This is a genomic window from [Clostridium] aerotolerans DSM 5434 (assembly GCF_000687555.1).
In the GTDB taxonomy this organism is placed as follows: domain Bacteria; phylum Bacillota; class Clostridia; order Lachnospirales; family Lachnospiraceae; genus Lacrimispora; species Lacrimispora aerotolerans.
The window spans coordinates 1-461,373 of sequence record NZ_JHWJ01000001.1 but is presented as its reverse complement, the minus strand read 5'-3'; the positions used below and the strand labels follow the sequence as shown (position 1 = coordinate 461,373).

At 41.7% G+C, this 461,373-nt stretch carries 425 protein-coding genes, 3 tRNA genes, 1 other RNA gene, 4 pseudogenes, 3 riboswitches and 2 other annotated features (1 of these 438 only partly in view); of the genes and pseudogenes, 97 read left to right on the top strand and 336 right to left on the bottom strand.

The features are described from left to right. From T546_RS0102205 to T546_RS26095, 4 genes are all read left to right on the top strand, one after another. On the top strand, positions 1-1,299 hold the 3' portion of the coding sequence (locus T546_RS0102205; protein ID WP_026890215.1) for a sensor histidine kinase. Its footprint begins 588 nt before the window's first position; 1,299 of the gene's 1,887 nt are visible here — the last part of the coding sequence; its start codon lies beyond the left edge, outside the window; the stop codon is at positions 1,297-1,299. A 4-nt stretch (positions 1,300-1,303) separates the two neighbouring features. Next, complete coding sequence (locus tag T546_RS0102200) at positions 1,304-2,920, top strand: AraC family transcriptional regulator (RefSeq protein WP_026890214.1); 1,617 nt, start codon at positions 1,304-1,306, stop codon at positions 2,918-2,920. A 12-nt stretch (positions 2,921-2,932) separates the two neighbouring features. Next, a complete protein-coding gene (locus T546_RS0102195) occupies positions 2,933-4,741 on the top strand; it encodes a heparinase II/III domain-containing protein (protein WP_026890213.1) in 1,809 nt (602 codons plus the stop codon). A gap of 445 nt (positions 4,742-5,186) precedes the next feature. Continuing rightward, on the top strand, positions 5,187-6,299 hold the full coding sequence (locus T546_RS26095; RefSeq protein WP_084326079.1) for a collagen-like protein: 1,113 nt from the start codon (positions 5,187-5,189) through the stop codon (positions 6,297-6,299). 63 nt (positions 6,300-6,362) lie between these two features. Here the strand turns inward: T546_RS26095 and cls are convergent, their stop codons facing one another. Next, entirely contained in the window at positions 6,363-7,913 is a 1,551-nt protein-coding gene (gene cls, locus T546_RS0102185) for a cardiolipin synthase (protein WP_026890212.1), read from the bottom strand. A 157-nt stretch (positions 7,914-8,070) separates the two neighbouring features. Here cls and T546_RS0102180 point away from each other — a divergent pair, with 157 nt between their 5' ends. Continuing rightward, complete coding sequence (locus T546_RS0102180) at positions 8,071-9,177, top strand: DUF362 domain-containing protein (protein WP_026890211.1); 1,107 nt, start codon at positions 8,071-8,073, stop codon at positions 9,175-9,177. A 44-nt stretch (positions 9,178-9,221) separates the two neighbouring features. Here the strand turns inward: T546_RS0102180 and T546_RS0102175 are convergent, their stop codons facing one another. From T546_RS0102175 to T546_RS0102150, 6 genes are all read right to left on the bottom strand, one after another. Continuing rightward, positions 9,222-11,138, bottom strand: a complete 1,917-nt coding sequence (locus T546_RS0102175) for an LTA synthase family protein (RefSeq protein WP_034597464.1) — start codon at positions 11,136-11,138, stop codon at positions 9,222-9,224. Between the two features lie 137 nt (positions 11,139-11,275). Beyond that, positions 11,276-11,764 carry a zinc ribbon domain-containing protein gene (locus tag T546_RS0102170; RefSeq protein ID WP_026890209.1) on the bottom strand — a complete coding sequence of 163 codons (489 nt, stop codon included), beginning with the start codon at positions 11,762-11,764 and terminating at the stop codon, positions 11,276-11,278. 72 nt (positions 11,765-11,836) lie between these two features. Continuing rightward, on the bottom strand, positions 11,837-14,029 hold the full coding sequence (locus tag T546_RS0102165; protein WP_026890208.1) for a DUF6449 domain-containing protein: 2,193 nt from the start codon (positions 14,027-14,029) through the stop codon (positions 11,837-11,839). Next, positions 14,004-14,903, bottom strand: coding sequence for an ABC transporter ATP-binding protein (locus T546_RS0102160; RefSeq protein WP_026890207.1), 900 nt, complete (start codon positions 14,901-14,903; stop codon positions 14,004-14,006). Before T546_RS0102160 ends, T546_RS0102165 begins: the two co-directional genes overlap by 26 nt. Further along, positions 14,904-15,293, bottom strand: coding sequence for a GntR family transcriptional regulator (locus T546_RS22630; protein ID WP_051629536.1), 390 nt, complete (start codon positions 15,291-15,293; stop codon positions 14,904-14,906). Positions 15,294-15,381: 88 nt separating this feature from the next. Beyond that, positions 15,382-16,236, bottom strand: a complete 855-nt coding sequence (locus tag T546_RS0102150) for a DUF4397 domain-containing protein (protein ID WP_026890206.1) — start codon at positions 16,234-16,236, stop codon at positions 15,382-15,384. 328 nt (positions 16,237-16,564) lie between these two features. Between T546_RS0102150 and T546_RS0102145 the strand changes: the two genes are divergently transcribed. Further along, the gene (locus T546_RS0102145) at positions 16,565-16,906 is read left to right on the top strand and encodes a DUF805 domain-containing protein (protein ID WP_026890205.1); all 342 of its coding nucleotides are present in this window, start codon (positions 16,565-16,567) and stop codon (positions 16,904-16,906) included. Positions 16,907-17,135: 229 nt separating this feature from the next. Next, positions 17,136-17,816, top strand: coding sequence for a DUF554 domain-containing protein (locus T546_RS0102140; RefSeq protein WP_026890204.1), 681 nt, complete (start codon positions 17,136-17,138; stop codon positions 17,814-17,816). 81 nt (positions 17,817-17,897) lie between these two features. Here T546_RS0102140 and nifJ read toward each other — a convergent pair whose 3' ends face one another. Both nifJ and T546_RS0102130 read right to left on the bottom strand, forming a co-directional pair. Further along, complete coding sequence (gene nifJ / locus T546_RS0102135; protein ID WP_026890203.1) at positions 17,898-21,437, bottom strand: pyruvate:ferredoxin (flavodoxin) oxidoreductase; 3,540 nt, start codon at positions 21,435-21,437, stop codon at positions 17,898-17,900. A gap of 191 nt (positions 21,438-21,628) precedes the next feature. After that, positions 21,629-23,347, bottom strand: a complete 1,719-nt coding sequence (locus T546_RS0102130) for a VanW family protein (RefSeq protein WP_026890202.1) — start codon at positions 23,345-23,347, stop codon at positions 21,629-21,631. 181 nt (positions 23,348-23,528) lie between these two features. Between T546_RS0102130 and T546_RS0102125 the strand changes: the two genes are divergently transcribed. Then, positions 23,529-24,386 (top strand): PHP domain-containing protein, encoded by an 858-nt coding sequence (locus T546_RS0102125; RefSeq protein ID WP_026890201.1) that lies wholly within the window; start codon positions 23,529-23,531, stop codon positions 24,384-24,386. Here the strand turns inward: T546_RS0102125 and hemB are convergent, their stop codons facing one another. Next, positions 24,387-25,370, bottom strand: coding sequence for a porphobilinogen synthase (gene hemB, locus T546_RS0102120; RefSeq protein WP_026890200.1), 984 nt, complete (start codon positions 25,368-25,370; stop codon positions 24,387-24,389). A 131-nt stretch (positions 25,371-25,501) separates the two neighbouring features. Between hemB and T546_RS0102115 the strand changes: the two genes are divergently transcribed. Both T546_RS0102115 and T546_RS0102110 read left to right on the top strand, forming a co-directional pair. After that, a complete protein-coding gene (locus T546_RS0102115; protein WP_026890199.1) occupies positions 25,502-25,756 on the top strand; it encodes a hypothetical protein in 255 nt (84 codons plus the stop codon). Positions 25,757-25,859: 103 nt separating this feature from the next. Beyond that, positions 25,860-26,096 carry a hypothetical protein gene (locus T546_RS0102110; RefSeq protein WP_024835623.1) on the top strand — a complete coding sequence of 79 codons (237 nt, stop codon included), beginning with the start codon at positions 25,860-25,862 and terminating at the stop codon, positions 26,094-26,096. Between the two features lie 56 nt (positions 26,097-26,152). Here the strand turns inward: T546_RS0102110 and T546_RS22625 are convergent, their stop codons facing one another. After that, a complete protein-coding gene (locus tag T546_RS22625) occupies positions 26,153-27,301 on the bottom strand; it encodes an AI-2E family transporter (protein WP_034597460.1) in 1,149 nt (382 codons plus the stop codon). Further along, entirely contained in the window at positions 27,288-28,466 is a 1,179-nt protein-coding gene (locus tag T546_RS0102100) for an alanyl-tRNA editing protein (RefSeq protein ID WP_026890198.1), read from the bottom strand. Before T546_RS0102100 ends, T546_RS22625 begins: the two co-directional genes overlap by 14 nt. A gap of 155 nt (positions 28,467-28,621) precedes the next feature. On the opposite strand from T546_RS0102100, the gene T546_RS26290 reads away from it, so the two are divergent. Next, complete coding sequence (locus T546_RS26290; RefSeq protein ID WP_084326071.1) at positions 28,622-28,861, top strand: chorion class high-cysteine HCB protein 13; 240 nt, start codon at positions 28,622-28,624, stop codon at positions 28,859-28,861. A 56-nt stretch (positions 28,862-28,917) separates the two neighbouring features. Here the strand turns inward: T546_RS26290 and T546_RS25495 are convergent, their stop codons facing one another. Further along, a complete protein-coding gene (locus T546_RS25495) occupies positions 28,918-29,067 on the bottom strand; it encodes a hypothetical protein (protein ID WP_166429789.1) in 150 nt (49 codons plus the stop codon). 94 nt (positions 29,068-29,161) lie between these two features. Here T546_RS25495 and T546_RS0102085 point away from each other — a divergent pair, with 94 nt between their 5' ends. Together T546_RS0102085 and T546_RS0102080 are read left to right on the top strand one after the other, a co-directional pair. Next, a complete protein-coding gene (locus T546_RS0102085; RefSeq protein ID WP_242842166.1) occupies positions 29,162-29,710 on the top strand; it encodes a hypothetical protein in 549 nt (182 codons plus the stop codon). A 50-nt stretch (positions 29,711-29,760) separates the two neighbouring features. After that, positions 29,761-30,048, top strand: a complete 288-nt coding sequence (locus tag T546_RS0102080; RefSeq protein ID WP_026890195.1) for a hypothetical protein — start codon at positions 29,761-29,763, stop codon at positions 30,046-30,048. Positions 30,049-30,102: 54 nt separating this feature from the next. On the opposite strand, the gene T546_RS0102075 is transcribed toward T546_RS0102080, so the two are convergent. The 7 genes from T546_RS0102075 to T546_RS0102045 form a co-directional block, all read right to left on the bottom strand. After that, positions 30,103-30,729: a DedA family protein gene (locus T546_RS0102075; protein WP_026890194.1), complete on the bottom strand. Its 627-nt coding sequence runs from the start codon at positions 30,727-30,729 to the stop codon at positions 30,103-30,105. Positions 30,730-30,905: 176 nt separating this feature from the next. Further along, entirely contained in the window at positions 30,906-31,163 is a 258-nt protein-coding gene (locus T546_RS0102070) for a hypothetical protein (protein ID WP_026890193.1), read from the bottom strand. A 252-nt stretch (positions 31,164-31,415) separates the two neighbouring features. Next, positions 31,416-33,830, bottom strand: a complete 2,415-nt coding sequence (gene leuS / locus T546_RS0102065; RefSeq protein WP_026890192.1) for a leucine--tRNA ligase — start codon at positions 33,828-33,830, stop codon at positions 31,416-31,418. Positions 33,831-33,919: 89 nt separating this feature from the next. Next, positions 33,920-34,168, bottom strand: a binding site (T-box leader). A 46-nt stretch (positions 34,169-34,214) separates the two neighbouring features. After that, a complete protein-coding gene (locus T546_RS0102060; protein ID WP_026890191.1) occupies positions 34,215-35,138 on the bottom strand; it encodes a CPBP family intramembrane glutamic endopeptidase in 924 nt (307 codons plus the stop codon). Between the two features lie 150 nt (positions 35,139-35,288). Continuing rightward, complete coding sequence (locus T546_RS0102055; protein WP_026890190.1) at positions 35,289-37,391, bottom strand: elongation factor G; 2,103 nt, start codon at positions 37,389-37,391, stop codon at positions 35,289-35,291. 155 nt (positions 37,392-37,546) lie between these two features. Further along, on the bottom strand, positions 37,547-37,939 hold the full coding sequence (locus T546_RS26090; RefSeq protein WP_026890189.1) for a hypothetical protein: 393 nt from the start codon (positions 37,937-37,939) through the stop codon (positions 37,547-37,549). Positions 37,940-37,964: 25 nt separating this feature from the next. Then, on the bottom strand, positions 37,965-38,963 hold the full coding sequence (locus tag T546_RS0102045; protein ID WP_026890188.1) for a reverse transcriptase family protein: 999 nt from the start codon (positions 38,961-38,963) through the stop codon (positions 37,965-37,967). Positions 38,964-39,374: 411 nt separating this feature from the next. On the opposite strand from T546_RS0102045, the gene aroF reads away from it, so the two are divergent. Genes aroF through aroA form a run of 3 tightly spaced genes read left to right on the top strand, consistent with a single transcriptional unit; the run spans position 39,375 to position 42,776 of the window. Next, positions 39,375-40,391 carry a 3-deoxy-7-phosphoheptulonate synthase gene (gene aroF, locus T546_RS0102040; RefSeq protein ID WP_026890187.1) on the top strand — a complete coding sequence of 339 codons (1,017 nt, stop codon included), beginning with the start codon at positions 39,375-39,377 and terminating at the stop codon, positions 40,389-40,391. After that, on the top strand, positions 40,388-41,485 hold the full coding sequence (locus T546_RS0102035; RefSeq protein WP_026890186.1) for a prephenate dehydrogenase: 1,098 nt from the start codon (positions 40,388-40,390) through the stop codon (positions 41,483-41,485). The genes aroF and T546_RS0102035 overlap by 4 nt, the downstream gene beginning before the upstream one ends. Positions 41,486-41,498: 13 nt before the next feature. Then, positions 41,499-42,776 (top strand): 3-phosphoshikimate 1-carboxyvinyltransferase, encoded by a 1,278-nt coding sequence (gene aroA / locus T546_RS0102030; RefSeq protein WP_026890185.1) that lies wholly within the window; start codon positions 41,499-41,501, stop codon positions 42,774-42,776. A gap of 216 nt (positions 42,777-42,992) precedes the next feature. Here aroA and T546_RS0102025 read toward each other — a convergent pair whose 3' ends face one another. Further along, the gene (locus tag T546_RS0102025; RefSeq protein ID WP_026890184.1) at positions 42,993-43,505 is read right to left on the bottom strand and encodes a cysteine hydrolase family protein; all 513 of its coding nucleotides are present in this window, start codon (positions 43,503-43,505) and stop codon (positions 42,993-42,995) included. A gap of 201 nt (positions 43,506-43,706) precedes the next feature. Next, positions 43,707-43,951, top strand: a binding site (T-box leader). A 93-nt stretch (positions 43,952-44,044) separates the two neighbouring features. Between T546_RS0102025 and T546_RS0102020 the strand changes: the two genes are divergently transcribed. The 3 genes from T546_RS0102020 to T546_RS0102010 are packed head-to-tail and all read left to right on the top strand — an operon-like array spanning position 44,045 to position 46,749. Further along, the gene (locus T546_RS0102020; protein WP_026890183.1) at positions 44,045-45,058 is read left to right on the top strand and encodes an ABC transporter substrate-binding protein; all 1,014 of its coding nucleotides are present in this window, start codon (positions 44,045-44,047) and stop codon (positions 45,056-45,058) included. A 40-nt stretch (positions 45,059-45,098) separates the two neighbouring features. After that, complete coding sequence (locus T546_RS0102015) at positions 45,099-45,983, top strand: ABC transporter permease (protein WP_034597454.1); 885 nt, start codon at positions 45,099-45,101, stop codon at positions 45,981-45,983. Continuing rightward, the gene (locus tag T546_RS0102010) at positions 45,976-46,749 is read left to right on the top strand and encodes an ABC transporter ATP-binding protein (RefSeq protein ID WP_026890181.1); all 774 of its coding nucleotides are present in this window, start codon (positions 45,976-45,978) and stop codon (positions 46,747-46,749) included. The genes T546_RS0102015 and T546_RS0102010 overlap by 8 nt, the downstream gene beginning before the upstream one ends. 113 nt (positions 46,750-46,862) lie before the next feature. On the opposite strand, the gene T546_RS0102005 is transcribed toward T546_RS0102010, so the two are convergent. The 9 genes from T546_RS0102005 to T546_RS0101965 form a co-directional block, all read right to left on the bottom strand. Continuing rightward, complete coding sequence (locus tag T546_RS0102005; protein WP_026890180.1) at positions 46,863-48,809, bottom strand: glycoside hydrolase family 127 protein; 1,947 nt, start codon at positions 48,807-48,809, stop codon at positions 46,863-46,865. A 27-nt stretch (positions 48,810-48,836) separates the two neighbouring features. After that, positions 48,837-49,868 carry a LacI family DNA-binding transcriptional regulator gene (locus T546_RS0102000; RefSeq protein ID WP_026890179.1) on the bottom strand — a complete coding sequence of 344 codons (1,032 nt, stop codon included), beginning with the start codon at positions 49,866-49,868 and terminating at the stop codon, positions 48,837-48,839. A 34-nt stretch (positions 49,869-49,902) separates the two neighbouring features. Then, positions 49,903-50,754 carry a carbohydrate ABC transporter permease gene (locus T546_RS0101995; protein ID WP_051629534.1) on the bottom strand — a complete coding sequence of 284 codons (852 nt, stop codon included), beginning with the start codon at positions 50,752-50,754 and terminating at the stop codon, positions 49,903-49,905. A 12-nt stretch (positions 50,755-50,766) separates the two neighbouring features. Further along, positions 50,767-51,687: a carbohydrate ABC transporter permease gene (locus T546_RS0101990; protein WP_034597451.1), complete on the bottom strand. Its 921-nt coding sequence runs from the start codon at positions 51,685-51,687 to the stop codon at positions 50,767-50,769. A 22-nt stretch (positions 51,688-51,709) separates the two neighbouring features. Next, entirely contained in the window at positions 51,710-52,990 is a 1,281-nt protein-coding gene (locus T546_RS22615) for an ABC transporter substrate-binding protein (RefSeq protein WP_051629532.1), read from the bottom strand. Positions 52,991-53,405: 415 nt separating this feature from the next. Further along, a complete protein-coding gene (locus tag T546_RS0101980) occupies positions 53,406-54,431 on the bottom strand; it encodes a sugar kinase (protein WP_026890176.1) in 1,026 nt (341 codons plus the stop codon). Between the two features lie 98 nt (positions 54,432-54,529). Next, a complete protein-coding gene (locus T546_RS0101975; protein WP_024835597.1) occupies positions 54,530-55,561 on the bottom strand; it encodes a sugar kinase in 1,032 nt (343 codons plus the stop codon). A gap of 34 nt (positions 55,562-55,595) precedes the next feature. After that, a complete protein-coding gene (locus tag T546_RS0101970) occupies positions 55,596-56,246 on the bottom strand; it encodes a bifunctional 2-keto-4-hydroxyglutarate aldolase/2-keto-3-deoxy-6-phosphogluconate aldolase (RefSeq protein WP_026890175.1) in 651 nt (216 codons plus the stop codon). 109 nt (positions 56,247-56,355) lie between these two features. Then, entirely contained in the window at positions 56,356-57,117 is a 762-nt protein-coding gene (locus T546_RS0101965; protein ID WP_026890174.1) for an IclR family transcriptional regulator, read from the bottom strand. A 214-nt stretch (positions 57,118-57,331) separates the two neighbouring features. Here T546_RS0101965 and T546_RS0101960 point away from each other — a divergent pair, with 214 nt between their 5' ends. Then, positions 57,332-58,333: a LacI family DNA-binding transcriptional regulator gene (locus T546_RS0101960; RefSeq protein ID WP_026890173.1), complete on the top strand. Its 1,002-nt coding sequence runs from the start codon at positions 57,332-57,334 to the stop codon at positions 58,331-58,333. A gap of 27 nt (positions 58,334-58,360) precedes the next feature. Beyond that, a complete protein-coding gene (gene uxaC / locus T546_RS0101955) occupies positions 58,361-59,758 on the top strand; it encodes a glucuronate isomerase (RefSeq protein WP_026890172.1) in 1,398 nt (465 codons plus the stop codon). A gap of 61 nt (positions 59,759-59,819) precedes the next feature. Here the strand turns inward: uxaC and T546_RS0101950 are convergent. From T546_RS0101950 to T546_RS0101850, 19 genes and pseudogenes are all read right to left on the bottom strand, one after another. Next, positions 59,820-60,089 (bottom strand): annotated as a pseudogene (locus tag T546_RS0101950) ((Fe-S)-binding protein); the annotation flags it as partial. 18 nt (positions 60,090-60,107) lie between these two features. Continuing rightward, complete coding sequence (locus T546_RS0101945) at positions 60,108-60,683, bottom strand: electron transport complex protein RnfA (RefSeq protein WP_026890170.1); 576 nt, start codon at positions 60,681-60,683, stop codon at positions 60,108-60,110. A 4-nt stretch (positions 60,684-60,687) separates the two neighbouring features. Beyond that, positions 60,688-61,347 (bottom strand): electron transport complex subunit RsxE, encoded by a 660-nt coding sequence (rsxE, locus tag T546_RS22610; protein WP_051629530.1) that lies wholly within the window; start codon positions 61,345-61,347, stop codon positions 60,688-60,690. Positions 61,348-61,358: 11 nt separating this feature from the next. Beyond that, entirely contained in the window at positions 61,359-61,973 is a 615-nt protein-coding gene (locus T546_RS0101935; protein WP_026890169.1) for an RnfABCDGE type electron transport complex subunit G, read from the bottom strand. Position 61,974: 1 nt separating this feature from the next. After that, on the bottom strand, positions 61,975-62,898 hold the full coding sequence (locus tag T546_RS0101930) for an RnfABCDGE type electron transport complex subunit D (protein WP_026890168.1): 924 nt from the start codon (positions 62,896-62,898) through the stop codon (positions 61,975-61,977). Continuing rightward, positions 62,891-64,231 carry an electron transport complex subunit RsxC gene (gene rsxC, locus T546_RS0101925; RefSeq protein WP_026890167.1) on the bottom strand — a complete coding sequence of 447 codons (1,341 nt, stop codon included), beginning with the start codon at positions 64,229-64,231 and terminating at the stop codon, positions 62,891-62,893. Before rsxC ends, T546_RS0101930 begins: the two co-directional genes overlap by 8 nt. A 372-nt stretch (positions 64,232-64,603) precedes the next feature. After that, positions 64,604-66,466: an ABC transporter ATP-binding protein gene (locus tag T546_RS0101915; protein ID WP_026890166.1), complete on the bottom strand. Its 1,863-nt coding sequence runs from the start codon at positions 66,464-66,466 to the stop codon at positions 64,604-64,606. After that, positions 66,467-68,206, bottom strand: coding sequence for an ABC transporter ATP-binding protein (locus T546_RS0101910; protein ID WP_026890165.1), 1,740 nt, complete (start codon positions 68,204-68,206; stop codon positions 66,467-66,469). Positions 68,207-68,210: 4 nt separating this feature from the next. Next, entirely contained in the window at positions 68,211-68,714 is a 504-nt protein-coding gene (locus tag T546_RS0101905; protein WP_084326067.1) for a MarR family winged helix-turn-helix transcriptional regulator, read from the bottom strand. A 350-nt stretch (positions 68,715-69,064) separates the two neighbouring features. Further along, a complete protein-coding gene (locus T546_RS0101900; RefSeq protein ID WP_026890163.1) occupies positions 69,065-69,274 on the bottom strand; it encodes a hypothetical protein in 210 nt (69 codons plus the stop codon). Beyond that, a complete protein-coding gene (locus T546_RS0101895) occupies positions 69,267-69,827 on the bottom strand; it encodes a hypothetical protein (protein ID WP_166429788.1) in 561 nt (186 codons plus the stop codon). The genes T546_RS0101900 and T546_RS0101895 overlap by 8 nt, the downstream gene beginning before the upstream one ends. Before the next feature lie 296 nt (positions 69,828-70,123). Beyond that, the gene (locus T546_RS0101890; protein ID WP_330371847.1) at positions 70,124-71,506 is read right to left on the bottom strand and encodes a CitMHS family transporter; all 1,383 of its coding nucleotides are present in this window, start codon (positions 71,504-71,506) and stop codon (positions 70,124-70,126) included. Between the two features lie 33 nt (positions 71,507-71,539). Beyond that, positions 71,540-72,154, bottom strand: coding sequence for a L(+)-tartrate dehydratase subunit beta (gene ttdB, locus T546_RS0101885; RefSeq protein ID WP_034597447.1), 615 nt, complete (start codon positions 72,152-72,154; stop codon positions 71,540-71,542). Next, positions 72,151-73,050, bottom strand: coding sequence for a L(+)-tartrate dehydratase subunit alpha (ttdA, locus tag T546_RS0101880; RefSeq protein ID WP_026890159.1), 900 nt, complete (start codon positions 73,048-73,050; stop codon positions 72,151-72,153). Before ttdA ends, ttdB begins: the two co-directional genes overlap by 4 nt. Positions 73,051-73,383: 333 nt before the next feature. Beyond that, a complete protein-coding gene (locus tag T546_RS24910) occupies positions 73,384-73,533 on the bottom strand; it encodes a sodium ion-translocating decarboxylase subunit beta (RefSeq protein ID WP_084326065.1) in 150 nt (49 codons plus the stop codon). 106 nt (positions 73,534-73,639) lie between these two features. Further along, entirely contained in the window at positions 73,640-74,284 is a 645-nt protein-coding gene (locus T546_RS0101865) for a GntR family transcriptional regulator (RefSeq protein ID WP_026890158.1), read from the bottom strand. After that, on the bottom strand, positions 74,271-74,897 hold the full coding sequence (locus tag T546_RS0101860; RefSeq protein WP_166429787.1) for a GntR family transcriptional regulator: 627 nt from the start codon (positions 74,895-74,897) through the stop codon (positions 74,271-74,273). The genes T546_RS0101865 and T546_RS0101860 overlap by 14 nt, the downstream gene beginning before the upstream one ends. Before the next feature lie 166 nt (positions 74,898-75,063). After that, complete coding sequence (locus tag T546_RS0101855) at positions 75,064-75,636, bottom strand: thymidine kinase (RefSeq protein WP_026890156.1); 573 nt, start codon at positions 75,634-75,636, stop codon at positions 75,064-75,066. Positions 75,637-75,707: 71 nt separating this feature from the next. After that, a complete protein-coding gene (locus tag T546_RS0101850; protein WP_026890155.1) occupies positions 75,708-76,196 on the bottom strand; it encodes a hypothetical protein in 489 nt (162 codons plus the stop codon). 137 nt (positions 76,197-76,333) lie between these two features. On the opposite strand from T546_RS0101850, the gene T546_RS0101845 reads away from it, so the two are divergent. Together T546_RS0101845 and T546_RS0101840 are read left to right on the top strand one after the other, a co-directional pair. Beyond that, on the top strand, positions 76,334-76,936 hold the full coding sequence (locus T546_RS0101845; protein ID WP_026890154.1) for a hypothetical protein: 603 nt from the start codon (positions 76,334-76,336) through the stop codon (positions 76,934-76,936). A 166-nt stretch (positions 76,937-77,102) separates the two neighbouring features. Beyond that, positions 77,103-77,303: a cold-shock protein gene (locus T546_RS0101840; protein WP_024835577.1), complete on the top strand. Its 201-nt coding sequence runs from the start codon at positions 77,103-77,105 to the stop codon at positions 77,301-77,303. Positions 77,304-77,545: 242 nt separating this feature from the next. Here T546_RS0101840 and T546_RS0101835 read toward each other — a convergent pair. The 10 genes and pseudogenes from T546_RS0101835 to T546_RS0101795 all read right to left on the bottom strand — a co-directional run. Continuing rightward, positions 77,546-77,962, bottom strand: a pseudogene (locus tag T546_RS0101835) (methyltransferase domain-containing protein); the annotation flags it as partial. An 18-nt stretch (positions 77,963-77,980) separates the two neighbouring features. Further along, positions 77,981-78,244 (bottom strand): hypothetical protein, encoded by a 264-nt coding sequence (locus T546_RS0101830; protein ID WP_026890152.1) that lies wholly within the window; start codon positions 78,242-78,244, stop codon positions 77,981-77,983. Between the two features lie 81 nt (positions 78,245-78,325). After that, positions 78,326-78,847, bottom strand: coding sequence for a hypothetical protein (locus T546_RS0101825; protein ID WP_026890151.1), 522 nt, complete (start codon positions 78,845-78,847; stop codon positions 78,326-78,328). A 39-nt stretch (positions 78,848-78,886) separates the two neighbouring features. Beyond that, a complete protein-coding gene (locus T546_RS0101820) occupies positions 78,887-80,341 on the bottom strand; it encodes a serine hydrolase domain-containing protein (protein WP_026890150.1) in 1,455 nt (484 codons plus the stop codon). 20 nt (positions 80,342-80,361) lie between these two features. Continuing rightward, complete coding sequence (locus T546_RS0101815; RefSeq protein ID WP_034597443.1) at positions 80,362-80,889, bottom strand: GNAT family N-acetyltransferase; 528 nt, start codon at positions 80,887-80,889, stop codon at positions 80,362-80,364. Positions 80,890-81,171: 282 nt separating this feature from the next. Beyond that, positions 81,172-81,567 (bottom strand): RidA family protein, encoded by a 396-nt coding sequence (locus T546_RS0101810; RefSeq protein ID WP_026890148.1) that lies wholly within the window; start codon positions 81,565-81,567, stop codon positions 81,172-81,174. Between the two features lie 374 nt (positions 81,568-81,941). Continuing rightward, positions 81,942-82,283, bottom strand: a transfer-messenger RNA (tmRNA) gene (ssrA, locus tag T546_RS24905). Positions 82,284-82,371: 88 nt separating this feature from the next. Continuing rightward, positions 82,372-83,415, bottom strand: coding sequence for a ribonucleotide-diphosphate reductase subunit beta (locus T546_RS0101805; protein WP_026890147.1), 1,044 nt, complete (start codon positions 83,413-83,415; stop codon positions 82,372-82,374). A 52-nt stretch (positions 83,416-83,467) separates the two neighbouring features. After that, positions 83,468-85,726, bottom strand: coding sequence for a ribonucleoside-diphosphate reductase subunit alpha (locus tag T546_RS22605; RefSeq protein WP_034597440.1), 2,259 nt, complete (start codon positions 85,724-85,726; stop codon positions 83,468-83,470). Positions 85,727-85,829: 103 nt separating this feature from the next. Next, positions 85,830-86,777 (bottom strand): tRNA dihydrouridine synthase, encoded by a 948-nt coding sequence (locus tag T546_RS0101795; RefSeq protein WP_026890146.1) that lies wholly within the window; start codon positions 86,775-86,777, stop codon positions 85,830-85,832. Positions 86,778-86,918: 141 nt separating this feature from the next. On the opposite strand from T546_RS0101795, the gene T546_RS0101790 reads away from it, so the two are divergent. Next, a complete protein-coding gene (locus T546_RS0101790; RefSeq protein ID WP_026890145.1) occupies positions 86,919-87,866 on the top strand; it encodes an N-acetylmuramoyl-L-alanine amidase family protein in 948 nt (315 codons plus the stop codon). 60 nt (positions 87,867-87,926) lie between these two features. Beyond that, a complete protein-coding gene (locus T546_RS0101785) occupies positions 87,927-89,600 on the top strand; it encodes a S8 family peptidase (RefSeq protein WP_026890144.1) in 1,674 nt (557 codons plus the stop codon). Positions 89,601-89,664: 64 nt separating this feature from the next. Here T546_RS0101785 and rd read toward each other — a convergent pair whose 3' ends face one another. The 7 genes from rd to T546_RS0101750 form a co-directional block, all read right to left on the bottom strand. Then, complete coding sequence (rd, locus tag T546_RS0101780) at positions 89,665-89,826, bottom strand: rubredoxin (protein WP_024835565.1); 162 nt, start codon at positions 89,824-89,826, stop codon at positions 89,665-89,667. A 94-nt stretch (positions 89,827-89,920) separates the two neighbouring features. Continuing rightward, the gene (locus T546_RS0101775) at positions 89,921-90,265 is read right to left on the bottom strand and encodes a cupin domain-containing protein (RefSeq protein ID WP_026890143.1); all 345 of its coding nucleotides are present in this window, start codon (positions 90,263-90,265) and stop codon (positions 89,921-89,923) included. A gap of 10 nt (positions 90,266-90,275) precedes the next feature. Next, a complete protein-coding gene (locus T546_RS0101770) occupies positions 90,276-90,617 on the bottom strand; it encodes an arsenate reductase family protein (RefSeq protein WP_026890142.1) in 342 nt (113 codons plus the stop codon). A gap of 76 nt (positions 90,618-90,693) precedes the next feature. After that, on the bottom strand, positions 90,694-92,304 hold the full coding sequence (locus tag T546_RS0101765; RefSeq protein WP_026890141.1) for a mannitol dehydrogenase family protein: 1,611 nt from the start codon (positions 92,302-92,304) through the stop codon (positions 90,694-90,696). A 12-nt stretch (positions 92,305-92,316) separates the two neighbouring features. Beyond that, positions 92,317-93,399, bottom strand: a complete 1,083-nt coding sequence (gene uxuA, locus T546_RS0101760; RefSeq protein ID WP_026890140.1) for a mannonate dehydratase — start codon at positions 93,397-93,399, stop codon at positions 92,317-92,319. A gap of 198 nt (positions 93,400-93,597) precedes the next feature. Then, entirely contained in the window at positions 93,598-94,272 is a 675-nt protein-coding gene (locus T546_RS0101755; RefSeq protein WP_026890139.1) for a GntR family transcriptional regulator, read from the bottom strand. A 135-nt stretch (positions 94,273-94,407) separates the two neighbouring features. Next, complete coding sequence (locus tag T546_RS0101750) at positions 94,408-95,526, bottom strand: 5-methyltetrahydropteroyltriglutamate--homocysteine S-methyltransferase (protein WP_026890138.1); 1,119 nt, start codon at positions 95,524-95,526, stop codon at positions 94,408-94,410. Between the two features lie 147 nt (positions 95,527-95,673). Between T546_RS0101750 and T546_RS0101745 the strand changes: the two genes are divergently transcribed. Further along, complete coding sequence (locus T546_RS0101745; RefSeq protein ID WP_026890137.1) at positions 95,674-96,603, top strand: LysR family transcriptional regulator; 930 nt, start codon at positions 95,674-95,676, stop codon at positions 96,601-96,603. A gap of 44 nt (positions 96,604-96,647) precedes the next feature. Here T546_RS0101745 and T546_RS0101740 read toward each other — a convergent pair whose 3' ends face one another. The 18 genes from T546_RS0101740 to T546_RS0101655 all read right to left on the bottom strand — a co-directional run bounded on the left by T546_RS0101740 (position 96,648) and on the right by T546_RS0101655 (position 113,662). Continuing rightward, on the bottom strand, positions 96,648-97,079 hold the full coding sequence (locus tag T546_RS0101740; protein ID WP_026890136.1) for a BMC domain-containing protein: 432 nt from the start codon (positions 97,077-97,079) through the stop codon (positions 96,648-96,650). A gap of 33 nt (positions 97,080-97,112) precedes the next feature. After that, positions 97,113-97,610, bottom strand: coding sequence for a EutP/PduV family microcompartment system protein (locus tag T546_RS0101735; protein ID WP_026890135.1), 498 nt, complete (start codon positions 97,608-97,610; stop codon positions 97,113-97,115). 4 nt (positions 97,611-97,614) lie between these two features. Beyond that, positions 97,615-97,980, bottom strand: coding sequence for a BMC domain-containing protein (locus T546_RS0101730; protein WP_026890134.1), 366 nt, complete (start codon positions 97,978-97,980; stop codon positions 97,615-97,617). Between the two features lie 265 nt (positions 97,981-98,245). Next, positions 98,246-100,120 carry a DUF4914 family protein gene (locus T546_RS0101725; protein ID WP_026890133.1) on the bottom strand — a complete coding sequence of 625 codons (1,875 nt, stop codon included), beginning with the start codon at positions 100,118-100,120 and terminating at the stop codon, positions 98,246-98,248. A gap of 779 nt (positions 100,121-100,899) precedes the next feature. Next, positions 100,900-102,174 carry a phosphoribosylamine--glycine ligase gene (purD, locus tag T546_RS0101720; RefSeq protein ID WP_026890132.1) on the bottom strand — a complete coding sequence of 425 codons (1,275 nt, stop codon included), beginning with the start codon at positions 102,172-102,174 and terminating at the stop codon, positions 100,900-100,902. Next, positions 102,171-102,773 (bottom strand): phosphoribosylglycinamide formyltransferase, encoded by a 603-nt coding sequence (gene purN, locus T546_RS0101715; RefSeq protein WP_026890131.1) that lies wholly within the window; start codon positions 102,771-102,773, stop codon positions 102,171-102,173. Before purN ends, purD begins: the two co-directional genes overlap by 4 nt. Next, positions 102,767-103,792 carry a phosphoribosylformylglycinamidine cyclo-ligase gene (gene purM / locus T546_RS0101710; protein WP_026890130.1) on the bottom strand — a complete coding sequence of 342 codons (1,026 nt, stop codon included), beginning with the start codon at positions 103,790-103,792 and terminating at the stop codon, positions 102,767-102,769. The genes purN and purM overlap by 7 nt, the downstream gene beginning before the upstream one ends. A gap of 25 nt (positions 103,793-103,817) precedes the next feature. Beyond that, entirely contained in the window at positions 103,818-104,336 is a 519-nt protein-coding gene (gene purE / locus T546_RS0101705; protein ID WP_026890129.1) for a 5-(carboxyamino)imidazole ribonucleotide mutase, read from the bottom strand. 237 nt (positions 104,337-104,573) lie between these two features. Beyond that, complete coding sequence (locus tag T546_RS22600; protein ID WP_051629529.1) at positions 104,574-106,385, bottom strand: methyl-accepting chemotaxis protein; 1,812 nt, start codon at positions 106,383-106,385, stop codon at positions 104,574-104,576. 129 nt (positions 106,386-106,514) lie between these two features. Next, positions 106,515-108,599: an aminopeptidase gene (locus T546_RS0101695; RefSeq protein ID WP_026890128.1), complete on the bottom strand. Its 2,085-nt coding sequence runs from the start codon at positions 108,597-108,599 to the stop codon at positions 106,515-106,517. Between the two features lie 4 nt (positions 108,600-108,603). After that, on the bottom strand, positions 108,604-108,924 hold the full coding sequence (locus tag T546_RS0101690) for a hypothetical protein (RefSeq protein WP_024835547.1): 321 nt from the start codon (positions 108,922-108,924) through the stop codon (positions 108,604-108,606). Beyond that, entirely contained in the window at positions 108,893-109,384 is a 492-nt protein-coding gene (locus tag T546_RS0101685) for a VanZ family protein (protein ID WP_024835546.1), read from the bottom strand. Before T546_RS0101685 ends, T546_RS0101690 begins: the two co-directional genes overlap by 32 nt. Before the next feature lie 78 nt (positions 109,385-109,462). Continuing rightward, entirely contained in the window at positions 109,463-109,612 is a 150-nt protein-coding gene (locus T546_RS25490; protein WP_026890127.1) for a hypothetical protein, read from the bottom strand. Between the two features lie 12 nt (positions 109,613-109,624). Further along, positions 109,625-110,299 carry an orotate phosphoribosyltransferase gene (pyrE, locus tag T546_RS0101675; protein WP_024835544.1) on the bottom strand — a complete coding sequence of 225 codons (675 nt, stop codon included), beginning with the start codon at positions 110,297-110,299 and terminating at the stop codon, positions 109,625-109,627. 45 nt (positions 110,300-110,344) lie between these two features. After that, positions 110,345-111,247 carry a dihydroorotate dehydrogenase gene (locus T546_RS0101670; protein WP_026890126.1) on the bottom strand — a complete coding sequence of 301 codons (903 nt, stop codon included), beginning with the start codon at positions 111,245-111,247 and terminating at the stop codon, positions 110,345-110,347. Further along, a complete protein-coding gene (locus T546_RS0101665) occupies positions 111,248-112,024 on the bottom strand; it encodes a dihydroorotate dehydrogenase electron transfer subunit (protein WP_026890125.1) in 777 nt (258 codons plus the stop codon). It lies immediately after the preceding gene. Between the two features lie 9 nt (positions 112,025-112,033). Continuing rightward, positions 112,034-112,951, bottom strand: coding sequence for an orotidine-5'-phosphate decarboxylase (gene pyrF, locus T546_RS0101660; RefSeq protein ID WP_026890124.1), 918 nt, complete (start codon positions 112,949-112,951; stop codon positions 112,034-112,036). A gap of 54 nt (positions 112,952-113,005) precedes the next feature. Further along, the gene (locus T546_RS0101655) at positions 113,006-113,662 is read right to left on the bottom strand and encodes a YkgJ family cysteine cluster protein (RefSeq protein ID WP_026890123.1); all 657 of its coding nucleotides are present in this window, start codon (positions 113,660-113,662) and stop codon (positions 113,006-113,008) included. Between the two features lie 199 nt (positions 113,663-113,861). Here T546_RS0101655 and T546_RS0101650 point away from each other — a divergent pair, with 199 nt between their 5' ends. Then, entirely contained in the window at positions 113,862-114,275 is a 414-nt protein-coding gene (locus tag T546_RS0101650) for an Hsp20/alpha crystallin family protein (RefSeq protein ID WP_026890122.1), read from the top strand. 63 nt (positions 114,276-114,338) lie between these two features. On the opposite strand, the gene T546_RS0101645 is transcribed toward T546_RS0101650, so the two are convergent. Together T546_RS0101645 and pepF are read right to left on the bottom strand one after the other, a co-directional pair. Next, positions 114,339-115,112, bottom strand: coding sequence for a nitroreductase family protein (locus tag T546_RS0101645; protein WP_026890121.1), 774 nt, complete (start codon positions 115,110-115,112; stop codon positions 114,339-114,341). 34 nt (positions 115,113-115,146) lie between these two features. Then, complete coding sequence (gene pepF / locus T546_RS0101640; RefSeq protein WP_026890120.1) at positions 115,147-116,931, bottom strand: oligoendopeptidase F; 1,785 nt, start codon at positions 116,929-116,931, stop codon at positions 115,147-115,149. Positions 116,932-117,070: 139 nt separating this feature from the next. Here pepF and T546_RS0101635 point away from each other — a divergent pair, with 139 nt between their 5' ends. Next, entirely contained in the window at positions 117,071-117,838 is a 768-nt protein-coding gene (locus T546_RS0101635; protein ID WP_026890119.1) for a GNAT family N-acetyltransferase, read from the top strand. A gap of 2 nt (positions 117,839-117,840) precedes the next feature. Here the strand turns inward: T546_RS0101635 and T546_RS0101630 are convergent, their stop codons facing one another. Beyond that, on the bottom strand, positions 117,841-118,476 hold the full coding sequence (locus T546_RS0101630) for a GNAT family N-acetyltransferase (RefSeq protein ID WP_026890118.1): 636 nt from the start codon (positions 118,474-118,476) through the stop codon (positions 117,841-117,843). Positions 118,477-118,663: 187 nt separating this feature from the next. On the opposite strand from T546_RS0101630, the gene T546_RS26085 reads away from it, so the two are divergent. Next, positions 118,664-119,443, top strand: coding sequence for a PocR ligand-binding domain-containing protein (locus T546_RS26085; RefSeq protein WP_084326063.1), 780 nt, complete (start codon positions 118,664-118,666; stop codon positions 119,441-119,443). A gap of 45 nt (positions 119,444-119,488) precedes the next feature. Here T546_RS26085 and T546_RS0101620 read toward each other — a convergent pair whose 3' ends face one another. The 6 genes from T546_RS0101620 to T546_RS0101590 form a co-directional block, all read right to left on the bottom strand. After that, a complete protein-coding gene (locus tag T546_RS0101620) occupies positions 119,489-120,217 on the bottom strand; it encodes a YebC/PmpR family DNA-binding transcriptional regulator (protein ID WP_026890116.1) in 729 nt (242 codons plus the stop codon). Between the two features lie 162 nt (positions 120,218-120,379). Continuing rightward, positions 120,380-121,786, bottom strand: coding sequence for a hemolysin family protein (locus tag T546_RS22595; RefSeq protein WP_034597434.1), 1,407 nt, complete (start codon positions 121,784-121,786; stop codon positions 120,380-120,382). A 94-nt stretch (positions 121,787-121,880) separates the two neighbouring features. After that, a complete protein-coding gene (locus T546_RS0101610; RefSeq protein ID WP_024835362.1) occupies positions 121,881-122,228 on the bottom strand; it encodes a type II toxin-antitoxin system PemK/MazF family toxin in 348 nt (115 codons plus the stop codon). 115 nt (positions 122,229-122,343) lie between these two features. After that, positions 122,344-123,531 (bottom strand): alanine racemase, encoded by a 1,188-nt coding sequence (gene alr, locus T546_RS0101605; protein WP_026890115.1) that lies wholly within the window; start codon positions 123,529-123,531, stop codon positions 122,344-122,346. A gap of 7 nt (positions 123,532-123,538) precedes the next feature. Further along, complete coding sequence (locus tag T546_RS0101600) at positions 123,539-125,062, bottom strand: bifunctional ADP-dependent NAD(P)H-hydrate dehydratase/NAD(P)H-hydrate epimerase (RefSeq protein ID WP_026890114.1); 1,524 nt, start codon at positions 125,060-125,062, stop codon at positions 123,539-123,541. Between the two features lie 93 nt (positions 125,063-125,155). Then, on the bottom strand, positions 125,156-125,812 hold the full coding sequence (locus T546_RS0101590) for a redox-sensing transcriptional repressor Rex (RefSeq protein WP_024835359.1): 657 nt from the start codon (positions 125,810-125,812) through the stop codon (positions 125,156-125,158). A gap of 155 nt (positions 125,813-125,967) precedes the next feature. Between T546_RS0101590 and abc-f the strand changes: the two genes are divergently transcribed. Continuing rightward, positions 125,968-127,881: a ribosomal protection-like ABC-F family protein gene (gene abc-f, locus T546_RS0101585; protein ID WP_026890113.1), complete on the top strand. Its 1,914-nt coding sequence runs from the start codon at positions 125,968-125,970 to the stop codon at positions 127,879-127,881. Between the two features lie 41 nt (positions 127,882-127,922). Here abc-f and T546_RS0101580 read toward each other — a convergent pair whose 3' ends face one another. The 3 genes from T546_RS0101580 to T546_RS0101570 all read right to left on the bottom strand — a co-directional run bounded on the left by T546_RS0101580 (position 127,923) and on the right by T546_RS0101570 (position 130,279). Continuing rightward, complete coding sequence (locus tag T546_RS0101580; RefSeq protein ID WP_026890112.1) at positions 127,923-128,663, bottom strand: NADPH-dependent oxidoreductase; 741 nt, start codon at positions 128,661-128,663, stop codon at positions 127,923-127,925. A 32-nt stretch (positions 128,664-128,695) separates the two neighbouring features. Continuing rightward, entirely contained in the window at positions 128,696-129,061 is a 366-nt protein-coding gene (locus T546_RS0101575; protein WP_026890111.1) for a DUF1304 domain-containing protein, read from the bottom strand. Positions 129,062-129,199: 138 nt separating this feature from the next. After that, positions 129,200-130,279, bottom strand: coding sequence for an N-acetylmuramoyl-L-alanine amidase family protein (locus tag T546_RS0101570; RefSeq protein ID WP_026890110.1), 1,080 nt, complete (start codon positions 130,277-130,279; stop codon positions 129,200-129,202). A 185-nt stretch (positions 130,280-130,464) separates the two neighbouring features. Here T546_RS0101570 and T546_RS0101565 point away from each other — a divergent pair, with 185 nt between their 5' ends. Further along, on the top strand, positions 130,465-130,698 hold the full coding sequence (locus T546_RS0101565; protein ID WP_026890109.1) for a hypothetical protein: 234 nt from the start codon (positions 130,465-130,467) through the stop codon (positions 130,696-130,698). A 164-nt stretch (positions 130,699-130,862) separates the two neighbouring features. Here the strand turns inward: T546_RS0101565 and T546_RS0101560 are convergent, their stop codons facing one another. Beyond that, entirely contained in the window at positions 130,863-132,209 is a 1,347-nt protein-coding gene (locus tag T546_RS0101560; protein ID WP_156951273.1) for an Nramp family divalent metal transporter, read from the bottom strand. Between the two features lie 361 nt (positions 132,210-132,570). Then, positions 132,571-133,545: a dihydrodipicolinate synthase family protein gene (locus T546_RS0101555; protein ID WP_026890107.1), complete on the bottom strand. Its 975-nt coding sequence runs from the start codon at positions 133,543-133,545 to the stop codon at positions 132,571-132,573. Between the two features lie 512 nt (positions 133,546-134,057). On the opposite strand from T546_RS0101555, the gene T546_RS0101550 reads away from it, so the two are divergent. Then, entirely contained in the window at positions 134,058-135,056 is a 999-nt protein-coding gene (locus T546_RS0101550) for a LacI family DNA-binding transcriptional regulator (RefSeq protein ID WP_026890106.1), read from the top strand. Between the two features lie 104 nt (positions 135,057-135,160). On the opposite strand, the gene T546_RS0101545 is transcribed toward T546_RS0101550, so the two are convergent. The 13 genes from T546_RS0101545 to T546_RS0101485 form a co-directional block, all read right to left on the bottom strand. Beyond that, positions 135,161-136,438 carry an adenylosuccinate synthase gene (locus T546_RS0101545; protein WP_026890105.1) on the bottom strand — a complete coding sequence of 426 codons (1,278 nt, stop codon included), beginning with the start codon at positions 136,436-136,438 and terminating at the stop codon, positions 135,161-135,163. Between the two features lie 100 nt (positions 136,439-136,538). Further along, positions 136,539-137,432 (bottom strand): LysR family transcriptional regulator, encoded by an 894-nt coding sequence (locus T546_RS0101540; RefSeq protein ID WP_026890104.1) that lies wholly within the window; start codon positions 137,430-137,432, stop codon positions 136,539-136,541. Positions 137,433-137,497: 65 nt separating this feature from the next. Further along, positions 137,498-138,928 carry an adenylosuccinate lyase gene (purB, locus tag T546_RS0101535; protein WP_026890103.1) on the bottom strand — a complete coding sequence of 477 codons (1,431 nt, stop codon included), beginning with the start codon at positions 138,926-138,928 and terminating at the stop codon, positions 137,498-137,500. Positions 138,929-139,010: 82 nt separating this feature from the next. Next, a complete protein-coding gene (gene purF, locus T546_RS0101530; RefSeq protein ID WP_026890102.1) occupies positions 139,011-140,453 on the bottom strand; it encodes an amidophosphoribosyltransferase in 1,443 nt (480 codons plus the stop codon). 25 nt (positions 140,454-140,478) lie between these two features. Then, positions 140,479-141,186, bottom strand: a complete 708-nt coding sequence (gene purC / locus T546_RS0101525) for a phosphoribosylaminoimidazolesuccinocarboxamide synthase (protein ID WP_026890101.1) — start codon at positions 141,184-141,186, stop codon at positions 140,479-140,481. 146 nt (positions 141,187-141,332) lie between these two features. After that, positions 141,333-141,695, bottom strand: a complete 363-nt coding sequence (locus T546_RS0101520; RefSeq protein ID WP_026890100.1) for a hypothetical protein — start codon at positions 141,693-141,695, stop codon at positions 141,333-141,335. Between the two features lie 174 nt (positions 141,696-141,869). Then, the gene (locus T546_RS0101515) at positions 141,870-142,175 is read right to left on the bottom strand and encodes a hypothetical protein (protein ID WP_034597429.1); all 306 of its coding nucleotides are present in this window, start codon (positions 142,173-142,175) and stop codon (positions 141,870-141,872) included. Between the two features lie 75 nt (positions 142,176-142,250). Beyond that, on the bottom strand, positions 142,251-143,009 hold the full coding sequence (gene dapB, locus T546_RS0101510) for a 4-hydroxy-tetrahydrodipicolinate reductase (protein ID WP_026890098.1): 759 nt from the start codon (positions 143,007-143,009) through the stop codon (positions 142,251-142,253). Positions 143,010-143,038: 29 nt separating this feature from the next. Beyond that, positions 143,039-143,923 carry a 4-hydroxy-tetrahydrodipicolinate synthase gene (gene dapA / locus T546_RS0101505; RefSeq protein WP_026890097.1) on the bottom strand — a complete coding sequence of 295 codons (885 nt, stop codon included), beginning with the start codon at positions 143,921-143,923 and terminating at the stop codon, positions 143,039-143,041. 197 nt (positions 143,924-144,120) lie between these two features. Beyond that, a riboswitch (Lysine riboswitch) is annotated at positions 144,121-144,296 on the bottom strand. Between the two features lie 20 nt (positions 144,297-144,316). Next, positions 144,317-144,823, bottom strand: a complete 507-nt coding sequence (locus T546_RS0101500; RefSeq protein ID WP_026890096.1) for a cob(I)yrinic acid a,c-diamide adenosyltransferase — start codon at positions 144,821-144,823, stop codon at positions 144,317-144,319. Positions 144,824-144,950: 127 nt separating this feature from the next. Beyond that, complete coding sequence (locus T546_RS0101495) at positions 144,951-145,577, bottom strand: single-stranded DNA-binding protein (protein ID WP_024835343.1); 627 nt, start codon at positions 145,575-145,577, stop codon at positions 144,951-144,953. A 202-nt stretch (positions 145,578-145,779) separates the two neighbouring features. Continuing rightward, positions 145,780-147,621 carry a translational GTPase TypA gene (gene typA, locus T546_RS0101490; protein WP_026890095.1) on the bottom strand — a complete coding sequence of 614 codons (1,842 nt, stop codon included), beginning with the start codon at positions 147,619-147,621 and terminating at the stop codon, positions 145,780-145,782. Between the two features lie 223 nt (positions 147,622-147,844). Next, the gene (locus T546_RS0101485; RefSeq protein ID WP_026890094.1) at positions 147,845-148,501 is read right to left on the bottom strand and encodes a YigZ family protein; all 657 of its coding nucleotides are present in this window, start codon (positions 148,499-148,501) and stop codon (positions 147,845-147,847) included. 173 nt (positions 148,502-148,674) lie between these two features. Between T546_RS0101485 and T546_RS0101480 the strand changes: the two genes are divergently transcribed. Further along, on the top strand, positions 148,675-151,326 hold the full coding sequence (locus T546_RS0101480) for a transglycosylase domain-containing protein (RefSeq protein WP_026890093.1): 2,652 nt from the start codon (positions 148,675-148,677) through the stop codon (positions 151,324-151,326). Between the two features lie 67 nt (positions 151,327-151,393). Here T546_RS0101480 and spoVAE read toward each other — a convergent pair whose 3' ends face one another. The 14 genes from spoVAE to T546_RS0101415 all read right to left on the bottom strand — a co-directional run bounded on the left by spoVAE (position 151,394) and on the right by T546_RS0101415 (position 159,601). Next, positions 151,394-151,750, bottom strand: a complete 357-nt coding sequence (gene spoVAE, locus T546_RS0101475; protein WP_026890092.1) for a stage V sporulation protein AE — start codon at positions 151,748-151,750, stop codon at positions 151,394-151,396. A gap of 23 nt (positions 151,751-151,773) precedes the next feature. Then, positions 151,774-152,790 (bottom strand): stage V sporulation protein AD, encoded by a 1,017-nt coding sequence (gene spoVAD / locus T546_RS0101470; RefSeq protein ID WP_026890091.1) that lies wholly within the window; start codon positions 152,788-152,790, stop codon positions 151,774-151,776. Positions 152,791-152,821: 31 nt separating this feature from the next. Next, positions 152,822-153,274, bottom strand: a complete 453-nt coding sequence (locus T546_RS0101465) for a SpoVA/SpoVAEb family sporulation membrane protein (protein ID WP_026890090.1) — start codon at positions 153,272-153,274, stop codon at positions 152,822-152,824. A 31-nt stretch (positions 153,275-153,305) separates the two neighbouring features. Further along, positions 153,306-153,734 carry a stage V sporulation protein AB gene (locus T546_RS0101460; RefSeq protein ID WP_026890089.1) on the bottom strand — a complete coding sequence of 143 codons (429 nt, stop codon included), beginning with the start codon at positions 153,732-153,734 and terminating at the stop codon, positions 153,306-153,308. Continuing rightward, positions 153,721-154,347: a stage V sporulation protein AA gene (locus T546_RS0101455; RefSeq protein ID WP_024835335.1), complete on the bottom strand. Its 627-nt coding sequence runs from the start codon at positions 154,345-154,347 to the stop codon at positions 153,721-153,723. The genes T546_RS0101460 and T546_RS0101455 overlap by 14 nt, the downstream gene beginning before the upstream one ends. Then, positions 154,344-154,505 carry a hypothetical protein gene (locus T546_RS25485; protein WP_166429786.1) on the bottom strand — a complete coding sequence of 54 codons (162 nt, stop codon included), beginning with the start codon at positions 154,503-154,505 and terminating at the stop codon, positions 154,344-154,346. The genes T546_RS0101455 and T546_RS25485 overlap by 4 nt, the downstream gene beginning before the upstream one ends. A 63-nt stretch (positions 154,506-154,568) precedes the next feature. Further along, positions 154,569-155,282 carry an RNA polymerase sporulation sigma factor SigF gene (gene sigF / locus T546_RS0101445; RefSeq protein ID WP_024835334.1) on the bottom strand — a complete coding sequence of 238 codons (714 nt, stop codon included), beginning with the start codon at positions 155,280-155,282 and terminating at the stop codon, positions 154,569-154,571. Positions 155,283-155,287: 5 nt separating this feature from the next. Further along, positions 155,288-155,722 carry an anti-sigma F factor gene (gene spoIIAB, locus T546_RS0101440; RefSeq protein WP_084326062.1) on the bottom strand — a complete coding sequence of 145 codons (435 nt, stop codon included), beginning with the start codon at positions 155,720-155,722 and terminating at the stop codon, positions 155,288-155,290. A gap of 10 nt (positions 155,723-155,732) precedes the next feature. Further along, positions 155,733-156,074, bottom strand: coding sequence for an STAS domain-containing protein (locus tag T546_RS0101435; RefSeq protein WP_024835332.1), 342 nt, complete (start codon positions 156,072-156,074; stop codon positions 155,733-155,735). A gap of 100 nt (positions 156,075-156,174) precedes the next feature. Continuing rightward, positions 156,175-157,491 (bottom strand): tetratricopeptide repeat protein, encoded by a 1,317-nt coding sequence (locus T546_RS0101430; RefSeq protein WP_026890087.1) that lies wholly within the window; start codon positions 157,489-157,491, stop codon positions 156,175-156,177. 11 nt (positions 157,492-157,502) lie between these two features. Further along, complete coding sequence (locus tag T546_RS25480; RefSeq protein ID WP_166429785.1) at positions 157,503-157,643, bottom strand: hypothetical protein; 141 nt, start codon at positions 157,641-157,643, stop codon at positions 157,503-157,505. Next, the gene (locus T546_RS0101420) at positions 157,630-158,940 is read right to left on the bottom strand and encodes a bifunctional folylpolyglutamate synthase/dihydrofolate synthase (protein ID WP_051629556.1); all 1,311 of its coding nucleotides are present in this window, start codon (positions 158,938-158,940) and stop codon (positions 157,630-157,632) included. Before T546_RS0101420 ends, T546_RS25480 begins: the two co-directional genes overlap by 14 nt. 120 nt (positions 158,941-159,060) lie before the next feature. After that, positions 159,061-159,186: a hypothetical protein gene (locus tag T546_RS26080; RefSeq protein WP_278246279.1), complete on the bottom strand. Its 126-nt coding sequence runs from the start codon at positions 159,184-159,186 to the stop codon at positions 159,061-159,063. Between the two features lie 31 nt (positions 159,187-159,217). After that, positions 159,218-159,601, bottom strand: a complete 384-nt coding sequence (locus T546_RS0101415) for a RidA family protein (RefSeq protein WP_026890085.1) — start codon at positions 159,599-159,601, stop codon at positions 159,218-159,220. 182 nt (positions 159,602-159,783) lie between these two features. On the opposite strand from T546_RS0101415, the gene T546_RS0101410 reads away from it, so the two are divergent. Beyond that, on the top strand, positions 159,784-160,398 hold the full coding sequence (locus tag T546_RS0101410; RefSeq protein WP_026890084.1) for a DUF1836 domain-containing protein: 615 nt from the start codon (positions 159,784-159,786) through the stop codon (positions 160,396-160,398). A 42-nt stretch (positions 160,399-160,440) separates the two neighbouring features. Here the strand turns inward: T546_RS0101410 and T546_RS0101405 are convergent, their stop codons facing one another. Next, positions 160,441-160,740, bottom strand: coding sequence for a YerC/YecD family TrpR-related protein (locus tag T546_RS0101405; RefSeq protein ID WP_024835327.1), 300 nt, complete (start codon positions 160,738-160,740; stop codon positions 160,441-160,443). Positions 160,741-160,823: 83 nt separating this feature from the next. After that, entirely contained in the window at positions 160,824-161,633 is an 810-nt protein-coding gene (locus tag T546_RS0101400; protein WP_026890083.1) for a Cof-type HAD-IIB family hydrolase, read from the bottom strand. Positions 161,634-161,785: 152 nt separating this feature from the next. On the opposite strand from T546_RS0101400, the gene T546_RS26075 reads away from it, so the two are divergent. The 3 genes from T546_RS26075 to T546_RS0101385 all read left to right on the top strand — a co-directional run bounded on the left by T546_RS26075 (position 161,786) and on the right by T546_RS0101385 (position 164,824). Then, positions 161,786-161,917: a hypothetical protein gene (locus T546_RS26075; protein WP_278246278.1), complete on the top strand. Its 132-nt coding sequence runs from the start codon at positions 161,786-161,788 to the stop codon at positions 161,915-161,917. 73 nt (positions 161,918-161,990) lie between these two features. Further along, positions 161,991-162,998 (top strand): ABC transporter substrate-binding protein, encoded by a 1,008-nt coding sequence (locus tag T546_RS0101390; protein WP_026890082.1) that lies wholly within the window; start codon positions 161,991-161,993, stop codon positions 162,996-162,998. A 143-nt stretch (positions 162,999-163,141) separates the two neighbouring features. After that, positions 163,142-164,824, top strand: coding sequence for a flavin monoamine oxidase family protein (locus T546_RS0101385; RefSeq protein WP_026890081.1), 1,683 nt, complete (start codon positions 163,142-163,144; stop codon positions 164,822-164,824). A gap of 105 nt (positions 164,825-164,929) precedes the next feature. On the opposite strand, the gene T546_RS0101380 is transcribed toward T546_RS0101385, so the two are convergent. Then, positions 164,930-166,165: an L-lactate MFS transporter gene (locus T546_RS0101380; RefSeq protein WP_026890080.1), complete on the bottom strand. Its 1,236-nt coding sequence runs from the start codon at positions 166,163-166,165 to the stop codon at positions 164,930-164,932. Positions 166,166-166,384: 219 nt separating this feature from the next. Between T546_RS0101380 and T546_RS0101375 the strand changes: the two genes are divergently transcribed. The 12 genes from T546_RS0101375 (at position 166,385) to T546_RS24455 (ending at position 179,022) form a co-directional block, all read left to right on the top strand. Continuing rightward, positions 166,385-167,332: a 2-hydroxyacid dehydrogenase gene (locus T546_RS0101375; RefSeq protein ID WP_026890079.1), complete on the top strand. Its 948-nt coding sequence runs from the start codon at positions 166,385-166,387 to the stop codon at positions 167,330-167,332. 87 nt (positions 167,333-167,419) lie between these two features. Beyond that, positions 167,420-167,492: transfer RNA gene (locus tag T546_RS0101370), tRNA-Ala, on the top strand. 6 nt (positions 167,493-167,498) lie between these two features. Next, a tRNA-Val gene (locus T546_RS0101365) sits at positions 167,499-167,572 on the top strand. A gap of 297 nt (positions 167,573-167,869) precedes the next feature. Beyond that, positions 167,870-168,616, top strand: a complete 747-nt coding sequence (locus tag T546_RS0101360) for an OB-fold protein (protein ID WP_026890078.1) — start codon at positions 167,870-167,872, stop codon at positions 168,614-168,616. A 124-nt stretch (positions 168,617-168,740) separates the two neighbouring features. Then, positions 168,741-169,439: a flavodoxin family protein gene (locus T546_RS0101355; RefSeq protein ID WP_026890077.1), complete on the top strand. Its 699-nt coding sequence runs from the start codon at positions 168,741-168,743 to the stop codon at positions 169,437-169,439. Positions 169,440-169,534: 95 nt separating this feature from the next. Next, the gene (locus T546_RS0101350) at positions 169,535-171,208 is read left to right on the top strand and encodes a S8 family peptidase (RefSeq protein WP_026890076.1); all 1,674 of its coding nucleotides are present in this window, start codon (positions 169,535-169,537) and stop codon (positions 171,206-171,208) included. Between the two features lie 91 nt (positions 171,209-171,299). Continuing rightward, complete coding sequence (locus tag T546_RS0101345; RefSeq protein WP_026890075.1) at positions 171,300-172,982, top strand: S8 family peptidase; 1,683 nt, start codon at positions 171,300-171,302, stop codon at positions 172,980-172,982. Between the two features lie 20 nt (positions 172,983-173,002). Further along, a complete protein-coding gene (locus T546_RS0101340; protein ID WP_026890074.1) occupies positions 173,003-173,491 on the top strand; it encodes a DUF6512 family protein in 489 nt (162 codons plus the stop codon). A 108-nt stretch (positions 173,492-173,599) separates the two neighbouring features. After that, entirely contained in the window at positions 173,600-174,595 is a 996-nt protein-coding gene (locus tag T546_RS0101335; RefSeq protein WP_026890073.1) for an SPL family radical SAM protein, read from the top strand. A 313-nt stretch (positions 174,596-174,908) separates the two neighbouring features. Further along, positions 174,909-177,134 (top strand): methyl-accepting chemotaxis protein, encoded by a 2,226-nt coding sequence (locus T546_RS22590; protein ID WP_051629527.1) that lies wholly within the window; start codon positions 174,909-174,911, stop codon positions 177,132-177,134. A gap of 170 nt (positions 177,135-177,304) precedes the next feature. Next, a complete protein-coding gene (locus tag T546_RS0101325) occupies positions 177,305-178,561 on the top strand; it encodes an Nramp family divalent metal transporter (RefSeq protein WP_026890072.1) in 1,257 nt (418 codons plus the stop codon). A gap of 71 nt (positions 178,562-178,632) precedes the next feature. Beyond that, positions 178,633-179,022, top strand: a complete 390-nt coding sequence (locus T546_RS24455) for a DUF6483 family protein (protein ID WP_051629525.1) — start codon at positions 178,633-178,635, stop codon at positions 179,020-179,022. 66 nt (positions 179,023-179,088) lie between these two features. Here T546_RS24455 and T546_RS0101315 read toward each other — a convergent pair whose 3' ends face one another. The 9 genes from T546_RS0101315 to T546_RS0101275 all read right to left on the bottom strand — a co-directional run bounded on the left by T546_RS0101315 (position 179,089) and on the right by T546_RS0101275 (position 188,373). After that, positions 179,089-179,286, bottom strand: a complete 198-nt coding sequence (locus tag T546_RS0101315) for a DUF1858 domain-containing protein (protein ID WP_024835312.1) — start codon at positions 179,284-179,286, stop codon at positions 179,089-179,091. After that, positions 179,287-181,704 carry an endopeptidase La gene (lon, locus tag T546_RS0101310; protein ID WP_026890071.1) on the bottom strand — a complete coding sequence of 806 codons (2,418 nt, stop codon included), beginning with the start codon at positions 181,702-181,704 and terminating at the stop codon, positions 179,287-179,289. Between the two features lie 107 nt (positions 181,705-181,811). Continuing rightward, entirely contained in the window at positions 181,812-182,375 is a 564-nt protein-coding gene (locus T546_RS0101305; protein ID WP_024835310.1) for a TetR/AcrR family transcriptional regulator, read from the bottom strand. A gap of 222 nt (positions 182,376-182,597) precedes the next feature. Beyond that, on the bottom strand, positions 182,598-183,293 hold the full coding sequence (locus tag T546_RS0101300; protein ID WP_026890070.1) for a tryptophan synthase subunit alpha: 696 nt from the start codon (positions 183,291-183,293) through the stop codon (positions 182,598-182,600). Further along, complete coding sequence (locus T546_RS0101295; RefSeq protein WP_026890069.1) at positions 183,293-184,573, bottom strand: PTS ascorbate transporter subunit IIC; 1,281 nt, start codon at positions 184,571-184,573, stop codon at positions 183,293-183,295. Before T546_RS0101295 ends, T546_RS0101300 begins: the two co-directional genes overlap by 1 nt. A gap of 43 nt (positions 184,574-184,616) precedes the next feature. After that, entirely contained in the window at positions 184,617-184,892 is a 276-nt protein-coding gene (locus T546_RS0101290) for a PTS sugar transporter subunit IIB (protein WP_024835307.1), read from the bottom strand. Next, entirely contained in the window at positions 184,889-186,922 is a 2,034-nt protein-coding gene (locus T546_RS0101285) for a BglG family transcription antiterminator (RefSeq protein WP_026890068.1), read from the bottom strand. Before T546_RS0101285 ends, T546_RS0101290 begins: the two co-directional genes overlap by 4 nt. Positions 186,923-187,056: 134 nt before the next feature. Next, positions 187,057-187,350 carry a DUF4491 family protein gene (locus T546_RS0101280; protein ID WP_024835305.1) on the bottom strand — a complete coding sequence of 98 codons (294 nt, stop codon included), beginning with the start codon at positions 187,348-187,350 and terminating at the stop codon, positions 187,057-187,059. 231 nt (positions 187,351-187,581) lie between these two features. Continuing rightward, on the bottom strand, positions 187,582-188,373 hold the full coding sequence (locus T546_RS0101275) for a hypothetical protein (RefSeq protein WP_026890067.1): 792 nt from the start codon (positions 188,371-188,373) through the stop codon (positions 187,582-187,584). Between the two features lie 318 nt (positions 188,374-188,691). Here T546_RS0101275 and T546_RS0101270 point away from each other — a divergent pair, with 318 nt between their 5' ends. Beyond that, positions 188,692-189,375, top strand: a complete 684-nt coding sequence (locus T546_RS0101270) for a response regulator transcription factor (protein ID WP_026890066.1) — start codon at positions 188,692-188,694, stop codon at positions 189,373-189,375. A gap of 21 nt (positions 189,376-189,396) precedes the next feature. Then, on the top strand, positions 189,397-189,540 hold the full coding sequence (locus T546_RS26285; RefSeq protein WP_084326115.1) for an ATP-binding protein: 144 nt from the start codon (positions 189,397-189,399) through the stop codon (positions 189,538-189,540). A 77-nt stretch (positions 189,541-189,617) separates the two neighbouring features. Here the strand turns inward: T546_RS26285 and T546_RS0101260 are convergent, their stop codons facing one another. The 6 genes from T546_RS0101260 to nirJ2 form a co-directional block, all read right to left on the bottom strand. Beyond that, positions 189,618-190,463, bottom strand: coding sequence for a 2-oxoacid:ferredoxin oxidoreductase subunit beta (locus T546_RS0101260; protein ID WP_026890064.1), 846 nt, complete (start codon positions 190,461-190,463; stop codon positions 189,618-189,620). After that, the gene (locus tag T546_RS0101255; RefSeq protein ID WP_026890063.1) at positions 190,460-192,127 is read right to left on the bottom strand and encodes a 2-oxoacid:acceptor oxidoreductase subunit alpha; all 1,668 of its coding nucleotides are present in this window, start codon (positions 192,125-192,127) and stop codon (positions 190,460-190,462) included. Before T546_RS0101255 ends, T546_RS0101260 begins: the two co-directional genes overlap by 4 nt. Before the next feature lie 141 nt (positions 192,128-192,268). Then, positions 192,269-193,033, bottom strand: a complete 765-nt coding sequence (locus T546_RS22580; protein WP_051629524.1) for an ABC transporter ATP-binding protein — start codon at positions 193,031-193,033, stop codon at positions 192,269-192,271. 14 nt (positions 193,034-193,047) lie between these two features. After that, the gene (locus tag T546_RS0101245; protein ID WP_026890062.1) at positions 193,048-194,073 is read right to left on the bottom strand and encodes a FecCD family ABC transporter permease; all 1,026 of its coding nucleotides are present in this window, start codon (positions 194,071-194,073) and stop codon (positions 193,048-193,050) included. After that, positions 194,033-194,977 carry an ABC transporter substrate-binding protein gene (locus T546_RS0101240; RefSeq protein WP_156951271.1) on the bottom strand — a complete coding sequence of 315 codons (945 nt, stop codon included), beginning with the start codon at positions 194,975-194,977 and terminating at the stop codon, positions 194,033-194,035. The genes T546_RS0101245 and T546_RS0101240 overlap by 41 nt, the downstream gene beginning before the upstream one ends. Next, a complete protein-coding gene (gene nirJ2, locus T546_RS0101235) occupies positions 194,974-196,011 on the bottom strand; it encodes a putative heme d1 biosynthesis radical SAM protein NirJ2 (protein WP_084326060.1) in 1,038 nt (345 codons plus the stop codon). The genes T546_RS0101240 and nirJ2 overlap by 4 nt, the downstream gene beginning before the upstream one ends. A gap of 175 nt (positions 196,012-196,186) precedes the next feature. On the opposite strand from nirJ2, the gene T546_RS0101230 reads away from it, so the two are divergent. Next, positions 196,187-196,603 (top strand): winged helix-turn-helix transcriptional regulator, encoded by a 417-nt coding sequence (locus tag T546_RS0101230; protein WP_330371842.1) that lies wholly within the window; start codon positions 196,187-196,189, stop codon positions 196,601-196,603. 77 nt (positions 196,604-196,680) lie between these two features. On the opposite strand, the gene T546_RS0101225 is transcribed toward T546_RS0101230, so the two are convergent. Further along, positions 196,681-198,144, bottom strand: coding sequence for an NADP-dependent glyceraldehyde-3-phosphate dehydrogenase (locus T546_RS0101225; protein WP_026890058.1), 1,464 nt, complete (start codon positions 198,142-198,144; stop codon positions 196,681-196,683). 559 nt (positions 198,145-198,703) lie between these two features. Here T546_RS0101225 and citC point away from each other — a divergent pair. Then, a complete protein-coding gene (gene citC, locus T546_RS0101220; protein ID WP_026890057.1) occupies positions 198,704-199,750 on the top strand; it encodes a [citrate (pro-3S)-lyase] ligase in 1,047 nt (348 codons plus the stop codon). 49 nt (positions 199,751-199,799) lie between these two features. Here the strand turns inward: citC and T546_RS0101215 are convergent, their stop codons facing one another. Further along, positions 199,800-200,402 carry an FMN-dependent NADH-azoreductase gene (locus T546_RS0101215; RefSeq protein ID WP_026890056.1) on the bottom strand — a complete coding sequence of 201 codons (603 nt, stop codon included), beginning with the start codon at positions 200,400-200,402 and terminating at the stop codon, positions 199,800-199,802. Positions 200,403-200,772: 370 nt separating this feature from the next. On the opposite strand from T546_RS0101215, the gene T546_RS24895 reads away from it, so the two are divergent. Next, entirely contained in the window at positions 200,773-200,925 is a 153-nt protein-coding gene (locus T546_RS24895) for a FeoB-associated Cys-rich membrane protein (protein WP_084326059.1), read from the top strand. A 67-nt stretch (positions 200,926-200,992) separates the two neighbouring features. Here the strand turns inward: T546_RS24895 and T546_RS0101205 are convergent, their stop codons facing one another. The 3 genes from T546_RS0101205 to T546_RS0101195 all read right to left on the bottom strand — a co-directional run bounded on the left by T546_RS0101205 (position 200,993) and on the right by T546_RS0101195 (position 203,906). Further along, positions 200,993-201,529 (bottom strand): flavin reductase family protein, encoded by a 537-nt coding sequence (locus tag T546_RS0101205; RefSeq protein ID WP_026890055.1) that lies wholly within the window; start codon positions 201,527-201,529, stop codon positions 200,993-200,995. Between the two features lie 125 nt (positions 201,530-201,654). Beyond that, entirely contained in the window at positions 201,655-203,292 is a 1,638-nt protein-coding gene (hcp, locus tag T546_RS0101200) for a hydroxylamine reductase (protein WP_334291579.1), read from the bottom strand. 182 nt (positions 203,293-203,474) lie between these two features. Further along, positions 203,475-203,906, bottom strand: a complete 432-nt coding sequence (locus T546_RS0101195; RefSeq protein ID WP_026890053.1) for a DUF488 domain-containing protein — start codon at positions 203,904-203,906, stop codon at positions 203,475-203,477. Positions 203,907-203,998: 92 nt separating this feature from the next. Here T546_RS0101195 and T546_RS0101190 point away from each other — a divergent pair, with 92 nt between their 5' ends. Next, entirely contained in the window at positions 203,999-205,426 is a 1,428-nt protein-coding gene (locus T546_RS0101190) for an amino acid permease (RefSeq protein WP_026890052.1), read from the top strand. Positions 205,427-205,434: 8 nt separating this feature from the next. Here T546_RS0101190 and T546_RS0101185 read toward each other — a convergent pair whose 3' ends face one another. From T546_RS0101185 to T546_RS0101065, 23 genes and pseudogenes are all read right to left on the bottom strand, one after another. After that, positions 205,435-206,130: a GntR family transcriptional regulator gene (locus T546_RS0101185; RefSeq protein ID WP_026890051.1), complete on the bottom strand. Its 696-nt coding sequence runs from the start codon at positions 206,128-206,130 to the stop codon at positions 205,435-205,437. 67 nt (positions 206,131-206,197) lie between these two features. Continuing rightward, positions 206,198-207,109 carry a selenium metabolism-associated LysR family transcriptional regulator gene (locus tag T546_RS22575; protein ID WP_051629522.1) on the bottom strand — a complete coding sequence of 304 codons (912 nt, stop codon included), beginning with the start codon at positions 207,107-207,109 and terminating at the stop codon, positions 206,198-206,200. A gap of 43 nt (positions 207,110-207,152) precedes the next feature. Beyond that, positions 207,153-208,610, bottom strand: coding sequence for a BCCT family transporter (locus T546_RS0101175; protein WP_026890050.1), 1,458 nt, complete (start codon positions 208,608-208,610; stop codon positions 207,153-207,155). Between the two features lie 120 nt (positions 208,611-208,730). After that, positions 208,731-210,050 (bottom strand): betaine reductase selenoprotein B, encoded by a 1,320-nt coding sequence (gene grdH / locus T546_RS0101165; protein WP_084326057.1) that lies wholly within the window; start codon positions 210,048-210,050, stop codon positions 208,731-208,733. A 13-nt stretch (positions 210,051-210,063) separates the two neighbouring features. After that, positions 210,064-211,389: a glycine/sarcosine/betaine reductase component B subunit gene (locus T546_RS0101160; RefSeq protein ID WP_026890048.1), complete on the bottom strand. Its 1,326-nt coding sequence runs from the start codon at positions 211,387-211,389 to the stop codon at positions 210,064-210,066. Between the two features lie 60 nt (positions 211,390-211,449). After that, positions 211,450-212,829 carry an L-seryl-tRNA(Sec) selenium transferase gene (gene selA, locus T546_RS0101155; RefSeq protein WP_026890047.1) on the bottom strand — a complete coding sequence of 460 codons (1,380 nt, stop codon included), beginning with the start codon at positions 212,827-212,829 and terminating at the stop codon, positions 211,450-211,452. 26 nt (positions 212,830-212,855) lie between these two features. Then, positions 212,856-214,016 (bottom strand): glycine/sarcosine/betaine reductase complex component C subunit alpha, encoded by a 1,161-nt coding sequence (gene grdD / locus T546_RS0101150; RefSeq protein ID WP_026890046.1) that lies wholly within the window; start codon positions 214,014-214,016, stop codon positions 212,856-212,858. A 4-nt stretch (positions 214,017-214,020) separates the two neighbouring features. Next, positions 214,021-215,507: pseudogene (gene grdC / locus T546_RS22570) on the bottom strand (glycine/sarcosine/betaine reductase complex component C subunit beta). Between the two features lie 135 nt (positions 215,508-215,642). Then, complete coding sequence (grdA, locus tag T546_RS0101140) at positions 215,643-216,107, bottom strand: glycine/sarcosine/betaine reductase complex selenoprotein A (protein WP_081752258.1); 465 nt, start codon at positions 216,105-216,107, stop codon at positions 215,643-215,645. Between the two features lie 116 nt (positions 216,108-216,223). Continuing rightward, positions 216,224-216,550 carry a thioredoxin TrxA gene (trxA, locus tag T546_RS0101130; RefSeq protein WP_026890045.1) on the bottom strand — a complete coding sequence of 109 codons (327 nt, stop codon included), beginning with the start codon at positions 216,548-216,550 and terminating at the stop codon, positions 216,224-216,226. 14 nt (positions 216,551-216,564) lie between these two features. Further along, positions 216,565-217,494 (bottom strand): thioredoxin-disulfide reductase, encoded by a 930-nt coding sequence (gene trxB, locus T546_RS0101125; RefSeq protein WP_026890044.1) that lies wholly within the window; start codon positions 217,492-217,494, stop codon positions 216,565-216,567. A gap of 30 nt (positions 217,495-217,524) precedes the next feature. Beyond that, positions 217,525-219,390, bottom strand: a complete 1,866-nt coding sequence (selB, locus tag T546_RS0101120; RefSeq protein WP_026890043.1) for a selenocysteine-specific translation elongation factor — start codon at positions 219,388-219,390, stop codon at positions 217,525-217,527. Between the two features lie 40 nt (positions 219,391-219,430). Beyond that, positions 219,431-219,526, bottom strand: a tRNA-Sec gene (locus T546_RS0101115). Positions 219,527-219,638: 112 nt separating this feature from the next. After that, entirely contained in the window at positions 219,639-219,902 is a 264-nt protein-coding gene (locus tag T546_RS22565) for a DUF3343 domain-containing protein (RefSeq protein WP_034597418.1), read from the bottom strand. Positions 219,903-219,938: 36 nt separating this feature from the next. Next, a complete protein-coding gene (gene yedF, locus T546_RS0101105) occupies positions 219,939-220,559 on the bottom strand; it encodes a sulfurtransferase-like selenium metabolism protein YedF (protein ID WP_026890042.1) in 621 nt (206 codons plus the stop codon). 20 nt (positions 220,560-220,579) lie between these two features. Continuing rightward, positions 220,580-221,710, bottom strand: a complete 1,131-nt coding sequence (locus tag T546_RS0101100) for an aminotransferase class V-fold PLP-dependent enzyme (protein WP_330371839.1) — start codon at positions 221,708-221,710, stop codon at positions 220,580-220,582. Between the two features lie 38 nt (positions 221,711-221,748). Next, complete coding sequence (locus tag T546_RS0101095; protein WP_026890040.1) at positions 221,749-222,657, bottom strand: selenium metabolism-associated LysR family transcriptional regulator; 909 nt, start codon at positions 222,655-222,657, stop codon at positions 221,749-221,751. 47 nt (positions 222,658-222,704) lie between these two features. Next, positions 222,705-223,736, bottom strand: a complete 1,032-nt coding sequence (selD, locus tag T546_RS0101090) for a selenide, water dikinase SelD (protein ID WP_026890039.1) — start codon at positions 223,734-223,736, stop codon at positions 222,705-222,707. A gap of 353 nt (positions 223,737-224,089) precedes the next feature. Next, a complete protein-coding gene (locus T546_RS0101085) occupies positions 224,090-224,845 on the bottom strand; it encodes an acyl-CoA dehydratase activase (protein ID WP_026890038.1) in 756 nt (251 codons plus the stop codon). A 3-nt stretch (positions 224,846-224,848) separates the two neighbouring features. Then, entirely contained in the window at positions 224,849-226,003 is a 1,155-nt protein-coding gene (locus T546_RS0101080; RefSeq protein ID WP_242842173.1) for a double-cubane-cluster-containing anaerobic reductase, read from the bottom strand. Between the two features lie 54 nt (positions 226,004-226,057). After that, entirely contained in the window at positions 226,058-226,795 is a 738-nt protein-coding gene (locus tag T546_RS0101075) for an amino acid ABC transporter ATP-binding protein (RefSeq protein ID WP_026890036.1), read from the bottom strand. Between the two features lie 20 nt (positions 226,796-226,815). Next, complete coding sequence (locus T546_RS0101070) at positions 226,816-227,673, bottom strand: transporter substrate-binding domain-containing protein (RefSeq protein WP_026890035.1); 858 nt, start codon at positions 227,671-227,673, stop codon at positions 226,816-226,818. Between the two features lie 27 nt (positions 227,674-227,700). Next, a complete protein-coding gene (locus tag T546_RS0101065) occupies positions 227,701-228,363 on the bottom strand; it encodes an amino acid ABC transporter permease (protein WP_026890034.1) in 663 nt (220 codons plus the stop codon). 347 nt (positions 228,364-228,710) lie between these two features. On the opposite strand from T546_RS0101065, the gene T546_RS0101060 reads away from it, so the two are divergent. Genes T546_RS0101060 through T546_RS0101040 form a run of 5 tightly spaced genes read left to right on the top strand, consistent with a single transcriptional unit; the run spans position 228,711 to position 233,149 of the window. Next, positions 228,711-229,379: a metal-dependent transcriptional regulator gene (locus T546_RS0101060; RefSeq protein WP_026890033.1), complete on the top strand. Its 669-nt coding sequence runs from the start codon at positions 228,711-228,713 to the stop codon at positions 229,377-229,379. Between the two features lie 14 nt (positions 229,380-229,393). Then, positions 229,394-230,326, top strand: coding sequence for a metal ABC transporter solute-binding protein, Zn/Mn family (locus T546_RS0101055; RefSeq protein WP_024835263.1), 933 nt, complete (start codon positions 229,394-229,396; stop codon positions 230,324-230,326). 24 nt (positions 230,327-230,350) lie between these two features. Further along, a complete protein-coding gene (locus T546_RS0101050) occupies positions 230,351-231,109 on the top strand; it encodes a metal ABC transporter ATP-binding protein (RefSeq protein ID WP_026890032.1) in 759 nt (252 codons plus the stop codon). Positions 231,110-231,123: 14 nt separating this feature from the next. Beyond that, complete coding sequence (locus tag T546_RS0101045) at positions 231,124-232,047, top strand: metal ABC transporter permease (RefSeq protein ID WP_024835261.1); 924 nt, start codon at positions 231,124-231,126, stop codon at positions 232,045-232,047. Beyond that, positions 232,031-233,149: a metal ABC transporter permease gene (locus T546_RS0101040; protein ID WP_026890031.1), complete on the top strand. Its 1,119-nt coding sequence runs from the start codon at positions 232,031-232,033 to the stop codon at positions 233,147-233,149. Before T546_RS0101045 ends, T546_RS0101040 begins: the two co-directional genes overlap by 17 nt. Before the next feature lie 53 nt (positions 233,150-233,202). Here T546_RS0101040 and T546_RS0101035 read toward each other — a convergent pair whose 3' ends face one another. From T546_RS0101035 to T546_RS0100990, 10 genes are all read right to left on the bottom strand, one after another. After that, a complete protein-coding gene (locus T546_RS0101035; protein ID WP_026890030.1) occupies positions 233,203-234,219 on the bottom strand; it encodes an AI-2E family transporter in 1,017 nt (338 codons plus the stop codon). Between the two features lie 142 nt (positions 234,220-234,361). Beyond that, on the bottom strand, positions 234,362-235,381 hold the full coding sequence (locus tag T546_RS0101030) for a GDSL-type esterase/lipase family protein (RefSeq protein ID WP_026890029.1): 1,020 nt from the start codon (positions 235,379-235,381) through the stop codon (positions 234,362-234,364). A gap of 27 nt (positions 235,382-235,408) precedes the next feature. After that, complete coding sequence (locus T546_RS0101025; RefSeq protein WP_026890028.1) at positions 235,409-236,803, bottom strand: MBOAT family O-acyltransferase; 1,395 nt, start codon at positions 236,801-236,803, stop codon at positions 235,409-235,411. 211 nt (positions 236,804-237,014) lie between these two features. Next, a complete protein-coding gene (locus T546_RS0101020; protein ID WP_026890027.1) occupies positions 237,015-238,406 on the bottom strand; it encodes an alanine/glycine:cation symporter family protein in 1,392 nt (463 codons plus the stop codon). Between the two features lie 144 nt (positions 238,407-238,550). After that, positions 238,551-238,647: riboswitch (glycine riboswitch) on the bottom strand. A 162-nt stretch (positions 238,648-238,809) separates the two neighbouring features. After that, complete coding sequence (locus T546_RS0101015; protein ID WP_026890026.1) at positions 238,810-239,535, bottom strand: aminoglycoside phosphotransferase family protein; 726 nt, start codon at positions 239,533-239,535, stop codon at positions 238,810-238,812. Between the two features lie 166 nt (positions 239,536-239,701). Next, positions 239,702-241,837 carry a glycoside hydrolase family 95 protein gene (locus tag T546_RS22560; protein WP_051629518.1) on the bottom strand — a complete coding sequence of 712 codons (2,136 nt, stop codon included), beginning with the start codon at positions 241,835-241,837 and terminating at the stop codon, positions 239,702-239,704. Between the two features lie 169 nt (positions 241,838-242,006). After that, complete coding sequence (locus T546_RS0101005; protein ID WP_034597402.1) at positions 242,007-243,452, bottom strand: glycoside hydrolase family 1 protein; 1,446 nt, start codon at positions 243,450-243,452, stop codon at positions 242,007-242,009. Positions 243,453-243,464: 12 nt separating this feature from the next. After that, positions 243,465-245,291, bottom strand: coding sequence for a beta-glucoside-specific PTS transporter subunit IIABC (locus T546_RS0101000; RefSeq protein ID WP_026890024.1), 1,827 nt, complete (start codon positions 245,289-245,291; stop codon positions 243,465-243,467). 68 nt (positions 245,292-245,359) lie between these two features. Next, positions 245,360-246,202, bottom strand: coding sequence for a BglG family transcription antiterminator LicT (gene licT / locus T546_RS0100995; RefSeq protein ID WP_026890023.1), 843 nt, complete (start codon positions 246,200-246,202; stop codon positions 245,360-245,362). Positions 246,203-246,436: 234 nt separating this feature from the next. Next, on the bottom strand, positions 246,437-246,739 hold the full coding sequence (locus tag T546_RS0100990) for a DUF3892 domain-containing protein (protein ID WP_026890022.1): 303 nt from the start codon (positions 246,737-246,739) through the stop codon (positions 246,437-246,439). Positions 246,740-246,932: 193 nt separating this feature from the next. Between T546_RS0100990 and T546_RS0100985 the strand changes: the two genes are divergently transcribed. Further along, complete coding sequence (locus tag T546_RS0100985) at positions 246,933-247,655, top strand: ferric reductase-like transmembrane domain-containing protein (protein WP_026890021.1); 723 nt, start codon at positions 246,933-246,935, stop codon at positions 247,653-247,655. Positions 247,656-247,880: 225 nt separating this feature from the next. On the opposite strand, the gene T546_RS0100980 is transcribed toward T546_RS0100985, so the two are convergent. The 6 genes from T546_RS0100980 to T546_RS22550 all read right to left on the bottom strand — a co-directional run bounded on the left by T546_RS0100980 (position 247,881) and on the right by T546_RS22550 (position 251,712). Beyond that, the gene (locus tag T546_RS0100980; RefSeq protein ID WP_026890020.1) at positions 247,881-248,096 is read right to left on the bottom strand and encodes a hypothetical protein; all 216 of its coding nucleotides are present in this window, start codon (positions 248,094-248,096) and stop codon (positions 247,881-247,883) included. 69 nt (positions 248,097-248,165) lie between these two features. Further along, a complete protein-coding gene (locus tag T546_RS0100975) occupies positions 248,166-248,618 on the bottom strand; it encodes a MarR family winged helix-turn-helix transcriptional regulator (RefSeq protein ID WP_026890019.1) in 453 nt (150 codons plus the stop codon). After that, positions 248,611-249,645, bottom strand: coding sequence for a methyltransferase (locus T546_RS0100970; protein ID WP_026890018.1), 1,035 nt, complete (start codon positions 249,643-249,645; stop codon positions 248,611-248,613). Before T546_RS0100970 ends, T546_RS0100975 begins: the two co-directional genes overlap by 8 nt. Before the next feature lie 265 nt (positions 249,646-249,910). After that, entirely contained in the window at positions 249,911-250,393 is a 483-nt protein-coding gene (locus T546_RS0100965) for a flavodoxin family protein (protein WP_026890017.1), read from the bottom strand. A 1-nt stretch (position 250,394) separates the two neighbouring features. After that, complete coding sequence (locus T546_RS22555; RefSeq protein WP_051629516.1) at positions 250,395-251,150, bottom strand: 4Fe-4S binding protein; 756 nt, start codon at positions 251,148-251,150, stop codon at positions 250,395-250,397. Beyond that, positions 251,131-251,712, bottom strand: a complete 582-nt coding sequence (locus tag T546_RS22550) for a PadR family transcriptional regulator (protein ID WP_034597399.1) — start codon at positions 251,710-251,712, stop codon at positions 251,131-251,133. The genes T546_RS22555 and T546_RS22550 overlap by 20 nt, the downstream gene beginning before the upstream one ends. A gap of 430 nt (positions 251,713-252,142) precedes the next feature. Here T546_RS22550 and T546_RS0100945 point away from each other — a divergent pair, with 430 nt between their 5' ends. Both T546_RS0100945 and T546_RS0100940 read left to right on the top strand, forming a co-directional pair. Further along, on the top strand, positions 252,143-252,712 hold the full coding sequence (locus T546_RS0100945; protein ID WP_026890015.1) for a 5S rRNA E-loop-binding protein: 570 nt from the start codon (positions 252,143-252,145) through the stop codon (positions 252,710-252,712). A gap of 101 nt (positions 252,713-252,813) precedes the next feature. Continuing rightward, complete coding sequence (locus tag T546_RS0100940; protein ID WP_051629515.1) at positions 252,814-253,677, top strand: sigma-70 family RNA polymerase sigma factor; 864 nt, start codon at positions 252,814-252,816, stop codon at positions 253,675-253,677. On the opposite strand, the gene T546_RS0100935 is transcribed toward T546_RS0100940, so the two are convergent. The 16 genes from T546_RS0100935 to T546_RS0100855 all read right to left on the bottom strand — a co-directional run bounded on the left by T546_RS0100935 (position 253,672) and on the right by T546_RS0100855 (position 272,428). Further along, positions 253,672-254,733, bottom strand: coding sequence for a bifunctional transcriptional activator/DNA repair enzyme AdaA (locus T546_RS0100935; RefSeq protein ID WP_026890013.1), 1,062 nt, complete (start codon positions 254,731-254,733; stop codon positions 253,672-253,674). The two genes, T546_RS0100940 and T546_RS0100935, sit on opposite strands and share 6 nt — an antisense overlap. Before the next feature lie 204 nt (positions 254,734-254,937). Then, positions 254,938-255,648, bottom strand: a complete 711-nt coding sequence (locus tag T546_RS0100930) for an MBL fold metallo-hydrolase (RefSeq protein ID WP_026890012.1) — start codon at positions 255,646-255,648, stop codon at positions 254,938-254,940. Between the two features lie 11 nt (positions 255,649-255,659). Next, positions 255,660-255,932 carry an HPr family phosphocarrier protein gene (locus tag T546_RS0100925; protein WP_026890011.1) on the bottom strand — a complete coding sequence of 91 codons (273 nt, stop codon included), beginning with the start codon at positions 255,930-255,932 and terminating at the stop codon, positions 255,660-255,662. Positions 255,933-256,035: 103 nt separating this feature from the next. Continuing rightward, a complete protein-coding gene (locus T546_RS0100920; RefSeq protein WP_051629512.1) occupies positions 256,036-258,678 on the bottom strand; it encodes a beta-L-arabinofuranosidase domain-containing protein in 2,643 nt (880 codons plus the stop codon). A 111-nt stretch (positions 258,679-258,789) separates the two neighbouring features. Next, positions 258,790-259,704 carry a non-reducing end alpha-L-arabinofuranosidase family hydrolase gene (locus tag T546_RS22545; protein WP_084326042.1) on the bottom strand — a complete coding sequence of 305 codons (915 nt, stop codon included), beginning with the start codon at positions 259,702-259,704 and terminating at the stop codon, positions 258,790-258,792. A gap of 305 nt (positions 259,705-260,009) precedes the next feature. Further along, entirely contained in the window at positions 260,010-260,174 is a 165-nt protein-coding gene (locus T546_RS25475; RefSeq protein WP_166429784.1) for a hypothetical protein, read from the bottom strand. Positions 260,175-260,433: 259 nt separating this feature from the next. Continuing rightward, positions 260,434-261,483: a Gfo/Idh/MocA family protein gene (locus T546_RS0100905; RefSeq protein WP_026890009.1), complete on the bottom strand. Its 1,050-nt coding sequence runs from the start codon at positions 261,481-261,483 to the stop codon at positions 260,434-260,436. 10 nt (positions 261,484-261,493) lie between these two features. Then, the gene (locus T546_RS0100900; protein WP_026890008.1) at positions 261,494-262,414 is read right to left on the bottom strand and encodes a sugar phosphate isomerase/epimerase family protein; all 921 of its coding nucleotides are present in this window, start codon (positions 262,412-262,414) and stop codon (positions 261,494-261,496) included. A 13-nt stretch (positions 262,415-262,427) separates the two neighbouring features. Further along, positions 262,428-263,393 carry a flavodoxin family protein gene (locus tag T546_RS0100895; protein ID WP_026890007.1) on the bottom strand — a complete coding sequence of 322 codons (966 nt, stop codon included), beginning with the start codon at positions 263,391-263,393 and terminating at the stop codon, positions 262,428-262,430. Positions 263,394-263,417: 24 nt separating this feature from the next. Beyond that, on the bottom strand, positions 263,418-264,611 hold the full coding sequence (locus tag T546_RS22540; protein ID WP_051629509.1) for an NADH-ubiquinone oxidoreductase-F iron-sulfur binding region domain-containing protein: 1,194 nt from the start codon (positions 264,609-264,611) through the stop codon (positions 263,418-263,420). After that, a complete protein-coding gene (locus tag T546_RS0100885; protein ID WP_026890006.1) occupies positions 264,608-266,725 on the bottom strand; it encodes an FAD-dependent oxidoreductase in 2,118 nt (705 codons plus the stop codon). Before T546_RS0100885 ends, T546_RS22540 begins: the two co-directional genes overlap by 4 nt. Continuing rightward, positions 266,716-268,191 carry an FAD-dependent oxidoreductase gene (locus T546_RS0100880; RefSeq protein ID WP_026890005.1) on the bottom strand — a complete coding sequence of 492 codons (1,476 nt, stop codon included), beginning with the start codon at positions 268,189-268,191 and terminating at the stop codon, positions 266,716-266,718. Before T546_RS0100880 ends, T546_RS0100885 begins: the two co-directional genes overlap by 10 nt. Before the next feature lie 262 nt (positions 268,192-268,453). Beyond that, positions 268,454-269,506 carry a sugar phosphate isomerase/epimerase family protein gene (locus T546_RS0100870; protein ID WP_026890004.1) on the bottom strand — a complete coding sequence of 351 codons (1,053 nt, stop codon included), beginning with the start codon at positions 269,504-269,506 and terminating at the stop codon, positions 268,454-268,456. A gap of 17 nt (positions 269,507-269,523) precedes the next feature. Continuing rightward, positions 269,524-269,910 carry a C-glycoside deglycosidase beta subunit domain-containing protein gene (locus T546_RS0100865; protein ID WP_026890003.1) on the bottom strand — a complete coding sequence of 129 codons (387 nt, stop codon included), beginning with the start codon at positions 269,908-269,910 and terminating at the stop codon, positions 269,524-269,526. A gap of 29 nt (positions 269,911-269,939) precedes the next feature. After that, the gene (locus T546_RS0100860) at positions 269,940-271,043 is read right to left on the bottom strand and encodes a Gfo/Idh/MocA family protein (protein WP_026890002.1); all 1,104 of its coding nucleotides are present in this window, start codon (positions 271,041-271,043) and stop codon (positions 269,940-269,942) included. Positions 271,044-271,060: 17 nt separating this feature from the next. Beyond that, positions 271,061-272,428, bottom strand: coding sequence for an MFS transporter (locus T546_RS0100855; RefSeq protein WP_026890001.1), 1,368 nt, complete (start codon positions 272,426-272,428; stop codon positions 271,061-271,063). Between the two features lie 253 nt (positions 272,429-272,681). Between T546_RS0100855 and T546_RS0100850 the strand changes: the two genes are divergently transcribed. Together T546_RS0100850 and T546_RS0100845 are read left to right on the top strand one after the other, a co-directional pair. Continuing rightward, entirely contained in the window at positions 272,682-275,126 is a 2,445-nt protein-coding gene (locus tag T546_RS0100850; protein ID WP_026890000.1) for a GH39 family glycosyl hydrolase, read from the top strand. Continuing rightward, positions 275,098-277,476, top strand: a complete 2,379-nt coding sequence (locus T546_RS0100845) for a GH39 family glycosyl hydrolase (RefSeq protein ID WP_026889999.1) — start codon at positions 275,098-275,100, stop codon at positions 277,474-277,476. Before T546_RS0100850 ends, T546_RS0100845 begins: the two co-directional genes overlap by 29 nt. A 59-nt stretch (positions 277,477-277,535) precedes the next feature. Here T546_RS0100845 and T546_RS0100840 read toward each other — a convergent pair whose 3' ends face one another. Together T546_RS0100840 and T546_RS0100835 are read right to left on the bottom strand one after the other, a co-directional pair. Further along, positions 277,536-278,687, bottom strand: coding sequence for an MFS transporter (locus T546_RS0100840; protein WP_026889998.1), 1,152 nt, complete (start codon positions 278,685-278,687; stop codon positions 277,536-277,538). Continuing rightward, the gene (locus T546_RS0100835; RefSeq protein ID WP_026889997.1) at positions 278,671-279,558 is read right to left on the bottom strand and encodes a hypothetical protein; all 888 of its coding nucleotides are present in this window, start codon (positions 279,556-279,558) and stop codon (positions 278,671-278,673) included. The genes T546_RS0100840 and T546_RS0100835 overlap by 17 nt, the downstream gene beginning before the upstream one ends. Positions 279,559-279,752: 194 nt before the next feature. On the opposite strand from T546_RS0100835, the gene T546_RS0100830 reads away from it, so the two are divergent. After that, a complete protein-coding gene (locus T546_RS0100830) occupies positions 279,753-280,376 on the top strand; it encodes a TetR/AcrR family transcriptional regulator (RefSeq protein ID WP_026889996.1) in 624 nt (207 codons plus the stop codon). Positions 280,377-280,457: 81 nt separating this feature from the next. Here T546_RS0100830 and T546_RS0100825 read toward each other — a convergent pair whose 3' ends face one another. The 7 genes from T546_RS0100825 to T546_RS0100795 all read right to left on the bottom strand — a co-directional run bounded on the left by T546_RS0100825 (position 280,458) and on the right by T546_RS0100795 (position 287,777). Next, a complete protein-coding gene (locus T546_RS0100825; RefSeq protein ID WP_156951270.1) occupies positions 280,458-281,549 on the bottom strand; it encodes an AI-2E family transporter in 1,092 nt (363 codons plus the stop codon). Positions 281,550-281,661: 112 nt separating this feature from the next. Further along, positions 281,662-282,825 (bottom strand): sodium ion-translocating decarboxylase subunit beta, encoded by a 1,164-nt coding sequence (locus T546_RS0100820; RefSeq protein WP_207641301.1) that lies wholly within the window; start codon positions 282,823-282,825, stop codon positions 281,662-281,664. An 11-nt stretch (positions 282,826-282,836) separates the two neighbouring features. Further along, complete coding sequence (locus tag T546_RS0100815) at positions 282,837-283,478, bottom strand: hypothetical protein (protein WP_026889993.1); 642 nt, start codon at positions 283,476-283,478, stop codon at positions 282,837-282,839. A gap of 402 nt (positions 283,479-283,880) precedes the next feature. Further along, positions 283,881-284,465 carry a TetR/AcrR family transcriptional regulator gene (locus T546_RS0100810; protein WP_026889992.1) on the bottom strand — a complete coding sequence of 195 codons (585 nt, stop codon included), beginning with the start codon at positions 284,463-284,465 and terminating at the stop codon, positions 283,881-283,883. Positions 284,466-284,536: 71 nt separating this feature from the next. Then, entirely contained in the window at positions 284,537-285,343 is an 807-nt protein-coding gene (locus tag T546_RS0100805; RefSeq protein WP_026889991.1) for a nitroreductase family protein, read from the bottom strand. Positions 285,344-285,656: 313 nt separating this feature from the next. Next, complete coding sequence (locus tag T546_RS22535) at positions 285,657-286,604, bottom strand: metallophosphoesterase (RefSeq protein ID WP_051629507.1); 948 nt, start codon at positions 286,602-286,604, stop codon at positions 285,657-285,659. A gap of 87 nt (positions 286,605-286,691) precedes the next feature. Further along, entirely contained in the window at positions 286,692-287,777 is a 1,086-nt protein-coding gene (locus tag T546_RS0100795; RefSeq protein WP_026889990.1) for a PQQ-dependent sugar dehydrogenase, read from the bottom strand. A 233-nt stretch (positions 287,778-288,010) separates the two neighbouring features. On the opposite strand from T546_RS0100795, the gene T546_RS0100790 reads away from it, so the two are divergent. Beyond that, positions 288,011-289,651, top strand: coding sequence for a DUF2207 domain-containing protein (locus tag T546_RS0100790; RefSeq protein ID WP_026889989.1), 1,641 nt, complete (start codon positions 288,011-288,013; stop codon positions 289,649-289,651). A 379-nt stretch (positions 289,652-290,030) separates the two neighbouring features. Here T546_RS0100790 and T546_RS0100780 read toward each other — a convergent pair whose 3' ends face one another. The 21 genes from T546_RS0100780 to T546_RS0100680 all read right to left on the bottom strand — a co-directional run bounded on the left by T546_RS0100780 (position 290,031) and on the right by T546_RS0100680 (position 316,515). Further along, positions 290,031-291,596, bottom strand: coding sequence for an ABC transporter permease/substrate-binding protein (locus tag T546_RS0100780; RefSeq protein ID WP_026889987.1), 1,566 nt, complete (start codon positions 291,594-291,596; stop codon positions 290,031-290,033). Then, positions 291,596-292,729 carry an ABC transporter ATP-binding protein gene (locus T546_RS0100775; protein WP_026889986.1) on the bottom strand — a complete coding sequence of 378 codons (1,134 nt, stop codon included), beginning with the start codon at positions 292,727-292,729 and terminating at the stop codon, positions 291,596-291,598. Before T546_RS0100775 ends, T546_RS0100780 begins: the two co-directional genes overlap by 1 nt. Positions 292,730-292,848: 119 nt before the next feature. Beyond that, a complete protein-coding gene (locus T546_RS0100770; RefSeq protein WP_242842165.1) occupies positions 292,849-293,511 on the bottom strand; it encodes a GntR family transcriptional regulator in 663 nt (220 codons plus the stop codon). Between the two features lie 193 nt (positions 293,512-293,704). Continuing rightward, positions 293,705-295,615, bottom strand: coding sequence for an anaerobic carbon-monoxide dehydrogenase catalytic subunit (cooS, locus tag T546_RS0100765; protein WP_026889984.1), 1,911 nt, complete (start codon positions 295,613-295,615; stop codon positions 293,705-293,707). Between the two features lie 168 nt (positions 295,616-295,783). After that, positions 295,784-296,314: a PTS sugar transporter subunit IIA gene (locus T546_RS22530; protein ID WP_051629506.1), complete on the bottom strand. Its 531-nt coding sequence runs from the start codon at positions 296,312-296,314 to the stop codon at positions 295,784-295,786. Positions 296,315-296,335: 21 nt separating this feature from the next. Further along, the gene (gene uidA / locus T546_RS0100755; protein ID WP_026889983.1) at positions 296,336-298,138 is read right to left on the bottom strand and encodes a beta-glucuronidase; all 1,803 of its coding nucleotides are present in this window, start codon (positions 298,136-298,138) and stop codon (positions 296,336-296,338) included. 17 nt (positions 298,139-298,155) lie between these two features. After that, positions 298,156-299,538, bottom strand: coding sequence for a PTS transporter subunit EIIC (locus tag T546_RS0100750; protein WP_026889982.1), 1,383 nt, complete (start codon positions 299,536-299,538; stop codon positions 298,156-298,158). Positions 299,539-299,639: 101 nt separating this feature from the next. Further along, a complete protein-coding gene (locus T546_RS0100745) occupies positions 299,640-300,479 on the bottom strand; it encodes a PRD domain-containing protein (protein ID WP_051629504.1) in 840 nt (279 codons plus the stop codon). 207 nt (positions 300,480-300,686) lie between these two features. After that, positions 300,687-302,093 (bottom strand): glycoside hydrolase family 1 protein, encoded by a 1,407-nt coding sequence (locus T546_RS0100740; protein WP_334291581.1) that lies wholly within the window; start codon positions 302,091-302,093, stop codon positions 300,687-300,689. Between the two features lie 82 nt (positions 302,094-302,175). Beyond that, positions 302,176-303,699 carry a C40 family peptidase gene (locus T546_RS22525; protein ID WP_408643048.1) on the bottom strand — a complete coding sequence of 508 codons (1,524 nt, stop codon included), beginning with the start codon at positions 303,697-303,699 and terminating at the stop codon, positions 302,176-302,178. Between the two features lie 39 nt (positions 303,700-303,738). Beyond that, positions 303,739-305,367, bottom strand: coding sequence for a VanW family protein (locus tag T546_RS22520; RefSeq protein WP_051629501.1), 1,629 nt, complete (start codon positions 305,365-305,367; stop codon positions 303,739-303,741). Positions 305,368-305,488: 121 nt separating this feature from the next. Next, entirely contained in the window at positions 305,489-306,892 is a 1,404-nt protein-coding gene (locus T546_RS0100725) for a sensor histidine kinase (protein WP_026889979.1), read from the bottom strand. Beyond that, positions 306,889-307,590, bottom strand: a complete 702-nt coding sequence (locus tag T546_RS0100720) for a response regulator transcription factor (RefSeq protein ID WP_026889978.1) — start codon at positions 307,588-307,590, stop codon at positions 306,889-306,891. Before T546_RS0100720 ends, T546_RS0100725 begins: the two co-directional genes overlap by 4 nt. A 151-nt stretch (positions 307,591-307,741) precedes the next feature. After that, a complete protein-coding gene (locus T546_RS0100715) occupies positions 307,742-308,284 on the bottom strand; it encodes a phosphatase PAP2 family protein (RefSeq protein ID WP_026889977.1) in 543 nt (180 codons plus the stop codon). 184 nt (positions 308,285-308,468) lie between these two features. After that, entirely contained in the window at positions 308,469-309,776 is a 1,308-nt protein-coding gene (locus T546_RS22515) for an HAD hydrolase family protein (protein ID WP_051629499.1), read from the bottom strand. 118 nt (positions 309,777-309,894) lie between these two features. Continuing rightward, positions 309,895-310,854, bottom strand: a complete 960-nt coding sequence (locus T546_RS0100705) for a D-isomer specific 2-hydroxyacid dehydrogenase family protein (RefSeq protein ID WP_026889976.1) — start codon at positions 310,852-310,854, stop codon at positions 309,895-309,897. A gap of 81 nt (positions 310,855-310,935) precedes the next feature. After that, complete coding sequence (gene ilvD, locus T546_RS0100700; RefSeq protein WP_026889975.1) at positions 310,936-312,651, bottom strand: dihydroxy-acid dehydratase; 1,716 nt, start codon at positions 312,649-312,651, stop codon at positions 310,936-310,938. 215 nt (positions 312,652-312,866) lie between these two features. After that, the gene (locus tag T546_RS0100695; RefSeq protein ID WP_051629493.1) at positions 312,867-313,673 is read right to left on the bottom strand and encodes an ABC transporter ATP-binding protein; all 807 of its coding nucleotides are present in this window, start codon (positions 313,671-313,673) and stop codon (positions 312,867-312,869) included. After that, entirely contained in the window at positions 313,673-314,785 is a 1,113-nt protein-coding gene (locus T546_RS0100690; protein WP_026889973.1) for a taurine ABC transporter substrate-binding protein, read from the bottom strand. The genes T546_RS0100695 and T546_RS0100690 overlap by 1 nt, the downstream gene beginning before the upstream one ends. Positions 314,786-314,806: 21 nt before the next feature. After that, positions 314,807-315,394, bottom strand: a complete 588-nt coding sequence (locus tag T546_RS0100685) for an ABC transporter permease (protein WP_330371838.1) — start codon at positions 315,392-315,394, stop codon at positions 314,807-314,809. A 173-nt stretch (positions 315,395-315,567) separates the two neighbouring features. Then, positions 315,568-316,515, bottom strand: coding sequence for a LysR family transcriptional regulator (locus T546_RS0100680; protein WP_026889971.1), 948 nt, complete (start codon positions 316,513-316,515; stop codon positions 315,568-315,570). Positions 316,516-316,785: 270 nt separating this feature from the next. Between T546_RS0100680 and T546_RS0100675 the strand changes: the two genes are divergently transcribed. Continuing rightward, positions 316,786-318,840, top strand: a complete 2,055-nt coding sequence (locus T546_RS0100675) for an alkaline phosphatase family protein (protein ID WP_026889970.1) — start codon at positions 316,786-316,788, stop codon at positions 318,838-318,840. 85 nt (positions 318,841-318,925) lie between these two features. On the opposite strand, the gene T546_RS0100670 is transcribed toward T546_RS0100675, so the two are convergent. Then, a complete protein-coding gene (locus tag T546_RS0100670) occupies positions 318,926-320,482 on the bottom strand; it encodes a nitrite/sulfite reductase (protein WP_330371837.1) in 1,557 nt (518 codons plus the stop codon). A 146-nt stretch (positions 320,483-320,628) separates the two neighbouring features. Between T546_RS0100670 and T546_RS0100665 the strand changes: the two genes are divergently transcribed. Next, on the top strand, positions 320,629-321,510 hold the full coding sequence (locus T546_RS0100665) for a LysR substrate-binding domain-containing protein (RefSeq protein ID WP_026889968.1): 882 nt from the start codon (positions 320,629-320,631) through the stop codon (positions 321,508-321,510). Here T546_RS0100665 and T546_RS0100660 read toward each other — a convergent pair. Together T546_RS0100660 and T546_RS0100655 are read right to left on the bottom strand one after the other, a co-directional pair. Beyond that, complete coding sequence (locus T546_RS0100660; protein ID WP_026889967.1) at positions 321,507-323,852, bottom strand: beta-galactosidase; 2,346 nt, start codon at positions 323,850-323,852, stop codon at positions 321,507-321,509. The two genes, T546_RS0100665 and T546_RS0100660, sit on opposite strands and share 4 nt — an antisense overlap. A 92-nt stretch (positions 323,853-323,944) precedes the next feature. Next, positions 323,945-324,664 carry a glutamine amidotransferase-related protein gene (locus T546_RS0100655; RefSeq protein WP_026889966.1) on the bottom strand — a complete coding sequence of 240 codons (720 nt, stop codon included), beginning with the start codon at positions 324,662-324,664 and terminating at the stop codon, positions 323,945-323,947. A gap of 187 nt (positions 324,665-324,851) precedes the next feature. Between T546_RS0100655 and T546_RS0100650 the strand changes: the two genes are divergently transcribed. After that, a complete protein-coding gene (locus T546_RS0100650) occupies positions 324,852-325,091 on the top strand; it encodes a hypothetical protein (RefSeq protein WP_026889965.1) in 240 nt (79 codons plus the stop codon). Positions 325,092-325,174: 83 nt separating this feature from the next. On the opposite strand, the gene T546_RS0100645 is transcribed toward T546_RS0100650, so the two are convergent. From T546_RS0100645 to T546_RS0100585, 13 genes and pseudogenes are all read right to left on the bottom strand, one after another. Then, on the bottom strand, positions 325,175-325,516 hold the full coding sequence (locus T546_RS0100645) for a hydrogenase maturation nickel metallochaperone HypA (protein WP_026889964.1): 342 nt from the start codon (positions 325,514-325,516) through the stop codon (positions 325,175-325,177). 20 nt (positions 325,517-325,536) lie between these two features. Next, a complete protein-coding gene (locus tag T546_RS0100640; RefSeq protein WP_026889963.1) occupies positions 325,537-328,227 on the bottom strand; it encodes an FAD-dependent oxidoreductase in 2,691 nt (896 codons plus the stop codon). 70 nt (positions 328,228-328,297) lie between these two features. After that, positions 328,298-328,966, bottom strand: coding sequence for a hydrogenase nickel incorporation protein HypB (hypB, locus tag T546_RS0100635; RefSeq protein WP_026889962.1), 669 nt, complete (start codon positions 328,964-328,966; stop codon positions 328,298-328,300). 409 nt (positions 328,967-329,375) lie between these two features. Then, complete coding sequence (locus tag T546_RS26070) at positions 329,376-332,462, bottom strand: glycoside hydrolase family 48 protein (protein WP_051629492.1); 3,087 nt, start codon at positions 332,460-332,462, stop codon at positions 329,376-329,378. Between the two features lie 533 nt (positions 332,463-332,995). Next, positions 332,996-335,137, bottom strand: a complete 2,142-nt coding sequence (gene vanT / locus T546_RS0100625) for a serine racemase VanT catalytic subunit (RefSeq protein WP_026889961.1) — start codon at positions 335,135-335,137, stop codon at positions 332,996-332,998. Beyond that, positions 335,130-335,897, bottom strand: a complete 768-nt coding sequence (locus T546_RS0100620) for a M15 family metallopeptidase (RefSeq protein WP_034597393.1) — start codon at positions 335,895-335,897, stop codon at positions 335,130-335,132. The genes vanT and T546_RS0100620 overlap by 8 nt, the downstream gene beginning before the upstream one ends. Beyond that, positions 335,894-336,943: a D-alanine--D-serine ligase VanG gene (vanG, locus tag T546_RS0100615; RefSeq protein ID WP_026889959.1), complete on the bottom strand. Its 1,050-nt coding sequence runs from the start codon at positions 336,941-336,943 to the stop codon at positions 335,894-335,896. The genes T546_RS0100620 and vanG overlap by 4 nt, the downstream gene beginning before the upstream one ends. 178 nt (positions 336,944-337,121) lie before the next feature. Continuing rightward, positions 337,122-337,811 (bottom strand): annotated as a pseudogene (locus T546_RS0100610) (sensor histidine kinase); the annotation flags it as partial. A 406-nt stretch (positions 337,812-338,217) separates the two neighbouring features. Beyond that, entirely contained in the window at positions 338,218-338,919 is a 702-nt protein-coding gene (gene vanR / locus T546_RS0100605) for a VanR-ABDEGLN family response regulator transcription factor (RefSeq protein ID WP_026889957.1), read from the bottom strand. Positions 338,920-339,177: 258 nt separating this feature from the next. Continuing rightward, positions 339,178-340,155 (bottom strand): hypothetical protein, encoded by a 978-nt coding sequence (locus tag T546_RS0100600; RefSeq protein WP_026889956.1) that lies wholly within the window; start codon positions 340,153-340,155, stop codon positions 339,178-339,180. A gap of 127 nt (positions 340,156-340,282) precedes the next feature. Beyond that, on the bottom strand, positions 340,283-340,906 hold the full coding sequence (locus T546_RS0100595; protein WP_026889955.1) for a hypothetical protein: 624 nt from the start codon (positions 340,904-340,906) through the stop codon (positions 340,283-340,285). Between the two features lie 134 nt (positions 340,907-341,040). Beyond that, the gene (locus T546_RS22505) at positions 341,041-342,426 is read right to left on the bottom strand and encodes an amidohydrolase family protein (protein ID WP_084326029.1); all 1,386 of its coding nucleotides are present in this window, start codon (positions 342,424-342,426) and stop codon (positions 341,041-341,043) included. A gap of 17 nt (positions 342,427-342,443) precedes the next feature. Further along, the gene (locus T546_RS0100585; RefSeq protein WP_026889954.1) at positions 342,444-343,841 is read right to left on the bottom strand and encodes an oxidoreductase; all 1,398 of its coding nucleotides are present in this window, start codon (positions 343,839-343,841) and stop codon (positions 342,444-342,446) included. Between the two features lie 173 nt (positions 343,842-344,014). Here T546_RS0100585 and T546_RS0100580 point away from each other — a divergent pair, with 173 nt between their 5' ends. Next, complete coding sequence (locus tag T546_RS0100580) at positions 344,015-344,590, top strand: TetR/AcrR family transcriptional regulator (RefSeq protein ID WP_034597387.1); 576 nt, start codon at positions 344,015-344,017, stop codon at positions 344,588-344,590. A gap of 61 nt (positions 344,591-344,651) precedes the next feature. On the opposite strand, the gene T546_RS0100575 is transcribed toward T546_RS0100580, so the two are convergent. The 4 genes from T546_RS0100575 to T546_RS0100560 form a co-directional block, all read right to left on the bottom strand. Continuing rightward, entirely contained in the window at positions 344,652-345,497 is an 846-nt protein-coding gene (locus tag T546_RS0100575) for a PRD domain-containing protein (RefSeq protein WP_034597384.1), read from the bottom strand. A gap of 20 nt (positions 345,498-345,517) precedes the next feature. After that, entirely contained in the window at positions 345,518-346,978 is a 1,461-nt protein-coding gene (locus T546_RS0100570) for a glycoside hydrolase family 1 protein (protein WP_026889951.1), read from the bottom strand. Between the two features lie 21 nt (positions 346,979-346,999). Further along, a complete protein-coding gene (locus T546_RS0100565; RefSeq protein ID WP_026889950.1) occupies positions 347,000-348,811 on the bottom strand; it encodes a beta-glucoside-specific PTS transporter subunit IIABC in 1,812 nt (603 codons plus the stop codon). A 442-nt stretch (positions 348,812-349,253) separates the two neighbouring features. Then, entirely contained in the window at positions 349,254-350,162 is a 909-nt protein-coding gene (locus tag T546_RS0100560) for a LysR family transcriptional regulator (RefSeq protein WP_026889949.1), read from the bottom strand. A 164-nt stretch (positions 350,163-350,326) separates the two neighbouring features. Between T546_RS0100560 and T546_RS0100555 the strand changes: the two genes are divergently transcribed. Then, complete coding sequence (locus T546_RS0100555; protein ID WP_026889948.1) at positions 350,327-351,223, top strand: AEC family transporter; 897 nt, start codon at positions 350,327-350,329, stop codon at positions 351,221-351,223. A gap of 37 nt (positions 351,224-351,260) precedes the next feature. On the opposite strand, the gene T546_RS0100550 is transcribed toward T546_RS0100555, so the two are convergent. Further along, positions 351,261-351,626: a winged helix-turn-helix transcriptional regulator gene (locus T546_RS0100550; RefSeq protein ID WP_026889947.1), complete on the bottom strand. Its 366-nt coding sequence runs from the start codon at positions 351,624-351,626 to the stop codon at positions 351,261-351,263. Positions 351,627-351,777: 151 nt separating this feature from the next. Here T546_RS0100550 and T546_RS0100545 point away from each other — a divergent pair, with 151 nt between their 5' ends. Further along, the gene (locus tag T546_RS0100545; protein ID WP_026889946.1) at positions 351,778-352,566 is read left to right on the top strand and encodes an EFR1 family ferrodoxin; all 789 of its coding nucleotides are present in this window, start codon (positions 351,778-351,780) and stop codon (positions 352,564-352,566) included. A 199-nt stretch (positions 352,567-352,765) separates the two neighbouring features. Further along, positions 352,766-353,320, top strand: a complete 555-nt coding sequence (locus T546_RS0100540; RefSeq protein ID WP_026889945.1) for a hypothetical protein — start codon at positions 352,766-352,768, stop codon at positions 353,318-353,320. Between the two features lie 97 nt (positions 353,321-353,417). On the opposite strand, the gene T546_RS0100535 is transcribed toward T546_RS0100540, so the two are convergent. Continuing rightward, the gene (locus T546_RS0100535; protein WP_156951268.1) at positions 353,418-353,822 is read right to left on the bottom strand and encodes a sigma-70 RNA polymerase sigma factor region 4 domain-containing protein; all 405 of its coding nucleotides are present in this window, start codon (positions 353,820-353,822) and stop codon (positions 353,418-353,420) included. Between the two features lie 195 nt (positions 353,823-354,017). On the opposite strand from T546_RS0100535, the gene T546_RS0100530 reads away from it, so the two are divergent. Continuing rightward, positions 354,018-354,860: a C40 family peptidase gene (locus tag T546_RS0100530; protein ID WP_026889943.1), complete on the top strand. Its 843-nt coding sequence runs from the start codon at positions 354,018-354,020 to the stop codon at positions 354,858-354,860. 203 nt (positions 354,861-355,063) lie between these two features. Beyond that, entirely contained in the window at positions 355,064-355,879 is an 816-nt protein-coding gene (locus tag T546_RS24445; protein WP_051629490.1) for a hypothetical protein, read from the top strand. Between the two features lie 127 nt (positions 355,880-356,006). Here the strand turns inward: T546_RS24445 and T546_RS22495 are convergent, their stop codons facing one another. Genes T546_RS22495 through T546_RS0100505 form a run of 4 tightly spaced genes read right to left on the bottom strand, consistent with a single transcriptional unit; the run spans position 356,007 to position 361,687 of the window. Further along, complete coding sequence (locus T546_RS22495; protein ID WP_034597380.1) at positions 356,007-357,095, bottom strand: NADH-ubiquinone oxidoreductase-F iron-sulfur binding region domain-containing protein; 1,089 nt, start codon at positions 357,093-357,095, stop codon at positions 356,007-356,009. Between the two features lie 12 nt (positions 357,096-357,107). Then, complete coding sequence (locus T546_RS0100515) at positions 357,108-359,198, bottom strand: FAD-dependent oxidoreductase (RefSeq protein ID WP_026889941.1); 2,091 nt, start codon at positions 359,196-359,198, stop codon at positions 357,108-357,110. A gap of 41 nt (positions 359,199-359,239) precedes the next feature. Then, the gene (locus T546_RS0100510; protein WP_026889940.1) at positions 359,240-360,721 is read right to left on the bottom strand and encodes an FAD-dependent oxidoreductase; all 1,482 of its coding nucleotides are present in this window, start codon (positions 360,719-360,721) and stop codon (positions 359,240-359,242) included. Between the two features lie 21 nt (positions 360,722-360,742). After that, complete coding sequence (locus T546_RS0100505; RefSeq protein ID WP_026889939.1) at positions 360,743-361,687, bottom strand: flavodoxin family protein; 945 nt, start codon at positions 361,685-361,687, stop codon at positions 360,743-360,745. A gap of 216 nt (positions 361,688-361,903) precedes the next feature. On the opposite strand from T546_RS0100505, the gene T546_RS0100500 reads away from it, so the two are divergent. Continuing rightward, positions 361,904-363,421 (top strand): PucR family transcriptional regulator, encoded by a 1,518-nt coding sequence (locus T546_RS0100500; RefSeq protein ID WP_026889938.1) that lies wholly within the window; start codon positions 361,904-361,906, stop codon positions 363,419-363,421. Here the strand turns inward: T546_RS0100500 and T546_RS0100495 are convergent. The 9 genes from T546_RS0100495 to T546_RS0100455 all read right to left on the bottom strand — a co-directional run bounded on the left by T546_RS0100495 (position 363,418) and on the right by T546_RS0100455 (position 370,817). Further along, the gene (locus T546_RS0100495; RefSeq protein ID WP_026889937.1) at positions 363,418-364,209 is read right to left on the bottom strand and encodes a DAPG hydrolase family protein; all 792 of its coding nucleotides are present in this window, start codon (positions 364,207-364,209) and stop codon (positions 363,418-363,420) included. The two genes, T546_RS0100500 and T546_RS0100495, sit on opposite strands and share 4 nt — an antisense overlap. Before the next feature lie 139 nt (positions 364,210-364,348). Beyond that, positions 364,349-364,996 (bottom strand): 3-oxoacid CoA-transferase subunit B, encoded by a 648-nt coding sequence (locus tag T546_RS0100490; protein ID WP_026889936.1) that lies wholly within the window; start codon positions 364,994-364,996, stop codon positions 364,349-364,351. Then, a complete protein-coding gene (locus T546_RS0100485; RefSeq protein ID WP_026889935.1) occupies positions 364,986-365,645 on the bottom strand; it encodes a CoA transferase subunit A in 660 nt (219 codons plus the stop codon). Before T546_RS0100485 ends, T546_RS0100490 begins: the two co-directional genes overlap by 11 nt. Before the next feature lie 11 nt (positions 365,646-365,656). Beyond that, positions 365,657-366,835 (bottom strand): acetyl-CoA C-acetyltransferase, encoded by a 1,179-nt coding sequence (locus T546_RS0100480; RefSeq protein WP_026889934.1) that lies wholly within the window; start codon positions 366,833-366,835, stop codon positions 365,657-365,659. Positions 366,836-366,856: 21 nt separating this feature from the next. Next, positions 366,857-367,690 (bottom strand): BKACE family enzyme, encoded by an 834-nt coding sequence (locus T546_RS0100475; protein ID WP_026889933.1) that lies wholly within the window; start codon positions 367,688-367,690, stop codon positions 366,857-366,859. Position 367,691: 1 nt separating this feature from the next. Next, positions 367,692-368,627: a cyclase family protein gene (locus T546_RS0100470; RefSeq protein ID WP_026889932.1), complete on the bottom strand. Its 936-nt coding sequence runs from the start codon at positions 368,625-368,627 to the stop codon at positions 367,692-367,694. Between the two features lie 60 nt (positions 368,628-368,687). Beyond that, positions 368,688-369,476, bottom strand: coding sequence for an SDR family NAD(P)-dependent oxidoreductase (locus tag T546_RS0100465; protein ID WP_026889931.1), 789 nt, complete (start codon positions 369,474-369,476; stop codon positions 368,688-368,690). Positions 369,477-369,491: 15 nt separating this feature from the next. Continuing rightward, positions 369,492-369,839: a cupin domain-containing protein gene (locus tag T546_RS0100460; protein WP_026889930.1), complete on the bottom strand. Its 348-nt coding sequence runs from the start codon at positions 369,837-369,839 to the stop codon at positions 369,492-369,494. 33 nt (positions 369,840-369,872) lie between these two features. Further along, positions 369,873-370,817 (bottom strand): 3-hydroxyacyl-CoA dehydrogenase family protein, encoded by a 945-nt coding sequence (locus T546_RS0100455; protein ID WP_026889929.1) that lies wholly within the window; start codon positions 370,815-370,817, stop codon positions 369,873-369,875. Positions 370,818-371,057: 240 nt separating this feature from the next. On the opposite strand from T546_RS0100455, the gene T546_RS0100450 reads away from it, so the two are divergent. Continuing rightward, positions 371,058-371,954 (top strand): LysR family transcriptional regulator, encoded by an 897-nt coding sequence (locus T546_RS0100450; protein WP_026889928.1) that lies wholly within the window; start codon positions 371,058-371,060, stop codon positions 371,952-371,954. Positions 371,955-372,002: 48 nt separating this feature from the next. On the opposite strand, the gene T546_RS24440 is transcribed toward T546_RS0100450, so the two are convergent. Continuing rightward, positions 372,003-372,536, bottom strand: a complete 534-nt coding sequence (locus T546_RS24440) for a TetR/AcrR family transcriptional regulator (RefSeq protein ID WP_051629488.1) — start codon at positions 372,534-372,536, stop codon at positions 372,003-372,005. Between the two features lie 165 nt (positions 372,537-372,701). On the opposite strand from T546_RS24440, the gene T546_RS0100440 reads away from it, so the two are divergent. Further along, positions 372,702-374,438 carry an ABC transporter ATP-binding protein gene (locus tag T546_RS0100440; protein ID WP_026889927.1) on the top strand — a complete coding sequence of 579 codons (1,737 nt, stop codon included), beginning with the start codon at positions 372,702-372,704 and terminating at the stop codon, positions 374,436-374,438. Between the two features lie 3 nt (positions 374,439-374,441). Next, a complete protein-coding gene (locus T546_RS0100435) occupies positions 374,442-376,331 on the top strand; it encodes an ABC transporter ATP-binding protein (RefSeq protein ID WP_026889926.1) in 1,890 nt (629 codons plus the stop codon). An 87-nt stretch (positions 376,332-376,418) separates the two neighbouring features. Here T546_RS0100435 and T546_RS0100430 read toward each other — a convergent pair whose 3' ends face one another. Both T546_RS0100430 and T546_RS0100425 read right to left on the bottom strand, forming a co-directional pair. After that, positions 376,419-377,378 carry an alpha/beta hydrolase gene (locus T546_RS0100430; protein ID WP_026889925.1) on the bottom strand — a complete coding sequence of 320 codons (960 nt, stop codon included), beginning with the start codon at positions 377,376-377,378 and terminating at the stop codon, positions 376,419-376,421. A 19-nt stretch (positions 377,379-377,397) separates the two neighbouring features. Beyond that, the gene (locus T546_RS0100425; protein ID WP_026889924.1) at positions 377,398-377,808 is read right to left on the bottom strand and encodes a GNAT family N-acetyltransferase; all 411 of its coding nucleotides are present in this window, start codon (positions 377,806-377,808) and stop codon (positions 377,398-377,400) included. Between the two features lie 134 nt (positions 377,809-377,942). Here T546_RS0100425 and T546_RS0100420 point away from each other — a divergent pair, with 134 nt between their 5' ends. Further along, the gene (locus T546_RS0100420; protein WP_026889923.1) at positions 377,943-379,286 is read left to right on the top strand and encodes an aminotransferase-like domain-containing protein; all 1,344 of its coding nucleotides are present in this window, start codon (positions 377,943-377,945) and stop codon (positions 379,284-379,286) included. Positions 379,287-379,391: 105 nt separating this feature from the next. Here the strand turns inward: T546_RS0100420 and T546_RS0100415 are convergent, their stop codons facing one another. The 6 genes from T546_RS0100415 to T546_RS0100390 all read right to left on the bottom strand — a co-directional run bounded on the left by T546_RS0100415 (position 379,392) and on the right by T546_RS0100390 (position 386,550). After that, complete coding sequence (locus T546_RS0100415; protein ID WP_026889922.1) at positions 379,392-380,339, bottom strand: NAD(P)-dependent oxidoreductase; 948 nt, start codon at positions 380,337-380,339, stop codon at positions 379,392-379,394. Between the two features lie 101 nt (positions 380,340-380,440). Then, positions 380,441-381,919: a glycoside hydrolase family 1 protein gene (locus T546_RS0100410; RefSeq protein WP_026889921.1), complete on the bottom strand. Its 1,479-nt coding sequence runs from the start codon at positions 381,917-381,919 to the stop codon at positions 380,441-380,443. 1 nt (position 381,920) lies between these two features. Continuing rightward, entirely contained in the window at positions 381,921-383,795 is a 1,875-nt protein-coding gene (locus T546_RS0100405) for a beta-glucoside-specific PTS transporter subunit IIABC (protein ID WP_026889920.1), read from the bottom strand. A gap of 160 nt (positions 383,796-383,955) precedes the next feature. Next, positions 383,956-384,756 (bottom strand): MurR/RpiR family transcriptional regulator, encoded by an 801-nt coding sequence (locus tag T546_RS0100400; RefSeq protein WP_026889919.1) that lies wholly within the window; start codon positions 384,754-384,756, stop codon positions 383,956-383,958. A gap of 428 nt (positions 384,757-385,184) precedes the next feature. Next, entirely contained in the window at positions 385,185-385,544 is a 360-nt protein-coding gene (locus tag T546_RS0100395; RefSeq protein ID WP_026889918.1) for a cupin domain-containing protein, read from the bottom strand. 82 nt (positions 385,545-385,626) lie between these two features. Next, complete coding sequence (locus T546_RS0100390) at positions 385,627-386,550, bottom strand: alpha/beta hydrolase (protein WP_026889917.1); 924 nt, start codon at positions 386,548-386,550, stop codon at positions 385,627-385,629. Between the two features lie 480 nt (positions 386,551-387,030). Between T546_RS0100390 and T546_RS0100385 the strand changes: the two genes are divergently transcribed. After that, entirely contained in the window at positions 387,031-387,690 is a 660-nt protein-coding gene (locus tag T546_RS0100385) for a TetR/AcrR family transcriptional regulator (protein WP_026889916.1), read from the top strand. Beyond that, the gene (locus T546_RS0100380) at positions 387,659-388,861 is read left to right on the top strand and encodes an alpha/beta hydrolase (RefSeq protein WP_207641299.1); all 1,203 of its coding nucleotides are present in this window, start codon (positions 387,659-387,661) and stop codon (positions 388,859-388,861) included. Before T546_RS0100385 ends, T546_RS0100380 begins: the two co-directional genes overlap by 32 nt. Positions 388,862-389,137: 276 nt before the next feature. Here the strand turns inward: T546_RS0100380 and T546_RS0100375 are convergent, their stop codons facing one another. Continuing rightward, positions 389,138-390,073 (bottom strand): oxidoreductase, encoded by a 936-nt coding sequence (locus T546_RS0100375; protein WP_242842163.1) that lies wholly within the window; start codon positions 390,071-390,073, stop codon positions 389,138-389,140. Positions 390,074-390,349: 276 nt separating this feature from the next. On the opposite strand from T546_RS0100375, the gene T546_RS22485 reads away from it, so the two are divergent. Continuing rightward, the gene (locus tag T546_RS22485) at positions 390,350-390,793 is read left to right on the top strand and encodes a MerR family transcriptional regulator (RefSeq protein ID WP_026889913.1); all 444 of its coding nucleotides are present in this window, start codon (positions 390,350-390,352) and stop codon (positions 390,791-390,793) included. A 278-nt stretch (positions 390,794-391,071) separates the two neighbouring features. Here the strand turns inward: T546_RS22485 and T546_RS0100365 are convergent, their stop codons facing one another. From T546_RS0100365 to T546_RS0100350, 4 genes are all read right to left on the bottom strand, one after another. Beyond that, the gene (locus tag T546_RS0100365; RefSeq protein WP_026889912.1) at positions 391,072-391,773 is read right to left on the bottom strand and encodes a hypothetical protein; all 702 of its coding nucleotides are present in this window, start codon (positions 391,771-391,773) and stop codon (positions 391,072-391,074) included. Then, on the bottom strand, positions 391,761-392,687 hold the full coding sequence (locus tag T546_RS0100360) for an ATP-binding cassette domain-containing protein (RefSeq protein ID WP_026889911.1): 927 nt from the start codon (positions 392,685-392,687) through the stop codon (positions 391,761-391,763). Before T546_RS0100360 ends, T546_RS0100365 begins: the two co-directional genes overlap by 13 nt. Positions 392,688-392,796: 109 nt before the next feature. Next, positions 392,797-393,666 (bottom strand): sensor histidine kinase, encoded by an 870-nt coding sequence (locus T546_RS22480; RefSeq protein WP_051629486.1) that lies wholly within the window; start codon positions 393,664-393,666, stop codon positions 392,797-392,799. Positions 393,667-393,670: 4 nt separating this feature from the next. Then, on the bottom strand, positions 393,671-394,366 hold the full coding sequence (locus tag T546_RS0100350) for a response regulator transcription factor (protein WP_026889910.1): 696 nt from the start codon (positions 394,364-394,366) through the stop codon (positions 393,671-393,673). A gap of 306 nt (positions 394,367-394,672) precedes the next feature. On the opposite strand from T546_RS0100350, the gene T546_RS26280 reads away from it, so the two are divergent. Continuing rightward, complete coding sequence (locus T546_RS26280; protein ID WP_242842162.1) at positions 394,673-394,906, top strand: amidohydrolase family protein; 234 nt, start codon at positions 394,673-394,675, stop codon at positions 394,904-394,906. Between the two features lie 66 nt (positions 394,907-394,972). Here T546_RS26280 and T546_RS0100345 read toward each other — a convergent pair whose 3' ends face one another. The 7 genes from T546_RS0100345 to T546_RS0100310 form a co-directional block, all read right to left on the bottom strand. Next, the gene (locus tag T546_RS0100345) at positions 394,973-395,914 is read right to left on the bottom strand and encodes an NmrA family NAD(P)-binding protein (RefSeq protein WP_026889909.1); all 942 of its coding nucleotides are present in this window, start codon (positions 395,912-395,914) and stop codon (positions 394,973-394,975) included. Between the two features lie 64 nt (positions 395,915-395,978). Next, a complete protein-coding gene (locus T546_RS0100340; RefSeq protein WP_026889908.1) occupies positions 395,979-397,916 on the bottom strand; it encodes an oxidoreductase in 1,938 nt (645 codons plus the stop codon). Positions 397,917-398,266: 350 nt separating this feature from the next. After that, positions 398,267-399,148, bottom strand: coding sequence for a LysR family transcriptional regulator (locus T546_RS0100335; protein ID WP_026889907.1), 882 nt, complete (start codon positions 399,146-399,148; stop codon positions 398,267-398,269). 297 nt (positions 399,149-399,445) lie between these two features. After that, positions 399,446-400,708 (bottom strand): alpha/beta hydrolase family protein, encoded by a 1,263-nt coding sequence (locus tag T546_RS0100330; protein WP_026889906.1) that lies wholly within the window; start codon positions 400,706-400,708, stop codon positions 399,446-399,448. A gap of 153 nt (positions 400,709-400,861) precedes the next feature. Beyond that, entirely contained in the window at positions 400,862-401,335 is a 474-nt protein-coding gene (locus T546_RS22475) for a MarR family transcriptional regulator (protein WP_084326027.1), read from the bottom strand. Between the two features lie 73 nt (positions 401,336-401,408). Next, the gene (locus T546_RS0100315; RefSeq protein WP_026889905.1) at positions 401,409-401,615 is read right to left on the bottom strand and encodes a hypothetical protein; all 207 of its coding nucleotides are present in this window, start codon (positions 401,613-401,615) and stop codon (positions 401,409-401,411) included. A 53-nt stretch (positions 401,616-401,668) separates the two neighbouring features. Further along, on the bottom strand, positions 401,669-402,223 hold the full coding sequence (locus tag T546_RS0100310; RefSeq protein ID WP_026889904.1) for a flavodoxin family protein: 555 nt from the start codon (positions 402,221-402,223) through the stop codon (positions 401,669-401,671). A 151-nt stretch (positions 402,224-402,374) separates the two neighbouring features. Here T546_RS0100310 and T546_RS0100305 point away from each other — a divergent pair, with 151 nt between their 5' ends. Then, entirely contained in the window at positions 402,375-402,695 is a 321-nt protein-coding gene (locus tag T546_RS0100305) for a winged helix-turn-helix transcriptional regulator (RefSeq protein ID WP_026889903.1), read from the top strand. A 124-nt stretch (positions 402,696-402,819) separates the two neighbouring features. On the opposite strand, the gene T546_RS0100300 is transcribed toward T546_RS0100305, so the two are convergent. The 8 genes from T546_RS0100300 to T546_RS0100270 all read right to left on the bottom strand — a co-directional run bounded on the left by T546_RS0100300 (position 402,820) and on the right by T546_RS0100270 (position 410,877). Then, positions 402,820-403,905: an SIS domain-containing protein gene (locus tag T546_RS0100300; RefSeq protein WP_026889902.1), complete on the bottom strand. Its 1,086-nt coding sequence runs from the start codon at positions 403,903-403,905 to the stop codon at positions 402,820-402,822. A 14-nt stretch (positions 403,906-403,919) separates the two neighbouring features. Beyond that, positions 403,920-404,780: a PfkB family carbohydrate kinase gene (locus T546_RS0100295; protein WP_026889901.1), complete on the bottom strand. Its 861-nt coding sequence runs from the start codon at positions 404,778-404,780 to the stop codon at positions 403,920-403,922. A gap of 17 nt (positions 404,781-404,797) precedes the next feature. Next, a complete protein-coding gene (locus T546_RS0100290) occupies positions 404,798-405,769 on the bottom strand; it encodes an SIS domain-containing protein (protein WP_026889900.1) in 972 nt (323 codons plus the stop codon). 42 nt (positions 405,770-405,811) lie between these two features. After that, a complete protein-coding gene (locus tag T546_RS0100285; RefSeq protein WP_026889899.1) occupies positions 405,812-407,233 on the bottom strand; it encodes a YfcC family protein in 1,422 nt (473 codons plus the stop codon). A gap of 17 nt (positions 407,234-407,250) precedes the next feature. Further along, positions 407,251-408,516, bottom strand: a complete 1,266-nt coding sequence (locus T546_RS22470; protein ID WP_242842161.1) for an amidohydrolase family protein — start codon at positions 408,514-408,516, stop codon at positions 407,251-407,253. Positions 408,517-408,540: 24 nt separating this feature from the next. Beyond that, a complete protein-coding gene (locus tag T546_RS25800) occupies positions 408,541-408,804 on the bottom strand; it encodes a hypothetical protein (protein WP_242842160.1) in 264 nt (87 codons plus the stop codon). A 217-nt stretch (positions 408,805-409,021) separates the two neighbouring features. Next, complete coding sequence (locus T546_RS0100275) at positions 409,022-409,747, bottom strand: GntR family transcriptional regulator (RefSeq protein ID WP_026889898.1); 726 nt, start codon at positions 409,745-409,747, stop codon at positions 409,022-409,024. Positions 409,748-409,983: 236 nt separating this feature from the next. After that, complete coding sequence (locus tag T546_RS0100270) at positions 409,984-410,877, bottom strand: SDR family NAD(P)-dependent oxidoreductase (RefSeq protein ID WP_026889897.1); 894 nt, start codon at positions 410,875-410,877, stop codon at positions 409,984-409,986. A 162-nt stretch (positions 410,878-411,039) separates the two neighbouring features. Between T546_RS0100270 and T546_RS0100265 the strand changes: the two genes are divergently transcribed. Continuing rightward, on the top strand, positions 411,040-411,507 hold the full coding sequence (locus T546_RS0100265; protein ID WP_026889896.1) for a MarR family winged helix-turn-helix transcriptional regulator: 468 nt from the start codon (positions 411,040-411,042) through the stop codon (positions 411,505-411,507). A 145-nt stretch (positions 411,508-411,652) separates the two neighbouring features. Here the strand turns inward: T546_RS0100265 and T546_RS0100260 are convergent, their stop codons facing one another. After that, on the bottom strand, positions 411,653-412,657 hold the full coding sequence (locus T546_RS0100260; RefSeq protein ID WP_242842159.1) for an MBL fold metallo-hydrolase: 1,005 nt from the start codon (positions 412,655-412,657) through the stop codon (positions 411,653-411,655). Positions 412,658-413,040: 383 nt separating this feature from the next. Here T546_RS0100260 and T546_RS0100255 point away from each other — a divergent pair, with 383 nt between their 5' ends. Next, the gene (locus tag T546_RS0100255) at positions 413,041-413,376 is read left to right on the top strand and encodes a winged helix-turn-helix transcriptional regulator (protein ID WP_026889894.1); all 336 of its coding nucleotides are present in this window, start codon (positions 413,041-413,043) and stop codon (positions 413,374-413,376) included. A 135-nt stretch (positions 413,377-413,511) separates the two neighbouring features. On the opposite strand, the gene T546_RS0100250 is transcribed toward T546_RS0100255, so the two are convergent. The 14 genes from T546_RS0100250 to T546_RS25795 all read right to left on the bottom strand — a co-directional run bounded on the left by T546_RS0100250 (position 413,512) and on the right by T546_RS25795 (position 429,529). After that, entirely contained in the window at positions 413,512-414,033 is a 522-nt protein-coding gene (locus tag T546_RS0100250) for a PadR family transcriptional regulator (RefSeq protein ID WP_026889893.1), read from the bottom strand. Between the two features lie 78 nt (positions 414,034-414,111). Beyond that, entirely contained in the window at positions 414,112-414,954 is an 843-nt protein-coding gene (locus tag T546_RS0100240; protein ID WP_330371836.1) for a sialate O-acetylesterase, read from the bottom strand. A 103-nt stretch (positions 414,955-415,057) separates the two neighbouring features. After that, positions 415,058-415,225, bottom strand: coding sequence for a hypothetical protein (locus T546_RS25210; protein WP_156951267.1), 168 nt, complete (start codon positions 415,223-415,225; stop codon positions 415,058-415,060). A gap of 107 nt (positions 415,226-415,332) precedes the next feature. Further along, positions 415,333-416,397 carry a Gfo/Idh/MocA family protein gene (locus tag T546_RS0100230; RefSeq protein WP_026889891.1) on the bottom strand — a complete coding sequence of 355 codons (1,065 nt, stop codon included), beginning with the start codon at positions 416,395-416,397 and terminating at the stop codon, positions 415,333-415,335. A 261-nt stretch (positions 416,398-416,658) separates the two neighbouring features. After that, positions 416,659-418,017: a carbohydrate-binding protein gene (locus T546_RS22465; RefSeq protein WP_330371835.1), complete on the bottom strand. Its 1,359-nt coding sequence runs from the start codon at positions 418,015-418,017 to the stop codon at positions 416,659-416,661. A 298-nt stretch (positions 418,018-418,315) separates the two neighbouring features. After that, entirely contained in the window at positions 418,316-420,121 is a 1,806-nt protein-coding gene (locus T546_RS22460; protein ID WP_084326026.1) for a glycoside hydrolase family 43 protein, read from the bottom strand. 65 nt (positions 420,122-420,186) lie between these two features. Further along, complete coding sequence (locus T546_RS22455) at positions 420,187-421,167, bottom strand: alpha/beta hydrolase-fold protein (RefSeq protein WP_051629482.1); 981 nt, start codon at positions 421,165-421,167, stop codon at positions 420,187-420,189. Between the two features lie 205 nt (positions 421,168-421,372). Beyond that, positions 421,373-424,021 carry a carbohydrate-binding protein gene (locus T546_RS22450; RefSeq protein ID WP_242842158.1) on the bottom strand — a complete coding sequence of 883 codons (2,649 nt, stop codon included), beginning with the start codon at positions 424,019-424,021 and terminating at the stop codon, positions 421,373-421,375. A 112-nt stretch (positions 424,022-424,133) separates the two neighbouring features. Further along, positions 424,134-426,224, bottom strand: a complete 2,091-nt coding sequence (locus tag T546_RS24435; RefSeq protein ID WP_051629481.1) for a sialate O-acetylesterase — start codon at positions 426,222-426,224, stop codon at positions 424,134-424,136. A gap of 1,351 nt (positions 426,225-427,575) precedes the next feature. Then, positions 427,576-427,995: an MFS transporter gene (locus tag T546_RS0100200; protein WP_026889890.1), complete on the bottom strand. Its 420-nt coding sequence runs from the start codon at positions 427,993-427,995 to the stop codon at positions 427,576-427,578. Between the two features lie 86 nt (positions 427,996-428,081). Further along, a complete protein-coding gene (locus T546_RS0100195) occupies positions 428,082-428,366 on the bottom strand; it encodes a hypothetical protein (RefSeq protein ID WP_026889889.1) in 285 nt (94 codons plus the stop codon). A gap of 86 nt (positions 428,367-428,452) precedes the next feature. Further along, positions 428,453-428,803 (bottom strand): hypothetical protein, encoded by a 351-nt coding sequence (locus T546_RS25660; protein WP_207641298.1) that lies wholly within the window; start codon positions 428,801-428,803, stop codon positions 428,453-428,455. After that, positions 428,804-429,115 (bottom strand): antA/AntB antirepressor family protein, encoded by a 312-nt coding sequence (locus T546_RS25655; protein WP_207641297.1) that lies wholly within the window; start codon positions 429,113-429,115, stop codon positions 428,804-428,806. 138 nt (positions 429,116-429,253) lie between these two features. Then, a complete protein-coding gene (locus T546_RS25795; RefSeq protein ID WP_242842157.1) occupies positions 429,254-429,529 on the bottom strand; it encodes a DUF739 family protein in 276 nt (91 codons plus the stop codon). Between the two features lie 113 nt (positions 429,530-429,642). Here T546_RS25795 and T546_RS0100175 point away from each other — a divergent pair, with 113 nt between their 5' ends. The 4 genes from T546_RS0100175 to T546_RS24420 all read left to right on the top strand — a co-directional run bounded on the left by T546_RS0100175 (position 429,643) and on the right by T546_RS24420 (position 432,128). Then, positions 429,643-430,164 (top strand): transcriptional regulator, encoded by a 522-nt coding sequence (locus T546_RS0100175; protein ID WP_026889888.1) that lies wholly within the window; start codon positions 429,643-429,645, stop codon positions 430,162-430,164. A gap of 67 nt (positions 430,165-430,231) precedes the next feature. After that, positions 430,232-430,870 carry a PH domain-containing protein gene (locus tag T546_RS0100170; RefSeq protein ID WP_026889887.1) on the top strand — a complete coding sequence of 213 codons (639 nt, stop codon included), beginning with the start codon at positions 430,232-430,234 and terminating at the stop codon, positions 430,868-430,870. Positions 430,871-431,042: 172 nt separating this feature from the next. After that, complete coding sequence (locus tag T546_RS24425; protein ID WP_051629479.1) at positions 431,043-431,609, top strand: hypothetical protein; 567 nt, start codon at positions 431,043-431,045, stop codon at positions 431,607-431,609. Then, entirely contained in the window at positions 431,610-432,128 is a 519-nt protein-coding gene (locus tag T546_RS24420; protein WP_051629477.1) for a site-specific integrase, read from the top strand. Positions 432,129-432,357: 229 nt separating this feature from the next. On the opposite strand, the gene T546_RS22420 is transcribed toward T546_RS24420, so the two are convergent. The 3 genes from T546_RS22420 to T546_RS25205 form a co-directional block, all read right to left on the bottom strand. After that, on the bottom strand, positions 432,358-433,944 hold the full coding sequence (locus T546_RS22420) for a recombinase family protein (RefSeq protein ID WP_034597366.1): 1,587 nt from the start codon (positions 433,942-433,944) through the stop codon (positions 432,358-432,360). Between the two features lie 107 nt (positions 433,945-434,051). Next, positions 434,052-435,662: a recombinase family protein gene (locus tag T546_RS0100155; protein WP_026889886.1), complete on the bottom strand. Its 1,611-nt coding sequence runs from the start codon at positions 435,660-435,662 to the stop codon at positions 434,052-434,054. A gap of 165 nt (positions 435,663-435,827) precedes the next feature. Further along, the gene (locus tag T546_RS25205; RefSeq protein WP_156951265.1) at positions 435,828-435,980 is read right to left on the bottom strand and encodes a hypothetical protein; all 153 of its coding nucleotides are present in this window, start codon (positions 435,978-435,980) and stop codon (positions 435,828-435,830) included. A gap of 261 nt (positions 435,981-436,241) precedes the next feature. On the opposite strand from T546_RS25205, the gene T546_RS0100145 reads away from it, so the two are divergent. Then, a complete protein-coding gene (locus T546_RS0100145) occupies positions 436,242-437,066 on the top strand; it encodes a hypothetical protein (RefSeq protein ID WP_026889885.1) in 825 nt (274 codons plus the stop codon). 57 nt (positions 437,067-437,123) lie between these two features. Next, positions 437,124-438,110: a DNA cytosine methyltransferase gene (locus T546_RS22415; protein WP_034597363.1), complete on the top strand. Its 987-nt coding sequence runs from the start codon at positions 437,124-437,126 to the stop codon at positions 438,108-438,110. 951 nt (positions 438,111-439,061) lie between these two features. Here the strand turns inward: T546_RS22415 and T546_RS0100125 are convergent. From T546_RS0100125 to T546_RS0100020, 21 genes are all read right to left on the bottom strand, one after another. Next, on the bottom strand, positions 439,062-439,511 hold the full coding sequence (locus T546_RS0100125) for a sigma-70 family RNA polymerase sigma factor (RefSeq protein WP_026889884.1): 450 nt from the start codon (positions 439,509-439,511) through the stop codon (positions 439,062-439,064). Positions 439,512-439,919: 408 nt separating this feature from the next. After that, positions 439,920-440,007, bottom strand: a riboswitch (cyclic di-GMP riboswitch). 527 nt (positions 440,008-440,534) lie between these two features. After that, positions 440,535-440,801 (bottom strand): helix-turn-helix domain-containing protein, encoded by a 267-nt coding sequence (locus tag T546_RS0100120; RefSeq protein WP_026889883.1) that lies wholly within the window; start codon positions 440,799-440,801, stop codon positions 440,535-440,537. Between the two features lie 4 nt (positions 440,802-440,805). After that, positions 440,806-442,626 carry a VirD4-like conjugal transfer protein, CD1115 family gene (locus T546_RS0100115; protein WP_026889882.1) on the bottom strand — a complete coding sequence of 607 codons (1,821 nt, stop codon included), beginning with the start codon at positions 442,624-442,626 and terminating at the stop codon, positions 440,806-440,808. An 87-nt stretch (positions 442,627-442,713) separates the two neighbouring features. Next, positions 442,714-443,118 (bottom strand): hypothetical protein, encoded by a 405-nt coding sequence (locus T546_RS26205; RefSeq protein ID WP_330371834.1) that lies wholly within the window; start codon positions 443,116-443,118, stop codon positions 442,714-442,716. A gap of 26 nt (positions 443,119-443,144) precedes the next feature. Beyond that, complete coding sequence (locus T546_RS22410; RefSeq protein WP_330371833.1) at positions 443,145-444,146, bottom strand: DUF3991 domain-containing protein; 1,002 nt, start codon at positions 444,144-444,146, stop codon at positions 443,145-443,147. Between the two features lie 183 nt (positions 444,147-444,329). Next, complete coding sequence (mobP3, locus tag T546_RS0100100; protein WP_026889881.1) at positions 444,330-447,065, bottom strand: MobP3 family relaxase; 2,736 nt, start codon at positions 447,063-447,065, stop codon at positions 444,330-444,332. A gap of 2 nt (positions 447,066-447,067) precedes the next feature. After that, on the bottom strand, positions 447,068-447,490 hold the full coding sequence (locus T546_RS0100095; protein WP_026889880.1) for a hypothetical protein: 423 nt from the start codon (positions 447,488-447,490) through the stop codon (positions 447,068-447,070). A 443-nt stretch (positions 447,491-447,933) separates the two neighbouring features. After that, complete coding sequence (locus T546_RS0100085; protein ID WP_026889879.1) at positions 447,934-448,875, bottom strand: DUF5688 family protein; 942 nt, start codon at positions 448,873-448,875, stop codon at positions 447,934-447,936. A gap of 92 nt (positions 448,876-448,967) precedes the next feature. After that, entirely contained in the window at positions 448,968-449,141 is a 174-nt protein-coding gene (locus tag T546_RS25470; RefSeq protein WP_166429783.1) for a hypothetical protein, read from the bottom strand. Between the two features lie 117 nt (positions 449,142-449,258). Beyond that, positions 449,259-449,543, bottom strand: a complete 285-nt coding sequence (locus T546_RS0100075; RefSeq protein ID WP_026889878.1) for a hypothetical protein — start codon at positions 449,541-449,543, stop codon at positions 449,259-449,261. A gap of 4 nt (positions 449,544-449,547) precedes the next feature. Then, entirely contained in the window at positions 449,548-450,426 is an 879-nt protein-coding gene (locus tag T546_RS0100070) for a ParM/StbA family protein (RefSeq protein WP_026889877.1), read from the bottom strand. Between the two features lie 35 nt (positions 450,427-450,461). Continuing rightward, on the bottom strand, positions 450,462-450,821 hold the full coding sequence (locus tag T546_RS0100065; RefSeq protein WP_026889876.1) for a DUF6103 family protein: 360 nt from the start codon (positions 450,819-450,821) through the stop codon (positions 450,462-450,464). A 48-nt stretch (positions 450,822-450,869) separates the two neighbouring features. Further along, positions 450,870-451,973: a C40 family peptidase gene (locus tag T546_RS22405; RefSeq protein WP_034597360.1), complete on the bottom strand. Its 1,104-nt coding sequence runs from the start codon at positions 451,971-451,973 to the stop codon at positions 450,870-450,872. Positions 451,974-452,037: 64 nt separating this feature from the next. After that, positions 452,038-452,541, bottom strand: a complete 504-nt coding sequence (locus tag T546_RS0100055) for a gamma-glutamylcyclotransferase family protein (protein WP_026889875.1) — start codon at positions 452,539-452,541, stop codon at positions 452,038-452,040. Between the two features lie 16 nt (positions 452,542-452,557). Continuing rightward, positions 452,558-453,607 (bottom strand): amidoligase family protein, encoded by a 1,050-nt coding sequence (locus tag T546_RS0100050; protein WP_026889874.1) that lies wholly within the window; start codon positions 453,605-453,607, stop codon positions 452,558-452,560. 37 nt (positions 453,608-453,644) lie between these two features. After that, a complete protein-coding gene (locus T546_RS0100045; RefSeq protein ID WP_026889873.1) occupies positions 453,645-455,474 on the bottom strand; it encodes a VirB4 family type IV secretion system protein in 1,830 nt (609 codons plus the stop codon). Between the two features lie 122 nt (positions 455,475-455,596). Beyond that, positions 455,597-456,355: a Fic family protein gene (locus T546_RS0100040; RefSeq protein ID WP_026889872.1), complete on the bottom strand. Its 759-nt coding sequence runs from the start codon at positions 456,353-456,355 to the stop codon at positions 455,597-455,599. Positions 456,356-456,435: 80 nt separating this feature from the next. Continuing rightward, positions 456,436-457,023 (bottom strand): hypothetical protein, encoded by a 588-nt coding sequence (locus tag T546_RS0100035; protein ID WP_026889871.1) that lies wholly within the window; start codon positions 457,021-457,023, stop codon positions 456,436-456,438. Beyond that, positions 457,020-457,283 carry a hypothetical protein gene (locus T546_RS0100030; RefSeq protein WP_026889870.1) on the bottom strand — a complete coding sequence of 88 codons (264 nt, stop codon included), beginning with the start codon at positions 457,281-457,283 and terminating at the stop codon, positions 457,020-457,022. The genes T546_RS0100035 and T546_RS0100030 overlap by 4 nt, the downstream gene beginning before the upstream one ends. 196 nt (positions 457,284-457,479) lie before the next feature. Next, a complete protein-coding gene (locus tag T546_RS22400) occupies positions 457,480-457,779 on the bottom strand; it encodes a DUF7768 domain-containing protein (protein ID WP_034597491.1) in 300 nt (99 codons plus the stop codon). After that, positions 457,776-458,678 carry a conjugal transfer protein TrbL family protein gene (locus T546_RS0100020; protein ID WP_026889869.1) on the bottom strand — a complete coding sequence of 301 codons (903 nt, stop codon included), beginning with the start codon at positions 458,676-458,678 and terminating at the stop codon, positions 457,776-457,778. The genes T546_RS22400 and T546_RS0100020 overlap by 4 nt, the downstream gene beginning before the upstream one ends. A 420-nt stretch (positions 458,679-459,098) precedes the next feature. Here T546_RS0100020 and T546_RS25650 point away from each other — a divergent pair, with 420 nt between their 5' ends. The 3 genes from T546_RS25650 to T546_RS22390 all read left to right on the top strand — a co-directional run bounded on the left by T546_RS25650 (position 459,099) and on the right by T546_RS22390 (position 461,318). Further along, complete coding sequence (locus T546_RS25650) at positions 459,099-459,761, top strand: hypothetical protein (protein ID WP_207641296.1); 663 nt, start codon at positions 459,099-459,101, stop codon at positions 459,759-459,761. Between the two features lie 515 nt (positions 459,762-460,276). Continuing rightward, positions 460,277-460,759, top strand: coding sequence for an RNA polymerase sigma factor (locus tag T546_RS0100010; RefSeq protein WP_026889868.1), 483 nt, complete (start codon positions 460,277-460,279; stop codon positions 460,757-460,759). Beyond that, positions 460,749-461,318: a hypothetical protein gene (locus tag T546_RS22390; protein WP_051629474.1), complete on the top strand. Its 570-nt coding sequence runs from the start codon at positions 460,749-460,751 to the stop codon at positions 461,316-461,318. Before T546_RS0100010 ends, T546_RS22390 begins: the two co-directional genes overlap by 11 nt. Positions 461,319-461,373 lie beyond the last annotated feature (55 nt).

Sequence of the window (461,373 nt, the reverse complement as noted above, 5' to 3'; positions counted from 1 at the left end):
CCCGTTTACAATGAATTCAATTCAGAGATTCTTGGCTGGACCTATGTGGAAATCTCTTCACGTATTTTTACAGATTATCTTTCCTCATATCCTTTGCCTGAAGACAGCAATCTATTCTTGTCTATCGGAGAAAAAAATTATGTTTTTGACAAGGGAAACTGGAAGGAAACAAATTATCCTTTTAAAGAGAAAGAGCGGCTGTCAGAGTCCGACTCCCTGTCCCAGGGAACTGAGGTGCTTTCTGTTACCACGGATGAAGGAGAAAAACGGATAGTCGTGGAGCGCCCCATTGAAGGTATTGAAGGAATCGAAGATTTCCGTTTATACCAGGTGTTGTCGGAGCAGCAGTTTAAGCAGCAGAAGAATCTCTACATGCTGATTCTACTTGGTATCTGCCTCTTCATCTTATCTCTTGGTATCTTATTGATATTTTTCTTAAACAGGATTATTATGGACCCCATCCGTAAGGTGAGCAGTAAAATATCAAGGATTTCTGACGGAGATTTCTCCAAAGACCCTGCCATTGAATGGGACCACGAGCTTGGACAGGTGGGCAGAGGAATTAACAGCATGTCAGAAAACATTATGACGCTGCTTGATAAAAAGGTTTCTGATGAAAAGCAGAAAAAAGATCTGGAATATCAGATCCTTCAAAGCCAGATCAACCCCCACTTTTTATACAACACTCTTAATTCCATTAAATGGATGGCCACCATACAGAATGCAAACGGCATCGCCGATATGACCACAGCCCTTGCAAGGCTGTTAAAGAATGTCTCCAAGGGAACCGCTTCCTTTATCACATTAAAGGAAGAACTGGATCTGGTAAAGGATTATTTTCTCATTCAGCAGTACCGTTATGGAGGCAGCGTAACCATTGATTATCAAATTGAGTCTGAAGATCTCTATCAATGCCGGATTCACCGTTTTTCCCTTCAGCCAATCATAGAAAATGCCTTGTTCCATGGAATCGAACCGGCTAAAACAACTGGTCATATCATTGTCTCCGCTCAGACAGAGCTTGAGGCGGATAAAAAGATTTTAAAAATAGATATTACCGACAACGGTATCGGTATGACGCAGGAAATGATAAATAAGGTGATGCAAAATGATACGGACGGCGTTAACAACACCGAGTTCTTCCGTCACATCGGCATCAGCAATGTAAACAAACGGATTCAGCACGATTTTGGCCCGGAATATGGAATCACCATCACCAGTGAGCCTTTAGAATTTACTACCATGAGCATACGAATCCCCTACCAACTCTTCGGGGACAACCAGGGAGCAGAAAGGTAAGATTATGAAGAAATTATTGATTGCAGACGACGAACCTTTGGTTCAGATTGGAATAAAATCCATGTTAAACTGGGCGGATTACGGAATTGAAATCTGCGGCACTGCTGTGAACGGGCAAAATGCCCTGGAAATGATTGAAGAATACTCTCCTGAAATTGTTATATCCGACATCCGTATGCCAATCATGAACGGCTTGGAGCTGGCGAAAGCAAGCCGGGAGACTTATGGAAGAATTCCTCTTTTTATCTTTCTGACCAGCTACGAGGAATTTCAGCTGATTAAAGAAGCCATGTCATATGAAGCCATCGATTATCTCATTAAACTGGAGTTAAATGCCGACGCCCTTTCAGAAGCCGTAAAAAAGGCCCTCTCCCGCCTGGATACCTTACAGGTTTCTATGGAATACAAGGAATCGGGACGTCCCCTGCTCCAGAGTTATTATGAAAAATTTTTTATGCGGCTTATTCATAATCTCTTTGACAGCGAGGAACAGTTTTTGCTTCAGTCCAAAGATCTGAAGCTGGATTTTGATGAAAAATGCTATTTTGCGGCATTCTGCGAGATCAGGGAAGACGGTCATAAGGATATGGATTATACAAAGCTTATGAACCTGTATAACAGCACCCTTCAGATGGCAAAGGAAATTATTTGCAAGCATCTTCCTGCTTATGTATTTTCCCTGGATATGAAACACTTTGCAGTGGTATTTCATCTTCCTGGGACCGATGACTTTAAAGAAAGTGTGGTCTCACAATGCTTTATCCATACGGCGGAAATGGTGAATAACTACTTTAACGTCACCCTGTATACCGGAGTGGGGACCCCTGTCAGCCATCCTTTAAAAATCAGCGAATCCTATCAGGAGGCCCGTCAGGCTTTTGTAAGGTCCTCTGAGGCAGAACCAGCTGTTATTTTCACTGTATCGGATACTGCCTCCATGCGAAATGCATTTAATATTTCTGTATTTAAAAGCGAAATAACAAAAGCGTTTAATGAGTTTGATACGGATGTGCTTTATAAGACATTGACAGAAATCATCGAACTGTTTGAATCCCACCCCATGCGCTTTTCCCAGGCGGCCGACGGAGCCTGCAACATTCTTTATCTGGCTCTCTCCCTGCTCCCAGATGGAGAAACGAACATGGCTGAAATTTTTTCTTCCTATCGTGATGGCTACCGTTCTATCTACCGTTTCACCTCAGTGACACAGATCTCAGAATGGATGGTCACCTTCAGGGACGGCTTATGCGAAGTCCTTAGATCTAAGAGAAAAACTTACAAAGCTCATGTGATCACAAATGTACAAAAGTATATCAATAATCATATTACTGAGAAGCTGAGCTTAAATGAAGTTGCAGGAATCTTTGGCTTAAGTCCCAACTATCTAAGTATATTATTTAAGAAGAACTGCCAGCTGGGCTTTTCAGAATATATTGCCCAGGCTAAAATAAACAAGGCCAAATCCCTTCTTCTTGAACAGGATATGAAAATCTACGAGGCGGCTGACCAGCTGGGCTTTGAGAGCGCTTTCTATTTCAGCAAAGTATTTAAAAAGGTAACAGGCTTGTCACCCAGAGAATTTATTCAGCAAAATACCATACGCGAATACGATGAAGAATAAGGAGAATGAATTGTGATTACTGAACTTACGAAAAACATCAAAAAACCATTATCCTGTTTTCAGCCTTATCCTCAGGCTTCCCAGCGAAACCAGTGGGAGGCACTTCCTGAGGATTTAAAAGAACAGCTTGTAAAAAACGGAGAGGCTTATCTCAATTTTCAATATCCCTCTCTCACAGCCGTGGATTTTATGGAGTTTAACAGAACAGGAAACCGAAGCCGTTATGAAGACAAGCAGTTCTTAAGGCGGAACGCTCTGGATAGTCTGGTTTTGGCGGAATGCGTGGAGCATAAGGGACGTTTTCTTGACGATATCATCAATGGCTTATATGTAATATGTGAAGAAAATGCATGGCAGCTGCCTGCCCATAATTCCTATATCCGTGACACGCCACAGTTTATTCTTCCCGACATTACCCGGCCAGTCATTGATCTCTTTGCCGCTGAGACAGCTTCTGTTCTCTCCATCGCAGAATATCTCTTAAGACAGGAGCTTAAAGAGGTAAGCCCCTTTTTGTCAGATATGATCAATAAAAACCTGGAAACACGCATTTTCATTCCCTATTTAAAGGAACATTTCTGGTGGATGGGGGACGGTGTAAGCCAGATGAATAACTGGACCATCTGGTGTACCCAGAATATCCTTCTTTCTGCATTCAGCCGCGATCTGCCGGAAACACAAAAGGAAGAAATATTAAACAAAGCAGTGAAAAGCATGGACTATTTTCTTAAAGAATACGGGGAAGACGGTTGCTGCGACGAAGGTGCCCAGTACTTCCGTCATGCGGGCCTTTGTCTGTTCAACTGCCTGTTCCTATTAAATGAAATAACCGAAGACGCTTTCTCCTCTGCTTATGAATGGGATAAAACAAAAAACATAGCTTCCTATATCTTAAATGTACACATAAGTGATATCTATTACGTAAATTTCGCAGACTGCTCTCCTGTTGCTGGCCGATGCGGGGCAAGAGAGTTCCTCTTTGGAAAAATGACAAAAAACAAGGAGCTTATGGCTTTTGCTGCCTCTGATTACCAAAACAGCGAGGATCCTTTGACTTTGGAAGAACATAATCTTTTCTACCGCTTACAGACCATCTTTACCCATGAGGAAATGATTTCCTGGGAAAAGACCCCTGATATTACTCATAAGGATATCTGGTATGAAAGCGTAGGTATCTTTTTATCAAGGGACGAGCATTTTTCTCTGGCAGTAAAGGCTGGAGATAATAATGACAGCCATAACCACAACGATACCGGAAGCATTACCATCTACAAGGATGGATTCCCTCTGCTTATTGATGTGGGGGTAGAAACCTACAGCAAGAAGACATTTTCCCCTGACCGTTACCAGATATGGACCATGCAGTCCTGTTATCACAACCTTCCCACCTTCTTTGATGGCGACAAACCAATTCTTCAAAAAGATGGGGAAATGTATGGGGCAAGGGAGGTATCCTACCAGTTTGCTCCGACGGAAAACAAGATATCCATGGATCTTTCGTCTGCTTATCCTGATGAACGGATTCGTACTTATATAAGAAGTACCGTTCATAAAAAAGGAAAAGAAATTGTGATTGAGGACCATTACGAAGGAAGCCTTAAATCTCCGGTCTTGTCCCTGATGTTTTATGAAGAACCCACGGTAACTGGAGACGTTATTTCCATCGGGAACCTTGGAAAACTATATGTTACAGGTGCATCAAGTATACAGAAGGAGCGGATCCCTATTACGGATCAGCGCTTAAGAACAGCCTGGAAACACGATATCCATCGGATTCTAATCACGATGGACAGTCAGGATTTAAGACTGATCATCCAATAAGGAATTCGTCTTTGGCAAGAGCTTGTCTTTTTATAGGCACAGCTAAATAACCCTTCCATTATATAGCAGCGGCATGTAAAAATAATTACAAGCCGCTGTTTTTTCTTACCAGATATTCCATGTACCTCTTAAAGGCTTGGGACATCCTCTCAATACTCTGGAATAACTCGAAGCTTTTCACATGAACTCAGTAAGGATCCATACTTTGCTCCCTGGGTATCCTTTGTTCTCCATATTTTCCCAAAATTGACTCCTTTCATTTGATTTAAAAACTTAAATTATGAGGTCTGAATCCATTTTTTTGGATCAAGTTTATTTTGTCTCTATCAAACTTAAGACTTCCTACATATGATATGTTATAAAGGAAAGTAAAACCTTTATGAACTATACTCATCTACAAAAACATTTACAAGAATATATTTCGCCTTGACAGGAGGGAGTTATAATGAATAATTGTAGAGATTGGGACGGAAATCGCCATGGTTGTGGTTGCGGTGGCGGTGGAGGTGGCGGTTGCTGCGTAGGACCACAAGGGCCAAGAGGATGCCCCGGCCCACAAGGGCCTACCGGACCTCAGGGACCTAGAGGATTCCAGGGACCAACCGGACCTACCGGCCCCCAGGGTATTCCTGGACCTAATGGCGCAACTGGACCTACCGGACCACAGGGACCTGTAGGACCTCAGGGTCCACAGGGCTTCCAGGGACCAGCTGGACCTACCGGACCTACTGGTGCTACTGGTGCTACTGGTGCTACCGGCGCTACCGGTGCTACCGGACCTACTGGTGCTACTGGTGCTACTGGTGCTACTGGTGCTACCGGACCTACCGGACCTACTGGTGCTACTGGTGCTACTGGCGCTACCGGCGCTACCGGACCTGCTGGACCTACTGGACCTACTGGTGCTACTGGTGCTACTGGCGCTACCGGCGCTACCGGACCTACTGGACCTACTGGTGCTACTGGTGCTACCGGCGCTACCGGACCTACCGGACCTACTGGTGCTACTGGCGCAGCCGGTGCTACCGGACCTACCGGACCTACTGGTGCTACTGGTGCTACCGGCGCTACCGGACCTACCGGACCTGCCGGCGCTGCTGGCGCTACCGGACCTACTGGACCTACCGGACCTTCTGGGCCCGCAGCTCAGTTTAGAGGCCTTCAGGCTCAGTTAACAGTTGAAGGCGGGTCAGTTGCAAATGGAAGCCCCGTACTTTTCAATACTGTTTTAAACGATCAGAGTCTTAATATTTCTTACAACCCAGCTACAGGTATTGTCACAATTGTTGCAGAAGGCAATTATTTCGTAACCTGGTGGGTAGCTACAGACGGGGCAGGACCTTCTACGTTTGTAGACTTCACGCTTCAAATCAATGGCAGCGGTGGAGTTTCCGCAAGTTCACCAATCGTTACAGGTCAGTTGAATGGATCAGCATTAGTAACAGTAGGAGCAATCCCTGCTACCTTACAGCTGGTTAATACAACTGGTCAGACTGTTTTCTATGCAACAACTCCAATCGTTGCAAACATTGTTATTTTGGAAGTTGCAGCACCGTAATGATAATTACCAATAAAAAATGCGCCGGAAGTTATACTTCCGGCGCATTTTCCGTTAAAGGCTCTACATCAAAGGGGCGAACAACCTAAGAGCACGGCCTGCAAATCTCTCATACCAGGGGTCTTTATTTAAGTCTTCCATGCTGACACTTCTGCACTGTGCTATGGTTTCCTTAAAATCTCTGTCAATATCCCGTATTACCTCATTACAATACAAGTATGCGGCGCATTCAAAATGAAGATAAAGACTCCTAAAGTCCATGTTAATGGTACCCACCACCGCTTTTATGCCATCACTGCTGAATACCTTGGCATGAATAAAGCCCGGCTTGTATTCAAAAATTTGAACACCTGACCGGATTAATTCTTTATAATGGGATCTGGCCAAAAGAAAGGCATACTTTTTATCCGGTATTCTTGGCATGATAATAATTGTCTCAACTCCACGTTTTGCTGCATAGGTAAGAGCTCTTACCATTTCATAATCAAGAATCAAATATGGAGTCATGATCTGTACATACTGTCTGGCCGAATTTATAATATCCATGTATACCTGTTTTCCTATGGTCTCCCCATCAAGAGGACTGTCCCCATAAGGAATCACAAATCCTTCCCGGCTAAGCTCCAGGGGGTAGAAATATTCCGGATCCTTTAGATATTTGCCGTAATCTTCCGGTTCCTTTTCAGAAATATTCCACATCTCCAGAAACATCATGGTAAAGCTGGTTGCCGCATCCCCCTTTAACATGATTCCAGTATCCTTCCAGTGACCAAAACGAACCCGTCGGTTGATGTATTCGTCTGCCAGATTTACACCGCCTGTAAAAGCTGTATGGCCGTCTACTACAAGTATCTTCCTGTGATCCCGGTTGTTCTGATAGGTGGTAAGTACAGGTTTAATGGGAGAAAATTCCTTGGCATTGATCCCTTTTTCCTTTAACTCATCTGTATAGTTGCTTGGCAAAAGAGCAATGGTGCACATCCCATCGTACATAAAACGGACTTCTACGCCTTCTTTTGCTTTTCTCTCTAAAATTTCAAGGATTTCATCCCACATTTCCCCACGCTCAACAATGAAAAATTCCATAAAGATGAACCGTTTCGCTGCCTCCAGCTCCTTCTTCATGGCCGTGAACATGGTTTCACCCACAGAAAAGTACTGAACATTGGTGTTTCCATAGGCAGGATAATGACCGGTATTTTTAATGTATCTGGCAAGATTAGCATCCTGTCTGCTGATTCTTGCAAGCTGGTCTATTACCTTTGGATTTTGCATCAGATACGGTTCTGTCTGTTCCATATTGTCGCGCAGCTTCTTATCTATCAGCTTTCCGATGATCTGAAGCTCTGCAAACAAATAAAACAGGATTCCAAAAACAGGAACCGCAGCAATAGGTATCATCCAGGATAGCTTAAAGCTGGGATTCTCCTCTTTATTGAGAATATAAATAATGACCAATGCACTTAACAATGTAAAACCGCCATAAAAATAGACGATATAACGGCTCAAAAAGCGGTAAATCCAAAAAAATATGGCTACCTGAGCTATAAGAGACACAACTCCAAATGTAGTCCGGCCAAAAACGACCCTCAGCATTCCCCTGATTTGTTTCATCCTCTTAACCTCCATATGCCAGTCCCGATAACTTCAATATGATTCTCCTAGTTTATCACAAATGCAATTGGAAATAAAGTACCAAATCAATTCTTGAATTCCCAATCCATCTACAGTATAATGAAAAGATAATAAATTTTATCAAAAGGAGACGGTCATGGAGAAATCAAAGGTTTATTACACAAACTTTCGTACCACATTTCGAGAGAACCTGCCACAAAAGCTCAAACGACTGATAACAAAGGCTGGAATGATGGAGCAGATTGATTTCCATAACAAATATACAGCAGTCAAGATCCATTTTGGAGAGCTGGGCAATCTGTCCTATCTGCGCCCCAATTACGCAAAGGTAGTTATTGATCTGATCAAAGATCAGGGCGGCAGACCATTTTTAACGGACTGCAATACCTTATATGTAGGAAGCCGTAAGAATGCTTTGGATCATCTGGATACTGCATACGAGAATGGTTTTTCTCCTTTTTCTACGGGATGTCACGTAATAATTGCGGATGGATTAAAGGGAACGGATGAAAGCCTTGTTCCCATCAATGGAGAATATATAAAAGAAGCTAAAATTGGACGAGCCATTATGGACGCTGATATTTTTATTTCCCTATCTCATTTTAAGGGACACGAAAGCACTGGTTTTGGAGGCGCATTAAAGAACATTGGAATGGGCTGCGGATCAAGAGCCGGTAAGATGGAGATGCACAACTCAGGAAAGCCCCACGTAGCGGAAGAACTCTGTATTGGCTGTCATGCCTGCGAGAAGAACTGTGCACACAGCGCCATCTCTTTTAAAGAAAAGAAAGCATCTATTGATCATGAATACTGCGTAGGCTGCGGCCGCTGTATTGGTGTCTGTCCTGTAGATGCGGTAGAAACCAACTTTGATGAATCCAATGATATTTTAAACTATAAGATTGCAGAATACACCCAGGCAGTTTTAAAGGGCCGTCCTCATTTTCATATCAGCCTGGTAATGGATGTTTCTCCTTACTGCGACTGTCATGCAGAGAATGATATTCCCATCATCCCAGATGTAGGAATGTTCGCCTCTTTTGATCCGGTCGCTTTAGACTTGGCTTGTGCAGATGCGGTAAACCGTCAGCCAGTCATGGCAGGCAGTATTTTAGAAAAGCACGGTAGCCATCATCATGACCATTTTAAAGATACTCACCCCAATACCAACTGGCAGTCCTCCATTGAGCATGCAGTAAAAATCGGCCTTGGAAGTGACGAATACGAAATAATCACCATCTAATGCAAAGAGAGCACCGGATAAATAAAATCCATGTGCTCTCTTTTTTAACTTCCTGTTTGAAAATGATACGTTCCGGCTTCACTTAAAGGAACCTTGTCCCTGCCTATCTGCCAAACGGATATCTCCGAATCTATGGCCTTATGCTCAGGGATATCTTTTGCTATGATTAACTGAGGCCATACATACGTGGTTTCTGCTGCTTTTCCGTCAAAGCAGATTTTAGAATAAGGGGTGAAATTATTGCCGTAAATGAGTACATTGGAATCATTATAGACCACCTTATCTATGGTAATGTTATCCACACCCATCTTTAGGTTTGAGGTCTCATAAGGATTCTCCCCTCCATAGACCTCATGGTTTCCATAAAGAATGTCGTACTCCAGAGTTTTCATATCACGAAGATAGCCTTCACTGTCTGCACTCTTATCATTTAAAAACTTTTGATGAAATCTCATCATAGTTCCTTCATGAATGTTCAGCATATCGAGTACGTGAGCTGCCAGCTGATACGCCTCCACATCCTTTTTTACCACAGGAAGATTCATGTTGTTCCAGATAACATATTCTGTCTGAAAAAGAGAATTATTCTTCATCTCATTTTCCGTCCAGCTAAACCCAGGCAAATGATCTCCGTACATCACTAAAACTGTAGGCTCTTTCCTTGTACGAAGAGTATTCACAAGAGAACGAATAAACTCATCCATCTCTCCGATCTGCTGACAGTAATATTCAAAGCTCGGATACTTTCCATGTCCCTGTACCGATATGGTATAAATATAATCAGGCCCTGGTGTTGAATCCAGAGTTTTAATAATCTCACCGGTCAGAATCTTATCCTTGCACCAGCCGGTAGGATTCCGTTCAAAATTGTTCATATACTCAATGGGCGTAAAGGTATCAAAGCCAAGCTGTGAGAACACACGGTTCCTATCGTAAAAGGTCGCCTCATTGTTATGTATCGCATGGGCACTGTAGCCTATATTTTTCAAATCAAACGCAACACTTTCTGCCGACGTTCTCTTTAAAACTGTTTTATATGGATATTCCCCTGGCCCAAAAAAGTCCAGATTCATGCCGGTTATGGACTCAAATTCCGTATTTGCCGTCCCCGCTCCCACCACCGGAACATTTAAATATCCGCTTGGATAATTCTTTTCCAGCTGGTGGAAAAATGGAATAGGATCGTGTTTTACCGGATTCTTTTTCCACAAGGCAGGATCAAAAAAGGATTCCAATTGAATCATAATAACGTTTGGTTTGGTCCCATCTGATAAGGCATATGTGTTTTCCTGAACTAATTCTTCATCCTTTATGGCCTCCATAGCCTCATCGCTATAGCCCTCTGGTTTTGATATTCCTGTATTAAAGATGGAATTAGAAAAGCAGTAAGGAAATCCATAGGTTCGAAATCCGTCTCCAATATTACCAAAATGAACGGCAACAAGGCCTGTCCTCATAGATAAACTGGTAGCTCCGAGAACTGTCACAATACAGGCCAGTATGGTAACAGAACCGAGTCCATACCCAATCTTTTCACAGGAAACCGGCGCTTTTTTCCATACAAATAATAGCAGTGTTGCTGCAAACCCAAATCCAATGACCATAAGTATAATCTGCATCCAGGTAAAGTAGACGGTAGCAAGACTGATGGCATACTTAACCAGCCTGAAATCTGCTGCTGTAAATGGAGTGGTACGGAAAATAAGAAGAATTCCGTTTGTTATTCCCATAAAGATCCACATGACGGATACCGCAATACAGCAAAAAACCTTCCTTCTTGTAATAAATACCAACGTAAAAGGCAGGAGAATGATTATGGTATTGAGGAGATAAATTAAAAATCCATCCCGCATATAGGTATAAAGGCCTGTCAGAGATTTTCTGGCCGCCAGTTCGATCAATATATTGATAAGGGCGGAAAGGAAAATAAGCTTTCCCAGCCACCTGACATTTGCTTTCATATTATACCTCTTTGTATCTTCAATCATTTGTGAGTCGGCTCTAGTCTATCACATTTTACCGAAAATTTACATACCTTTTTTCAAAAAGCAAAAATTGACAAAAACAGGGACCGGCAATATCGCCGATCCCTGAATCATCAATTCTGTTCTTCTGTAGGCTCAAAAGCCTCTTCACTCACTTTATTAATCCCAGAAGCCGTATTTTCTTCCTCCGATAATGGAGCTTCTTCTGGTTCCACAATTATCTCTTCATTCGTTACCGGACTTTGGTCGGCTTCCTTTACATGTGCACCGCACTTTCCGCAATAAATGGAATCCTTTAAAATCTTTGCACCGCACTCAGCACAAATACGGGTTCCCTCGCTTTGGGTCAGTTCAATCTCCAGAGCGGCAATTCTTTCCCGGCTGCCCCTGATGGCTTCGTAGGCCTTTGCATACGCTTCCTCTGGTTCTCTATTCGCTTCATAGAATTGTTTACCGATGACTGCATAAGCTTCTTCCAGCTTCGTTTTTTCAGCACTGATCTGTGTCTTTAACTGAATGGTCTCAGTCAACGCTTTTGCCTTGGTAGCGACTTCTTTGCCGGTGTCGCTGAGTGTCTTTCCCAGCTCTTCAAAAAATGCCATCCGTGACTCCTCCTTTGACTTATACTTCTCCTATTTTAACTTTATTGGAAGAAAAAGTCAATGAAAGACTGTTTACCTATCCCTAATTATATCTTGAAGCTCATTTTTCAGAAAATCCGGCAATTTGTCTCTTGGAATCGTGTACTGAATCTCAGTCCTGTTTCCCCCTGAAATCGTAACAGCAGAAAAGGTAAAAGAAGCATACTCAGAGTCAGTAAATGGATTTATACTGGTGTACTCTTCCAGGGTAGCAGCATTCATAACTTGTTTGATTTCTTCAGGATCAGTAATCGTTAAATACGGGGAGTCCTTCTCTTCTGTTGTTATCTCATTTTTATTAAACTGAACTTTATCAATATTAATTTCTTTAATCAGACTTAAGTCATTCCAACTATCTACATCTATATTATATTCTCTTAATAGATCAAGAGTCTTTACAAAGGATGGATAAATAGGATAATACCCTTTTTCAATGATATAATTGTATTGCCAGTTGTTATTGGTATCTGATTTTAATTTTGTCAATTCCGCCTGCTGCTTTGTTATAAACTGAATGGAAGCAATAGGACTTTCTTTTTGCATGGTATCAACCTTAAGATTCATAAGCTCTTCCTGATAGGTCATCAGTAATTTATCGGTCATTGCCTTATCTGTACCGTTTCTGTCCAGGCTTACTATGCTCATCTGACCACCTCTGCCAACTTTAACGCCAGCAGTGTTATCGGTTGTCTGAGTCAGTATGGGATAAACGGCCTGACGGAATTCAGGATTCTCATATATTTGTACAATTTCCTGACTTAATAAAGATCTCGGCATATCATAAGTACGATAGATCGTCTTTCCATTCTTCAAAGTATACTTGACCGAAAAGCTATAAAATCTTGTATATTGCCCTCTATCATCAATCGGCTGTAATTCACGGTCGAAACGAGGTTTCTCTTTCATTGCATTGATTGATTCTCTCACAAGTGTAAGAACCGGTTCAATATCCTTAAGCTCCATATGGTTTAAGAGATATTCATCAGAGGACATATATCTCCACTCAAAATCACTCAAATCATCCTCAGGTGTTATTATCTCACCATAGTTGATCCAGTCATTGGTGTTATTAAAAGATATCCCTACATGCCTTATGGAGTCTTTTGCCGGAACGTAACGATCATAACCAAAAATATCGTAGCGGAAACTTGAGAATACAGCAGCCGCCAAAACTCCACATAGTATCATCTGTTTCCAGTTACAAAAGAGCTTACGGAAATCAAAATGATAAATGATCTCTATGGCGCAATGGGACAGTAAAAGTCCGCAGATAAGTCCAAACACTGCCCAACCCAATGTAGAATGAACCAGCCAGAAAAACAGACTTCCGCTAAGTGATGCAAGAATTACTATGGGAATCCGTATGATTGGCATGCTTATTTGAAAAGCCATAGCCTTTCCAGCCGCTTCTGACCCTCTCTTTTTATAGAGCCAGAAAGAAAGAAGAGCCAGAATCACCGTAATTACACAAACCACAGCAATTCGAAGAGCCACCCCATCTAAGGATTTTCCAGGTTTCATTGCCTCTACATTTGACACAAAAAGGAATAACGGCGATGTTTTATTAAACATCAACGTGAAAAATGATCTACTTCCGCTGTAGCTGGTATCAAAAAAATGCTGATAACATAATTCTAAAACAGCAAAGACACTGCTTCCATAAAATTCAAATACCAGGGTTCCAAGAATCCCAACCAGAATATTTCCTGTCAACATCATTGCAACCACTGTTACCGTATATAAAAGGAGATAATGGAGCATAAAAAGACAAAATCCTTTGATTCCAGCTCCTGCGATTTCTGATGTCAAAATTCCATTCACAGCTGCAACTCCAAAGGAAAAAATTAAATTGATCGCATAAGTTGCCACCACAATGAAAATTCCGTTGAAATAATTCGCCCAGAACAGGTTCTTTCTATTGACTGGTATACTGTGGTAAAAATCAACCTTTTGTCTGGAATGTAGATAGGAAAAGCTGGTCACTGCCATGATCAAAGACAAAAGTATAATAATTGCTACCAGATAGCCGTTCTGAAAGCTCAGCCATTTATAAACACCAGCTATTATATTTTTTCTGGTCAGTTCATCGTTAAATTTATCTCCCACCGTTAAGGCTACTCCTACCGGCAGCGAAAAGAAAAATAATAAAAAAGTAAGTGCTACAGACCAAAGGCGCTGTTTTACATCCTCTTTTAATAGATTAAAAAATAAGCTTCTTGATGTCATAACCGGCCACCTCCGTTTCACTGATAAATATTTCTTCCAAAGATAATGGAATCATCTCATAAAATATTGGCTGGTAGGTTTCCATTAATCCTTCTACCTCTTCTTTGCTCCCCCGTACAGTTATGGTGTAGAGCTTTCCTCTTTTTTCTGTCTTAATACGGTTTAAGGCAGTTAAATCGCTTTCTTCCATTCCCTCTTTTAACACACATTGTACTTTATGGATATTAAGCTTCATATCGTCTAAGTCTCTGGAAAGCAAAATTCCACCCCTGTGGAGAAGGCCCACGTGGTCACAGATATCCTCAAGCTCCCTTAGGTTATGGGAGGCAATAATCGGCGTTAAATTCCGTTCTGCCATGTCATTGGCAAAAAGGCTTTTTACTGCCTGGCGCATCACCGGGTCCAGGCCATCAAAGGTCTCATCACAGAAAAGATAATCCGTATTGGCACAGATTCCGCAAATGACGGAAAGCTGCTTCTTCATTCCTTTTGAGAAGGTCTGAATCTTTCTTCTGGTATCCAGGCCGAATTTCTCCATGAGGCTCTGAAAACGAGTCTTATCAAATGCCGGATAGACTTTTGAGTAAAACGACATCATATCGGCTGGTGTTGCATTGTTAAAATAATATTGGTCGTCAGAAATGTAGAAGAAACGCTCTTTTACCGCTTCATTTTCAAATACCGGCTTATCATCAATGGTCACATTTCCTTCATCCGGCTTTAATATCCCGCTGAGCATTCGAAGAAATGTACTCTTTCCTGCACCATTGGTTCCAATCAGACCAAAAACGCTTCCATCCCGTATCTCAGCGCTTACGTGATCAACGGCAACAATTGTATCAAACTTTTTTGTAAGGTTTTCCGCTTTAATCATTTATCTATCCTCCCCTTGCAGAAATTCTTGTTTAATCCACCCTTCTGCGATCCAGGTGTGGGCTTTATCTTCTGTAAGACCTGATCTTTTTGCCTCATCAATCCAGTTTCCAAGCTTATTCCTAAGCTCACCATTTTTTAATGCCTGTATGGAGCTGGTATCCGCTACAAAGCTTCCTTTTCCTTTTACGGAATAGATGAATCCTCTTCGCTCCAGCTCCGCGTATGCTCTTTGAATGGTATTGGGATTGATAGATAAGTCAGTGGCTAAGGCCCGTACAGACGGTAGCTGGCTATCCTGTTCCAGTACACCACATATCATTAAGTCTTTTAATTTTTCTACAATCTGTTCGTAGATCGGCCTGCGGTCTTTGTAGTCTAGCAATATCATATTCCACCTCCTATATCTGTATTAATACATCTAATACACTTAGAATAGCAAGAAACCTCTGATTTGTCAACCAGAGGTTTCTATTCTTTTAATTTCTTCTATCTTCCACAATAAGTATACGTATGGCATTCTGAGTCAGACTCCAGTTAAACACATACATGGTATAGGAGACATTGCCTCTGATGTAAATGTTAGACGTCAGGATAAGATTTCCGCTGTATACACTGCTGCTGGAAACAGAGACCATGTAATAGCCAGTGGTGGCATATTGAAAATTGGTTACCTGCTTATAATCCACATCCCGAAATATAATATTGGCTCCGTTTAGTATGACATTAATCTTCCGGTTGGTGATGGAAAGGTTACAGACTCTAAAACATCCCGTATTGATTCCACCATTACATAAATAATCGTCAACCACCATGATATCCAGACCAGCATCCGTATTGTAAAGTGCGATTGTGATTGCACTATTCACAGGTACCTGCACCTGTTTTTTCAGATATACATAATTATTATCATCCGTAACCGTAATGGTCTGAGTCTCAGCAGATACTCTTCCATATTGACTCATATCTCCATTATCAAGGCCCTCAACTGCTACCTGTTCATTAATATAAACCCAAAATGGCGGATAGTTTGCCGCAGCATTTAATAGTCGCACAAGGCCCACCTGATCGGAGTTACAGGAATAACAGGGGATAATTGGCTTTGGAAACATGGTAATGATAGAACTCCATGTGCCGTTAGCTTCTCCTTCTTCCGGAGAGAGAGGATTATATTCAGGCCATTCAACCTGAGGATTTGGTGCCAATATGTTAGACTGCTCTCCTTCCGGCGATACAGGTCCTGTTTCAATGGTTGTATTTTGATTGCCAGCCCCAGCGGTTGGCCCGCTTTCCCCGGCATTAGAACCATTTTGCATATAGATTATAGTACCCATGGATAACCTCATATATAATCGTTATATAGTAAGTTTATTCATACAATATTAGCCAGTGTCTGTCCGACTGCTTTTGTTTGTCTTAACTCTGTTATATTTCCAGATTTTCATAGGATAGATATAAAATACTACCGTTTATATTTCTAATTATTATAGTTGACTTAATAATATATAATAATATACAAATTACAATAAATATCATTATAATATCGAAATTATGTATAATATGACGTTTTTTAATTAATTTGCGTTTTTTTATTTAAATTGACAATATTTTCCTGTATAATGAATATGTATATTACAAAAGAAAGGAAGGTCTCAATTTATTATGAATGAATACTTATCTATGTGGAAGAATTTCTTAAATTTTAAGGACCGTACTACTGTGAAAGGTTATTGGATGGCGATCCTTATCAATGCAATTGCTTTATTTGTTTTAGGTTTTCTTGGCGCAATTGTAGATTTCTTTATGATTATATATTTGATTTATGTAGTCGCACTCATTATTCCAGGTATTGCCCTTCAAATTCGCCGTATGCATGATATCAACAAATCCGGTTTCTGGATCCTGTTACCATTTATTCCGATTGTGGGAACTATAATCTTCATCGTTTATCTCTGCAAAGGCAGCGTGGATGAAGGCAATCAGTATGGAACAACACAGGTATAATTGCTAAACCATATTTTTATGCTACATAACAATGAATGAATTAGTAATGCTCCTCTAATAGCGGCCGTTTCCTTTATACGGTCTGCCAGAAGAGGAGCATTTTTATATTATGGATATCTGTAGAATAGTAACGGTAATTTGTTTCTTCATTGACAGGAATAAAGCTTGGCTCTATTAGCCGGAGGGTTTATAATACTATTAATTAAATTAGTTTGAAAGGAGAACATTTGTGATAGGAACTTTTGTAAATGCCGGCACGATTCTTGCTGGCAGCGTGGCTGGCAGCTTAATAAAAAAGGGATTAAAAGAAAAATATCAGAACATTCTATATGATGCCATGGGGCTGGCCGCAACGGGTCTTGGATTGCATGCTGTGGTGAAAAATTTATCTGACAGCACGTATCCCGTATTATTTATTATAAGTCTTTCTTTAGGAGGCATCATAGGTACTGCTATTGATATTGACAGTAAGTTCCAAAAGCTGGTACAGAGATATTCTAAAACAAATCTGGGACAAGGCTTATCTACTGCAGTTTTACTATTCTGCATCGGCACCTTATCCATTCTAGGGCCAATAGAAAGCGCTCTGAATCATAATAATACATATTTGTTCACCAACGCGACCCTGGACCTGGTCACGTCACTTGTATTAGCTTCCAGTTATGGTATTGGCATAGCCATCTCCGCTTTGGTATTGTTTGTCTGGCAAGGAAGTATTTATCTGCTTGCTCATCAGGTCTCCCCGTTTCTAACGCCTGAATTCATGACCGAGATTTCCATTGTTGGAGGCTTTCTTATTTTAGCTTCCGGGTTATCTATTCTAAAGATTAAAACATTTCAGACCTTAAATTTATTACCAGCCTTATTGGTACCTGTTCTGTGGTTTCTCTTTCTTCATATTCGCTTATAGCATAAAAAGAACGCCAGTCCAAAAAGGACTGGCATTCTTTATTTACCACAGCTTAAACCGCATATCTGGTTTTTACGTCAATTATTCATTTCCGTATAAAGTAACCAGTTTCTGCAGATATTCAAATCTTGCCTTTGCATCTGCCTCATTCTGTTCGAATAATTCAGCTGCTCTCTCAGGATTCTTCATTGCTAAGGAAGAGTAACGAACCTCACCCTTTAAGAATTCCTGATATCCCTCTAATACAGGAGGCTTGCTGTCTAAGGAGAATCTCTTCTCTGCAGAAGGATTGTAACGGAAGTTGTTCCAGTATCCGCATTCAACAGCCAGCTTCTCTTCTGTCTGTGCCTTTGACATACCCTTCTTGATACCATGGCTGATACATGGAGCATAAGCGATGATCAGAGATGGTCCTGGATAAGCCTCAGCCTCTGTAATGGCCTTAACGGTCTGATTATAGTCAGCACCCATTGCGATCTGTGCAACGTATACATAACCGTAGCTCATTGCAATGCTTGCTAAGTCTTTCTTCTTGGTATCCTTACCGCCGGCAGCGAACTGAGCTACTGCACCAGTCTTTGTTGCCTTGGAGGACTGACCACCTGTATTGGAATAGATTTCTGTATCGAATACCAGGATGTTGATGTCTTTGCCGCTGGCAAGAACGTGGTCAACACCACCGAAACCGATATCATAAGCCCAGCCGTCACCACCGAAGATCCACTGTGATTTTTTGCCAAGGAAATCTTTACTCTTTAAAATATCTTTGCCTAACTCACAGTCACAGCCTTCTAATGCTGAAATCAGTTTGTTAGAAGCAGAACCATTGGTTGCACCAACAGTATAGGTGTCAAGGTATTCCTGACATGCTGCCTTTACAGACTCGGAAGCTTTGTCAGAGTTTAAGATTTCTTCAACCTTAGATCTTAATCCGCCTCTGATTGCGTTCTGAGCTAAAAGCATACCGTAACCGAACTCTGCATTATCTTCGAATAAAGAGTTGGACCATGCCGGACCCTGTCCGTTAGCATTTACAGTATAAGGTGTAGATGGTGAGGAGTTACCCCAGATGGAAGAACATCCAGTTGCATTGGCAATGTACATTCTGTCACCGTATAACTGAGTCACTAATTTAGCGTAAGGAGTCTCGCCACAACCAGCACATGCTCCTGAGTACTCAAGAAGAGGCTTCTTGAACTGGCTTCCCTTAACGGTAGTTTCCTTAAATTTATCAATTACTTCCTGCTTGATTGGAAGTGTCTGACCGAAGTCAAATACCTTCTGTGTTACATCGCAGTGAGCTTCCATATTTACCATAGTAAGAGCCTTCTCGCCCTTCTTTCCTGGACATACGTTTGCACAGGAACCGCAACCAGTACAGTCAAATGCAGAAACAGTGATTGCGAACTGATATCCTGGCATACCTGTCATTGGAAGAGTAGTCATCTCTTCTGGTCTGCCTGAAGCTTCGTCTTCTGTCAGTGCAACCGGACGGATAACAGCATGAGGACATACATAGGAACAGAAGTTACACTGGATACAGTTTTCTGGATTCCAGCTAGGAATATTAACAGCGATACCACGCTTCTCAAATGCTGAGGAACCAGATGGTGTAGAACCATTGGCGTAATCAACAAATGCGGATACTGGTAATGTATCACCTTCCTGAGCGCTTACCTTTGTCTGAATGTTATTTACAAAGTCAACAACATCCTGTCTTCCTTCGCTAATTACCTTATAGTCAAGACCTTCATCTGCAGCGTTCTTCCAGCTTTCAGGTACCTCAACCTTAACAACGCCCTTAGCACCTGCATCAATCGCTGCCCAGTTCTTCTGAACGATCTCTTCGCCCTTACGTCCGTAAGTAGCTTTTGCAGCAGCCTTCATCAGTTCATTTGCTTTTTCAGCAGGAATAATTCCTGTCAGTTCAAAGAATGCAGACTGAAGAATGGTGTTGATACGTGTTGGTCCCATGCCAGTCTCAATACCGATCTTAACACCGTCAATGGTGTAGAACTTAATATTGTGATCTGCAATGAATTTCTTAACCTGTCCTGGTAAATGCTTCTCAAGACCTTCTGCATCCCATGGGCAGTTTAATAAGAATACACCGCCGTCAACCAGCTCCTGAACCATGTTGTACTTACGTACATAGGAAGGATTGTGGCATGCTACGAAGTTAGCCTTACGAATTAAATAAGTGGATTTAATCGGTTTATGTCCGAAACGTAAATGGGACATAGTAACACCGCCGGACTTCTTGGAATCATAGTCAAAGTAAGCCTGAGCATACATATCGGTGTTATCACCAATAATCTTAATGGAGTTCTTGTTAGCACCAACAGTACCGTCAGCACCAAGACCCCAGAACTTACAGTTGGTTGTTCCTTCTGGTGTTGTGATGATTGGTGTACCGCTTTCAAGAGAAAGGTGAGTTACATCATCAACAATACCGATTGTAAATGGAGTTTTTGTCTTGTTCTCATATACAGCTGCAATCTGAGCCGGAGTTGTATCCTTGGAACCTAAACCATAACGGCCAGTTAAGATCTTAATCTGATCAAACTTTGAGCCCTTAAGAGCAGCAACAACGTCTAAGTATAATGGCTCACCTAAGGAACCTGGCTCTTTTGTTCTGTCTAAAACAGAAATTGTCTTAACAGAATCAGGAATTGCATCAATCAGTCCCTGTGCTACGAATGGTCTGTAAAGACGAACCTTTACAACACCAACCTTGTGGCCTGCTTTTACCAGATAATCAATGGTCTCTTCAATGGTTTCATTAACAGAACCCATAGAAATGATTACATGATCTGCATCAGCAGCTCCGTAGTAGTTGAATAATTTATAATCGGTACCGATCTTAGCATTAACCTTGTCCATGTACTTCTGTACAATGCCTGGAAGAGCATCGTAGTATGGATTGCAGGCTTCTCTTGCCTGGAAGAAGATATCAGGGTTCTGAGCAGAACCTCTAAGGTTTGGATGGTTAGGATTTAAAGCATTGCGACGGAATTCATCAACTGAATCCATGTTTACCATCTCTTTTAAATCCTCGTAATCCCATGTTTCCACCTTCTGAATCTCATGAGAGGTACGGAAGCCGTCAAAGAAGTTGATAAATGGTACTTTACCCTCAAGAGCAGCCATATGAGCTACTGGAGTCAAGTCCATAACTTCCTGTACACTGGATTCACATAACATAGCACAGCCTGTCTGGCGACATGCGTATACGTCAGAGTGATCACCAAAAATAGATAATGCATGGGTTGCAATAGCACGTGCAGATACATTGATAACGGCTGGCAACTGCTCACCTGCAATTTTATATAAGTTCGGAATCATAAGTAACAGACCCTGGGAAGCGGTATAGGTAGTAGTCAGTGCACCTGCTGCTAAGGAACCGTGAACTGCACCTGCTGCACCTGCTTCAGACTGCATCTCTGTAATCTGCACTGTCTGACCGAAGATGTTTGTCCTTCCGTCTGTTGACCACTCATCTGTGGCCTCAGCCATAGGTGAAGATGGGGTAATCGGATAAATAGCCGCAACATCAGTAAATGCGTAAGACGCATGCGCTGCTGCGTGGTTACCATCCATGGTTTTCATTTTTCTTGCCATTTTAGATTTCCTCCTGCAAATGTGAATATAAATAAATGGTTCCCTTTTAGGGAAAGTGACCTGACATTATTATAACAATTATTTATCAAAAAGCAAATATTAAAACTGGAAATTTAAGTATTATTTTTGGAACAATCGGAAAACAGGACCGGACAGCATAAACTGTCCGGTCCTGTCTGCTTTTGTCACGACTATTGATTAAGAGGATTTGGTGGAATAATGTTTTCCGTGGCCGAGGAGGCCTCTCCCCCATTATCAGCTGGTCCCTGGGCTTTTGTAGGCTGCGTCTCAGGAGTTGTGGGCTTTTCCGGCTGCGTTTCTGTATTCGCAGTGTTTCCAGGTCCTTCGCTTCCATGAGCTGCCGTGGTCTCTCCTCCACTTTGAGAACCTGCACCACCTCCGGTTTCAGATGGATTGGTGGGCGGTACTACAACGCCTGAAGTATTTCTTTTAATGGTAGCTGGTTTTCCACGGTATGTGCTGTTGTGGAAAAATTCATCGCTTGTAACCGTTCCGTTTTTCTTTGTTACCAGATTGGTCACCCAGCGGCTTCCTTTTGTCTCTGCCTTTACGATCTTCTGCTCATTGGGCTGAAGTGTCTGATCTTCCTCATAAACTGGTGCTGGTGCATCGAGCTCAGCCGTCTTTTTGGAAGTCATGGAAAGGGTAACGCCTTCTTCTAAGATAGGAATACCAACGATGGATATCTTAAGCTTCTGCTTGGAAAAGCTGGTTCTGATGGCGATAGCGCTGGAAGAATTATTTACAAATTTCATATCAGGTCCGCCAAAGCTTACCATGGCATCTTCTCCTGGCGTTACATAAGAAGGCTCATAGCTGTGGGCATGGCGCTCTGTTGTGGTAAGTCCTGAAAAAACAACTGCATTATATAAGGTAGAGGATACCTGGCACACACCGCCGCCCGGCTCTTCCACTAATACGCCGTTTAAATATGCGCCTGCTGGGCGGTATCCCTTGGCAGAGGATCTTTCTCCCGTTGTTTTATTAAAAGAGAACTCTTCCCCTGGTTTTAGGATCATTCCATCAAGTGCCGCAGAGGCCAGTTCAATGTTTTTATTTCTGTCACTGTTTGATGTGGTTGTGGTTGTATAAGTTCCAATCACTTTATATAGCTGTTTCGCCTGAGCTTCTGTGATCTTAGGCGCTACTTCCTTTCCTGTGGCAGGAATATCAGCCTGGTAATTCTTTGTCTTAAGCTGTGCAAGAATGTCAGATGTCAGCTTATCCTGATCAATGACAACTCCATTCTGCTCTCCGGCATAGACAAATTCCCCGGTTTTCTTGTCGAATCCGGATATAGAACCGTTTTTCGCCGCTACATCCCATTTTTCAGCAATTGCCTTAACCTCAGCTTTTACTTCCTCATCCATTCCGTCAAGGCTTAAGGTATAGCTTTCCTTCGGTTCCTTCGTGTATATCTCTTCCAGCAGGGCTTCTACCTTGCTGTCTAAAAGATTCTTTAATTGATACTCTTCTTCTTTATAAGTAACCTTCATCTGCCACGGATACTTTTTTTCTATAGCTTCACGGGCCTCTTCCCTGGACATACCAGTGATTGAAATATCATCTACTTTTACGTCCTTTTTCAGTTCCGTTTCAGAAACCGTTGATGAGATTACCTCTGTATCCTTGGTCTTTTGTCCGACCACCTTAACAGCTGCCATAACCCCCATCACTGAGGCAACCGCAATAATAATCCCCAACAGCACTTTTGTAATGCCATATTGGGGCCCTCTTCTTCTTTTCTTTCCACGTCTCGGCTGATAAGAACTGTTCTGCCGGTAAGACTGACCGGTTCTGCGGCTTGTCCCCTGCGTGTTTCTCCTGCCTTCGTTCTGAGAGGAACTGGTTCTTCCTCCGCCTCTTTGTCTGTTATCCACCTGACTCATTAATTTCACCTTTTTACATGATTATGTATCTTTACATTGAGTAGTATACCATACTTTGTGGGAAATGCTATTACGATTTTATGAATTTTCTTAATTAGTTTTCGTGTTTTTTCTACATTTTACAGAACGTAAAAAACATGTTACTATAGTGTTACCAAACTATTTCATTTTGGAGGTTTTTATGAATCTTGTCGATTTACACGTTCATTCCAATGCCTCGGATGGCACCTTAACTCCCACTGAGGTAGTGTCGCTTGCCGTCAAAAAAAAGCTGAGTGCCATCGCTCTCACAGATCACGATACCATTGACGGTCTTTCAGAGGCAATAGAAGCTTCTCACGGACAGCCTGTTGAGATTATTCCAGGCATCGAGCTTTCCTGCGTCTATAAGGGACAGGAAATTCATATTCTGGGACTTTTTGTAGATTTTTCTGATCCGGATTTTACGTTAAAGATTAATGGGCTTAAAAATATCCGGGACAAAAGGAACCAGGAAATGATCCGCCGCTTTCAGGATTCTGATATGATGATCACTTTAGAAGAAGTGACCGCCGGGAATCCAGAGACAGTCATAACCCGTGCCCATTTTGCCCGGGTGCTCTATGAAAAAGGATACGTAACATCTATGGATCAGGCATTTAAAAAATATCTGACCTACGGCAGCCGCTTCTGCCCAAAAAAGGAAGACATCACTCCAGAGCATGCCATGAAGATCCTGACGGATAATCATGCCTTTCCAGTTCTGGCCCACCCATACCAATACCATCTGGGAGATAAAAAAACAGAGGAACTGGTAAGCGATTTAAAAAACCTGGGGCTTCTTGGCCTTGAGGTCTACCACTCTTCCAATAATACCTACGAAAGCGGCAAATTAAAAAAGCTTTCTAAGCAATACGGTCTCTTTCCTACCGGCGGCTCTGATTTTCACGGCACCAACAAGCCGGACATTGACTTAGGCTGTGGCCGGGGAGGACTTCGTATCTCTCACCTTTTGCTGGAAGACATCAAAAAGTACCGTCTGGAGAATATGGGGCTTTAATCAGCCGATTTTTCCTTCATCCATATACTGCGCAAGCTCAATAGCAAAATAGGTAATTAAAATGTCTGCGCCTGCCCGGAAGATGCTGACAGCAGATTCACAGATTATCTTTTCTTCGTCAATAAAGCCTGCCTTGGAAGCTGCCTTAATCATGGCATATTCACCGCTGACGCTGTATGCAGCTACTGGTACTTCATGACGGTCGGATACTTCTCTTATAATATCCAGATAAGAAAGGGCTGGCTTTACCATGATAATGTCAGCTCCTTCTGAAACATCAAGATCCGTTTCTTTTAAAGCTTCTTTCCGGTTATGGTAATCCATCTGGTAGCTCTTCCGGTCTCCAAAGGAGGGAGCGGATCCGGCAGCATCACGGAATGGTCCGTAAAATGCGGAAGCGTATTTGGCTGAATAGGCCATGATTGGCACATTGGAAAAACCAGCTTCATCAAGGGCCTCTCTCATGGAACCAATCCGTCCGTCCATCATATCCGATGGGGCAACCATATGGGCTCCTGCCGCTGCATGAGAGACTGCAATGCGGTTTAAATACTCCAGAGTCTTATCGTTATCCACATTCTCTCCGCAGAGAATCCCGCAGTGGCCATGAGACGTATATTCGCACATGCAGACATCCGTAACAATGTATACAGAAGGATAATTCGCTCTGATCGCACGAATCGCTCTCTGGACAATTCCCTGATCATCAAACGCCTGACTTCCGCATGCATCCTTCTCGGCCGGAATGCCAAACAGCATCAGCTTTTCCACACCAGCTAAAACCAGCTGATCCATAATGAGGGGAAGTTTGTCCACACTATAGCGGAACTGTCCTTCCATAGAGGATATCTCTTCTGCAATTCCTTCTCCATCTATCACGAACAGGGGATATATCAGAGACTGCTTGGAAACTCTGGTTTCCCTAACCATTCTTCTCAAAGTGTCAGATGTTCGCAGCCTTCTTGGCCTGTATAATAAATCCATTTATCTTACCTCCCTTTTATTCCTGTCCTATTATACACCCTCTTTTAGAAGATTCAAGTAATTCTTGCAGTCATATGAAAAATTGCTTATAATGGTATTTGTATAATACGAATCAGAAATGAGGTACCATTATGGAAGAATTTTATCAGGCGATTGAAGATACCATCCGCATGACAGGTTATGACGGCCCGGTAAACGGGGAAGAGATTTACAATGAAATCAGCGATGAAATAGAGGACAAGGAACCTGGCGCTTATGTATTCATGTCCAAAAAAACAGATGATGTGTTTTATGAATACAAAATACAGATATTTGAAGACCAGTTCAACTTAAGCGCAGTTGATATTCATACACCCACCCAGGTTTATCACGCAGACTTTGATTAAGACCTTTTTAACAGCAACTTCATATTGTACTTTTTGGAAAACATTGGTATAATGAAAGCGTAATAACATCAAGATTTTACCCCTAACCCAAGGAGGGATCTATATGAAAGTTCATAATATTAAAGATGTTGAAAAGTTTTTCAGTGTCATTGAGCAGTGCAAGGGAACAGTAGAATTGGTTTCCGCGGAAGGGGACCGAATCAATTTGAAATCCAAACTAAGCCAGTATCTTTCTATGGCTACTATTTTTTCCAACGGCTTCATTGATGAGCTTGAGCTGGTTGCTCATGAACCTGAGGATGTGGAACGGTTAATTAAATACATGTATCAAGGAATCTAACAAAAAGAATCCCTGGAGCTTTTGCAGGCTAAGCCGCCGAAGCTCCAGGGATTCTTTTATGGTTTAATAAGTTTTTTTGTATTAGCCTGATTTCCTTTGCTTAATCTGTGATTCACAGCCTCCCGCAAAAGAGTATAAATAACAGAAGTGATAGGGATAAATATGAGCATTCCCACAATTCCCATGGTGCTGCCTCCAATGGTCACTGCAACCAGCACCCAAATAGATGGAAGTCCCACAGAATTTCCCACGACATGAGGATAAATTAAGTTTCCTTCGATCTGTTGAAGGACAAAAAATATAATGACAAAAACAAGTGCATTGACAGGCTGAATCATCAGCATAAGGAATGCTCCGATCACACACCCAATAAAGGCCCCAAACATAGGGATCAGAGCCGTAAATGCAATTAATACACCGATAAGAAGGGCGTATGGAAGCCGGAAAATGGATAATGTCAAAAAGAACATACTTCCAAGAATTATAGCCTCCAGACACTGTCCCGCAAAAAAGTTGGCAAAGGTCGTATGAACCAAATCCAAAATTTCCAGGGTACGCACTGTCAATGCTTCCGGCAGATAGGCCTTCATCAGCTTCTTAAACTGGCGCGATAAATTTTCCTTCTGAAGAAGAATATAAATGGCAAAAACAAAGCCAATGAAGAATGTGGTCACACCGCTGATGATTGAGATCGCAGCTGAAAATGTAGAAGACAGAACCGTTCCTGCTCCATTGGACAAGAAACTAACAACTCGTTCTATAAACGTTTTCCAGTCAATATCTATACTGTTAATGTAATCAGCAATCTGCGGAAACTGCACAAACAGGCTTTCAGCCTCAGTCTTTATACCTGTTAAAAACGATGGCAGGCTGTTTTGCAGAATCACAAGTGTATCGATCAGCTGCGGCATCACAACAAAGGTAACAAGAACTACGATTCCCACCACAAATACGATTGATATAATGAGACTTAAGGGCCTTAAAAGCTTACTGTCTCTCTTAAGAGGAATTACGCCTTCAATCGTCCGCATGGGAAGGTTGATGATAAACGCCATTACGCCCCCCAGTAAAAAGGGAGTGAAAAACCGAAAGATTCTGACAGCGAAACTAAAAACACTCCGATAGTTAAAACCTATGACAACGGCTGCCACCGCAAAGACAATCAACCAGCGAAGCTTCTTGATAGTACTATCATTTAATTCCATCCTTGTCTCCTTTTAATTCATTCTCAAATATTTCCCGGATGTCAGTAAGGGAGGCCTGAAAGGTCCCCTGGGCCATAAGAGCATTCCCTCCACCCCGTCCGTTGCATTTATGATTCATTGCTTTTGAAAGAGAGCGCATGTCCCTGCAGCTGCTTCCTGCTGCATACTGATAGGCATCATCTTCTCCGGAACACAAAAGAACTACACTTCCTTTTTTCTCCTCATACAGCATGGTACATAGCTGTCTAAGCTGAATTGGATTCAAGCCCTTTTCATAAACCAAAAGCGGCTCATCGGATTCCGGGTATTCTAACACCTTATTTTCAAAAAGCTCTTTAAAGAGCCGGCCGATGGTGCCCTCCTTTTTCATGCTCTCTTCTTTTAGCTTGTCCACAGCTTCTATAATTTCATCCGGCTTAGTGGATAAAAGAACAGAGATACCGGATACGGATTTCATCTTATTACGGTAATCAAGAAGCGCAAGCTTTCCGCATCGCAGTGTCATTCTCACTCCGCCTTTGTAATTCATAAGACCCGTCACCTTAATGAGGCCGATTTCTCCTGAGTACATAACATGAGTTCCACAGCAGGCGCAAACATCTCCGTCTTGTATTTCTATAATACGAACCTGACCACTTAATTCTTTTTTACTGCGGTAATCCATGGAAGCCAGCTCATCCTTTGTTGGATAGGTTTCCACCACTGGTATGTTTCTCCAGATCAGATCATTGGCTTCCTCTTCTATGGCCTCTGCCTGTTCCCAGGTAAGGACACCGTTAAAATCTACTGTTATCTCGTCCTTACCCATATGGAATCCTACATTATCAAAGCCATAATGCTTATGTACAATGCCGGACAGGATATGCTCCCCGGTATGATTCTGCATATGGCAGAATCTCCGCTCCCAGTCTATGGTCCCTGTTACATCACTTCCCGGTAATAACTGCATATCAGTAATATGAACGATACCTTCCGCTCTCTCCCGCACATCAAGCACCCTTGCCTCAGCAAGTGTTCCTGTATCCGCTGGCTGTCCGCCGCCTTCCGGATAGAAGGCTGTCCGGTTCAGTACTATTTCATACGTTTTGTCCTTTCCCGGTTTACAGTCCAGGACTCTGGCTTCAAATATCTTTACATATGGGGTTTCATAAAACAATTTTTCCATCTTCTGCACCTCATTTTCCTGTTGTTACTAATTATACACAACAATTGGATAAGTTCAATCATATGAAATATAAATTTTTTCGAAAAAATGTGGAAACAGTGGCAAGCTAATATTCATACACTTACATTGTAAACAAAATATTTGGAGGAACCAATATGAGTGATCTGGCAGCAACTAACTGTGGATGCGGATGCGACAACGGAGGATGTAATAGTGGATGTGGCTTTAATATTATTTGGCTTATCCTGATCCTTTGCTGCTGCGGCGGCGGTAACAATGGTTGTGGTAACAGTTGCGGTGGTAACGATGGATGCGGAAGTTGGATTTGGATCATCCTTCTCCTTTGCTGCTGCGGCGGTAATGGTTTTGGTGGCGGTAATAGCTTCTGCTGCTAAAAACGAACATAAAACATGGGCCCGATCCTTTATGGATCGGGCCCTGTTTTCATCCGTCAACGGCTTTGGCTGTTTTCCTGACCTGGCCTCATATACGGGCCCTGGTTGCCGCTTCCCTTTACGGGATTACGTGTCTGTTTTCTCTTCATACACTCATCATCTATTTCGTATACCGAATTACCATCTATAATTAATCGGCTTCTCATATCTACATCACTCTCCTGTAATACTAATATATGCAGCTGCATATATTGTCAACAAGAAAATCAAGGATCTTATGCTATGAACAACGAACAAAATATGCGCGCTAATGATCTGGACTCCCGCATCGAAAATAATCATCTTCAAATGATGAAGGCTGCCCTTCCTTTCATGAATGTTCCACAACAGCGTTTTATCTCTTACTTTGTTAAATTTAATGAGCTGCAGCGTACCATTAACTTATTTGAAGATGAGGAAGTCGCTACCATGGGAATCTGCTCTGCAGGAGACCGTCAGTCACCGGACTCTCCCATTGAAATGCTTAACACGATAAAGCCCTTTGCAAGCCAGAGTGAGCAAGACCAAATTGACCTAATCCTCAATTTTTTCCAGGGATTTCGAATTGCAGGAGCCTACCAGGATTTTGTCCCCACTTCCAGCGTCCCGGTACAGGCACAGGCGCAGTCACAGACACAGACACAGAACCAATCTGATGGACAAAACAAGAACCAGAATACCAGACGACAGAACAACAATCCATTAGGCAGAATGTCTTTCGATCAGCTAAAGAATTTTATTCCTCCGGAACAGCAATCCAGGTTTGAAACCATGCAGCTGATGATGTCCGCCATGCAGCAGATGAATTAACCGTTACCAGATGAATGTATATATCCACACAGAAAGGAAGAATGCAATCCATGAACGCAAACTGGAAACAAGACCCAAGGATTAAAAAGATGAATCCCCAGAAAATTGCTTTACTGAATGAATTTGCCAACCGGGTGGAAAGAACACCAAAGGACCAGCTTATGACAACCCTGCTGTCTTTGAATGCAGAAGCCAGCCAGAGAGGCATCCAGTTTAATGATGAGGAGACAGACTTACTTATCTCTATTATGAGCGCCAACATGACCCCCAATGAACGGAGCCGTATGGAAACTCTGCGGATGCTTTCAAAGAATTTAATGAACCGGAATAAAAAGTAAAACAAAGGACATTATGCATGATTATAACCTCAGGCATGATGTCCTTATTATCCTTTATTCCTCTACCTTCGCCTCTTTGATCCGTTTTTTTAAGAACAGAAGGAATGCCGCTCCGCATACACAAAGTACACCTGCACCAATGACAGAGGTCGCAAATCCCAGCTTATGTACGATTGCTTCCCAGTTGTTTCCTGCTGCCGCTCCCAGATTTACAAGGATCAGATTCCAGACGAGGGAACCTATGAAGGTAAATGCAACGAATACCGGCAGGTTCATCTTAGACGTACCGGCAGGCAGTGAGATCAGGCATCTTAAGACCGGAACGCATCTGCAAAACAACACCGAATACTTTCCCTTTTTCTGAAACCATTCAGAGGATTTATAAATATCATCTTTCTTAAATCCAAGAAACCTTCCTACTCTGGTATCTACCAGGGCAGCCAGCCTATCTTCCGAGATAAAGCGGCCGATGCCATAAAGGCCAAGGGAACCTACCACAGACAGTATGGTAGCGTCTAAAATGACTCCAGGTACTGTCATGGCTGACTGAGTCGTCATAAGCCCTGCAAAGGTCAGCACAAGCTCCGAAGGAACAAAAGGGAAAATGTTTTCCAGTACTACAAAAACCATGATCGCAAGATATCCATAGTGATTCATGGCCTGAACGATAAATTGATCCATTTGAATGCCTTTCTATGAATAAGGACATTATCAGTCATATTCCTATGACATAATGTCCTTATTGAATGTTATTTGATGAAATGTAAGTGACCATTTCAAACGATATTCCAAGTATATGCTACCGGGAATCAATAGTCAAGGCTTAATGGAACGATATGGTAATGATACCCTGCCTCTTAATTTTCATTTAACAGGCCAAACAGCTCCTTCTCATCGCAATACATACCGCTTCTGGAAAAATCATCAACTAATTTATTTATCATATAAAGCTGAGCTTCTTTATCCCATTTGCTAAGTTCATTCTTTATCATGTCAAGTCCGCCTTGCTTTGCTCTGTAGCGGTCCTTCAGACACTCGAAATAGTATTCGTATTGGTTGACAAAATATTTATTACTTACATCCTTCATCTTCTCCAAGTCCTGTAATGTTTTCATTCGTACCCTCCCACATGTTTACATATTAAATGAAATCAAACGTATGTTTTCCGGATTAAAATGCAATCCTTGACAGCCAGTTCAATTATACTTCCTATCTTATTTTCATGCAATAATTTCCTAAAAAATGCCAAAAATTTTTACTGTGCCCCATGAGACCCAAAGAAAAAAGCAAAAAACAAGGACACCTTAAGCCATATCCATAGGGCTTAAAATGTCCTTATCTTATAATTAAGTTTCTATCTCTGATGATTACTTACAGACAATGTTGATGATTCTGCCTGGAACGTAAATTTCTTTCACGATGGTTCCGGTCATCTTATCAGCAATTAATTCTTTGCCTGCTAAAATCGCATCTTCCTTTGATACATCAGCCGGAAGTGTCACTAAGGCTCTTGTCTTACCATTAACCTGTACTGCAATTTCAACTTCATCATCTTTCATAGCTTCCTGGTCACATTCCGGCCACTGAGCATGAAAAACAGAATCGGTACCGCCAAGCTGGCTCCATAATTCTTCTCCGATATGAGGTGAAAATGGAGCAAGAAGAACTACAAAAGTCTTAAGAGTCTCTTTATCAATGCCACCCGTTTTCTTCGCAAGCTCGATGAATTTATTGTTGTATTCCATAAATCCGGAAATAACGGTATTTAAGTTGAACTGGTTAAATCTCTGGTCAATATCAAAAATAAGCTTATTGCGAAGACGGATCATCTCTCTGGTTGGCTCTATCGTCTTTGTGCTGCTTTCAGAAACCAGATTCCAGAAACGATTTAAGAAACGGCTGACACCCTCGATTCCTCTGTCATCCCATTCTGCATCCAGCTCCGGCGGTCCAACGAAAAGCTCATACATACGAAGGGAATCACAGCCATAATCACGAACCAGCTCATCAGGAGAAACCACATTACCCTTTGATTTACTCATCTTAATACCGTTCTTACCGGTAATCATACCCTGATTGAACAGCTTTACAAATGGCTCATCAAAATCTACCACTCCGATGTCATTTAAGAACTTGGTGTAGAAACGGGAATAGAGAAGATGAAGCACAGCATGCTCCACTCCGCCGATATACATATCTACTGGAAGGTATTTATCTGCTCTTTCTCTGGAAACCAGCTCTTTGTCGTTGTGGCTGTCTACGTAGCGAAGGAAATACCAGGAAGAACCTGCCCACTGAGGCATGGTATTGGTCTCTCTTTTTGCTGCGCCGCCGCACTGAGGACAGGTGGTATTTACCCACTCCTCAATATCTGCCAGAGGTGATTCGCCAGTTCCGGTAGGCTGATAGCTTTCTACCTCTGGTAAGGTAAGGGGAAGCTGATCTTCCGGTACCGGCACATTGCCGCAGTGCGGGCAGTGAATGATTGGAATTGGCTCGCCCCAGTAGCGCTGTCTGGAGAATACCCAGTCACGAAGCTTAAAGTTTACGGTTTTCTTGCCAAGGCCTCTCTTTTCGATCATGGCAGGAGCTTCTTTTTTAAGAACAGAAGATTCCATTCCATTCCACTCTCCGGAATTGATCATGATCCCGCTGGCATCGGTATAAGCTTCTGTCATGTTTTCGATTTCTTCTCCGTCTTTTGCAATGACCTGAACAATAGGAATCTCAAATTTCTTTGCAAATTCAAAGTCTCTGTCATCATGAGCCGGTACGCACATAATAGCGCCGGTACCGTAATCAGCAAGAACGTAATCAGAAAGCCAGATCGGCACCTTGGCACCGTTTAAAGGATTGATGGCATAGCTGCCTGTAAAGACACCTGTTTTTTCTTTATCCTGAAGACGGTCTACGTTGGATTTCATGGAAGAATCATAAATATATGCTTCTACCGCTTCCCTTTTCTCTGGTGTGGCAAGGGAAGCCGCAAGTGCGTGCTCTGGTGCCAATACCATAAAGGTAGCGCCAAATAAGGTATCAGGTCTTGTGGTATATACGGTAATAGCTTCTTCTTTTCCCTCTACCTTGAAATCGATTTCAGCGCCGTAGGATTTACCGATCCAGTCAGACTGCATCTTTTTAACCTTATCCGGCCAGTCAAGCTTATCTAAATCATTTAACAATCTGTCTGCATAAGCAGTGATCTTTAACATCCACTGTCTTAAGTTTTTCTTCGTTACAGCCGTTCCGCATCGTTCACAGCAGCCGTTTACTACTTCTTCGTTGGCAAGACCTGTCTTACAGGAAGGACACCAGTTGATTGGGAATTCCTTTTCATAAGCCAGTCCTTTTTTAAACATCTGAACAAAGATCCACTGGGTCCACTTATAGAATTCCGGATCCGTTGTATTCACTTCCATATCCCAGTCATACACTGCTGCAATCTCGTTGATCTGGCGTTTGATATTAGATACATTTTCTGCCGTAGACTTTGCCGGATGAACTCCCATCTTAATTGCATAATTTTCTGCAGGAAGTCCAAAGGCATCCCAGCCCATAGGATGAATGACATAATGTCCTTTTAAAATCTGGTAACGGCTCCATACATCAGAGATTACATATCCTCTCCAGTGACCTACGTGAAGGCCGCTGCCTGATGGATATGGAAACATATCCAGACAATAATATTTCGGTTTTTTTCCATCATTCACATTGATGGGGGCTTTTGCCCAGTTTTCCCGCCATTTCTTTTCAATGGCGCTATGGTTGTAAGATGATGCCATAACATTTCCTCCTTTAACAAGGGATAACCCTTTCATCTGATGCCTGGGGAACCAATAAAAAAAGCGCCTCAGGCCATCTTAAAATCAGCCATAGAGACGCAGGTTCATCCGCGTGGTACCACTCTATTTCATACAATACTCGTATGCTCTCAATCGGATATGAGCTTCATATCCTCCCGCTGTAACGGTCGGGTGACCGGCAATACCTACACAAAAAATATTTTTCCTTCAGTATGCTACTCAAAGGCGAGTTCAGCTGTCCTCCCCAACCGGCTCTCACCTGCCGCCGGCTCTCTGCATGTTTCAGACTGCTTACTATTCCTAATCACTGTATTTATGCTAACTGTAAATGTAACATAATTGGAGAATTGTGTCAACCGGATTTTACCGTAACTGCGGTATCTGTGAAAGAACAAAGGTTACAGTAGAAATCAGGAAAAAGAAAATCATTCCGAAATTCAGGAATAAGATTCGAAAGCTTCCCTTCCCCCAGGTCTCATAAGGTCCTGACTGGAAGATAAGATTTTTACGGTTCTGGAAGAATATTACAATTCCGGCAGCTACTGCCATTAGCATGATAAGAGAGTAAAAAGCAATCAGCCATGGAACTTCCTGAACCTTTAACCCAACGATGGAACCTATAAAATTGATTGCCATATGAAAAAGGATTGTATAACGGAGTCTTCCCGTCCGTATATAAATATATGCAAACACAATGCCAATAAAAAATGCATAAAAGAACTGATAAAAATTGCCATGGCTCAGTCCAAAGATAAAAGCAGAAACCAGTATGGCTGCTTTGTCACCATATAAACGAATCCGGTCAATTAAAATCTTACGGAACAGAATTTCTTCAAATACAGGTGCCATCACTACCATAACGGCAAAAATAGCCCAGCCGCTTAAACCGTTTAAAATCTCCTCCACAGGATTTATCATGGGCCTTCCCTGCAGAACTGATATGATCTTCATCAATGCCAACCCAATGAGATTCCCCAGATATAAGGCACTGATACAGATCAAAAAACCTGCAAACAGCATTTTCCCGCTGGCTTTTTCTGAATTCCCTCTTTGGGCCACAGGCATATCCCGGATGATCAGGTACGATATGGCACCTCCCACCACATAATTAGCCAAAGAACTAAAGAATACGTACCAGTTGCCTAAGGGAATTTTAATTCCAATTATTTGCAATACCCCTATGACGGTTCCAAAACCAAGCTGTAACAAAAGAGTTGTGGCTATGAATGCTCCGTACCCAATGCCGATTCTGGAAAATGCTTTTACTATCATTTTTTTGTTTTCCAATTTTGCTTCTACCTCCTGCCAATTAATCATAGTTTATCACAGTCAGGGAAAAAGCGCAATTCTACGGAAGGGTCAAAATCCATATAACACAGCGGGAGGCGGCATAAATATGCCACCTCCCAATTAATTACTTCTTAGGATTCTACTGCTTTAAACCGTTCCCTTATCCACCTTTGCTGCCCGCTCTTCCACCTCTTTCTTCTGGATATCACCAGGCGCAAGTTCGTAACGGCTGAATTCATATTCGAAGGTTCCCATTCCGCCGGTCATGGAACGAAGGTCCGTATTATAACCAAACAACTCGGAAACCGGTATATCCGCTTCAATGATCTGTTTTCCGTGATGGTCGGAATTCATGCCAAGCACACGACCTCTTCTGCGGTTTAGATCTCCCATAACGTCTCCTGTAAATTTATCAGGAACTCTTACTTTCAGGGAAGCGATGGGTTCTAACAGAACAGGATTTGCATCCATGAAGCCCTTTTTAAAAGCCATGGTTGCCGCCATCTTAAAGGCCAGCTCTGAGGAATCTACGGGATGATAGGAGCCATCGAGAAGCGTAGCCTTTATGCCAACCACCGGATAAGCCGCCAGCGGGCCTTTTAACACGCATTCTGCCACGCCCTTTTCAACAGCCGGGAAATAGTTTCTCGGTACTGCTCCGCCAAAGACAGTCTCTTCAAAGATATATGGCTTTTCTAAATCACCGGAGGGTTCAAAGGACATCTTAACGTCTCCATACTGTCCATGTCCTCCGGACTGCTTTTTATATTTCCCCTGAACTTCCACTTTTTTACGTATGGTCTCCCGGTACGCAAATTTAGGCTTGCTCAGTTCAATCTCAACTTTATAACGGTTTAACAGCTTGCTTACTGCTACTTCAAGCTGCTGGTCTCCGATGGCATATATAAGGGACTGGCGGTTCTCTGTATCATTAACCACCTTTAAGGTCCAGTCTTCCTCTGTCAGCTTTGAAAGGGCGTTGGAAACCTTATCATCATCACCCTTTGTTTTCGTCTTGTAACGCATATAAGTATAAGGAGTTGAAATCTCTGGCTTATGGTATACAATAGGCGCAGAACGAAGTGCAATGGTATCTCCTGTCTGAGTCACATTAAGCTTAGAAACAGCTCCGATGTCTCCTGCTTTTAATTCAGGAACTTCAATGGCTTCCTTTCCTCTTAACACATACAGTTTTCCGATCTTCTCCTCTGAATCCTTGTTGACGTTAAATATAACGGAATCAGATTTTAATGTGCCGGTACAGATTTTTAGAAGGGAGTATTTACCGATAAAAGGATCCACAATGGTCTTAAATACCCGTGCCGATAAGGATACGTTGTCATTGTACTTGGCTGTGAACCGTTCTCCTGTGGAAATATCCACGCCAATGCATTCGTAGTGGTCCGGTGACGGGAAGTATTTGTCAATTGCCTGAAGTACCATCTTGGCTCCCTGGGCGTAAAGACCTGATCCTAACATGACCGGAACAATATTACCTTCAGTCACATGCTCTCTCAGTGCAGAGGAAATCTCATCAATCGTGAATTCATCTCCTGTAAAATAACGCTCCATGTATTCCTCGCTTGTTTCAGCCACCGCTTCCATAAGAGCTTCACGGGCAATTCCTAAATTCTTCTGACTGTATTCCGGAATCTCACATTCCACATAATCACTGTTGGTCGTGAAACGTCTTCCAGCCATTTTTACCACATTAACAAAACCTATGAACTTTTCATTTTCACGAATGGGAAGATGGAACGGTGCTATCTTTCTTCCAAATTCCTTTTCCAGCTTTAGTAACAGTTCCCTGAAGCTTGCCTGGTCGTCATCCATATTGGTTACAAAGAAAAGCCTTGGCAGCTTGTACTTCTCACACATCTCCCATGCCTTATATGTACCAACTTCAATTCCTGCTTTGCAGTTTACTACAATAACGGCTGCATCCGCCACACTGATGGCCTCTTCGACCTCTCCAACAAAATCAAAATACCCGGGAGTATCAAGTAAGTTGACCTTTATGGGACCATCTTCTCCTTCATACTCCAAAGGAATCAGAGAAGTGGAGATAGAAAACTGTCTCTTTGTCTCTTCTTTGTCATAATCGCTGATGGTATTACCGTCGACGATTTTACCCATTCTGCCGATGGCTCCGGTCACGAACGCCATTGCTTCTGCCAGGGTGGTTTTACCGGCACCCCCGTGCCCGAGTAAGGCGACGTTACGGATCTGTTTGGTTCCATACACGTTCATAAACATTCCTCCTGTTCCGTATTTAAGTCTATGATAATATTTTACTAAAAATGTCGTATAATTGCAAGCATGTCATGCAATTTGTACAATTATTTTTCGACATTTTTCTTTTTATACAAAAGAAAAGAGGGCTTAGCCCTCTTTCTCCGTCAATCCTATTCATAAAAGCTTTTATTTAGCTTTCCACTTGATTCAAAATAATAGTATACCTGTCCTACGTAGGCCGGTCCAGTGACCATATGGCCGTCTTCCTCAAAATAATACCAGTCATTGCCGACCTGCTGCCACCCGGTTACCATATAGCCGTCCTGATCAAAATAATACCATATGTTATCCACTGCACCAAAACAGCCTTTTGCATAGGAACCATCGCTGTTTTTAAGTCTCCAGCCGTCCAGCTCCTGCTGCCACTCAGACGACAAAACCGTGGTGCCTGTCTGAGCCATTGCCTCCATCTGTACAGGGGACCCAGGTATCCATGATATGGCTCCAAAGAGGAGCGCACTGCATGTCCCATAGGCAGCCAGTCTTTTCCATAGTGTTCTCATATTTTCCCTCCACCTGTTTTTTCTATTATAACAGACAAGCGTATGAGGTTTCAAGTATACTTTGTATCTTTCCCTTTGCTTTTGCAAACCATATATCATCAGGATTGATAAAGAGAAGATATTGGATCTTGCCAAGAAGGGAACGGAGATACCGGCGCTCTCTTTCCTCATCTGGTTCCTCTCTTCCTGTCACCATAATATGGGACTTGGCTCCATATTTTAAACAGTAAAACACCTCCTGGCGCAGTTTCCTCCGGTATTCAGGAGAGACCTTAGGTTTTCTATTGACCACAATACCAGTTACCGTCTGTCTTCTTCCCCAGGAAATGATCCTTGTCTTTCCCTGATTTAAGGAAAAGCCCATATCATTTAAAAAACCAGATACCTTCCGTATCACCGGCCCTGGCTGAAAATCTCCTGAGAATGTCATATCATCACAGTATCTGGTATATGAAATATTTCGTTTTTCGCACCATACCTTCATATAATCATCAAATGGTTTCATAACAAGATTGGATATTGCAGGAGAAGAAGGTGCCCCCTGAGGCAGATAATCCCGATAACAGCAAAGAGCCGTCAGCATAGTTCCCACAGAAGGCGGAAAATATCGGCCTGAAAATGCACCGTTTAAGACCATGGGAAAGGTAATGCTTCCAAAAAAGTCTTCAATATCCAGTTTTAGCACCAATTTCTTACCTGTATGGACCGATGCATTAGTAAGAACGGAAGTGCCCTTTCGGTAAGCCGCCGCACAGGAAGACACTTCAAATTCGGATAGCACATGTTTTGTTATGTTTCTCTGAATCATCTTTAATAAATCATCTGGTACGAGAAGCTTGCGCTTTGTTCCATCGCTTTTTGGTATCAGTACGGTATGATAATGACGTTCCGTATGATTGCTTATGGCATAGAGGCAGCCAATCGCCTTTTGATCCGGCCAATCCTCGCCCAGAAGTTTAAAAGACAATAGCATCTCCCGGCAATGCTCCGGCGTACTATATTTCCAAAGTTCTGTTCCATACATAAGTCAATTCCTCCGCTTCGTCAGTCAACCAGAAGTATATCAGCAGAAGCAATACTAAAATGATACCGTAAGATGCGAAGACGTACGCACGCATGTGTCCCGCACATGCGCATGCACATGCAATGTGCGGTGGTACTTCGCAGCAGCTTGCGGTCTATTATGATCCTATGATGATCCGGACAGCGACTCGCTGCCCGGCCGAATACTTAATCCGGAAAAACTATTGCTTCTGCTGTTATGTCAAATATTTTATCACAGGATAAAATTTTAATCCATCCTTTTCATGGTAAATGCCCATAAAACGCCAATATACGTTAAAGTGTTAAACTTTAAAGTATAAAAGCGTTGACAACCAGAACCTCATCGGATACAATGGGGATTAAATATTTGAAAAAAGGGAGAACATAGTTTATGATAATCATTATGAAGCCTAACGCTTCCGAGGAAGATGTACTTAAAATCAAGCAAATCATTGAGGAAAATGGCCTTCAGGCACATTTGTCAAAAGGAACTCAGGTTACCATCGTAGGTGTTGTTGGTGACAAATCAAAGCTGCAAAGTGCAAACATTGAACTGATAGAAGGTGTTGATAAAATCGTATCAGTGACAGAAACTTACAAACTGGTAAACAAAAAATTCCATCCCGACGACTCCGTAATTTCTGTTGGTACGGCTAAAATCGGACCGGGACATTTTACCATGATGGCAGGACCATGTGCCATTGAAAACCATGATATGCTTTTGGAGACTGCTTTCGCTGTAAAAAAAGCGGGCGCTCAGTTTTTAAGAGGCGGCGCATACAAGCCAAGAACCTCTCCTTATGCATTCCAGGGCCTGGAAGAAGAAGGCTTGAAGTTCATGAAGGAAGCAAGGGAAGCGACCGGACTTAATATTATTTGCGAAGCTACCAGTTTACGTGCACTGGAAACTGCGGTAAAATATGTAGACATGGTACAAATCGGAGCCCGAAACATGCAGAACTTTGAGCTTTTAAAAGAAGCAGGCAAGGCCGGTGTTCCTGTTCTTTTAAAAAGAGGATTATGTGCCACCATCGATGAATGGCTGAATGCAGCGGAGTACATTGCTTCTGAGGGAAATCCTAATATCGTTCTCTGTGAACGAGGCATCCGTACTTATGAGACTGCTACCAGAAACACGCTGGACATCAGTGCAGTTCCAGTCATCCGGTCCAAGAGCCATTTACCGGTTATTATCGATCCAAGCCATGCCACAGGCGTACGTGCTTACATTGAGCCTATTTCAAAGGCATCAATGGCAGTTGGCGCTGACGGACTTATCGTAGAGGTTCATCCATGCCCAGCCTGCGCATTGTCAGACGGTCCTCAGTCTCTGACCTTTGAACAGTTCGATCATCTTATGGATGAGCTTAAGCCTTACGCAGAACTTTCCGGGAGGAATATGAAATGAGTGAAGCTTCCATTGCCTTTATCGGGCTTGGTCTGATTGGCGGCTCCATTGCCAGGGGGATCAAGCGTGTGAATCCTGATTCTAAAATCATGGCATATATGCGATCCAAATCCAGGCTTTTAAAAGCCAGAGAAGAAGGAATCGTAGATGTCATCTTAGATGGAATCGGGGAAGAACTGAATGAATGTGATTTGATTTTTCTTTGTGCTCCTGTGGAATACAATGCAGATTACTTAGATAAGATTAAGCCTTTTCTTAAGCCAGGGGTCATTATAACCGATGTTGGCAGCACCAAGACGGATATTCACGAAGCGGTTATCCGTCTTGGCCTGGAGCACTGCTTTATCGGAGGTCACCCAATGGCAGGCTCTGAAAAGACAGGATATGAAAATTCATCTGTCCATCTTCTTGAAAATGCCTATTATATCATTACTCCTACTGCCCTCTCCACAAAAGATCAGATCGATCGAATGGTGGATATCGGGAATGGGATCGGTTCCATCCCACTTGTACTGGATTATAAGGAGCACGACTTTGTGGTGGCGGCCATCAGCCATCTGCCTCATATCGTAGCTTCCAGTCTGGTCAATCTGGTGAAGGATTCCGATAACAGCCAGGAGCTGATGAAGCGTCTCTCTGCTGGCGGATTCAAGGATATTACCCGAATTGCATCTTCTTCCCCAGAGATGTGGGAGCAGATCTGTATGACCAACAGTGGGAACCTTTCCCTCATCCTGAAACGCTACATTGGTTCCCTAAATGATATCGTAAAGGTGCTGGAGGATAAGGATAGTCAGTATATCCATCGGCTGTTTGAGACTTCCAGAGATTACAGGGATTCCTTTTCAGAAAAAGCCAGAGGTCTTATTGAACCTGATTATACCTTTACCGTAAACATGGCGGATGAGGTGGGCGCTATTTCCACACTTGCCGTTATTTTAGCAGCAAAGGGCATCAGCATAAGGAACATCGGCATTAACCATAACAGAGAACACGGAGAAGGCACCTTAAGAATTGCATTTTACGATAAAGAGGCCATGGACAACGCCTGGAAGCAGTTGGAACAATATCATTACGACTTAATACCGAACTAAGAGAGGTTACTTTATGAAATTTACAAAAGCCTCCCCATTAAAGGGAGAAATAACCATTCCAGGAGATAAATCCATATCTCACCGCAGCGTTATGTTTGGCTCCATTGCAAAAGGAACCACAGAAATCACCCATTTTCTTTCTGGCGCTGACTGTCTCTCCACCATCTCATGCTTTCAGAAAATGGGTGTTTCCATAGAGATAAGCGGAGATTCTGTGATTGTAACAGGAAGCGGCCTCAGGGGCTTAAAAAAGCCTTCCGACACTCTTGACTGCGGCAACAGCGGTACCACGACACGCCTCATTTCCGGTATTCTGGCTGCCCAGGATTTTGACGTTACACTGACGGGAGACGAATCTATAAGGAAGCGTCCTATGAAGCGGATTATGGAGCCCCTTTCTCTCATGGGAGCCCGTATAACAAGCATCAATAACAATGGTTGTGCCCCTCTTTCCATAAATGGAACTAAGCTTCACGGCATTCACTATACCAGCCAGGTGGCTTCTGCCCAGATAAAATCATCTGTTTTATTAGCCGGCTTATATGCAGAAGGAGAAACAAAGGTCACAGAGCCTTATATTTCCAGAAACCATTCCGAAATCATGTTAAAATACTTCGGTGCTGATGTGAGAACAGAAGGAACTACAGCCTGCATCGCTCCGCCTAAGGAATTATTCGGAAATAAGATCAATGTGCCGGGTGACATCTCTTCTGCTGCTTTCTTTATTGCAGCAGGACTTATGGTTCCCGGCTCTGAGATTCTCATCCGTAATACAGGCATCAATCCTACCAGAGACGGCATCCTTTCTGTATGCCGGGATATGGGCGCCGACATCACACTGTTAAATGAAAACACGGATTCCGGCGAGCCAACAGCCGATATTCTTGTGAAATACTCTTCTCTTCATGGCACCACCATTGAAGGAGCTATCATACCAAGGCTTATCGATGAGCTGCCTATGATCGCTGCCATGGCTTGCTTTGCAGAGGGAGAAACCATTATAAAGAATGCCGCAGAATTAAAAGTGAAGGAATCCAACCGGATTGAAGTCATGGTCAAGAATCTTACTGCCATGGGAGCTGATGTTACCGAGACAGAGGATGGCATGATCATTCGTGGCGGCAAGCCCCTTCACGGCGCCGTCATCGACAGCCAGCTGGATCATAGGATCGCCATGACCTTTGCAGTTACCGGATTATGTGCAGACGGTGAAACAGAGATTCTGGGGGCAGAATGCGTGAATATATCATATCCTGGCTTTTATAATGATCTGGAAATGCTGAGACGTTAAAACACAACCATAGGTATGTAAAATTGCAATATATCTGCCATGATAACAAATAAAACCCATCGTGATAAATAAATAAGATACGCATGGAAGCGAGTTTACTCTATTGAAAACTCAAATCCATGCGTATCTTTAATTTGCTGATTTTTAACTAGAATGTGTCTGAAAACTGCTTGTTTCAAGAAACACTCTAAACTACAGCCCTTAAATTTTTTCTAATCAGACTACCTCTATATGACATACCTTCATGGCATTTAACGCATTCTCATGACTTTCCGGTGTCACTCCGGCGCAACAGGAGGAATCCACACGAATAGGGGTCTCCGGTGCAAATGCTTTAAGGAGAAGCGCATTGGAAATGACACAAATATCGGTACAAAGCCCCACAAGCTCTATGGACTCATAATTCCTGCTTTTAATATATAAGCTTAATTCATCGCTGCCAAACGTTCTTTTTTCAAATCGTTTCCCTTCATAATCTTTCAGGGAGCTATGAAGTTCCCAGCCTTCGCTTCCCCTGATGCAGTGGGGAACCGGAAGCTTTTTCCCTTCCTGTGTATCTAAGTAGTTTTCTTCATGAGTATCCAGGGTAAAAACCACATCATCATCTGCTGCCATATATTCTTCTATCTTTTCCTTTACCCTGGGGACGATGGCCAAAGCTTCCTGGGTACCCAGGGAACCATCGATAAAGTCCTTTTGCATATCCACTACAACCAGCAATTTCTTCATAAGCAAAAACCTCCAGTCACAATTTATAATTCTTTTTCCTAAGCATGCAAACATTCCATGTTATGTGCGTATATTATAACAAATTCCTTATGTATCATGCAAGTCTTCTAAAGGCTTCCAGATATGGAAATTTACTTATTGATGATTTTTCAAATACATATTGACAAAATGACTTTAACGCATTAAGATAGTGACTAATAAAACAAACCGTTGAAAAAGAGAAGTAAGCTTTCCCTGCGATATTTCAGAGAGCCGCCGTTGGTGCGAGTGCGGTATAAAGCGGATAGCCGAATGGACTTTTGAGGGCGGCCCTGAACCTAATTGTTTGTAGGGGCTGACGGATTCCACAACCGTTATTACTGGTGGCATATATGTTAGTATATGAAAAGTGGACTTTTTTAAAGTCAATTTGAGTGGCACCGCGGATTGTATAATTCGTCTCAAGTATGTAGAACTACGTACTTGGGGCTTTTTTTATTTCCAGGAAACTTAAAACCATTGACTCTCTCAACGAAAATCAATTTAGGAGGACATATTTTATGAAAAAATCTGTTAAACTGTTAGTAATCACAGCAATTGCTGCCGCTGCACTCTCTGCCTGTTCCAAGGCTCCTGCAAAGGACTCAGCCGCTTCTAAAGAAGGAAACTATACCATTGGAATCGCTCAGTTTGCAGAGCACGGTTCCCTTGATAACTGCCGGGAAGGCTTTATCCAGGGCCTAAAGGAAGAAGGAATCGAGGACGGCAAAAACCTTACCATTATGTACGAAAATGCTCAGGCAGACGGTGGTACCGGAAGTCAGATCATCAATAACTTTATTGCAAAGAAAACAGATCTGATCTGCGCCATTGCAACCCCTATGGCACAGGCTGCTTACAGCGGTGCAAAAAAGACCGATATTCCAGTTATCTATACAGCTGTGACCGATCCAGTTGCCGCAGCACTGGCCAAGGAAGACGGAAGCTCTGTAGGGGAAGTAACAGGAACCAGCGATAAGCTTCCAGTGGAAAAACAGCTTGAGATGATCCGCAAGATTCTTCCTGATGCAAAGACCATTGGTATTCTTTACAGCACAAGCGAAGTAAACTCAGAGGCTGCCATTGCAGAATACAAGAAGGCTGCTTCCAATTACGGCTTTGAAATCGTAGAAGGACCAGTCTCCGCTACTGCTGACATTCCTCTTGCAACAGATAATCTTTTAGGAAAAGTTGACTGCTTAAATAATTTAACAGATAATACCGTAGTAAGCTCCCTTCCTCTTATTTTAGACAAAGCAGGCAAGAAAAATATCCCTGTTTTTGGAAGTGAGATTGAACAGGTTAAAATCGGCTGTATTGCTGCCATGGGCCTTGATTATGTAGATTTAGGCAAGCAGACTGGTAAAATGGCTGCAAAAGTGTTAAAAGGCGAAGCAAAAGCAAGCGAATTAAAGTATGAAGTAATCAAAGACGCAGCATTCTATGGGAATACAAAAGTAGCAGAAAACCTGGGAATTACCTTACCGTCTGAACTTACAGATTCCGCAGCTGAGCTCTTTAAAGAAATCAAATAAGAACATTGATGAATAGGAACATATTGGAGGAAGTTATATCATGTCAATTATACTTGGCGTTTTAGAAGAAGGCCTGGTCTATGCCATTATGGCACTGGGCGTATACATTACCTATAAGATTCTGGATTTTCCGGATCTGTCCGTGGATGGCACCTTTCCCTTAGGAGGGGCACTCACCGCAGTTTTAGTTCTGGCTGGTGTCAGTCCCTTAACCGCTCTGCTCCTTGCGTTCGTAGCAGGTGCCCTGGCCGGGTGTATTACGGGTATCATCCATGTCAAATTAAAGGTAAGAGATCTTTTGTCCGGTATCATTGTCATGACTGCACTTTACTCCGTTAATTTAAGGCTGGCAGGAAAGTCTAACGTCCCGTTTTTTAACAGTGATACTATTTTTGAGAATCCCTTTATTAACAAGGTTATTCCACAGGGACTTTCTGATGTAAGCGTAATTGTCATACTGGCTGTTATCGTATTGATCGTGAAGATTCTCCTTGATCTGTATTTAAAGACCAGATCCGGCTATCTGTTAAGAGCGGTTGGTGATAACGAGACTCTTGTCACCTCTCTTGCCAAAGACAAGGGAACCGTTAAGATCCTTGGCCTTGCCATTGCAAACGGCCTTGCCGCTCTTGCTGGTTCGGTATATTGTCAGCAAAAGGGATTTTTTGAAATCAGTATGGGTACCGGTACCATCGTCATCGGCCTTGCCAATGTTATCATTGGTACAAAGCTTCTGAAACGGTTTGGAGCTATTAAGGCAACCACTGCTGTTATTATCGGCTCCATCGTATACAAGGCCTGTGTATCCATCGCAATCTTTTTAGGTATGGAAGCTTCCGACTTAAAAATCATTACCTCTGCTCTGTTTTTAGGAATCCTGGTAATAAGCAACGGAAGAGAAAAGAAGGTGAAAAAACATGCTTGAGCTTCGTGACATTAATAAGTATTACAATCAGGGAACGGTCAATGAGATGTGCCTGTTTCAAAATTTTAATCTGACCATTCAGGATCAGCAGTTTGTATCAGTAGTAGGAAGCAATGGTTCCGGAAAGACTTCTCTTTTAAATATTATCTGTGGCAGCATTCCACTTGACAGCGGTTCCATTGAGATCAATGGCTCAGACATTACCAATATGGCCGAGCACAAGCGTCTTCGCCGGATTGGAAGAGTCTACCAGAATCCTTCCATGGGAACCTGCCCCAATATGACCATCCTTGAAAATATGGCAATTGCCGATACCAAGGGAAAGCCCTTTAATCTTCTTCCCGGCACCAGCAAGAACCGAATTGATTTTTATAGAGATCAGCTCCGTACCCTGGGGCTTGGCCTTGAAGACAAGATGCATGTAAAGGTAGGCGTATTATCAGGAGGTCAAAGACAGGCTATGGCCCTGCTTATGTCCACTATGACTCCCATTGAATTCCTCATTCTGGACGAACACACCGCTGCCCTTGATCCTAAAACAGCGGAGATCATCATGGAACTGACGGACCAAATCGTAAAGGAAAAACAGCTGACTACTATCATGGTTACTCACAACCTGCGTTATGCAGTGGAATATGGAAACCGCCTCATAATGATGCACCAAGGCAATGCTGTGGTGGATAAGGCCAATGAAGAGAAAAGCAGCTTAAATATCGAATTCATTTTAGATAAGTTCAATGAAATAAGCATTGAGTGCGGAAATTAATATAATAAAAAAATAAGCCTGGACCATTTTTAAGTTCCCAATGAAATAGATTTAATAATCTATCCCATGGGGCAAATGAATGGTACAGGCTTTTTCTATATGTTCTTATCTCTTTATTCCATTTCTCTCATCCAGACAAGCATCTCACCCTCGCCCCGGTTATTCCATGAAAAATACGGGACGGCTTTAAATTCTGCCTCTTTATAAACAGGCCTTTCTTCTCCATACAGAGAGCTTCCTGCCACCTCATAATCAATACGGGCTCCCTTGATTCTGGCGCATAAGGTTCCTTTTAAAAGATCATGGTCAAATTCTTCCTTTGGCTCTATTCGGGTGTCAATGACTGCCGCTGATAAATAATCTCCATTGTCTGCCTCTTCCAGGCAATAGACCACCGGCCCTTTCATCAAGCTGACTCTTCCAATATTATGACGCACTCTTGGATTGGAGCGCACATACCGGAAGGGAACCTTCAGTTCCATGACTACCTCCTCTTTCGCTTTCCACAATCGTCTTATATATATATACCCTTTTTCTGGCCGCAGCGTTTCTTCGATTCCATTGATTTTTATTACTGCCTCCTGGCTGTAGGAGGGAATTCGAACCGCCAGCGTGAATTCATGTCCCTCTTCTTTCGGATTTACAAAAAGAGTAATTCTCCCGCTTGCAGGATAGTTGCATTCCTGCCTCACACTTACATCTGTTTTGGAAAGCTGGCAGTCAATGCTGCTCTGTATAAAAAGATTCACATAGATGGTATGTTCGTCCACCGCGTATATGTAATTTCCAAGAGAGGCAAGGGTCCTTGCGATGTTTGGCGGACAGCAGGCCACTCCAAACCATAACTGCCTGGTTGTTTTTACATGGCGATAGGTGGGATTTTTCTTTACGGTATCCGGCACTACCTCCAATGGATTAACATAAAAGAAATGCTTTCCATCCATTGCGATTCCTGAAAGAAGGGTATTATATAAGGCTTTTTCTACGATATCCATGTACTTTCCATCTTTGGTAAGATGAAACATTCGGTTGGAAAACATGGCAAGACCTACCGTTGCGCAGGATTCTGAATAATTCGTATCATTGGGAAGATCGTAATCCCCAGTAAAGCGCTCTCCATATGACGCGGAGCCAATGCTGCCGGTTATATACATCCTCTTATTTACAATATTTTCCCACAGCGTTTCACACTGGCGAAGAAGAGCTTCATCCTGGTATTCATATGCCAGGTCAGCCATTGCGCTGTATAAATAAACAGCCCGGACTCCATGGCCTTCCGCAGTCATTTGTTCTCTTAAGGGCATATGAGACTGATTATAATCCAGGTCGAAATCTTTAAATTCAGGGAAAATGTAATTGCCATTTTTAATGCAATCCTCACCAAGAAAATAACAGGGTCTCTCTCCTCTTGTTCTTACAAAATAATCCGCCAGACAAAGATAATTATTATTTCCTGTGACCCGGTATAGCTTCACCAGGGCGAGCTCTACTTCAGGATGACCGGGATAACCATGAATCTTCCCTTCCTCCGGCCCAAAAACCTGGCAGATATAATCGGCAAGCCTACATACTACATCAAGAAACTTTCTTTTTCCGGTTGCCTCATAATAGGCTGTTGCTGCCTCAATCATATGGCCTGCCGTATAAAGCTCATGGCCTTCAAATAGATTAGACCATCTTTGTTTGCCGGTAATGGTATAATACGTATTTAAATACCCGTCTTCACATTGGGCTGCTGCAATCAGAACAATGGTTTGATCCGCTGCCTCCTCCAGCTTGGAATTTCTATTTTTATTTAACGAATAAGCAACTGCCTCCAGCCACTTTGCAGCGTCTGTATCCTGAAACACCATGCCCTTATGCTCTCCGGCTTCTTCCCCAGCTGCGATACGGAAATTCCTGATACAATAGCTTTTTTCTGCGCCTTCCACTCTGTCATTGATAAGTTCCCACTGAAAGGGTAAAATCACCTCATCCACCAGATTGATATATTTCCCCCAAAATGTATCTTGTATTGCAATATGTTTTAAATCCACACCTGTCAGTTTATTTCCCTCCATACCTTTCCCTCGCTCCGCTATTTTTCCTTAATTCAGTTTTTTTACAGATTCCCCTTCAATCAGAGCACATGGAATTGTTATGCTCACTTCCCCTACACTGGCCCCGCTTATGCTCTCAAGCAAAAGCTCCATGGAGCGGTACCCCATCTCCTGCAAAGGTCTTTCCACCGTTGTGATTCTCGGCGTTACGTATTGAATGATATCTGCATTATCAAAACCGGTAACAGAAACATCATCCGGAATCTTAAGCCCCAGCTCTTTTGCCGCATCACAGACACCGACTGCCATATCATCATTCATGGCTACGATCGCGGTGGGGTGATTGTCCTTATGAAGGAGTTTTTTCGCTGCTTCTTTTCCTTCCCGGTAGTTCCAGTTTCCACAGGCTATATTCTCCTCCTTCAAGGTGATTCCAGCTTCGTTCAAAGCTTTTAAAAGCCCACGATATCTAAGTGCAGCTGGTTCTGACTCCTTTAATCCGTTAATCACTCCAAACGCTCTGTGACCATGATCGATCAGCATCTGCGCCATCTGATAGATGGTCTTTTCATTGCTATAGCGAACCGATGACCCTTCTCCGTCTGTATAACAGTAGCAATAGACCACCGGCTTTTTAACATTGCGGAGAATATGGCTGATCTTCCGGTCGTGCATCCCTACATAAATAATACCATCTACCTGCAACCCTACCATGACATCCAGTGCCTTATCAATATCCTTTTGATATATGGAAATGTGGTCAAATTGAGATTCAATTTTATTTAACAGTCTTAAATTACTCAGTACAGTGTTGTATCCTCTTGCCTCTGCAATTTCATTGATTCCGTCAATAATATAAGCGGTGTGCCATACCGTTACATCCTCTACAATGACTCCTACTAAAAAGGATTCATTCCTTCTTAAGCTCTTTGCCAGGATATTGGAACGGTATCCGGTTTCTTTAATGATTTTCTCTACCTTTTTTCTTGTCTCATCGCTCACCTGTGCCGTATTATTCAGTACATACGAAACAGTTGCTACTGACACACCGGCCATGGATGCAATTTCTTTTAATGTCATGGGGCTCCCTACTTTCTCTTTCCTTTTCTCCTGTTTATCCCTTCAAACCTGACGTTTTAATGCCTTCCACTAAGAATCTGGACCCAAATAAGTAAAGCAGCATAGGAGGCAGTATCATTAATGTAGAGGCAGCCATAATGGAAGGCCAGTTGATTACAAACGCATTACCAGAAGTATACATAAATGTAGTCATAAGTGCAATGGTCAGAGTCCTCCATTTATCACTGTTTATATAAAAAACTGGCTGAGTCAGTTCATTCCACCAGAATACACAGGATAACACACCAATGGTGGTAAAGGTGGATTTGGACAGAGGGATAAGAATACGGAAAAAAATCCCGATTCTGCTGCAGCCATCCATAGTAGCAGCCTCGTCTAATTCCCTTGGAATGGAACGGAAAAACTGCCGGAATAAAAATACGTTATATGGATAGGCAAAAAATGCCGGAACAATCATGGGAAGCAGAGAATCCAACCAGCCGATTTTACCAAACATAATATACTGAGGAACAATCAAAGCAATATTAGGAATCATCATAGTTCCTACAATAAGAGAAAATATGAGATTTTTCCCTGGAAACTCCATTCTCGCAAGGGGATAGGCCACCAGCGAGGAGGATAATAACGTTCCCAGAGTGGTTCCCGCCATTAGAAGCACTGTATTTCTTATATAGAGCAAATAATTGGAATGATAGAAAATATATTTAAAATTTTCCAGCGTTCCTTTTTGGGGTAAGAGATCTGAGGATGTGGTAAACTCGGTTAAGGTTTTAAAGGAACCGGTACTTACCCATATAATTGGAGAAAACATTATAATTCCAACCAAAATTTTCAAGATAAAAATCAAAATCCGGCCAGCTCTTTTTTTTGTTTTTGCTGATTTCATGCTTTCTCCTTCCTAATTCTCATAATATACAATCTTTTTAGAGATTGCAAATATACCAATTCCAAAACAACAGGCAATCAGGAACAGTACAACTGACATGGCACATGCATAGCCCACCTTCATATTGCTGAAGGCTTCCTTGTAAATCAAAAGGCTCAGCACCTGAGACATCCCATTGGGATCACCATTTTCTCCGGTCAGAGGATATAAAAGCGCAAAGGAGCCATTTAAGGCGCTGATACAACCCATGATTGCATTAAAAAGCACAATCGGCGATATCATGGGCAGGGTGATTTTAAAAAACTTCTGAAAAGGGCTGGCTCCGTCAATGTTACATGCCTCATAAAGTTCTCTGGGCACGTCGTTTAATCCAGAACGAAATATGAGCATCATCTGTCCGGTATTATATGTAAATAGTGTGATGAAAAACAGTGCCACATAGACCGTACGGCTGTCATACAACCAATTGACCATAGCGTTCTTACCTGTCATTGCAGAAATGATTCCATTTAGCAGTCCCGCCTCTTTTCCAAATATGGTGCGAAACGTATAGGCAAGTGCTACCGTCGGGATTACCGACGGTAGAAAATAACAGAATTGAAACAAACCATTGAGCTTTTGCCTGTAATTCAGGAGCAGGGCCATGACCACTGCCCATATGGTAGTTACAATCATCATGACTATTGTAAAAAAAAGCGTAACCCAAAGGGAGTTCCAGAAGGTACTGCTCTGAAACATATTGATATAATTCGCCAGACCTATGTATTTTGAAATACCATTCAGTTTTCGGTTGGTCAGGCTGACTGCGAATAAAAATATAGTTGGAAACAGGGTAAAACATACAAATCCTATCATCCATGGAGCGCAAAAGGCATAAGCGGTCAAATGATTGGTAAGCCTTTTCTTTGCCGCCTTACTGCTTACTTTATACATTTTCTTTCACTTTCCTTCCAGACTAGTAACCAATGGTTTCCCGTGCATAAGCATCGGCTTTTTTCACCGCCTCTTCAGGGGTCTTCTGTCCCAGAACTGCTGCGTTAAACTCACTGACCGCATTGTTCGTAACTCCCGATGGAAGACAGGTATATCCAAATACTCCGGCCTTTAAGGAATCGGTCATGGCTTCCCAGTTTTTCACAGAAGAAGCACTCTCCACCTTCCAGGCCCCCTTTTCTGCAATGGACTTAATAGCAGAAGGATTGCCGCTGGCCTTTGAGTTAATGTTCTGCCCTTCTTCCCCCATAAGATATTCAATGACCCGGAATGCTGCATCCTGGTTCTTGCTCTTTGCATTAATGCTGTAAAAGCCGGTATGCAGAGTATTGTATTTTACTTTATCCGTTGGTATGGTTGCTATATCCCACTGGAAGGGAAGACTGCTTCCATAGGTTCCTATATTCCAGCTACCCTGCCAGCTCATAGCGGCTTTCCCAGAGGCGAATATATCTGCTGTATCAGAGGAAGGTTCTGGCATGATCCCGTTCTTTGCCATTGTTGCCACATCTGAAACAAAAGAGACTGCTCCATCCCCAATTACCATCTCTCCCTTAGAAGGATCGTATACCTTATCTCCTGCCCCTCCGATTCCGGCCCACCAGGTCTGGGTATTGGGAAGTGCAGAGCCATACTGTTCTGTCGTGCCGTCAGCCTTCTTTTTCGTCAGTTTTTCTGCTGCGGACTTATAATCTTCATAGGACCAGTCATTACCGGGATATGGAATCCCGGCTGAATCAAACATATCCTTATTATAGAAAAGAAGCTCTGTTGCCGCGCACCATGGCAGACCATAGGTTCCCCCAAGCCCCGAAGACAAGGAAGATACTGCATCAATAAAATCTCCGGTCTGAATCGAGGAGTTTTTTAAGTAATCATCCATGGGAATGATGCCTCCTGCTTTGGCAAAATTGGCAATATCATTCTCCCATATTACATAGATATCAGCGGAATCATCGCCTGTGGAAACCATCTGATTTAACTTAGAAGAATAATCACTTTCCGGAATCACCGTTACTTCCACCTTAATTCCAGTTGCTTTTTCCGCCTGGGCATACATATTCAGTGCCTCATCCTTGTTGGGTTCATTCCATACTGCTATGGTTACCTTCTGTCCTTCCTCTTTTTTCGTTTTTTCTGCTGATGACCCAGTCGTTTCCCCTCCTTTTGAGCTGCATCCGGCCAATACCCCCACGATCGCCGCTGTCAGAAAAATACGTCCCCATAATTTCTTCCTTCTCATTCATCTGTCCTCCAAAAATTATTTTTTATTTAATCGTTTAAACTGGCAGATTTTAAAATCGCCGAAAGAGAATACCGACTCTTTCAGCGGCTTCTTGTAGTTTAAACGTTTAAATTAATGTTTATATGATATTTGTTGAACATATTATCTAATGTCACTATATTATATTATCCATATTTTGTCAATTATGTATTATTATTTCATCATCATTCTTTCCAATCAAGTCATTTTAATTTAAAGGTTTAAATAGACAATCATAATATCAATACAAAACCGAAATTTTACTTTTTCGCTTAGATCATTCCTTACACCTGCTGCTATGAAACAATGCCTTTCATGGAGCATTTTTAGGATAAACAAAACAGGCGTGAAAGGTTTAAAAACTCTTCTCCGCCTGCTTTATGGTATTACTATATTATCGACTCATTTCACTCTGAGGCCCTTTATCATTATGTTCCCGGATTACAGTATCTACTTCACTCAGATCAGAAGTAGGAAGATCTCCTGGAATGGTATTCTTTAAGGCTGCTGTGGCATTGCCATACTGAACCGCCTTCATACAGTCTCCACCGCTGCTTAAAAGGCCATACAGAGCCCCTGCAATATAGGCATCCCCACTGCCAATCCGGTCAACTACATCAATGTTATGGTATGGCTCTTCTTCATAATATTCATCTCTGGAAGCATCGTATATAACAGACCCAAAGGTATGGCTCTTAGGACTATGTACGATTCTTTGAGTGGAAGCCACAATTGAAATAGGATAATCCTTTGTAAAGCTCTTCATCATCTCTTTGACCGTTCCCTCTTTTTTAAAGGTCAGTCTGGCCGTATCTTCCGAGCAGAAGAATATATCCACATAAGGGAGAATCTCCTCTATGCAGGCTTTCGCCTCTTCACCGGTCCATAAATTTCCACGGAAATTCACATCAAAGGAAATGATTGTTCCTGATTCCTTAAATTTACGGATCATATCAATGGCAGTCTTCCTGGTGTTTTCACAAAGGGCAAGGGTAATGCCCGTGGTATGAAAGCAGGTAGTTGCCTTATACATCTCATCAGGAAATGAATCCTCGTTAATATAGACAAAGGAACTGTTTTTTCTGTCATAAACAACCTTTGGTTTTCTTGGATAAGCCCCATACTCATAATAATAAAGCCCCAGCCTTGCGTTGGAACTCTGATCATATACAAAATAATCATCACTGATTCCATAGGAACGGACTTTATTCTTTGCAAACTTTCCCATATCATGAGCTGGAAGCTGGGTAACCAATCCGGTATGAAGTCCTAAAAGAGCAGCACCTACTGCAACGTTTAACTCCGCTCCCCCAACCTGTTTCTGAAAGGAATCGCCTCTGACAAGCCTCTCCACGCCTGCCGGAGACAGACGCAAAAGCAATTCACCAAGGGTTAATAAATCAAATGGTCTGTCGCTCATACTGATATTTCCTCCATAAGTTTTAAAAAAGGGGGTCATTCTACATGACCCCCGATGTCTTTTATCCCTTTTTTAATGGCAGGAATCCGTTCCGTTCATTATCTCTGAACGCGTCCTGATCCGTCTCCGCCTGCCAGAGTCTCAACATCTTCTCTTGTAACCAGGTTAAAGTCTCCAGGAATTGTGTGCTTTAATGCAGAAGCTGCTACTGCATACTCAAGAGCACCCTTAAAGTCTTTTTTATCTACCATTCCGCAGATCACGCCTGCTGCGAAGGAATCTCCGCCGCCTACACGGTCTACGATTGGTGTTACATGATATTTTCTGGAGTGATAGAACTCACGAGTTGCACCATCCATGATACAAGCTGACCAGCCATTGTCAGATGCAGAACGGCTCTCACGTAAAGAGCTTACTACATACTTAAAACCGAACTTGTCGATCATCTGATTGAAGATATCTACATAGCCCTGTAATTCAAGCTCTCCGCTGGTTACATCGGTGTTACCTGGCTTAAATCCAAGAACCTTTTCAGCATCCTCTTCATTACCGATACAAACATCAACGTACTGCATTAAGTTCGTCATAACCTTCTGAGCTTTTTCAGAAGACCATAATTTCTTACGGAAGTTTAAGTCAACAGAAACAGTTACGCCGTGAGCCTTAGCTGCCTTTAAGGCTGCCTCAGTAAGCTCTGCTGCGCCGTCACTTACTGCTGGTGTAATTCCGGTAAAGTGGAACCAGTCAGCGCCTTCAAAGATCTCATCAAAATTGAAATCAGAAGCTTTTGCTGTGGAAATTGAGGAATGTGCTCTATCATAAACAACAGTAGAAGCTCTCATAGCAGAACCTGTCTCTAAGAAATAGATACCAAGTCTTTCTCCGCCTCTTGCGATGTGCTTTGTTCCTACATTATATTTTCTAAGTGCTGCAACTGCACACTCACCGATTGGATTCTTCGGTACAGCAGATACAAACTCAGCTTCATGTCCGTAATTTGCTAAAGAAACTGCTACGTTAGCTTCTCCGCCGCCGTAGTTTACATCAAACTCATCTGCCTGAATAAATTTTTCATTGTTCGGGGTAGATAATCTTAACATGATCTCGCCCATGGTTACGATCTTTGCCATTTTGTACTCTCCTTAATTCTTAAGTTGATTTTAATTATTTGCGTGCTGCTGCTACTGCTTCAACAAATTCTTTAGCCTTAGCGGTAACTGCTGCAAAATCGCCAGTATTAGCACCCTTTGTCAAGCTGCTTCCTGTACCAACTGCATATGCGCCAGCTTTGATCCATTTGTCAACGTTATCAACATCAACACCACCGGATGGCATGAAATCGCCCTGTGGAAGAGGTCCTTTGAAGGAGCTGATCGCAGATGGTCCCATGATATTGCCTGGGAAGATCTTGATGATGTCACAGCCAGCTTCTAAAGCTGTGATTGCTTCGGTTGGTGTCATAACGCCTGGAAGCATTGGTACTCTGTAACGGTTGCAAAGTTTGATTGTATCTACGTTTAAGCCAGGGCTTACTACGTAGTTTGCACCTGCAAGGATTGCTGCTCTTGCTGTCTCAGGATCAAGTACAGTACCTGCGCCGATGACAACGTCCTCATTACTCTTATATTTTTCAGACATTTTTGCGATGAATTCGATTGGATTTCCTTCATCCATAGTCATAGTGATCTCAATAAAGTTAATACCGCCTGCGATGATTGCGTCAACTACTTTTTCACCCTGCTCTAAGTTCTTAGCACGAACAACAGCTACGAGGCAGTATTTTTTCATCTTAGATAAAACCTGTTCTTTTTTCATGATTCTTGCTCTCTCCTTCTCTTAATTCGTATATACGAATTAACTTCATATTTACGATTCTTATACTTGAATATTAATCGTTTCTACTGATTTTGTCAACAGGTATTCCTCATATTTTTCCAAGATATCCTAATAACCTGGAAACCTCCATTGCCTTTTGGGAAATCAGTTTTCCAAGTGCTTCATAATCCTCCACAGGCTTATAAAGGGTGGACATACTAATAGCTCCCAGCACATTGCCATCCCGGTCAAAAATCGGAGCGCCAACGCACTGCATATGCTCTTCCATCTCTCTTGCGTCAAAGGCATATCCCCTCTCCCTCACTTCTTCAAGTTCTAAAAGGAGCTGGTCTCTGTCCTTTATGGTGCGCTCAGTAAATTGGGCGAATTTAATCCGGCTGATCATCTGTTCCCTTTTTTCTTCCTCGCTGTATGCAAGAATGACTTTTCCAAGAGAGGTACAGTACATAGGATTCTTTGATCCCACAGTTGCTGTGGTGATAATCGGGTTTTCCGGCTCAAATTTACATATGTACACGACATGATGGTCCGAAGGTACTCCAAAAAAGACTGTTTTCCCCACTTCTTTTGCAAATGCTTTAAGAATCGGTTCAATGGTGCCTATAAAATTAAGATTATTCGTATAATTGACTCCAATCCGGTAGGACATTAAGCCTATGGTATAATTCTGCTTCTGCCCCCGCGTTACATTTACCATCCCCATCTCTGCCAGGGTAGTAACAATATCATAGGCGCTTGTTTTCGGCAGATTCAGCTTTTCGCAGAGATCATCTAATGTGGCACCTTCCGGTGACCGGGAAATAAGTTTTAAAATATCCACTGTTCTTTGAGTGGTTCGATTGAGTTTCATGGCTTGCCTCCGTTTCTACGTCTTAGTATACTCCTGAAAAACAAAAAAATGCAAGTCAATTTTCGCATATACGAAGATTTTGAAAGCATTTACATTATAGTACACTTTTATTGGGATATTTCTACAAAAAAACAAATCAGGGATTGTATTATTTATCATAATTAGGTATAATAAGTGAGGTATGTAAATACTTACAATTACGGAGGTGCTGCTTTTGAATATCTATGATGTTTCCAAACATGCCCACGTTTCCATCGCCACCGTTTCCCGAGTTATCAACGGAAATCCCAATGTCAGTGAAAAGACCAGAAAGCGGGTACTTGCTGTCATGGACGAGCTGGGATATACCCCTAATGTATTCGCCAGAAGCCTGGGACTTAATACCATGAAGACCATTGGAATCATGTGTTCCGACTCTTCCGACCCATGGCTTGCAGAGGCCATCTCCTACTTAGAAAAGGAGCTTAGAAAGAACGGATACGATTCCATTCTCTGCTGCAGCGGCTATCTGCCTGAAACAAAGAAGAAATACTTAGAACTCCTATGTTCCAAGCGGGTGGATGCCATTATACTCACTGGTTCCCATTATATAGAAGCAAAAGCAAAGGACAATGCCTATCTTTTAGAGGCTGCCAAAGACATTCCGATCATGCTGGTCAACGGCCATCTTGACGGGGAACAGATCTACAGCACTGTCTGTGACGACCAGGCTGCTGTATACGATGCTGTCTCAAAACTGATTAAAGCAGGACGTTCCTCCATACTTTATCTTTATTCCGGAAACTCTTACAGCAATTTATTAAAGCTCTCCGGTTACCGTAAGGCATTGACTGATTCTGGTCTGCCCATTCGTGATGAACTTCTGGTTATTTCTCCAAAGGATATTGATTCCGCCATGGAGCATCTTAAGCTCCTCTCTTTAAAAGGAATCCATTTTGACGCTGTCTTTGCAGCCGAAGACATTCTGGCCGTGGGTGCTGTCAAATATGGAGAACAGGTCGGACTTAAAATTCCAGAGGATATTAATATTATTGGTTATAATAACTCCATTCTTTCAAGATGTACGAATCCTGAGATTACCTCTGTGGACAATAAAGTGGAGGCCATCTGTACCACCACTGTCCATACCCTGATGAAGGTGTTGAACAATGGAAACGTACCGGCAAAGACAACCATAACTTCGGAGTTAATCAAACGAGGTACTACTAATTTTTAATCATATATACAAGGAGGACTCACTAAAATGAAACAATTTATGGACCAGGATTTCTTACTGTCTACCGATTCCGCAAAATCACTTTACCACACCTATGCAAAGAATATGCCCATCGTAGACTACCATTGCCATATCAATCCTCAGGAGATTTTTGAAGACCGCAAGTTCGACAATATCACTCAGGTCTGGTTAGGCGGCGACCATTATAAGTGGCGTCAGATGCGCTCTAACGGTGTGGATGAAAAATATATAACCGGTGATGCTTCCGATCGTGAGAAATTCCAGAAATGGGCTGAGACACTTTCAAAGCTCATTGGTAACCCGCTCTATCACTGGAGCCACTTAGAGCTTCAGAGATACTTTGGCTATACCGGCTATTTAAATGGCGATACCGCTGAAGAAGTATGGAATCTCTGCAATGAAAAGCTTCATGAAGCTTCCATGAGCGCACGTAATATCATCAAGCAGTCAAACGTAACTCTGATCTGCACCACCGACGATCCAGCTGATTCCTTGGAATGGCATCAGAAGATCGCAGCTGATACTTCTTTTGACGTAAAGGTTCTTCCTGCCTGGAGACCGGACAAGGCTATGAACGTTGAAAAGCCGGATTTCGCTTCCTACATCGGAAAATTATCAGAGGTCAGCGGAATAGAGATTAAGGATTTCGCTTCCTTAAAGACTGCTCTTAAAAACCGTATGGAATTCTTTAAGAACCAGGGCTGTTCTGTATCTGACCACGCTCTTGAATATGTGATGTACGTTCCGGCAGACGACGCTGAGCTGGAAGCAATCTTTGCAAAAGGACTTGCTGGAAAAGCCGTTTCCAAAGAAGAAGAACTGAAATTTAAGACTGCATTTATGTTATTCGCAGCAAAAGAATACCATCGTATGGGTTGGGTGATGCAGCTTCATTATGGCTGTAAACGCGATAATAACGCTATGATGTTTGAAAAACTTGGTGCTGATACTGGCTTTGACTGCATCAACAACTATGCTCCATCTGCTCAGATGGCTGACTTTTTAAATGCATTAAGTGCTACCAACGAGATTCCTAAAACCATTCTTTATTCCTTAAACCCTAATGACAATGCTTCCATTGGAACCATTCTTGGCTGCTTCCAGAGCGAGTATCCTGGAAAGATCCAGCAGGGTTCTGCCTGGTGGTTTAACGATCACAAGGTAGGAATGACCGAGCAGATGACCTCTCTTGCAAACCTCGGCTGCCTTGGCAATTTCATTGGTATGCTTACTGACTCCAGAAGCTTCTTATCTTACACAAGACACGAATACTTCCGCAGAATCCTTTGCGAATTAATCGGCGGCTGGGTAGATAACGGAGAATATCCAGATGACCAGAAGGCATTAAAGGAAATCATCGAAGGAATTTCTTATAACAACGCAATCAAATACTTTAATTTCTAATAGTAAAAACCCCCTGGTATGCGGTCAGCCGCTTCAGGGGGTTTTACCTTTAATTCTGATTCATAATCTCACGGATTTTCTCCGCTGTCTTATCTCTTCCTACCGGACATCCTGTAACAGGAGCACTGCCTTCTGCAATGGCCTTTGCCAGCGCATCGCAGCCTGCATAGCCGCATCGGCCGCAATTAATTCCCGGCAGAGCCTTTCTTACCAGACCTTCTTTATGGTCGGTTTCTATTTTTAACTTTTCGCTGGCAATGCCCAGGAACAAACCAACGAAAAGGCCCGTTCCTCCTAAAACAGCCGCCGCACTCAGCATTCCAGTTATCATGTGTACTCTTCTCCCTCTTTATATCAGACCCGCAAACCCGAAAAATGCAATTGCCATAAGTCCTGCCGTAACTAAGATGATTGGAGACCCCTTAAAGGAATCAGGGATATCATTGTATTTAATTCTCTCACGGATTCCGGCCAGCATAACAATTGCAATGGTAAATCCAACGGATATACCGACTCCATTAACAACACTCTGTAAGATACCATAGTTTTTAGAAACATTGGTAAGAGCAGCTCCAAGCACCGCACAATTGGTGGTGATTAAAGGCAGGTAGATTCCCATGGTTTTATGAAGAGGCGGCATGCTTTTTTTCATGAACAGCTCAACAAATTGAACCAGAGCCGCAATCACCAGAATAAATACCATGGTCTGGAGATACTCCAGATGAAGACTTACCAAAATTCCATTATAAATGATGCTGGTGACCAAAGAAGATATGGTGATAACAAAAACCACCGCGCCTCCCATTCCAGCAGCCGTTTTTACATTCTTTGAGACCCCAAGAAAGGGACATAAGCCTAGAAACTGGCTGAGTACTACGTTATTTACCAGAGCAGCGCCCACGGCAATTAACAACAGTTCTTTCATCCTTTTAACCTCCTATTTTTTCTCCACAAGAGCCACAGCCAGCGCCGCAGGAATTAGTATCACCATTGGTTGCTGAAGGGGCTTTGAATTTATTCTGTAAGGCGGTCAGTACGGCAAGAGCAAAGAACGCACCAGGGGCCAGTACAAAAGCTGTGATATGATACTCTTTTGGTATCACCACCGTGCCGAGAACAGAGCCAGCCCCAAGTATTTCACGGACAAGACCGATTAAGGTGAGGGCTATGGTAAAACCGATTCCCATTCCAAGTCCGTCAAAGGCGGAAACTATGATGCCATTTTTAGAAGCAAAGGATTCCGCTCTCCCTAAAATGATGCAATTCACCACAATAAGGGGAATATAGATTCCCAGGGCTGTATAAAGAGAAGGGATATATGCCTGTAACAGCATCTGAACCGTTGACACAAGAGTCGCAACGATTACGATATAAGCCGGAATCCGGATATTGTCTGAAATGACCTTACGAAGAAGGGAAATTAAGATATTGGAAAAGATCAATACCAGTGCTGTGGAAATCCCCATTGCAAAGCCGTTGATCAGAGAAGTCGTAACGGCCAGGGTAGGACACATTCCAAGCATCATCACAAAGGTAGGATTCTCCTTCCAGATACCGTTCCATATACGTTCCATATTCTGATTTTTCATCTTTTCACCTCCTATTGTAAAGCGTTATGATACATAAGGTATAGTGCAGCATTGACTGCATTGGTAACAGCACGGGAGGTGATGGTCGCTCCACTGATGGCATTAATCTCCTCAGCCCCTGCACTTCCTGACTTTGTAACGGTCAGGCTTTCTCCCGACTTGCCTGCGAACTGTCCCTTGAACTCCGGTTCCTCCGCTCTCTGGCCAAGACCAGGAGTATCATTTAATTCCAGGATTTCAATTCCTTTCATAGTCTTATCAGCATTAATTCCAACCAGGATCTGTACCAGTCCATCATAGCTGTCATTGGAATGTGAGGTAATGACATACCCAAGAACAGTCCCGCTTTTATCAACAGCCTGCAATGCCTGATCTAAGCCCACATTACCATAATTCTGTGATGGCAGCTCTTCATTGCTCTTTTTTAAGGCATCTGTCAGTTTATCATCTGCTTTAAAATCAACAGCATCAGGAAACACTGTTTTATAGGCTTCTAAATGAGCTGAAATCGAAGAATTATTAATCGTATCCTTGGTCAATTCATGGACACCGCCAAGAATCAGACCGGATATTACAGTAATGGTAAAAAGAATCAAAGCATCTTTTAAAATTCGTCCCTGTTTCATCTTATCGTCTCTCCCTTCCTAATGGAATCGGAAAAGAAATTTCCTCAATTAACGGCACCAGAAGGTTACTAATGATAATGGCATAAGAAACTCCTTCAGCAGACCCACCAAACAATCGGAACAATCCAGTCAATATACCAAGAATAATTCCAAAGATAATCTGTCCCTTACTAGTGATAGGGCTGGAGGAATAATCCGTTGCCATAAAGAATGCACCGAAGATGACGCCGCCGCCACATAAGTGAGCAAGAACATAGCTTAAATCCTGCCGTCCAAAAATAAACACGAACAGAGCAAAGGTAATGAGATAAGCTGCCGGTATTCTTATGGAGATCACTTTCCGGATCAACATATAAGCCGCACCAATTAACAGGGCAATCACCGACACTTCTCCCATGGATCCAGGAATCTTACCAATGAACATGGCCGTTAAATCAACGGATTGTCCCCCTTTTAAAGCAGCAAGTGGAGTTGGGCTTACAACCGCGTCATGGTATGTAAACGTCGTCATCTCACCTGCAAAAGAAATTAACAGAAAACATCTTGCTGCCAGGGCGGGATTCATGAAGTTCTGACCGATGCCGCCAAACAGCTGCTTAACAACAATAATCGCAAAAACTCCGCCTAAAAATGGAATCCATAAGGATATGGCAGGAGGCATATTAAGTCCAAGTATCATGCCGGTGACCAGAGCACTTCCATCACTTACCGTAACTGGCCTGCCCATAAGGGATTGATAGACATACTCACTGAGTACACAGGAAATCACGCTGATAAACAGTACAAGTGCTGCTTTTATACCAAACTGGTAAACGCCGTATGCAGACGCAGGAATCATGGCAATTGCCACATCAAACATAATGTTTGGTGTCGTTACCTGATTTCTGATATGAGGTGACGATGAAATGCTTAATGAATTAGTCATTTTTCTTCCTCCTGACTGCCGCTTCTGCCTCAGATATCCTTCGGTTCATGCCAATGAAGGTCTCAGTAAGAGGGATTCTGGCCGGACAGATATAAGAGCAGCTTCCGCATTCGCAGCAATCCGTTCCTTTTAATTTTAAATATCGCTCCGCATCAGAATGAACCGCAGCGATTACCATTTGCTGAGGAACGATACGGCCTGGGCATACTCTCACACATCTGGCACAGCGGATACAAGACGTCGTAGGATCGTTTGTCCCCTCGTCATCTGACATACAAAGAAGTGCTGAAGTTACCTTTGTAACGGGGATATCTATGCCATCCAAAGCTCTTCCCATCATGGGACCGCCGGAAATCAGTTTTTTAACTTCTGCTTTAAATCCTCCTGAAGCCTCCACCATCTGTTCATAGCTGGTTCCGATTCTTACATTATAGTTTTGTGGATTTTCAATCGCGTCTCCAGTAACAGTTATGATTCTCCGAATCAGAGGCGTGCTTTCTGCCACCGCATAGTAAATGGAAATTACGGTGTCAACATTGTCAACAATACAGCCAACCTCTGCAGGAAGCATATCAGCGCTTACTTTTCTTCCGGTCACACTCTGGATGAGAGTTCGCTCCCAGCCCTGGGGATACTTGGTCGACAACGGACATACGGTGATTCCAGGCTCGTCCTTAACCAGCTCTTCCAGTCTTTTGATTGCTTCCGGCTTATTATTTTCAATGGCGATGACGCCCTTTGCGTGTTCAAACAAACGAAGAATGATACGAAGTCCTTTTATAAGTTTCTCCGGTTCTTCCATGAGCATACGGTAATCCGAGGTGAGGTATGGCTCACATTCTGCTCCATTTACAATGACTGTATCAATTTTGGCATCGTCTCTTGGTGTCAGTTTTACATAGGTAGGAAATCCTGCCCCTCCAAGGCCTACAATACCAGATTCTTTTATAATATTCCGGATCTCTTCCTTTGATAAGGCTTCAGGATCCCTTTTTATGCCGAAAGATTCCACAGTCTTGTCCTCACCATCATTTTCAATAATGATGGACGGAACCATGGAGCCACCTGCTGTTTTTCTTGGTTCAATGCCTTTTACAGTTCCTGATACAGAACTAATGATACAGGCTGAAATAGCGCCATCCATTTCACCAATCTTCTGACCCATTAAAACTTTATCCCCTGCTTCTACCAGAGGTTTTGCGGGAGCACCGATATGCTGGGACAAAGGAAATACCAACGCTTCCTTTGGTTGAAGCAAGACTACCGGTTTATCTTCAGACAATTCTTTTCCTTCATAAGGATGAATGCCGCCCTTAAATGTAGGCAAACCCATCTAACTACCCCTTTCTCTGCAAACACTTTTAATTTCACCAGTATACCATAATTTGTCATTCGAAACAACGAAAAATCTAATATCAAAAATTGACACTATTCTTCCTATCTTACCATTATATTTTATTTCATACTAATTTTTCTATTCCTTTTTTCTTAAAAACACTTATTTTCTTTAAAAATTGATAGCCTGGCTTGACGTGGCTCATCGTTGATCTGCTGATGCGTTATTGATAATTTTTCTTTATTTATGTCCTGTGTTTCCTGACTGGTAAGGCTTTTATGTAATATGCCGTAATTTCCAGCTAAATAAAAAATCAGGAGCATGGTAAAATTATGTCCATGCTCCTGATGTCAGACAGTACTAACTGGATTAATCCAGTTCTACTGCTCCTGTATAAAGTTGGTAATACCGTCCTTTTTGAGCCAATAAATCATCGTGATCTCCCCGCTCAATGATCTCACCGTTTTCCAGTACCATAATAGCATTGGAATTTCGTACGGTTGACAAACGATGAGCGATGATAAAGGTGGTACGATCGGCCATCAACCGGTCCATTCCTGTTTCAATATGCTTTTCTGTTCTGGTATCTACGGAGCTGGTAGCTTCGTCAAGGATAAGAATTGGTGCCTTTGAAATAGATGCTCGCGCTATGTTTAAAAGCTGCCTCTGTCCCTGGCTTAAATTTGCTCCATCTCCATCTAGCACCGTGTCGAAGCCAGAGGGAAGCCGCATGATAAACGAATAAGCGGAAGCTGTTTTTGCAGCTTCTATGACTTCTTCATCGGTAGCATCCAGTCTTCCGTAACGGATATTTTCCATAACGGTTCCGGTAAATAAATGAGTATCCTGAAGAACCATGGCAATATTCTGGCGCAGATTCTCCTTTTTTAAATGACGGATATTCTTGCCGTCAATGGTTATTTCACCGCCCTGAATATCGTAAAACCGATTAACCAGATTGGTGATGGTCGTTTTTCCGGCTCCTGTCGACCCTACAAAGGCAATCTTCTGGCCGGGTTTTGCATAGAGACTGATGTCTTTTAGTATCACCTTATCCGGGTTATATCCGAAGGTAACGTTCTTTAACTCTACAAAACCTTTCATAGGCTCTAAAACCTCAGCATCCTTGTCATCCGCTGGTTCCGGCTCTTCATCCATGATGGCAAACACACGCTCAGCTCCTGCAAGTGCAGAGAAAACATTGCTAAGCTGCATGGATATTTCATTGATTGGACGGCTGAATTGTCTGGAGAAGGATAAAAATACGGTGAGACCTCCCACATCGAAGCCACGAAGCACGCATAAGAGCCCACCTACGCATGCAGTCAGAATGTAGTTAAGCTGACTTAGATTTCCCATAACAGGCATAATCACTCCGCCAAAAAACTGAGCATGAATCATGTTATTTCTTAAATCTTCGTTTAAGATTTCAAATTCTTCTTCTGCCACATCTTCATGACAGAACACCTTTACTACCTTCTGGCCGCTGATCGTCTCTTCAATATATCCGTTTACAGCTCCTAAAGAAGCCTGCTGGGCTGAGAAGTATTTCTGGCTTCTCATTGCGATTGCCTTACCCGCATTGATCATAATAGGAACAAGGACAACAGTTACAAGGGTCAGCCAGATATTGGTGTATATCATAAGAAGCAGAGTTCCTACAATACTAAGTGCTCCTGAAAAAAGCTGGACCAGGGTAGAGCTTAACATCTGTCCAATGGTATCCACATCGTTGCTGAAACGGCTGATAAGATCACCATTATTATTGGTGTCATAAAACCGTACCGGCAATGTCTGCATTTTGCCAAAGAGATCTTCTCTTATTTTCTGCAGAGCATTCTGGGCAACGGTCAGCATAAGCCTGGCCTGTACGTAGTTTGCCGCTACACCGATCAGCATTACTCCTGCCATTAACAGGATTCCTCTTAATAGACCAGGTACATCACCTGGACTTCCATCGGGCGGTGCAATGAACTGATTGATGATAGGCCTTAGCATGTAGGCTCCTGAAAGCTGTGCCAGGGTTCCAACCACAACGGCGAAAAGAGCCGCACCCATTCTTAATTTGTATTCATTTAAATAGGACAGGAGCCGTTTGATGGTGCCTTTTGTATTCTTTGGCGCTCCAGTCTTCATCATTTTCTTCCCGCCCATGCCGCCTTTATGTTTTGTGGGAGGCAGAGATCGTCCATAACGCCGTTTTAAACTTTCGATTCTTTGTGCATTATCCATTTACGCGCCTACCTCCTCTTTCCGGTCTCTCTGGGAATAGTAAATCTCCTGATATGCCTCACAAGATTCCATTAAGTCTTCGTGTGATCCCATGCCAACGATTTCCCCTTCATCTAACACAATTATCTTATCTGCTTTTTCTACGGAACCAATTCTTTGAGCTATAATAAATTTTGTCGTATCCTTTAAGGTCGTCTGAAAGCATTCTCGTATTTTAGCTTCTGTTGCCGTATCCACGGCTGAGGTGCTGTCATCTAAAATGAGTATTTTAGGTCTCTTTAACAGGGCTCTGGCAATACAAAGCCTTTGTTTTTGTCCACCGGATACATTGGAGCCGCCTTGCCCAAGATCGGTCTCATATCCATCTTTGAAGTTTGTAATAAACCCGTTGGCCTGGGCGCTTTCAGCCATCTCTATAATATCTTCCATGGTGGCACTCTCGTCTCCCCACCTTAAGTTCTCTTCTATGGTACCTGAGAATAAGACATTCTGCTGTAAAACCATGGCAACGCTTTCTCTTAGATTTCTAAGAGTATAATCCTTCACATCGATTCCATCCACCAGCACTTTACCCTCATCAGCGTCATAAAGTCTTGGAATCATCTGAACCAGAGACGTTTTACCGCTTCCTGTAGACCCGATAATACCGATAGTCTCTCCCGGTTCGGCAGTAAAACTTATTTTCTTTAAGACCATATCTTCCTTACCTTTAAGATACTGGAAGCTGACATCCTTAAATTCAACTCTGCCCTCTGCTACGGTAGCAGATTTATATGCCGCGTCTTCATCGGATAAATCAATCTCTGTATTCAGAACTTCATTGACACGTTTTAAGGAGGCCATGGCACGTGACGCCTGTAAAAACACCATGGACAGCATCATAAGGGACATTAATATCTGTACAATATAAATTGTAAATGCAGTTAAATCACCTACCGGCATCTTTCCTGCAATAATTAAATTACCCCCATACCAAACTACGGCAATGGTCGTGATATTCATAGCCAGCATCATGACTGGAAAGGCTGTAATTACCACCTGCATGGCTGCAAGGCTGCCTTCCTTTAAATCCCGGTTGGTATCGCTGAATTTCTCTTTTTCAAAATCTTCCCGAACAAATGACTTGATGACCCGGACATTGGTAAGGGCTTCCTGAACACCTGAATTTAACCGGTCGATCTTCTTTTGCATTGCCTGGAAGCGGGGATAAGCCACTTTTAGTATAATTGCAATTGCAATCAAAAGCAGAGGAATTACCACAAGCAGTATCATTACCAGCTGAGGATTCATTAAATATGCCATGATCAGACCGCCGATCAGCATACCAGGTGCACGAAACAAAAGACGAAGGCTCATCATGATAACATTCTGTATCTGCTGAATATCATTGGTCAATCGGGTAATGAGTGATCCAGTACTGAAATCATCAATATTCTTAAAGGAAAACTGCTGGACCTTATGAAAAATGTCTCTTCTTAAATCCGTACTAAAACTAATGGAGGCCTTAGCGGAAAAATAAGCTCCTCCGATTCCTCCCAAAGCCATCACCGCGGCAATTCCTATCATGATGCCTCCTGCCCGCATGATATAACCGATATCTCTGCCGGCGACACCGTTGTTAATGATCATAGAAGTGAGCTTAGGGAGTATAATTTCTCCTAAAACCTCTGTAAGCATCAAGATGGGAGCCAGTATAAATGCCGCAAGATAGGGTTTTATATATTTCCAATATTTCTTCAAGCAATCAATCCTCTCTTTCTGTCATATCCTTATCCATAGGAATTTCAGTTAAATTTTTGTAAATTCGATTCATAAATTGTTCCATGACAGTCAATTCATCTTCTGAAAAATCACGAAACATCTGGGACTCTACATTCTTAAAAAATTCCCTGCTGATCTTGACCATATGCCTGCCTTCTTCCGTCAGGCAAAGTTTGTTGATACGATTATCATTCTGATCAACAATCCGGGTAATATATCCTCCCTTTTCTAACTTCTTTACTGTCACCGCTATGGTGGCAGTTGATACATACAGGCGCTCCGCCAGTTCCTTTTGTGATACATTGGTATGGTCTGCCAGTATCATTAATATCTGATGCTGGCTGCGATAGACACCGGTATATTTTAAACGCATCTCCAGAATGCAGCGGTGCAATTTCATGGTCTTCATATAGCTGTGCATTACACTTCTCCGCTTGGAATGAGGGTTTTCCATGTGTTCGTCCTCAGTTCCGCCTACTGGTTTCATTTAATCCTCCCCTTTCCGTTAGCTGATTAATAATTAGCTAATTAACTATATCAGAGTATAGCACTGTATCTTTTTATTTGCAACTGTTTATATACTGGAAAATAAATGAAAATTTTTATCACTTTTTGTCACTTTTACCTATATGGCTTAGTTCTGACTTGCCATAGCTCTATCATTCCCAAAATATTAAAGTATAATGTTATAAAGTTATTTGGAGGTTTTAAGAAATCCCTATAAAGACATGATTTTGGAACATTTTTAAGAACAAATGATATGGAAGGCTTGTCCTGCTATTATTAGAATTACAAAAATAAATGGGGAATGTACGGTCATCCTCAAAGATAAACGTACTATTCCCCATTTAATAGTTTTAAAGCCTCTATTTCTGTAATCACTTCATAGCAGTCAAATTCCGGAGCATCCGGATAAAAATATCCGAGGGAGAGGCCGCGTCTAACCCATGAGCCTTGCTCATAACCAAAGAACTGCCTTCCTTCCTGCTTGATTACAGTTCCCTGGTTTTCATAATCGGTCAATTTCAAAAATCTGATTTCATTCATGAGTTTTCACCTTTTCTATGCCCTTCGGAATTTCCATAGAATCAGAGAGTTCAAACATCTTGTCACCCAATTCTATGTACTCTTTGCTGCTTACATCTCTCATAGGCCTTTGTTTTTCGTATAGTTCATGCATCTTCCCATTTTTTATCTCAAAACTCTCAGGAGTGTGGTACTGGAGTTCAAAAGTCAGTCCATCAGGGGACCGCATAATGGTGTTGATTCCATTGTAGGGATTCTGCCTGTCAAGCCAGTAATTTTTTATCTCAAGCGTATTATAACCTGAATCAGTGTACAGCTCAATCACTTTTGAGATTTTTTCTACCAGTTCTTCTCCGGAAGCGGTATAGGTATATCTTAAGATATCCTTTACCTCATATCTGCTTGCCTTTGGCCCGCTCTTTCTCCGTATCTTCTTTAGATAAGATTTTCTTGATTTGATCCTGCATTCAGTCCCCGCCATGCTCATCCCAGCTTCTCTGGCGGCTTTTGAGACTTGCTTTGTGATTTCAGGCTCCTTTTTAATGGTTCGGTTGTAATATAAGATTCCTTTCATTTGGGCTGCAATACTCCCTCTTTCCTTTGATGATTCTCTGTAATGACTACACATCATGATATCCAGTGAACATTTATGCAACTTTTTTTCTCTTCGCATTGCTTTGTAATTCCTTTGGCATTTTTATCATATGATTCAGAATATGCAGGAATATTGAAAATGTGTGAAGAACTTTTCAGTTGTTATAATTTCATTAAAAAATGGCACCAGGATGATTATCCTGATGCCACGATGTCTAATAATTTTTATAGATAATAATATTAAAAATTTGTTTTGCGCAGGAACAAGCAGCTCTATTAATAGGGAAGAGCACCGCTTATGCCATAGACCACTAAGTATGTTACAAATACAACCCAGAAATACTTTACGTATTCTTTTTGGAAATCTACAAAGTTCTGCTCTGTTTCACCGCACAGCAGATAGAGCGCGGGAATTACCGGGCTAATCAGACGGAATGCCTGACCTGTCATGGAAGCAACTGCTGCCTGCATGGGAGTAATTCCGAACTGACCCATGACATTGCTCATTACAGAGGAGATACCAAAATAGAACGCGTCCTGAGGCAGAAAGCAAATAGCTGGAGCTGCTATGAGCGCATAAACCGGCGCCATGTGAGAACCGAGAGCGGTTGGAACGATACCTGCTACAGAATTGGCTAAAGCCGTTGCCATTCCACTTCCGGAAAGTACTCCAGAGAAAATACCTGCTCCAAGGGTTGCAAGAGTTGTAGGAAGCGCGTCTGCAGCGAGGTCTTCCATTCGCTCATTACACTCTTTTACCGAGCGGTAATTGACAACCAGAGCAATAGAGAATGCAATCATAAATACGACTGAACCATGAACATATCCCTTAATTAATACGAAAATAGCTACACCAGTTAATAATAAATTGAACCAGTAAAGTTTTGGACGTTTCAGTTCAGGATCTTTCTCACGGATAGCAGAAAGCATCTCATTTAAATGTTCCTCAGTTACTTCTCCTGCTTTTGCAGTCACATAATTAAGTCTTTTCCGTTCTTTTAACCCAAGATAACCTGCAATTATTATGACCACAACCTGGGCTACAAGCAATCCTGGAAGAAGATTGGCGAATAACTCATTTAACTCAACCCCAATTGCAGTGGCTGCTGCTATCGTAGGTCCTCCCCATGGAAGCTGATTCCAGATACCAATAGGCGCTACTATGATAATTGCCAGGTAACTTAATTTTAAGTTTAATTGTTTATAAAGACTTCTAAATGCCGCAAGACAAATGATGATTGTAGTTGTTGTATCACCATTTAATGCAACCACACTGGCTACCATAACCGTAGATAAAGTAACCTTTAAGGGATCTCCTTTCGCCTTTTTGATGAAAAATTCAGCAACCGGGTCAAACAAACCTACATTTAGCATTAAGTCAAAAAACAGAATGGAAAAAAGTATTGTAATACCAGGTGATATTACACCCCAGGATATCTTTCCGGTTTCGGGATTTTGTTTAAAGAAAATTCCATCTTTAATCCAACCGAATAAGTCAATAAGATTGTCACCATTTACAATTACCGCAATGACACCAAAGATCAGCGGTACAAGAGTAAGAGCTGTAAACACGGACAACTTCTTTTTTGAAAGCAATACGATAAACGTTACGATCATTGCTAAAGCCAAAAAGGTCAGCATAATCCTCCTCCAATGTATCTCCCATATAATAGAATAAATTAATTCAGTTTCTTATTTTATATAATGAACCTTAGTATACAGTTCTTCCAGTGCGGCATCTTTACGCTTATTGAATTCAATCTTATTCTGCTCAAAGATATTACTCCCTTCAGAATCAATGGATACAATCAGAGGACCGAATTCTTTTACCCGGCATACCCACAGAGTTTCAGGCATTCCTAGATCTTCCCAATGATATTCTTCAATTTCTTCTACACAAGTTGCTGCATTTACTGCACAACCTGCTGGAAATACGCAATGAAGTGCCTTGTTCTCTTTACAGCCAGCTTCTGTATTAGGACCCATTCCGCCTTTTCCTACAATCAGCTTAACACCTGTTTGATCTATAAATTCTTTTTCAAATTTCTCCATTCTCATGCTGGTAGTTGGTCCGATGGAGACCATTTCGAATTTATTCTCTTCTCCGTCTTTTTTGCGGACAATGGGGCCTGCATGAAAGATTGCGCCTCCCTTTAAATCTACAGGCAACTCTCTTCCGAGTTCGATCAGTCTTCTATGTGCCACATCACGGCAGGTTACAATGTGACCGTTTAAATAAATCACATCTCCAATTTTTATATCTTTTAAATCCTCATCAGAAATTGGTGTGGTCAGTATCTTTTTCATAATTGTACCTCCTTATGTGTAACTGAATCATAGCTTAAATCACTGTTAAATACAATTGTTCCTCTGCGGTGAGCCCAGCAGCCAAGATTAACTGCACAGGATAAAACTGATGGGTGGCGGGCGGAGTTTACAATATTCACGCCCATAACTGATTTTGTTCCTGTAAGTCCCTGAGGTCCCAGACCAATAGAGTCAATAGCCTTTACAAGCTCATCTTCCAATTCTGCAGCTTTTGGATTCTCATTGTGGCTTCCAACCGGGCGCATCAGAGCTTTTTTTGCCATATAAGCAGCTGAATCAATAGAAGTACCAATACCAATTCCCACTAAAAGGGGTGGGCAAGCGTTCAGCCCATAGGAGGTCATCACATCAAGAACAAATTTCACAACTCCTTCATAGCCTTCTCCTGGCATAAGGGTCTTACCCTGGCCTGGAAGGGAACAGCCGCCACCAGCCATATAGACATCTAGCTCTAATTTATCACTTCCTGGTAAGATATCCCAGTAAATCCACGGAGAATCTGTTCCCACGTTTGTTCCGGTATTCACTTCATCAAAGGTTTCTACCGTGTTATGACGCAGCGGAGCTTCTTTAGTAGCTTTAGCAACCGCTTCTTTAAGAATCACCTTTAATTCATCTGCATAAGGGAAGCTAGTACCCACCCTTACAAACATCTGAATCAATCCTGTATCCTGGCAGGACGGTCGGTTTAATTCCCACGCCTGCTTTTGATTCTTCTCCATGGCTTCATAAATCATCTTAGCCATAGGCATCTCTTCTTCGTCTTTGAGTTCCTTCAATTTTACTGTTACATCTTCGGGAAGTTTCTTTCCCACAAGATCAACAAAACCTGCAATCCGGTTTTTTAACAGCTCCAGTGACTCCTGTTTTGCCATAATAATGTCCTCCTTTTAGTAAAAATAGACCTTTTAAAACTTGAAAAACAAACACGTGTGATTCTTGGCAGAAATTATTTTGATATAATATATTTAATATTTTATATTGTATCCAATTTGTAATAACATCTTATAATGAATTTAATTTATGTACAATAGTATTAATATATGATTTTCAGCTGTATACTTTGTGCATTTTATACAAATTATTTAAAAATCTTATTCAGCAATACAGTGATCAGAGCCAGAAGACCAAGGACAACAAAGATTGCTGCCATTCCTTTTCCCATAATTTCCAGGGTTATTATAAAATTTTCCAAACTATAATCCCTCCTAACTTAAATACTGGGCCATAAGGTTTAAGATGACGCCTCCGGCTACCACAGATCCGATCTGCCCGGATACATTGGCCCCAATGGCATGCATCAGCAGATGATTGGTAGAATCTTCCTTTAACTCCATCTTGTCAATATTTTTATACATTTTAGCTGTTTTTCACAGAACATTTCCGAATTGTTATGTAAAATAGCAAAAAAAAGAAACCTTTCATAGAAGTATCTAATCCAGGTATCCTTATATTTCAAGGTTATTATATTTTATAATGAGTCAGCATGTTTTCCATACTCCTCATAATATGTTCACTCATTAGTCTTTTAGACAGCTCTGCATCTCTACTTTTCAGAGCTTCCACAATCTGTGTATGCTCTCTCATGGAAATCTGGGCATACTCTTCTACTCCCACATTATTGCCCATGGATAATCCGTTCCACATGGAAGAAAGCAATGATCTTATCTTATCATTTCCGCCGGCAGTCCATATCTCATAATGGAAGGACTGATTATATTTGGAATATTCGCTGTAATCATTGGATTTTAATGCTTTCTGCGCATGGGCAAACGCTTCCAATACTTTTGTTATATCCGAATTGTTTTTACAAACTTTATAAATGATTTCACTTTCCAGTATACGTCGTGTTTCATAGTGGTCTCTGATGTCTTTTTCATTGATTCCCAGAATCATGGCACCTTTGTTGGGCCGTAATTTTATCAGCCCCTCACCAGCAAGAATCTGAAACGCTTCTCTTACAGGGGTAATGGATATGCCCAGCTGTTTCGATATCTCATCCAGAGTGATGGTTGCTCCTGTCTCCAGTTCTTTGGCTAAAATTGCTTTTCTCAAGGTAGATGCCGCCTGTTCTCTGGCAGGCATTAATTTTATTTTATTTAGATTCATTTATCAACACCTTTTCTGTCATTGCTTTTGCAAGATATAAAAAATAGGACTCAAACAGTTTCTCAACCTGATTCCTGTCTTTTAGGTACATTGCCTTTTCAACATCTTCCCATAAGTTTAATTCCTCAGCGCCGGAAACATTTAGATCATATAAAACAAACGTCATATAAATCTGTAATAGATTGTTGTGTAGGCGATGAAGATACCCATTATCCAGTTCTTCGCTAAAAAAGCTGTGAAGCATGACTTCATTAATCTCTTTTCTTAGAAACATCTGTAACATTTCTTGAAATTTACCAAACCAGCTTTCTTTTTTTAAAAGCATCTCATTGATAAATCCAACTTGTATCGAGTGAATGAACAAAAAAATTTCATAAATACTTTTTTCAGTAATTCCTTTCACTACCATATGGCGGTTAGGCAGTCTGATGAGAAACCCCTCCAGCTCCAGGATCTGAAACGCCTCTCTTACAGGCATTCTTGACACTCCCAGCTGTTCTGAAACAATCTCCTGTACCAGCTCATCCCCGTCGTGAAATCGGTTGAAAAGAATTTCTTTTCTTAAAATATCCGCGATATGTTCCTTAGCCTGTACCTTTTTTACTATTTCCATGTCCACCATCCTTACAAATATATTGTATCCATTTATTGGTTTAAAGTCAACATTTACCTTTTTTATAGGTTTTAATAAGTTTTTTCTAATAAATGAACACATATTATAAAAACCGGCAGAATTCGTATTTTTCTGCCGGTCCATCTCTAACAAGTTCAAAGTATCTTTATATATCTTCTCTTATTTTATTTTCATTATAATGCTTCCTGCAAAGAGAAACATACTTATCATTTGCTCCCAGAAGTATCTGCTCCCCATTTCTAAGAATGTTTCCATTCTGATCGAGCCTGGCGTTCATAATTGCATTATTGCCGCACCAGCAGGCTGTCTTTAATTCCTCCACCTCATCAGCCAGCTCTAAGAGGCGAGTGGAGCCTGGAAAGAGATGGGAAGTAAAATCAGTTCTAAGGCCATAACAAAATACGGTGATATTATAGTTGTCAACGATGTATGCTAAAAAATCAATGTCTGATTCCATAAGAAATTGAGCTTCATCTACTATGATTACATCATATCCCTTTATTTCTTCCGGTTCAAAGCCCTTAAGCTGGGAAAATAAGATGCACTCAGCCTCAAGTCCTACTCTTGACTTGATCTTTTTAATATCATCACGGGTTTCGATATCTGGCTTTATCAGTAAAGCCTTTTTCCCCTTTTCTATGAAATTGTATCTGGTCATCAGCGCATTGGCTGTCTTTGAACTTCCCATTGCACCATATTTAAAATATAATTTTGCCACCTTTTCCTCCTTATGCCATCTCTTTTGAAGTAAAATTCTACGTTTTATCCCCTAGTATCTTCTTATGTAGTTTATCGCCTGAACCTGGCTGAGTGTTCTAACAGCCTGGCGATTCTGGATTTACTAAAATTGACTTTCACCAATCGCCTCATAAATTCAGGAAGGGGATAAGACAATCTGACGTAGTAATAATTAATATATTCTAAAATGGAAAAGATGTAAACAGCTATGCCAAATATTAACCTCTTTTCCGTAACTTCTGCACCAAGGAGGACTACAATGTACGCGATTAATATACCTCCGTCAATGATGCGAAACAAGCGGTATATGTTTGCTACAGACGCCATATCAAGGGCTCGTCCATTGATTCTCCATAGAGTGATACCCCAAAATACACTTCCCTGTATCAGTATGATGCTACAGCATAAAATAGGATAAAAGGCCACCATTGAAAATGAGATATGAAATTTTCGAATCCAGATCACATACAAAATTAAAAAAGAGATTCCAGAAAAACCTTCTAAAATAACAAGTTCCTTTAACTCATTTTTTACGTTCAACGAATAAACCTCCTTTCAATCAAAGATTATACCATATATATCATAGAATCGTATGCATCTGACTCATTTTATATAATTTCACTTGCAGTTACATACTTTCTCTTTAATCGCACATACTTAAATTGCGAGGTGATGATATGAAAATTATGTATCTCTTACAAATTATTTTTCGTTGTTTTTTACTTGCTTTAGCCGTATATCATGGGGTAAAACGAGAAGCCAGATTCATGAAATCGGCTCTCCTTGTGTTTGCTATGACCTTCCTGCCTGCACTGATTCATTTTATCTTACGTGTGGAAATTGATTCGTTCAGCATACTTATTTATCTGGTCATCCTGTTTATGACCTTATATCTTGGTGGCTCCTTAGGTTATTATGACAGATTCAGCTGGTGGGACCGCATCACTCATTTTCTCTCCGGAGCAGCATTCGTAGGCTTTGGGATCGCCACGATTCGTGCCGGGTCTGATATAACAAAAATACTTGTTATTTTATTTGGATTTAACTTTTCCATCACACTTCACGTCTTTTGGGAGGTACTGGAATATGTAAGCGACTGTATCCTTCACGGAAATGCTCAACGATGGCAGAAATTTCATATAAATAAAAACCATGTGTCTAATATTCACTTATCAGAAAAGGCAATTCAGCCAGCCGGACTGGTGGATACGATGAACGATTTTAACTGTTGTATTGTTGGCGCTGTATTAGCCTCGGCGGTCTGGTGGTTTTTCTTATAATTAACCGATTGACTTTTATTGTACATTATGATATAATCCAATTGTATTTTAAATAAAGTTTTGATTTCGCATATATTTGTAAGTCATTATTTATTGATGATTTACAAGTATATGCGATTTTTTTATCTTCGCAGAAATACATTATAATTTTAAGGAGGTATCTTTTATGAAAAAAGGTACAGTTAAATGGTTTAACGCACAAAAGGGATTCGGCTTTATCTGTGATGAAGAAGGAAACGATGTATTCGTTCATTTCTCTGGTCTCGCTATGGAAGGTTTTAAGTCTTTAGAAGATGGTCAGTCAGTTGTATTTGAAACTACCCAGGGCAATCGTGGTCTTCAGGCTGTTAATGTTCACATCGCATAATCTCTCACCTATTTTAATCCATCACATCTAACTTATTTATCTTGTTCAAAATACCAAATTGATAAAGTGAATATGTTTCAAGACTGATTATTAAATAGTCAGAGCAATGTTAATAATTACAGCTAAGTCAGCAGGGTTTATATTCATATTCCTTGCTGACTCAACCTAAAAACAACATATGAATGGTATAATAATATAAACTATGGGCTAACACGTTAGCTGATAGTCTTTTTTATTTACTTCTATTTGTTCCTACATGTTAAGAAATATTGAATCATTGGACCAACTTTTTCTTTTTTCTCTATTTTAAAATAATCCACGATTAAATGTTCAAATTCTTCTGGTGATAAATCATACTTATCTTCTCTGCCTAAATACGCTTCAATCTTCTTGGTAATTGAGAATTCAGGAGACCCTAAGTCTGGAACGTCAAGAACGAATTTTCCGTCAGCCTTTATAATCCGGTGCGCCTCCAAAATCACTTTTTCCACAAAATCTTTTTCAAAGTACTCCAGGGAGCCAATACACGCTCCAATATCAAAAAAGCTTGTTTCAAATGGAGTTTGATGCATGCTGCAGCATTGAAAGGAACCTGCTGATAATTGTTTCTTTTCAGTAAGCTCCTGCAATAATTCAATAGTCTTACTGCTTATATCTACCCCATGATACGTGGAGGGTCAATCTTTATATCCACCATACAAAAAATTCAGGCAACAGCCAAGATCAATAAAATTCATTTTGCTGGACGGAGATAAAAATTCAACGATTTCCGTACGGCTGCTGTCTGAGAGACCTACTTCTTGTCTCATTTTTAAAAACAGTTCATATTCAGGATCTTTTGTTATGTATTCCGGGAAATTCTCATAAGAGTCTATGCCTTTTCTCCCCAGTTCAATGCCTTTATCATAAGATGCCGCCACTAATTCTAACTGCTTGTTCACTATATTTTCCCCCTTATTACATTTTAGTTCTATGATTGATTCAGAATACCATTATTTCCCCGTACAGTCAAATTTCTATATCTAAAAATATTTACTATAAGATTCTGTGGGAAAAGGAGTTTCAAGCCCCAGTACTCTTGGCCATAGCTTGGCATCACCTATTACAAATCCCATAATTACGCCCATATGTGTATGAAGATGGCGGTGCTGCGCTAATATTAAAGTAAATCTGTTATATTCACAATTCGGCGGATATTCTAATAATTGGTCATCTGATAATTGATCTAAGTATTTATGAATCCTGACTTCTATTTCCTCGTAAAAAGAATCTATATCGAATCTCGAAAGCTGTTTCGTGGATACAACATCCAGATTATTAAGATCTTTTACATGAAACTTCGGTGGCAGGAAAGAATTATCCCGTGGATTGATGAACCAACGGCTTAGGGAAAAAAGCATATGGTATATGTGCTTCCAACAGGGCATGTCGCAATAACATTTATTCCATAATTCATCTGGAACACTGTTTATCACATTTTTCACTTCCCACAACGCCCTGTAAGTCTGTTCTTTTATAATTGATACAAAAGTATCTTGTTCCATATACTTCCTCCCCCCAGGATTATTTGTAGATGGTTACGGTTAATCGTCTTTTAAACGGGTAGTGTTTGCAATATATAAATACCATGTAATACATGTGGTTAACAACGCCAGTGATAGGATTGCTGTAAGAATACTATACGTCTGCCAGACAAGTATTATCGACCATCTATTTCCGATTAGTAAGGGAATGACCCAAATTAGTATAGTAATTACCAGACAGCAAGCGGTTGTTATTCGGCCCTTTTTTGTCATTTTCTGACGATAGTACCTATTCTTTCTATGCAATCCTAAAAGGAAGAACAGGCCGGCAAACAGACAGCATATAATTGTGGCTGATGACAAAGCGATATCAAGTAACTGTGAGCTGCTGATTTTATAGGATTGAGGCTGATTGCCCTCTAATATTTCTTCAACTTGCATCACAAGATCAGTGTTCGTATTTACACCATTGGTCAACAGGCATATGGCGATGTTTTTCTTTGGCAAGAGTAACACTTTCGTGGAGAAATTGGGGTTGCCTCCCGGGTGTTCCAAATATGATTGGTCGGAATTTACATACCACCCCGCCCCATAAAACATGCCGTTGGCGTCCGTGACTGACAGATTTCCTTGATGGGATTTTTTAATGACCTTATGAAATACTTCGGGTATATCCTGAACCGCTCCCATCTGTATGTTCATCCATCGTGCCATATCTTTGGTGCAGGAAATGATATATCCCGCTGGCTTATTTCCTGCAAAATCCGGCGCATTGTATGGAACTGTCATGAAGAATGAGGAACGGTAGCCCTGTGCCAATTCTCCGTTGGCTTCGGCCTCTGCCTTATAAACATATGTCTGATGTAACCCTAATGGTTGAAGCACTTGTTCTTTCATGTAATCTTCGTAGCTCTGACCCGAAACGGTTTCCATAACCAGTCCCAACACGTCATAATTAACAGTTCCATAACGACACTGCTCCCCAGGAGAAAATGACAACTCAGTTCCTGAAAGCATTTCTACTGTTTTACGCAGCATATCCGGCGTGTTTCCTTGTGGAATGTATTGACTGTGACCGCTATTCGTTAAACCGCTGGTATGGTGCAGAAAGTTATTGAGTGTAATATTTTGCATATCAACGGGCTTCCCCTGATACTTTAACGTGAACCAAGGCAAATACTTCTGAATAGAATCGTTCATTGACAGCAGCCCTTTTTCTTCCATCAGCAAGATCCCCATACCAGTAAAGGCTTTGCTGACCGAAGCAAGCTCATATAGAGTATTTTCACTGGCCAGTAACTTCTTTTCACGATCCGCGTACCCGGATGAAAAATACAATACGTCATCATCTTCCAGTATTGTCATTGACATTCCCGGAACACCGGATATACGACAGGCATCATTGAGCAATGTTTGTATGGAATCTGATTCAGAGTCTGATAATGCATAACTTGTGATTGGGAATTTTGAGAAAAGAATAAGTGCTGTCATTATAAGAATAATAATTTTTTTCATAGACTCTCCGTTTTAGAAAATTAACATTTAATCCAGTATCGGTGTGTGATTTTCCCATTGTAAGGCACTTCATTTTCCAATATTGCACCATTCTTTTTCATTGTTGCAATGGAGGCTAAGTTATCACTATCGACGGTTAGAAGAACCTTATCTAAACCGATTTTTCTGGCTTCAAGCAATGCCAGCCTTAACATTTCAGCGTCATAACCTTTTTTTCGTTCTGATTTTCGGACACAATACCCGATATTTCCATAATATAAATACATCTCTTTTTTTAGATTATACCTAACATTTATCATTCCAATTAACTTTCCATCACATTCTCTTATAGCCATGAACTCATAAGAGGGGGCTTTTCCTGGTTCTACTGTTTCTTCCCTTTGATTATTATGTACTTTTAAAAGCCATTCCTCAATATGACTCGTTGACTGCAAATTCTCTGTGCCATATAAGGTATCACCGCTTTCAAAAAACTCTTCTTTGAATTCCAGGATTTTATCCTTATATTCTTCGGACGGTGATACCAGAAATAGTTCAGATTGATTCATATTATTCTTTACCTCCAATACGCCCATCTCCATTCTAATTATTATCTATATTATAGATTTGGCAGAGTAATTTTACAAGTTAATTAAACAGTAAAAAATAATCCGAATATTTCTTTGACAGATTCAATACTAAGTTACATTATCTCTAACTATATTTATATCTTCTTTACTTATCATATTGCTACCACGTTATATAGAAAACACCTATCGACCATAAATCGACAGGTGTTTTCTTTAGTATTGTATTTTCTTATAATATTTAATCAGGAATATGAAACCACATTATTTTGCTGCCCATATTTCAATTTCTAATTTTATCTCTTCTAATCCTAAGGCATTAACATAAGCAACCGTCATAGAAGGATAAGGCGTACCAAAAAACTTTTCATAAACCTTATAAAAATGATTCCAGTCTATTGTTTCAGTTGACCATATATTAACTTTAATCACATTATCCGGGATAAGATCTATACTCTTTAATAAATTAGATATATTTAAAAATGTATTATTTACTTGCTGATTAAACTCATCAGGAAAGTTACCATCTAAATCTGCTCCGACTTGTCCAGAAAAAGTGTAAAATGTCGCATTTGGTTCAATTTTTGTTATATGAGTATAATTCCCTACTGCTTTACTCACTCCTGAGGAATCTAATCTACTAACTACATTATAGTTCATTTTAATAATCCTTTCTGTTTAGGGATAAAATAATTTCTACCATTATATATTGCACATAATATATAATTATCCGTTGATAGAAATTTATTTATCAAAAACAGAGATGGAATTTTTATGATGTTCAATACTTCTAGAACATAATAATTGTATCATTCCGTCACCTCCACGCCCCCATTGTATCGATTAATAGGGACTTTGTCAAGTTGTGTACTGTGATCTATAATTGAGTAGACTTGTATAGGTTTTATTATGCTCTATTTGATAGTTTGTTTTAACTATAAAAAAAGAACCCCTGTAAATAGGAGCATTTACAAATGATACAACACGTTATACAACACGAAAATAAAAAAGCCTAGCATATGCTAGACTTTTTTTAGTGGAGCAGACGGGAGTTGAACCCGTGTCCAAAAACCAATTCCCTGTTCTTCTACTATCATAGTCAGTCTATTGACATTCCCTCCGCTGCACGGGAACTGACACCCTTACAGCTTCAGTAGCTTCATAATACGTCCGTGTACTCAAAGCTTTGTACACGTCGTTTCTCACATAGTCGATGCCGGGATCTTAAAGTGTGAGTGCCTTAAGGCCGACAAGCAGCTTACGCTGCTAAAGCTAATTTATTATTGTTAGCGTTTATATTTAGGTTTGCCATTTGACGCATCGCATACGGATAGCTTCACCAGCTGCATAGCCCCTGTCGAAACCAGTACTGCCCCTGACTGGTACTCTCTACAGAGTATTATCATATTAACACGAAAAAAATTGTTTGTCAAGGTCAGTGCTTTTGCTGGATTCAATCTCCTGTTATAAGTCGTCAATGAGCGCGCTGCTCTTTGCGTATGCAGTACTTCTGGCTTCGAAAAAGTCTGTTTTAATCAGATTGGCGTTGCTGTACTGGCTGACCCAGGACATGCTTTCCGGCTCTCTTTCATGGCCTTCATATACGGGTTCCCAGCCAAGGCTATGGCATCGTAAATTCCCAAGATACTTGATATAATCCGTAATCATCTGAGACGTCAGACCAGGCACTTCATCTCCAATGGCATAACAGCCCCACTCGATTTCCTGCTCGCAGCCCTCGCGAATCATGCTGCGGTAGATTTCCACACATTCCTTGGTAAATAGCTGGGGTTCTTCCTTTTTCAGTTCCAGAATCATGCTGCGAAACAGCCACAAATGAGTATTCTCATCCCGGTTGATATAACGGATCTCCTGAGAAGAACCTGTCATCTTTTGATTTCTTCCTAAATTATAAAAGAACATGAAACCACTGTAGAAATAAATTCCCTCCAGTATGAAATTGGCAATCACTACCTTTAAAAAAGCAAAAGGACTTTTGTCATTTTGAAATTCGTTATAAAGGTTCCCGATAAAAGTATTGCGTTTCAGCAGATAAGGATCGCTTTTCCACTGGTATAGCACCTCATTTCTTGTCTGTGGCTCACAGATGGTATCCAGCATGTAGCTGTAGCTTTGACTGTGAACCGCCTCCTGAAAGGTCTGGATGGAAAGACAGAGGTTGATTTCATTTGCAGTCACATACTCTCCGATGGCCGGTAGATTCGCCGTCTGTATGCTGTCTAAAAACACCAGAAATGATAAGATCTTATCGTAAGCTCTCCGCTCTGACTTACTAAGCAGGGGATAGTCCTTGGTATCTCTGCCTAAATTGATTTCCTCGGGTATCCAGAAATTATTCATGGCCTGTCGGTACCAGTCACTTACCCAGGAGTATTTCATATTGTTAAAATCATTGAGATTTGTGGTATTGCCGTTAATCATTCGGCGGTTCCTTACATCAATATCACCGTCCGGATTAAACAAAGGTCGTTTCTTTAATTGTTCCATAAAGGTTTTACCAACTCCTTTTCCTGTTTCTTTGTCTGCTTAGATTTATACATTAACTGGAGCAGGCTTCACATTCCTCTACTTCCAGACTCTTGGATCTTACGTAATAGATGGTCTTTACCCCAGATTCCCAGGCCAGAATGTAAAGATTTAATACCTGGCGCAGGGTGTAATCATTGGTAATGTAAAGATTCATGCTTTGGGCCTGGTCCACGTGCCTTTGACGGACACCAGCGGCCCGAATGGACCATTTCTGATCGATTAAGTGGGCATTTTTATATCTCCAAAATGTTTCAGGTGCCAGGTCGGGGGCCACACGGGGAACAAGACCATTCTTCTTTTCTTCCAGATAGTAACGGCTCATAACGGGATCAAGCCCTGCTGTCGTACCGGCAATCATACTGGTACTGCTGGTGGGCGCAATCGCCATTAGCCAGCCATTTCTCATACCAGAGGAAGCAACCTTTTTACGCAGGCGTTCCCATTCTGGTGAATCATAGCGGCGTTTGGAAAAATAGGCTCCTGTCTGCCAGTCACTGCCATCATACCTTTCATAGCTGCCCTTCTCCGCTGCAAAATCACTGCTGGCTTCAATCGCAGCAAAATTAATGGTCTCAAAAATGCGGTCTGCAAACTTAAGATGATCTTCTGATTCCCATGCAATCTGATTCTTTGCCAGCATGTGATGATATCCGCTTACTCCAAGGCCAATGGGACGGTAACGAAGATTGTTAAGCTTTGCATAAGGCACTGGAAAGAAATTTAAATCAATGACATTGTCAAGGGCTCTCACTGCACTTCTGGTAAGCTGAGTGAGCTCTTCGGGGTCACCCAGATCAATATTACCAAGGGAGAGGCTGGCCAGGTTACATACCACAAAATCTCCAGGTTTTGTAACGGTAACCACTACCGTTTCACCGTTTACGGTCTCGTAACGCTGCTCAACTTCTTCTACTCCGCTCATATTTTGGGCAATTTCCGTACATAAGTTGCTGCAATAGATGATTCCGCTGTGTCCATTTGGATTGGCTTCATTTACAATATCCCGGTTAAAGGCAAAAGGAGTTCCGGTCTCTACCGCACTTTTTAATATGAGGCGGATAATATCTTTAATAGGAATGACACGTTTCTGAATGCGGCTGTCACTAATACAGTCCAAGTATCGTTCCTCCCACAGAGTGCCATAGGAGTCCTCCAGTGACCAGCCCTTTACCGATAGAATCTCGTGAGGGCACATAAGATGCCAGTCCCCTTCTATATTCTCCTTTGCCATCTTCCAGAAGAGGTTGGGATAGCAGACAGCAGGAAAAACATCGTGGGCCTTCATACGGTCATCTCCATTGTTAGTCCTGATGGCGAGAAACTCCGGCAGATCTTTATGCCAGGCATCCAGATATACGGCTACCGCTCCTTGCCGTACCCCTAACTGATCTACGGCTACCGCAGTGTCATTGGCAAGCTTGATCCAGCGAATAACACCGCCTGCTGCCCCTTTAAATCCACGGATGGTACTTCCGGCTGCACGAACCTTACCGAAATAAAGGCCCATGCCGCCTCCGAATTTACTTACTTTGGCAAAGCTGTCTATACTCCGGTATATTCCGTCAAGACTATCCGGCACCGTGTCAATAAAACAGGAGGATAGCTGATGATAAGGCTTTCTGGCATTGGATAGTGTTGGAGTCGCCATGGTCACTTTTAAAGAGCTGAGCATATCATAAAAGCGTTTTACCCAAGCCTCCCGGTCGCTCTTCTCTTCCATAGCCAGATGCATGGCGATGCCCATAAACATCTCCTGGGGCGTTTCCATGGGAACATTCTGGCGATTTCTGATTACATACCGGCTAAGAAGAAGCTCAAGCCCTGAGTAATTAAGGCAATGATTTCTTGACGGATCTATGTAAGCCTCATAGCGGTCAATTTCTTCCTTCGAGTAATGTTCCAGTATATAATTCCCGTAAAGCTCTTCCTTTGTGAGAACACATATCTTCTGGTAAAAGCTTTCAATCTTCTGCAGCTTCAGCTCTTTATTAAGGCTTAGCTCAAACTGAAGCATTAAGAGCCTGGCGCTAATGTATTCCCAGTCCGGTGCTTCCTGTGTGGTCAGCTCCACGGCTGCCTGAATAAGCACTTTAAACCGGTCAGATATGGTTTCTTCCCCTTTATAAAATGCCATAAATTTATCATATAAATGAACAAGGCCATAGGAAGGGGCCTGCCATTTTTCCTCAATGCCCTGTAGCACTGCTAAAAGCGCCGGTACATCTTGAAATAATTGTAAAAGCTCTTTGTTTTTGTCTCTTATATCCATAGATCATTCCCGCCATTCTGTCATATATAAATTAATACCAATAACTGTTATCAGATGTATTATAAGAATATACCACAAGATATAGTTTAATTCAACTATTCAATCACAAAATGTTCGATTTTAATTCTAATTCTTCAAACAGGGAATCTACTGCGTTTTTATAATCCAGCAGGTTCTGGGATTTGCGGATTTTTTTTGCATGCTTATCCCCTTCTTCAAAAATCTGTATCATATAGGCCCAAAGCTCCTTCATTTTAAACAGGACATTTCTATCTCCGGAAATGATTTCTACATACCCGGACAACACCTCATCATGAAAGGCCTTTAATCGTTTTTTATCTGGCTTGTCCCCATGTTTAAAATCCCCTGCCAGTCCAGGATTCATAATCAGTCCTCTTCCCATCATGACCCGGTCGATTAAAGGGAAGTCCCGGATAAACGCTTCATATTCTCTGCTCTCAGACAAATTTCCATTATAACAAAGGGGATTTTTACTGGAAATGAGAGCTTCTTTAAATACTCCAAGGTTTGGCTCATTTCTATAAAAGTCTTTTTGGACTCTGGGATGAATAATCAGCTCGCTTAAGGGATATTTATTATAGATTTCCATTAAATGGGAAAACTCGTCGGGATGGTCTTTCCCAATTCTTGTTTTAATGGAAATTTTTATATCAAGAGCTGAAAATATCTCTTCCAGAAAATGATCCAGTTTTTCCGGCTCACTGAGAAAACCGGAGCCTTTCCCCTTAGACACAACGGTTGCCGACGGACAGCCTAAGTTTAAATTGACCTCCTGATAACCGTACTGCTTTAACTCACCTGCTGCCCATATAAAATCTTCCCACTTATTCGTAAGAATCTGAGGAATGACTTCCAGACCCTGATTGTGCTCCGGCAGAAAATCATTTTTCTCTCTGGAAGAAAATATCCGGTGCTGGGTCGGTACGATAAAGGGAGTAAAATACACATCTATATCCTTAAAATACTTACGGTGGGCATTCCGGTAAATGTACCCGGTGATCCCCTCCATAGGTGCGAAATAATATTTCATTTTATAAGCCTCACTCTCCTGCTTTTTTTCAACGATTCCATTTTATCATAACAGGGAAAGAAATCAAAGAAGACCATTTACAAATTCTTTCCAGGAGTGCTATAATATGAGATAAAATGCTAATATTCGGGAGGATCTGTCATGATCAATTTTAAAAACGTATTAACGGCCTCTGCCAGTGCCTTATTACTGGCAACTATTATCTCCACTACAGCCATTTCTACCGCATATGCGGAAGAGGAAACAGGGCCAGCGTTTGCTCCTCCAATTACAAAAATAAGCGGGCCGGAAATCGGGCCAGGCGCCAATCGTTCTTCAAAGCTGGTGGTAGTTTTAGATCCAGGTCATGGCAAAGTTGACGGACATTATTCCGGATGCAATTTTGAATATAACGGTGTCAAGTATTACGAAGATGAAATCAATATGAAAATTTCTACCTATACAAAGAAGTATCTGGAAGAGAATACGGATTATGCAGTCTATCTGACAAAGGACAGCGTGGAAAAAACCGTTCCGTTAGAACAAAGAGCAGCATTTGCGGCTTCTGTCCATGCGGATCTCTTTGTCAGCCAGCATGTGGATTCAGCTCCAGGCAATGGAGTAACTAAAAATGCCTATGGAGTAAGCTCCATGGCACCGAAAACAGGCCGCTTCAACAACGAGCTTGCTCTTCAGTCCCAGGAAGCCGCCAATACTATTTTAGGACAGCTCAGCTCAATAGGGCTTCATAACAGAGGGCTGATCCTTAGAGATTCTCAAAATGGAACCATGTTCCCGGATGGAAGCCTGGCGGATTACTATGCAATTCCTCGTTACTCCCAGATGTATGGCATCAGAGGATTTATCATTGAGCACGGATTTATTAATCACACCAGCGATTTAACCTCTTATCTCTCCACTGAGGAGTCTTACAAAGCCCTTGGAGAAGCCGATGCCAAGGGAATTATAGAATATTTAAAGAAAGCCGGTAAATCAACCTTTACCCCAAGCACAGAAGCAGCTCAGGTACCTCCAGTGGAAGGAGCACCTGTCAATGGATCTTCAGGACCAGCTGCGGCTGCCCCACAAACAGGCAGCCAAAACTCATAATCTAAGCCCCTCTGCATAAGATATAGCATATACTTTGCTAAATTGGCAGGGGGGTTAATTTTGTCCAAAATTCTAGATAATGGTTACTACGACTTAATGATCACTACAGCTTTGGCTCCCACTTACGATACGGGTGACAACATTACTTATTTGAACCGTCAAAACTCGTTGCTTCATATTCCCATTGGAACCCCAAACCCCTGTGATTTAGGACGTCATTCTTACAGCAGTTTTCCATATTTGTTTACCCAGACTTCCACTGTCAGCCTTGAAAAATCTGGTGTTAATGCGGTACAGAATAATCCTGACCTTGCCTTTTTCGGAAGCGGAGTGTTAGTGGCTGTTATTGATACCGGCATTGATTACAGGCATCCGGCATTCAGAAACAGCGATGGGACCACACGGATTGTATCCATCTGGGATCAGACCGTGCAAACCGGGACCATTCCTGAAGAGTTTACCTTTGGATCTGAATACAGCAGGGATGAAATTAATACAGCATTAAACGCGGAAGACCCTCTTTCCATTGTTCCCACAACGGATACCAATGGTCACGGAACTGCTATCGCCAGCATTCTGGCAGGCACTCCTGATGAAGAGCAATCCTTCCGGGGAGTTGCTCCCCAGGCTGAATATATTATCGTTAAGTTAAAAGAGGCGAAAGAAAGCTTAAAATCTATCTTTTTTGTGCCTCAAAATAAAGTATGTTATCAGGAGTCTGATCTGATCCTGGGTTCCCGGTATGCTATAACGGTGGCAGCACGCCTTAATCGCCCCGTGGTCATATGCATCGCTATGGGCACCAGCCAAGGTGGGCATACTGGACGAGGGCCATTAAGTGATTATCTTGACCATCTTACCCTTCTGCCCGGCAATGGAGTCTCTGTATCCGCAGGGAATGAAGGAAATAATCAGAGGCATTATTTCAATTCTACTGCCGCTCCTCCGTTCTATAATGATGTGGAGCTCAGAATCGGTGAGGAGGACACCATGTTCTTTCTGGAAATCTGGTCCTTTTCGCCAGCCAGACTTACCATAGATATATCTTCTCCAAACCGGGAATCCACACAGCCCATCTATCCCACCTTGAACCAGTGCAGGAGATTTACTTTCATTTTCAACCAGACTACCATCTACGTAAATAACACGATCTTTGAAGAACAAACTGGAGATCAGATGATTCTTCTGCGTTTTAATAATCCTCTTCCCGGAATCTGGTATCTACGCATCCAGGCAACTGAAAATGAACCTTTTTCCTTCCATTCCTGGCTCCCTTCCGGGGACCTTTTATCAAATGGAACCTTTTTCTTAAATTCTAACCCGGATACGACCATTACCGCACCTGGAAACACAAGACACACTTTGACGGTCACTGCCTATAATCAAGATAACGACAGCATTCTTCCTACCTCCAGCAGAGGTTATACAAGGACCGGGCAGATAAAGCCAGATATTGCAGCACCAGGGTATCAGCTTACATGTGCTGTGCCAGGTAATCTATACGGCACAGCTACAGGTACAGGAGCCGCTGCTGCCCATGCAGCCGGAATTCTTGCCATGGTCTTTGAATGGGCCATTGTAAGAGAAAATTATTTAAGAATGACTGGAAATGATGCCAATCGCCTTATGATAAGCGGAGCGGTCCGAAATCCTGCCTACTCTTATCCCAATAATATCTGGGGATACGGTCAGGTGGAAGTAAACCGTTTGTTTGAACGGCTTTTACCTCCCTAAAGGATACAAAAAATAAAACCTTCAAGTCAGCTGACTGCTCATCAACTGCTTGAAGGTTTTATCTTTATTCTTCTACTACGAACATATCTTTACCTACACCGCAAACTGGGCAAACCCAATCATCTGGAATATCCTCAAATGCTGTACCTGGCTCGATTCCGGAATCTGGATCACCGATTTCAGGATCATATACATATCCGCATGGCTCACAAACATACTTTGCCATTCTAGTCACCTCCTTTATTCACAATGTGTATCATTTATAGCATATTATACCATTTTTATCAATAGGTTTATACATTTTTTCATGGACACACTGCTTATAAGAAGTCTTCCCTCATAGGAGTGAAAATATCAACCAGGATTCCTTTTTCTAAACAAACACAGCCATGAACGATGCCATCCTGCTTTAACAGGGTGTCTCCAGCCTTTACAACTTTTGTCTCTTCCCCAATGGTAAACTCAAAAGCTCCGCTTGCCACATAAGTGATCTGAGTATGGGGGTGATGATGAAGTTTACCAATGGCACCCGTTTCAAAGTGATTTTCCACGCACATCATCTCATCGCAATATGCCAGTATCTTTCGCTCCACACCTTCTGATGCCTGCTCGCTCCTGATTTCCTCATTAAATACCCAATTCTGTCCCTTTTCCGGTTTTCTCATTACGGTCTCCTTATTCCCAGCCCTTCCAAATCTCAGGTTGATACCCCACGGTTGCCATCTTTCCATTCCTTACGATAGGGGTTTTTAAAACCTGCTGGTTTTCCAGAATCTTCTCGTCCTTGTCTTCCTCAGCGGTGTACTTAATGAGAAGAAGGGTATCCTGATCCCGGCAATCGGTGCAAAGCATGGCATCTCTGCCTCCCACTGCCTGTCTCACACTCTGATATTCCCCTTTGCTCAAACCCTTTTCCTTTAAGTCTATGAACTGGTATTTGACGCCCCGCTCTTTAAAATACCGCTCCGCCTTTTTGGTTTCAAAGCATTTTCTGGTTCCAAAGATTTGTATATTCATGGTCTGTCTGCCTTTCAAACATGTTCTAATTCATGTCCTATTTTAGCACAGAGAATCATCAAATTCAATGAGAGGACTATAAATATTCATGCAGCGTCCGGCGCACTGCACCTGGTCCGGCAATCATCTTATGAAGCATCGTTTCTATCTTACCGGAAAGACCAGCCTTTACAAGATCGGTGCCAAAGAGTACAGGATTTGAAAGGATTCCATTTAATCCATCTTTCATGGAATCTGGCTCCCCGAATTTTATATCCTTTAACTGCTCTTTCAGCTCAGAAAGCATAGGGTCGCTGCTGATTTCCATGGTATTTCCTTCATCATCTACTTCCAGAAGATAGCGAAGCCATCCGGCAATGGCAAGAGGAATGGCTGCTAAATCATCCACATTCAGCTTCTCATCCTCCATATAGGCTTTAATGGTCTCCCCAAAACGAATGGGGATCTTCTGGCTGGTATCCGTAGCAATTCTCTGAGGCGTATCTGGGATAAATGGATTTGGAAGACGATATTCGATGACCTCTTTTAAGAAATCTACCGGCTTTAAAATTCCGGGATCTGTCACTACCGGCATTCCTTCCACATATCCAATCCGCTCCACAAGGGCTTTTAAATCCTCATCCTTCATCTCTGCTGCAATGCTGTTGTATCCGAGAAGACAGCCGTATACAGCCAATGCCGTATGAAGTGGATTTAAACAGGTAGTGACCTTCATTCGCTCTGTTTTGTTTACCGTATCCCGGTCTGTCATATAGACTCCAGCCTTTTCAAGGGCAGGTCTGCCAGCTGGAAAACGGTCTTCTACTACAAGATACTGTGGAACCTCTGCGTTCACAAAAGGTGCAATATAGGTGTTCTTGCTGGTGATAACAGGTGCCATATCCTCAATCCCGACTGCTTTCAGCGCCTTTTCCACTACTTCAGCCGGTCTTGGTGTGATTTTATCAATCATGGACCAGGGATAGGATACTTTGGATTCATCCTCTGCCCATGCCTTAAACTCTGCCGGTGCAAAGCCTGCTTTTACCCATGCTTCTGCAATGGTTACCACACTGGATTTCAGTTTTTCACCATTATGGCTGCAATTATCCATGCTCACAAGTGCAAGGGGATAGCCGCCTGCCTGATAACGTTTTAAAAGAAGGGCTGTTACCACGCTCATGGCATGAGATGCCTTTTCCGGTCCTTCTTCCATATCCTTTTTCACAAATGGGAAGAATTCGCCTTTAAAGTCAGTAAGTGCATAGCCTTTTTCTGTTATGGTAAAGCTCACCATCTGAAGAGATGGCTTTTCGAAGGCTTTGACCAGATAACCAAAATCTTCTGCATTTTTAGTATCCGCTTTCACCCCTTTTGCAATGCTGGCGATAACCTCCCGCTCCATGGTGCCATCGGGCTTTAAACGCACCATCATGGTCATGTTATCGTAAGGGTGGTATATTTTATCGATGATATCAAAATCAAAGGTATCTGCCGCTATGATACCGGTCTCTTCCAGTCCTTCTTCTAAAAGGCGCTGCTGCAGTTCTGCAATAAAGCCTCTGAAAATATTACCTGCACCAAAATGGATCCATCTTGGCGCCTCCTCCGTAGCCTGTACCATACGGTCCCAATCATAGTCAGGGAGCTTTACGGAAATCTGTTCAAAGGCTTCCCGGTTCTTTAGACATGAACGATTCAGCTTCATAATATGTTCCTCCTATCTTTTGTTTTTATGAGATTTGTCAATCGCTTCCCATAATCCCAGCAGGTAATTTGCTCCGATAGCCCGGTCATAAAGGCCATAGCCTGGACGGGCCTGCTCTCCCCAAATCATTCGTCCATGATCGGGCCGGATATATCCTTCAAATCCGGATTCATAAAGAGCGTTTACAATCTCATACATATCCAGATCGCCGCAGGAAGAAAGGTGGGCAGCTTCGTCAAAATCCTTTTCGGATATATGCTTTACATTGCGAAGATGGGCAAAATGAATCCGTTTCATTCCTCCGAATTCTCTCATCATTGCCGGCAGATCATTGCTTAGATCGCTTCCTAAGCTTCCTGTACATAAGGTCAGTCCATTATATGGGCTTTCATTTAAAGAAAGGAAGGTGCGGATGTTCTCTGCATTTGTTATGACTTTTGGAAGTCCGTACAGCGGCCAGGGCGGATCGTCGGGATGAATGGCCATCTTGATATCGTATTTCTCCGCATAAGGAATGACGGCATCCAGAAAATACTTCATATTATCCCAATACTGCTCTCTTGTCATGCTCTGATAGAATTCAATGTCCTGAGCCATGGCATGAAGACGTTCCGGCTCCCAGCCCGGCAGAGAATAGCCCCTTGCTTTTCCTTTCATGGCTTTTGCCATCTTTTCCGGATTCATCTGAAGCACTTCTTCATGGCGGTAGGCCATGACACTGCTTCCATCTTCCGTCACATAGGATAAATCACTTCTTGCCCAGTCCATGACCGGCATGAAGTTATAGCAAAGGCATTTCACCCCTACATCTCTTAGATGCTCCAGAGTTTTTTGATAGGCTTCGATGTACTTATCCCTGGTGGGCAGGCCCTTTTTAATATCTTCATGGATGTTTACGCTTTCAATTACCTCCATCTCAAGACCAGCCTCATGAATTTCATCTCTGAGGGACTCGAGTATCGGAAGCGGCCAGACCTCTCCTACCGGTATCTTTGGAAGGCAGGTGGCAACACCCGAAACACCTGGGGTCTGACGGATCTGGGCCAGAGTAACGCTGTCATCCCCAAAAGGGAACCAACGCATGATCATTTTCATGGTCTATATCCTCCTTTTCTTACATAGATTTTGTAACTTGCCTTAAGTATATAACTTGTATACTAGTATTTCAACCTCTATTTTAAATAAATTTTAAAATAATTTCTATATAACCTGCACAAATTGGAATGGGTACAAAAAACGGTAATAGAAGGAATGTTCCTTTTATTACCGCATTCATTTTTAGTATGGGGAAAATCACTTAAAATATCCAGGATACTCGTTTCGTAATGCTTCTTCATCAAATTTATATCTGGACAGATGCTTTTCCATTAATCGTTTTGCCTCTTCCCCATTTTTCGCAGTGATAGCCTCTACGATTTCCCAGTGGTCAGAGATTGTCTTCAAATCCTTAACCGCTGACAGGGACATACTGCGCACCCGGTCAAAGTGTATGGTGATGCTGTCCATGAGATGGTAGACCTGATCCTTGCTGGTGATATGAAACAAAATCTGGTGAAATTCATTATCCAGCTCCAAAAGCTTCTGGGGAAAACGGTTTTCCATATAAAATTCCTGAAGCCTTACGTTCTCGGTAAGAGCGGCGATATCCTGCTCCGTCGCCATACGGCAGGCCAGCTCAACCACAGCCCCCTCCAGCACATCCCTCATAAACCTAGCTTCTTCTACCAGCTCATAATCTATAAAAGCAACCGCACTGCCCTTTTGCGGATACACCTCAACGATTTTCACCCGGGAAAGCTCAATCAAGGCTTCCCGAACCGGAGTCCTGGATAAACTCATCTCAGCAGATAATTCGTTCTCACTTAACATGCTGCCTGGTGCCAGATCCAGGTTAATGATATTCTCCTTTAACATACGAAGAGCGTACTCCCGCCCTGTTTCTTTTACGTTTCGTTCTGTTAGCCTCATTGTCAGCCCCCTTTTTTTCATCTATTTTAGCATAAGCGAAATAGGGACGGCTGTCAAGCACTGGTATACCAGCTACCCAAAAGAAAAAGTGCTTAAGGAGCATGGCTCTCCTACAGCACTTTCTTACTTTTTTATTTACCAGATTTCTTCTGAAATCTCTTTTACCAGTCTTAGCTTATTCCACTGATCTTCTTCTGTTAAAATATTCCCCTCCTCGGTAGAAGCAAAGCCACACTGAGGACTTAAGGCAAGACGCTCAAGAGGAACGTATTTGGAGGCCTTTCTGATCTTTGCAATGATCTCTTGTTTTTCCTCCAGCTTTGGAGATTTTGAAGTAATGAGGCCAAGAACTACCTGTTTGTCACCATCTACATACTTTAAGGGCTCAAAGTCACCGGAACGGTCATCGTCATATTCCAGATAATATGCAGATACATGCTCCTCTCCAAATAGGTGGGGTGCAATGGGAGCATATCCTCCGGAAGATGCCCAGGTAGAGTGATAATTTCCTCTGCACACATGGGTGTTGATAACCAGATCTTCCGGCTGTCCCTCTATGGCAAGATTATTGATTCTGACATACTTTTTAGCTTCCTCTTCCACAGATTTTTTTCCGCTCTGTCTGGCTTCCCAGTATTTTGTGTCACAGAACATTCCCCAGGTGCAGTCATCAAACTGTACATTTCTGCAGCCTGCCTCATAGAGATCAGCAAGTACAGTCCGGTAAGCTGCTGCAATATCTTGTAACAGACTTTCCTCATCCTCATAAATGGCTTTGGTTCTTTCCAGATTGTCTCCCCTTTCAAGCTCTGCCAAAAACTGAGCCGGAGCAGGTATGGTCTGTCTGGCTGTTACATTTTCATCTTCAAACAGTTTTACAAACTTGAAATGCTCCACAAAGGGGTGATTTTCTCCGGAAATTTTTCCAGAAAGACCTGCAGACTCTCCTCTCGTCACCTCACCTTGAAATGCATAACCACGGGAAAGCTCCAGCTTTTCTACTCCCTTTAGCCCCCACATAAAATCAAGATGCCACCAGCTCCTTCGGAATTCTCCATCTGTAATTACGGGAAGTCCGACTTCCTTCTGCTTTTCAATCAGTTCCTTAATGGCTTTGTCTTCCGTCGCTCTTAATTCCTCTGCAGTGACAGTTCCATTTTTAAAACCTTCTCTTGCTTCCTTTAAATACTCCGGTCTTAAGAAGCTTCCAACAATATCAAATTTAAAAGGGGCTCTATTTTTTATCTGACTCATATTTTAATCCTCCATGTTTTCTTCTCTTTCCTAAATAATATCTTATGTTGGAGAATCTGTAAAATTCTATTAAATTATGGCCTGATATAGTTTTAAACTATAGCGATTTGTGGTAAACTACAAAAAACACCAGAGAAAGGAGCCCCCATGACCTTACAACAGCTTCGTTACATCATAACCATTGTCAACTGCGGTTCCATATCAGAAGCAGCCAAACAACTGTATATCACTCAGCCCAGCCTTTCAAATGCTGTAAAGGATCTGGAACAGGAGTATGGCATCTCGATCTTTAACAGAACCTCCAAAGGCATTTCTTTATCCTCCGATGGAACGGAATTCCTTTCCTATGCCAGACAGGTACTGGAACAGACGGATTTAATGGAGCAGCATTACTTACACAAAAAACCCTTGAAACGAATCTGTTCTATTTCCACGCAGCATTATGCCTTTGCCGTAAATGCGTTTGTAAATCTGGTGTCCAGACAGGATCACGAGGAATACGAATTCACCCTTCGGGAAGCCAGGACATATGAAATCATTGAAGATGTGAAGAATTTTAGAAGCGAGCTTGGAATCTTATATTTAAACGATTTTAATGAAAAGGTTTTAAGAAAGCTGTTTAAAGAAAGCGGACTCTTGTTTCATCCTTTATTCGACGCATCCCCTCATGTATTTATAAGCTCTTCTCATCCTCTCTCTTCCAGGGATTTTGTTACAATGAATGATTTGGATCCATTCCCATTTCTGGCTTTTGAACAGGGAGAAAAGAACTCATTTTATTTTTCTGAAGAAATACTTAGTACGGTTCCCCGCAAAAAAATCATCTATGTCAGCGACCGTGCCACCCTCTTTAATCTGCTCATTGGCTTAAATGGCTATACCATTTGCAGCGGAATCTTAAACAGCAATTTAAACGGAGATAACATCATAGCCATTCCATTAAAGACCACTGAATATATGAGGATTGGCTGGATTGAAAATCCCAGAGTTCATTTAAGTATCTTTGCGGAAAATTATCTGAAAGAGCTGAAAAGCCTGATTATAAGTGACGGCCTTCATCTGTGTGACGAGGAATGATACGATAAAAAAGCAGCATTGCCTTTTTTGACAATGCTGCTTTTTTATCGCTCCGTTACCGGGCAGGTCTTATATTTAAGTTCTTCTTTAAAGTAAGTTACAATTTCTTCCACAGCAGTTCTTACTTCAATCCTGGGGCCGGTAAGTATTAAAGTTCCACTGAACCGATCCAGAAAGCCAATAGTAACATCTGCACTTTTCACTCCGATATCTGCCCCGATCACAGCGGATTCCGGAGGCGTTATATTAATGGTTCCAATGGACATACCAGTAAAATCAACATCAGCATTGGTTCCGATGTCAAGTCCCAGATTCTTATATACCGACGCCTCGGAAACACCAATTACATGGGCCAGAGAAATCTCCCGTCCTGCCACAGTCATATTAACCACGCGCCTCCGTCCGGTACTTGCTGATTCATTCCCCCGGGCAAAGACACTTAGTACGTCCAATTCAGTTTCTATCTTATCTGACATCTTATCACACTTTCATCCTTGTTGTTTTACTGCTTATAAATTCCACTCCCGAAGGCCTTTTTCCTGGGCCTCCATAATTTCTTCCCAGGTCAGTGCTTCTTTTTCTTCCTTTAAGAAGGAAAGGAGTTCATCCATTCCCTCCCCCGTTATGCTGCTCACCGGAAATATCTTCTCACAACCAGCTTCCTCCAGCCACTGCCTGACCATGGGAACCTTGGCATCCTTGCAGTCGATTTTTGTAATAATGCCGATGACCGGCCGGTTGCAGGCATTAGAGACACCGGGAGGAAATAGGTTAAAGGGTTCATTGGCACTGCAAAGAAGACCTATGACGTCCGATTCATAGGTAAAACAACAAAGGCCCTGGAGGGCCAGATTTTTATTTTCCACGTATTCGCCTGGTGTATCTATGGTAATATCCCAATGATTGACGTACTGAGTCTTATGATAGACCACCGGCTCTCCTTTTAATGCCTGAGTGAGGGAGGTCTTACCGGCTTCACTCCTGCCGCACAAAAATAATTTCTTCATAGCATCACCGCTTTGTAATCGGACAGGTCACGTATCCTAAGGAATTGTGAAAATAATCCACAATTTCCGTAATTGCAGCCATTACATCTGCGATTTCCCCTGTGATGATGAGAGTTCCGCTGAATCTGTCTGCAAAGCCAAGATAAATATCTCCGCTCTTTACTGCAATATCAGAGGCTATAACTGCGGATTCCGGGGGCGTCATGTTCATAATTCCAATTGCAGAGGAACGGTAATCAATCTCCGGATTAAGGCCCAGTTTACGGTATACAATTGGTAATGGTCCTCCAATGATATGTGCCAGCGTGATTTCTCTTCCGGCTACGGTTTCCTGTACGATGCGGATCTGCTCTCCGTTTTCTCTTTCCATTACAACCACCTCATTTTTTCTAAAAAGTATATCTATGGTTTTATTATAACCTTTGACCATAAGGGCAATGTCAATGATAATATGTGAAAATTCTTTTCCTCATTTTTATATTTCACAATTTATTGAACACAGAATCTATAAAAATCATCAAAATAATCGGATATTTTTTTGTCAGATTTAAAAATTTATCACTGCAATTGCAATTTGAGAGAGAAATAGCAAAGAACCTTCCCTATATAAGGAAGGTTCTTTGCATCCCACTCTATTAATATCTCATTGGAATCACATTCATGTAATCTTCTACGGTAGCTCCGTTATAGAACATTTCAATGATTTGTTTTCCAAGAGGATTTAATTCGTCTGTATTAAACTGCATAAGCTCTTGTTTAAAGAAATCTGTCAGTATCTTCGCACCAGCATCGTAGCCTTCCAGTCCAACTTCCTGCTGAGTTTCTGGTCTTAAGAATGCTCTACTGATATACTGTCCGTCAATCTTTAAGGATTCTAATCCAAAACCTAAAAGAGGACAACGGCACTCAACCAAATGCTCTGGTTTAAACTTTGCACTGCCTCGTCTTGCAATGTATTCCCTGGATACCCACTGTGGCATAAAGCTCACTTCATAAGCACCAATATGCTGATTCGGAATCAATACATAGCGGGTATTGCTTGAGTTCACGATCTGATCTAAAAGAAGATTTGCCTGTGTTACCTTTTTGCCAGTAGCAAAGGGCCAGTAAGATCCAACACCTTCACTTGTCATCTCCAAAGAGTCAATGATACTTGGGTTGTTGTAACCACGAGGAGCAACCAAACGCCACAGCCATGCTAGTGCAGGTGGCAGAACCTGGAAAATGCCCATAATACCATAAGACGGATTTTCCTTGGTACATGCAGGTGTACGAACACCAAAGCTTCTTACATCTACTTCTACGGATCCTTGATATGCTTTTTCAATCATCTTTCTTGGCAGAATAACTCTTGGGTTTGGACATGGCTTACCATTAGAATCCAGTGTGTGCTCCCATGGAAGGGTAGTTGCACCAGGAATTGCCTTCATATTCAAGTAAACAAGAGGTTCTTTTGTCTGAATCAGCAATTTTTCATACTGAGGAGAAGATCCATAGCTCTTAATATTGTCAAGACGAATGAACCAGGAAGATTCTGCATCAGTTACAACCAGCTTCTTGCTCTCATTTTGGATAGACGCTGGGCATAATGCCATATCATCCGTTACCGGAATCAATTCGCAGGTCTCACTCAGAACCAGATAACTTTTCTCTCCTGTTACTGTGTTAACTCCAAATATGGTCCTGCCATCCATCTCTCTATGAATGTCCTCAATCATCTCACTCTTTCCGCCGCCAGAAGCACCTTCGTGCATGATAACGATCTCATTGTCATAAGGAGTGATTACCTTAACCGTTGAGGCATGTGCGGTTACCCAGCCCTCAGATTCTCCGATGTCTAGCAACACGCTGTAAATACCTTTTTTTGCGCTTGGACCTGGATAGAGGTTATAGGAATAAACTTCATGCATACCATCAAGACGGTTATGAATGACTGCCTGTCTTCCATTAAAATGCGTATGACGGAACGGAGGTGCCAGATAAACAATTGCTTTTAAATCAAAATCAGTGATGTCATCAATATTTTCAAATCCCTGAAGGTCTGCTAATCCAGCCGCAAAAAAGCCTGCATTTAACGGTGAGATAAGTACAGAATCATAACCGTATTCTACTCCGCCTGATTTAAACGGGAAAAAAATCAGTTCCTGTTCTTTCAGCCAATCAAAGGTTTCTGTTCTTAAGGAATCAAAATCGCTATGAAAAACCTCCTCATATCTTGGTTTATCGGTAGGTTTGTTATCTGCAATGTACATACAGTTCGGATCACGTCTTCTCATGTAATCTTCGACATAATTAACTACGATACCATTGGTACAGCGGGTTGCAGTTGCTTCCAGTACCCTGCCTTTGCCTTTAACATCATATTCGATTTTATACTCGTTATTTGTTCCATTTCCCATAGCAAGATCTAAAAGCTCTTCCCTCGTCTTTGGAACAATAACCCCTTTGGAATGGTTCAATATATCCTGTACATACTCCGGCAAATTCAATTTACGTAAACATTCAAGCATTTTTTCCTCCAATCCTGCGCATATCTATGCACATCTTACACTTAAACCGAAGGTTCCTCCGATCAAAGCATAGTAGTTAAGTACCCAATTTTCCCAAGTATTACTAATCCCCTTTTAAAGCGGAAACATATAGTTAATAATTTTTCCTGAAATCCTTCCTGTCTTTCTTAGAATCCATGTTCTTAAACTTATGTCTTACTTATTATGAACCATTGATCAGCCTCCTTTACGGCTAAAATTATAAAAAGCCGATATCCAAAACTTGGATATCGGCTTACCTACAACTTAGAACAATCCCTACTTTGTGATGTCTTCCGGTACTATTTAACTGTATTAGGTGTTTCTTAATATCTATTCACAGTTATAAGAATAACCATTCACCTGTTTTGGTTTTATATCAGAGTGGGTACTTGTGATTACAACATCCATGATATCCGTTACTATTTTCAAATGTCTTCGTTCGTTAAAATAAGTAAAATCCTGTATATAAAAAACCGTTTGTAAAGGCTCCGTCAATCTGATACAATTACGAAAAATGCCTGTATCACCGACGATTATGCGATTTTGAATCAGCTGATACTTATAGAATTACAGCATTCGACTATTGATAAAAAATGTAGATTTCCCAGAATTTGTCCATCGTCTGATATACACCTTTTATATACTCCATATACATCACGCATTAGAAATAACATATCATGAAATGGACATCATGTCAACGATTTTTTAACAAACCAGGCCATTTTTATTAATATTTATTAAGATATTTTAAATATCATTCAGACATCATCAATTGCTTTTCCAATATCATTTCTCATGTATTTATTTTCAAAAGAAACCCACTGGGCAGCTTCATAGGCATGCTTTCTTGCTTCCTTTAGGTCCGAACCAAGTGCGGTGATACCAAGAACCCTGCCCCCGTTTGTGACAGGTTCTCCCTTCTCATTGAAGCTGCTGCCGGCATGGAAGGCATAATAACCATCTTTTTCCCTAAAATTTGACAACCCTTTTATGGGGAAGCCCTTCTCGTAGTGCTCCGGGTAGCCCTTGGATGCCAGAACCACACAGACCGCTGCATTCTCTTCAAACTGCAGATCAATCTGATCAAGGGTACCGTCAATACAGGCTTCAAATACTTCCACAATATCATTCTTCATACGGGGAAGCACTACCTGAGTCTCAGGGTCACCGAATCTGGCATTGTATTCAAGGACCTTAGGTCCGTCTTCTGTCAGCATGAGCCCAAAGAATATGATGCCTTTAAACTCGATCCCTTCAGATCTTAATGCCCCAACCGTTGGCTCATAAATATGTTTTTGGCAGTAGGCATCTATTTCCTCGGTATAGAATGGACTTGGAGAAAAAGTACCCATTCCTCCTGTGTTAAGTCCCTGATCCCCATCTTTTGCCCTTTTATGATCCTGGGCTGAGGTCATGATCTTAATGGTTTTTCCATCTACAAAAGAAAGAACCGAGACTTCACGTCCGGTCATAAATTCCTCGGCCACGATCCGGTCACCAGAAGAACCAAACTGCTTATCCAGCATAAGAGCTTTTACTCCCTCTTTGGCCTCTTCCCTCGTATTGCAGATGAGAACTCCTTTTCCAAGTGCCAGTCCGTCTGCCTTCAGTACAATGGGCATCCTGGCGGTTTCCAAGTAGCTTAAAGCCTCCTCCGGGGAATCAAAGGTCTCATATCCAGCTGTGGGAATCCCGTATTTTTTCATCAGATCCTTAGAGAAGGATTTAGAACCCTCCAAACGGGCAGCGCTTTGATTCGGTCCAAAAACACGAAGATCTGCTTTTGCAAATGCATCTGCTGCGCCAGCTACCAATGGATCGTCAGGGCCTACAATGGTCAAGTCAATGTCATGCTCCCTGGCGAAAGCCACCTGTCTGTCAAAATCAAGAACAGAAATATCCACACACTCTGCAAATTCTGCAATCCCAGCATTTCCAGGCGCGCAATAAATCGTTTCAACCTTTGGGCTTTGAGCTACTTTCCAGGCAATGGCATGCTCTCTTCCGCCGCCTCCTATGATCAGAACTTTCATCCTATCTCCTCCTGTCCATTTGCAATCATATGAATGGCCTTCGGCAAAATGACCCATTCTGCCTCTTCCATCACTCTTTGTTGGAGTTCCTTCGGAGTATCTCCTTTATGCACCTCTACTGCTTTTTGAAGAATAATTGGTCCGGTATCCGTTCCCTCATCTACATAATGTACGGTTGCTCCTGTTATCTTCACGCCCCGCTCCAGGGCAGCCTCATGGACCTTCAGCCCATAGTATCCCACACCGCAGAATGCTGGTATGAGAGAGGGATGTACGTTAATAATCCGATTACGGTATTTTTTGATCATGATATCTGGTATGGCAACAAGGAAACCGGCAAGAACAATAAGATCAAGCCGGTATTCATCGGTTTTTTCAAGCAGAGCGTGATAAAACTCTTCTCTGCTTTCATAGTCTTTGGGAGAAATACAGACCGCATCGATTCCACATTCCTCGGCCCGTTTCAGTGCATAAGCATTCTTATTGTTGCTTATGACTACATTCACCTCTGCGTTTGTAATGGTTCCTTGATCTATGGCATCTAACACTGCCTGAAGATTGGTGCCACCCCCGGAAACGAGTACGCCGATCCTTAGCATAGAGTCACACCTTTTTCGCCCTCAGCCGTGCGTCCGATTACATAAGCAGTCTCTCCTGCCTTACCAATGGCTTCCATAGCTGCGTCCACATCTTTTTCATCCACTGCCAGAATCATGCCAATTCCCATGTTGTAGGTGTTATACATCATCTCTTCTGTAATCTCACCCTTCTTTGCCATAAGCTTAAAAATCGCCGGCACTTCATAACTGTTCTTTTCCACGATGGCAGTGATACCATCTGGAAGCATCCTGGGAATATTTTCATAGAAGCCGCCGCCGGTAATATGGCTGCAAGCCTTGATTACCACACCGCTTTCCTTTACACTCTTAAGCGCTTTTACATAAATCTTTGTAGGAACAATCAATGCTTCCCCAAGTGTCTTTCCAAGTTCCTCATAATAAGTGCCAAGGCTTTCTTTGGAGACATCAAATACTTTGCGGACCAGAGAAAAACCATTGCTGTGAACACCGGAGGAGGCGATTCCGATCAGTACGTCTCCAGCCTTTAAGGAAGCTCCTGTAATCAAGTCCTTTTCATCCACAACACCAACCGCAAATCCGGCAAGGTCATATTCATCTTCCGGATAAAAGCCCGGCATCTCGGCAGTCTCTCCACCGATCAAGGCTGCGCCAGCCTGCTTACAGCCTTCTGCAACTCCGCCTACTATCTCAGCGATCTTCTCCGGGAAATTCTTTCCACAGGCAATGTAATCAAGGAAAAATAAGGGCTCACCGCCCGCGCAGGCAATGTCGTTAACGCACATGGCCACACAGTCAATGCCGACCGTATCATGCTTGTCCATAAGAAAAGCCAGCTTAAGCTTAGTGCCAACCCCATCGGTACCAGAAACCAGGGTGGGCTTTTCCATATTTTTAAATGCTGACATGGAAAATGCGCCTGAGAATCCTCCAAGGCCTCCAAGAACCTCTGGTCTCATGGTCTCCTTTACATGCTTTTTCATTAATTCCACTGACCGGTATCCGGCTTCTATGTCAACTCCAGCATTCTTATAATCCATACCTTTTTCCTCCGCTTCTGATATTTTACTTTTTCATCTGGGATACATATTCCTTATAACCGATCTGGTCCAGTTTTTCGGCCTTCTTCACCACATCGTTCTTTAAATTCTCAGAATAGTCCTTTAACCTCTTTAAGAGCTCTTCATCGCTGGCAGCCAGAATCTTTGCAGCCAGAATACCTGCATTGGTTCCTCCATTAATGGCAACGGTAGCTACCGGTATGCCAGATGGCATCTGAACGATGGAATAAAGAGAATCCACTCCGCCAAGATCAGAAGTTTTCATGGGGATTCCGATGACTGGCATTGGAAAGAGAGCTGCACACATACCTGGAAGATGAGCTGCTTTACCGGCACCAGCAATGATTACCTTTACTCCTCTTGCTTCTGCTGTCTTTGCATATTCAAAAAATATATCAGGCTCTCTGTGAGCTGAAATTACAGTCATCTCGAACTCCACACCAAGCTTCTCTAAAATCTCTGCCGCCTGAGCCATAATAGGCATATCAGAATCGCTTCCCATAACAATTGAAACCTTTGCCATAGTAAATTCTCCTTTTCGCTTTGTAATATATGATAATTCATTATTAACGGTTATATTATTAATTAGTTTAATTAATATATTGTGCCCACTAATCAATCACTACTTATTAATTATAATACTAGTTTTTCTCTTCTTCGTCAATGGTTTTCTTCACATTTTTAAGTATATCCAAAATGGCAAAAACAATGGCGCATGACAGGAAGTGAATCCTTCCGCCATGCGCCTCACTATGTAATATTAATATTTACTGCCGCCATAAGATGACGTATCTTCAAAATATACCGGATCAATTTTTATCTGTGGAAGCTCAGCTTCTTCCTCATAGTGTGTAATCTGAGGCAGAGGCTCTTCTTTGGCAGTAATATTTTCACTTCCATCATAGAGCTTGAACTGCTGTACCAGTCCCTTCATGATCTGGGCCTGACCTGACAGCTCTTCGCTGGCTGCCGCACTCTGCTCTGCCGTTGCTGAATTTGTCTGAACCACGCTGGAAATCTGGTCGATTCCCTGGGTGACCTGATTGACAGCAATGGCCTGCATATCGGAAGCTCCTGCAACATTTTCAATAATTGTGTTGATGCGTTTTGTTCCTTCTACCACCTGCTGCATGGATTTTGCTGTCTCTGTGGAAATTCTGGTGCCGTTTTCTACCGCATGCATGCTCTCTTCTATGAGTAATGTGGTATTCTTTGCTGCTTCCCCAGACTTGCTGGCAAGGTTACGGACTTCATCTGCAACCACTGCAAAGCCTTTCCCTGCCTCTCCTGCCCTGGCTGCCTCTACAGCAGCGTTAAGGGCCAGAATATTGGTCTGGAATGCAATATCTTCAATGGTCTTAATAATCTTACCGATTTCATTGGACTTATCGCTGATCTGCATCATGGCCTGATTCATCTCTACCATCTTCTCATTGCTGACCATTACATTCTGCTCTGCTTTCTCAGCTTCCATACGGGCTTCTTTGGCATTCTGAGCATTGCTGTTAATCTGATTTGAGATATCGTTAATCGTAGCCGCAAGCTCCTGAATGGAAGACGCCTGCTCTGTTGCTCCCTGAGACAGAGCCTGTGCACCAGAGGAGACCTGCTCCGAACCGCTGGCCACCTGATCAGCCGATTCATTGATGCGGAAAAGAGCATCGCTTAAATTATTACGGATATTGCGAAGCGCTTCCATAATCGGCTCATAATCATAGACATACTGCTCTCTGCACTTGGATCCCACCTGGAAATCTCCGGAGGCCATGGCACCTAACAGATAAGTAATATCATCAATAATATTACCTATATTTGATATGGTCTTTCTCATGCTGTCTGCAAGATTTCCAAGCTCATCCTTTGACTCGTAATTTAAATCCACATGCAGACTTCCCTTTGACATCTCTCCGGCTGCCTTTTCAATCTCACGCACCGGCTTTACAATGCTTCTGGTAATGGTAGTTGCAAGTACTATGGTTGCTACCACTGCTAAGATCTGAAAGAGAACAATGATGATTTCAGACACCATCATAAGGGACTGGGACTGTTTATAGTCCTGATCCGCGCTGGCCTGAACGGTATCGCTGATCTTCACAAGATCATCCTGCATCTTGGTAAACAGCGGCTCCAGCTTATCGAAAAAAAGATTGGAAGCCTGACGGTTTTTATTCTCCTTTGACTGGTTATACACCTCTTCCTTAAATGGCTCTGCCTCTTTTAAGGTATTGGCAATATCATCAACAAGAGCCTGATCCCCTTTGAAGTTCTCCCTTAAATACTGAATTCCTTCGTCAAGCTTTTTAAAATCACTTTCTGCGGTCTCAATGTACTTATTCGTTGTATTAATATCAAGACTCATGGTCGCATAGCTTACGTTCTTGGCGGAAGACTGTAAATCACGTCTCATATCAGCTGCCAGCAGAGTAATCTCATGACCATTATTATAAAACTTTACAAACTTACTGTTATTCGTTATCAAGCCATACAAAGAAGTACAAGAAACAATCAAAAACAAAGCAAAAACAATTCCAAACGCAATTGTAATTCTTTTACCAATCTTTAAATTTTTCATCTAGTTCCCTCCATGAGACATCATCTTTCTCTGTATCTTCTATGCCATTATCGGCATCTTAGCGGAATTCTTAAGTATTTTTACAAGTTTTCTGGCAATAATTGTATTTTTTTGTTCAGTTTGTTTTTTTTATGACTGAGAAACCTCTAATAACGGAAGATTCAACTCCTCAATTCCGTCTAAAACAAACTTACCGTCCTTAATAATCGCAACTCTTTTGCCATCTTTCGCTACGGTTTCAATGGTATCCAGCTCTGCATAAGGAATGGTAATATCCGTATGGCAGCTATAATATGCCTTTGTTAAATCCAGCTTTCTAAGCTCTGACACTTCGTTATCCCTGGCAATCACTTCTTTTCCATTGGGATTATACACAGGACTGTCCTCTGACCAGCTGTAACACGTATCTCCCACTGCAAAATGAGGTCCCATCTTCTCTACGATTAATATAGGAAGCTTATCCAGAATACCAAACTTTCTTGCCATCTTATAGGCTGTGGTATTAGTTCCAATGGCAAACTCTCCCATAGGAAGGGTCTCATGATTCTTTAAAATCACTTGCTTAATGAGGGCCTTTCCCTGGCTTGGATCTTCAAAATTGCTGCAGGAATAATCCTTAATCATACCGTTTTCAAAGGTCATCATAAGGTCTTTAAACTGAAAATCACCAATGTATACCGTACTTACAAACAGCGTACCTTCTGTACCGGCAAGCACTGGAGAGGTGAACACTTCTCCCAGAGGGATATTCACATCCGCCACACAGTTCTCAAAATTGGTTTCCTTTTCCCTGTTATTAAGAGCATGAAGAGCCACCCGTAAGTTAGTCTTGTTATCCCCGCTTCCGGTCACTTCCACATATTCCGCTTCGTCAAGGGCATCGATGATGATCTGCTGAAGGTCTTTATACTTTTCATAATCCAGAGTATTGATGGCAATGGTCTCTTCAAAGATTTCTTCAAACCGTTCTCCGATTTCAGGAACCGGGAACGCGATAATGGTAAAGCTGATTTCATCTCCACGGACAAACTGGTTTACGATTCTTGATGATTCGTTGGCCATCTCTGCCGCCAGTTTTTCCTGCTTCGCATCCAGAATATTTGCCTCGGCTTTATTCACCGGCTTAAAGCCTTCTTTTCCAAAGGTCTCCATAACAGCAGGTCCTGCGAACTCAGACGCAAGGTCCTTATAAGTTTCATAAGCCACCTTCATCACAGCGGCTCTGCGGTCCTTAAATGCTTTATTTAAATAGATGGCATTGTCATAGCGGTGATCATAATCATACTGCCGGTTAGCAGAAGTTCCAAAAAATCCGCCTCTGCGCCCCACGTTTACATTCACAGACCAAACGGCTGCACGGCAGAGAATAATTTTAAGGCCCATCTTTTCAAAATTTTCCATGGCGTATTTAATCATACGTTCAAATCCAAGCTCGTAACGGATCTGTACCGATTTTTTCTTTGATAAATCCCTGCCCATGACCTCAAATCCCTTGCGGTAACCTTCGGTGTAGGTGTCTGCCATGAGGCGGACTTTTTCCTCTGGAAGAGAATTTAAGAAAGCAGCTATCTTAAGCTCTGAATCGGAAATATAATCTCCAAAGTAATAGAGGTAACGAAGGTCATTAAGATCATTCTCCTTAATAATATCCGCAGCATAGGATAAGGAGGGATCAAGACTTTCTCTGACCCGGTATGAAACCGTATGGTCGGTATAATCACTGACAAACCAGTAGAGCACTTCCTTAATGGCAGTAACCTCCGGAGCCTCTTCCTCAAACATATTATAGATTTCTATAAATGCTTCATTTAAAATAGTGATATCTGTAAGCCTGTATTCGTGAACAAAAATAATGTCTCCCCTTATTTCCTTATACAAAAAGGAAAGGAGCTTTCCATATTCTTCTCCCAGCTTGACTGCCGCATAGGCTGGGTCTGCATAGCTGCGTTCATAATTGCCAGGGAAGATATCCTCATACAGCTTATGATTCCAGGTCTTTAACTCCTCAATGGAAGCGGCCTTTTGCTTTCCTTCTTCCAAAAACTGATAGTATTCTCCTATCATCTGAATGAAGGAAGCTGTCTTTTTAAAATAATCCAGATATGGTTCCTTCACCGTATCTTCTAAAACAATTTCCTTAATCCTGTCCATTGACAGTTCAAAACGTTCCATAACAGTTTCATTGTCCTGCTGAAACATCTTGCGATAATCCATATTGCTACCCCCTTATTCCTATTATAATGAGTACCACCCAGAGAATGACAAGGACAGCACTGACTGCTATGCCAATCTGGGCCAGTATATATTTCTTTTCCTTTTCAAAAAAGGAAAGGACGCCGTAACCAATGGAAAAAAAAGAGATCAGCAAACTGCAAAAGCAGACAGCCGCAACATTAAGCTGCGCCTGCCCTGCCGCCATTACAGAGCTTGTGATTCCAATGATTCCCAATACCAGCGCTCCCACAGAAAGTCCCAGGGACAAAAAGCTCTTTTTTGCAAAAGGCTTTCTAATGTAGGATACTTTTTTCTGCTTTTTCACGCCTTTTCCTCCTTACTCTTATGCGCTGCACAATCTTATACAGAATATAGCCAAGGATACCTCCGGCCGTGTTTAAAATCATGTCGTCTACATCAAAGCTGCCAACTTTAAACACGAGCTGAATGGTCTCAATACTTAAGCTGAAAAGAAAGCTTAATAGTACCGTATTAAAAAAACGGCGGCTCCTGCGGCTAATGACAGGAAGGAAAAAACCAAACGGCATAAATCCTGCTATATTTCCTACGATATTAAGAAGAAAAGACTCCAGTCCAACCACTTTACGGTAAACAATAAAACGCCGTATCTCCTTGAATGGAACCAGGTTGTAGGCGTAATTTTCCCGGATATGACTTCCTCTTCCAAAATAATCAGAGAAAAACAGAAAGTAGACCAAAAAGATTACGTATACTAAAAAGATCACCCATCCCATCTTCTGCCGCTTTGTCGCATTTTTAATCATAACAGCTCCATCTTTATAAAAAGAGAAAGGCTGCCGGAAAACCATTGTTTCCTACAGCTTCCTCTTAACATAATAACATTAAAATGTGATTTCAGATTTTCTTTTCAGCAGAAAAGCTCCATTGATGATGGAAATAACTCCGGCAGCAACGCCAATTACCGTGATAACAATTCCAACTCCAAGGCTTAACGCTCCAACATTTCTCATAGTCTTGTAAACTCTTTCCATATCAGGCTCTCCTTATCTCACTCCATAGATTTCATAATAAGTATCAATCGCAGCTTTCAGAGCATCATCAATGATGATTTTACCGTCATATTCTCTATTGTATAAATGTTCGATGACCTCTGCCATAGAAACGATGGCTGACGCCTTAAAACCATACTTCTCCTGGATTTCATCAAGGGCGCTTTTATCACCCTTTCCTTTTTCCATACGGTTTAAGGAAACCATAAGTCCTAATATTTCTACATCTCCCTGTGCCTTAATAATAGGAAATGTCTCTTCAATCGATTTTCCAGAGGTGGTCACATCTTCAATAATTACCACACGGTCCCCATCCTTTATGGGACTTCCAAGAAGAATTCCTGTATCGCCATGATCCTTTTCTTCTTTCCGGTTGGAACAATATTTAATTTCCTTGCCATAGAGTTCATGAAAGGCAATGGTCGTAGCAACACTTAAGGGAATTCCTTTATAGGCAGGTCCGAATAATACGTCAAAATCATCGCCAAAGGTTTCATGTATGGCCTTTGCATAATATTCTCCCAGCTTTTTTAACTGGGCTCCTGTTACATAAGAACCTGCATTCATAAAAAATGGCGATTTTCTTCCGCTTTTCAGTGTAAAGTCGCCGAATTTAAGAACATTGCTGTCCACCATAAATTCTATAAATTCCTGTTTATACTGTTCCATTTTTATCCTCTCTATTCAAAAAGTTCTTGCTTATATTCCTGCCATCTACCTTACAGCACCGATCAGTTCCTTAATATCCTTCACACCGTATCGCTCCATATAAGCCTCAATGCCTTTTACCACCTCTTCGGCTGCATATGGATTTCTGAAATTGACGGTTCCTACAGATACAGCTGTGGCTCCTGCCAGAATAAACTCAATGGCATCATCTGCATCCATAATACCACCCATACCGATGACTGGAATCTTCACGGCATTGGCTGCCTGGTATACCATACGGACTGCAATGGGTTTAATCGCGGGACCGGAAAGTCCGCCTGTTTTATTCGCAACCGCAAAGGTACGGCGGTTAATATCGATCTTCATTCCAGTCAGTGTGTTAATAAGGGAAATAACATCAGCGCCGCCTGCTTCTGCCGCTTTTGCCATGACTCCAATATCAGTCACATTGGGGCTTAATTTCATGATAACCGGCTGCTTTGCATACTTTTTCACTTCACGGGTAATGGCTTCCACTGCTTTTGGATCCTGTCCGAAGGCGATTCCGCCCTCTTTCACATTGGGGCAGGAGATATTGATCTCCAGCATATCCACTGGCTCCTCTGAAAGCCGCTCCACTACTGCAAGGTAATCTTCTGTTGTCTTTCCGCAGACATTGACGATTATCTTTGTATCATACTTCTTTAAAAACGGAATGTCTCTTTGAGCAAAAACCTCCATACCAGGATTTTGAAGTCCAATGGCATTGAGCATACCGCCGTATGTTTCCGCAATTCTTGGCGTAGGGTTACCCGGCCAGGCCACATTTGCAACGCCTTTTGTGACCACAGCACCAAGATAGCCTAAATCGAACATCTCACTGTACTCTTCTCCTGAGCCAAAGGTTCCGGAGGCTGTCATAACAGGATTTTTCAGTTCAATCCCAGCCAGATTTACTTTTGTATTCATCTAAAAGTCTACCTCCTCTGCCCGGAATACCGGGCCGTCTTTGCAGACCCGCTTATTATGAACCATGGAATGCTCATCCACCTCACTGCTTTTGCAGACGCAGGCCAGACACGCACCGATGCCACATGCCATACGTTCCTCCAAAGAGAGATAGCACTCAATTCCGTTCTCCTCGGCATATGCCTTTATTGCTTTTAACATGGGGGTCGGGCCACAGGCAAAAATTACATCTGCGCTCAGGCCATGTTCTCTCACTGCGTCCAGTACATTCCCTTTTGTTCCCTGACTGCCATCTTCTGTGGCTACAAAGGTGGTACCATAGGGAGTGAATTCATCTTCTAAGAACATGGTATCCCGGTAACCAAGAATGATCTGTTTTTCACAGTCAAGATGCTTAGACAGCTCCAGCATAGGAGGAATTCCAATTCCTCCGCCAATGATGAATGCCCGCTTACCTGCTGCTCCGGCTTCCAGAGGGAAACCATTGCCAAGGGGGCCAAGGATCTCTGCATAATCCCCTTCTTTATAATAGGAGAATTCCTCTGTACCACTGCCTAATACCCGGTATACGATACGGATCAGACCCTTTTCCCTGTCAATCTCACATATACTGATGGGACGGGGCAGAAGTTTGGAATTATCCTTTGTATACAAAGAAATAAACTGGCCTGGTACTGCTTCTCTTGCTATCTTCTCTGTTTCAATCCACATGCTGTATACGCCATCAGCCAGCTTTTCCTGACTGGCGACCCTTGCTGATTCCATTACTTTCGCCATGATGTCCCCCTATAATACCCGGTTGATGTCTGTTACCATATCGATGACTGCCTGTCTTGAGGCCTCACCAAAGTGCTCTGCACCATATTTCTTATATTTATCCTGCTTATATGCAGCAATGATTCCTCTGGAGGAGTTTACCACAGCGCCTAATCCATCTTCATTAAAACAGGGCTTTAAATCTTCAGCCGTTCCTCCCTGAGCACCATAACCTGGTACCAGGAAATAGGTATTTGGCATAAGCTTACGGAGAATTCTGCTCATCTCTGGATAAGTAGCTCCTACCACTGCACCTACGTTGCTGTAGGTTCCGTCCATGGACTGGGCTCCCCATTCTACTACCTTTTCGGCTACCAGCTCGTACAAAGGACGTCCATCAATCAGCCGATCCTGAAATTCTCCGCTGGAGGGATTGGAGGTCTTAACAAGAACAAACAGTCCCTTATCCTCTTCCTTACATACGTCCACAAAGGGTTTCACGCCATCCGTTCCCAGATAGGGATTGATGGTAAGAAAATCTGTCCCAAATGCGGTGAGACGATTGCTTCCTACCTTTACTTTACCAATATGAGCGGTAGCATACGCAGATGAAGTAGAACCGATATCGCCTCGTTTTGCATCGCCAATCACAAGAAGGCCTTTTTCCTGACAATAGTTTACTGTTTTTACATAAGCCTGCAATCCTTCAATGCCAAACTGTTCATACATGGCGATCTGAGGCTTTACGGAGGGGATTAAATCGTATACATGATCTATAATTTCTTTATTATACTGCCAGATTGCTTCTGCAGCACCTTCCAGAGTCTCACCAAACTCTTCCAATGCCTTGCTTAGGACATGTTCTGGTATATAGTCAAGCATGGGGTCAAGTCCTACACAGATCGGTGCCTTTGTCTTCTGGATTTTTTCAATTAATTGCCTGATCATTGTCTCCTCCTGGGTTCCATTTATTCTTATTATTCTCTATTCTTACCAATTCTATCATAAGAAGGTACTCGCTTCAAGCCTTCTTTCAAACTGACTGTAAAAATCCTGTTCCATTTCATAGGGTACCAAATAAAAGTTTTTTAACACGTACATGCTGACCTGATTGGCAAAGGAAGGGTCATTTTCTGTTTTGATGCGTTTTTCTAGATTTTTCAAATAATGATACCATTTTAGCACAAAGGCTTCATACTGTTTCACATCAGATGTATCCAGCCATTTTTTCACCTTTACCTTTGTCCGTTCTTCCATTCTGCATTCATGTAATTGAAGAAAATACTTCATTTCCTGTTCCCCGTAAACCCTTCCCAAAGGAAACAGACGGCAGATTCCGGGGCGGAAGCTATGGATGCTGCATCTTCCCCGATGATTTAGGAAACTGCACCGTTCAGCCTCACCTGCCATTTTTAGATTGGGAAGTACGATTCCATCCACTACATTTAATTCAAGCTTATCCTGAAGCAATGCTTCCATGGTGCAGGACAGATTTTCACACAAACGGTAACAGTCAAGAGGATCCAGGGTAACAGATTGTCCCATCCCCTGACAGCAGTCAGAACAGCCCCTGCAATCCTTACAGTCCGCCTTTACCATATCATTTATGCCATATAATTTCCCATCGGAAATCTCATTTAAGTCAACTTCCCGTTTCATGGATCCCATTCCTCACTTTAAAATATTTCAAACATGGTTATTTTATCATTTTCTATTCATACTAGCAACGTAGTTTCGACGAAAAATATTAGCACTCACCTATTGACAGTGCTAATAATATGTGTTATATTACATGTATAACACATATAGAACACCAATGAACGGTGCTGCATCTATCGAATAAAAAGGAGGAACTGATATGTTATTATCCAGAAGAAACAATTTATTTGATGATTTTTTCAATGATCCGTTTTTTACAGATTCATATTTAAACAAGCAACCCTTAATGAAAACCGATATTGAAGACAGCGGTGACCACTATGTTATAGATATGGAACTGCCTGGCTTTCAGAAGGATATGGTAAAGGCAGAGCTAAAAGATGGGTATCTCACCATCCTCGCTGAAAACAGTTCAGAAAATAACTCCGATGAAGAAAAGAACTATATCCGCAGAGAGCGGTATCACAGTTCTTTAAAGAGAAGCTTTTACGTAGGAACCAGAATCAGACAGGAAGATATTAAGGCATCGTTTGAAAACGGAATCTTAAAGCTTATGCTTCCCAAGGAAGCTCCCAAGGAAATTGAAGAAAACCGTTATATTCCAATTGAATAGGCATGAAAAAGGAGAAGGACCATACCATTGGCCCTTCTCCTTTTTATATGAAATAACATGTGATCAGCAGTTGAATTCTTTGACGTACGCAGTCGTAACATAAGTCCCGCTTTTAAAGGACTTTTTAAGCATTGTTTCTTCTGCTTCCAGCTTGATGTTCATCCACATCTCTTCCGCGGCTATGGTTAGATGGGACAACATAATCCCAATACTGATATCACGCATGGAAACTAAGGGGGCAGAAGGCAGAAATTCTCTGCAGGCAAAGATATAAATCCTGTCGTGGTATACAATAAACCGCCAGGGCTGGTTATTCATAGCCGACGGAGACAGCCTTGCAGCTTTTAATATATTTTTCATCGGCTCTCCGATTTCTTCTTTAAATACGCACAGCTCCTTTAACGGCAAGCGCTTTGCCGTAGCCGGATCCCGGTACAGAAGTGTTTTGGGATAGCCAAAAGCTATTGCGACGACCTGCTTAACCCCTTCCATCTCATGACCAGTGATTCTGGTATTCCCCAGATAGCAGGATCCAATGCCCTTCCCTGTCATATATAAGAGAATCGGCTCCAGGATATATCCTGCGTTTGTCAGATACCCTTCTTTTTCCTCGGAATAAAATACCAGATAATAGGGAGCCTCTACTTTCCATAAGCCTTTCACTGGAAGATGGCCATCTAAGTTGTCACATATTTCCATTTTCACTGAAATGTCCGCATGAAGCTTCAATACACAGCTCCCGAAATAAAGAATATCCTTTAAAAGCTGTTCCGGGATCTGTTCCTTTTTAAATTTTCTGATGGATCTTCTTTTAAATATCATCTGATAAAGATTCATACCTGCTCCCCTCTTTCCCAACCAGCAATTGGACCTAAATCAGCCCTCTCATTTCTTTTAATAGCCCGGCAAATACCAAAAGCGCATCCTTTACCGGCTCTGCTGTGGACATATCCACTCCGCAAAGCTTTAATAAATCAATGGGAGTCATGGAATTTCCGCCGCTTAAAAATTTAAAATAACCCTCAATCACTTCCTGATCCCCGGAAAGGATCTTGCTGCTGATAGCTACAGCAGCAGAAAAGCCTGTTGCATACTGATATACATAAAATGGTGTATAGAAATGAGGAATTCTGGACCACTCGAAATCAATCTCCGGATCAACCACCATATCCGGACCAAAATAAAATTCATTGAGCTTATGGTATGTCTGACCAAGAAGATCCGCCGTCAGTATCTGCCCCTCTTTTACCAGGCGGTGAGTCTCAGCCTCAAACTCCGCAAACATTGCCTGACGGTAAAGTGTTCCACGGAAGCTATCCATAAAATGATTTACCAGATAAGCACGCTCACTCTTATCTTTCGTTGTATCTAAAAGGTGGCGGATTAAGAGCGCTTCATTACAGGTGGAAGCTACCTCTGCAACAAATATTTTATAGCCTGCATCCACATAGGACTGATTTTTATCCGAAAACCAGCTATGAAGTGCATGCCCCATCTCATGAGCCAGGGTAAATACGCTGTCTAAGGTTCCATTAAAATTAAGGAGAACGTAAGGATGGATTCCGTAAACTCCCCAGGAATAAGCTCCGCTTCTCTTTCCTTCATTCTCATACACATCGATCCATCGGTTATCAAAGCCTTCCTTTAAAAGAGCCAGATATTCCTCTCCCAAAGGCTTTAATCCCTCAAGAACCATGGTTTTCGCTTCGTCAAAGGATATTTTCTTTTCTTCCAAAGATACCATTGGCACATATAAATCGTACATATGAAGCTCATCTACTCCCAGAGCTTCCTTACGGATGGATACGTACTCATGAAGATAAGAAATCCCTTCCCGGACAGCCTTTATCAGATTGTCATAGACTTCTTCCGGTATTTCGTTCTCGGATAAGGAGTGTGCCCTTGACGATGTGTAATTTCTTGCTGATGCATAGAAAGCTGCCTGTTTTACATTGGAAAAAAAGGTAGACGCCAGCGTGTTTCCAAACTGCTTGTAGATGCTATATAGCGCTTCAAATGCTGACTTTCGCACTCTTCTGTCCTGCTTTTCCATAAGGGCGATATAGTTGCCATGGGTAATTTTAACCGGCTCCTGGTTCTCATCAAGAATCTCAGGGAATTTGGCATCTGCATTATTGAACATATTGAAAATATCAGATGCCCCTGATGTCGCTTCCAGGGATTTGGCAAGAAGGGCCTCTTCTGCAGCAGATAAGGTATGCTCCTTCTTTTTCATGATAATTTCAAGGGTTCTTTTATAACGCTTTAGCTCCGGTAATTTCTCCTGATATTCCGAAAGAGTATTTTCTGGAATTGTCAATATCTCAGGCACTAAAAAAGCAGAAAGACTTGCCGCCTGATAGGATAAGGCTCTTGCTTTTGCTGCAAATTCCTGATATCTTGCATTCCCTGTATCTTCATCTGACTTCTGTTTTCCATATACGAACAGAGTCTCTATCTTTAAGGATACCTCCTCGTCAAATTTCAGACAGGAAAAAAGCATCTCGCCGGACTCTGCAAGATGTCCTTCATATCTTTTATAACCTGCAATTGCCTGCTCTGTTTCACGGAATAAATCCTCCCAGGCTGCTTCAGACGGCAATATATCCGCCAGGTTCCAGGTGTCGCTTACCGGTATTTCATCTCTCTTTTTCAATGATATCCCTCCAACTGCTTTACTTGTGTTTATTCTATCACCCATATTTCAAAGAAACAACTGGAAATATGGAAATATTTCATTGAATTTTCATGTTTTTTTGTATTATACTATAGGAAAACAAATCAGGAGCCATGATATGAATGTAATCCGCACCAATGCCCCAAGTCAAACACAAAAAAATGATGCAATCACGCTTCAGGAAGTTTGCAAAAGTCATGATCATATTTCTCTGACACTTCCAACGGAAGAAGATTGTATTTACTTCTTATTATACGACGAAGAAACCCTCTTATCCGTCCTCTGTGCATTTTTTACCGAAAATATGGATTATGAATGCAGTGGATTCACTCACCCCGGGCACAGACAAAAAGGATATTTTACCAGGCTGATCGAAACGCTTTTAGATGAAACAGGAGACAGTGATCTTATATTTCCCGTAGATGAATCCTGTAAGGATACCATCCACGCATTACGTGCCATGGATGCTTCCTTTTGGTATCAGGAGCACATCATGGAGCTACCGCTGACCCAATCCATAAAGACAAGCCGTCTAAAGGAGGGGCCTTCTTTTGATGCCCTATCCCTCTCCATCGCCTCTTCTCCGGAAGAGACCCCGATTCAGTGCGTCTTTTTGCTTGATGGAGAGCAGGTGGGATCCTGCTGTCTCGACTCTCTGGAACATGGAGCTTATTTTTATGGTTTTGAAATTTCAGAACCTTACAGAAACCAGGGACTGGGAAGTGCCTGTCTTTCCCTTTTTTTAGATACGTATTTTGCCCATCCCAATGCAAGACGGTTTAAAAAGCTGTTTCTCCAGGTTTCCGGCCTCAACAAGCCAGCTATTTCACTCTATAAAAAAGCAGGATTTCAGATCACTGAAAGCCTGTCCTATTATGTATATTAAACTCATTTATGATTACGAATCAGGCAATACTGTTTTAAGTCAAATTGCTTTTCAACAACTTCGTATAGTTCAAAGCCAAAATGCTGATAAAAAGATACATTCCCCTCTTTATGGGTTTCCAGGGTGATTATGAGCCCGTTCTTATCCGCATATTCCATCGTTTCCTTTAACAAAAAGGCTGAGATGCCATGACGCTGCATGGCAGGTCTCACCGCAAGATATATGATATGCAGCCGGTTTTGAGTATGGAGCTTTTCTGTCCATTTGGAGTTTAAATAATCCCTGAACTGGAAGAAATTCCACAAGGTCTTAAGAGATGGATCCTCCTTGATCAGATACCCTTTTGTCTTTACATATGCCATGGCCTCCGAAACATAACGCTTTAAGGAATGAAAGGATTCTGATTCATCCTCCACTACGATAATGCCGTGAATTTCTTCGCTGTCCGCATAAATCTCACAGGTAAGAAGAAATTCTTCCATATCGCAAGCGAACAGCTCCGGCAGCAAGCGGTCCCTTGTCTCTTTATCCGGTATAAGCCTGCTATAGAGAGGATCCGATCCAAAGCATTCCGTCAGCAGTTCCTTTAATTTGTCCACATCTTCTTTTTTTACCCGGTACAACCGGTCACTGTCCATGGTCTTATGCCTCTTTTTCTTCTTTTTAACATTTTTGACACGGTCGATTGCAGCACAATCTTTTGCCTTGTGCCATGGGTTTTTACAAGCTATATTCCATCTTCCTTACTTGTATTTGCTCTACTAATATTATATAATAATATTTACAATCGTTTCCAATTCTTATGGGAGAAGGCGGGGAATACATATGATAGACTTAAGAAAATTTATTGATCTTAATGTGCTTCAAAAAATCCAGGATCAGTTTTCCGAGGCCACGGGTCTGGCAGCCATCGCAGTGGATGGAGAAGGCAAATACTTAACCAAGGGAAGTAATTTCACAGATTTTTGCATGAAGCATACCAGAAAGAATGAAGAAGGAGCAAAGCGGTGTCAGAAATGTGACGCCGAAGGGAACGGTACTTATTACTGCCATGCAGGGCTGATGGATTTTTCCACAGATATTATCGTTCAAGGAGAGAAAGTTGGAGCCATTATCGGGGGACAGGTTTTACCAGGTGTACCAGATGAAAACAAATTCCGGGATATTGCCAGAGAGCTTGGCATACCGGAAAACGATTACCTGGCTGCTTTAAAAAAGGTTCCGGTTCGTTCGGAATCCATGATTCGTGCATCTGCAGAGATGCTTGGCAATGTGGTCAATCAGCTGGTCAACTTAGAATACATGAAAACGGCGACACAAAAAAGAAACGATATTCTCGATGTGGAAATTGAACATATTCAGAAATCATTGGATGAAGTCACAGAAAAAACCCGGGATTTACAAAAGGTCGCCTCCATGGAAAATATACTTTCCATAAACGCCTCCATCGAAGCCGCAAGAGCCGGGGATGCTGGAGTGGGGTTTGCGGTGGTCGCAAGAGAGTTTGGTGAAATCTCAAAAAATTCGGGAGGTGTCTACCAGAGAATTCATGAGCTGGTTGGATCCATAAACACTTCTGTAAGTAAGTTAACTGGTGCCATTTAAGAAAGAGCGGGAAAACAAAGGTTTTCCCGCTCTTTTTATTCTTCTTTATTCGTCCCAGTTATGATAGGTCGCCTGCACATCATCTTCTACATCAAGAAGGTCTAAAATCCGGTTCATCTTCTTAATGGAATCTTCATCGGTAAGCTCAGCCCAGGTCTGAGGAATCATGGTGATATCTGCTTCGACCATAGGAATTTTCGCTGCCTCCAGCGCTTCTCTTACCGCACTGAACTCTTCTGGAGCCGTTACTACTTCAAAGCTGTCCTCTTCCTCAGAAAAGTCTTCGGCGCCAGCATCCAGAGCGATCATCATAAGCTCATCCGGATCCATGTCACACTCTTCTTTATCTATAATAATCTGACCTTTTTTATCAAACATAAAAGAAACACAACCAGGTGTTCCTACATTACCGCCGCCCTTAGTAAATGCATTCTTTACATTTGCCGCCGTACGGTTTTTATTGTCTGTCAATGTATCTACGATAATTGCGACTCCATTGGGGCCGTAACCTTCGTATGTAATGGTTTCATAGTTGACAGTACCAGCCTCACCAGCCGCTTTTTTGATTCCGCGGTCAATGGTATCATTAGGCATATTGTTTGCCTTGGCCTTTGCAATCACGTCACGGAGCCTACTATTGTTTGCAGGGTCTGGTCCGCCTTCTTTTACTGCAACTGCAATCTCTCTTCCGATGACAGTAAAGATCTTACCTTTTGCAGAATCGTTTCTCTCTTTTTTGTGTTTGATATTTGCGAACTTTGAATGTCCTGACATTGTTTAAAGCACTCCTTTTCTTTCTCTATTTCGTCCTTTATTTTCAGAAAATACATCTTTTCTATTTTAGCACTTATTATTTCATCTGGCAAGAAAAAATAATACACAGTCTCTAAAGAACCCCTGCATAACAGCAGGAATACTTTAGAGACTGTGCAAATATTAAGACAGAGCTTCGGAATGATCCTTCTCTGTTTCCATCTTATTTAATGAATCCACTTCTCCCTTAGGCTCATCGGTTTCTTCCTTCCGGACCAGAATTGACTGAATGATTTTATTTTTTACCTGGAGAATCTTAAACCGGTATCCAAGAATCGATACCTCCGTCTGTTCTCCCTCCTGAGGGATTCGGTCCAGCTTTGAAATCAAAAGGCCGCTTATGGTATCGTAGGAATCAAAATCCTCTTCCTCAAATTCAATATCCAATGCCTTTTCCACATCTTCCAAAAGCGTCATGCCATTCATGACATAGGAACCATCCTCGGAAGGAATAATATACTCCTCATCCAGATCGTATTCATCTAAAATATTACCTACGATTTCTTCCAGAATATCTTCCATGGTAACGATACCTGCCGTCTGGCCATACTCATCTACCACGATTACCATATGAATTTTCTCGGACTGCATCTCTTTAAACAGTTCGTTGATATTTCTGGTTTCCGGAATAAAGACAGCCTCCCGCAAAAGACCTTCTATCTCCCACAACTTCCGGGACACATTCTTTCTGTGCTCCACGGCAATAAGGGCATCTTTCATATGAAGGATACCAATGATGTCATCCACATCTTTTCTGTAGATGGGATAACGGGAATTAAGCCCTTCCTTGAGAATAAAATCAACTGCTTCCCGAAGGGGCATATCTCCATCCAAAGCCACAAGGCTTTTTCTATGAGTCATGATATCGCCGGCCTCTTTGTCGTTCAGCTCAAAGATGTTGGTAATCATCTCCGCTTCCCTGGCCTCTAACACGCCTTGCTCATGACCCTCGTTAACCATAGACATGATGTCCTCTTCTGTAACGTTCTCATTATCTGTTGCCATACCGATTCCAAGCAGTTTCAAGACAAAAAATGCTACCAGGTTTGCAAGCCAGGCTACTGGCCTCACCGGAATCATAAGAATGCTTACGACCGGCAAAAGTGCAAATCCCCACTTCTCTGGATTCTTCGCTGCACAGCGTTTTGGTATAATAATACCAAAGCTGATGAGCAGCACAATCAGTGCCAATGCCACTACAAAAAGACTTAAAAGAGAGATCCACTTTCCAGGAAATGCATGATTTCCAATTAAAATATTCCCTAAGTTGGCTCCCAGCTCTTCCAGTACAAAGGCTCCGGTAATCATACCGATTAAATTAGTAGTAATCTGAATGGTATTTACGAAAGGCGTAGGTCTGTTAACAATATGTAACAGCTTCCTGGCCTTTTCACTCCCATTCTCCATCTGGTGCTCCAGTTCGCTTGAATTCACATTTTGGATTGCTGCTCCAAAACCATAAAATATTGCGTCTAATACGATAAAAGCAATAAAAATAATCACGCGTATAAGCGGATTGCCATCGTCCATTCTAACTATCGACTCCTTTTGTTCATTATCATTCGTATTTTTCATGCAACTAAATAAAAATATACCATTTTATCAGCATTCCGTCAATAATGAACTATGTACCCAGTTCCAGGCTGACCCTCAATGCACAGTCCACTTCCTGCTGAAGTTCTTCATCGATATGGCAAATCTTCTCTTTCAGCCTCTGCTTATCAATGGTACGCAGCTGCTCTAAAAGAATTACCGAATCTTTAATCATGTCGCATTTTTTTGTATCGAGCTCCACATGGGTGGGGAGCTTAGCCTTGTTCATTCTGGAAGTAATCGCTGCACAGATCACCGTTGGGCTGTGCTTATTTCCTATGTCGTTCTGTATAATAAGAACCGGGCGAATACCGCCTTGTTCAGAACCTACCACCGGTCTCAAATCGGCATAATAGATGTCTCCACGTCTGATTATCACATTATCACACTCCGTCAATTTATTTAAGTCTATTATTGACCTTCTTTGACTCGTGTATACACTTAAGTTTTTCCACTGCATACCTTATGATATGTTTTGGACATGGAGTTTGTTATCACACCTTTTGAAACCCTTTATAAATATCATCAAAATAATCCTTGGTACCTGCTACCTCGCCTCCCTGAATGTAGACTCTGGGGACCCGTTTGCCGATATCACATAAAATTTCGTAATGAAATCCACCGCAGGCTTCTGCTATGTCCTCTACGGTAATCTCATTCTCTCCCTGTTTCCCAATCAAAACAGCTTCGTCATCTTCCTCCACGCCTTCAATGTCCGTGACATCCACCATGAACTGATCCATGCACACCCTTCCAAGAATCCTGGCTCTCTGACCCCGGATCAGTACCTCACCTTTACCGGAAAGGTTTCTGGGATACCCGTCCCCATATCCTACGGGTATGGTGGCTATCACCATTTCTTTATCAGCAACAAAGGTGCCTCCATAGCTTACAGCCGTACCTGGTGCGATTGTTTTTATGTAAGTAACCACGCTTTTTAACCCCATGACAGGTCTAAGCTTTACGGTCTCTTTGTCAACCTCATGGGAAGGATAAAGACCATAAATAGAGATACCGGCCCGGACCGCATGGAAATTAGCAGCCGGAAGATCCAGGATACCGGCACTGTTGGAACAGTGAAGGATAGGAATCTCTACACCTCTTTCCAAAAGCAGGTCTGTAAATCTCCGGTACTCCTCCATCTGCCTGTTGGTAGCCGTCTTATCTGTCTCATCTGCCTTTGCAAAATGAGTGAATAATCCTTCCACTTCAATTCCTGAAAGACTTTTTATCTTCACCGCCTCATCGGCAGCTTCCTCCGTTACAGGAAGTCCGATCCGGCTCATACCAGTATCCACCACTAAATGAATGACGGCTTTTTTTCCTGCCCTCAGAGCTGCTTCTGAAAGAAGGCTGGCTCTTTTATATTGGAACACTGCCGATGCGATTCCATACTGGATCAAAAGGTCGTAGCCGTCAGCAGGAACGACACCAAGCACCAGAATGGGCTTTTCAATGCCGTGCTTTCTTAAAATAACCCCCTCCTCTACGGTAGCGACTGCATATCCCCACACATAAGGGTCGATTGCCATGGCAACAGGAACCGATCCATGTCCATAACCATCTGACTTCACAACGCCGATCATCTTCGTTCCTTCTGTCAGATTTGCTCTCATGGCCTCCATATTGTGTCTGACTGCATCCAAATCCACCGTTTCAAAAACCCTGCCATATAATCTCATCTTCCTGTTACCTCGTTTGCTCCTGCAATATTGTATAAATTTCTTCTGTCAGCTGACTTGCTAAAAGACTGTAACTTCCGTATTTTTCCCGCACGGCATCTCCGGCCAGCCCATGAAGCCAGACCCCTAATGCTGCCCCATCGGATTCCTCAAGCCCAAGAGCTAAAAGTCCGGCTATGATCCCTGTTAAAACATCACCGGATCCTGCTTTTGCCATGGCACTGTTACCGGAGGAATTTACATAGGTCCTCTGATTCTTTAGCGCGCCTATGGTCACGGCATCCTTTAAAACGCAGGTGATGCCAAAACGGTCTGCGTATTCCCTGGCTGCCGCAATTAAATTCTTTTTAATGGCCTCCACCGAGCTTCCGGTCAGTCTTGCCATCTCCCCAAGGTGGGGAGTCACTATAATATTTTCAGTAAAATATCCGGTCAGATCCGGATGATCGGCAATGGCACCCAGTCCATCTGCATCCAGGATAATCGGGACATAGGCGTTTGTAAGCACCTCTTCCACCAGATTCTTCACATAAGGCTCTCGCCCAAGTCCAGGCCCAAGAACGATGACACTGGCCCACTCACACTGTTTTTTCAAAAGTTCCTTAAAGGCTGTCGTATCTGCTGCGGCTTCTTCCGGGTCATACGTTGCAATAATTGCCTCCGGCAGCCCTGACTGAAGAATTGTACGGTTTTCTTCTATTGTAAATATCTTCACAAGGCCCGCCCCGGTCCGGTAAGCTGCAAGGGCGCTTAAGTAGGCCGCACCGCTCATATTACGCCCTCCCGCAACCACCAGGACCTTGCCGAAGCTGCCTTTGTTGGAATAGGCCGGACGCAGAGGAATTTCCTTTGTATCCCCTGATTCAAAGGTAAAAAAGCTTGGCTTGATGGCGGAAAGACTTTGATCAGGAAAACCGATGTCCGCTATCACAACCCTGCCGCTGTACTCTTTTCCCGGATACAGCATGGTTCCAAGCTTCTCAAAGCCAAAGGTGACCGTTACATCTGCCCGTAACGCTGTCCCCATGATCTGCCCTGAGTCAGAATGTATGCCGGAGGGAATATCCACTGCTACCGTAATTTCAGGCCTTAAAGCGATGGCCTTTTCCATAATTTCCTTATAGGTGCCAAGTACCTCCCTGTTAAGACCAACGCCAAACAGAGCATCTACAAGCAGATCGCAGTCTCCAGGGGGAAATTCCGGGCAGTTTACCAATTGGACTCCAAGCTTTTTGGCTATGTCAAGCTGCACCAGCCATTCCCTGCTTCCATTCTCCCTGGTTCCAGCAAGGATTGCCCAGGTCTTGTATCCTTTTAAATGAAGGAGCCTGGCAACGGCAATGCCATCTCCTCCATTATTTCCATTGCCGCATAGAACCCAGATATTGCTTTTCTTATTAACCAGCGCTTCTATCTCACTGACAACGGCCAAAGCCGCCCGCTCCATAAGAACCAGAGAAGGGATTCCAATGGTTTCTATGGTATAGCGATCCACTTCTTTCATCTGATCTCCAGTCACCAGATTTCTCAAAATGCATTCACCTTTCTTTCATATAGAAAACAGCCGGCAGCCAAGAGTTCTTCCTCTCTGTCTGCCGGCAGGCTCATTCACTATTTATCCAGATTATCTGTCCTCTAAATCAGCAGTACCATCCTGCATGCTGCATACACGGTAAGACAGACGCATAAGACTTTCTGATAAATGTACATTCTCTACTACAACATCATCAGGTACTGTTAAATCTGTATGGGCAAAATTCCAGATAGCCTTGATTCCTGCCTGAACAAGGCGGTCTGCAATTTCCGGCGCCTTGGTCTTTGGTATGGTCAGGGCTGCAATCTGGACGTCATTCTCTCTCACAAAGGTTTCCAGATCGTCCACGCTTCGAATTTCAATTCCGCGGACAACAAGCCCGATCAGACGCGGATTGATATCGAACATTCCTTTAATCAGAAAACCACGCTTTTCAAAATTGGCATAATTGGCAATGGCCTGACCTAAGTTTCCTGCGCCAATGATGACAAGATTATGCTGCCTGTCGATTCCCAGTATCTTTGCTATCTCCGTATATAAATATTTCACGTTATAGCCATAGCCCTGTTGACCGAACCCACCGAAGTTATTCAAATCCTGACGGATCTGAGAAGCGGTCACCTTCATTCGTATGCTTAAATCATTGGAGGAAATCCGTTCCACTCCTTCTTCCAGCAGCTCTCCAAGATATCGGTAATATCTAGGAAGCCTGGCAATCACTGCTTTTGAAATTTCTTTATCTGCCACATCTTCACCTTCTTTTACTCAGAATAAACTATCATTATTATAACTTCACGTCAAAATAATGTCAAACTAGTTTTTCTATTGAATCCTTGAAAAAACAAAAGACCTATATTATACTAATCCTATTGTCTTACACTTATTCGGGAGGAAATTATAACATGATTTTGTCATGCAGTAACATAAGCAAAGCATTTGGAAGCAATGAAGTCATAAAGCACGCTTCCTTTCATATAGAGGAGCATGAAAAAGCAGCAATCGTTGGAATCAACGGCGCTGGGAAATCTACTCTATTAAAAATCATCATTGGAGAAATGCCTTCCGACGAGGGAGAGGTAGTCATCTCCAAAGGGAAAACCATGGGATACTTATCCCAGCACCAGGACCTTTCCGGTGAGCGCACTGTTTTTGAAGAGGTCCTTGAAATCAAACGGCCCATTATTGAGATGGAAGCAAAGATCCGCCAGATGGAACTGGATATGAAACACCTTACAGGCGATGAGCTTAATGATATGCTATCCTCCTACAGCCGGCTGAATCATGAATTTGAACAGCAAAACGGTTACGCTTATCAAAGTGAGGTGACCGGTGTATTAAAAGGACTTGGATTTGTTGAGGAAGATTTTAAAAAGCCTGTCAGTGCTTTATCCGGAGGACAAAAGACCCGTGTTGCTTTAGGACGCCTTCTTCTGTCAAAGCCGGATATCATTCTCCTTGACGAGCCTACCAACCATCTGGATATGGAATCCATTGCCTGGCTGGAGGGCTATCTGGTCAACTACGACGGGAGCGTAATCATCGTTGCCCATGACCGTTACTTCTTAGACCGGGTGGTTACAAAAATCGTTGAGCTTGATAATGGCATTATGAGTGTTTATCAGGGAAACTATACGGATTACAGCGGCAAAAGAGCCATGATCCGGGAAGCAAAGATGAAAGCTTATCTCAATCAGCAGCAGGAAATCAAACATCAGGAAGAAGTAATCACAAAATTAAAATCCTTTAACAGGGAAAAATCCATCCGTCGGGCAGAAAGCCGGGAAAAGATGCTGGATAAGATAGAACGCCTGGATAAGCCCAGCGAAGTAAATGATGAGATGAAAATCAGGCTGGAACCCAATATTATCAGCGGAAATGATGTTCTGACCGTACGGAATCTAAAAAAAGCCTTTGATCAGAACCTCCTGTTCGATCACGTGGATTTTGAGATCAAACGTGGAGAACGGGTTGCCATCATCGGCGGCAACGGCACAGGAAAAACCACTATATTAAAGATGTTAAATGGCATTCTGGGCGCAGACCAGGGTGAAATTATATTAGGCTCCAAGGTACATATCGGGTACTATGACCAGGAGCACCAGGTTCTTCATATGGATAAAACTCTATTTGATGAGCTTCAGGATACGTATCCTTCCATGAATAATACCCAGATCAGAAACATACTGGCCGCATTCTTATTTACCGGTGACGATGTGTACAAGCGAGTCAAGGACTTAAGCGGTGGAGAACGGGGACGAGTCTCTCTTGCAAAGCTCATGCTTTCTGAGGCCAATTTCCTCATCCTCGATGAGCCTACCAACCATCTGGATATTACCTCAAAGGAGATTCTTGAGGAGGCACTGAACAATTATACAGGAACCGTACTTTACGTATCCCATGACCGTTATTTCATTAACCGGACTGCTACAAGGATCCTGGATTTAACCAATCAGACTATGGTAAACTATATCGGTAATTACGATTATTATCTGGAAAAAAGAGAACTGATGACAAGCCTTTATGCCGCTTCCCCTGTAACAGCGGAAGCTCTCAGGGAAGATACCACTGAGACAAAGCTGGACTGGAAGGCTCAAAAAGAAGAACAGGCCCGCTTAAGAAAGCGCCAAAACGAGCTTAAGAAGATTGAGGATGAGATTCACAAGCTGGAGACCAGGGATGGGGAAATCGATGAACTTCTTGTAAAAGAAGAAATTTTTACTGATGTACCAAAGCTTATGGAACTGAATCAGGAAAAAGATGCCATCGGAAAGCAGCTGGAGTCGTTATATCAGCAGTGGGAGGAACTGGCGGAATAAAACATCAGGCAGCCGAAGATTCGGCTGCCTGTATTTATGTTCTATTTATCATTCAAAAATTTTTGTTTCTTCATAGTGGGATATACCTCAGGATAGTATATACTCTGGTAAATGCCGGAGGTGAACTTGCTCCAGTTTCCTTCCTGTTCCCGGCCAATCTCTTTTAAATAGTCTTCCATATCCTTATCATACTGTTCCATGGACTCTAAAAGACCACTGGTATGATAGACTTCCTCGTGCTTAAAGGTATCAAAGGGAAGTCTTGGTTTCTTATGGGAATGATCCTTCGGATATCCTAAAGCAAGACCAACGACAGGATATGTGTACTCCGGAAGCTTTAATAATTCAATCAGCTCTGCCGGGTTCTTTCGCACTCCGCCAATGGGAACGATTCCAAGTCCCAGAGATTCTGCTGAAATAATAGCAGCTCCCATCTGAAGTCCTGCATCAAAGGTACCAACCATGGTTCCCTCTACGCTTTCATGAATCGCCTGAGTAAGACCATTCTTCTCAGCAGCTAACTTTGTCTTGTAAAAATCAATAAGAAACAGTAAAAATACAGGCGCATTCTCAATCCAGGTCTGGTTTCCTGTATACTCAGCAATTTTTTTCTTGGTATCTTTATCTTTTATTACAATGACAGAAGTCTGCTGCCCATTGATGGAATTTGGCATAGCCTGAGCTGATCTTAAAATTTCATCAATCACGGCATCGTCAACGTCCTTGTCAAGAAAGCTTCTTATGGATCTGTGGTCCTGGATTAATTTGATTGTCTCGTTCATGTTTTCTCTCTCCTATTTCTTTATTTTCCCCATTACGGGATTAATATAACTACTAATAGTACCAAAAGTGCCGGCAGTGCCTGCTTGAAAAAGATTGACTTTGAGGAAGTCAGAGCACCGTAGCTTCCGGCAATAACAACGCATGACAGGAAAAATACGGCTATGTTCGCCGCCCATATGGGATCCCCAATGAATAAGGACCAAATAAGGCCGGCAGATAAAAATCCATTATACAGTCCCTGATTTGCCGCAAGACCCTTTGTCTTTTCAAAAAGCGTATGGTCTATAGAGGTAAATATACGCTTACCGGTTGTTGTCCATGCAAACATTTCTACCCAAAGAATGTACAAATGCTCTGCTGCAATGACAGCTATCAATGCTTTAGTCAATAATGCCATCGTTTCACTTCCTTTTTAATTTTATTAAATTAAATTGCATTAAATCTATATATCGATAATATACCATCTACTACCATTTGTCAATTATAAATTTACTTTTTTATACGACAAAAGCGGCCCCGGTTCGTCCAAAGCCGCTCATTTATCTGTTTTCTGCTCATACAAAATGTCTTTTAATATACCAATTGCCTCCGGGGCTGCCGCTTCCATCTCCGATCTTGTGTAAGGGGATTCCACATAGGCTCCTACCAGCTTACCAAAATAAAATGTCATATCATCGGAATAGTAATCCGGTATGTAAATAAAATCCTCCAAAAGATCACGATACATCATAAGATCCGTGCCTGATTTGCTGTTGCTTTTATAACAGCCGGAGGCATAACCGATATACTCACCGAATGCCTGGGAAAGCTCGCCCGGGTTGCAGATCTTAATCTTTTTATAATTGATATCCAGCTTATGACCAACGTAATAGATGCCGTTTCCTGTCATTGGCGCTTCAAAATACTGCTTATCCGGATAATAAAGAATCTGCCAGCCCTGGTCAACAAACTTCTTGACCCACTGTCTTGGAACGTTTTTAGAAGATTCTGTAAATGCCTCCTTTACATCGGCAGGCAGAGAATAAGAGCTTTTCTTCGCCTTTACAATGATATCCAGCTCCCGGTTTCGTACCCCCTTCTCATCCATATAGGCAAGTCCTACATACTGATTGGCAGCCATCTGCCCGTTATCGAAGAAATAGTACCGATTTCCAGATATGTTCTTATAGCCGGAAGAAGCCATCTCTCCTTTTGTAGAGAACCAATACCAGCTTCCGTCATCATCCTGAAACCAGCCTTTTTGCGCCTTCCCATCCATGCCGTAATAATGCCACTTTTCATCATCTTCATTGTAGCACCAGCCAATCTCCTGCTCCCCGGTTTCAGCAAAGCAGTATTCCACTCCCTTGATCTTCAGCCAGTCCGTAGCCATATAACCATCGTTGTCAAAATAATACCAGCTGCCGTTTATACTTTCCCAGGTATTCCTTTTAAAGCCTCCCTGGCCATCGATATATTTCCAGCCATCAAAATCCTTTTGCCAGTTCCACTCTGTTTCCGGTGCCAAGGATTGGCCGCTTAATGGTGTGGAATCTGTTTCCTCTGCGGCAGATACCGTGATACAACCCAGGCTTATGAGGATACAGACAGACACCGTTATCCATGTTTTCTTCAAGGATTGTAACACCCCTTCCAAGCTGTCCCTGTTATTTAATAGAAATTCTACTATAATTTAGGTAAAAAGTACAGGACAGAAGCCAAAACTTTTTATTAAGATTCTGTAAGGGATTCTTTTCATTTTCCATTTTATGGGATATAATAGAAACAATACTCAGGTTCAGAAAGCGAGGTACTTTACCTATGAAATGGAAACGCCCTCTGGCAATGATCGGAGTCATCTTAATCATATCCATGTATATCATTGCGTTATTCGCTGCATTTTCCCGGCATCCGGATTCAAAGAACTGGCTGTTGGCTGCTATTTTTTCAACGGTTGCTGTTCCTGTCTTTCTATATGTGGTGCAGCTGGTGGCCCGCGTCTTAAAGCCGGAGGAACGAGATAAAAAAAACAACCGGGAAGACAAGGAAGTTTAAAATTTCTATGGGAATGTTGGGAGATGTTTCAAAGAGCACTTCCAGCATTTTTTATTGCAATAAAATACATCTATAAGAATCCTCCCTTATGAGCCATACCAAAGCCTCATACTAAGCGGGTGAAAACCTATAGATGTATTCTAATGATAACAAGGTATTTCGTTTTAGAACAGCGCTGCCATAGAATGGATAAATTTCGGTACTGCACCAGCTAATGCATATATGGTCACAAATAAATAGAATATGTAACTGATGGTCATACAGATCTGTAATGCCCTTGGTTCTTTAATCCCACGGTTAATATCCTTTCTCCAGATCATCCTTGTAATAAATAATCCTGCAACAGGTGTTGCTACCCCGGTGGCAACATTGGATAAATAGATCAATTGAACCGGAGATTTTCCATAGCTGAAACAAATGGCCGTACCAATGGCAAGAACAATCATGGAACCAATTTTAATGTTCTTTCCGTCCAATGCCGTTGGCTGATTCACACCTGCACTAAACAGTACAACTCCTCTTGCAGTATTTCCTAAAATAGCGGAGAACGCTGCGGAAAGCAGGGCAATCCCCATAACAAGCGGAGCTGCATTTCCAAGTACTGGAATCAGCATAGCTGCCAGATCAGCCGGGGCGTTAATGGTCGCTCCCGTGGGATTCATAACGATGGCTCCGACCAGGATAATTGCAATACTGATAACGACAACTCCAAAAATATGTGCGGCTGCATCAGTCATCATTACGCCGTTGAATAAATCCTGCTTTTTCCACTTCTTTTCATTGCCGAGATAGGTTCCATAAATTCCAGTCGTTAATGAGGCACTGGAACCAATGAATCCAATGATCACCGGAAGACTTCCCACTGGAAACTTCCACTGAACAAGTCCTCTGGCAGTTTCCCTGGTATCAGGCCCGCCAGACATGACCAGAACAACCAGGAAAGCAATTGTCATAGCACATAGCGCAACCATAATTCCTTTTTCTATCTTATTATAAACATTCTTAGAAAAATAGCAGAATATTACCGCAGCCATGATAATGACAGCTCCAAGCTTCCAGTTGATTCCAAAAATCAGATTCATTCCGGCTCCGATGCCAGAGATGTTTCCAATCGTAAAAAACATGCAGGCTAAGAATGTAGCAATGCCAACGAAACCAGCAGCAGTCTTACCGTAATAATGACGGATCGCATGAATGGACGGCATCCCAGTCAGCATCGACAGTCTATAAGTTGTCAGCATAAATGTAGTTCCCATAAATAAAACAGGAATCATGATCCAAAGCAAACGGTATCCGAATTGAGCACCGATCATGGCTGAAGTTGTCAATGATCCCGGCCCGAGTACGATACCTGCTAAAATAAACCCCGGTCCTACTTTTTTTAACAGTTCCCCAAGAGGAAGACGTTTAACGGTCTTTGGATCAAACCCCAATACATTATCAGCAGCAACCTCCGTCGTATCATTGAACTCTTGTGTAATTACTAAATCCCCCGCATAATTACCTTCCATAAATACCCTCCTAATCGCTTGAGCATAATTATTATGTACGTATTGTGTAAATTGTAAAAATCAAACAACAAGGCATGCATGCAATCGTTTGTTTTTGTTGATTCATTTTATAACACTCCCCTTAATTCCGTCAATATTTACAACTGTTTCTGCAATATGTTGCATTTAATATTAATTATGTCTAAATAGTACTAAATTACAAATCCTTTCCTATCAAATCAATTGCGGATTCAATAGCACAGGCCATCTAAACGAAACAGGCGCCATGACCATAAAAGAAAGCTGATTTTGGATCATGTCCAGAACCAGCTCTCTTTCCTATCCTTTATAAATGGGATTGTTCCTGTTTTAAATGTCCGGATTAATCCAGAAACTGCTTCATATCAACGTTTGCAAGCTCACTGCGCTCAAGACCCAGTGCAATCCAATCCTTTTCCTCTTGATTTAATGGCAATACCGGTTTGCGCATGAGTCCGGAAGTAAAGACTCCTCGCTGTACCAGCGCCTCTTTTAAACGTGCATGAGCTTCACCAGACGGCTGTCCGCCACCATAGATTGCCTGGGAGATATGATAAATACGATCGGACCAGTTCTGTGCTTCTTTTAATGTGTGTTTGTCTGGATTCTTAAACACATCCCATGCCGGGCAGATAATCTCAGGAACGCAGCCTGCAAAGCCGATTAATGCGCCATCCATTCCAGGGAACCAGCTGACACAAAGTGTTTCATCGTGGCAGGTGATAAGTGAGATATCAGGACATTCCTGGCGAAGCAGACGTACATCATGCTCATAAATGGAAGTAACACGGGTTCCCATCTTGATGCATTTTACGTGATCGATTTCTTTGCACATTTTAATTAAAGTTTCTACCGGATAAAATGCCTTGCTGATAGCTGGATATAAGTGAATGATAATATCAATATCAGCGCCTTCTGCTACATCCTTTACATACTCAAACGGCGCATCCCCATGCATTCCGAAACGAAGCCACATATGAGGAGGCATTAACAGAATTCCATCTGCACCAGCTTCCTTTGCTTCCTTTGCCATTTCAATGGACTCTGCGGTGTTCTCGCAGTTAATACCGGAAATAATTGTCATTACATCACCGCACTCTTCGCTGCAGATTTCAACGACACGTTTACGTTCTGGACGTGACAGACCTGTTATTTCACCAGTATGACCATTACATACTAACCCCTCAATTCCCTTACCATAAAATGTTTTAAGCCAACGAAGATATGCACGGAACTCTTTTTCATCAATAGAATAATCATCTTTTAACGGAACAGAAACAGCTGGGAAAATTGTTTTGAAATTTTTAGTTTTTGCCATAATATTTTCTCCTTACATTCGACCATTTGTTTGATATGTAAGCATTGCGCATATGCTTCAAGTTTTAATACAAACGTTTGTATATCTTGTGTAACTCTTTTATATCATGCCAGTTTTATACCGTCAACATTATAGAGGTATCCTGCAATTTTTTGCACAAATCAAAGAACATGACACGGTAACGGAAAATGAAGATTGGTAAAATTACATTTCATAAGGAGAAAAAAAATTCCCACAAAAGCCAGATAACATAAAGGTTTTTAAGTATTTTTATAAATGAAAGTGCAGAAAAACATCTAAATCAAAAGGTATAAATGAAGGATAAAAACCGAATGCAGACCCGTGTCCCTCCCTGTACCCATATTGACACAAAAAGAGAGAAACACTATAATGAAAGCGTGGATAACAAACGTTTGCACACGCTATATGAGCCTGTACATAGATCCTCCCTCCACTATAAAAGAACTGATTACTATGATATCTGATTGAAAGAGAAAGGAGCCAGCCCGCTTATGGCCACTTTAAAGGATGTAGCAAAACTGGCCTGTGTTGATGTCAGTACAGCGTCCAGAGCACTGAATAATTCTTCTTATGTGCATCCCGAAACAAAGGCAAGAGTTTATGCTGCAGTCAAGCAGCTCAGTTACCACCCTAATCTTTTGGCCAAAGGCCTTCGCCAGGGGAAACGACACACCATAGGGGTCGTGGTTCCCAGTATCAGCATGTCAGTTTTTTCGGAGATCACCCAGGGCATAGAACTGGAAGCCCGTAAGTTTGGCTATGAAACATTGATCTGCTGTACCTCAGATGATCCAAATGTTGAAAAGGAGTGCTTAAATCGACTGCGAAATGGGTTCGGAGACGGCATTATCATAGCTTCAACCGGTGAGAATTCCCGCATGATCCGGGATATCAGAGACAATGGGATACCGGTCGTCCAAGTGGTACGGCGACAGGATAAGACCATGAGCAGTGTTGTAACTGATTATCATGAGATCGCCTATAATGGAGTCAAATATCTGGTATCCAAAGGCTGCCGCCATATCGGTTTAATTAACGGTTTTTCAAAACTGATTCCCTACCGCGACCGCTATCGAGGCTATCATGATGCAATTAGTGAATGCAGTCTGACCGAAAACGTGGTGGGGCTTTCCGGCCCATCCCGTAATTATTTTAAGGAAGGCTACGAGGGTGTCGCTCAGCTGCTTTTAGAAGATCCTCAGCTGGATGCCATTATGGCTGCGGTGGATATGCATGGAATTGGCGTTCTTCGGGCGCTGAAAAAAGAGGGACTTCAATTTCCAGAACAAATCAAAGTCATGAGCCTGACTGGACATTGTATTGGTGATATGCTTGAAACTCCCATGACCTCCATGGAGATGCCAGCCATGGAAATGGGAAGTAAGGCGGTTCAGCTATTAATCGGGGAAATGGAGTCAGAACAGGAAATTGTGCCGGCATACCAGCACATTATATTCCACGCTTCTTTAGCAGAACGGGAAACAACATAAACATAATCCCTTGAAACGTAATCTCTAGCATATAAAATAAAACGGAGAACAAGACCGGGCATATGCCCTTATCCTTATTCTCCGTTTTATTCTAAGCGATCATCTTACTTACGGTATATAATCTCATCTCTTCCAGGACCATTTGAAACCATAGTGATTGGTGTCTCCAGTTCCTTTTCAATGAATTCAATGTATTTTCTGCAGTTTTCCGGAAGCTCTTCGTATTTTGTAATTCCACGAATCTCACATTTCCAGCCAGGAAGTGTGGTGTATACTGGCTTTGCCTTGTTAAGCTTAGAGGTTGTTGGGAAATCCTTTGTGATCTCACCGTCAATCTCATATCCGATACATACTGGAAGCTCATCAAGATAACCCAATACATCGAGGACCGTTAAAGCAACCTCTGTAGCTCCCTGAATCCGGCAACCATATCTGGAAGCAACGGCATCAAACCAGCCCATACGTCTTGGACGTCCTGTGGTCGCGCCAAACTCGCCGCCATCTCCGCCTCTTATTCTCAGTTCATCCGCTTCCTCACCAAAAATCTCACTGACAAATGCACCAGCACCAACCGCGCTGGAATATGCCTTAACAACGGTAGTGATATTTTTGATTTCATATGGAGGAATTCCGGCACCAATAGCACCATAAGCTGCAAGGGTGGAGGAAGAGGTTACCATCGGATAAATTCCATGATCCGTATCCTTTAAGGAGCCAAGCTGTCCTTCCAAAAGAATGCTCTTTCCTTCTTTAATTGCATCATGAAGATACTTGGATACATCGCATACGAATGGCTCTACCATCTCGCGGTATTCCAGGAGAGTCGCCAGCAGTTCGTCCGGACTAATCAATGGCTTATGATATAAATGCTCTAAAAGAATATTTTTAGTTTCACATACACGAACTACTTTTTCTTTTAACGCTTCCTCATCAAACAGCTCGCTTACCTGAAAACCGATCTTAGCGTATTTATCTGAATAAAATGGAGCAATTCCTGATTTCGTAGAACCAAATGACTGTTTACCAAGACGCTCTTCTTCATACTGATCAAAGAGAATGTGGTATGGCATCAGGATCTGTGCACGGTCAGATACAAGTACCTGTGGTCTTGGCACGCCCTTGCTTACCAGATCACCCACTTCTTTTACAAGAAACGGGATGTTTAATGCAACACCATTACCAATGATGCTTGTTGTATGATTGTAGAATACGCCGGAAGGCAGAAGGTGAAGCGCGAACTTGCCATAATTGTTGATAATTGTATGTCCAGCGTTGCTTCCTCCCTGGTAACGTACAATAATATCAGATTCCTTTGCCAGCATGTCTGTAATCTTGCCTTTTCCTTCGTCGCCCCAGTTGGCGCCTACGATTGCTCTTACCATTTGATTGTTCCTCCTTCGAGTGAAAAATACCTTTTACTTCTATATGATATCGTAAAGAACCGCATAAGTAAAATCAATATTATTTATATTTGTCATAATCTTAGCTTATATCATTATTCATGAGCTGCAATAGCCCCTTGCCAGCCGGTGACACAGGCGTTTTTTTATCTGTAATAATGGAAAAATGACGTTTGGGCATTTCCTCCTGAAACTTTAATTGTATCAGATTCCCCCGTTCCAACTCCACCTTTGCAAATCCCGACATCACGCAGCCAATCCCAAGGTTTCGCATGGCAAACTGAACGATCATATCGCTGGTGGACAGTTCAAATTCAGGTTCCAGTTCCACACCTCGCTCCGCCAGGAACCCATCCATAAAGGCTCTTGTACTCGTATTTTTCTCCAGAAAAATACAAGGAAGTTCTTTTAAGACTTCATAGTCCAGCTTTTTCCCTTCCAAATACCGGAACTTCTCTCCCGCTACAAAAACATTCTCGATTTCCTTTACAGGGGTGGAAATGACCTCAGGTCTTGCATCAAAAGGAGTACTCACCACTCCAAAATCAATTTTTCCCTCATAGAGAAAGCGAAGAGTTTCCGAGGTCGGTCCGTTGGATACTGTTACCTTAATTCCAGGATGAAGCTCATGGAACTTTTCCAGATAAGGAAGCAGATAAAATTGCAGGGTCATATCACTTGCCCCAATCCGAACCTCTCCGGTATCCAGACCCTTCATACGGCTAAGCATATTCTCCCCATGCCAGATGCTGTCCAAACCGGTTTTTACATAATCGTAGAAAAATTCTCCCTCTCTGGTCAGCCGGACACCTTTTGAAGTCCTTAAAAAAAGCTGGCTGTCTAAGGCCTGCTCCAATTGTCTCACCGCCTGGCTTACCGCCGGCTGCGAGATACACAATTTTTCTGCTGCCAATGTTATACTTCCCAGTTGAGCCACATAATAAAACACTTTATAGTATTCCAGATTAATGCTCATGAATTCCTCCTGATAACGACAAAAGGCAGGCAGACTAAAATGATTTCAGTCTGCCCGCACTATGACTACACGTTAATTTCTGCTGTCATACCAAGGATCTCTTTATTCTTCTCAAGAAGAGGATTGATGACCTCCTCCAGATAGTTGGATACCTGGTATGGGGCACAGCCAACGTATTTTTTCATCTCCATGCTCTTATTTAAATCTTCAAGAGTCAGATTAAAGGTAGGATCTTCTGCAATCAGCTCCAGAAGATTATTGTCAAGACCACGTTCTTTTACATTACGTCCCGCTTCCATGGATAACTCCCGGATTCTCTCATGAAGCTCCTGGCGGTCTCCTCCAGCCTTTACAGCGTCCATCATAATGTTTTCTGTTGCCATAAAGGGAAGCTCTGCCATCATATGCTTTTCAATTACTTTTGGATAAACAACAAGTCCGTCCACAACATTTAAGTAAAGATCTAAAATTCCGTCAATGGCTAAAAATCCTTCCGGAATGCTAAGGCGTTTATTGGCAGAATCGTCAAGAGTACGTTCAAACCACTGGGTGGAAGAAACAAGCATTGGATTCATCACATCTGCCATTACATAGTTGGAAAGGGATGCAATTCTCTCGCTTCTCATTGGGTTTCTTTTATATGCCATAGCAGAAGAACCGATCTGGCTCTTCTCAAAAGGCTCCTCAATTTCCTTTAAATGCTGTAACAGACGGATGTCGTTGGAAAATTTATGGGCGCTCTGAGCAATGCCTGCTAACACATTGACCACACGGCTGTCCACTTTTCTGGAATAGGTCTGTCCGGAAACCGGATAGCAGCCGGCATAACCCATCTTATCCGCGATCAGGGTATCCACCATCTTCACCTTTTCCATATCTCCATCAAACAGCTCTAAAAAGCTTGCCTGAGTTCCTGTCGTTCCTTTGGAACCAAGAAGACGGATGGAATCCAGAAGAAAATCCAAATCTTCTAAATCCATGGTCAGATCATGAATCCATAGAGTGGCACGCTTTCCTACTGTGGTTGGCTGTGCCGGCTGAAAATGAGTAAATGCAAGGGTAGGCAGTTCTTTGTATTCGTCTGCGAATTTTGCTAACTCTCCAATTACATTAATCAGCTTCGTTCTCACAAGCTTAAGGGCCTCTGTCATTACAATAATATCCGTATTATCCCCAACGTAGCAGGATGTTGCTCCTAAATGAATGATGCCCTTTGCTTTAGGACACTGAACACCATATGCATAAACATGGGACATAACATCATGACGGACCTCTTTTTCCCTTTGTCTGGCCACATCATAATTAATCTCATCCTGGTGCGCCTTTAACTCTTCTATCTGTTCTTCCGTTACTGGAAGACCCAGTTCTTTTTCTGCTTCCGCAAGTGCAATCCACAGCTTTCTCCATGTTTTAAATTTCTTATCCGGTGAAAAAATGTACTGCATCTCTTTGCTGGCATATCGCTCAGACAGCGGGCTTTGGTAACGATCTGTCATGTTTCCTATATTCCTCCTTGGGTGATGTTAATGTAATGGTATCATATTTTTAAACATTTGGGAAGAGGAAGGGAAACTGCTATTACTTGTTGTATTCTCCCCTGATATCCTCTTTTGGCGGTTCAATGGGATAATTACCGCTAAAGCATGCGGTACAGATAGGCAGTCCTTCTGCCATGCCTGCAAGCCGCTCGATTTTCAAATAAGAAAGAGAATCCGCTCCCAAAACCTCCCTGATCTCATCAACGGTCCGGTTATGGGCAATGAGCTGATCCTGGTCTGGAATGTCGGTTCCAAAGTAACAGGGGTGGAGAAACGGAGGGGCACTGATTCGTACATGCACTTCTTTTGCTCCTGCTTCCCGAAGCATATTGACGATAAGTGCGCTGGTGGTACCTCTGACAATGGAATCGTCAATCATTATGACACGTTTCCCTGCCACCGCCTCTTTTAGGACATTTAACTTGATTCTTACGGAGGATTCCCGGTTGCTCTGCTTTGGCTTAATAAATGTCCTGCCCACGTAAGAGTTCTTTACAAATGCAGTTCCATAGGGAATCCCTGATTGAAGGGAATAGCCAAGAGCTGCTGCATTGCCGGATTCAGGCACTCCTACTACAAGATCCGCATCGATAGGCGAATCCATGGCCAGGGCGCGGCCTGCGCTTAATCTGGCATGATAGACACTGACTCCGTCAAACACACTGTCAGGTCTTGCAAAGTAAATATATTCAAAGACGCATCTTGCTTCTTTTGATGTATCCTTTGGACAAAGGCTGGTATCTGATTTAATGCCTTCTTTTGTAATGGTAACAATCTCTCCTGGCCTTACGTCCCGTACAAACTCAGCTCCAATGGTATCCAGAGCACAGCTTTCCGATACGATAATATAAGCATTATCTCTCTTTCCAATGCATAATGGCTTGAAACCATAGGGATCTCTGGCCCCAATCAGTTTACGGGGGCTCATAACCACCAGGGAATAAGCTCCCACGATTTTTTTCATGGCATTGGCTACAGCCGCCTCGACGGAAGGTGTTTTCACACGCTCCCTGGCGATGTGGTAAGCAATTACCTCGGAATCTATGGTTGTCTGGAAGATAGCACCATCATACTCAAGCTCTTTTCGCAGCTCCGGTGCATTCACCAGATTACCGTTATGAGCCATGGCAAGAGTACCCTTTACATAATTAAGAACAAGAGGCTGCGCATTCTCTCTGGTGCTGCTGCCAGCTGTGGAATAACGAACATGACCTACTCCGATATTGCCGTGAAGGCTTTCTACTATCTCAGGAGTAAATACCTCATTACATAACCCCATCCCTTTATGGGCACTTACTTTCCCTTTGGGACCTTCTGTATCGCTGACGGCAATTCCGCAGCTCTCCTGGCCTCTGTGCTGTAAAGCAAATAATCCGTAATAAATGGTAGATGCAACGTCAGCGCCGTCAAAATCATACATACCGAAGACGCCACATTCCTCATGCAGCTCTTCCTCAATGTTGAAGTTCAATTCGTTACTCATCTATTAATTTTCCCTCTCTGTGCGTTTACTGGATTCCAAGTCGGCGGAAAACTTCCTCGTATGCGCCTTCCACATCTCCCATATCTCTGCGGAAACGGTCCTTGTCCAGTTTTTCATGGGTATCCTTATCCCATAATCTACAGGTATCCGGAGAAATCTCATCAGCCAGAATGATACTTCCATGATATCGGCCGAATTCAATCTTAAAATCAATGAGATCAATATTTAAAGCGTCAAAATATTCAATCAGCACTTCATTTACCTTAAATGCATACTTTGAGATAGCATCAATTTCTTCCTGAGTTGCAAGGTTTAAGGCAAGTGCGTAGTAATCGTTGATGAAGGGGTCACCTAAGTCATCGTTTTTATAGCTGAATTCAAGAGTCGGACAAGAAAACTTTATGCCTTCTTCCATTCCCATCTTTTTGGCGAAGCTGCCGGCGGAGAAATTTCTGATAATTACTTCAAGAGGTACGATCTCCACTTTTTTTACCGCTGTTTCACGGTCATTTAATTCTTCTACCAGATGTGTAGGAACACCTTTGGCTTCTAACTTTTTGAAGATAAAATTGGTCATTCGGTTGTTAATCGCACCTTTTCCAACGATAGTGCCTTTTTTCAGACCATTGAACGCTGTAGCATCATCTTTATATGAAACAATTAATACGTCCGGATCTTCCGTCGTATAAACCTTTTTTGCTTTTCCTTCATACAGCATTTCTTTTTTCTCCATGGCATCCACCTGTCCTTTTCTGAATTAATTTATAAGTTTTTCAAATAAAACTCTGGTGTTTCAGTAGAAATTATAATACAGTAAAAATAGGATTGCAACTGATTTTCTTATTATAAATACTAATGACCAACCCATGGTTCTGTTTCTCAATCAGGTTTTAAGAACGCGGAACGCTCCACCTTCCTCCACAGTTTCACCTTTCCTTCTTTTAAATCCAGAAAAAATCCATTTTCCTTACTTTCGCCTTCCTTACCAGAGTTTAGACCATGGTCTTTTGTCTCAAGCTCCAGCTCCTGATTCATGGAAAACAGGAATCTGGAATAATAAAGGATGTCCTTTTTGTATTTTGGAAAAAGAATGACGGATTCTAAAAAAACAAGCAAAATCAGGCAGATTCTGGCAGAATATAATAAGCCCTTTCCTTTGTCAGCAGTCAGATGAACACTTCTCCAGGGCTTTCTTCTATTATTATAACAAGTAACTCTATACTTTTTAAATCTCTCTGTCATAAAAAACGACTCCTGAAAAAGCAATTAATTGAGGGGAACAAGGAAATGGGAATGGTTGATAAGTAAAGAAACAGCCTAAAATAAGGCGAGATATGTTGCACTTAATTATACCTTATAACAAAAAAAGCTTCAAGCACAAAATTTTGCCTGAAGCTCTTTCCGTTATAATCCAGCTTATTTCGCTACTGTAGTCTCAGTGGTTGGCTGGCCATTGCTTTCGCCTGTAATTTTGTCTACACCTTTTTCTACATCATTGACAACACCATTCACAACTCCAGTGCTTTCGGTTCCTGCTCCAGCGGCTCCTGATGTAGTTTCTTTGGCTGTGGTTGTGTCAGCTTTGGTAGCTGCTGCTGTAGTTGTTGTTGCTCCAGTGGTAGCTGCGGAAGTACCGCCGTTATTCTTTGTTCCGCAAGCGGAAAGAGACAAAACTGTAATAATTACAAGAAGGGCAATAACATATGGTTTTATTCTTTTCATAATACATTCTCCTTTCATTTTCTACGATTAGTATGTGTAGAGGCAGAATGAATTATAGTGGAAAATATTGGAAATTTAGGATTCAATTACATCTTTCATGGTATATAATCCCGGACCTTTTCCTGCCAGGAATTTTGCAGCAGATACGGCTCCCTGTGCAAAAATCGCCTTGGAATAAGCAGTGTGATTAAAGGTAACAACTTCATCTTTCCCTGCAAAGATCACATCATGCTCTCCCACAATCGTACCACCACGTACCGCCTGAATTCCGATCTCTTTCTTATCTCTGGCTTTTCTTACCTGGCTTCTGTCATAAACGTAATGATATTCCTGGTCCATTGCTTCATTAATAGAATCTGCCAGCGCAAGCGCAGTCCCGCTTGGCGCATCCAGCTTCTTATTATGATGCTTTTCTAAAATTTCAATATCAAATCCAGCAACAGCAAGTACTTCTGCAGCCTCCTTAACCAGCTTCATAAGCAGGTTTACACCCAGAGACATATTGGCCGACCGCAGTACTGCAACATGATCAGAAGTCTCTTCTATCTTTTTGATCTGTTCTTCCGACAGACCAGTGGTACAAACCACCACAGGAATCTTATGCTCCCTGCTATAGTCAAGAAGTCCATCCACTGCTTTGGCAGAAGCGAAGTCAACAATCACATCAGCTGGAACATCACATTCTTCCAGGGAAGAGAATACGGGATAGGAATCATTCTTCCTGTCCTGCGGATCGATTCCTGCCACAATCGTAATATTCTTTTCTTCTGCTGCAAGCCCGGTAATGACCTGTCCCATTGCCCCGTTGCAGCCGTGCATTATCATCTTAATCATGTTTTCCTCCTAAGTATATCTTTTACCGATTATAAAATTCCATACTCTATCATGGTTTTTTTCAAGCACTCCTGATTCTTCGGTTCCATCTCTGTGAGAGGCAGACGAAGCGGTCCTGCATTCTTACCCATTAAATTTAAAGCAGCCTTAACCGGAATCGGATTTACTTCACAAAAGAGAGCATTAATAAGAGGAATGGCATCAAGCTGTAATTTGGCACTTCGCTTTACATCACCGTCAAAATAAGCCTGGCAAATCTCGTGAGTCTGGGAAGGAGCCACATTGGAAAGGACTGAGATCACGCCTTTTCCGCCAAGGGATAAGATAGGTACGATCTGATTGTCGTTGCCGGAATATACGTCAGCCTTTCCATCAGTTAAGTACATTAAGTCTGCTACTGCACAGAAATTACCGCTTGCTTCCTTTACGCCTAAGATATTAGGCACATTCAGGCATAAATCAGCTATGGTCTCTGCTTTAATATCCACACCGGTTCTGGAAGGAACATTATATAATAAAATAGGAATCTTCACCTGATCAGCAATGGTTTTAAAATGGATTTTCAAACCCTTTTGAGTTGCTTTATTATAGTAAGGAGACACTAAAAGAAGTCCGTCAGCACCATATTTTTCCGCCTCCTGGGACAGATAAACAGCGGTATCGGTACAATTAGAGCCTGTTCCGGCAATCACCGGAATTCTCTTATTGGTTACCTCACATACGAATTTGATAACATCCACATGCTCCTCATGAGTCATAGTAGAAGCTTCTCCTGTAGTCCCACAGGCTATGATGGAATCTGTTCCTCCTGCAATCTGTTCCTCGACCAGCTCTTCCAGCTTTTCGTAGTTTACTTCTCCGTTTTCCTTAAATGGTGTTACCAGCGCAACACCGGCGCCTTCAAAAATTGCCATGATCTCATCCTCCTGATCCATTTTCATCATACATAGTAAACCTTCATCCGGCAATAATGCCTTCTTACTGTTTTCCTGTAGGCAGTCTCCAAAAGCCACCAAGTACTTTGGCTGGCGCATTTGAATGGCTGTAAACGAAAAAACAGAGCTGACAGCAGGGTCAGCTCTTAAAGTACAGAATTTGGTAATATCATCTCTCTTTAAGTAGCTCCCCATCCAACTTGGATGACAGTCATACGGCTCTTAACCATATGCCCAGAACGGATACGCTCAGGACGTACCGAACTTCGGCGTCTCTTCCTTCCCTCTGCCCTCATCTGTACCTGATACATCGGACAGAGTACTAATAAGCAACGCAACCTCTACTCTATTATGTATGTTACCATACTATCATTATTGTTTTGTGTTGTCAACTTTAACATGATTGATTTCCAAAATGCTGTCTACATAAGGTTCTATCTCTTTGGAAAATACCTTACCGGTCAATATGACCTCCATGTCATCAACCTTTGACTGTAACAGGCGGATCAGCTCCTCAGCCTCTACAATGTTTTGGTCCAGTATTCCAAGAATCTCATCGAGGATAAGCAAATCGCATTCCCCTGTGGAGAGGACTTTTCTGGCAAAATTAAGACCATTGCGGATGTTCATCCGCTCCTCTTCCTGCTCTTCCTTTGACAGATTTTCAAAGAAACCATCACTTTTTTCGAAACGGAATATCTTCATCTCCGGTTCCAGGCGCTTGATAATATCAAGGGAACCCCTTCCGGTACAGCCTTTTAAAAACTGTATAATGATAACACTCCTGTTTTTCATAAGAGCTTCGATTCCCATACCAAATGCAGCTGTGGTCTTTCCTTTTCCTTCGCCGCATATTACTTGTATCGTACCTCTATTCATCCTTTCGCACCTCATAACAGCTAAAATGCAATAACATACATATTACGTTAGAACCTGCTTATAGTATCATAAATTTAAAACTTTTGCAAGTTTTCTTACCATTTTCTTAATATATGAGCCACAGTTTTTACTCTGTACATTCCAGTTTGCTGACGGAGACTTCATAAGCAATACGCTTTTCACATTCTGTCTCACTTAATTTTTTGGTATACTCCCTGCTTTGAACCCTGCCCCATACCTTAACTCTGGTGCCTACGTTGAAACCGGAAGCATATCTGGCATTTCTTCCCCATGCAATACAGGGTATGTAATCGGATTTCCCATAGGGCCGGTTCACTGCCAGCAGCAAATCAGCGATTTCCCTTCCAAGGGGAGTCTTTCTATAGATGGGAGCTTTACATATGTATCCATCCAGTAAAATCTGATTGGTCTTTGTATAATCGGTAAATTCTTCCATAAAATGGATCTCTCTTACAAACACAGAAAGCACCAGGCGGTTTTTCGTTCCTTCATGGCGATTGTATGAACGGAACTGTCCAACTGCCTCGATTGTACATCCAGAGTAATCTCCATTGACATCGATCAGGCGTTCTGAAATCATGAGAGGTATGACATCAGCTTGATCGCTTAAACGGTTTACTGCCAGATCCACCATATAGAATCCTTCTCCAAACACCTCATGGCTAAAGGTGAAGCCGGAGACAATCTCCCCGATAACGCTTACTTTGTTGTTTTCAATCATTTTTTCTGACATTGTATTTCTCCTCTTCTTTCACTTATTTGCTAATACGCTTCACAGCTATTATTAAATTTATGAGGCAGAACACACAAAAATGATATAAAACAATCCAAAAATATCGACAGGACCAGGCATAATGCACAAAAAATAATGGGGAATGCTGGTCCAACACCGTTTTCTCGGCGATGAACGTCAGCATTCCCCATGATATTACAGATTAACCTAAAGATTTTTTATTAGCAGTTGTTCTTTTTCTAACGGTCGGATCAAGAATCTTCTTTCTGATACGAAGGCTTACAGGAGTGATCTCTAAAAGCTCATCGGTATCAATGAAATCAAGACACTGCTCTAAGCTCATATCTCTTGGAGGAGTCAGCTTAAGAGCATCGTCTGCACCAGAAGAACGAGTGTTGGTCAGTTTTTTTGATTTGCAGACATTGATTTCCATGTCTTCTGCCTTTGGATTCTGTCCGATTACCATACCAGAGTAAACCTTTACGCCTGCGCCAATGAAAAGAGTACCTCTTTCCTGAGCATTGTAAAGACCGTAGGTAATGGATTCTCCTGATTCATAAGCGATTAAGGAACCAGTCTTTCTGTAAGAGATTTCTCCCTTATATGGTGCATAACCGTCAAAAGCAGTGTTCATAATACCATTTCCCTTAGTATCTGTCATGAATTCCCCACGGTAACCAATAAGACCTCTGGAAGGAATGGAGATTTCCAGCCTTGTATATCCGCCGTTGGCAGGACTCATGCCCTGAAGCTCGCCCTTACGGCTGGTAAGCTTTTGGATAACAGCTCCGGTGAATTCTTCCGGAACATCGATATAAGCGATTTCCATAGGTTCAAGCTTCTGGTTTCTCTCATCGTAATGATAGAGAACCTCTGCCTTACTAACTGCGAATTCAAAGCCTTCTCTTCTCATGTTCTCAATTAAAACAGATAAGTGAAGCTCTCCTCTACCGGATACCTTAAAGCTGTCAGGAGAATCTGTCTCTTCTACACGAAGGCTGACGTCTGTATTTAATTCTCTGAAAAGACGCTCTCTGATATGACGGGAAGTTACGAATTTTCCTTCCTGGCCAGCGAGAGGGCTGTCATTGATAATAAAGTTCATAGCAATGGTAGGCTCAGAAATCTTCTGGAATGGGATAGCTTCCGGATTCTCTGTAGAGCAGAGGGTGTCACCGATATGGATATCAGCAATACCAGAGATAGCTACGATGGCACCAATGGATGCTTCCTGTACTTCTACCTTATTCAGACCTTCATACTCATAAAGCTTACCTACTTTAACCTTGCGGAATTTGTCAGGTTCATGATGATTTACGATAACACAGTCCTGATTGACACGGATTTTGCCGTTATCCACTTTACCTACACCAATACGGCCTACATACTCATTATAATCGATGGTACTGATTAAAAGCTGAGTAGATGCATCCGGATCACCTTCTGGTGCTGGAATCTGGTCGATAATAGTCTGGAATAAAGGAGCCATATCCTCTGATGGGTCATCCAGAGTCTTTTTGGCAAATCCTGTTTTCGCAGATGCGTAAACAAATGGACAGTCAAGCTGCTCCTCGGTGGCATCAAGGTCCATAAGAAGCTCTAAGATCTCTTCCTCAACTTCTTCAGCTCTAGCTTCCGGACGGTCGATTTTATTAATACAGGTAACTACGGAAAGTCCCAGCTCTAATGCTTTTCTAAGAACGAACTTTGTCTGAGGCATAACACCTTCATAAGCATCAACGACAAGTACAACACCGTTAACAAGCTTTAAAACTCGTTCTACTTCTCCACCGAAATCGGCATGTCCAGGTGTATCAATGATGTTGATTTTGGTATCTTTGTAGTGAACTGCTGTATTTTTTGACAGAATCGTGATTCCACGCTCTCGTTCAATATCATTGGAGTCCATGACGCGCTCCATAACTTCCTGATTTTCACGGAAAATACCGCTTTGCTTTAACAAGGCATCTACTAATGTGGTTTTACCGTGGTCGACGTGGGCAATAATTGCCACATTTCTTACGTCTTCTCTTTTCATCTTCATAAAATGTACTCTTCTTTCTCTTCTTTCAACAAAGAATGCCCCCCAGCCGTCAAAAAGCACAGTGCCAGAGAACCTTTTTATAATACAGGTTCTGCTATCCTATATCATAAAAAACTAAGGACATTTTTGCCCTTAGTTCCATTAACATTATCACAATTAGCAAGTATAACATCCAGTTTTTCATATTGCAAGATTTTTTTCTTGTTTTTTTATAGGAACGTTCCTATTCCTCAAACAGAATCACTTCCTTATTCAGTATGCTGTAATAGACTTCAAATAATTCAGTCATCACAGCTTTTCCGCTGGTAGCCTCTGTAATTTCGGCATTTAATTTGCCAAGCTTCTCATCCGGCACAAGTACAATGAGTTCCACCCGGTCCGTATAATTACTTTCCAGCGTTTTCATATCCAACTGGCCAAGAATGTACTGTATTTTACCAATTCCATTATAATCTGTCAGGATGGAAACTTTTTTTGCCGGTTCGATGGTAAGCACCGTACAGGCATTCAGCCCTTCCTTTACAGCACCGGAATAAGCTCTTACAAGGCCGCCTGTCCCTAAGAGAGTTCCTCCGAAATAACGGGTCACCACCACACAGATATTGACGATATTCTCCCGTTCCAGAACATCTAACATGGGCTTTCCCGCCGTCTGGCTGGGTTCTCCGTCATCACTGGAACGTTTTTCTTCCCCGTTCTTTCCTATGATCCAGGCATAGCAGTTATGGCTGGCATCCCAATATTTCTTCCTAAGCTCATCAATGAAAGCCACTGCTTCCTCTTCTGTTTTTACCGGCCGGAACGTTGCAATAAAACGGGATTTTTTCTCTGTAATCTCTCCCACTGCTCCTTCATATAAAATCCGGTAAGCGTTTCTCATAAGCATCCTCATTTCTTCCTTATTTCCTGATCTCGGAAATTTTCTCTCATTATAACTAAAATTGTGTCACCAATCAAGCCTGCATGTATATTTCCCCATTTTTTCTCCGAAAATGGTAAGTGTTGAATTGCTATACAATTTTTGGTATAATGAACCGGTAAAGGAGGTTTCCTATGAATTACGGCAAACACGCGACAGAGAAGAAAATTCGATCTGCCAATTCAAAAGCAAGGAAATATACCACCAAGGTTTTTCTGGCTTTTATAAAAAGTCTATTTGTATTATGCTTATTCGGCGGTATTGTAGCTGCCAGTGTGGGAATCGGCATGGTAAAAGGAATCATAGACAATACTCCTGATGTAGATATCTCTACAATCGTACCTAATGAATACGCTTCCACCGTCTATGACAGCGCAGGCAATGTAACAGAAACCCTGGTTACAGCTGGTTCTAACAGAGAGGAAGCTACTTATGAGGAACTTCCAAAGAATTTAATAAATGCATTCGTAGCCTATGAAGATTCCAGGTACTGGGAGCACAACGGCATTGACTTACGGTCCATACTCCGTGCCATAAGGGGTGTTCTGACCAATGATTCGTCCGCAGGCGGAGGCAGCACCATCACTCAGCAGCTGATTAAGAACAGCGTATTTGGCGGCGGTATGGAAAAAAGCTTTGGAGAGCGTCTGGAACGTAAGTTTCAGGAATGGTATTTAGCGGTCAAGCTTGACGGTGCCATGTCAAAGGAACAGATTATTACCAATTATTTAAACACCATTAATCTGGGCAATAACACCTTGGGAGTAAAGGTAGCCGCAAAGAGATATTTTAATAAGGATGTAAAGGATTTATCCCTGTCAGAATGTGCAGTTTTGGCTGGAATTACACAGAATCCGTCTAAATTCAACCCAATTTCAGAACAAAAAGCCAACGCTGCCAAGCGGAAGGTAATTCTTCAATATATGAATGACCAGGGTTATATTTCAAACGATGAGGAAGAAAAGGCTTTGGCTGACGATGTCTATTCCAGAATCCAAAATGTGGACACGGCTGCCAAGGAAACTTCTACTCCCTATAGCTACTTTACCGATGAACTTGTTGAGCAGGTTATTCAGGCCATGAAATCGGAGCTTGGATATACGGAAACACAGGCCCATAACATGCTCTACAGTGGCGGACTTTCCATTTATACTACCCAGGACCCTAATATGCAGTCCATTGTGGATGAAGAAATCAACAATCCGGAGAATTATTCGGCTGCCCGCTATTCCATTGAATACCGCCTATCCGTTACTCATAAGGACGGTACCACGAAGCATTATTCTGACAAAAACGTAATTAGCTTTCATAAAGAAATTAAGAATCAGCAATTTGACGGTCTTTATAATAATGAGGATGAAATCAATGCGGATATCAATGATTACAAGGCAGAGGTGGTCAAAGACGGGGATACCATTATCGGTGAACGGCTTCATAAAACCCTGGAACCTCAGGCTTCCTTTGTCCTGATGGACCAAAGGACCGGTGAAGTAAAGGCAATCAGCGGAGGCAGAGGGCCAAAGGTCGCCAGCCTCACCTTAAACCGGGCTACCGGCACGTTTCGTCAGCCTGGTTCTACCTTTAAGATTCTTACTTCGTTTGCGCCTGCTATGGATACAAGCGGTGCAACGTTAGGAACTGTTTACTACGATTCCCTTTATAAAGTAGGTAATAAAACATTTTCCAACTGGTACAGCTCTGGCTATCAGGGATATTCAAGCATTCGGGATGGTATTGTCTATTCCATGAATATTGTTGCAGTCCGCTGCTTAATGGAGACCGTTACTCCTCAGCTTGGAGTGGAATATGCCAGAAACTTTGGAATCACTTCTCTTACGGATACGGACTTTAATCCGGCGCTTGCACTTGGAGGTATTACAAAGGGTGTTTCTAATCTGGAGCTGACAGGAGCTTTTGCAACTGTGGCAAATGGCGGTGTTTATACAAAGCCTGTATTTTTCACAAAGATCCTGGATCATGACGGAAAGATCCTGATTGAAAACAAGCCGGAAACCCACCGGGTGCTAAAGGATTCCACTGCATTTCTCCTGACAGATGCCATGGCTGACTCTATGAAAAGCAGCAGAAAGTTTTCAAGCAACGGCCCATCTTCAACCAGTACGGCCGCCAGCATCCCTGGCATGTCCGCGGCAGGAAAAAGCGGAACTACGTCAGCCAATAATGATATCTGGTTCGTGGGATACACTCCCTACTATACAGCAGGTATCTGGGGCGGATGTGATGACAATCAAAAGCTTACCAAACAAAACGGTGGTACGTCGTTTCATAAAGCAATCTGGCGAAAAATCATGACCCGGGTTCACGAGGGTATGTCAGATCCCGGCTTTCCAGTGCCGGATAGTGTAGAAACGGCCCAGATTTGCAGAAAATCAGGAAAACTTGCTGTTACAGGAGTTTGTACCGATGATCCCAGAGGCAATGCCGTGTATACAGAATATTTTGCAAAAGGGACGGTACCTACGGAAGTATGCAACAATCATGTACGAGCTACGGTTTGTTCTGTTTCTCATAAGCTTCCAACTCCTTACTGCCCTGTGCGAACCACTGCAGTATTTATCGCACTCCCTTCCGGAGATGAGACAGCTACCGATGATTCGAAATATGCAATGCCTGGCTACTGTACCATCCATTCGGCAAATTCCTTTATCATACCACCGGGTAATGATACGGAAGGTCCCGGAACAGGAGAAGACAGACCCAGTCAGTCCCCGCCAGGATATGTCCCCCAGACTCCAGGCGGAGTGTTTGGACCATGGGGATTTTAATTGAAAGATAAGATTTGGATGCAAAGAGAGGAACGCTCCTATTTCAGCGTTCCTCTTTCTTTTTCATTTAGCTCTTCATCTTCGGCTTAAATATGACTGAGCCAAGATATCCAAAAATCAATGCACCTGATATTCCTACTGCACTTGCAGTAAATCCGCCTTTAAATATTCCAAGGAACCCATCTTCCCCCATGCTCTTCCACACGCCCTTCCAAAGGCTGTTACCAAAGCCAAGAAGCGGAACTGTCGCACCCGCCCCTGCCCAATCAGAAAAGGGCTGGTAGATTCCTATTGCACCTAATATACTTCCGGTTACCACCAGGAGCACCATAATGCGCCCAGGCATAAGTTTTGTATTGTCCATCAGGATCTGAATCAATGCACAGATCAGACCTCCTACAACAAATGCTTTCACATAGTCCATAGCGTTCTCCTTTCTTCATTTGATTAGTTGCCTATATGCTCGATTACCACACCGTGAGCAATTCCTGGAATCGACTCTCCTTCATTGAAGCTGACCGTGGATAAAAGTGCGCCGGTGGGTACAAACAAAACCCGCTTCCACTCTCCGCTGTGTACCTTGGGAAGAATGTAGGAGCACAGTGTAGACGCTGCACATCCGCAGCCGCTTCCTCCGTTATGGGTATCCTGAGTTTCACTGTCAAAGATCTCAATCCCGCAATCCGTATGAACACTTTCCAGATTATGGCCTTTATTTTTCATAAAATCCAGTAAAATGGTTCGTCCAACGCTTCCTAAATCTCCTGTTATTATCTTATCATAATAGGACTCATCTACATTAAAATCTTCAAAGTTCTGCTGGATGGTATGAAAGGCCGAAGGTGCCATGGCAGCTCCCATATTCATGGAGTCTTTAATGCCCATATCCACCATACGGCCGGTTGTAATTCCTGATATCGCTGCAATGCCTTCATTTTTATTTTTTCCAAGAATCACAGAACCACAGCCCGTTACGGTCCATGAAGATGAAAACGGTCTCTGATTTCCATAGCTTAATGGAAAACGGAATTGTTTTTCCGCCGTAGCAAAATGACTGGAGGCCATAGCCATAACCTTATCTGCAAAGCCTCCTGCAACCGCCATGGCGCCTAGATTTAACGCCTCTCCCATGGTGGAACAGGCACCGAATAAACCAAACAACGGAATTTCCAGATCAACGGTTCCAAATGATGTCGCAATCAGCTGTCCCAGCAAATCTCCTGCAAACAGATAACGGATATCCTTTCTTCTTATATCTCTTTTTTCTATGGCCAGATCAGCGGTCTGCTTCTGGAGCGCACTTTCTGCTTTTTCCCAGGTATCGGCTCCAAACATATCGTCCTGCTCTACCATATCGAACAATTTACCAAGGGGGCCTTCCCCTTCCTTTTTGCCGACAATGGAAGCCATGCTTTCAATGATCGGCGGTTCTTCAAATTTAATACTCGCTTTTCCTAGCTGCATATTCTCTCTCCATTTCTCTGATTGTTCATTCCTACAGTATGCCAAAAGCCTTTAATACATAGGCGATGACTCCAAGGATCCAGGAGCTTAAAATGCCATATAAAATAACAGGTCCGGCTATGGTGAATATCTTACAGCCGATACCAAATATCTGTCCTTCTGACTTAAATTCAACGGCAGGAGCTACCACTGAGTTTGCAAAGCCTGTAATTGGCACCAATGCACCAGCTCCTCCGAATTTTACAATTTTGGGATAAATATTAAGACCGGTCAAAATGACACTGGAAGCAATTAATATTAAGGTAGTCCATGCGGAGGCAGCCTCTTTCTCTAACCCTCCGTTCATAAACATGTTTGTACTGAACTGACCGATGGTGCAGATGATTCCTCCCACCAGAAAGGCTTTTACGATATTTGGCCACTTTTTGTTTACTGGTGTCACTTCTTTTACATAAGCTTCATAAGCTTTTTTGTTAATTTCCATTTTTTCCTCCATTCTGTATGATCGTTCCTGTTTATTTTCCGAACCGTTCGGCAAAAAATACTAGAGACCCTAGCAGCTTGCCGATTCCTATGGAAAGAATAATGTACTGCAAGCCTACTCCAAGATTAATTCTTCGGCAAAAAATAGGCAGCGCCTTTAATGTTTCTGCTAAAGACATGACTAAACACCCTATGAAAACGCCTACGGATAAACCGTAGATTCCCAGCACCAGATTTCCTCCATAACCGATCGGAAATTTATAAAGATCCATGACATTTCCAGTGATTCCGCCTAAAATAATGCATGTTTCAAAAAGAATAATGTGATTACTTGTCTTCGTTGCACTGATAATTCTGGGAAATATTCCAATCATTACCAAAAATGCAAAAACGCCGGCTGCGATAATGCCGCCAGCGCTTAACCCGATCAGACAAAGAAATACTTCATTAAGAGATATCAATGTCCTGCTCCTTTCTTCCATCGTTCTGGATTAAGGTTTTGCTGACGTTGTCCTCGTAAAGCCGCATTTCAACCTCTATAGGTGTCGGATCGGAAGTAATCTTAAACTTTGCAAAATGATTAAAAAAGCCTATAATTCCAAGTGCCAGACCTACAGAATAGCTGACTTCCAGTATTGTAAATCCACTGGACTCCTTCCTCATAATGATTTGATAGATTTCCTTAAAAACATCTCCTACGCTGACGTCATTGTTAAATGTCATAATTGCAAATGAAGCTCCACAAAAGGAAATAATGCATACTACAATGGTTTTAATCCATTGCCAGACCCAGTTGGGCTTTTTCTTTTTGTGGTAATCAATGATGTAATTAACTTCTCCCACATTATTTACAGAGATAGAAGGATCCATCTCCACCAGCTTTTTGATAACGTCAAGAGTGCTTTCAATATAACGTTCATTCTTATCCAGGTGAATGGTCTTAATGCGCAGAGCTTTGCATTTATTCATAACAGCCGTATCATCACAGTAAACATCTGCTACGTCCTTTAACTGGATCTCCTTATGATGAACCTCTGTGATCTCGCTGATATTTAAGTAAACGGTTTTGCTCATAACATCATCATCCCCAATCCTGGAAATGCCTTTACAAGAGTACCTTCCTTTTCAAGCCCATCCGGCATAACTGCAATCATATACCAGATAGCAACCGCAATTGCAATCAGGCACAAAACAAGTAACGCCATGACCAGCTTATGTTTTACGGATTCCATACGTGCTCACATCCTTTTCTCTGGTTTTTCATGTTTAGTATGAGCCGTAGGATTTTTTTTATTCTATAATTTTTCTCGCATTTGCTTTAAAATCTTTTTTTCCAGCCTTGAAACCTGAACCTGGGAAATGCCAAGCTTTGTCGCAATCTGACTTTGTGTTTCATTGTAATAATAGCGTCTGATGATGATCTCTCTGTCTTTATCCGAAAGCTGAGAAAGCAGGTCCCGAAGCACCATGCGATTTAAAAGTTCTTCCTGGGCTGAGCTTTCCTCTTCGATCTTATCAATGAGCAAAATGCTGTTTTCATCATTTTTATTGACAGAACGGTATAGAGACTCTACCTCTGCTCCTGCTTCAATGGATGCCGCAACTTCTTCTTTACTGGCCCCGATTTCTCCGGCGATCTCCTCCACCGTAGGTTCTCTTCCAAAACGAAATATGAGTTCTTCCCGGACGCGCTTTACCTTAAGAGCCGTTTCCTTGATGGAACGGCTGACCTTTATGATTCCATCGTCTCTTAAAAAACGTTTGATTTCACCTGTTATCATAGGCACTGCGTACGTAGAGAATTTTACATCATAGGATAAATCGAACTTATCAATTGCCTTCATCAGTCCGATAGATCCAATTTGAAATAAATCCTCTGGTTCGTAGCCGCGCCCCGTAAATCTGCGCACAATACTCCAGATCAAGCCGAAATTGTCGGTTACAAGCTGATCTCTTGCCGCTTTATCTCCTTCGTGAGCCATTTCTATCAATCTCATGGTCTCATCCATAAGGCTCACCCGCTGATCTTCTTTTTCATGGTCACGGCAGTTCCTTCTCCTGGGGCCGATAGTACCTCCACCTGATCCATAAATGCTTCCATGAAGGAAAATCCCATTCCTGAGCGTTCTCCATCCGGATCCGTGGTATACATTGGCTCCATTGCCTGCTTAACATCTGGTATCCCTACCCCTGTGTCCCGGATGGTGATAGAGATTTCCTGATCAATAACCGCTACCTCCAGGTAGATGATTCCTCCTTCTCCCCGATATCCATGAATGACTGCATTGGTAACTGCCTCCGACACGGCTGTTTTCACATCATCCACCTCTTCCAGAGTCGGATTGAGTCTTGCCATAAAGACTACAACTGCGACTCTGGCAAACTCCTCATTTTTCGATAAGGCTTCTAATTCCATTTTTAGAACTTCTGGTTTATTCTGTTCAGACATATGTTCCTCCTCAACCTGTGACTGCAGCTTCTTTTGAGTCATATAGTTTCATTAATTTTAAAATGCCTCCCATTTTAAGAATGCGGAGAGCCTGGGCTCCTGCACCATAGATCGCAACGGTTCCCCCGCTTAAAGCCATTTGTTTATAACGATTCAGCAAAATTCCTAAACCCGAAGAATCCATAAATCTGGTTTTTGAGAAGTCAAACAAGATGCGTTTGATATAGTTCTCAGACAGGATTAAATCGGTTTCATATTTAAGCCCTGAGCAGTTATGATGATCCAGCTCCTCCGGCAGATGTACGATCAGGGTATGACCTTCTGCCTCATATGTAAAGTGCGGTTGATTCATATGCAATCTCCTCCATTCCTAATTTTCTGCCCGTAATAGAAAAAAAAGACACTACAAAAAAGGTGTTTTCTTCTGTAGTGTCTTTCTTTAATACTGCATCTTAAAAACCGCGTTCGGTTTTTGCCTTAGTTGTTAATTCTGGGTCCTTGCTGTTATTGATAACATCGGAGAACAGTCCATTGGCCTGATCCTTTTGTCCCATTCCTTTGTAGATAACTGCTGCCTTATATTTAGCCTGCCAGCTTGCTGGCTTTAGCTCAAAGCACTTTGAGTAGTAGACAAGAGCAGTAGGGCTATCTCCGGCTGCCATGGATTTATCTCCAAGGCCTTCCAGAATGGTAACGCCATTTTCTGCCATATCTTTTCTGATTTCCCCTATCACAGCCTGTACCCCTTCTGCCGTTATCAGAGTCGGATCCAAACCGGCATACAGCTTAACTGCGGTTGGAAAATCATTCTTTTTGTAAGCATTGAGAATGCCGATGACTGCCTGATACTGGGCAAGAATGTTATCTGCATTGTTGGTCAGAGAGGCAAGGGAATCCTCTGCTGCCTGTTTTTCTGTTTTTAAAGTCTCAAGCTGATCATTCAAGCTATCGGACTTTTTATTGGCCTGGCTTAATTGCTCGCTGTATTTTGAAATTTCCTTATTGTGGTTTTCGTTGATCGACTTTGTCTGGGCCGGCATGACCAGAAAAAAGATGACCGCTGCTCCTAAGACAAGTCCTGCCAGAATATTTAATACCGCCTGATCCTTGGTATTCTCCCGGTAGCTTGGTGGAATGATTACATCATCATCTTCCATCTGCCTGTGGGATACGGCATTTTTAAACTTCCGCTTTTCCGGCTCTCGCTCCGGTTTTATTGCCACTCCAGTGGTCTTTAACAGCGACTTATAATAAAGGGCCTTCGGATTGTTGCAGTCCATCTGAAGGACCTTATTGATGGCCTTTGATGCCTTTTGGTAATCTTCTCTTGCAATGCTTAAAAGAGCGAATAACAGCTGAGCCTTTACATAGCCTGGCTTTCCTTCCACAACCTTGTTAAGCTGTAAAATCGCCAGATCTTCGCTGCCGTTTTGCGCATAGACCAACGCCTGATTAAACCTTCGCACCGTACGGCGCTCATTATCCATGGTTCCTTTTTTCCGCTGTATCTCTCCCAGATAATAATCTGCCCGGTTGTCTTCGGGCTGTAGGTTCATACTGATTACCCACTGTACAAGAGCATCGCCCACCTCTCCGACCTCATAATAAATCAGTCCCAGAAGGTTCCTGGCATCTGTCATATACTTATTGAAATGCAGGCTTTTTTTCAGACATTCTGCTGCTCCGGTCAAATCCCGCAGCCTTGCTCGTTCCAGTCCCATGTTGTAATAGCTGTTAGCAATCACACGGGTTTTTCTTACATAATCCATATTTTAACCGCCTATTCCTTGCTGACTTCTTTTATAAGACCCATCATGATATCATTCATGTCTGTAAGATCACTTTTCACAATGGCATCTTCCACTGCATCTACCTCAAGGCTTGGCCTGTATTCATTCATTTCAGCTTCAAAATCTATCATATTTGTTCCTCCTTAAAACCGCTTTTATCTCACCCATCAGATAGAGGGAGCCTACACAGAAAACCAGGCAGTCTTCCTCTTTTTCATGAAGCAGGGCTGACAGAGCTTCTTCCACAGAAGAATATCCCTTTACCTCCCTTATACAGACCTCTTTAAACTCATTGAGCAGAATATCTGTATGAAGTCCTCTTTCTGAATCAATATGCGTCACCGCCACCTTGTTTATTGGCAGCGATTCTGCAATCTTTTTTATCATAAGGCCGTGGGCCTTATCAGAAACTGCAGAAAACAGAAGATCGGCTTTCTTTTGCCTTGTTTGGCAAAGCCTGCCTGCTGCTTCTATAAACGCTTCAATCCCTGCCGGATTATGGGCTCCGTCTAAAAACACCCCTGTCATAACTTCTTCCATTCTGGCCGGCCACCGCATATTGGAGAAGCCTTCCTTGATTCCCTTTATATCTCCCAGCCCGGCTGCCAATAAAGCACGGAAGGAGATAAGGGCATTCATCACCTGATACTCTGCATGGGAAGGGATAAAAAATTCATGGTAATCTCCATTGATGTCTGAAAGTCTGACACCATATCCCTCATCCGTTTGCTCTGTAATCTGGTAACCATGCTTGTCCACCGGATAGAAGGAGACGCCCAGCTCTTTTGCCCTGTTTTGGATCACGAAAGCTGCCTTTGTATCATTATTGTCGAAAACGACCGGTACACCTTCTTTTATAATTCCAGCTTTTTCTCCTGCTATCTTTTCTATGGTATCTCCTAAATATTCTGTATGGTCCAGACTGATAGAGGTAATTACCGAAACAACGGGGTTCCTTACGACGTTGGTGGTATCCAATCTGCCTCCCATACCTGTCTCCAAAATAACGTAATCCACTTCTGCCTCGTGGAACAAATCCATAGCCATATAAAAAAGAAATTCAAAATAAGTGGGATGGCAAAATCCCTTATCCATCATCACCTCAGAAAGCTCTTTGATCCGCTCACAGCTTTTGGAAAATAGAGCTTTCGGAACCATCTCTCCATTGATACAAAAACGTTCTCTGATATCAACCAGATGGGGAGAGGTAAACGTTCCCACCTTAAAGCCTGAGCTTAGTAAGGCAGACTGTAAAAATGCACAGACCGAACCTTTTCCGTTGGTTCCAGCTACGTGAAAGATTCTCATGCTCTCATCCGGATCTCCCATTACGTTTAAGAACCTTCGGATGTGTAAAAGGGAATTCTTCTTTCTTGCCCACATTGGAATCCGGTCTAAGTATTCTTCTGCCGTTTCGTTCACATTCATCGTAAGAGTACCAACTTCCATTATTAAATTAATCCTAATTTTCTTCCTAAAGGTTAAAACTTCCCCTCGATTCGTAATAGAATCTATCGAACTTCCTCAATTTATTATAATATAAGTCCGTCAATATGCAACCCATTTCTTTCGCAAAAAGCCCTTAATTTCTACAAGCAGCCCCGATTTTACTCTTGGAAGCAGTATATTTAAAAAGGGGAGCACCGCATCCTTACCTGCTGTACTCCCTTTCATCTTTCTGTTATGTTTGATTCTTTCAGGCTTTTTATTCTCCCAAATAAGCCACTGCTTCAATTTCAATCAGGGAATCTTTGGGAAGAGCAGCTACCTCAAACGCAGCTCTGGCTGGATATGCACCTTCAAAAAATTCAGCATACACTTCATTCATAGCGCTGAAATCGCTGATGTTTTTTAATAATACTGTAGTTTTTACGATGTTAGCCATGGTAAGACCATCGCTTTTAAGGATAGCTCTGATATTTGTCAAAGCTTGTCTTGTCTGGGAAGCAATATCCTCACCTGCAAATACTCCAGTCGTAGGATCAATGGGAAGCTGTCCTGAAATAAATACCATATCACCGCAGCGCATTCCCTGAGAATATGGTCCAATGGCTGCCGGAGCATTTTCTGTCGCAAGTACTTTTTTCATAATTTGTGTATCTCCTCTCCTAAGCTAAATGAATAGTTCTAGATTATCATACATTCTTTAAAAGTCAAGATTATCTTATTTATCACCTTTTACCTCTTGTCATCTGGTATTGAATACTATATAATATGACAAAGGGTATCATCCCTTATGTGCGGCATTTTGCGCACAGAACGGAGGAACATATGAAAACAAACGACGAAAGAATGCAGGATATTTTAGAGCATCTGAAATCTCTTCAGCATATAAAGCCGGAAACAATCCCTAACATTGATTTATATATGGATCAGGTCACTACATTCATGGATGAGCATTTAAAGGATACCAAACGCTATCCAAATGATAAGGTTCTTACAAAGACCATGATAAACAACTATGCAAAGAACAATCTTCTTCCGGCTCCTAATAAAAAGAAATATACGAGAGAACACATTCTTTTACTGATTTTTATCTATTATTTTAAGAATCTTCTTTCCTTCCATGATATTGAACAGCTTTTTAAACCGATTACGGATAAGCATTTTAATACGCCCGAAGATCTGCCTTTGGAAGAGATCTACAAGGAGATCTTTTCTCAGGAAGAATCTGAGCTTAGCCGCATTAAAGAAGATATTATGGATAAATTGGAAAAATCAAAGACTGCATTTACTGATAAGAACTTAGATCCTGAGGATCAGGAATATCTTCAGCTCTTCACCTGGATCTGCGGGCTCTCCTTTGACGTCTATCTAAAAAAGCAGGTCATTGAACAGCTTATTGACGGGTTATCCGAAACGGATTCTATGAAGAAGAAAAAATAAAGCATAACAGGGGACAGCGCAATTAGGCCTGTCCCCTGTTTTTTAATCCTGTCTTCTTTCCTCTAAACGTTTAAAGACCATGTCATACCCGTCATTACCGTAGTTCAATGACCGGTTGACACGGCTTATGGTTGCAGTAGAAGCACCTGTCTTTTCTGCAATCTCCAGATAAGTACGGCCCTCTCTCAGCATTTTAGCCACTTCATATCTCTGGGATAAGCTTAACAGCTCATTCACCGTACAGACATCTTCAAAGAAAATATAACATTCTTCTGGTGTCTTTAAGGATAGTATGGCCTCAAACAGATGGTCCACCGCATCTGTCTTAATTTTTTTATTCATAGTATTATTCAATCCCCTTTTTTTAACTTTTACTCTTAGGTACATTTTAACATATTAAAGTTTTAAAATCCACCCCTGGGATGTCAGGATAGCATAAATTTTTCTATCACATGAGCAATTCCATCGTCATTATTTGAGTAAGTCACATAATCAGCTGCTTTCTTTACGGGAAGAACTGCATTGTCCATGGCCACCCCAAGTCCAGCATATTCAATCATGGACAAATCATTATACCCATCTCCGCAGGCAATCATCTCATCCTTACTCATGGAAAGGCGGGATAATAACCTCTCTAAGCTTGCTGCCTTATCGATTCCTTTTGGCAGTATCTCCAGAAAGAATGGTTCAGAACGGTAAACACTGTAATCACGGCCTAAAAATGCCTTTACCTTTGGCTCCACCATCTGGAGAATCTCTCCCTCTTCCAGCATCATAAACTTCACCACCGGAAAGGTGGCATAGTGTTCCATATCCTGTACTTCTTTTACCTTCAGCTTGTTAATGAAGGCCTCCTTTTGAACATATTCATCAGAAGCATTGGGAGTAATGATAACATCATCCTCATAGGTAAGAACATTCACCCCATGGTCTTTGGAAAGTTTTATAATCTTCTCATTTGATTCTACAGGCAGTTCTTTTGCAAAAACTGTTTCACCTGTTTTTACATCAATGATCCGGCCACCATTAAAAGATAAGACATATCCACCTGTCTCATGAAGCTCAAGCTCTCTGGCAAGAGGCATGATGCCATGGGTGGGGCGCCCGGAAGCCAGAACAATAATACCGCCCTGTCGTTTTAATTCAAAAAGTGCCTCTTTGGTCCTGGGTGTAATCTCTTTGTTCCGATTGGTCAGAGTCCCATCCAAATCCAGCACGATCATCCGATAGTCCATTGTATTTCTCCTGCTTTTGTTAATTTACCATAGCAGTATACCACAGTTCGTCTTCTTATTCCATTGCATTTTATAAATTTAATAATTAAGGGAACATAGGCAAAATCGCCTTCATACAATGGTACCAGAACGAAGAAAAAAGGGGGATTCATGTGAATCGGCTTATAGTTTATATCCTGGCAGCTTTCATGGTTGCTGCTGCCTTAACAAGCTGCAGGCACTCCTACAGAAAGCAGATTCGTCCTCTTTTCTCTCAAATTTCCTGTGAGAATATAAACTTATAATTTTTTATAAGACAAGGTACCATTTGAGACCCGCTTAATACTATGTAGTATTAGATTCCCTAAGGAGGATTGTATGAGAAAGGTTCTACACTTTTTTCTGACCGCCATGTTCACCGGAGCTGCCATCGTAAGCCTGGCAGGCTGCGGTTCCAAAGGAAAGTCATCCGATTTAACTCCGGTAACCTTAAATGAAGTCGCCCATTCCATCTTCTATGCACCTCAATACGCAGCCATTGAGCTTGGATATTTTAAAGACGAGGGCATTGATTTGACCCTTGTGAACGGAGCAGGTGCAGATAAGGTCATGACCGCCCTGATTTCTGGAGACGCTGATATTGGATTTATGGGGTCGGAATCCAGCATTTATACTTATGCCAACGGTGCTGATGATTACGCTGTGAACTTCGCCCAGCTGACTCAGCGTGCAGGAAACTTCCTTGTCGGAAGAAGCAGCCAGCCTGATTTTAAATGGGCGGATTTAAAAGGCAAAAAAGTACTTGGAGGAAGAGCTGGGGGAATGCCTCAGATGGTATTTGAGTATATTTTAAAGAAAAACGGCATAGATCCCGCCACGGATCTTTCCATTGACCAGAGCATCCAGTTTGGTCTGACCGCCGCTGCTTTTACAAGCAACGATGCCGATTATACCGTTGAATTCGAACCATTTGCCACTGGCCTTGAAAAGGAAGGAAGTGGCTATGTCGTTGCTTCCCTTGGCGTTGATTCCGGATACGTTCCTTATACCGCCTACAGCGCGAAGAAAAGCTATATAAAGAAGCATCCTGAGACCGTACAGAAGTTTACAAATGCCATTCAAAAGGGTATGGAATTTGTAAATACTCATTCCTCTGATGAAATTGCAAAGGTAATTCAGCCTCAGTTCAAAGAAACCGATGTGAAGACCATTGCTGCCATAGTAGATCGCTACAAAGCACAGGATTCCTGGAAAAAGGATACTGTGTTTGAAAAAGACAGTTTTGAACTTCTGGAAAATATCTTAGAAGAAGCTGGTCAGCTTAAGGCACGGGTTCCCTATGAGGAATTGGTTACCACTGAGTTTTCTGAGAAAGCAGCAAAATAAGCAAAAATAGTTAAGGGGACATTGCTAAAAGCAAATGTCCCCTTGGTGTTCCTTATCGTTAACCTGAAAAGTACTCCTATTTGTGATATTCGGAGAAAAATTCCAATATATTGCAATTATAGCGACATTATGAGGTATAATCTATGGATATTCCATTAAATCAGGTATTGAATCCAACAAATGAACAACGACAGGAAATGATTAAAGATTCTTTGGAAACGGCTGGCCGGCCGGAAGATTACGAATACATTACCCGTTTACTGAGTCCTCCCCCGGATATTACGAATTTCGCTCAGCCAGGAGAATTGAAAGGTGTAAAAATCGGCGTCATAGGAGGAGGCCTTTCCGGTTTATCCGCCGCCTTTGAGCTTCGCAAGCTGGGAGCTGATATTACCATTCTGGATTCCAATGACAGGCGAATCGGGGGAAGGGTTTATACCTACTATTTTGACGAGGAAGGCAGATATTATAATGAATTCGGCGCACAAAGGATACCGGTTACTCATGAAACCACCTGGCACTATCTTAATTTGTTCGGTCTAAATACACGTCCTCTGTCAGTCAGGCGGCGCAATAACTTTATATACGTACATAATACCCGTTTAAGAACCACTGATTCCATTGAACAAATTCTATATCCCTTATACGACTTAACTCCTCAGGAAAGAAACACTCCCTGGGCAGAGCTTACTGACTATGCCTTTTTATATATGATGATGCAGCTGCCGCCTGATATCCGGGCTCAGCTTATACAGATTTTGCCGGAGTATTCCCCGGAATATCTGACGTTTACAAACTATACCGTCCGGCAGACTCTGGAAAACCTGGGATTAAGCCAGGGAGCCATCAGCTTGATCTCAGGAGTTGATCCAGGGACCGGAGCTCTGTTTGATATCAGTTACGCTGAAAACGTCCACGAAGAATATACCCTGGACTACCGAAACACCTATAACATAGCAGGCGGAATGGTAAACCTGCCCTATGCTTTTGTCCAATCCTTCTTTACAGACAATTTACCACAATATGAAAATATTCCCCCCTCACAGCTAGGAACCGTTACATTCCGCCCGGGACAGACAGTTACTGGCATTTATGAGCTGCAAGGCAGCAATCAAATTGTCCTGGCTCACCGAAATGTCAGAGATTTAAGCAAATCTGAAGATGCTTTTGATTACGTGATATGTGCGATTCCTTACTCCACGTTGAGAGAAGTGGATATTAAGCCTCGATTCAGCAATCAAAAAATGCAGGCCATATTTGAATTTAATTATACCAATTCTCAAAAAACTGCCTTTCTATGCAAGGAACGATTTTGGGAACAGGATACCGATTATGGCCGGATGGTGGGTGGGTTTTCCCAGACAGATCTGCCGATTCAATATATCTTCTATCCGGGAGATCACCTTCTATGTCCTCAAGTCTCCTCCTGCTCGCCAAATGAACCGGGAGTATTGACAGCTTCCTATAATTATCATTTAAATGCAACAAGAGTGGGAAATATGGAACCGGCCCTTCGATATGAACTGATCAAAGAAAACGTGGAGGAAGTTCATGGATTGCCAAGAGGATTCTTAGATTCCATTGTAAAAGATCATAAGACAGTGATTTGGGATAATGAACCTTTTATCCGGGGTGCTTTTGCACAGGCACTCCCAGGTCAGAAAGAATTGTTTTCTTATGAGATGTTAAAGCCTGAATTTAATCAAAGGATTTTCTTTGCCGGAGAGCATCTGTCCACAAAACATGGTTGGATGCAGGGGGCGCTGTATACAGGTAAGGATGCAGGGAATCAGCTGGCGAAGGCTTTTCACAGTCAGTTTTATTGATATGTTATCAGAAAAAATATAAACCCCAGAATATCCAGCTATTTGCGAGTTGGATATTCTGGGGTTTCCGTTATGCGTTAAACATAACCACATCGTTTTTTTAGTTTAAGTTGCATTTTTACGTAATGCTCTGTAAACAAACGTCAGCACCAGTCCAAGAACTGAGAATAACATTGCAAACAGAAATGCATTCTGGTAGGAACCGCTGACATTGTAGATGTAGTTTAAAATAATCGGTCCGATCGTACCAGCAACCGCAAAGCCAATAAACATAATACCATAGTTCACACTGTTGTTCTTTGGACCAAACTGATCCGCAGTAAAACCTGGGAACACACCCATAAAAGCGCCAAAACAGATACCGATGAGGCAGATTGCAATATAAAAGGTCACAACGGATCCTTCTCCAGATATATACATGAGAATGAGGGCAATGATAGAGAATATACAAGCCAATCTTAAGGTGTTAATTCGTCCAATCTTATCGGATATGGTACCAGCTAAAACTCTGCCCAGTACATTAAATAAAGCCAGTACAGATACTGCAGCGGTTGCAGCAGCAGCTGACATACCAATCATCTTCTGCGCGATAGGTGATGCCAACGGTATAAACATCAATGCAGCAAAGGCGCCACATGTTAATAATACAATCATAACGTAGAAAATTGGAGTCTTAAGCATACCTTTCCAATCCATGTTAACAGGAGCTTTTGCATTTCCTTTCAGAGCTGGTGGTGTCCAGCCATCGGGTATAAAATCAGCCGGGCATTTTTCAATAAAGAATGCACTGCCGCATACGATCACAGCAAATACCACACCAATAATCTTAAAAGCGGTTGTTGGACCTGTCGCACTCATAATAGCTGCTGCAATTGGTGGAATGATCACCGAGCTGATACCAAAGGTTGCTGTTGTCAGTCCTCCCACAAGACCCCTTTTATCTGGGAAGAATTTAATGGAGGTACTGATGGTTGCGCCGTATACCATTCCAAGACCAAGACCAAGCAGTAATGAGTATGAAAAAATCAGGAACCCTACACTATTTGCAAATCCAGAAAGAAACATTCCGCCGCCAAACATGAGCCCGCCAATTAAAACAACAAGCTTTGGCCCTAAAGTATCATTAATCTTACCTCCGCCAATCATAGTGATAGGACCCACCGCATTGGCAATTACAAATACAATAGACAAATCTCTGGCTGTCAGCTTTACCCCATTTAACTGACTTAAGTACTCCGCCATTGGACCTGCTAATACGCTCCACGCGTACAAGGAACCGATGCATAAATTGATAAAACAACTTGCAACTAAAATAATCCAACGTTTTTTCGTGTAGTTCATTTGATACCCTCCCATATTGTTATTTTTATAACAATATTTATAACATAAATTGCTCCATCTGTAAATGTATACATGCTTGGCATTTTATATTCATGGGTATCGAATTTCCAGGATTTGTCTTTCTCCTCTTTTTTAATTCATTTTCCAGTGGTATAATTTAACAACAAGGGCCTGTTTTTCTTTGGTCCCCAAATTTATCAAATGATCGGAGTAACGCTTATGAATATCGTACTGCTGGAATCACTTGGGATTCCAAACAACCTGTTAATGGAATACGCAAGGCCACTTAAGGAGGCCGGACACAGTTTTACTGCCTATGAAAAGGATACAAATCCTCAGGTTCAGATAGAACGTGCCAAAGATGCTGATGTGATTATGATTGCTAATATGCCTCTCTCCGGAGAAGTAATTTCTTCCTGCAAGCAGCTTAAATTCATCGATGTGGCCTTTACGGGTGTAGATCATGTAGACTTAGATACGGCTGAAAAAATGGGAATCAAGGTCAGCAATGCGGCTGGATATTCCACAGAAGCTGTTGCAGAGCTGTCAGTATGTATGATGCTCTCTCTTCTTAGAAATGTTCCTCAGGTGGAAGCTCGCTGCCGGGAAGGAAAAACAAAAGAAGGACTGGTTGGAAGTGAAATTATGGGGAAAACCGTTGGCATCATTGGCATGGGCGCCATTGGTACAAGAACGGCTGAGCTTCTAAATGTATTTGGCTGCAAAATATTAGGCTTTAAACGCCATCTCACAGGAAAAGAGCCTTCCTTTATTAAATTCGTTTCATTAGATGAGCTGCTCTCCCACTCTGACATCGTCAGCCTTCATTGCCCACTGAATGAAGACTCCCGCCATTTAATCAACAGGGAAACTATTAAGAAAATGAAACAGGGCGCTTATTTAATCAATGCAGCACGTGGTCCAGTGGTAGATTCCCAGGCCCTGGCCGATGCCTTAAATTCCGGTCATCTTGCAGGAGCAGGAATTGATGTATTTGAAACAGAGCCTCCTCTTGATACCAGTCATCCACTGCTTCACAGCAAAAACACCATTGTGACTCCCCATGTAGCATTTGCATCGGCCGAGTCCATGGAAGCAAGGGCAAAGATTGTTTTTGATAATATTGCTAAATGGATGGACGGAAATCAGACTAATATCGTTTTATAGAAAACACATAAAAACTTCATACTTTTTCTCATCTGTTTGGGTAACTAATACTTGTATTTGAAAATGCCAGTGCTATAATGAAGGCAAGGGGATATAGCTCAGATGGGAGAGCGATGCGTTCGCAACGCATAGGTCACGAGTTCGAATCTCGCTATCTCCACAACATGGAAGTATAGCTCAGCTGGGATGAGCGTTCGCCTCACACGCGAAAGGCCATGGGTTCGAGCCCCGTTACTTCCATATCATAAACAGCCAAGACACCGGAATTCCAATGAAAAAGGAATTCCGGTGTTTTTGTTCTGCTTAGTAAATCCTTAAAGAAATTATTGTATTTAAAATCTAAAATGTAGTGAATTTTTATGAATTTATACGATTTACCCTCTATTTCTTGTACTTACTGATTTTTCATGGTATTATAAGGGGCACAGTTGGAAAAATTAGGTAATGTAACCAGATTTGTAACAGATACAGTCTGTTTTACTTTAATTAAATTAGCTAAAGGCTTTTTTAATAAATACAAGAAAAGAGGAAACGAGTATGGATACCCAAAACACAAACAACCAAATTACGCCCCCAGGGGCACCAGAAAAAACGCCATTTTATCAGACAACATGGTTTATTCTGCTAACAACATTTTGTTTATGCCTCCCAGTAGGTCTGTTTTTAATGTGGAAATATAAAAAGTTCCATGTAGGCGTACGCATTGCACTTACAGCATTCTTCTCATTATATACAATTGTATGGATTGTTGCGGCTGTCCTTCTTGCGGTACAAGCACCAACAAGCAAGGCATCCAGCTCCGCCTATTCAAAGTATAATATGGAAACAACTGCAGAAATACCATTTGAATCAGAGAAGGAAACAACTCCAGAAACTTTTGAGTATAAGGCTGAAGAAACTACCCGTGCAGTCTTAGAGGAGACAACAACCGCGGCTGCAACGTCCGAACCTACGTCTTCTACAGGTACTGTTTACGATGTTTCAGCCAATGATATGATTGATGACTATTCGACAGATAGTGATAAAGCGGACTTGCTTTACAAGGGGAAAACTTTGCGCATGACAGCGACCGTCTATAACTTGGAGAATGACCGCTCAGACATAGCCGTTATTAATTTTAGCCGTACTGACAGGTTTAGTGCTTATTTTGTAAGATGTGAATTTACTGACCCTGCGGAAATCGCAAAAGTAAAAAACTTACAAAAAGACGATACCGTTACTGTTGTAGGTGTCAGCGACGGATACTTTGTTGATCCTATCTTAATCGATTGTAAAATTCAATAAATTTAAATCATCAGCAGCCACTGTTCATGGATTATAGGAACAGTGGCTGCTTTTTTTACATCTTTGCAAATTTAAAACACAATGTGGTATACTGCTAATAAACCATTAAGTAAGGAGGACTCCCATGAAAATAACAGTCATTACCGGAACGGAGCAAAAAGGCTGCACCTACCGGATCAAGGAAACATTCTTAGATGCTTTGGGACCAGGCCATGATATTACAGAATTTTATCTGCCCAGGGATCTTCCTCACTTCTGCTCCGGCTGTAAAGTCTGCTTTTTTAAGAATGAAGATCTCTGTCCTCATGCAGATTACGTTGTTCCCATCTGGGATTCCATGCTGGAATCGGACCTGCTCGTCTTCGCTTCCCCGGTTTATGCACTAAGAACAACAGGCCAGATAAAAGCTCTGCTGGATCATTTATGTGTCCATTGGATGGTGCACAGACCAGATGAGAGAATGTTCCATAAAAGAGCTGCTATTCTTACCAATGCAGTAGGTCCCATTCAAAAGGGTGCACAAAGTGACATTAAAACCAGTCTTACGTGGCTTGGTGTTTCTCAGATTCGGACCCTGGGCATCGGACTGATGGAAGGTGTTATCTTTAACCAGCTGTCTGAGAAACGGCAAAGGGTAATTTTAAGAAAAACAGTAAAATTTGCTGAAATCTTAAAGAACCAGGCACCCCCAAGGCAGGGGTTAAAAGTCAAGATCCTCTTTGCTATCTGTAGGAGGATGCATCAGCAGGCAGCGAGAAAAGAAACTGTTTTATCAGCGGATAACGAACACTGGGTGAAGAAAGGCTGGATAAAAACTCCCTAAAATTACGTGGATATACCATAGCGGTTGCTCATATTAAATTCCTGTCTGCATAATATAGAACAAATGCTTCTATCGAATCAGGCTGGGGGGCAAATTTGGAAAAAATTATAGATAATAACTACTATGACCTTATTATCAATAACGTCTCGATTCCCGTGTATGATTCGGGAGATAATATTACGCTGCTTAATTTCAGGCATTCCCTGCTCAATATTCCTGTTGCGGAATTTGACCCCTGCATTATTGGCTCATTTCCTTACCACAACTTTCCTACTTTATATACTCCCACCTCTACCATCAGCATTGAAAAGTCAGGGATTGGAACGGTACAACGCAATCCTTTTCTTAATCTTTTTGGAAGAGGCGTAATCATCGGTATCATTGATACAGGAATCGATTATACCCATCCTGCTTTTATGTATAATGATAACACTAGCAGGATACTCTCTATCTGGGATCAGACGATTCAGGATGGTCCTCCTCCTCAGGACTTCACTTTTGGAACGGAGTACAACCGAGAGATCATTAACCTGGCCTTAAGAGCAGAAAATCCCCTCTCCATTGTCCCCACTACAGACACCAACGGCCATGGAACTTGCATTGCAAGCATCATTGCAGGAAGGCCAGACGAGGAAAATGCATTTTCAGGAGTCGTACCAGAATCAGAGATTGTTGTGGTTAAATTAAAGGAAGCAAAATCAGTGACCAAAAGAATCATGTTCGTTCCGGAAGATAAGCTATGTTATCAGGAATCTGACATCATGCTGGCACTAAGATACTTAGAAAGCTACGCTTCCGCTGCCAGCAGGCCCATCGTCATCTGTATTGCTCTGGGCAGCAGCATGGGCTCACACGATGGCAGCAGTGCTTTAAGCAATTATGTGAATTATCTGGCCAGGACACCTGGAATCGGCATATCCGTTTCTGCCGGTAATGAAGGAAGCAGCCGCAGACATTATTTTAACAGCACGACAAACGCTCCCTTTTATAATGATTTTGAATTAAGAGTCGGAGAGAATGACAAGCTTTTTGCCATGGAAATCTGGCCCTATGCATTAGGCAGGCTTTCCGTTGATATCTCTTCTCCAAACAGGGAATCTACTCAGCAGGTCTACCCTGCTATCAGTGACTGCAGAATGTTCAATTTTATTTTTACTCCAAGTAAACTATGGATTAATAACTTTCTATTTGAAGAAGAAACCGGTGATCAGCTGATACTAGTACGCTTTCAGGATGCTCTGTCCGGGGTATGGAGAATCCGCATTCAAAGCCTGGATAATTCTCCCCTTTCCTTTCATGTATGGCTGCCATCAGAAGACTTAATCTCCAATGACACCTTTTTCCTTAATCCTAATCCAGACACTACCATCACCTCTCCAGGGAATGGCATAAGCCAATTGACTGTTACAGCATACAATCAATTTGATGATAGCATACTGTTGGAATCAAGCAGAGGGTATACCAGAAACGGTCTTGTAGCTCCGGATATCGCTTCTCCCGGCTATCAGATTCCCTGTGCAATGCCTGGCAATCAATACGGTACCCTGACCGGAACCGGTGCTGCGGCTGCCCATGCTGCTGGTGCCATGGCTATGCTCATGGAATGGGGAATTACAAGAGGAAATTATTCAGTAATGAGCGGCTACGATGCTAACCGACTTATCATAAGAGGAGCCAGACGGGATGCATCTCTGATTTATCCTAATAACATATGGGGCTATGGAAAACTTGATGTTAACAGCTTATTTGAACAGCTTACAAATATCTGATATATCTGCACCTGTGCTGATCGCTCATAAAGGGCATTCCCACGCATAATATATAATATACGCTTCATCAAGATAGACTGGAGGCTGGATTTTGAGTAAAATTTTAGACAATAATTACTACGATCTTATCATAAGTAATATATCTGTTCCAGCCTATGATACGGGTGATAATATTACTTATCTCACCGAGCGCAGTTCTTTAGTCCATATCTTAAGAAGTGAAATGGATCCCTGCCTTCTGGGCAGCCAGCCATATAATGCCTTTCCTGCACTCTATACTCTTGAATCCACTATCAGCATTGAAAAGTCTGGAATTGGAACGGTACAACGCAATCCTTTTCTAAGTCTGTTCGGACGTGGCATTATGATAGGAGTCATTGATACTGGGATAGACTACCGGCATGAGGCATTCCGAAATAATGATGGTACTACCCGCATCCAGGCCATCTGGGATCAGACCGTGCAGAGCGGAACAATACCTGAGGGCTTTACCTTTGGAAGTGAATACACTCGGGATACCATTAACGAAGCATTGCGTTCAGAAGATCCCCTATCCATTGTTCCTACCGTGGATACCAATGGCCATGGCACTGCCATTACAAGCATCATTGCAGGAAAACCTAATGCGGATGAGTCATTTTCCGGTATTGTTACTGAGGCTGATATTGTAGTTGTTAAGTTAAAAGAGGCAAAAAATAATTTGAAAGAATTATTTTTTGTCAATCCCAATGCTTATTGCTTTCAGGAATCAGATCTAATACTGGGATCCAGGTATCTTCTATTAATGTCACAAAAAATCGGCCGTCCCATCGTAATCTGCGTAGCTTTAGGCAGCAACCAGGGCGGGCATGACGGCCATGGTGTCTTTAGCAGCTACTTGACCTACCTTGTGCAGCTTCCTGGAATTGGTGTATCTGTGTCTGCAGGCAATGAAGGAAATAAAAGAAGGCATTATTTTAACAGTACCACTACAGCCCCTTATTATCATGATTTTGAATTGAGGATCGGAGAAAATGAACCCCAATTCTGGATGGAAATATGGCCTTATGCACCGGAAAGAGTTTCCATTGATATATCTACTCCCAATCGGGAATCCACTCAAAGAATCTTTCCTACCATCAATGATTGCAGAGAGTTTAATTTCATTTTTACGCAGAGTGTTGTATGGGTCAATAATATTGTATTAGAAGAAGAGACCGGCGATCAGTTGATACTGATTCGCTTTCGAAATCCAGCATCCGGTATTTGGTATTTTCGTATCCAGAGTGTTGGCAATGTACCTTTTTCCTTTCATTGCTGGCTCCCAAGCGGGGATTTGATTTCCAATGATACCTTTTTCTTAAATCCAAATCCAGATACAACCATTACTTCTCCCGGAAATGGTACGAATCAGCTGACTGTTACTGCCTACAATCAGCTGACTGACAGTATATTGGGAGAATCCAGCAGAGGCTATGCAAGAAATGGCCTTGTAAAGCCTGATATCGCAGCACCAGGCTTTGAACTCCCTTGTGCTCTGCCAGGACCAGGCGGCAATCTTTATGGAACCATTACCGGAACAGGAGCCGCCAGTGCTCATGCAGCTGGTATTATAGCTATGGTCATGGAATGGGCGGTACCAAGAGGAAATTATCCGTCTATGACAGGTAATGATATCAATCGCCTTATTATTCGCGGTGCCAGGCGGAGCACGACAGAAATATATCCCAATAATGTATGGGGATATGGTCAGATTGATATTAATAACTTGTTCCAGAGTCTTACAAACATTTAACAAAAAAGGAGGAAAGGCATATTAAAAAATACGTTGTAATAATCGGAATTATATTCGTATGGGTAATAGGAACCCTGTTTCACTTCGCCTATGAGTGGTCAGGGGAAAATCCGGTGGTAGGACTCCTCTCTCCTGTCAATGAATCCGTTTGGGAACATATGAAGCTGATCTTCTTTCCCATGGTGATATTTGGCCTTCTAAAAAGAGATGGGGAAACCAACTCCTGCCAGACATCTGGCTATTATGCAGGCATGTTAACAGGCACCTTCCTGATACCAGTGGTTTTTTATATCTACACTGCGATTCTTGGAAAAAGCAGCCTTATTTTGGATATATTACTGTTCTACTTCTCTGTTTTTATTGCTTTTGCAATCAGCCGGTATTTTTCAAAGAACTGTCTTCTTCAAAAATATAATAAATGGTTATTCGCTGCTGTTTTATTGTTAATGGCTCTGTTTTTTGTTTTCACCTATGCTCCGCCTTCGCTTCCCATTTTCATGACCCCATAAAACCGTTTTGTGATGTTGTCCATATTTCACTGTAATTTTTGTGCAACATTTCATGGAAGCTTCCTATTTTTCCACACATACTAATTTTAGAAAAATAGGAGGTATGCCATGTTTCCGGATAAGATCTATTACGAGCCTGACTCTTTAAATTATGAGCTAGGCCAGACGTTAAAAGAAAAATACAGTGATGTCCCCTGGGTTCCCATCGAGAGTCATAATAAAATAGACGAACTTAGGACAAGACCCAATAAAGATTTCCCAGCCCTAAAACGGATTATAGTCATTGGCGTCCGAAAGACCCATAACTACGTTCCCAATCATAAAGTCTCAGATTTTCTTGTTCCTTACACCTCTTCCGGCTGTACTGCCATGTGCCACTACTGCTATCTGGTCTGCAATTACAATAAATGTGCTTATCTTCGCCTGTTCGTGAACCGGGACCAGATGCTTAAGAAACTTATGGATCACGGCATCCGCTATCAAAAAGATTTTACCTACGAAATCGGCAGCAACAGTGATCTAGTCCTTGAAAACACCATAACCGGCAATCTATCCTGGACGATTGAAAATTTCAGCAAGAGCCAATACGGCTTTCTCACCTTTCCTACAAAGTTTAATCAGGTGGAACCTCTTTTGGGATTAAACCACAGAGGTCGTGTCATCATGCGAATGAGTGTAAATCCTCAATCCATTATCAGCCGTTTTGAACCTGGCACCTCCAGCCTTACTGCAAGAATCACAGCCCTAAACCGCATGTGCGACGCCGGCTATCAGGTAGGATTGTTAATAGCGCCTGTTATCTTGACCGAAAACTGGAAAACCTTGTACGGGGAATTAATAGACACTCTATCCCAGCTCTTATCGGATAAGGTGAAAAAACAGGCACTCATAGAAATTATTTTTATGACCTACAGCTACGTTCACAATGCGATTAATACAGAAGCCTTCCCCGATTCCGATCAGCTTTATTCCAAAGAGATGATGACTGGCCGGGGCAGAGGAAAATACTGTTATCGTAACGATTTAAGAGCGGATGGAGAGATTTTCATGAGGCAGCAGATTGAAGAAAAATTAAAAGAAATGACAATCTTATATGTAGTTTAATCTTATGAGAATGCCCGGAAATTATCCGGGTATTCTTGTTATTTGCGAATAATTAGTGATAAAAAACCGTTACAATTTGTAGATTACTATTATGTATGCATAATTATAGTAACTTTTTTTCATTTTTCCTATTATTATATTGTCGATTCATGTCGAATATATTGATGTTGAACAGACTTTATCTGAATAAAAATAAGAAAGGAGGTTATTCTCTTATATTTACACAAAATCTTTACTGCAACCCGTGCAGTATATTTTTTGTCCAGTGATTGGTAAATTTTTCCAATTAATTGATTAAGGGAGCATAACACTTATGAAAAACAAAAAAAAATTGAAATTCAACGATTTTAAGCTTGCAACAAAAATGTCTATTATAACGGGCGTAATTCTTACAGTGAGTTTGAGTCTGCTGATTGCGATTTCTGCAATGCAGACAAGTATCTCATTGTCAAAAGCAATCAACGGGGAATTTAGCGGGATTGCCGCTAAAAACGGACTTATGGTGCTGTCCATGGTCAGCGGCGCTGCTGGTACCGCAAAAGAATTACAGGAGTACTTAAACAATGTATACAGCGGGAACAGAAACGCTGCCGGAGTATTTAACGGGGAAAGTATTCAAAGCCATGTTTATAATGCACAGCTGACAGAATCCAATTATGCAATAGAGACCTATGTGATGAACTCCGCATGGGCGGCCCTTAACAATAGTGCTGATCTTTACGGTATCGGTGCCTTTTTTGAGCCTGGTCAGTTTGACTCTTCGGTCAAAGACTACTCTGTATACATAGACAGAAATGACGCAAAGAATAAAACAGCACAGTCTCTTGGCGCATACAGTGAGTATTCAAAGAATGATTATTACAAAATTGCCAAGGAGACAAAAGCTCCCTATATCACTGACCCATTTGATTACAAAGGAACCATGATGAGTACAGTTGCTTATCCCATCATGAAAGGGGATAATGTAATCGGAGTTGTTCTTGCAGATATCAGCCTTGCTAACTTCTCAAAAATCAAGACAACAGATGCGAAATATCCTACCATGTATGTAGATATTTACACAGAGGGCAATATCATCTCTTTTGACAGTAAATCAAATGACAATATTGGTAAGAAGCTGGAAGATATGCTGCCCGCTTCCCAGTACAATAAAATTACAGAGGCCCAGAAGTCAAAGCAAGAGTTCCATGTTGATACAAGAAGAGACGACGGCACCTTTGAATCCAGACATTACTACCCCATTACCTGTGAGTCACAGACCTGGTGGGCCTCAAGCACTCTGGAAAGGAATGATTTAAATAAAGATGTCTACTTAATCGTTGCAATCATGATTGTATTGGCTGCTATTGCCACAGCTATTATTATTACTGTAATTACGATTGTAATGAAGCGAACTCTCCGTCCGATTGATGGAGTCGTATCCGCAGCTTCTGATATTGCTGCCGGTAATCTTGATATCCACCTGGATATTAAATCCCAGGATGAGATTGGAGTCCTCTCTAAGAACTTCCTTTCTATGGCAGATAACTTAAAGCTGATTATCCAGGATATCAATTACGTGCTGGGTGAAATGAGCAATGGTAATTTCAGAGTGACAACCTCAAAAGAGGAACAATACGTTGGTTCTTACAAAAACATTTTAGAAGCAATGCACAACATACGTTTAACCTTAAGCAATGCACTGTTAGAGATTGACCATGCATCCGAGCAGGTTTCCACCGGTGCTTCTCAGGTATCTGATGCTGCTCAGGCCTTAAGCCAGGGTGCAACAGAGCAGGCCTCTAGCATTGAAGAGTTATCTGCTACCATTACAGATATCTCCAATCGAATTAAGGAAAATGCTGCCAACGCCTCTGAGGCCAATACACTGTCTCAGGAAGCCAGTGAAGGCGTATTAAGCGGTAATCAAAAGATGGCTGATATGATTGCAGCTATGAATGACATTGCCAGCACCTCCAATGAAATCGGTAAAATTATAAGGACCATTGATGATATCGCATTCCAGACCAATATTCTGGCACTTAACGCTGCTGTGGAAGCTGCAAGAGCCGGTTCTGCGGGCAAGGGATTTGCAGTGGTTGCAGATGAAGTCCGTAACTTAGCCGGAAAATCTGCGGAAGCAGCAAAGAATACGACGCTCCTCATTGAAAATGCAATTGCAGCCATTGGAAATGGTACTAAGATTGCAGGAGAAACTGCGGAAGCTCTTCGTCTTGTTGTTGAGAAGTCAAATGTCTCCGCTGTCCGTATTTCTGAAATTGCAGAGGCCTCCACGGCACAGGCTGAGGCTGTTATGCAGGTCACAACCGGTATTGATCAGATTTCAGCTGTGGTACAGACTACTTCAGCAACATCAGAAGAAAGCGCTGCTACCTCTGAGGAATTGTCTGCTCAGGCAGTTACCTTAAAATCTCTGGTAGGAAAATTCAAACTGATGGACTCTCACTCCAATGGCTACATGGAAGCACCAAATGAAACCATTTTGCCAGAGGAATCTTTAGAAGAAGAACATCAGAATCATTCCTTTGGAAAATATTAATCCATTTGTTTTAGAAAGAACAGGCGTCTTCGATATCAGAAATGATATGGAGGACGCCTGTTCTTTCCAGTTATACAATCAAATACATGTGGAGTTTTCATTTTTACCATAAATAAATCGGATTGACAATAAAACAGGCCGGTATTAAAGTATCATTGGAGGTAACAAATATGAATCTAAAAAATATTTTGAATACAAAAGAACATCACCCCACCTTTGGCTTAAAAGAGTTATTAGGATATATTGGACCCGGACTCCTTGTGACCGTTGGATTTATTGATCCTGGTAATTGGGCCTCTAACATTGCAGCAGGATCTGAATATGGATATAAGCTTCTGTGGATGGTAACTCTATCAACCATTATGCTGATATTGCTGCAACATAATGTAGCCCATCTTGGTATCGTAACCGGTGATTGTCTTTCGGAAGCAGCCAACAAACATCTAAAACCCTGGCTGTCTAAAACCATTCTTTCTACCGGTCTTTTAGCGGCGGTATCCACCGCTATGGCAGAGATTCTGGGAGGTGCCATCGCACTGAACCTGTTATTTAAGATGCCGCTTAAATTTGGTTCTGTTCTTATATTGATTGTAATTATATTTTTTCTATTTACAAATTCGTATAAAAAATTAGAAAAGGTCATCATGGGCTTTGTATCCATCATCGGCATATCCTTCTTATACGAGCTTAGCGTCGTTCATGTGAGCTGGCGGGAAGCTTTCGTCGGCTGGACCACCGTTTCGTTTCCTGCCGGCTCCCTGCCAATTATTATGTCTGTTTTAGGGGCTGTTGTCATGCCCCATAACTTATTTCTTCATTCGGAGATCATACAAAGCAGGCAGTGGAATTTAGAAGATGAGGCGGTCATTGATAAACAGTTAAAGTATGAATTTCTTGACACATTATTCTCCATGATCATAGGCTGGGCCATCAACAGTGCCATGATAATCCTCGCAGCCACCACCTTCTTTACTCAGGCGGTAAAGGTAGAGGAATTAGGTCAGGCACAACAGATGCTGACTCCGCTGGTTGGTCCCTTTGCAGCCATTATCTTTGGCGTCGCACTGCTTTTTGCCGGAATCTCCTCTACGATGACGGCAGGGATGGCAGCAGGAACCATTTTTGCCGGAATGTTTGGAGAGCCATATGATATTAAGGACAGACATACGAAAATCGGTGTTGTTGGAATTCTTGTCATTGCAACCTTACTTATATTCTTTATTACAGATCCCTTCAAGGGTCTGGTTTATAGTCAGATGCTGCTTAGCGTGCAGCTTCCTATTACCGTATTTTTACAGATATACTTAACATCATCCAAAAAAGTCATGGGGAAATACAAAAACAGCCTGTTAAATAATATCGTTCTCTGGTCTATTGCAATCATACTTACCGTATTGAACATAATGCTTTTCGCCAGTTACTTGTGATTCTTTACTTTTTTGACTACTTATGATAAAGTAAATCATATCTGAAACTTACGAAGAATAAGGAGAAACCAATGCTCACAGATGATTACGCAACAAGGATGACCAATAGTGTGGTCGGTACGCTATTAAAGCTGATATTTCATATAGAATTAGGGAAAAACGAAGATACTGCATGGCAGGACGAGGCATACTTCGAGATATATCACCAGCTGACAAAGATGATTGATGAGGGTCAGATCAATGAGGCGGAAAACCGTCTGTTTGATTTGTTAGACTCAAGCAATACAGAGATTTTCAAGATGTCTCTTATGTTCTATTATTACATGAACGATAAGGACGGCGACTTCCTGGAAAAGAACAATTACACAAAAACAGAGATTACCGATGGTCTAAGGCATGTTTCTACCCTTTACGGCTATGAAAGCATGGCAACAGCCCTTCTTGGACAGGCATCGGAATAAATAATAAACTGCACGGATACAAAGATTATTTCTTTGCACCCATGCAGTTTTTTCATTTTCTATGTCTTACTTTGACATATGGCTATTCAGTTTTTCCACCAGCGCATCCACCGGAACTCCATGTACCATACAAGCCTCTTCCAGGCTTTCCATGGTTGAGGACGGGCATCCTAAGCAATGCATTCCCATTTCAAAAAAGAAGGGTGCTGTTGTCTGGTCCTCTCTTAAGATTTCACCAATTAATGTTTCTTTCGTCACTGTCATTTAAATTACCTCTCTTCTTAAATTAGTTTTACCAGAATCAAATGCCTCTAACAAACGTCCGCTTCCTTCCTTTTGCATAAGTACCTGCTCCAGTCTTGGAAGGGAAATACCAAGTGTCTCCTTCAGCACATCCTCTACAGTTTCTACTGCAATGACGGTCAGATCTTTCTTGACCTCATCAGGCACATCCTTTAAATCCACCAGGTTATCTTTTGGAATCAGAACCTTTTTTATACCTGCCCGCTGTGCACCTAAAAGCTTTTCTTTTAATCCGCCGATAGGAAGTACGGCACCACGCAAGGTAATTTCTCCTGTCATCGCCAGCTTTGAATCCACCTTATGGCCTGTGACCAGAGATGCCAACGCTGTAAATAGTGCGATTCCTGCGGAAGGTCCGTCTTTTGGTACTGCTCCAGACGGCACGTGGATATGAAGATCCTTTTCCTTAAAATTAAAGGTGTTCATAGGAAGTCTTGATTTTAACAGACTCAGGGAGATTCTGGCAGATTCTTTCATGACATCACCAAGCTTTCCGGTTAAGATCACATTGCCATTCCCTGGCATATCTGTTGCTTCAATAAAGAGAATCTCTCCTCCCACCGGTGTCCAGGCAAGACCTGTGACCACTCCCGGAGGATTATCATTCTGGGCCTTTTCATGGCGGGAAACCTTTCTTCCAAGAAGCTCTTCTAAATCCTCTTCCACAATGGTAAATGGTCCGTCGCTCTTCTTTGAAACAATTCTCTCGCCAGCAATCCTTGCCAGAGAGGCAAGCTGCTTTTTAAGACCTCTGACTCCGGCCTCTAAGGTATAATCACTGATGATTCTTTTTAAGACAGAATCCTCTAATACAAGCTGATCCCTTTCAATTCCATGATCTTCCAGCACTGCCGGAAGAAGATGATCTTTCCCGATATGGAATTTCTCCTCAACGGTGTAGCTGGAAATCGGAATCACTTCCATACGGTCTAAAAGAGGAGCTGGTATGCTCTCTAAGGAATTGGCTGTTGCAATAAAGAACACATCTGACAAATCATAGGGAAGGTCCATGTAGTGATCGGTAAAGGTGGAGTTCTGCTCTGGATCAAGTACCTCTAAAAGAGCACTGGAAGGATCTCCGTGGAATCCGCCGGACATCAGCTTATCCACTTCGTCCAGCACCATGACCGGATTGGTATGCCCTGCCTTTTTGATACTCTGTATGATTCTTCCTGGCATGGCACCCACGTAGGTTCTCCTGTGGCCCCGTATTTCGGACTCATCCCGGACACCGCCAAGGCTTAACCGGATATATTCTCTTCCAAGTGCTTCTGCGATGCTCTTTCCAAGACTTGTCTTTCCGGTTCCAGGAGGGCCGACCAGCAAGAGGATGGAACCCTTTTTCTTTTTATTCAGCTGCATAACAGCCAGATGCTGTATGATTCTGTCCTTGACCTTCTGAAGGCCATAATGCTGCTGATCTAAGATACGTCTGGCTTCCTCAAGGTCAACTGCCTTTGCCTCTTCCTTCTTCCAGGGAAGGGCTAACAAAAGCTCCAGATAGTTTTTAATTACATTGTAATCCATCTTATTGGGTCCCTGGTCATCCAGCTTATTATATTCCTCAAGAGCTGCTTCCTTTATCTCTGGGGGCATTCCTGCCTCCTCGATCCGGCTTAAGTAATCTGGTTCCTTTTTGTCCCCTGGTTCTTTTCCTTCGTTTAACTCCTCCTGAATTGCCTTAAGCTGCTCTCTTAAGACGGTTTCACGATAGTAACGATTGGTACGCTCGGAGAACTTTTCTGATATCTCCATCTGGAACTGAATCATCTCTTTATTCTTTAACAAATGATCCAGGAAACGAAGACCTCTTTCTTTTTCTGACTGCATTTCCAATAGCTCATACCGTTCAATGGCTGGAATCTGAAGGAACTGGGATAAGTATACGATCAGGGAGTTTAAATCGTCAAAGCCTTCAACGATTTTCTGATACTGCTCTCCTCCTGTGAACCTGGAGCTGATCTCACCGCTGACCTTCTTAATGTAACCGACCATTTCCTTTTTGTTTTTCTCATCAAGATCTTTATGATCCGGGGAAATCTCATAGGACGCAAGCATGATATCGTCTTCTTCATGCAATTCTTTAATCTCTACCCGATCCAGTAATTTAACGGAAAGCCGTACCCCTTTTTCACTTCGTTCCAGGCTGATCACTTCAAAGGTGACACCGGTACGGTAAAAGTCCTCTTCTACCTTCTTGGTCTTACCAAAGTTCTGCTTTAAGGGCAATGCTATTTTAACCGCCTCTTCGTTCTCCAGATACTCTGCCAGTCCATCATCCAAAAGTTCCATATGAATCGAAGTTACGACATTAGGCAATAAAACTTTATATGAGACTGGAAAAACAATTCCTAATTGATTATTTAAGTAATTTTTCATAGTTTTATCCTTTCTGTGCGTAGTCTAAAGTGAATGTTCATTTATGATTGAATATTTTTTTGCGAGATTTTCTGCAATTTCACCTGCATAACAATCCCGCCTTAATACTAACGCAATAATATATACTGTATCATCTCTATCATCTCTTCCAGCAGCTCTTCCTTCTGGTCTCTGGTCTTTCTGCTGTCAACTGCTATGGCCTTTACAGGCTGGAACATAATCGCCAGAATATTATCTTCTCTGTAGTCTTTGATCATATTCTGCTTTTTCATATCCTCCACAAGACTGTAGATGTTACAGATGCCCTTCTTCCCGGTACACTTGCCGCCCAGGGATGGACAATTGGAGAATTGCTCTACAAAACTGAATATCTCTTTATTCTCTAAAATGTAGCTGTAATAGCTGCGAATGAGGACTTCGATCTGTTTCTGCCCTTCCATCTTTCTGTCTATGGAATCCAGTAGATATCCATAAATTTCTTCTGAATATTCCATGTAGATGTCGTGAAGCATAACGTCCTTATTCTCAAAATAAATATATACCGTTGCCGGCGAAACCCCTGCCATCTTAGCGATTTTAGAGACAGAAGTGCCATGAAAGCCCTCCTGAAGGATCAGCTTAATAACTGCTTCTTTTATGCTTCTCACCTTTTCGTCGTCTTTCTTTCTCATGTCATCACCTCTATGGTTTTATAATAAATGATCATTCACTTATTGTCAAGTAATTTTTATACTCTCTGCAGATACTTTTAAATTGGAACAGGCAGACTACCCAAAAAATAAAGAAGTCCCCGGCATGCCGTACTCGCATCCCGGAGACTTCCTTCAATTTACAGTAAAACCTGCTGCTCTATGATAACACTCCCCTTGCTATTACTCACAACAGATTCTTTTCTATACTGCTTCTTTCAATTCTTCCATATAAGCCGTGAGGGCATCCATACCGCCCATTTGGTAACGCTTGATAAACTCAGTTCCTATAATAGCGCCATCCGCGCCGTTATTCATCACTTCTTTTATATCCTTAGAGGACTTAATTCCAAAGCCTACGAAAGTCGGTACAGCAGATAAGGACTTCACCCGTCGGACCACTTCAATGTATTCCGTTGGAAGAGAATCAAAGGAACCTGTTTTCCCCTCTCCTGATACCACATAGGCAAATAACTGATTATGCTCAAGGGCTGTAGAAAGTGAATGATCGTCACAGGATTTACTTAATACGGAGATCTGATTTGGAAAGGTTCCCGGCGGATAATCTCCATCCACACACAAGAAACCATGATACAGCTCCTTTGGTATTTCCTTCAGGCGAAAATGCTCCACGCCTTCTTTATAGGTCATGAGTACTACTTTAAACCGAAAACGTCTTTTGATTTCTTCTAATGTGCCTACCACATCTTCTGGGGTGATGTTTCGGGTCAGTATTTCCTTTTGAATATCTTTGATCACAGCACCATCCATAAAGGGATCAGAAACCGGTATTCCAAGTTCAAGATATCCGGCCTCTTCCTGATCCAGGAGCTCCAGTATCCGGAAGAAATTTTCCTTATCCGGGTAATAAAGCGGAAGGTAAAACACTAAATTCTTCATTACATACCTCCAAACAATTTAAGCAATAATCCTAAAATCGGGCCATAGAAGGAGTAATCTGTTTCACTTAAGATACGCATGATCGGTGCATAGCTTCCGATCATTGGAAGGAGCAGGGCCTGTCCGAAAATAAGAATCAGACCATTGACAAAGGAACCAATGATAGCTCCTCTTCGTCCGCCGTGAGCGTTACCGAAGATGGCTGTAATCGCACCAGTAAAGAAGGTAGGAATTAACGCCGGGAAAACCACGACCGGATAATTAATAAGTCCAAGAATCATCATACCAATCAGTCCGGCAATCAGGCTGGTAAGAAAGCCTACGATTACAGAGTTTGGATAATTGGGGAACAACAGTGGAATATCAAGTCCTGGCACAGAATTTGGAATGATTTTATTTGCAATTCCGTGGAATGCTGCAATAATTTCAGAAAGCATCATTCTTACACCAGTAATAATAACGGTAATCCACATACCAAAGGAAATACCACGCAAGAAGCTGAATACCACGATATCCTGACCGCTTGTAACATTCTCACGCACCCAAGCCGGTCCTGCGATAATACTTAATGCAAGGAATAGTATGGTCATAACAATGGTGAGGGAAATGGTCATCTCTCTTAAGAAGTTAAGTCTTTTCGGTACATGAATGTTTTCAAGATCATTTTCCTTGTTGCCAAATGCTTTTCCAAGAAGTGAGGAAATTAAAATACCAACAGAGCTGGAGTGAGCAAGAGTAAATCCTTCCCCTCCCTTTACTTCTTTCATAAACAAGGCCACATATGCACAGGAAAATGTCATATAAATGCCAAGGATCAGGGAACCGATTAAAACAAGTGGAACAAAGGAAAGGCTGGTTCCGAATTTTAACAGCGCCGCAATCAAACCTGCGTAAAAGAAGGATACGTGTGCGGATAAGTGAACATATTTAAAGCGGGTAAATCTAGCCAAAAGAAGATTGACTAAGAAACCCAGTGCAAAAATCAGTGCCATCTCCGTTCCGATTCCAGTAAGACTTTCGCTTTGAGCCGCACCAATATCTGTAGATACGGCAGGTACATTGAAAATCTTGGATATCAGTCCCTGGAGAGGCAAAAGTGACATACCAAGAGTCTGGCCTCCTACATTGATCATGGTAAAGCCGATCATTGTCTTGATTACACTTGGAAGAATCTGATCCCAGGTCTTCTTCTGAGCAGCCATACCAACGATAACAACAATACCAATAATAAATACGGCCTGGCTGAATACATTATTAATCAGATACATGAATACTCCCATATTTATCTCCCTTCTAAGGCTTATCTAAGCCCCATTCAGTAAATTACTTCTTATTAATTGCCTCCAAAAGCTGTTCTTTTAAATACTGCTTGTCCATCATATTGTCGATTCGGATGATATGAGCTTTGGAATCTCTCAGTACATCTGCAAAATCAGATGTTGTAATTAAAATGTCATAAAAATCCGGGCTGACAGATCCGATATCAGAAGCATCAACGGTTGCTTCTATCTTTTCCGCATCAAGAATCTGCTGAGTAAATAAACGAAGCATCATAGAGCTTCCTACACCTGCACCGCAAACTGTTACAATCTTAATCATAATGAACCCTCCTTAATAATTTCTAATATCTGTTCTGCATTTTCTGCCATGGTAAGGCGTTCTACCTTACTTTCATCCATTAGTATATCCGCAAGCTCTGTAAGAGCCTTTAGATGAGACTGGTGGTCAATGGCACATAAGCCAACCACAATTTTAACCGGATCATTCTTTGGGTGGCCGAATGGAATCGGCTCTTTTAAGGTTACAATGCTAAGTCCTATATCCAGCGCACCTTCTTCTGGTCTTGCATGGGGCATTGCGATTCCTGGGGCAATTACGATATAGGTTCCGTTTACCTCCACATTTTTTATCATGGCTCTGATATAAGCTTCCTCCGCCAGACCTTTGTCTACCAGAAGTCTGCCGCTTTCTGTTACGGCTTCATCCCGGCTGGCAGCTTCAAATTTTGCTGAGATCAGCTCAGTGGTTAAGATTTCTTTTAACATAGGTTGATAAATTCCTTTCTTTAATTGTGAATTTTCTGTAATTCCCAAATATATACTCAATTCGTTTTTTAAAGGCGTCAGCTGGTCCTCCTCAACCTTTACATATTTGTGAATAATGTTCATCACGTCGGATATGTGAATCTTTGCAGTGAGAAAGGACAATTGATTCTGTATTTCCTTGATATCATAGTCAGAAAGGTAGGGGGTAACCTTTAAGACCGGGATATCTCTGAATTGAAATGGCACCGTTGAGATGATGAAATCCGGATAATGCTCCTTCAGCCACAGTGCCGCATTCCTGACACTAAAGGTTCCAAGTATGTTTACATGGAACATGGATTGCAGCCTGCTTTTTAATATTTCGGAGGTACTGATTCCGGCATTGCACACGATGATTACATTGGGTGTTCTCCGGACTTGTTTTTCATTTCGTTCGATGACCGATGCAAAAAACAGGGTAAAATAAGATATCTCATGCTCATTAAACGTTACCTTCAACTTGTCCTCTAACACCTTGACTCCCTGTTCCACCGCTTTGTTAAGCCTTGAAAAATGATCCAGAACGTATTGAAGCAATGGATTTTCTGCCCAGTCAGAGGATAATGCTCTCTTATAGGCCGGTCGCAGGTGATTGAGAAGTCCCTCATAAAGTTTGGAATCCGTTAAAAACGCTTCAAAGCCATATTCCTTTTCCACTGCCTCGATGAACTCGTTGGTCACCAGGTGAAAAGGCAGCCATTTTTCCGACAGCAGCTCCTCGTATTTGACTACCGAGGCTTCTCCCAGCTTATTGGCCAGGTAAAAGCAGTCATCAACCGGGACCTCTCTCTGAAAAAGCTCTTCCAGCTCTTTCTTTCGTTCTACAAAGGTAATCTCTTCTCTGGTAAGGGGTTCCCTTGGACCCTCCGGAAATCGTTTTCCAATGGAAAGTCTGGCATAGGTGACCCAAAACGTTACCAGCATTCGCTGAAAAGAAACATCACTTAATTCTACATTGAGCCGCTTTGCCACATCATCCAGAAACGCCTCGCAGGAGTATAAAAACCGGAAGCTTCTCTTTTCTAATTTATCTTCGAAGAACAATGGGTCCTCGCTGATGGTCAGTATGAGAAGGTTTCTGATGCTTCGCTCATTTCCGGTAATTTGATAACCCTTAAATGGCGTCGCTTCCATTCCAATGGTATGGTAACGGAATATCTCCTTTATCTCCTTTAAATCTCCTAACAGAGTGTTTCTTGAGATATCCAGATCCTTTAGAAGGTCTTCTACGGTAAATTGGTCCCCGGATAATAAAATGGCTTCCATTACCCGCAGACGGCGAAATCTTTGGTTGGATAAAACAAAATCAGAAGTGGAACCGATCAGCTCTTCAAATTCAATCATCAAAGGCTCCTCGTAGATCAATCTTCCTTTATCTGCTTTGATGACTGGATATCCGGCAGCCTCCAGCATTTCATTTAATTTTTTTATATCGCTGTATATGGTCCTGGTACTTACAGCCATCTGCTGCGCCAGCTCCCGGACGGTAAATTCACGTTTGTTTTGGCAAACCAGCAGGAATATGTTTGGAAGTCTGTTTTCCATTGGTTCCTCCTTTATGATGAAAGTATAACATTTGTGCAAAACCATCAACAAATCCATTTTGTTTCACTGATTTTGAACAGATATGTATATGGTGTATTATTGTCTGCTTTTTTATCTTAAAATATTAGATAACTTCATTTTTTCTCTTTTTTCTTCGGATTCTCAGGAAACCAGCCTTTTTCTACTCTCTGCTTCTGCTCAAAAAGCTCGTTGATACTCCACAGCAGAGAAAACCCCATAACAGCCGATAGACAGGAGGCCGCTATATTGGTCAAAAAAAGTGACAGACCAATAAAAGCGATTCCTGTAATCAAAAATAAAGGCCACACCTTTGTACCAAAGTAATACTCCGATTTAATTACTACCGGATGCAGCAATCCGATGATTAGAAATGTTCCGATTCCAGTTATTAATCCCTGATAGTTCATAAGCTCCTCCATATGGATCTTCCAATCATTTTGGAAGGATCCTTTTCGTTTTTATTTCATTTTATTTTCCATTGGATGGAATTATACAGTATGCAAACAATTATGGATAGACGAAAAAAAGGTAAACTCCACCCTAACAGTCAAACACAGCCTATTTTTCTGTGTCTTACTATTAGGGGATCGTTTACCCCTTCTGCGGTGCTATATAGGAATTTTACAAAATCTAAAATTTTATGAAACGGTGTCAGAAGCTGTAGGAGGATTATCACAAGGCTTTTCCGGCATAGCTGCCTTTATGGCATCAGCCTCTGCTTGTGTGATAATACCCTCATTCACCATATTTGCAAACAGATCAACCTTTTCTTTCTTATGATTTGAAGAAAAATATTCCTGTTTTTCTGTTTCAGTCATAGCTTCCACTTTGGTTCTCTCTGCTTCTCTTTCAGATTCAAGATTATTTAAATAAGCTGTGATCTTGTCAGAAGCATTCTGGTCGATGGTTCCGGCGGATACAAGACCTGCCAGGTTGTTTTCAAGGAAGCCGAAGCCCCGCTTTTCTCCCCTTCCTTCTTCCTTGTGTTCAGGCATAGCTGCCTTAATGGCATCAGCCTGGGTCCAGGTGATGATTCCCTCACTCACTATATCAGAGAAAGGATCACCTTTCTGTCCTTCTTTCTTATTGGAGAAGTAATCTTTTCTTTCGTCCTCCGTCATAGCATCGATCTTGGCCTTTTCCTCTTCCCTGCTTGCTTGCTGGGCTTTCCTAAAAGCTATGATTTTATCAGCAGTTGCCTGGTCAATGGTTCCGTTGGAAACGAGGCTTTCCAGACTGCTCTGGCCTAATCCAAAGCCACCCTTATGGTCACGTCCGCCCTCTTTTCTTTCGGAAGGAACGGTTGACTCTGTCTGTGATGAACTTGCAGAAGAAGCAGATGTCTTTGCATATACCATTGCGCTGCTTCCAATCGATATAGATGCCAATGCAACAACTAATAATGAATAATTTTTAATGTTTTTTCTCATATGATCATCTCCTTATATTTATCTGTCAACAGTTGCTTTTAGCTTTTATTGATACTGCCTCCTTTCGTTTTGTTCTTCCCATATCATACCCGGTAAATTTGACGGACTTATGTTCGCAATCTGATTTTCCTCTGAACATTTCTAAGCCTTATTCTTCTCTTTTATTTTCCAGGAACAAATTTAAGCTTAATTTCAGGCAACAGACAAAGTAACGTCATTTCTATGTTATATAATGAGACGGATACTGTAATTAAGAGGAACTCATCTTAGATTCCCGGTATCTGATTATGTGCTACGATTGGAAAGAGGTGTGATTATATGGCAAAATTATTACTATGTGATGATGAGGCTGCGCTTCGTGCTGACCTGAAACGTTATGCCACTTCTGAAGAACATGAAGTAACAGAAGCAGGCAACGGATTAGAAGCAGTTTTACTTTGTCAAAAGGAATCCTTTGATATCATTATTATGGATGTTATGATGCCAGAGCTGGACGGCTTTTCTGCCATAAAGGAAATACGTAAAACAAGCCAGACACCCGTCATCATACTCTCCGCACGCGGCGAGGAGCATGACAAGATACTTGGCTTTGAACTGGGAATTGATGACTATGTAGTAAAACCATTTTCCACAAAAGAAATTATGCTGCGGGTAAATGCAATTTTACGCCGCACCTCCATAAGCACTGCTGCACTTGAAGAAAAGAGTCATATTGTATATATGAAAGAGGGACTTCGGGCAGATATGACTGCCTACAAGGTATCAATCGATGGTCAACCGGTGGATATGGCTCCCAAGGAATACGATCTTCTCTTCTTTCTCATACGCAATAAAGACATTGCCGTTGCGAGAGAGCGTATCTTAGCAGAAGTCTGGGGCTACGATTACTTTGGAGATGACCGGACTTTAGATACTCATATGAAATTACTTAGAAAATCACTGGGCCCATACGCTGGATTGATCACTACATTACGGGGATTGGGGTACCGGTTTGATGGATAAGATAAAACTCACAAACGTGGCATTACAGGTACCGGATCAGGTCTTTCTATCGTAAAAAAGATTATCTCCCTCCACGGGGGCACCTGCGGCGCCGAATCCAGCCAGGATATGGGGAGTGTGTTCTGGTTTCCGTTGAAGTTTCAGATATGCAAAAAACCAGGGTAGAAATCCACACACGAGGATTTTTACCCTGGTTTTCTGTAAGAGAGGCAGAATCATTTCACAGTGATTACTGTTTCTTCTTAAATAAAGCTTTGTATTAATTCGTCAAGCACATGGGGCTCTCTTTCCTGGTCAAGGAGAGGCTTTCCGTCTCTTAAGAGAGCATGCTTTTTGTGGAAATCTGCCTTATCCTCTCTATAGATGATACCAGTTGGAATCTTATCATCAAGGCCCATAGCAATTCTCATTGCCTCCAGCTTATCGGTATGGTCGTAATCCTCCGGCAGAGGCATAACTGCATTCTTATAATATGCGAATGTATTGATCTTATTAAAGGTAATGCAGGGCTGCATAATATCCACATATGCGTAGCCAGGATACTCAATGGCTGCTTTCATAAGGGCTGTCAGCTGCTTGGCATCACCGCTGAAGCCTCTGGCTACAAAGCCGGCTCCTGATGCCAGGGCCAAAAGCATTGGGTTTAAGGGAGGATTTATGTTGCCCTCCGTCTGTACCCCTGTCACATGACCTTCTGCTGTGGTTGGAGATGCCTGCCCTTTGGTCAGTCCGTAAATCTGGTTATCATGGACAAAATGGGTGATATTCACGTTTCTTCTGATGTTGTGAATAAAATGGTTTCCTCCTTCTCCGTAAGAATCCCCGTCACCGGAATTGACGATTACGGTAAGCTTTTCGTTGGCTATCTTAGCTGCCACTGCCGCCGGCAGCGCTCTGCCGTGGAGTCCGCAGAAGCTGTTGGCACTGATATACTGAGGTGTTTTCGCCGCCTGCCCGATTCCTCCAAGCATCAGCACCTCATGAGGATTCTTTCCTAACTCCTCTAAGGCTGTTTTTAAACTGTTTAATATGGAAAAATTACCGCAGCCAGGACACCAGGCTGTTTCATATGTTTTGAATTCACTCATGACTTTTTACCTCCTTCCAGTAATTGTTTCACGATTTCTTCTCCTGTGATCTGACGACCGTCATATTTTAAGATGCTGTCGTCACAGGCAATTCCTGTTTCTCCGCGAATCAGGGAAGCCAACTGGCCGGTGGCATTTTGCTCTACATTAATCAGCTTTCTGCCACTGGCATATTTCTTTAACCGTTCTTGGGGAAGGGGATAAATGTCTCCAAATACTAAGGCTCCATAGCTGCCGCCATTCTTATTGAGGGTCTGAACTGCTTCCTTTATGGGGCCATAAACAGAACCCCAGCCAAGGAGCAGGGTGGAGCAATTCTCATCGCCAATAAATTCAGGCTCTAAAAGCTCTTCGCATAGGCCCTTTAATTTCCTCATGCGCTTTTCCACCATCTGGTTTCTTACAAGGGCAGATTCTGTAATCCAGCCTCTTTCATCGTGTTCGTCACTGTCAGCTGCCACCAGATGCTCTGTCTTTCCAGGCACCAGTCTTGGGGAGATTCCATCTTCTGTAATCCGATAGCGTAAATACTCCCCTTCTGCCTCAGTGGCATGGTCTGAGAAGGATATCCGGGAGAAGTCATAAGGCTTTACACAGGCAGTTCCATCACCAAGATACTGGTCACTTAAAAGAATGACTGGTATCTGGTATTTTTCCGCCAGATTCAAAGCTCTGGCTGTCTGATAAAAAGCATCTTCCTGAGTCCTCAGCGCAATGACCATTCGTGGAAATTCTCCCTGGGAAGCGGAAATAACAAACTTTAGATCACTTTGTTCCGTTCTGGTGGGTAGACCTGTGGCAGGTCCCGGCCTCTGTACATCTACTACCACAAGAGGGATTTCCGCAATTCCGGAAAAGCCCAGGGCCTCTACCTTAAGACAGAAACCGCCTCCGCTGGTTCCGGTCATGGCTCTTGCGCCTGCAAAGGAGGCACCGATTGCCATATTGACGGCTGCAATCTCATCCTCTGCCTGCTCTACCAGTACTCCGGCAGAATTACCTACGGATGCCAGATATTCAAGAACGGCTGTTGACGGTGACATTGGATAGGCAGAATAAAACTTAAGGCCGCCGGCCACTGCTCCTAACCCTAAGGCTTCACTTCCTGAAATGAGCATATAATCCTGAAAGCCTCCGTCAAGATGCTCAAACAACGGTTCTACCTTTCCATAGCCTGCCTCCGCTGCTTTTACATTCACCTCCAGAATCTGGCTCTTCATCAGACTTTTCATCACTTCTTCCACATAGGTGAAAGGCTCTCCAAACAATTTTAATACTGCGCCGATCGCAACGCTTCCAGATGCTCGCACATTCCCAAGTTCCTTTGCAATCTGAGTCATGGGAAGCTTAATCATATTTAATTCCGGATCTGAATAATCCAGACTGATGTCACATAATATAAAACCTTTTCCTTTTAGTTTGTCTTTATGTAATACAATGGTTTCCTCATTAAGTGCTATGATTCCATCCAAAATATCGCTGTGAGAAGTAATCTCTTCTGTACCAAAACGCAGGAGGGAAAAGTTATGGCCTCCCCGAACCCGTGACATGAAATCTCTCGTTGTAAAAATATAGTAACCGGAACGCTTTAACAGCTTTTCCAGAATAGATACTGTGGTGTCAATGCCCTGTCCGGCTGCACCGCCAATCAGAATATTATACATAAGCTTACCTCCTTGTATTTTTCACTAATTATACCTTAATCCGACAATATTTTCAATATTATATATATTATCTTTAAAAGTTTTATTATTTGTTTATTATTTGTTTATTTTCATTGTAATTTCTCATGAAATAACCTGATGTTACCTCTTCAAATAATAAAACTGAGATTCCTCCTCCTGTGAAACGCTTTGTATTTTCACACCAAACCTTTCGCCGATTCGTTCATGAAGTCCCTGATCGGCTGCGGAATTAAAGCTGACAATCCTTCCCTGATCCATTAAAATCACCTGATCGGCATAATTTAGTGCCAGATTCATATCGTGAAGGACCATGACTACCGTCTTTCCCATCTTCTCATTCAGCTCCCGTATCAGCTCCATCATGTCATAGGAGACGTTAATATCAAGATAAGTAGTGGGCTCATCTAATAATATTACCGGGGTATCCTGAGCCAGTATCATGGCAAGGAATACCCTCTGCCGTTCTCCCCCGGACAGCTGACACATTGGTTTTTCTCTAAACCAATTACAATCCGCCATTGCTATCGCCTGGTCTGTCATGAACTGGTCCTCATGAGAGGCCGGTTCTAAAAAAGACTGATAAGGGTACCTGCCAGAACGGACCGCTTGTTCCACCGTCATATCCGGTATGTGGCCACTTTGCAGCAGTACGGAGAATTCTCTGGCAAATAGCTTTCGTCTGATGGAGCTGATATCCAGTCCATTTAAGAGAATTCTTCCCCGGCTGGGCCTTAACAGACGGGCTAAAAGCTTGATGACCGTACTTTTTCCGCACCCATTGGGGCCTATGATGGCCGTTATCCTTCCCATTTCAAAGCTTATGTTCATATCCTCAATAAAGGGAATCTTGTTATAGGAATAAGCCACGTGCTCAAACCGGATCATAGCCTCCTCCTTTTCTAACCACTGATACGGTTCTTTCTGCTTTTTAAAATCAGATATAGAAAGCAGGGACTCCCAATCAACGACATAAAGATGCCTACCGGCAGCTCATAGGGCAGAAACATGGTTCTTGAAAGCAGATCGCAGATAATGACGAACCAGCCCCCTGTCAGGGCACTGGCAGGGATTACAAACCGGTTATCCGTGCCAATGAGCAGCTTTACGCCATGGGGAACCAAAAGTCCTACAAAGCCAATCAACCCACAAAAGCTTACCGCTGCACCGGCCAGGATGGAAGCCACAGCCAGATACAGGCACCTGCTTACGGGGACATTCATCCCAAGGGTTCTGGCATAGTCACTTCCAAGACTTAGAAGATTTAATCCTTTGGAAGAAAGAACTGCAAGTATCAGGCCAAGCATAATAAGAACGGAGGGACAGGCCAGAGCTTTAGTGGTCACAGAAGAGAGTCCTCCTGCCAGGAAATTGCCTGATCCTACGTAGGCATCGGGATATAAGATCATGATTGCGTTCATCCCGGCGCTGAATATACTGTTTACCACGAATCCGACCAACACCAGCATAAGCTGTGACATCTGGCCCAAAGCTCCCGCAAGAAGCACCAGCAGGCAGGCAAACATGGCACCGAAAAATGCAGCTGCCGGAAGCAGGTAAAGAGTGGGAGGAAGTAGAGCGGACGTCAGTAAAACAAAGAATCCGGCTCCGGCATTGACTCCTATAATGTTCGGGCTTGCCAGAGGATTATTGAGCACCGACTGAATGATGGTTCCAGACACGGCAAGACCGCTTCCAGCCAGCAGTGCACCTAACACTCTGGGGAAACGTACTGTCACTATAATACGAAATAAATAATCATCAGGATCCCCTTGGCTTAAAGTCTTTATAAGCAGTGGAAATCCTATGGGGCTGGCTCCCAGACAGAGTCCTGCCATCAGTCCTGCAAAAAGTCCTGCTGCTGACAAAAAAAGAAATATCCAGGCTTTACTTCTTTTCTCCTGAAAGAATGTTTGAAAGGTACTCATAGCTTTCCCCCCATTTTGCATCTGGTTTATATAAAAACATCTCTTTTGGCAAGATGATATAATGACTGTTTTTTACTGCTCGAAGTCCATTCCAGGCCGGGTTTTTCTCCACCGTTTCCTCTCGGTTTTTCTTTGCCAGCTCATCACTGTTTCCCATGGGCACGACAAAAATATAATCCGGGTCTTCCTGAATGATGGACTCCAGGTTAAATTCCTTTAACAGGCTCTTGTTTTTATCTGCAATGTTATTGCAGCCTAAATCCTTTAACATTTTTCCGGTCATGCACTGGGAATTTTTTACTATGGCGCCTCCGGAATAAGTCACGAGAAAGAGAATGGAGGGAGAAGGTAAGCTGCTTTTGGCTGAAAGTATGGAATCGATCTTCTGTTTGATTTCCACACCATTTTTTTCATAAAGATCCTTTCGCCCAGTGATATCCGTGCAGGTTTTCAGCATATCTAAATAATCCTCAAAATAAGTCACCTGGAAGTAAGCTGTCGTAATTCCCGCCTGATTCAGTGTATCCTTAAGTGCCACATGTTCCTTTGTTTCGGAAGACAGAATAACCAGATCCGGGGAGCATTCCATAATTTTTTCAAGGTTCGGACTGTTATAGGTACCAACTGTGACCATATCTTTTGAAAGGGTTAGTCCTCGCTCCTCGAAAGCATCATCGGTAACTCCAACCAGCTCTCCTCCTGCATTCAGCCAGGTCTCCGCAAAGCTTCCCATGAGGGCGACCACACGCTTTGGATTATTGACGGTGACCTCCTGGCCCAAAGCATCCGCAAACCGGTATCCTTCCAATGTAGGGGCCGGCTCCTCACTCTTACGGCTGCATCCATTCACCAATCCGGCAAGCAGAAAACAGAGGATTGCTGCTATTATGTACTTTACCTTCAAGCCAATGTCCCTCCTGTCTCAAAACCTTTTCCGTAGGCGCAGTAGCTGTCCTCTCCCATATAATCTCCCTCATGATAGTATCCTGCCCTTGCCCGGCAGCCTCCGCATTCCTCTTCATAAGCACAGCCATGACATGTCCCTTTGTAATGCCTGGTGCGAAGATGATTTAATAAGCTACTGTTCCTCCATATCTGGTCAAAGGGCTCCTCTCTGACATTGCCAGCTTCCTCTACCATGTAAGCACAGGGTCTTACGGTTCCCGTCGGGTCAATGATGCAATAGGACAGTCCTGCAAGACAGCCTTTTTGAAACCGGGTCTTTACATCCATCTGTTTTGCCACTCTGATAAACTGGGGAGCACAGGTAGGCTTTATATCAATGGGCACCTGCTTTTGCTTTTCCATAATGGTTTTTAACAGATTCTCATATTCCAGCACCTCAAGGGCGGTTCTTTCCAGGAACTTACCTCTGCCTACAGGAATGAGAAAAAACAGATAGCAGGCAATGGCACCTGTTCTTACACTGAAATCAATGATGTCACATACTTCGTTCTGATTCCAATCCATAATGGTGGTATGAATCTGAAAGGGCAGGCCTGCTTTTTTACAGTTCTCAATACCTTCCATGGTCAGTTGGTACGCGTCCTCTTTTCCCCGGAAATAGTTGTGTTTATCCTGATCCAGGCTGTCAATGCTAATTCCCATTGCTTTTGCGCCGCATTCTTTCAGCCTTCTTGCAGTATCCTCTGTAATCAAAGTTCCATTGGTACCAAAGACCGGGCGAAGGCCCTGAGCGCTGGCATATGACACCAGCTCATAGATGTCCGGTCGCATGAGAGGTTCTCCTCCACTGAATATCATAATTTTAAAACCTGCGGCTTTGATCTCTTCTATCATTTTTTTGGCTTCTTCTGTGCTCAGTTCCTTGTCACGCCTGCTTCCGGCATCCTGATAGCAATGCCTGCATTTTAAATTGCATTGATTGGTGGTCAGCCATGATACAATCATTCTTTTTCTCCTTCCATTTCCGTCCATACATTTTGCAGCAAAGCGAAAAAGTATATGCTATTATATGTATGGTGCCTGGCCCATAGAATCAAGGCAACGGCTAAAATGGTGCCTTCGTATTTACATTTTCTTGTGGAATGGTATAATGGAGTAGATGATTTAGATACCTGATATATTTTATATACCGAAAAGAGGTGATATTTTGTCTACAAAAGTGATCTGCAGCAAACCGATGCATGAAGAATGCTATATGAAAGGGCAATGTTTGAAATACAACGTCTGTCCCATGGCCATGGTCCAGGAGCTTGTTTCAGGTAAATGGAAAATCCTGATTCTCTGGTATTTGAGCAGCAATACCTTACGGTTCAGTGAAATCAAAAAACGGCTTCCACAGATAACCCAGAAGATGCTCACCTCCCAGCTTCGCAGTCTGGAAGAAGACAGACTGGTAAAACGAAAGGTCTATCCGGTGGTACCTTCCCGGGTGGAATACAGCTTAACAGAGCTGGGAGAAAAAATAATTCCCATTCTGGAACTGATGCACTCCTTTGGCAGCCAGTACTTAAACGCGGAGCTTGATACGGAATACGATCAGGAAGATAGAGCCGCAGAAAACTAAAAGCCCCAGGAGGGCATGAGACCCGCTTACGGTCCCATGCTTCCTGAGGCTTTTTCCTATGATAGAACATTCCTCTATTAATTATTTGACAAGTTGATTACCGTTACCTTTGGTCTTGACATGGACTCAATGGAATAGCGGATTCCCTGAGTACCGATTCCGGAAGCCTTTACGCCTAAGAATGGGAAATGATCCGGCCCTCTTTCTGTTTTGTTGTTGACCTGGACAGTACCTACCTCCAGCTTATCTGCCACATAAAAGGCATTGTTAATATTCTGAGTAAATACTGCGGACTGGAGACCATATTCTGACTCATTGGCTAGCTTTATGGCTTCATCCTTATCTTTTACCCGAATGATCGGAAGTACGGGGCCAAAAGGCTCTTCCCAGGCAAGTCGCATATCTGTGGTCACATAGTCAAACAGCGTAGGCTCAATTAAGTTTCCTTCCCGGTTTCCACCTGCCAAAAGCTTTGCTCCCTTTGCCTTGGCGTCTTCCATAAGCTCGCAGACAAAATCTGCTGCTTTGGTGCTGATGAGGGGCACAATATCCACATCTTTTTCAACAGGATTTCCCATGGTAAGCTTCTCTAACTTAGGCAGAATCTTTTCAATCAGCTGGTCAGCCACTTCTTCCACCACCAAAATCCTCTTTACTGCGGTACATCTCTGACCGGAATAGGAATAACCGCCTGCAACGATATTGCTTGCTGTCAGCTCCAGATCCGCATCCTCTAATACGATTGCAGCATCCTTACCTCCAAGCTCCATTAAGAGGGGTACCATACTGGTGATACTTGATATGTGAGCCCCAACCTCTGTGCTTCCGGTGAAGTTAATAAAATCTATGCCCTTATGAGTGGTGATATAATCTCCGATCTCACTGCCCTTTCCGGTTACCGTATTTAATACACCTGCCGGTACGCCTGCTTCTTCAAAGGCTCTTGCCAGATATAGGCCGCATAAGCTGCCCTGAGACGCTGGCTTTAATATAACAGAATTTCCTGCCATAAGACCTGGCGCGATTTTGGAGGCTGCAAGGTTTACGGGATAGTTAAAAGGTGAGATAGCTAAAACAACACCAAGAGGCTCTCTTCTTACGATAGATACCTTATTGTTCTTTCCACCTGGGAAGCTGTCTCCCGGTATGCTCTCGCCGGAGATATTTTTTGCGGTATCCGCGGTAAAACGAATGAAGTCAGCCGTTCTTTCTACCTCGGACCAGCAGCTCTTTCTGTCCTTTGATATCTCCCGGATCATTAAATCTGCCAGTTCTTCCTTATATTTTAGAAGAATATCTGCTGCCCGATATAAAATTTCCGCTTTTTCATCAATGGTAACATTTCTCCAAAGCTTCTGTGCTTCTCTCGCTGTCTCTATCGCCAGATCCACCTCTTCCTTTGACATGGCCGGTACCGTCCCTAAGACTGTGTTGTCTATGGGAGACTTTATTTCAATATAAGTATCACTTTTGCTTCCGACCCATTGGCCATTTAGCAAATTCCTGTATCGGTTGTTTTCATCTCTGATAGCTGTTATCATAAAACCACACTCCTATCCTTTTATTGATATCACTCATGCCTGTCAGCCAGGCTGTGTCTTTTGATTCATATTTTTTTGATTCTTCAGACAGTTCTTGTGTCTTTATCCTTAATATTATAACATTTGTATTCTTTTATCCAGTAGGCACTATTATGACACACAGTATCAAAAAAGTAACTATGAGCTAAAACGAGATTTTCTTGTAGTTTTATCTCATATATAGCTAAATATTTCCAAATTTAGTCCTGTAAATGTAACATAAGGGGAACGCATTGGGGACGTTTTTAAATTACAATGAAATCGAGCTTATTTTATCCCATGTAAGGGAGCACTTTTTGTATAGTATAAACAAAAAAATCATATCATATCAGAATCAGACGTCCTGATACAGAGGAAAATGCAAATAACTGCTCCCAGGCTATTTACATTTTTAATAGGAAATAATACAATTATTTATAAGAAAATAAAACCTGTTTCCGGTTCCGCATTTTGTGGAACCACTTTCCTGATATTCGGTCAGGGAGGATGTGTTAAAGGTTATCATGCAAAGGAGCAAATTATGAGTGAATATTCTATTTCTAAAGTTTCCCCCGATGATAAAAGGAGCAACCAGCTCATAGACCAGCTTCTTTTGGGAGAAGGAATCCGAAGAGACAAAAACCTGGATTATACATGTGCTATGTTCGACGAGGATTTTAACGTCGTTGCCACAGGAAGCTGCTATGGCAATACCTTACGTTGTCTGGCGGTCAGCAGCGCTCATCAGGGAGAAGGTCTCATGAATCAGATCATGTCCCATCTGACTGAGTATCAGTTCTCACAGGGCAACTCCCACATTTTCCTCTACACCAAATCAACTTCCTCTAAATTCTTTTCTGATCTTGGATTTTATGAGATTGTAAGAATCGAAGGCAAGGTAGTATTTATGGAGAACAAAAGACGGGGCTTTCAGGATTATTTAAGCCGCCTTGGTGAGAATAAAAAAGAAGGTAAGAATGTTGCTGCCATCGTAATGAATGCCAATCCTTTTACCCTGGGACATCTTACCCTGGTGGAAAAGGCTGCTGCAGAAAATGATGTGGTTCACCTTTTTATCGTCAGCGAGGATGTAAGCCTCATTCCGTTTTCTGTGAGAAAACGCCTGATTATGGAGGGGACGGCCCATCTAAACAACATATGCTACCATGACAGCGGCCCTTACATCATAAGCAATGCCACGTTCCCAAGCTACTTCCAAAAGGACGAAACATCCGTGATCGAAAGCCATGCCCTTTTAGATCTTGGGATCTTTATTAAGATTTCAGAGTCTCTGGGAATTAACAGAAGGTACGTAGGAGAAGAGCCTACCAGCCAGGTCACTGCTATCTATAATGAGATCATGAAGGAACGGCTTCCGGAAGCTGGGATTGAATGTATTATTATCCCCAGAAAGGAAGCAGAAGGAACGGTCATCAGTGCATCGACCGTAAGAAAGCTGATTAAGGAAGGTGATTTCTCTCATCTGACTTCCTTACTACCGGAGACTACCATACGCTTCTTTGAAAGCCCGGAGGCAGAGCCTATTATTAAGAAAATCAAAGAAGCAGAACAAGTCATTCATTACTAAAACAGGTAACGGCGGTCCCAGAAGGAACCGCCGCCATTTTTTTATTCTGTTAGAACGTTTCAGCTATTTTCACAGCCTTTTCTATATCTTCTGCCACCATTTTCTCCACGTCAACACCAATCACATCAAGCTGGTCAGCAGCTATGGTTGTAAAATCAGTAACTCCTAGGAAGGCTATGATGGTTCTTAGATATTTATCACCTAATTCAAACTCTTTTGCGATATCAGAGCTGTAATCTCCGCCTCTTGTGGTAATATTGATGGCCTTCTTGCCTTTGCAAAGACCAACAGGGCCTTCTGCTGTGTACTGGAAGGTAATAGAGGAAACACAGATATAATCGATATATGCTTTTAAAATAGCCGGGATTCCAAGATTCCATAAAGGCTCTGCAAAAATGTATTTGTCAGCCTCCAAAAACTGATAGGCATATTTCAAAATCGGGTGATCCTTTCCTACTCCAGGGGCTGGATTGTGATATTCAAGATCCTTTTCCTCTAAAAAATGAATTCCCATCTTATATAAATCTAAAACTACCACTTCGTCGTCTGGATGGTGTTTTTTATACGCTTCCACAAATGCATCTGAAATCTGAAATGTTCTTGATGTTCCTTCTGGTTTTGAATTTGCTTTAATATAAAGAACTCTGCTCATAATAAAAATCTCCTTTATGTTATTTTCTTCACAAATTGATGGTTGACTTCGTTCCATTGCCATCTATTGGTTAACTTCATTATAGCATTCCCCAAAAATTGTGCAAGTAGGCACATTTTAGTGGTGTGGTTACTAAAAAGATACTTACTAAAATTCATATGCTCCTTTTATCGTTTCATTCGAATCTTCCATGGTATCAATAAGTTACTTAGTAACTTATTGGTGCCTACTTTACGGCAGACTTCCACAGTATTATAATAAGTTTAAATCAATGAGCCATGTTAGTGGCTTTCATTTTAAGCTTATGGTTAGATTGACCTAACTAAAAAGAACAAAAAGATTTTGGTACATATCCAGGGAGGTGTTTGTTATGTTAGCTACTATTGTGATTAGTGCACTCATTGCAGCTTATGCAGGTTTTATCATTGTGAAAAGAATCAAAAAGGCGAAACAGGGCGAATCCGGCTGTGGCTGCGGCTGCGGCTCTTCCAGTTGTTCCTGCGCCAGCGACTTACAGGATTAATATTTGACAAAATAAAAAAACGGATCTGGGACGGTGAAATCTACGCATCTCCCTGATCCGTTCTTTTTTATTTCATAAACCGGTATCCCTTGCTGTCACCGTCTCCAATATAGAGAACCTCATCAAAAGCTGGTACTTTCAGTCTACCGGCTTCGGTTAAGTAGGATTCTGCCACAAGACGGCCTTTGATCTTTGCCAGTATGTTGGTGATTCCCATGTGATTCTCGCTTTCAATCACATCGGTCAGTCTGCATTCAATGGAAATCGGGCATTCTTCAATGATTGGAGCACTGACGACCTTAGATGGTACTGGAGTCAGATTGATGCTGTCAAACTTTTTACACTCCGCTCCTGTATTCTTTCCACAGAAATTAATTGCTTCGATCTGGCTGCTGTCTGCAATATTGACTACAAAATCAGATACTTCCTTAATCCGGTTCAAGGCGTAGCCTTTTGTGCTGAAACCAAGTGCCATCATGTCCCTTAAGGTGTAGGAAGATGATATGGTGGTCACATTTGGTGTGCCGTCCGTATCATAATAGCTTACAAGAATGACCGGGAAGCCGTAATACAGTTTTTCATAATATACATTTACTTTTTTCATCATTACCTCCATAAACTGAAACTATCTAAAAGTTATTGTAAGCCAGCACTTACACCACTATCCTATCAAAAAGCTGGTGATGGTTGTTGCCTGCGCAACGTCCATCACCAGCCAAAACAGACTGATTATGCGTTCATGAATAATTCCATATCTGCATCTACGCTTCCCATTCCAGCGATACCAAAGGTATCTACAAGAACCTTTGCTACATTTGGAGATAAGAATCCTGGTAATGTCGGTCCTAAGTGAATGTTCTTTACGCCTAAGTGAAGAAGTGCAAGAAGTACGATAACGGCCTTCTGCTCATACCAGGCGATGTTGTAAGCGATTGGAAGATCATTTACATCATTTAACTCGAATACTTCTTTCAGCTTAAGAGCGATTAAAGCTAAAGAGTAAGAGTCATTACACTGTCCTGCATCTAATACTCTTGGAATACCGCCGATATCGCCAAGCTGAAGCTTATTATATCTGTACTTTGCACAGCCAGCAGTTAAGATTACAGTATCCTTTGGAAGCCTCTCAGCAAACTCTGTATAGTAGTCTCTGGATTTCATTCTTCCGTCACAGCCTGCCATAACAAAGAATTTCTTGATTGCGCCGGATTTCACAGCATCAACCACCTTATCAGCAAGTGCGAATACCTGATTGTGAGCAAATCCACCTACGATAGTTCCAGTTTCAATCTCATCCGGGCTCTGAAGAGTCTTAGCAAGTGCGATGATTTCAGAGAAATCTTTCTTGCCATTCTCATCTGCTTCGATGTGCTTGCAGCCTGGGAAACCGGTGGCCCCTGTGGTATAGATTCTGGCAGCAACTTCTGGATTCTTTGGTGGTACGATACAGTTTGTTGTAAACAGGATCGGTCCGCGGAAGGACTCAAACTCTGTTACCTGTTTCCACCAGGCATTTCCGTAGTTACCTGCAAAGTTGTCATATTTCTTGAATGCCGGATAGTAGTGAGCTGGAAGCATCTCGCCGTGTGTATAAACATCAACGCCTGTTCCCTGTGTCTGCTCTAACAGCTGCTCCATATCAACTAAGTCATGACCGGAAATAAGGATAGCCGGATTCTTTCTAACGCCGATATTAACAGTTGTGATCTCTGGATTTCCGTAACGGGATGTATTAGCCTCATCAAGAAGCGCCATTGCACTTACTCCAAGCTCACCTGTCTTTAAGGTCAATGCAACCAGATCATCTGCAGAGAGAGAATCATTTAAGGTTGCTGCAAGAGCTTCATAAGTAAACGCATAAATATCATTATTTTCTTTTCCAATGTTTAAAGCGTGCTCTACATAAGCTGCCATACCCTTAACACCGTAAATGATCAGCTCTCTTAAAGAACGAACATCTTCGTTTTCAGTCGCAAGAACACCTACGCTGGCAGCCTTTTTAAGCATCTCTTCTCTTGAGCTTACAGTAAATACAGCAGCATCGTTATTACCCTGATAAGAAGCGTCTTTTGCTAACTGATCTCTTAATCCAAGTACATGAACGATCTGAGCTTCAATGGCATCTGCATCAAAGTTTGCATTTGTGATTGTAATAAAAAGGCTCTTGATTACTTCATGATTGATCTTAACGATGTCAGCAACGTTGGTATTTGTCTTTACTACGATTTCAGAAATACCTTTCACTGCATAGATAAGAAGATCCTGTAATTTTGCAACCTCTTCTGTCTTACCGCATACGCCCATGACTGTACAACCTGTGTTCTTTGCCGTTTCCTGGCACTGATAACAAAACATGCTCATATTCATTACCTCCTAAAGTAAATTATTATGCACAGCACCTTTTTATTTGGTGCACATACTTGCCAATATGATTGGTGAGTGATATAAGGAAGAGGTTCCTTAGGCATTTGCCCTGCCCTCATTCCTTGTACAGGATAACATCATATAGGATACATGTCTGTTGTTATTACAACGTAGCACAATCTTTTTCATTTTATTATTTGAAAATGGTTCAAAAGCATGGAATACAGGATCTCACTATGGGATCTTCTCTTCTTTGTCTCTGTGCCAATCAGGCAGATTCCAGAATATTTTTCATAATTAGTTTTAAAATGAGAAAGGATGTCCCTCTCCCTCATTAAAGCCTGATATCCATTCTCATACTGGTCCCATGAAGTCCAATGCTTAAGATATGGATTTAGAAGCTCAACCGTAGGGGCCAGGGCCAGATCATGGACATATGCGGCACCAGTAATGGTTCTTACAAAATACTCTAAATCTCTTTTTTTCGTAAAGCCGCACAGCTGGGAGTCATTCTTTTGCCTGATATCAAGCACCAGATCTACCTGATATTGTTTTAAATTTTCAAAAAATTTTTCAGCGCTGGTTTCGTAGGCACTGAGTACATATAAGTTTTTCATTGGTACCTCCATTCTCATTGTATTTTCATCGTTTCGAATAACTTTGTCAATATTTGAAATAATAATACAAAAAGCAAAAGCGAGGTTTCCTCATGAAACATAATACAAAAGGTCTTTCTGCAGGCCGCTTAACGATGATGGCTCTGGGAACCGTAATCGGCGGTTCCTTTTTTTTAGGCTCGTCGGTTGCTATAAAGGCGGCTGGTCCGGCAATTATTCTTTCCTATCTTATTTGTGCTGTTATGGTCTACTTCATTCTGTTTGCACTTTCAGAAATGACGGTATCTAATCCTGATTCCGCATCCTTTCGGACGTTTGCATCTCAGTATATTAATAAAGGCACAGGCTTTGTGGTTGGCTGGGTCTATTGGACTGGGATGGTTATCTCCATGTCCAGTGAGGCCACTGCTGTTTCTTTACTATTCCGAACCTGGTTTCCAACCGTCTCAATTCCTCTCCTTGGGACTGGTCTGATCGTGGGAGTTACCCTCTTGAATCTTTTAGGAGCAAAGCAGCTAAGCCATTTGGAAAGTGTTCTTTCAGCCATTAAAATTGTTGCTATTATTGGATTTATCCTGTTAGGCGGGCTGATTGTCCTTGGTGTCTTGCCGGGCATGCGCCCATTGGGAAACAGCATCCTACGCTCGGAACCGTTTCTCCCAGGCGGCCTAAAAAATCTGGCCGGAAGTATGCTCATTGTATTATTCACCTATGCTGGCTTTGAAATCATAGGACTGGCTGCCAGTGAAACCGATAATAAGGAAAAGAATATTCCCCGCGCCATTCATTTGACCGTGTTCTGGCTGGTAGCCCTTTATATTCTTTGTATCTCCGTCCTCTTGCTTTTAGTTCCCACCAATTCTTTAAGCGAAGACGTCAGTCCAATGGTCACGGCCTTGAATCGGTATCAAATGTCTTGGGCCGGGACTGCCATGACAATCATATTAATCAGCGCAATCTTATCTACTATGCTTGCTGCCATGTTTGGAATCGGCAGAATGCTCCGCTCTCTTGTGGAGGAGGGACTTGGTCCTGGGTTTTTAAGGGATAAGACGGATGTTCCTTATCGGGGTATCCTTTTTTCAGGGCTCAGCATGATGATGTTTCTCTATGTAGGACTCTTTTTGCCTGAGTTTTATCTGTTTTTAATCAGCTCAGGAGGATTTGCACTGCTTTTTACCTATATTGTTCTCATGTTCAGCCACATCCGTTTTCGAAAAAAGAACGGGAAGCCAGAAGGGAACTGCAGGCTTTGCGGATTCCCCTACAGTTCCCTGTTTACCATGGCAGGGCTTCTTATCGCTATATTCAGTATGCCATTTTTAAAAGGGCAGACTTCAGGGTTTCTGGCAGGTATTGCCCTTGTAGCCTTTTTTACAGCCTGTTATGGAGTTTTAAAAGCCGTGAACAAAAGAAAGGCGATGCAGGAGAAAGAGCTTCCAAAAGCTACTCTTAGGCATCGCCGAATCTTAACAGAATTTTCAGAGGAATTACACCCGGATGAGGAAAAGAAAGACTAAGTTCAGTTTTAAAGCATTTTCACAGCATTCAGATAAGAATCCATGTGTATTTGAAATGCAGACAACGCCTGCTCCAGCGAACCGCTGCGGCAGGCTTCAATAATATTTTTATGTTCTTCGTACTTCTCCTCGGCAGAACCTAAGGTGGAAGTATCCTTATTCATCGCAGTAAGCAATTGAAAGTACTGGTTTTGTAAAATATCAGCTCTCCGGAAGCTTTCTGATTTTTTCCAGAAAAACTCATGAAAGGCCAGGTCACAGGAATTAAAAACAAAATTTTTCTCCTTCTCATCTGACTTATTGTCTTTCCCTAACATAATCATCTCCTGGTTCAGCGAAGATAAGTACTCCAAGTCCTTTTCATCTAGAAGTTTCTTTTCAAATATAATCGTCAGTACCTGCATTTCCAAAGGAATTCTAATCGAAAAGATTTCTGCGATATCCCCAATATCCAAATTGAGAATCTGGCTGCCTTTTTTCGGCGAAAATGAAAGAAATCCTCTCATATGAAGTTCTCTTAATGCTTCCCTGATGGGCGCTCTGCTTATCTGAAGTTCTTCCGACATATCAGTTTCAACCAATCGGTCTCCACTTTTTAACTCTCCCGTAAGAATCTTATTTTTCACATAAGTGACTACAATCTCACTTAGATTGGATTTGGAATATGTGATCATGTTATTTATTTCATATGAATGAAATAGCATTTGTCCACCTCGCAATGTATTTTATGCCTCAAAAGAACATTATACTATAGATGGAAGGCAAATCAAATTAAGATTTAATCTTTTCATAGTAATTCTTTGCATAATTGATGAATAATTCCTGTGCTGGTGTTAAAACCATATCCTTTTTCAGTACATAAAAGATATCTCTGCTCAATTCTTCCGAATCGATTTCTACCATATTGACCAGATTCAAACGCTTGTAGATGGTCGCTGCCGCTTTGGATACAAACGAAATACCAAGCCCCTTGGATACCGCTTCCACGATTCCCTGAGTACTGCTAAAATAAGCAACGACCTTCATATCCTTTTCACGAATGTTGTTATTGACAAGAAACGTCTCCAGCTTTGTTCTGGTGCCAGACCCGGCTTCCCGCATAATAAAGTTTTTTTTGGATATAAAGGAAATTATGTCAGAAACAGTCCGGCCCCCCGTATATCTCATACTCTTTGGCAGGATTAAGACAATTTTATCCTTACAGAAAGTTGTAAGCTTGTATCGGCAGCTTTCTGTCTCTGTTCCAACAAAGCCAATATCATACTGATATTGGCTTAACTCTTTAAATACACCTCCACTGTCTCTTTGATATAAATGAAAGACAATGTTTTCATATTCTTTATTAAAATCAGAAATTAGCTGCGGCAGTAAATACTGGGCCGGAACGCTTGAGGCCAGAATATTGATTTCTCCTGCACATTCTTTTGTAAATTTACCCATTTCAAATAAAGACTGATCACGCAATGCCAGCATATTCTGGGCATGTTCATAAAATTTTACCCCTGCCTTAGTCGGATACACTTTCTTTGTTGAACGAACAAACAACTGAGTGCCAATCTCTTTTTCCAATGTATTAATCTGATTGCTTAATGTTGGCTGAGTTAAGTATAAGGCTTCAGATGCTTTTGAAAAACTCTGCAGTTTGGAAATTTGTACAAATGCTTCTAATTGTTTAAAATCCATACGTTTCTCCGCTTCTCTAAAGATTGTATTTTAGTGCGCTTGATTAGTCTTTTTTATCTTCCGATTTTAATGCTTTTAACAGACAAAAACAGGCAAGCAGCATAATAATAGCCAATGGGAATGCTGCGATGATAGAAGAATTCTTTAAAGCTGTTAATCCGCCTGACATCAGTAAAACAAGAGTCAGCAATGCCAAAAGAGCTCCCCAAAGAATCTTTTTCCCATTTCCAGGATTCATATCCCCGCTTGACGAGAACATGGATAATGCAAAGATTCCTGAATTTGATGAAGTAATGGAAAATGTAATTAACAGGCAGATGGCAATTAAGGAAAATACCATTCCAAGTGGATACTCCCGCAAAACTACAAATAATACTGTTTCCGTCGATTCCACTGCCTTTGCTATTATTTGTTTGTCCAGGTTCAAACCAAGACTGCCAAAGATGGAGAACCACAAAAAGGATACGATGGATGGAGCAAATATAACTCCTATTACAAACTCCCGAATGGTCCTGCCTCTTGATATCCTGGCAATAAAGGTGCCCACAAATGGTCCCCAGGCAATCCACCAGGCCCAATAAAATATCGTCCAGGACCCAAGCCATGTTTTGTCCCCAAAGGGATTGGAAGAAAAGCTGTCTGCCACAAAACTGTTAATATAGCTTCCAAGTGAATTGATAAAAACATTAATAGAAAGAAGCTTTGGACCGATTAAAAAGACACCAAGCATAATAGTAAATGCTAATACGAAATTAATATCGGATAAAAATTTCACTCCTTTATCAATTCCTTTTACTGCTGTACAAGTGTAAATTACCATTAATGTAAAAATGATAATAACTTTTACCATGTCTGTCTTTGGTACCTGAAAAAGGAAATTAAGGCCGGAATTGATCTGCATGGTTCCCTGGCCTAAGGAGGTCGCAAAACCTGCCACTGTGGCAAAAACGGCACATACATCAATTAATTTCCCGATGGGTCCCTTTACCCCTTTTTCTCCCAGAAGGGGAAGAAAGATACTGCTGATCAGACCTGGTGCATTCTTTCTGTACTGAAAATATCCAAGTGACATCCCTATAATGGCATAGGCTGCCCATGGGTGGAATCCCCAGTGCATAAATACTTTTTTCATCGCCAGATTGGCGGCCCCCTCATCTCCCCCAAAGCTCATATAATGAGTGAGTGGCTCCGCGACTCCCCAGAAAACAAGGCCGATTCCCATACCAGCGGCAAAAAGCATTGCAAACCAGGAACGGTTGCTGTATTCAGGTACCGAATCATCCGGCCCTAATTTGATCTTTCCATATTTGCTAAATGCAATGCCCAATGAAAAAACAACAAATACAAACATACAAAATAAGTAAAACCACCCGAAATAAGTAACAAGAAAATCCTTTGCCGCAATGGTCGCTGCCGTAAATACATCATTTGCTAAGAGGCCAAGGGCGATAAATACAGCAGTTATAAACAGCGATATGTAAAAAACAAGGTTTTTCTTCATTTAGGAACCTCCTCCTGAAAGATAAAATTTACACAGAGTTCTAGAAACTTTTATTTAAGTGATAGAAAACACTTTGCTCCCGTTTGGAGAAAGTGTTTTCTATCACTTGTTACTTCTGGACTAAATTTTAACTTTAAAGACCTGAGGTTCTTCGATATCACTGGTTAAGGCATCTAATGCGACACCGACTCTATGGTAACGAAGCTTAAACTGTTCTTCCCTGGTTGTCGCCGGATCTCCCAGCGGATAAGGGATAGAGATGGTTGGAACCAAACGGTTTACTCCAACTGTTTTTGCTACCGGGATTAAGTTTGCCATCTGAACGATGGTAATTCCTTCTCTTTCAATTTCTCTTGTCATTGTTGCACCGCAACGTGTACAGGTCCCTCATGTAGAGGTCAGAATTGCAGCTCTGATCCCGTCCTTTTTTAATACTCTTGCTATTTCTTTTCCCATTCTGGAGGCTTCAGCCTGAGTGGTTCCTGTTCCTACCGTAGAGAAAAAGTATTTATAAACTCCACCAATCTTACCTTCTTTTTGATACTTTCTCATGGCATCCAAAGGCACGATTACATCTGAGTCGTTATTGGCAGCCGCAGGATCAAATCCGGCATGAATGGTCATGTATTCCCCTTTGACTAAGTCATCCGTCTGGGAAATATCGTATTTGCCCCATTTGGTTGCAGAGGCAGACTGGATCCGGTCCGGATTTCCTACCGGAACAATTCCGCCAGAGGTAAGGAGTGCTACCTCCATGGTGCTTAATTCCTCTGGGGTAATGGCTGGAGCAATGGCAACACGGTCTGACTTAGGTATGGGCAGCTCTGTCTCGTAAGGCTCCCCCTTTACCTTTTTAAGAAGCATGTCAATCACACGGTCTGCTGCTGTAACCGGTGGATCAAGCCAGATCTGTTCTCTGATTCCTCTTCCAAAGTATCCCTCTTCTGCTGCTGGAAGTAAGGTTTCTCCCTTTAACAGCTTAAGAGCAAATTTAGCCATAGCGCTGACGTCTTTTTTCATGCTTGCAGCACTGGCTCCGCCCTTGAATACATACATTTCCTTACGGAACATTTCAACGCCTGGGTTTTCATCATTCATTGAAGTGAGTACAGGAACGTCAAATTCCTGCTTAACGGCCTTGCAGATATGGCCGCAGGCAGAGCCGTAACGGCCAGCTCGAAAGGCCGGACCAGCAAAGAAAACATCAATTTCTTTGCCTTTTAGCATAGAGATAATGGATTCCACTGCTTCTTCGGTATTGGATCCAATAAAGTTATCTCCGCAAATAATGGTATGGGTTATCTCAACTTCTTTTCCCAATGCCTGCTGCAGAGCCATTGCAGGACCCACAAGACCTTCTCTAATCTCAGGCTTAAAATCAGCATGTTCTTCTCCGCCGATCTGGCCAAAGAACTGATTTAAGTATAAAATACCCTTCATCTTTTTCCCTCCTTTAAAATTCTGCCATTGTCTTTGTTGACCAGCCTACGACCTGATCTCCGCAGAACATCGCATTATTCTCCATGATAATAGAACCATCCTCTTTTACGGATGCTCCCAGGATTTCATCGTTGGACCAGCCTCCTGACATTCCATCTCTTGCCAGAGCCTCCAGCTCGCCTAATACGGTCTCCATCTTTGGCAGACGGATGAGCGTGGAAACATTTCCGCAGGATACAATTGCATTCTCTTTTTCATCTAAAGATACGAGAGGCTGGCTGGCTCCGTCTCGTCCGGTACATTCATTGGTAAGACCTACGGTCTTTACATTGGCATTTTCCAAGGCTACAATGCAGCCTGTAAAGTCTGCATCTGGATTGCCATAGCCTTCTTCGGCTACAATTGCAGAATCTGCTCCCAGGGATTTTGCCATCTGAGCCACAAATAAGGCAGCTCTGTCTTTCTGGTCAAGAGCCACATTTAAGTTTGACATAATGACTCCAAGGAAATTAATTGTTTTTCCATGCTCTTTATAAAGCCTGCGGATCATGGGGAGATTCTGAAAATCATAGGTAGACCACTTAGAGGAGCATGGCATAAAGGAACCGCTGATCATCGCTCCGTCTAACACCTCATTGGGGTGCATAAATGTGGGAAGCATCCGGTTGGTATCCCAGCCGTAATTCAAATCGTTATACCCCCCCTCTTCCATCTGGGACTGAGGCTGAAGCACTAAGACAACGCTTGGAAGCTCATTTACTTCCTTGCTTCTTTTGGTCACCGGTTCCAGCTCAAAGGTTTCTACCTCATCCGGTGTTAAGTCCTTTGTGACTGCACCGATGTATTCAGCCAGGCGCATACCTGCCCATCGTAGGGCACGGTTCTTTTTCTGCTGCTCTCTCTGTTCAAAGGTTTCATCGCTGTCAGCAACCAGGACCAGGTTCTTTAACTGGGAGTAGTATGTGTATTTCGCACCCTCTCCGCCCATATCAATGAGCCCATCCTGAAATCCGCCGTAGTGTTTTCCAACCACCAGGACGCTCATATCTTTTAAAGCGTAAGTGGTACCATCTCCGGCCTGCATAAGATCTCCGGTCACACCTGGGAAAACAGGACCTCCTCCAACACGGTAACGTGGCTCGATTGCCTCCTTTACCGGAACGAGACGGACCATGTCTCCAGGTGATACAATATAAAGGTCTGCTTCTGTAATATGCTCATCTTCCTTTATGACCGAAAGAGCCTCCTCTTTGTTCACCGTAAGAATCCCATCTTTTAAAGAAGTTTTATCACCAAAGCAAATATCTTTTACATAAAAATTGCCTAATTCCAACTTCATTGGGTGTCTCCTTTCAAATTCAAAAGACAAACCTGCATTCTTTTCATGCAACTTAAGTCCCTATAATTGATTTAAAAAATCTGCTGCTGTCTGAATGTCTTCTTCGCTCATGGTTCGCACATCAAACAGCACTTTGTTTTTATATATCCTTGTTACAATGGGGATGGAATTTTCTCTGAGTATACGTTCCAGCATTCCTTCTGAAATTTCTGTTCGGTATACACTGACAGCATAAGAATCAAGGCAGACTCCTGGCATAGACCCTCCGCCAATTTGACTCTGGGTTTTTACCACTTCATATTCTGCTTCCTGACACTGATTCAGTAACTTAAAAAACAACCGGGCCTTCTCCTCCAGACATTCCAATGGCTCCATGATCATATGTAGGGTTGGTATTGTCTTCATTGCTTTCTCTTCGTCTAAGTACTCTCTTAACGTAAGCTCCAGGGCGGTTAAAGTAAGCTTATCAATTCTCAGCGCGCGAAGAAGATGATTTTTTTTCATTTTGCTGATGTATTCCTTACTTCCAACTATGATTCCAGCCTGGGGACCTCCAAGCAGCTTATCTCCGCTAAAGCAGACCACATCGGCACCATCCAAAAGACACTGTTTTACCGTTGGCTCTTCTCCAATTCCATGAGCTTTTAAATCCATCATCAGACCGGAACCCATATCATATATAACTGGAAGCTGATGCCTGGCACCGATTGCTTTCAGCCCTTCGATGGAAACCTCTTTCGTAAAACCAATGATCTTATAGTTGCTGGTATGGACTTTTAAGAGCGCACCTGTATGTTCACTGATACCATTTACATAATCGGATTCGTGAGTCTTATTGGTAGTTCCCACCTCAACCAGAGTACAACCGCTGGCCTTCATAATTTCAGGTACCCGAAAAGAGCCGCCAATTTCTACCAGTTCCCCTCTTGAGACAATCACTTCTTTTTCTCTTACCAGAGAATTTAGGATTAAAAATACGGCAGCCGCATTGTTATTTACGACCAAAGCCGCCTCAGCACCGGTTAAAAAAGTAAGAAGCTGTTCCACATGGGCATACCTTGACCCTCTTTCCCCGGCTTCCAGATCATACTCCAGATTGGAATAATAACCGCCAATCTCTTTCATTTGATCAGAAACTTCCTGGGCAAGCTTTGCCCTTCCCAGATTCGTATGAAGCACAATTCCAGTGGCATTGATCACCCTTTTTAGATGAGGCTGATTCTGCCTTTTGATCTCATCTTCAATCCGGTCCAGCAAAACGTCACGAGCACATCCGGTGGATTCTCCCGTTACTATTTTTTCTCTTTCTGAATCTATCTCTTTTTTAACAGCCAGCTTTATCAAAGCTTCCGGTGCTTTTACGGCTCGTTCTATGATCATACAACGTATTATTTCATCTACCTTTGGCAGTTGTCTCATAAGACTGTTTTTATCGATCATTCCATCATCCTTTTAAGAAAAGTATCTCAGCCAATAAATTTCTTCTGGCTTAGAATTGTTCTTGCCTGTTCCAGATTGTGTTCCCCAACAAGCACCACAGGTCCTGTACAGCCCATACCGCTCTCTGCATAGATACCCACTCCCCACAAGCAGGCAACCGCATCTTCAAGGTCCATGATTTCAATGCCCAGAATCTCTTCTGTTACGACTTCCTTTTGTGGTACCTTTATGGCATCGGCTGACTCTTCCCGTTTTCCTGATTTAAGCTCAAGCAGGATATCATTAAGTCCAGCCTTTCTTGCTTTTTTAAATTCTTCTGATAATACCTTCTGATATTCTCCTAAGAGCATCTCTTTGGCAAATTCTATAGCACCTTCAATCACAGGAACTCCCGATGCTCTGGATACGATCATGATCAGCTTCTCAAACCCTTCACCAATGCCAGGTCCATAGCCATAGCCAAGAGATTCATATTTCCCTCCTGTGGTGTAGGCTGATAAAAGCTTAGACAGTACGTTACCGGTTAAGGAATCCATAACCATGACATCTGCAGAGGCAGTCAATAAATCATTTCCACGCATGATCATGCCGCCATCACTTCTTCCAGAGGAAGCAAAACGGATATCGTATCCATTTTCTTTCAGCTTCTGCAATGCAATTTCCGTCTGACGGGCACCATCCACATTTAAGATTCCAACCAAAGGCTCCCCCACTCCGCAGGCTTTGGCAGTAACGATACCGTAAATGGCATTTTTTATCATTCCCTCCACCCGGTTGACCGATGAGGTTCCTGTTGTCGTTGCCAGATACATCTTTCTTCCAGCTGCCGGTGTGATCACCCGGCCAACCGTTGATACTCCAATTGGAAATGGATAATGCATGGTAACTGCCCCATAGACTTCTTTGTTTGAGAGCATTTCATCCATTTTTTTATGTCCCTCTTCTTCGGAAGAAACGAGAACGGACTCTAAATTCTCTGCTTTTACGTCTCTGGTGCCAATCACCTTTACAGAAATCCCTTTTTTAGCAGCTTCCAGGGCTGCGCTATAAATAGTCTCTTCCCCATGTTCACTGCCAATGGCCGTAACTGCTATGGGTGTCTTTTTACCTGACTGTCCGGTTTCCAGCATATGTGCCAGATCAAGAAAGGTCTCCGCGACTATTTTTTTCATTTTCTCATCAGACATAGGTTCACCCCTCATCACCCTGAAGGTGCTTTGCAAAGTCCTTTAAGGAATCAGCAATCAGCTTTCTGACGCTGGCTTCTGAAACAGACTCGTCTTCTCCGGCACCACTGTTTTGCTGAAGTATAAAAGATACTCCATCAAATAAGTTGGTCATTCTGCCAAGAAACAGACTGCCTTTTCCAATCATCATGACTCTGTTAAGCTTTTTATCCATCAGCTCCTGTCTGGCAAATCCGAGGTAGGGAACGCCTGACGGGATATGTCCCTGAGTAGGTGCCAGCCAACCAGTCCATGATCGGTTACAAAGTCTGCAAGCTGTGACTTTTCAATTTCTTTGCGCATGGCTGCAAGTGCCCCAATCATTTTATAATTGGCTTCCGGTACATTGCCTGCTCCAGCAGGCTTTGTAATATCCGGGTTCTGCATTTCCACGGAGTACTTATCAATGTCTGATAATGTAAGACCTACCTTTTCCAGAGGAATCGCGGTCAGGGATGAGATGACATTTTGAGGAGAGGAACCGGTTCCAACCGTATGCCTTCCTACAATATCACTGTTGATTTCCGGACTCACACCGTCGTTAGCACTAACTAACACTGCGAAACCGGCAACGCAATCTTCCAGTATGGGCATATTTTTGTTTACATGATCTTTTCCGTTCATACCAAGCTTTGCGGTGGAACCGCCAGCCGCAACCACCACATGTTTAAAGGTTCCGGATTTCACAAGGGCAGCCGCATGTAAAAGCGCATGGGCCGGGCCTGCACAGAAACCTCTAACATCAGAGCCGGTAGCATTCACAAGACCTGCTATTTCGGAAGCAGCTTTTGCAAAGTTACCTCCGCCTCTCTGATTCATATCTCCGCATGCTTCTTCCGAGCACTCAATAACGTAATCAATCTCTTCTGCATTTACCTCTGTTTTGCCGATGAGATGTAATAAGGATAAAACACATGATGCTTTTGAAACAAGATTCTCAAAAATGACGTGGGCAGAAAGCGATTGGTCAATATCGTGGGCCGCCTTGATACATCCAACTATTTTGCCTTCAAAATACAAGGGTTCTGCATGGGCATCCTGAATCAACTGTAAAACCTCAGGCAATGCAATTCCTTTTTCAAGGGCTTTTAATAAGGCTGGATTGATAAGACTGTGTGACTCTAATTTAGACCTTACAGAATTGGCGAAATCCAATTCTAATTTTACCAGATCAAATACGTCACATATGGCAATCAGGCCGATGAACTCATCTTCCGGCATGATTTCTCCGAATTTACCTTCTCTTTCTGTGTGTTCAGACTTCTGCAAAAACCATGGCTGCTCGTATCCTGCCAGCTCCTGTGGCGTCATGTTTCCAATATAGGTCTGATTGGGTAGATACGCCTTACACTCCTCATAGGTGCGCAGGCTCTTATCCAGGTTTTTTAAATATTCAGATTCCGGATCAATGGTTCTTTGCGTAGTTTGTGTCGTGCCATTGTGAATGACCATATCCGGCGTATGAGCAAGGATATAACTTGCTCCCTTTAAGACACTGTACATATTTGCCTCCTAATAATAAATCAATTCCTGTAAAATGTTGTTCCTTATACCATTTCACAAGAATTGATCTGTAAAGAGAAGATACTAGTATTTACAATACTCGTCTCTTATTGTCGACATTTCCTTTATGATATCATCTACATCTAAAACCATTTCCATCATACTGATCTGCTCGTCATAAACACTGCTGTCTACTTCGTCTTTTACTTCTGGCTCACAGGCATGATATACTTTTAGTCCCAACTGGACTCCTGCTAAAGGTCCTGCATAAGTAGGGTCTCCTGCAGTAACAGTCTCAGCAGCAAGGCCAGCGGCCTCACCTTCTGCGGCACCTAAAATAACAATAATATTTTCAGGTCCATACTGTTCTGCTAATGCTTTTACCCTCTTCTGATTCTCAAGATCCATAGCACCCGCGGCCGTTCAGACAAAGCATTCTGTTGATGAGAATACTACTTCTGCGCCAGCTGTTTTTACACACTCTTCAATGGCTGGGCCGGGAATGCCGTCTCTGTCACCGATAATGATGGCTTTTTTGTCTCTAAGCATCATAATTCCTCCTTATATTTTTTATATTAACGAAAAATCACCTGGGGAAGCTCCATGCATAGCTAGCAGCCCACTCAAGGATCTTGCGCTATTACCAATGTTTGATTTTCCAGCCGTTATTCAGCCAGAGCGTATTTTTTAACCATTTCTTCTATGCTGTCCGGAGTCGCATCTTCTTTGACCAGCTCCTCCACCTTTTCCCCGCCTTTGTAAATTGCCATAACAGGAAGGCCAAGTATCTTTTGTGAGATAGCGAGTCTTCTGGCCTTTGTGGTATTTAGCTTTGTAAATTTAAGCTTATCTCCATATTCCTCTGCCAGCTTTTCCACATGAGGCAAAAGAGCCTTACATGGCTCACAGCCATCTCCGAAAAAATCCACAAAAACAAAACCATCTGCTTCTAAGACCTCTGGTCCAAATGTGTCCTTATCAACGATTAACATATTAACTCCTCCTTTTATTCTGAAACATATTTTTCAGCCATGACTGCGGCAATTGCACCATCCGCACAGGCTGTAACAACCTGCCTCAACTCTTTTACTCTGATATCTCCCACTGCATACACGCCTGGGATGTTGGTCTCCATATTTTCGTTGGTTTTTATATAGCCGTACTCCAAATCCAATATTCCTTCAAAGCACTTTGACTGGGGTAGATAACCAATAAATCCAAACACACCAAAAGTGCCGTCCTCTTCATCGGCTACGATTTCTTTTTTCTCCCCGCTTTTTAAGTTCTCAACTGTCATGCTTTGAACCATACCGTCGCCACCTATCTCTTTCACCACGGTATCCCACATAAATTCTATCTTCTTATTTTTGAATGCCTTTTCCTGAATGGATTTTGCGGCTCTTAATTCATCTCTTCTATGGATAATGGTGACTTTACGTCCAAACTTGGTGAGATAGATTGCTTCTTCCACTGCGGTATCTCCCCCGCCTACCACATAAATTTCAAAATCTTCAAAGAAATTTCCATCACAGGTCGCGCAGTAGGATACACCTTTTCCTATGTAATCTTTTTCACCCTCACAGCCGATGGGCCTTGGAAATGCTCCGGTTGCAATAATGACTGTTTTGGCGTAATAATCATTCTTTTTGCCGTGAAGTACTTTTACATTCTTTGTAAAATCTACGGATTCCACACAGTCTGCAGCTCTCTCAATTCCAAATGTCTCTACCTGCTTTGACATTCTCTTAACCAGGGAGCTTCCTGATTCCTCTGGAAGACATCCTGGATAATTCTCGATCTCAGATGTGATGACAATCTGTCCTCCATCTTTTTCTTTTTCAATGAGCAAAGCATTCAGCCTTGCTCTGCCTGCATAAAGACCGGCTGAAAGTCCGGCTGGTCCCCCACCAATGATTACAACATCATAAATTTTCACTTGATACCCCCATTTGTTTGAATTTGTATTTTAGACAATGATCCGATCTTCTCCCTGGCGTTTGGTATACTTTTCCTGGTCAAATCGTTCCAATAGTATTAACGCAAACTTTCGGCTGGTTCCAACCATATCCCTAAAATCCGAAAGCTTTAAAATACCCTTCTCATCGAATAGATCTTTTGCTTTCCCTCTTACCCCCTCATATTGACCTCGGTCCAGTATGTATTGACCCGGGAACAGGAGTAATTCTTCCTTTAACATAAATTCAAGTACTTGCTGCCTGTCTTTTTTATTCTCTGTAAGCTCTGAGATGGTCATAAGCGAGTAACCGCTTAAGTGTATCCTGCCTAACAGATCTTCCTTTATCTTTTGCTGATTTTGTGTCAGCTCAGGCTTAAAATGGAACAAGGATACGAGATTTTGCTCCAGCTTCAACCGTTTTACTTCCGCCAGGTACTGCAGCAGAATCTCTCCCTGTTTTTTGTTTGGCAAATGAAACTTATCAAGGAGCTCTGCCTTTGGCATCCCGTTTCTAAGTGGATTGTTTTCATGATAGTCCATCAATATGGATTCGGCCCCGGATTGGAACCGAATCAGGAATTCTTTATGTAAATACTGCTTTCCAATCTGTATAACAGTTCCCTCTTCCATCAGATGACAAAGCTCATCTTTTACCGTTTCTCCATTGATAAATGAAGCGATTTCTTCCAGAACCGAAAAAGGATGTCCTTTTAGGTATTCTTCCATAATCTCATCTACAGACGAGGAATCTTTTAGACTGACAGACCTTATCAATTCTTCTGTAAATTTCTTATACCGCTGAGGCTTGGGATCAATGATAATGCCGCCTCCTATGGTGGTTACCGGGGTTATGGTTCGTAAGACGAATCGGTCTCCTTTTAATACAACAATATCGTGATCCAAAATGATCTGGGCATAGCCCTCATCCTTTGATTTCACTGTTTTGTGTGTAATCGGAACGATTTTAGCAAGTACTTCCGATGAGCCTACATAAAGCTTCAAACGGGAAAATCTCTTTAGTTCGAACTTGGTATCCTGGACGATGCGAAACTTTACATCAATGATATTTGTTACATATACGCTGTCTTTTGCAGCCACTGTGTTTCCTCGTTTTAATTCTTCTAAGGAAACCCCGGATAAGTTAATGGCTGTTCTCTGACCCGCATACGCTTCTTCCACATTGTGGTCATGAACCTGAAGGTTTCGCACCTTTGCGGAAAATCCCTGGGGATAAACAGTGAGCTCATCATTCACCTTAATGACTCCCTCCATAAGGGTTCCTGTTACCACCGTCCCGTACCCCTTTATGGAAAAAACTCTGTCTACATTCATGCGAGGTTTTTTCGTAAAGCTTCGTTCCTGTATATCAGAGGTCAAACGTTCCAGTTCCCCAATGAGGGTTTGAAATCCCTTACGGCTGATAGAATCAACCTCAACAATCCTGGTCCCAGTAAGAAACGTTCCTTTTATAAAGTCTTTGATGTCTTCTATTACCAATTCCTTAAATTCTTCATTCACCATATCGACTTTGGTAAGCACAATCAAATATTTCTGAATCCCCAAGTATCCAAGAATTTCTATGTGCTCCCTCGTCTGTGGCATAATACCTTCTGTTGCCGCTATGACAATCAGTGCGAGATCAATTCCGGTTGCTCCTGCCAGCATATTCTTAATAAATTTCTCATGGCCCGGAACATCCACAATTCCAAGATTCCGTCCATTAGGCAGCCGAAAGCTGGCAAAGCCAAGATTGATTGAAATTCCTCGTTTCTTCTCTTCTGCCAGCGTATCCGTATCACAGCCGGTAAGTGCTTTTACCAAGGCTGTCTTTCCGTGGTCAATGTGACCTGCTGTCCCCACAATAATGCTATCCATGGAATCCCCCGTAAATCTATATGTAAATGTGAATTATTTTTGGCGGAAACATATGGGAATCGAACCCACCCACGGCAGTTAATACCGCAACACGGTTTTGAAGACCGGTAGGCACACCAGTTACCTCTCTGTTTCCATTCTTAGTTTGTATTGTAGATTGTCTACAATTCATATGGTAATTATATCATTCTAAAAATCATTATCAACAAAGTAAACGCTATATATTTATGCAACTTTATTGATTTTTTTTATAATTGGAATGTTACCATTGGTATATTTGTATATTCCCCTGATATTTTTTTAAACATGCTCCGGGGGGTGATTCCACCCTGATCCAACACTTGAAAGGCGAATCGACTATCTGACTCCTGTATTCGCAGACAAAGCCCGCATCCAGCCGTAATTGCTTCTGGCATAGGCATAACTTTAACAGGTATTTTTGCATCAAGTAACATCTGCTCAGCCATGATAGAATGATGAGTGTTATAAAATGTAAACAATATTTCTTCCATAAGACATTCTCCCAAACATGAATGATTAAAATGGCTTTAAATATTTATGACAGAACCTGCTGATGCCATCTGTTCCGTAATCGTCATCATATTTACGATTCGTCCGACCCCCAGGGTAGATTTCACAGAATAGTAATCTGCACAGGTACCGCAGATTTCAATCTGAGTTCCAGCCTTCTCAAGCTCTAAAAGATCATCTAATGTATTGGCCCCCTCCACCGTTAGAAGTACACCTGAATTAAAAAACAATACTGCCTTTGGCGGAGTCTCTAACTGGGTGAGTGAGAACAGAAATCCCTTTATGAGAATTTTGCCAAGTTCCTCACTTCCCTGTCCCATGTAATTTTTACTAACAACCACCACCAGCCCGCTCTCCTCCTTTGGGACAGGAATCCCCTCTTCAACAGACTGAATCATGAGCTGCTCCTGTGCCTTGGCCGGAACCTTTATGGTGACCCGATAGCTTCCAGAATGAAGCATTTCTTCCTCGGCTGTATAACCGCTTCCTTCTGCCATATTTTTTAAATTATCACATGCAGGCTGATTGTCAACAAGCACCTGTAACTCTCCGCCCTCCAGCGCAAGTTCTGCGGCTGCTTTCTTTGCTAATACCACTGGTACCGGGCAGGCTTTTCCCATCGCATCGATTATTTTCATATCGGTCAACTCCTTTGGGATTAAGTTAATTCGCGTAACGCTTTTATAGCAAATTCCACTTCTTCTAAGGTATTCATATGGGAGAAGGAGAAGCGGACCGCTCCCTTATCCTTCGTTCCCAGGGCCTCATGCATAAGCGGAGCACAATGTGCCCCGGCACGTACGCTGATATCATATCTTTCATTCAGCTCATATGCCAGCTCGCTGCTGCCAATATCAGCTGCATTAATCGATACCACTGGAGTCCGTGAGACAGAATTAAAATCACCGTAAACGGTAATAGAAGGCATCTTCTTTAATTCAGTTACAAAATAATTTGCAAGTTCCAAAGCCTGGTTCAAAAACAGTTCTCTTTTATCACTTACATAACGAACGCCTGCCAAAAGGCCTGCAATGCCATGGCAGTTTTGAGTCCCTGCCTCCAAACGCTCCGGCATCTCTTCCGGCCCTGTTTTTGAATAAGTATTACTTCCACTTCCTCCCGTATAAAGGGGTGATATGGAAAATTCCGGCTTTACGCATATGCAGCCGGTTCCCTGAGGGCCATACAGAGATTTATGTCCGCTGAAACAAAGTGCAGTTATGTTCATGGCTTGCATATCAATTGGCAAAAGCCCTACCGATTGGGATGCATCCACAATAAAAAAGATGCCTTTTCTCTTACAGAGCTCTCCAACTGATGAAATATCATATCCATTACCAGTTACATTCGACGCATGAGTCATTACAATTGCCTCGGTATCCGGACGAATGGCACCTTCCAGCCCCTTTAAATCAAGCCTTCCTTTCTCATCCACAGGAACAATCGTATAATCTCCTCTTCGATAAACGGGTCTGAGTACGCTATTGTGTTCCGCAGCCGTCGTAACAATGTGTCTCTGTATGGACCCAATCGTCTGGTTCAATGCCATGGTGGCATTTTGACAGAATGCAACGTGAACCTCGTTTTCTCCCCCCACAAAGCGGGCAATTTCCTGCCTTGCGCTTGTTATACATCGAAGTCCTTCCATGGAAGATTTATTCACTCCCCTGGAGGAATTACCATAGGAAAGCATTGCAGTTGTAACCGCATCAATCACGCATTGCGGCTTGGGCATTGAAGTAGCAGCACTATCAAAATACATAATTAAATCCTTTCTGATATCAGCCATGGACTGATATTCCCATTTTATATAGAATCTAAATTTCGTTACTGCAGTTCTTTATAATAATTAAGAAGATATGTCTGAAACAATTTTTGCACTGGTTGTAATATCATTTCTTTTTTCGATAATAAATAGAAATTCCGATTAAACGTAAAATCTTTTAATTCAATGGTCTTTATCAACCCCATTTGGGTATACATGGCAGTAGAAGCCCGGGATACAAATGAAATACCAATGCCGCTTGAAACTGCCTGTAAAACACCGTGTGTATTGTTAAAGGAGCAGGCGGTGTTTAATTGATCAATCGTCAAATTCAAGGAGAGCAGGATTTTTTCCAGCTCCTTCCTGGTTCCTGATCCGTCTTCTCTCATAATAAAAGGCTGAGTACGAAGGAGCTTTATCAACACCTCCGGTGATATATTCTCCGGGGTTTTAAAACCAGAAGGAACAGCAAGCACCAATGTATCGTGGTAGAATGGAGTTTGTACAAACCTGTTGCCGGAAAGCTTTGTTCCTGTGATACCAAAATCAAAAATACAGTTAGAAAGCAGCTTTCCTACTTGTTCACTGTCACTTTGCCTGACTTTAAAAAAGATATCGGGATAGCTTTTTTGAAATACAGCAATCAGGGAAGGAAGCAGATATTGAGCCGGAACACTGGAGGCCAAAAGAGAAATCTCTCCTCTAATGCTGCTTCCTCCCTGGGATACCGTATGAATGGCTTCGTCACGAAGAGCCAGCATGTTTTGCGCATAAACAAAAAAATCCAATCCGCTTTTTGTAGGATAAACTTCCTTCGTAGAGCGTATCAACAGCTGTGTACCCAATTCTTTTTCCAAAGAATTAATATGGGAACTAATCGTAGGCTGAGATAAATAAATGGTATCAGCCGCTTTTGAGAAGCTGTTTAGCTTCGCCACATAAACAAATGCTTCAAGTTGCTTTAAATCCATAGTGACACAACCTTTCAACCAAAAGATTCCTTCCAATATGTAATGTATTACCCTGATATAATCAGGTTTTTCTCTTGACGTGTTATCACAGATGCAACGCAAGAGCTTACGATTCCCAGGTCACTCAGGTCTTTTAATAAAGCCTCAGTATCTCTGGAATCAACACTAAACAAAAGACCGCCTGACGTCTGGGGATCAAACAATATTTCCTGCATTGGCTGGGAAACATGCTCAAACCGCAGTTTATCTTTTAGATATTTTCTGTTTTTCTGACCTCCGCCTGTGATCAAATATTCCTCCGCCAGTCTATAAGCTTCTTCTATATAATGTATCTTAGAGCAGTCTACTAAAATGGTATAATCCTCTGTAACCATTTCATTTAAATGTCCTAAAAAGCCAAATCCAGTCACATCAGTACTTGCATGTATCCGGTATTTTTTACTTGCCTCTGCCCCGTACTTATTCAATGTCTGCATGCTGTCAACCGCTTGTTTATAGCTTTTTATAGAAGCCTCTCCCGCTTTATAGGAAGAGGTCACCAGGCCCACCCCAAGAGGCTTGGTAAGTATAATATCATCACCAATGGAGCAATTATTATTTCTCATAATTTTTTGAGGATTTACAATGCCGGTGACTGAAAGTCCATACTTTGGTTCTTTATCTGCAATGGAATGGCCTCCGCAGAGTACCCCTCCTGCTTCTTTTACTTTTTCTGCCCCGCCCCTTAATATCTCACCTAGAATGGCAGGATCTTCATCCTCTGGAAAACAGACGATGTTAAGAGCAACCTTAACTTCTCCCCCCATTGCGTAAATATCACTTAATGCATTTGCTGCCGCAATTTTCCCGAATAAATAGGGATCTTCCACCATAGGCGGAAAGAAATCAAGGGTTTGAATGATAGCCAATTCATCCGTTAACCGATAGACAGCCCCATCATCTGATGTATCAAATCCTACAATAAGATTCTTGTCATCAAAAAGAGGTATATTTAACAATGCTTCTTTTAACATTCCCTGAGGCAGTTTGGCAATACACCCTCCACAAGAGGTAAACTTGTTGATTTTTCGAACATCCATAACTTCTCCTTAAACCAATCAGATTTGTAAAATTGTTCCCAAATTTCCCATAAAAAATAGAAACACTGCCCCCTCCCCCGTTAGTCTGATAAACAATTATGATTGTAATGTAGATTGTCTACAATCTACATTACAATCATAATTGAACAAGTTATCTTTTACAAGCGATTAATAGTTATATAACCAGCTCAATTTATTAAAATTATCTATAATACAACACTTTTTTAGATATATTATGTGTATATTCAACAACCAAAATATTGTAACAAAGAGAAACAAAACAAAAAAAATGCACAATTACCCATCAGTAGTTGTGCATTTTACATTTGCTTTTTTATCATTTAAAGCTGACTTTAAGCTTTTAAAGCTGCTCCAATGGCTCCAGCGTAACGGGAATAATGAGAAACGTTAACAGGGCACCCTGTCTGTTGCTCCAGCACATTTCTAAGTCCTTCAAATTGGGCCAATCCACCGGTTAAAAGAATGGGGGACTCGATTCCAATTCTTCCTGCCAGCGCCATCACTCTTGTGACCACGGATTGTATAATCCCTCCGGCGATCTCTTCCCGGCTTTTTCCCGCCGCCAGCAAGGATACAATTTCAGAATCGGCAAATACCGCACACATACTGCTAAGGGAGCAGCATTTCCCCTCTTCTAGCAGCTTTGGAAAATCAGATAAATCAACCCCCATACGGTGGGCAGACATCTCAAGAAATCTTCCGGTACCAGCCGCGCATTTATCATTCATCTGAAAAGAAACTACCTTTCCATTCTCTACGGATATGACCTTGGAATCCTGGCCTCCAATGTCAATAATGGTACGAACCTCTGGCAATAGGTAATCTGCCCCTGCTGCATGACAGGTAATTTCAGTTATTTTCTTATGAGCAAAGTCTATTCCCACTCTTCCATAACCAGTTGCTGCCACACGTATGCCTTCATCCGTTCTATTCTCCTGCTGCAATAGATCTTCAAGCACCGTTCTTGCAGTTTCTTTTGGATTCCAGCCTGTTGGCTTTACACAAGATGCGGCAATCCTGCCGCCTTTTAAAAGGATTCCCTTACAGGCGGCTGATCCGCAGTCAATTCCTATTGTTATCTGTTCCATTCTTTATAACATCTCCACAAACGCTCCGGCTCTTGTTGACAGCTGTCCGATATCAGCCGTACTATAATCAGTTTCTAATTGAAGATAAGGTATGTTTCTTTCTTTTAAAAACGTTTTTACAGTACTTGATTCTACTGCATATGTATGACATGCCTGAAGGGTCATCTCCACCACTCCGTCAACCTTAAACTGCTCACACAGTCTTCCCAGAAGCTCAAACCGGTTGGGGTTTGGAGTCATAATGGAACAGCCAATCTGCAGGTAGTGATCTGCAATGTTGGTAATAGGATCTCCCTCTTCGGGGCACTGACGATCCATCTGCTTTGCACCGGTACAGTTTTCATACGCGACCACAACAGCACCTGCCTCCTCAATGACCTTAACCACTTTTTCCGTTACTCCTCCCATGGGACAGCCTGTAATCAGGATACGGGGAGCCCCTTCTGATACCGGCCGTTCTCCTGCCTCATAGGCGGCTTTTATATTATGGATGGCATTCTGGATTTCTTCTGTTTTCTCCCTCCAGTCAAATTTAAACTGAGAACCAAATAAAATCTGGAGCTGGCGCAGACCAGTGATTGGCGGAGGACATAAGGTGCTAAGCTCATACAGCTCTTTTAACAGCCTACGTTCCTCATTGCGTTTTTGAATGGCATCTCTTAACATCTCATCGGTGATGGTCACACCAAAATCTTTTTCTACCCGCTCCTTTAGGCGAAGGACTTCCGACCTCCAAAGAGCTTTTGACTCCGGAGTGAACTGATTGCGGGGAAGCTGTAGAACATGCAGGTTTTTCTTTTTTGCAAGGAGCTCATACATCTTCACCTTACCGTCGCAGGTTGTTTCACCAACCACTAAATCTGCAAAATACATATAAGGACATTTATCCGTTACTGCAAATCCGTAGCTTGATTTAATCAGTGGACATAAATTGCCTGGCAGCTCTTTTTCCGCATCTGGAATGGTCTCATCACTGGTAGAACAAAGGCTTACCGATACCAGTCCTGCCGCCATAAAAATCTCAAGAGGGGTATAGGTACAAAACTGTCCAACGACTCCCTTACCGGAATCTTTGATTTTCTTAACTGCCAGAAATCCGTTCTTTCTTGCCTCCGCAAAACTTTCAAATACCTGAGGCAATTCTCTTTTCATCTCAATCATGGTTTGACTCCTTTCAAATATGACCCTATGATTTGTATATTGGAATTGTAATTATTTTAAATTGTAATCCAGAAAGCGTTTCAGTCTCTCATCTTTTGGATTATCCAGTATTTCTTCTGGTGCACCATCCCCCACAATGGTTCCATCTGCCATAAATAATATTCTGGTTGCAATCCTGCGGGCAAACATAATCTCATGGGTAACAAGTATCATGGTGGATCCGTCTTCTGCCACTTGTTGAATGGTATTTAAAACCTCCCCCACCAGTTCCGGGTCAAGGGCAGAGGTAGGCTCGTCAAACAAAAGGACCTCTGGACTCACTGCCAGTGCTCTGGCTATGCCAATCCGCTGCTGCTGTCCGCCGGAAAGCTTAGAGGGATAATAGTCCTTCCGTTCCAGCATTCCAACCTTTTTAAGCAGCTTTAACCCCAATTCCTGGGCTTCCTTCTTGCTTTTTCCGGCCACAATCATCAGCGCTTCCATAATATTTTCCAGAGCTGTTTTATTCTTAAACAAGTTGTAATTTTGGAAGACCATGGCGGAATGCCCCCGCAGCTCCATAATATCTTTATTCCTATGATTCTTTGCATCTATAGTTGTAGATCCAATACGGATGCTTCCAGCGGTCGGCTTTGTCAGATAATTCAAACATCTGAGCAATGTGGATTTTCCAGTTCCGGAAGAACCAAGAATGGCAACAATCTCACCTTTTTTAATGGAGACATTTATATCCTTTAAAATATCTGTCTGTCCATCAAAGGACTTCCATAAATGACTGATTTCAACCACTTTTTTACCTCTTCCTCCACTTAGTCATGAATCATTTGAGTCATATCGGAATACATCCATTTCGTAATAATCTTTGAAGTGGTTCCATCTTCCATCATCTTATCCAGAACCTGATTTACTTCTTCACAAAGCTCTTTTCCCTTCTCATTTTGCTGGAAGTAATATGCTACATTATTTGCAAGTAGCCTGGTATCCAGAATATGAAACTTCATGTTTTGCGTCTTCTCATATTTATGGACAAGGCTGTCTGTTGTCGCCATGGCATCAATTCTCTTCAAATGAAGATCCTGATATCCCGTATCGCTTGTTTCATAAACGACTACGTTCCAGCCATATGTTTCTGCCATCTTCTCTACGGATACCTGGGAAGCCTGTCCCTGGGTAACTCCAATGGAAACGCCTTTCAATGCCTCAAAGGTATTGATGTCTGTTTTGTCTTCGTTCACAATCACACACTGGGCATCTCCGTAGTAGGGGTGGGAAGTCATATATTTATCCATTCTCACTTTTGTTGTCGCAAAGCAATTTGCAGCAACGTCAACCCGTCCGGCATCCAGTTCGCCAAACAGGGACGAAAATTCCGCCTGCTTCACTTCAATATCCCAACCAGTACGTTTTGCAATTTCACTCCACATCTCTGCATCAATTCCAGTCCAATCCTTTCCATCGCTGCTAAGCAGACTGTAGGGTTCTCCTGTGCCGCCTGTAGTAATTATGACTTTGCGTTTTTCGGCTGAACTTTGCTCTGATTCATTTTCTGATCTTGTGCTCTCTGCCGTTGTTTTCTCTGTATCTGCTGCTTTGGCTGAAGTATTGCTGCTGCATCCTGCAAGCGTCATTGCTACCATTAGCAGAAGAATCGGTAATCCCTTTTTCATTTTTTTCCTCCCAATATTTGATGGTTGTTAGTACATTTCCATACATTTTCTATCCATAATCTTATGAAGATGAGAAAATCCCAAAACTAAAAGCCAGTAAATAATCATAACGGCAAGGTAAATTTCAAAGTAGCGAAAGGACTGTGCGCCTTCACTTTTGGCCTGTCCCATAATATCCCTTACACCAAGCATGAATGCCAGTGATGTCGCCTTTAAAAGATTAATTAGATCGTTGAATAAGGCCGGCAATGACACGCGAAACGCCTGTGGCAATACAATCCGTCTAATGGTCTGAAGCTCTGTCATCCCAAGCATGGCGGCAGCTTCTTTTTGCCCAGAGTCAACCGACAGAAGGGCTCCACGAATGCTTTCAGACATAAAGGCTCCAGTATTTAAGCTCAATACCAAGGCCACCGCAGTCAGCGGCTTCATATTAAGCACAATTTCATTGACTCTTGCCAGTCCATAATAAAAAAAATACAACTGAGCCACCAGAGGGGTTCCCCTTAATATGGATAAGTAGAAGCGGGTAAGGGGATAAAGAATCTTTATTTTATAATATCCGATAACGGCTATAGTGACACCGATAAGAATGGAGAACATTGCCGCCGTCAAGGTCAGCGTTAGCGTCACCTGTAATTTAGATGCAATCGTTGGAAACACATTTAGAAAATAAGTGAAGTCAAACAAGTTCTATACTCCTTTAGGTATGATAAATTCTAAAATAATTATATCATTGGGGTATATTGGAAACAAATTCAAAATATATATCAATCTTTCTCTCATCTATACATTTAACCAATATATAAAAAAAGATAAAAAAGAAATCCAGCCAATTTACTGAAAAATAATGGCTGGATTTCTGTAACACTTTGATTCATTTAATATATATTAGTCTCAGGAAACTTTTTTAGCCTGAGCTAACTTTTTTAATGATAAAGATAATCACTCCTATTTTTGTGATACATCTTGCACTTCTTCATTTTTAGGCATATAATATAATTAATTTAGGTATACCTAAAAATGGAGGCGATGATATGACACCAAATAAAGAAGATTATTTAAAAGAACTATATAAACTGGGCGGCTCAGAGCATCTTATCAACAACAAACAGCTATCTCAGGCTTTAAAAATAGCACCGGCTTCTGTATCTGAGATGCTTACAAAGCTAAGTCAGGAAGCACTGCTTGTCACGGAGCCATATAAAGGAGCAAAGCTGACAAAGGAAGGAATTGAAATTGCTGTTTCACTTTTGCGTGGACACCGCTTGTGGGAGGTATTCCTTATCCGGCATCTGGGATATTCCTGGAGTGAAGCACATGAAGATGCTGAATTATTAGAGCACGTATCTCCTGTCCGGCTTACGAACCGGCTGGAGGGTTTCTTGAATTATCCGGAGTACTGCCCCCATGGCAATGCAATACCGAACCAGATGGGACAGATAAAGGAAGGGGCCTTAACACTTCTTTCCACACTTACAGCTGGTAAAACAGCCATTATAAAAAAGGTGCAGGAAGAAAAAGAACTTCTTGATTACCTGCAGACACAGGGAATTGAAATAGGAAGCCAGATAACAGTCCTTTCGGTGGATGATTATGAAGGTCCCTTTACCCTGACACTTGGAGATAAAAAAATACGGATCAGCCATAAAGCCGCCTGTCAGATTTATGTAGCTGCCAGGAGTGAAACTAAAAACAAAGAATAGAATGGAGGATATTTATGATGAAAAAATGTATGGTTTTGTTAAGTTTCTGCCTTATGACAGTAATGATGATAACAGGATGCCAAAAAGCAGAACAGAAGAAAACCAGTGATACCTTAAACATTGTAGCCACCACCACTATGCTTGCTGACTTATCCAGAGTCATTGGTGGAGAACATGTAAATGTAGATGGGCTTATGGGGCCTGGAATTGATCCCCATTTATACCAGGCAAGTGCCGGAGATGTTACATTGATGCAAAATGCTGATGTCGTTGTTTACAATGGCTTGCATCTGGAAGGAAAGATGGGTGAGATTTTTCAGTCCCTCACAGATCGCGGCAGTACCGTAATCTGTATTGAAGATGGCCTTCCAAAAGATCAATTATTATCCTGGGAGGATGACAGCTCTGTCCATGATCCACATATCTGGTTTCAGGTTTCCCTGTGGAAATCAGCAGCCAAAACGGTAGCAGACCGTCTGTCAGAAGCAGATCCCAGTCATGCCCAGGCTTATAAGAAAAACTTAGAAGCCTATACCTTAGAGCTGGAAAAACTGGATACCTACATAAGGGACAGAATCAATGAAATACCAAAAGATCAGAGAGTTCTCATCACAGCACATGATGCGTTTCAATATTTTGGCAAGGCATATGGTCTTGAAGTAAGAGGACTACAGGGAATCAGTACGGATGCGGAGGCAGGAACTGCCGATGTAAGCACCCTGGCAGATTTTATTACCAAGCGTAAGATAAAAGCCGTTTTTGTGGAATCTTCTGTTCCGCCTAAAACCATAGAGGCCCTTCAAGCGGCAGTTAAATCAAAGGGGTTTGATGTTGCCATAGGCGGGGAGCTTTACTCAGATTCCCTGGGAGGCAAAAATTCCGGCGCTGAAACCTACCTTCTCACAGTAAAAGCCAATGTTGACACTATCGTAGGAGCTTTAAAATAGTTATTTCAGTAAGGAGGAAACCATATGAAATCAAAGAAATTAGATTATGCCGTTCATATAGAAGATTTAACCGTGGCCTATGATTCCAAGCCAGTTCTGTGGGATATTGACCTTGATATCCCACAGGGTAAACTGATGGCAGTGGTCGGCCCAAACGGCGCAGGAAAAACCACGCTTTTAAAAGCCATGCTGGGTCTACTGGTTCCGGTTACAGGCACAGTAAATTTTTTCAAGGAAGAAGAAAATAACCTTCGCAAATTAAAAAATAAGGTTGCTTATGTGCCTCAAAGCGGAAGCGTTGACTGGGATTTCCCTGCTACTGTACTGGATATTGTACTAATGGGCTGTTACGGGAGACTGGGATTTATCAGACGTCCAGGAAAAAAAGAGAAAGAAATGGCTATGGAATGCTTACAAAAGGTAGGCATGGAAGCATTTCATAACCGTCAGATCAGTCAGTTGTCCGGCGGTCAGCAGCAGCGTGTATTCTTAGCCAGGGCTCTTATGCAGACAGCAGATATATACTTTATGGATGAACCTTTTAAAGGCGTTGACATTCAAACGGAAAAGGCAATTGTACAGCTGTTAAAGGAGTTAAGGGGATCGGGCAAAACAGTTGTGGTAGTGCACCACGATCTGCAGACAGTTAAAGAGTACTTTGACTGGGTCACACTGATTAATATTAAGGTCATTGCAAGCGGCCCTGTAGAGGAAGTATTCCATGAAAGCAACTTAAAAAAGGCCTACCGAAGCTCTGTAAATCTATTGCAGGGTGCTATGTAAGGAGGTGCATAAATATGGAACAGGTATTTACCCTTTTTAAAGACTACACGTTTCAGACCGTGGCCCTTGGCTCAGCCATTTTAGGCTTATTAAGCGGTATATTAGGAAGCTTCGCAGTCCTTCGTAAGCAAAGTCTTTTAGGTGACGGTGTGTCCCATGCCGCTTTGCCTGGTGTCATACTGGCGTTCATACTGACCGGCTCCAAGCACACGGAAGTCCTTCTTCTTGGAGCCTTGGTCTCAGGCTTAATGGCCACTTTATTTATCATCAGCATTGTAAAACATACCAGAATCAAATTTGACAGCGCACTCGCCCTTGTCATGTCTGTATTCTTCGGATTTGGGCTGGTACTCCTCACCTTTGTCCAGAAAATACCAAACTCCAATCAGGCCGGATTAAAACGCTTTATCTTCGGGCAGGCTTCTACCCTGCTGCAAAGAGACGTGATCTTTATGAGCCTGTGCGGAGTCATACTTCTTATCCTGGTACTCCTGTTCTGGAAAGAATTTAAGCTATTTATCTTTGATATGGAATATGCCAGGAGCCTTGGTCTTCCAGCCAATAAAATTAATCTTCTGCTGTCATTTATGATTGTTATGGCAATTATTATTGGCCTGCAGACCGTAGGTGTCATATTAATGAGCGCCATGCTGATCGCTCCCGCAGTTGCTGCCAGGCAATGGACCGACCGCTTATGGGTCATGGTCATGCTGTCTGCCGTCTTTGGTGCTGTATCTGGAATCCTTGGAACCATTGCCAGCTCTCTGACTGCAAAACTGCCAACAGGACCTGCCATTGTTGTGTTTATCAGCTGCATTGTCATATTCAGTATCCTGTTTGCTCCGGGAAGAGGTATCTTACAAAAGATGATTCATAGAAGGAACTTAAAACAGATGATAAAAAGAAGAGGAGGGAATGAAGATGTCTCCACAATTTGAAATTCAACTGATTGCGGTCATCGTGGCCGTTGCCTGCTCCCTGCCTGGAGTATTTCTTGTATTAAGGAAAATGTCAATGATGTCTGATTCCATTACTCATACCATTCTTCTAGGTATTGTCCTTGCCTTTTTCCTGACCCACGACTTATCTTCCCCGCTTCTGATTGCAGGAGCTGCCTTTATGGGCCTTGCAACCGTATGGCTGACAGAAACATTAAACCGTACAAAGCTCCTTTCTGAGGATGCTTCCATTGGGATTGTATTTCCCCTGTTATTTTCCATAGCCATCATACTGATTACCAGATACGCAGGTTCTGTGCATCTGGATACGGATTCCGTTTTGTTAGGTGAGCTTGCATTTGCTCCATTTAACCGAATGATTTTGTTTGGCTATGACATTGGTGCGAAAGCAATTTACAGCACACTGACCTTGCTCCTTATTAATCTGATTTGTATCATAGTATTTTTTAAGGAATTAAAAGTAGTTACCTTTGATCCTATCCTGTCCGCGGTACTGGGAATCTCTCCGACTCTCATTCATTATGGGTTGATGTTGCTGGTTTCCATGACAACCGTAGGAGCTTTTGAAGCAGTTGGTTCTGTACTGGTGGTTGCCTTTATGATTGGACCGCCTGCTACGGCTTATCTTTTGACCGATGACTTAAAGCATATGCTGATGCTCAGTACAGGAATCGGTGCTGTCAATGGCATCTCAGGCTTTTATCTGGCTTCCTGGCTGGATGTTTCTATCTCAGGCAGTATGGCTGTTATGACTGGATTTGTATTCTTTCTTGTATTTATTACGGCACCAAAAAAGGGCTTTATAAGCTCCATCCGAAGACACAAAAGGCAAAAACTGGATTTCAGCATGAAAACATTGCTCTTTCATCTATACCAACACGAAGGAAGCGAGGCAGAAAGCCAGGAAGCCGGCCTTCATACTCTTTCCGCCCATTTTCGCTGGGATGAAGCGTTTACAAATAAAACTGTAAAATACTTATTAAAAGAAGGTAATGTGAGTATTGAAAATGAGGTCATAAAACTTACTACGAAAGGAAGAGAGTTGAGTGACCAGGAATATAAGGCTATATTTTCAGAATAAGTTAAGCCAGCCGTTCTTAAGTAAGAAGGGCTGGCTTAACAATATCATTATTTTTATTTCTCTTTCACTTTAATATCTAAAATATCCAGCAAGAACATAAAAAGCGGAATCCCGAACAGCAATCCCCATACCCCGATATAATGCTCGCTGACTAACAAGATTAAAAACACCAGAAATACTGGAATCTTTGTTTTAGCTGACATTAACTTAGGATTTAGGACGTAGGTCTCCAGAGAATGAAGCACCACGATCATAACAATGACCTCAATAATCTTAATGGCACCACCGATGTTAAATGCAATAATAGTAAGCGGAATCAGTGAAATAATCACACCCGCTACAGGAATCAGTCCCAGAATGAAAATCATGGCTCCCAGTCCCAAGGTCTGAGGAAATCCCATTAGAGTCAGAGCAAGTACAGATAATACGGAGTTAATAAAAGCAATGACAATCTGTAATTCAATGACTTTACCAAAGGAATTTAAAAACTTCTTTCCATAGTAAACAGAATATTCATAAAGAAAAGATACCTTACTATTCTCCATGTGCTTTAAAAAGCCAATAATCTCATCTCTCTCCAATAAAAAGAGGAAGCTGATTAAAAAGGAAAGAACCAGATTAATGCTGAATGTACCAGCCGTTGCAACAAAGCTGAGAAGATGACTTTCTGCCATTCGGATATATCCGTCAATCTGCTCCTTGGGAATGCTGCTAATGAGATTGATGTTAATCTCCGACTGCAACTGGTTCAAATCAAATTTCGATATCAAATTGACGATATCAAACAGCTGCTGGGTCACTTTAGGAATGTATACAATACCACTGATGGTAAAAATAAGAAGAATCACTGCATACATCATTATGGTGATCAGTTTACGGCTTACTTTTATCCTGGCATTTACCTTATCATAGATATATTTTTGCAGCTGACCGAAGATAAAGGTAATAATAAAAATAAGGAGAAGCTGATTGAACATACCCCGGAACAAATACATGAACAAAGCGAGGAGTAAAATACTAAAAACCTTTTTAACAACCGTATTACTAAAAATATCACCGAATCGATCCATCTAGAATGCCTTTCTATCCCCAAAAATACGGGTTTTATCCATTATGTACCATTTATCGTCAAATTAAGCACACTGACTTAATTATAATATAAAAAAGCAATTATGAGAATCCCCCGATTATTATAATTTTTATTTTGTTTCCTTAAGGTTTTCTTATGACTCCATGGTCCATAAGAAACTCTGTCCAGATTTTATAGTAAGCGGCCTTTAGATGGACGTTATCAAACGTATAATCAGAAGGAATCCCACCTGTACCATCCATAATCACCTGATTTACATCAATATAGAATAAAGACGTATCATCTGCCAGAGACTGAATTGCGGCATTTCTCTCCTGTATATTTCTGTTATTGAAGATCGGATCGGAATCTGACTTCTTTTTTGATACTCCCATGATTCCTTCTATAAATATAATGGCATCGGGCTGAAGCTCCTTAATTCTTCCAATTACTTCACTATACTTCTTTGCAAAAGTCTCTGTCGTTCCTCTTCCAAGTTCATTGATTCCAAGCATGATATAGATTTTTCCAAACTTCTGCCTTTTTAGAGCCTGGTCTATGGTCATGGTCTCCCCATTTACCGTTGCAACCTTTTTGTCAAATACGGAATAAACCGTAAGACCTACGTCTGCATAATAGGCAGGATTTTTCCAATTGGAATACTGGGATAAGCCCACAGTCCTTGAGTCTCCGATAAATAGTGCATCATCAAAATAGCTCTCATCTACTCTTGTAAAAGGACTCTTGTTTGGGACTTCAGATGGAGGGGACTTCTCTTCTTCTACAGACGCTTCTGTCTGTTCCGGTTCCACAGCCTGGTTTTCCTGGCTATTATCCTCTGATTCCTTCAAGGCTTCTGACTCTTTCATGGCCTCTGTTTCTTTTGTGCCTTCTGTCTCTTTTGTAATCCCTGTCTCTCCTATGAGTCCAGGATTTTCAGATACTTCCGCCGGTCTCACTCCAAGGGTCAGGATACCCCACGGATATCTGCCCTGTTTTAAACCTTCCAACACCACCATTAGCTGAGGGGCTTTTAATATATCCACGGTATCATCTGCGTAAACCGTATTTTTCCCTGCGAATCCTATCAAAGACAATGCCAGGGAACTGAGTAAAACCAGGGCAAGCAGACGGTATCGTTTAAAGTCTCCTAAATGTTTCATACGCATCCTTTCGTATTATATGTACTCCTAAAATTTAAAATATAGGAAGGGATTATTTGCCCCATTGGAAATGAAGTAAACAGAATACCAGAATATTGCCAGCAAGAATAAAGTACATGCCCAGCTGTTCTGAAATCGGTTAAATATACGTTTTCCATAAGGAAAGCAAAGAAAACCTCCAATGAGAAATATCCATTTATACTGACTGAAATACCGAACGTAGTCGTTTGGATTTACATTGACCCCCTGGTATATGCCAAACATCCTACCCAAGTAAATCATGAGGTCTTTCAAATGATTGACCGCAAAGATAATCCAGGTAACAGGTATTACAAAAAGCATATAAAGTCTCGCCAGAATCTTTGACCGGTCAAGAAGTGGTTTATAAAAAAGCTTTTCCAGAAGAATTAACAGGAACAAAAGAATTCCCCACAAGACAAAATTCCAGCTGGCGCCATGCCATAAGCCGGTAAGAATCCATACTGCAAAAAGATTGGCGGCAAGGCGTTTTAAGCCATACCGGTTTCCTCCCAGCGGTATATATACATAGCTGCGAAACCACATGCCAAGGGTCATATGCCACCTTCGCCAGAATTCCGTAATGGATTTTGACATATAGGGGTGGTTAAAGTTGGCCGGAAGGTGAAAGCCCAGCATTCTTCCCACACCGATTGCCATAAGGGAATAGCCCTGAAAATCCAGATAAATCTGGAGACTGTATGCCAGAGAACCCAGCCATGCCAGAGGAGTGGAAATACTCTGAAAGCCTATGGTCTGAATGTCGTTCCATAACAGCCCGATGCGGTCTGCCACCAACACCTTCATGCCCAAGCCAAGAATAAAATACCTTAGTCCGATCTCTAACTTAAAGATGATATATTTTCTGACGGACAGCTCCTCTGAAATTTCTCCATAGGAAGTAATTGGCCCGGATAATATTTTAGGAAACATGGTGACATACGTAGCAAAATTTAAGAACGTAAGCTCTTCACCGATTTCCTTACGATATACATCGATCACACAGGAAATCACCTGAAAGGTATAAAAGCTGATCCCCAGGGGGAGTGAAAGATTTAACACGGGCAATTCTTTCTCCCAGTGAAACACCTGTGCTATGGCATTTATATTTTCAATTAAGAAATTTGAATATTTAAAGAAAAACAAGGTCCCTATATTATATACCAGGGATAAAAGAAGCCAGATCTTTTCATGATCCCGATGACGGATCATCTGTCTGACAATGAGATAATTGATTCCAACTGATGCTAAAATCAGAGGAAGATACCGGAAATCTCCCAGGGCATAAAAACAAAGGCTTCCTATAAGAAGGACTTTGTTTCGATGCTTATAAGGCGCAAGATAATAGAGTGCCAGAAATGCCGGAAAAAAACGAAAAATAAATTCTAAACTACTGAATGCCACTCTTTTGTCCTCCTCATGCTGTACGTTTGTGGCGTTTTAGATTGACCAAACAGGAACCACAAAGACCTATTATATACTTTTATTTTTAGAATGCCATTAAGTAAGCATTAATTAATTTTAAGTTTTTTTGTATATGTTTACAAAATTATAACAATTAAAAAATCCCCGCCAACCAGCCCGGTTGACGAGGATATTAAGTATATTATTTTCTTTATTTTATTTCGCTGTCATATGGCTTTCCAGCTTCCCAGTCTTTTGTCAGCTTGATGACAACTCCACCAAGTAATAGGAGAGACAGTATATTAGGTATCACCATCAGACCATTGAAAAGGTCGGCAAGATTCCAGACCAGATCTACTTTCAGCGCACAGCCCACACCTACGAAAATGGATACCATGACCGCATAAAATGGAATGGCCTTTTTACCAAAGAGATACTTCACATTGGCAAGGCCGAAAAAGTACCAGCCCATGATGGTAGCAAATGCAAAGAAGAACACACAGATAGCAATGACCACATAGCCAAAATGGCCAAAGACCTGAGCAAACGCAGACTGGGTCAGTTCGATTCCCGTTACAAACTCTCCTTTTACATCTCTGGAGCCCAGGACTCCGGAGGTTAAGATAGCAAGAACTGTTAATGGTAAAAGTACAATGGTATCCACAAAGACTCCCATCATGGCAACCAGTCCCTGTTCACACGGATTTTTTACGCGGGCAAGGGCATGGGCATGAGGTGTGGATCCCATACCGGCTTCATGGGTGAATAAGCCTCTGGCGATTCCAAAACGAATGGATTTCTGTACAGATACTCCAAGTACCCCGCCTAAAACTGCCTGCGGATTAAATGCACCGACAAAAATATCATAAAAAGCAGGAATGATGCTGCGAAAATTTACTACCATGATAATTAAGGAAGATAGAGTAAAGAACACTGCCATAAAAGGAACTACCTTTTCTGCCACAGCAACGATTCGTTTGACTCCGCCTAAAAATACAAGCAGGGATAAGATAGCCAGGGCGACTCCCACGTACTCAGAACGAACCCCAAACGCTGCTTCCATGGCTCCTCCTACGGAATTTGCCTGAACCATATTTCCCATAAATCCAAGGGCAATGATAATGAGCACAGAGAATGTAGCCGCTACTACTTTACCAGCCGGCCCTTTGATAGCCGCCCGGATATAATAGACAGGCCCACCTACCAGTTCTCCGTTTACCACAGTCTTATAACGCTGAGCCAGAGTTGCCTCCGCGTAAATAGTCGCCATACCTAAAATTGCACTGACCCACATCCAGAACACGGAACCAGGTCCTCCCGAAACCATTGCGGTTGCCACACCTGCAAGATTTCCCGTACCGATCTGTGCGGATATTGAGGTAAGCAGTGACTGAAAAGAAGTCATACCCTCTTTTTCACTGGCATCCTTTCCTCTTAAGGTAATGGAGCCAAAGGTCATACGAAAGCTTTGCTTAAACCTGCGAAACTGAATTCCTCTCGTTCTTATGGTAAAGTAAAGACCTACACCGCAAAGAACAACAATCAAAAACACATTCCATAACACTTTGTTAATACTGACAACCAAAGCCGAAAACCATTCCATACTCGTAACACTCCTTATTATTTTTGCATGGATATTCTGAAGCTGTAAATCAGAATGTCCTGAATGCATCAACAAATAAAAAAGCCAAACCAAAAATATGGTTTGACTCCGGATATGCACAAAAAGACCCCAAAAATAAATTTATAAAGGTTCTCTGTCCTTTTGCCTGAGAGATTAAAGCGGATAAATCCGCCCCTTACACCTTCGGCACCCAATCAAGGGATTCTCCAGAGTTACATCCATTTATAGTCCACACCTGGTTTTCCAGGCACCTGAGAGTGTTACTCCTTCGGTAGGCTATAGCCATTTTCCTACAAACTTCACTTGTTGATGATACTTCATTTTCTATACTATCACATTAATTTAATAAAGTCAAACCACGGTTTTCATTTCTTTGTACCTTTTAAGATTCACCCGGCCTGGAGGAAATGATCACCTCTAAAAAGTCTGATATCTGCTCCCGGTCCACCTTCATATGAATCAGGTACTGATCTGCCAGTGCTGTTTTTAACCTTAACAGTTCTTCTACCGCTCCCGGAATCTGAGGAACTGGAGTATATTCAATCAGAAAAACCGTCCTTGCAACGTCATAAAAATAATCTCCTGCACATACATTCATAAAATCAATGACAACCGGGTTTTCACTGCTTAAAATTACATTGCCTGGATGAAAATCCCCATGGCAAAAGGTATCCCCATCTGGAAGTTTTTGAAGCTGCCCAAAAAGACCCTCAAATTTCTCTTCAGAGTTTCTTGCTGCCCGCTCCAGATTCCGGTATAGAAAATCTTTGTAATTGGGAGCAGATGTAACCTTATGGGCCAGCATCCTTTTATGAAGCTGAGCCAGTATCTCTCCTCCCCGTTCTAAATCTTTTGTTCTTAACAGCCAGTCCAGTAAAGACTCTCCCATAACGCTGTCATAAATAATACCCAATCTTCCATCCACCTCAATGACATCATATGCCATAGGCTTTGGAAAATCCATCTTACTGACAATTGCCGCATTTGAGAATTCCCTCATAACGCTGTCTTTGGGATATCCGGAATGAAACAACTTAATGACGGTCTCACCTTCCCAATGATAGACGTCTGCTGTATTACCAATCCCCACTCGATGACCTAATTTCACGATCTGTCTCCCTTTCTTAGCCCGTTCTTCCCATTTAGTATGAATGACTTTTATGCTGGATTAACACTTTCTACGTATTTTATGATTTAAGTATGGAAAAACGGTGCAAACAAAGTCCTGATTCAGAAACTTATTTACACCGATTTTCCTAATTTCTGTTACTTCATCAATAGATCCGGTAAGTGTCAAGCTCCCCATTATCCCACTTGATATCCACTGTTTTACCGTTCTTAATTCTAAGACCCTTCACATATCCACTGTCAAACTGGGAAGGCATTGCGGGTAAAATCTTAATTTCACCGTTTCGATCCTGCACCAGCATATTTGCCAGGCCAGCAGCTCCTCCAAAGTTTCCATCAATCTGGAACGGCGGATGGGCGGACCAGAGATTTTCATAGGTGGAGCGGGTCAGCAGGGTATTTAGAAAATGGTATGCATTTTCTCCATCTCCTAACACGGCAAATAAGTTAATGATCCACGCACAGCTCCAGCCCGTATGTCCGCTGCCACTGCTCAAACGAAGGGACAAGGATTTTTTGCAGGCCTCGGTAAGCACTTTATCGCCTTCAAATAGCTCACCCGGGAACATACCGTATAGATGAGACAGATGACGATGGCCAGGCTCGCATTCTTCAAATTCCTTATTCCATTCAAGAAGCTGTCCTTTGCTTCCCACTTTAAAAGGTGTAAGCTTTGAAAGCCGTTCGGATATCTCTTCTAATATCTCATCATCCAGCTTTAAAATCTCACAGGTCCTCTTAAAGTTCCCGAACACCTCCCGAATGATAGCAAGATCCATGGCGGATGACATGGCAACAGCACAGGAGTCTCCGGTTGGAGTCTTAAACATGTTCTCCGGAGACGTTGACGGACAGGTAACATAGCTTCCTTCATATTCGTAAAGCCAATCGATTAAGAACAGGGCAGCTTCCTTTAGAACCGGATAAACTGTGTTCTTTAAAAATTCCGCATTGGGATTATATTCGTAATGCCGGAACAGCTCACTGGTCAGCCAGGCACCGCCCATCGGCCACATGGACCAGGTAACGGCTTCTTTCTCTCCATGATCTTCTCCATATGGCATGCCCATAGGATTTGTGTTGCACCAATAATCCGCGTTGTGATGGTGAACAAAGCCTCTGCAGTTATAATGAATCTTTGCTGTCTTTTTCCCTTCCTCACAAAGCTTTTTCACCAGCTCAAAATAAGGAGGCAGACATTCTTTTAAGTTACAGCTTTGAGCCAGCCAGTAATTCATCTGGGCATTGATGTTGGTGGTCCAGTTACAGCTCCATGGCGCACGGAACTGCCAGCTCCAGATTCCCTGGAGATTGGCTGGGAGGCTTCCCTCTCTGGAAGAACTGATAAGAAGATATCTTCCATACTGGAAAAACAGAGCATATAAATCATTGTCCTTCTCTCCTTTTCTCAGCCGTTCCAGCCGTTCATCTGTAGGAAGATCGATTTCTTCCCCCAGATACAGCTCCACCTTCTCATATAAGCTTCTGTAATCTTTAATATGTATCTCCTTGATCTCATCATAAGACATGGCAGGATCAAATTCTGGTTCTTTCACCGCGGAAAATACCAAAGTCACAACCGATGCCTTAGAGATGCTTATGCACTGTTCTTCCTGTTCTATGGTTCCGTCACAATGAAGAACGTTACATTCGGCATGGAACTTCATGCCTTTATCCCCCTGAATGATGGGATTTTCATGGATATCTATGTAGGACGGGTCCACATGTTCGGGACAAGTCCCTTTTATGTTTAAACCATCTTGAGTATATTCTGTTTTACAGACCATTTGCGATTCAAAGGAAATCTTGAAATCTAAGACTGGGCTGTCACATTGAAGCTTAATAAAGATTGCTTTTCCTGGATAGCTTGAAAAGTATTCCCTTGTATAGCTATGTCCTCCGGTCTGGTAGCTGACTTTTGAAACAGAGTGATCTAAGTCAAGGGTTCGCTTATAATTTGTAACGTCTTCGGTATGATCAAAGGTAAAATAAAGATTGCCAAGAGGCATATAGGATTCATTATATTCCCCCAGCATAGTTTCACGAATGACTTTTTCCGCCTTTTCATACTCTTCTTTTTCTACCAGCCTGCGGCACTCTTCCAGATGCTTTGACGCCTTATGGTTATTCTTGTCACGGTAATAACCGGACCAAAGGCTCTCCTCGTTGAGTCCCAGACATTCTCTCTTTGTATCCCCCCATATCATGGCACCAAGACTGCCATTTCCAATGGGTAAGGTTTCTTCCCACTTCATTGCCGGTTTGGTATAAAATAACTTCATCTCGCTTTACCCCTATATTCATTATTAGTTTTGACAAAGCTGATTTAGAATCTTTCATCGTATCCAGTCGTTCTCACCTGCTGCCCTTTTGATGGTCAGAGATTATATAAAAATAAGGCAGGGACCAGGATGGATGCGTAAGGATCCACCCATCCCTGCCATTATGGGTCTATATATCGGCTAAATCTCCCCCATTAGATTCAATTACCTTTTTGTACCAGTAAAACGACTTCTTCTTAAATCGCTCCATGGTGCCGTTCCCTTCGTCGTCTTTATCCACATAAATAAATCCGTACCGCTTTTTCATCTCTCCTGTACCAGAGCTTACAATGTCAAGAGCAGACCAGACCGTATATCCGAACAAATCAACTTTATTGTGAATGGCTTTTTCCATTTCACATATATGCTGTCTTAGATAGTTTATCCTATAATCATCTTGAATGCAACCGTTTTCATCCCTTTCATCCACCGCTCCAAGTCCGTTCTCAACAATGAAAATCGGCACCTGATACCGGTCATGGATTTTATTCAGCGTATAGAGAAGCCCCTTAGGATCGACCTGCCATCCCCACTGGGTCGCTTCCAGGTAAGGATTCTTCACACCTCCCAGGAGATTCCCCAAAGTGGTAGTATGACCTTCCTCTGTGGTGACGCAGTTACTCATGTAATAAGAAAAGGAATAAAAGTCAACGCAGCCTTTTTCTAATACAGTCTCATCTCCTGGTTCAAAGATAATATCCACACCCTTTTCTTCCAGATAGCGCAGTGCATAGCTGGGATAACGACCCTTTATTTGAACGTCAGCGCAAAAGTCATTGATGATATGATCCAGTTCCTGCAACAAAAGCATATCTTCCGGCCTGCAGGTGAGTGGATACATGGTGATATGAGCGATCATACAGCCTACCTTAAAATCAGGATTGATTTCCTTTGCGGCGATGACGGCCCTGGCACTGGCCAGAAATACATGGTGCAGTGCCTGAAAGCGCAGATTGATATCGTCCAGCGGATTTGCCACTTCATCATTTTCCTGGTTTAAAATTCCCAGTACTTCAAGATTCCCCATAGGCATGGTGGCAAAATTTATTTCATTAAAGGTCAGCCAGTATTTTACCTTGTCTTTGTACCTTGTCATGACGCATCTCACATACCGTTCAAAGCAATCAATTACCTTTCGGTCTGCAAAGCCCTGATACTCTTTGACCAGGTGATAAGGTATTTCAAAATGGCTTAATGTAACCATTGGTTCGATGCCATATTTCAGGCATTCGTCAAAGACCCTGTCGTAAAACTTAAGACCTTCCTCATTGGGAATTTCATCATCTCCATTAGGAAAAATTCTGCTCCAGGCAATGGACAGCCGAAAAACTTTAAATCCCATTTCTGCAAATAATGCAATATCTTCTTTGTATCGGTGGTAAAAATCTACTGCAACATGGCTGGGATAGCTTTCATCCGGCAGGATCTTAGAAGTAAATACTCTGTTTTTCACCCGGGACCCTGCCGTTAGATGATCACAGATGCTCTCCTTTTTACCATCAGCCTCCCAGGCTCCCTCACACTGGTTGGCTGCAACTGCACCGCCCCATAAAAAATTATCTGGAAACAATTTCATTCCTCCTGTCTGTTATAATAAGGTTATCACATCATCGCCGCAATGGACTTTAGAACCACAGCGGTTCATCGCAACGACCTCCATATAATCCTTTGTATTTGTGACTAAAACCGGAGTATCCAAAGAATACCCTTCTTTTTCAATGGCATCCTTATCAAAGGTAATAAGAAGGTCTCCCTTTTTCACCTTATCTCCTTCTTTTACGTGCGCCTCAAAATATTTTCCGTTTAACTGCACGGTATCCATGCCAATATGAATGATTACCTCACAGCCATTGTCAGACATAAGTCCTACGGCATGTTTTGTAGGAAATAGCATCATGACCGTTCCGTCAAAAGGAGCCGTGACTTTTCCTTCTGCTGGTGAAACTGCAACTCCCTGTCCCAGAGTTCCATTGGCAAATGCCGCATCCTTTACCTGATCAAGTGCCATGACCGTACCGGAAAGAGGACATGCAATCACTTCTTTTCTGCATTTTTCTGAAAGTTCCCCTTCCTTTGTCTCAGAACGTTCCTCATCTTTAAAGGTTATAAATGTTACAACAAAGCCTACGATGAGTGAAATGGCTGCTGCAATCAGGGCATGCACCAGGCTTTTTCCAGGCTGGGCCGGGTCCAAAAGAGCTGGTATTTCAAAGAGTCCCATACCTGCCATGGTGTGATACTTTAATCCTAATGCTGCGGTCGCTGCACCTGCAACAGCACCACAAAGACAGGAAATAACGAAATGCTTCATTCTTGGAAGTAAAATTCCGTAAATCGCAGGCTCCGTCACTCCGAAAAATCCGGAAATCCAGGCTGGAAGTGCAATCTGCTTTAAGGTCTTGTCCTTTGTCTTCAGCCACATGGCAAATATCATACCAGTGGTTGTAAAGGTCACGAACGTAGTAAAGGCAAGAATTGGGTCCGGGGTTCCTGATATAATATTGGTGATACATAAAACCACCAACACAATATGAACACCGAATACGATCATGACCTGCCATAATCCGCCCACCAAAAATCCTGCGAAAATCGGGCTTAGCTTATATATGGATAACACTCCCTGTGAAATTCCATTGGAAATGAGATTGGCAATTGGTCCAATCACCACAAAGCCGATGGGAAGTGCGATAAGGAGCACCAGCATAGGTGTGATAAAGGTCTTTACCATATCAGGGATCACCCGGTTAAAAAAGCTCTCCAGGGGCTTAGCCAGTGCCACAATAAGAATAACGGGAAGCAATGTGGACGTATAGGTTACATTAATCATATGACCAAAGAGGGGCACATCGGTGCCGTTGATCGTCGGATAGCACAGTGCCGCACCGATAATAAGGCCCAGGAACGGATTCATATCCATTTTCTTTGCCGTGTTAAAGCCGATGACAACAGGAAAGAAGAAAAAGATGGAATCTCCTATGGCATTAAGAAGGATATAGATTCCATCGGCATCAGAGTAAAGCCCAAGGTATAAAAGAATGGAATTGAGTCCTTTTAACATACCGCAGGCACACAAAATTCCGATGGCAGGCATCATGATTCCTGAGATAAGATCCAAAGATTTTTCCCGGAAATTCATCTTCTTTTTTTCGATTGCTGTCTCTGATGAGATATTGGCCAGCTTGCAGACATCTGTAAATACCTGGGGTACATGGTTACCGATGACCACCTGATACTGTCCGGAGCTGTGCATGACTGTTATGACACCTTCCATTTGTTTTAATGCTTCATCATCTGCAAGGCTTTCGTCTTTTAAGTTAAAACGCAGACGGGTGACACAGTGGACAAGGCTTATGATATTATCCTTGCCGCCGACTTTTTTAATAATGTCTTTTGCCAACAGGTCAAATTTTCCCATTGTTAAATCCTCCATTTTTCTTTTTATTTGAAATATGAAAGTTTAGCCAACTTAATGTAACCATCTCGTCATAAAACAGTCTTATAAACAACTCGTTCGATGTGCAGGGTGAGGTAAAGCGTTTCATCATTGGAAACGTTATAGTTATATTTCTTTTTAAGAAACTCACATATCTTTTCCGCACACTCATAGGCATTCACATATTTTTTCTTTATAATAAGGAGAAGATCATCCTGTTCATCATCAAGGTAGGTCTTTCCCTCCAAAAGTCTCTGGGCGAAAAATTTAAGATGAGTGATGAACCGGAAATAGTATAAGGAATCTTCATTAAAAAATATGTGAAAATGATAAGATACAATGCTGGTGATCTCAGAGATGATTTCAGCCACCTGGTGAATATCCTGAGCACCCTTTCTCGTAACCGCTTCCACAAGGTGAATGGCAATAAATCCTGCCTCGTCTTCTGGCAATTGAAGGGAAAATCGTTTTTCAATCATCTCCAGCGCTTTCAGTCCGATGTCAAATTCCTTTTTATAAAACTTTTTAATGTCCCAGAGAATGGCATTTTTTATCCCGATGCCTTCCTGAAATCGTTTTACAGCAGAATACAGGTGGTCGATGAGGGACAAGTAGATGGTATCATTTAAATCTACCTCCAGAATGTTTGCCGCATATTCAATAATCTCTTCCCCAAGCTCCACATAATCAATGGGAATGCTTGCGACCAGCTCCTGAAAGCGGTTGTTAATAAGAGGATCGGACAGGACAAAGATCTTATCGATCTTACTTTCGTCTAGCTCATCTCCGTTCTTCTTTTTAAAGGCAAGACCGCAGCCCATAACAACCTTTTCCACTCCGTTTTCATCTTTTATTACGACTGCATTGTTATTGAAAATTTTGTAAATGATCATGGTCATCACCCCTGTCTAAAGTAATAAATCATCTTGAATTTCGTATTTTTAGCGAAAAAAAACCTGTTTACCATGCTATTATAGGCAATAAAAGCCAAAATAACATAATAAACAGGTATAGCTTGCTAGCGCAATCACCATCCACTGACTATAGTATAGTGGAAGATTGCATTTTTAGCAACATAATTTTTTGAATTTCAAATAATTACTATTCACTATTACTAATATCCAGTTTTAATTCGTAACGGAAGGCAGGCTGCTTAAATTATTGCTCTCACTGCCATCTGGGAGAGATTTTAAATACTCGTTGCCATTTCTGGAAGAGACTCCCACTCCCTCTATGCCGCCGTTCTTGGCAAGCTCAACACCCTCTTCTTTGTTAAGGACTCTTCCATCGGAAAGCTTATATCCGGTGACCCGTCCGCTTTCCTTTACAAGCGCAACAATCTGCTTTGCATCTGCGTTTGGGACTGGAATATCGCTAAGCGCCATCATGGGAAGATCATTTGCTGTACCACTGAATTTGTTGTCCTCCATTGTATTTCCCTCCTTTTTTTCTTAACTTTCTTTTAATTTTTAGTGTTTCAAATCCTGCTTGAATTATTCAGGTACAATTATGCAATAAAATACTTGACGGTGGATTATGCATGTGTTATACCTATTCTGTTAGTTTTGACTAACACTAATTCGCAGCGTATAACTGCAACATCCTAAAGGAGAAAATAAATCAATGATATTTTTAATCGCACTATTGGAAGCATTTCTTTTCGTTTATTTTTGCAAAGGTGCAATCAAAAAACACCCAGGAGTTTTTTACGTTCTTTCTGTAGCAATCATAGCCTTTTGTGCTTGCTACAAGATCATGGATCTTTACACCGTTTTTCCTGAATGGACCTATACCTACATCATTTCTGTATTCTGGAGAGGTGCCTTTGCTACTGCTTTATTTGTGATTGTCATGTACATCGGCGCTTTGGATCGAAAAAGTAAAATCGTTAAGGCCTTAATGCCCATTAGGGGGTATTTATCCATCATCGCCTGTCTCATTACCTTAGCTCATTCGTTTGCCTATGGAGCTTATTACATTCCAACTATGATCAATAATCCCCAGGAACTGGATCTTAGAGGCATCATCGCACTGATTATCACCTTCCCATTGTTTACGATTATGATTATCTTGATGGTTACGTCTTTTATAAAGGTGCGCAAAAAGATGAAGCCTAAGGTATGGAAGAATGTCCAGAGGCTTTCCTATCCCTGGTTTGCCCTTCTTTACATATATCTAATGGTCCTCTTCATTCCCACCATCATAGAATCCTTTGATCCTGCCTCAGAAATGAGTATGTTCTATAAGGTGAATTACATTGTGTCTGTTGTAATTTACACCTTGGTCTTTGGAGGTTATTTTATTTTGAGAATTAGAAAATATCGTCTGGACAAAGTAAGAAAGTAGACCCTTTCACAATCTCTTCACACTTTTATCAAAATCCTGTCACATTTTCCAGATATAGTAAATATCACAAGAGGCGAAGAACCTTTTCGTAATATACTTTTTCATACTTCAGCCGGCAGGATCCAAAAGGTTCTGCCGGTCCCTCCATGTCCATATTTTACTTACGAATATAACTGATAGAAAGAAAAGCGGCTAAGTGTCAGCCGCTTTTCTTTCTTCCTTATTCTATTTGCCGTCGTGCTTATTGCCCATTTTATAATCGTCTCTAGCCCAGTTGGGGGCATTAATGGGGCCGGCTTTTTCATTTCCATTTTTTGCAGCTCCCTGAATCTCCGGCACCTGAGCCTGTTCATTCTTGGGACGGTGCATTTTTTCATGATTCTCTGTTCCATGATTGTTGGAATCATAGGGACTTGGTCTTCTCATTCCTGCTTTTGCCATGATAATACCTCCTATCTTTTCATAGTCTCTGTATTTTCAAGGAAAGTATGCTGGGGAGATAATCCAATGTTAGTAATGATGATCCACCAAATTATTGGCATGTTTTAAAAATGTTTGTATCAGTTCCAGTTCATCTTTATTTAAGCTGTCAAGGTAATCAAACAATGGGCTGTCATACTTTTTGTGATACTCCTGATGCAGCTGATACGCTTCTTTTCCTTTATCTGTTAAATAGAGGCAAAGTCTTTTTTTATCAATTTCATCTTCTACTTTTTGAATCAAGCCTCTTTCTTCCAGCTTATGAATGGTCTTGGCTACCACTGCCCGGGTTATATTAAAATTTCTGGCCATTTCTGAAATGAAGATACCGGGATAATCTCCCACCATCTTAATCATATGGATTTCTCCCCGGTAAAAGGTCATATTCTCTGACCCGAAATTTAAAACATTCATTTTTCCATTGGAGACACGCTCCGTCAAACGGATAAAATCATTGACGACCAAAGTTTTTTTGTCATTCATCCTGGTTTTCCTCTTCCTTCTTTACTTGATAGAACTTCCCCGGCAAACCTTTAAACATACCGCCTACATCCCGTTTATCAATGCAATGAAAGCCGTGTTTCATAAGGGCCTGTTCTATGGTATTCTTTGTCAAAAGAAGGTCAAGACCATCTAAATGACTGGACAGCCAGCCAAGGATGCTTTCTGGCGGATTTTGATAATCTTCACTCACCTCATGGGTGACGATATATAAGTGGCCATTGGCTGAAAGCGAATGTTTTAATTTTTCAAGAAATGAATCCAGATGATCCTTTGCAAAATCCAATATACCGGAAGCTATAATTAAATCATAGTCTTCACCGATTCCATCCTTATTGAAATCCCCCTCCATGACTTCAATCCGCGAACTTAAGCCTCGTTCTGTTATGAGGCGTCTGGGTAAAACTGCCACCTTGGGGTGTTCAAAGACCACGCCTTTGCTCTCAGGAAATGCAGTGACCAGTTCCATTGCAAATACTCCGCTTCCACCTCCCAAATCTAGAATCTTACCTGGCTGCCGGTCTATGAACAATTCTTTCACAGCGGCAAGGAGAGACTGGACTCGGCCGGTGTACATCTCCGGTACTGTCACCCGCGCCATTTCGCAAAAATCGTATACCTTTACGCCTTCGTTATGTTGGAGTGTCTGAATATCAGGACCGCTTTTTACCTTTTCATCAATACCATTAAGTGACATCATGTTTTCGCGGAACAAAAGACATTCCCCCAGATAATGGGGACTGGTTTCATTTAGAAATTCATTGCTCTCTGGGGTGTTGCGAAAGCGTGTCCCATCCTTTTCAAGCATTCCGATGCTGGCAAGGGCATTTAAGAACAGGGAAACATTGCGCTCATTAAGGCATCTTCTCGCAGCTACGGAATCCGGTGTCTCCCATTGTTCTAATTCGGTAAATATATGAAGGCGCAGACCAGATAAAAAAAGATCTGTGACCCTTTTTTGATGAAGCAATTTGTAATATTGACCGGGATTTAATTGTGGTTTCACCATGTTTCCACTCCTTTATTATGTGCATTTATATTATCCTAAACACTTCTGACATCTGTATTTTATAGGGAACATATCTCTTTTAATTAGTTCTAACTAACCGGTTTGTATGCCAAGTATACAATAAAAGTATTTGTATGTCAAGCATACATATAGCTAATTGGAAAATAGCTTATATCTGAAAATATTCCATAAAAAAAATATAAAACCGATGTAATTCGGTTTTATATTTTTCTATTTCAACTTCTCCCCAACATACTTATGCTGATTATAAGGAGCTTATACCGCCAGCCCATGTGACTGCTTTCCGGCAGTTTTCCTCTGACTTTCTCTTCGGCTCTACAAAATCGATTTGACCAAGGAACTCATTTCCAGGAAGGGCTTTCTTTAGCTTATCAAAGCATTTTGCCGCGCCTCCCCCACCATGGCAGGCAAATATTCCGATCCTCTTTCCTGCTATATGATACTGGCTGATCAGACTTTTAATGGGCGGTGCAAATGATCCTGCCCAGACCGGGGTGCCGATGATAATGGTATCATACTGATCCATATCAATGGGTGGGTTTATCAGCTCGGGTTCCTCCCCGAAAAGAACACTTTTTCCACCCCAGAAAAATTTTCCCACGCCTTCCTTTGGATATACCTTGCTGGTCTTTAGTTCTACCAGATCGCCTTTGATTGTTTCAGAAATTTTTTCAGCAATTAATTTCGTATTGCCTTCAAATGAAAAATACACCACCAGAGCTTTCATTCTAATTCTCCTTCTTTCTAATAATGGTTTCTTGTTCTAACGAATGGTTTCGTTTTTGAGAAATTCCAAAACCGATGGCATGCTTCGGACAGATATCAACACATGCCAGACAGCTAATGCATTCCGTAGAATCCGTGTTCCCGGACTTTACCATTTGGGATATGTCTAATCCCATAGGACATTCTTTTGTACACTTTCCGCAGGAAACACAAGCATCGGGCTTTGGTTTAAGCCGGAACCTTGGGATGTGGAGAAAATCGGAAACGGTTTCTCCTATTACCATAAATGGTGCCATCCAGCAAAGACTGTGGCACATTCCCCGCCGTCCCGTACTAATAGCAAACAGGTAAATAATCGTCATCACAATGGTATATACCATGATATAATGCCCATCAATCTTATATAAGTACAGAAAATCTCCCTTTAAGGGAAGATGCTTCAACCAGAGAAACAAAATGAGTGAAAACCATATTGCCCAGATGATATATTTTGATACGTTTTTTCCTTTGCTATTCCAGTTTTTTTTATTAGCCCCAGATATCATATCCTGGGCTGCTCCGCCAGGACAGAGCCAGCCACAATAGATGCGGCTGAATAATATGGAGAACAAAAAGAGGAAACCAAAAACCATGGCACTGCCATTGATCACACCTGTAGACGCTGACAAAATAATGACATAGGGTGATAAAAGGAAAAAGGTAAGCGGAAACATTAACGTGGAAAATGCAAGTATGCCTTTACGGATTCTTTGCCTCATGGTCTTTTTCCCCTTTCGCGGCGATGATGCCCTTTGCTTCTATGGCCCAGGCTATCATAGCATTATAGATATGAATGCCGCAAAGTGCTGTCAGTTTGCTGTAAGAGCCGTCAAAATCCTGTCCGCTCGCTCCCTCAATCTCTTCTATGTAACCATTCATATCCTTAATGAGTTTCTCATTCCTTTGAATAAATTCATCCAGATGACCTAGAAGCACATCTTTCGTGGTATTGTCGCCAAAAGAAATTTTCAGCAGTATTTCATATCTTAGCTTCTCGATCTCTGGTTCTTTTAAAAGCCAGTCAGAAAGCTCTTTTTTCCCCGCTTCTGTAATGGTATATAAAATCTGACCTCTTCCATTTCTCCGTTCTGAACTTTCAGAGCTGACTGCAAGCCCCTCTTCCACAAGCTTTTTAAGGGTAGGGTAAATCTGCCCATAGCTTTCCTGCCAGAAATGACTGTACTCATTCTCCAGCCACTTTTTAATCATGTAGCCAGTCAGGGGCACGCGGGCTAGCATTCCTAACATTACGTATTTGGATTTTCCTGTATTTTCTTTCATTATCGTACCTCACTCTTTATATATCATAATAATATATTATAATGATATATATGTCAAGTAAAATGAATGAGCCGAATATTTCTGCTGCAAGCCAAAGATACCTCACGTTAAACACTTGTAAAATAATCTAAGTCTCCTTACATAAATCATAAGTACAGCTAATAAAAAACTGATACCAAATAATACTTACAGCAGAAAAAAAACTGATTTTTTTCGTATCTAATTTTATATTTGTATCCAAAATACGAACATTTTCTGTAATAGACTTGCTTTTATTCTGTACATATGGTATACTAAAAACAATTGGATATAAAAGAACCGTCTGATAAAGAAGGGCTTTTGTTCGTTTCATTTTATGATGAGACAATAAAGGCCCTTCTTTTTCAGTAACAGGCCCTTTTATTCCATACAATTCACAAGGAGGATCACAATGGACATTATTACTGTAGAGAAACGTAATGATCAATTAAAGGCAAAGCAATTGCGAAGAAAAGGCATTGTACCTTGCTGTGTATATGGAGGCGGCCTCACCGATTCTATCTCAATTCAGATGGAACAAAGAACTGCCGACAAACTGCTTCGAAAATTACGACTGGGAAGCAAGGTTCAGCTTAATTTAGAGGACCAGAACATAATCACACAGATCAAGGATAAATACTTTGCCAATGGCAAGGTAGAGCATATTGATTTTCAGGCATTGGACCCACAGACAAAAGTTAACAGTGTGGCACACATCATTTTGGAAAACAGTGATGTTGTTACTGGTATCCTGGATAAAATGCTGATGGAAATCCCATATGCCTCTTTACCGAAGGATATGATTGATACGGTTACAATAAGTTTAGAAGGTAAGGCTGTTGGAACAACAATAACAGTCGCAGATATTCCAGAATTCATGAGTGATAATATTGATCTGCAGGTGGATGCAGACAGCATTATAATAAGAATTTCGGAAAAGAGATCTTCCGCAGCAAAGGAAGATACAGAAGCAGCTGGATAATGAATACTTAGAAATGATGGATTCCATAGGAGCCTTGATTGTCGATTTGCCATAAGACATGAGAGGCTCTGTGTTTTATTTCAGAAAGAAGGAGGAATCATATGCAAGCAGCAATTCAACCAAAACAACCCGATACCTATACAGACGATTCTATTAAAATGTATCTATTGCAAGCAGGTGAATCCCCTTTGCTGACGCAACAGGAAGAATTAAAGCTTGCAAAGCTTTCCGCCCAGGGAAATAAGGAGGCGAAAAACCGGCTTGTCAGCTCTAATCTAAGGCTTGTCATAAGCATTGCAAAAAAACACGAGGCCTATGTACAATCCTTAACCTTGCTTGACTTAATTCAGGAAGGAAACATCGGCCTTATGAAAGCGGTTGAACGGTATGATTATTCCATGGGATATCGTTTTTCCACCTATGCTACCTGGTGGATTCGCCAGGCAATCACTCGCGGAATCGCAGACCAGGACCGTACCATTCGTTTACCGGTACATTACAAAGATGACGTGAACCTGGTCCAACATGTTCTGCGTCAGCTGGATCATGAGCAAGGGTTCTTTACCACCCAGGATGTGTCTGACCTAACAGGATTTTCTATAGAAAAAATAGACAAGATTATGTTAAATTCTGCATCCATTGTCTCACTCGATACTCCCATTGGCGATGATAATTCAGCCTTTTTAGGTGATTTAATTGAAGATAAAACCATAACTTCTCCCGAAGAATGTGTAACTGACGTTATGCTGAAAGAAGAAATTAACAAGCAGTTATCGTCTTTAAAACCGAGAGAGCAGATCGTATTAAATATGAGATTTGGCCTCAATGGACATATCCCTCATACTCTGGAGGAAGTAGGAAATCATATCGGTGTTACTAGAGAACGCATCAGGCAGATTGAGACCCGGGCCTTAAGCAGGCTTCGGGTGGCAAAACGAAGCAAATACCTGGTGGATTTTTTATAAATCTTCCTTATGAAAGTTCTGTTCATGGTCCAGTAGCCATTTTTTCCGTTCCCGTCCTCCGCCATAGCCACCGATATCTCCGCTGGTCTGAATCACCCTGTGACATGGTATTATAATTGCCAGCTGATTGGCTCCATTTGCATTGCCTACGGCTCTGACACCATCAGGAGTGCCTATTTCAGTTGCTATTTTTTTATAAGTGGAAACCTCTCCTGCCGGAATTTCCAGTAATGCATTCCACACTTTCTTTTGAAAATCAGATCCTATCAAAAAGACTGGAGTCTGAAAATGAATCAGCTTATTCTCAAAGTACAGGGATAACTCCTCCTCTATCTGCCTTGATATCTTAGTTTCTCCGGGTAATATAGTGGCCTTTCGCCTGTTTCTTAAACGTTCAATCTCCCGCTCCAATCCGCGCCGGTCAACAAATTCAAGCAGATAAAGAAACTCTTCATCAGAAATACTCAGCATGGGACCAAGCTTTGTATTGATCCATTTGGCATACAGGACGTTAATGTCTCCTTTTTTAATTGGTGGATTTCCCATGATTCTTGAGAAGGCATCGTTAAATCCACTGGCCGAATCATATCCAGCGTTAAGCTGGGCGTCAATGACCTTTTCCCCTAAACGGATGGATTGCAGGGCAAGTCCCATCCTTCTGGCTCTGGCATATTGGACAAAGGTCATGCCATAGGCCTGTTTAAATTGCCGCCTTGCAGTAGCTGGATGGGCCCCCAGCACTTTAAAGTCCTCATCCTTCCACCGTTTTTCCGGATTCTGTTCCACCATGGATACGATCTCTTTCACAAGAGGGGATAACTCATGGGGATAGGAAAGGGGGTTACAGCGCTTACATGGCCTAAAACCAGCCAGTAAAGCGGACTGGGCATCCTGAAAAAAGACGCAGTTCTCATATTTGGGCTTTCTTGCCGGGCAGGTGGCATGGCAGAACACGCCAGTTGTTTTAATGGCTGCGAAAAATATACCGTCATAATTAGCATCTTTATTAACCAATGCCTCATAATATTTCTTTTTGATTTTCTCATCTTCTATCATCGTTCATCCTCTTAAAAGTTCAAAAGCAGAATATAATCTGCAGTCCAGTTTATAATTTCATTACTATTGTTAATTATTTCTTGTAACTATAATTCACATTATAAAGACCTTTTCTTCCTCTTGCATACGAAAAATGAACATCTATTTTTAGAAAAGAACTGCCGGCTAAATAATAGTCGGCAGTTCTTTTTTTCATCTCAAGCCTTATAAAAATCTTTGAAGAAAGTTAAGGATTTCGCTTTTCTTTACAGGTTCACTGTGACCTACCACTGCAAGTTCAAAAGGTATCGCACTAAGTTCCTCATACAAGAGTTTTGTTTTCTCCAAATCCCTGTAATGATCCTGATAAAAATCATCATTGTAGACGTCCCCAAGAAATATAACGTTTTCTTCTGGTACTAATATTGCCACGGAATCATCGCTATGAGCTGATGTTAAGTGCATGCATTCACATGTGACTCCACCTAAATCGATTACAATTTTTTGAGCAAAGGTCAAAACGGCAGGGGCTACTTTAATCTCGTCTAAATTATCATATTCCGCCCTTATGTGCTCATCGGCAAATGCTATCTCTTCTCCGGTCCGCAGCCGCTCTTTCATCTTTAAATCATTCCAGACCCAGGAAGACATTCTTGCCAACTCATCACTTGTTTTAAAGTGTGCAATTGTTTCTGCTTCCAGAGCATGCATTCCAAAGGTGTGGTCCCAATGCCAATGTGTAATAATGCAGTACTTTGGTTTTTTAAGTCCTTGATTTTCAATCAGAGAATTGTACTCTCTCACATGGTTTGCTGAATTCCCCGCATCAATCATAACAGAAAACTTTTCCCCATTGATATACCCTAATACAGGACGATCGCTGTTTAAATCGCACTCCGTATATAAAATATGTTCTGTTAACTTTTTCAGTCTCATACCCTTATCTCCTATTCTCCGAAACCGTTTTTTGCAAATCCTTCAATTGCCTGGATCGCTTTCTCCTCATCTTCTCCACAAGCTTCAAAGGTCAGTTCATCCCCCATAGATGCATTTAAATCCATTACAGAAAGAACGCTTTTCGCATTGATCTTCCTGGAAGAATCTCCATTTTTATAGACCATAATATCGCTTGCAAAGTCTCTGATAAATATTGACAAAAGGCTGGCTGGCCTTGCATGCAGACCAAATGGGTTTGTTACAATGACAGTAACTATCTCCATATTTTTTCTCCTTTTACCTGTAATGACAGCTGCTTCTATAGAAACACCTCTGGTTTCAATACTAAAAGTATAATATAGAAATAGTGTATCTGTAAAGTCCACCTTATGCTTTTATGATACTTAATGTATATGTTCGGGTATTTCCATCCTCTGCAACAACTTTAAGTTCCAATACAGTTGTATCTGAGGTTAAAACGACACGCCTGACTGCCGTATCATCAATTAGAATGTTATTCACATAGACGAGTGCATGACTGCGTTCCGGCGTGAATTTTAAATCTGCGTATTCCACATCTCTTTTGACATAGCTTTTATAGGCGGTTTCTGAAAAATCAGCTTCTGTTCCATTTACTGTAATACTTTTTATATTGGCATTGCTGTTATAGTCCTTTAGAATGGATAATGTATCAAATACGCCTCCAACATAGCTGTTTCCCCGGTTGGAGAACTTCACTGTGATCTTGGTTTTTCCATTCAGCCATTCTTTAGGAATCTGGTAGCGGACGTCATAAAAGCCTGTGGGATTTTTCGCCTGTATGGTTTCCTGCACTAGCAGACGATTATCAACAGATACATTAAAGGTCCTTCCTGCATCACCGCTATAATACTTGGCGTTTATATAGTTGGTCACCGATGGATTGACACTCATATCATAGCTAAACCAGCCCTGCCCGTCCGTCGTTCCATGGACATGACGGTAATTGTATCCGCCAAAGGAACCACCGGAGGAATTGCCCTGTAAATTATGGACCAATTCATGCTGGTCGTTGGTGACTGAAACTTCATCAATGGTCGCTTCCAGTTTTTTAGCTGCATTCTTGCTGTTTTTGATGCTCTCCTGGAATTCCGGAGAATCGATTGCTGACAATATAAAATAAATCCCATACCGGTCGGTATACCTTTTATAATGGGGGGTGAATTTTAACCGATTATCTTCATCTGTATTTCTTAAGGTAAATTCCAGCTTTCCTGGCTTTTGCACCAGATTGTTCTTTAAGCCTGCAATCCAGGCATCCACAGATGTATCCTTGATTAAAATATAATCTTTTATGATAACGCCCTCAGGTATGGTTGCCTTTGCAGAAGCCATGTGTGATGCTGATACCATCTTTTCGGTTCCAAGTCCTGCGCTTAAAACGACTGGTCCATATTGGAAAGCAACTGCATTTTTGTTATCAGGAAGTCTTGCTGCCTTAATCTCCATGGGAAGGCTCAGTTCAATCTGATCTCCTGCCCGAAAGACTCTGCTGATATCTACATACCCGTCCTTTTTTATGCCATAGAACACCGTATTATTTATCTTAATGGTAATGTTCTTACCATCGGCAATCCAGGAGGGAACCCTGAATTTAATGGTGACTGCAGACCCAGGTGCAGTATTTATGGTAAATACCGCCTTCTCAGATTGTGGAATATCGGAAGTCTGGGTGAGTGAGAAGTTCTTCCCGGTCCAATTCAGTTCTGAGCTTATATACATATTTACGTATAGATCATTGCCGCTGTAAAAATAAAGACTGTCATTTAGTTTCGTATAATTCTCCATCCCGCTGCCGGTGCAGCACCAGAATGAACTTGTTTCCGTCCCAAATAACTTAAAATATCCGGTTCCCATGGGTTTGAAATAAGTGGTCATTCCTGTTTCCGGATTGATGGCTGACATGATTTCGTTGATAAATCCATTCTCATAATACTCTGCATATTTAACATCCCCGGTGACCTTAAATAATTCTCTTGCAAGCTTTAACATGTTGTAGGAATTACAGGATTCATTGTTAATGTTATTTCTTGTGGAATCAAGCTTTCCAGGTGCCCGAAAGCGTTCGTTCTCGCTGTTTCCTCCCGTGATATAGGTATGGTCTCTGACCACGGTTGCAAAAAACTGGGCGGCTGCATTCAAATAAAAGCTTTCACTTCCTCCCAGGGTACGATAACGGTTCAATGCGCCAACAAATTTCGGAATTTGAGTATTAGCATGGAGGTTTTCCAGTACGTTCCGGCCGCTTCCTATGGCAGTGAATAAGGAATCTTCATCGAATTTATGAGCGGCTGCCAAATGATTGGGGTTCCTCGTATATTTATAAAGCTCATATAAACAATCGTTCATTCCGCCATATTCCACATTCAGCACTTTTGTCTGAAGAGAACTATCCCATGCAGAGGTTCTTTTGTAGACCCAGTCCCCCAGCTTCTCTGCAACTGATAAGGCGGCTGCATTCCCTTCATAACGATAAACATCGACTAGACCTGCGATTATTTTGTGCATGGTATACCATGGAACCCAGTTATCTCCTGTGGCTTTTCCCTCGATAATATCAAAATGCACCTCAAAGGACGCGAATAAATAACCACTTTTGCTCTTGTCCTGAAACTTTTTCAGTTGGCTTATGGCATAATCCAGCTTCTGTTTGATCTGTGCATTCTTACTCGGATCACTTTTTCTTGTCTGCTTAAAAGCCTGGGCCATGGCAGTCAGGTAGTGCCCCAGAGTATGTCCCCTTAATAAGCTCCAGCCGCCTTCCCAGCCTCCGTATAAATGAATCCCTGATGTGTTTTTTGGATCCTTTCCTTCGGAGACTGCCTGAAAGCCTGCCAGGAGCCGGTCAACATCAAGAGAGAGAATATAATTTAGATCCTTTTCAAGGGCATTCACATAATAGGAATCTGTAATAATCACCTGCTCCATATCAAACTCGTTCAAACCGGAACCTTCTGACATAATTGAAACACTTTCTTCTTCAAACAACATAGTTTTCCTCCCACCATAATAGTTTTAGATTACTTCTATATAGAACACCCGGCGTTTTATCGCCGGGTGTTTTATTAACAAAAGCCGGACCTTAAAAGGCCTGTCCTGTTATCACTTGTAATTTCTGATAACTCCTAAATCCCAGATGATCTGCTGATAAGGCCCTGACAGGCTGTTCGTACCTTGAATCAAAAACTCAACTCGGTCAATATTGTTTATTTCCATCTTCTGATTATAGCCCGCACGGACAATTTCACCGTGGGATACATTGGTGGTCCATTTGTCTGCTTTGTAGCTTAAATTACCTCTCCACGCCCACTTCTCAGAAACCTTACTCCATGGTCCTCCTGCATTATTGGAGGTCCATAATTCATAGTAACGTCCATCCTTTTGATCCTCAATCGTCAGGTAATACTTACCATCTGCTAAGGATTTATAAACGTTTGCGCCTTCAAAGGTATCCCCTAATGCAACGGATGGAGCTCCCCAGCCGTTAGGGAAATTAGCGAGTGAAGTTCTTCTCACATACAATTTTCCAGAACCATCGCTTGGTGTATTATACATATATGCATAGGAGTTATCACAAATAACATAATAATCCCAACCCATATTTCCTGACATGCCTAAGGATTTTGGTCCTGACCAAGATTTAGGATCTGCAATATTTGATGTTGTTGCATAAGCTGCACCAAATGTGCCATCCTGATAAATCAGATACCATAATTTCTTTGGTTCGAAATAAAATACCTGGGGTGCGCAAAAATAGCTCTCATTAATGGAACTCATAAAGGTGCGGGAAGCATTCTTTAGGCCTGAAAGGGTAGATGCTGACGTATAAAGCATCTGCCAGCCGCCGCCCTGATTGGCGCCAGTATAAAATACATGATACTTACCTCCATAATACACGATGGTAGGATCTTTTGCACCATAATAATCATAAGGTTTTGCCTGACCATGGAAAATAACTCTCTCATCTACATACCATGTTGGGTTTGCTATTGCTGTTGCACTCATTGATTTTTTCATAAAAATACGATCTCCCTTTAATTCAATTTTCTGCCCGGAAACATTCCATCTTTCTTTAGACAGTGAATTATCGTTTTAGTTAATCTCTGATTAACCACCTCCCTCTACCAGTTTATGCAGCCACTTCAAAAGGGCTCCATTTTACCCCCTAAACGAAAAATGAACAATTTAATATAGTATGCCGCTATGAAAAAAAGGTTCAGTTAACAAAAAAGCGGCTGCACCTTAGCTGTAAATCGCCTGAGTGCAACCGCTTTTTCTGTTTTTAAATATGATAAACGTTATGTTTGTTTCCTCTTAATATCCTACTGTTTATTGATATTGCAATAAGATATATAAGACTGTTTCGTAAAATTTCCATTCATGGAAAGCATTCCAATTGCAATGAGACCCATGTTATCAGATATATACTGGTACAGTCTATCTTTAAGTTTGTTATTTTTAGAAATAACGTTTTTATTTTCGGCCATATCCGGCACCTCCTTTGGAGAAATCAACTTTTATATGCTCTTTTATTATAACCATATTTAAATTTTAGCATCATCTGGTTGTTTCCACAATTGGGAGGATTCAGTTTCTCTCTTTTTTAGGAAAGAGAATTTTTCATGGCTCAGTAAGCCGTCTTTTTTTTATTTTTTCCTCTGATTTGAGGGTTGTTTTTATACAATATTCCTCCGCAAAATCATTGAAAAAGGAATTTTCTTTGTATATATTTTAGTGCAGCTCTCTTTATAATTCCAATGAGATGGCTTTTCCTGTCTTCGCAGATTCCCTGACTGCATCCATAACACAGAGAACTTTTCTTACCTGCTCCGGCTTTATCATTATCTCTTCTTTCTGATAATAGGAACGGATAAAATGAAGAAAATAATCTCTATGAGAGACATTCACCTGAGGCAGCGGCTCTTCCACTAACAGCCCTGGTGCAGCGGGTCCGAAGCTTCTTGTGGGACCAGCCGCTGTCATTGTAATTTTACCTGGAACATTTTGGAGCAAATGAGAGGTGCGGACAATCTTTCCCTCTCCGGCAAAACCGTCAATCATGGCAGAGCCTTTATTTCCCCCGATGAACCATGCTCTTTTCGGTGTCAGATAATAAGTACCCAGTTCGATCTCAGCTGTGACTCCATTTTTGAACCGGATCATGATGTTAAAATAATCATCCACGTTCTCATTAATCACATTTTTTAAATCTGCATAAAGGGACTCCATGGGAGCATTTACCATGTTTAAGATCTGGTCAATTAAGTGTACGCCCCAGTCGTAGAGCATTCCGCCGCCTAATTCGGGGAATACGTGCCAGTCGTGCATGTAACCATTAAAGCCATAGAGCTGGGATTTGATCACATAGACATCTCCAACCATGTTTTTATCATAGACCTCTTTCATAATGCAGTAATCCGTATCCCATCGCCTCTGTTGGTGCACGGTAAATAGGACATTGTTCTCCTTTGTCACAGCAGTCATTTGATCAAATTCTTTGACTGACATTGCGGCAGGCTTTTCACAGATAATTGCCTTTTTGGCTTTTGCGGCCATCTCCACCATTTCCAGGTGTGTGATATTGGGAGTCGATATAATGACTGCATCCATATCGGCTCCTTTCAGCATCTCCTCCATGCTTTTAAATACCTTAACTCCAGCCGGAGCATCCTTTAACTGCTCCGGGTTAGTATCTGCAACTGCCGTCAGTTCTATCTCATCTATGGTTTTTAAGGTATCTGCATGACAATGCCCCATAAAACCAAAGCCTGCGATTCCAATTTTTATTTTCTCCATTCATTTCCTCCTAAATCACAAATTGTTCCATATATTTTTTGCTTAGCTCAAGGCTTTTTTGGATCATTTCCTTTGTTCCTTCAAACGCCTTATCTTCAATTTCAATACAAGTGCATCCATCAAAACCAATGTCATAGAGAGCGCTCACATATCTGCCCCAATTCACATCACCAAGGCCAGGAAGCTTCGGAGACATAAAGTCCAGAGGATACGCCATAATTCCAACCTGATCAAGCTTATCTCTATAAACTTTGATGTCCTTATAATGTACATGAAAGATTTTATCTGCAAATTCATACATGGGCTTTATGTAATCAATCATCTGCCAGACAAAGTGAGAGGGATCATAGTTAAGGCCAAGATGGTCACTTGGAAGCAGTTCAAACACTTTTTTCCAGATGGAGGGCGTTGTCATTAAATTCTGTCCTCCAGGCCACTGATCTCTTCCAAACAGCATAGGACAATTTTCAATTGCAATCTTTACATTCTCTTCCTCTGCCAGTGTCAGAATCGGCGGCCAGACCTCTTTTACCAACTCCAGATTTTCCTCTATACTCTTATTCTGATTTCTTCCAATGAATGTGGTCACCATTCCCACGGAGAGAATCCTGCTGGCCTTTATCATTGTCTTTAAGTGTTCTGCAGCCGCCTCTCCTTTCTTTCTATCTTCATCGAGAGGATTAGGATAATAGGCCAGTGAGGAGATGGTAATCCCTTTTTCCTTTGCGTAAGCTTTAATATAGCTGGCGTAGTCTGGGTCCTTTACGACACGATCTACATCAATATGGGACACTCCTGCGTATCGTCTTTGGGCTTTTTCTTTCGGCCAGCAGGCCACCTCCACACATTCAAAGCCAAGGGAGGAGGCAAGATCCATCATCTCCTCAAAGCTGCTGCCATCCAGTATTGCGCTGACAAATCCAAGTTTCATCATCCCCCTCCTTTTACTCTGCGATCACCTTGTCAAAGTCCTTATATTTTTGTAAATGCTCTTCCAGCCATTCCTTATTTTCCATGATTTTAGGAATGCAGACCTCTTTCATATGTTCAATTTCCCAGTAATGGTCATAGAGGCCTTCCATGGAGGTCCTTGATATCTTTTTATCCTCGGGAGCAAAATGAATCTTCATGGAGCCATCCTTAAAGTCCATGGTTCCTTTCACCCCGCAGGTCACACAGTAAATGTCAGGCGCCTGATCCAGCATAAAGGATTTTCCATGACAAACGGGACAAACCCCTTCTTCTCCATACCATTCAATGTCATCGTACTCTTTTCCATAAGCCTCATTCACTCTTTTTCCAAGCTCCCGGCACTGGCTCATAAGCTTATCATCAAACAGCGGATTGGCTCTCTGACCCTGCCCATACGCATCCAGCTGACCAACTACCTTCATATGGATGGAAGTGCCGAACTCAGCCATGGTAGGCAAGCCTAAGGCTACCCAGTGAGGAGTATCTGCGCCGCCTATGGACATATATGCAACATACCGTTTCTTAAAATAACGGGGATCTAACAGCTCCTCGCCGCTTTTTCCCTCTTCGATTCTCTTTTTCTGGATCTCATCAAGGGCGGCCCGGTCATGGGAAGCGCCAAAGCGGTCTATGAAATTTTTGATCTGACCGGTTGGACCTACTGAAAATACAGGTGCTGCCACAATGATTCCATCTGCATCCAGAATCTTTTCCACCAGCTTATCGTAATCATCCTTAATAATACAATGTACATTGTCTCCCTGATCCCGCTTCTGACTGCAAACACCGCAACCAAGACATGGGTCAATCCGCATCCCGATGGTACGAACAAATTCCACCTCTGCACCCGCTTCCTTTGCTGCAAACAACGCTTCCTTCACCATAATTTCTCCGCATTTCATGGCGCGCCCGCCAAAATTAATTCCTAATACTTTCATTCTCTTATTCTCCTTTTTCTTCAATTAATATCGTTTAAATCGTCCTACCCGTGTCAGGCGGTCCGGTATGGAAGGAATTTTACCAGTCGTGGAAAAAATCACTTGCTGGGGGCAGGCTTTTACACACCTTAAGCATTTGGTGCATTTTAATCCTTCGATCATATGAATGTACCCTGGCAGCCCCTCGATGCAATCCTCCGGGCATTCTTTCATACAGCTTCCACAGCCAACACAGCCATCGGGTGCAATATAGATATTGGTAAAGGCGGAGCAGATGCCCTCTGCACATGTGTGCTTTTTTATATGCTCCACATATTCCTGTTCAAAAAACCGGAAAGTGTCCAGTAAAAAATCCGCTCCTGTATTGCCAACAGAGCACTTAGAGCTATAAGCCATGGCCTCCGCCAGCTCTTTCATGATTTCCATACTGCCCCACTCCCCGTGTTTAGAGGTAATGTCATGAACCCTGGTATGAAGCTGCAATAATCCCTCCCGACAGAAGGTACACTTGCCGCAGCATTCCCTGCGCCCTCCATACAGGTTTTCTTCTGCTTCATGAATCATACAGCAGCTCTCATCGAATACGGTGATTACACCCGTATCCAGGTTCCATACCTCTGATTCAGCAACCGATTCCTCCAGTATGTCTGGTAAATAAAGATGGGTTCCAAGCTGTATTGCTTTGATTCTCTTTGGGTCCATCTCAATGAGTTCGTTAAATGGTGTACCTGGCTTCACCCATTGGGGATTTCCGTACCATTCCTCTTTTCCTCTTTTGTATTTTGTACACAGATAATATTCCGGTCCATAAGTTTCTTCTACCGTTTCGTATAACCCTTTCAGCATGATAAAGCTGCAATAAAGACCTGTATCAAGAATATCTGCCGGTATCTTACCCGTCTCCACCCTTACTTCAATCTCAAGCTCAGCGGCCTTTTCCTCTAAAAGCTCCTTAAGCTCAGCTTTCTCTTCTGGAAGATAACATAGAAGTTCTGCATCATTCATAATAAAACCGGCAATTGCAAGTCCCTGCAAAACCACCTCCGGGTCTTGCTCCAGGATACGAAGAAGCACATGCTCTCTATCGTGATTTTTAAGACCGGTCACAATGGAGACGGTGTTCTTTCCAGTCGTCATATCAAAAGGGATTTCATTCTTTTTTACCCGTTCTATCAAGGCTTCCCGCCCTGCTGCTTTCGCTTTTTGAAACGTACTCATCGAACTTCCTCCTCCCGGTCAAAGCTGCCCCATAGTCTTGGAGGCGTGATCTTAAGTCTTAGATCGCACTGCAGGCACCTGTTTGCTTCTTTGCAGATATCCTCACCGCAGATTCCTCCATGATATGGCTGAAAGCTGCTTACCCGCTCATCTGCAGAGACGATTTGTTCTTTTGCCCTCGTTTTATCCCCAAAGCCCTCAATTTTCCCGATGAAGTCCTCTCTCTCTGTAACAGGGGCGAGTATCTCACTGATATCACCATCTCCACCCAGATAACGGTCGATGGAAGCAGCGGCTTTTCGTCCGGAGGCAATGGCTTCTATGACAGACCTGGTTCCATAGATTACATCTCCTGCGGCAAAGATTCCATCAATCCCGGTTCTCAGTGTTTTTTCATCTACTTCTATGTAACCGCCCGGAGTGAGGGGCAGACCGTTTTCTTTCCTTAGCTCCGGACGCTGTCCAACTGCAAAAATAACGGTATCAGCCTGAATACAGGATTTCGAGTTTTCCTTTTTCGTAATAACCGGGCGGCGATTCTTATCAAATGCAAAGGTCAGGACCTCCATGAACTCAACTCCATCTGCCTGGGACTCTCCTGTAATGCGCTCAAAAGTCCGTCCAGGATGTATCAGGATTCCTTCTTCCATTGCCTGTGTAATTTCCTCTTCATCAGCGGGCATGTTTTCTCTGCTTTCCAAACAGGCCAGATGAACCTCTATGGCACCAAGGCGTTTTGCTGTTCTTGCACAATCGAAGGCTACATTGCCTCCCCCAAGAACAACCACCCGTTTTCCCATTCCACTCTCCCTTTTTTCTGTGGCAGCTTTGAGAAACTCTGTATTTACAAGCACCCCTTTAAGCTCTGAGCCTTCTATGGGAAGCCGTACGCCTTTATGAGTTCCCATGGCTAAAAGCACCGCATCATATTCCTCTTTCAAAACAATGGGGTCTTCCACCCTTTTATTGCATTCCATTTTTACACCAGCGTCCATCATTACCTGTAATTCTTCCTCAATAATATTTCCCGGAAGACGATACTCAGGAATTCCATAGCGAAGCATTCCTCCTGCCTGGGAGTTTGCTTCCAGCACTGTCACCTCATGCCCCTGCTTTCTTAAGTAATAGGCAGCCGTCATACCAGCCGGTCCCGCCCCTGCAATACAGACCTTCTTTCCTGTAAGGGGAAGCTGTTTTCCTTTTCCTCTCCAAAAGGTACCGGTATCTGCTTCTGCTGCATACCGCTTGATTTCCCGAATGGACATGGCCTCATTGACCTCGCTCCGCTTGCACTGCATTTCGCATACATGATTGCAGATGTAGCCAAGGACCTTTGGAAATGGTACCTTTTCCCGAATCACAGCGGCGGCTTCCTCATATCTCCCCTCCTTTACCAGATAGATATAACGGGGAACGTCCGTATGGGCTGGGCAGAAGGCCCGGCAGGGAACAATCATCTCTTCCCTTGTTTTATCCCCTTCCATAGGGGAACGCTTGTCACGAATGGTTCCGGTTGGACAAACCTCGGCACAGGCCTGACAAAACCGGCAGTCCTCATCCTTTAAAAGCTTATCATGAAGCGTACCTATATAGGTTTCCATGTTTTCTGTGGAATACTTTAAAATTCCTACCCCTCGTAAATCCTTGCAGGCCCTGACACAGCGGCCGCATAAGACACACCGGTTCATATCGTGAGCCAGAAGGGGGTTATCTTCTATGGAGCGGAAGCCTTTTACCCGGTGCTTCATCCGTGAACTGGCTCCGCCTAAATACTGAATCAGTGTCTGGAGCTCGCAGTTCCCATACTTTGGACAGGTGGAACAGTCTTCCGGGTGACCCGCCAAAAGAAGATCAAGTGCCAGGGACCGAAGCCTGTTAATCCTTTCACTTTTCGTTTGAATCACCATACCGTCCCTTGGCTTTAAGGTACAGGAGGTCACCACCTGGTCCTCCCCTTCTACCTCTACAATGCACAGCCGGCAGGAGCTGTGTTCCGGAAGATCGGGGTGGTGGCACAGATGGGGAATGTAGACTCCTGCCTTTAGCGCCCCTTCCAGCACACAGGAATCTTTCGGTACCTGAATTTTTATACCATCGATTGTTATTACTGGCATAATACCCTCCCATTCTTACCTTCTTTTCTTATGTATTCCACCGCACTGAGGGCTGCAATGCGTCCTGTATTTACCGCATAGCCCATGGAATTTCCAGGCAATAGAAACATATAGCTGTCATCGTAAATATTACAGGAATCTGCACCGGCACAGTAAAGTCCAGGCACTGGCTGATACTCCTTATCGCAGGCTTCGCAGTTTTCGTTGATCCGAATGCCTCCTACGGTCCCATAGCCGCCAGGATGTATGGCTGCCGCATAATAAGGAGCTTTAAACAGAGGTCTTAGATACTTTGGATCTTTATAAAATTCAAGATCCCTGCTGTCACAGAAGTAGTTATAATTATCAATGGTCTCCTTTAAATTATCTTCATCAATCCCTGCTTTTTGTGCCAGCTCCTCTATGGTATCCGCTACAAAATAATGCTTGCTTCCATTCTTCTTAAGCATCTCTATTCCTTCATAAAAATCTGATACATCGGGATTTGGAGTAACCAGACTTGTCACGTCTACCCCATGGCTGACGTAGTAATTCACGATGGAGCTGTCTACAATGGAAAAGCAGACCTTATTCTTTTGATGATTTGCTACATTGGACAGGTAAGTGGTGTTCTGCATATAATCCTCATTCATGACCCTTTTACCAAAGGTATTCACCAGCAGATTAGGCTGCTTCATAATATTGGTGACCCCTCCGGTCGTGGGCTCTCCCCCACCCAGATCACTGGCCATCTCTATTCTCATCTGGGTCTGGTCAGCTCCTGCCTCCCAGGCCATTCTAAGTCCATCCCCCATTAATCCGGGTATGGCAAAATGAAAAACGTCCTTTCCATGCTCCAGACCAGTAAACTCCTTAATCATATCCTTATTGGCCCCGGCTCCTCCGGTACAGATAATTGCTGTATGGCAGCTGACTCTTACTTCCTGCCCGTCAGGAGCCGTTCCTATGATCCCTGTTACCTTACCATGTTCCTTTATAATTTTCCTGGCAGAATGCTCCAGCAGTATTGTTACCCCAAGCTCCAGCGCCTTTTCATACATGGCACGATTCATAAAGGAAGCTGCCCTTGGCCCGATTCCCGTATCTGTCTTTACGATGTGCCAGGTAGCTTCTGACTGAGGAAAATACCGGAACGCGCCCTCAAACTCTACGCCCATATCCTCAAGCCACTGTATGGTCTCTCCAGACTGGGCAAAATACCGCTTTACCAGTCTGGCATCCACGTTGTAATGGGTGTAATCCATAAACATGTTAAACGCTTTTTCTACACTGATATCAATCATCTGTCTTTTCTGATATGGGGTCCCGATTCCCAAAGGACCCATTCCCATATTGGCAGCGCCGCCGACTGCGGCTGACTTTTCAAGCACCACCACGCTTGCTCCCAACTGGGCCGCCTGAACAGCCGCCGCCAGTCCGGAAGGGCCTGCCGCAATGACTCCAACCTGTGCTTCATACTCTTTCATATATGTAACTTCCTTTCCGAACAATCCGTTTGACAAGTATAATTATATAATTCTATTTAAAAACCTTCTCGGCATTTTCACATTTATAACGAATAATATCCATGTATTTTTAATCCATTTGATTTATTCAAATTAATCCAAAAACATAACATTCATCATTTTAAATTTTTATTAATATTTTCTCTCATTGATACCATTAAGATAAAAGTACCGGCAAAACCAAAGTACTGATACACTTTGATTCCTCCGGTACGTTTCATCCCTATTCCTCTATGGCTCTTCTCAGTGCCTCCTGCTGACGCCTTACCTGTTCTATGCTGTCAACCTCCAGGGCATCATTTAACATCCGGTTCCCTTCGTATTCAGAAGAAAGATAACCGTTATATCCAGCTTTTTTATAAGCCTCGACCACTTCCTTTATGGGAATAGAGGTCTCTTCATAAGCTTCATTCATGTGATAGAACTTAGCATGGGTATGGTAGATATACTGGATGTTATCAATAATGTCTTTCGGATCGCACCAGGTATAGTCAAAGGTGGAACCTGCATAGGCCAGTTCCGCTGGTGTGGCATGAATCTTATCCAGTGCCTCCATCAGTTTTGGATATCCATTGGCTTTCATATATTCTCCGTGGGCTCTTCCCAGATTTAAATCATATTTAATCTTCATAAAGCCTTTGCTTACACGCTCCTGGAAGGCATCCTCCACGATTTTAATCACTTCTTCTCTGCAGCCATTCCGAACAGCCTGAGCCGTCAGTATATCTGGAATCTGGCGGCAGAATATTCCAAAATCAGGCATAAAACCAAAATGCTTTGTTCCGGTCTTATGTATCATTTCCATATAGCCGTCAGCCCAGCCAGAATTAAGGGAGAACGGAGAATGGACCTCAATGCAGATTTTAATATTCTTTTCTTCTGCAAACGGGATACTCCCTTCAATCACATCCATGGGAGTGGAAACCAGAGTTCTTAAGGTCTGAAAGCCCAGCTGACTGGCGTTTTCTATATCCCGCTTCATCATATGAATCTGCTCCCGCAAGGTACAGACGCGGTTGTCATAGATTCGGTTTTCCAGAAACGCATCGTAGCAGGTGGGTTCTGTTCCATACTTTTTCATCCAGCCAAACCACGTTTCTTTAAATTCCGGGGTGATTACCGGAAAATCATCTACCATTTGTTCTGCCAGCAGTTCAATGCCTGTGGCTCCTGTTTTTGCTGTTTCACGGATACAGCCCTCCAGATCAAGCTTTCCTTCGTAATATTCCTGCTGGTAGCTATACAGGGACACACTTCTTTTTATTTTGTTATCCATCACAATACCTTCCCTTCTCAAAGTTCAAAATCATACTCCCCTGCATGAACCAGAATATGCGGCATGTAGGAAGGTGCGATTGTCTGGGTACATGTTATATGATGGCTGCCAGGGGTAAGCCCTCCCTCTGTCAGAACTGTGACCGTTCCATACTGACCAAACAGCCAGCGGTTGCTTATGACAGTTCTCATCTCATCCAGGGTAAAGGTCTCTCCATTCACGGTAAACCGTATGGATTCTCTGGGATACTCTGCGCCATCAACAACGACCTCTATATTTCGTAAAATGGAAAGGGTGATTCCCCTGTAATACTGAATCTTCATTTCAAAGCAGAACCCTGTAATCCTGCCGTCTTCCTCAATGTTCTTAAAACCATGAGGATGGAACATCTGTTTTGGAAACATAATGATTAAGCTCCTTTTCCTATTTTAGTTTAGAAAAAAACTTCCTTCCCGGTTTCGGCAGACTGATAGATGCCCTCCAAAATCTGAGTCACTACAAACGCCTGCTCTGGTTTTACAAGAGGATCCTTATCTTCTAAGATTGCAGTCAGCCACTGCTTCTGCTCCCTGACTCCCTCTGCTGAGGCACCTCCCTCAAAGAAATCCACCACTCCGGCAGGAGAAATGGTTTTCTCCATGAGCATGTTATGCTCCACGGTATTATAGATCAGCTCATCCTTTGGATAGCTTCCGCCGTGATGAATCTCTGCGCCCCCTTTTGTTCCGCAAAGGGTGGTGGAGGCCTCCATGGATTTTAAGACATTCAGTGCCCAGGATGCTTCCAGATAGATGGTGGCTCCATTTTTCATCTTTACAAATCCAAACGCGGAATCCTCCACCTCAAAAGTTTCCGGGTCCCATGGCCCAAATACATTGCCGTCCGGTCCGTCTGCCTGGCGTCCCAGCTTATAATATACCTGGCCGGAAACAGATAATGGCTCATAGTTATCAATCATCCAAAGGGTGATATCCAGAGCATGGGTTCCAATATCAATCAGGGGGCCTCCGCCCTGGAGTGACTTATCCGGGAATACTCCCCAGGTTGGTACCGCTCTTCTTCTTAAAGCATGGGCTTTTGCAAAATAGATTTCTCCCAGCTCATTGGCTGCACAGGAGCCATGAAGGGTCTGGGTATCGTCCCGCAGACGATTCTGATAGCCAATGGTGAATTTTTTTCCTGATTTCTTCCAGGCATCCAGCATTTTTAGAGCATCCTCTGTGGTATGTGCCATTGGTTTTTCGCACATGACATGCTTCCCAGCCGAAAAGGCAGCAACGGTTATGGGACAATGAGCCACATTGGGTGTGCAGACATGAACTACATCCACATCGGGAGCATTTACCAGGTCCATATAGTTGGTGTACACCTTTGCATCAGGAGTGCCGTATTCTCTGGCCGCTTTTACCGCCCTCTCTTCCACGATATCGCAGAATGCAACGATCTCGTTTAACTCTCCATTTGCTTTTAAAGAAGGCATATGCTTCTGATTTGCAATTCCACCGCAGCCAACGATACCAATTCGTAATTTCTTCATATTTGTTTCTTCCTTTCCTATTTCAATCGTTCTAAATCTCTTTGTTCATTTCTAATCCGAAGCTTTTCTCTGATATCAGTCATATCGCTCTCTTTTAAGCTGTAGCAGGCAATGGGAATAAGGGAGAGCACATATATAATTGCAGGCATAACATTGGTGGCAATGATAATACCTGTTTTCACATGATCTGTAATTTCTTCACCGGCTACGTATCCATACCAGCCAATAATTGCAATTCCAAGAGCACCTCCAAGGGCAGTACCGATCAATCCGCCTAATCCATTTAAAGAAAATGCAGTACCATCGGTTCTGACTCCTGTTTTTAAATCTGAATCGTCAACTGCATCAACGATCATGCACGATCCGCAAGGACCGGCAATATATCCCAGACCATATACAATGTGGCATAAGAACAGATAGGGAATGTTCATATAGGGACCAAATACCATCATAAGAAGACCCACTGTCTGGATGAGACCAGAGAAATAAATGGTTTTCTTTTTCCCGAAGCGCTCCATGACCTTAGGAGAAAATGGCATGATGAGTGCGCCCACCAGCATCTGCATCATCATAAAGATGGTGATAAAAGTATAATTTCTTACCACATATAAATAGAAATAAACCGCCACTCCGATTCGGCCAAGCATGCCAGCCATATTCAAAATGGTATAGATCACAATCAGAATTAAGTTTTTGTTCTTCACAATCAGCTTTGCTGACTCTTTTAAGGAAACCTGATCTTCTTTATGCACTTGTACTGTTTCCTTACATTTCCATGCGCACATCCAGAAGATGGGAAGAGCGATTAATGCAAATACACTGGCTGTTCTCTGATAACCAGCGCCCATATCACCACCGCCCAATAGATTTACTAACGGCAGGGTTACGAGGTTCAACAATATCATCCCGAATACCATCCCCATCATCTGAGCCGTATTCAAGCGGTTGATCTTCTTACTGTCAGTTGTCATAACTGCCGGCAATGCCAGATACGGTACATTAGCTATGGTATAAGACATGCCAAGACCGATGTATGTAATGTAAGCATAAATAAGCTTTCCTTTCCCTCCAAACCCCGGTACCGTAAAGGTCAATACGGTAAACAAGACAAGCAGAGGTGCGCCTATGACGATATAAGGCCTGAACCGCCCGAATCTGGTATGGGTACGCTCCATCAATGCGCCCATTAAGGGATCACTTATTCCGCTCCATACTTTTGCTATCAGAAAAAGAACCGCTACCGAACCAGCGGTTAATCCAAAAACATCTGTGTAAAATACTGCCAGGTAAGTCGTTACCATGGTCCAGGAAAGTTGGGAGGCAAAATTCCCCATGCCATAGGTAGCGTACTCCATCGGTCCTATCTTACTGCTTTTAGTCCCCATTTCTATTCTCCTTTTCATTGTTTGTGTCATGCGCGCATTTGAAATCCAGCTGTTCCCCTACGATTTCTTGCTCTAATTATAGCAAAGGAGGCCATTCCTAACGTTTCTCTATTCCGCTTTTTTCTCTTCTTTTCCGTGCTTTTTTAACCATTTGTTTTTCACTGGCCATTAATTTATTTTTTAAGATTAAAGAACATCACAATTAGTTAATATCTGTGATATAATGAAAAAAATGTAATCTATGGGAGGAGTTATGAATCCGATATCTGAAATTCAATCTTTTATTCAATCAGCCAATCTCTATCTCCTGAACAAAACAGAAACGCTTCCGGTTCATGGTTTGGATCTCATTACAATCTTACGGGGGAGTATGATATTGGAATGTCCCACCATCTGCTGCAACCCAAAAGACTGCCTGATATTTGCGCCTGGCAGTGCCATAAACGTAACTTCCAAAGACGAATGTTTGATTTTAAAAGTTTCTCTTCGTCCAGAATGTATACTGGATACATTATTGAAAGAGTCACTGCTGGACATACCTATTCATATCCTGTCTGACTCTGAGCTGATGCATCCTGTTCTTGTTGATTATGCAAAGGTATCTTTAAGCGGTCAGGCGATGAACCAATACCGTCTGTCAGCTCTTACCTTACAGCTTCTGGATATTTTAACGAGAGATTCCTATGTAATGACAAGTACGCCTTCCCTGTCCAAGGGAAAAGAGGGGTCGAAACAAGAGCTTTTAGTGGAGCGGGTTACCACTTATTTAGAGGAAAATTACAAGGACAATCCCGGCCTGTCTAAAACAGCAGCTTTCTTTTCCATTACGCCTCAATATCTGTCCAGTCTGTTTCAGAAGTATTTTAATCAGACCTTTCAGAATTATCTAAAAGAAGTACAGTGCAGGCAGGGAGCTCTCTACTACAGATATACGGATTTAGAGCCTTCTAAGATATGCGAAAAGGTAGGACTGACAAGCCATGACAGCCTTAAGGAGTATATTGATTTGGAGGGCATAGAAAGACGGAACAATTCCCCTCTTTCTCTATCTCCTTTTATGAAGCCTCTTTCCTCTGAAAGCAGTCTTCTTTATCTAAGACAGATAAAGAGCGGTCAAACACCGCCAAAGGAAAAAACGGTTCGTATTTATGAGGTGATTGAAACTGAGGTCAGAAAAGGTCACCAGGTTCCGGACTTTTGGAACCGTCTCATTAATCTGGGATATGCTCAGGATTTTTCCAATGTTAAGATATTTGATCAGCTAAAGAATACCCAGAGAGAAATCGGATTTACATACGGGAGAATCTGCAGACTTTTTGATCTTGTTTCCCAGTATTCCATCAGTGGGAAAACCATTTATGAATACAATCAGATCTTTCAGATCTTAGACAATATAATTGAAAACCGGATGCTCCCATTTCTTGAGCTCAGTAATAAGCTCTTTCGCATCCAGCTTTCTGCCAAAGAAAATATAGCAAAGAATCTGATTGGCAGTACAGTTACCTATTTTGACCAGCTTTTAGAGATTCTTCCTAACTTTATGCGGGCCTGTATTAACCGCTATGGGCAAGAGTCCGTAAATTCCTGGCGCTTTGAAATCAGCTATACCATCTATGACTTTATTGAGCTGTCAGAGATTTTCCCTCTGCCAAAATACATCCGGTATTTTAAACGGCTGAAAGAAATCATTAAGACCTATGCCCCAGGATGTCAGGTAGGCGGTCCGGGCTTTAATCAGTGGAACAATCCTCCGCTTCTCATTAAAATGTACGAAATGATGCAGGCAGCGTCTGCTGTTCCTGATTTTCTGACGGCTTATATTTATCCGCTGACCAGTGACGGTGCTGACGCTTCCATTTCCCCGGATGAAGATCTTGCCATAAAAAGAATCCATGAAATCAGCGAAATAGGAAGGAGCTTATCCCCTGCCTGCGGCCTTTGGATTACAGAGTTCAACTCTAACATTTCCTCCCGTAACCTGCTTAACGATTCCAGCTTTCAATCGGAATTTCTTGCAAAGAACTTGTCCCAGTCTTTAGAACTCGATATCGAAGCCCTGGGGTATTACATGCTGTCTGATGTTCCCCTTCGCCATTCTGATTCCATGGACATGCTGTTCGGTGGGTGGGGACTCTTTACAGACAGCGGGATTCCAAAGCCGTCTTACCACGCTTACCGCATGTTTTCCATGCTGGGAAAAAACCTGTTATATGCCCACAAGAAATTCCTGCTTACCGCAGACTCCAATTCCTGCTTCCGCTTTTTATTTTTCCACTATGAGCATATTAATCCCGCTTATACCGGCAGAAATGTCCAGATCGAAGACTTCGAAACAGATGGAGCCCTTTTTATCTCAACGGATCCGGATTACTGGAAAATCAGGATTCCTGATGCCGCAGAAGGCACTTATCTGGTCAAGGAATATGTTATATCGGACAGCAGAAGCAATCTTTTATTTCTCTGGAAGCAAATGAATCTTTTGACCGTATCACGACCGGAGAATATATCGGTCTTAAAGCAAAATTCCGCCATGCTTCCAAAGTTTACTACCTTGGAGGTGGACCACAGCGGACAGCTTAACTATCCCATCAGTCTAAGACGCCGGGAAGTCAAGCTCGTGACCCTTGACTTACATACCACACCAACAGCGATTTTAAGGAGGCCCACAGATGAATTGGTATCAAAATCTCCCTTCTAATCTTCCTATTATATTTTTCCACAGCATGGAAATACATGAACCACTTACCTTTCAGCATGAGTCCTATGATTTCATTTATGTGGTATCCGGAAAGCTGACCATTGGCCTGCCGGAGCAGGAAGCCCAGTATTTTATCAGTGATATCTGCCTTGTAAGTCCCATGAATAAGGCCACGCTGATTCCGGGGGAAAGCTGTAATATCTTCCACTTAGGAATTCACCCTTATTTTGTGGAACAGTGCCTTGGAAACTACGGAACCCTGATTTGTGACTCTGTGCTGGAACCAGGCAATAACTATACGGCTCTGAAAGAAATCTTAATAAACATCGGAACCCGGTATCTGGAAGGACCATCCGAGAATCATTTAAGCATCTTAAGTCTCATGTTTCAGCTTATGGAGCACTTAAAAAAAGAGAATTACTTCAAGCCCGTACTATATGAAAAAATTCCTGAAAAGCATGGGGCCCGCATCAATAAAATCATTGATTATATTGATCACCACTATAACGAGCCAATAACCCTTACATCACTCTCAGAAGCCCTTTATCTAACGCCTCAGTACTTGTCTAAATTTTTTCACAAGTACTTACATAAGAATTTTAAGACCTATCTGTTGGAAAAGCGGCTGTTCCATGCATACCGGGATGTTTCCTATACAGATGATCCCATAACTGAAATCGCTATCCGTAATGGTTTTTCCGATGTGACTGCTTTCAGCAAAGCATTCCGGGCCAGCTACCAGATGACTCCCAGCAGATTCCGGAAAAATAAACACGTCCATATGCTTGCAGAGGAGTACAAGCAGCTTGATGAGTATAGCAACTCGGTTCTTCTTTCTGAAAACAGCTGTCTTTATAGCAGCCAGATTGATGTGAATATCCATGAAACGGAAGGCATGAGGAGTAACTTCTCCACGTTACTCAATATAAGTTCAGCAAAGAACCTGCTTTCGGAAAATTACAGAAGACTTCTTCTGGAGTCGAGAAAATCTCTTGGCTTTCAATATCTTCGCATTCAGGGAATCCTTAGCTCCTCTTTTATACCAAGGGTATTGCCTGATTATAATTACTATTTCCTTGATCTGGATGACATCATGCATTTTATGCTGGATCACGACCTGATTCCATTCATCGATCTGACCCGGATGAGCCATACATTTTATGAACCGGGCGGGTCCTTACAGGATTCCCTGGCTTCTTTAAAAAACAACCGTTTCTTTGAACTATTAAAGGCTTTTTTAGCCTTCTGCTCTCAAAGCTACCCAAAGGAATGGACTTCGCAATGGGTATTTGAATTATGGAAATTACCAAGAGAAACGCCGCAGCAATACGCCTCTGATTTCAGACTGATTCAGGATATGATCCACTCCTATCTTCCCGGTGTCTCTTTGGGCGGGCCTGGTTTTGATTCCAGAGAAGATTTAAAAGACTTAGAGGAAATCCTAAGATGTTTATACAAAGGGGATGGGAAGCCTTCCTTTATCTCTGCTCATCTTTCCCTGATGAGAAAACCCCAGTCTTCCAAGACAATTGTTAGTATGGATCAGAATCTTCCTCTGAACCTGGCACAGAAAATCAGAAAGATGATCCGTAAATATGACTTGCACACGCCGTTTTACATTACAGAATGGAATTCCATATCATTGCCCGAATTGCCCATACAATATTCCTGTTATCAGTCGGCCTATATATGTAAGACCTGTCTGGATTTAAATTCCGTCAGTGATCTCATGGGCTATTGGCTGTTCAGTGATACCACCACACAATCAAGTCCCCTGAAACAAAAAGCCTTTTACTTCTGGGGCTCCGGGCTCATTAACAAGGATAACATAGCCATGCCGGCCTTCTATGCCTTTCAGATGCTGGGGCGGCTGGGCACTGAGATTATTAAGCGGGGGGAGAACTTTTGCATTACCAGAAAGGGTCCTGACCACTATCAGATCATGTGTTTTAATTATGCTCATCCCAGGTCTTCCTGCCTCTATGAAAACGGGAAATATTCCTCATTTTCTAATGTTTATAAGCTGTTTGAGGAGGTTCCTGCGGTTAGCTTTCGTTTTCTTTTACACGGTATTACCCCAGGCAAATACCGGGTATCCCGATTTCTATTAGACCGCTCCCACGGCAGCATTCTGGATATCTGGATCGGGGGCTTTGTCAGAAGCAACATAAGCGAAACAGAATATTTAATGGATATCAAACTCCCCTCAGCCTCCCAGTTGAATTATCTTTTAAAAGCCTGTATTCCAGAAGAGAGGAATATTTACTTCCATGCAGACGATTGCCTGGAGGTGGAAACATCAATTCTTGCACACAATGTCTGTGTTTGGGACATCATAAGACAGGTATAGGAAATAGATAAAAAGACCGTCAGAAACAATAGTCTCGTTTCTGGCGGTCAAATTAAGTATTAAGCTTTTTGAGCCTTTGATATCATAATTACTGTAATAAACGCTGTAATCCCCATTCCTATGGAAGATATTATATATACATTGGAAGTCGTTACTTCCCCAAAGATGAAGGTTGAAACCGTATTTAAAATAGCTGGGGACAGCAGTTGTCCAAGGTAGACTGCAACGTTAAAGCAAGCAGTGGCCATGGCAACGGCAGTTGGTTTGACTGCATTTGAAATGATAACCAAAGCTGTCGGTACAAAGAGCCCCTGGGAAAAACCGCAGAACATTGCCCCGATCATCAAAAGAGCCGCCTGGGAGGGAAAAAGAATGAGAAATACTGCTCCAATGCTGAAACTGAACATAGCCGTTGGTATGGTGTACTTATTCGTCAAGAGACCAAGAATTAGTCCGACAAGAATCTGGGCACCGGAAAACACACCCGTTAAATTACCTGATACCGAAGAGCTTCCAGCCAGACTCCCACTAAGGTGCATGGATAAATTTGTGGAGAACGTAATCAGAAACAGAAATTCCATAAAACCAACCACTGCCATGGCAGCCACCCTTTTGTTAAGCTTAATAGGCTCAGGCCTATCCGTCTTTTTAATACCTGTATCAGGAAGACAGACTGCGATTAAAACCATTGCAATAAAACCAATGATGTGAATTACATAGGCATATTGGAATCCTATTGTCCCAAGCAGACCGCTGGCAACTGTAATGACTACCATTCCGGCTCCTACACTGGCTGCCTGAATCCCCATAACAGAAACACGCTCTTTCCCTTCAAAAAACTCTGCAACAACAGCCGCATTCAGTGTAGTCGCCATCCCAAGTCCGATTCCATATATCGTTCTGGATAAGAACAAAAGCATAAAACTGTCCCATACAAAGGGAACAAATCCTGTAATTCCTGTAATAAAGCAGCCGATTAAAAGCAGCTTTTTTTTGCTGATCCTTACAACCAGGGTACCAACCGCCACTGACATGACCATGGATAACAGGGTTGGTGCGGTAATTAACATCTGGATAAGGCTTACATTTACTTCCGGATAATGGAGCTGTATCTGCCCTAAAACCGGTGATATGCTAAATTGTAATCCCTGTACAAAGGATATCCCGATAATAGACAAAATGATATTATTTTTCTTAATTCTCTCTGGCAAGTTCTGACCCTTCCTTTATCTCCTTATTCCAAAACATCTTAATCAGCTTCAGCTGATTGCAATATTCTGTCATGCAGTGAATCATCATCAGTTTCATTTCTTTCATGGTCTTATCACGGTCAGGCTCTGGACAGACTTTTAGTGTCCCATCCTCCATAAAGGTCATGCCATTCCAGTATAAAACTCTTAATTCCCGACCAATGTCCGTTTCTCTCGTATGCTGTACCATACACATGACTCTTTCTTTCCCTTCCCGATCATATATCTCCTCTGCTTTTCCTCCAAGTCCCATAAGAAAGATACAGCCGGGATCACGCTGAGAGATATCCGTCTCCTCAATTCCAAGATGATTAAAACGAAAGCAATCCCAATTCATCTCCATACGCATCATTCCCCAGCCAAAATCCTCCACCGCACCATCTTCAAAATGAATGAGATGGGCTCCTGGGTACCAGGTTTTATAAAACAGGTTACAGTTTTCGTCACTGGCAAAGTTCTCCTGATAGTTTCTTATCATCTCATCCGTAATGCCATCCTGTATAATCTTAATCGCTGCAAAGCCTACGCCATTTGGCAGTACCCCGTAGCCATTTGCGGGATACATATCATCTCCATCAAGCAGTATTCTTCCGGCAAGCTCTGGCATATAGCATTCCTCTGGCTTTAAAGGGCCGTGTTCTATCGCCCTGACATGTTCCGGTTGTAGATGGGCAAGCGGTTCCTTGTAATACGTTGCAAACACAGACCGGCTCTCTTCTTCTGTGAGCTCTACCGTCATGTTTCTTAAATCCTCAAGGGTGATTTCATTCATCTTTTTCCCACAGGTCCTTGGGGCTACCATGATTTTTCCCTTACTAAATACATAAGCCATGTTGATTCCTCCATTCTCTCCCCCTCCATTCGGTTGAATATTCCTTGAATATCAGGTATAATTTTCTTTAGATTCTGGATCAATCATACCGAAATATATCCGCAAAAAAAAGAACACATTTATGAAATATGTTCAGTTTATCAAATGGGATTTTATTGTGAGTCAGCAAGGGGAAAGGGGGAGGCGCTGGGATAATGAATGATAAAAAATCTGGGAAAGGGCTGCTAACGAAGAAGGCGATTGCGGATACCTATCTTGCCATGATTCCTTCTAACATGTGGGACAAAATAACGGTTAAGGAAATCTGCAAAACGGCAGGCGTTACAAGAGGCACCTTTTACCTGTATTATAATGATATTTATGATTTAATGGAACAAATAGAAACTTCTCTTCTTACGGAACTGGCAAAAAGATATTCGAAGATTTCTAAGGAAAATAAAACTTCTCCCTTCTTTGAAGATCTCCTGTCCTTTGATGTGACCCCTCCGGCCATGTTTCTGACCTGGTTTGATTTTTGCAAGGACTATAAAGGAGAAATGATCGCTTTATTGGACCGAAAGAATGGAGATTCCTATTTCCGAAGCAAATTGAAGCAATTCTTATCCATCCATATCAATCACCTCATGGACCGGGACGGACTGCCCCAGGATGGACTGCGCACTCATTTTACCAAGATATTACTGGAGCTTCATCTGACAGCTGCGCAGACATGGCTGGAACAGGGGGAGGATGAGTTTTTATCTACGGAGGAAATCGTAAACCTGCTTAATACCATGCGGGTCGGAGCCATATATTTATCCTGCCGAAAGCCGGAGTAAAACAGCACCCGGCACGTTCTTTAAAGGCCAATATCATGACAAAAAAAAGCCACAAGCTTCTACACTTGCGGCATCCAAATTCTATATATCTTCATGTTGCAGCGTATCTGTATCTGCATATCTTTCAGCTTCTAAAACAGCTGCCTCTCTGGCTGCAATCATATCATCCGTAATCTGTTTTAATATATTCACAATGGGAATGGCCAAAATCATCCCCCACACTCCTGCTACAGACCCGCCAATAGAAATGCCGATGACGATCAAAGCCGGACTAAGAGAAAAGGAATTTCCCATTAATTTAGGCTGAATCACATTTCCATCAATCTGCTGCGTGATCAGTAGGACCACTGCCGTGATCAGGCCGGTGCCAATGCCATTGGTGCTGGCGACTACGATGACCGCTATGATGGAACCGAATATAGAACCAAAGTAAGGAATTATATTTAGAATCGCCAGCATCATGCCTAAGGCCACTGCATGCCTCGATCCCAAAATAGAAAATTCAATGGTGGTTATTATGCCAAGAATACAGGAATCTAAAAGCTGGCAGGCAATGAATTTCTTAAAGCTTTCACTTATAATATTGCCGTACTTGCCAATCACTTCTCTTGTTTTCCCAGGAATAAAAAGTCTGGAAACACGGGACATATAATTCTTGAAATTATGTGTTTCCACCAATAAATATATGGATGTGATGATGGCGATCACTCCGCTGAAAATAACGGAAGTGAGACCAAACACAACATTTAAGGAGGACAAAATATTGGTAAGACCTATGCTTTCTAACAGGATTTTCAGACTGATTTTACTGGTCACCGTTTCTAAGATCGTATCCAGGACCTCTGTATTTTCAATGGGCAATTGCTTGATCGCTGCGATTGCATTGTTGTAATACGTGTTAAAATTAACAATAAAATCCGTGATATTTCTTTGAAGGGACGGAATAATGATGTTCATTGTTATGCTAATTATAACAATTAATAAAACATACACAATTAAGATGCTGACTGACCTTGCTTTTTTCTTCCAGAACGCTGATTTTGATCGCTTGAAATTTCGTTCCAAAGCAGAACAGGGAATATTCAGCAGATACGCAATGATGAATCCATAGAAAAAAGGCATCAATATATTCATCGCAGCTTTCAGCCAGCTCATAACGCCTGATACGTTCATGATTATTTTATAGGATATAATAACTAATATGGCCAGCAGCAATCTGGATAAAAATCGTTTTGTTGTTGTTTTGCTTAAAAAATCTAAAATAACGAACCTCCTGACTAATTAATTACGACCCGAAAAAGGTAATAAAAATACCTGCAATCAGGGCAGAACCTATGGTACTGGAAACAATCGGCCCCATGGCATGCATGAGCAGATGATTATGGGGATTGTATTCCTGACCAAGCTTCTGGGAAACACGGGCTGCCATAGGCATGGCAGATACGCCTGAATTACCGATGAGCGGGTTAACCTTACCGCCTGTGATTTTACATAGCAGCTTTGCAATCAGAACTCCGCCTACAGTACCAAAGGCGAAGGCAAATAATCCAAGACAGATGATAAGAATCGTCTGGGGATTTATAATTCTATCTGCAGTAGCGGTAGAGCCTACGGAAATACCAATAAGCAGCGTCAATATATTCAGCAGGTCATTTTGCAAGGTCCGCACATATCGTTCTGTCACACCGCTTTCCCTGATGATATTCCCAAGCATCAGCATGGCAATTAAGGTTCCTGCTGCTGGCACGATTAATAACGTGGCAAATGTAATACCAAAGGAAAATATCAGTTTTTGACGGCGTGTCACTCTTTTTGACTCCGGCATCACGATGACCCGCTCTTTTTCAGTGGTAAGCATACGCATAATGGGCGGCTGAATCAGAGGCACCAGGGCCATATAAGAATATGCCGCTATGGTAATGACAGGCAGAAGCTGGGGTGCCAGAAGCTCAGCCGTATAGATGGAGGTCGGTCCATCAGAACTGCCGATAATGCCGATGGCTGCTGCTTCCTGCAAGCTGAATCCATCAAATCCCGGTACTACACTTGCAAGTCCCTTACCCACAAGCAACGCTCCTCCCAAAGCTGCAAAGATACCAAGCTGTCCTCCAAGTCCTATGAGCGCACTCTTAGGGGATGATATGAGGGGTGTAAAATCCGTCATGGCTCCGATACACAAAAAGATCAGTGGCGGATAGATTCCAAGAGAAATTCCCTGATATAAATAATAAAGCAGCCCGCCCTTATCGTGTGCTGACAGACCGGATAATGGGAGATTTGCTATGGCCATACCAAATGCCAGGGGAAGAAGCAATAAGGGTTCATATTTCTTTTCTATTGCTAAGTATGCCAGAAATAACGCAAGTACTACCATAACAAGCTGAGGTACGGTGAGATGCATGAAACTAAGACTAGAAAGAAATTTATTTAAGAACATCGATATAATCATCTCCTACTTTATTAGATATTTGTATAGCCTTCACTGTTGATAATGGCCTCTAACTTCTGGCCTTCCTTGCACATCGTGCATTCACCCATACTGTATACCTGATATCCAGGAATATCTTCCCTTGTAAACATGGAATGAATTTCCTGTTCATCACCTGCCGGGTATGCATTAAATAAAGCAGAGATCCCTGCGATTACCCCTCCATAATACGTGATACAATCCAGAGCGCGTCCAATTGTCGTACCACTGGAAATGGAGGCCACCAGCAAAATAATTTCCTTGTCTCTGATATACTGCTGTACGTTGCATTGAAATAACAGCTTACCGCCTGCACTGATGAGCGGCTTTAATACCCGGATCTCTTTCCCGCTGTTAATGACACCTACTCCCTCCTGCATAAGCTCTTCTGCCATATAAGCGCCGATTACCTCGGTTCCCTCCATACAGACAATGGTATCCACTGATACATTAGCCAGATACGGTATGGACAGCTCCCTTGCCACATCTTTCGCTATGACAGCATTGGTCTTTAATTCGCTGACATCAAGATAATGACTGATATGAAAGTGACTGGTCGTAAAATGCCCTGGTATTACCTTCATGGATATGAGGGGATTTTTAGTTAACGAAACACTATAAGCTTTGTCTTCCATTTTTTCTCCTTTATTCATGCCTTGTATTTAAAAAAATGCACCCACTTTAATAGTAACATAGAATGGATGATAAGAGCAAGCCCTCCAGCCATTAAGTGCCGTAAAATCAGGGTTCTAAGGGAATACTGTGTATATAAACAATATTATTATGCATTACATCCTTTTTTTGGTAATTATTATGCGCAAATTGATAAGTTTTCTAATTATGTATAAAAATACAATTTATTGATTGATGTATTCACTTTAATGTGGTATAGTGTTAATGAATGTTTAGCCACATTCGTACAATGTAAAGCAGAGCCATACTGATACCGTTGGCTCTGTTCTTTGTTTTTTCTGACAAAAGGCCATAACAGGACATGGTATCCTGTCAGGGCCTCTTTGCACTTATATTAATACATATTAATGATTGCCTTTTAATAGCAATAGAAAATTATCAGCTAAGCCGTGTAACTTTTCTCTACTGCCCGATGTTCTGGCATAGACCCGGACGCCAAGTAAAGTACTATGAAGAATTTCAGCCAGGGAATCTGCGCTGAGGCTGCATGAAAATTCACCATCTTTTTGCCCTTTTCGTATCAGTTCTCCCATAAGTCTCTCTGATTGCGCAAGTGCTTCCTCTGCCTTTTCATCAACTTCTTTATCCCGCATTGCCATCTCAGTAACCGCATTTACAATAAAGCATCCACATTGACGTTCATCCGTGCCGTCAATCATAAGATTAAATATATTTTTTATTCCTTCACTTGCGGTCTTTGCCTGTGAGATTATACAGTTTAATGTCTCTGAGGTTTTCAAACGATAGCAGTCTATGGATTTTAGATACAGCGAATGTTTGTCTCCAAAGGTGTCATATAAGCTCTTTCGATGAATTCCCATGTGCTCGACTAAATCGCTCATCGATGTCTTCTCGTATCCCTGCATCCAGAATAATTCCATGGCTTTCTTAAGAACATCTTCTTCCTCAAATTCCTTGTTTCGTCCCATTGCCCTACCTCCTGTTTAACCATCATAACATTTATAGAACGAACGGCCAAGTATTTTCAGAAGATTATCCTTTAATCGTTGAAAAATGAAACGGATAACGGCTGTCTTTCTGTAAAACGTTTGAATTTATTCTTTGGATATCCTACCATTACACATCCTGTTATTTTCTTGTCTTCTGGAATATGTAACAGCTTATTAAGTGGAGAATCTTCACTGAGGGCACATACTTCTAATATTCCAGCCCAGCATGATCCCAAGCCTAAAGACGGAGCATATAACTCCAGATAAGTTAAGGAGAAAATCGAATTTTCTCTTCCCCTGGTAAAATCTTTATCCGCCAATGATAAAACAAGGCTGGGCGCATCTCTTAGAATCTTGTCAACCTTAGTTTCTCTGTATTCTTTGATTAAATCGCCTAAATAGTTACTCCAGATCTGATGATTCTCCAGCCAGCTGATACATTCTTCTACGATCTTTTCAACCATTTTTTTATCATCAATAATTAAAAAAGAGATTCCTTGTGCATTACTGCCTGTAGGCGCAAGATGAGCGACATCAACAAGCTGAATCAGTTTTTCTCTCTCTACAGGCTTACTCTTAAAGGAACGAATGGAACGACGAGAGCGGAGAAAACTCTTAGCTTCTTCTGGATTTAATTTTGCCTTCTCCCCTATCTCGCTTTGCATGGCCAGAGGCGACTTCTCATTATCCATAGCGTCTTTTGGACAAACAGCCACGCAATGACCGCAGGCAATACAGGAACCACCTTTTACCTCAACCGGCCCTGTTGATTCCATCTTTAATACTGTCGTTGGACATTCCTCTACACAAATCCCGCATTTGATACACTTCTCTTCATTTACCGTTATTAAACCCATTTTGATCTGCTCCTTATCTTTTATTTATTATCTTTTTTTAAATCGCCGACATGTGCTCACGTTTCCGCATATTCTTTATGTACCAATCATCAGCCGCATAACTGATGTTCTCTAATTATAGAATGACCGTTCTACAATTTATGCTTAGTATATCTTTTTTAGAACGACTAGTCAAGTATTTTTTATAGCTTTGATTTGTTCAAAAGAAAAAGAAGACAATGCATCTCTTCATTGTCTTCTCTATTATAAACATCAATGCAGGAACTTACAATTAACCTTCTGGGTTCCGCCTCAAAACCAGATTACCATACCATTAATGATCTTCATATTTCTTACCAGCTTTGGAACGGCCTTTTTTCCTTCGGTCAAAGGCTTCAATTGGGATTGGTCCTCTCACAACCGTACGAAGGATTTGAAGTCCGCCATGTTCATCCGCAGCGATTCTCCAGTCAACCATCAAAATCTCGCCGTTTACGATCTCAATGCCTGAGATTCCTCGTGTGCGGGTGCAGCATCCGGTATTAAAGTATGGGACATCTTCTGCCTTTGGAAATTTAGGTCTGTGGGTATGACCGCAAATCAGCATAACCCTGCGTCTCCGTATCCATTCATCATAAATTCGTTCCACTTTATGCCTTTTAAATAGATTGCGGGCAGGGCTTGTGGGATTATCAAAGCCAACCAGGTGAAGATACCGCCACAGATAACGAAGTAGCAGCATGGAAATAAACCAGAACTGGTCGTTCATAATATCGCCCTGGTGCCCATGAAGAACCAATATCTTCTGATTGTTATTTTTATATTGGAGGACCAAAGCTTCTTTGGGCTCCAGCCCCTTAAACAAATCTACCCTCTTCTGGTTATATTCATCGTAAAATTCATAATAATTCGTTTTTACGAAATATTTTGATTTTAAATATATATTGTGATTGCCGTACAGCATGATAAAACGTCCGGCATCAAAGAATTTTTTAATGGCTGTAAATACATCGGTATGGGCAAGGCGGATTACACTGAAATTTTTATACTCCCATAATTCATCCCCGTCCCCTACCTCTATATAGACGTAATTCTCTTTATAATAATAATTCAAAGCATGTAAAAATATATTCTGGTTTCTAATAAATTCATCAGAAACACTGTCATCCCCACGATGACAGTCACTAAAGAATATAAATTTTGAATTGGAATCAAATGATATTTTTGTGGCATGTTCAAATGCCCTGGTCAGTCTTTTATTTGCTCTCTTATTCGCTCTCATATTTGCTCCGGATCTCTTTTTCTTTATAGTATTTAGAAATATCCTGAGTTTTATACGGATGATAAGGAGATAAAAGGAAATAACAATTTATGATGAAATAAATGAACGAAGCTCCAGTATTTTATCATCCCCCGGATTAGGTATTTCTCTGCCGTCTGTGTTACTGGTAGTAACATATATAGAACCATCCATGGCCTGGTAGACATCCCGCAACCGCCCAAACTCACCGTTAAGTAACCGCTCCACATGAGCTGCCTGGGTTCCTGATTCATCAAAGGTGATGGCCACAAGTGCATTTCCACGAAGTGTTGCCACTAGGAGCTGACCTCTTCTGGGACCACTGGTGACAAAGGTGATTCCTGCCGGAGCCCAGGTATCTTCCCCGCTTTCAATGACAGGCGAAATGAAATCATTCCCTGGCATCTCCCCGACGCCTGTAATCAAAGGCCAGCCATAATTGCCCCCTGGTACTATGATGTTGATTTCATCATGGGCCATATCTCCATGCTCGGAAGCAAACAGTATACCTTGGTCATTCCAGGCAAGCCCCTGGGGATTTCGAAGTCCCAGGGCATAAACCGGGGAATCTGGAAATGGATTGTCAGAAGGAATGCTTCCATCGGTTCCAATTCTTAAAATTTTACCAGCCAGACTGTTTCTATCCTGGGAAAGATTCCGGTCTCCCCCATCTCCGGTGGTTATATAAAGATATCCGTCAGGTCCAATTTTTAACCGTCCGCCATTATGAATTAAGCCTGTCGGAATCCGGTCCAGAAGAATTTTCTCCTCAGATACGGTATTCCCCCCTAATCTTATACGAACCACACGGCTGTAAATTGCCCCCTGATCCTCATAGGTATACATCAGATAAATATATCCGTTCGTCAGGAAATTTTTATCCAGTGCAAGCCCCATAAGCCCGCCTTCTCCCCTATTCACAAAGGGCGGGCCATATGTATACAATGGTACTGGATTTAATATACCATTTTCTATGACACGCAGATTTCCAGTTCGTTCTGTAAAGAACATCCTTCCGTCTTCACTGACCTCCACGGCCCATGGAATTCTTAAGTTTTCTGCAATGGCCTGTACCTGGGAGGCATCATTTTGATTCTCAGTTATCTCCAAAGAAACATAATTCTTCTTCTGGTACCAGGCTCTCTTTTGGCTCAATGTATGAAATCTCCCGTTAAGCATGTCATCTTCCTTTATAAACATGGTATTACCTACCATTTTCTTCCTATCATTATATGGAAAAATTCAGTCCTCTGTGAGATATTAAGGCAGATAAATATTAAGTCTGTTAAAAATGTGGTATACTAAAGCATAGGCAGCAGTGGCTCATTCCTTACATAATGGGTATGCCTAAACATAGAAAAGAACAATGACTTGAAAGGAGAATGCTTATGAAGTTAAGAAAACAAAGATTTCATATCTTTTTCATATTGCTCACAATGCTGTTAGTTCTGGGCGCAAATCCTGTGTATGCCAAAGAGGACGCAATACCCTCCATTGATGTGGAGGCCACTCTTCAAAGGGATGGTTCTGCAGTGATAAGGGAAGTCTGGGATGTGCGAGGCGTCTCAAGCGGCACGGAATATTACAAGGCACTTAACAATATGAAAGGTATGAGCGTCCATTCTCTTCTGGTATGGGATGAGACTGGAACGCAGTTCAAAACTCTGGATAACTGGAACACAAAATTATCCAGAGAGGAAAAGACGGGCACCAGCGGCATATTAAAAACTTCTGATGGGTATGAGCTCTGCTGGGGAATTGGAAGCTACGGTGACCATCAATACACCATTCAATATACCATCGATGGATTGGTAAAAAATTATGGAGATTACGCTGGATTTTATCACCAGTTCATCTCCGACCTTTCCAGTCCTCCCCAATCGGTCCATGTTACAATCAAAATGGCGGATACAGGCTTAACAGCAGACAATGCCCGCATCTGGGGATATGGCTTTAAAGGTGAGGTAAAAATCGCAGCTGACGGCACCCTTACTGCTATTTCTTCCAAATCACTGGGGAATAACGATTATGTAAATGTACTCTCCCGCTTTGAAAAAGAATTATTCCCTCAGGCTCCAAAAGCTAATATGTCTTTTGAAGCTCTGCAGAAATCAGCAGATAAAGATAACTCAAATACAGCTTTATATATAATCTCTGCCATAGGAGCAGCGACGGCCATTATAGTTGTTTTCTTAATTGCCTTCTTTACTTCAAGATACAAGCTGGCAGATGGTAAAACCGTTCGGCTTCCAGGTATGAAACAAATAGAGGTAAATTACTCCATTCCATTCGGCGGCAGTATTCCTGCTATTTATTCTGCGATGCAGCTGCTTCGCAGGAACATTTCCTTTGATAAGCTTATCAGTGCTTATTTCATTCGTTGGCAGGAAGCTGGTTATATTCATATGGAAAAACAGGAGGCAGAAGCTATCGTATTTTACCCGGATAAAACACCTGACTCCCAGTTGGAGCGGTCACTATACGATATCTTAAGCTATGGTACCGATGCCACGGGGATTCTTTTGATTTCTGATATGGAAAAAAGAGGGGAAGAGCTTTATGACAAGCTTAATGCCTGGGAGGAATCAGTGAAGCAGGAAGGGGAAGAGGAATTAATCCGCTCAGGTGCAGCGGCTGCCGATGAGAAGGGAGCTGTCCTGTTTACTGCTTCCGGCTTTGAACAGGCGAAAAGGATACTGGGACTTCAAAAATATCTTCTGAAAATGATTATGCAAAAAGAAGACAAAGAGGCGGACAGACAGCTTTGGGGGGATTATTTTGTAATCGCTGCCTTATTTGGTATTGGTGATAAGGTCTTAAAACGTTTTAAAACCCTTGATCCTTCCCATTTTGACCATTTTGCAGGAAGATATGGCTGTAATTCCTACAGTATGTTTTACCTTATGACTATGACAAACCATATCTCCAGCACTGCATCTCCCAGTTCAAATATAGACGGCACCGGAGGCGGTACCAGTTCCTTTGGAGGCGGTGGTTTCTCTGGAGGCGGTGGTGGTGGAAGCCGTTAGATGAGGCAAACGATGATACGTAAAAACGCAGGCTATCTTTCTTAACGAAACAGATAGCCTGCATTTTTTTATTTACCAATCAGAAAGGAGTATCAGGACTTAAATTCCTCTTGTATTAAGATTCGGGCTGCTTTAATTAGAAGATACAGAGTTAAAATCATATATCCCGCTCCTGCCCCAATGGAAAATAAGGTCGGATTAATAGGCCTGAATAACCAAAGAAAAAACGTTATCCCAGCTACCCCTCCCATATAACGACCAAACAGAAAACCAATCGTTTGTTCCTTTAAAGACAATTCATGTTCACCAGCAACAAGACGCATTAGACCTTTCATGGAAAAGATAAGGGAAACAACGGTAAACAGTATGACTCCGCTTATCATGATATCAGTCCATGGTCCTTTAAAAATTCGCGGGCAACCTCTGCCGGTGACTGCTGTAATTCATCTACCTTATAGTTCAGTTCGCCCATGACCTCGTCTGTCAACAGTGGATTTAATTCTTCCAAAATCGCAGGGATTTCCGGGTATTTCTCCAGTGCCTCTCCACGGATAATCGGCATTGCATAATAAGGCGGGAAGAAATTTTGATCATCCTTTAGAGATACTAAATTGAATTTTTTCAAAAGACCGTCTGTTGCAAAGGCGTCGATCACATCTACGTCACCTTTTTGCAGGGCTGAATAGCGGGGAGCGTTGTCTAAGGTAATGTTTCGCCCAATCTGGAAACCATAAGTCTTTTGAAGCCCGGAAAGACCATCCTCCCGGTTGGTAAATTCAAAGGTCAGCCCTGAGGTCATACTGCCCGCCTTCTTTGCAAAATCACTGATGGTCTTAAAGCCGTACTTTTCTGCTGTCTCCTGAGTTACTGCAATTACATACGTGTTATTAAAATTCATTTGCTTTAATACATCGATATTATAAATTTCTTTTAATTCATCCTTTACCGTCTCATAGACCTTATCCGTGTCGCTGATGGGCTGATGCTTAAGCGTATCGGTATAAGCTGTTCCACTATATTCCACATAGAGGTCAATGTCGCCACTTTTCAATGCTCCAAAGCATACCTGAGTCCCTCCAAGGTTCAGCCTTCTGTTAACAGAAATATCGGTACGATCCTCGATGAGATCCGCCAGCATATTTCCTACGATCTCCTGCTCTGTAAAATCCTTGGAGCCTATGGAAATAGTCCGGGAGCCTTGCATACTGCCTCCCAGAGAGGTAAATACAAAGATTCCTGCAAGCATCAGTGCAGCCACACTAATTCCTGCTTTCTGAACGGTTCTCTTTTTCTTCTTAGACGCTGTATCTCCTTTTTGGAGACTTATAGGCGTTACTAGCTTTTCTACCAGGCCAATTAGAAAATCAACCATCAGTGCAAGCAGACAGGCTGGTATGGCTCCAGCTAGAATCTGGTTGTTGTTCACTGTCCTTATTCCGGAGAAAACGAGATAGCCAAGACCTCCGGCTCCGATAAATGCTGCCATGGTCATAAGCCCTACTGCGGTTACGGAAGCAATACGCACCCCTGCCATGATGACCGGAAGTGCCATTGGTATCTGCACCTTTGTCAGCACCTGAAGAGGTGTCAGACCAATTCCCTTGGCAGCTTCCAGAGTCTGGGGATTGATGCTCTCAATTCCCGTATAAGTATTTTTAATAATGGGAAGCAGGGAATAAAGAACCACTGCTGCCACAGCCGGAACCGTTCCGATTCCAAAGAGAGGAATCATGAAACCCAAAAGGGCCATACTGGGAATCGCCTGAATGATATTGGCAATGGATAAAACCGGTTTCCCGGCTTTCGATGCATAAGAGATGAAGATGCCAAGAGGTACGCCGATCAAGATAGCCAGACCAACTGAAATAGCAGTCAGCTTTAAATGTTCTATTAATAATGAAATGATTTGAGGATATTCACTTCCTAAATATTGTATAAAACTCATTATGCCTCTCCTCCTTCATAGTCAAAATACTGCTGGCTCAACGTGGTGACCAGACTGGTTCGTGTGATGAGACCCTTTAAGCGTTTTTCCTCATCCACCACGGGAACTGTGGATACCTGGTTTTCCGTTACTATTTTCAATGCATCCAGAATACATTGATCTGGTAACAGAGACGGATAATCTTCATACATATATTCCTCTGCCAGACGGGTCCTGTCTTCCACTCCCCTCAGCCTTTTGGCCTTTACGATCCCTTCCAGATGTCTTGTGGCACGATCCACGATCAGGAGACTGTCTACTTTGTTATGCCGCATTTTATCAATGCATTTTAAAACAGACAGATCTCTGAATGCAATGACCGGATTCTCAATCATGATATCGGATACTTTTATATACTCCGGCGAAGACCAGATTCTGTTCTTCCCTACGAAGTTCGATACGAATTCATCCTTGGGGTTGTTTAAAATATTCTCCGGCGTGTCGTATTGAAGAACATCACCGTCCTTCATAATGCAGATCATATCTGCAATTTTAATGGCCTCATCCATGTCATGTGTCACAAAAACAATGGTCTTTTTAAGCTTTGCCTGGAGCTGCACCAGCTCATCTTGAAGGTCAGACCTTGTCATGGGGTCAAGCGCTGAAAAGGGTTCATCCATGAGAATAATATTCGGATCAATGGCAAACGCTCTGGCAACCCCCACTCTCTGCTGCTGACCGCCACTAAGCTCTGTTGGATAACGGTGTAAAAACTCGTTACAGTCAAGGCCCACCATCTGCATCAGCTGTTCCGTATTTTTTTCAATGTCTGCTGCATCTCTTTTTTCCAGCTTTGGAATCAACTCGATATTTTCCTTCACTGTCATATGAGGAAACAGTCCGGTCTGCTGTATGACGTAGCCGATACTCCTTCTTAAAGCCACCTCATCCATACTGTTTATGCTTTTACCATCAATGGAAATCGTGCCCGATGTGGGCTTAATCAGACGATTGATCATCTTTAGAAGTGTTGTCTTACCGCAGCCACTTTCTCCAATAACAGCCACCAGACTGCCACTTTTAATCGTAAATGTAACTTCATTAAGAACTTGTTTAGTCTTATATCGCTTTGAAATTCGTTCAAATTGTATCATAATTTTGCCTCCTTCTGAACAAAGTAACAACTTAATTATATTGTAAAGTTGTTACTTTGTCAAATCAGAGCACGAAAAAAGCCTGGAGCATTTCGGCTCCAAGCCTGATAAAATAAGGATTATTGGGGTGGATATAAAAATTCTTTTACCCTGTCTGACGTATCATCCTGAGTAACAAAATATATGGTATCGTTCTCCGATAATGCAACGTATGGTCCTGGCGATTTCATAATGATATCGTTTCTGCTGACACCTATGACCGTGGCACCTGTACGCTGCCAGAATTGTATTTCCGTGACCGTTTGGTTCAAATAGATACAATCCTTTGTGATTTTTATTTCAAATGGCATAAACGGATTCATGGAACGGAAATGTACTGAAGCCTCAATTAAATCCTTCAAACAATCATTTAAAATCTCCATTTCCTGCTTCTGACGGCTCACACTCTTTAAAAGATTTTCTTTAATGGTATCAATGGTCTGCCTCTTGCCGTTTTGCTGAATGTATTCTGCCGCCTTTTTCTGGGACCTGATAATAATACCGTTTCCCTTTTCGGAAGTAACAATTCCAAGATCGCTTAAGATGCAAATTGCCCTACGGGCGGTCTCCGGGGACACACTGTATTGGCTGGCAAGGGAGGAACGGGCATAAATTTTCTCTCCCTCCGGATATTCTCCGTTGGCAATTCGTGCCGCAACCTCAACTGCAATCTGCTGGTAGCGGGGAATGGCTGTTTTATTTTTTATCTCTATGGACATAAGACTCACATTTCCTTTTCTCACTATAATGATGTAATACGAGAATCAGTATAGCCTAAATCCGATGATAAGGCAAGACGTTGGCACTACAGCTCCAGAATCTGGAAAATAAAGCTCTATGTCCTCTCTCATATGAAAGACCTGACATAAAAAATAACCGCTTGTTTACATGATGTTTCAAAGAAAACATAGGTAAAAAAGCGGTTATTAAATTATTTTATAATCCCATTTTTTGTCTCTTCTTCATAATGTGGCTTTCGATATCATTAGCCACCTGTTCGGGATCATCTCCCAATGCGACTTTACCGCCAGTCAAACTCTCTACATCTTCTGTAAGAAGCTTCACGAGCTTTGGCGCGCCCGTAATAAAAGGTGTAGGAGAAAGATGAGTATATGCGCCGTATGCCACAGCAAATACGCCATCAATAGTTGCCTTCTGTTCCATCCACTCCGGTGCTGTCACAGCGATAGGAAGGTCTGATATATCCACATCCAGATGGTCAGCCAAAGCTGTTACAAGCATGGAAACCCTTCCGGTATCCGTACAGGTTCCAAAGCTTAAGACCGGTGGAATTTTAAGGGCACTGCATACTGCCTTAAGCCCCTCCCCAGCCTGGTTGATGGCGTCTAAATTACACATTCCTGCTACTTCAAGACCGTGATTTCCGCAGCCGCCTGCAACGACCAGTATATCCTTTTTAATCAGTTCCTTTGTTAGATTTACTGTATTCCAGTCCTGAGGACCGTTTCTCAGTGTGGAGCAGTTGGCCAGCGCAACGATTCCCTTTATTTGTCCTTTTGCAATCACATCAACTAAAGCATTTAAATCATTCCCCACTGCATTTAAAACTGCTTCGGTAGAAAAACCTGCGATTGCTTTCTGCTTATGGTGAGGAACCATTGGCTTGATTTTATTATGACGTTTTTTAAAGTTCTCAATCGCTACGTGAATGCATTTTTCCGCCATCTCCGCTGCCTTCTGAGGATAATATGGCATCTCGTGCTCGGTTCCAGGTACTCCTATGATGGTGCTTACACTTACCAGGGCCACCTGATACTTTTCTGCATACTGATCAATGGCTGGAGGAGAACAGTTCTCTTCCATGACAAATGCATCTACCGTACCAGTGGCTAAAAATGGCTCTATGGCTAACCAGTTTCCCATAAGACCGATAAATACGTCGTCAACCTCAAATCTTTGAAGCAATTCCTGCCCGGTCTCAATAGAACCTACGATATGAATTCCTTTGGCTCCTGACTGTCTTGCCAGCTTCTGAAATTCTTCTGTTTTGGCTAATTGTAACGCTGCTGCTCCAATCCATGGCTGATGTCCGTTAAATGCAATATTTACATAGTCCGGATCCATAATACCAAGATCAACATCCACCTCATGGGGCTTTGGCGTTCCAAACAGGATATCCTGGGTCATCTCAAGACCGATCTGGGCGGTGTAAATCGTAGATAATCCAAGGCGAAGTGCCTTTTTCGCCAAAGATACATAATCTCCATCAACATTGGTCAGGCAGCTTGCAATGCTGTTTTGCACTTCATGCTCGATTCCAGATGGATAGATGTTTAAATCTCTCCATATCTTTTTCCGCTTTTTTGGTGCAAAGGCTTCTACCATAATGCTTTCATGGTCAGGATTTAATTTCATCTCCCTGTCTAAGAGTTCCGCAAGACAGGTTGCCATCTGATTTACGTTCTGGTTTGTATCGATTCCTGTTTTTTCGCACATCCATTTTAGCTTATCCACATCTGTAATCTGAAACGTGGTGTTGCCCTTTCCGGTCTCTTTTAAGGTTCGAAATGCTTCATAGGCATGATGTGCATAGGTGGCTGCTCCCATAATATTTCTCATAAGGAGATTTCTCATTGCCATGGCATCCGGACCAATTCCACAGGCACCTTTTTCCGGGCCTTTCTGTTCATTAATCCTGCATGGCCCGTTGGTACACAACTGACAACTTAAACCCTGTAAGCAAAACTTGCATCGAATTTTTTCCTGTTCATCAAATCTGGAAAACACACTGGACAATCCATCATCTCTTATCCGAATGAGCATCTCTTCTACGGAATCGTGGTAGCTTACGCGCCCCTTTGTCTTTTCTAAAATTGCTTCTGTCATAATAGCCTCCATTCATAAAGATTCAAGGTTAGTATGTCAGATATTAACAATTCGATTCTGATAATAATTGATCAATTCATAAAAATAACGAACCAGCCTTACTTTCCATAGTGGCTGATTCGTTATCCTTAAATGACAGCAGAACCTTTTGGCTCCCCTCAAAAGCAGTTACTGAAAATTAAATATCTGCTCCAGTACTTCTACCTTACCGATATGAGGCTGGCTCATAGTACCAAGTAAAGCGGCATTGGGCACCAGAACCATAGTTGTTGTCTGATAGCCTTTTTCTTTTATTTTAGCACAATCAAATTCAACCAGCAGCTCCCCTGCCTTTACATGATCTCCCTGCTTTACAAAAGCCTGAAAACCATCTCCCTCTAATTGTACCGTATCTATGCCGATATGAAGTAAGACCTCCATTCCATCTGCCGTTTTCATGCCGATGGCATGTCCCGTAGGAAATACAGATATAATCTCTCCATCTACGGGAGCATACAGCTTGCCTTCCTCTGGTTCAATGCCAACGCCAGGACCCATCACTTCTTCTGCAAACACAGGATCACTGACCTCAGCCAGGGGAATTACGGTCCCCTTTAAGGGGCTGTAGATGGTGTTTGGCTCACAGATGATACTTTTTGCAGCTGGAGCTTCTGATATATTTTTTTCTTTGTTACCAAATAGATTATTTAAAAATCCCATTATAATCATCCCTTTACATGCTTATTTCATTGATTCCCACCGGTTCTTTAATACAAATGCAGCACTCTTTGGTTGTCTTGTCCGAGTAAAAATTCCTTTTTTGTTTCCATTGACTCGCATGATTCCTTCTGTGGTCTGGAAATCAGCAAAATTCCACACCAGTTCGCCCTGTACAAAATCAAATTGATCAAATATTTCAAAATTCATATCCAGATATTCATTCTGGTACTCCTGGCTCCACATAATACTTGGAAGTTTGTGTTCCGTTGCCATGGTGTCAGTACCGAATTCAGTGAATACAAACGGTATATTCAGATTTTTATCGTTCCACTTATTCATTTCAATTAAGAACGCTTCCCTTGCATCCACAAGCTCCGGTCCTCCTTTGATATACCAACCGTAATACCGGTTCAAACAGATAAAATCACAAAGCTGATAACACTTACAGAGTTCCGGCTGGCTGTTCTTTTCAAAGGCACCAGTCATAGGACGATTCTGAGGGTCCAACGCTCTAGCCGCATCAAAAATTGGAGTGAAATATTCCTTAGACTGCTCACTGGTGGTTTCTGGTTCATTAAACAGACTCCAGGCGATGACAGAAGGATGGTTTTTGTCCCTTACAATCATTTCCTCTACAGCCTGAAGATGTGCCTTCTGCAGATTGGGTACCGTAGGAGTTTCAAAAAATCCGGTATACTGGCCAGTTCCAGCCGCAGCAAAATTTCTGGTGGATCTCATCATTCCAACTGCGGGAACCTCATCAATAATTAAAAAGCCTTCCTCGTCTGCAAACTGATACCACTCTTCTGCATATGGATAATGGCTGGTACGAAAACAATTGGCACCGGTCCATTTCATACATTCAAAGTCTCGTTTTAAAACGCCCCAGTTAAAGCCGCGGCCAATGACTTCAAAGTCTTCATGCTTTCCAAATCCTTTTAGATAAACAGCCTTGCCGTTAATCTTTATTTCTTTTCCTTCGATTTTCACCGTACGGATACCGATTTTAGAGGAATACTCATCGATCAAGGTTTCCCCATCCCAGATACGCATAACTGCCTGATAAAGATAGGCATTCCCTACGTTCCACAGATGTGCGTCCGGAACAAGAAGGCTTCCCTGCTTTCCAGTACTTTTAGCCACCGGCTGCTTTTCCTGATCCAATAATTCAAAGGTAACCTCATGGGTTCCATTGGTCATGATCTCGTAGCGGACAACGGCATCTTCTCCGTTTAATTCATAGTCTACGCTGAAATCTTCAATGGATTCCTTTGGCTTTGAAACAAGCCATACACTTCTTTGAATTCCGGAATAATTGAAAAAGTCGAAATAGGGCTTAGCCAGTTTTCTTCCATCGCTCAGTACCATGGTGGTTCCGCATGGAAGGGTCTCTTCACTTAATTCATTGTTGGCTTTCACCACAAAGGTATTCATTTCACCAAATTTCACATGGTCTGTTACTTTGGCGACCACTGGAAGGAAACCGCCTTCATGTTCAGTTACCAGATTGCCATTGCAATAAACTGATGCCCGGTGGGTGATGCTTCCAAAGCGAATTTCCAGCTCCTGTTTTTTCCATTCTCCTGGTAGGAATACTTCTGTCTCATACCAGAAATCTCCGCAATAATCCCGCTCTTCTTTTGTTGTAAAAAAATCCGAAAAGCTGGCTGGAACCGGCATGGAGATGGAGTCTGGCAGCTTGTGCTGCCAGCCCTCTGATAATCCTTTTTCCTCTGGATCAAAACTAAATTTCCACATACCATCCAAGGAGTGGGCCATTCTTGCCTGGTTACTGATTGGATATAATTCTGAAAAATTCAGCATGCTTTAATCTCCTATTCTTATTTTGTTTGTTCCTCATTCTTATAAGCAAAGAGGTAGGTCACCAGGAATACTCCTACAAAGGATACTAACATGGCTACAACAATTCCTGGGCCTGACATGGCGTAAAGAGCTGGGATTGTCAAAACATTGACAGGAACCTGAGCTGTACGGATGCTTCCGGTTACAGCAGCAATAATACCGCTGAGTCCGTTAACCACACACATGCAGATAAATATTCTCTTGTTTTTCATCAGAACACCGTAGATACCAGGCTCTGTAACACCACCAATAAGAGCTGAAATGGAAGCGGATCCAGATACTAATTTCAAATCTTTGTTTCTTGTTTTTAAAAATACTGCCAAACAAGCTGCTGCAATACCAAAGTTGGCGCCAAAGGTAGGCGGCATAATATAATCATAACCTAACACAGAGTAATTGTTTATGGCTATTGGTAAGAAGCCCCAATGCAGACCAAATACAATAAACAGAGGCCATAAGGTTCCCAGGAAAAATCCTGCAATGGCTGGTGAAAAGGTGAATACTGCCTGAATTCCTCCGGCTATAACACGGCTTATTACATCAGTGACTGGTCCAATAACAATGAGTGCCAGCGGGAAAACAATTGCAAAATCCACCAGCGGAATAATAAGACTCTGAACAATCTTAGGAATTACTTTCGTCAAACCTTTTTCCAGCTTTGACTGGGCATATACCGTAATAAGAATCGGAAGTACAGAGCTTGGATAGCTGATCAGTTTTACAGGAATAGAGAAAAATGTAACAACTGCTTCCTTGTCATTAAATAATCCGGTCATACTAGGATAACACATGGCGCAGGCAATTGCCATAGAGATAAATGGCTTAGCGCCAAATTTTTGAGCTGCACAGTATGCCAGGAATACCGGAAGGAAATAAAAGATACCATCGGATGCCGCATAAAGTATGGTATAAGTGGTGGAAGTTTTATCAAGCAGAGACAGGGTGGTGAAAAGTACGATAAAACCTTTTAATAGTCCTGCTCCGACGAATGCTCCCATAAAGGGCATGAAAATACCAGAGATTAAATCTGTTATTTTTTCCAATATACTGCCTTTTTTATCACCAGATGAGGACTGATCTGTTTCCATGGAATCCCCTTTGCTGCTATCCTTGATAGAAGTCTGAAGTAAAATCTGGTCATATACATCTTCCACGTCACTTCCGATAACGACCTGGTACTGACCGGCTGCCTGCATTACCTTAATAACGCCCTGCATATTTTTTAATGTTTCTGTATCTGCCTTGCTCTCGTCCTTTAATTTAAAACGAAGCCTTGTAATACAGTGGGTGAGGGAATTTACATTTTCTTCCCCACCAACATGCTCCACAATATCTTTGGCTAATTTTGAATAATCTGCCATACTTATTTCCTCCTATTATTTTCTATCAAAAAAGCCTGGCTATCCCCTTTAATTAAAGAGAATAACCAGGCTTTGCTGAACTTAATCATAACACTGCCAAACTAACTGTTTTTCAATTGTGATAAATGAACTGCCAGATAAACTAATTCATCATGGCCTGCTTTGTAATGATACTTTTCTTCGATATAATTACATACCTTCTGGCTGCAGCGGTATTCATCGGGGTAGTTTCTAAGAAGCTCCTCCAGCATACGTGCTCCGCCATGCTCTTTATAATAATACTTTGTCATGACCCGCTGTGCGAAGAATTTCAAATGGGTCATATATCGGTAGTAGGGCAGCGAATCTTCTTTTGCCTGAAACTTAAGCTCTGACATAATAAGGTCATTTAATTCACTAACCATAACAATCATCTTTTTTGCATTTCCGCTTATTTGATTATGACGTGCCGTTACAAAATGCATGGCCACAAAGCCTGCTTCATCATTGGATAACCGGTCACCAAATTTCGCCTCGATCAAATCAAGCATCTTCTGTCCGACCTTGTATTCATCTGGATAGAATCGTATGATATCATGAAGAATGGAATTCGGTACAACAAACCCCTGCTTAAAGTTTTCAACTGCATGGTAAATATGATCGACCAGGGAAATATGAATGGTTTCATTGAGGGTCATATCATAGACCTGGACGGCGTAATCAATCACATCCTCTGCCACCATAATATATTCCTGGGGCACGGTATCTAAAATTTCACGGAACTGACTTTTATGATTTTTATCTTTTAGGATAAACTGTTTTTCCACCCGCTCCTGATCGATGGCGTCTCCGTTACGGCTCTTAAATCCAAGTCCGCTTCCAAGAAGCAGGACATCCTGTCCATTTTCATCGTTGGATATCACAGCATTTGTATTTAATATCTGCTTAATAATCATTTTCATAAAAGTATCCTCAATTTCACTGTTTAAATGAATCATAACGTTACAGATATATTGAAAAACAAAAAAACAAGTATGCACCAAAAAAACAGATGCAGACTTGCCTAATTTAATAGTAACACTCCTGTAAACTGACTACATCTTATCACAGGAGTGTTTTTAAAACAATCGGTATTTTAACTAATAATCTTCCGTACATTTTGTACACTTTTACAGATTTTCTCCATTGGCCGCTATGACATTTTTATACCATTCAAAGGATTTTTTCTTATATCGGTTTAAAGTGCCAGTTCCGTCGTCATTACGGTCAACGTAGATAAAGCCATATCGTTTCTTAAGTTCTGCGGTGGAAGCACTGACTAAATCAATGCAGCCCCAGCTGGTATAGCCCATGACCGGAACTCCATCTTCTATGGCTTCTCTGACCTGAATGAGATGATCTCTTAAATAATTGATCCGGTAATCATCAAGGACCGTTTTTGTTCCATCTGGTTCTGTGATTAATTCATCGACGGCACCCAATCCATTCTCCACGATGAACAATGGCTTCTGCCAGCGGTCATAAAACTGATTTAACACATAGCGAATTCCCTGAGGATCGATGGCCCAGCCCCATTCACTTTGTTTTAAATAAGGATTTGTCATTCCGCCCAAAACATTTCCTTCTCCAGCCTTCGCTTTGGAACGGTCTGCGGCTTCGCATGCGCTCATGTAATAGCTGAATGATACAAAATCAACGGTGTGATTCTTTAACAGCTCTTCATCTCCATCTGCCATCTGAATCTGTATATCATTTTCTTTAAAATACCGTTTCATATAACCAGGGTACTCACCTCTTACATGCACATCTCCGAAAAATGTATTCATATGATCGGCTTTCATGGCTGCAATGACATCATTCGGGTCTGAGGTCAGGGCATACATTGGCATACTTAAAATCATGCACCCGATTTTGCTATCAGGCATTATTTCATGGCCTATTTTCGTTGCCAGAGCACTGGCTACCAGTTCATGATGAATGGCCTGGTATAAATCCTGTTTCTTTAACTGGCTCTTATCCGTATAGATTCCGCCGCTCATAAACGGTTCATGGAGCACGGAGTTAATCTCATTAAATGTGAGCCAGTATTTTACCTTGCTGCCGTAGCGGTTAAATATGGTTCTGACGTACCGCTCATAAAAGCTTATCATGTCCCGGTTAACCCAGCCATCGTACTTGACAGATAAGTGTAACGGAGTCTCATAATGAGAGATAGTTACCAGAGGCTCGATTCCATATTTCAACAGTTCATCAAACAGATCATCGTAAAACTGGAGTCCTTTTTCATTGGGTTCTTTCTCATCTCCATGGGGAAAGATCCGGCTCCAGGCAATGGAGGTTCTAAATACCTTAAAGCCCATCTCTGCAAATAGCTTAATGTCGTCCTTATACCGATGATAAAAATCGATGCCAATGAGCTTCATATTGTCGGAAGTGGGTTCCTTTGTTATCGGACCTTTGATACCGTGAGGGGCCACATCCTGGGTACTTAACCCTTTTCCGTCCTCGTTATATGCTCCTTCACACTGGTTCGCAGCCACTGCTCCTCCCCATAGAAAACCATCTGGAAATCTCATATTCATCGTGAATCCTCCTTTGGAATAAATATAGATAACGACTATATTATCAAATTTTTAACAAAGTTACAACCCAAAACATCTATTCAAAGATTCTCCAGGCTACGATAAAATTGCTTTTCCACCAGGCAGAACGTTTCCGATGGACTACCTTTCCATTGCCGGATGAAGCATCAATTACCATGCCTCCTTCTGCCGCAATTCCCATATGTCCCTTTTCCACAATGATATCTCCAGGTTTTATATTTTCATAATTTGAGATGCGTTTATATTTTCCCATATTTCTCCAGCCGCTTGAAGTGAGATAGCTCTGTCTTACTCCAATTTGATTCAAACACCAATACACAAAACCAGAACAGTCAAAGGAACCAGGCCCTTTGGATCCCCATACGTACTTCGAGCCCACTTTAGTAGATGCGATATTAATTAGTGCATTCACATTACCATTTACCGAACCGCCACCGCTTTTGTCTGTGTCGGGCTTTTTGCTGCCAGCAGCTCCCCCGGTTTTGCCTTTCACGCTCTTATCACCAGAGAGGTAGGAAAGTGTCTGCACACCTACGGACCCATCTGGGGTAAGACCATTATCTGACTGAAAGGTTTTTACTGCCTGCTCGGTGATTTCTCCAAAATATCCAGTCGCATTGGAAGAGGACAAATATCCATATTTATTTAAAAGCTCCTGAACTCTTTTTACACTTTCTCCCTGTTCTCCAAGCACCAGACCGTTAGGTCTTGCCTCTCCATTTTCCAGGGCAACTCTTGTGGAAGGTCCCAGGTAACCGTCTACGACAAGATCATTTCTTGCCTGAAACTGTTTTACGGCCATCACCGTATCCTTGCCATAATTACCATCCGGTATGGTAGTCAGATACCCCAATCCCTTTAATTGTTTCTGGGCAGAAAGTACTATGTCATTATTTTCTCCATAGGTTAAAAAATTGGGCTTAATCTCTTCACTGTAAAGCAAGTTCATTGTCTGCCTGCCTACTTTACCGTCCACAGATAACTGATTTAATTCCTGCAATTTAATGACTGCTTTTTCTGTGGTCGCATCAAATTCGCCGTTAACATTTTCTTTATTCATAAGATAACCTAACTCATAAAGTCTGTTTTGAATCCTTTTAACGTCATCGCCTGATATTCCCAGAGAGACGGCATAATATTTTGCCTCATCGGAAAGAAGGATTGCCAATGTCTCTGGTCCCACCACTCCGTCCTGAACAAGATTATTCTGCCTTTGATATATCTTTACGGCACTGACTGTTACGGGGCCGTAGAAGGAAGTCGGTTCATCATTTTCCATAAATCCCAGTTCCATCAACCGTTCCTGTATGGTTGCAACATAAGGGTGCTCCACACCCTCTTTGAAGTATTCCGGTATTGGCTGGGAATCCGGAGTTTCCTTACCTTCTGCTTCAGACGGTGTGGCTTTGTTTTCTGCCTTTAAATTGATATCCGGCTCATTTTTTTGTAGAGCTAAGGCCTCTTTTTTCTGTTCCGGGCCAAAGCCCAGTCTCTGACTAGATATAATGATACCGTAGATTCCTGCTAACACTGCGATCATACCCGCAACGACAACAGCTTTTTTATATTTTTCGATGATTTTTAGCATTGTAGTATTTTGGATCCTTTCCCATGTCTGTTATACTCCGGGGCCTGCTGATTTTTCTCTGCCCTCTGTTGCTTCTGTCCCGCCAGGACCCATAGCTTTTTCGGTTTCCGCTTCCACAAATGGAGGCGTTTCTATGATCTGCTCCGTCTCCTGTATTGTTTTATTTTCAGCTTCTCTCTTTGTCTCAGCCGCTTTTGTTTCAGCCTTTTTCGTTTCTGATGGTTTTACTACACCGGTGGTATTTCGTTTTACCAGACCTGGTTTTCCTTTATAATTGCTGGAATGAAAATAGACTTCTTTTATTACGGCTCCATCTTTTGATGTGATTAAATAAGTCTTCCAGGTGGACCCCTTTACTCCTGGTGTTACCACTACCTCCTGGTCAGGCTGCAGGGTTTGATCTTCCTCGTAATTGGGCTTGGGAGGATCATACTCTTTTACTTTCTCAGAACGCATGGAGATTGTCGTGCCCTTTTCTAAGATCGGGATTGCGACAATAGAAATACTTATTTTCTTATCTTTAAAAACGGCTCTAATTGCCATGGAGGTTGTATTGTTATTTACAAAACGAAGATCTGGCCCGCTATAACCGTCATAGCTTACCATGGCATCCTCTCCCGGTATTACATAAGACGGCTCAAAGCTGTGAGGATGACGTTCTGTAGTCGCAATTCCAGCTAGAATGATGGCATTATATAAGGTGGAGGATACCTGACATACGCCTCCGCCTGGCTCCTCAACAAATTCACCATTTCGATAGGCTCCGGCTGGTTTATATCCACGATCAATCGTCCGGTTTCCGGTGGTCTCATTAAAGGAAAATGCTTCTCCCGGAAATATGACCAGCCCATCCAGCGCATTTACGGCAAGCTTTATGTTATTATTTCTGTTTTCATTGTTTGTAGCAACGGTTTCAAATGTGCCAATGACCTGATACTTTTCTTTTACCTGAGAAGCGGTCAGGTTTGGTGGCTGCTGTAGTGCTTCGGCCTCCACCTCTTCCTCGAATTTCTTCTGGTTTACAAGATTCATAATTTTCTCTACTGTCTTGTCTTCATCAATCTTTATTCCATTTTCTCCATCGGAATAAATCCATTTATTATTGTCCCGGTCACGCCCGGTCAACTGGGCATTTAAAGGTTTCCGGTTCCATTTGGAGGCTGCTTCTTTTACCTGAGTTCTTATGTTTTCTTTCGCATCAGCCAAATTAAGCGTATACTCTCCGGCTTCATTCTTTGAATAAATTTCCTCTAAAAGCGTATCAATCATTCCGGAGAATGGACTGCTTAACAGGAAAGGCTGTTCTTTATAGTTAAGTCTCATATTCCACGAGTAGTTATTCAGCAATGCCTCTTTTGCCTCTTTTTTATTCAGCCCAGTGAGGGAAACACCATCCACCTTTACTTCTTTTAACGGCTCCCTTATTGTCTCGGTTTCCACTACGGTTTTCACACTTTGTTGTATTGTACTGGTTACTGTCACATCTGTCTTCTTTTTATTCCTTGAAACAGAAGCCCTCACAAAAACGGCTAAGCCCATGAATATTACTCCAAATAATAAAGCCTGCATGGCAAATCTTTTTCTGGCTAAAGACCTGCGCGTTCCCATCTTATCCTGTTTCCTTATCTTCTCTCTTCCTTCATCGCCTCTATGGCGCATAGTTAACACTCTCCCTTTTTCGGCATTGGCGATATCAGACACTTATTTAATCTAACACACAAATATGGGGATTTTATGGGGATAAAAACAGCACCGTCATGGTTCTGACGATGCTGTTTGTTTAACTATGTTTCATGAATGGTAACATGATGGTGAAAACAGCGCCTTTTTCAGGACCATTTTCAGCCACAATTTTTCCACCATGGTTTTCGACGATAGCCTTTGTAATGGATAAACCAATTCCCATTCCTCCGGTCTTCTTGCTTCTTGATTTATCCACCCGGTAAAATCGGTCGAACAGATATGGAAGATCTGCATCTGGAAAACCGATTCCAGTATCATGTACCAGTATCCGTATCTGATTTCCATCATTTTTATATTCCACAGTTACCGTTCCGCCCCTGGGGGTGTAGGTGAGTGCATTGGATACAAGGTTTACCATGCACTGCTTTAATCGATTATAATCTGCATAAACAGGAGTTTTTTCTGGTACTGTCATGAGAAGATTGATTTCCTTTTCTTTTGCCATTAACTCAAAATCCCGGAAAACACTTTGATTCATTTCTTCAAATTCGAACATTGTTTTATCCAATATCTGATTTCGATTCTCCAGATCATAAAGTTCCTTCAGCTGGTCCACAATCTTTACCAGACGCAGTATTTCCCCATGGCAGCTCACCAGACGACTCTCCGTGGCTTCCCACACACCGTCTATCATTGCCTCCATATGGCTTTGGAGATTAGTAAGCGGAGTACGAAGCTCATGGGCTACATCTGAAGTGATCTGTCGTTTCTGCTTTTCCTCCATTTCAAGTGCCTTGGACATCTCATTAATGGAATCAATCAATTTGTTTGTTTCCACTACAGGCGAATGGGTTTTTGTCTGTTCCCCGTATTCACCTCCCGCAATTTTCTGAGCCAGGTGGATTACACTTGTAATGGGCTTTGTAACGATCCACGCGATTAAAAAGCCCAGTGCGATTACAAGAAAAATAGCCGCACCACCCATAAACAAAAGAGAGCTGTTTAAATCTTTCATCAATCCCAGCTCCTGATCATTTAAGGAATACGGTCCATAATACCCTATATTCAGCGTTCCTGTGACTTTTCCATTGTTTTTCAGTGTAAAGGTTTCCTCTAAATAGCGCCCATTAAAATTGGGATATTTTTGATTCATGGTATTTTCCGCATGCTTCAGTACGATGTTACATTCTTCCGCCCTGTGGCTTTTTGCATCCCAGTCAATTTCTTTGTTGGTCGACTGGACATGAATAATTAATCCATTTTGTAAGGCAGCGTAGCCAATGATTGCAATTCCTTCTTTTTCATACAATCCTGTTTTAGGATTATATAGCTCATCAATTTGGGTCTTGATTTGTTCCATCTGATTTCTTTGCTGTTTTTTCGCATACTGTTCAAAAATATCGTCAGCCGTTAAATTAAAAATAATGCTGAGGGCTAAAATAATGAGCAGTGCAATGGCTGAATACGATACAATTAAGGTATTTTTTAATGTTAGTTTCATAGCTCTGCTCCGGCAAATTTATATCCCATACCATGGACTGTAATAATATAAACTGGTTTTTTCCTGTTGTCTTCGATTTTTGTTCGAATGCTTTTAATATAAGTATCTATACTTCTGTCATAACCATCAAAATTATCATCAAGAGCAAAGGTAATTAACTGCTCTCTGGTAAATGTCCTGTTTGGGGCTTTGGCAAGGGTAATGAATATTTTATACTCCGTAGGGGTAAGCCCCGCTTCTCTTCCCCTGATTTTCACATTCCGGTTTTCAAAATCAATGACCAGCTCTCCCTGACGAAAGAAAAGAGGGACGCCTGTAAGCTGGTCGCTTTCCACTCTTCTTAAGACGGCTTCAATCTTTGCGACTACCGTTCTGGGGCTGAAGGGTTTAAAGATATAATCGTCCGCTCCTACTTTCAGTCCCTTAATCAGATCCTGCTCTTCCGTCTTGGCGGACACCATAATAATAGGCACCCTGGAATTCATACGAATCATCTGACAGATCTGTTCCCCCATAATATCCGGCAGCATCAGGTCTAAGATAACCAGAGAAACGTCATGATTCCGAAATAATTCCATGGCATTTGCTCCGTCATAAGCACAAAGAATATCATATCCGGCTTTCTCTAAGTAGGCCTGTAATACTTCCACTATTTTTTCTTCATCATCCACAATCAGGATGGTTCTGTTCTTTTTCATATTGACTTCCTTATTTTGTATTTATTATTGAGCTTCCTATAAACAAGTCTAGCAAAATTATATGGGAATTATATGAAGATTCTATAAATTAAAAACATAAAAAACACAGAGCATGCCTGACTCTGTGTTTTTATGATAAATCTCCTTCCATCTACTCCTTTATATTTTTACTTATACGTTTTATACCAATGAAAACCAATGCTCCTATCAAAGAACCAATCAGGGCAGCAGCCAGAACGTCGCTGGGAAAATGGACAAATAGATACAGCCTTGAAAAAGCAATCAGACAAGCTAAAGGAATGGCAATATACCCAAACTTCTTATTGCTCATCGTAAGTATCGTTGCCGCAATGGCAGAGGAAAGCGTATGCCCTGACGGAAATGAAAAGTCCGTTGGATTTGCTATTAAAAGTGTAATCGTTTGATCAATCCAGTTAGGTCTGGAGCGTTCTATTAGGTTTTTAAGAAACACATTTCCAAAGAGAACTCCTGCTAAAAGTCCTGCAATCAGCGTAATTCCGTACTTTCTATTTTCCTTTGTACACTGCAAAACGAATGCTGTCAGTATCCAGATAAACCCTTTATCTCCAAGTGACGTTATCTTAGGCATGATATAATCCAATGCGGGACAGGTAAATGTGTCACGAATCCAATATAAAATTGCCCAATCCATATTTGTAATAAATTCCACCATCTCGTATGCCTCTTTTTATCATAATATTTCATAATTCAACTCTCATCAGAAATAAAGCCTACTGGCAAATCTTTATATAATAGTTGTAAGTCCAGTGTAAACGTTATTATTATGCAGTATATCATAAAAGATGCAATATTCATTGAAGTTAATCCTTGGAACGTATTTTTATAATTATGATACCCTAACGTTCTCCAGATTTTCCTGAAAACAAACGGATGGGTTCAAACTCTCTTTTCAACCTTTTGACCATATCATTCTTCGATGAATTTTCAATTAATATATCACATTGCTCAGGGATACTTCCAAAGATCACACTTTTTTCCATGTCCAACATCGCTTTCAACTGCTTTAGCATGTGTTCCCGATTTGCCTCCTTATGATATATTTTCAAATAAGAAAATCCGGGATAATCATTCGACTCGTAGGTGCGTATTTTCAGTTCTCCGGACCAATCCTGATTCATTAGCTTTTCATATGCCGCCTTGATCTGTTTTGTAGTATCGATCACCATGAGATAAACTACATTCTCATACTGGGGAAGCTTTCTTTTCACGTAATTGCGCAGAGGATCTTTTCTGAGTTTCTGGTAGATGCCCTGTTCTGCCAGATTATCCAGCTTCTCATAATAAATGATAAGGGAATCATCAATTACTACATTGGCAAAGTAATTAAGATTATTTTCATTTAACAAATTTATTATTTTCTCAGCCTGATCGTAAGACAATTCGTATGTCAAAAGATAGGAATTATCCTTGGTATCATAAAGTGCGGCTCCATCCATAACAATCACCGGTAAATTTAGATTGATTCCGCGGACTGATTCCATCAAAGTTGCCGGTGTTCTGCCAGTGGAAAGCGTAAATTTCATTCCATTATCAAGAAGCCGGTTTAATTCCACCTTACTGTAAGGAGTTAATTTTTCCTCCCTGGTGAGCAAAGTATCATCTACCCCCGAAACATATAACACATCCAGCTGTTTTTTTCTGGGTAAGTGTGCAAAATTTACAACGATTGCCATCAACACGCCTATCAAAGTATCTGCCACACGATTCATAACAAACAAAAATGGACTGCTGTCTCCCATATGCATCACTGTAATGCTTAAAAATACCACACAGGAAAAATAAGAGGTGTCTTTTTTATTCAATAAAACAGTTGTATACAGAACCACCCCGGTGAACAGGGAAATCATTAGGTAGCTGAATACACTTTCCCTAAAGATTCCTCCCCCCCAGTCAAAGATAAGAAGCAAAAGAAGTCCCCATGCGGCACCGATAAACGTGCCAAAACACCTTTGCTTTGCCATCTGGGTACTGCTTTCCTTATATGGCTGAATACACTGCAGTACTGCAAGGGCAGAATAAAAGGGAATCCCTTCTTTTCCACGAATATAATAAATAGCAAAACATAAACAAACGCCGAAGACAGAGCGGTAAATTCTCTGTCCCACTGCCGGCAGCTTCACAGACTTTATGGCCATTGTTTTCATAATCTTATTCCTCCGTCTAAAAGTACGAAAAAAACATTTATTTAGCGTACTATATCAGATTTCAGAGAAATTGTCCAATTCTCTTTTGCTATGAAAACAACGACCAGCCGGAATGCTTTTACTTCCCCTCTAACTCATTTTTGCAGCTTAATATGGAATACTCCACCATATCACTCACCGCTTCATCGGTATAAAAAGCAGTGTGGGGAGTGATGATTACATTGGGCATAGATTGTAAAATAGACAGCTGGCGACTTGATAATACTTTATATTTCAAATCTTTATAAAAAATTTTCCTTTCATTTTCTAAAACATCCAAAGCGGCTGCGCCGATTTTTCCCGATTCAAGTCCTGCAATCAGGGACGGAGTATCAATAAGCGTGCCGCGGGCGGCATTAATGAGAACAACACCGTCCTTCATCCTCTCAATTTCCTTTTGTCCTATCAGGTGTTCCGTCTCTGATGACGCAGGTGCATGAAGGGAAATAACGTCACTTTCCTGCAGGAGTTCGTCAAAAGAAACATAGGAAACCAAGGTTGAAAGCTCCTCTTTCGGATGTAATGTATGCACCAGAATTTTACACCCAAATCCATGGAGCCGCTTAATTACAGCCTCTCCAATTCTTCCTGCTCCTATGATACCAACGGTACAGGTACGAAGTTCCCGTCCCCGTACATTGTTGAGTGAGAAATCCTGCCCCAGCCCTCGGATCATAATCGTCTTTACTTTGCGAAGCGCCATCAGAATGAGCATTACCGTATATTCAGCCACACTGGCTGGCGTATAATTGACTGAGGAGACAGGGATCTCCAAGGTTTTCGCAGCCTCTATGTCAATATGATCAAATCCTACCGTACGGGTGGATACACAGCGAATCCCATTTGCTTTCCATTTCTCCAGTATCTCTTTGGTAATGGCTGAGGTAACAACACTAACTGCGTCGCATCCTTCTGTATTTCCCGCATTCTCAAACGTAGGACTGTAAGGAAGTGTATGCAGCTCCACCCCATATTTCTCAGCAAATTTTTGAAAAAACATGGATTCGTCCGTTCGTACGTTATATGCCAGTAATTTCATGAATTTTCACTCCTTCTCTCTATATAATCATTAAATTCTGTTAAAAACTGCATTAAAGCACATGTTAGCATTCTTAAAGACTTACTTCATATAAGCCCCTTTCATGGGAGAAACTGCATGTTCAGAAAAAAGCTTTAAAACTCCTGACGTATATTTGGACTCTTTGGGCTTCCAGTTCTTTTTTCTTTGTTCTAAAATCAGGGCAATCTCTTCCTGTGATTTTTTAATTCCCTTTATTCCTACAATATTTAGCTGCCGTTCAAAAATATTGATATAAATTAAATCCCCTTCTTCCACAAGTGCAATAGGACCTCCCTGTGCAGCTTCCGGGGATACATGACCAATAGACGGACCTGTAGATGCACCACTGAATCTTCCATCCGTTATTAAAGCAATACTTCGCCCCAGTTCCTGATCAGATGATATGGCTTCTGAAGTATAAAACATTTCCGGCATTCCGCTGCCCTTTGGACCCTCGTATCGAATAATCACAGCATCTCCTGATTGTATTTCATGTTTAAGCACTGCCTGCAGCGCTTCCTCTTCACTGTCAAATGGTCTTGCATTCAGAGTTGCCTCAAACATTTCCTTTGGACATGCTGTGTGCTTAATCACAGCTCCTTCCGGGGCAAGATTTCCTTTCAGCACTGCTATGGCTCCATTTTTGCCAATTGCTTTCTCAAAAGGGTGAATCACATCCTGCCAGGTGATATTATGTTGTCTGGCATATTCTTCGCATCTTTCATAAAACCCATTTTCTTTTAGTTCATCCAAATTCTCTCCAAGAGTTTTCCCTGTCACAGTCATTTCATCTAAATGGAGCATTGACTTTATTTCCTCCATAACTCTTGGGACTCCGCCTGCATAATAGAAATACTGGGCTGGCCATTTTCCAGCGGGACGAACATCCAGGAGATAATGGGCTCCCCGATGTAACCGGTCAAATACTTCCCCATCCAGTTCTATATTAAATTCATGGGCAATGGCAGGCAAATGCAGCAGTGAGTTTGTTGATCCTGAAATTGCCGCGTGTACCATAACCGCATTTTCAAAGGAACGTTTTGTTACAATATCACGAGGCTTTAAACCAAGCTTAATAAGCTCAAGAATCTGCTTTCCTGCCTTCTCCGAAACCGTCAGAAGATCCTCACAGGTTGCCGGCATAAGGGACGTTCCCGGCAACATCAGCCCGAGTACTTCTCCCATGATCTGCATGGTTGAAGCTGTTCCCATAAAGGAGCAGGCTCCGCAGGATGGGCAGGCATTTTGTTTATAATAGGTGAGCGTTTCATATGTAATTTCTCCACGCTGGTACATGGCTGAATATTTTCCAATTTGTTCCAGAGTCAAAAGGTCTGGTCCTGCATCCATAACTCCGCCAGTCAGCAGAATGGAGGGCATATTTACCCTTCCAATTCCCATCAAGTGAGCCGGCACCCCTTTGTCACAGCTGGCGATAAATATTCCACCATCAAACGGTGTGGCACCAGCGTGTATTTCTATCATATTGCAAATCATATCGCGATGAACAAGAGAATAATTAATTCCATCATGTCCCTGGGCCATACCATCACATATATCCGTAGTAAAATATCTGGCGGCCTTTCCTCCTGCCTCACCTACACCAAAAACAGCCTTATCCACCAATCCGTTTAAATGAGCACTTCCCGGATGGCTGTCTCCAAAAGTACTTTCAACCATAATCTGCGGTTTATCCAAATCTTCAACACTCCACCCCATTCCCATTCTTAGCGGATCCTGTTCTGGTGCAATCTTTCTGATATCCTGACTAACCATTGATTCTTTCCTCCTAATATATTGATATGGTTCAATTTAAGCTCAATGACTTGCCCTTTTTGACCGCCTTTTCTGTGCAATATGTTCTCTTTTCATTGTTATTTGATGATAATAATATAACAATCACACAACTTCTGTCAAATGTCAAGAACATGGTTTCCGGTTACTAGATTAAAAAATTAAGGCCACAGGCAAAAATGCCTGCGGCCATTCCTTTACTGTTCATTAATCAGCTGAAGTACATATTTTCTTTTTTGGTGAAACTTCTCCGTATACCGGGCATCATCGGAATTTTCCTCAATGAAATCTCTGGTAAATTGTGCTGGGAAATCAGCAATGACTTTTCCTGGCCGCCTGGACATAACAAGAATTCTGGTTCCTAAAAGCAGGGCTTCATCCACATCATGAGTGATAAAAAAGATGGTCTTTCCTGAATTCCACCATATTTTACGGATCAATGCCTGCATCTGTTCTCTTGTGAGAGCGTCAAGAGCGCCAAAGGGTTCATCCATCAGCAAAATATCCGGATTGTTGATGAGAGCGCTGGCAATGGCTGCCCGCTGTCTCATTCCTCCTGATAATTCATACACCTTTTTATCCGCAAATTCCGTAAGGCCTACCTGATCCAGATAGATTTTTACATCCTCTTCTATCTTTTTTTTTGAAACCTTTTTCACCATTGGTCCAAAGGCAATATTTTTCCGGACGGAATACCATTCATAGAGAGGCGGATGCTGAAAGACAACTCCCCGTTGGGAATCGATGCCCTTAATCTCCTTCTGGTTCAGCCTTACCGTCCCTTCCGTGGGAGAGATAAAACCGGCCAGAATATTTAACAGCGTACTTTTTCCGCAGCCGCTTGGTCCCATGACACATACGAATTCCCCCTGATAGATGTTCAAATTGAGATCAGAGATCGCAGGACTTTGGCCGCTGCTCTTATCATAGGATAATGACACATGATCAATGGAAATCAGTTCATTGGCGGTCTCGTAAAAACTCTTTCCTTCTTCCTCTGCCATTATTGTCCCGCTCCTCCTGTATTAAGCTTTAAAGCCTGTTCTGCAAAAGATGGATCTACCGCATTGGCGATGCTCTTTTCATCAGGAGCCTGGTTTATGTTGCCCTGAGAGTGATGAAACTCCGCAATGGTTTTTAAGGTATCAAACAGCTTTCCTTTCTTATCCGCCGTTCCCAGATAACTCTCAGACAGCTGCTCTTCTCCGGATACCCATATGTTATCATTGATCTGGCCTCTGGCGCTTTCCTCTGAAATTCCTTCCCAGTCAGCCACATCCTTCACAGCCTGATCCGGATTTTCCTTTACCAAATCATGAACATTCATGAGAGCCTTCACATAACGGGTTACAAGGGTAGGATATTTCTCGGAAAATCCAACTTCCGCAACAGCAATTTCAGGAATGAGAACTCCCTGTTTGGCCAGTTCCCCGTCATTGGTCAAAATCGTACCATTCTTTAAGCATTCATCAAGGGCCGGGCTCCATATGTATGCCGCGTCGATATCTCCCCTGGTCCAGGCCGCTACTATGTCCTGGCCTCCCATATCGAGAAGTTTCACGTCACCGGCTTTTAAGCCTCCCAGTTCAAGGGCATTTAAAAGAGCGTAATGAGCGGTCGTTCCAAATGGGGCCGCAATGGTTTTTCCCTTTAAATCTGCCACACTGGCTGCATTTAAGTCCTTTTTTACTGCCAAAGCTTCAATATTCCCACCCTGTACATAAGGAACATATACTGCTTTATATTTGATTCCGTTGGCGATCCCCAGCGCTACGGGTGAAGAACCAAAGGAAGCCACGTCCACCTGCCCGGATACCACTCCATTGTTAATATCTGTACCTGCTGAATAAGTAACTGCATTTACCTTAACCCCGATATCACTTAGAAAATCCTCTTTCAGTAAAATGGCGGATTCCGGTCCCCCTTCTATAATTCCGACGTTAATCTGATCCGGATATATCTCTCCGGTGATGGGATCTTTATTTGCAGCTTCGGATACATTCCCTGCCGTGGAAGACTCACTGCTTAAACTGGTATTCTTTGAACCGCAGCCGAACAACTGGATGGAAAGAATGGATGCAAGACCTAAAAGTGCTATTTTCTTTGTACGTTTCATATTACTACCTCCCGATTATGATTAATATTTACCTTTCCAGAATACGATCCTGGTTTCCAGATAGAGAAGAATTCTGTCTAGCAGTATCCCTGTAATACCCATGATTATGATCCCCACAAAGATGACATCGCTGCGAAGATACTTACTTGCATCTAAAACCATCCAGCCAATACCGGATACCGCCGCTACCATTTCCGCCGCCACGGAAGTGGCATAAGCCACACTCATGGCATTTCTTAAACCCACGAATATGTCAGGAAGAGACGCAGGAAGTATTACATGGAGGAATATCTGCCCTTTGCTGGCCCCCAGGGTCCTGGCCCGGTTAATATAATCCTGCTTTACCCTTGTGACTCCTGCCACACAGGACACAAAAACGGGAGCTAAGGCACCAAGGAACAATAAAAGTATTTTGGAGCCGTCTCCTATCCCCATCCACAAAATGATGATGGTATAATAGCCCAAAGGAGGAAGCGGCCTTATAAATGCAATGATGGGTTCAAAAACCGCACGTACCCTTTCTGAATATCCGCTTAACAGCCCCAGGGTCGTTCCTGTAATAACGGCGAAAAAGTAAGCGATAAAAAGCCTTCTTAAACTGGCTCCCATATGGGCCCATAAGGAATGCCCCTTATAGCCGTCCTGAAGTAGATTTATAAAACAGCTTCCAATTGCAGCAGGCGAGGGAATAATAATACTTGAAATCCGGTTATTCCAGGTCGCCGCGATCCAGACTGTTAGAATGACAACTCCGGTAAAAACGCTGATGACGTGTTTTTCATTTAGCCTTTTGATTGTTCTCTCTCCTTTCCAGTGGTGCTTACTTCGGCCCCCATTCCCCGGACCGTGTCCTTGACCGCTTTTAATACGATCCTGTCTAGCTTTTTCATCTTGTACTTTGTACTCTCCACATATCCCACCTCAAATGACAGATTTTTATCGGAAACCGCCAGTCTCCTTATAAGACCGTTTTGAACATAAAAATCATTTTCCGACATACGGCGAGGAAAAAAAGCCACATATTGATTATAGGTAATCATGCTCTTAATCGAATCCAGATTATCGGTGCGGAAAACCACCTTTGGAAGTTTACCCGAGCCAATCATATTGGTAAGACCACCGTTATATCGTTTAAATTCATCCCGGTAAGCGATATAAGGCTCCTCCAGCAGCTCCCCATAGGTAATGCTTTCCTTTTCCCAATAAGGAGAACTTTTCCCTACATAAAGCACATATTCATCCTTAAAAAGAGGCGTGTATTTAAGATCCGTGCTCCGCTTTAGTTCACCGTAATGAATCAGGATACCAAATTTAGCGATTCCGGAAGAAACATCATGAGCAACCTGACTGCTTTCTCCTGTGGTTACGGAAAAAAGAATATCTGTCATATCTTCCTTCAGACTCCGCACCGTAGCCGGAATAATCCAGTCGCAGATGCAGGGAATGCTGGCAATGCTGATTTCTCCGGCCTTATGCTGCTCTTTTGCCATTTCTGTGATATCGTCAATCGCCTTTAAAATGTCCTCCGCCTTTTGAAGTACCAGTTCTCCCGTTATCGTAGGAGATACACCGGCATTGCTTCTCCTTAAAAGCTCCGTTCCAAGCTCCTTCTCCAGATTGATAATGGAAGAGCTTACCGAGGATTGAGACATAAAATTCTTTTCTGCCGCCGCAGAAACCGAATTATATTTTACAGCTTCCTTAAACAAATACAATTGTTCAATTTTCAAATTCCTTCTCCCCACTCTCCTTACCAGCTTTTTATTAAGTACCGTTACAAATCTCAGATTATATGCGATAAATTATCAACATAATAAACCGATAAACCTACATTGTCAACATGTTTATATGTATTATTAATTCTCTCAAAACGAAAAAACCTGTTTTCCCCTTGATACAACGGGATTATCATAATTTTCGATACCCCATATATTATTTTCATATTATTCAAGTATGTTTGATGGTTTATAATATAATTATTTATCTGTAAGGAGGTAAACATGAACCGAGAAGCAAGAACAAAGAAACTGATCGTATTGGGAATCGACGGGATGGACCCTGTTACTACAAGAAGAATGGTGAAAGAAGGCAAATTGCCAAATATTAAAAAATACCTCTTAAACGGCTCTGCCAGACAGGGACTTGAGATGCTGGGTGCTCACCCCACAATTACGCCCCCCTGCTGGACCACCCTTGCAACTGGTGCATATCCTGGAACACATGGCATCACCTGCTACTGGCGCCAGTCACCGGATAATCTGGACGCGGTGGTCTATAACATGGATTCCAGAAACTGCAAAGCACAGCAGCTTTGGAACGTAACCACGGAAGAGGGATTAAAAACCCTGGTATGGCATTGGCCCGGTTCCTCCTGGCCGCCAACCTCTCAAAGTCCCCTGCTCCATGTGGTAGATGGTACACAGCCTGGCTCCGTAAATATGGGAGTCGCTCAGATGGACTGGGAAAAGATCGTTTACGCCTCATCAAGCACCAGATCCTTACGCTTTGTGCCTCATACACAAAAAGCGGCAGGCGTAGGCTGCAATATTACGGATTTACACCAGGTCATATCCGAAGAAAATGCGGACGATGATGAAATGATGGAGCTATGGTGGGGAGATGCAGCAAGAAGCGGCGGAGAAATCAGAACCTATGTAAAGGATCTTGAGGATACGGAGATGATGATTGGCGCCAAGGTCGCTTATGACATGATCTTCTCTCCCATTAAGCCCGCCGCAGACTGGGCTGCCGCTTCCGAAGATGGACTGGAATTCACAATTCTTATCTCAGGCGGCAAGGAAGAACGCTATGGACTGATCACCAAAAATGAATCAGGAATTTATGATCAGGTCTCTTTATACCATTCCAAAAGCGAGAAAGAACCGTTTGTCACCATTCCAAAGGGAGAAATGATTTCCGGTGTCATAGACAACGCCACGAAAAAAGGAAATACCAGACCAAGCTGCAGATCCTATAAGATACTGGAACTGAGTCCCGATGGCTCCAATCTGCGCCTCTGGATCAGCAATGCCCTTGACACCACAAACACGATGCTCTGGCATCCTGTTTCACTCTATGATGAACTAATGAAAGGCGTGGGAAACATTCCTCCGGTAAGTCTGATCGGGGGAGAGGATTCGGAGTTAGTAGACCAGATTTTCGAACCTTCCTGGGATATTTACAGCCAGTGGCAGGCCGACAGCCTGGAATACTTAATTGACAATGAAAAATATGATGTGGTGTTCAGCCACCTCCACAACATTGACTGTGCCGGACACCAGATCTGGCATCTGGCAAAGACTCTGGAGCCCTGGAATCATACCGATGAAAAGATCTACCAGGAGCTCATTGAACGGTTCTATATACAGACGGATCACTATCTGGGACGATTCCTCCACTATCTGGATGAAGGCTTTACCATTTTTATCGTTTCCGACCACGGACTTCTGGTGGGCGAAAATGTACCGCCGATTCTCGGAGAATACGGAGGCTTAAATACAAAAGTTATGGAGGAACTGGGATATACAGTCCTTAAAAAAGATGCGCAGGGCAATTCCATGGATGAAATCGATTGGGAGAAGACCCGGGCCGTGCAGATCCGAAGCAACTATATCTACATAAATCTAAAGGGCAGGGACAAACATGGAATCGTGGAGCCGGAAGAACAATACCAGCTGGAAGAACAAATCATATCAGACTTATATGGATACAGAGATCCATACACCAAAAAGCGTGTCGTGGGAGTTGCTTTAAGAAATAAAGATGCGGTTCTGTTTGGCACCAACGGACCGGAGTGCGGCGATATCTTCTTTACCATTGAAGAAGGATTCAACCGACTACACGGAGATGGCCTCACCACCGCAGACGGATATTTCAACACCTCAGTTTCTCCGGTATTTATTGCAGCCGGGGAAGGAATCAAGGAAGGCTATACTACAGACCGGATTATCCGTCAGGTGGATGTGACACCTACCATCGCAGTACTACTTGGAACTAAAATTCCTTCCCAGTGTGAAGGTGCACCCATTTACCAGATATTATCAGAGGGATTTTAACTGAGTCTGAATGATCGGCAACAAAAAAGAGGTGGTGCTTCTGACATGGAATCGTGATTGATTTCCTGCCAGAAGCACTGCCTCCTTACTTTATAATATAATGATCCAAAATATTCTCTAGCTGTGGCTGATTCTCTTCCATCCAGCTATTATAATCTTTCTTTGTCTTTGAAATATCAGACGCAAGCTCATATAAAAACTCAGGCAAGCTCTCTCTTAGAATATCTCCGCAATAATCAGCAAGCTTTGCATTTCCTAAACCAAGTCTTCCTCCTAAATGCAGTTCAAAGGCATCCTTTACTTCTCCCTGTACGTTTAACTTCTTACCACAGAAACCGATTTCACCGATTTCATGGGCACTACAGGAATTGGAACAACCCGAAATATGGATTTGAGGTAATACATCCTCAGTAAAATTCTTCTCTTTGAAATAAGTGATTACTTCTTTTAATGTTTCCTGACTTTCAAGCAGACCAATCTGGCAGGTTGGAACACCAATACAGGCAACGGACCTCTCCAGCCGGCTATCTCCACCTATGTGCTTGGTAAGTTCCAGGATTTTCTCTGCTTCCTGTCCGTCTAGATTTCTTACATAGAAGCCCTCGCTCATGGCAAGTCTGATCTCTGCTTCTGGAATCTCCCTTACCTGATCGATGATAAGCTTTAAATCACTTAGAGATAACTGTCCTCCAGCTGGATGAACATAAACACTATATAATCCATCTTGTTTTTGCTCATATAAGCGGCTGCTGTTAACTTCTGTCTTTGAACCCACTTTGTTATATTCCTTCTCATTGACAGAAAGCGTCAGCACCTGGCTTTCTTTTACTTTTTCAAGATGTTCTTTGTAACATTTCATAAATTCTTCAGCTCCCATACGATCAACGATATATCTCATACGGGCTTTGCTTTTATTCTGGTAATCCCCTTCACTTATAAATATCTGTGTAGCCGCTTCTACATGATATAACACATCTTTAAGCTCAATCAGTTCGGGGAACTCTAATCCAAGCTTAGAATTTCTTCCAAGTCCTCCTGCTACATAAACCTTAAAATATTTCTTACCGTTTTCCTCTACCGCAAGAAATCCAAGATCAACTGCCCCTGCATGAGACGCATCTTCTGCATTATTGGAGAATGCAACTTTTAATTTTCTTGGAAGCTTATATGTATAAATCTTTTGCAAGAAATAATCTCCCACCGCCAATGCATAGGATGTAACATCAAACACCTCATCTTTTTCCACACCTGATAAGGGAGAAAGTGCAATGTTTCTTGGGAAGTTACCCCCGGAACCTCTTGTATATACTCCACGCTTGATTCCCGCCTCCATCACTTCGCAAACCTCATCTATATCAATCCCATGAAGCTGGATTGCCTGGCGTGTTGTAAGATGAATCGTTTCCGCGCCATATTTTGCAGCATATTCGTAAATAAATTGAAGCGCTTCTAACCGAGCAACGCCGGATGGAATTCTAAATCGAATCATTAATTCCTTGCCGTTTCTATGAGCATATACCCCCATACCACCGGATGCTCCCTTAAAATCCATCTTACTTACTTCGCCAGTCAAAAATTTATGTCCCAGCTCCCGAAACCCATCAATTTCACCCAATAATATCTCGTCTAATGATTTCACCATCCGCCACTCCTTATGCTTATTGCATCATATTCTTGGATATAGTATACTGTGTTTAAACCAATAAGTATAATATTTATTTTTTATTATACCTATTAATATTTCTAATGCCTTATTTATTATATAAGAGAAAATACGAGGTATTCCTTTTGATCGAAGAATTGAAAACATTCATAGCTGTAGTCGATAAGAAAAGCTTTACAAAAGCCGCTGTTGCAATTAACATATCCCAACCAAGTGTAAGCCTTCATATCTCTAACTTGGAGCATTACTTTCATACCAGGCTGATCGAACGTTCCAATAAGCAAAGGAACATATTTATTACAGCTCAGGGAGATTTACTATACAAACGTGCGAAACAGATTTTATCTGTACTGGATGAAACAAAAGAAGAGCTTTTACAATCGGACCAATCTCCCTGTGGGACGTTAAGAATCGGCGCCAGTATGACCATTGGAGAATTTCTACTCCCTTCTATATTAAGTGAATTCATGAAAACATATCCAAATATTAAATTGGATATGACAATTGAAAATACAGAGCATATCTATGAGAAATTTAAAAATCGTGATATTGATATTGCTTTAATCGAAGGTACTGTGCCGGTAGAGAATTATATCTATCATAATTTTTATAAGGATTCCATGGTCATTGTGGCTCCGATTTCATTTCAATACGAGAAAGGAGCCGAGCTTAAAACCTTCTTATCAAATCAGACCTGGATCCACCGGGAAAAAGGCTCTGGTACCGGCGAAAATTTAAACATATTTTTAAACAGCTATGGAATATCTCCTAAAAATTTAATTACGTTAGGAAGCAACTATGCCATTAAAGAAGCTGTTAAAAATCATATGGGGATTAGTTTTATATCTTCTTTAGTGGTGGAGGAATCAGTGAAGCATAAAGAAGTTAAGATCATACCGTTAAAAAATCAATATTATAGATATTTTTCCTATCTCATTCATGAAAACAATTTACCAAAAGCAGTGGAGTTGTTTCTTGAACGGCTGCATAAAAATGAAGGAAGTTAATCTACTTCAAGCCTGTATTCATAGACAGGTTTTAAGAAGATTTTCTCAACACTGGCAACCATTTTATTCACTTCTTCTTTTCTTCCTGCCATTGTAGATTCTACATTGATGTTGCTTCCTTCCTTTAAAGGAGTGATTAGAAGAGTGATTCTTTCACCTGTCAGACGTTTTTCAAACAATCTTAGTCCCGTTTCCCACTGCTGCCCGTTGCAGAAATTATCCGCTATCATGTCTCCATCAATGAAGAGGTGAGCAATGTCTCCTCTATACTGGATTGCCAGAATCAGCTCTTTGATTCCCTCCATGTAATGATCCGGTACTTTTATGGTATAACGGGCTGGTCCAATCTGCCTGACCTCCACTGGTAACTCCTTTTTCTTTCTGCCAAGAAGAACTCCTTTGAATATTCCCATATCCAGAAAAGCCTTAACCTGACCCTTATCCTTATCCTTATCCTTATCCTGATTCCATTCCAATTTCACTTCCGGCCAAAAATAAATGGGTTCTTTTTCTCTTTCTGATTCAATACGCAGTGTTTTCCCTTCCTGGAGAAGCGTTCCTGCTGTCAAAACTGCAAATTGACTTTCACCTAACTTTATTTTATAAAAATTCAAGCTCTCTTTCGCGGTCAGAGTTACAACTCTGATTTTAGATTTAATTCCTTTTACAATAAATACATCCATCTCATTCTGCTTTGGATATATTTCTATAGTTTTATCCTTTCCTTCCTGCCTATGCTCTCCCTCCACTCCCTTTACTGTTTCTGCATCAAAAACATAGCGGGGCGTTAACCCTTCGGGTGAAAAGAAGAAATAAGTGGTATCGTCTTCCGCTCTCACGATGGTCAGTGGTTGTACCGTTGCATATTTTAATTGGATTCCCATCATATCCAATCCAATTGGAAGAATTGCATTTTCACCAGCAGCCAGAGATATATTTGAAATCCTTATCTCTTCTTCCTTTATTTGAACGGAGATGGTACAGTCTTTTTTCTCCTTTAATGGAACATGATCCTGATAATTATTAAGAAAGACAAAACCGGTTGTTCCATCATACCGGACTGCAAAACGGAGGGTTTCCACATCCGCCGGATCAATGTTCTCCCCTTGACTTGAAAGAAAGGTCTTCATGTGGCATAGTTTTTTTCCCCATTCCCTAACAAATAAATGGATGCGCTTTAGTCTGTCATAAGAAGGCCGCTTCTGGCCGTATTCACCTATTGGTGCCTGATAATCGTAAGACAGCTTAGGTACCTGGCTCTCATTTAAAAATGGAGTCTTCTGGCCCTTGGGGTTCGTACCTCCCTTGAACATATAGTAACCCAGGAGGTTACAGCCAGAAGCCAGCTTTACATTAGCCATGGCATCCACACTTTCAAATGGCAGGACAAAACGGTAATTATAACTACACATCATCCCCCCTCCCATCTCGCAACAGGCGTAGGGCATGGATTCCGGCTGGTAAAAGGGCTCAAAGTTATATGTTTTTGGAACTTCATTATTATGAAAATCCCGATAGATATATTCTGGCGTCACAGGGTGCTCCCCTTTGTGGGAATAAAAAATCCAGGGCCAGAACGCATACCCTCCCCAAAGTGGAAGCATTTCTTTCGTAGGAGTCGCCGCACCTCCCCACCCCGTACAGGTATAGAATGGGACGTCGATTCCAGCCTCCTTTACCATTTCCTTTATCTTTAACATGTAATTATTTCCGTCCGCGCCTGTAGGAATCCATTCCTCAGAAACTCCAGTTGTTATCTCCCATCCCGCTGCAGAATGCTGGTATTCGTTATCAATTTGGGCTGCAATGATGACCCCTCCCTCTTTGTAATATAACCCGTCAAACTGTTTCCCCAATTCCTTAAACAAACGACGCACATAGAATAAATACCTTTCATCAAGGCTTCTAAGTTCACAATCCATACCGTAAAGCCAGTCTGGAAAGCCTCCATTGCGTACCTCTCCATGGTTAAAGGGACCAATCCGTATGATTACAAACATACCATGCTTCTTGCATAATTCAATAAAACGGCGGACATTACGCCTGCCGTCAAATCGGAAATCCCCCTTTTCTTCCTCATGGTGAATCCAGAATACATAAGTGGAGATGATATTGATTCCATTCATTTTCATCTTGATTATCTCATCTTCCCAATATGCGTCTTCGCATCGGCTGAAATGGAACTCTCCGCTGATCCCATAGAAAGGCGTTCCGTTTATTTCCATATAATAGTTTGTGAACGAAATTACATTTCCCTTTGGATCACTGCCACGAAACTTGTCCGATAGTTCAAATATGTTCTTTTCTGTAAAATTTTTTAAAGAGATTTTATAATTGCTCATTTATTCTCCTTTGCCTTGGACATATTCCACCAACTAACTATGTTCTGTTATTCTTATGAGTATGAGGATAGGGCCGTGGAACCAATGATGTTTTAATTCTGTAGATATTTGGCTGTGAACTTATCTAAGAACACAAATAAATTATGATTCATTGCTGTATAATCATTTTGCCTTAATTCATCTGCCTGCTGTACAAACTTCCTGTTTTTATCCCTTTGCAGTTCTATTTCTGAATGTTCAATTAAGAGTTCCACCAGTTCATGAGTAAATTCCATATGACACTGAAATCCATAGATAAACGTATCATATTGTACAATCTGTCTGGGACATCCTTCACTGTAAGCAACCACCTGGCAATTCTTAGTTAGTCCGGGCATATCATTATGCCAATGGCCTGCCATACTGACATCATGGAAATGAGAAAAGAATTCATTTTCCCTTCCCGCTTCTGTTAAAGTGATTGGAAAACAACCAATTTCTTTCTCAGGGCTTTTCTCACATTTCGCCTCATATGCTTCACCAATAAGCTGGGACCCTAAGCATACCCCTATGACTGCTTTATCCGAATGAATACACTTCCTGATTAAGGCTATTTCTGCGGCAGCATCAAAATAAGGACACAGCTCAACCGTTGTACCTGGTGATTGGGGACCGCCCATTACAATTAATAAGTCGATGTTCTCCATGGAAAGCGGAAGCTGTTCTCCTTTATATACTCTGGAATAACCAATGCTGTGTCCTCTCATCTTTGCCCATGATAAAAATGCTCCCGGTCCTTCGAACACTTCATGAATAATAAAATGTATATGCACTCTAATAACCCCTTTCATTTTTATTGTATCATAACACGTTAGGATTGATTTTTATATTTATTTTAATAGAATTTTATCTCCTTTTAGCATGACTGTATTCTTTTGCATAATATCACTTTGCGCGTAAATAATAACCATAATAATGGTAAAGATAATAATAAACTATCGATGCAAAGGAGCAAATTATATGAATCGTGATAAACTCATTTCCCAAGTAAAAGATGAATATGCACGTATCGCCTCTTCGGAATCCCAACAGCATTTTGATCAGACCACAACCGAGGTTACCCCAGAAGCTTATTATGAAAAGCTGTTAAGTAAAGTTATCAATGAAATCAGCAACGGAACCTTTGATAATTTCAAATCCGGCGAAGAAGTAGTAAATGCGGTCGCAAATGACAAGACATGGCTTTCCAGTTGGAAATAAATATGTAATTACAAATAAAACCGCAGTCCTTTCTAATGGGATTGCGGCTTTATCGTGATAGCGTTATATCCAGTTAGAATCCATCAGTTACATACAATTTCCTTAATTATCAAGTCATTGCCCTCCAGGATCTCCATATCGTTACTGCCACAGTCAGGGCAATTTAAATCACTGTAAACGGCATTGTATACCCTGCCGCAGTCTTTGCATTTAACAATACCTGGGATAACGATTAGCTCCAGCTTCGTTCCTTCCATAAAAGTCTTATAGGACGCAGCGGGCCAGCTTTGCTCTAAGTATCTGGGCACGATACCGGAAAGCTCGCCAACTTCGATGACAAGCTTATGGACCTCTGTTACATTCTGCTCCTTTACGATACGCTCGATGGTATGAACCATAGAGTTTAATACACCAAGCTCATGCATTGTTACCTCTCCTATTCTCGTTAGCTTTTTCTGCCAACGCTTTCTTTCAAGGTGGTAGCTGCAATCTTTCCGGTACGTACAATTGCGTTGGTGGCTATCTTCATAGGAAGCTTTTCATAGGTATTTGGAACGGTGTCATAGATTCGCTCCAGATGAATGGCATCAAATTTACATTTGGTCGTACACATACCGCAGCCAATACACATATAATTATCGATTTCTACTGCACCACAGCCAAGGCAGCGTTCTGTCTCCTTTTTTAACTGTTCCTCTGTAAATGTCATACGTTCATCATAAAAGCTGCCCTTTTTCTCAGGAGAATGGCCCGGTCTCTGACGAGGAGTCATATCAAAATCTTGTAGACCAATGGCAACGTTGCTCTTATTAAATGCATGATATTCACGACGGTCCCGACCAAATACAAGGGACTGGCCTGGCTGTACATAACGGTGTATGGAAATTGCACCTTCTTTACCGGCTGCAATGGCATGAATGGCAAACTTGGGCCCGGTAAAACAGTCACCTCCCACAAACACATCTGGTTCCGATGTCTGAAGCGTCAAAGGATCGGCTATGGCAGTACCATTCCCTTTTAGCTCAACTTTGCTTTCTGAGAGTAATCCGCCCCACTGAATGGATTGACCTATGGAAAGAAGTACGGTGTCCGCTTCTACCATGATGGTATCATTTTCTTCGTACTCTGGCACAAACCGCTGGTCTTTATCAAATACACGGATGCAACGTTTAAATTCCACACCGGTCACCTTTCCATCTTCCGTCAGGATTCGTTTCGGTCCCCAGCCGTTGTGAAAGAAAACGTTATCTTCTTCGGCCTCTGCAATCTCATCCGGTAATGCTGGCATCTCACTTAAATCTTCCAGGCAGTAAAGATGAACAGAAGCGGCCCCCTGTCTTGTTCCGGTACGGGCTACGTCAATTGCTACATTCCCCCCGCCAATCACTATTACATTACCAGAAAGCTCAACCTTTTTTCCAAGATTCACGTCCCGAAGGAAATCAACACCGGAGATTACGCCCTTCGCTTCTTCCCCTTCAATCGAAAGACTTCTGCCACCTTGTGCTCCGACTGCCAGATAAAAGACCTCATAACCTTCTTTCCGAAGCTGGTCCAGAGTGATATCTTTTCCTACTTCAATTCCAGTTTTAAAGGTAACTCCCATGTCCCGCAGTACGTTGATTTCAGCATTGATCACTTCCTTTTCCAGACGGAAGGAGGGAATCCCAAGAGTCAGCATACCACCAAGCTTTTCTTCCTTTTCAAATACGGTTACCTGATATCCATCAATTGCTAGATAATAGGCGCAGGAAAGGCCGGAAGGTCCTGAACCAACCACCGCAATCTTATTACCAAGGTTATAACGCATGGGCGGAATATAGCGGATAGAACCATCTAATTCTTTATCCGCAATAAACTTTTTGATTTCGTCAATGGAAACCGGCTCATCAATATCTCCCCTGGTACATTCGCTTTCACAACCGTGAGGACAAATTCGTCCGCAGACAGCAGGAAACGGATTTTCTTTCTTTATCAGTTCTAATGCTTCGTGGTAGCGTCCGGAAGCAGCCAGCTTTATGTAGCCTTGAACGGAAATATGAGCCGGACATGCCGTTTTACAAGGGGAGGTGCCTTCTTCTGTAACATCTTTCCGATTTTCCCGGTAATCCACGTTCCAGTTGCTTTCATTCCAAATATGGTCACGGGCGGTAGGTTCTGCCTTTACGATAACAGGTGTTTTGGAACAGAGCTTCTGACCCAGTTTTAATGCATTAACTGGACAATTTTCCACACACTGACCACAGGCAACACAGTTTTCTTTGTCAACCTTTGCGGTGAAGTTAGAACGGATGGCATCTGGAGTGTTAAAAAGAGTTGCAAGACGCAAGGAGAAGCAGGAACAACCACAGCAATTGCAGATTGCAGCGGATTCACCAAGTCCGTCGGTATGAGGCATTTCATGCATCAGGCCGTTGTTTTCTGCAAATTGAATAATTTCTTTTGCTTCTTCCCGTGAAATCTGGCGGCCTCTTCCTGTTTTTATATAATACTCGGCTCCTTCTCCCATCTGGATACAGATGTCCTTTTCCAAATGTCCGCAGCCTTCATCGATTACCCGGCGCGACTGGCGGCAGGAGCAGTCTGAGACTGTAAATGTATCATATTTGTCCAGATAATAGGAAAGACGTTCCCAGGGCTTTGTACCAGGAATATCCTCGATAGCCTCTTCTACCGGAATCACACGCATCATTGCCATGCCTTGTGGAAATTTTGATGCCATAGGCGCAAGACGGAGTCTGGTATATTCTTCAAATGCCTTGCCGATTTCAGGATGTTCGTTAAGCTGCTCCCGGTTATTTACCATCATCTCTAACATACCAGGGGCAAAAATATTTACAAAAAACCTTTCTTTATGATCTTCTTTATCCCTCCATACCTTGGCGACGCCAGTATAGGCCAGCTGATCTAAGAGAGCCTTAGTCTCCTTCTTACTCTTTCCGGAGCGCTTCGCGACATATTCGAAGGTTCGAGGTTTTCGCAGCCCTATAATCATAGCAATATCAGCCATATCATCTGTGACTACGCAGTCCAGAGAATAGTATTCGGGAGAATTTTCATCAATTTTGTTCATAGCTCCAGCAATACCGCCTACCATCTTTGCAAGCTTTACGATTTTAGGTCTTAATTCACTCATAATTTCCTTTCCCGCGCATGTTTGCGCCTTTGAAGTTTATGATTATCTTTTTAAGATCTTTTTGCTTTTGTTATTCACACCAGGTTTTTACTGCATTGTCTAACCAGTTGGTCCATTCCTCTAAGCCTTCGTTTTTTTGTGCACTGATGGGAATGATCTTCGCATTGGGATTCCGAAGTCTGATATTTGCTTTGCATCTTTCCATGTCAAAATCAAAATATGACACTACATCCATCTTATTAATTAGTATTACATCGCAAATGGAAAACATCAGGGGATATTTAAGGGGCTTATCGTCTCCTTCCGGTACGGAGAGGATCATAACATTCTTTACTGCGCCGGTATCAAATTCCGCTGGACATACCAGGTTGCCCACGTTTTCTAAGATAACAAGGTCAAGACCTTCTGTATCAAGCCCTTCTAATCCCTGACGGGTCATTTCAGCATCCAGATGACACATACCGCCCGTATGAAGCTGAATGGTCTTTACACCAGTTTTTTGAATGGTACAGGCATCCACGTCGGAATCGATGTCCGCTTCCATAACACCAATCGTAAGGCGGTCTTTTAAGGCATTAATCGTACGGGTCAGGGTGGTGGTTTTTCCAGCACCAGGGCTGGACATGAGATTAAGAAGAAAGACCTTTTTATCCTTTAATTCCTTACGAAGCTTTCCGGCTTGTATGCTGTTGTCAGCAAAGACACTTGTTTTTATCTCTAGAATCTTATAATCTTCCATGTTTCACGCTCCTTTCTTTGCATTCTCTTTTTTTCATAAGTGTTTTGGTTCAACCAGCTAAATTATTTAGTTAATTTTTCCATCAATAGTATTATAAAATAAACCTCTCCAACTGGCAATATTGCAAAAAATAATAGTCATTATAGTGCATTTCCTTGTTTGATTTTTGTGAGAATGTATGAAAAAATCGTACTAATTTCTGGTATGACCAATGCCAGAGCGCTCTTACCTGCGTATGCGTTTGTTTTATTGGCTTTTTCAGAAGCAAAAAAAAGCCAGCATATCCATTGAAATTCCGCAGCCCGATTTAAGTTATATCTTAAATCAATGCCTTTGAGAATTTAATTATAGATACGCTGGCTCTTTTCATTAATTACAAGGACTTCTATCTTGTATTTCTAAATTAAACTTACGGTTCCTCTCCCCAGTTTAAGCTGTCAGAGATATATGCTGTAACCTTTGACCAATCCGCATAGCCGCTTCCGGAGCCTGCGAATGAATAGTCATCTGACTGATCATAGGTTGTCCAGTCAGTTTTGGTTATTCTTGTCTGTATTTCTAAGGATTGTCCTGCTGCCAGACTGCCTGCTCCAGATGTAAATCCGATTTCCACATAATGATCTGCATCTGTCTCAGCATTTGACATCTTAACAAAGGATCCGGTTACATTGCTGCTGCCAATGGAGGACCAGTCACACCAGAAGTTCTGGCCGACATCTCCATTCACGGTGTAATAATATCTGAGTTTCACTTCAGAGAGATCAATACTCTCTGTACCAGTATTGACGAGCTTGAATTTCGGGCTCAAGGAATTGCTCTGCTCTGCGGTTGTTATATTAAACATCTGTACCTTAATACTACCCTGTGAAATGGTGGTATCTACTACAGTCAGAGTCAGCACCGGATCGGTTCCTGCGCTTAAATCAAATACTATTTTGTAGGTTCCTTTTTTAAGATTAGCAAGTGATTCTTTTAAGAATGTGATGGTGCTTCCAGAAATTGTATAATCTACATCTTCAACCAGCGTCTGACCTCCAAGCTTAATGCCTTTCAGTGTATGACCAGCTGCATCTAATGTAGTTTCAATATCCGCCTGCTTCTCAATATTCTTATCAAACGTGGCTGTGGTCGGCGTAATGGTTCCGCCAAGAGTCGTATCTGTAATGGTTACGGTAAGTACAGGATCAACACCCTTAGAGAAATCAAAGGTCAGCTTTAACTCACCAACACTCTTATCTGCCAAATAATCTTTTGATAATTTCACTGTGTTGTCAGTTACAGTATAATCGGTACCTTTTGTTAAAACAGTGCTTCCATCTTTAATTCCATTAAAGGTATTCCCATTTAAGGTGAGTTCTACAGATATATCTTTTTGCTTTGTAACATTCTTATCAAAGACTGCTGTGATAGGAGTAATTGCAGAATTATTTACGGGTTCATTGCCATCACCGAAAAGGAGAGAATATACACCATTTGCAATTGCAATATCACATTGTGCCCAGAAACGGTGGTAAGTTAATTCTACAGGTGTATTATTGTTATAAGCAGTGAGAAGCTTCTGATAATCTGGATCAGTTTTGTATTTGGAACGAATGTCAATAAATTTAACTCCAGGTTTAATTACATCGCCATTAGGCATTTTTCCCGTCCAACCGGCTGGGATAAAGATTTCCTGATCAAAGATCCGCTTAAAGTCGGCTCTTTTTTCTGGTACTGCAAGTCCCTTATCATCTCTGTATAATGTCCACATACGGTCTAACAGTTCCTTAGCCAGTACTCTTGATTCGTCATCACCTGATGCTTTGCTGTAGTACAGTAAAGTATTTGCAAGAGAACCAGAGACACCAAGGTCTGCACTGTAACCAGTAACTTTTACATGGAGATTGGGATTTCCGGTATAAGTTCCAGTCCAGGTGTCAGGCTGTCCAGACCAATCAAGACCGCTTGGAACTTCAAAGGTTCCATCACTATTAAGTTTTACCACTGTCTTAATCCAGCCTACCCACTTATCCAGAAGGTCTTTTGCTCTGGCATCTCCTGTCTTATAATACAATTCAGCGACACGCTGCATGGACCATGCCTGGAAACCAAACCAGGTATTGCTTCCTGGATCTGCATAAACAGGGTTGGCCTCATAGCCCATACCGTAGAAGGTAGATGTTCCTGCTGGCCATGCTTCGTAACGGCCATTATAAGAGTTGCTGGCTCCGCCTGCAATTGCACCTTCAGAAGTCTGCAGCCACTGATAGAATTCAAGCTGTCTGTCAAGACTCTTTTCCCAGTCTCTGGCTCCATTCTGGGATTGAGGTTTTAAATTATTATCTTCTGATAAAATCCAGGCTGCCATTGGGTTCTGATAACCAAAGTGATTATGGCTGCAACCGATTTTCCATGACCAGTCAGCGTTTACTCCGCCACCCCATGCATAATACCAGGACATCAGATAATGAGCTGCATCATATCCGGTACCGGCTACAGTAGGAGCACCAATTTTGCGGAAGTATTTATCAAACATAGCGTATCTTAAATAATCACCCATTTTACTGGCTTTCTTGTTATAGGTTCCAAGGTTAACGCCATGGTCTTTCGCCCATTCGTCTGCCCAGTAAGTAGCCTGAATGGCTCTGGCATCTGCATCTGGTGCATCTGTATATTTAAACTGAGCTGCATAGTTACTGTCTCCTGTAAAAAGATCAAGATAACCGTTCTTGCCGCCAAATTTCATTGCGTCCCAGCATGGCTGCGGAACTGTCTCAAATACGGATTCCTCTTTTCCTCTCTGGAATGTATTGATATAGGATGGAGCTGTCACACCATCAGCTCTGCTTCCAAAACCATACCAGTTATCAACATCTAACAGCCAATGCATTCCATACATGGTGCCCTTGCCGTAGGTAGAAACAAGATCACTGTTAATGGGATCGACACCAACTGCTGCACCGGAATTCAATGGTGCAGGATATTTGTCCGGTAATTCAAATTCAGGAGCATAGGTAGCGGGCTTGCTGGCTGAATATTTGCTCATACTGGAATCCGGCTGATCTTTATCCGTTGGAATCATGTATGTTTCTGCTTTATCCCAGGCCGTTTTAAATTCGTTGAAATCACCTGAGAATTTACCATACATAGCCTCCAGCCAAATATAATAGCTGAACGCTTCACTGGTAGTTACATGTCCATAATCGGGAGCTTCCACATTCAAAGTCTCAACAGAATGGTATGGAATCCCCTTAGAGCTGAAATACCCATTTTCCGGATCCACAATATCTTCTCTTAGTTCCAGGAACCTGTTTTGATATTCGTCTGTGCCTTTTGCTTTACTTTCTGCTGCATTACTTTGCATCGCTGGTCCAAAGCCTGTGGTCAACATGCTTGGTAGAACCATAGCTGCAATCAAAAGCTTAGCAATTCGTTTCCTCCTCTCTCTGGTTAAGAAAGCATGAACATGAACCTTACAAGTTGGTTTGTTACCTTTAAATAATTCCTTATGTATCATACTGTAACCTCCTCTTAGTTTTTATCTAACAATTCCTTCATCAGCCGGATCCTTACCTGTGTAACACCCCTCACCTCTCACCCTCCTTTTTTCGTTTTTTACAGGAGAATATCCACCTATCCGAATGAATTGAAAGTTCCAATGAAAACTTCTTACTCCTTTCTTGTCCATAGTTGTGTGTCTGATTTTTGTATATATTAAGTGTTTTATTTGTTTTATGAAGCAAGGATAAATACATATGTTATGGCTTATGGTTATCCTTAGAATTTCTATATTATTCAGCTATTTATCTAATATTTATTTAACTCATTCATTTATTGTCCAGTATTAATTTATCACTTTATTGCTAATAAGCTAATTGTATGTAATAAATCCGATTCTGTTCGTAATTTTCAACACATTTTATTCCTCATTCTCCCTCTATTTTTGTTGTAATTTTTTCTATAACCGTAAAAATAGAAGTAGGCCATTGGCTTTTGCATTGTCTTTCAATGGGTAAACAAATGCAAAGGCTATGGCCTGGTCTTAGGGATTTATTCTACTGTTATTACTTCTAACCTTGTACCTATTCGGCTGAACAATTCATTGGATATACTGCCTTCGTTATCCGCAATCGCCGGTGCCAGCAACGCCTTGCCATGATCTTCACCGATGAATGTAACAATATCACCAACTTTCACACCTTCTATGCCCGTTACATCAACCATGAGCTGGTCCATACAAATACGTCCCACAATTGGTGCCAGGTTACCATTCATAAGCACATGTCTGCTTTCAGATGATAAATTTCTTGGCAATCCATCTGCATATCCAATGGGTATTACAGCTATGGTACTGTCTTTTGATGCCACAAAGGTTCTATGATATCCCACACTCTCCCCTATGGTTACCTTTCTTAAAAGAACCACTTTGGATTTTAGTGAAAGAACTGGATGTAGATTAAGCTGGGTTTTTATTTGATCTTTGGCACTGCTTAATACTCCGTAAAGAGATATGCCAGCTCTTACAAAATCACATTTAAGTTCCGGGTAATTAAGTAAGCCATAGCTGCTCTGAATGTGTATTTTAGGGCACTTATAACCGGAATTCTCAATGATGTCTACCAGCTGATAAAACCGCCTTATCTGCATTGCTGTAAACGTTACATCTTCTGAGGAAAGACTGTCAGATGCACACAAATGAGTATAGATTCCAGTGACCTTTATTTGTTTCATTTTAAACGCGTCTATTACATGTTCATGATCAGAAACGTCAAAGCCAAGGCGGTGCATTCCTGTGTCGATTTTAATATGAGCACTCACCTTGTAGCCTTGGTGATTAAGTAGTCTGGCATAATGATGATCGATTAAGGTCTGAGTAAGACGATATTTATAAAGCTCTTTCGCTCTTAGAGGGCTGGTATATCCAAGTATCAGTATTTCACTTCGTATTCCATATTTTCGTAGTTCAATTCCTTCGTCTATGGTAGCGACCGCAAATGATTTGACCCCTGATTTTTCTAAATAAGTCGATACAGCGAAGGCACCGTGTCCATAAGCATTCGCTTTTATAACTGCCATTAGATTGCAGTTTTCAGGCATCTTACTTTGAAGCTCTTTTGCATTGTTTTCCAAGCTGCTTAAATTAATTTCTATCCAGGCTCTGCTTTTCGATTTTTTATCTTGTATGCTACCTTTATTCCTCACTTTTTGTATGAACAGGGCAAGGAATAGAGAAAAGGAAATGGAACAAACGCTGACTGTCGCATAATGAATGACACTGTTCTCAATAAAAACAGATTGCAAGCTCATCATCTTAGCTGTCATTCGGACCATGACAATTACCATGGGATGAATCATGTATATGATAAGAGGAGCTGTTCTAAGGGGTAAGGATTTTCCCCCTGTAAAAGAGCACAAGAAAGAAAACAGATAATACATAGCAGGTATCAGCATAACATACATACTATCATGCCTTTGATAACCAGATTGATGCAACAAAAGCCCCTCTCCAAGCATCAAAAGAAAGGAACCCATACACTTAACCAGACTCTTTTTCCAAGAGCCTTGGCCAGGATTCCTGGCTATGATCCCACCCAATACAAAAAAGACGGGAGCAAACAAAATGCCATTTCTTGTGTAATCAAATATTTGAAACAGATGACCATAGATGCTTTTTAAAAATGGCAGCTTTTCGGAAACACCGTAATAGCTATCTCCAAACAATCCTATGACATAGAGTACCATAGCAGCCATAAATGCTTTTTTAAAGCCAAGCCCTTTTACCAGATACCACGCAATGACTGCTCCGATGATGGAAGCAGGGAGATACCAAAGATGATACAGCGTACCATCAAAGAAAATATCTTTCATAATATTAGGAAATAAATTCTCCATGGTAAAATAGCCATTATATAGGTTCAATGGAATATAAGCTGCAATGGAAAGTCCATAAATAACTGATGTCTTTTTTACAAATGCCCTTAGCTTCTCCTCATTATAAGAGTATTCTTTAATCAGAAAAAACCCCGATGTCATAAAGAAAAATGGTACCGCTGCCCGGCCGATTATCCGTGTTAATACAAAATCTCCCATCTCACTATAGGAAGACAAGGGCGAAGTATGGATTGCTATTACTAAAAGTGCTGCTATATACCGGAAAGAATCAATGCCTGCATAGCGTTTCTTGTTATTCACTTGTTTCCCTCCAGATTGTCACGATGAATCCATCAACATTGTTTCCGGACACCAGATAAATGACATCGTTCCTCATTGTTACTGTTGTCTCGCCTGTTACATTCGCCGGTAAATAAAATATCTCCCATTCTCCGCTTAAGTTCTTTAACTTCAAATGATTTTCATTGTATAAAAACTGCTTCAAGTATTCCAGATATTCTTCCAGTACGAACCCGTGATTATGAATGATTTCTGCATGGGGATGGCCTACATAGCGAAAATGCCATGGTTCGTGACCTATACCGGTAATGCTTTCTTTTCCTTTGGGGTATCGTTCAATAAATCCGTATTGCAAGGCTGTTTTCCGAAATTCATTGCAAATTCCTTCATAGGGAAATTGGGGGCAGATAAAATCGATATCATCTTTATTAAGCCCTAAATCTATGGCAAGTCCGGTCTGATGTTCACTGTGATGAGGCAGTGCAACAAATTTATCAGTGAATTCTTTCCCATTTTCTTTTAAGGAGTTTTCGTAAATCTCCGTTTGTTCCGCAGCAGAGCGATAGCCGCTGACAGGTACAATCTCATCCTTACAGCCTATTTTTTGCAGAACCAAATGCAGTGCATTGACGGCTTCCCGCCGCATAAGGATATGGGGGTATCTGTTATCAACAGGCTGCATCTCATTTTCCCTGGATGAACGCAAGGGAGAAGCCCCATTTACCAGAAGCAGGTTTCCGGTATATATCTTTTCTTTTGGTAATCCAATGATATTTATCATAAAATGTATAACCCCATCAGCTTGTCCAGCATTTCAGGAAAAGACAACCCGATTCCTTTCATCATATTAGGATAACGGCTGTGAGTGGTAAGACCAGGGATTGTGTTCACTTCATTAAATACGATTTCCCCGGAGGGGGTAAGGAACATATCCACTCTGGCAAATCCAGAACAGCCAAGTACTTTGTAAATTAACTTTGCTGTTTCCTGTATCCTTTTTTCAGTATCAAAATCAATTCTTGCAGGCATATGGATGAAGGAGCTTTTCAAGGTGTATTTTTCGGTGTAGTCAAAAAAACCATTGGTCAGCTCTATCTCATCAACTCTGCCAACCGTCAAATCTTCATTTCCCAATAAAGCGCAGCCCACTTCAAAACCATCTATGTTCTCTTCCACAATTACTTCACTATCATATTTAAGTGCAACCTCTACTGCTCTTTCTAATTCAGCCTGACTATATATTTTAGTGATTCCAAATGAGGAGCCTGCTCTGACTGGCTTAACAAAAAGCGGAAATGTTAATTCTGCTGATATTTTCAGTAAAGCTGCCTCCATTTCAAAGTATTGAAAGGTAATGGACCTTGGCACCGATATGCCTGCAAGTCCAACCAGTTTATGCGCCCTGTCTTTATCCATGCAAAGCGAGGAAGAGAGCACATTGCAGCCAACAATCGGAATCCCAGCCAATTGAAATAATCCCTGTACAGTTCCGTCCTCTCCATTTTTTCCGTGCAAAGCCGGAAAGACTGCATCTACTTTCATAACAGTGTATCTGTCTTTAAAAAATTCCAAAAAACCTTTTACCGAAGGATTCTGAGAAACAACCACGGAATGCAGGCATTGTGGCTCATCAAGCCACGTATCGTTCCTTATCTTTTTGTAATCACCTGTATAATGAAACCACTCACCATCTCTTGTAATTCCAATTGGAATGATCTGGTATTTTTCTTTGTTCATATGTTCAAAAATAGAGGCTGCCGATTGAAGTGATACCTGATATTCAGAGGAATTTCCTCCAAAAATGACTGCTATTTTTTTCTTTTCCATTGTAATTCTCCTTTTTATGCCCTTGTACGTAATGAGTACTTGTTCTCTCCGCTTGATTTTATGAATAAAAAAAGCACCCTTGCTCTGACACAATAATTGTATCAATAACAAGAGTGCTATTTATTTGTTTCACCATATGGAATTCTATTGTTTTTATATGTTAATTCTAACAATTTTCCTACAAAAGAGGCAATGTAACCGTAAACTCCACGATTTCATTTTCACTATGTGCGGTTATGGTCCCTTGATGGAGGGATATAATTTCTTTCGCAATGGCAAGTCCAAGCCCGGCTCCTCCATTGTTTGTACCACGTGCTGAGTCCAGCCGGTAGAATTGTTCAAATACCCTTTCCAGTTTTTCCTTTGGAATTGTGTTTCCATGATTTAAAAACTTTATGATTGTCTGGGAGGTTGTTTGTGTTACGTTAATCTCGATTGCAGTCCGCTCAAAGCTGTAATATACCGCATTTCTCAGCAAATTATCAAATACCCGCTGTATTTTGTCTGCATCGCATTTCACTATTATATTGGGAGAAATGCTGTATCTGCATTCTAAATTTTTATCTAGCAGCATTGGTTTAAACTCAAATATCAGTTGTTCTAACAACCTTGTTAAGTTCACATTACTATACTGAAGTTCAATGCCTGAGAGGTTAAATCTTGTTATTTCAAAAAATTCATTGATTAAATCCTCCAGTCGTCCCGCCTTCTCTAAGGAAATGGATAGATACTTTACCCGAAGCTCCTCAGATATTTTAGTTTCATCACGCAGCAAAGTAAGGTATCCAATCACCGAGGTGAGGGGTGTTTTTAAATCGTGAGCCAAATACACAATCAGATCATTTTTTCTTTGTTCTGCTTCTTTTGCAAGCTGCGCATTACGCAAAGCCATTTCCCTCACCTGGTTCAGTTCATCCTGAACTGTTTTCAAAACATCGGGAAGTATAATCTGTTCCGTGGTAGGGGCTGCAAGCTTTGCTGATGCAGTGATAATGTGATCAAGATAATACAGCGGCTTTTTCACAAAATAATACGTGATATAAAACCAGCCTGCTATCATTGGAATTCCTAAAAAAACAACAATATAATCCCTTACAAATCGAAATATTCCATAAAGCGGATTATTTCGATACCATGAATAATTTGATGCTAGTATATATGCTATAAATGAAAGGAAAAGAAAAGCAATAAAAAAGAAACCTAAGGCTATAAAATATTGGAGTGCAATACTTCTGCTTATCTGGCTTTTATAATTTGATCTGGACCTTGATGATTTACTCAATGGTATAGCCGACCCCCCATACAGTTTTAATAAATTTAGGATTTTTTGCTGGCTCTTTTAATTTTTCTCTCAGTCTTCCGATATGAGCCATGACCGTATTGTTATTATCCAGGTATTTTTCTCCCCAGACTGCTTCAAAAAGTTCTTCCGATGATATTACCTTGCCTCTATTGTCACACAAATACCAGAGAATAGAAAATTCAATGGGCGTTAGTGTAATATCCTTATTAAACAGCTTACATTTATGGGTTACTCGATTAATCGCCAGACCGTTAATATCAATTTCGTCTTTCTCTATATTTAAAAATTCCCTGGAGTTGTTGTTATATTTGACATAGCGTCGTAACTGGGTTTTTACTCTTGCCAAGACCTCTAAAGGATTAAAAGGCTTTGTGATATAATCGTCTGCTCCTAACGTAAGCCCCATGATCTTATCTGTATCTTCTATCTTAGCCGTCAGCATAATGACGGGATAAAAATAGTTTTCTCTGATTTTTTGGCATATACGAAAACCATCAATACCAGGCAGCATAACGTCTAAAATAGCCATATCCAGCTTTTTAGATTCAATACATTTAAGAGCTTCTATTCCATCATAGTATTTATATACTGTATAGCCATCATTTTTAAGGTATACCTCAAGCAGATCAGCTATTTCTTTTTCATCATCAACGATTAAAATTGATTCATTCATATGATGGTTTTTCCTCCTTATGATTTTTTATGGTATGGATGATTGCTATACTTATTATAGCCAAAGTATGGTTAAAAGTATCCTGGCAGAATAAACGTATACAAAATTGCTCCTTATGCATCTTAATAAATAATCATACTAGACAGTATGTGGCATTCAATAAGCCCTGGGCTGTGCCAAGGGCTTACGATCTATAAATTCATATCAATCAAATGTTTTGCTATCTTATATTGCATTCGCCCACTTTCTCTCTTAAGATCATAAGCTGCCTGTTAAATTACCAGATAAGGACATATTATTGGGTAGTGTCAGTTCATACATAATGGGACCGCTGAACAGAGTGCCTGTCAGCTGGTCAAGCTTAGGTGTGTAAAAAAAGGCTTCCATCATGGCATCAAAAAGGCATTCTGCCGCAATACCACCTGCAAACGCTCCAACCAGCCCACCAAGTATACCACCTATCACAGTTCCCAGGTCTCCCATGATCCATCCAAATAACAAAGTACCACCCATTTCTCCTAAAAGGCCTCCTCCGAAAGCTCCACCAACACTCACAAGAATCTCTGCTCCTGCTTGTTTTTTATCCTGTGCCTCTACCAATTGCCAGGTGATAACTCCCAGTGTGAAGACAATCAGGGCGGTACCAAAATAACGCATATATGATAGAATCTGAAGTTGATCCTTCCCTGCATACTTCACCACATACTGCTCCAGGTTAAAATCCTTATCTTTTATAAAATCTTCATATGTCTTTTTTTTGTAAGCAGCTGTATTCCCCCATACATCTGATGTTTTATTGGCCCATTTTTTAATAGAATCATTAATCATATCGTAGAGGTCCTCATTGGGATCTATAATGTCATTACTAAAATGGGGATTTTTATATGTCCTGATTTCAGGATCGTACTCAAATAATTTAATGGAATCACTTATTTTGCTAAGATATTCAGCCCTAAGCTTAAAATTCTTAATGGTCTCATAGGAAAATATGACTCCTGCTCTGGCTGCCTGCCATACATTCTCTACCTGTGAGTTATCTTTGTCTGGACTCCCGGACTGTTGTTTCTCCATCTGCAGCAGATTGTTAGCTTCTTCATAGGCCTTAGCACAATTCTTCAAATCATTCATCTGCGCCTGTGGTTTGCTGTAGCGGAACCGTTCTATGGTGTTCACTTCATTATTATACAGAGCATCAATCAGTGTTTGAGTGTCATCAAAATCTAAGGTATAGTTCATTTTCCATCCATTCCTTTCTTAGTTATTTATTAGAGCATATAGTTCCTGTATCATTCGGGCTATAATTAAGAAAGGTTCTGCTATCTCTCAGTTCAGAAATAGCAGAATCTTTAGCTGCCTCTATAAATCAGGTCTTTCTAGTAACCGTATATTGGGCGATGGGAGACGTAGCTGACCCTATCATGGAGCTAACAACAAACGTCCCGTTATCAGCATTAGAACTAATTCCTGACGATGTCAGCTTGCTTTCCACCTCACCCCATGACTGTACACCCGGCCAGTGATCTTTGCCTTGAACATCAACATAAGAACTGTTGCTTCCGATATACGGATTATCCCAAGCGAACAAAAAGTCTGAGCCTGAATCTCCTCTAAAAACCACACACCCCACCGAGCCAGTAAAGATTCCTGCCTTTACATGCAAAAATACGCTGTATTCTCCATTGGCTATTGTCATATCAAAGGGATATTTCTCAGTCTCACCTGACCAGTTCCTATTGGCCTGATACCTTAGCGTCTCTCCACTGGCATTGAATATCATTACCAATGTGCTGGCCCCTTGTCCATACTCATTCTTCATGGCATTGACAGCCTTTGTAGCTGCCATCTGAAGCGAATCTCCTCTGGAATCGGTTGCCGTCAGCTGCTGCATGGCTACCTTAGATAAAATAAGCGGTGTTATATTTGGTTCTTTTACATATTGCGGATAACTTTTTACTACATCACTATTAACTTCGCTTCCAATTATCATTTTGTATCCCCCTTGTTTTTTGATAATATAAATTATGCGATACTAGTCCCAGTGGTGTATTAGATCCACACTATGGTAAAACGGGTATGTAAAAATCCCGGGCAGCCCCTTTTCGGCTACCCGAGATTTCTTTTTTACTGTTTTGATTTTATACTTAAATCACCCATCTCTGTTTTTGCTATGGCATTGATAATACCATCTTTCAATGTACCAGTGATGGTATATGGCATTTTACCTAAGGGTGTCTTTAAATCTCCTTTGAACGAGACATTGCCGTCGGCATCAATGGTGCCGCCTGTAAAAGAGTTATCACTTTTCATAAACGATATGGTACCGGATAATGAAGTTCCATCCACGTTTAATAAAACGTTCCCTGGCTGATTTCCCATTGGAGTGGATATCAATACTTCATATTCGTTATTTGGCACAACAACCTCTTCTCCCTTTGCTTCTTTGGTCGTGGCAAGGACAATTTTCTCAGGGCTATCCGTTAACGAATCATGCACTGCTTTTTTACCACCCCGTCGTTTGGTCGTATCAATTCCCAGAAGCTTTCCTAGATTACCTCCAAAAATTTTACGTTTATCCTCGTCTGTAAGCGGCAGATACCCATATTTCCACTGAAGCTCCTCAGGTATCTGGAAATCCAGAAGTCCCACGGATGCTGCTCCGATCTGAGCGCCATAACCGGCACTGTCTGTTCCCCAGATGATCCGGTCAGGGCCCACAAAGCGAATTGCCTCACCAAGAATATGGGCGAACTTATATGGGGCAGTCAGCGCCCATGGCACAAGGAGACTCAGGCACAAATAGACATTGGGATGACCAAGTGCCACCATATTAAGCGCATCGGAGTAGGGATAACCCATGTGAAATGCTACAATTTTAAGTTCCGGGAAATTTCTTGCAACATCATCAAGCTGTGTGGGGTGGCAGTATTTGCTCTTTCCCGGCGGAACCCAGGAAAATCCAGTATGCATGCACAGAACCGCCCCCAGTTCCTCGGCACGTTTGTAAAACGGCCACAGCTCTGGATCGTTGATATATGTATCCTCAGGGGAATAATATTTAAAAATCTTAGCCCCTTTATCCATCCAGTATTCCATCTCCCATATGGCATTTTTAACGCCCCGCTGCTTGATGGGTGATAGGTTCGGATTAATGATGAAACGGTCAGGGTGGGTCTGCACTGCCTTCCACGCGTCACCGTTGGTGCACCAGCGGCTGGAATATCCTGTCGTATCCATCATGGATTCCGGCAGCAGACATGCAACATCAACTCCATACTTATCCATAGCCCGAAGAATATTCTCGGGGTCTGTACTCTTTGTCATCTCCCATGGCTCAATCATATTCAGAAGATGATCCGGCGCGCCCTGTAAGGTTGGGCGCATAATGCCATCAATGGCGCGCCACCACATCTGAACGCCGGGGAAATGGTTCACCGGGCCCATATCTCCGATGATGTGACATTCTGGATCAATTTTAAAGAAGCCATCTTCCCATACATTGTGATTCATAAGTGAAACTCCTTTCCTTAAATCAGTGGTAAATTCTTGCTTTTTTCCATAAACTTCTGGGCTTTGACATCCATGAGACCGTCTTTTTTCCAAAGGTCTGGATAATACTTCTCAAAACCGGCCGTCGGATTAACGGAACAGCGAATCCAACGGTTTTCAAACAGGTTCATATAGCACTGCTGGCAGCGTACGCATTTGACGATGTCACTTTCACGGCCTTCTTTCACCTTTGCGGGCCAGCAGGGATCGGCGATGGATTGTCGTCCCAAGGATATGATGTCAGTTTTTCCGGAGGCAATGGCCTTTGCAGCTGTTTCAGGATTTGTAAAGCTTGGAGTTATAATGGGAAGTCCGCCGGAAGCTGTTTTAAACCCTGGTGCCCATTTTGTAAAGTCATCCTCCCCATCCGGGGCAAAGCCAGCGCCCAGATTTTCATAACCTCCCTGAGATACATTGAAATAATTGGCTCCCGCCTCTGTAAACAGCTTAACAAATGCGCACGCTTCCTCATGGGTCAGCCCCTGTGGCATTAACTCGTCACCAGACAGACGACACCCTAACACCTTATCAGGGCCAACTTTCTTTCGCACACGCTCAATAATGTTTGTAACGACACGACCTCGGTTTTCTATACTTCCGCCATAGAAGTCGGTTCTCTGATTGGAACGGTTTGACAAGAACTGATGCAGCAGATACCCGTGAGGGGTGTGAAGCTCCACACCATCGTAGCCAAGATCGTAGCAGGCACATACCGCATCCACCATAAAGTCCTCTAGCTGTTCAATCTCATGTATCGTCAGCTCACGAGGGGTATGTCCGCAGATAATGTGGTAATATTCCGGTGCCCTTTCCTGAAACATCTTAAGAATAAGAGGTTTGATTGCTTCGTATTCGTCATCGCTTAAGCTTTTGATTTTATCGTAATCCCAAATTTCCGGAGGAAATGAGATTCCAGCCTGTTTCGTAATGCGGGTGAATTGCCGAAACCAGCCTTTGGTGATATTACGTAAGTCAATAGCAAGAGGCACTGGACTTGGGGCACCTGAAGCAATTCCATTTTCATCTGGATGTCCCTGCCGTCCCCAACCGGGAGAAATCTGAATGAATACCTTTGCCCCCTTATAGGAATGGATGACCTCCGCCATCTGGCTAAGCTGACGGTATTTCTTCTGACTGTCCACAAGCAGCGGATTCAGGCTGTCACTGCCCCGCCATGGAAAGGGATTTGCTACCACACATTCGGTGATAATCAGACCGAATCCGCCCCTTGCCCTGGCCGCATACCAGGCGTTAGATTGTTCGCTGGTATACCCTTCCGGCCCTGTATAGCCCATGTTCATGGGGGACATGGCAATACGGTTTTTGAGTTCAACGTTACCAATCTGGATCGGTTCAAATAATACATCAGTGCTCATAAAATAACTCCTTTCAATATCCCGGATTGTAACAGATGATAAATAATTGACATCTGTTACTATATCCATTATACTTTCAAGGAGTGTAAATACAACGCTCAATGCGTACGCATATGTATCTTAATTGACAAAGGTATGGAACCTGTTTCCGAAATAGAGGAGCTGTGAATAGAATGGACTTACGGATACAAAAAACTTATATGGCGCTGACCAGCACCTTTTTTGAGTTATTGGAAGAAAAACGATTTGAAGATATCACGGTTAACGAGCTGTGTGAAAGGGCAATGGTACGACGGGCCACCTTTTACAAGCATTTTGGGGACAAATATGAGTTTTTTACGTTTTTCATCCGGGAGATTCAGGAGGAATTTGATCGGGAAATCGCAGACAGCCCGGATATTAACACACCCATTGATTTTTATATCAATATCGTTCACCGGGTCATGAAATTTATGAAAGAAAAAGACAAACTCTTACAATCGTTACTAAAGAGCGGCTGCTTACCAGCGTTACTACGGATCCTATCGGAACAGGTGGAATTTGATATACTTCAAAAGCTTAAAGCAGATGCAGAAAACGGGCATAAGCTCATCGCTGATCCGGAAGTAATGGCACATTTTTTTACCGGAGCCATACTTGAGACCTTGCAGTGGTGGCTGACGCAGAAAAAACCACTGCCACAAGAAAGAATAGAAGAACAGATTTTATCTATGATGAGGGCAGTCTATTTGTCGGCAAATAAAGAATGAAGGAACAAAAGTGGAACCGAAAGATACCTGTTTTCGGCCCCACTTTTTCTTATACCTCCTGCTAACTTAAATCATTATTAGTCTGCAGCCGGTTTATGTGTACTGCAAAATATGTTAATTCATCTTTCGAAATATCCACATGATAGACTTTCTGAATATAGTCCTTTATTTTAAAGGCAATTTCCATATCTTCGGGATAAAGATCGGCCATTTGTTTAAATAATGTCTCATTAGCACCTTCCAGCATTTTGCCTTTAAATAATCTTTCTACAAAGAATTTGACATGGGTTATAAAACGCTGATAATGTATTCCTTCCGTATTAAGAGTAGACTTTATGGAATACCGAACTAAATTTACAATTCCACCAATCATTTTTGCATATTTCATTCCATCTCCTGATTCATTATCTTTTGATTGTGCATTAATCAGATGGAAGGCTATATTTGCAGCTTCTTCCTTCGGAAGATTAACATCCAGCATTTCATTTAACAGCTTTAAAGCAAAGACTCCTACATTAAACTCTTCCGGATAATAATTTTTAATTTCCCAATAGACACGATTTGTAATATTAATGTTTTTCTTCAATCGTTCCACAGCAAAATTTAAGTGATCCATTAAAACAAAGTAGATACTCATATTAAGTTCAGAATGTAATTGGGCTTCAGCTTCCGCTATAATTCTTTGAGTTATTTCAAGATATACAGGGGGAATTGAATCAAGTAACTCTAAATATTTTTTTGTCTGAACACTATCAATTGGGCTAAAAATCTGGTCTACTATATTATGATTCACTAAGTCACCGATTTTTTTACCATAACCAACCCCTTTGCCAAGACATATAGATTCTTTTCCATTTTCATCAGTAGCTAAAATAACACTGCTATTAAGAATTTTTTTAATAATCATGATTCTTTTCCCCTTTATATCTATCCTTCTAAGAGTTCTCCATTTGTATCAATCACTTTTTTATACCAGTAAAAAGAATCTTTTTTTAATCTCTTAAGTGTTCCATTTCCTTCATCATCCTGATCAACATAGATAAATCCGTATCTTTTACTCATTTGAGAAGTTGATACACTTATGGAATCAATGGGGGCCCAACTAGTATAACCTAATAGATCCACACCCAAATCCACTGCCTTTTTCATTTCATCAATGTGTTCCTTGAAATACTTTATTCTGTAAGGATCATGAATCGTAATTCCATCTTCCTCAACTGTATCTTTAGCACCCATACCATTTTCAACTATCATTAGCGGCACTTTATATCTGTCATACAATTCAATCAATGAAATGCACAAGCCTAGGGGGTCGATCTGCCAGCCCCACTCTGTGGACGGTAAATACGGATTTAATACACCCATAATAGTATTTCCCGATGCCTTTTCTTTAGAAGTATCGGCTGATTCCGTCCGGGACATATAGTAACTAAAAGAAAGGAAGTCAGCGGTGTTCTCTTTTAATATATCATCGTCATCCTCTTCCTTTTTAATTACAATTCCTTTGTTCTTTAGATATACTTCATATAACTTTGGATACTCACCCAAAATCTGAATATCTGAATGTACATAATTACCTAAATTGCTATTTAAGGAAAGAAATACATCTTCTGGATTACAGGTATTTGGATATGTGGTTAACTTTGTTAACATACACCCTATTCTACTTCCCTTTATTATACTGCGGCATTCTTTCGTCGCAATCGCTGCCGCAACATATTGATGATGAAGAGCCTGACAAACAGCTTCTTCCAGCGCTCCGTCAGGAAATTTATCAGGGATAATTCCTGCCGTGATAAACGGATGTCTGCCAACACTATCTATCTCGTTGAACGTGAGCCAATACTTAACATACTTTCCGAAACTTTCAAAACAGACCTTTGCAAATCTAACAAAGCAATCGATTAATTTACGATCCACCCACCCATTATACTTTAAACTTAGATTAAGGGGCATCTCATAATGGGAAAGTGTCACGATTGGCTCAATATTGTATTTTTTCAGTTCCTCAAATAAACCTGTATAATAGTTGATTCCTTTCAGATTTGGCTCAGTTTCTTCTCCTGTTGGAAAAATCCTGGTCCAGGCAATAGAAATTCTTAGTGCTTTAAATCCCATCTCTGCAAATAAAGCAATATCCTCTTTATAATGATGATAAAAATCAATCCCTCTTCTTTTTGGATAATATTTTACAGATTTATCTTGAATGGCTGCTTGAATCGTATCAGAAGTCACCTTATTATGACCAGCATAATCCTCTACACTTAAATTTGGTTTATAGCTAGCCACATCTGCCACCGACATGCCTTTTCCATCAACGTCCCATGCACCTTCCACCTGGTTCGCAGATATGGCACCGCCCCATAAAAAATCTTTTCTAAATGGCATTTATCAATCACTCCTTTTTATCTATTTTATTTTTAAAACACTGTCTGTTTTATTAACCTTTTCCTTCTCTCTTATCTCGAATTTACTGTCCGGGCGATTTGTAATAATTACAACTGTAACAGGGTCAAATCCCTCTTCAACAATTTTATCTAAATCAAAAGTCAATAATAACTCACCTTGTTTTACATGATTTCCAACAGAAACCTTTGTATCAAAATACTTGCCGTTTAAATTTACGGTATCGATTCCAATATGAAATAAAATTTCGGTACCATTTTCTGTTTTCATAGCCAGAGAATGTTTTGTTTCATAAACCATCTCAATTGTTCCATCTACCGGCGCATATAGTTCTCCTTTATCAGGAATGATTGCGAAACCATTACCCATAAGCCTTTTTGAAAAAATCTCATCTTTTACTTCATCTAATGAAACAACTTCTCCTTCTATTGGAGCTTTTAATTCCTCTTTTACGTTCTGTATAATATCACTTTTCTCTTTTATTTCTTCTTTCCACAAAACAAACGCTGCAATGAACGATACGATAAAAGAAATAATTAATCCAATTACTGCGTTCATTAAGTTATTGGGTAATGTCTGGGAAATGAACATTGACAAGCTGGCTAATCCAGGCCCTACCGCTACATAAGCCTCTACACCTTTTATTCCCAAAAACGCACCCCCACAAAAAGCACCGATCATAACACTATAAAGGACCCTTTTGTTTAAGATAGTAACTCCATACAGTGCTGGTTCTGTAATACCGAAGGCCGCAGAGATACCAGCGGATACAGAGGTGGTCTTTAAAGCTTTATCTTTTGTACGGATAGCTACAGCAAAACATGCACCAGACTCTGATATATTGTGTGCCAATGATGATGCATTATAAATCAACTCTTTTCCGGTCTCTCCCAATGCAGTTATAACATATGGTATCATTGCTTTATGCATACCCGTAGTAACCATAAATGGTAAAGCTGCTGCTAACAATGCGACCGCGATCCAACCGAATTTTGCAAAAACAAACATAATTACCACAGAAAAATATTTACCAGTAATAAATCCCACAGGTCCTAAGACAAGTAAAGTAAATGGAACAACAATAAGCAGTGACATCATTGGTACAAAAAAGCCACGAATAACCTTTGGACTGATTTTCGTAAAGAATTTTTCAAGCTGAGAATAGCAAAGCACACATAGTATTGCAGGAAATACCTGATATGCGTAATTTACATTCTGGATTGGCATACTTAAAAATGTAGCGCCATCTACTAACATTTTTGATAAATTAGGTATTAATAAGGCTCCGACAGCAGATACAGCAACAAGCGGATTTACTTTCATTTTATTAGCTACTGTTATTGCAACTAATAGAGGCAAGAAGTAAAGTGGTGCATCTCCTGCAAAATTTAATACCATATACGTGTTGGTCGTTTTATCCAAAATCCCAAGGAGATTTAAAAGCATTAACAGGGATTTTAAAATACCTCCGCCTGCAATAGCAGGGATTAATGGTTGAAATATACTTATTACAAAATCTAAAAGAATTGCTCCAATTTTCTTGTTTTTATTCACTTGTAAATGGCTATCTTTCGCAGAAATTAATTTTTTCAACTCATCATATACTTCTACTACTGAATTACCAATTACAATTTGACATTGTGCTGTTTGATTTACCCCTATTACTTCAGGAATACTTTTAAGTTCATTCATGTTTACTTTTTTATCATCTACAAGCGTCAGTCTTAAACGTGTAGAACAATGTTCCAAATGTTGAACATTCGCATCTCCGCCTATGGCCTTTAAAATCTTTGAAGCTACGTCTTTATAATTCATAATTTATTCTCCTTTTAAACATAGTTTCGGAATATCACATATAGTCTAAATCATTATTTAAAGATTCGTTTTTTTACTTTTGCAGTTTTTAACTTGGCCAGAATTAAAAAAAGACCCAAATAAACTATTGTATTTCATACATTAGTTTATCTAGGTCCTGCCTGCATTACCAGTCACATGCCTGATATTATTTACTTAATATAATACTTCTTGATGTTAGCACATTTTTCACAAAACGTCAATACACAATTTAAATACCTATATAATATTCCTATAAATTGTTATTAATCATCTCAATTCATTCTTAAATAACACAATAATAACAGCCATTAATCTCCCATAAATATATATATTACACAAGACCAATCCATATCCCTCAACTGTCCTTGATTGGTGACCCGCGGTCTATTTGGTAAGCATTCGTTCGCTCATAATTGAATTATTACCATTTGAACAATTGACTCCTATGGCTTCCTAACCAATCCTGAGTAAAATTCCGAAAAGCCAAAGCTTCCTTACTTAATTTTTTCCCTTTTTTCGTAACAAGAAAAACATCTTTAACATTGTTTTTATCCGCAAAAGGACGCATCACGATATCATCATTTAAGTCGTCAAAAGCAATGCAATCCAAAGAAACACCAATTCCTAAATTTCTTTTGGCTATTTCATGAATCAAATGATCATCTGATGTCTCCAGCATAATATCAGGGGTTACTCCGTTTTTGAGAAACCGGTTAATATTATTCGAGTAAGGGATATATTCTCTGCCTTTAATGGCCAAAGGAACATTCTTTAAATCTTCATACTCAATTTCTGCCTTTTTAGAAAGCTTATTCTGTTTATTGATGATAAGACAATGGTTATGAGTCGAGCAATAGGAGGCATCAAATCCTGTATTATCAATCGGTGCTGGTAGAAAGGCCAGTTCAATTTGTTCCTCCCGAAGCATGGATATAATGGGATTATCCGGATATTCCACGATATTAAGCCTTATTAAGGGATTTGAAGCATAGAAATCCACAATAAAATCCATCGTCAGGTATTTTAGCATTCCATAGGTAGACAATACGCGTAGGGTGGTTAAAGATTCTTTCTTTTGTAGAAATAAATTTAAGTGAATATTTTCATATTCCTGAATGATGATATCGGCTGAATGCTTCAAAGAAATGGCGTGAATGGTTGGATTTAGACCATGAGAACTTCTAGTAAATAACGTAACATTCAGTTCCTTCTCCAGGTCTTTTATCATCTTACTTAATCCCTGAGAGGAGATCATATTTTTTTCTGCAGACTTTTTAATACTATGAGTCTCCATGACATCTAAAAAATACTGTAACTGCCGCTTGTTCATAATATTCACCTCTCAGTCAGTATAAAATACATCTATTATTATATCAAGTCTGAATCAACTAAAAAGTTGATTCAGACTACTTAATATGTGATTGCGTTTTAGTGAAGAGCCAATTATAATCTAAAAATCCAGGCGTAGGAAATAATTTTAAAGGAGTATTAACCATGGGTCATTTATACTATCAGATGGGAATCCTGTTTTCACTAAGTGCATTAGGATTTGCAGCAAACAAACTGAACATTATGGACGAAGCTTCCAATAATCACTTTTCCAAATTGATTGTGAACATTACCATACCTGCATTAATCATCAGTTCTTCCCTCAACAGCATGGAGGCTGGTATCGTTCAGGTCCTGAACGTATTAGGGGTAGCTGCACTTATGTTTATTGTAACCTCAATATTGAGCAGATATCTTGTGAAATGGCTCCGAATGGAAAGAACTGTGGAATTAATGCTGAATTACAGCAATCTTGGATTTATGGGCATGCCGATTGTAACAGGTATTTATGGCGAAACCGGTGTATTCTATGTTTCCTTATTTATGATGATTTTTAATATCAGTCTGTTCACTCATGGAATTCGTATTTTTAATTCAAATAAAAACAGCCAGCTATCACTTAAACAGAGCTTAAACGCCGGAAGTATTTCTGCTTTTATAGCAATGATTCTGTTTTTTCTAAAAATCCCAATTCCTGGTATGATTTCAGATTTACTGCAAATGGTTGGAAGTATCACGCCCCCTCTTGCCATGATCATCATTGGCTCAACTTTGGCTCAGATACGGTTAAAAGAATTTTATGATATCAGAAAACTTTCTATCTTTGTCCTGTTGAAAATGGTACTATACCCTGTCCTGGTTTACGCCATACTTACTATGATTATCCGAGATCCTATGATTGTAAATATAGCGACCATACTATGGGCACTTCCTTCTGCCGGTAATGTATCAATGGTATGCACGGAATATGAAGGAAATACGGAGCTGGTTACCAAAGGGATTTTTCTGACTACCATTGCGTCCGTAATTACCCTCCCCTGCCTGATTAACTTTCTGTTATAAGCTCCTGTCCCACTTCAATCGCAAGATAATAAAAGTCTCAATGAGGCAGTTTTAAATCAGGATCAATGTTTATATGGTACTTAAAAGTGAATCTATCTTTATGTTCCATGGCCCAATCAAACATGGCACCTATAACAGGATTTAAACTGTAGCCGAGCTCAGTTAGAGAATATTCCACTCTTGGAGGAACGTCCGGGAATACTTCTCTCATAATAAACCCATCGTTTTCTAAAGACCGAAGCTGCTTTGAAAGCATTTTCTGATTTATATTTGTGATGGAACGAGCTATTTCATTAAACCTTTTCGTTCCCTTAAACAGCTGACAAAGAATGAGTATCTTCCATTTATCTCCTAACAAAGCAAGCGTTAGTTCCACCGGGTAGTTTATATTTTGTTTTTCCATATCTAAAACTCCTTTATTTTCACAATAGTTACCTCCAGGTTAGTAAGTAACCCAAAGGCAGTACTTGTACAGAATTCAGTTATTGATTATTATATATTGTATATCAATAATATTGTTAATTCAAATGTTTTATATGGAGGATTGTGATCCAATGAACAGGCAGTTAAGTGTAATTTATTTTAGTGCAACCGGTGGTACAGCAAAAGTCGTGAAAGAAGTTGCAGACGGAATTTGTGATAGCTACAAAGAATATGATATTACTTTTCCTATGAACAGAAAAGAATCTATGACTTTTGATTCTAATGACTTGGTAATCATTGGGGTGCCCGTATATGCTGGTCGTGTGCCAAAGTTCTTAATTGATTATTTCTCAAATATAAAAGGGAATCGTACCCCAGCTGTATTTATCACAGTATATGGAAACCGAAATTATGATGATGCTCTTATTGAGTTAAAAGATACCTTTGAGAGCCATGGTTTTATCGGCATATCTGCAGCAGCTTTTATAGCAGAACATTCTAATACTTCAAAGGTAGGAACAAACAGACCTGACGCCCATGATTTAGAAACAGCAATAAAATATGGCGCTGAACTCAAAAATAAGTTAAAAGATTTACATGGTATTCTACCGTCATCTAAGCTTGTTGTAAAAGGAAATATTCCTTATAAGGAAAGGCTTATGGCTCCTCCAATCGCCCCTGATACAAGTGATGATTGTACCAGGTGCGGCATTTGCGCGAAGTACTGTCCAATGGAGGCTATTAATAAAAACAATTTCAAAGAAATAGATTCTGCAAAGTGTGTCCGCTGTTGCAGTTGTGTAAAAAAATGTCCTGTTAGTGCTAAATCAATAAATCATGAAATGTTTCACAAAATAACTCAGGGGTTAATTGATAACTTTAGCACAGTTAGATTTGAGCCTGAATTTTTTAATATTTAGTATTTATTATAAAGCTATAAAATTGTTTCGCTTTATTTCAATGTAAATGTGCCTGACAAATGAATGGCTTGAAATGCAGGTTTTTTCATCGACTTAATTGATTTTACTGGAATGCAAAGATATAATAGCAAGTGTTGATATTCTGATCATAATCTATATAGAACTAAGACATGACTATCTATCATATGAGGTGAAAAAGATGAAAAAAACTGTTTTAGCATGCATTTGTCTATCCGCTGGAATCCTGTTAAGTGGCTGCGGAAAAGAAACTGCGCCAACCAGCCAGACCATGGAGCCTACGGCTGAAACTACGACCAGCGAGGCTGTTTCATCAAAAAGTGAAACGCAAGAAAGCACGGAATCTGGTCATAGTAAAGCCAATGTCCAATTATTTGAAGGAACTTATTTTGATGAAGGGGTTTACAAATATGTGGACATTCCAGCAACCGAATCTCCGTTTGTATCTTGTGAAATAGTAATCAGCAATATTACTGATACCTCTTTTGATTTTACGATTAATGAAAGAGTTATGGCGACCGATGAGAGTACGGTCATCTTCCCAACCAGTACAGCTTATTTCACTGGAGACGGAACCGAAGCTGCCTATTCCGGAGGAGATCAGATCCTTCATTTTGAATTTCCTAAAGACCAGGCTCTATATCCCATCATCCGTGATATGAAGGTAACAGGCTTTTCTAAGTTAGAAGGAAATACTTATATTAACAACAACATCCCTGGACATGAAGCTGGATAAACATACTCCTGCCAGGTGGACGGAGGCAGTAAGGTATGGACACCTTACTGCCCCCTTTTTCTTCGTAAGCTTATAACCACAGCTTTTATCGAACTTATTACATGGAAAAATGTTTCAGTGCATGATTATGTATGTTATAGACCTGCCTTAAACTATAGTTTGTCATTTCACTGATTTCTTCCCATGTGTATCCAGAGATATACTTTAACAAAAGAATATTCTTCTCTATTTCAGAATTCATCTGACTCACATTTTTCACGATTATCTTGCAGATCTCATTCTTTTCTCCCAGCTGATTTTTAATACAAGAAACTATATCCGACATTTGTTTATGTATCTGGTCAGTATCAGAATTTTCACACATAGCTGACAGACATTGACTATGTTCTTCTTTCAAACAATTTAGTAAATCTCCCAATGTCTTTATGGATACATTAAGTGTTTGATACGATTGTAAGAATGCTTTTTTCTGCTCCTTTTTTTCTATCTCACCATTCATCATGCAATCCTCCTTAAAGGTATTTGCTAAGTAAAAAGACAAATGGTTATGATTTGTAAACCAAAATTTATTTTAACCTCCTTCCTGTGCCAAAAACCATTGCATTGTATTGCATTCGGCACTGGTTGTAACATTCAGTTATAGAAAACACGGATCCAATTTTCTGTAACTAAATTATTTTAATAGGAGGTTTTGAATATGGGAAAAATTGAAACTGCTACACAATGGATGATTAATCTGGCGAACGACAACACTCACGGCTATGATCAGGATAACAGGTGGGGACCTGATTACGATTGCTCCTCTGCTATCATCACCGCATGGCAAAATGCAGGAGTGCCCGTGAAGAGCAATGGAGCTGGAGCTACCGGAACGATGTACAAACCTTTTCTTAACAGTGGGTTTTCAGACGTCACCTCAAAGATTACCCTGTCTTCCGGCAATGGATTAGTATACGGTGACGTACTTCTAAGAACCGGAAGCAGCGGACATGCTGCCATGTATATCGGCAGCAGTCAAATCGTGCATGCCAGCATTAATGAAAACGGAACTACCACCGGAGGAAAAACCGGAGACCAGACGGGCAAAGAAATTTGCACCCGTTCTTACTACAACAGCCCATGGACTTATGTTCTTAGATATACAGAAGGCGGGGGAGGCTCCACTGGAGACAGTACCATCAAGAGTTTTCAGACGTGGCTCAACAACAACTATTCCTCTGGATTGACCCTGGATGGCATCTACGGATCAAACACTAAGACAGCGGCCACAAAAGCTTATCAAAGAGTCCTTGGTGTGACTGCCGACGGCATTTTCGGTGCAAACTCAAAGGCGGCAGTGAAAACCTTAAAATCCGGCAGTACAGGAAATGCCGTTTTGCTCCTGCAGGGAATGCTCTATTGCCGGGGCTTTAATCCCAATGGGGTAGATGGAACCTTTGGTTCTGGAACAACAACCGCTGTAAAGAGTTTTCAGGCAAGCAAGGGGCTTACTTCTGACGGTCTTGCAGGCGCCGATACCATGTATGCACTTTACAATTAATTCTGGCATAGCCATGATGTTGGAGGTGTACTTAATCAGCGCACTTCCAACATTCTTTTGTTGCATCTAAATACATCTTTGCCTTCAAATTAATGTAAGAAGTTATTCCTTGTAGCCTCTCATCTACTTATGGTATACTTTTTCTATATAATAAGTACTAAAATAAGATTGAAATCACATTAACATGAAAAGGAAGTGTTTTATTGAATCGGATTATTACTCTATTTATAATTTCACTGATAAGCAGCTTCTCATTAACAGGATGCGATTTGAATAAAACCTCAAAAGCATCAGATAAGGAAAAATATTTTGAAGCTACTGTTCTGGCTGTAAATTTAAACAGCTTACTGGTTGAGCCCGCCAAAGGAACGACGGAGAGAAATAGCGCTGACAAAATTGAAATCTCTACATCAAATATAGATGATGAGGATTCTCTTCTATATCTCAGCAAAGCTGCCATAGGAGATAACATCCGGATTGGATACTTGGATGACATAAAAGAGAGCTACCCCGCCAAAATCAATGAAGTATTCCATATCTCCTTGATCGAGTCTGATCAAAACAACCAATGGGCCAGGATTCCCATGGTGTTAATAGACGGAACATTATACTACGACACTGGTAAAGAAAGTAATCGATCCGATCGAAGCCAGGTCATGGATGGAAAAATCACCTCCGCAGTCGATGGAACGCAAATCCCTGGTGAGAATAACCAATCAAACTTCGGAAGCGAATACCAGTATCAATTTGACTCCAACAACACCTTAGAGATTCTTATCAATGACAAATGGCTGGTTTTTGAAGCCCGTAGTGGAGATGGAAGTCAAATCAAGTTTGGAGACTCCTGGTACAATACAGGAGATTTATCAGAAGAAACCCTCCTATGGCTAGATTGGTATAACTCGCTGACTGAGCAGGAGCAATTATCTATTGATCATATTCCCTCAGACCTTCTCGATTTAAATAAGCTTTCTCAATCAGACGATAAGGCGGCAATTGAAACCAAACAGGCGCCTTAATTGTACCTTGTACAAAAAGCCTGATGTTCATGATCATAATTAACATTGCGGTTTCAAAAAAAGCAGAAAGAAACGACCGGAAACGATACGGCGTGCTTTCTGCTTTTATAAGGCTGTATACTATCTTTTAATGTTTACATGGTATTGGCTTTTTAGGACATTTGGGTTTAACTGCTCCCGCTCTTATGATTGCTTTCTCCTCACAGGAATCTATACAATCACCGCAACCGGAGCATTCATCCTGGTCGATGACATGGATGAATTTCTTTTTTCCAAGAATGGCATCATCCTCACATACATCCGAGCATTCATTACAGCCAGTACACAGATCAGGCAGAATATGAAACGTTAAAAACTTCTGGCATACTCCTGCTTTACAGCTTTTCCTTGTGATATGCTCTTCTATCTCACTTTTGAAATGCTCAAGAGCACTCTCCACTGTATTGGCAATGGAAACACCCGCCTCGCACAGAGACTGCCCCTTCATCTCATGGCATAATTCTAACATCAGGTCCAGATCGGAGATTTTTCCCTTTTTTAAAGTCATATCCGTTAAAAGCATGCGAATCTGAAAAACACCTTCATGACCAAATACACATCTTCCACAAGCTTCTTTTCCATATCTGTCAGCGGTCTTAAGAAGAAAATCCAGCATGCAATCTGTCTCGTTCAGAATTTCAATATAATCCGTGGTTAATTCCATGGGTTGATCCAGCATGGATTCATTAATAAAAATCCCCATTGGATGACCGAAGTACATTGCCTTAAAATCTCCCTCCACACCAGAGGCGGCCAATATGTCTCCTGGAGTCATGTTCCTGTCCAAATCAAGAAAACCCTTTTTCTCAGTCTTACCTCCAATGTATACGCTCTTCCTCTCTTCATGTAGCAATTCTTCAACTGTCACGACTCTGCTTTCATGGGAAATAAGCTCATCGTTTCGGCAGAATGGAATCGGTTTTTCTCCCTCAATTACCTTTTTCAGGGCGGAATCATTTCCATAAGTAAAACCGGATTTATGACTGGTCTCAATGATTGTCAGGCCCTCTGGTTTGTCCCATATCCACCCGCCTTTTGGCACGATCAGGTAACGGATATTGGCTGGTTCCTTTAACAGTGCTTCCATGACTTTTTCCTTGTTATCTTTTAAAAGCGTAGGAGAAACAGGTGCCTCATGATAAACCGGCATTGCATTGCAAATAATCACATCCATCATCCTTCGTTCCTCCTAATATTCGTTCCAAAGCCTGGGGTTTGTAAGATTCAACCTGAGATCACATTGCAGACAGCGTCCGGCCTCACATTTGGCTTCCCCACAGGTAAAGGTTTGTTCCACTGGAGCAAAGCTTTTTTTCCTCTCCTGGGGATCCAAAAGAGAAGGGTAGAGCCGTTCTAAGCTTCCAAAGTCTTCTGTCCTTCCAAGGAAAGGATCAGCCGTTTCCTTTTCCAGCAGTTCTTCAGAGATATCTCCGTCCCCTCCAAGGTAGCGGTCCATCTCTATGGCAGACTGTCTTCCGGCAGCAATCGCTTCTATGACAGATTTTGTTCCGGTTACCACATCACCGGCCCCATAAACTCCGGGCAAGCTGGTAGAGAAAGAGCTGTCTACCTTTACATAGGAACCGTGATACAATTCCACTCCCAGCTTCTCCGTTCCTAAAGGCGCTTGTCCCACAGCGAAAATAACATGATCCACCGGAATAATTTCCTGGGAACCCTCTATAAGCTCTATGATAGCTTTCCTGTTTTCATCAAAATAAAACTTGTCTACTTTCTGAAGCTCCACGCCCTGTACCTTCATGTCGCCTGTGATTCGAAGAAAGGAATAGCCAGAATGAAGAATGATGCCCTCTTCCCTTCCTTCCTCTATTTCTTCAATTGATGCAGTCATGTTATCCCTGCTTTCCAAGCAGGCAATATGGACCTCTTCTGCACCCAGGCGAAGAGCTGTTCTGGCACAGTCAAAGGCCACATTTCCTCCGCCCAGCACCATCACTTTTTTACCAGGATCACTGATCTGGCCCCTTCGTGCATGTTTCAGGAAATCCGTATTCAGCTGGACTCCAGAAAGATTATTTCCCTCTAGCGGCAACAGGACTCCCTTATGGGTACCAGTGGCAATCAATACCGTATCATATCCCTGTTTTAAAAGGTTTTCCGGTGTGTCTGCTGTGGTATTTACCTTAAGGTCGACACCTACTTCCAGGATATCGCTGATCTCACGGTCCAGCACCTCGTCAGGCAGACGGTAGGCGGGGATGCCATAACGGCACTGTCCTCCCGCTTTTTCGTTGGACTCAAAGACAGTTACCTCATGGCCCTTCTTTGCCAGATAATAGGCCGCCGTCAGGCCTGCCGGACCGGCTCCGATCACAGCTGCTTTTTTTCCTGTTGGAGCCGCTGTTTTTCTGTTTTTCTTCCACTCATCGGATTGAGAGGCGGCAGCCGCTCTTTTTAACTTGCAGATGGACAACGGCTTTCCCAGCTCATTGTGCTTACAGGCTGTTTCGCATACGTGACTGCAGATACAGCCCAGTGTCTCCGGAAAAGGCAGCTTTTCCCGGATAACAGCCGTTGCCTTTTCGTAGTCTCCCTCTTTTATGTACCTCAGATACCTGGGAATATCCGTGTGTGCCGGACATGCTGTCCTGCATGGGACCACTCCCTCTGCGTATGATACATCTTCACTTATCTGACCCAAGGCATCCATAATGGAGCCGGTAGGACAAACCTCTATACAGGCTCCGCAAAATTTACAGCCTGCTTCTTTCAGGGAAATATTTCCGTCGGTTCCAATGCGCACTCCATCCTCCGTTTTTTGGAAATCCAGCACCTTTACCCCCCGTAATTCCCTGCAGGCCCGCACGCAGCGTCCGCAGCGAACGCATCTGGTAAATAAGTGCCTGATAAGGGGATTGCTGTCATCGGTAGGGACTGTTCGGGTCTTCTTTTTCCACTTCTCCGGTCCCACTCCCAGGTACTGATACATGGATTGCAATTCACATTTTCCATACTTTGGACAGCCGGTACAGTCTGCTGGATGAGTTGCGAGGATCAGTTCCATGGCCGTCTTTCTGGTTTTTTCTGCTTTGGACCCGTGAACAGTAACCTTCATCCCCTCCTCCACCTTTATCATGCAGGAAGGAACCGCCTCAGTCATGCCCTCAATTTCGACCGAACACAGGCGGCATCCGCCTACAGCCTCCAGATCAGGATGACCGCAAAGATGTGGAATGTATATTCCCGCCCCCAAAGCAGCATTTAAAACCGTCATTCCTTCGTGTGCTTCTATCTGCTTATCATCAATCGTTAACCACATATTTCCTCCATTTGGCGAATCAGCTCCCCAATTCTAAGACGTTAATATTCAACCGCTTCTTCTGCCGCATGCTCTCCTGCTATTCTTCCGCTGTTTAAGCAAAATCCCATGGTATTTCCGGAAAGGATAAAGGGATAGCTGTCTCCAAATATATTGCATGCATCGGTTCCAACGCAATAAAGTCCCGGAATTACCTTTGCTTCTTCATTCAATACCTGTGTCTTATGATTGATCCGTACTCCGCCCACAGAACCGTAAGCTCCTACATTTTGACGACAGCAGTAAAACGGTCCCTTCTCAATGGGCTGCATATAGGCCCGGTCTTTTTCAAAAATCTCATCAAATCCAGCCTCACACATTTCATTGTACTCTTCGACCTGTTTTTCCAGCCCCACCGGATCAATCCCGGCTTTCTCTGCCAGCTCTTCTATGGTATCCCCCTGACAGATGGGTTCATATCCATCCGCCAGATCCTTTTCCCACTGATCGTCAAAGTGATCAAACAGATCATGAGGATGAACATGAGAAATGATGTCCGGTCCTTTTTTCTTATATTTCTTTAATAACTTACTGTCAAAGATGGAATATGCAACACAGCCCGGCTGAGCGGTAATGGCATTGCCTGTAAACGTAGTATTGGCGATCTGGTCTTCCGGCATGAAACGGTCACCATTACGATTGACCCAGAGACAGGGCTGGCGGAATGCTCCATCAAGAATAAAATGATTCATGTTATCCGGAAGCTGGTACATAAGCTCCATGGTACAGGGGGCATGTCCGGCACCGGCTTCCCATGCCATTTTAATTCCATCCCCCTTCATTCCTGGAATGGCGAAGTTAAAGATCGTCTTACCAAATTCGTACCCGGTCTGTTCCTTTATCATTTCCGGATTATCTCCAAAGCCACCGGTTGCAAGAATTACTGCCTTGGCCCTTGCTTCAATTTCTTCTCCGTCCCGATTTTTGGCAATGACTCCCACAGCCCTTCCATCTTCCTTGATCACCCTGACAACAGGGGTTTCCATATAAAATTTAACTCCAAGCTCTTTCGCCCGTTCCGTCATCTTCTTTGTCATAGCGGTTGCACAGCGGGGTCCCGGTGCTCCACCGCCCTCAGGTTTTACTACATGCCAGGTAAACTCGCCATCAGAATATGCCCTGGTCGCTTCCGGCGCACTAAACGCCCGCTGTACTCCGGTAAATTCCACTCCCATGTCCATCAGCCATTCGATGGTCTCCCCTGACTTAAAATAGTAATCCCGAACCATACGTGCATCCACACGGTAATGAGTATAATACATGTGCTTACGGAATGCCTCGCCAGCTGTCAGGGAAATCATATGCTCCTTCTGTATGGGGGACCCCACCCCAAGAGGTCCCATTCCCATATTGGCAGCACCGCCTGTTGTGTTGGATTTTTCAAATATCATTACCTCTGCCCCATTTTCAGCTGCAGCAATGCCTGCTGCCAGTCCTGAAAGTCCTGCTGCAACCACAATAACATCTGTCTGTAACTGTTTCATCGAAATACCTCCGTTTTTTATTTATATCGTTTTGAATTTCAAGTTTTTAAATTTCTCAAGCTTTTCATTGACAATTTTTCGTTTTTCCGGATCCTGAAAGAACCCTCCCTGGGTATGGGCAATTTCTTCCAGATGCTTTGCCCTTCCCTCCACGGTAGTACGGTCTCTTATGAGTCCGTTTTCCTGAATCACAAATTTCCACTTTCCATTCTCTGCTTTTTCAAGATTTCCGCCGGCACCGCATACCTGGCATTCAACTGGATAATGGAGTCCATCCCACTGAACCTCACCGAGAATCAGCGCATTGGAGTGGCAGTTTGGACACCAGCCCATATTTTCATCTCCCAGCCATTTGCGTTCTTCGGCCGGAGTATGGATTGCAGTCATAATGTTTTTTCCCATCAGCCCCACTCGTTCCATCATCTCGTCATAGAGAAGACATTGGGCAGGAGCCGGAACCCTTGTAGCAAGATACATATCCACAACCTTAAAATCCGTTGTAAACATAGCTGCCTGCATAGACTCCAGAGCCATGGACTGCCAGGAACGGGTGGAACCTCCTACGGCAATCAAAGCGCTGACTCTGTCTCTATGTTCGATTGCTCCGATCGTCTCCAGGAATGAAGTCTCATAGCTTAAACTTCTCTGAGCGAATTTTGCAAATACGGAGCAGGCTTCCAGATCGTAAGTGGGCGCTGCAAAAATCACACCATCAGCTTCCAGGAGTACTTCCATGATTTTTTTCTTATCATCCTTTTTATCCAGTACACAGCCAGCATTCTTTCCCTGTGACATGCCTATGGTACATGAAGTGCATCCGGTACAATCTATGATGTCATAATCTCTTAAATTGATCATGGTAACATCGGCTCCCTCAGCCTGGCAAGCCAGAAGTGCCTCCTTTAACAAGATATCACTATTGCTGTTTGCGCGCCCTGCGCTGACCCCTAAAACTTTTACTGACATGAATATTCTCCTTTTCTTTTTTTATAAAATTTAGTACAATCATTGAAAGTGATAGTAAAAACTTCTGTTACATAAAAATCTACAAAAACGTAGATTTTTCGTGCTTGTTAAAATAATAACATAAGAAAGCAGAAGAATCTTCCAACGTTTAACGAATTTTTTTCTCATATTAACGGGATTATTTCCTACATTTGTCTCAATGATAAAGGAGTTATAATGGCTTGCTTGATCAATATTATTAAAAAAATACAAGATACCTTTCAGGTCCATGTCCTGGGACCCATTTTCTCTGACCGGAGGATAGAAAGCGTACATTATCTGCTGCCGCCTTATGATGACCAGCTGCAGTTTGACCCCAACACTCTTTACATAGGAACCGGTCAGGAGTTTCACTCCCTTAGTTCTGAGGGATGTGTTCTTTTGGTTGGCTGCTGTATGGATGGCAACAACGAAAACGGAATGTATATTCAAAAAGCACTTGACCCGTTTGCGGTCTTAAACTGCATACAGCAGGAATTATATGATTGTCGGAAGGCGGATTTAAAGAGAGATGAAGTATTTCAAGTATTGCAGTCCGGTTATGGTTTCCAGAGCATGCTTGACACCGCAAGGTCATATCTAAAAAACCCCATAACATTATGTACCACAAGCTTTTCCGTTCTTGCCTCCAGCCCTAAGGATTATTTTGATGATAAATTTGATGTCTATGATGAAAAATTCTATCTAAAGAACAATTTCATTCGCAACCTGAAGGAAAAACAGATTCTCCAGCATTTGTTTACCTCTTCCTCTCCAATCATTGTGGAATTTGATGATTCCCCGGGAATCTCTTATCTGTTTTGCAGCATTCATATCAGGCGTGCCGCAGTGGGGTACCTATGTATCAGTTCCCTTTACAGACCCCTGGAAGCTGCTGACAGTTCCTTTGCCATGAGCTTATCCAAGTTGTTCTCCCTGGAAATGCAAAAGGATGAGTTTTATTCTGAAAAAACAGGTCTGAAATATGAGTACTTTTTAACTGACTTAATTGAGCAGAATCTGCACAGCAGGAGCATTGCAGACCGTCACCTGGCACAGCTTGGGGAGACCTTTTACCAGTATTTCTGGGTATTGGGCTTCACCTTTCATGGTTTTTCCAATCACCAGTTGAACCCTAATTACTTTATTGACCAGCTGTCGGGGATTTTTAAGCACAGCATGTCTTTCTTTTATAAAGGGAATTTGATTCTTTTACACACCAGTAAATATAGGGATCTTTACCAGTCCATTGACAAACAAAAGCTGGCTCATTTTCTTCATCTGAATCAGATCAATGCTGCCATCAGTTTTCGATTCGAAGAATTACTGGATACCCCGCGCTATTATAACCAGGTGATGTTTCTGCTGAAGAATAAAAAATGCTTTATGAAGGAGCACTGCCTTACGTATGAGGATAATTTTTTAAACCATCTTATGGAAACTTCTCAAAATGAAATCCATGCAGAGACAATCATTCATCCTGATCTTTTATTTCTTGAGAACTATGACCAGGAAAATAATACGGAATACATGAAAACGCTGAAGGCATATTTCCTTAACAACCGAAATGCCTTAAATACTTCCAATTACCTGCATATACACAAAAGCACCTTTTTTTACCGCATAGGTAAAATTGGGGAGTTGACGGAATTTGATCCAGCCAATGCACAGATTCTTTTTTCCTATGAGTTTTCCTTTCGGATATTGGATTTTTAGAAAATATCTTTATTCTCTGCGTACACTTCCGGCAAAATGGCTGCTAAGTTGGAAAATTCTTTTATGTTGTGTGCAAAGAGACCCTTTGGAACGATTTCAGGGATTTTTACGCCTTCGGGCAGGGCCTTCTTTATGATTCCATTATCCAACTTGAAGCCGATCCAGAAACGGGAGCAGAACATGACCCCTTCTTTATAGGGGTACCATTTATGAGTCATTGCAGCGGCGCAGGTGCCCTCTCCGATAGCACAGACCAAAGACTCACATGCATTACTTCCGACGATGTCCGGATCATATCCGAAGTCCGTCGGGCTTTTAAAGCAGAGCTTAAGGAATTCAGGGCCGGGACCGATATCTTCCATTATGTAATGGTTAACACCCCAGGTTTTCTCTCTCACTGGCACTTTAGGGTCACAGACGTAAGCTGCGTTATCAGCCCTTGAAAAATAATGATCCTCCGGGTCCCAGATTTTGTAGCGGAGGTCGGAACCTACACTATGCCATGGGAACCACCAATCAAGCATCTCTCCTGTTACGCCGGGCATGTAGGTGGTATTGCATACGTAGCCTGTTCCATCCTCATGGACACCATAGCCGCTCTGACAGTATTCTTCATCATTTCCAGCCAAATATAGGTTTCTTTTTTCAAACGGCACTCCCGGCTTTTTATCCCCCTGACCTTCTAATATGGCAAGCTTTTCCTCCGGAATCTCTGCCAGAGGACGTTCAAAAAATTTATAATACGACAAGTTCTTTTCTTCCTGGCTTACGCCTACTTTTTTCCCCATAGTTCCATCTCCTGTTCTTAATTTTTTGTTTAATACCAACACATTGTTTTCCTTTAAACTCTATTTATAATTCATTTCACTAAATTCTTCAAGCCCCGCTGAATATAAAGAATATCCTTCGGGGCATGTGATTCCTTTATTAAAAGCGCCCAATGCTTTCTGCCATAATGAGAGCCGCTTCCGTTTTTGCAGCCACCTCTTCCGGCGTCGTATCCACGGAAACTTCCTTAAGGAGCAGACCTTCCTTAGTCACTTCTATGACAGCAAGCTCCGTCACTATTTGATGGACCTTGCAAACTGCGGTTGGCGGCAGAGTGATGTTGTTTAAAATCTTAGGGGAACCGTCCTTTGCGGTGTGGGTCATGGCGATGATCACCTTTTTGGAACCAGTGACAAGATCCATAGCTCCGCCCATTCCCGGAACCAGCTTGCCGGGAATGATGTGGCTGGCAAGACTGCCCTGCTGATCCACCTGTAAAGCTCCCAGCACCGTCACGTTGACGTGGCCGCCGCGAATGATTGCAAAAGAAAATGCGCTGTCAAAATAGCTGGCTCCACTTTCTATCGTTACAGGTTTTCCGCCTGCATTGACGATATTGGAATCGTAGCCCTCAGCTCCAGGCACAGGACCCATGCCAAGGATGCCATTTTCAGACTGGAGGTGAATGGTCATCCCATCCGGTATGTAATCAGCAACCATGGTTGGAAGCCCAATCCCAAGATTAACCACATCCCCGTCGTTTAATTCCTTTGCCACACGCCTGGCAATCTTCTCCTTAATCGACATAAGGTTCACCTCCTACTAGAAAGTCCACGAAGATTCCCGGCGTTGCAACGCTTTCCGCCTGAATATCGCCTACTGGAACGATTTCTTCCGCCGCTGCAATGACTGTCTCAGCAGCAGTTGCCATCATGGGATTGAAATTTCTGGTGGTCGCCCGGTAAAATAAATTGCCCTTTTCATCGGCAATTGAGGCACGAATCAAAGCGTATTCCGCTTTCAAGGGCTTTTCAAGGATAAAGCTCTTTCCATCCACATCAATCACCTGTTTCCCCGCTTCGATCTCGGTCCCAAGTCCTGTAGGGGTCAGTACGCCCCCAAGACCTGCTCCTCCCGCACGAATCTGTTCTGCAAGGGTTCCCTGGGGCACAAGCTGCACCTCCATCTTTCCCTCGTTCATGAGCTGTCCGGTAAGGGGATTTAAACCGATGTGGGAAGCGATCAGACGGCTGACCGCTCCCGTTTTAATGAGACGACCGATTCCTGTGTCAAGAGTTCCTCCGTCATTTGCAATAATGGTTAAATTCTTTAAGTTTTTCTCTATCAGCGCATCAATCAGTATTTCCGGGGTTCCATTTGACATGAAACCTCCAATCATGATTACGGCTCCGTCGTTGATAGAAGCGACCGCTTCCTGGGGCGAAACTTGTTTCATGCGCATTCCTCCTATCGTTCCACTACGATTGCTGTTCCCATGCCACCGCCAATACATAAGGTGGCAAGGCCCTTTTTGGCATCCCGCTTCTCCATCTCATAAAGGAGGGTGGTCAGGATTCTTGCACCGGAAGCGCCGATGGGATGACCTAAAGCAATAGCTCCGCCATTTACATTGGTCTTTGCCGGATCAAGTCCCAAGTCACGGCACACAGCAATGGCCTGGGCCGCAAATGCTTCGTTTGCTTCTGCCAAATCAAGTTCACCCGCGGTAATCCCTGCATGTTTCATGGCAAGTGTTGCAGCCGGAATAACACCCAGCCCCATGACCTCCGGCTCAACGCCTGCGGAGCCATAGCCTGTAATTCGCGCCATAATGGGTAATCCTAATTCCTCCGCCTTTTCTTTGGAGCAGAGAATCACCATAGCTGCCCCGTCATTTAAGCCGGAGGCATTGCCTGCTGTAACGGTACCATCCTTAATAAATGAAGGGCGAAGCTTTAAGAGGGTTTCCTCTGTAGTTCCGAACCTTGGAAATTCGTCGGTATCAAAAATCTTTGGCTCCCCTTTTTTTACAGGGATGGAAACCGGCACGATCTCTTCCTTAAAACGGCCTGCTTCTATGGCTTTTTCAGCCCTTTGCTGGCTTTCTGCTGAAAACGCGTCCTGTTCCTGTCTGGTGATTTTGTACCGCTTCGCAATATTTTCTGCAGTGACGCCCATGTGATAATCGTTATAGGCATCCCAAAGTCCATCCTGAATCATGGTGTCCACCAGAGTTTCATTTCCCATCTTGTGGCCGAACCGGTGATTCTTTAAGACATAGGGGGCACCTGACATGCTCTCCGCACCGCCTGCCAGTATCACATCGGCATCTCCGGCCTTAATGATCTGGGCGGCCAGAGTAATCGCTCTTAAGCCTGACCCACAGACCTTGCTGATTCCCATGGCAGGAACCTCTACCGGCACTCCTGCTTTTAAGGATATCTGGCGGGCCACGTTCTGCCCGGAGCCTGCGCTTAATACATTCCCCACAATGACCTCATCTATCTGTTCCGGTTTGATTCCGGCCCGTTCCATGGCGCCCTTTGCTGCCGTAGCTCCTAATTCCACCACAGGTATACCAGCAAGACTGCCGCCAAAGCTGCCAATGGCTGTACGGGCAGCACTTACGATAACTACTTCTCTCATGTTCTCTCTTCCCTTCCCCTGCTATACCCCAAGGATCTGTCTGGTTTCCTCTGGTGTGGCTACTTCTTTACCGAATTCATGGATGATGCGCTTTGCCCGCTCCACAAATTCCACATTGGATTTTGCCAGCTCACCCTTTTTGTACATGATGTTGTCTTCCATGCCCACACGGATATTTCCCCCAAGTGCCAGAGCTGTGTATAGAATGGGAAGATGGCCTTTCCCAATTCCAAGGGCGCTCCAGGTGGAGCCTTCTGGAATTAAATTTTTTAAAAAGACCAGATTCTCTACGGTAGCAGGCATTCCGCCTGCCGCGCCTAAGACGAACTGAAAATGAAGAGGCGCTTTTAAGACACCTTTTTTTAAGTAATAAAGGGCATTGTAGATCATGCCGACATCGAAAATTTCAATTTCAGGCTTCACACCGACTTCCTGCATGGTGTTGCCCAGTTTTTCTAAAAAGGCAGGGCTGTTCTCAAATACGCAGTTATTCTGCCAGTTCATGGAGCCACAGTCGTAGGACGCCAGCTCCGGCTTTAATTCTCTAAAGGGCCTGATTCTCATCTCATCGTCTAATCCGATCCCTCCAGAGGTTGTTAAATTTAAGACAATATCACAGTCCTTTTTATCACGGATGAGACGGACAGTCTCTTCGAATTTACTGTAATCCATGGAAGCTTTCGCTTCGTCATCCCTTACGTGTATATGGGCCATGGAGGCTCCGGCTTTCCAGCAGGCGTAAACCTCTTCTGCGATCTCTGCAGGCTGAATCGGCACGTAGGGGGTGATTTCTTTTGTGGGCCAGGCTCCTGTAGTGGCTACGGTCAAAATCACCTTATTGCTCAAATCTCCCATGTTAAAATCCTCCATACTGATAGGTTCTTTCAGGAACATCATTTAAATCGTCCTCTTCAATTTCTGCCACACAACGGGCCATGGAACCATCGCCTAAGTACCAGCGGAGAGGGAAGCAATAGAAACGGAACCGTTTCCCGGAAACTTTATCTAAGTTGCCGCCTAAGTTTTCCACGCCTACTATGCCGTGTCCCAGCATTTCCTTATGACATGGCTCCCAGGTACCCCAGCAGCCGATTTCTTCCAGTTCACCGAACTTCTTGTCATAAGCTTCCTTGCCATGAAGCTTGATGTACAATTCCTTATCGAATTCCGCATAGGCCTCCTCACCGAATTTCTCGATATATTCCTCGGTGATAGGTCTTCCGGATGCGCCCAGTAAATTCATTCTTGTCATGCCGTTGTTGCCCATGGCTGTGTGAAGAGGATGGTCTAAGGCCTGCATATCCATGGCAACACATTTTACCTTGTGCTCCACAAACCATTTGCCGGCTTCAATGCCGGTGCCGCAGGAATAGTGGTAATACTCCTTGGAATCGTCAAACTTGCGGTGCATTCCTGTGTTTAAGCAGACAATCATACCTTCCAGCTCTTCTGGTTTGATATTGGCTCTTCTGCATGCATCTTCCAAATGCTTTCCTGTAATAAGCCCCCATGTCTCGATCTCAATTTCCAGACAGACAGCGTCTCCTGTATAAGCGTCTACAGGCATCTCATGGGTATAACGGGCACGTTTCCCGTCAAATTCCTTTTCCATGACGTGTCTTGGCGCGTCGCAGTGGGTTCCGGTATGCATGGTACAGCCTATGTACTGGGTGAGAACACCGCCCTTTGCCAGGGAGTGTTTATTATCAATTACTGGCTTATCAAAGTATGGCCAGCGAGGAATATCAGCACTGAATGGATGGGTTAAGTCTACGAATACTTTCTTGCTCATGGGTGTATACCTCCAAATTTTAACTTTATATTTTTGTATGTTTTAATGGTTTGGTTCCAATTAATTGGCCCAATATCCACCGTCTGTTGCCACATTGGCTCCTGTCATGAAATCGCTGGCCTTTGATGCCAGGAAAATGCAAGGTCCCACAAAATCTTCCGGCTCGCCCAGGCGTCCGATGGGAAGCCGCTTTAAGAAATTCTGATAAACAGCGCTTTCCGGATCAAACATCCACTCGGTCAAGTCAGAGCGGAACACGGTTGGGTTAATGGTATTTACATTGATGCGGTACTTTGCAGTCCACTCACAGGCGAGAGACTGAGCCATTAAGTCAATGCCGCCCTTTGCGGTGCAGTAACCTGTATAATTTGCCATGCCCATCTTGGAGCGGGCAGAGGAAACCATAATGACCTTTCCTCCCTTGCCTTGCTTAATCATCTGTTCGCCTGCATATTTGCAGAAGAGCCAGGTTCCCTGAACATCGGAATCCATGATCTGCTTCCAGGTGGATAAATCCTGTTCTACAATGGGTTGAGGCTTGTTGTATCCTGCGGCCGTTACCAGCACGTTGATTTCCCCAAATGTGGTGATGGTATCGTTTACCACCTTAATTACATCTGCTTCCACTGCCGGGTCCCCTGTGGAATATCCGCACTGGATGCCCTGGGCCTTTAACTCTTCACAAACCGCTTTGCAGGTTTCTTCCTTGCGGCCCGTGACCATGACCTTCATTCCAGCCAGCCCGTAGCCGATGGAGACTGCTTTTCCCAAAGCTCCTGTGGCTCCCGTCACAAGGGCAACCTTGCCTGATACGTCAAATAAATCCCCCATAAATTCCTTGCTTACCATATGTATTTCTTCCTCCTATTCCGGATAATTGATGATGACCAGCATACTTGCCGGACGGTTGGATTCATTGACTAAATACCGTCCCTCATTGGGTCTAAAGGAAATGCTTTCGTTCTGATGAACCACATACTTTGTTCCGGCTTTGTCCGTCACCGTCATCTCCCCTTCCAGAACGTAATAGACCTTCTCTAAGGGATTGTCTTCATAGGCATATTCCGCCCCCCCTCCCGGCAGAAAGGTGGACAGCCCCATCCAGAACTTCTCCGCTCCTGTCTCCTCTTTTCCATGAATCCTCATAGCCGTCATACCGAAGTGACCTGGGACGTTGTAGGTTTTTAATTCTTCCATTGTTCTCTTTATCATAATTTGCCCTCCGCTTTATATATCTTTCTGCTTTTAATCATAGTTCTTACTGGCCTTAAGCTGCCTGATCAGACGCTTATGGAACTGGTTCTGAAGCTCCTGCTTTTCCTCCTCCGGATAGGTAAAGAACCCCTCTCCTGTCTTAAAGCCCAGCTTTCCTTCCGTGACCTTTTGCCGAAGCAGGGGACTTGCCTCCGCCGACCGGTCCATAACAGCTAAAAGGTTATCGCCGACCGTGCACCAGATATCCAGCCCGCCAAAATCCGTCACCTCAAGCTGACCTGTGGTGGCATATCGAAAGGCCGGTCCGTATTTTAAAGCGGTGTCAATGTCTTTTGGATCAGCCGCTCCCATGTCCATGAGAGAAAATACTTCTCTTGCGATTCCCTGCTGTATCCGGTTTGCTAAAAGTCCCGGAATGTCCTTTTTTACCTTTGCCGGACGCTTCTCAATGGAGCGGTAAAGATCTTCCACCTCCTGATAGCGGCTTACCGGCATATTTCCGAAAAATGACAGTTCCACCAGAGGAATTAAATGAGCCGGGTTATACCAGTGGCATACCATGGTCCTGGCTTTATCCTTTTCAGCCATTTTGGCAGTTAAATCAAAAAACCCAATGCTCGATGTGTTGCTGGCGATGATCGCATCTGCGGGAGCGTACTTAATAAGATTCTCAAAGAGCTGCTGCTTTAAATCCAGTCTTTCCGGAATGGCTTCAATGATATAATCTGCATCCCTTACAGCGGACTCCAGATCATCATGGGTCTCAATGTTAGCCAAAGATTGTTCTGCTTTGGCTGGTTCCATCAGCCCCTCCTCCTGGAGAAATTCATACTGTTTTTTGATTTTTTCCTTGCAGGTATTGCGTACCTCCTCAAAGCTTTCGTATACGGAAACATGATATCCATACAAGGCAAAGCATCCCGCGATGGCATGACCCATGGTACCGGCTCCTATGACGGCAATATTTTGAATCATATGTAACACCTTCTTTCTCTTTCTTCCCTGTGACCATGATTCGCATTTGTCACGTCTTCATTTCGTAATTTCAGTGTATCATCCTTTTGTTTTTATAATAAATTGATAATTTTCATTACTGTGATAACATTTTTTCATATATTTTGACGATGTTTTTAGGAATAATCGAGATATTTAAGTAAATTTATGATATGATAATTGAGTAAACATGAGATTTTTTTAGTAAAATGGAGAGTGTAAATGAACCTTTTTCAATTAGAATACTTTATTGTACTGGCTGAAACCCTCAGTTACACAAAGGCTTCCCAGCAGCTTCACATCACCCAACCGACCCTTAGCAAGCTTGTCCTCAATTTGGAGCACTCCATCGGTTCCCAGCTTTTCATACGAAACAAAAGAGAGGTAAAACTGACTCCCACCGGAAAGGTCTTTTACCATGAAATAAAAAAGACCCTTCACTCTTATGATTCTGCTGTGAAAAAAGTAAAAGACCTGGAAAATGGGACAACAGGAGTCATAAGCATCGGTCTTTTAGGCACCGCCCTTGTCCATCATTTCCCTAAGCTTATTAAGCGGTTCCATGAGCTTTACCCCACTATCAAGGTCAACCCCATGGACTACACCTACAATCACATTATGGAAACTTTAATAAGCGGCCAGATCGATGTTGCCATCCTGCCGGATATTGAGATCGACTGCCCGCCTCATATTTTAAAAAAGACTGTTTTCACAGACCACATGTGCGTGGTATTTCCTGAGAGCCACAAATTTTCAGAGCTTAAATCCGTCTCTCTCACCATGATTAAGGACGAGCCATTTATTCATATGGATCCTAAGTTTTCCAGAACCGACCACAATTTAATCGACAACATTTATTCAAAAGAAGGCTTTTCTCCAAATACGGTCTATGAGGCTAACTCTCTGCTTAATATGATGCTTATGGTAGACTGCCAGATTGGCATCTCTCTTCTTGCCAGTCATATGAAACAGTTTGCTAATGATACGGTGCGTTTTGTTCCTTTGACGGGATTTGAGGGTTATTTTAAGGTGACATGCCTATATAATAGGGAATCCAATGATTGTATTGAGAAATTACTGGAGGTGGCGGACGAATATTCTAAAAGCGTAAAAATATAGCCATAGAGTTTTAACCCTATGGCTGTTCCTGCATAATAGTATTCATCTTTATTGAAAGGTCGAATGAATCAGCTTACTAACAACTTTAACAATGATGTCATTATATTTCTCATCAAAATGAGCCTTTGTTGCTGTAATGGCAGTAATACAGCATTGCACCTTTACACGATTTTCAATGGTGTTTTCTACATAGTTTACAGACATCAGTCTATTTAAAAGCATTTCCGTTACGTAATATGGCAGAAAAAGGCTATGAGTTCCTTCATTATAAAAGGGAAATGTTTTCTTGATGTCATTTTCCCTGAAATCACGAAGAAACTTTTGAATAAAACGTTCTGGTTCTGTAAAGAACTCTTCATAATAATCCAGGGAACCAAGAGAGTTTTCAATAAAATCAGACACAAGTTCGTGATATAATTCATAAATATCGGAATAATGATGATAAAATGTCCCTTTGTTTATAAAAGCCTGGGAGGCAAGTTCAGTAACCGTGATCTTTTCTACCGGCTTTTTCTTTAATAGTTCCATCATTTCACTTTTTATGTTTCTTTTCGTCTTAACAACTCTCAAATCTTCTTTCATAAAACCCCACTTTCTAATTCAATATATTTATTTATTTTATGATAATCAACGATTTCTCAAATTCGTCTCATATTAAACGATATATAATCATTGACCATTGACTAAACGACCATAGTTCAATAAAATAATACTCGTTCGTAAAAAAAATGTAAAGGAGAAAATAACATGATAAGGACGCTGATGAAAAGTATTAGAGAATATAAAAAAGCCTCTATTTTAACGCCATTATATATAACGTTGGAAATAATATTAGAATGCTTATTACCTCTGGTCATGGCTAATTTAATTGATAAAATGACCGGGTCATCAATGATACCAATAATACGTTATGGAATTATATTAATTATTATGGCAATGCTATCCCTGGTATTTGGATACATGTCAGGAAGGATTGGTGCTACCGCCTCCTGTGGCTTTGCCAAGAATTTAAGACAGGATGTGTTTTTTAAGATACAAGACTTTTCTTTTTCTGATATAGATAAGTTCTCCACATCATCTTTGGTCACAAGAATGACAACGGATGTGACCAATGTACAGAATGCATATCAAATGATCATCCGGATTGCAGTAAGAACACCACTTATGCTTATTTTTTCAGTTATTATCAGCCTGACAATCAGTGTAAAAATGTCCCTTATCTTTCTAATTATGATTCCATTTGTAGCCGCCGCCTTATTTTCAATTGTATTTACTGTATTCCCAATTTTCAGACGCATATTTAAGAAATATGATGCGATGAATAATTCGGTTCAGGAAAATATACAAGGTATTCGTGTTGTGAAATCTTTCGTAAGAGAGGACTATGAACGAGAAAAGTTTCAAAAGGCTGCTGCTGATGTGTGTAAGGAATTTACATTAGCGGAGAGAATTATTGCTTTGAACAATCCAATTCTGATGTTTTGTATTTCTCTTGCCATCTTTCTTGTAAGCCTTATTGGAGCAAAGACTATTATAAGCAGTGGTGCAGCAGAATTAACGACAGGACAGTTATCTTCACTGATCAACTATGGGGTACAGATTCTCTCCTCTCTCATGATGTTATCCATGGTCTTCGTTATTTGTTCCATGGCCAGAGAATCGGCCAATCGTATCTGTGAGGTGTTAAATCATGAAAGTACCTTAACCTCTCCTGAAAATGGCGTGACGGAAGTAAAAAGCGGAAGTATTCAGTTTGAGAATGTTTCCTTCAGCTACTCTAAAAAGAGCAAGAAACCCGCATTGGTGAATATCAATTTGGATATTAAATCGGGGCAGACCATTGGCATCCTTGGAGGAACCGGTTCCTCCAAAACCTCCCTGATTCAGTTGATCTCCAGACTTTACGATGTCACAGAGGGCAAGGTCTGTGTAAACGGAGTCGATGTGAGAAATTATGATTTAGAATCCCTTCGTGATGAGGTCGCAGTGGTATTACAGAAAAATGTCTTATTCTCTGGAACAATTAAGGAAAATCTCCGTTGGGGTAAAAAAGACGCCAGTGACGAAGAGCTTGTGAGAGTATGTAAGCTGGCTCAGGCAGATGAATTTGTACAGCAGTTCCCTGACAAATATGATACCTATATAGAACAGGGCGGAACCAATGTTTCAGGCGGACAGAAGCAGAGGCTCTGTATCGCACGAGCCTTATTAAAGAAACCTAAGATTCTCATTTTAGACGATTCCACCTCTGCAGTCGATACAAAGACCGATGCCATGATTCGGAAGGCACTTCGTGAAGAGATTCCTGAAACAACCAAAATCATTATTGCACAGAGAACCTCTTCTTTGGAAGATGCAGACCAGATCATTGTATTAGATGGAGGTAAGGTCTCGGAGCAGGGAACTCATGAAGAATTGCTTGCACACAAGGGAATCTATTACGAAGTTTACCAGTCTCAGACCAATGGAAAGAAGGAGGACTAACCCATGAATCAGAAAAAACAACACAGCTTTGGGCGCCTGGTCCGCTATTTATTTTCACATTATAAAATCCAGTTAATTGTAACTTTAATCTGTATTGTAATCAGTGCATTCTCCTCTACCATTGCAACGATTTTTATTCAGAGGTTAATTGATGAATGTATCACTCCTGGTGTAAATCAGGGATTTGAAGCTGTTGCAGGCAAATTTACATCCATACTGTTAACCATGGGCTTCATCTATATCTGCGGTACCATTGCATCAATCATCTATAATCAGATCATGGCAATTGTCACACAGGGAACGCTTAGAAATTTAAGAAATGATATGTTTGATAAAATGCAAACACTTCCAGTTAAATATTTTGATACCCATGCACATGGAGATATCATGAGTACTTATACCAACGATACCGATGCCATAAGACAGCTCATCGGACAGAGCCTTCCAACACTTTTTCAGTCTGCTTTGACTATAACAGTAATGTTCCTTACTATGTTATACTACAGCATCTGGCTTACCCTCGTGGTAGTGCTTGTAATCTTCCTGATGTTAAAGATTACAAAGAAACTGGGTAGTGTCACTGCAACCTTTATGATTCAGCAGCAAAAATCTTTAGCAAAAGAAGAAGGCTTTATTGAAGAAATGATGCAGGGGCAGAAAGTTGTTAAAGTATTCTGCCATGAAGAAGAGAATAAAGAAGCATTTAAAAAACTGAATGAACAGCTTTTTAGAGACGGAGAAAAAGCAAACCAGAACGGTAATGTTCTGATGCCGATTCTAGGCAATGTGGGGAATCTCATGTATGTTCTTCTTGCAGTCGTTGGTGGACTTATGGTCTATTTAAAGGCACCGAACTTAAGCCTTACTGGTGTCAGCATTGTTTCAATTGGTATTATTGTTTCGTTTTTAGGTATGTCAAGACAGCTTAGCCAGACCATTGGTCAGGCATCTATGCAGGTCTCTATGATTGCAATGGGACTTGCCGGTGCAACCCGCGTATTTGAGTTAATGGATGAAGAGCCTGAGGAAGACCATGGCTATGTGACTCTGGTAAATATAAAAAAGGATTCCGAAGGCAACTTGATAGAGACGAAAGAAAACACAGAAATGTGGGCATGGAAACACCCTCACCAGGATGGAACGGTCACTCTCACCGAACTTACTGGAGACGTCAGATTGGAAGATGTTGACTTTGGCTATGTGCCTGAAAAACTGGTTCTAAATGATGTATCTCTGTTTGCAAAGCCAGGACAAAAAATTGCATTTGTTGGCGCTACCGGTGCCGGAAAAACTACCATTACGAATCTGATCAACCGTTTTTACGATATTATGGAAGGTAAGATTCGTTATGATGGAATTAATATTTCTAAAATCAAAAAGCCAGCGCTTAGAAGCTCATTGGGCGTAGTCTTACAGGATGTGAATTTATTTACAGGTTCTGTCATAGACAATATCCGCTATGGCCGCCTGGATGCGACGGATGAGGAATGTATTGCTGCTGCAAAATTAGCCAATGCAGATGATTTTATCACAAGACTTCCAGATGGCTATGAAACAATATTGACCGGGAATGGCTCCAGTCTCTCCCAGGGACAGAGACAGCTGATTTCCATTGCCCGCGCAGCCGTTGCTGACCCGCCAGCCATGATCTTAGATGAAGCAACTTCATCCATTGATACAAGAACAGAAGCCCTGGTCCAGAAAGGTATGGATAACCTGATGAAGGGAAGAACTGTATTTGTCATTGCACACAGGCTTTCCACTGTAAAAAACAGTGACGCGATTATGGTTCTGGATCATGGAAAAATTATCGAAAGGGGCTCCCACGAAAGCCTGATTGAGCAAAAAGGTACGTATTATCAGCTTTATACGGGCGCATTTGAACTGGAATAAAGATTAATTTGCAATAAACAAAGGCCATAGCATCATAAGATTCTACATTACTTAGGATGCTATGGCTCTTTATTTTAAGTGATAATGCTATTTTAAATGTGTGGATATGAACTCTTTTGTCATTTCGGCAATCTTATCCGCATTTGTCCAATGTAAATAATGCCCACCACTAAGTGTTTCTATCTTTTGTATCTCATCGTTTGAAATCAATTCCTCATGAAGCGGTAACCACTCCTGTTCGGTATCCACTGTATCCTTTGATAAAAAGGCTAGAACAGGTAAATCATTTGGGTATTTTACGTCATATAGCTCTTTTGTATTTGAATTTACCGTATTCATTTCATTTACTATAGAGACGTTTGCAGTATTCCAAAGGGTTGCCTTGTTTTTCAATTTAACTAGTTCTTCAGAATAATAATTGTTTTGGTTCATGCCGTCATCAGCACTCGGTGAAAGGTATGATATATCCCTTAAAATTCCTAACGTGTTAAGTAACGTCAAGCTGGAGGACATATCTTCATCTTTATTGGTTTTGGTTTGATTCGGTACAGATTCATCAATTCCAATGATTGCTTCCACTTCATTTGGATATTTTTTTGCATAGTACATGGAATATATGCCCGATATGGAGTGGGGCATTAAAATATATGGTCCACTAATTTCTAATTCTTTCAAAGCGGTTCTTATTTCATTTACTATATTTTCATTAGATCGCTCTTTCTTTGTGGTACTGCTAAACCCGTACCCAAAGTTTTCAAGGATTACAACTTTATAATCCTTACTTAAGCTTTCTGCCAAAGGCATAAAATCAGCAATCGGTGAAGCGGTTCCCAGGCCGCTTAGTAACACAATGGTTTTTTCTCCTTTGCCAGTCACATAGGCTTGCATATTTTTACCGTCTACATGTACCGTCTGACCGATTTTATATTTATTCTTTTCCATTGAATTTAATATGTTATGGGACAGTGCTGAGATTATCACCAGCCCAGCTATGATCCCTAATATCCATAGCAATATCTTTCCGGTAATTCTAAGTGTCTTTTTCATCTATATCACCCTCATAATTTTATTTTACTGTGCTTTGTTCACGCAGCATGCCATATTTATTTGACGGCAAGTATTCAAACTGATATTTATGGTATAATAAATCAGCGGGACTGTTGGCTATCAAACAGATATAACTGTCTTCAAACGTATTTTTTTCAAAGTAGTCATTGATTTCCTTCATTATTTGATTTGCAAAACCTTTTCTTCTATAGTTTTCATCTACCATTATGTCACTTACCACGTAAGTAATTCCTCCATCACCAACAATCCTACCAAATCCTATTAATTCTTCTTTTTCGTAAAGAGATACGGTAAACAAAGAATTTGATATTGCAATTTTGCTTCTTTCCAAATCTTTATTCCCCATTCCAGAACGAAGTCTTAAGCTAACGTAATCTTCTGCTTTCGGTTTTTCGTAATTTATCTTCATTTCCTTGTTCCTCCATCTACGATCCATTTGCTTTTAAGTTTATAGTTTTCATATTTCTATTTTAATTGATACCGTACCATGTTACAATGTAAACAAAGTCAATCTGTACCGGTACAGAAATGGAGGTGTGTGCCATGTATAAATATTTATCATTATTAAATGAACTTGAAAGCATGATAAAAAGCGGTAATTATAGGCAAGGTGATAAAATGCCTTCCATCCGCAGCTTATCCGCCTCCTATCACTGCAATAAAAGTACGGTAATTCGTGCACTTGCTGAATTGGAACGGAAACATATCATCTATTCCCTACCCAAAAGCGGATATTATGTTGTAACATCAAAAACCGAATCAAGTCAAGATAAGAAGCTGGTACTCAATTTTTCCTCTTCTTCTCCTGACCCTGCGGTGTTTCCGTATTTAGATTTTCAACACTGCATCAATCAGGCAATTGACATCTATAAGAATGATTTGTTTATCTATGGTACTCCCAGGGGACTGCCCTCTCTAATCGATGTGGTCCAAAAACAGTTAACCAATTATCAGGTCTTTGCCAAGAATCACAGTATTTTTATAACCTCTGGAATTCAGCAGGCTTTATCCATCCTGGCGGTAATACCTTTCCCAAATAATAGAAAAACCATATTAATCGAGCAACCAGGTTATCATTTATTCATCGAATCTTTAGAAGTACTGAAAGTACCAGTACTTGGAATTAAGAGAACCGGCAAAGGAATTGATTTAGCAGAATTAGAAAGAATATTTAAAGAAGAAGATATCAAATTTTTTTATACGATGCCAAGATATCATAATCCTCTTGGGACCTCCTACACGCAGGAAGAGAAAAAGAAAATTTTAGAACTGGCACAAAGATATCATGTATTCATTGTTGAAGATGATTACTTAGCTGATTTTGAACAAAATTCAAAGGCTGACCCAATCTATTCCTACGATGATTTTACCCATGTTATCTATTTAAAGAGTTTTTCTAAAATCATCTTTCCTGGATTAAGAATTGGCATTGCCGTTATCCCTGATACACTGATTGAGATATTCAGTCAGTACAAACGAATTCTTGATATCGACAGTTCTATGCTTTCACAGGCTGCATTAGAAATCTATATTAAAAACGGCATGTTTGAACGGCATAAAGAAAAAATGAAGGCGACCTATGATTCAAGGACAAACTGCTTAATATCAGCATTGGAACGCGAACAAAAAAAGAAGTATCCAAGTAACTTTTCGTATACTCCTATCAAAAATATTGCTTTCCATACTTATATTGAATTGGGGGAGCAGATATCGTGTGAAAAGGTGATACATCGACTAAAGAATCAATCAATTCTTGTTGATGGAGCAGATAATAATTATCTGAGTTCCTTTCATGAAAAAGACTCTATTTTAAAACTTAATATTTCAAATGTGGAGAAGGAATATATTGAAGATGGTATTTTAAAGATCGTGGAACAAATTTTTTAATAAATCCCACGAAAGAAGGGTTATTGAGGCATAGAAAGACTTCTGGCCCAGACCAGAAATCTTTCTATATAATATACTCGTCAAAATATTTCTATTGAGTCAGAACTATATCAATTGGTTCAGCTTACTTTCTGGTTCTTCCCCATTTTCTATACATTTAATATTACTTATAAAGAAATCATATCTCTTTTTATGGAATTTGATACCGTCAGGCATGCCTGCTGTATGAGGCGTAAGTATTACATTACTTAGATTACGGAGTTCACTGTCAATGGGAAGGGGTTCCTTTTCAAACACATCAAGGCATGCACCAGAGATATCTTTGTTTTTTAACGCCTCTATTAAATCCCCTTCATCTACGATTCCACCACGGGCTGTATTGATAAATAACGCGGTATTCTTCATCTTTTTGAATACCTCTTTATTCATTAGCTTTTGGCTTTGCGGGTTCAAGGATGAGTGTACCGTTACGATATCTGATTGGCTTACAAGATCATCGAAATTTACTACTTGAATTACCCCATCAGACTGCACTGCAGCATTTCTTGTATGGACCAGCACATTCATATCAAATGCCTTACAAAACCGGGCTACTTTTTTACCAATGGCGCCATACCCGATAATTCCAATTGTTTTGCCATTTAACTCACTTCCCGTATAATAAAGTTGATCTTGATCTATCTTGTTTTTCATGAAAATATCAAGGAATAGGATGTTTTTATAATAAGACAAAATGAATGCCATTACGTGCTCGGCCACTGCCTGAGCATTCACCCCTGAAGCATTGGCCGCCCAAATACCGAGCTTCGTACAGGCATCGATGTCAACATTATCATAACCTGCACCTGTCTGCACTAATTTTAATTTTTTAGCTTTAGAAAGTAGATTGAAGTCAATTTTAACATGTTCTGGTATGATTACCTGGCAATCTGCTATATGATGCAGCATTTCCTCCCCAGGCGGAACAATTACAACGTTCCATTCTTCTGGAAAATTCCTAATTATATTTACTTTTGAAGTCTCAGTGAAATAGCCAACTATAAGAATTTTCATCACTAAACCACCTTTCAAGCTTTATAAGTTTACTCTCAAATTCAGTATAATTATTACTCCTCATATAGTCAAGCAATCTTCATTCACTTCTGCTATCCGTTTTACTTTTCATGTATCTTAAAATCACTTCCATTGGTGGCTATCACCCTCTTATACCATTCGAACGATTTCTTTTTCCTTCTTTCATAGGAACCATTTCCCTCATCATCAAGATCCACATAGATAAATCCGTACCGTTTTGACATCTGGCAGGTTGACATGCTCACCAGATCAATACAGCCCCAGGGGGTGTATCCCATAACTTCCACCCCTTCTTCAATGGCATCTGCAATGGCCTGGATATGGTCCTTATAATATTGAATCCGGTAATCATCCTGTATGCTTCCGTCGGCTTCAATCTGGTCCTTATTCCCTAATCCATTCTCAACAATGAACAAAGGTTTTTGATATCTGTCATACAGTTCAATTAAAGAAGTGCATAATCCGGTCGGATCGATCTGCCAGTTCCATTCTGTAATTTCCAGATAGGGATTCTTCACTCCACTGGTGAGATTTCCGCTGACCTGCTCCTTATCCTTGTCATCAATGGTGGAAACACGGCTCATATAATAGCTGAATGAAACAAAATCAACGGGATAATCCTTCAGGATTTTTTCGTCCTCTTCTCCGAACTCAACCTGTATTTTTTTACGTTCCCATTCCTTCTTTATATGACTTGGGTATTCTCCCCTTACCTGTACGTCTGAATAGTAATAATTCTTTCTATTTTCCTTTAAGGCAAGCAATATATTCTGGGGGTGGCAGTTTTCAGGGTATGTGAGAGTTCTGGTAATCATACATCCCATCTGAGCACCCGGTATCATCTCATGAAGATACTTTGTTGCCAGAGCACTGGCCACGAACTGATTGTGAACTGCCTGATATACGATTTCCTCCCATTTTTCTTTGGGATAACGGTCTTCCACCAAGCCGGCTGTTGTAAATGGGTGACGGAACATGCTGTCTATTTCATTAAATGTCAGCCAATATTTTACCAAACCGTTGTATCTTTGATATACGGTTTTACAAAACTTCAAAAACAAGTCTATCACTTCTCTTTGATACCAGCCATCATAATGGTTGGACAAATAAAGAGGCATCTCATAATGATGTAGGGTCACCAAAGGCTCAATCCCTCTCTTTTGCATTTCCCGGAACAGATTTTCATAATGCTTTAAACCGCTCTCATTTGGAGTTTCTTCCGTCCCGTTTGGGTAAATTCTTGTCCACTGTATGGATACTCTGAGACATTTGAATCCCATTTCCTGAAAAAGGTCTAAATCCTCTATATACCTATGGTAAAAATCAATTCCATGACGTTTCGGATACCTTGCAGTTCCCTGATAGACCATCGCTTCCTCTATATCTTTACTGGATATTGCATGCTGTGCCTTATAATCACTGGGATCCACATTCCTCTTATATATACTGCAGTCTGCCACGGACATTCCTTTACCGTCTTCATTCCAGGCTCCCTCGCACTGGTTTGCGGCGGTAGCACCTCCCCATAAAAATCCTTCTGGAAAAACAGTTTTCTGCATTTTATATCCTCCTGACGTTAAGTAAATCATCCTTTTGTGTTACATGACCAGATAATGCAAGGTCTATATCTTTAAAATCCCCTGAATTGGTGAGCAATAATAAAGTCGTGGTATCATAGCCTGCTCTTTTAATTTCATCTAAATCAAACTCCACCAGTACATCCCCGCGTTTTACACGCTTTCCCATTGCGGTCAGAACATGAAATCCTCTCCCCTTCATTTCTACCGTGTTAATTCCAATATGAAGTAAGATTTCTGATCCCTGATCTGATATCATACCAATAGCGTGGCCTGTATCAAATACTGCGGCAATTTCTCCATCTGCCGGGGCATATAAAATCCCCTTATCCGGAAGAATCGCAACACCTCTTCCCATGGTACCGGAAGCAAACACTTCATCCTTTACGTCTTCTAATGCAACAACATTTCCTTCGGCAAATGCTCCAATTGAAAACTCATTCTGCTTCGTTACGGAAGAAGGAGAAACGGGCACTGCCTTCTCTGCTTTCCCTTCATCTCCAGACTCATCAATACCAAGAATATAAGTTATGACTGCCGTAACTGCAAATGCCAGAATAATACCGATTACATAATAGATAAAGGTATCTCCAAAGAAGGCGGGAAGCGTTGTCAGCGCCGGGAATACATAGACAAATGCTTTTGTATGCATGGCACCCATAAATGCACCTGCTATCGCGCCACCGATGATCTGGGCGATAAATGGCTTTTTGTATTTTAAAGAAATACCGTATACGATCGGTTCTGTTACACCGCCTAGCAAAGCAGGAATCACCGCAGACAGAGCGAAGGCCTTCGTTTCTTTCTTTTTGGCCTTTAGGAATACACCAAATGCAGCTCCTGCACTGCCAAAGGTTGCTGCCGCTACCATGGGACGTATAAAATCATATCCATAGGTGGATATATTATTGATCATAATCGGAGCCACTCCCCAATGGATTCCAATCATAACCAGTAAGGTCCAGCCGCCTCCGATAATCAGTCCGGTCAGAAGTCCGTTCTGAGTGCTCATTAGATTTACAAAATCTCCGATTCCATTAGCGAGGTATACACCAATTGGCCCTATCACGATTACTGAAAGAGGTACCATAATGATGAGTGCTGCAAAGGACAGTGCAAATAACTCAATGCTCTTAGGAATAAATTTCTTTAAAAGCTTCTCAAGCTTAGAATATACCAATACTGCTACAATGGCTGGAACCAGGGTACCGGAGTATTTCATAAGTACCACAGGGATCCCTATAAAAGAAGATACGTCACCGGCATTTTTCATGAGCCCGGTAAAATTGGGTTCCATAAGTGCTCCCACAATTGCCATTGAAATATAAGGGTTACAATTAAATGCCTTAGCAGAAGAAAATGCTAAGAACAACGGTAGAAAATAAAATACGCTGTTTCCTGCCGCGGATAGAATCATATAAGTGCTTCCAGTATTATCTAACACTCCCAGAGTGGTCGTCAAAATGACCAACAAAGCTTTTATCATACCGGCACCAGCCAGGGCAATTACAATGGGATTTACAATAGCTGCCATTGTATTTAAAGCTCTGGTCAACGGATTACCGCTTTTTCCCTCATTAGCTTCCATTCCTTTATCCGTTTTGATGGGATGATGCTGTAAGATCTTATTATAAATATCTTCTACCGCATTTCCTACAACCACCTGGAACTGTCCATTTCCGATCACCACAGATAAAACGCCATCCAGACCCTTTAATGCTTTCTGGTCCGCTTTTTCATTATCTTTTAACTTAAATCTAAGTCTTGTAACGCAATGCGTTAAATCGTTGATGTTATCTACTCCACCTACAAGGGCTACAATCTGTTTTGCTAAATCATCATAATTCTTTTTAGGCATAATAAATATCCCTCCTCACGTCTTACTGTCTGTCTCCCCTGGCCAAGGTATCTTTGTTTGTAATCGAATCATAACACATTTTTTGCTTCGATTTTAAAAGTTCGATTTTTGGAAACTCTGCATTAAATAATAAAAAAAATAAGCGACCTGATCCGTCAGCTTATCTCTTTCTTGTCAGTTTTCTATATTCCGTTATAATGATATCGTTGATCAAAGGATAGATGATAGAGTGGGTCTGAACGGTAGAATTATGGGTAAATTGGATGCACAGGTCCACATCGGGGTGATTTTGCATCCTGGCATTTCCGGTGATTAAAACAATCTTTGCTTTTATTTTAGAATAATCTTTTTTAGTCTGAAATTCCGAGAGCATGTACCGCTGAATGTACGAACCAGAATTAGAGTATATGATAATCAGAGTATCATCTCCAGCATTATTAATGTAATCATCCTGCTTAACATCACTTAAGTTTGTAACGATAAACTTACCATTATACGCAAGCTTTGTCTGCAGATCCATCGCTCCAAGCTGAGAAAACAGCAAACCAAAGCTTGCTACTTTTTTGTAGCTGACCAGATATCCAGCTAATTCCTTGACCTTTTCCATATCAATATTTTTTTTACAGGAGGAAATATCAGCTAAAATACTGTCAATATAGGAATCCATATTATTCTGCTCAATATATTCCGCAATATTCCGATTATAATTTAGTTTGAATCCGCTCCGGTTTTCCACAAATGGGGCAGCCGCTTTAAAATCCGAATAATCTTCAAAATGAAGCTTTCTTATAAACTTTGATATGGTGGACTTAGAAACTGAGCATAAGTCAGCCACCTCTCCTATGGTCATCTCATTGATGGAATAAAAATTGGATAATAAGGTAAACGCAATATGATAATCTGTTGATTTTAAATCACTGTCATTTAATATGATTAATAAACGATTTAATAAAATTCCCATATACGCCTCCTGAAATTTTGCTGAAATTATTCTACCATATTACTTTATTTCGTCAAGGAGAAATTTATCTTTTTTATACGATATATTTGAAACGGGTAATTCATGGGTTTCACCATTAGTTTATACCTTTATAGCATTCATGGCTTGAAAGACTGCATGACAAGTGGAGTTATTAAAGTTCAAATTTACGACAATGGGTGCGATATTTCAAAAAGCCGTCATCGCTGGCGGCTTTTAATGTTGTTACTGTTGTGTTTCATTGGGTTTAATTCCTTCTTACTTTTTTATCTCTAACGCTTCCAGCCTGGCGCAGATTTTATCTTGCTGCTCAATGAGTCTATCCATCTTAGCGTGCAAATCTACCACAATTAATTCTGACTTCAGATTCACGCGATAATCAATTTCCGCTCTAAGCTGATCCTTCTTTCTTATATTTCTTCCAAGTGCTCCTTCGTCCTTTCGTTTTTAACGTTCCCCGTATTCAATGTCGTTTTTGGTTCAATGAGCATAACGTGTACTTCATCCTCAGCAACCGGCATATGCTCTGTTCCTTTTGGTATAATAAATAATTCGCCCTCGTTTAAGACAATGTCTTCCGTACGAAGCTTAATTACCAATCTTCCCTTAATAACCATGAACATTTCATCCTCATTTTCATGTAAATGCCATAAAAATTCACCTTTCAGCTTTACCAGCTTTACATGCCAATCACTCATTTCACCAACAATCTTAGGACTCCAATAATCACTGAATGTACTTAACTTTTCATAAACATTAACTTTTTCCATTTTTCGTCTCCAATCTTACGTAAGTATGTTTGCCTGATACAAACATTTATCTGCTTTTGATATTAAAGTGTCTGCGTTCCTACTAGTTGCTTACATGCAAAATAGTTTTAATAAAATCATCAACTATATTGCAAACTTCTTCCGTCCAGAATTCTGCTCCTCCATGATCTGCTCCATCAAGTAAATACAGCCTGGCATTTTTACCGCAAGCGTTTAATTTCCGATAAAGACTCACACTTTGGGATACGTTGACAGTACGATCCTTCGTCCCATGTAATATGATAACAGGTGCTATTTCAAGCTTATTTGTAATATAACACTCTACCGTTGCTTTTTCTCGAAGCTCCGGTCTTTCTCTTAAATTAACGTGTCCCATAACCATTCCCTCAGGGCTGTCCGGAAGATGATGATTTAAAGTTGATGGGAACCCATCTTCCTCCAGCATACTGACAGCGCCATAATAATCCAGAATCCCTTTTACTTCTGCCGATACTCCTGGATAAAGCGTTGCGTCCATTTCATCACCTTCTTTTACGATTCCGCAGAACATAGCCACCTGACCACCGGAGGAGCTTCCGCCAACAAATATATTGTCCTGATCTATAGAATAATCGCCTGCGTGTACACGAATATACCGAATTGCATTCCTTGCATCCTGAACCTGAGCCGGAAATGCCGCAATGCCCGAATGTCTGTACTGAACAACTGCAATCACATACCCTTTTGCCGCCAGTTTTGAAAGTAAGGCACAAGAACCATATACATCCTGTTTCATCCACGCAGATCCCTGCACATATACGATACATGGATATACTTTATCGGGTTCATTTCTAGTAAATGGTCTCAGAATCTGCAGGTGTAGTGTAATTCCATTCACTTCTGCGTATTTTACATCATGATGAAAAGCTACTCCAATTTCATTCCCTGTTGTTTTTAACCGTTCAGCACCTTCCACTTCCTCAGTAAAATTGGGGAATTCGTCGTAAGTCCATTTCTTTACTTCCATTTTATACACACTCCTTAGCATTTATTTTCATTATCATTCCTCTTGCTCCTGTCCTTCCTAATCCCCCTTCCGCTTTATGCTTTCCAGCATTTCAAAAATCATCTATTCCTTCTTAAATCATATACGTTCATCTTCAAAAAAGCCAGAGATTTTTACAAATAAAACACTCCCATTTCAGTAAACAGGATTTTGTTTTTACCTTTGTCTACTAAGATGAGAAATACCAAAAAGGAATAGTTTACTCTCAAATTTAGTATAATCAGTACTCCTTTTGTCGTAAAACGATCTTACCTTAGTTCTGATATCCGTTTTGCCAGATACAATTTCGTTTATATGATACCTGGAAAGATAATGGTGGAAATGTTCTATGCTATGGTTTTAATCTTTTGTAATGATATTAATCTTTCACTCCCACTTGACACGTGAATTTATTATTGTTATAGTGTGAATACATTCACACTATAACATAAGGAGCGCCCTATGCCAAAAAATACTTTCTTTCGTTTAAACGAATCAAGGCGCGAGGAAATATCGAATAGCGCCATGCAGCTTTTTGTTGATAATCTTTACGAGGATATTACTATGAAAATGGTTTTGGATAGTTTGTCCATGCACCCAGGAACATTTTATCGATATTTTGAGGACAAAGATGACCTTTATTGCCTCTTAATACGTAATGTAACTAAGAAAAGGGCTACGTATTTTAATAACAGTAATAAAGATTCCCTTTTCCAGTTTTTCCTTACCGGCTTATTTGGTAACGTTGATGATACTGTGACCGAGCCACTGAACGAGTTGGAAATCAAACTCATCGAAACTTTTTTACACATTCCTGAGCACATTTTGCTTAAAGTATATCTCAATGTACTAAAGGGCGAGTCATTCCCCTTAATCAAGGACATTTTACGCCGAATGAGGATTGATGGATATCTTAGACCTAATATTGACGATGACCTGATTTCTTTTATGTTTGAGTCTATGCAGTTTAATTTAGTCATGTTTTTTAGGGAATTCGATATTAAGGATCCTGAGCTGCAGAATAAGATTGGCAAGTATTTTACTGATTTTATGGGTCATGGGCTACTTGAAGATAATAAATATTCAAAAATTGTCAGGGACCTTGAGAAAGCCAAGGAGTAAATATGATTTATGGAAGATAAGGAGGAACAAGCAAATGAAAACTTATGACGCATTTCCAAGACCAGTTGGCAGCTATACGGTCGGCCGAACCCAGATGGATTTTGACTATACGGCATCAGATCACACAAAAAGAGAACTGACGGCGTTTGTATATTATCCGTCCGACAGTAACGAAGGTAAGATTACATCAACATACATGTTTCCTGAAGTCTACGAGATGTTTCATGAGCAACCACTTATCACTGTCTTGAAGGATGTTTTCTCTATCGATATCAAGACTCAGTGTTACGACGATCTTGCTCTCTCCGAGAAAGAAAAGCGCTATCCAGTGATATTCTATGTTTGTGGCGGAGGCGGTTCTCCAGAATGGGGTACCGTGATCTGTACAGACCTGGCAAGCCTGGGGTATGTTGTGGTAAGCATCGGCCATCAGAATAGCACCATGTATAAGCGTAAAGATGGTCGCCTGTTCAATGTATCAAAGGGGTTTTCGGATGTGATTATGGCGTTTTCGGAAGATCCGGGGATGCAGGTGCTAGCTGGTAAAATGGAGATGCAGCCTGACGATAAAACTGCCCTTGAGATGTGCCGAAATGTACTTACACTGCCAATACTTGCCAAGTTAACAGAGTATAGTGAATTGCAGGCAGAAGATATAAGGCATGTAGCAGATTATCTTTACAAACTGGACTCTGGAAAGCTTAATTCCATCTTTCATGGCAGATTGCTTCTAGACATCGGCATGGGCATAATCGGGCATTCTTATGGAGGTCCTACAACGGCAATTGTTTGCCGGGACGACTACCGATTCATCTGCGGAATTGGCTTGGATAGCGGTGCATTCGGCCTTCTTGACAGCGATCTTAACAAACCCTTCTTACTACTGTTTTCTGAACCTAACTATAACATGAATGCAATCATTGGCTCTAACAATAGCATGGAGACCTATTACTTTTCCGTCGATCGTGCTGCACATTTAGATTACTGCGACATCGTGTTTACCTGTGTTAATGAGGCATTCAGAGGCGATCGAGATTCTATGGAGATGCGACATCTTGTTACAGACTATACGAGGAGCTTTTTTGATCATTACATATTGCAGAAGGCTGCAAGTGTGGAAAGTCTGGTATACGATGGCGTGAACTTGGTCCAGAAGACCAGCAGCAAGTGACTTCGAAGTTTTTCCCGCTTAATTTTGAATGTAATTTATTGATGTTTTAGCCCATACACAGCAGAAGGAATTCAATTTTTACATTGATTTTCCCAAAGGAGTCAGCCCCTGTGTGTCTCAACGTGTCTTGTTTTCAACCATTCATATTCGGGTAATATCAGACTATAAAAACAAGGCACTCTACGAAGCTTAGCGTAGGGTGCCTTAGTATAGTCATTTAGTGGTTAATTGTTTGTTAAATATTCAAAGCTATAATTTCAATGTATATTGTAAGTATTAAACAAACCTTACGTTTGTAAGCTTTTCAGATACTTCCCAAAGCTTTGAAGCAACTGCAGCATCCTTTGCCAAAGGTGCATTTTTTGCTATTGTTGGATACCCTCTTACCTCGCTCATTCTGGAAGGACCGTAATATGTTCCGCCCTTTGCCTCTTTTGCGGTTGCCGCATAAAGGGAAGGCCACGCTCCATGAGCAGCCGGTTGAAATAAAATCGGTCCAAATAGCCTACGAAAGATACCCGCAGGGCTGTTCTTTCCAGCTCCATTGGGAATCAGTTCTGTTCTTGATATCCCTGGATGTGCACCCATGCTGCTGATTCCCCAGCCGGCTGCATCACTTCGCCGTTGTAGTTCAAATGCAAACATTAAGCACGCGAGCTTTGACTGTGAATAGCTTACCATTGGTTTGTAGTTTTGCTCCGATTGTAAATCATCGAAGTTTATAGCACCCTGAAGATGAGCTAAACTACTCAAAGTGACCACCCGAGGATTATTTCCTTTCTGTAAAAGAGGAAGCAATTGTGCTGTTAATGCAAAATGTCCAAGATAATTTGTGCCCATTTGAAGCTCAAATCCATCTATTGTAATTTTACGCAGAGGTGGATTCATTACTGCTGCATTGTTGATTAATATATCCAGACTTTTGCGTTGTGCCCTTATCCGTTCGCCAAATGCTTCTATCGAAGCCAGATCCGCCAGATCCAGTTTTTCAAAACGTATATCTCCAGCTGGAATCAATTTTTTAATTTTTTTTATGGCTTCGTCACCCTTATCTCTATTTCGTCCCGCCATAATAACTTCAGCTCCCGCCCTAGTCATCGCCAATGCTGTTTCATAGCCAATCCCACCGGTTCCTGTAATAACAACCGAACGACCTTTTTGCGAAGGAATATCTGCTGAGGTCCAATTTCTCTTCCTATTTTCTGCCATCATTAACGCTCCTTTTATTTTATAGTTTTCTAAGAATTATTATTTATTATCTAAATTTTATACCGATATAATGATACAAGCTCCTGCGTAATGCCCCAGTTCTCCTTCCATTAAATCTACACGGTTAAACTTTAAATATCCTTCCCAGGTAATTCCATCTGGAACAACGACATTAATAGTCTTGAAAGTTTTTATATTGTACTTTATACTAATAGTACCAGTTCGAGTTCTATCGAAGTCAAGCACATATTAAAAAAACTTTCAAAGGAGATGTTAGCCGTGTATACGATTAATGAAATTGCAAAAATATGTGATATTTCCGTTTATACCATCCGCTTTTATGATAAAGAAGGACTTCTTCCCTTTGTCACCCGAAACAGCACCGGAAACCGGCAGTTCAGTGAAGGAGACCTTGATATGATAAAGCTGATTTGCTGTCTTAAAAATACCGGAATGCAAGTCAAGGAAATTAAGCAATATATCGATTTATGCATGCAGGGCGAAGGAACCTCCCCGGCACGTAGACAGATAATGGTTGATCACCGTAAGTCAATCCTTAGGCAGATAGATGATCTGAAAAAGAATCTGACGATTGTTAATTTAAAAATAGGTTTTTATGATTCCTATATTGCTAATCCACAGGCCGGCTATGATCCATTAAAATATATGTTGGAGAATAAACAAAAGGATAGTAATGACATAAATAAGCAGTTAAACACTTAGTGTAGTGTCTAAGTGTTAAATTATTTATTTCTTATATTTTTACAGTAGAAAGACGACCAATAGCAACCGGTCGATGAGCTGTATCCTTGTATTTAGTTAATCAGAATTGGGCTGTCTTGGTGCTTTACAAGAACCCAAGTGACAGCATCAACACATGTTGAAGCAATGATAATGATGACATATTGTGGTAAAAAGAACAGCCATAAGGTTTTAGACTTATGGCTGTAATTATCGGTAGAAATTTTTTAATCAAATGAGACATAGCTTCGTACAGTGATTTACATCACATCTTCTTTTTCAACGTTATGCACTGTCAGATATCCGCAAATGAGAGAAACACCAAATAACAAGACCGGAAGAATCATATTTTGCCTTAGAGTCAAGTCTCCTATGTTCCCATTCATAACAGAAAATAATAAAAATGAAGAAATAATAACTGCCTTCGATGACTTCATCCTTTTCCCTATATACAAAGGAATAAAGCCCATGGTCACCGTAATAATCGCCTTTACGATGATCTGTATATAAAAACTTACACTTGCCATATCATAGCCCAGTGGAAAACCGGCCTTTACCCCGGAGGCCAAAGCCAAGAGCAGATAAATGAACAGTTTTCCAAGGGAAAGAGCTGCCACACAAAAAATCCATACTGCCATCATTTGAGATAGAATTATCTTTTTCCTGGAGATGGGATAGCTAAACATAAGGCTCTGAGTTTTATTTTTATATGCATTAATAATAAAGGAAGACAGCATGACTGAAGTAAAAATCAAAAACGAGAGATTAGTAAGCAAATCAATTTGCAATGCCATATTCTCTATCTCCGGTACGGAATCCGGCATTCCTGATTCCGTATCAATGGGAATGTAATAGCACATGGCAAATAAAAGAAGTGCAAGGACTGCAATTACAATTGCCTGATTTATAATATATTTTTTCGTATGGTTCTTCTTCCATTCCAGCCGAATTAATTTCCACATTCGCTCTCACCTCCTGTGACTTTCAGAAAATACTCTTCCAAGGACTCTGAATGAGTATGGAAGCCCTGAATTTCAATCTGATTTTCCGTTAAAGCCTTCATAATCTCCTGGGACGTAGCTTGCTTTGCATAGACTCTGATATGATTGTCATTTAACACTTTAAAGTTTGAAATATTAAGACGATCTGTAAAAATATAAGCTGCTTTTGCTGTTTCCGGCGTTTTAATCTCAAGATACTCAAGTCCCTTTTCCGAAATCTCTTTCATAGAAATTTCTCTTACCAACCTGCCTTTATGAATAATTCCAATGGTGTTTGCAATGCTCTCAATTTCAGAAATCAAATGGCTGGAAATAAGAATGGTCATTCCATACTCTCTGCACAGCATCAGGAATAAATCACGGAGCTGTTTCATACCTGCCGGGTCAAGACCATTTGTCGGTTCGTCCAACACCAAAAATTCTGGCTTTGTAAGAACGGCTCTTGCAATACCCAATCGCTGCTTCATTCCCAAAGAAAATTCCTTCACTTTTTTTCCTCTGGTATCCGAAAGAGACAGCAGGGACAATGCTTTTTTTACACTATCGGGGCTGTAATACCCCATGTATTCGCAGTGCAACTCTAAATTCTCTTCCGCCGTCAGTTCATTGTAAAATACCGGAAATTCAATCATGCTGCCCATGCGTTTTAAAAATGAATACGAATCAGGGAGCAGTCTTTCACCAAATAAAACGATATCTCCTGAAGTCGGTTTCCACTGGTTGGTGATCATTTTCATCACCGTTGTTTTTCCTGCGCCGTTTGGCCCAAGAAAGCCATAAATCTCTCCTTTGGCAATATGCATATTCAAATCAGATACAATGGTTTCTGCACCTATTTGCTTGTTTAAATGATCCGTTGTTAAAATTGTCTGCATTTTGTCACTTCCTTTCCATATCCAAAATTCTAGCATATGATTTCTTCAAAACTCTTGAATAAATCTTACGAATTTCTTTCGCGCAAGAAAATTACAATTCAAAGATTTTTTAAAAATTGAACTGCTGGAGTTTTAAGGTAAATACAGTTTCTTCATTCTGGATACTTTTTAAAGTCAGTGTGCCATTGATTTTTTCTGCCAGATTTTTTGCTATAGTAAGACCTAATCCATTGCCCTGTATTTCCCGGTTCCGGGAATCTTCTAACGTATAGAGACGGTCAAATACACGAGGAATTTCCGAATACGCAATCCCCTTCCCATGATCAATGACATCCACAAATGCAAAATTATCCTCCCTACGAAGGGTCAGTCCCAGATAATGCCCTGCATCTCCATAGCGGACTGCATTGCTGATCAGATTATTAAGAATACGTCCCAATGCTTCCCGATCTGCATAGACGAAAATAGGGGGATCAGAAATATTTATATTCACTTCAAATTCTTTCTCCGTTAAGATATTATAAAAATCAACAATGGTTTCCCGGCAAAATTCATTTAAGTTTATCTTGGACATAGTCAGTACCGTATCCCCGGCTTCCAGCTTTGCCAGTGTAAAAAAACGGTCAATCTGTTCCTTTAATTCATTCGCCTTATGAGAAACTTTTTTTACCATGTCCTTTTCAAGCGTCTCCTGCATCAAAAGCATTTCCAAATAACCGATGATAACAGTCAGGGGCGTCTTCAAATCATGAGAAATATTAGATAGCATTCGTTTGGTATTTAATTCTGATCTGCGATAATCGGCAATTGCATTTTGCCTGTCTTCCAGCGTGCGGTTGATTTGTTCCAAAAGATATTTGATTTCCTTATCTTCGGTAAATGACATCACTTTTTCATCTGTTTCTTCATCTAGAATGCGTTCCAGTTCATCAGCAATATTTTGAATTTGCTTTAAAGTATTTCTATTTAATAGAGACATGCATTCACTCCTTTGGACTTCCCAGCTTGTATCCGATTCCCCAAACGGTTAGAATATACTGTGGCTTCCTGGGATCGTCCTCAATCTTTGTGCGAAGACGGCTGATATGAACATTGACGGCATTTTCATCACCCAAATAATCATCCTGCCATATGAAAGAATAAAGCTGTGCCTTGGTATAAACCTTTTTCGGATTGGAAAGAAGCAGACGAAGGATTTCATATTCCTTAGCTGTTAAGTCCACTGCCAGCCCGTTTTTGTGCACCGTATGACTTTCCAGATTCATTTCCAAGTCTCCCAGCCCAAGACAAACAGAGGTAGTCTCCCCTCCCGAAGAATACTGGGTGGTACGCCTTAAGTTTGCCTTTACTCTGGCAAGTACCTCCGTAAGAGAAAAGGGTTTTGTGATATAATCATCTGCTCCCAGCCCCAATCCAAAAATCTTATCCGATTCCGTATCCTTGGCAGACAGAATGATAATAGGAACCACACTTTCCTTTCTGATCCGTTTCATGACCTCCAACCCGCTGATTTTGGGCAGCATTAGATCCAAAATCACCAAGTCATAAGAACCGCTGAAAAATGTTTTTACTGCCTGCTCTCCATCAAAAGAGCTTTGGACTTCAAAGCCCTCCATCTGAAGAAAATCTATTAACATCTCACTGATTTCCTTGTCGTCTTCTACCAATAATATTTTCATCTTTCCATTTTCCTCCCTGGCAAGTATAGAATAATATCAGAAAAATAAAAGTATTCTGTGTAAATAAATCTATTGTTTCCATGTTTATAATAACTGATTCTATGGGATTTTTCAAATGTGATAAAAAAATCTGCTATTTCGTTCATATGACCAATTCAATTTATATCTGTAAAGTAAACAATAAAAAAAGTCCCTATAAGATGTAAATTAAGCCACAAGCATTCATGCCTGCGGCTTATATCAAGGGCTCTCACAACTGAGATAAACTATCTCTTATTTCTTACCAAATGCCTTTTTAATAGACATTTGTCTGATTACACTCGATGTCTTCCGTGGAAGAGCAAAAAACGGGGTCAGAGGAGTTTTGGTGGCCAATATACTCTCGGCTTCGAAGACCGCCTTGGGACACTTGAGGCCGGTAAGCTTGCAGATATCACTGTACTCAGCCACAATTTGTTTACGACACCACTTGAAGAAATCCGGGAAGCAAGGGTCTGCCTAACATTGGTAGATGGCAACGTTGTATATAACAATTTGTAACAGCGGATAAATGGAGGATATACAAAATTCGTTATAAAAAAGCTGTCCTGATAGACAATCTATAGATTAAACATCCAGAGAATGACGTTCCCCAATTTGGAAATCATCGAAATGTTCAAACATATATTTTACTGTCCTTGGTTTCTTTCCGGTAAGCTTATAGAAGTCATCCGTAAATTCTGCCATCTTATTAAGTCTGATTGCCTGTGCAAACGTAACCATCCCTTCTGATGAGAATGGAGCTTCGGAGCCTTTCTGAAACTCACCATCCGTTGTCCTTGGAACTCCCATTGCATCGAAGATAGCATAATTTTCTTCATCCGTTACTTCTTCATAACGGACATTATTTCCGGTTACTTCATTTCCGATGGAAACAAATTCTGATATGGTCATAAGTTCCGGTCCATTTATATTCAGAACAGCCTGATGGTAATTCTTTGATACAAGAGCATATGCAATTGCCATTGCACAGTCCTTACGGGAAATATAGGCCATCTTTCCGTCTCCCTGGCTGTTCTTCATAACGCCATCAATTTTTGCAAAAGTAAAATAATTTGTCACCATCGCCTCTGCATATTGGGAATTACGAAGGAAAATATAATCAAGTCCCTGTTCTTCAATATACTTTTCAGTGTAAGCGTGGTCAATTTTTTCAACGCTTGGGTTCATCTCATCCGCTGCATTGACAAGAGAAGTATATATAATCTGCTTTACCCCTGCTTCTTTTGCAGCATCAATTACGTTTTTGTGAGCAGCCTGTCTCTTTTTACCTACAAATGGCATTGAAATCAATGCTAACTTATCGGCACCTTCAAATGCTTTTAAAAGACCTTCTGAAACATTAAAATTAGTAACTCTTGTTTCTACTCCCAGATTTTCATACTCCTTTAACGCATCCTGGTTATAACCACAGAAAATCAATTGATCCTTGCCTTCTATCTCCAGCAAGTATTTTGCTGCCTGACTCCCTAAGTTACCGTCAACACCTGTCAATAATAATTTTCCCATAATGTTTGCTCCTTTCCTGTTTTCCATATTATTATGTTAAAGTTTTGATTCCTTATTTCTTGTACTATATCATATATCCTGCTTCATGCCCTGTATGGACTGCATTATATAATGTGCCCTGTCGTGTATTGCAATCGCCGATAGCGACCACATCTACAGCGGCATCATGATACGCACCAACTAATTCATCATTTGCCAGAACGCCAAAGGAAACTACCATACTGTCACAAGCTATGATTACTTTTTCACCTGCTTCATTTTCAAATACGGCACCATTCTCATCCGTCTTTAACATTTTTAGTCCGCCAAGCATTTTTACACCGGCCTCTTTTAACATATTAATAATGGCGATCTGGTTAAATGTTGCTCCTCCCGATCCGAACTGCTCTGTTGAAATCATATCAACTAAGGTAACAGATTTACCCTGTCTGCTTTGCGCAAGAGCTGCTTCACAACCGGTTAACCCTGCACCAATAATTAATACTTCATGACCGGTCTGGGCTATTCCATTTTCTACATCACCCACCCAAAAACAACGTTCATCCTCATGAACAAACGCCGGTATAACGGGGGCTGCTCCTATCGATACCAGCACTGTGTCGTAGCCTTCTGCTTTTACCATATCAGGTGTTGCTTCCACTCCCAATTTGATTTCAATCCCATCCATGGATTGTACTGCACGGACTGACCATTCACAGTAGCTTTTAATGTCTTTTTTAAATTCAGCTGCTCCTGCCATATTCAAGACGCCTCCAAGGCAACCGCTTTTTTCGTAAATGACTACTTGATGTCCTCGGGAAGCTGCCGTTCTTGCTGCCTCTAACCCTGCTGCACCGCCGCCGATAATCGCTACTCTTTTTAGTTTTTTTGGTTCTTTAATAGGCAGATACAATGTTTCCATTCCCATTTCAGCATTTACAGTGCATCGTACTGGTGCAAGCTGATAATGGGTTTTATGAATGCAGTTATTACATCGAATACATGGGCGTGTTTTCTCAGGCTCTCCATATTTTGCATTTTTCACCATACAGGGATCTGCCATTAGCCCTCTTGCCATAGAAACCATATCAATTTTACCGGCCTTAATCCCTTCCTCTGCTTGTTCTAAAGTGACAGATCCAACTACAGTTACCGGGATATTTACTGCCGCCTTTATTTTTGCCGCATCTTCAAGATTAATACCATGATCAAAATAAATCGGCTGATTAATATATGGTGCTAATCTTTGAATTGAGTGCATACCTCTTGAAACATGAAGTAAATCAATTTTGTCAGAAATAGACTGCGCAAATTCAATGACTTCCTCTAAAGTTGGTGAACCTTCAATCATATCATTTGCATTGATTCGATACTCAATTGCCATCTTATTTCCAATTTTTGCTCGTATCGCCTCCAGTAATTCATTGGTAAAACGAGCTCTGTTTTCCATAGACTGTGTACCATACTCATCTGTTCTTTCATTGATTAGCTTTGATAAAAAACATCCTGGTAATTGTCCATGTGCACCATGGATCACTAAGCTGTCAAATCCACAGCGCATTGCTCTTTCAGCAGCATTGGCAAAATCTTCGATATAATCCTTTATCTGTTGTTTTGTAAGATAAGTCGGGTCGATTTCAACAACAGGTTTCGCTGCATTTTTGTCACGATTTTCAAAGCCACCCGCTTCTAAGTTAATAGCAAATAATTCCATTCCTATTTTGCAGTTATACATATGGGTCATATCACATAACATAGATAACTCATTCACGACAGATTCTTCACCCATTCTCAGCAAATGTGTAATAAATGCAGGTAAATCTCTGTTTACCGTGCCACATCCAATATTAATACAGGCACATCCACCTGAAATGATTTCTCTGACCCATTCGATGAGCGCTTGATTTACTTGGCCATCTGCTGTTGCAAAGCTTGGCCATACAGGCGTAAATGAAATTCTGTTTTTTAATTTCATTGGCCCTATCTGAATGGGCTCCAACACATGTTTATAATCAGTTTTCATACTATCTCCTTTTTGTTTGGTGCCATAGATTAATTTCAGCTTTCACCTATTTATGGAGTACGTAGTGTACACAGATCAACTGCACACATTTATTTCAATTGTTTGTATATACGCGCCGGAACTTCGTTTATATTTTAACAATATCAAAAGATTGATTTGCTGTCCAACAATTAAAACCAATTAAGTAACAACAAAATGCAATAACAGGGCTATTGAAAAATGAAGCTCAACGGAATATTGCCATAACTCATTTCACACACTGGTTGGCCGACATCTGTCTAACAGTGTATTATGGCAACTAATACTCCGCAGAGCTTCATTTCTGAACAGCCCCGTTATAAAACTTATAATCAATTGATCAGTTCCTCTTTTATTGTATCAATTAACTTTGATAAGGATGGATTGTTCGTATTCTTTTTCCAATACGCCCTTACTTCAAATGGAACTTCTTCTATATTCTGATCTATGAATACTATTTTATTTGGATTAACAAAGTTTTCGATCTCTGGTAAAAACGAAATCCCTACGTTAGTACTTACAAGCATTAAAGCATCGTCCATATTCTCTAACAGAAAAGATCGGTTAAATTCCAATCCCGGATTCCCTTCATTATGATGACTTTCATATACCTCTTGCTGTTCCACATTTTTATAATAAGAAATAATCGTTTCACCTATCAGATCTTCTGGAGTTATAAATGACTTTGAAGCAAGAGGATGCTTTGTATTCACACACAATTTGGGCAATTGCTCATAAATTTTTAATTGTTTTAATTCAATAGAATCCAAATAAAAGCAAAAGCCTAAATCAATGGTATTGTTCAGGATATTGTTTTTCATATCTTCGTAACTGCATTGAACAATACTAATCTGTGTCCTTGGGTATTTTCTATGAAAATCAGCTATTACATTACTCATTATATCCCGGTCTAACATACTAAAAAAGCCAAGTTTGATTACACCGTCAACACCTTGAGCGTACGCCTGTGTTTTTAAAATTGCATTATCATATAATCTGACTAATCGTTTCGCCTCTAAAAGAAATGTTTCACCAGCGATTGTCAGCTTTACTTCTTTTTTATCCCGGTCAAATAATCTGACACTCATCATTTCTTCTAAAGCAGCTATCTGCTGACTAACAGCAGTCTGGGATAAATACAATACTTTCGCTGCTTTTGAAAAGCTTTTAAGTCTGGCTACTTCTATAAAACACCGAATTCTTTTTAGTTCCATGATGGCTCCTATACTTTTAATCCTTTATAAACCCCATAAGTTACGGTTAGTTCCTGTCATTTTCTTGCCTGATGCCCTCTCTCCATAAGTTTATCACTGTATTAATAGAAGAACAATTATTTTTTATTTGATTAATTTGGCCTTATTCTATTTCATTTGTTTCCTGTATTCCCTATATCTTTTTTTGAGACTTTTTTAAAGACAAAAAGGCGAAGAATTAGCTCTCCGCCTCGTTTTAGTTTCTTATTTCGTTTAACTCCAGGATATGTAAGGCTTAAGCCATACTCCTTACCTAAGCTAACAGTTATAATCCAGGGCCTCGTCCAAGAAATCAAACATCACCTGCATCCGCAACGCCAGATTGTTGATCTGGCAATGGAAATCGGCGCCATCCTCAGTTTTCCCTATCCATAAGGCCTTCTTCTTGGAGGAAGCTTTTTCATAGACCTCCGTTGCCTGTCTAATAACCTCCGGCCCCTCAGATTCCGCACGTATAGACAGTAACGCACACCTAATATCTCGCGGATCGAGCTCCAAATTGTTTTGTGATACTTCCAGCCAATCTACCATACTATTGAAGCCATGCATCCAAATGACTCGATGAAGTGTAACTCTGGAGAGCCAAGGCAAACTATTTACAAGCTTGTTCGACTCCTCCGGATCCCCCATGGTGAACTGCTTAGGCATAACACCATTTGTAATCACTTCTCGCCAAGAGTATAATGGTGCACTGGCAACTAACGCAGCAAAACGATCATCATTAGCCGCATTGAACGTACTCTTTATGCCAGCATAGCTATCGCCGCATACTACCAGCCGTTTAGCATCTACGTCAGAACGAGCAACGAGGAAGTCGGTGGCTGCATGATAGGCTCCTATCAGATCGGCTTTAGGGAAGTTCTTAGCTGTGACCTCAGCATTATAGGATCTTGGTTGTACATCATAAGGCAGATCTACGAGCAAAGCATTATACCCCCGCTCGAGGGCATCTCTCCCCCCGAGGAACCAGGTATCCTCCTTGTGTGATTCACCACCGTTGTGAAACATGATCGTCGGCTTTGGTTCGTTACTGTTCTCAGCCTTCAGAAAGATACCTGGGAACTTATAACCCTTATATTCTATTTCCACATACTCATGTGGATACGTTTTAGAATAGCATTCAAGATATTTTTTGAAGCATTCTACAGTCTTAAAATAGACTGGAAAAAAATCCGAATCCGCCGGATCTATTGCGCAGTAGGCTGCCCGGTAATACCCGAAGGCTCTTAAAAATGCTTGGCCAGCGCTGATCCGATGTCCTTTTTTCAGGCAGTCTTCACCGATTGCTTCAATCTTTCCTGCCTCTTTCCCAAACTCCGTCATCCAACTTACAGCAGACTTCGGATCAACTTTGCAAGCGACTTTGAACAGCTCACCTGGCGTACAGGCACCGTATGCTATCCAACCAACAAACCATTGAAATATGAAATCCAGGTCTTCGTCTTCTGGGTCCATGAAGAAGAGCCTACTGTTCGGATTCATGCGTTCTGCTAATATCTCACCCTTTTCCACTGATGCCATTTTTTACATCTCCTTTTTAATTAGCTATTTGATCATCCCCTGCATGAGTTCTACCAGTATTAACCTCCTTCCCGGCAGGCGATTTCATCCATCCAAACCATATCAAAACACTTTCAACATTTTTCCCAAAGACTGCCGCAGCCTCATCCAATATCAATCGTTTAGGCGGCGTTCTCCTTGAGCAATCATCTGCGTTATACCCTGGGTTACCATTTCCAGAAAATCAGAAACCAACTGTGTTTCGTTCTGATCCAAGTCTGTCATAAATTCCTGCCAAACCTCCCACATGCATTCATGATGCTTTCGATGTCCTTCACAGATTCGTTCTCCTAAGGGGGTTAGACGGGAAAAAGTTTCCTTGCGGTTGCCCTTTTTTTTGTAAGACTCAATCAGTTCTTTATCCAACAGCTTCTTCGTCCCCTGGCTCACTGCTCCGCTGGTAATTTCCAAATACGCAGCCAGCTCGCTTACATTTGCTCCCTCCTGGGACTTTATGGCCTCCAACAGGTGGATTTCCGAATGGGACAACAGAAAATCACCCCCATAGGACCAAGGCGTCTGCATCTCCTGAATGAGCAGGTTCGCCATCTGATAAAATTTTTCCACTAAAATCTCTTTATTTTTCATAGTAACTAAATTATATAGTTACTAAATCATTTTGTCAAGTAGCTATTTTAATGTAAAGAAAATATTATTTGACTTACAATATTAAGATGTCCAGGATTAATGGAACCTTTACAAGTTCCCTTAAAAACAATATATGGCCGTAATCAAAGATGCCGCTACCTTGATGTAGGCTGCCATCGACTTTGAGCTGGCAGAAAGCGTCACTGTTCTGTCCATTCACGAAATCGATCAGTTCAGCAATCTCTTCAACTGAGAGAGATTCCTTAAGCCCGGCGTTCATGACTCCCCACAGCTCACCGTCGGCAGATTCAACTGAAGGATAGAGGCTGTATTTTATCCAACTAAATTTTCCCCATCATTAAATGCTCTTAAAGATAACTCATCAAACACTGATAAATCAGGATCACCACTAGTTCCGCAGTATTGGATACTATCTTCTAAGTTCCAACCTAATGATTCTAACATATCATTAGCATATTTAATGCCCTCTGCACCTATTTTAGGATCTGGGTGCCCCTGAGTAAATATCGTTATTAACTTTTTACCCGGATGTCTAGGTACAAAATGCTCTCCAAACATTGGAAATGTACGGTCAAACCAAACTTTTGCTTGCCCTGTAATTTGATAATAGTAGATTGGTGAACCGAACACAATAGCATCTGCTTCCTTAATAGCCTCATACATTGGCTGAAGATAATCATTAATAGCACAACCATCATGTGTACGACAATAAAAGCAACCCTGACAGCAACGAATCCCAGGATCATTTAAATCAAACTCAATTACCTCAGCACCTTTAGATTTGGATCCTTTTGCCACCTGCTCTAATAATTTTGCAGTATATCCATTTTTTCTTGGGCTGCCTTTAAAAATAACTATCTTTGACATTTCACATCTCTCCTTATAAATATTTTGTTTACTTATATCAAGTCAACTATCTATTGACTAACTTAATTATATTAAGTAATATATAATTCAACAAGTACACAAAAATTGTTTAGTTACTAACATTAATATAAGCATTGGAGGTTGCTTTCATATGGAAAACTGTTCTATAGAATATGCTTTAAAAGTTATTGGTGGCAAATGGAAGCTATTAATCGTATGGACTATGTCTCAAAATGGAGTTATTAGATTTAATCAACTACAAAGGAAAATTGATGGCATATCCAGCCTAATGCTCTCCAAAAACTTAAAAGAACTCGAAGAAGACGGTCTAATTATTCGCCATCAATACAATGAGATTCCACCAAGAGTAGAATATCAGCTATCAGAGCTTAGTAAAAAACTCATAGTTGTTTTACAATCTCTAGGTGAATGGGGAAGTGAAGTTTATCAATATAAAAATCTTTCTGTCTAACATAAGCTTAAAGGGTAAAACAGGCATATTTTCAAAACTGAAAATGTGCCCGTTTATTAGTCTGATCGCAACAATACTTTTCAAAGAGCCAGGAATAAAATGAATAATGAATATTTTTCTCCTCCTACTCCTTATCCAGCTCCAGTTTGCTTTTCATATATTTGTGAAATTCCGGATCTTTCGGTATATTCAGATTAATTCCTCTTACACGCGATGTTAGTACAAATAACATCTGCTGTGGCAGATTATATTCTAATATTGAAAAATCCAGATCATTTAAAAAGCCAATCAACGATTTTTTTTGCATATTCGGCATGTTAATAGCGTACTGAATCGTTTCTTTCTGTTCATAATATTCAAATAATTTCTCCATTCGCTCCAATTCGTTTCCTGAAGCTGGAAATAAATACAAAAGATTTGTTCTTTCAGTTACCGCATTATACATACCATGCATAAACTCATCTACTTCATACCCTCGCACTGGAAATCTACATGTTTCTGAAAATTTTAAAACGCTTTCTAAAAGCAAGCTTTTCAGATTACTGCTGGAAATAATAATCAAATCATCACAATCCTTTATTTTCTCTGCAGTCAGATTGCACCATGTTTTGCTATCTTCTAATACCCTATTCATATTCTGAATAACAGCCTCTATCCTTTTTCGATAATCGTATCCCTTTAGAAAAGATATTTTTCCATTATCTTCCCCTAACATAATTAGAAAAAGCATTAATGTCAGTACAGTTGATGTATATCCTTTTGTTGTTGCTCCAGCATCTTCATATCCGCATTCTATATATATATTTGCATCACCGTGTTTTGTAATTTCAGTTTCGTATTCCCCTGTAACGGAAATTACAGGTATTCCCCTGCTTCGTATAGCATCCATCGTATGAATTACCGCCATACTGGTTCCCTGCTGTGAAATTCCTAACACCACTGCCTTATCTGAAACAAAATCACACTCCTCCAAAAGTGTTACAGGGTATACGGCAGTTGCACGTATACCCAATAACTTTTTTGCAGTTAAAGCTGCTGCAACGGCCGCATTATAAGATGATCCAGATCCTGTAATATAAACTTCTGTAATCTCCGTTTTATTAACCAATGCTTTTGCCTCTGCAAGTACGCTTTGCTCATTTTCTAATATGTGCTGCAGAATTGCGGGAGTCTCATAAATATAATACAGCGCATCGCCTTGATAAATCATACTTCTTCCCCTCTTTAGTCTTCGTATGGTTTTCCATATCCAAATGCTCCGTTTAAAGTACACACATATGCCGCGAATTTAGATGCTTCTGCAAGAGCAAATGTAATCGCTTCCTGTTTTGCAATCCCCTTCTTCTGCTGATCAATGTAGCAGTTCATAAACGCTGTCAAAAATGAATCGCCAGCCCCCATTGTATCTACTACATTCTCTATCATCGTAGCCGGCTGAACATAAAACTGCTCTCCGTCATACATAATGCAGCCCTTGGATCCTCTGGTCAAATAAGCAATTTCAGGTCCTAGAGAATGAATGAATTTCAAGTGTTCTTTTGCTGCATCATCATCACCATCAAAGGAGCAAAAGGCATATGTTATAAAAGGTGCATATTTTTTATAATATTCATTTGTAGACTCATCAGAAAAGTCAAAAGATACCTTGATACCTGCTTCTTTCATAACCTTTAATTGAGACTCTGTATAACAGTAATTTCCAGTATGAACGAAATCAAACTGCTTCATGTACTCAAGATCAAATCGATCAAGAATATATGGATTCTTTCCTCTTACCCCACCTTCATTATAATCACCAAAGGTACGATCGCCATCAATCAAGGTACATTTAGACCAGCCATTCTCTCCAACCAGCTGTTTGCATTTAACAGTTTCAATCTCCATTTCATTCAAGACAGAAATAACAAATTCTGCAATATCATCACTTCCAAAATACCCCATATACGCTATGCGTTCAGCGCCAAAAATCTTAGAATATGCACATAAATTCACACAATTTCCGCCTGGATACATCATATGAGAATGTTCATAAAGATCAACGACATTGTCACCAAACCCCAATACTTTTGTATTATATTTTGCCATCACTCTTCTCCTTATTATTAGTACTCAACTACTCCCATATATCTTCTCATATCCAGTGGATGACTTCTCTTATCCTGAAGGCCTGTCCGATATGCAACAGACATTGCATAAAACAGCATTGGACAGAAGTATTCATTTACACGTTTGTCAATTACATTAATTCCCAGCTCTTGCGCATCAATCACTTCATATTTTTTAGCATATTTCTGTAAGAATGTAAGTGCACGTTCATCCATTTCTCTGGCTGCTCCAGTACCCATCAGCAGAATGTAAAGATGCTCTTCATCCGTACACTCAAACGGTCCATGAAAATATTCTCCGGTGTGCAGATAGCAACAATCCATCCACTGCATTTCCTGAAGGGAACAGATAGAGAATCCATATGCCTGAGAATAAGAAGCGCCCGACCCCATGATATAGAGGAATGGTTCTTGAAAGTATTTTTCAGCAAATACCCAGGTACGGTTTTTCACTTTCTTTATTGCTGCACGAACAATGCCATCTACTTTATCCAGCCCGTCAAGAATAACCTCATATTTGCGATAAGCAGGTTCCTGCAATTTCATCAGTTCATTTAAAATACGCATTACGATACCCTGAGGTCTATCTTTTTCATCTGTATCATCTTCCCAGCTGTAAACAACCGGATTCATATCATCCTGTGCACAGCTGGAAGCTGGGTTGTGGGTCATTGTTATAATAGCTGCTCCACGTTCTTTTGCTAATTTTGCAGCTTCTACCGTCTCTCTTGTATTTCCGCCATGAGAACATAAAATTACAAGAGAACCTTTTTTCAGAAATTTAGATGGTGTTACAATCAGTTCTTTTGCGGTCAGCCAATGTGAGTGCATAGTTTCAGATTCAGCACTAACAAAATAGTAACCTGGATATAGATCTACCAGTGAACCTCCACAAGCGGTAAAAAATATATCTTTGATTTCTCCCTGTTCCTCATAGATTTTTTTGATTAATTCTTCTGGCTTATTCATAGTTAATTACTCCTTCTTCTCTATATAAATTATTTGTCATTATTAAATTGCAGCTGAAACTGTGCAGAATATTATGGCAAGTACTGTTAATATCAAGAATACCTTCCAAATAGTTTTCCACCACTGGGCGAAAGAAATTTTACAGATTGCAAGTCCTGCTACTGTTGTTCCAGCTACCGGACTCATGAGGTTTGTAAGCTGATTACCGTACTGAAGTGCAGTAACTGCTGCTTCTGGATTTACTCCATGAAGATCGCATAACGGAGCCATGATAGGCATAGAAAGTGCTGCCAGGCCGGATGATGAAGGTACAAGCAGTGTTAACAATGACTCTACCGCATACAAAACAACAGCAAATACTGTATTACTCGAACCTGCAACCAGGTCACTTAATGTATTCAGAATTGTATCAATAATCATTCCGTCCTGTGCAATTACCATAATACCGCTGCAGAAACCGATGACCATAGCAGCAAATGAAATGTCTTTCACTCCAGTGATGAACTCATCTGAAATCTCTTTCTCATTTAATCCTCCAAAAATACCCATTAGCAGTCCCATACCCATAAAGCACATGGAAAGTTCGTTCATATACCAGCCAAATTTAACTAATCCTACTACAACTACCACCATACCGATGACGAAAACAGCTAATACAGATTTTTGACGAATTGTCATATCCTGATTGAAATCCACTTCTGAAGTTACTTCTTTTTTCTTATAAATATCTTCTTGATAAGTAATAGATTTTTCAGGGCTCTTTTTAATTTTCAATGCACGCCAGGTAACGAATGTGATGATAACTCCCATCATGATAACCCACTGAATCATTCGGAAAACCAACTGTGGATTTCCCTGAATACCCGCGATTCCCTGTGCAATCAGTACACAAAAGGGATTGACTGTTGATGCAGCATATCCAACTGTTGCAGCAAGGCATACCGTCATAAATGTCGTCATTGAATCATAACCCATAGTAAACATAATAGGCATAATAAGTAAATAGAATGGTACAAGCTCATCAGACATACCAAAAGTACTTCCACCAAGTCCGAACAGCAGCATCAAAATTGGAATAATCAGTATTTCTTTTGCACCAAGCTTCTTCACGATTTTCTGGATTCCCATATTTAAAGCATTTGTTTTTGCCATAATCTGGAATACCCCACCGATAATAAAGACAAAGGCTAAAACCTCTATCATCTGCTGAATACCTTTTCCAGGTGCCATCAGAACCTGTCCAATCCCCTGACGCAGACTGGTTCCATCTTTAAGAACCTTATCTACGGAATGATAAGTTCCAGCTACTGCTACACTTCTTTCCCCCGCTGAAGTATCCATCAATGTTCTCTCGAATTCACCACTGGGTAAAATCCATGTCAGAATTGCCACTGCTACAATCAATAAAAAGATCAGTGTAAGCACATGCGGCATGTGTAACTTACTTTTTTTCTTTTCTCCCATTTCTTCCACCTCTCCTGTTATCCTTCCCGATATACAATTCTTCCATCCATTATAGTTAATACTACTTTAGCGTTTCTCGCCTCTCGCTTATCAATTACTAATAGATTTTTATCAAACACTGTTATATCTGCCAATTTTCCTTCTTCTAAAGTTCCTAATTTATCACTCATACCCAGATTCTTCTGTCCTCCGATTGTCCAGGCTTTCAAAATTTCCGAAACTTCAAGTGTATTTTCCCTTTGGAATGGCTCCTCCCTGCCATCCATATATCCACCGCTGGAATAAAAAATGGATTCAGGAACACTGGTAATCATTAACGGCAAATCTGTAGCACCACTTAACGTCATCCCACTATCCAGCATTTTACGGCGGTTCCAATAGTTCTTTCCTCGTTCCATGCCGATAGTACTTTTGATGTTATCCAACAATACTTTTGCAGAATCCAGGGACATTATCTGAAAATACAATTCAGCAATAGCTCCAATTTCGCCAAGCGTTTCCAGATCCATAGGGTCTGTGAATTCCATATCTGTGATTGCATGATGATTTTTTAATTTTCCATTTTCCTTTTTGCACTTATCATAAATGCTTGTTATTTTTCCAACTGCACCATCCCCCTGTGCATGTAAGGTCCATCGAAAATCTTCTTTATCTGCAGCAAGAACATCTGCTTCAATCTCTTCGTAAGGAATCTCGATACCACAGGTATACAGTTTGCCCTCATATGGCTCCTTCAAGTCCCCTTTGTGATCGGCAATCGTACCATCAGTCATGCAATTAAATCCACTAAAACGAATCTTGTCTCCGGTAAACATATCTCTCATATTTCTAGCATATTTTAGATTCATTTTTTCACCTACAGGCTGCGACATGAAAAATGTCCTAAGATGAAGTTTTTCAGAGTCTTCTATTTCCTTAAGAAAATTGGTGAAACCATAAAAATCATCAAAGCCCATTTCTTTTACTGTTGTCACCCCTCTTGAATTCATCATCTCCATGTAATCTGAAAATTCCTTTTCAATAAACTCACGGTCATTTAAATATTCTCGCATGATTCGATAATATTTTTCGGGATAGCATGTATTAGATGTAAAATGGTAAATATCTCTTGCTATTTGATTCATAATGCAAGTGGATCTGTCAGCAGCAAAGAGAATGACCGCTTTTTTTGGATAATACTCTTCGAGCATTTTCTCAGCTACCTGCTTATTCCATCTTTTAGGATCCCAGCCATGTCCAAGAATTGCCCCATGTGATTGATGTTCTTTCTCATAGGCTTTCAAAATACTCAGCCCTTTTTCATTGTCCTAAACTTTTGAAACATCTGCCCCAACATGGAATATCGCATATCCCGTAAAAAAGGTGTGTGTGTCCGTAATTCCAGGCATGACCAGTTCTTCCTCAAAGATTAAAATTTGTTCTGCCTGATCCAAAATTTCTTTTGATGGCTGTCCAATTCCTTTTTCAACAATACGATTTTCTTTAATGCAAAGATATCCTTCGTATGCATTTGAATTCACACTATCAAATAGATTTTTTGCAACTATAATCATTGAATTTTTCTTCTCCATTTTTCTCTCCCTTCTTGTTTTTTATTATATCATCTTATAACGTTATAATTCAATATAACCTTTTAACAAAGTAGATACTTTGGATATAATATATATTTTCCACTTATACTTTTTGTTAAAAACAAACAAAAAACAGACTTCAAAAGAAGGAGTTTTGATAGTTTTTGTATCAAATTCTCCTGTTTTTGAAGTCTGCTGCTCCTAAATATATAACCTTTTAAATTGAAATTCTATAACGTGAGCCAACTATAATTTCATAGCTAATATATAATGGTTTCTCTTCCTCATCATTCATATAACTCTTTAAAATCATGATAGGTTCGCCTACATTCATTTTAAGATAATCTGCTATAGGTTTTGATGCCATTCGCACTTCTATTGTACTTCTTCCCTTCGCGAAGTCTGTCACATGGTAATCTTCTGCCAGCAATCGAAACAGAGAACCATTCTCTAATTTTTCTACCTGAAGATTGGGTACACGTATTGCGGGTATATAAATATGTTCATAAATAATTGGCAGTTCATCTGCCGATAAAACCCGCTCAATATGATATAACCTTTTATCATCTGTTAGTATCAGAAATTCATTCTGCCACTCCTCTGCCTCTACAAATTGGCACGCTATTACATGGGAAGACGGCTTTCGTCCGTTTGCACGACATGACTCCGAAAAACTCATATTATTATCTTTTTCCACTTTTCTATATATCTTAGGTGCTTCCACAAATGTTCCTTTACCCTGTCGTTTTACCAAGATTCCTTGTGTGCATAATTCCTCAATTGTTCTTCGTACCGTAATACGACTCACTTGATATTTTTCAGACAACTCTGTTTCCGTTGGGATTTGATCTCCTGCTTCATATTCACCTTTTTGTATTAAATCCTTTATTTCTTTCATTAGCTGTGCGTATAATGGTTGCTGTGACTTTTTATATAAATCCATATTTTACACCTTCCACATATAAGACCTTATAATACATCATAGCGTATATTTGTTTTCTATGCAATATTTTTATAATTAATAAAGAATTACAAAGTAAAAAATACAGGACTTAATTCATTATACTACATTCGGGCTGAGGCCAATCAATGCGTTATTTCAGATGTTATATTGGGTCCTTTGGTAAGATTTATATTTCGTTTGAAAGATATTCACCTACAACTCCTCTATATCATCCTTTAAACACCTACTGAATATTTTTCAAGGTATCCTCTTTGTTCCAGTAAGCTTTTCGTAGCCTCCCATAACTTACCCTGCATGATACTGTCGCCGCCTGGATATATAGGTACAATGGATTTTCCTGTACCAACGTTAAAATATCCTCCAGTCACTCCTTGATACTGTGGGTCCGAAGCCAAACGGACGATAATATCAGCACCTTTTCTTGGGTCTCCTATATGCATAGTTTTCAGTATTTTAGAAAGAACAGAAGAAAACCCTAATTCCCGTCCAAGACCTGTCACATTAAAACCAGGGTTCAAAGCATTGGCGGTGACTCCCGTTCCACATAGCTGACGGCCAAGCTCCCCTGTGAACATGATGTCTAGCAGCTTCGTCTTTCCATAAAGTACTGATGAACCTCTGGCGGTAAATTCTGAAGTATCTGTTAAATCCTCCGGCAATTTAAGTTCACCATGATTGCGCGATGCTTCAGAAGCAACATTCACTATTCGTGCATTTTTTGTAGCTGCCAACGAATCTAATAACGTATGAGTTAACAACCATGGCGCTAGATAGTTCACTGCAATCATTTCAGGAAATCCCTCTTTGGTTATTCGCTGCTCGAAGCCGTGTAGTCCTGCATTATTCACCAATATATCAATTTGGGGATATGCAGTTTTAATCTGATTTCCAATTCTTCTTACGTCCTCCATAAGTGACAAATCACCGAAATAAAAGTCTACTCTTGCTTCAGGTACAGCATTCTCTATAATATCTCTGGTGGATTCAGCGCGTTTTTCATTTCTGGCCGTTAATACCAAGTGTTTTCCTTGTTTGGCCAATTCAATTGCTGCCAGTTGACCAAGGCCGCTGGTAGCACCAGTTACTACTGCAATTGGGCATGTCGACATATTATCCTCCTTAATTCCTACCGCTAAACACAAAGTTCTATTCCTGTGTATGATACAGCATTTGACTGCTTGACATGAATCAGAACTTCAAATATACTTGACATATATCAATCATATTATTTTATTTGATATATGTCAAGTATATTTACGTGAGGTAAATCTATGGATGAAAATATCATTGCAAGACCCGATTCATCAAGAATACAGCTTGAGCTAAGCCTTGGCGCGCAGCTCAATGTGCTGCTAAGTGCATCCCATGCGTTAAACGTAAGAACGGCAGCCGTTTTTGACTCGACATTACAACCAGCTGCTTTTCTGATCGTCCGCTGGCTTCTGTCCAACGGACCAGCCACAGCTACTCTTTTAGCCGAATCGACCGCTATGGACCGAAGTTCTGTGAGCCGCCTTGTCACCCAGCTGAAGCACTTAGGCTATGTTAAAAGTGAGACTTATCCGGAAGACCGCCGTGGAGTATTGTTATCTTTAACAGAAACCGGCCGTGAAAAAGCGTTAATGGCTATTAAGGAAAAAGAAGAAGAATTTTATAAGCGCATTTCAAAATGGAAGGACTCAGACCTTGAAACATTTGTTTACATGCTCAGGTGTTTCAACGGATATGACACCAAATAGATGCTTGTTAAGCTCTGCTATGTGACACATTATATCTACTTAAGATATAGAGTGTCACATGGCATATGAAGAGTGCATGCCTCGGTTCTTCTTTCATTCATAGGTTTTCACTCTCATTGGTACAATTTTGAGAAATAATGTATCATTATAAATCAATTCGTTCCACTTTGTGTCCTAAAAATTCCTCAAGTCTCTTATCGGAGTATTGGATATTAACTGTTTTATAGATATGCTGGTATCCGCGGCCTAAAGGCCCTCGGTCAAACGGTTTATCCTTTAAATAATTCTGCTGAAATTCTCCCGAAAAACATTCGATGTATGCGTCGACGTAATCTATTGTAATTGGGAGCGTTCCATGGGCACTATAAATATCTTTAATATCATTTTCTAATCTTTTTATCTTTTTCCAGCTGTCTAGTGCCATGAAAAATGGTGCGTTTCTATCAGATTCAAAAAAGTAAATGATGACATAATCACAAATCATATCTCCAGAAAAAAGTCTCTTTTTTTCCCGATCCAGCAGCATAATGTGCCCATAAGAATGCCCTGGTGTAAATATTACTTCCAAAGTTTTTCCACCTAAGTCAAACACTTCCCCATCCTTTACAAAATGCGGAGTCAGGATTCGAAGCAGGCTCCTTTCAGTGAATGCCTTGCTATCGAAATGTTCAATGGCTTCAGGCTTATTTTCCTTCAGATAATTTACTCCCATCTCAGCTATGAACTGCCTTTCCTGTCTCGTGTCAAAGCCCATAATCTGACCGTAGTCAGGCTGATACAGCCATATATCTCCAAAATATTCACTTCCGTAGCTGTGATCAGGATCGCCATGAGTCAATACCAGCATAACAGGCAGACTGGTTATACTTCGAATGATAGGCATTATATCCTCGAATCCATAACCAGCATCAATTATGATTGCTTTTTTTTGCCCTAGGATAAGATAAAGATGCACAAGTCCAGCTTGAGTAATGACATATAAATCATCGTCCAGTTTTTGTACCTTACAAAAATTTGTTGATGTAATCATGATTATCACCTTCCCCGTATTAATAAGTATTATTTGTAGTCCCTCACCAAGGACTGCATGCAATTCTTTGGAGTTACTATGGATTGGTTTCACCTTCCTACCAAATGATTGCTTTATCACTAACTCAGATGGTGCGGTGCTATTTAAAATATTATCTATATACACATTTTATGTTTGAACAATAATTATATCAAGTACTATAATATCTAATATATACTATTGAAAATGATAGTATTAAGTTAGAAAATGAATAAAGTTGCATATTGGGTAAGGCCACGAACAATCGTCCAGCTTAAGTCAGATTTGCTAATCATATCAGCGATATGAATATTCTCTTTTTTACATATTGGAAATAAGATTCCTGTCATTAATCCAGAGGTAACAGCGATAAAAGACTTTATATCCGTCTATCTTTACTTTTGAATAATACTAAGTATAATAATTATTAAGGAGTACAATATTATTTGATTGGTACTATTCAATGTGATAGTAATGGGGGGTATATGGGAAGAAAGTCTGAAGATGATTATGTAGAAAATTGTCCAATATCAAATGTGCAAAAGATAGTCCGTGGAAAGTGGACCATGGTTATCGTGTTTTTTTTAAGCCAAGGCACTTTGAGATTTGGGGAACTTAGTAGGAAAATACCACAGGTAACGCAGGCAAATTTAACGAAAGAGCTTAGAACGCTGGAAGAATATAGGATTATACATAGAGAAATATATAAGGAAGTTCCTCCTAAAGTAGAATATTCATTAACAGAGTTGGGTGTAAAGTTTTTACCAGTGCTGAAATCCCTAGAAAAATGGGCAATTGAATATGATAAAATGTTAAAGTAGTAACAAAAAGTTATGTAGAATATATATCATGTTTTAGCATCATCAATTATATTTAGGGACGGGTGACCCATCCCCAGTTTAGTCGACACGATAAACTTATTACTGGAATAAGTATTTAGTTTGATACTCCTTAAATTAATTTTCATCTCTTAACTCTTTTAACAGTCCTTCAAACCATTGAACATTTACTAAATGATGAGAAAGTGAATTTTCTAACATTTTCCTGAAATAAGTTGAGATAGTTTCATTATTATGGATAGATTGTTCTAATAAAGAAATTTTCTTTTTGGTCTGTTCGATTTGTATTTCTATTAGTTTTGTTAGCTTCTCATCTTTATATTCATTAGCAAATAGCATTGCTGCATAGAAAGATAAATTTATATACTCTGTCTTAGAACCATACTTATACATCAGTTTTTCAAATTCCTTATCTCCTAGTTCAGTGATGATGTAATTATTCGTCTCTCTTGTATTGTCTGATTGGTTAACTTTTTTAATATATTGTTTCTCTTCTAATTGTTGAAGATTGTAGTAGAACGACCCTTTAGTAAAATTTACAATATATGTATAGTGTCTCTCTTCCATTAAGGTTAATAATTCGTATCCGTAAGAACCTGGGTTTTGCTTTAATAAACCTAAAATTAGTAAGGGTATCAATATATCACCTCCTTTATGTTCTTCATTAAAATTTTTTTAATAGTTATTTCAAAATTACAAGGTTTAATCATTGCTTGTTTACATAATTTGAGATACAAATTCCTCATATGATATTTTTCCTAATGCAAACTCCATACTTTTTATATATATTATTTCTGTTTTAGTATGAATTCTAGCATGACTAAGATTTATCAACTCATTTTCATTATTTAACGGCTTCAATACATGTTGCTTCGTAGAAAAGGCTTCAAAATATCGTAAACCAAATTTTCTTTGAGAAATTGCATCAATGTGAATGCCATCAGGATTAGAAGTTAAACCTGATGCTGTGACAAAGTAACAATTATCTTGTTCAAAAGCAAATTTTTGTAACTCTTGATTAATGAAATTATATTCAGTGCAACTTCTTCCAAATCCTTCTTTGCCTAAAAAATCCCCTAAGCCACCAATAATAATTGGAATATCTGGACAGTTCAACTCCTTTCTAAGAGCCTCAATAATTAAAAGTAACTTTTTATAATATACTTTGTAGTTACCATTAGCACTATCACTTTCTCCTTGATGCCATAGAATTCCTGTTAAATCACTGCTTTGCATAGCGAATTTAGCTTCTGTTATTGCATGTCTAAAAAGCACTTCGTCTGCAGCCCAATCATCCAGTGTACTTCCACCTTCCGCACAAGGAATTAGACCAATAGTATCTTCTTGGTTTTGACGACACCATGCATCTGCAAATGAACCGACGAGACTTATTCCTGAAACTGGTCGATCATAATTGATGGGCTCAGTCATGATCTGCCATCTACCATTACGTAACATTTGTATTCTTTCATTATAAATTGGGGGCACCTTATGAATAAACCCTCGTCCAGCCATATTGGATTGCCCTATCATTAAAAATGATTTTATCATTTTTTTCATCCTTTCTTTCGTTTAACCTTCACGAAAAATGCTTCCATTTCGTAATAAGTGTTAAGTAACTACTTATTTAATCCATTATTAGTCTAATTAGACTATTTGTCAACTATTTTTTCTTAGAAGTAAGATTTAAACTGATTGATTTTACATTCAAGCCTTCCAGGTATGCGTCGTATAAGAAAATATAAAAATCCACAAGCATTCCTGCCTGTGGATTTATGTATGTAATGGAGATAGTGGGATTCTTACCCATGACCTCACGAATGCCATTCAAGTACTCTCCTAGCTGAGCTATACATCGTTTTCATAGGGACGCACGCGAACTAAATATTTTCACTGTATTATAATGTAAAGCTTATCTTTACAATCCCCATTCTTTACCTAATTCCATGGTTGAACCTCTGTTTTTACGGCTACATGCGGCTGCTTTAAAGCTTCCTGCATCAATAAGAAAAAATAGTTATCCTGGCAGCCCTCTGCAAAGGAATAAAAGCTGTTACCAGTCAATATATATTCTTTCATTCCAAGGAGACAGCGTAACATGGCAACTTCATCATCCGTAAACCGTTCCCTTGCAAAAGGATTCCTATAGAGACATTCTCCCCCAAGATTAATGGAATAGGTAGACAAAGTATTAATATCCTGGGTAATCTGAAAGGTTTGAACTAACGGCTGGTTATCTTTGGTCAAGCTGCGTACAATATCGTCATCCATTTCCCCACGAACCCCCTGAATATTTAGATGACGGGTTCGGATTTTGGAACGGTATTGTACATTAGAGGCAAAATCATAAAAAGCTACTTTTCCGCTTTCAAATTCTATGGTGTATCTTGACCGGTCTGAGATGACGACTTCTCCATCCGTCTTAATTCCATCTCTGGAGTCGGTGACCGTCACAGGAAATTGATAGTTTTTACCATTTATTTGAGCTTTTTCAGATCCAACTCCTAACAGTTTTCGAATTAAGCTGACACCGTGATAGTCATGAGCACAGGATATGGATATGTTATGAACCTCGCCTAATATTCCTTTTTTTAGAGCCTTTAATTTCGCTTCATTAAGCGGCTGTAAAAAATACTGTTCCGCAATTTGAATCTTGGCATGTTGTTTTAAATAAGTGTCCCACAGGGAATGAAGGTCATTTAAGTTCATGGCAGGAGGTGTCTCCACTAACATTGGAATGCCATAAGGGATTAACCGTTTTATCATCTCAGGATTTCCATCCCTTCCTATGGCTATCACCACAAAATCAGGATTCGTAGATAAGCATTCCTTTATGGTCAAAGCTGCTGGAACGGAATGGGTTTTTGAAAATTCGGCAGCTTTCTCTTTATTTCGAAAGAAAACAGAGGTCACTTCAAATTGTGCAGATAGAACAAGGCCTATTCTTAAAAAAGCCATTGCCCGGAATCCATTTCCTATTATAGCATATCTAATTTTAGCCATGGGACCCTCCTTTAATTATAACAAAACCACAATAAGCCTAGTACTTAAATTCATTCTTTATTTTATGACAAATTGTAAAACTATTCAATCAAAAAAACCATGTTTTATTTGATTATTTACTTCTTCTTCATAATAAATTACCATGTTTTCATGACTTTCATAATGCCCGTTGTTATTCACAATTAGAGAAAAATAGGCGCATTTTCAAAATTGAAAATGCGCCTATTTTTGCTATTAATTTACCAAGTATCGTCTCCAATCCTAAAAGGTGTTTTTCACCGACATTAAATCAATGGAGTCAATTTCCCCATCGGAATTTAAATCATTCAAGCTTCCTGAATTACTTCCTGTACCAAATTTGAACCAGTTTAAGTTGAATAAGTATCCGCTTCCTCCCGTAAATTTTAGATATAAGTCATGCTTTCCGCTCACCCCACTGACATTGCACCTTGCAGAGCCCCAAGTTTGCCAGCCTCCGGTCCCGACAACCGGACAAGTCCCTATCAAAGTCCCGGTAGGGCTATCCAGCCTGATCTCAATATTGCCTCCGCTGGAAGCACTGGCGACTCTGGCCTGAAAGCTTGCAGAACCACTGCCGAAATCAATATTTCTGTAAACTGCATAATCCCCGTTCTCGATATATCCGACATTCACCCCACCTTCCGAACAGCTTTCGGTTTGAACTCCCGATTGGTTATCGTAACTCTCCGCTTCGATCTGTGTAAAGGCCGATCTTGGGTCAGGAGCTGGCGGAACACCCCCAGAATCTAATGCGGCACCATCAAAGGGAATGACGATAACCTTACTGCCATGACTGTCGTTGCCCAAGTCTTGGTCTTTTGCAACGTCTATCGCTGAGAGTGTCATCGCAACCACATGGCCATTCTCCATATACACATTGGGACGTTCTAATTTATTCCAATGATTGACCGTACCATTTGAATAGCGGATAAAATTCGCTGTCGGATCATAGGCGTATCCAGGTTCTAATTTCCAGTTGCTGATACCATCTTGGGAAGTGATGTGATACGCCTTACGTGTGTCCCACTTATTGACAATAATATGATAAAGGCCACCACTATACCACATAACGGGATCTTCCATGTTGACTGTCGGACAACCGGGAATCTTCGCATAAATATTGGTTCCTTGAATGGTGTAAGGTCCAAGGACATTATCAGCAATACCAATTACCCCATCTCTTTCAATCAACCCATAACGTCCATCCGGACGAAGCATAATGTAAACATTTGACGCTGTATAATTGGATGAGTAAGCGTTTGAAGCAATCGATACACTACCCAGCTTTGACCATGGCCCATCCAGGGAATTGGAGACAAAAATCTCCGCCGGCCGTCTGGTTTCACTCACAAGGATAGCATACCGTCCGTCTTTCAGTTGCAGCGGAACCACGTTGTGACCTTTACCGCCCTGATCGCCCGGCCAGCATATACCCTTGTCCGTATAAGGTCCATACAGATTGGAGCTTGTCGCATGAACAGCCACAGAGCCAAACCACCCGTTGTGACCGGCAGATTGATTCCACCGGCTGGCAAACATATGATATGTGCCATCCGGCCCCTTGATGATTCCTCCATCCCAATAAGCATACTTCGACATGGTCCTGTCTTCCAAACCGTTGGATTGATCACGAGGACCCACTGCCGCGGCGCCCCAACAGGACGACGATAGGGAATCTATTATCGGCGTCGCTTTAAAATAATCAATATACGATGAAGCAGCATGTACTACATTGAAAGATGCCAGTGATAAAACTATTCCAATAATACATATCGAAATTTTTTTCATAATCCACAATTACCTCCTTATTTGAATTTAACGGTATTGTTGTAAACAACTTTAGAGCGCACGTCTTTAAGGCAAACAAGGTAATTTCGTAATAGAAGGTACATTTTCATCAAGGCATCGTCTGTTCACCGACGCTCATATCTTCCTTGATATCTCCGGCAGTTACACCTCCACCGGTAAACTTGAACCAGTTAAGGTTGAATAAGTATCCGCTTCCTCCCGTAAATTTCAGGTATAAGTCATGTTTTCCGCTTACTCCGTTCACACTGCACATTGCATCAGCCCAAGTCTGCCAGCCTCCGGTTCCGGTAACCCGACAAGTCCCTACTAAAGGACCAGTAAGACTATCAAGCCTGATTTCAATATTACCTCCGCTGCTGGAACTGGCTACCCTGGCCTTAAATCTTTCTGCACCATTGCCGAAATCAATATTTTTGTAAACTACATAATCCCCGTTTTCTATATAACCGACATCCTCTCCTCCTTCGCTGCAGCTTTCGGTTTGGATTCCAGACTGGTTGTTGTAGCTTTCCGCTTCTATCTGTGAAAAAGCCGATGTCTCACCAGGAGTTGGAGTTACACCTGTGCCGGTGAACTTCCACCAGTTGATGTTAAATAGAAAACCGCTTCCGCCGGTAAATTTTAAGTATAGGTCATGTACTCCTGTTGCACCGCTTACATTACAGGTCTTAGTTGTCCAGGTCTGCCAACCGCCGGTACTTGAAACAGCACAAGTTCCCACCAGTTTCCCTGTCTCGCTGTCAAGGCGGATTTCAATATTCCCGCCGTTAGTAGCCGAAGCTACTCTTGCTTCAAAAGATGCCGCACCAGAACCAAAATCTACACCTTTTACTTTTATCCAGTCCCCGTTTTCGATATTACATACATCCATTCCGCCTTCACTGCATTTTTCTGTCTCAACTCCGGATTCCCAACAAATTGTTTCAGCTTCCGTTTTGACGTATGGGTCTAGATTACTAAGCTGGCCGGGACCATTTTTGGTAATTGGGATACTGGGAATTGTGCCATCTGCATTGTATTTGAATTGTTCCACGCCAACAGAACGATGGTAGCTTCCGCCTCCCGGTAAAGAACCGGTATGGTAAAAGAGGTAGGAATTTCCCTTATAATCGATTACTCCCGGATGGTTTGTATAGCTGTTTTGCGAACCCATAATAGTTCCCTTGGAGGTCCATGGCCCGGTAGGACTGTTGCTGGTAGCATAGGAAATATTTTCGGATCCTCCAGTCATACCTGCGTATACCATGTAATATAAATTATTACGCTTGTAGAACCACGGGCCTTCGATAAAATTCGCTGGTTTCGGAGATACTTGGACAATCCCGCCTGAGTATGAAATCATATCTTGATTCAACTTTACATAATAGAGGTTACCGTTCCCCCAGTAGAGATACGCCTGTCCATTGTCGTCAATGAATACGGTAGGGTCGATATCCTGCGCCCCGTTATTGGCGATTAAAGGTTTCCCGATGGGATCGGTGAATGGCCCGGTCGGGCTGTCTGATACCGCTACACCGATTACCCTTGCGCCCCCGGCGTTTTTCCGGGTCATAGGACCGTAGAAATAAAACTTCCCGTTCCTATTAATAACCTGACCAGCCCATGCATCGCCTTGCGCCCAACTGAATGTATTGTAAGACAACGGTGAACCATGATCCGTCCAGTTTTGCATGTCGGTGGATGAATAGCATCTCCAGTCATTCATGGTATAAAAATTATTGACAGTGGTATCCTCGTCATGACTGGTATACAGATAGCAAGTCCCGTTATAGACCATCGGGGCAGGATCCGCAGTATAATTCGTTTGTACGATTGGATTGTCTGCATAACACTCTGTTGAAAGAAATAAGGAAATAGCCAACAGAGAAACTACAACTTTACATACTTTTTTCATAGATTTACCTCCAATCAATATGATAATTTCGTAATACTGGAAAATCAAGTGCATCAATTACACCATCAGTAATCCCCATTCTCGATATCTTCGATATTCTGTCCGTCCTCATTAGAAGCTTCGGTTTGGATTTCAGGCTGGTTGTCGTAACTCTCTTCTTCGATCTGTGTAAATGCCGACCTCGGAGAGCCATAATCCGTAAATCCTTTCGCGCTCGCCATTTGTGCAAAATTCCACAGACTTGGTTTCCAAACAGTCCAATCGTGACCTCTTCCTGGAATTTGATAATAGGTGCAAGGGATACTATTGCTCTTGCAGAAATTAGCTATGCCGTCACTGTAAGATAAATTATCATTGGTTCCAATGCAAAGAAACAATAGCTTCATCTGCTGACGGGTAGCTGCAGGATTTGGAAACAACTTGCTGGTCGGATAGGCAACAGGTCCGCCGCCTGAAAAAGCTCCGACATAGGCGAATTTGTTCATATTTGTACACCCAATATTATATGATTGTGGACCACCATACGAGAGACCGGCAATTGCTCTGTGAAGGCGGTCAGTATAAACAGAATAGTGTGAATCGATGTATGGTATAAGGCTGTTGAGTATATCATCCGGAAGCTTACTATCAGATATTGACGATGTATTTGCGTTTGGTGTTACAATGATAAATGGCTGAATATTGCCATTAGCAATGAGGTTGTCCATAATGACATTTGCTGCGCCTCCGCCTGTAAACCAATCACCTTCACTCCCGCCGTAACCGTGCAATAGATACAGAACGCTGTATTTTTTGCTTGTTGAATATCCTGGTGGCAGATAAATTCTCGCCTTCCTCTGGCTGTTTGTTGCTGATGATTGATAAGTAATATTGTTGATCTGCCCATGCGGAATGTTGTTCCTGGCTTGGTCATATCCTGACGGCGGCATGGTTGGGAGCGCTTGCGCCGCCATTGAATTTACAGGCATTGCTAAAAGTACTGCAAGAGTGAAAAAAGCCGGTACCATTTTCCTGCCAATTTCATTCAATAAGGGTTTTAGTCTCATTTTTTATTTCCCCTTTCTTTTATATCGCCGGTATTCCATTAAGGATACACGGCAGTATGGTTAGAGTACACTCTCTTTAAAGCGAATAAGGTGATTTTGATATAACACCATCAAGATTTAAGTCCCTGGCTGCAAGGTCATTTTGTACAGGGACCTAAGTCTTGAATGGACCCGAGAAGATACATTTTCATTAAGTCAAAGTCCTTCACCCGTTAAATTGGAACCAGTTTAGATTGAATAAGTAACCGCTCCCACCGGTAAATTTCAAGTATACGTTATGTATCCCACTTGCTCCGCTGACACTGCTGGTTCTGGTAGCCCACGTCTGCCAACCGCCAGTCCCGGTGATAGAACAAGTTCCTACTAAAGGACCAGTAAGACTGTCCAGCCTGATCTCAATATTCCCTCCACTGGCTCCGCTGGCTACTCTGGCCTGGAAGCTTGTCGCTCCGGAGCCGAAATTGATATTGTTGTATACGGCATAATCCCCATTTTCAATATACCCAATGTTCTGTCCTCCTTCGCTGCAGGTTTCCGTTTGAATACCCGATTGGCTGCTGAAACTCTCCGCTTCAATCTGTGAAGACGATCCGCTTACTCGGAGCAGTGCCGCCGATTCACCCATCTTCATGCCTTGTGAATTTACTACACACAACCTGTACGTACCAGCAGTGGCTGGGGCAGTAATCGTTGTCGCAGTTCCTTCCGCTTTCGTCATCGTGGGGCCCTCGACAAAACTGGTTGTTCCGGCCGGGGCAAACCATACCGTATTTGAAGAATTCCCGCTGCTCCTTATACCTATGCTGGTCCCGGCTGCTGCTGCACAACTTGCGGGGAACACATAATCCGGTGTCGAAAGTAAGTTCGCCGGGATAATATCCCTGTATGCTTCCTGGATTCCCGAATTCAGACAGGTGGTGTACTGTGTCAAAGGCCATACGTTATCCGGTACGACAACCGGGGGATCAATTTTACTGTTTGGAGGATTAACGCCCATTTTACTAACGGTGGCATAGGTCCGCAGTATGGTCAAATCGTGTTTTTCTCCAAAATCCTCACAGTTGATGGTATACTTTACCCCAGGATCAATATCCAGTACGTTGTCATTTTCATTGATATAGGCAGTTCCTTCATCGTTATGCAAACCATAGGTCGGACCGGAGGTTGCAGGAGGAATTCCCTTGACATAGTTCTGGTTAATGTTCGTGCCCGGCATCTGTCCGATGGTATAGATGGCTCCACTGTCATGAAGCCTGGTTAAGGTATTAATAATCCGGTTATTACTTACTGTGTTGTTTTTACAGGTAGTGGAGTCAGTAAAATTACGCCAGCCCCATCCTAAATGGATCCCATTGTATGCTGTTGATTGAACATGGTTATTCGTTATTTTGAGGGTATCGACAAAGTAAGCCGTGATGGCGGCACATCCACCAAATCCGTGAGACGTGCTTATGTTGTACAAGAAATTATTGTTGATGGTGTTATTTTTACAAACCCCTTCTACTCCGGGAGCATATTTTGCATGGTTTCCACCATCTCCGATATAAACATGCTGCGGATGCCCTACCGTGATGCCGCTGGATGTAATGTCCGTGATGTAGTTGCCGATAAGACTGGAATTTATAACATCGTTTACCATGGTAATTCCATCATTTCCGCTGTGCTTTACTATATTTCTTATAAAGTTGATGGAATCGCTGCTGGTTACGTTGATCATTCCCGGCAATGTATCAACAAGATCATACTTGGTGTTGTGCCAATTGTCGTTATAAAAAGCGGTAAATGCCTGTGCAGCCTGACATGTAGATTTACCGTGTGAGCCCGCAACATTCACAAGGCTGTAATCCGTATTTTCAAAAGTAATGCCCTGAAAAGTGATATTCTTGACCCTGTTAGTCGTTGATGTTCCTGCGATATCGATCAGCTTCTCTACAACAGGAGCCTCTACATCGGCAGTGGTCATATTCTCACCTGGACGGATATAGTAATAAAGCGTTTTGGCCGTCTTGTCAAAATAAAATTGTCCAGGAGAATTTAAGAATTCGAAGGCATTATAAATCGTATGGGTACCGGAAGCACTAAAGGCTGCCCCCCACCCCGGAGTCTGTGCTATCGCCCCATAAGGCTGCTGCAAAAGAAGCACTCTATAATTGCCGGATGTAATGACATCCCTGGTACAAACTATATTCTCATTCCAGGTAGTACCATTTACGATCTCAAGGTCATCTTTGTTGCTGGCAATTGCCGGTAAATCCGATGTATTATACTGAACCCCGTCACTCTTACTGCCGCTTGTCCATGCCCAACTAGCCTGTCCTGCAGTTACGGAATAAGTCCCGTACCCTCCGCGGGCTGTAACGGTTTTGCTGGTCATCGAAGCCCTCTGGTCATTCACATAAAGGTTTCTCAATTTGGTCGAACGATTGAGTGTAGCCTTATAAATATTGCCGCTATGCTGAGTCCAGCCTGTAACTTTTGTTGCACCGTTCAAGACAGGAGTTTCACCCTGGTATGCCTGGTAATAGATCCTGTATCCGTTTGTCCCTGAATCCTGTGGTCCAAAAGTAACGGTACTGGTAATGCTATAGTTTCCGCCCCGCAAATAAATATAGATATCTCCGGTCATATTGCCGTTGATCATGCGTACAGCGTCACGCGCCTTTGCAATTGTTTTAAAGGGTGCTGCAAGCGTTCCTGGGTTGCTGTCGTTTCCTGTCGGCGAAACATAATAGGTTGCCTGAGTCGCTGCAGATGTAGTTATGGGAAAGACAGTAAAAGTAAATATGCTGCATAGTACAGTTATCAAAGAGAGAATTAATGAAACACTTTTTTTAGTAGCCTTCTTTTTTAACATACCTGTTTCCTCCTGGTTTTTAAAACATACCTTTAGTGTATAAGGTAACTTTGAAATTGCACCCAACAAGTACTTTTTAAAGACGGTAAAATCATAGGTTTTACAAGCCAGCTCACCAACCGAGGGCTTGAATCATTTTTTCAGCATATCGCTTTCCCAGGGTAACTGATGAATCATGACTAAAATGGAGACGGTATTGTGTATCGCCAGGGTCTACTACCAGACCTTTAGCAGAGACTACCGAGCAATTCGAAATCATGGAAGGCAGTTTGTTTACCAAAGTATTGTGACCTGCACAAGGACCGCTGTAAAGAAGTTCGCCGGGGATAAAAGGAACATTCCCCAGGTTTAAATCTTTTCTAAGGTCTTCTACCAGTGTTTTTACCTTGCCGGGCCAATTCGGGTCACCGCTGTTGGATTCGCCCTGGTGAAAAATGATGCCTTCAATGACGCCTCCATTTTGCTGTGCAATTTTTGCACGGTTGAGGATCCAATTATATTTGGTGCCTCCCGACTTCATAAATGTCTCGATTCTTTCACCGCTGATCGCGCAGGGTATCAGTCCAATCGTATCACCAGCCGGGACTTTCTGTATCATGGTCTTGCCAAACCAATCTCCAGGGCCGATAGCATTAAGCCATGAAGCATGAAGAGGTGGAGATGCCACATCCCACTTATTGGTTACCCGCCCGAGTGCAGCATTATTATCATACCCCAATACAAGCACGCGGGGGTCTTCCGCTCTATCAGAATCTTGTGCCAAAGCATAACCTGCCATATTGGATTGACCTAATAACAAAAAACAGTGGAATTTACCAGTTTTTGATGTTGGCGTTGTTGTCTGTACGAATGCCTGAGCAGGCGTAGAGATGAGACTTTCTTCGTTTTCAACCCCTTGAATTTCCTTACTGTATGGCGTCGTAAATTTGAACCAGTTGAGGTTGAACAGGTATCCACTACCGCCTGTAAACTTCAGATAAACGTCATGTTTTCCGCTTGTCCCGTTGACATTGCACTTTACATCAGTCCAAGTCTGCCAACCACCGGTTCCTGAAACCGGACAAGTCCCGATCAAAGTGCCGTTAATACTATCCAGCCTGATCTCAATATTACCTCCACTGGCGGCGCTGGCTACTCTGGCCTGGAAGCTTGCCGCACCACTCCCGAAATCAATATTGCTGTAACTAACATAATCCCCATTCTCGATATAACCGACATTCTGTCCGCCCTCGTTACAAGTTTCGGTTTGGATTCCAGACTGGTTATCGTAACTCTCTGCTTCGATCTGTGTAAATGCCGATTTAGGGTCAGGTGTTGGTGTTGTCTGATCCGTAAATCCTGCTGCACTCGCCATCTGGGCAAAATTCCACAGACTTGGCTTCCACACGCTCCAATCATGGCCCCTACCCGAAAGAAGCCATTCCGTGTAGCGAATATTATTGGACTTGCAATAATCTCTTACCCTATTGTTATTGGATATAAGTCCATCTGAGGTTCCGCAGGAGAGAAACAGCAGTTTTGAATTCGCCCTAACCTTAGTCCCGCCGTCAGGAAACAGCTGGTTAACCTGTTTGGTGATGGGTGAGGAAGAAAAGCCACCGATATAGGGGAACTTATCCACGTTCGGCAACCCGATATTCAGCGATTGGGCTCCACCCTGTGAAAGACCGGCAATCGCCCGGTGTTGGGCATCAGTATAAACGGAATAGTGTGATTCGATATAAGGTACAAGAGAATTCATCAAATCTTTCGTGAAATTCTCCCAACCATCCCTTACTCCAGATCCTGTTGCATTTCCGTTTGGTAATACAAGGATAAAGGGTTTAATTTTGCCGGCAGCAATGAGATTGTCAAGGATGACATTCGGTGCGCCGTTGTTGTACCACTCGTCTTCATTCCCGCCAATGCCATGCAATAAATACATGACGCTGTATTTGTTGTTCGTTGAATACCCTGGAGGCAGGTAAATTCTCGCCCTCCGCTGGCTGTTTGTCGCTGTGGACTGATATGTAATATAGCTTACCTGACCGTGTGGAATGTTGTTCTTGACTTGGTCATAGCCTGACGGCGGAAGAGTTGGGAGCGTTTCTGCCGCCACTGAACATACAGGTCTCGCAAGAAGTACAGCAAGAAGTACAGCGAATATGGAAAATGTTTGTTTCAATTTCCTGCTTATTTCTTTCATTAAGGTTTTTGATTCCATTTTTATTTCTCCTTTCTTTTTTGGTTGTTTAACAGAAAACCTACCTTTAGATTAAATTCATCATTACGTCACCATTTTAACCTCCTTCATTTTTAGTAAGTACACTTCACTCGTATTGCTTATCTTTAAGTTTTCATCCCCCCTTCACTACCTTATTTTGTATAATAAAATAAACTTATCTTTAAACCGCCGACATCCCATATGGGAGATGCACGGCAGCATAATTAGAGTATACGTAATACCATCCAGCCGAATCTCAATATTCCAACCACTATTGGTACTGGCGGCTCTAGCCTGAAAGCTTTCCGCATCACTGCCGGTCAAAATATTTTAATTGGTCGGTGTTTTATAGACACCCCGGCTTCTTACGGCCGAACTGGTCTCACCGCCGAACAACTTCCACCCAGGATGCCCTCTGTCATACGTATACGGGAAGTAGTTATAGCCAACTGAATCGAGAACGCTGGCAACCGATTGTTCAGTTGCATTCCCCATCATTAGGGCTACTTTAGCTTATATTTCAGCAAAATCATAAAACTTGACCATTTCTTTTTGTTGTTTGTAAATAACACCCAATTCGTCAAAATACTTAAGCTTCATTTTAATCGATATAAAGTGTTCATAAACAACTCGGATATATCTAACATCAATATCATTACACTTATTAAATTCAAAATTTTCGAAAAATTGAAAAGAGCTTAAACCATATGCTCTATTTTTATATCTATCATAATAACCAAAATAAACAATGTATTTATACGAATTTATACCATTCACACAATTATTAATCTGTATCAAAATATTTATTTTAAAAAAGTATTAATTTACATTATTAAAATAACATTTTTTATGTGCATTTTTTGTAAGTCGTAAAAAAAACGATACTCCTAGTCATTATATTCTGCAACACAAGTATATGTATAAATTTAATAGCACACTTCTAAAGAAAATAAAGGGCCTAAAGATGGAGAATGAAATATATAAAACCTACCGCCATTTTCGCCAAAGATCAAAAAATTAAATACTTGTCCTTTTTTAGTAAGCGTCAAATAAAATCGTGTATTTAAAAAGAGCCAACCTTCCCTTATCATTAAAGGTTGACTCTATCGTTACAGTTTATGGATCAGCGAATCCCAGGGTATGTAATCTTCCAGATATAATTCTGTGATATCCATGTGATTTGTGCTTTTCATTTATTTCGATTTTTAATTGTGTAAGAAGGTCACGATTAATTTCGTACTGGTTCCTTTTCCCTTTTCTATTTTTCCTTTTATAATATCCAGATTGATTAACACTCATTAAATTACATAGATATGTAACAGAGTATTGGCTTTTAAGAGTATGAACTATTTTAAAAATCACGTCGTGTGAAATAACGAATTCCCTGTTTACTAGCAACTCTGACAAAAATACCTACAATGGCAGATATGAAGAAAAACCAAGCCACATTACCTATCCCTTGTTGTTCCGCAAATAAAGATAAATATGTTATAACTCCACTAACAACAATGCCAATAAAAAATATTAGTAGGGACTGTAACAAAACTTTTTTATCAAATAAACTATACGATATCTTGTTCGTTTCATTTTCGCTAAAATCTTTCTCTTGTGTTCTATTTTTTGTAATTCCTAAAATAAGTAGAACTGCAATTAATAGGATAATTGCTCCCGATGAGAATAAACCATTAAAATCAAATTTATTAAGCATGAAGATTCCAAGCATGGGACCAATCGACATGCATATTGTTTCACCTATGCCAAAATAGCCCATCCCTTGTAAGCTCCATCAAGCGCGACGGGCGGGTGTCGGTATAGTCATCTAAGTTTTCATAGTACTGTCGCATGGGGGGCCTCCTTTCACAATAGAATAAACTCCTTGATCTCCTTACTGGTAAGCGGTCGACGCAATACGATGCTGGCTGCTTGTACAGGCGTAAGCTTTAAAGACTTACTTAAATCCCATAACTCACTTAAAGTAAAGGTTCCTGGCCTTGCACGTTTGTTCTGGATCGTCCACTGAGTGATTCCCAGCTTAACTGCTACATTCTCTTCATAAAGACAATAAAGATCCATATTACTGGAGATACAGGCTCTTTCTACCCTGCTTAACGCCTCTTTGTGGCTTGGCTTTAACTTTGGCACTCGGCTTCCTCCTTTCATATTTCATACAGGTATACCTTCGGCTCCTTTCCGGACATTGGATCCAGCAGGACTTACAGGAATACGAATTACACAGCCCCATATCTGATTGCCATTTCTTTTACGATGGCCGTGTGCCCTTCAATCAGCTTCTTATCTTCGGCTATGATATCCACCTGAGAAAGCTTGTCCCTCTTCGATTTACAAATATCCTCATCAGCCATGCGTCGGCGTTTATTGGTAAGACGCTGCTTCAGACTGACTCCCATCCGCTTTTCCAGAAACTCATAGCTTTCTGCACGAACCTGTTGAAATGTTTGTCCACCACCTAGCTCCTGAGCAATCTTATTAATGAGATTCCTGGTGTCTTCTCGCCATGAGGTGGTATTCAGTGCAACAACTTCCCTGATGCTATACACCCGATTGTTTACGGCTTCCATCTACTTCGCCTTACGTTTCTGCTCCTGCTCCACTTTTATCATGTACTGAAGCTGAGGGGACATGTCCTGAAACTGGACAAGCATTTTCTTGGCTCCATCCTCTACGTATACAAAATAGTCCCTTGCAATCTTGCCCTTTGCAGAGCGCGAGCTCATGGATAGATGTTTTGCAAAATCCGTTGTAAACTTGTAATCTCGGCATTCATTACCGTTCGTCACAATGACGAACCCCCACCAGTCCTTACCTTCATCATAGAATTCGTTTTCTTCTATGTTCGTTTTTGCCCATCTGGAAAAATTACTTTTGTCCATTCCTAAAAATTCATGCAACATTCTTTCTGTGTCATTCCATCAATGTCAATTCCCAGAGCAATTTCAATAGGGGTCAGGGTTGATGGGTCTACTATTGGTCGATTTAATAAATCATTCATCCTTTGTCCTCCTTTAATATTAGTTCATTTTTTTGAACTTTTGATTTAAAAAAACATTCAGGAATATCTTTTTCACATAAGTGTAACTATTTAATAGCCATATAAATGTCAGTTTGTTTCCAGCTTCTCTCGCGTTAAACTTTAACGACGTTGTACGCTCTGACCACCCCATGGCGTCAGCAAATTTAGCTTGTGAATCAAACATTTCAATAATCTTTCCACGCAGCTTATTATAATTAAATGGCATATCTTTTCTCCTTTCCTTAAGTTCAACATTTTTAACTATCTGTATCATAACATTACACAAATTTGTTATCAATGTAGAATTCAACATTTTTAACTTTTGTTTTTTCTATTGAACTTTTGTATAACTTGTGATATATTTACAATAGAAGGGCGGAATAAATTATGAAAAACGAAAATACTGCTACCCGTTTAAAAAAAATAATGAATGATAGAAATTTACGCCAGATTGATATTCTGAACTTATCAATTCCGTATTGTGAAAAATACGAAGTAAAAATGAACAAATCCGATATCAGCCAATACTGTGCAGGTAAAACTGAACCTAATCAGAATAAATTGTTTGTTCTTGGAAAAGCCCTCAATGTAAATGAGGCTTGGCTTATGGGTTACGATGTCCCCATGGAACGAATAGATGAGGATGCAGCTAAGAAATATAAAGAACAAATGAAGAATTATGCAAAGAAGTGGAATAATCAATATTTTGAGAAAAAGGCTTTTGAATCTTTTTCACAACTCAACGATGTCAACAAAAAAAAAGTGATTGATTATAGTCAAAATCTTCTCAACATACAAATAGCTGAAGAAGAACAGCGACACCTCATCCCAAAAACTTCCCATGAAAGAACAGATGTAGAAGTAACTGAAGAAATGAAAAAGCACGATGATACTTTCTTTGAGGAATAATTTAATGATAAAAGATTAAAATAGCCAATGGCTTTTTAATAAATACAAAAGAAAAAGGGGAATAGCTATGAAAATAAAAACCATTATTTTAGGGTGCATGGTATGTTTAGACATTGGATTCATTATGAACTTCCATAAGTATGATGCTCGAAATAAGATTTTTTGCTCTCTGTTTTTTGTTGCTACTATTTTAGTTTTTATCTGGATATGTGCAAACCGGATTAAGCGCTTAAAAATGTCTAAGCAAAATGAAGTAGAAAATCAGTATTCTATACAATGCTTTAGATCTGGAATGATACCTCGCCTAGAAGTATCAACATTACTTTTAAAGGAAGACGAATTTTCTAGTTTTGAATGCGATACATATGCGAGTGTTTTAAAAAACAAACGGGTAGGAAGTATTGAGTCAAACGAAGGAGCTAGTGTTAGAGTAACTAATAGGGTTTATCTCAACAGTGGTAAATCGGGAAGTAAAGAAATATATAAAGATGTTGCGGAAAACTATCAAGGTAGATTTATAGTTACTAACAGAAGACTTGTATTTATAAGTTCTGGTCTAGGATTTGAAATTCCATATTCTAAATTAACTAGTGTTTATTCATCAGTTAATACCTTGAATATACAATCTGAAGATAAAAGCTATGGCGTCAGTATATGTTCACCTGAAGTAATAGAAGAATTGATTAAAGCAATAATTCGTATATAAAATAAAAAAACCGCCCGGTGCTACCAACACCGAACGGCTTTACATATAGATTTTCTCTTACCAGATTTACCGAAAAGATATATCTATCATAGACACAAGGATTATATCATTTTTGGAACGTCCTGGCAAGGGGGCGTTATTTTTATACCCAAAATTGAAATGAAATGATAATATGGCAACGGCAAAAAAATTACCGTCTGGCTCTTGGAGGGTTCAGGTTTACAGCCACACCGAAACAATTCTACAACCAGACGGTATAACAAAGGACAAAAGAATCTACAAATCTTTTACCAATGATGATCCTTTTCCAAAGGGGAAGCGCCAAGTTGAAAAAGAAGCTGCTTCTTGGGCAGCAAACAAAGAAATGGGATCAAAAAGCTATAATAAAACTATTGGTGAAATGATACAGGATTATTGCATTGCTAAAAGCAATGTTCTCTCCCCTACTACTGTCATCGGGTACAAATCTATAAAGGATAATATGATGGTAAGTATATCTGATTTAGAAGCTGATCGTTTGGGAAGTGACAGGATTCAGCAATGGATAAATGAATTTTCCATTGACAAATCACCTAAGACAGTGAGAAATGCTTACGGTTTATTGGTTGCCGCCTACGACTTATATTACCCTGCAAGGCGTATAAAAGCAAAGCTACCACAAAGAATCAAAACTAATACATATACTCCATCTGACGAAGATGCAAAAATACTTATGGAGCACTTCAAGAAGGACAAGTAGATGTTTAAAGCGGTTTGTGCTGCTGCGTTCGGCACACTCCGACGATCCGAAATCTGTGCACTTACCACTGAAGACGTCCGGGGTAACATCGTTTCTGTCAACAAAGCCAAGGTGCGAGCCTCAAAAGACGAATGGATAATAAAAACGACAAAAACCGTTTCAAGTACCAGGGAAGTTATAATGCCTCAGTTCGTTATTGTCATGATGCCGACAACAGGAAAACTTGTTGACGTCGGAGCACCTGACAATATATTAAACCGGTTCGCAAGAGCTATAAGAAAACTTAAACTTGGCAATATACGTTTTCACGACTTGCGTCACTATGCAGCATCAATAATGCACGCCCTCAATGTTCCGGATCAGTATATTATGCAGCGCGGAGGTTGGTCATCAGAGAAGACATTGAAACAGGTTTACCGTGGTACAATTGACAATTATGAGCAGAAATATGTTGATATTACGTTAAAACATTTCGAAACTATGCAACACGAATTACAACACAAAAATAAAGAGGCCTAGTAATTACTAGACCTTTGTCGTGGAGATAGTGGGATTCGAACCCATGACCTCTTGAATGCCATTCAAGCGCTCTCCCGATATGTCGGGTGTGCACCCCCAAAAGCATTTAACTATCTTATAATTGAGGAGGCTAGTCAGCTAGCCATGTTTTATGGAGCATCCACCGGTTACACCTAATTGTTTAGTGTACCTGCAAATGCTGAGAGCTTATTAACTTTAATGTAGCATACTATTCAAGTACTTTCATCATTTTTTGTATCACGTCAGAATATATAATATTTATTTTGTATCCCCTTGAGATCTCAACCCGCATTAACGTAGAAGAAAGAATCATCTTTTTAGCCTCGCTACTGCTTATATCAAAAATTCTTGACCAGATGCGAATAGAATTATATATTTTCGTAGTCTCAAAAACGTGCTCTTTCGCATCTGACAACTCACAGCTCAAATATCTGTGTTCATCCTCTGTTTGAAGAAGGATATGGTAAGCATCATCAGCAAGGCTGTCTAAAAGTCCAATTGGAATCTGTCTGGTTCCATTAATTGTTTCTTTTACTTTCTGTTTGACCGCTGAATAATCTGCATAAGCTTTTTCTTTTTTTAATTGTGCTGTATTCAGCTTTAGTTGAAGGTCACGTATACGCTCTTCTTGAATATTATTTATGGAGGCGGAACTATTCATAGCCTCCAACATGCTCAAAGTTTTCATAAACATTTCTTCTACTGCTTTGTCAACTATGTGCATTGTATAACCTGTTTGACCATCGCACTCCATATGTTTCCTGGTTTTGTTGTAGCAGATATATCGTATCCGTTTAACACCCTTGGCGTCTCCATTATTAATCCTTACTACTTTTCCGTTGGTAGTAAGCACCAGTCGACCACCACAATGACCGCAGAAAATATTTCCTGATAATAATGACTGACCCTTGGTATTCAAAGAAATGACACGATTTGCCTTGTTGCTTGTTGACCGCTGTCTCATAATGTTCTGTGCCTCTTCAAAGATCTCTGGTGAGATAATACGAAGGTTCTCAAAAGGGGCTGAAATTGAATCACCACTGCGAAGTACTCCTATGTACTGTACATTATGTAGCATAATACCAATCGTGGTTTCACACCATTTTTCACCTTTCCGGTTTTTATATCCGTGCTCGTTGAGATAACCGGCTATTCGACTTCTTCCATAGCCATAACTGACACACAGATCAAACATTGTCCGCACAGCCTGTGCTTCCTTCTCGTCAATAACCAGGCAGCTGATTTCCTTATTGTGCTTGTTAAATTTCCCGGTCTTTTCCAAGCTGTATCCGTATGGTACCGTTCCTCCTCGAAACCGACCTTCTCTAACCATTTGTCCTAAGGCAGTTTTCGTCCGTATAGAAGTTTTTTTACTCTCCCCAGAAGCTTGCCAATACCGTATATAATTCAGGAGATAGTCAGTATGATTATCAAATCTTTGTTCTCCTTCGTTTACACTCCAGACTCTGATTCCATGCTGAACAAGCCATTCCACTACAAATGGTGTTTCTTCAGCTCGACGTCCTATTCTATCAAACATAAATACCAGAAGAATATCAAATCGATGCTGCTCAGCATGTTGTCTTATAAGCTGTAGTTTGTCACGGTTGGCGGCACTGATGCTAAATCCGGATATACCATTTTCCTGCTCTTCTCGAATTACATTCCAACCCATTTGTTCTGCAAATTTTCTACATGCTTTGCGTTGCATTGGAATATCCGCTTGCTTTTGATCATCTAGATCTACTTGTTTCGTTGTCGATACCCTGTATAGACAATACACTTTTTCAGCCATTTTGTCCGTCCCTTCATAATGTTAAGAGAATTGGACACTTGATATTTAGTTTCCAAGGAGCACTTACATTCAGGGCATAGCTAGTATCATTGCCTTTTAATCATAGGCTATGATACTTTATTTTCATCTACACTGTCAATCCCGTCCAGAAATTGCCGGATGTTCAGGTTCAGTTCAATATTTAGTTTATATCCGTCAAAAACATTTACACGTTTAATGATACAATTTGTAATCATTTTCTTGATTTCCATGTCGCTGTCATCAAAAATCTCTGACCAAGTACGGATTCGAGAAAGTTCGTTTTTCATTTCCTCCGCTTTTTCGTTTACATGCTCAAGCTCTGCATTCAATATTGTCAACCGTTTGCTGGTCGCGAGAACCTTATCACGACTCTCGTCTACAAGTTCCGATAAAACCTCCATTGGCATTTTACTTTTTCCCTGAACCGCCTTAACCACCTCTGATTTAAGTGATTCATATTCTGTATTTGATTTGCTATTCTCAGCCTTAATCCGTTTTATCTCTGCTCTAATCTCCGCCATATGGCGGTCTTGAGTGCTACCGACAATTTGATTGTCAGATGCTGCTGACATGCGGTCAAAAATTTGATGCAGCAATTGTGTTACTGCGTCATCCAGTAAGTGCATGGTATATCCGGTTTGTCCATCACAGTCTTTACGGCGTCTTGTCTTATTGTAGCAAATATACCGTATCCGTTTTACACCTTTGCTTTCACCATTTGCAAGTTTAACTACTTTACCATTGGTTGTTAATACCAGACGTCCTCCGCAATGCCCACAAAATACATTTCCGGATAAGAGTGACTGCCCTGAGGTGTTTAATGGAGCGGTTCTCTCGTCCTTTTTCTCATTGACCCGCTCCTCCATCAATTTCTGTGCAAGATCAAAAGTATATGGATCTATAATCTGTAAGTCCTTGAATGGTTCTGAATAAGATTTTCCACTTCGTAGTATGCCTTTATAAGTAATATTTTTTAGAATCGCTCCAACTGACGATTCATGCCAGTTCGCTCCATTCCGGGTTTTGATTCCTTTGTCGTTTAATAGCATTGCAATACGCCAGCGGCCGTATCCGGAGGATACGCATAGACTATACATCATGCGCACTACTTCAGCTTCATCATCATCTACCACCAGCTTATTTACTTCGTGCTTGCGCTTGTTAACGACTCCGCTTTTCTCAAGGCGATATCCATAGGGTGCAACGCCTCCTCGAAAACGCCCTTCCTGAACCATCTGTCCAAGAGCTATTCTCGTTCTGATAGAAGTTTTCTGACTTTCACCGTCCGCCTGCCAGAAGCGAATATAATTTGTAAGTCGATCCGTATGAGACTCGAAACGCTGTTCACCTTCGTTAACACTCCATACTTTAATACCTTTCTTTACAAACCATTCCACTACAAATGGGGTTTCCTCGGATTTTCTTCCGATCCTGTCGAACATGAAAACCAGAAGAATGTCGAATTTACCCTTTTCAGCGTGGTCTCTGATTAGCTGAATTTTATCTCGGTCAGCCGCACTGACTTTATAGCCAGAAACACCATTTTCCTGTTCCTCACGAACGATGGTCCAGCCCATATGTTCAGCAAAATCATGGCAAGCTTTTCGTTGCATGGGAATATCAGCTTGATTTTGATCATCGTGATCTACCTGTTTTGATGTTGAAACTCTGTATAAACAATAAACTCTCTCAGCCATTTGTATCCGTCCTCTCATAATAAGATGTTGTGTGAGAGACCGGACACTTGATATATGAAATTTTCAAGGTTCAGGTGGCTTTCGCCAGCTTTATTATCTCACACTAACCTCCAGAAAGCTATATAAATAGCGGTTTATAGCTTGTTTTCAATTTAAAAAGGTCATTCAAACATTCTTAACTCTATATGCTTTAATCAAAGTCTGCTTAATGAAGTTTGACACTTCTGTATTGGGATTTGATGTAAATTGCAGGATGACAAGTCTACCATTTATAATTATTTTTAGGGATTCATTCTTTTGATTTTCAATTTTTTTCATAACAACACCTCCAATTCTATGAAAATTATTTATAAGTTTCCAGAGCAATATGACTCCCCAGAGGAAATAAAATCATGCTCTTTCTTCTTCCTTCATAAAAGTCTGCCGTCCTTTTAATGTAAATGCACTAGGAACTCTGCATTAGAACCAACTTTTCAATTCAGCTTTTATCTAAATTATTGGACAGTGAAATTTGTAACCGTTCATAGACTCAGCATAAAAAAGATGATATAATTGTAAAAATAAAGAGGAGGATTTATTATGTCTAAATTATCTGATGAATTAGAATACGATCTGACAAAAATGATTAATATGCATAGTGGAGAGCATTTGCCTAATAATTTACCTTATTGGATGCTTCAGGAAGGTATCGTACCTGGTTCTAGAATCCTTTGTGCTGAAGGTATTGGTAGCAAAAGTAAAGAAAACAAAACAGATGTAATTATATATTTACATAATTCTATACCAATTAAAATATCTGCGAAACTTCTTAACGCAGATTATTTTGGTAACTGGTATGGACATAATCGTTTTTTAAAAGAATTTGGTACAGCCGCTTTTAATCGTATGACTAAAGCCTCCGCGCTATGGGCGAATAAATGGGCAAATACTGCTACTAATCCATTTGTAGGCGTTAGTATTTGCTTTGGAAAAAGAACAGGAAATACTGCACAAAGATTTACGGACATTTTTACAGAAGATGATATATTAACGGTTGCAAAAGGGTTTGGTACTGGAAATCATGTAGCTAATTGTATGTATATTTCCAACACTCCTGCATTAAATATTCAAGGATTAATTAATAGCTTAGAACCAATAACTAAAGTCAATGTTATTAGAGCTACCTCTGGTTTTATGATTGCACATAGACCTATTAATCCCATGACAGAAGGATCAAACAGAGGGAAAAATGTGTATTGTCGCTTCGCTCCATATTATAGGCTTCCCACTAAGACCACCATTACTAATACAAAACAGTTGTTTTCCTTAGGTGAATTTATCACAGTAAATAGTGATTGTACAAATCATAATCACATTCTAAATGATCTAGAACATAATTTTAATATAAAAATACCAAGAAAGTAATTTGACTATTTTCTTGCGTAGTGTTAATATGACAGAAAAATCAAGGAGATTTTATATATGAAGTTAGTAAGTTTTTTTTCAGGAGCAGGCGGTCTTGATTTAGGTTTTGAAAAAGCAGGATTCGATATTGTATTTGCAAATGAATATGATAAGACGATATGGGATACATACCGAAAAAACCATTCATCGCCTTTAGATACACGTGATATTAGGCAAATTCAATCCTCAGAAGTACCCGATTGCGATGGTATTATCGGTGGACCACCCTGTCAATCTTGGTCTGAGGCAGGTGCATTAAAAGGAATTGAAGATGCACGGGGACAACTATTTTTTGATTATATCAGAATATTAAGAGATAAACAGCCAAAGTTTTTTTTAGCTGAAAATGTTGTTGGTATGCTCTCATCTCGTCATCAGCAAGCGGTCGAAAATATAAAACATCAGTTTATTAATGCCGGATATGATTTGAGTGTAACTTTAATTAATGTTTCTGATTATGGAATTCCACAAGATAGAAAACGTGTATTTTACATTGGTACCCGAAAGGACCTGGGTAAATCTTTTGTATTTCCAGAAGCTACTCATGATTTCAAAAACTTACAACAAGCCATTGGTGATTTGCAAGATACTGCATTGCCTGCCTTAGACAAAAATAAAGCAAATCCAAATGTAATAATACCAAATCATGAATATTTTTTTGGTAACTATTCTACAATTTTTATGAGTAGAAATCGTGTGCGGCAATGGGATGAATGCGGCTTTACTGTTCAAGCATCAGGCAGACAAGCTCAATTACACCCCCAAGCTCCTATAATGCCAAAATTAGATAAAAATAAGCATATATTTGTTGAAGGCAAAGAACACCTATATCGTAGAATGACTATTCGCGAATGTGCCAGACTACAAACCTTCCCAGATGATTTTGAATTCATTTATACTAAAGTTGATGATGGTTATAAAATGGTAGGCAACGCTGTTCCTGTAGAAATGGCAAGGATCATTGCTGAATCTATAAAAAAACAGGTTTTTAGTCAACAAGTCTAATAACATATATTAAATGTACTATAAACAATATTTGGAAAAATTTAGGTCTACACTATTCAGATAATTCAGTTAATAAATTTCCATCTACCCTGTTAAAAATAAAGTCTTCAGCTCACTGTCTGAGGACTTTATTCCTATCAGCATTTATATCATAACAAAACCACCATTCGATCAGTTCAGGCCAATGACTAATCTTCATATACAATCTCCTACTTGATTATAATAATAGATTGAAACTGCATCTCTACGGCAATCTTTTTCTTTCCATTGCATATCCCCCCTCTTAACTTTGCTGAAAACCGGAATATGAAATCACATCCTGCATTGTTTTCTGGAACGAGAATGAAAGTGCACCCTCTAGCGGGGAATAAACCTTCACACCGCTCTGCCTGAGTTTTTTTTATTCATTTACATTTTCTCCTTATTGGTGTTTAATCTTACAAGGACACGGCAGGTCAGAATTGTCCTGCCGTGTCCTTTCTAAGATAAAACAATCTACTTGTTCTTCATTTAAATGCTTCTATTCGACACTACTCCCCGAAGCTTAGGCAACAGCTTAAATGGTCTGTGGTCAGCAGACCTCATAGGAATCTCACCTCCCCGTGGTTCTCACCGGGCCGCCCCCATTGCGATGTCTGTGGCTGGGCGGAAGTAGCATTATCACTGTCCATTTCTTTGCGAAACAGCCCACCATGGGCTGTTTTATGACCAGATCTTATCGCTCGTCACCTTCGATGCTATCGGTTCGACGGATTGGTAAGGCTTTTATATGCCGCCTTACCAATCCGCAGGCAGTCTCCGCGTATCTGTCAATGTCGCTGCCGCTCATCACGGCTGGACAAATCAAGTATTTATTCTGTTGGATATGAAATTTTCAAAGAGCAAAAGGAGGAACATAAAAACCCCCTCACTTACTTTCACGTCCAGCGAGGGGGTTGAGCGGAATAATTTTTAATTTTCCATCAGTTTCTTTAATTTGCTAAGGATTCTTACCTTTCGATCATGTATGGTTCTCTGTGCGATATTTATTTCTCTGGATATTTGATGCTCGCTTTTTCCTTTGAAAAACAGCTCTTTTATCAGTTCTTGCTCCTTTGGTGTAAGCATTTCTAAGCAGGAGAGCATTTTTTCAATTAACACCGCTTGGACTGCAGCATCTTCAACACTTATTTCATCCGATGCAAACTGGTGATTTGAGTCCTCCAGACGTTCAAAGGAATCCTCTCTGCTGGGAATGAGAGTTATTGCACAGCTAACGCAGTCAATATGGTAACGTTCCACCTTTAAGTCATACTGCTGATACTCCATTTTGCGGTCACTTTTTTCCAGTACCTCAATAACCGCATCACTTGCTTCGGGATACCTCTCCCGATAATTAATTCTTCTGATTCTTTTTGCCATTTGGCTTGTCCTCCATTTCATGATTTTCAAAATCAAAGAATGAAGAACAAGCGGTGGAGACCTGCATTGGGGTATTGACGGGGTTCTGTATAAAACAACTTTTTCATTGACTTCTTTTGTATTATTTAGTCGTTGAAACAGTTTTATTGTCGAAGCAAAAAAATCAGTACTACGCCCGGTTAGGTGCAGTACTGATTTTTGATTATATTTATTTGTAGGTGGGCAAAGTGTATGTGCTCGGCTGTCTTTATCTCCACCTCAAAACACAGTTGTTAGAATGAAGCATACAGATACCCCTCTTATTTAAGCAATAAGCAAACACCGGTATCTTAATTTCTTCCATGTTTAAAAGGTGTTAAAAAAGACATAATCCTACCCTCAAATGAGGAGAAGTGCCATATAGCTATTTCTGGCGGCTAGGCTATCATAGTGCAAGAAACACCTTAGACCCTTGGCTTTGCGTCCCCGTTTTTCAACTGGTTTGCCTTTGACATATTTTATTGTGAATAAAACTATTTCTTATGACTACGGGTACTTCTGTTCTTAACGGGTCAGATATAACCATACACACACATTGAACACTGTAAAACTTGTTAATAATTACAAACACAGCTATCCTTTAAGAAATTCACCCATAATAAAGGAATGCGTTTGTTATTTTCTGTAACTATGTAAATTATAACATGCAAATACTACAAAAACAACGAATAACGACAATTAATACTATCGTTTAATGTGCAAAACGCACTAATTTTATCGTATATGGGAGATTTTAAAGACAATACAACTAACGGATAAGGATAAATATATCTCTGGTATATCTGATGTATTAACAATTATTACGTCTAATGTTCTTTTTCTGCCATTAACTTTTCTTAGAGTGAGGAGTTCTCATTCACGGTGCATCACGAACCAAGGCACGGTCCATGAAAAATGCAGACTAATCTCTTGGTGTAATAATGTGCTTTAAAACTTTAACCACCCCAACCATCAGCAGTAAAAAAATTCATACTAAATATCCGATTATCGCGGGTTACTGTTCAAAAAATAGAGATTGCTGCTCTTGCCGCCGTTCTCCCTCCAGCGCTGCTCCTTACGAAGGTAGCCGCTTTTCTCCAAATCTGACAATGCCCTCTTTACGGTGCTTCTGGAAAGATTCAGTTCTCTGGCAATGGTACCAATTGCCGGATAGCATTTGCGTTTATGATCAGCCCTGTCATGGAGATACATGAATACGGATTTTGCCCGGTGAGGCAACTCAGATTGATATACAGATGTAAAATAGGCCATATTTTCACCTCCTGTCCGAATGCTGTTTTTGCTCCATTGGTTCTAAATTGATAGCAGGATTCGGAGTTAGTACGATTCCTCCCGAAACTGATACCCTATCTTTTCTCTCTTCAGGCTCTGGTTCAAAAGCGGCATTTCGACGGATGATTTCTTCCTCCACTTTACGGCGGTCGGCATACTCCACCTTTCTTGCAGACTGCTCCTCAATTTCATATGGCTTGCCGAAGATAATACCCCATTCTAAGAACAGCTTCAGTCGGGTACGCATGGGATAGGCTCCAGTCTTGGTCACAATGAACCTTCCCTTTGGCATGGATTTCAGCTCATCCGGTGTCATCAATGGACGCTCAATCATCTGTAAGGACTGACTAGGGTCATTCTTTCCCCTGCTGACAGAACCGCTCATAACAGTCTGACTGCCGAGGGCCTTTGACAAAATCTGTGCCGATTCACTGTTAGGAGCAAAACCGCCGAACACCGTATCCTGGCAATTATCGGTTATAATAGCGGCACCTTCCTTGCCATAGTTTTTCTCCAGCTGTGCAAAGCTCTGGATTATGGCAACGATGGATACCCGCCGGGAGCGGCTGGCAGAGAACATCATCTCTGCCGACTCAATTTTAGGGATGGTTCCAATTTCATCTAAAAACATCATAACGCGGTTTGGCAGCTTACCGCCATACTCATCGGCTACAGAAAGAATTTCCCGGTAAAGCTGCTGAACAATTAGGCTGATTATAAAATACTTAGTGGAATCTTCTTCCGGCATGACGAGGAAAATGGCACTTTTCTCGGTGCAAAACCGTTCAGCATCTATGGCAGTGTCAAAGCATAAAATCTGTTCCAGCTCTGAATCTAAAAAGGCATTGAGCCGTGACAGTGCTGTGGATAAAACGCTCTGCATGGCCTGCTCTGCAGAGTTGAGTGCCGCGCCTGCAAACCACTTGGTTTTATGATCGTCAGGCAAATGTGCCATCAGAAGCTGAAACAGCGTCCGGCCTTTGACACCGCTGGGCGCCAGCAAATCCTGAATAAGCTTAAACACGGATACGATATGCCGCTCCCTTGGCTCACAGAATTCGGCAATCAGCAGAATGACCGAGGTTAGAAGCCCTTCTGCTGCATCATAGAAGAAGGCATTTTGCCCTGCTGCTGCACTGTCGAAGCCTCCAGAATTGATAATGGTCTTGGCTGTAATCTTAGCGTACTTCTCTGCTCTTGCCTTGTACGTTATGCTTTCCGGGTGAGCAAGGTACAAATCCATATGGCGGTTGACCAGATGAAGCAGGTTATTGCCATCCGAACGGGTAGGATTTCGCAGGTCAATGACCGACACATGATAGCCGTAATAATCCTTGGCAATCCCTGCATAGTTTCGATAAAGGTCCCCCTTTGTGTCGGTAGTGATAAAGCTCATGCAAGAAGCACAGGCATATTCCAGATTTGGATAGAGAAAGTTGGCTGTTTTGCCTACACCTGCCGCACCAATCATCAGACAGTGGATATCATCGTCATCTACCAGAGCATAGCCGTGAGGCGTTGACTTATCAAAGAGTGAGGCTTTTCTCCAGCCTACAATCAACCCCTGTGCTTTGGGCAGATTGTTTCCCTGACGCCATTTTTCCGGCTCATATCGAATTGGGGTATAGACCGTCTTAATTTCCTTTTTAGTTGCCCAACGGGCTGTACCATGTTGACCATCACCTACAGTTTTAGACTTTATACCATTTAGGCTGTAATAATGGGCAAGCAGTGATAATGAAGCAAGTATACTAAACATTGTCGTGCCTACGACAATCAAGGTTACCATTTGTGACATCTGCATCAGCTGCCCTCCGTTTCATTGTAAAAGAAAACCGCCAAGGAAAGTTTTAAACTTCTTGACGGTTTCTGTGTTTTAGGTGATTCCTAATCACATGTTTAATCTCAAAATTGCCTCTTTCTCCTGTTTTTGTTGTTCCGCTTGAAATTCCAGTTCTATGAACATTTCAGTTCTGATGCAGTTTAATGCCAAACGAAGGTATGAACCGCCAAGCTGTTTCTGGTCAGCCTCCGTACGGATACCCGAATTATCAATCATTTGGTTAATCTCAGTCATATTGCTCCGAATATCCTCTAACCTGGAACGAAGCCCTCCACTGTCTTTATGAACGCTGTAATTTGTTTGAAGTTTCTTCATAAGTTTATCCGTAGTCACCGGATGCTCCATCTGTCGGCACAGTTCCTTTGTTAACAGCAGGGAACACGCTGCCATATATTCTATACATTCTCTTACAGATTCTTCATTTTCCGGCATAATCTTTCCGGTACTTATCATTGGTTCCAAAGCTTGATAAGTATCTTTTAACAGATATCTGATATTCCGGCTGACACTGATTTTCTCGCATAATACAAGCAATTTCTCGCATACCTGCGGAAAAAGTGTGATTTTCGGATGTTCCTCAGAGGGAATTGGGAGCATCCCGTTTTTGCTTTTAGATCCTCATTCCAGTCCTTGTTGATGGACTGTATTACGGTTACATCTATATAATCATTCTCGGAAAGAATATCCTTCAATCGTGCATTCGATTCGATCCCAGCTGCGTCATGATCCAGGCAAAGGAATACTTTTCTAAGCTCCGTGTTCTGCCGAAGCTGTTGGAGCAGTGCATGTTCTGAAACTCCATCCAGGGCAACATAGCTGTGTTTCTGCCAATCCCTTGGATACAGGGTGATAAAAGACAGCATATCTACCGGCGCTTCAAAAACATAGATTCGGTCACTGTTTCCGTTCCAGTGAAAACTAAATTTTGGATCACTTCCTTCCACATTACCCTTATAAGAATCTCCTTTTGTATAGGTACCGCGCTTATGGGCATGACGGGGTATGCTGTTTTCGTCCATACCTACGAACACCGCATTATGATACTGACTGTCCTCATAAATGAGCTTTTTATGAGCAAAAAATGATATTATCTCCCGGTCTATAAACCGCTGCTTGATGAGATAGGCAAACACCCGTCGCATGTCGTAGTTTTCCTCCGGCAGCGCAAAAGCCTTGCGTGGAGGCGGGGCGCTTTTCTCTGTTTGGTTCCACTCCACGCCGGATTCCCCACCCAGTAGGAAACATACCGCCTCAGGAAAACTCATATCATAGAACTGCTGTACAAAATCAATGGCACAGCCGCCTTCTTTGCGGGAATGGCGGAACCATTCGTTGCCCCGGACGGTTACACTGTCATATCGTTTCCAGCGCCATTCCCGTCCTGAACGAACCAGTTGTTCTCCCTGGCGCTGGAGGAAGTCCACCAGATCCACTGTATTAGCCTGATGTTTTTGTTCATCGGTAAAATATACAAATGCCATCTGAAACACCCCCCTTATCAACGTTTACGTTTTCCACAGCGCATATGCCCATGCCGAGTGCAGAAAAAGGCCGCCCGCTGATGCACGGACAACCTTTGACATAATTGAACGGTTTGCATAGACGGCAGTTTCTTTTTCTGTCTCTGTGACTGCTTTCCCATGGAATACCATACCTCCTTTATTTTAGTAAATAGTGAGCTTTTGTTCATGATCATTCGGAGCGTGGCCCTGTGCAATCTTTTTTTGTCTCAGCTTTCTGCGCAGCTTACTTTCCGTTTGAATACCCGGACTACCAGAGAGCCTTTTGACTTCCTCCTGAAAAATCTGACTGATATGATGCAGTAACCTTGTTGTTGCCAAAAACATGGTGGGATTACGGGTGGAGTCCAAGTGGTCCAGGAAAAACTGCGCATAAATATTACCTTGTTCTGCTGAGAGAGTGAGCCATCGCACAGTAGCTTCCCTGTCGCGGGGAACATCCTGCCCCAGCAGATACAGTTTGCCGAGCTGGTATTGGGCGTATTGATTTTCCTGTTCAGCAGATTTTGTCAGCCATTTTACAGCAGCAACCGTATCTTTTGAGATTCCTTCTTCCTGCAGATACAGCTTTCCCAGGGCATACGCTGCATAGGAGTTATCCTGCTCTGCCGAGAGGGTAAATAAATCTACTGACCTTTGTATGTTCCTTTCCACGTAATTTCCGTCCCGATAGAGCTTTCCGAGAGCATACTGCGCAAGAGCATTGCCGTTATCTGACGCTTTTGTCAGCCATCGAAGAGCTTTCTCTACATTAAATTTTCCGCAGTCCGCATCCAGATAAATTTTTCCCAGCATATATCGTGCATTGACATTCCCCAGCCGGGCGGATTTTTCCAAATAGTAAATTGCCTCGTTCATGTCCTTTTGCGTTCCGGTTCCGGTATAGAGCATCTGACCAAGGCGGTACTGAAGCTTATCATCACGGCTTTGTCGTTCCATCTGCTGAAAACCATGGAAAGCAGCCTTAAAGTGCAGCTGTGCTTCCTCAGTATTCCGTGCGGTCCCAATTCCGTCCCGATACATCTTTGCAATCTCATAGTCTGCATAGGGCATACCCTGTTTAGCAGAACTTTGGTACAGTTGAAACGCGGTATTTAAATTATGTTCTACGCCCCTTCCCCTATAATAGAGAACTCCCAAAGAATATTGAGCGTATTTATGGTTCTTGGAAGCTGCTTCCTTAAACCAGTTTGCCGCTTCCTCATAGTCCTGTTCCGTCCCAAGCCCTGCTGCATACAGTTTGCCAATGCGGTACTCTACATACCGATGTTCCTTTTTGGCTTCAATCGCCAGAAAAGCAGCAAGCGCCTTGGAGTACCAGACAAAAGCAGTATCTGAATTCATTTCCACACCTAGCCCGTCAGTATACATCCGTCCCAAATCATGCATGGCAAGAGCATTACCGTCCTCTGCTTCTAGCAAAAATAAGGGCAGAGCCTGTTCAAAGTCCGGCTCTGCCATACCCGTGCCATAAAGATAGGTAAGGGACTGTTTATAGCGGCTGTTCCATGCAATGTGTGGCTTTCTTGGCACTGTACCTAAGTCAGATGCCGGAGATATGTTATTAGAGTGTTCAGTGGATGATGATTCAGAGCGATATCCAGCCCCGGATTCAAGCTCCAACGCTTTTATTTCCCCTTCTTCGTCTAAATCAAGAAAAACAGAACCGGCTTTTTCAATTGATTCTATATGATTCATGATAGCTGCTTCCTCTATAATGCTTTCTTCCTCTGGAAGCGGTTCGGCCTGTTCATCTCCTTCAAAAACGACCTCCTGATTGCACAACTTGACCGCCTCCGAAATTACCATATTTTTTATCTGCTTGAATTCCTTCTGCTGGGAAAGCGGCAGCGGCGCGGGAAGGTCATCCTTGTAAGTACGTAGCACCTCGTTCCGCAGCTTCTGCCATTGGGCATAGGCTGCCGACACACGTCCATCATTCGCCAGCTCGTCAACAATCTGGTTTACCAGTTTCTTGACCGGTGCTTTTAGATAGCCATATTGCTTTTTGCCAGTGGTTCGCCGAAGCCGTTCCGCAAGCTGAGTCAACATATTTTCCAAAACCGGATTATCACAATTCCCCGTCTGCCTCAGAAGGTCCTGGAGTGTATCCTGACTCTGTGCCGTCAGCGTTTTTCTTCGCTCCGTCTGCTTGGTATAAATCTGGAGCAGATCCTGCTGAAAGATTTCCCTTGCCAGACTGCTTCGCATGGCTTCAATGGCTGGCTTGGTTATAAAGCCCTCACGTGGATCGACCGAATACACGATCATGTGGCAGTGAGGGTGATGTCCTTCATCGTGATAGGCAGCGTACCAGCGTAAATTCTCTGGTACAATCTTTATTTGCTGGGCAAAGACATTCCTCTGCTTACGCAGCAGAGCCATCCACGCAGCAGCATTGTCGTATCCCAACCGGGCAGCATCCTCCCGCCTCAGGGAAATAATAGGTGTCCAGATGTTTCCGGTGTGCGCTGCCACCTCCTGTGCTGTCTGCGAAAGCACCAGCGGAACATCTTCATCGGAGAACAGCCCATGACTGTCCAGTTGTTCGGCACGGGGACGGGTAGCAATATAGTTAACATACACCTCTTGATGTGCCAGCTGGTCAAGGTTTTGATCTAATGCAGCAGAGATAAATTCCGAGGCGTTTTCCATGGTAGGCTTCGCTAAATAGTCCTCATACTCGAACAGCCCTGTGGAATCTGGAAACCGCTTTAGAATATCTGACATCAGAAGCTTCTGCGTTTCTGTGGCAGGACGGTTTCGCATCCGCTCTGGAAGCCGCTCTACGCCCTCCCGCGTGGCTATGTAGGTTACCAGATTTTCTGCATGAGCTGCCGCGTTTTTTATATAGCGGCATTTAAAGATAATTCGGGGCATGGTCAGTCGCACCTTTCTCTCTTCTGGAAGCTGGCTACATTCTCAAAGGTCACGGAACCCACTGATTGCTTTACATCCTCTACGCATTTCCCCCGGAGCTTACGCAGGGTATTTTCGTCTACATCTGCAGTGGTGGAGAGGATATTCATCATCATTGACATCTCAACTGCCAGCTTGAATATCAGCCGGGACATACGGTTCTCCAGACCATCCACCATTCCGGTCATGGCTGTGGTGATGGCGGCTGGAAGAAAACGCATCCCTTCTTCTGCGGAGATGTAGCCGCAGTAAAATTTAATTGCCTTTTCGATGAACTCACTTTGACTCTGGCAGTTGTCCCGCTGGTACCAGTCTGCCACTAGCTGTCTGGTTTTCGGATACATCCACAGAGGGAACTTCTTTTTGTTTTTTGCTTCTTCTGACATGGCAAACCTCCGTTTCTATCAAAAAAAGGGCTGCAACACCGGTCACAACCCCTATAAAAAGCCTTTGTTTTACGCATTTACCGCTATTGTGGCATTCTCACAACCCCGAAGGCAACCCCAAGGGCATTTTTACGACCCCGGTAAAAAACCGTTTTTCTCCCCGCATTGCGGGGAGATGTGAGCCGGAGCGGGGCGTCCTTGACCCCGCTCCTTTAACCCGCATCATTTTCGACCCCATGGTTCACCCCAGTTTTGGCAGTTCTTACCACTGTCCGTATTTTGGTGTTAACGGCGGCAACAGGGGCTTTTACTGCCTTATGGCGCAACAACTCCGCTCCTGATAGATAAAGGCGTCACAGGGCATACAGGTGACAACCGGGGGGGACTCTTTCCTCCATGTCGTTACATGCTTTACTCAGTACCTAAAATGTTATTTTTTACCATTACATCTCCAGATGCATACCCTGCTGCATTTCTCCAACAGATACCATTGATATACTTCCTGTTTCCGCATCATACCGATAAACCTCATTAGAAAGACGTTCTTCCTCATCAACCTGGCTTTGATTAATATCACATACAATATCCTTTAAATCCCCAATTTCTCTTTCCTTTTCTTCACGTATCACAACTAGCTCATGGATCGATGAGGGAAGAATCAGATAGTTTCCGCCAAGCTCCTTTGAAACTGCTTCCAATACATCCGGGCAGAACAGATAAGATGCTCCCTGCCACTTTTTGCTGTTACTCAACACAAACATAAAGCTGTTTTCCATGCTGGCCTGACTCTCCTCTATGGGATATCCCATCATATCCGCAATTACATAGTCCATACTATGAAACTCATATGGCATAAGCTGCTTCATACTCTTTTCAGCCTGTTCATTCAGCATCTCTGAATCAATATTCCACAACTTTAAATGATCATTATTGACTAGGACCGTACCAAAAATGCCTCCATCCTCTTCAATTAAATAGCGGTATACAACAGCCAGATCCTCTACTATCTGATGGGGGACAGAGGACAGCAGTTCCCGATTTTTATCGGCATTTATCGCACACATAAACAGGCTATCTTTCCAATTTTCATAGTCAAACTTATGTATGCCAAACTTCGGTGCTGCTTCCACTGACTGCAAGTATTGTTCCGCAAGCTTCTTTAGGATTTCCTCCATACTGACACCCATGCTGTAAGATTGGTAGGCATTATCTAAGTATATCTGCGGAGTAAGATTACTTCCTGGTATCCGTATACTCATTCCATATAACTGAATGCCATTATTTTTTAGCTGCTGACGAACCGATACCTCTTCATTTTTCCATTCCTCAGGTAAATATTCCTTGATATGCCGTTCTACTTCTTCCATAAATTCTTTATATTCCATTGTGCAAATCCTCCTGTTTTTTATAGTTTTTACTTTTCACAGCTTTGACGATTCTGCCACTTTCAATATTTCAGGGTTTAAAGCGTAAATTCCTATATGTTGCCTGCTGATTCAATACGTTCCCGAACCTCTGCAGGAACATTTGTTTCATAGAGTGCCTGAAGCACAGCCTCCAGATCTGCATTTAGTTCTGCGACATTTCGATACTGCCGGAGAGCTTCCATTTTCTCCATTTCGTAATGTATTTGGATTAGAGTTGTTTTCATCATTAACCTCCATTTAAGTAAGCCAAGTTGGTGCATTCATCATAAACATCTTAAGCAACTGACTATGAATTTGAGCCAAATTGGTGCAACCTTTTCTCTGGTTTAAACATCAGGGTTCTAGAAATCCTCAAGTGCATGTATCAGACTGCCTGGAAGATCCTCCAGTTGTGCTGCCACAGCCTGCTCCTCTTTTGGGGGAGTAACGCTCAATGAGAGTTTATTTATCTCTTCCCGAACAGCCTGCCGCACAATTTGTTCCATATGACTGTTTTGTTTAGCGGTTAGAATACTGGACACCACAAATTCAGTTCGGTGACGGCTGGCCTGCTGCGTGAACAGCCGCTCGGCTTCCTGATGTCTGGGATCGTCCATATCAAAAGATAGATAGTATCGTTTTCGCATAGTCTTATCCCAGCAGGAGCTTGTACCCGTCCGCATTGGCAAACCGGTTCAGCACCGCAACAATATTAATTTCATTTCCTCGCAGCTGGGATTCCAGCAGCTCCGCTCCGCCGCCTGCAAACACAGTAGGGAGCCTTAAATCCAAGCCCCGTTCCCGCAGAGCGTTCAGCAGTTCCTTGCAGTAGGCAGACACTTCATACTCCACTGTTTCTTCAATTTTCTTACGATCAGTGTGTTGAATTTTCCCTCGGATTGCGTCAGTGATCAATGCATCCGAAAGCAGAATACCACTTTTCTGCAGGGCGTCCTGAATGCGGCTGTAAAGGATGATAGTTCCCAAACGCAGACTAACACAGCTTGCACGCTCCAGCTTGAAATTATGGACTGTGAGAACATCCACCGTATAACCGCCAATGTCAACGAGGGTAATGCTTCTGTATTCCTGCAAGCGAGGATAATACCGGCACAGTGCCGCATGTCCTTGGGCGAACACTTTACAGTCAGAAATACGACATTGATATGCTGTACCTTCGAACTCAAAGGACACATTTTGTAGAAAATACCGCCGAAACGCATCTTTTTGTATACCGTAGCTGTCGATGGGAAGCCCAACACCCAGCATAATATCTGCATCCGTTACACCATCACGTTTCATAGCTTCGGCAATGGCTGGCAGGGTGAGAATAAAAGTATCCTGCTCCACTGTCTTATCCTGCTGAAAACGCAGGCGCCGCTCTCCGATGGCGTAATAGCTTCCTTCATAGAACAGCTGAAGCTCCGGTGTTAAAAACTCCCGGTCACTTACAGTAAAACCGGAAGCATAAAGCATCCCTTCTGAGGATTTTGTATTGTAGTTTCCATTGTCTATTCCAAGCTTTATCATGGCAGGAACCTCCTTTTCTTTTTCTGCGGTTACAGTTACATCCCCATAGTCATACCCGGCGTTTCCTCCTGAGAATCCTCTGATGGTGTTTCGGATGGCACGTGTTCTGTCTGTGTCTCGACAGCTGCCTGCTCCCTCTGGCGGCGATTCTGACGGACAGGTCGCTCTGGACGTTCTCTTACAGTGGATGTATCCTGGCTTTCCTGCGGCGCAGACACCTGCTCCATGCGGCTCTCCACATATTCCCGCACTTGAGCAGGAACTGCTTTTTCATAGGTTTTGTCCAGATAATCCTTTAGCTCCTGTTCAATGGTAAGTTCCTTTTTGTCCATGAAAAAACGGAGTGCTTCCAGTTTTTTCGATGGAAAAGATACCTTTAGTTCTGACATGCTCATTGCTTTTCCTCCTTTAATTTTTAATTTTATTTCCGGCAATCACGGACTTTACTGTGCCGCATTTTTCGCATAAGGTCTTGCATACAGCACCTGTTTGTCTGCATCAAACAGGTCCCGGTACACAACCCGTCCTCTGGAAGATGAGGCGTCCACTACCTTGCCATTGCCGGCATAGATGCCCACATGAGTAATATTGAGATAACGTCCGTTTACTTTGTGGCTCCAGAACACAAGATCACCAGGAGCAAGATCGGCTTTCGAAACGGTCAGGCCATTGTTGACACAATATTTTCCCTGCTCGGCAGCGGTACCAGGAAGATTTACCCGAAGCTGACGGTATATCCACTGTACGAGATAACTACAGTCGGTATAACCTGCCTGACCGCGAAGCTCCTGTGAGTAGGGATCTCCCAGACGGGACAGCGCAAGCTGAACAGCCTGGGAACCAGTTTCTCCTGCTGTCAGATCAGTGGTCGGATTGACAAACTGTTCCGGCAGCCAATCCGGCCACTGATCAAATCGGTCTCCTTCGCCTGTTGCGCCGGTTCCATACAAGGCCCGGTAATAAATTTCTGAGGCATTTGCCTGATTTTCGTAAGAAATCCTGCGCCCGAGTGTACTTTCTAAATTTCTATAAATTACTGGAAGGGAAGTAAGCGGCACCGCTACAGTGTAGGTCTCCTCATGCTCCACTCCGTCCTCATCCGACCATGTACGAGTGCGTTCCTCGTAACGAACAAAGCAGTCAGTAAATGACTGATAATCAATCCCTCGCAAGGATTCAGCGCCGAAATACAGAGAATAAAAAATAGCCTTAACCTGTACAGGGTCAAGACTTCCCTCCTCAATCATCAATGAGATTTCAGCAATAATCACATCCAGCTTAGAAAAACTTTTACGCATGTCCTCAATATATTCTCGATAATTCTCCGGTACCTGACCTGAAATAACTCCGTCATGAAAGGATAGCTGAACAGCGGCGTTGTTATGGTTCGCAGTTCCGGACAAAAGACTGGAAATCATGACAATAATCAGGATAAAAGGTGTTAAAATCGCGGCAATAAGAACACCCACCGCTTTCCAGGTTCGTTTATCTGCAGCTGCCATAATTGCCGCCTTTGCCGCTAGGGTAAGCGTTACAGGATCAGCCATGGTCGTACCTCCTTTTCGTAAACATACACACGGATTATCCCCAAAGGGCAGTAAAACTTATTTTTTACCACCACCTCTGTTCGAACAGATTCCCTTGCTGCGGCTCATACTGTTCCTGACTCTGTGCTAACTGAATCGATTTTTCCACTGCCTGTTCCAGAAAGTCCGTATCAAAACCAGCTGAGTGATAACCCTCCAAAATGGTATTAAGATAATAATCCGAAGGGGCTCCAAACGGACGCCCATCATTCATGATATACACCATGGCATTTACTAATCTGCCGCTCAACTCAACGGGAAACAGCTCCTTTCGGTAAAAATTTGGATATCCTTCATAATGATCAAGAGCAAGCTCGTCCTGGGGTCGAATTTTCCACAAGAGAACCGGAACCCTTGCACCGATAAGAGGCTCCACAGTTGCAACAGCACTACTGCGACTCCCCCGGAACAGCATCTCATAATCTTTCATTTCACTAGTGCCTATTACCTCGGCAGTAGGGCACCGATAGGCCATTTGAGTAAGGTTCAAATTACTGCCATAAGCAATATATAAGGTTTCTTTTTTCATTTAGGCATTCCTCCTTCTACATGGACATAGTAAGACCGGGGCTTTGCTCGTCTTCCCCGGCCTGATCTATTTCGTATTCTGTTACTGACTCCGTCTGCGACGAAACACTCTGCTCCTCCTCTAAATGCCGTTCTTTTTTCTGCCGTAATCGTTCCTTCTGCTGCTGGGCCTGTGCCGGGTCACGCCAGGCAATACAGCCATCCAGATGTTCCAACAGATGCAGCCTTGCGGTTTTGAATTCATCTCCAATAAGACCAAGGCGCAGCAGCCAAGTACGGAATGTATATTTTTCGTTGGTGGTTTGTGTCTTGGTTCGGCTGGCACAGCGCTGATTAAGGGCCTGTGCCGAAATCGCCATACATAACTGAATGTACGCTTTAATCTTGCCGGCATGGGTAGTGCTGTTGAATAAACGGAATTCCACCGTACCCTTTTGAAATACACTGTGCAGATTTAAACAGTGGTAGCGGCTGTCATGATAATGCTCATGGCTGCCATCCGTGCCGTTATACCAGATGCCGCTGACCTGATCCAGCGTTTTGGGTCTTCTGCGGTTGAGTTCCTCCAGAAAGCGGCTTTCTACCGGCTTACACCATCGGTGCTGTCTATCGACAGTCACCTGCAGAGCCTTATAAATCATATCCTCCTTGGCTGCCATAATATTGGTGATATTTCGCAACGTGTTAGCGTCAAAAGGTGATGCGTCTATATGTACATGAATACCGCAGGAGCCGTTGGTGATTGCACCAGCCTCCCGAAGCTTACGGATTAGCTCCTGCACCGTTTCGATGTCCTCCCAGCGACAGATAGGGCTGACCATCTCGGTTCTGTATTCACTTGGCGCGGTAACGATTTGACGTCCGAATTTTTTCTGTGCAGTAATACTGGAATCACTCATAAACTTCCATTTACGCTCCTGAGAATCCAGCGCAGAATAGGTATCATAATAAGTGCCGTCATAATGAATGGCAGTTCCGAAATATTCGGCGGCAACCTTTGCTGCCTGTTCACGAGTCACGCCGGTCATCTCAATTTCAATGCCAAACCGCTGTTCCTTCATGTCCATGAGTTATACTCCCTTCGCCATATATTCCGGACAGTCATCAGCGACCGCCTGCTTTTCCGAACAGCTTTGTCTTATGCTCCGGTGCATGAACCATCAGGTTATAGCGTTCATTGCCGCATTTATAAAGGCACACTCCCTGCTGGGGATAACGGATGAGCTCAAATTCGGATTTCTCCAGCTGGAGGGTATCCATGTAGAATTTTGCATCAATAGAGCCTGCATTAAAAAGGAACTGGTGCGTCGGGATGGAGAACAGGGGCTTGGTCAGTTCTCGGATATGCTCTACATTAAAATCCTCCAGATTCTGCGAGGCAAGAATGACGGCGCTTTCCTTTTTACGCACACGTTTCATGAAGTTGCGGATATATTCAATAGCGGTTAGGTTCGTCAGGAACAGATACAGTTCATCAATGCTGGCAGCGGTGTTCCCCGTAGTTAAAAGCTCATTGCTCATATAGGACAGTACGTTGAACAATAAGGCGTTTCGCAGATTTTTGCTGGCATTCAGCACACCCTTAACACCAAAGGTTATAAAATCATTGCTGGTGATGTTGGTGTGGCCGTTGAAAAACTTTGACTCTGCTCCCTTGCACATGGAATGAAGTCCAAGGCAAATTTCCCGCAGAGAATTTGCTGTATAAAGCTGTCGGTGACTTTCATCAAAGTTCTTGTATTCCGTTTCAATGAAGTCGTACAAATCAGAAAGAATGGGGTAATCCGTATGCTTTAATCGGTCAAAATTACTTCGATCGGTGATACCCCATTTTTCATAAAGCCTCCCCAGCATGATTTCGATTGTGTCAATCTCTCTGTCAGTAAAGTCCTTATAAGTGCGAAAAAAATCCTTTAGAAAACTGATGTGCTGGCTGAGCTTGCTGGTCTGCCGGAATGCCTGGGGTGCCTCTGTATCTTTTGGATCGCCGGTATCATCCCAGCTTTTGGGCTCCAATACATTGATAATGAATTCTCCAGACATGAGGTCGATGAAGCAGCCACCGAGATTGAGGGTCAGTTCCTCGTATTCCATTTCGGGATCTAGTCCAATGATGTGCATGCCGGATTCCCGCAGATTACACAAAATAAGCTTTAGAAGGTAACTTTTTCCTTGACCGGAATTTCCAAGAATGAGGATATTAGCATTGGTTTTGTCATCAGCACGGCGGTTAAAATCCGCCAGTATATTACTGCCGAATTTATCCCGGCCGAGATAGAAGCCGTTGGGATCGGTCTTGCCGGAGTAATTAAAGGGATACAGGTTTGCGACCGAGCTGGCAGGAAGCACCCGTTCAAACTGATCTCCAAACACGTTATAGCCAGAGGGCATGGCACATTGGAATCCCTGCTGTTGGCGCAGCATCAGGCGGTCCACGTTGAGCTTACTCCGTATGAGTTCGGTCAAAACCTCTGTCTGCAAAAGCTTCAGCTGGTCATAGTCATGTGAGGTCAGCTCTATATACACAGCGACATGAAGCAGTGGTTCCCGGCTCCGATGCATCTGTGCTACGATAGTGGCAACGTCCTGCAGATTACTTTCCGCTGTGACCGTCTGCTGTAAATCCTGCGTACTGGTACTTTGCATACGGTTTTTGTTTGCAGCATTTGAGATGATTTTCTTTTCCTCTACTGGGGTAACATGACGGGTATATAGGTGCAGCGTCACGCCGTCCTTTTCACCAAGATGACGGAGGATAGCCTGTTCATCCGTAGCGGTTGGGTACTCCCGAAGTGCCCACACACATCGGTAGGTATTGCCGCATATAAAGTGATCAGTATTAAACTTGATTACCGAGGGCGCAATCATATCAAGAAACTCCTGAATTTGTATATCCTTTTGCGATATACTATCAAGATTGCTTTTTTTCGACATGGGCAAACTCCTTTCGTTTCATTTAAATCAAAAAAACCGCCACTAAAAAGTGACGGATTGCGATTGCAGAATATTAAATTGTTAACTAGAAAGACCCCCACTATTACTGGAGGTCTTTCTAGTTAAAGTTGTTGTTGCTGTGTTTGTTCCTGTGAAATTGCCATTCCAAGATAGCGGTCAAGCTGCTCTTCCTCTAGGGATGCAATCATATTGGAAAATGGTTTAATATCCCGTTCTACTGCATAAGCTTCCAGAACATTAAAATATTCCAGACGGTTTTCCTTTGCGATAGATATTGGCAAAAAACCATGAGCCATCAGCTGATAGTTCATAATTAATCTGGAGGTTCTTCCATTTCCATCAGCAAACGGGTGTATTCTCACAAACTCAGCATGGGTCCAGGCCGCAAGCTCAATTACATTTTCTATTGCTCTATCCTGCAAATCCATATAAAATGCTTTTACCTGACGATACATCTCGTTAGGGCTTGGTGGAGTGTGGGAGGCACCTGAAATATAAACATCTACGTTCCGATATATTCCTCCAATCATAATATTCTCCATTAAAATAGCATGTAAGTCCTTAATAATATGCTCGTCCAAAGGCTTTTTTTCTGCGATACAGTCTTTTACATACTGATAGGCTTTGTTATGATTAATGACCTCATAAATTTCTCTAAGTTTTTTTCCACCTACGGACAGCCCTTCCTCCAATACCACCTTAGTTTCCAGAAGGGTAAGTGTGTTCCCTTCAATCGCTGTAGAATTATGTGTATATTGTAGTTCGAATTGCTGTTCGTAGCTTTTTACCGTTATTTCAGGGAGTGAATCTTTAATTTGTTCGTAGTCATCTCTCTTTTGAAGTAATACTTTATAATCCAAGCTATCCACTCCTTTCTTCTCTATTCCTAATATGATATTTTACCATGTTTTGGTTATTTATTCAATGCAAGACTAAGATATTAACCACCAAGTATCACCCAACGCTCACCATCATAATCCTCAAATTTTTCGGTTGTAACATTCTGTTCAAAATAGACTGCCAGTAATCGCTTAATATCTTCCTTGCCAGCTCGTTGTGCAATGAATCCCTGCTCCCTCAAGATTTTCTCTATGCTATTTAAATAAGGGAAAACCTCGCTTTCCTTTTCGTTACAAAGCCGTATGATGACGAGGAACTCCCGGGCTGTTGCCATCTGCACCTGTATACGATCAAGATGAAGAAGATCTAACTCCAGCAACTTCCGCACAGCCGGATTGGTCTCCAACTCCATACGGCTTCGCAAAAATCGCTTATTATCCTCGTAGCTCTCCCGGCTATTGAGACAAAGGAACTCTAGCTCCGCCATACCTTTCAAAACAGTCATCAACGCATATATACGAGCTGATATACTTTCTTCTGATAAAACAGAAATATTTGTGGGCTTAATCATAAAATATACCAAACGATCGCTCCTGTAGGTTTCAAGACAATAATCCATCACCTCTCTGGTTCCAATTAGTTGACGGGTGACCTGACGCTGTCTTGTACTTTTCTGTTCTTTACTCATTTTGGATACCCCCATTCGTAGGTCTGCTGTTTCGTTAAAAAGAAAGCGCAGGAATATTTAATAAAGTCAAGGATACTGATATCATCAAAACGTATTGTTAAAAAGGCATAAAGGGCGGTGATCACAATAGGTGGCAAAAGCCACAGCTGCACAAATGCAAACACAGAAATTAAAAGCCCCACTCCGATGATGCCAATATCCCGCAGCTGCCACAACCAGAGCGTGGCCCTTGATTTTAAGTTATCGGGATAGATGTACATGCGTATTCCTCCTGTTCCTTTCTAAATTTAGTAAATAGGCGATTCCCCGGAGCACATGCTCCACACATGGAATCGCTACAGTCCATCATATAGGCTGCCGAGAGTTAACGGCTTTATCAATATCGTATTCCGGTAGATGGCTCTTCCTCTGGCATAAATTCCTTTCTTATTTTTCTATGCTCCATAATTTCCTCTTCTATACTTTCCTAACTGGTATACCCAGCTGTTCGGCCTCTTTAAGCTCGTAAAGCATTCCGGTGCTGATGCAGGAACCGCACAGCCATAATTCCTCACATGTAATGAGTATCCGAAGTCCCATTTGAATTCCAATTTTCCGTTCTTTAGGAACCATATCATCCAGCAGCTGAGGATAAATCAGATGCACCGCCACCGGGGCACAGTTCTGCGAGATGGCATAGTGGCAGGCTTCCTGTGCAAACCTTATATTTCGTTCAACCTCACCTGCATAGGGCGAACAGATATATACCAGCTTCATTTTGCCACCGCCTTTACAATGGTCTTTGTGATATTCATGGCTGTCTGCCCTGCATAGACGGCACTCATAAAGTTGGCTTTCGTACTGGTATCCAGTCCGAAGGCTCCGGCGATCCGGGGGATTTCTCCTGCTGCCAGCATCAGACCTAACCCCAGCAGAGCATTATCCTTAATCACCATCAGACCAGCAATGAGAATGGTTGCCTGCAGAAAAGCAGTCAGGCACAGACCTACAATCTGCTTGCACCAACCAGTAAAACCGTCGATGTATCCACGGGGAACAGAAAACATATATAGACTCCCCACTGCAATCTGAATGATCAGGATTCCTCCGCGCTTTAGATTTGCAAAAAACACCTTGATTACGGCATAGCCCATCATAATCAGGATAAATAGCATCATGATGGGACTGGTGATTATGCCAAGCCCGCCGAAAACACCAAGGCTGCCTGCACTTTCAAGGCTACCTGCTGCGGAAAGCTCACTTATAATGTTGCCTGCAAGAGTGTTTAACCCGCTTCCGGAGCCGGCTATGCCAGTTGCCAGGCTGCTCTGCAGAGAAATAGACAGCTTGTAAAGTTCTACCGGAACTGTAGAAAACAGTCCTACCGCCATAAAGCCCTTAATAGCATTAAGAGCAGTATCTCGGATACTTCCTCTTCCGGACTGATATTCAATCGCACATTCAAACATGGACACTACTAGCCCGGTACCGTAGAGCGACCAAGACAGGTAAACAAAAAACAGCACAATTGACTTAACCCAGCTCATCTCAAACAGATCTGCCCCCATACCACCCATGGCAGAAAAGAAATTTCCGAGAAATCCGATAATCTGACCATAAATCCAATCAAGAATCTGACCCAGCACCGTATCGGCTACAAAGTCCCATATGAACATGGTATCACCTCCAAAAAAAAGAGCCCTTTCAGGCTCCTATCAATACAAATCAAGTCAGTTTATATCTAATTAACTTCCATTTCGTTAAATTAAAAAATGCCCTCCGAGAGATTCGGAAAGCATTACTTGACATTTTATCTTTTCTGAGTTTACATGGTATTGGCGGGGTTTCCCCGATAATAAAAAACGTCATGGCAGGCTGATGTGCTGGAACACATCAACCCTGCGCTAAGGTGATTCGAGCACCCGGCACAACCGCAAAGCGGCACCACGACAAGATTATTATACTGCATCTGTCGGTGCGGCACAAGATGAAAAAATAAGCGTGTGCATGGGAAATGGGGTGTACTTACCCCCGCCTTTGCATGCGCTTTTATAATACGGGAAATTCCCGACCACATTATGAAAGGTCGGGATACTATGAATATTTTTGAACACAAATCCAGTTTTCTGGGAAGGCAGGAGGTTGATTACTCTGGAGACTCCCTCTTGTCACTGCTAAGGCTTGCCAAGCAGATCCGGCAGAGGCTTGGAACACAGAGCTATTTGCTGGACTGCTATCTCTCTCTCTTTTTCGAGGGCGTCAACACAATACTTACTTATGAGGCCGCTAGCGATGGCTTTATGGGGTGCGGTGAATTCCAGAGCCTATGCCTTCATGTACTGGACGGCACTGAGCCAGATAGTCCACACCCTCTTTACCATCGGATATTGGAAACTTATAAAGCGCAGAGAAAAAAATTATCCTTTCAGGAAAATAACACGCAATTATATATGCTTCTGGTCTTTCTTGAAGACGAGCTGCAAGCTTATGCAACTGAATACTTTGTAAAAGAGCAAGTGAAAATTATAGAGGATGCGATTGATTTCTTCCGACTGAAGGAGTTTTATAACCAAATTTCTCAGATTGTAGGTGAGCCATTAATGGAAGAACTCAACTTAAGACTAAAAAATCGGTTTCTGCTTGCACCAATTGCGGTAGTGTTTGCACAAGGCTTTACCGATGAATTGCTTGACAGACTTATGTGCCGCGATCCGGAAACCAGCAGACTAATATTTCAGCTTATGATTGATGTTTTGTAACAGTAATAAACAACTGGGAAAATATAGGCACAGGGAGATATGACTTTCTGTGCATTTGTGCTTTGTTATAGATTTGAGAAAATCATTAAGCGAATAAAACAAGCATTACACGACACTTTGAAGAAAAGTTGAACCAAATAATATTTTACTTATTATAAAGTTGAGCCGTTGCATCAAAACAAAGATGCAACGGCTTCTGCTTTGTCTATATGCCCAAGATGCCTCAGTCAATGTTTTCATGAGACTGGTGGGTAGGACCTTCGCTTTATAGTAAAATGATTAAAAAGCAGACTGCTGTGCCGCGAAACTTATACACAAGTGCAAGGTGATCAACAGTTCGAAAAATTGTGATCAAAAAATAACACTGTTTTTTTAAAGAACTGAACTCATTCAGAGAATCAGTTCTATATACTATTTTAATTTTTTTTGAAATTTGAAGATGTCTTGTAACCTTTTATTATTTTTCATTTGTATTATTGGTGAAAAGCTTTTCAAACAGATCAAGGAGAACACTTATGAAACCATCAATTGAAATACTGATTGAGAAATATCGGAACAGTATTTATGCTGTGGCATTTAATATGTGTAAAAGCGTACAGGATGCCGAAGATGTCGTTCAAGATACTTTCATTCAGTATTTATTACACAAAAAAGATTTTGAATCAGAGCAGCACATTCGTGCTTGGCTCATCCGGGTGGCTATTAATAAAGCAAAGAATAAGAACAATACTTTTTTTAAACGAAATTCACTGCCATTGGAGGATTACATAGAAACACTGACGTTTGAGTCCGAAGAATCCTACGACTTATTAGAAACAGTGATGAAACTTCCGAAAAAGTATCGTATCGTCATTCATCTGTTTTATTACGAGGACTATTCAATAAATGAAATCGCAGATATTTTGAGGGTTACACCAGGCAATGTAAAGGTAAGATTATCACGAGGAAGAATGTCACTTCGTAACACACTAAAGGAGGTATGGGAAGATGACGAATAAGGAAAAATATAAACAGGCGTTTACTGCAATTCATTCCTCTAAAGATTTTTCTTTGAATGCAGAAATTATGGAAATAACAAATAAACAGCACAAATTCAATACGATGATTGCTTCTGTTGCTGCCTGTGTGATGATTTTGGGCAGCGCCACAGCTGCATATGCCTCAGATGTAGGTGGAATTCAGCGCATCTTCCAGCTTTGGATTCACGGTGACCAAACGGAGGCTACTATTCAGTTTGAAGGAAGTGGAAATTACACCATGGACTATACTGACAGCGAAGGAAATGTGAAGCATCAAGGTGGAGGCGGGGTTGCATTTGCACCTGACGGAACTGAAATACCTGCGTCGGAAGAAGATCTTATAGAACACTTGACAGCCCCAGAAGTGGAATATAAGGATGACGGCTCCGTTTTAGTTTACTGGTTCGATCAAAAAGTTGACATTACTAATAAGTTTGATAATGGCGTTTGCTATGTCAAGCTTGAAAGCGACAAAGAAACCTTGTACATGACCGTAAAATTGGGAGAATCCCAAAGTTTGTGTAAACTTTCAAACTGATGTAAAATAAAATTACTCAGTTTGGAGGTTTTATTTTATGGCAAAAAGAAGAAGG

Coding starts and splice junctions, on each gene's coding strand:
- T546_RS0102200 (WP_026890214.1), top strand. CDS start 1,304: ATGAAGAAATTATTGATTGCAGACGACGAACCTTTGGTTCAGATTGGA.
- T546_RS26095 (WP_084326079.1), top strand. CDS start 5,187: ATGAATAATTGTAGAGATTGGGACGGAAATCGCCATGGTTGTGGTTGC.
- cls (WP_026890212.1), bottom strand. CDS start 7,913: ATGAAACAAATCAGGGGAATGCTGAGGGTCGTTTTTGGCCGGACTACA.
- T546_RS0102180 (WP_026890211.1), top strand. CDS start 8,071: ATGGAGAAATCAAAGGTTTATTACACAAACTTTCGTACCACATTTCGA.
- T546_RS0102175 (WP_034597464.1), bottom strand. CDS start 11,138: ATGAAAGCAAATGTCAGGTGGCTGGGAAAGCTTATTTTCCTTTCCGCC.
- T546_RS0102170 (WP_026890209.1), bottom strand. CDS start 11,764: ATGGCATTTTTTGAAGAGCTGGGAAAGACACTCAGCGACACCGGCAAA.
- T546_RS0102165 (WP_026890208.1), bottom strand. CDS start 14,029: ATGACATCAAGAAGCTTATTTTTTAATCTATTAAAAGAGGATGTAAAA.
- T546_RS0102160 (WP_026890207.1), bottom strand. CDS start 14,903: ATGATTAAAGCGGAAAACCTTACAAAAAAGTTTGATACAATTGTTGCC.
- T546_RS22630 (WP_051629536.1), bottom strand. CDS start 15,293: ATGATATTGCTAGACTACAAAGACCGCAGGCCGATCTACGAACAGATT.
- T546_RS0102150 (WP_026890206.1), bottom strand. CDS start 16,236: ATGGGTACTATAATCTATATGCAAAATGGTTCTAATGCCGGGGAAAGC.
- T546_RS0102145 (WP_026890205.1), top strand. CDS start 16,565: ATGAATGAATACTTATCTATGTGGAAGAATTTCTTAAATTTTAAGGAC.
- nifJ (WP_026890203.1), bottom strand. CDS start 21,437: ATGGCAAGAAAAATGAAAACCATGGATGGTAACCACGCAGCAGCGCAT.
- T546_RS0102130 (WP_026890202.1), bottom strand. CDS start 23,347: ATGAGTCAGGTGGATAACAGACAAAGAGGCGGAGGAAGAACCAGTTCC.
- T546_RS0102125 (WP_026890201.1), top strand. CDS start 23,529: ATGAATCTTGTCGATTTACACGTTCATTCCAATGCCTCGGATGGCACC.
- hemB (WP_026890200.1), bottom strand. CDS start 25,370: ATGGATTTATTATACAGGCCAAGAAGGCTGCGAACATCTGACACTTTG.
- T546_RS0102115 (WP_026890199.1), top strand. CDS start 25,502: ATGGAAGAATTTTATCAGGCGATTGAAGATACCATCCGCATGACAGGT.
- T546_RS0102110 (WP_024835623.1), top strand. CDS start 25,860: ATGAAAGTTCATAATATTAAAGATGTTGAAAAGTTTTTCAGTGTCATT.
- T546_RS22625 (WP_034597460.1), bottom strand. CDS start 27,301: ATGGAATTAAATGATAGTACTATCAAGAAGCTTCGCTGGTTGATTGTC.
- T546_RS0102100 (WP_026890198.1), bottom strand. CDS start 28,466: ATGGAAAAATTGTTTTATGAAACCCCATATGTAAAGATATTTGAAGCC.
- T546_RS26290 (WP_084326071.1), top strand. CDS start 28,622: ATGAGTGATCTGGCAGCAACTAACTGTGGATGCGGATGCGACAACGGA.
- T546_RS25495 (WP_166429789.1), bottom strand. CDS start 29,067: ATGAGAAGCCGATTAATTATAGATGGTAATTCGGTATACGAAATAGAT.
- T546_RS0102085 (WP_242842166.1), top strand. CDS start 29,162: ATGCGCGCTAATGATCTGGACTCCCGCATCGAAAATAATCATCTTCAA.
- T546_RS0102080 (WP_026890195.1), top strand. CDS start 29,761: ATGAACGCAAACTGGAAACAAGACCCAAGGATTAAAAAGATGAATCCC.
- T546_RS0102075 (WP_026890194.1), bottom strand. CDS start 30,729: ATGGATCAATTTATCGTTCAGGCCATGAATCACTATGGATATCTTGCG.
- T546_RS0102070 (WP_026890193.1), bottom strand. CDS start 31,163: ATGAAAACATTACAGGACTTGGAGAAGATGAAGGATGTAAGTAATAAA.
- leuS (WP_026890192.1), bottom strand. CDS start 33,830: ATGGCATCATCTTACAACCATAGCGCCATTGAAAAGAAATGGCGGGAA.
- T546_RS0102055 (WP_026890190.1), bottom strand. CDS start 37,391: ATGAACGTGTATGGAACCAAACAGATCCGTAACGTCGCCTTACTCGGG.
- T546_RS26090 (WP_026890189.1), bottom strand. CDS start 37,939: ATGAGAACACTATGGAAAAGACTGGCTGCCTATGGGACATGCAGTGCG.
- T546_RS0102045 (WP_026890188.1), bottom strand. CDS start 38,963: ATGTATGGAACAGAACTTTGGAAATATAGTACGCCGGAGCATTGCCGG.
- aroF (WP_026890187.1), top strand. CDS start 39,375: ATGATAATCATTATGAAGCCTAACGCTTCCGAGGAAGATGTACTTAAA.
- T546_RS0102035 (WP_026890186.1), top strand. CDS start 40,388: ATGAGTGAAGCTTCCATTGCCTTTATCGGGCTTGGTCTGATTGGCGGC.
- aroA (WP_026890185.1), top strand. CDS start 41,499: ATGAAATTTACAAAAGCCTCCCCATTAAAGGGAGAAATAACCATTCCA.
- T546_RS0102025 (WP_026890184.1), bottom strand. CDS start 43,505: ATGAAGAAATTGCTGGTTGTAGTGGATATGCAAAAGGACTTTATCGAT.
- T546_RS0102020 (WP_026890183.1), top strand. CDS start 44,045: ATGAAAAAATCTGTTAAACTGTTAGTAATCACAGCAATTGCTGCCGCT.
- T546_RS0102015 (WP_034597454.1), top strand. CDS start 45,099: ATGTCAATTATACTTGGCGTTTTAGAAGAAGGCCTGGTCTATGCCATT.
- T546_RS0102010 (WP_026890181.1), top strand. CDS start 45,976: ATGCTTGAGCTTCGTGACATTAATAAGTATTACAATCAGGGAACGGTC.
- T546_RS0102005 (WP_026890180.1), bottom strand. CDS start 48,809: ATGGAGGGAAATAAACTGACAGGTGTGGATTTAAAACATATTGCAATA.
- T546_RS0102000 (WP_026890179.1), bottom strand. CDS start 49,868: ATGACATTAAAAGAAATTGCATCCATGGCCGGTGTGTCAGTAGCAACT.
- T546_RS0101995 (WP_051629534.1), bottom strand. CDS start 50,754: ATGAAATCAGCAAAAACAAAAAAAAGAGCTGGCCGGATTTTGATTTTT.
- T546_RS0101990 (WP_034597451.1), bottom strand. CDS start 51,687: ATGTATAAAGTAAGCAGTAAGGCGGCAAAGAAAAGGCTTACCAATCAT.
- T546_RS22615 (WP_051629532.1), bottom strand. CDS start 52,990: ATGAGAAGGAAGAAATTATGGGGACGTATTTTTCTGACAGCGGCGATC.
- T546_RS0101980 (WP_026890176.1), bottom strand. CDS start 54,431: ATGAGCGACAGACCATTTGATTTATTAACCCTTGGTGAATTGCTTTTG.
- T546_RS0101975 (WP_024835597.1), bottom strand. CDS start 55,561: ATGGCAAAGATCGTAACCATGGGCGAGATCATGTTAAGATTATCTACC.
- T546_RS0101970 (WP_026890175.1), bottom strand. CDS start 56,246: ATGAAAAAAGAACAGGTTTTATCTAAGATGAAAAAATACTGCCTCGTA.
- T546_RS0101965 (WP_026890174.1), bottom strand. CDS start 57,117: ATGAAACTCAATCGAACCACTCAAAGAACAGTGGATATTTTAAAACTT.
- uxaC (WP_026890172.1), top strand. CDS start 58,361: ATGAAACAATTTATGGACCAGGATTTCTTACTGTCTACCGATTCCGCA.
- T546_RS0101945 (WP_026890170.1), bottom strand. CDS start 60,683: ATGAAAGAACTGTTGTTAATTGCCGTGGGCGCTGCTCTGGTAAATAAC.
- rsxE (WP_051629530.1), bottom strand. CDS start 61,347: ATGAAAAATCAGAATATGGAACGTATATGGAACGGTATCTGGAAGGAG.
- T546_RS0101935 (WP_026890169.1), bottom strand. CDS start 61,973: ATGAAACAGGGACGAATTTTAAAAGATGCTTTGATTCTTTTTACCATT.
- T546_RS0101930 (WP_026890168.1), bottom strand. CDS start 62,898: ATGACTAATTCATTAAGCATTTCATCGTCACCTCATATCAGAAATCAG.
- rsxC (WP_026890167.1), bottom strand. CDS start 64,231: ATGGGTTTGCCTACATTTAAGGGCGGCATTCATCCTTATGAAGGAAAA.
- T546_RS0101915 (WP_026890166.1), bottom strand. CDS start 66,466: ATGGATAATGCACAAAGAATCGAAAGTTTAAAACGGCGTTATGGACGA.
- T546_RS0101905 (WP_084326067.1), bottom strand. CDS start 68,714: ATGAAACCAGTAGGCGGAACTGAGGACGAACACATGGAAAACCCTCAT.
- T546_RS0101900 (WP_026890163.1), bottom strand. CDS start 69,274: ATGAATGAAATCAGATTTTTGAAATTGACCGATTATGAAAACCAGGGA.
- T546_RS0101895 (WP_166429788.1), bottom strand. CDS start 69,827: ATGAAAGGAATCTTATATTACAACCGAACCATTAAAAAGGAGCCTGAA.
- ttdB (WP_034597447.1), bottom strand. CDS start 72,154: ATGAAAAAGATACTGACCACACCAATTTCTGATGAGGATTTAAAAGAT.
- ttdA (WP_026890159.1), bottom strand. CDS start 73,050: ATGGCAAAACAGGAGTCACTGGAGCTGTTAAAAAACCGGATTGCAGGT.
- T546_RS24910 (WP_084326065.1), bottom strand. CDS start 73,533: ATGTATAAAAATATTGACAAGATGGAGTTAAAGGAAGATTCTACCAAT.
- T546_RS0101865 (WP_026890158.1), bottom strand. CDS start 74,284: ATGAATCTAAATAAAATAAAATTAATGCCTGCCAGAGAACAGGCGGCA.
- T546_RS0101860 (WP_166429787.1), bottom strand. CDS start 74,897: ATGGAAATAGTAAAAAAGGTACAGGCTAAGGAACATATCGCGGATATT.
- T546_RS0101845 (WP_026890154.1), top strand. CDS start 76,334: ATGAAAATTATGTATCTCTTACAAATTATTTTTCGTTGTTTTTTACTT.
- T546_RS0101840 (WP_024835577.1), top strand. CDS start 77,103: ATGAAAAAAGGTACAGTTAAATGGTTTAACGCACAAAAGGGATTCGGC.
- T546_RS0101825 (WP_026890151.1), bottom strand. CDS start 78,847: ATGGAACAAGATACTTTTGTATCAATTATAAAAGAACAGACTTACAGG.
- T546_RS0101820 (WP_026890150.1), bottom strand. CDS start 80,341: ATGAAAAAAATTATTATTCTTATAATGACAGCACTTATTCTTTTCTCA.
- T546_RS0101815 (WP_034597443.1), bottom strand. CDS start 80,889: ATGAATCAATCTGAACTATTTCTGGTATCACCGTCCGAAGAATATAAG.
- T546_RS0101810 (WP_026890148.1), bottom strand. CDS start 81,567: ATGAACTATAATGTAGTTAGTAGATTAGATTCCTCAGGAGTGAGTAAA.
- T546_RS0101805 (WP_026890147.1), bottom strand. CDS start 83,415: ATGGAACAATTAAAGAAACGACCTTTGTTTAATCCGGACGGTGATATT.
- T546_RS22605 (WP_034597440.1), bottom strand. CDS start 85,726: ATGGATATAAGAGACAAAAACAAAGAGCTTTTACAATTATTTCAAGAT.
- T546_RS0101795 (WP_026890146.1), bottom strand. CDS start 86,777: ATGAAATATTATTTCGCACCTATGGAGGGGATCACCGGGTACATTTAC.
- T546_RS0101790 (WP_026890145.1), top strand. CDS start 86,919: ATGATCAATTTTAAAAACGTATTAACGGCCTCTGCCAGTGCCTTATTA.
- rd (WP_024835565.1), bottom strand. CDS start 89,826: ATGGCAAAGTATGTTTGTGAGCCATGCGGATATGTATATGATCCTGAA.
- T546_RS0101775 (WP_026890143.1), bottom strand. CDS start 90,265: ATGAGAAAACCGGAAAAGGGACAGAATTGGGTATTTAATGAGGAAATC.
- T546_RS0101770 (WP_026890142.1), bottom strand. CDS start 90,617: ATGAATATACAAATCTTTGGAACCAGAAAATGCTTTGAAACCAAAAAG.
- T546_RS0101765 (WP_026890141.1), bottom strand. CDS start 92,304: ATGAAGCTGAATCGTTCATGTCTAAAGAACCGGGAAGCCTTTGAACAG.
- uxuA (WP_026890140.1), bottom strand. CDS start 93,399: ATGAAAATGATCATGCGTTGGTTCCCTTTTGGGGATGACAGCGTTACT.
- T546_RS0101755 (WP_026890139.1), bottom strand. CDS start 94,272: ATGAGGCTAACAGAACGAAACGTAAAAGAAACAGGGCGGGAGTACGCT.
- T546_RS0101750 (WP_026890138.1), bottom strand. CDS start 95,526: ATGAGTCAGATAAAAAATAGAGCCCCTTTTAAATTTGATATTGTTGGA.
- T546_RS0101745 (WP_026890137.1), top strand. CDS start 95,674: ATGACCTTACAACAGCTTCGTTACATCATAACCATTGTCAACTGCGGT.
- T546_RS0101740 (WP_026890136.1), bottom strand. CDS start 97,079: ATGTCAGATAAGATAGAAACTGAATTGGACGTACTAAGTGTCTTTGCC.
- T546_RS0101735 (WP_026890135.1), bottom strand. CDS start 97,610: ATGAAGAAATTATTTTTGTGCGGCAGGAGTGAAGCCGGTAAGACCTCC.
- T546_RS0101730 (WP_026890134.1), bottom strand. CDS start 97,980: ATGGAAAGAGAAAACGGAGAGCAGATCCGCATCGTACAGGAAACCGTA.
- T546_RS0101725 (WP_026890133.1), bottom strand. CDS start 100,120: ATGCTTGAATGTTTACGTAAATTGAATTTGCCGGAGTATGTACAGGAT.
- purD (WP_026890132.1), bottom strand. CDS start 102,174: ATGAAAGTTCTGATCATAGGAGGCGGCGGAAGAGAGCATGCCATTGCC.
- purN (WP_026890131.1), bottom strand. CDS start 102,773: ATGCTAAGGATCGGCGTACTCGTTTCCGGGGGTGGCACCAATCTTCAG.
- purM (WP_026890130.1), bottom strand. CDS start 103,792: ATGGATTATAAGAATGCTGGAGTTGACATAGAAGCCGGATACCGGTCA.
- purE (WP_026890129.1), bottom strand. CDS start 104,336: ATGGCAAAGGTTTCAATTGTTATGGGAAGCGATTCTGATATGCCTATT.
- T546_RS22600 (WP_051629529.1), bottom strand. CDS start 106,385: ATGAAAAATTTAAAGATTGGTAAAAGAATTACAATTGCGTTTGGAATT.
- T546_RS0101695 (WP_026890128.1), bottom strand. CDS start 108,599: ATGGATTATCGCAAGATGTTTCAGCAGGACAATGAAACTGTTATGGAA.
- T546_RS0101685 (WP_024835546.1), bottom strand. CDS start 109,384: ATGATTAAAAATGCGACAAAGCGGCAGAAGATGGGATGGGTGATCTTT.
- T546_RS25490 (WP_026890127.1), bottom strand. CDS start 109,612: ATGGAAAGAGTTTACAAGACTATGAGAAATGTTGGAGCGTTAAGCCTT.
- pyrE (WP_024835544.1), bottom strand. CDS start 110,299: ATGGAACAGTATAAACAGGAATTTATAGAATTTATGGTGGACAGCAAT.
- T546_RS0101670 (WP_026890126.1), bottom strand. CDS start 111,247: ATGAATACAAAAGTAAATCTGGCTGGGATTGAACTGAAAAATCCTGTT.
- T546_RS0101665 (WP_026890125.1), bottom strand. CDS start 112,024: ATGGCGAAAGTAATGGAATCAGCAAGGGTCGCCAGTCAGGAAAAGCTG.
- pyrF (WP_026890124.1), bottom strand. CDS start 112,951: ATGATCAGGCAATTAATTGAAAAAATCCAGAAGACAAAGGCACCGATC.
- T546_RS0101655 (WP_026890123.1), bottom strand. CDS start 113,662: ATGAAACGGGAAGTTGACTTAAATGAGATTTCCGATGGGAAATTATAT.
- T546_RS0101650 (WP_026890122.1), top strand. CDS start 113,862: ATGTTATTATCCAGAAGAAACAATTTATTTGATGATTTTTTCAATGAT.
- T546_RS0101645 (WP_026890121.1), bottom strand. CDS start 115,112: ATGAATCTTTATCAGATGATATTTAAAAGAAGATCCATCAGAAAATTT.
- T546_RS0101635 (WP_026890119.1), top strand. CDS start 117,071: ATGAATGTAATCCGCACCAATGCCCCAAGTCAAACACAAAAAAATGAT.
- T546_RS0101630 (WP_026890118.1), bottom strand. CDS start 118,476: ATGGACAGTGACCGGTTGTACCGGGTAAAAAAAGAAGATGTGGACAAA.
- T546_RS26085 (WP_084326063.1), top strand. CDS start 118,664: ATGATAGACTTAAGAAAATTTATTGATCTTAATGTGCTTCAAAAAATC.
- T546_RS0101620 (WP_026890116.1), bottom strand. CDS start 120,217: ATGTCAGGACATTCAAAGTTCGCAAATATCAAACACAAAAAAGAGAGA.
- T546_RS22595 (WP_034597434.1), bottom strand. CDS start 121,786: ATGGACGATGGCAATCCGCTTATACGCGTGATTATTTTTATTGCTTTT.
- alr (WP_026890115.1), bottom strand. CDS start 123,531: ATGAGATTATATGGCAGGGTTTTTGAAACGGTGGATTTGGATGCAGTC.
- abc-f (WP_026890113.1), top strand. CDS start 125,968: ATGATTTTGTCATGCAGTAACATAAGCAAAGCATTTGGAAGCAATGAA.
- T546_RS0101580 (WP_026890112.1), bottom strand. CDS start 128,663: ATGAACGAGACAATCAAATTAATCCAGGACCACAGATCCATAAGAAGC.
- T546_RS0101575 (WP_026890111.1), bottom strand. CDS start 129,061: ATGGCATTATTGACTAAAGCATTGATAGCTGTCATTGCAGCAGAGCAT.
- T546_RS0101565 (WP_026890109.1), top strand. CDS start 130,465: ATGAAATGGAAACGCCCTCTGGCAATGATCGGAGTCATCTTAATCATA.
- T546_RS0101560 (WP_156951273.1), bottom strand. CDS start 132,209: ATGGAAGGTAATTATGCGGGGGATTTAGTAATTACACAAGAGTTCAAT.
- T546_RS0101555 (WP_026890107.1), bottom strand. CDS start 133,545: ATGGCAAAAACTAAAAATTTCAAAACAATTTTCCCAGCTGTTTCTGTT.
- T546_RS0101550 (WP_026890106.1), top strand. CDS start 134,058: ATGGCCACTTTAAAGGATGTAGCAAAACTGGCCTGTGTTGATGTCAGT.
- T546_RS0101545 (WP_026890105.1), bottom strand. CDS start 136,438: ATGGTAAGAGCAATCGTAGGCGCCAACTGGGGCGACGAAGGAAAAGGC.
- T546_RS0101540 (WP_026890104.1), bottom strand. CDS start 137,432: ATGAGCATTAATCTGGAATACTATAAAGTGTTTTATTATGTGGCTCAA.
- purB (WP_026890103.1), bottom strand. CDS start 138,928: ATGACAGATCGTTACCAAAGCCCGCTGTCTGAGCGATATGCCAGCAAA.
- purF (WP_026890102.1), bottom strand. CDS start 140,453: ATGAGTAACGAATTGAACTTCAACATTGAGGAAGAGCTGCATGAGGAA.
- purC (WP_026890101.1), bottom strand. CDS start 141,186: ATGGAGAAAAAAGAAATGCTGTATGAAGGAAAAGCAAAAAAGGTTTAT.
- T546_RS0101520 (WP_026890100.1), bottom strand. CDS start 141,695: ATGACAGAGAGATTTAAAAAGTATAGAGTTACTTGTTATAATAATAGA.
- T546_RS0101515 (WP_034597429.1), bottom strand. CDS start 142,175: ATGAAAAGAATAAAACCATATGTTATTGCCCTTCTTGTAATTATTACA.
- dapB (WP_026890098.1), bottom strand. CDS start 143,009: ATGATTAAGATGATAATGCACGGCTGCAACGGGGCAATGGGACAGGTC.
- dapA (WP_026890097.1), bottom strand. CDS start 143,923: ATGGCAATTTTTGAAGGCGCCGGTGTTGCGCTGGTAACACCATTTAAG.
- T546_RS0101500 (WP_026890096.1), bottom strand. CDS start 144,823: ATGAATAGAGGTACGATACAAGTAATATGCGGCGAAGGAAAAGGAAAG.
- T546_RS0101495 (WP_024835343.1), bottom strand. CDS start 145,577: ATGTCAGAAAAAATGATTGAAAACAACAAAGTAAGCGTTATCGGGGAG.
- typA (WP_026890095.1), bottom strand. CDS start 147,621: ATGAAGATGAAAAGAGAAGACGTAAGAAATGTGGCAATTATTGCCCAC.
- T546_RS0101485 (WP_026890094.1), bottom strand. CDS start 148,501: ATGAGAAACGCTTACCGGATTTTATATGAAGGAGCAGTGGGAGAGATT.
- T546_RS0101480 (WP_026890093.1), top strand. CDS start 148,675: ATGAATTACGGCAAACACGCGACAGAGAAGAAAATTCGATCTGCCAAT.
- spoVAE (WP_026890092.1), bottom strand. CDS start 151,750: ATGGACTATGTGAAAGCATTTGTTGTAGGAGGTCTGATCTGTGCATTG.
- spoVAD (WP_026890091.1), bottom strand. CDS start 152,790: ATGCAGCTAGGAAAAGCGAGTATTAAATTTGAAGAACCGCCGATCATT.
- T546_RS0101465 (WP_026890090.1), bottom strand. CDS start 153,274: ATGGAAATTAACAAAAAAGCTTATGAAGCTTATGTAAAAGAAGTGACA.
- T546_RS0101455 (WP_024835335.1), bottom strand. CDS start 154,347: ATGAGCAAAACCGTTTACTTAAATATCAGCGAGATCACAGAGGTTCAT.
- T546_RS25485 (WP_166429786.1), bottom strand. CDS start 154,505: ATGGAATCCGTAAAACATAAGCTGGTCATGGCGTTACTTGTTTTGTGC.
- sigF (WP_024835334.1), bottom strand. CDS start 155,282: ATGGATGAGACCATGAGATTGATAGAAATGGCTCACGAAGGAGATAAA.
- spoIIAB (WP_084326062.1), bottom strand. CDS start 155,722: ATGTCTGAACAGAATAAACCAGAAGTTCTAAAAATGGAATTAGAAGCC.
- T546_RS0101435 (WP_024835332.1), bottom strand. CDS start 156,074: ATGAATCAACCGCACTTTACATATGAGGCAGAAGGTCATACCCTGATC.
- T546_RS0101430 (WP_026890087.1), bottom strand. CDS start 157,491: ATGGATTATGTAAGAAAAACCCGTGTGATTGCTAACAGCTATTACAAC.
- T546_RS25480 (WP_166429785.1), bottom strand. CDS start 157,643: ATGATAGATTTTGAAGCTGAAATGAATGAATACAGGCCAAGCCTTGAG.
- T546_RS0101420 (WP_051629556.1), bottom strand. CDS start 158,940: ATGAATGTGAACGAAACGGCAGAAGAATACTTAGACCGGATTCCAATG.
- T546_RS26080 (WP_278246279.1), bottom strand. CDS start 159,186: ATGAAAGGGAGTACAGCAGGTAAGGATGCGGTGCTCCCCTTTTTAAAT.
- T546_RS0101415 (WP_026890085.1), bottom strand. CDS start 159,601: ATGAAAAAAGTACTTGCGACAGAAAATGCTCCGGCAGCCATTGGACCA.
- T546_RS0101410 (WP_026890084.1), top strand. CDS start 159,784: ATGAAAACAAACGACGAAAGAATGCAGGATATTTTAGAGCATCTGAAA.
- T546_RS0101405 (WP_024835327.1), bottom strand. CDS start 160,740: ATGAATAAAAAAATTAAGACAGATGCGGTGGACCATCTGTTTGAGGCC.
- T546_RS0101400 (WP_026890083.1), bottom strand. CDS start 161,633: ATGGACTATCGGATGATCGTGCTGGATTTGGATGGGACTCTGACCAAT.
- T546_RS0101390 (WP_026890082.1), top strand. CDS start 161,991: ATGAGAAAGGTTCTACACTTTTTTCTGACCGCCATGTTCACCGGAGCT.
- T546_RS0101385 (WP_026890081.1), top strand. CDS start 163,142: ATGGATATTCCATTAAATCAGGTATTGAATCCAACAAATGAACAACGA.
- T546_RS0101380 (WP_026890080.1), bottom strand. CDS start 166,165: ATGAACTACACGAAAAAACGTTGGATTATTTTAGTTGCAAGTTGTTTT.
- T546_RS0101375 (WP_026890079.1), top strand. CDS start 166,385: ATGAATATCGTACTGCTGGAATCACTTGGGATTCCAAACAACCTGTTA.
- T546_RS0101360 (WP_026890078.1), top strand. CDS start 167,870: ATGGATACCCAAAACACAAACAACCAAATTACGCCCCCAGGGGCACCA.
- T546_RS0101355 (WP_026890077.1), top strand. CDS start 168,741: ATGAAAATAACAGTCATTACCGGAACGGAGCAAAAAGGCTGCACCTAC.
- T546_RS0101335 (WP_026890073.1), top strand. CDS start 173,600: ATGTTTCCGGATAAGATCTATTACGAGCCTGACTCTTTAAATTATGAG.
- T546_RS22590 (WP_051629527.1), top strand. CDS start 174,909: ATGAAAAACAAAAAAAAATTGAAATTCAACGATTTTAAGCTTGCAACA.
- T546_RS0101325 (WP_026890072.1), top strand. CDS start 177,305: ATGAATCTAAAAAATATTTTGAATACAAAAGAACATCACCCCACCTTT.
- T546_RS24455 (WP_051629525.1), top strand. CDS start 178,633: ATGCTCACAGATGATTACGCAACAAGGATGACCAATAGTGTGGTCGGT.
- T546_RS0101315 (WP_024835312.1), bottom strand. CDS start 179,286: ATGACAGTGACGAAAGAAACATTAATTGGTGAAATCTTAAGAGAGGAC.
- lon (WP_026890071.1), bottom strand. CDS start 181,704: ATGAAAAATTACTTAAATAATCAATTAGGAATTGTTTTTCCAGTCTCA.
- T546_RS0101305 (WP_024835310.1), bottom strand. CDS start 182,375: ATGAGAAAGAAAGACGACGAAAAGGTGAGAAGCATAAAAGAAGCAGTT.
- T546_RS0101300 (WP_026890070.1), bottom strand. CDS start 183,293: ATGAAGAATTTAGTGTTTTACCTTCCGCTTTATTACCCGGATAAGGAA.
- T546_RS0101295 (WP_026890069.1), bottom strand. CDS start 184,573: ATGGGAGTATTCATGTATCTGATTAATAATGTATTCAGCCAGGCCGTA.
- T546_RS0101290 (WP_024835307.1), bottom strand. CDS start 184,892: ATGATTAAGATTGTAACAGTTTGCGGTGCAGGTGTAGGAAGCTCTATG.
- T546_RS0101285 (WP_026890068.1), bottom strand. CDS start 186,922: ATGGAAAACAGACTTCCAAACATATTCCTGCTGGTTTGCCAAAACAAA.
- T546_RS0101280 (WP_024835305.1), bottom strand. CDS start 187,350: ATGAACTATCAGGGATTAATAACTGGAATCGGAACATTTCTAATCATC.
- T546_RS0101275 (WP_026890067.1), bottom strand. CDS start 188,373: ATGAGAAAAAACATTAAAAATTATTCATTATTAGTTGTTGCATTGGCA.
- T546_RS0101270 (WP_026890066.1), top strand. CDS start 188,692: ATGGCAAAATTATTACTATGTGATGATGAGGCTGCGCTTCGTGCTGAC.
- T546_RS0101260 (WP_026890064.1), bottom strand. CDS start 190,463: ATGAGTGAATTCAAAACATATGAAACAGCCTGGTGTCCTGGCTGCGGT.
- T546_RS0101255 (WP_026890063.1), bottom strand. CDS start 192,127: ATGTATAATATTCTGATTGGCGGTGCAGCCGGACAGGGCATTGACACC.
- T546_RS22580 (WP_051629524.1), bottom strand. CDS start 193,033: ATGATCCGGTTTGAGCACGTGGCTTATTCCTATAACAAGATTCCCTTT.
- T546_RS0101245 (WP_026890062.1), bottom strand. CDS start 194,073: ATGAGTACCTTTCAAACATTCTTTCAGGAGAAAAGAAGTAAAGCCTGG.
- nirJ2 (WP_084326060.1), bottom strand. CDS start 196,011: ATGGACGGAAATGGAAGGAGAAAAAGAATGATTGTATCATGGCTGACC.
- T546_RS0101225 (WP_026890058.1), bottom strand. CDS start 198,144: ATGATAACAGCTATCAGAGATGAAAACAACCGATACAGGAATTTGCTA.
- citC (WP_026890057.1), top strand. CDS start 198,704: ATGAGTGAATATTCTATTTCTAAAGTTTCCCCCGATGATAAAAGGAGC.
- T546_RS0101215 (WP_026890056.1), bottom strand. CDS start 200,402: ATGAGCAGAGTTCTTTATATTAAAGCAAATTCAAAACCAGAAGGAACA.
- T546_RS24895 (WP_084326059.1), top strand. CDS start 200,773: ATGTTAGCTACTATTGTGATTAGTGCACTCATTGCAGCTTATGCAGGT.
- T546_RS0101205 (WP_026890055.1), bottom strand. CDS start 201,529: ATGAAAAAAGTAAATGTATATTATGAAAAACTGTATTACGGCTTCCCG.
- hcp (WP_334291579.1), bottom strand. CDS start 203,292: ATGAATATGAGCATGTTTTGTTATCAGTGCCAGGAAACGGCAAAGAAC.
- T546_RS0101195 (WP_026890053.1), bottom strand. CDS start 203,906: ATGAAAAACTTATATGTACTCAGTGCCTACGAAACCAGCGCTGAAAAA.
- T546_RS0101190 (WP_026890052.1), top strand. CDS start 203,999: ATGAAACATAATACAAAAGGTCTTTCTGCAGGCCGCTTAACGATGATG.
- T546_RS0101185 (WP_026890051.1), bottom strand. CDS start 206,130: ATGCTATTTCATTCATATGAAATAAATAACATGATCACATATTCCAAA.
- T546_RS22575 (WP_051629522.1), bottom strand. CDS start 207,109: ATGGATTTTAAACAATTAGAAGCATTTGTACAAATTTCCAAACTGCAG.
- T546_RS0101175 (WP_026890050.1), bottom strand. CDS start 208,610: ATGAAGAAAAACCTTGTTTTTTACATATCGCTGTTTATAACTGCTGTA.
- T546_RS0101160 (WP_026890048.1), bottom strand. CDS start 211,389: ATGAAGTTGGAATTAGGCAATTTTTATGTAAAAGATATTTGCTTTGGT.
- selA (WP_026890047.1), bottom strand. CDS start 212,829: ATGATCGATAAAAACAGTCTTATGAGACAACTGCCAAAGGTAGATGAA.
- grdD (WP_026890046.1), bottom strand. CDS start 214,016: ATGTCTGATGAGAAAATGAAAAAAATAGTCGCGGAGACCTTTCTTGAT.
- trxA (WP_026890045.1), bottom strand. CDS start 216,550: ATGTTAATCGTTGATAAGGACACATTTGGACCAGAGGTCTTAGAAGCA.
- selB (WP_026890043.1), bottom strand. CDS start 219,390: ATGGATAGCATTATTGTGGGGACAGCAGGTCACATTGACCACGGAAAG.
- T546_RS22565 (WP_034597418.1), bottom strand. CDS start 219,902: ATGGAAGAAATATTGTTTACATTTTATAACACTCATCATTCTATCATG.
- yedF (WP_026890042.1), bottom strand. CDS start 220,559: ATGAAAATAATCGATGCGATGGGAAAAGCCTGCCCGGTACCAGTGGTA.
- T546_RS0101100 (WP_330371839.1), bottom strand. CDS start 221,710: ATGGCTGATATCAGAAAGGATTTAATTATGTATTTTGATAGTGCTGCT.
- T546_RS0101095 (WP_026890040.1), bottom strand. CDS start 222,657: ATGGATTTAAAGCAACTTGAAGCATTTGTTTATGTGGCGAAGCTAAAC.
- selD (WP_026890039.1), bottom strand. CDS start 223,736: ATGGATGTTCGAAAAATCAACAAGTTTACCTCTTGTGGAGGGTGTATT.
- T546_RS0101085 (WP_026890038.1), bottom strand. CDS start 224,845: ATGGAACAGATAACAATAGGAATTGACTGCGGATCAGCCGCCTGTAAG.
- T546_RS0101070 (WP_026890035.1), bottom strand. CDS start 227,673: ATGAAAAAGGGATTACCGATTCTTCTGCTAATGGTAGCAATGACGCTT.
- T546_RS0101060 (WP_026890033.1), top strand. CDS start 228,711: ATGACACCAAATAAAGAAGATTATTTAAAAGAACTATATAAACTGGGC.
- T546_RS0101055 (WP_024835263.1), top strand. CDS start 229,394: ATGATGAAAAAATGTATGGTTTTGTTAAGTTTCTGCCTTATGACAGTA.
- T546_RS0101050 (WP_026890032.1), top strand. CDS start 230,351: ATGAAATCAAAGAAATTAGATTATGCCGTTCATATAGAAGATTTAACC.
- T546_RS0101045 (WP_024835261.1), top strand. CDS start 231,124: ATGGAACAGGTATTTACCCTTTTTAAAGACTACACGTTTCAGACCGTG.
- T546_RS0101040 (WP_026890031.1), top strand. CDS start 232,031: ATGTCTCCACAATTTGAAATTCAACTGATTGCGGTCATCGTGGCCGTT.
- T546_RS0101035 (WP_026890030.1), bottom strand. CDS start 234,219: ATGGATCGATTCGGTGATATTTTTAGTAATACGGTTGTTAAAAAGGTT.
- T546_RS0101030 (WP_026890029.1), bottom strand. CDS start 235,381: ATGAAACATTTAGGAGACTTTAAACGATACCGTCTGCTTGCCCTGGTT.
- T546_RS0101020 (WP_026890027.1), bottom strand. CDS start 238,406: ATGGAATGGTTTTCGGCTTTGGTTGTCAGTATTAACAAAGTGTTATGG.
- T546_RS22560 (WP_051629518.1), bottom strand. CDS start 241,837: ATGAAGTTATTTTATACCAAACCGGCAATGAAGTGGGAAGAAACCTTA.
- T546_RS0101005 (WP_034597402.1), bottom strand. CDS start 243,452: ATGAAATTGTTTCCAGATAATTTTTTATGGGGCGGTGCAGTTGCAGCC.
- T546_RS0101000 (WP_026890024.1), bottom strand. CDS start 245,291: ATGGGAAAATTTGACCTGTTGGCAAAAGACATTATTAAAAAAGTCGGC.
- licT (WP_026890023.1), bottom strand. CDS start 246,202: ATGATCATTTACAAAATTTTCAATAACAATGCAGTCGTAATAAAAGAT.
- T546_RS0100990 (WP_026890022.1), bottom strand. CDS start 246,739: ATGGAGGACAACAAATTCAGTGGTACAGCAAATGATCTTCCCATGATG.
- T546_RS0100985 (WP_026890021.1), top strand. CDS start 246,933: ATGATATTTTTAATCGCACTATTGGAAGCATTTCTTTTCGTTTATTTT.
- T546_RS0100980 (WP_026890020.1), bottom strand. CDS start 248,096: ATGGCAAAAGCAGGAATGAGAAGACCAAGTCCCTATGATTCCAACAAT.
- T546_RS0100975 (WP_026890019.1), bottom strand. CDS start 248,618: ATGAATGACAAAAAAACTTTGGTCGTCAATGATTTTATCCGTTTGACG.
- T546_RS0100970 (WP_026890018.1), bottom strand. CDS start 249,645: ATGGTGAAACCACAATTAAATCCCGGTCAATATTACAAATTGCTTCAT.
- T546_RS0100965 (WP_026890017.1), bottom strand. CDS start 250,393: ATGAAAGCTCTGGTGGTGTATTTTTCATTTGAAGGCAATACGAAATTA.
- T546_RS22555 (WP_051629516.1), bottom strand. CDS start 251,150: ATGAGGCAAAGAATCCGTAAAGGCATACTTGCATTTTCCACGTTAATG.
- T546_RS22550 (WP_034597399.1), bottom strand. CDS start 251,712: ATGAAAGAAAATACAGGAAAATCCAAATACGTAATGTTAGGAATGCTA.
- T546_RS0100945 (WP_026890015.1), top strand. CDS start 252,143: ATGGACATTATTACTGTAGAGAAACGTAATGATCAATTAAAGGCAAAG.
- T546_RS0100940 (WP_051629515.1), top strand. CDS start 252,814: ATGCAAGCAGCAATTCAACCAAAACAACCCGATACCTATACAGACGAT.
- T546_RS0100935 (WP_026890013.1), bottom strand. CDS start 254,733: ATGATAGAAGATGAGAAAATCAAAAAGAAATATTATGAGGCATTGGTT.
- T546_RS0100930 (WP_026890012.1), bottom strand. CDS start 255,648: ATGAGACTGAAAAAGTTAACAGAACATATTTTATATACGGAGTGCGAT.
- T546_RS0100925 (WP_026890011.1), bottom strand. CDS start 255,932: ATGGAGATAGTTACTGTCATTGTAACAAACCCATTTGGTCTGCATGCA.
- T546_RS0100920 (WP_051629512.1), bottom strand. CDS start 258,678: ATGTTGTTTGAAGAAGAAAGTGTTTCAATTATGTCAGAAGGTTCCGGT.
- T546_RS22545 (WP_084326042.1), bottom strand. CDS start 259,704: ATGAAAAAATCAATGAGTGCAACAGCAATAGCAAACCCAACATGGTAT.
- T546_RS25475 (WP_166429784.1), bottom strand. CDS start 260,174: ATGGCCGAAAATAAAAACGTTATTTCTAAAAATAACAAACTTAAAGAT.
- T546_RS0100905 (WP_026890009.1), bottom strand. CDS start 261,483: ATGGAGAAAATAAAAATTGGAATCGCAGGCTTTGGTTTTATGGGGCAT.
- T546_RS0100900 (WP_026890008.1), bottom strand. CDS start 262,414: ATGAAACTTGGATTTGTCAGCGCAATACTGGATGGCAGCAGCTTTGAG.
- T546_RS0100895 (WP_026890007.1), bottom strand. CDS start 263,393: ATGAAAGTATTAGGAATTAATTTTGGCGGGCGCGCCATGAAATGCGGA.
- T546_RS22540 (WP_051629509.1), bottom strand. CDS start 264,611: ATGAGTACGTTTCAAAAAGCGAAAGCAGCAGGGCGGGAAGCCTTGATA.
- T546_RS0100885 (WP_026890006.1), bottom strand. CDS start 266,725: ATGCCAGTAATAACAATCGATGGTATAAAAATTCAGGTACCGAAAGAT.
- T546_RS0100880 (WP_026890005.1), bottom strand. CDS start 268,191: ATGAAAGAGTATGAAGCACAGGTTGGAGTCATTGCGGCAGGCCCTTCC.
- T546_RS0100870 (WP_026890004.1), bottom strand. CDS start 269,506: ATGGATAACAAAATAAAAAGAAGTGTGTCCCTGTATAGCTACCAGCAG.
- T546_RS0100865 (WP_026890003.1), bottom strand. CDS start 269,910: ATGTTTCCAAAACAGATGTTCCATCCTCATGGTTTTAAGAACATTGAG.
- T546_RS0100860 (WP_026890002.1), bottom strand. CDS start 271,043: ATGAAGAAATTACGAATTGGTATCGTTGGCTGCGGTGGAATTGCAAAT.
- T546_RS0100855 (WP_026890001.1), bottom strand. CDS start 272,428: ATGGGGACTAAAAGCAGTAAGATAGGACCGATGGAGTACGCTACCTAT.
- T546_RS0100850 (WP_026890000.1), top strand. CDS start 272,682: ATGAATCCGATATCTGAAATTCAATCTTTTATTCAATCAGCCAATCTC.
- T546_RS0100845 (WP_026889999.1), top strand. CDS start 275,098: ATGAATTGGTATCAAAATCTCCCTTCTAATCTTCCTATTATATTTTTC.
- T546_RS0100835 (WP_026889997.1), bottom strand. CDS start 279,558: ATGGCTTATGTATTTAGTAAGGGAAAAATCATGGTAGCCCCAAGGACC.
- T546_RS0100830 (WP_026889996.1), top strand. CDS start 279,753: ATGAATGATAAAAAATCTGGGAAAGGGCTGCTAACGAAGAAGGCGATT.
- T546_RS0100825 (WP_156951270.1), bottom strand. CDS start 281,549: ATGAACGTATCAGGCGTTATGAGCTGGCTGAAAGCTGCGATGAATATA.
- T546_RS0100820 (WP_207641301.1), bottom strand. CDS start 282,825: ATGATTATATCGATGTTCTTAAATAAATTTCTTTCTAGTCTTAGTTTC.
- T546_RS0100815 (WP_026889993.1), bottom strand. CDS start 283,478: ATGGAAGACAAAGCTTATAGTGTTTCGTTAACTAAAAATCCCCTCATA.
- T546_RS0100810 (WP_026889992.1), bottom strand. CDS start 284,465: ATGGGACGAAACAAGGAATTTGAGGAAGAAGATGTTCTTAAGAAAGCC.
- T546_RS0100805 (WP_026889991.1), bottom strand. CDS start 285,343: ATGGGTTTAATAACGGTAAATGAAGAGAAGTGTATCAAATGCGGGATT.
- T546_RS22535 (WP_051629507.1), bottom strand. CDS start 286,604: ATGAGAGCGAATAAGAGAGCAAATAAAAGACTGACCAGGGCATTTGAA.
- T546_RS0100790 (WP_026889989.1), top strand. CDS start 288,011: ATGAAGTTAAGAAAACAAAGATTTCATATCTTTTTCATATTGCTCACA.
- T546_RS0100780 (WP_026889987.1), bottom strand. CDS start 291,596: ATGAGTTTTATACAATATTTAGGAAGTGAATATCCTCAAATCATTTCA.
- T546_RS0100775 (WP_026889986.1), bottom strand. CDS start 292,729: ATGATACAATTTGAACGAATTTCAAAGCGATATAAGACTAAACAAGTT.
- cooS (WP_026889984.1), bottom strand. CDS start 295,615: ATGACAGAAGCAATTTTAGAAAAGACAAAGGGGCGCGTAAGCTACCAC.
- T546_RS22530 (WP_051629506.1), bottom strand. CDS start 296,314: ATGGGATTTTTAAATAATCTATTTGGTAACAAAGAAAAAAATATATCA.
- uidA (WP_026889983.1), bottom strand. CDS start 298,138: ATGCTGAATTTTTCAGAATTATATCCAATCAGTAACCAGGCAAGAATG.
- T546_RS0100750 (WP_026889982.1), bottom strand. CDS start 299,538: ATGGCAGATTATTCAAAATTAGCCAAAGATATTGTGGAGCATGTTGGT.
- T546_RS0100745 (WP_051629504.1), bottom strand. CDS start 300,479: ATGAAAATGATTATTAAGCAGATATTAAATACAAATGCTGTGATATCC.
- T546_RS0100740 (WP_334291581.1), bottom strand. CDS start 302,093: ATGAGATTTCCAGATGGTTTTCTATGGGGAGGAGCAGTGGCTGCGAAC.
- T546_RS22520 (WP_051629501.1), bottom strand. CDS start 305,367: ATGCGCCATAGAGGCGATGAAGGAAGAGAGAAGATAAGGAAACAGGAT.
- T546_RS0100725 (WP_026889979.1), bottom strand. CDS start 306,892: ATGAAACTAACATTAAAAAATACCTTAATTGTATCGTATTCAGCCATT.
- T546_RS0100720 (WP_026889978.1), bottom strand. CDS start 307,590: ATGAAAAAGAACAGAACCATCCTGATTGTGGATGATGAAGAAAAAATA.
- T546_RS0100715 (WP_026889977.1), bottom strand. CDS start 308,284: ATGGTGGAATTTATTACAAATATGGATTGGGCAATTTTATATTGGATT.
- T546_RS22515 (WP_051629499.1), bottom strand. CDS start 309,776: ATGAAAACAATGGCCATAAAGTCTGTGAAGCTGCCGGCAGTGGGACAG.
- T546_RS0100705 (WP_026889976.1), bottom strand. CDS start 310,854: ATGAAATTACTGGCATATAACGTACGAACGGACGAATCCATGTTTTTT.
- ilvD (WP_026889975.1), bottom strand. CDS start 312,651: ATGGTTAGTCAGGATATCAGAAAGATTGCACCAGAACAGGATCCGCTA.
- T546_RS0100695 (WP_051629493.1), bottom strand. CDS start 313,673: ATGGCAGAGGAAGAAGGAAAGAGTTTTTACGAGACCGCCAATGAACTG.
- T546_RS0100690 (WP_026889973.1), bottom strand. CDS start 314,785: ATGAAACGTACAAAGAAAATAGCACTTTTAGGTCTTGCATCCATTCTT.
- T546_RS0100685 (WP_330371838.1), bottom strand. CDS start 315,394: ATGGGAGCCAGTTTAAGAAGGCTTTTTATCGCTTACTTTTTCGCCGTT.
- T546_RS0100675 (WP_026889970.1), top strand. CDS start 316,786: ATGAACCGAGAAGCAAGAACAAAGAAACTGATCGTATTGGGAATCGAC.
- T546_RS0100670 (WP_330371837.1), bottom strand. CDS start 320,482: ATGGTGAAATCATTAGACGAGATATTATTGGGTGAAATTGATGGGTTT.
- T546_RS0100660 (WP_026889967.1), bottom strand. CDS start 323,852: ATGAGCAATTATAAAATCTCTTTAAAAAATTTTACAGAAAAGAACATA.
- T546_RS0100650 (WP_026889965.1), top strand. CDS start 324,852: ATGAATCGTGATAAACTCATTTCCCAAGTAAAAGATGAATATGCACGT.
- T546_RS0100645 (WP_026889964.1), bottom strand. CDS start 325,516: ATGCATGAGCTTGGTGTATTAAACTCTATGGTTCATACCATCGAGCGT.
- T546_RS0100640 (WP_026889963.1), bottom strand. CDS start 328,227: ATGAGTGAATTAAGACCTAAAATCGTAAAGCTTGCAAAGATGGTAGGC.
- hypB (WP_026889962.1), bottom strand. CDS start 328,966: ATGGAAGATTATAAGATTCTAGAGATAAAAACAAGTGTCTTTGCTGAC.
- T546_RS26070 (WP_051629492.1), bottom strand. CDS start 332,462: ATGATACATAAGGAATTATTTAAAGGTAACAAACCAACTTGTAAGGTT.
- T546_RS0100620 (WP_034597393.1), bottom strand. CDS start 335,897: ATGATAAATATCATTGGATTACCAAAAGAAAAGATATATACCGGAAAC.
- vanG (WP_026889959.1), bottom strand. CDS start 336,943: ATGGAAAAGAAAAAAATAGCAGTCATTTTTGGAGGAAATTCCTCTGAA.
- vanR (WP_026889957.1), bottom strand. CDS start 338,919: ATGAATGAATCAATTTTAATCGTTGATGATGAAAAAGAAATAGCTGAT.
- T546_RS0100600 (WP_026889956.1), bottom strand. CDS start 340,155: ATGAACTATACCTTAGATTTTGATGACACTCAAACACTGATTGATGCT.
- T546_RS0100595 (WP_026889955.1), bottom strand. CDS start 340,906: ATGATAATTGGAAGCGAAGTTAATAGTGATGTAGTAAAAAGTTATCCG.
- T546_RS22505 (WP_084326029.1), bottom strand. CDS start 342,426: ATGAATCACAATGTATGGGAAGATGGCTTCTTTAAAATTGATCCAGAA.
- T546_RS0100585 (WP_026889954.1), bottom strand. CDS start 343,841: ATGAGCACTGATGTATTATTTGAACCGATCCAGATTGGTAACGTTGAA.
- T546_RS0100580 (WP_034597387.1), top strand. CDS start 344,015: ATGGACTTACGGATACAAAAAACTTATATGGCGCTGACCAGCACCTTT.
- T546_RS0100575 (WP_034597384.1), bottom strand. CDS start 345,497: ATGATTATTAAAAAAATTCTTAATAGCAGTGTTATTTTAGCTACTGAT.
- T546_RS0100570 (WP_026889951.1), bottom strand. CDS start 346,978: ATGCCATTTAGAAAAGATTTTTTATGGGGCGGTGCCATATCTGCGAAC.
- T546_RS0100565 (WP_026889950.1), bottom strand. CDS start 348,811: ATGAATTATAAAGACGTAGCTTCAAAGATTTTAAAGGCCATAGGCGGA.
- T546_RS0100560 (WP_026889949.1), bottom strand. CDS start 350,162: ATGAACAAGCGGCAGTTACAGTATTTTTTAGATGTCATGGAGACTCAT.
- T546_RS0100555 (WP_026889948.1), top strand. CDS start 350,327: ATGGGTCATTTATACTATCAGATGGGAATCCTGTTTTCACTAAGTGCA.
- T546_RS0100550 (WP_026889947.1), bottom strand. CDS start 351,626: ATGGAAAAACAAAATATAAACTACCCGGTGGAACTAACGCTTGCTTTG.
- T546_RS0100545 (WP_026889946.1), top strand. CDS start 351,778: ATGAACAGGCAGTTAAGTGTAATTTATTTTAGTGCAACCGGTGGTACA.
- T546_RS0100540 (WP_026889945.1), top strand. CDS start 352,766: ATGAAAAAAACTGTTTTAGCATGCATTTGTCTATCCGCTGGAATCCTG.
- T546_RS0100535 (WP_156951268.1), bottom strand. CDS start 353,822: ATGATGAATGGTGAGATAGAAAAAAAGGAGCAGAAAAAAGCATTCTTA.
- T546_RS0100530 (WP_026889943.1), top strand. CDS start 354,018: ATGGGAAAAATTGAAACTGCTACACAATGGATGATTAATCTGGCGAAC.
- T546_RS22495 (WP_034597380.1), bottom strand. CDS start 357,095: ATGATGGATGTGATTATTTGCAATGCAATGCCGGTTTATCATGAGGCA.
- T546_RS0100515 (WP_026889941.1), bottom strand. CDS start 359,198: ATGTGGTTAACGATTGATGATAAGCAGATAGAAGCACACGAAGGAATG.
- T546_RS0100510 (WP_026889940.1), bottom strand. CDS start 360,721: ATGAAACAGTTACAGACAGATGTTATTGTGGTTGCAGCAGGACTTTCA.
- T546_RS0100505 (WP_026889939.1), bottom strand. CDS start 361,687: ATGTCAGTAAAAGTTTTAGGGGTCAGCGCAGGGCGCGCAAACAGCAAT.
- T546_RS0100500 (WP_026889938.1), top strand. CDS start 361,904: ATGGCTTGCTTGATCAATATTATTAAAAAAATACAAGATACCTTTCAG.
- T546_RS0100495 (WP_026889937.1), bottom strand. CDS start 364,209: ATGGGGAAAAAAGTAGGCGTAAGCCAGGAAGAAAAGAACTTGTCGTAT.
- T546_RS0100490 (WP_026889936.1), bottom strand. CDS start 364,996: ATGTCGATTAAGGAGAAGATTGCCAGGCGTGTGGCAAAGGAATTAAAC.
- T546_RS0100485 (WP_026889935.1), bottom strand. CDS start 365,645: ATGAAACAAGTTTCGCCCCAGGAAGCGGTCGCTTCTATCAACGACGGA.
- T546_RS0100480 (WP_026889934.1), bottom strand. CDS start 366,835: ATGAGAGAAGTAGTTATCGTAAGTGCTGCCCGTACAGCCATTGGCAGC.
- T546_RS0100475 (WP_026889933.1), bottom strand. CDS start 367,690: ATGGGAGATTTGAGCAATAAGGTGATTTTGACCGTAGCCACTACAGGA.
- T546_RS0100470 (WP_026889932.1), bottom strand. CDS start 368,627: ATGAGCAAGAAAGTATTCGTAGACTTAACCCATCCATTCAGTGCTGAT.
- T546_RS0100465 (WP_026889931.1), bottom strand. CDS start 369,476: ATGGTAAGCAAGGAATTTATGGGGGATTTATTTGACGTATCAGGCAAG.
- T546_RS0100460 (WP_026889930.1), bottom strand. CDS start 369,839: ATGATAAAGAGAACAATGGAAGAATTAAAAACCTACAACGTCCCAGGT.
- T546_RS0100455 (WP_026889929.1), bottom strand. CDS start 370,817: ATGATTCAAAATATTGCCGTCATAGGAGCCGGTACCATGGGTCATGCC.
- T546_RS0100450 (WP_026889928.1), top strand. CDS start 371,058: ATGAACCTTTTTCAATTAGAATACTTTATTGTACTGGCTGAAACCCTC.
- T546_RS24440 (WP_051629488.1), bottom strand. CDS start 372,536: ATGAAAGAAGATTTGAGAGTTGTTAAGACGAAAAGAAACATAAAAAGT.
- T546_RS0100440 (WP_026889927.1), top strand. CDS start 372,702: ATGATAAGGACGCTGATGAAAAGTATTAGAGAATATAAAAAAGCCTCT.
- T546_RS0100435 (WP_026889926.1), top strand. CDS start 374,442: ATGAATCAGAAAAAACAACACAGCTTTGGGCGCCTGGTCCGCTATTTA.
- T546_RS0100430 (WP_026889925.1), bottom strand. CDS start 377,378: ATGAAAAAGACACTTAGAATTACCGGAAAGATATTGCTATGGATATTA.
- T546_RS0100425 (WP_026889924.1), bottom strand. CDS start 377,808: ATGAAGATAAATTACGAAAAACCGAAAGCAGAAGATTACGTTAGCTTA.
- T546_RS0100420 (WP_026889923.1), top strand. CDS start 377,943: ATGTATAAATATTTATCATTATTAAATGAACTTGAAAGCATGATAAAA.
- T546_RS0100415 (WP_026889922.1), bottom strand. CDS start 380,339: ATGAAAATTCTTATAGTTGGCTATTTCACTGAGACTTCAAAAGTAAAT.
- T546_RS0100410 (WP_026889921.1), bottom strand. CDS start 381,919: ATGCAGAAAACTGTTTTTCCAGAAGGATTTTTATGGGGAGGTGCTACC.
- T546_RS0100405 (WP_026889920.1), bottom strand. CDS start 383,795: ATGCCTAAAAAGAATTATGATGATTTAGCAAAACAGATTGTAGCCCTT.
- T546_RS0100400 (WP_026889919.1), bottom strand. CDS start 384,756: ATGGGAATTTTATTAAATCGTTTATTAATCATATTAAATGACAGTGAT.
- T546_RS0100395 (WP_026889918.1), bottom strand. CDS start 385,544: ATGGAAAAAGTTAATGTTTATGAAAAGTTAAGTACATTCAGTGATTAT.
- T546_RS0100390 (WP_026889917.1), bottom strand. CDS start 386,550: ATGGAAGTAAAGAAATGGACTTACGACGAATTCCCCAATTTTACTGAG.
- T546_RS0100385 (WP_026889916.1), top strand. CDS start 387,031: ATGCCAAAAAATACTTTCTTTCGTTTAAACGAATCAAGGCGCGAGGAA.
- T546_RS0100375 (WP_242842163.1), bottom strand. CDS start 390,073: ATGATGGCAGAAAATAGGAAGAGAAATTGGACCTCAGCAGATATTCCT.
- T546_RS0100365 (WP_026889912.1), bottom strand. CDS start 391,773: ATGTGGAAATTAATTCGGCTGGAATGGAAGAAGAACCATACGAAAAAA.
- T546_RS0100360 (WP_026889911.1), bottom strand. CDS start 392,687: ATGCAGACAATTTTAACAACGGATCATTTAAACAAGCAAATAGGTGCA.
- T546_RS22480 (WP_051629486.1), bottom strand. CDS start 393,666: ATGTCTCTATTAAATAGAAATACTTTAAAGCAAATTCAAAATATTGCT.
- T546_RS0100350 (WP_026889910.1), bottom strand. CDS start 394,366: ATGAAAATATTATTGGTAGAAGACGACAAGGAAATCAGTGAGATGTTA.
- T546_RS0100345 (WP_026889909.1), bottom strand. CDS start 395,914: ATGGGAAAATTATTATTGACAGGTGTTGACGGTAACTTAGGGAGTCAG.
- T546_RS0100340 (WP_026889908.1), bottom strand. CDS start 397,916: ATGAAAACTGATTATAAACATGTGTTGGAGCCCATTCAGATAGGGCCA.
- T546_RS0100335 (WP_026889907.1), bottom strand. CDS start 399,148: ATGGAACTAAAAAGAATTCGGTGTTTTATAGAAGTAGCCAGACTTAAA.
- T546_RS0100330 (WP_026889906.1), bottom strand. CDS start 400,708: ATGGCATCAGTGGAAAAGGGTGAGATATTAGCAGAACGCATGAATCCG.
- T546_RS22475 (WP_084326027.1), bottom strand. CDS start 401,335: ATGAAAAATAAAGAGATTTTAGTGGAAAAATTTTATCAGATGGCGAAC.
- T546_RS0100315 (WP_026889905.1), bottom strand. CDS start 401,615: ATGAACGCCGGGCTTAAGGAATCTCTCTCAGTTGAAGAGATTGCTGAA.
- T546_RS0100310 (WP_026889904.1), bottom strand. CDS start 402,223: ATGTCAAAGATAGTTATTTTTAAAGGCAGCCCAAGAAAAAATGGATAT.
- T546_RS0100305 (WP_026889903.1), top strand. CDS start 402,375: ATGGAAAACTGTTCTATAGAATATGCTTTAAAAGTTATTGGTGGCAAA.
- T546_RS0100300 (WP_026889902.1), bottom strand. CDS start 403,905: ATGATTTATCAAGGCGATGCGCTGTATTATATTTATGAGACTCCCGCA.
- T546_RS0100295 (WP_026889901.1), bottom strand. CDS start 404,780: ATGGCAAAATATAATACAAAAGTATTGGGGTTTGGTGACAATGTCGTT.
- T546_RS0100290 (WP_026889900.1), bottom strand. CDS start 405,769: ATGAATAAGCCAGAAGAATTAATCAAAAAAATCTATGAGGAACAGGGA.
- T546_RS0100285 (WP_026889899.1), bottom strand. CDS start 407,233: ATGGGAGAAAAGAAAAAAAGTAAGTTACACATGCCGCATGTGCTTACA.
- T546_RS25800 (WP_242842160.1), bottom strand. CDS start 408,804: ATGGAGAAGAAAAATTCAATGATTATAGTTGCAAAAAATCTATTTGAT.
- T546_RS0100275 (WP_026889898.1), bottom strand. CDS start 409,747: ATGGATTTATATAAAAAGTCACAGCAACCATTATACGCACAGCTAATG.
- T546_RS0100270 (WP_026889897.1), bottom strand. CDS start 410,877: ATGTCGACATGCCCAATTGCAGTAGTAACTGGTGCTACCAGCGGCCTT.
- T546_RS0100265 (WP_026889896.1), top strand. CDS start 411,040: ATGGATGAAAATATCATTGCAAGACCCGATTCATCAAGAATACAGCTT.
- T546_RS0100255 (WP_026889894.1), top strand. CDS start 413,041: ATGGGAAGAAAGTCTGAAGATGATTATGTAGAAAATTGTCCAATATCA.
- T546_RS0100240 (WP_330371836.1), bottom strand. CDS start 414,954: ATGAAAAAAATGATAAAATCATTTTTAATGATAGGGCAATCCAATATG.
- T546_RS0100230 (WP_026889891.1), bottom strand. CDS start 416,397: ATGGCTAAAATTAGATATGCTATAATAGGAAATGGATTCCGGGCAATG.
- T546_RS22465 (WP_330371835.1), bottom strand. CDS start 418,017: ATGTCGAAGTATGCTTATTGGGATGGAGGAATCATCAAGGGGCCGGAT.
- T546_RS22460 (WP_084326026.1), bottom strand. CDS start 420,121: ATGAAAAAAGTATGTAAAGTTGTAGTTTCTCTGTTGGCTATTTCCTTA.
- T546_RS22455 (WP_051629482.1), bottom strand. CDS start 421,167: ATGAGACTAAAACCCTTATTGAATGAAATTGGCAGGAAAATGGTACCG.
- T546_RS22450 (WP_242842158.1), bottom strand. CDS start 424,021: ATGTTAAAAAAGAAGGCTACTAAAAAAAGTGTTTCATTAATTCTCTCT.
- T546_RS24435 (WP_051629481.1), bottom strand. CDS start 426,224: ATGGAATCAAAAACCTTAATGAAAGAAATAAGCAGGAAATTGAAACAA.
- T546_RS0100200 (WP_026889890.1), bottom strand. CDS start 427,995: ATGGGCTATTTTGGCATAGGTGAAACAATATGCATGTCGATTGGTCCC.
- T546_RS25660 (WP_207641298.1), bottom strand. CDS start 428,803: ATGGAAGCCGTAAACAATCGGGTGTATAGCATCAGGGAAGTTGTTGCA.
- T546_RS25655 (WP_207641297.1), bottom strand. CDS start 429,115: ATGGACAAAAGTAATTTTTCCAGATGGGCAAAAACGAACATAGAAGAA.
- T546_RS25795 (WP_242842157.1), bottom strand. CDS start 429,529: ATGATACAGATAGTTAAAAATGTTGAACTTAAGGAAAGGAGAAAAGAT.
- T546_RS0100175 (WP_026889888.1), top strand. CDS start 429,643: ATGAAAAACGAAAATACTGCTACCCGTTTAAAAAAAATAATGAATGAT.
- T546_RS0100170 (WP_026889887.1), top strand. CDS start 430,232: ATGAAAATAAAAACCATTATTTTAGGGTGCATGGTATGTTTAGACATT.
- T546_RS24425 (WP_051629479.1), top strand. CDS start 431,043: ATGGCAACGGCAAAAAAATTACCGTCTGGCTCTTGGAGGGTTCAGGTT.
- T546_RS24420 (WP_051629477.1), top strand. CDS start 431,610: ATGTTTAAAGCGGTTTGTGCTGCTGCGTTCGGCACACTCCGACGATCC.
- T546_RS22420 (WP_034597366.1), bottom strand. CDS start 433,944: ATGGCTGAAAAAGTGTATTGTCTATACAGGGTATCGACAACGAAACAA.
- T546_RS0100155 (WP_026889886.1), bottom strand. CDS start 435,662: ATGGCTGAGAGAGTTTATTGTTTATACAGAGTTTCAACATCAAAACAG.
- T546_RS25205 (WP_156951265.1), bottom strand. CDS start 435,980: ATGAAAAAAATTGAAAATCAAAAGAATGAATCCCTAAAAATAATTATA.
- T546_RS0100145 (WP_026889885.1), top strand. CDS start 436,242: ATGTCTAAATTATCTGATGAATTAGAATACGATCTGACAAAAATGATT.
- T546_RS22415 (WP_034597363.1), top strand. CDS start 437,124: ATGAAGTTAGTAAGTTTTTTTTCAGGAGCAGGCGGTCTTGATTTAGGT.
- T546_RS0100125 (WP_026889884.1), bottom strand. CDS start 439,511: ATGGCAAAAAGAATCAGAAGAATTAATTATCGGGAGAGGTATCCCGAA.
- T546_RS0100120 (WP_026889883.1), bottom strand. CDS start 440,801: ATGGCCTATTTTACATCTGTATATCAATCTGAGTTGCCTCACCGGGCA.
- T546_RS0100115 (WP_026889882.1), bottom strand. CDS start 442,626: ATGCAGATGTCACAAATGGTAACCTTGATTGTCGTAGGCACGACAATG.
- T546_RS26205 (WP_330371834.1), bottom strand. CDS start 443,118: ATGATAAGTACCGGAAAGATTATGCCGGAAAATGAAGAATCTGTAAGA.
- T546_RS22410 (WP_330371833.1), bottom strand. CDS start 444,146: ATGGCATTTGTATATTTTACCGATGAACAAAAACATCAGGCTAATACA.
- mobP3 (WP_026889881.1), bottom strand. CDS start 447,065: ATGCCCCGAATTATCTTTAAATGCCGCTATATAAAAAACGCGGCAGCT.
- T546_RS0100095 (WP_026889880.1), bottom strand. CDS start 447,490: ATGTCAGAAGAAGCAAAAAACAAAAAGAAGTTCCCTCTGTGGATGTAT.
- T546_RS0100085 (WP_026889879.1), bottom strand. CDS start 448,875: ATGGAATATAAAGAATTTATGGAAGAAGTAGAACGGCATATCAAGGAA.
- T546_RS25470 (WP_166429783.1), bottom strand. CDS start 449,141: ATGAAAACAACTCTAATCCAAATACATTACGAAATGGAGAAAATGGAA.
- T546_RS0100075 (WP_026889878.1), bottom strand. CDS start 449,543: ATGCGAAAACGATACTATCTATCTTTTGATATGGACGATCCCAGACAT.
- T546_RS0100070 (WP_026889877.1), bottom strand. CDS start 450,426: ATGATAAAGCTTGGAATAGACAATGGAAACTACAATACAAAATCCTCA.
- T546_RS0100065 (WP_026889876.1), bottom strand. CDS start 450,821: ATGAGCATGTCAGAACTAAAGGTATCTTTTCCATCGAAAAAACTGGAA.
- T546_RS22405 (WP_034597360.1), bottom strand. CDS start 451,973: ATGGCTGATCCTGTAACGCTTACCCTAGCGGCAAAGGCGGCAATTATG.
- T546_RS0100055 (WP_026889875.1), bottom strand. CDS start 452,541: ATGAAAAAAGAAACCTTATATATTGCTTATGGCAGTAATTTGAACCTT.
- T546_RS0100050 (WP_026889874.1), bottom strand. CDS start 453,607: ATGGACATGAAGGAACAGCGGTTTGGCATTGAAATTGAGATGACCGGC.
- T546_RS0100045 (WP_026889873.1), bottom strand. CDS start 455,474: ATGTCGAAAAAAAGCAATCTTGATAGTATATCGCAAAAGGATATACAA.
- T546_RS0100035 (WP_026889871.1), bottom strand. CDS start 457,023: ATGAGTAAAGAACAGAAAAGTACAAGACAGCGTCAGGTCACCCGTCAA.
- T546_RS0100030 (WP_026889870.1), bottom strand. CDS start 457,283: ATGTACATCTATCCCGATAACTTAAAATCAAGGGCCACGCTCTGGTTG.
- T546_RS22400 (WP_034597491.1), bottom strand. CDS start 457,779: ATGAAGCTGGTATATATCTGTTCGCCCTATGCAGGTGAGGTTGAACGA.
- T546_RS0100020 (WP_026889869.1), bottom strand. CDS start 458,678: ATGTTCATATGGGACTTTGTAGCCGATACGGTGCTGGGTCAGATTCTT.
- T546_RS25650 (WP_207641296.1), top strand. CDS start 459,099: ATGAATATTTTTGAACACAAATCCAGTTTTCTGGGAAGGCAGGAGGTT.
- T546_RS0100010 (WP_026889868.1), top strand. CDS start 460,277: ATGAAACCATCAATTGAAATACTGATTGAGAAATATCGGAACAGTATT.
- T546_RS22390 (WP_051629474.1), top strand. CDS start 460,749: ATGACGAATAAGGAAAAATATAAACAGGCGTTTACTGCAATTCATTCC.